The sequence below is a fragment of the Pseudomonas sp. B21-017 genome (genome assembly GCF_024749245.1).
Lineage (GTDB): Bacteria > Pseudomonadota > Gammaproteobacteria > Pseudomonadales > Pseudomonadaceae > Aquipseudomonas.
Map to the genome: position 1 here is coordinate 6040514 of NZ_CP087194.1, position 461373 is coordinate 6501886.

General features: G+C 59.9%; 434 protein-coding genes, 1 other RNA gene, 4 pseudogenes and 1 riboswitch (2 of these 440 only partly in view). Of the genes and pseudogenes, 191 read left to right on the top strand and 248 right to left on the bottom strand.

The window, feature by feature from the left end; all coding sequences use genetic code 11:
- A protein-coding gene (locus LOY28_RS27490; RefSeq protein ID WP_018928758.1) for a bifunctional diguanylate cyclase/phosphodiesterase crosses the window boundary here: on the bottom strand, nt 1–1374 show its 5' portion. Its footprint begins 750 nt before the window's first position; 1374 of the gene's 2124 nt are visible here — the first part of the coding sequence; it begins with the start codon at nt 1372–1374; its stop codon lies off the left edge, out of view.
- 319 nt (nt 1375–1693) lie between these two features.
- Between LOY28_RS27490 and LOY28_RS27495 the strand changes: the two genes are divergently transcribed.
- A complete protein-coding gene (locus tag LOY28_RS27495; RefSeq protein WP_018928757.1) occupies nt 1694–2362 on the top strand; it encodes a polysaccharide lyase family 7 protein in 669 nt (222 codons plus the stop codon).
- Between the two features lie 522 nt (nt 2363–2884).
- Nucleotides 2885–3247 (top strand): DUF6124 family protein, encoded by a 363-nt coding sequence (locus tag LOY28_RS27500; protein WP_258612777.1) that lies wholly within the window; start codon nt 2885–2887, stop codon nt 3245–3247.
- A 94-nt stretch (nt 3248–3341) separates the two neighbouring features.
- On the opposite strand, the gene fba is transcribed toward LOY28_RS27500, so the two are convergent.
- From fba to tkt, 6 genes are all read right to left on the bottom strand, one after another.
- A complete protein-coding gene (fba, locus tag LOY28_RS27505) occupies nt 3342–4406 on the bottom strand; it encodes a class II fructose-bisphosphate aldolase (protein WP_064620888.1) in 1065 nt (354 codons plus the stop codon).
- A gap of 295 nt (nt 4407–4701) precedes the next feature.
- The gene (locus LOY28_RS27510) at nt 4702–5034 is read right to left on the bottom strand and encodes an MliC family protein (protein ID WP_258612778.1); all 333 of its coding nucleotides are present in this window, start codon (nt 5032–5034) and stop codon (nt 4702–4704) included.
- A 56-nt stretch (nt 5035–5090) separates the two neighbouring features.
- On the bottom strand, nt 5091–5312 hold the full coding sequence (locus tag LOY28_RS27515) for a hypothetical protein (protein WP_064620894.1): 222 nt from the start codon (nt 5310–5312) through the stop codon (nt 5091–5093).
- A 34-nt stretch (nt 5313–5346) separates the two neighbouring features.
- Nucleotides 5347–6510, bottom strand: a complete 1164-nt coding sequence (locus LOY28_RS27520; protein WP_007937921.1) for a phosphoglycerate kinase — start codon at nt 6508–6510, stop codon at nt 5347–5349.
- Nucleotides 6511–6527: 17 nt separating this feature from the next.
- Complete coding sequence (gene epd / locus LOY28_RS27525) at nt 6528–7595, bottom strand: erythrose-4-phosphate dehydrogenase (RefSeq protein WP_064620897.1); 1068 nt, start codon at nt 7593–7595, stop codon at nt 6528–6530.
- 173 nt (nt 7596–7768) lie between these two features.
- Entirely contained in the window at nt 7769–9766 is a 1998-nt protein-coding gene (gene tkt / locus LOY28_RS27530; RefSeq protein ID WP_018928751.1) for a transketolase, read from the bottom strand.
- A gap of 30 nt (nt 9767–9796) precedes the next feature.
- Between tkt and LOY28_RS27535 the strand changes: the two genes are divergently transcribed.
- The 5 genes from LOY28_RS27535 (at nt 9797) to LOY28_RS27555 (ending at nt 14568) form a co-directional block, all read left to right on the top strand.
- Nucleotides 9797–10027, top strand: coding sequence for a hypothetical protein (locus LOY28_RS27535; RefSeq protein ID WP_258612779.1), 231 nt, complete (start codon nt 9797–9799; stop codon nt 10025–10027).
- Nucleotides 10028–10039: 12 nt separating this feature from the next.
- Nucleotides 10040–11035, top strand: coding sequence for a metalloregulator ArsR/SmtB family transcription factor (locus tag LOY28_RS27540; protein ID WP_064620901.1), 996 nt, complete (start codon nt 10040–10042; stop codon nt 11033–11035).
- 18 nt (nt 11036–11053) lie between these two features.
- Nucleotides 11054–12244, top strand: coding sequence for a methionine adenosyltransferase (metK, locus tag LOY28_RS27545; RefSeq protein WP_007937912.1), 1191 nt, complete (start codon nt 11054–11056; stop codon nt 12242–12244).
- 157 nt (nt 12245–12401) lie between these two features.
- Entirely contained in the window at nt 12402–14081 is a 1680-nt protein-coding gene (gene ligB / locus LOY28_RS27550; protein ID WP_258612780.1) for an NAD-dependent DNA ligase LigB, read from the top strand.
- Nucleotides 14082–14172: 91 nt separating this feature from the next.
- A complete protein-coding gene (locus LOY28_RS27555; RefSeq protein WP_018928748.1) occupies nt 14173–14568 on the top strand; it encodes a DUF1090 domain-containing protein in 396 nt (131 codons plus the stop codon).
- A gap of 20 nt (nt 14569–14588) precedes the next feature.
- Here the strand turns inward: LOY28_RS27555 and LOY28_RS27560 are convergent, their stop codons facing one another.
- On the bottom strand, nt 14589–15038 hold the full coding sequence (locus LOY28_RS27560; protein WP_086944420.1) for a cytochrome c: 450 nt from the start codon (nt 15036–15038) through the stop codon (nt 14589–14591).
- Nucleotides 15039–15166: 128 nt separating this feature from the next.
- Between LOY28_RS27560 and LOY28_RS27565 the strand changes: the two genes are divergently transcribed.
- Complete coding sequence (locus LOY28_RS27565; protein WP_258612781.1) at nt 15167–16339, top strand: murein transglycosylase A; 1173 nt, start codon at nt 15167–15169, stop codon at nt 16337–16339.
- A gap of 116 nt (nt 16340–16455) precedes the next feature.
- On the opposite strand, the gene LOY28_RS27570 is transcribed toward LOY28_RS27565, so the two are convergent.
- Nucleotides 16456–16842 carry an MAPEG family protein gene (locus LOY28_RS27570; protein ID WP_018928745.1) on the bottom strand — a complete coding sequence of 129 codons (387 nt, stop codon included), beginning with the start codon at nt 16840–16842 and terminating at the stop codon, nt 16456–16458.
- A 50-nt stretch (nt 16843–16892) separates the two neighbouring features.
- Nucleotides 16893–17726, bottom strand: a complete 834-nt coding sequence (locus LOY28_RS27575) for an EamA family transporter (RefSeq protein WP_018928744.1) — start codon at nt 17724–17726, stop codon at nt 16893–16895.
- A 210-nt stretch (nt 17727–17936) separates the two neighbouring features.
- On the opposite strand from LOY28_RS27575, the gene LOY28_RS27580 reads away from it, so the two are divergent.
- On the top strand, nt 17937–19106 hold the full coding sequence (locus LOY28_RS27580) for an MFS transporter (protein WP_138866434.1): 1170 nt from the start codon (nt 17937–17939) through the stop codon (nt 19104–19106).
- A gap of 6 nt (nt 19107–19112) precedes the next feature.
- On the opposite strand, the gene LOY28_RS27585 is transcribed toward LOY28_RS27580, so the two are convergent.
- A complete protein-coding gene (locus LOY28_RS27585) occupies nt 19113–20000 on the bottom strand; it encodes a formate/nitrite transporter family protein (protein WP_258612782.1) in 888 nt (295 codons plus the stop codon).
- A 245-nt stretch (nt 20001–20245) separates the two neighbouring features.
- Entirely contained in the window at nt 20246–20650 is a 405-nt protein-coding gene (locus tag LOY28_RS27590) for an acyl-CoA thioesterase (RefSeq protein WP_018928741.1), read from the bottom strand.
- Nucleotides 20651–20848: 198 nt separating this feature from the next.
- A riboswitch (S-adenosyl-L-homocysteine riboswitch) is annotated at nt 20849–20947 on the top strand.
- 23 nt (nt 20948–20970) lie between these two features.
- On the opposite strand from LOY28_RS27590, the gene ahcY reads away from it, so the two are divergent.
- The 4 genes from ahcY (at nt 20971) to LOY28_RS27610 (ending at nt 26480) form a co-directional block, all read left to right on the top strand.
- Complete coding sequence (ahcY, locus tag LOY28_RS27595; protein ID WP_019580644.1) at nt 20971–22380, top strand: adenosylhomocysteinase; 1410 nt, start codon at nt 20971–20973, stop codon at nt 22378–22380.
- A 190-nt stretch (nt 22381–22570) separates the two neighbouring features.
- A complete protein-coding gene (metF, locus tag LOY28_RS27600; protein WP_018928739.1) occupies nt 22571–23416 on the top strand; it encodes a methylenetetrahydrofolate reductase [NAD(P)H] in 846 nt (281 codons plus the stop codon).
- A gap of 169 nt (nt 23417–23585) precedes the next feature.
- Nucleotides 23586–24401: an ABC transporter substrate-binding protein gene (locus LOY28_RS27605; protein WP_018928738.1), complete on the top strand. Its 816-nt coding sequence runs from the start codon at nt 23586–23588 to the stop codon at nt 24399–24401.
- 222 nt (nt 24402–24623) lie between these two features.
- Nucleotides 24624–26480 (top strand): DEAD/DEAH box helicase, encoded by a 1857-nt coding sequence (locus LOY28_RS27610; protein ID WP_258612783.1) that lies wholly within the window; start codon nt 24624–24626, stop codon nt 26478–26480.
- Nucleotides 26481–26622: 142 nt separating this feature from the next.
- On the opposite strand, the gene LOY28_RS27615 is transcribed toward LOY28_RS27610, so the two are convergent.
- The gene (locus tag LOY28_RS27615) at nt 26623–27216 is read right to left on the bottom strand and encodes a YceI family protein (RefSeq protein ID WP_018928736.1); all 594 of its coding nucleotides are present in this window, start codon (nt 27214–27216) and stop codon (nt 26623–26625) included.
- A gap of 32 nt (nt 27217–27248) precedes the next feature.
- A complete protein-coding gene (locus LOY28_RS27620) occupies nt 27249–27800 on the bottom strand; it encodes a cytochrome b (protein WP_018928735.1) in 552 nt (183 codons plus the stop codon).
- A 282-nt stretch (nt 27801–28082) separates the two neighbouring features.
- Here LOY28_RS27620 and LOY28_RS27625 point away from each other — a divergent pair, with 282 nt between their 5' ends.
- Nucleotides 28083–29012 carry a YncE family protein gene (locus tag LOY28_RS27625; protein WP_111452965.1) on the top strand — a complete coding sequence of 310 codons (930 nt, stop codon included), beginning with the start codon at nt 28083–28085 and terminating at the stop codon, nt 29010–29012.
- A gap of 87 nt (nt 29013–29099) precedes the next feature.
- On the opposite strand, the gene LOY28_RS27630 is transcribed toward LOY28_RS27625, so the two are convergent.
- Nucleotides 29100–30968, bottom strand: a complete 1869-nt coding sequence (locus LOY28_RS27630) for an NAD(P)/FAD-dependent oxidoreductase (protein WP_258612784.1) — start codon at nt 30966–30968, stop codon at nt 29100–29102.
- A gap of 222 nt (nt 30969–31190) precedes the next feature.
- Here LOY28_RS27630 and LOY28_RS27635 point away from each other — a divergent pair, with 222 nt between their 5' ends.
- A complete protein-coding gene (locus tag LOY28_RS27635; RefSeq protein ID WP_018928732.1) occupies nt 31191–32597 on the top strand; it encodes an adenosylmethionine--8-amino-7-oxononanoate transaminase in 1407 nt (468 codons plus the stop codon).
- A 178-nt stretch (nt 32598–32775) separates the two neighbouring features.
- A complete protein-coding gene (locus LOY28_RS27640) occupies nt 32776–33495 on the top strand; it encodes a 16S rRNA (uracil(1498)-N(3))-methyltransferase (protein WP_018928731.1) in 720 nt (239 codons plus the stop codon).
- A gap of 41 nt (nt 33496–33536) precedes the next feature.
- Here LOY28_RS27640 and LOY28_RS27645 read toward each other — a convergent pair whose 3' ends face one another.
- Nucleotides 33537–34154 (bottom strand): PAQR family membrane homeostasis protein TrhA, encoded by a 618-nt coding sequence (locus LOY28_RS27645; RefSeq protein ID WP_018928730.1) that lies wholly within the window; start codon nt 34152–34154, stop codon nt 33537–33539.
- Nucleotides 34155–34312: 158 nt separating this feature from the next.
- Between LOY28_RS27645 and LOY28_RS27650 the strand changes: the two genes are divergently transcribed.
- Nucleotides 34313–35227 (top strand): LysR substrate-binding domain-containing protein, encoded by a 915-nt coding sequence (locus tag LOY28_RS27650; protein ID WP_019580637.1) that lies wholly within the window; start codon nt 34313–34315, stop codon nt 35225–35227.
- Between the two features lie 149 nt (nt 35228–35376).
- Here LOY28_RS27650 and madM read toward each other — a convergent pair whose 3' ends face one another.
- The 11 genes from madM to LOY28_RS27705 all read right to left on the bottom strand — a co-directional run bounded on the left by madM (nt 35377) and on the right by LOY28_RS27705 (nt 43918).
- Nucleotides 35377–36141, bottom strand: coding sequence for a malonate transporter subunit MadM (gene madM / locus LOY28_RS27655; protein WP_018928728.1), 765 nt, complete (start codon nt 36139–36141; stop codon nt 35377–35379).
- A gap of 1 nt (nt 36142) precedes the next feature.
- A complete protein-coding gene (gene madL, locus LOY28_RS27660) occupies nt 36143–36559 on the bottom strand; it encodes a malonate transporter subunit MadL (protein ID WP_018928727.1) in 417 nt (138 codons plus the stop codon).
- Between the two features lie 72 nt (nt 36560–36631).
- Entirely contained in the window at nt 36632–37537 is a 906-nt protein-coding gene (mdcH, locus tag LOY28_RS27665; RefSeq protein ID WP_258612785.1) for a malonate decarboxylase subunit epsilon, read from the bottom strand.
- Entirely contained in the window at nt 37534–38154 is a 621-nt protein-coding gene (locus tag LOY28_RS27670) for a malonate decarboxylase holo-ACP synthase (RefSeq protein WP_258612786.1), read from the bottom strand. The genes mdcH and LOY28_RS27670 overlap by 4 nt, the downstream gene beginning before the upstream one ends.
- The gene (mdcE, locus tag LOY28_RS27675) at nt 38148–38951 is read right to left on the bottom strand and encodes a biotin-independent malonate decarboxylase subunit gamma (protein ID WP_258612787.1); all 804 of its coding nucleotides are present in this window, start codon (nt 38949–38951) and stop codon (nt 38148–38150) included. Before mdcE ends, LOY28_RS27670 begins: the two co-directional genes overlap by 7 nt.
- Nucleotides 38948–39811 carry a biotin-independent malonate decarboxylase subunit beta gene (locus LOY28_RS27680; RefSeq protein WP_258612788.1) on the bottom strand — a complete coding sequence of 288 codons (864 nt, stop codon included), beginning with the start codon at nt 39809–39811 and terminating at the stop codon, nt 38948–38950. The genes mdcE and LOY28_RS27680 overlap by 4 nt, the downstream gene beginning before the upstream one ends.
- Entirely contained in the window at nt 39804–40103 is a 300-nt protein-coding gene (locus LOY28_RS27685) for a malonate decarboxylase subunit delta (protein WP_007941972.1), read from the bottom strand. The genes LOY28_RS27680 and LOY28_RS27685 overlap by 8 nt, the downstream gene beginning before the upstream one ends.
- A complete protein-coding gene (locus LOY28_RS27690; RefSeq protein WP_258612789.1) occupies nt 40103–40990 on the bottom strand; it encodes a triphosphoribosyl-dephospho-CoA synthase in 888 nt (295 codons plus the stop codon). Before LOY28_RS27690 ends, LOY28_RS27685 begins: the two co-directional genes overlap by 1 nt.
- The gene (mdcA, locus tag LOY28_RS27695; protein ID WP_019580630.1) at nt 40990–42660 is read right to left on the bottom strand and encodes a malonate decarboxylase subunit alpha; all 1671 of its coding nucleotides are present in this window, start codon (nt 42658–42660) and stop codon (nt 40990–40992) included. Before mdcA ends, LOY28_RS27690 begins: the two co-directional genes overlap by 1 nt.
- A gap of 225 nt (nt 42661–42885) precedes the next feature.
- Nucleotides 42886–43326: a hypothetical protein gene (locus LOY28_RS27700; protein WP_111452973.1), complete on the bottom strand. Its 441-nt coding sequence runs from the start codon at nt 43324–43326 to the stop codon at nt 42886–42888.
- Nucleotides 43289–43918 (bottom strand): nucleotidyltransferase domain-containing protein, encoded by a 630-nt coding sequence (locus LOY28_RS27705; protein ID WP_111452974.1) that lies wholly within the window; start codon nt 43916–43918, stop codon nt 43289–43291. Before LOY28_RS27705 ends, LOY28_RS27700 begins: the two co-directional genes overlap by 38 nt.
- Before the next feature lie 589 nt (nt 43919–44507).
- On the opposite strand from LOY28_RS27705, the gene LOY28_RS27710 reads away from it, so the two are divergent.
- Nucleotides 44508–44885, top strand: coding sequence for a DUF6124 family protein (locus LOY28_RS27710; RefSeq protein WP_138866439.1), 378 nt, complete (start codon nt 44508–44510; stop codon nt 44883–44885).
- A gap of 153 nt (nt 44886–45038) precedes the next feature.
- Here LOY28_RS27710 and LOY28_RS27715 read toward each other — a convergent pair whose 3' ends face one another.
- From LOY28_RS27715 to pilG, 6 genes are read right to left on the bottom strand one after another with little or no spacing between them, the layout of a single operon-like run.
- Nucleotides 45039–45494 carry a chemotaxis protein CheW gene (locus tag LOY28_RS27715; protein ID WP_018928719.1) on the bottom strand — a complete coding sequence of 152 codons (456 nt, stop codon included), beginning with the start codon at nt 45492–45494 and terminating at the stop codon, nt 45039–45041.
- On the bottom strand, nt 45487–51390 hold the full coding sequence (locus LOY28_RS27720) for an Hpt domain-containing protein (protein ID WP_258612790.1): 5904 nt from the start codon (nt 51388–51390) through the stop codon (nt 45487–45489). The genes LOY28_RS27715 and LOY28_RS27720 overlap by 8 nt, the downstream gene beginning before the upstream one ends.
- Nucleotides 51391–51426: 36 nt before the next feature.
- On the bottom strand, nt 51427–53484 hold the full coding sequence (locus LOY28_RS27725) for a methyl-accepting chemotaxis protein (RefSeq protein ID WP_018928717.1): 2058 nt from the start codon (nt 53482–53484) through the stop codon (nt 51427–51429).
- A gap of 40 nt (nt 53485–53524) precedes the next feature.
- Nucleotides 53525–54079 (bottom strand): chemotaxis protein CheW, encoded by a 555-nt coding sequence (locus LOY28_RS27730; RefSeq protein ID WP_018928716.1) that lies wholly within the window; start codon nt 54077–54079, stop codon nt 53525–53527.
- Nucleotides 54080–54089: 10 nt separating this feature from the next.
- Nucleotides 54090–54455, bottom strand: coding sequence for a twitching motility response regulator PilH (pilH, locus tag LOY28_RS27735; RefSeq protein WP_007897961.1), 366 nt, complete (start codon nt 54453–54455; stop codon nt 54090–54092).
- 57 nt (nt 54456–54512) lie between these two features.
- On the bottom strand, nt 54513–54917 hold the full coding sequence (gene pilG / locus LOY28_RS27740; RefSeq protein ID WP_007897954.1) for a twitching motility response regulator PilG: 405 nt from the start codon (nt 54915–54917) through the stop codon (nt 54513–54515).
- 222 nt (nt 54918–55139) lie between these two features.
- Here pilG and gshB point away from each other — a divergent pair, with 222 nt between their 5' ends.
- From gshB to LOY28_RS27775, 7 genes are all read left to right on the top strand, one after another.
- Nucleotides 55140–56093 carry a glutathione synthase gene (gene gshB, locus LOY28_RS27745; protein ID WP_018928715.1) on the top strand — a complete coding sequence of 318 codons (954 nt, stop codon included), beginning with the start codon at nt 55140–55142 and terminating at the stop codon, nt 56091–56093.
- Between the two features lie 77 nt (nt 56094–56170).
- Entirely contained in the window at nt 56171–57070 is a 900-nt protein-coding gene (locus LOY28_RS27750; protein ID WP_026286615.1) for an energy transducer TonB, read from the top strand.
- Nucleotides 57071–57197: 127 nt separating this feature from the next.
- Nucleotides 57198–57770 (top strand): YqgE/AlgH family protein, encoded by a 573-nt coding sequence (locus LOY28_RS27755; RefSeq protein WP_018928713.1) that lies wholly within the window; start codon nt 57198–57200, stop codon nt 57768–57770.
- A complete protein-coding gene (ruvX, locus tag LOY28_RS27760) occupies nt 57770–58216 on the top strand; it encodes a Holliday junction resolvase RuvX (protein ID WP_018928712.1) in 447 nt (148 codons plus the stop codon). Before LOY28_RS27755 ends, ruvX begins: the two co-directional genes overlap by 1 nt.
- Before the next feature lie 99 nt (nt 58217–58315).
- A complete protein-coding gene (gene pyrR / locus LOY28_RS27765; protein WP_018928711.1) occupies nt 58316–58819 on the top strand; it encodes a bifunctional pyr operon transcriptional regulator/uracil phosphoribosyltransferase PyrR in 504 nt (167 codons plus the stop codon).
- A 27-nt stretch (nt 58820–58846) separates the two neighbouring features.
- Complete coding sequence (locus LOY28_RS27770) at nt 58847–59851, top strand: aspartate carbamoyltransferase catalytic subunit (RefSeq protein ID WP_007939362.1); 1005 nt, start codon at nt 58847–58849, stop codon at nt 59849–59851.
- Complete coding sequence (locus tag LOY28_RS27775; protein WP_018928710.1) at nt 59848–61119, top strand: dihydroorotase; 1272 nt, start codon at nt 59848–59850, stop codon at nt 61117–61119. Before LOY28_RS27770 ends, LOY28_RS27775 begins: the two co-directional genes overlap by 4 nt.
- A 37-nt stretch (nt 61120–61156) precedes the next feature.
- Here the strand turns inward: LOY28_RS27775 and LOY28_RS27780 are convergent.
- Nucleotides 61157–61587 (bottom strand): annotated as a pseudogene (locus tag LOY28_RS27780) (NINE protein).
- 250 nt (nt 61588–61837) lie between these two features.
- On the opposite strand from LOY28_RS27780, the gene LOY28_RS27785 reads away from it, so the two are divergent.
- Nucleotides 61838–62458 (top strand): C40 family peptidase, encoded by a 621-nt coding sequence (locus LOY28_RS27785; protein ID WP_018928708.1) that lies wholly within the window; start codon nt 61838–61840, stop codon nt 62456–62458.
- A 155-nt stretch (nt 62459–62613) separates the two neighbouring features.
- Here LOY28_RS27785 and LOY28_RS27790 read toward each other — a convergent pair whose 3' ends face one another.
- Nucleotides 62614–63648: a type IV pilus twitching motility protein PilT gene (locus tag LOY28_RS27790; RefSeq protein WP_018928707.1), complete on the bottom strand. Its 1035-nt coding sequence runs from the start codon at nt 63646–63648 to the stop codon at nt 62614–62616.
- Nucleotides 63649–63704: 56 nt separating this feature from the next.
- On the opposite strand from LOY28_RS27790, the gene LOY28_RS27795 reads away from it, so the two are divergent.
- The 10 genes from LOY28_RS27795 to LOY28_RS27840 all read left to right on the top strand — a co-directional run bounded on the left by LOY28_RS27795 (nt 63705) and on the right by LOY28_RS27840 (nt 70593).
- The gene (locus LOY28_RS27795; protein ID WP_018928706.1) at nt 63705–64391 is read left to right on the top strand and encodes a YggS family pyridoxal phosphate-dependent enzyme; all 687 of its coding nucleotides are present in this window, start codon (nt 63705–63707) and stop codon (nt 64389–64391) included.
- A gap of 34 nt (nt 64392–64425) precedes the next feature.
- The gene (gene proC / locus LOY28_RS27800; protein WP_258612791.1) at nt 64426–65244 is read left to right on the top strand and encodes a pyrroline-5-carboxylate reductase; all 819 of its coding nucleotides are present in this window, start codon (nt 64426–64428) and stop codon (nt 65242–65244) included.
- A 10-nt stretch (nt 65245–65254) separates the two neighbouring features.
- The gene (locus LOY28_RS27805; RefSeq protein ID WP_019580613.1) at nt 65255–65845 is read left to right on the top strand and encodes a YggT family protein; all 591 of its coding nucleotides are present in this window, start codon (nt 65255–65257) and stop codon (nt 65843–65845) included.
- A gap of 4 nt (nt 65846–65849) precedes the next feature.
- Complete coding sequence (locus LOY28_RS27810) at nt 65850–66143, top strand: DUF167 domain-containing protein (RefSeq protein ID WP_018928703.1); 294 nt, start codon at nt 65850–65852, stop codon at nt 66141–66143.
- A gap of 96 nt (nt 66144–66239) precedes the next feature.
- Nucleotides 66240–67379, top strand: coding sequence for a homoserine O-acetyltransferase (locus LOY28_RS27815; protein ID WP_258612792.1), 1140 nt, complete (start codon nt 66240–66242; stop codon nt 67377–67379).
- Between the two features lie 7 nt (nt 67380–67386).
- On the top strand, nt 67387–68007 hold the full coding sequence (metW, locus tag LOY28_RS27820) for a methionine biosynthesis protein MetW (RefSeq protein WP_007939351.1): 621 nt from the start codon (nt 67387–67389) through the stop codon (nt 68005–68007).
- A 26-nt stretch (nt 68008–68033) separates the two neighbouring features.
- Complete coding sequence (locus LOY28_RS27825) at nt 68034–68468, top strand: DUF4426 domain-containing protein (protein WP_018928701.1); 435 nt, start codon at nt 68034–68036, stop codon at nt 68466–68468.
- Nucleotides 68465–69061, top strand: a complete 597-nt coding sequence (rdgB, locus tag LOY28_RS27830) for an RdgB/HAM1 family non-canonical purine NTP pyrophosphatase (protein ID WP_007939349.1) — start codon at nt 68465–68467, stop codon at nt 69059–69061. Before LOY28_RS27825 ends, rdgB begins: the two co-directional genes overlap by 4 nt.
- On the top strand, nt 69058–70260 hold the full coding sequence (gene hemW / locus LOY28_RS27835; protein WP_258612793.1) for a radical SAM family heme chaperone HemW: 1203 nt from the start codon (nt 69058–69060) through the stop codon (nt 70258–70260). Before rdgB ends, hemW begins: the two co-directional genes overlap by 4 nt.
- 9 nt (nt 70261–70269) lie before the next feature.
- Entirely contained in the window at nt 70270–70593 is a 324-nt protein-coding gene (locus tag LOY28_RS27840; RefSeq protein ID WP_018928699.1) for a DUF3392 domain-containing protein, read from the top strand.
- A gap of 70 nt (nt 70594–70663) precedes the next feature.
- On the opposite strand, the gene trmB is transcribed toward LOY28_RS27840, so the two are convergent.
- From trmB to LOY28_RS27860, 4 genes are all read right to left on the bottom strand, one after another.
- Nucleotides 70664–71389 carry a tRNA (guanosine(46)-N7)-methyltransferase TrmB gene (trmB, locus tag LOY28_RS27845; protein WP_018928698.1) on the bottom strand — a complete coding sequence of 242 codons (726 nt, stop codon included), beginning with the start codon at nt 71387–71389 and terminating at the stop codon, nt 70664–70666.
- A 9-nt stretch (nt 71390–71398) separates the two neighbouring features.
- On the bottom strand, nt 71399–72193 hold the full coding sequence (locus LOY28_RS27850) for a thiazole synthase (RefSeq protein WP_007939343.1): 795 nt from the start codon (nt 72191–72193) through the stop codon (nt 71399–71401).
- Between the two features lie 63 nt (nt 72194–72256).
- Complete coding sequence (gene thiS, locus LOY28_RS27855) at nt 72257–72457, bottom strand: sulfur carrier protein ThiS (RefSeq protein WP_007897898.1); 201 nt, start codon at nt 72455–72457, stop codon at nt 72257–72259.
- Between the two features lie 90 nt (nt 72458–72547).
- Entirely contained in the window at nt 72548–72919 is a 372-nt protein-coding gene (locus tag LOY28_RS27860; RefSeq protein ID WP_018928697.1) for a DUF423 domain-containing protein, read from the bottom strand.
- Between the two features lie 74 nt (nt 72920–72993).
- Here LOY28_RS27860 and mtgA point away from each other — a divergent pair, with 74 nt between their 5' ends.
- Nucleotides 72994–73716, top strand: coding sequence for a monofunctional biosynthetic peptidoglycan transglycosylase (gene mtgA, locus LOY28_RS27865; protein ID WP_258612794.1), 723 nt, complete (start codon nt 72994–72996; stop codon nt 73714–73716).
- A gap of 99 nt (nt 73717–73815) precedes the next feature.
- Here the strand turns inward: mtgA and rpoH are convergent, their stop codons facing one another.
- The 4 genes from rpoH to ftsY form a co-directional block, all read right to left on the bottom strand.
- Complete coding sequence (gene rpoH / locus LOY28_RS27870; protein ID WP_007897890.1) at nt 73816–74670, bottom strand: RNA polymerase sigma factor RpoH; 855 nt, start codon at nt 74668–74670, stop codon at nt 73816–73818.
- Nucleotides 74671–74783: 113 nt separating this feature from the next.
- On the bottom strand, nt 74784–75809 hold the full coding sequence (ftsX, locus tag LOY28_RS27875) for a permease-like cell division protein FtsX (RefSeq protein WP_018928695.1): 1026 nt from the start codon (nt 75807–75809) through the stop codon (nt 74784–74786).
- A complete protein-coding gene (gene ftsE / locus LOY28_RS27880) occupies nt 75806–76477 on the bottom strand; it encodes a cell division ATP-binding protein FtsE (RefSeq protein WP_018928694.1) in 672 nt (223 codons plus the stop codon). The genes ftsX and ftsE overlap by 4 nt, the downstream gene beginning before the upstream one ends.
- The gene (gene ftsY / locus LOY28_RS27885; RefSeq protein WP_258612795.1) at nt 76474–77985 is read right to left on the bottom strand and encodes a signal recognition particle-docking protein FtsY; all 1512 of its coding nucleotides are present in this window, start codon (nt 77983–77985) and stop codon (nt 76474–76476) included. Before ftsY ends, ftsE begins: the two co-directional genes overlap by 4 nt.
- Nucleotides 77986–78330: 345 nt before the next feature.
- Here ftsY and LOY28_RS27890 point away from each other — a divergent pair, with 345 nt between their 5' ends.
- From LOY28_RS27890 to LOY28_RS27910, 5 genes are all read left to right on the top strand, one after another.
- Complete coding sequence (locus LOY28_RS27890; RefSeq protein ID WP_018928691.1) at nt 78331–79686, top strand: pitrilysin family protein; 1356 nt, start codon at nt 78331–78333, stop codon at nt 79684–79686.
- A complete protein-coding gene (locus LOY28_RS27895) occupies nt 79679–81169 on the top strand; it encodes a pitrilysin family protein (RefSeq protein WP_138866446.1) in 1491 nt (496 codons plus the stop codon). The genes LOY28_RS27890 and LOY28_RS27895 overlap by 8 nt, the downstream gene beginning before the upstream one ends.
- A complete protein-coding gene (gene rsmD, locus LOY28_RS27900; protein WP_018928689.1) occupies nt 81169–81780 on the top strand; it encodes a 16S rRNA (guanine(966)-N(2))-methyltransferase RsmD in 612 nt (203 codons plus the stop codon). The genes LOY28_RS27895 and rsmD overlap by 1 nt, the downstream gene beginning before the upstream one ends.
- 73 nt (nt 81781–81853) lie before the next feature.
- Nucleotides 81854–82864 carry a hydrolase gene (locus tag LOY28_RS27905; protein WP_018928688.1) on the top strand — a complete coding sequence of 337 codons (1011 nt, stop codon included), beginning with the start codon at nt 81854–81856 and terminating at the stop codon, nt 82862–82864.
- Nucleotides 82865–82867: 3 nt separating this feature from the next.
- Nucleotides 82868–83710, top strand: coding sequence for an AraC family ligand binding domain-containing protein (locus LOY28_RS27910; protein ID WP_258612796.1), 843 nt, complete (start codon nt 82868–82870; stop codon nt 83708–83710).
- 51 nt (nt 83711–83761) lie between these two features.
- Here the strand turns inward: LOY28_RS27910 and LOY28_RS27915 are convergent, their stop codons facing one another.
- Both LOY28_RS27915 and LOY28_RS27920 read right to left on the bottom strand, forming a co-directional pair.
- Complete coding sequence (locus LOY28_RS27915) at nt 83762–84616, bottom strand: sulfurtransferase (protein ID WP_086944402.1); 855 nt, start codon at nt 84614–84616, stop codon at nt 83762–83764.
- Nucleotides 84617–84649: 33 nt separating this feature from the next.
- Complete coding sequence (locus LOY28_RS27920; RefSeq protein WP_018928685.1) at nt 84650–85321, bottom strand: TetR/AcrR family transcriptional regulator; 672 nt, start codon at nt 85319–85321, stop codon at nt 84650–84652.
- Between the two features lie 146 nt (nt 85322–85467).
- On the opposite strand from LOY28_RS27920, the gene LOY28_RS27925 reads away from it, so the two are divergent.
- From LOY28_RS27925 to LOY28_RS27945, 5 genes are all read left to right on the top strand, one after another.
- Nucleotides 85468–86898, top strand: coding sequence for a coniferyl aldehyde dehydrogenase (locus LOY28_RS27925; RefSeq protein ID WP_258612797.1), 1431 nt, complete (start codon nt 85468–85470; stop codon nt 86896–86898).
- A 28-nt stretch (nt 86899–86926) separates the two neighbouring features.
- The gene (locus LOY28_RS27930) at nt 86927–87472 is read left to right on the top strand and encodes a twin-arginine translocation pathway signal protein (RefSeq protein ID WP_258612798.1); all 546 of its coding nucleotides are present in this window, start codon (nt 86927–86929) and stop codon (nt 87470–87472) included.
- A 73-nt stretch (nt 87473–87545) separates the two neighbouring features.
- Nucleotides 87546–89141: a GMC family oxidoreductase gene (locus tag LOY28_RS27935; RefSeq protein ID WP_064620972.1), complete on the top strand. Its 1596-nt coding sequence runs from the start codon at nt 87546–87548 to the stop codon at nt 89139–89141.
- A gap of 115 nt (nt 89142–89256) precedes the next feature.
- Nucleotides 89257–89736, top strand: coding sequence for a pantetheine-phosphate adenylyltransferase (gene coaD, locus LOY28_RS27940; protein ID WP_007939322.1), 480 nt, complete (start codon nt 89257–89259; stop codon nt 89734–89736).
- A gap of 123 nt (nt 89737–89859) precedes the next feature.
- Entirely contained in the window at nt 89860–90111 is a 252-nt protein-coding gene (locus tag LOY28_RS27945; RefSeq protein ID WP_003195146.1) for a YfhL family 4Fe-4S dicluster ferredoxin, read from the top strand.
- Between the two features lie 57 nt (nt 90112–90168).
- On the opposite strand, the gene LOY28_RS27950 is transcribed toward LOY28_RS27945, so the two are convergent.
- From LOY28_RS27950 to LOY28_RS27960, 3 genes are read right to left on the bottom strand one after another with little or no spacing between them, the layout of a single operon-like run.
- Nucleotides 90169–90492, bottom strand: a complete 324-nt coding sequence (locus LOY28_RS27950; RefSeq protein ID WP_064620976.1) for a hypothetical protein — start codon at nt 90490–90492, stop codon at nt 90169–90171.
- A gap of 54 nt (nt 90493–90546) precedes the next feature.
- On the bottom strand, nt 90547–91359 hold the full coding sequence (mutM, locus tag LOY28_RS27955) for a bifunctional DNA-formamidopyrimidine glycosylase/DNA-(apurinic or apyrimidinic site) lyase (protein ID WP_018928680.1): 813 nt from the start codon (nt 91357–91359) through the stop codon (nt 90547–90549).
- Between the two features lie 30 nt (nt 91360–91389).
- On the bottom strand, nt 91390–92202 hold the full coding sequence (locus tag LOY28_RS27960) for an HDOD domain-containing protein (RefSeq protein ID WP_167331192.1): 813 nt from the start codon (nt 92200–92202) through the stop codon (nt 91390–91392).
- Nucleotides 92203–92434: 232 nt separating this feature from the next.
- Here LOY28_RS27960 and LOY28_RS27965 point away from each other — a divergent pair, with 232 nt between their 5' ends.
- The 5 genes from LOY28_RS27965 (at nt 92435) to ilvD (ending at nt 99436) form a co-directional block, all read left to right on the top strand.
- On the top strand, nt 92435–93631 hold the full coding sequence (locus LOY28_RS27965) for a class I SAM-dependent rRNA methyltransferase (protein WP_017341306.1): 1197 nt from the start codon (nt 92435–92437) through the stop codon (nt 93629–93631).
- Nucleotides 93632–94070: 439 nt separating this feature from the next.
- Complete coding sequence (locus tag LOY28_RS27970) at nt 94071–95150, top strand: SagB family peptide dehydrogenase (RefSeq protein WP_026331822.1); 1080 nt, start codon at nt 94071–94073, stop codon at nt 95148–95150.
- On the top strand, nt 95147–96124 hold the full coding sequence (locus LOY28_RS27975) for a diiron oxygenase (protein WP_258612799.1): 978 nt from the start codon (nt 95147–95149) through the stop codon (nt 96122–96124). Before LOY28_RS27970 ends, LOY28_RS27975 begins: the two co-directional genes overlap by 4 nt.
- On the top strand, nt 96117–97337 hold the full coding sequence (locus LOY28_RS27980; RefSeq protein ID WP_258612800.1) for an MFS transporter: 1221 nt from the start codon (nt 96117–96119) through the stop codon (nt 97335–97337). The genes LOY28_RS27975 and LOY28_RS27980 overlap by 8 nt, the downstream gene beginning before the upstream one ends.
- 257 nt (nt 97338–97594) lie before the next feature.
- On the top strand, nt 97595–99436 hold the full coding sequence (gene ilvD / locus LOY28_RS27985; protein WP_018928674.1) for a dihydroxy-acid dehydratase: 1842 nt from the start codon (nt 97595–97597) through the stop codon (nt 99434–99436).
- Nucleotides 99437–99528: 92 nt separating this feature from the next.
- Here the strand turns inward: ilvD and LOY28_RS27990 are convergent, their stop codons facing one another.
- Nucleotides 99529–100596: a hypothetical protein gene (locus LOY28_RS27990; RefSeq protein ID WP_018928673.1), complete on the bottom strand. Its 1068-nt coding sequence runs from the start codon at nt 100594–100596 to the stop codon at nt 99529–99531.
- A gap of 239 nt (nt 100597–100835) precedes the next feature.
- On the opposite strand from LOY28_RS27990, the gene LOY28_RS27995 reads away from it, so the two are divergent.
- A complete protein-coding gene (locus LOY28_RS27995; RefSeq protein WP_204124801.1) occupies nt 100836–102227 on the top strand; it encodes an L-cystine transporter in 1392 nt (463 codons plus the stop codon).
- Nucleotides 102228–102271: 44 nt separating this feature from the next.
- Here the strand turns inward: LOY28_RS27995 and LOY28_RS28000 are convergent, their stop codons facing one another.
- The gene (locus LOY28_RS28000; protein WP_064620984.1) at nt 102272–102784 is read right to left on the bottom strand and encodes a dihydrofolate reductase; all 513 of its coding nucleotides are present in this window, start codon (nt 102782–102784) and stop codon (nt 102272–102274) included.
- 85 nt (nt 102785–102869) lie between these two features.
- Between LOY28_RS28000 and LOY28_RS28005 the strand changes: the two genes are divergently transcribed.
- Both LOY28_RS28005 and LOY28_RS28010 read left to right on the top strand, forming a co-directional pair.
- Nucleotides 102870–104249 (top strand): DUF2868 domain-containing protein, encoded by a 1380-nt coding sequence (locus LOY28_RS28005; RefSeq protein WP_258612801.1) that lies wholly within the window; start codon nt 102870–102872, stop codon nt 104247–104249.
- On the top strand, nt 104242–105618 hold the full coding sequence (locus tag LOY28_RS28010; RefSeq protein WP_096479415.1) for a GTPase/DUF3482 domain-containing protein: 1377 nt from the start codon (nt 104242–104244) through the stop codon (nt 105616–105618). The genes LOY28_RS28005 and LOY28_RS28010 overlap by 8 nt, the downstream gene beginning before the upstream one ends.
- A 10-nt stretch (nt 105619–105628) precedes the next feature.
- On the opposite strand, the gene LOY28_RS28015 is transcribed toward LOY28_RS28010, so the two are convergent.
- From LOY28_RS28015 to LOY28_RS28050, 8 genes are all read right to left on the bottom strand, one after another.
- Nucleotides 105629–106054 carry a hypothetical protein gene (locus LOY28_RS28015; protein WP_258612802.1) on the bottom strand — a complete coding sequence of 142 codons (426 nt, stop codon included), beginning with the start codon at nt 106052–106054 and terminating at the stop codon, nt 105629–105631.
- Nucleotides 106055–106139: 85 nt separating this feature from the next.
- Nucleotides 106140–106706, bottom strand: coding sequence for a phosphonate degradation HD-domain oxygenase (locus LOY28_RS28020; RefSeq protein WP_258612803.1), 567 nt, complete (start codon nt 106704–106706; stop codon nt 106140–106142).
- Nucleotides 106706–107839 carry a TIGR03364 family FAD-dependent oxidoreductase gene (locus tag LOY28_RS28025; protein ID WP_258612804.1) on the bottom strand — a complete coding sequence of 378 codons (1134 nt, stop codon included), beginning with the start codon at nt 107837–107839 and terminating at the stop codon, nt 106706–106708. Before LOY28_RS28025 ends, LOY28_RS28020 begins: the two co-directional genes overlap by 1 nt.
- A gap of 142 nt (nt 107840–107981) precedes the next feature.
- Nucleotides 107982–109007 (bottom strand): putative 2-aminoethylphosphonate ABC transporter substrate-binding protein, encoded by a 1026-nt coding sequence (locus tag LOY28_RS28030; protein WP_064620991.1) that lies wholly within the window; start codon nt 109005–109007, stop codon nt 107982–107984.
- Between the two features lie 32 nt (nt 109008–109039).
- Nucleotides 109040–110764 (bottom strand): putative 2-aminoethylphosphonate ABC transporter permease subunit, encoded by a 1725-nt coding sequence (locus tag LOY28_RS28035; protein ID WP_258612805.1) that lies wholly within the window; start codon nt 110762–110764, stop codon nt 109040–109042.
- Entirely contained in the window at nt 110764–111840 is a 1077-nt protein-coding gene (locus LOY28_RS28040) for a putative 2-aminoethylphosphonate ABC transporter ATP-binding protein (RefSeq protein ID WP_064620994.1), read from the bottom strand. The genes LOY28_RS28035 and LOY28_RS28040 overlap by 1 nt, the downstream gene beginning before the upstream one ends.
- 227 nt (nt 111841–112067) lie before the next feature.
- Nucleotides 112068–112931 (bottom strand): LysR family transcriptional regulator, encoded by an 864-nt coding sequence (locus LOY28_RS28045; protein ID WP_018928662.1) that lies wholly within the window; start codon nt 112929–112931, stop codon nt 112068–112070.
- A gap of 16 nt (nt 112932–112947) precedes the next feature.
- Nucleotides 112948–115260 (bottom strand): heavy metal translocating P-type ATPase, encoded by a 2313-nt coding sequence (locus tag LOY28_RS28050; protein ID WP_258612806.1) that lies wholly within the window; start codon nt 115258–115260, stop codon nt 112948–112950.
- An 84-nt stretch (nt 115261–115344) separates the two neighbouring features.
- Here LOY28_RS28050 and cadR point away from each other — a divergent pair, with 84 nt between their 5' ends.
- Nucleotides 115345–115794: a Cd(II)/Pb(II)-responsive transcriptional regulator gene (cadR, locus tag LOY28_RS28055; protein WP_258612807.1), complete on the top strand. Its 450-nt coding sequence runs from the start codon at nt 115345–115347 to the stop codon at nt 115792–115794.
- A gap of 93 nt (nt 115795–115887) precedes the next feature.
- On the opposite strand, the gene LOY28_RS28060 is transcribed toward cadR, so the two are convergent.
- The 3 genes from LOY28_RS28060 to LOY28_RS28070 all read right to left on the bottom strand — a co-directional run bounded on the left by LOY28_RS28060 (nt 115888) and on the right by LOY28_RS28070 (nt 118602).
- Entirely contained in the window at nt 115888–116859 is a 972-nt protein-coding gene (locus tag LOY28_RS28060) for a thymidylate synthase (RefSeq protein ID WP_258612808.1), read from the bottom strand.
- A gap of 64 nt (nt 116860–116923) precedes the next feature.
- Complete coding sequence (gene lgt / locus LOY28_RS28065) at nt 116924–117736, bottom strand: prolipoprotein diacylglyceryl transferase (RefSeq protein WP_064621002.1); 813 nt, start codon at nt 117734–117736, stop codon at nt 116924–116926.
- An 83-nt stretch (nt 117737–117819) separates the two neighbouring features.
- A complete protein-coding gene (locus LOY28_RS28070; protein ID WP_105340765.1) occupies nt 117820–118602 on the bottom strand; it encodes a sulfite exporter TauE/SafE family protein in 783 nt (260 codons plus the stop codon).
- A gap of 134 nt (nt 118603–118736) precedes the next feature.
- On the opposite strand from LOY28_RS28070, the gene LOY28_RS28075 reads away from it, so the two are divergent.
- Nucleotides 118737–119483, top strand: a complete 747-nt coding sequence (locus tag LOY28_RS28075) for an NRDE family protein (protein WP_258612809.1) — start codon at nt 118737–118739, stop codon at nt 119481–119483.
- A 161-nt stretch (nt 119484–119644) separates the two neighbouring features.
- On the opposite strand, the gene ptsP is transcribed toward LOY28_RS28075, so the two are convergent.
- Together ptsP and LOY28_RS28085 are read right to left on the bottom strand one after the other, a co-directional pair.
- Entirely contained in the window at nt 119645–121924 is a 2280-nt protein-coding gene (ptsP, locus tag LOY28_RS28080) for a phosphoenolpyruvate--protein phosphotransferase (protein WP_018928656.1), read from the bottom strand.
- Between the two features lie 22 nt (nt 121925–121946).
- Nucleotides 121947–122426 carry an RNA pyrophosphohydrolase gene (locus LOY28_RS28085; protein WP_007897732.1) on the bottom strand — a complete coding sequence of 160 codons (480 nt, stop codon included), beginning with the start codon at nt 122424–122426 and terminating at the stop codon, nt 121947–121949.
- A gap of 143 nt (nt 122427–122569) precedes the next feature.
- Here LOY28_RS28085 and LOY28_RS28090 point away from each other — a divergent pair, with 143 nt between their 5' ends.
- On the top strand, nt 122570–123226 hold the full coding sequence (locus tag LOY28_RS28090; protein ID WP_018928655.1) for an HAD family phosphatase: 657 nt from the start codon (nt 122570–122572) through the stop codon (nt 123224–123226).
- Between the two features lie 118 nt (nt 123227–123344).
- On the opposite strand, the gene LOY28_RS28095 is transcribed toward LOY28_RS28090, so the two are convergent.
- Nucleotides 123345–123779: a DUF2269 domain-containing protein gene (locus LOY28_RS28095; RefSeq protein WP_258612810.1), complete on the bottom strand. Its 435-nt coding sequence runs from the start codon at nt 123777–123779 to the stop codon at nt 123345–123347.
- A 39-nt stretch (nt 123780–123818) separates the two neighbouring features.
- A complete protein-coding gene (gene ilvA / locus LOY28_RS28100; RefSeq protein ID WP_018928653.1) occupies nt 123819–125333 on the bottom strand; it encodes a threonine ammonia-lyase, biosynthetic in 1515 nt (504 codons plus the stop codon).
- 349 nt (nt 125334–125682) lie between these two features.
- On the opposite strand from ilvA, the gene rpiA reads away from it, so the two are divergent.
- Nucleotides 125683–126354 carry a ribose-5-phosphate isomerase RpiA gene (gene rpiA, locus LOY28_RS28105; RefSeq protein ID WP_018928652.1) on the top strand — a complete coding sequence of 224 codons (672 nt, stop codon included), beginning with the start codon at nt 125683–125685 and terminating at the stop codon, nt 126352–126354.
- 124 nt (nt 126355–126478) lie between these two features.
- On the opposite strand, the gene LOY28_RS28110 is transcribed toward rpiA, so the two are convergent.
- The 4 genes from LOY28_RS28110 to LOY28_RS28125 all read right to left on the bottom strand — a co-directional run bounded on the left by LOY28_RS28110 (nt 126479) and on the right by LOY28_RS28125 (nt 130686).
- The gene (locus LOY28_RS28110; protein WP_026286613.1) at nt 126479–127384 is read right to left on the bottom strand and encodes an SdiA-regulated domain-containing protein; all 906 of its coding nucleotides are present in this window, start codon (nt 127382–127384) and stop codon (nt 126479–126481) included.
- Between the two features lie 87 nt (nt 127385–127471).
- The gene (locus LOY28_RS28115; RefSeq protein ID WP_258612811.1) at nt 127472–128407 is read right to left on the bottom strand and encodes an SdiA-regulated domain-containing protein; all 936 of its coding nucleotides are present in this window, start codon (nt 128405–128407) and stop codon (nt 127472–127474) included.
- 180 nt (nt 128408–128587) lie between these two features.
- Entirely contained in the window at nt 128588–129253 is a 666-nt protein-coding gene (locus LOY28_RS28120) for a fumarylacetoacetate hydrolase family protein (protein WP_018928649.1), read from the bottom strand.
- Nucleotides 129254–129291: 38 nt separating this feature from the next.
- Nucleotides 129292–130686 carry an FAD-binding oxidoreductase gene (locus LOY28_RS28125; protein ID WP_028939105.1) on the bottom strand — a complete coding sequence of 465 codons (1395 nt, stop codon included), beginning with the start codon at nt 130684–130686 and terminating at the stop codon, nt 129292–129294.
- Between the two features lie 204 nt (nt 130687–130890).
- Between LOY28_RS28125 and serA the strand changes: the two genes are divergently transcribed.
- Nucleotides 130891–132120 carry a phosphoglycerate dehydrogenase gene (gene serA / locus LOY28_RS28130; RefSeq protein WP_018928647.1) on the top strand — a complete coding sequence of 410 codons (1230 nt, stop codon included), beginning with the start codon at nt 130891–130893 and terminating at the stop codon, nt 132118–132120.
- A gap of 77 nt (nt 132121–132197) precedes the next feature.
- Here serA and LOY28_RS28135 read toward each other — a convergent pair whose 3' ends face one another.
- A complete protein-coding gene (locus tag LOY28_RS28135; protein ID WP_086944382.1) occupies nt 132198–132623 on the bottom strand; it encodes a DUF4399 domain-containing protein in 426 nt (141 codons plus the stop codon).
- 136 nt (nt 132624–132759) lie between these two features.
- On the opposite strand from LOY28_RS28135, the gene LOY28_RS28140 reads away from it, so the two are divergent.
- The gene (locus tag LOY28_RS28140; RefSeq protein WP_258612812.1) at nt 132760–133347 is read left to right on the top strand and encodes a transporter substrate-binding domain-containing protein; all 588 of its coding nucleotides are present in this window, start codon (nt 132760–132762) and stop codon (nt 133345–133347) included.
- A 29-nt stretch (nt 133348–133376) separates the two neighbouring features.
- On the opposite strand, the gene LOY28_RS28145 is transcribed toward LOY28_RS28140, so the two are convergent.
- Nucleotides 133377–133862 carry a DUF523 domain-containing protein gene (locus tag LOY28_RS28145; RefSeq protein WP_258612813.1) on the bottom strand — a complete coding sequence of 162 codons (486 nt, stop codon included), beginning with the start codon at nt 133860–133862 and terminating at the stop codon, nt 133377–133379.
- 2 nt (nt 133863–133864) lie between these two features.
- Nucleotides 133865–134497 (bottom strand): 2OG-Fe(II) oxygenase, encoded by a 633-nt coding sequence (locus LOY28_RS28150; protein ID WP_018928643.1) that lies wholly within the window; start codon nt 134495–134497, stop codon nt 133865–133867.
- Nucleotides 134498–134630: 133 nt separating this feature from the next.
- Here LOY28_RS28150 and LOY28_RS28155 point away from each other — a divergent pair, with 133 nt between their 5' ends.
- A complete protein-coding gene (locus LOY28_RS28155; RefSeq protein ID WP_018928642.1) occupies nt 134631–135383 on the top strand; it encodes a DUF2059 domain-containing protein in 753 nt (250 codons plus the stop codon).
- Between the two features lie 42 nt (nt 135384–135425).
- On the opposite strand, the gene LOY28_RS28160 is transcribed toward LOY28_RS28155, so the two are convergent.
- Nucleotides 135426–136373: an alpha/beta hydrolase gene (locus LOY28_RS28160; protein WP_018928641.1), complete on the bottom strand. Its 948-nt coding sequence runs from the start codon at nt 136371–136373 to the stop codon at nt 135426–135428.
- A 97-nt stretch (nt 136374–136470) separates the two neighbouring features.
- Here LOY28_RS28160 and LOY28_RS28165 point away from each other — a divergent pair, with 97 nt between their 5' ends.
- Nucleotides 136471–137049, top strand: a complete 579-nt coding sequence (locus LOY28_RS28165) for a DUF6436 domain-containing protein (RefSeq protein WP_064621018.1) — start codon at nt 136471–136473, stop codon at nt 137047–137049.
- A gap of 103 nt (nt 137050–137152) precedes the next feature.
- On the top strand, nt 137153–139555 hold the full coding sequence (locus LOY28_RS28170) for a penicillin acylase family protein (protein ID WP_258612814.1): 2403 nt from the start codon (nt 137153–137155) through the stop codon (nt 139553–139555).
- 142 nt (nt 139556–139697) lie between these two features.
- Here the strand turns inward: LOY28_RS28170 and LOY28_RS28175 are convergent, their stop codons facing one another.
- From LOY28_RS28175 to LOY28_RS28210, 8 genes are all read right to left on the bottom strand, one after another.
- Nucleotides 139698–140588, bottom strand: a complete 891-nt coding sequence (locus tag LOY28_RS28175; RefSeq protein ID WP_018928638.1) for an ABC transporter permease subunit — start codon at nt 140586–140588, stop codon at nt 139698–139700.
- On the bottom strand, nt 140585–141505 hold the full coding sequence (locus tag LOY28_RS28180; RefSeq protein ID WP_018928637.1) for an ABC transporter permease subunit: 921 nt from the start codon (nt 141503–141505) through the stop codon (nt 140585–140587). Before LOY28_RS28180 ends, LOY28_RS28175 begins: the two co-directional genes overlap by 4 nt.
- Entirely contained in the window at nt 141502–142644 is a 1143-nt protein-coding gene (locus LOY28_RS28185) for an ABC transporter ATP-binding protein (RefSeq protein WP_018928636.1), read from the bottom strand. The genes LOY28_RS28180 and LOY28_RS28185 overlap by 4 nt, the downstream gene beginning before the upstream one ends.
- Before the next feature lie 61 nt (nt 142645–142705).
- Nucleotides 142706–143803, bottom strand: a complete 1098-nt coding sequence (locus tag LOY28_RS28190; RefSeq protein WP_309475733.1) for a polyamine ABC transporter substrate-binding protein — start codon at nt 143801–143803, stop codon at nt 142706–142708.
- A 238-nt stretch (nt 143804–144041) separates the two neighbouring features.
- Nucleotides 144042–145136: a polyamine ABC transporter substrate-binding protein gene (locus LOY28_RS28195; protein WP_018928634.1), complete on the bottom strand. Its 1095-nt coding sequence runs from the start codon at nt 145134–145136 to the stop codon at nt 144042–144044.
- 182 nt (nt 145137–145318) lie between these two features.
- On the bottom strand, nt 145319–146683 hold the full coding sequence (locus tag LOY28_RS28200; RefSeq protein WP_018928633.1) for an aspartate aminotransferase family protein: 1365 nt from the start codon (nt 146681–146683) through the stop codon (nt 145319–145321).
- 72 nt (nt 146684–146755) lie between these two features.
- On the bottom strand, nt 146756–148114 hold the full coding sequence (locus LOY28_RS28205; protein WP_018928632.1) for a glutamine synthetase family protein: 1359 nt from the start codon (nt 148112–148114) through the stop codon (nt 146756–146758).
- A 38-nt stretch (nt 148115–148152) separates the two neighbouring features.
- Nucleotides 148153–148929, bottom strand: a complete 777-nt coding sequence (locus LOY28_RS28210) for a gamma-glutamyl-gamma-aminobutyrate hydrolase family protein (protein ID WP_064621023.1) — start codon at nt 148927–148929, stop codon at nt 148153–148155.
- A 278-nt stretch (nt 148930–149207) separates the two neighbouring features.
- Between LOY28_RS28210 and LOY28_RS28215 the strand changes: the two genes are divergently transcribed.
- Nucleotides 149208–150584: a glutamine synthetase family protein gene (locus LOY28_RS28215; protein ID WP_018928630.1), complete on the top strand. Its 1377-nt coding sequence runs from the start codon at nt 149208–149210 to the stop codon at nt 150582–150584.
- Nucleotides 150585–150789: 205 nt separating this feature from the next.
- Nucleotides 150790–151425, top strand: coding sequence for a TetR/AcrR family transcriptional regulator (locus LOY28_RS28220; RefSeq protein WP_064621024.1), 636 nt, complete (start codon nt 150790–150792; stop codon nt 151423–151425).
- 95 nt (nt 151426–151520) lie between these two features.
- Here the strand turns inward: LOY28_RS28220 and LOY28_RS28225 are convergent, their stop codons facing one another.
- The 9 genes from LOY28_RS28225 to LOY28_RS28265 all read right to left on the bottom strand — a co-directional run bounded on the left by LOY28_RS28225 (nt 151521) and on the right by LOY28_RS28265 (nt 160554).
- Complete coding sequence (locus LOY28_RS28225) at nt 151521–151736, bottom strand: molybdopterin-binding protein (RefSeq protein WP_003229256.1); 216 nt, start codon at nt 151734–151736, stop codon at nt 151521–151523.
- A gap of 34 nt (nt 151737–151770) precedes the next feature.
- Nucleotides 151771–152577 carry an aliphatic sulfonates ABC transporter ATP-binding protein gene (gene ssuB / locus LOY28_RS28230; RefSeq protein WP_258612815.1) on the bottom strand — a complete coding sequence of 269 codons (807 nt, stop codon included), beginning with the start codon at nt 152575–152577 and terminating at the stop codon, nt 151771–151773.
- A complete protein-coding gene (gene ssuC / locus LOY28_RS28235) occupies nt 152574–153356 on the bottom strand; it encodes an aliphatic sulfonate ABC transporter permease SsuC (protein ID WP_258612816.1) in 783 nt (260 codons plus the stop codon). Before ssuC ends, ssuB begins: the two co-directional genes overlap by 4 nt.
- Nucleotides 153357–153365: 9 nt before the next feature.
- Complete coding sequence (ssuD, locus tag LOY28_RS28240; protein ID WP_018928626.1) at nt 153366–154514, bottom strand: FMNH2-dependent alkanesulfonate monooxygenase; 1149 nt, start codon at nt 154512–154514, stop codon at nt 153366–153368.
- Between the two features lie 25 nt (nt 154515–154539).
- Nucleotides 154540–155505 (bottom strand): sulfonate ABC transporter substrate-binding protein, encoded by a 966-nt coding sequence (locus LOY28_RS28245; protein WP_258612817.1) that lies wholly within the window; start codon nt 155503–155505, stop codon nt 154540–154542.
- Between the two features lie 101 nt (nt 155506–155606).
- Nucleotides 155607–156200 carry an NADPH-dependent FMN reductase gene (gene ssuE / locus LOY28_RS28250; RefSeq protein ID WP_258612818.1) on the bottom strand — a complete coding sequence of 198 codons (594 nt, stop codon included), beginning with the start codon at nt 156198–156200 and terminating at the stop codon, nt 155607–155609.
- Between the two features lie 317 nt (nt 156201–156517).
- Nucleotides 156518–157156 (bottom strand): peroxiredoxin, encoded by a 639-nt coding sequence (locus tag LOY28_RS28255; protein ID WP_018928623.1) that lies wholly within the window; start codon nt 157154–157156, stop codon nt 156518–156520.
- Between the two features lie 292 nt (nt 157157–157448).
- Entirely contained in the window at nt 157449–158816 is a 1368-nt protein-coding gene (locus tag LOY28_RS28260; protein ID WP_018928622.1) for an OprD family porin, read from the bottom strand.
- Between the two features lie 397 nt (nt 158817–159213).
- Entirely contained in the window at nt 159214–160554 is a 1341-nt protein-coding gene (locus tag LOY28_RS28265) for an OprD family outer membrane porin (protein WP_018927602.1), read from the bottom strand.
- A 524-nt stretch (nt 160555–161078) separates the two neighbouring features.
- On the opposite strand from LOY28_RS28265, the pseudogene tauA reads away from it, so the two are divergent.
- Nucleotides 161079–161195, top strand: a pseudogene (gene tauA / locus LOY28_RS29945) (taurine ABC transporter substrate-binding protein); the annotation flags it as partial.
- A 124-nt stretch (nt 161196–161319) separates the two neighbouring features.
- Here the strand turns inward: tauA and argA are convergent.
- Both argA and argE read right to left on the bottom strand, forming a co-directional pair.
- The gene (gene argA / locus LOY28_RS28270) at nt 161320–162618 is read right to left on the bottom strand and encodes an amino-acid N-acetyltransferase (protein WP_019580550.1); all 1299 of its coding nucleotides are present in this window, start codon (nt 162616–162618) and stop codon (nt 161320–161322) included.
- 135 nt (nt 162619–162753) lie between these two features.
- A complete protein-coding gene (gene argE, locus LOY28_RS28275; RefSeq protein WP_026286535.1) occupies nt 162754–163911 on the bottom strand; it encodes an acetylornithine deacetylase in 1158 nt (385 codons plus the stop codon).
- Nucleotides 163912–164088: 177 nt separating this feature from the next.
- On the opposite strand from argE, the gene LOY28_RS28280 reads away from it, so the two are divergent.
- Nucleotides 164089–165456 (top strand): inorganic triphosphatase, encoded by a 1368-nt coding sequence (locus LOY28_RS28280; RefSeq protein WP_018927599.1) that lies wholly within the window; start codon nt 164089–164091, stop codon nt 165454–165456.
- A gap of 159 nt (nt 165457–165615) precedes the next feature.
- Here the strand turns inward: LOY28_RS28280 and LOY28_RS28285 are convergent, their stop codons facing one another.
- Nucleotides 165616–166086, bottom strand: coding sequence for an Lrp/AsnC family transcriptional regulator (locus tag LOY28_RS28285; protein ID WP_018927598.1), 471 nt, complete (start codon nt 166084–166086; stop codon nt 165616–165618).
- A gap of 126 nt (nt 166087–166212) precedes the next feature.
- Here LOY28_RS28285 and LOY28_RS28290 point away from each other — a divergent pair, with 126 nt between their 5' ends.
- The 5 genes from LOY28_RS28290 to LOY28_RS28310 all read left to right on the top strand — a co-directional run bounded on the left by LOY28_RS28290 (nt 166213) and on the right by LOY28_RS28310 (nt 170291).
- Nucleotides 166213–166551: a hypothetical protein gene (locus LOY28_RS28290; protein ID WP_018927597.1), complete on the top strand. Its 339-nt coding sequence runs from the start codon at nt 166213–166215 to the stop codon at nt 166549–166551.
- Between the two features lie 103 nt (nt 166552–166654).
- Nucleotides 166655–168439: a GspE/PulE family protein gene (locus LOY28_RS28295; RefSeq protein WP_028939117.1), complete on the top strand. Its 1785-nt coding sequence runs from the start codon at nt 166655–166657 to the stop codon at nt 168437–168439.
- Nucleotides 168440–168538: 99 nt separating this feature from the next.
- Entirely contained in the window at nt 168539–169453 is a 915-nt protein-coding gene (locus LOY28_RS28300; protein ID WP_007940374.1) for an SPFH domain-containing protein, read from the top strand.
- A gap of 11 nt (nt 169454–169464) precedes the next feature.
- Nucleotides 169465–169902, top strand: coding sequence for an NfeD family protein (locus LOY28_RS28305; RefSeq protein ID WP_018927595.1), 438 nt, complete (start codon nt 169465–169467; stop codon nt 169900–169902).
- A 68-nt stretch (nt 169903–169970) separates the two neighbouring features.
- Nucleotides 169971–170291 carry a DUF2388 domain-containing protein gene (locus tag LOY28_RS28310; protein WP_018927594.1) on the top strand — a complete coding sequence of 107 codons (321 nt, stop codon included), beginning with the start codon at nt 169971–169973 and terminating at the stop codon, nt 170289–170291.
- A gap of 76 nt (nt 170292–170367) precedes the next feature.
- On the opposite strand, the gene gcvP is transcribed toward LOY28_RS28310, so the two are convergent.
- Entirely contained in the window at nt 170368–173241 is a 2874-nt protein-coding gene (gene gcvP, locus LOY28_RS28315; protein ID WP_258612819.1) for an aminomethyl-transferring glycine dehydrogenase, read from the bottom strand.
- A gap of 153 nt (nt 173242–173394) precedes the next feature.
- On the opposite strand from gcvP, the gene LOY28_RS28320 reads away from it, so the two are divergent.
- Entirely contained in the window at nt 173395–174534 is a 1140-nt protein-coding gene (locus LOY28_RS28320) for a DegT/DnrJ/EryC1/StrS aminotransferase family protein (RefSeq protein WP_026286534.1), read from the top strand.
- Between the two features lie 47 nt (nt 174535–174581).
- On the opposite strand, the gene gcvH is transcribed toward LOY28_RS28320, so the two are convergent.
- The 8 genes from gcvH to LOY28_RS28360 form a co-directional block, all read right to left on the bottom strand.
- The gene (gene gcvH, locus LOY28_RS28325; RefSeq protein ID WP_018927591.1) at nt 174582–174965 is read right to left on the bottom strand and encodes a glycine cleavage system protein GcvH; all 384 of its coding nucleotides are present in this window, start codon (nt 174963–174965) and stop codon (nt 174582–174584) included.
- 50 nt (nt 174966–175015) lie between these two features.
- Nucleotides 175016–176098: a glycine cleavage system aminomethyltransferase GcvT gene (gcvT, locus tag LOY28_RS28330; RefSeq protein ID WP_018927590.1), complete on the bottom strand. Its 1083-nt coding sequence runs from the start codon at nt 176096–176098 to the stop codon at nt 175016–175018.
- A gap of 156 nt (nt 176099–176254) precedes the next feature.
- On the bottom strand, nt 176255–177871 hold the full coding sequence (locus LOY28_RS28335) for an iron ABC transporter permease (RefSeq protein WP_258612820.1): 1617 nt from the start codon (nt 177869–177871) through the stop codon (nt 176255–176257).
- Between the two features lie 140 nt (nt 177872–178011).
- The gene (locus LOY28_RS28340; RefSeq protein WP_258612821.1) at nt 178012–179016 is read right to left on the bottom strand and encodes an extracellular solute-binding protein; all 1005 of its coding nucleotides are present in this window, start codon (nt 179014–179016) and stop codon (nt 178012–178014) included.
- A gap of 132 nt (nt 179017–179148) precedes the next feature.
- Entirely contained in the window at nt 179149–180366 is a 1218-nt protein-coding gene (locus tag LOY28_RS28345) for a 2-octaprenyl-3-methyl-6-methoxy-1,4-benzoquinol hydroxylase (RefSeq protein WP_177343119.1), read from the bottom strand.
- Between the two features lie 115 nt (nt 180367–180481).
- Nucleotides 180482–181669, bottom strand: coding sequence for a 2-octaprenyl-6-methoxyphenyl hydroxylase (ubiH, locus tag LOY28_RS28350; RefSeq protein ID WP_258612822.1), 1188 nt, complete (start codon nt 181667–181669; stop codon nt 180482–180484).
- On the bottom strand, nt 181666–183000 hold the full coding sequence (gene pepP, locus LOY28_RS28355) for a Xaa-Pro aminopeptidase (protein WP_007940362.1): 1335 nt from the start codon (nt 182998–183000) through the stop codon (nt 181666–181668). The genes ubiH and pepP overlap by 4 nt, the downstream gene beginning before the upstream one ends.
- A gap of 27 nt (nt 183001–183027) precedes the next feature.
- A complete protein-coding gene (locus LOY28_RS28360) occupies nt 183028–183582 on the bottom strand; it encodes a YecA family protein (RefSeq protein WP_007940361.1) in 555 nt (184 codons plus the stop codon).
- Between the two features lie 125 nt (nt 183583–183707).
- On the opposite strand from LOY28_RS28360, the gene LOY28_RS28365 reads away from it, so the two are divergent.
- The 4 genes from LOY28_RS28365 (at nt 183708) to LOY28_RS28380 (ending at nt 185132) form a co-directional block, all read left to right on the top strand.
- A complete protein-coding gene (locus LOY28_RS28365) occupies nt 183708–183917 on the top strand; it encodes a TIGR02449 family protein (protein ID WP_007940359.1) in 210 nt (69 codons plus the stop codon).
- A complete protein-coding gene (locus LOY28_RS28370; protein ID WP_018927584.1) occupies nt 183914–184231 on the top strand; it encodes a cell division protein ZapA in 318 nt (105 codons plus the stop codon). Before LOY28_RS28365 ends, LOY28_RS28370 begins: the two co-directional genes overlap by 4 nt.
- Before the next feature lie 30 nt (nt 184232–184261).
- Nucleotides 184262–184440, top strand: a non-coding RNA gene (gene ssrS, locus LOY28_RS28375) — 6S RNA.
- 86 nt (nt 184441–184526) lie between these two features.
- Nucleotides 184527–185132, top strand: a complete 606-nt coding sequence (locus LOY28_RS28380) for a 5-formyltetrahydrofolate cyclo-ligase (RefSeq protein WP_018927583.1) — start codon at nt 184527–184529, stop codon at nt 185130–185132.
- A gap of 35 nt (nt 185133–185167) precedes the next feature.
- On the opposite strand, the gene LOY28_RS28385 is transcribed toward LOY28_RS28380, so the two are convergent.
- Nucleotides 185168–185317 carry a hypothetical protein gene (locus tag LOY28_RS28385; protein ID WP_007899400.1) on the bottom strand — a complete coding sequence of 50 codons (150 nt, stop codon included), beginning with the start codon at nt 185315–185317 and terminating at the stop codon, nt 185168–185170.
- 196 nt (nt 185318–185513) lie between these two features.
- On the opposite strand from LOY28_RS28385, the gene LOY28_RS28390 reads away from it, so the two are divergent.
- The 4 genes from LOY28_RS28390 (at nt 185514) to LOY28_RS28405 (ending at nt 190896) form a co-directional block, all read left to right on the top strand.
- Entirely contained in the window at nt 185514–185963 is a 450-nt protein-coding gene (locus LOY28_RS28390; RefSeq protein WP_064621039.1) for an EVE domain-containing protein, read from the top strand.
- 129 nt (nt 185964–186092) lie between these two features.
- Nucleotides 186093–187058 carry an HlyD family secretion protein gene (locus LOY28_RS28395; protein ID WP_018927580.1) on the top strand — a complete coding sequence of 322 codons (966 nt, stop codon included), beginning with the start codon at nt 186093–186095 and terminating at the stop codon, nt 187056–187058.
- Nucleotides 187055–189778 (top strand): ribosome-associated ATPase/putative transporter RbbA, encoded by a 2724-nt coding sequence (gene rbbA / locus LOY28_RS28400; RefSeq protein WP_258612823.1) that lies wholly within the window; start codon nt 187055–187057, stop codon nt 189776–189778. Before LOY28_RS28395 ends, rbbA begins: the two co-directional genes overlap by 4 nt.
- Nucleotides 189778–190896, top strand: coding sequence for an ABC transporter permease (locus tag LOY28_RS28405; RefSeq protein WP_258612824.1), 1119 nt, complete (start codon nt 189778–189780; stop codon nt 190894–190896). Before rbbA ends, LOY28_RS28405 begins: the two co-directional genes overlap by 1 nt.
- Before the next feature lie 60 nt (nt 190897–190956).
- Here the strand turns inward: LOY28_RS28405 and LOY28_RS28410 are convergent, their stop codons facing one another.
- Nucleotides 190957–191364 carry a flagellar basal body-associated protein FliL gene (locus tag LOY28_RS28410; RefSeq protein WP_019580533.1) on the bottom strand — a complete coding sequence of 136 codons (408 nt, stop codon included), beginning with the start codon at nt 191362–191364 and terminating at the stop codon, nt 190957–190959.
- A 150-nt stretch (nt 191365–191514) separates the two neighbouring features.
- Between LOY28_RS28410 and LOY28_RS28415 the strand changes: the two genes are divergently transcribed.
- On the top strand, nt 191515–192492 hold the full coding sequence (locus tag LOY28_RS28415; protein WP_018927576.1) for an NADPH:quinone oxidoreductase family protein: 978 nt from the start codon (nt 191515–191517) through the stop codon (nt 192490–192492).
- Between the two features lie 203 nt (nt 192493–192695).
- Nucleotides 192696–194045, top strand: a complete 1350-nt coding sequence (glpT, locus tag LOY28_RS28420) for a glycerol-3-phosphate transporter (RefSeq protein WP_018927575.1) — start codon at nt 192696–192698, stop codon at nt 194043–194045.
- Here the strand turns inward: glpT and LOY28_RS28425 are convergent.
- Entirely contained in the window at nt 194021–194689 is a 669-nt protein-coding gene (locus LOY28_RS28425; protein WP_018927574.1) for a gamma-glutamylcyclotransferase, read from the bottom strand. The genes glpT and LOY28_RS28425 overlap by 25 nt on opposite strands.
- 385 nt (nt 194690–195074) lie before the next feature.
- Between LOY28_RS28425 and LOY28_RS28430 the strand changes: the two genes are divergently transcribed.
- A complete protein-coding gene (locus LOY28_RS28430) occupies nt 195075–195518 on the top strand; it encodes a hypothetical protein (protein WP_019580529.1) in 444 nt (147 codons plus the stop codon).
- Between the two features lie 14 nt (nt 195519–195532).
- Here LOY28_RS28430 and LOY28_RS28435 read toward each other — a convergent pair whose 3' ends face one another.
- From LOY28_RS28435 to LOY28_RS28460, 6 genes are all read right to left on the bottom strand, one after another.
- Complete coding sequence (locus LOY28_RS28435; protein ID WP_018927572.1) at nt 195533–196501, bottom strand: CDP-6-deoxy-delta-3,4-glucoseen reductase; 969 nt, start codon at nt 196499–196501, stop codon at nt 195533–195535.
- On the bottom strand, nt 196501–197967 hold the full coding sequence (ubiD, locus tag LOY28_RS28440; protein ID WP_018927571.1) for a 4-hydroxy-3-polyprenylbenzoate decarboxylase: 1467 nt from the start codon (nt 197965–197967) through the stop codon (nt 196501–196503). Before ubiD ends, LOY28_RS28435 begins: the two co-directional genes overlap by 1 nt.
- 81 nt (nt 197968–198048) lie before the next feature.
- On the bottom strand, nt 198049–200004 hold the full coding sequence (locus LOY28_RS28445; protein WP_258612825.1) for an acyltransferase family protein: 1956 nt from the start codon (nt 200002–200004) through the stop codon (nt 198049–198051).
- A 332-nt stretch (nt 200005–200336) separates the two neighbouring features.
- The gene (gene rho, locus LOY28_RS28450; RefSeq protein WP_007899384.1) at nt 200337–201596 is read right to left on the bottom strand and encodes a transcription termination factor Rho; all 1260 of its coding nucleotides are present in this window, start codon (nt 201594–201596) and stop codon (nt 200337–200339) included.
- 247 nt (nt 201597–201843) lie between these two features.
- Nucleotides 201844–202173 carry a thioredoxin TrxA gene (gene trxA, locus LOY28_RS28455; RefSeq protein WP_003206727.1) on the bottom strand — a complete coding sequence of 110 codons (330 nt, stop codon included), beginning with the start codon at nt 202171–202173 and terminating at the stop codon, nt 201844–201846.
- 120 nt (nt 202174–202293) lie between these two features.
- Nucleotides 202294–203001, bottom strand: coding sequence for a FadR/GntR family transcriptional regulator (locus LOY28_RS28460; protein ID WP_018927569.1), 708 nt, complete (start codon nt 202999–203001; stop codon nt 202294–202296).
- Nucleotides 203002–203258: 257 nt separating this feature from the next.
- Between LOY28_RS28460 and LOY28_RS28465 the strand changes: the two genes are divergently transcribed.
- The 5 genes from LOY28_RS28465 to ppx all read left to right on the top strand — a co-directional run bounded on the left by LOY28_RS28465 (nt 203259) and on the right by ppx (nt 207865).
- Nucleotides 203259–204044, top strand: a complete 786-nt coding sequence (locus tag LOY28_RS28465) for a transporter substrate-binding domain-containing protein (RefSeq protein WP_018927568.1) — start codon at nt 203259–203261, stop codon at nt 204042–204044.
- A 22-nt stretch (nt 204045–204066) separates the two neighbouring features.
- Nucleotides 204067–204747 (top strand): amino acid ABC transporter permease, encoded by a 681-nt coding sequence (locus tag LOY28_RS28470; protein ID WP_018927567.1) that lies wholly within the window; start codon nt 204067–204069, stop codon nt 204745–204747.
- On the top strand, nt 204744–205394 hold the full coding sequence (locus tag LOY28_RS28475; RefSeq protein WP_138866484.1) for an amino acid ABC transporter permease: 651 nt from the start codon (nt 204744–204746) through the stop codon (nt 205392–205394). The genes LOY28_RS28470 and LOY28_RS28475 overlap by 4 nt, the downstream gene beginning before the upstream one ends.
- Nucleotides 205381–206118, top strand: coding sequence for an amino acid ABC transporter ATP-binding protein (locus LOY28_RS28480; protein WP_018927566.1), 738 nt, complete (start codon nt 205381–205383; stop codon nt 206116–206118). The genes LOY28_RS28475 and LOY28_RS28480 overlap by 14 nt, the downstream gene beginning before the upstream one ends.
- Nucleotides 206119–206362: 244 nt before the next feature.
- Nucleotides 206363–207865 (top strand): exopolyphosphatase, encoded by a 1503-nt coding sequence (gene ppx / locus LOY28_RS28485; protein WP_258612826.1) that lies wholly within the window; start codon nt 206363–206365, stop codon nt 207863–207865.
- A 178-nt stretch (nt 207866–208043) separates the two neighbouring features.
- On the opposite strand, the gene ppk1 is transcribed toward ppx, so the two are convergent.
- On the bottom strand, nt 208044–210266 hold the full coding sequence (ppk1, locus tag LOY28_RS28490; protein WP_018927564.1) for a polyphosphate kinase 1: 2223 nt from the start codon (nt 210264–210266) through the stop codon (nt 208044–208046).
- An 18-nt stretch (nt 210267–210284) separates the two neighbouring features.
- Nucleotides 210285–211298, bottom strand: coding sequence for a porphobilinogen synthase (gene hemB, locus LOY28_RS28495; RefSeq protein WP_018927563.1), 1014 nt, complete (start codon nt 211296–211298; stop codon nt 210285–210287).
- Between the two features lie 208 nt (nt 211299–211506).
- On the opposite strand from hemB, the gene LOY28_RS28500 reads away from it, so the two are divergent.
- Nucleotides 211507–212139: a DedA family protein gene (locus tag LOY28_RS28500; protein ID WP_018927562.1), complete on the top strand. Its 633-nt coding sequence runs from the start codon at nt 211507–211509 to the stop codon at nt 212137–212139.
- Here LOY28_RS28500 and LOY28_RS28505 read toward each other — a convergent pair.
- Entirely contained in the window at nt 212120–213355 is a 1236-nt protein-coding gene (locus tag LOY28_RS28505; protein WP_018927561.1) for a sterol desaturase family protein, read from the bottom strand. The two genes, LOY28_RS28500 and LOY28_RS28505, sit on opposite strands and share 20 nt — an antisense overlap.
- Before the next feature lie 114 nt (nt 213356–213469).
- Here LOY28_RS28505 and elbB point away from each other — a divergent pair, with 114 nt between their 5' ends.
- Nucleotides 213470–214138: an isoprenoid biosynthesis glyoxalase ElbB gene (elbB, locus tag LOY28_RS28510; RefSeq protein WP_064621048.1), complete on the top strand. Its 669-nt coding sequence runs from the start codon at nt 213470–213472 to the stop codon at nt 214136–214138.
- Nucleotides 214139–214187: 49 nt separating this feature from the next.
- Here elbB and LOY28_RS28515 read toward each other — a convergent pair whose 3' ends face one another.
- Entirely contained in the window at nt 214188–214643 is a 456-nt protein-coding gene (locus tag LOY28_RS28515; protein WP_064621049.1) for a YaiI/YqxD family protein, read from the bottom strand.
- A 106-nt stretch (nt 214644–214749) separates the two neighbouring features.
- A complete protein-coding gene (locus LOY28_RS28520; RefSeq protein WP_258612827.1) occupies nt 214750–216648 on the bottom strand; it encodes an FTR1 family protein in 1899 nt (632 codons plus the stop codon).
- Between the two features lie 152 nt (nt 216649–216800).
- On the opposite strand from LOY28_RS28520, the gene LOY28_RS28525 reads away from it, so the two are divergent.
- The 5 genes from LOY28_RS28525 (at nt 216801) to LOY28_RS28545 (ending at nt 221563) form a co-directional block, all read left to right on the top strand.
- Nucleotides 216801–218201: a COG3014 family protein gene (locus LOY28_RS28525; RefSeq protein WP_018927557.1), complete on the top strand. Its 1401-nt coding sequence runs from the start codon at nt 216801–216803 to the stop codon at nt 218199–218201.
- Nucleotides 218202–218408: 207 nt separating this feature from the next.
- Nucleotides 218409–219803 carry a COG3014 family protein gene (locus tag LOY28_RS28530; RefSeq protein ID WP_258612828.1) on the top strand — a complete coding sequence of 465 codons (1395 nt, stop codon included), beginning with the start codon at nt 218409–218411 and terminating at the stop codon, nt 219801–219803.
- 15 nt (nt 219804–219818) lie between these two features.
- A complete protein-coding gene (locus LOY28_RS28535) occupies nt 219819–220190 on the top strand; it encodes a YcfL family protein (protein ID WP_018927555.1) in 372 nt (123 codons plus the stop codon).
- Nucleotides 220191–220228: 38 nt separating this feature from the next.
- Nucleotides 220229–220816: a penicillin-binding protein activator LpoB gene (lpoB, locus tag LOY28_RS28540; protein WP_007941608.1), complete on the top strand. Its 588-nt coding sequence runs from the start codon at nt 220229–220231 to the stop codon at nt 220814–220816.
- 3 nt (nt 220817–220819) lie between these two features.
- Nucleotides 220820–221563: a hypothetical protein gene (locus LOY28_RS28545; RefSeq protein WP_018927554.1), complete on the top strand. Its 744-nt coding sequence runs from the start codon at nt 220820–220822 to the stop codon at nt 221561–221563.
- 70 nt (nt 221564–221633) lie between these two features.
- Here LOY28_RS28545 and LOY28_RS28550 read toward each other — a convergent pair whose 3' ends face one another.
- The 3 genes from LOY28_RS28550 to LOY28_RS28560 form a co-directional block, all read right to left on the bottom strand.
- Nucleotides 221634–222266: a LysE family transporter gene (locus LOY28_RS28550; protein ID WP_018927553.1), complete on the bottom strand. Its 633-nt coding sequence runs from the start codon at nt 222264–222266 to the stop codon at nt 221634–221636.
- A 117-nt stretch (nt 222267–222383) separates the two neighbouring features.
- A complete protein-coding gene (locus LOY28_RS28555; RefSeq protein ID WP_258612829.1) occupies nt 222384–222974 on the bottom strand; it encodes a mechanosensitive ion channel family protein in 591 nt (196 codons plus the stop codon).
- A complete protein-coding gene (locus tag LOY28_RS28560; protein WP_018927551.1) occupies nt 222974–224884 on the bottom strand; it encodes an ATP-binding cassette domain-containing protein in 1911 nt (636 codons plus the stop codon). The genes LOY28_RS28555 and LOY28_RS28560 overlap by 1 nt, the downstream gene beginning before the upstream one ends.
- Nucleotides 224885–224934: 50 nt before the next feature.
- Here LOY28_RS28560 and LOY28_RS28565 point away from each other — a divergent pair, with 50 nt between their 5' ends.
- On the top strand, nt 224935–225399 hold the full coding sequence (locus LOY28_RS28565; RefSeq protein ID WP_258612830.1) for a TIGR02444 family protein: 465 nt from the start codon (nt 224935–224937) through the stop codon (nt 225397–225399).
- Here the strand turns inward: LOY28_RS28565 and LOY28_RS28570 are convergent.
- Nucleotides 225396–226559 (bottom strand): AlgP family protein, encoded by a 1164-nt coding sequence (locus tag LOY28_RS28570; protein ID WP_064621057.1) that lies wholly within the window; start codon nt 226557–226559, stop codon nt 225396–225398. The genes LOY28_RS28565 and LOY28_RS28570 overlap by 4 nt on opposite strands.
- Nucleotides 226560–226751: 192 nt before the next feature.
- On the opposite strand from LOY28_RS28570, the gene LOY28_RS28575 reads away from it, so the two are divergent.
- Nucleotides 226752–227417 (top strand): FKBP-type peptidyl-prolyl cis-trans isomerase, encoded by a 666-nt coding sequence (locus tag LOY28_RS28575; protein ID WP_018927548.1) that lies wholly within the window; start codon nt 226752–226754, stop codon nt 227415–227417.
- Between the two features lie 61 nt (nt 227418–227478).
- On the opposite strand, the gene LOY28_RS28580 is transcribed toward LOY28_RS28575, so the two are convergent.
- The 7 genes from LOY28_RS28580 to LOY28_RS28610 form a co-directional block, all read right to left on the bottom strand.
- A complete protein-coding gene (locus LOY28_RS28580) occupies nt 227479–227949 on the bottom strand; it encodes an Rsd/AlgQ family anti-sigma factor (RefSeq protein WP_018927547.1) in 471 nt (156 codons plus the stop codon).
- A gap of 178 nt (nt 227950–228127) precedes the next feature.
- Nucleotides 228128–228679 carry a disulfide bond formation protein B gene (locus LOY28_RS28585; protein ID WP_018927546.1) on the bottom strand — a complete coding sequence of 184 codons (552 nt, stop codon included), beginning with the start codon at nt 228677–228679 and terminating at the stop codon, nt 228128–228130.
- Between the two features lie 361 nt (nt 228680–229040).
- Nucleotides 229041–230279, bottom strand: a complete 1239-nt coding sequence (locus LOY28_RS28590; protein ID WP_018927545.1) for a heme biosynthesis protein HemY — start codon at nt 230277–230279, stop codon at nt 229041–229043.
- Complete coding sequence (locus tag LOY28_RS28595) at nt 230276–231430, bottom strand: uroporphyrinogen-III C-methyltransferase (RefSeq protein ID WP_018927544.1); 1155 nt, start codon at nt 231428–231430, stop codon at nt 230276–230278. The genes LOY28_RS28590 and LOY28_RS28595 overlap by 4 nt, the downstream gene beginning before the upstream one ends.
- A 16-nt stretch (nt 231431–231446) precedes the next feature.
- Complete coding sequence (locus tag LOY28_RS28600) at nt 231447–232214, bottom strand: uroporphyrinogen-III synthase (RefSeq protein ID WP_018927543.1); 768 nt, start codon at nt 232212–232214, stop codon at nt 231447–231449.
- Nucleotides 232211–233152, bottom strand: coding sequence for a hydroxymethylbilane synthase (hemC, locus tag LOY28_RS28605; protein ID WP_018927542.1), 942 nt, complete (start codon nt 233150–233152; stop codon nt 232211–232213). Before hemC ends, LOY28_RS28600 begins: the two co-directional genes overlap by 4 nt.
- A 136-nt stretch (nt 233153–233288) precedes the next feature.
- Nucleotides 233289–234035, bottom strand: a complete 747-nt coding sequence (locus LOY28_RS28610; RefSeq protein WP_064621063.1) for a LytTR family DNA-binding domain-containing protein — start codon at nt 234033–234035, stop codon at nt 233289–233291.
- Between the two features lie 462 nt (nt 234036–234497).
- Here LOY28_RS28610 and argH point away from each other — a divergent pair, with 462 nt between their 5' ends.
- Nucleotides 234498–235892: an argininosuccinate lyase gene (gene argH, locus LOY28_RS28615; RefSeq protein WP_086944357.1), complete on the top strand. Its 1395-nt coding sequence runs from the start codon at nt 234498–234500 to the stop codon at nt 235890–235892.
- Nucleotides 235893–236000: 108 nt separating this feature from the next.
- Here argH and LOY28_RS28620 read toward each other — a convergent pair whose 3' ends face one another.
- Nucleotides 236001–236660: a glutathione S-transferase family protein gene (locus tag LOY28_RS28620; protein WP_258612831.1), complete on the bottom strand. Its 660-nt coding sequence runs from the start codon at nt 236658–236660 to the stop codon at nt 236001–236003.
- 125 nt (nt 236661–236785) lie between these two features.
- Between LOY28_RS28620 and LOY28_RS28625 the strand changes: the two genes are divergently transcribed.
- The 3 genes from LOY28_RS28625 to LOY28_RS28635 all read left to right on the top strand — a co-directional run bounded on the left by LOY28_RS28625 (nt 236786) and on the right by LOY28_RS28635 (nt 240546).
- Nucleotides 236786–237070, top strand: a complete 285-nt coding sequence (locus LOY28_RS28625) for a hypothetical protein (RefSeq protein WP_018927538.1) — start codon at nt 236786–236788, stop codon at nt 237068–237070.
- A gap of 176 nt (nt 237071–237246) precedes the next feature.
- On the top strand, nt 237247–237492 hold the full coding sequence (locus tag LOY28_RS28630) for a TIGR02647 family protein (RefSeq protein WP_007894898.1): 246 nt from the start codon (nt 237247–237249) through the stop codon (nt 237490–237492).
- Between the two features lie 207 nt (nt 237493–237699).
- Nucleotides 237700–240546, top strand: coding sequence for a class I adenylate cyclase (locus tag LOY28_RS28635; RefSeq protein ID WP_258612832.1), 2847 nt, complete (start codon nt 237700–237702; stop codon nt 240544–240546).
- 5 nt (nt 240547–240551) lie between these two features.
- Here LOY28_RS28635 and rnk read toward each other — a convergent pair whose 3' ends face one another.
- From rnk to cyaY, 3 genes are all read right to left on the bottom strand, one after another.
- A complete protein-coding gene (gene rnk, locus LOY28_RS28640) occupies nt 240552–240962 on the bottom strand; it encodes a nucleoside diphosphate kinase regulator (RefSeq protein ID WP_007941285.1) in 411 nt (136 codons plus the stop codon).
- A 244-nt stretch (nt 240963–241206) separates the two neighbouring features.
- On the bottom strand, nt 241207–241425 hold the full coding sequence (locus LOY28_RS28645) for a DUF1289 domain-containing protein (RefSeq protein WP_258612833.1): 219 nt from the start codon (nt 241423–241425) through the stop codon (nt 241207–241209).
- A gap of 4 nt (nt 241426–241429) precedes the next feature.
- Complete coding sequence (cyaY, locus tag LOY28_RS28650) at nt 241430–241762, bottom strand: iron donor protein CyaY (protein WP_018927535.1); 333 nt, start codon at nt 241760–241762, stop codon at nt 241430–241432.
- Between the two features lie 238 nt (nt 241763–242000).
- Here cyaY and lptM point away from each other — a divergent pair, with 238 nt between their 5' ends.
- The 6 genes from lptM to LOY28_RS28680 are packed head-to-tail and all read left to right on the top strand — an operon-like array spanning nt 242001 to nt 246611.
- Nucleotides 242001–242174, top strand: a complete 174-nt coding sequence (gene lptM, locus LOY28_RS28655; RefSeq protein ID WP_007941283.1) for an LPS translocon maturation chaperone LptM — start codon at nt 242001–242003, stop codon at nt 242172–242174.
- Nucleotides 242175–242183: 9 nt separating this feature from the next.
- Nucleotides 242184–243431: a diaminopimelate decarboxylase gene (gene lysA, locus LOY28_RS28660; RefSeq protein ID WP_018927534.1), complete on the top strand. Its 1248-nt coding sequence runs from the start codon at nt 242184–242186 to the stop codon at nt 243429–243431.
- Between the two features lie 4 nt (nt 243432–243435).
- On the top strand, nt 243436–244266 hold the full coding sequence (gene dapF / locus LOY28_RS28665) for a diaminopimelate epimerase (protein WP_018927533.1): 831 nt from the start codon (nt 243436–243438) through the stop codon (nt 244264–244266).
- Between the two features lie 13 nt (nt 244267–244279).
- Nucleotides 244280–245005, top strand: a complete 726-nt coding sequence (locus tag LOY28_RS28670; protein WP_007941280.1) for a DUF484 family protein — start codon at nt 244280–244282, stop codon at nt 245003–245005.
- A gap of 2 nt (nt 245006–245007) precedes the next feature.
- Nucleotides 245008–245907 (top strand): tyrosine recombinase XerC, encoded by a 900-nt coding sequence (xerC, locus tag LOY28_RS28675; RefSeq protein ID WP_018927532.1) that lies wholly within the window; start codon nt 245008–245010, stop codon nt 245905–245907.
- Nucleotides 245904–246611 (top strand): HAD family hydrolase, encoded by a 708-nt coding sequence (locus tag LOY28_RS28680; RefSeq protein WP_019650117.1) that lies wholly within the window; start codon nt 245904–245906, stop codon nt 246609–246611. The genes xerC and LOY28_RS28680 overlap by 4 nt, the downstream gene beginning before the upstream one ends.
- An 81-nt stretch (nt 246612–246692) precedes the next feature.
- On the opposite strand, the gene sutA is transcribed toward LOY28_RS28680, so the two are convergent.
- From sutA to glnK, 4 genes are all read right to left on the bottom strand, one after another.
- On the bottom strand, nt 246693–247016 hold the full coding sequence (gene sutA, locus LOY28_RS28685; RefSeq protein WP_018927530.1) for a transcriptional regulator SutA: 324 nt from the start codon (nt 247014–247016) through the stop codon (nt 246693–246695).
- A 102-nt stretch (nt 247017–247118) separates the two neighbouring features.
- Nucleotides 247119–247544, bottom strand: a complete 426-nt coding sequence (locus LOY28_RS28690) for a secondary thiamine-phosphate synthase enzyme YjbQ (protein ID WP_018927529.1) — start codon at nt 247542–247544, stop codon at nt 247119–247121.
- Between the two features lie 212 nt (nt 247545–247756).
- Nucleotides 247757–249094, bottom strand: a complete 1338-nt coding sequence (locus tag LOY28_RS28695; protein WP_018927528.1) for an ammonium transporter — start codon at nt 249092–249094, stop codon at nt 247757–247759.
- A gap of 35 nt (nt 249095–249129) precedes the next feature.
- Nucleotides 249130–249468, bottom strand: coding sequence for a P-II family nitrogen regulator (gene glnK, locus LOY28_RS28700; RefSeq protein WP_002555808.1), 339 nt, complete (start codon nt 249466–249468; stop codon nt 249130–249132).
- A gap of 416 nt (nt 249469–249884) precedes the next feature.
- Here glnK and LOY28_RS28705 point away from each other — a divergent pair, with 416 nt between their 5' ends.
- Entirely contained in the window at nt 249885–250151 is a 267-nt protein-coding gene (locus LOY28_RS28705) for an accessory factor UbiK family protein (RefSeq protein ID WP_237885082.1), read from the top strand.
- A 149-nt stretch (nt 250152–250300) separates the two neighbouring features.
- Here the strand turns inward: LOY28_RS28705 and LOY28_RS28710 are convergent, their stop codons facing one another.
- Nucleotides 250301–250564 carry a HigA family addiction module antitoxin gene (locus LOY28_RS28710; RefSeq protein ID WP_086944355.1) on the bottom strand — a complete coding sequence of 88 codons (264 nt, stop codon included), beginning with the start codon at nt 250562–250564 and terminating at the stop codon, nt 250301–250303.
- Nucleotides 250565–251009: 445 nt separating this feature from the next.
- Here LOY28_RS28710 and LOY28_RS28715 point away from each other — a divergent pair, with 445 nt between their 5' ends.
- Nucleotides 251010–252503, top strand: coding sequence for a YifB family Mg chelatase-like AAA ATPase (locus tag LOY28_RS28715; protein WP_018927518.1), 1494 nt, complete (start codon nt 251010–251012; stop codon nt 252501–252503).
- Nucleotides 252504–252509: 6 nt separating this feature from the next.
- Here the strand turns inward: LOY28_RS28715 and LOY28_RS28720 are convergent, their stop codons facing one another.
- The 3 genes from LOY28_RS28720 to LOY28_RS28730 form a co-directional block, all read right to left on the bottom strand.
- Nucleotides 252510–253724 carry an aldose 1-epimerase family protein gene (locus LOY28_RS28720; RefSeq protein ID WP_018927517.1) on the bottom strand — a complete coding sequence of 405 codons (1215 nt, stop codon included), beginning with the start codon at nt 253722–253724 and terminating at the stop codon, nt 252510–252512.
- A 182-nt stretch (nt 253725–253906) separates the two neighbouring features.
- Nucleotides 253907–255883 (bottom strand): methyl-accepting chemotaxis protein, encoded by a 1977-nt coding sequence (locus tag LOY28_RS28725; RefSeq protein ID WP_018927516.1) that lies wholly within the window; start codon nt 255881–255883, stop codon nt 253907–253909.
- Nucleotides 255884–256068: 185 nt separating this feature from the next.
- Nucleotides 256069–256989: a LysR substrate-binding domain-containing protein gene (locus tag LOY28_RS28730; RefSeq protein ID WP_019580487.1), complete on the bottom strand. Its 921-nt coding sequence runs from the start codon at nt 256987–256989 to the stop codon at nt 256069–256071.
- A 157-nt stretch (nt 256990–257146) separates the two neighbouring features.
- Here LOY28_RS28730 and LOY28_RS28735 point away from each other — a divergent pair, with 157 nt between their 5' ends.
- Nucleotides 257147–258544 carry a NorM family multidrug efflux MATE transporter gene (locus tag LOY28_RS28735; protein ID WP_018927512.1) on the top strand — a complete coding sequence of 466 codons (1398 nt, stop codon included), beginning with the start codon at nt 257147–257149 and terminating at the stop codon, nt 258542–258544.
- Nucleotides 258545–258648: 104 nt separating this feature from the next.
- Here the strand turns inward: LOY28_RS28735 and LOY28_RS28740 are convergent, their stop codons facing one another.
- Nucleotides 258649–260313, bottom strand: coding sequence for a bifunctional diguanylate cyclase/phosphodiesterase (locus LOY28_RS28740; protein ID WP_258612834.1), 1665 nt, complete (start codon nt 260311–260313; stop codon nt 258649–258651).
- A gap of 262 nt (nt 260314–260575) precedes the next feature.
- On the opposite strand from LOY28_RS28740, the gene rep reads away from it, so the two are divergent.
- Both rep and LOY28_RS28750 read left to right on the top strand, forming a co-directional pair.
- Entirely contained in the window at nt 260576–262585 is a 2010-nt protein-coding gene (rep, locus tag LOY28_RS28745; protein WP_018927510.1) for a DNA helicase Rep, read from the top strand.
- A 57-nt stretch (nt 262586–262642) separates the two neighbouring features.
- A complete protein-coding gene (locus LOY28_RS28750; RefSeq protein ID WP_018927509.1) occupies nt 262643–263215 on the top strand; it encodes a xanthine phosphoribosyltransferase in 573 nt (190 codons plus the stop codon).
- 53 nt (nt 263216–263268) lie between these two features.
- On the opposite strand, the gene LOY28_RS28755 is transcribed toward LOY28_RS28750, so the two are convergent.
- Nucleotides 263269–264417 (bottom strand): hypothetical protein, encoded by a 1149-nt coding sequence (locus tag LOY28_RS28755; RefSeq protein ID WP_019020900.1) that lies wholly within the window; start codon nt 264415–264417, stop codon nt 263269–263271.
- 458 nt (nt 264418–264875) lie between these two features.
- Here LOY28_RS28755 and LOY28_RS28760 point away from each other — a divergent pair, with 458 nt between their 5' ends.
- Nucleotides 264876–265799 (top strand): hypothetical protein, encoded by a 924-nt coding sequence (locus LOY28_RS28760; RefSeq protein WP_258612835.1) that lies wholly within the window; start codon nt 264876–264878, stop codon nt 265797–265799.
- Between the two features lie 56 nt (nt 265800–265855).
- Here LOY28_RS28760 and LOY28_RS28765 read toward each other — a convergent pair whose 3' ends face one another.
- From LOY28_RS28765 to dadA, 6 genes are all read right to left on the bottom strand, one after another.
- Nucleotides 265856–267778 carry an acetyl-CoA hydrolase/transferase C-terminal domain-containing protein gene (locus tag LOY28_RS28765; RefSeq protein ID WP_258612836.1) on the bottom strand — a complete coding sequence of 641 codons (1923 nt, stop codon included), beginning with the start codon at nt 267776–267778 and terminating at the stop codon, nt 265856–265858.
- A gap of 129 nt (nt 267779–267907) precedes the next feature.
- Nucleotides 267908–268336 (bottom strand): cytochrome c5 family protein, encoded by a 429-nt coding sequence (locus LOY28_RS28770; protein WP_081625748.1) that lies wholly within the window; start codon nt 268334–268336, stop codon nt 267908–267910.
- 170 nt (nt 268337–268506) lie between these two features.
- A complete protein-coding gene (locus LOY28_RS28775; RefSeq protein WP_018927504.1) occupies nt 268507–269055 on the bottom strand; it encodes a cupin domain-containing protein in 549 nt (182 codons plus the stop codon).
- Between the two features lie 128 nt (nt 269056–269183).
- Complete coding sequence (gene alr, locus LOY28_RS28780) at nt 269184–270257, bottom strand: alanine racemase (RefSeq protein ID WP_018927503.1); 1074 nt, start codon at nt 270255–270257, stop codon at nt 269184–269186.
- A 111-nt stretch (nt 270258–270368) separates the two neighbouring features.
- Nucleotides 270369–270722: a RidA family protein gene (locus tag LOY28_RS28785; protein WP_018927502.1), complete on the bottom strand. Its 354-nt coding sequence runs from the start codon at nt 270720–270722 to the stop codon at nt 270369–270371.
- The gene (dadA, locus tag LOY28_RS28790) at nt 270694–271998 is read right to left on the bottom strand and encodes a D-amino acid dehydrogenase (RefSeq protein WP_064621369.1); all 1305 of its coding nucleotides are present in this window, start codon (nt 271996–271998) and stop codon (nt 270694–270696) included. Before dadA ends, LOY28_RS28785 begins: the two co-directional genes overlap by 29 nt.
- Nucleotides 271999–272154: 156 nt before the next feature.
- On the opposite strand from dadA, the gene LOY28_RS28795 reads away from it, so the two are divergent.
- Nucleotides 272155–272643 carry an Lrp/AsnC ligand binding domain-containing protein gene (locus tag LOY28_RS28795; RefSeq protein ID WP_003177284.1) on the top strand — a complete coding sequence of 163 codons (489 nt, stop codon included), beginning with the start codon at nt 272155–272157 and terminating at the stop codon, nt 272641–272643.
- Nucleotides 272644–272646: 3 nt separating this feature from the next.
- Here LOY28_RS28795 and LOY28_RS28800 read toward each other — a convergent pair whose 3' ends face one another.
- Nucleotides 272647–273000, bottom strand: a complete 354-nt coding sequence (locus LOY28_RS28800) for a YkgJ family cysteine cluster protein (RefSeq protein WP_007934627.1) — start codon at nt 272998–273000, stop codon at nt 272647–272649.
- 148 nt (nt 273001–273148) lie between these two features.
- Here LOY28_RS28800 and LOY28_RS28805 point away from each other — a divergent pair, with 148 nt between their 5' ends.
- Nucleotides 273149–274462: an FAD-binding oxidoreductase gene (locus LOY28_RS28805; RefSeq protein WP_258612837.1), complete on the top strand. Its 1314-nt coding sequence runs from the start codon at nt 273149–273151 to the stop codon at nt 274460–274462.
- 51 nt (nt 274463–274513) lie between these two features.
- Here the strand turns inward: LOY28_RS28805 and LOY28_RS28810 are convergent, their stop codons facing one another.
- Nucleotides 274514–274759 (bottom strand): DUF1127 domain-containing protein, encoded by a 246-nt coding sequence (locus tag LOY28_RS28810; protein ID WP_018927498.1) that lies wholly within the window; start codon nt 274757–274759, stop codon nt 274514–274516.
- 179 nt (nt 274760–274938) lie between these two features.
- Here LOY28_RS28810 and LOY28_RS28815 point away from each other — a divergent pair, with 179 nt between their 5' ends.
- Both LOY28_RS28815 and LOY28_RS28820 read left to right on the top strand, forming a co-directional pair.
- Entirely contained in the window at nt 274939–276360 is a 1422-nt protein-coding gene (locus LOY28_RS28815) for a PLP-dependent aminotransferase family protein (protein ID WP_018927497.1), read from the top strand.
- A gap of 56 nt (nt 276361–276416) precedes the next feature.
- Nucleotides 276417–277988 carry a phospholipase D family protein gene (locus tag LOY28_RS28820; protein WP_018927496.1) on the top strand — a complete coding sequence of 524 codons (1572 nt, stop codon included), beginning with the start codon at nt 276417–276419 and terminating at the stop codon, nt 277986–277988.
- A 167-nt stretch (nt 277989–278155) separates the two neighbouring features.
- Here LOY28_RS28820 and LOY28_RS28825 read toward each other — a convergent pair whose 3' ends face one another.
- Both LOY28_RS28825 and LOY28_RS28830 read right to left on the bottom strand, forming a co-directional pair.
- Complete coding sequence (locus LOY28_RS28825; protein ID WP_019650101.1) at nt 278156–279301, bottom strand: MFS transporter; 1146 nt, start codon at nt 279299–279301, stop codon at nt 278156–278158.
- Between the two features lie 189 nt (nt 279302–279490).
- The gene (locus LOY28_RS28830; RefSeq protein WP_086944351.1) at nt 279491–280984 is read right to left on the bottom strand and encodes an aldehyde dehydrogenase; all 1494 of its coding nucleotides are present in this window, start codon (nt 280982–280984) and stop codon (nt 279491–279493) included.
- A gap of 236 nt (nt 280985–281220) precedes the next feature.
- Here LOY28_RS28830 and LOY28_RS28835 point away from each other — a divergent pair, with 236 nt between their 5' ends.
- Complete coding sequence (locus tag LOY28_RS28835; RefSeq protein ID WP_018927493.1) at nt 281221–281583, top strand: cupin domain-containing protein; 363 nt, start codon at nt 281221–281223, stop codon at nt 281581–281583.
- Between the two features lie 84 nt (nt 281584–281667).
- Here the strand turns inward: LOY28_RS28835 and rpmG are convergent, their stop codons facing one another.
- A complete protein-coding gene (gene rpmG, locus LOY28_RS28840) occupies nt 281668–281823 on the bottom strand; it encodes a 50S ribosomal protein L33 (RefSeq protein ID WP_003177274.1) in 156 nt (51 codons plus the stop codon).
- A gap of 11 nt (nt 281824–281834) precedes the next feature.
- A complete protein-coding gene (gene rpmB / locus LOY28_RS28845; protein ID WP_018927492.1) occupies nt 281835–282068 on the bottom strand; it encodes a 50S ribosomal protein L28 in 234 nt (77 codons plus the stop codon).
- A gap of 446 nt (nt 282069–282514) precedes the next feature.
- Here rpmB and LOY28_RS28850 point away from each other — a divergent pair, with 446 nt between their 5' ends.
- Nucleotides 282515–284101 carry an ABC transporter substrate-binding protein gene (locus LOY28_RS28850; protein ID WP_258612838.1) on the top strand — a complete coding sequence of 529 codons (1587 nt, stop codon included), beginning with the start codon at nt 282515–282517 and terminating at the stop codon, nt 284099–284101.
- Nucleotides 284102–284165: 64 nt separating this feature from the next.
- Here the strand turns inward: LOY28_RS28850 and radC are convergent, their stop codons facing one another.
- Entirely contained in the window at nt 284166–284840 is a 675-nt protein-coding gene (gene radC, locus LOY28_RS28855; protein WP_086944350.1) for a RadC family protein, read from the bottom strand.
- A gap of 135 nt (nt 284841–284975) precedes the next feature.
- Between radC and coaBC the strand changes: the two genes are divergently transcribed.
- The 6 genes and pseudogenes from coaBC to LOY28_RS28885 all read left to right on the top strand — a co-directional run bounded on the left by coaBC (nt 284976) and on the right by LOY28_RS28885 (nt 289693).
- The gene (gene coaBC / locus LOY28_RS28860) at nt 284976–286184 is read left to right on the top strand and encodes a bifunctional phosphopantothenoylcysteine decarboxylase/phosphopantothenate--cysteine ligase CoaBC (RefSeq protein ID WP_258614515.1); all 1209 of its coding nucleotides are present in this window, start codon (nt 284976–284978) and stop codon (nt 286182–286184) included.
- 5 nt (nt 286185–286189) lie between these two features.
- Nucleotides 286190–286645, top strand: coding sequence for a dUTP diphosphatase (gene dut / locus LOY28_RS28865; RefSeq protein ID WP_105342285.1), 456 nt, complete (start codon nt 286190–286192; stop codon nt 286643–286645).
- Between the two features lie 65 nt (nt 286646–286710).
- Nucleotides 286711–286911, top strand: a complete 201-nt coding sequence (locus LOY28_RS28870) for a hypothetical protein (protein ID WP_111453046.1) — start codon at nt 286711–286713, stop codon at nt 286909–286911.
- A 17-nt stretch (nt 286912–286928) separates the two neighbouring features.
- Nucleotides 286929–288305 (top strand): annotated as a pseudogene (locus LOY28_RS28875) (phosphomannomutase/phosphoglucomutase); the annotation flags it as partial.
- A 25-nt stretch (nt 288306–288330) separates the two neighbouring features.
- Nucleotides 288331–289236: an acetylglutamate kinase gene (gene argB, locus LOY28_RS28880; protein ID WP_018927486.1), complete on the top strand. Its 906-nt coding sequence runs from the start codon at nt 288331–288333 to the stop codon at nt 289234–289236.
- Nucleotides 289237–289432: 196 nt separating this feature from the next.
- Nucleotides 289433–289693 (top strand): hypothetical protein, encoded by a 261-nt coding sequence (locus tag LOY28_RS28885; protein WP_018927485.1) that lies wholly within the window; start codon nt 289433–289435, stop codon nt 289691–289693.
- 91 nt (nt 289694–289784) lie between these two features.
- On the opposite strand, the gene pyrE is transcribed toward LOY28_RS28885, so the two are convergent.
- Nucleotides 289785–290429, bottom strand: coding sequence for an orotate phosphoribosyltransferase (gene pyrE, locus LOY28_RS28890; RefSeq protein ID WP_018927484.1), 645 nt, complete (start codon nt 290427–290429; stop codon nt 289785–289787).
- 82 nt (nt 290430–290511) lie between these two features.
- Here pyrE and LOY28_RS28895 point away from each other — a divergent pair, with 82 nt between their 5' ends.
- A complete protein-coding gene (locus LOY28_RS28895; protein WP_007934608.1) occupies nt 290512–291291 on the top strand; it encodes an exodeoxyribonuclease III in 780 nt (259 codons plus the stop codon).
- A 72-nt stretch (nt 291292–291363) separates the two neighbouring features.
- Here LOY28_RS28895 and LOY28_RS28900 read toward each other — a convergent pair whose 3' ends face one another.
- Together LOY28_RS28900 and rph are read right to left on the bottom strand one after the other, a co-directional pair.
- On the bottom strand, nt 291364–291732 hold the full coding sequence (locus LOY28_RS28900; RefSeq protein WP_018927483.1) for a DUF4870 domain-containing protein: 369 nt from the start codon (nt 291730–291732) through the stop codon (nt 291364–291366).
- Between the two features lie 30 nt (nt 291733–291762).
- Nucleotides 291763–292485 carry a ribonuclease PH gene (rph, locus tag LOY28_RS28905; protein WP_007934600.1) on the bottom strand — a complete coding sequence of 241 codons (723 nt, stop codon included), beginning with the start codon at nt 292483–292485 and terminating at the stop codon, nt 291763–291765.
- A gap of 268 nt (nt 292486–292753) precedes the next feature.
- Between rph and LOY28_RS28910 the strand changes: the two genes are divergently transcribed.
- From LOY28_RS28910 to LOY28_RS28935, 6 genes are all read left to right on the top strand, one after another.
- Entirely contained in the window at nt 292754–293617 is an 864-nt protein-coding gene (locus LOY28_RS28910; RefSeq protein WP_105342297.1) for a YicC/YloC family endoribonuclease, read from the top strand.
- A 12-nt stretch (nt 293618–293629) separates the two neighbouring features.
- Nucleotides 293630–294250 carry a guanylate kinase gene (gene gmk, locus LOY28_RS28915; RefSeq protein ID WP_258612839.1) on the top strand — a complete coding sequence of 207 codons (621 nt, stop codon included), beginning with the start codon at nt 293630–293632 and terminating at the stop codon, nt 294248–294250.
- A gap of 167 nt (nt 294251–294417) precedes the next feature.
- Nucleotides 294418–294681, top strand: coding sequence for a DNA-directed RNA polymerase subunit omega (gene rpoZ / locus LOY28_RS28920; protein ID WP_003177259.1), 264 nt, complete (start codon nt 294418–294420; stop codon nt 294679–294681).
- Between the two features lie 56 nt (nt 294682–294737).
- Complete coding sequence (gene spoT / locus LOY28_RS28925; RefSeq protein ID WP_007934594.1) at nt 294738–296843, top strand: bifunctional GTP diphosphokinase/guanosine-3',5'-bis pyrophosphate 3'-pyrophosphohydrolase; 2106 nt, start codon at nt 294738–294740, stop codon at nt 296841–296843.
- Between the two features lie 24 nt (nt 296844–296867).
- Nucleotides 296868–297248: a RidA family protein gene (locus tag LOY28_RS28930; protein WP_003177257.1), complete on the top strand. Its 381-nt coding sequence runs from the start codon at nt 296868–296870 to the stop codon at nt 297246–297248.
- 69 nt (nt 297249–297317) lie between these two features.
- A complete protein-coding gene (locus LOY28_RS28935) occupies nt 297318–298058 on the top strand; it encodes a hypothetical protein (RefSeq protein ID WP_018927479.1) in 741 nt (246 codons plus the stop codon).
- Nucleotides 298059–298198: 140 nt separating this feature from the next.
- Here LOY28_RS28935 and LOY28_RS28940 read toward each other — a convergent pair whose 3' ends face one another.
- Nucleotides 298199–299056, bottom strand: coding sequence for an SDR family oxidoreductase (locus tag LOY28_RS28940; RefSeq protein WP_018927478.1), 858 nt, complete (start codon nt 299054–299056; stop codon nt 298199–298201).
- 189 nt (nt 299057–299245) lie between these two features.
- Between LOY28_RS28940 and exbB the strand changes: the two genes are divergently transcribed.
- From exbB to LOY28_RS28970, 6 genes are all read left to right on the top strand, one after another.
- Complete coding sequence (gene exbB, locus LOY28_RS28945) at nt 299246–300244, top strand: tonB-system energizer ExbB (protein ID WP_258612840.1); 999 nt, start codon at nt 299246–299248, stop codon at nt 300242–300244.
- Nucleotides 300245–300250: 6 nt separating this feature from the next.
- Nucleotides 300251–300679 carry a TonB system transport protein ExbD gene (gene exbD / locus LOY28_RS28950; protein ID WP_007934588.1) on the top strand — a complete coding sequence of 143 codons (429 nt, stop codon included), beginning with the start codon at nt 300251–300253 and terminating at the stop codon, nt 300677–300679.
- Complete coding sequence (locus LOY28_RS28955) at nt 300676–301422, top strand: energy transducer TonB (protein ID WP_018927476.1); 747 nt, start codon at nt 300676–300678, stop codon at nt 301420–301422. The genes exbD and LOY28_RS28955 overlap by 4 nt, the downstream gene beginning before the upstream one ends.
- Nucleotides 301423–301610: 188 nt before the next feature.
- The gene (locus LOY28_RS28960; RefSeq protein ID WP_008007618.1) at nt 301611–302540 is read left to right on the top strand and encodes a hydrogen peroxide-inducible genes activator; all 930 of its coding nucleotides are present in this window, start codon (nt 301611–301613) and stop codon (nt 302538–302540) included.
- Between the two features lie 9 nt (nt 302541–302549).
- Complete coding sequence (gene recG / locus LOY28_RS28965) at nt 302550–304625, top strand: ATP-dependent DNA helicase RecG (protein WP_019650087.1); 2076 nt, start codon at nt 302550–302552, stop codon at nt 304623–304625.
- 78 nt (nt 304626–304703) lie between these two features.
- Nucleotides 304704–306104 (top strand): aminoacyl-tRNA deacylase and HDOD domain-containing protein, encoded by a 1401-nt coding sequence (locus LOY28_RS28970; protein ID WP_018927474.1) that lies wholly within the window; start codon nt 304704–304706, stop codon nt 306102–306104.
- A gap of 286 nt (nt 306105–306390) precedes the next feature.
- Here LOY28_RS28970 and LOY28_RS28975 read toward each other — a convergent pair whose 3' ends face one another.
- Nucleotides 306391–306774 (bottom strand): helicase, encoded by a 384-nt coding sequence (locus LOY28_RS28975; RefSeq protein ID WP_258612841.1) that lies wholly within the window; start codon nt 306772–306774, stop codon nt 306391–306393.
- 589 nt (nt 306775–307363) lie between these two features.
- Here LOY28_RS28975 and LOY28_RS28980 point away from each other — a divergent pair.
- Complete coding sequence (locus LOY28_RS28980; protein WP_258612842.1) at nt 307364–307744, top strand: DUF6124 family protein; 381 nt, start codon at nt 307364–307366, stop codon at nt 307742–307744.
- Nucleotides 307745–307799: 55 nt separating this feature from the next.
- Here the strand turns inward: LOY28_RS28980 and LOY28_RS28985 are convergent, their stop codons facing one another.
- The 12 genes from LOY28_RS28985 to LOY28_RS29040 form a co-directional block, all read right to left on the bottom strand.
- A complete protein-coding gene (locus tag LOY28_RS28985; protein WP_309475734.1) occupies nt 307800–308222 on the bottom strand; it encodes a hypothetical protein in 423 nt (140 codons plus the stop codon).
- Between the two features lie 55 nt (nt 308223–308277).
- Nucleotides 308278–309276, bottom strand: coding sequence for a hypothetical protein (locus LOY28_RS28990; protein WP_408981027.1), 999 nt, complete (start codon nt 309274–309276; stop codon nt 308278–308280).
- Nucleotides 309277–309320: 44 nt separating this feature from the next.
- Nucleotides 309321–310076, bottom strand: coding sequence for a lysozyme inhibitor LprI family protein (locus LOY28_RS28995; protein WP_258614517.1), 756 nt, complete (start codon nt 310074–310076; stop codon nt 309321–309323).
- A gap of 2 nt (nt 310077–310078) precedes the next feature.
- Complete coding sequence (locus tag LOY28_RS29000) at nt 310079–310924, bottom strand: type IV pilus biogenesis/stability protein PilW (protein ID WP_258612844.1); 846 nt, start codon at nt 310922–310924, stop codon at nt 310079–310081.
- Complete coding sequence (locus tag LOY28_RS29005) at nt 310911–311459, bottom strand: hypothetical protein (RefSeq protein ID WP_258612845.1); 549 nt, start codon at nt 311457–311459, stop codon at nt 310911–310913. Before LOY28_RS29005 ends, LOY28_RS29000 begins: the two co-directional genes overlap by 14 nt.
- Nucleotides 311460–311478: 19 nt before the next feature.
- Entirely contained in the window at nt 311479–311856 is a 378-nt protein-coding gene (locus tag LOY28_RS29010; protein ID WP_258612846.1) for a hypothetical protein, read from the bottom strand.
- 10 nt (nt 311857–311866) lie between these two features.
- Nucleotides 311867–312316: a hypothetical protein gene (locus LOY28_RS29015; protein ID WP_258614522.1), complete on the bottom strand. Its 450-nt coding sequence runs from the start codon at nt 312314–312316 to the stop codon at nt 311867–311869.
- Between the two features lie 76 nt (nt 312317–312392).
- Nucleotides 312393–313136, bottom strand: a complete 744-nt coding sequence (locus LOY28_RS29020) for a hypothetical protein (RefSeq protein WP_258612847.1) — start codon at nt 313134–313136, stop codon at nt 312393–312395.
- A 53-nt stretch (nt 313137–313189) separates the two neighbouring features.
- The gene (locus tag LOY28_RS29025; protein WP_258612848.1) at nt 313190–315640 is read right to left on the bottom strand and encodes an alpha/beta fold hydrolase; all 2451 of its coding nucleotides are present in this window, start codon (nt 315638–315640) and stop codon (nt 313190–313192) included.
- Between the two features lie 9 nt (nt 315641–315649).
- Nucleotides 315650–317092, bottom strand: coding sequence for a TIGR01777 family oxidoreductase (locus LOY28_RS29030; protein ID WP_258612849.1), 1443 nt, complete (start codon nt 317090–317092; stop codon nt 315650–315652).
- An 8-nt stretch (nt 317093–317100) separates the two neighbouring features.
- Nucleotides 317101–317571: a cell division protein gene (locus LOY28_RS29035; RefSeq protein WP_258612850.1), complete on the bottom strand. Its 471-nt coding sequence runs from the start codon at nt 317569–317571 to the stop codon at nt 317101–317103.
- A gap of 109 nt (nt 317572–317680) precedes the next feature.
- Nucleotides 317681–318961, bottom strand: coding sequence for a hypothetical protein (locus LOY28_RS29040; protein ID WP_258614523.1), 1281 nt, complete (start codon nt 318959–318961; stop codon nt 317681–317683).
- 390 nt (nt 318962–319351) lie between these two features.
- Between LOY28_RS29040 and LOY28_RS29045 the strand changes: the two genes are divergently transcribed.
- Nucleotides 319352–319732 carry a DUF6124 family protein gene (locus tag LOY28_RS29045; RefSeq protein ID WP_258612851.1) on the top strand — a complete coding sequence of 127 codons (381 nt, stop codon included), beginning with the start codon at nt 319352–319354 and terminating at the stop codon, nt 319730–319732.
- 60 nt (nt 319733–319792) lie between these two features.
- Here the strand turns inward: LOY28_RS29045 and LOY28_RS29050 are convergent, their stop codons facing one another.
- From LOY28_RS29050 to tagH (LOY28_RS29270), 46 genes are all read right to left on the bottom strand, one after another.
- Nucleotides 319793–321154: a lysozyme inhibitor LprI family protein gene (locus LOY28_RS29050; protein WP_258612852.1), complete on the bottom strand. Its 1362-nt coding sequence runs from the start codon at nt 321152–321154 to the stop codon at nt 319793–319795.
- A gap of 44 nt (nt 321155–321198) precedes the next feature.
- A complete protein-coding gene (locus tag LOY28_RS29055; RefSeq protein WP_258612853.1) occupies nt 321199–321687 on the bottom strand; it encodes a hypothetical protein in 489 nt (162 codons plus the stop codon).
- An 82-nt stretch (nt 321688–321769) separates the two neighbouring features.
- Nucleotides 321770–322381: a hypothetical protein gene (locus tag LOY28_RS29060; RefSeq protein ID WP_258612854.1), complete on the bottom strand. Its 612-nt coding sequence runs from the start codon at nt 322379–322381 to the stop codon at nt 321770–321772.
- Nucleotides 322382–322483: 102 nt separating this feature from the next.
- Nucleotides 322484–323890, bottom strand: coding sequence for a M48 family metallopeptidase (locus LOY28_RS29065; protein WP_258612855.1), 1407 nt, complete (start codon nt 323888–323890; stop codon nt 322484–322486).
- Between the two features lie 113 nt (nt 323891–324003).
- Nucleotides 324004–324504 (bottom strand): hypothetical protein, encoded by a 501-nt coding sequence (locus LOY28_RS29070; protein WP_258612856.1) that lies wholly within the window; start codon nt 324502–324504, stop codon nt 324004–324006.
- 228 nt (nt 324505–324732) lie between these two features.
- Entirely contained in the window at nt 324733–325662 is a 930-nt protein-coding gene (locus tag LOY28_RS29075; RefSeq protein ID WP_258612857.1) for a tol-pal system YbgF family protein, read from the bottom strand.
- A gap of 383 nt (nt 325663–326045) precedes the next feature.
- Complete coding sequence (locus LOY28_RS29080; protein ID WP_258612858.1) at nt 326046–326231, bottom strand: hypothetical protein; 186 nt, start codon at nt 326229–326231, stop codon at nt 326046–326048.
- A gap of 94 nt (nt 326232–326325) precedes the next feature.
- Nucleotides 326326–326829: a hypothetical protein gene (locus LOY28_RS29085; protein WP_258612859.1), complete on the bottom strand. Its 504-nt coding sequence runs from the start codon at nt 326827–326829 to the stop codon at nt 326326–326328.
- Between the two features lie 90 nt (nt 326830–326919).
- Nucleotides 326920–327873: a hypothetical protein gene (locus LOY28_RS29090; RefSeq protein ID WP_258612860.1), complete on the bottom strand. Its 954-nt coding sequence runs from the start codon at nt 327871–327873 to the stop codon at nt 326920–326922.
- A complete protein-coding gene (locus LOY28_RS29095) occupies nt 327870–330539 on the bottom strand; it encodes a hypothetical protein (RefSeq protein WP_258612861.1) in 2670 nt (889 codons plus the stop codon). The genes LOY28_RS29090 and LOY28_RS29095 overlap by 4 nt, the downstream gene beginning before the upstream one ends.
- A gap of 51 nt (nt 330540–330590) precedes the next feature.
- Nucleotides 330591–332633 carry a type VI secretion system tip protein VgrG gene (locus LOY28_RS29100; RefSeq protein WP_258612862.1) on the bottom strand — a complete coding sequence of 681 codons (2043 nt, stop codon included), beginning with the start codon at nt 332631–332633 and terminating at the stop codon, nt 330591–330593.
- A gap of 28 nt (nt 332634–332661) precedes the next feature.
- Nucleotides 332662–333678, bottom strand: a complete 1017-nt coding sequence (locus LOY28_RS29105) for a serine/threonine-protein kinase (protein ID WP_258612863.1) — start codon at nt 333676–333678, stop codon at nt 332662–332664.
- The gene (locus LOY28_RS29110) at nt 333675–334403 is read right to left on the bottom strand and encodes a PP2C family serine/threonine-protein phosphatase (RefSeq protein ID WP_258612864.1); all 729 of its coding nucleotides are present in this window, start codon (nt 334401–334403) and stop codon (nt 333675–333677) included. The genes LOY28_RS29105 and LOY28_RS29110 overlap by 4 nt, the downstream gene beginning before the upstream one ends.
- Nucleotides 334403–337942: a type VI secretion system membrane subunit TssM gene (gene tssM, locus LOY28_RS29115; protein WP_168206147.1), complete on the bottom strand. Its 3540-nt coding sequence runs from the start codon at nt 337940–337942 to the stop codon at nt 334403–334405. The genes LOY28_RS29110 and tssM (LOY28_RS29115) overlap by 1 nt, the downstream gene beginning before the upstream one ends.
- Before the next feature lie 13 nt (nt 337943–337955).
- On the bottom strand, nt 337956–338831 hold the full coding sequence (icmH, locus tag LOY28_RS29120) for a type IVB secretion system protein IcmH/DotU (protein WP_018927447.1): 876 nt from the start codon (nt 338829–338831) through the stop codon (nt 337956–337958).
- A gap of 5 nt (nt 338832–338836) precedes the next feature.
- Nucleotides 338837–340168 carry a type VI secretion system baseplate subunit TssK gene (gene tssK, locus LOY28_RS29125; protein WP_018927446.1) on the bottom strand — a complete coding sequence of 444 codons (1332 nt, stop codon included), beginning with the start codon at nt 340166–340168 and terminating at the stop codon, nt 338837–338839.
- Between the two features lie 2 nt (nt 340169–340170).
- The gene (gene tssJ, locus LOY28_RS29130) at nt 340171–340671 is read right to left on the bottom strand and encodes a type VI secretion system lipoprotein TssJ (protein WP_018927445.1); all 501 of its coding nucleotides are present in this window, start codon (nt 340669–340671) and stop codon (nt 340171–340173) included.
- Between the two features lie 5 nt (nt 340672–340676).
- Nucleotides 340677–341873, bottom strand: coding sequence for a type VI secretion system-associated FHA domain protein TagH (tagH, locus tag LOY28_RS29135; protein ID WP_018927444.1), 1197 nt, complete (start codon nt 341871–341873; stop codon nt 340677–340679).
- 17 nt (nt 341874–341890) lie between these two features.
- Nucleotides 341891–342031, bottom strand: coding sequence for a hypothetical protein (locus tag LOY28_RS29140; protein WP_007894589.1), 141 nt, complete (start codon nt 342029–342031; stop codon nt 341891–341893).
- Between the two features lie 306 nt (nt 342032–342337).
- Nucleotides 342338–343855: a sigma-54-dependent Fis family transcriptional regulator gene (locus LOY28_RS29145; RefSeq protein WP_018927442.1), complete on the bottom strand. Its 1518-nt coding sequence runs from the start codon at nt 343853–343855 to the stop codon at nt 342338–342340.
- 10 nt (nt 343856–343865) lie between these two features.
- On the bottom strand, nt 343866–346514 hold the full coding sequence (tssH, locus tag LOY28_RS29150) for a type VI secretion system ATPase TssH (RefSeq protein ID WP_258612865.1): 2649 nt from the start codon (nt 346512–346514) through the stop codon (nt 343866–343868).
- Between the two features lie 13 nt (nt 346515–346527).
- On the bottom strand, nt 346528–347535 hold the full coding sequence (gene tssG / locus LOY28_RS29155) for a type VI secretion system baseplate subunit TssG (protein WP_018927440.1): 1008 nt from the start codon (nt 347533–347535) through the stop codon (nt 346528–346530).
- Nucleotides 347499–349286, bottom strand: a complete 1788-nt coding sequence (gene tssF, locus LOY28_RS29160) for a type VI secretion system baseplate subunit TssF (protein WP_019650073.1) — start codon at nt 349284–349286, stop codon at nt 347499–347501. The genes tssG (LOY28_RS29155) and tssF (LOY28_RS29160) overlap by 37 nt, the downstream gene beginning before the upstream one ends.
- A 24-nt stretch (nt 349287–349310) precedes the next feature.
- Nucleotides 349311–349784: a hypothetical protein gene (locus tag LOY28_RS29165; RefSeq protein WP_018927438.1), complete on the bottom strand. Its 474-nt coding sequence runs from the start codon at nt 349782–349784 to the stop codon at nt 349311–349313.
- Nucleotides 349781–350203, bottom strand: coding sequence for a hypothetical protein (locus tag LOY28_RS29170; RefSeq protein ID WP_018927437.1), 423 nt, complete (start codon nt 350201–350203; stop codon nt 349781–349783). Before LOY28_RS29170 ends, LOY28_RS29165 begins: the two co-directional genes overlap by 4 nt.
- Entirely contained in the window at nt 350200–350415 is a 216-nt protein-coding gene (locus LOY28_RS29175) for a hypothetical protein (protein ID WP_018927436.1), read from the bottom strand. The genes LOY28_RS29170 and LOY28_RS29175 overlap by 4 nt, the downstream gene beginning before the upstream one ends.
- A 33-nt stretch (nt 350416–350448) precedes the next feature.
- Complete coding sequence (locus LOY28_RS29180; RefSeq protein WP_155944805.1) at nt 350449–350859, bottom strand: hypothetical protein; 411 nt, start codon at nt 350857–350859, stop codon at nt 350449–350451.
- Nucleotides 350856–351035, bottom strand: a complete 180-nt coding sequence (locus LOY28_RS30215) for a DUF6402 family protein (RefSeq protein ID WP_408981028.1) — start codon at nt 351033–351035, stop codon at nt 350856–350858. Before LOY28_RS30215 ends, LOY28_RS29180 begins: the two co-directional genes overlap by 4 nt.
- Entirely contained in the window at nt 351032–351799 is a 768-nt protein-coding gene (locus tag LOY28_RS29185) for a DUF6402 family protein (RefSeq protein WP_258612866.1), read from the bottom strand. The genes LOY28_RS30215 and LOY28_RS29185 overlap by 4 nt, the downstream gene beginning before the upstream one ends.
- A gap of 66 nt (nt 351800–351865) precedes the next feature.
- Nucleotides 351866–352390, bottom strand: coding sequence for a PAAR domain-containing protein (locus LOY28_RS29190; RefSeq protein ID WP_018927434.1), 525 nt, complete (start codon nt 352388–352390; stop codon nt 351866–351868).
- A 10-nt stretch (nt 352391–352400) separates the two neighbouring features.
- Nucleotides 352401–352808, bottom strand: coding sequence for a type VI secretion system baseplate subunit TssE (tssE, locus tag LOY28_RS29195; protein WP_018927433.1), 408 nt, complete (start codon nt 352806–352808; stop codon nt 352401–352403).
- 12 nt (nt 352809–352820) lie between these two features.
- A complete protein-coding gene (tssC, locus tag LOY28_RS29200) occupies nt 352821–354296 on the bottom strand; it encodes a type VI secretion system contractile sheath large subunit (protein ID WP_019580436.1) in 1476 nt (491 codons plus the stop codon).
- Between the two features lie 28 nt (nt 354297–354324).
- Entirely contained in the window at nt 354325–354828 is a 504-nt protein-coding gene (tssB, locus tag LOY28_RS29205; RefSeq protein ID WP_007934526.1) for a type VI secretion system contractile sheath small subunit, read from the bottom strand.
- A gap of 32 nt (nt 354829–354860) precedes the next feature.
- Nucleotides 354861–356417: a type VI secretion system protein TssA gene (gene tssA / locus LOY28_RS29210; protein WP_019650068.1), complete on the bottom strand. Its 1557-nt coding sequence runs from the start codon at nt 356415–356417 to the stop codon at nt 354861–354863.
- Between the two features lie 846 nt (nt 356418–357263).
- Complete coding sequence (gene tagQ, locus LOY28_RS29215) at nt 357264–358193, bottom strand: type VI secretion system-associated lipoprotein TagQ (protein ID WP_019650067.1); 930 nt, start codon at nt 358191–358193, stop codon at nt 357264–357266.
- 84 nt (nt 358194–358277) lie between these two features.
- Nucleotides 358278–360005 (bottom strand): SUMF1/EgtB/PvdO family nonheme iron enzyme, encoded by a 1728-nt coding sequence (locus LOY28_RS29220; protein ID WP_019650066.1) that lies wholly within the window; start codon nt 360003–360005, stop codon nt 358278–358280.
- Entirely contained in the window at nt 359998–361194 is a 1197-nt protein-coding gene (locus tag LOY28_RS29225) for an ABC transporter permease (RefSeq protein WP_019650065.1), read from the bottom strand. The genes LOY28_RS29220 and LOY28_RS29225 overlap by 8 nt, the downstream gene beginning before the upstream one ends.
- A complete protein-coding gene (locus LOY28_RS29230) occupies nt 361194–361910 on the bottom strand; it encodes an ABC transporter ATP-binding protein (RefSeq protein WP_111453060.1) in 717 nt (238 codons plus the stop codon). Before LOY28_RS29230 ends, LOY28_RS29225 begins: the two co-directional genes overlap by 1 nt.
- Nucleotides 361910–364939, bottom strand: coding sequence for a serine/threonine-protein kinase (locus LOY28_RS29235; RefSeq protein ID WP_258612867.1), 3030 nt, complete (start codon nt 364937–364939; stop codon nt 361910–361912). The genes LOY28_RS29230 and LOY28_RS29235 overlap by 1 nt, the downstream gene beginning before the upstream one ends.
- On the bottom strand, nt 364936–365655 hold the full coding sequence (locus LOY28_RS29240) for a protein phosphatase 2C domain-containing protein (RefSeq protein ID WP_309475750.1): 720 nt from the start codon (nt 365653–365655) through the stop codon (nt 364936–364938). The genes LOY28_RS29235 and LOY28_RS29240 overlap by 4 nt, the downstream gene beginning before the upstream one ends.
- A 12-nt stretch (nt 365656–365667) precedes the next feature.
- Complete coding sequence (gene tagF, locus LOY28_RS29245; RefSeq protein WP_064621130.1) at nt 365668–366318, bottom strand: type VI secretion system-associated protein TagF; 651 nt, start codon at nt 366316–366318, stop codon at nt 365668–365670.
- Complete coding sequence (tssM, locus tag LOY28_RS29250; RefSeq protein WP_018927423.1) at nt 366315–369815, bottom strand: type VI secretion system membrane subunit TssM; 3501 nt, start codon at nt 369813–369815, stop codon at nt 366315–366317. Before tssM (LOY28_RS29250) ends, tagF begins: the two co-directional genes overlap by 4 nt.
- Complete coding sequence (locus LOY28_RS29255; RefSeq protein ID WP_018927422.1) at nt 369812–371110, bottom strand: DotU family type VI secretion system protein; 1299 nt, start codon at nt 371108–371110, stop codon at nt 369812–369814. The genes tssM (LOY28_RS29250) and LOY28_RS29255 overlap by 4 nt, the downstream gene beginning before the upstream one ends.
- Before the next feature lie 6 nt (nt 371111–371116).
- Entirely contained in the window at nt 371117–372451 is a 1335-nt protein-coding gene (gene tssK, locus LOY28_RS29260) for a type VI secretion system baseplate subunit TssK (RefSeq protein ID WP_018927421.1), read from the bottom strand.
- Nucleotides 372452–372467: 16 nt separating this feature from the next.
- Complete coding sequence (gene tssJ, locus LOY28_RS29265) at nt 372468–372974, bottom strand: type VI secretion system lipoprotein TssJ (protein WP_018927420.1); 507 nt, start codon at nt 372972–372974, stop codon at nt 372468–372470.
- Nucleotides 372975–373049: 75 nt separating this feature from the next.
- The gene (gene tagH / locus LOY28_RS29270; RefSeq protein ID WP_258612869.1) at nt 373050–374462 is read right to left on the bottom strand and encodes a type VI secretion system-associated FHA domain protein TagH; all 1413 of its coding nucleotides are present in this window, start codon (nt 374460–374462) and stop codon (nt 373050–373052) included.
- A gap of 404 nt (nt 374463–374866) precedes the next feature.
- Between tagH (LOY28_RS29270) and tssA (LOY28_RS29275) the strand changes: the two genes are divergently transcribed.
- The 20 genes and pseudogenes from tssA (LOY28_RS29275) (at nt 374867) to LOY28_RS29370 (ending at nt 397667) form a co-directional block, all read left to right on the top strand.
- A complete protein-coding gene (gene tssA / locus LOY28_RS29275) occupies nt 374867–375898 on the top strand; it encodes a type VI secretion system protein TssA (RefSeq protein WP_258612870.1) in 1032 nt (343 codons plus the stop codon).
- An 81-nt stretch (nt 375899–375979) separates the two neighbouring features.
- Nucleotides 375980–376489, top strand: a complete 510-nt coding sequence (gene tssB, locus LOY28_RS29280; protein WP_007894500.1) for a type VI secretion system contractile sheath small subunit — start codon at nt 375980–375982, stop codon at nt 376487–376489.
- Nucleotides 376490–376504: 15 nt separating this feature from the next.
- Nucleotides 376505–377998, top strand: coding sequence for a type VI secretion system contractile sheath large subunit (gene tssC / locus LOY28_RS29285; RefSeq protein WP_018927417.1), 1494 nt, complete (start codon nt 376505–376507; stop codon nt 377996–377998).
- 86 nt (nt 377999–378084) lie between these two features.
- Nucleotides 378085–378573 (top strand): type VI secretion system tube protein Hcp, encoded by a 489-nt coding sequence (locus LOY28_RS29290; protein WP_018927416.1) that lies wholly within the window; start codon nt 378085–378087, stop codon nt 378571–378573.
- 82 nt (nt 378574–378655) lie between these two features.
- Nucleotides 378656–379108: a type VI secretion system amidase effector protein Tae4 gene (locus LOY28_RS29295; protein ID WP_018927415.1), complete on the top strand. Its 453-nt coding sequence runs from the start codon at nt 378656–378658 to the stop codon at nt 379106–379108.
- Nucleotides 379108–379533 carry a hypothetical protein gene (locus LOY28_RS29300; protein WP_019650056.1) on the top strand — a complete coding sequence of 142 codons (426 nt, stop codon included), beginning with the start codon at nt 379108–379110 and terminating at the stop codon, nt 379531–379533. Before LOY28_RS29295 ends, LOY28_RS29300 begins: the two co-directional genes overlap by 1 nt.
- Nucleotides 379527–380039 (top strand): type VI secretion system baseplate subunit TssE, encoded by a 513-nt coding sequence (gene tssE / locus LOY28_RS29305; RefSeq protein ID WP_018927413.1) that lies wholly within the window; start codon nt 379527–379529, stop codon nt 380037–380039. Before LOY28_RS29300 ends, tssE (LOY28_RS29305) begins: the two co-directional genes overlap by 7 nt.
- Entirely contained in the window at nt 380036–381895 is a 1860-nt protein-coding gene (gene tssF / locus LOY28_RS29310; protein WP_018927412.1) for a type VI secretion system baseplate subunit TssF, read from the top strand. Before tssE (LOY28_RS29305) ends, tssF (LOY28_RS29310) begins: the two co-directional genes overlap by 4 nt.
- Nucleotides 381859–382911 (top strand): type VI secretion system baseplate subunit TssG, encoded by a 1053-nt coding sequence (gene tssG / locus LOY28_RS29315; protein WP_026286522.1) that lies wholly within the window; start codon nt 381859–381861, stop codon nt 382909–382911. The genes tssF (LOY28_RS29310) and tssG (LOY28_RS29315) overlap by 37 nt, the downstream gene beginning before the upstream one ends.
- Nucleotides 382904–385582 carry a type VI secretion system ATPase TssH gene (gene tssH / locus LOY28_RS29320; RefSeq protein ID WP_018927410.1) on the top strand — a complete coding sequence of 893 codons (2679 nt, stop codon included), beginning with the start codon at nt 382904–382906 and terminating at the stop codon, nt 385580–385582. Before tssG (LOY28_RS29315) ends, tssH (LOY28_RS29320) begins: the two co-directional genes overlap by 8 nt.
- Before the next feature lie 48 nt (nt 385583–385630).
- On the top strand, nt 385631–387568 hold the full coding sequence (tssI, locus tag LOY28_RS29325) for a type VI secretion system tip protein TssI/VgrG (RefSeq protein ID WP_018927409.1): 1938 nt from the start codon (nt 385631–385633) through the stop codon (nt 387566–387568).
- 18 nt (nt 387569–387586) lie between these two features.
- Nucleotides 387587–388021, top strand: coding sequence for a DcrB-related protein (locus LOY28_RS29330; protein ID WP_052967849.1), 435 nt, complete (start codon nt 387587–387589; stop codon nt 388019–388021).
- A gap of 12 nt (nt 388022–388033) precedes the next feature.
- Nucleotides 388034–392392, top strand: a complete 4359-nt coding sequence (locus tag LOY28_RS29335; RefSeq protein ID WP_258612871.1) for an RHS repeat-associated core domain-containing protein — start codon at nt 388034–388036, stop codon at nt 392390–392392.
- On the top strand, nt 392393–393547 hold the full coding sequence (locus LOY28_RS29340; protein WP_018927406.1) for an ankyrin repeat domain-containing protein: 1155 nt from the start codon (nt 392393–392395) through the stop codon (nt 393545–393547).
- Nucleotides 393548–393624: 77 nt separating this feature from the next.
- Nucleotides 393625–394014 carry an SMI1/KNR4 family protein gene (locus LOY28_RS29345; protein WP_258612872.1) on the top strand — a complete coding sequence of 130 codons (390 nt, stop codon included), beginning with the start codon at nt 393625–393627 and terminating at the stop codon, nt 394012–394014.
- A gap of 133 nt (nt 394015–394147) precedes the next feature.
- Nucleotides 394148–394735, top strand: a complete 588-nt coding sequence (locus tag LOY28_RS29350) for an immunity 26/phosphotriesterase HocA family protein (RefSeq protein ID WP_258612873.1) — start codon at nt 394148–394150, stop codon at nt 394733–394735.
- Nucleotides 394736–394884: 149 nt separating this feature from the next.
- Entirely contained in the window at nt 394885–395166 is a 282-nt protein-coding gene (locus LOY28_RS29355) for a hypothetical protein (protein WP_258612874.1), read from the top strand.
- Nucleotides 395167–395262: 96 nt separating this feature from the next.
- Nucleotides 395263–395466 (top strand): hypothetical protein, encoded by a 204-nt coding sequence (locus tag LOY28_RS30220; protein ID WP_258612875.1) that lies wholly within the window; start codon nt 395263–395265, stop codon nt 395464–395466.
- Nucleotides 395385–397181, top strand: a pseudogene (locus LOY28_RS29365) (RHS repeat-associated core domain-containing protein); the annotation flags it as partial. The gene LOY28_RS30220 and the pseudogene LOY28_RS29365, both read left to right, overlap by 82 nt.
- A gap of 12 nt (nt 397182–397193) precedes the next feature.
- A complete protein-coding gene (locus LOY28_RS29370) occupies nt 397194–397667 on the top strand; it encodes an SMI1/KNR4 family protein (protein ID WP_138866532.1) in 474 nt (157 codons plus the stop codon).
- 203 nt (nt 397668–397870) lie between these two features.
- On the opposite strand, the gene LOY28_RS29375 is transcribed toward LOY28_RS29370, so the two are convergent.
- The 3 genes from LOY28_RS29375 to LOY28_RS29385 all read right to left on the bottom strand — a co-directional run bounded on the left by LOY28_RS29375 (nt 397871) and on the right by LOY28_RS29385 (nt 399673).
- Nucleotides 397871–398146 carry an HU family DNA-binding protein gene (locus tag LOY28_RS29375; RefSeq protein ID WP_003213368.1) on the bottom strand — a complete coding sequence of 92 codons (276 nt, stop codon included), beginning with the start codon at nt 398144–398146 and terminating at the stop codon, nt 397871–397873.
- Between the two features lie 192 nt (nt 398147–398338).
- The gene (locus tag LOY28_RS29380; protein WP_018927400.1) at nt 398339–399487 is read right to left on the bottom strand and encodes an NAD(P)/FAD-dependent oxidoreductase; all 1149 of its coding nucleotides are present in this window, start codon (nt 399485–399487) and stop codon (nt 398339–398341) included.
- An 18-nt stretch (nt 399488–399505) separates the two neighbouring features.
- Complete coding sequence (locus LOY28_RS29385) at nt 399506–399673, bottom strand: rubredoxin (RefSeq protein WP_007896465.1); 168 nt, start codon at nt 399671–399673, stop codon at nt 399506–399508.
- A gap of 200 nt (nt 399674–399873) precedes the next feature.
- Here LOY28_RS29385 and LOY28_RS29390 point away from each other — a divergent pair, with 200 nt between their 5' ends.
- Together LOY28_RS29390 and ubiA are read left to right on the top strand one after the other, a co-directional pair.
- The gene (locus tag LOY28_RS29390; protein WP_064621149.1) at nt 399874–400437 is read left to right on the top strand and encodes a chorismate lyase; all 564 of its coding nucleotides are present in this window, start codon (nt 399874–399876) and stop codon (nt 400435–400437) included.
- Nucleotides 400437–401327 carry a 4-hydroxybenzoate octaprenyltransferase gene (gene ubiA / locus LOY28_RS29395; RefSeq protein WP_019651311.1) on the top strand — a complete coding sequence of 297 codons (891 nt, stop codon included), beginning with the start codon at nt 400437–400439 and terminating at the stop codon, nt 401325–401327. Before LOY28_RS29390 ends, ubiA begins: the two co-directional genes overlap by 1 nt.
- Before the next feature lie 77 nt (nt 401328–401404).
- On the opposite strand, the gene LOY28_RS29400 is transcribed toward ubiA, so the two are convergent.
- Nucleotides 401405–401788: a hypothetical protein gene (locus LOY28_RS29400; RefSeq protein ID WP_018927397.1), complete on the bottom strand. Its 384-nt coding sequence runs from the start codon at nt 401786–401788 to the stop codon at nt 401405–401407.
- A 152-nt stretch (nt 401789–401940) separates the two neighbouring features.
- Between LOY28_RS29400 and phoB the strand changes: the two genes are divergently transcribed.
- The 3 genes from phoB (at nt 401941) to LOY28_RS29415 (ending at nt 405456) form a co-directional block, all read left to right on the top strand.
- Nucleotides 401941–402630 carry a phosphate regulon transcriptional regulator PhoB gene (gene phoB, locus LOY28_RS29405; protein ID WP_007896474.1) on the top strand — a complete coding sequence of 230 codons (690 nt, stop codon included), beginning with the start codon at nt 401941–401943 and terminating at the stop codon, nt 402628–402630.
- A 75-nt stretch (nt 402631–402705) separates the two neighbouring features.
- Nucleotides 402706–403992, top strand: a complete 1287-nt coding sequence (phoR, locus tag LOY28_RS29410) for a phosphate regulon sensor histidine kinase PhoR (RefSeq protein WP_218585017.1) — start codon at nt 402706–402708, stop codon at nt 403990–403992.
- A 123-nt stretch (nt 403993–404115) separates the two neighbouring features.
- Nucleotides 404116–405456 (top strand): hemolysin family protein, encoded by a 1341-nt coding sequence (locus tag LOY28_RS29415; protein ID WP_018927395.1) that lies wholly within the window; start codon nt 404116–404118, stop codon nt 405454–405456.
- A 66-nt stretch (nt 405457–405522) separates the two neighbouring features.
- On the opposite strand, the gene LOY28_RS29420 is transcribed toward LOY28_RS29415, so the two are convergent.
- The 8 genes from LOY28_RS29420 to LOY28_RS29455 form a co-directional block, all read right to left on the bottom strand.
- On the bottom strand, nt 405523–406443 hold the full coding sequence (locus LOY28_RS29420; RefSeq protein ID WP_018927394.1) for a peptidoglycan DD-metalloendopeptidase family protein: 921 nt from the start codon (nt 406441–406443) through the stop codon (nt 405523–405525).
- A 200-nt stretch (nt 406444–406643) separates the two neighbouring features.
- Nucleotides 406644–407588, bottom strand: a complete 945-nt coding sequence (locus tag LOY28_RS29425; protein ID WP_018927393.1) for a response regulator — start codon at nt 407586–407588, stop codon at nt 406644–406646.
- A gap of 181 nt (nt 407589–407769) precedes the next feature.
- A complete protein-coding gene (gene phoU, locus LOY28_RS29430) occupies nt 407770–408531 on the bottom strand; it encodes a phosphate signaling complex protein PhoU (RefSeq protein ID WP_007934507.1) in 762 nt (253 codons plus the stop codon).
- A gap of 71 nt (nt 408532–408602) precedes the next feature.
- On the bottom strand, nt 408603–409436 hold the full coding sequence (gene pstB / locus LOY28_RS29435) for a phosphate ABC transporter ATP-binding protein PstB (RefSeq protein ID WP_008150054.1): 834 nt from the start codon (nt 409434–409436) through the stop codon (nt 408603–408605).
- A gap of 166 nt (nt 409437–409602) precedes the next feature.
- Nucleotides 409603–411273: a phosphate ABC transporter permease PstA gene (pstA, locus tag LOY28_RS29440; RefSeq protein ID WP_018927392.1), complete on the bottom strand. Its 1671-nt coding sequence runs from the start codon at nt 411271–411273 to the stop codon at nt 409603–409605.
- Between the two features lie 15 nt (nt 411274–411288).
- Complete coding sequence (locus LOY28_RS29445; protein ID WP_172901218.1) at nt 411289–413322, bottom strand: ABC transporter permease subunit; 2034 nt, start codon at nt 413320–413322, stop codon at nt 411289–411291.
- Nucleotides 413323–413811: 489 nt separating this feature from the next.
- On the bottom strand, nt 413812–414813 hold the full coding sequence (locus LOY28_RS29450; protein WP_018927390.1) for a phosphate ABC transporter substrate-binding protein PstS: 1002 nt from the start codon (nt 414811–414813) through the stop codon (nt 413812–413814).
- A gap of 248 nt (nt 414814–415061) precedes the next feature.
- Nucleotides 415062–416360, bottom strand: coding sequence for an MFS transporter (locus LOY28_RS29455; protein WP_018927389.1), 1299 nt, complete (start codon nt 416358–416360; stop codon nt 415062–415064).
- Between the two features lie 365 nt (nt 416361–416725).
- Here LOY28_RS29455 and LOY28_RS29460 point away from each other — a divergent pair, with 365 nt between their 5' ends.
- Both LOY28_RS29460 and LOY28_RS29465 read left to right on the top strand, forming a co-directional pair.
- Entirely contained in the window at nt 416726–417130 is a 405-nt protein-coding gene (locus LOY28_RS29460; protein ID WP_007896491.1) for an acyl-CoA thioesterase, read from the top strand.
- 73 nt (nt 417131–417203) lie between these two features.
- Entirely contained in the window at nt 417204–418103 is a 900-nt protein-coding gene (locus LOY28_RS29465; RefSeq protein ID WP_018927388.1) for a D-hexose-6-phosphate mutarotase, read from the top strand.
- 47 nt (nt 418104–418150) lie between these two features.
- Here LOY28_RS29465 and LOY28_RS29470 read toward each other — a convergent pair whose 3' ends face one another.
- The 5 genes from LOY28_RS29470 to LOY28_RS29490 form a co-directional block, all read right to left on the bottom strand.
- Nucleotides 418151–418687: a DUF3299 domain-containing protein gene (locus LOY28_RS29470; RefSeq protein ID WP_026286519.1), complete on the bottom strand. Its 537-nt coding sequence runs from the start codon at nt 418685–418687 to the stop codon at nt 418151–418153.
- A gap of 88 nt (nt 418688–418775) precedes the next feature.
- Nucleotides 418776–419021: a GlsB/YeaQ/YmgE family stress response membrane protein gene (locus tag LOY28_RS29475; RefSeq protein ID WP_018927386.1), complete on the bottom strand. Its 246-nt coding sequence runs from the start codon at nt 419019–419021 to the stop codon at nt 418776–418778.
- Nucleotides 419022–419122: 101 nt separating this feature from the next.
- Nucleotides 419123–420205, bottom strand: coding sequence for a 5-(carboxyamino)imidazole ribonucleotide synthase (locus tag LOY28_RS29480; RefSeq protein WP_007934491.1), 1083 nt, complete (start codon nt 420203–420205; stop codon nt 419123–419125).
- 11 nt (nt 420206–420216) lie between these two features.
- Nucleotides 420217–420708, bottom strand: coding sequence for a 5-(carboxyamino)imidazole ribonucleotide mutase (purE, locus tag LOY28_RS29485; RefSeq protein ID WP_003196369.1), 492 nt, complete (start codon nt 420706–420708; stop codon nt 420217–420219).
- 224 nt (nt 420709–420932) lie between these two features.
- Nucleotides 420933–421847, bottom strand: a complete 915-nt coding sequence (locus tag LOY28_RS29490; RefSeq protein WP_018927385.1) for a LysR substrate-binding domain-containing protein — start codon at nt 421845–421847, stop codon at nt 420933–420935.
- 180 nt (nt 421848–422027) lie between these two features.
- Between LOY28_RS29490 and aspA the strand changes: the two genes are divergently transcribed.
- On the top strand, nt 422028–423452 hold the full coding sequence (gene aspA / locus LOY28_RS29495) for an aspartate ammonia-lyase (protein WP_007934488.1): 1425 nt from the start codon (nt 422028–422030) through the stop codon (nt 423450–423452).
- A 56-nt stretch (nt 423453–423508) separates the two neighbouring features.
- Here aspA and LOY28_RS29500 read toward each other — a convergent pair whose 3' ends face one another.
- Nucleotides 423509–423691 (bottom strand): hypothetical protein, encoded by a 183-nt coding sequence (locus LOY28_RS29500; RefSeq protein WP_138866537.1) that lies wholly within the window; start codon nt 423689–423691, stop codon nt 423509–423511.
- A gap of 250 nt (nt 423692–423941) precedes the next feature.
- Between LOY28_RS29500 and LOY28_RS29505 the strand changes: the two genes are divergently transcribed.
- From LOY28_RS29505 to LOY28_RS29525, 5 genes are all read left to right on the top strand, one after another.
- Nucleotides 423942–425390, top strand: coding sequence for a sodium:alanine symporter family protein (locus LOY28_RS29505; RefSeq protein WP_018927384.1), 1449 nt, complete (start codon nt 423942–423944; stop codon nt 425388–425390).
- 140 nt (nt 425391–425530) lie between these two features.
- Nucleotides 425531–426535 (top strand): asparaginase, encoded by a 1005-nt coding sequence (locus LOY28_RS29510; RefSeq protein WP_019651301.1) that lies wholly within the window; start codon nt 425531–425533, stop codon nt 426533–426535.
- A gap of 108 nt (nt 426536–426643) precedes the next feature.
- On the top strand, nt 426644–427636 hold the full coding sequence (locus LOY28_RS29515; protein WP_018927382.1) for an AraC family transcriptional regulator: 993 nt from the start codon (nt 426644–426646) through the stop codon (nt 427634–427636).
- Nucleotides 427637–427797: 161 nt separating this feature from the next.
- Nucleotides 427798–428829 carry a histone deacetylase family protein gene (locus LOY28_RS29520; protein ID WP_018927381.1) on the top strand — a complete coding sequence of 344 codons (1032 nt, stop codon included), beginning with the start codon at nt 427798–427800 and terminating at the stop codon, nt 428827–428829.
- A gap of 12 nt (nt 428830–428841) precedes the next feature.
- Nucleotides 428842–429942, top strand: a complete 1101-nt coding sequence (locus LOY28_RS29525) for a polyamine ABC transporter substrate-binding protein (protein WP_018927380.1) — start codon at nt 428842–428844, stop codon at nt 429940–429942.
- 194 nt (nt 429943–430136) lie between these two features.
- Here LOY28_RS29525 and LOY28_RS29530 read toward each other — a convergent pair whose 3' ends face one another.
- Nucleotides 430137–431687 (bottom strand): PLP-dependent aminotransferase family protein, encoded by a 1551-nt coding sequence (locus tag LOY28_RS29530; protein WP_026286518.1) that lies wholly within the window; start codon nt 431685–431687, stop codon nt 430137–430139.
- Between the two features lie 124 nt (nt 431688–431811).
- On the opposite strand from LOY28_RS29530, the gene LOY28_RS29535 reads away from it, so the two are divergent.
- Nucleotides 431812–432258: a GNAT family N-acetyltransferase gene (locus LOY28_RS29535; RefSeq protein WP_258612876.1), complete on the top strand. Its 447-nt coding sequence runs from the start codon at nt 431812–431814 to the stop codon at nt 432256–432258.
- 17 nt (nt 432259–432275) lie between these two features.
- Complete coding sequence (locus tag LOY28_RS29540) at nt 432276–432947, top strand: GNAT family N-acetyltransferase (protein WP_258612877.1); 672 nt, start codon at nt 432276–432278, stop codon at nt 432945–432947.
- An 89-nt stretch (nt 432948–433036) separates the two neighbouring features.
- Here the strand turns inward: LOY28_RS29540 and LOY28_RS29545 are convergent, their stop codons facing one another.
- The gene (locus LOY28_RS29545) at nt 433037–433933 is read right to left on the bottom strand and encodes a homocysteine S-methyltransferase family protein (RefSeq protein ID WP_258612878.1); all 897 of its coding nucleotides are present in this window, start codon (nt 433931–433933) and stop codon (nt 433037–433039) included.
- A gap of 112 nt (nt 433934–434045) precedes the next feature.
- Here LOY28_RS29545 and LOY28_RS29550 point away from each other — a divergent pair, with 112 nt between their 5' ends.
- The 3 genes from LOY28_RS29550 to LOY28_RS29560 all read left to right on the top strand — a co-directional run bounded on the left by LOY28_RS29550 (nt 434046) and on the right by LOY28_RS29560 (nt 438036).
- Nucleotides 434046–434867 carry an ABC transporter substrate-binding protein gene (locus LOY28_RS29550; RefSeq protein ID WP_064621156.1) on the top strand — a complete coding sequence of 274 codons (822 nt, stop codon included), beginning with the start codon at nt 434046–434048 and terminating at the stop codon, nt 434865–434867.
- Nucleotides 434864–435697 (top strand): amino acid ABC transporter permease, encoded by an 834-nt coding sequence (locus LOY28_RS29555; RefSeq protein ID WP_086945218.1) that lies wholly within the window; start codon nt 434864–434866, stop codon nt 435695–435697. Before LOY28_RS29550 ends, LOY28_RS29555 begins: the two co-directional genes overlap by 4 nt.
- A gap of 251 nt (nt 435698–435948) precedes the next feature.
- Complete coding sequence (locus LOY28_RS29560; protein ID WP_258612879.1) at nt 435949–438036, top strand: autotransporter domain-containing protein; 2088 nt, start codon at nt 435949–435951, stop codon at nt 438034–438036.
- Nucleotides 438037–438114: 78 nt separating this feature from the next.
- Here the strand turns inward: LOY28_RS29560 and oadA are convergent, their stop codons facing one another.
- Together oadA and LOY28_RS29570 are read right to left on the bottom strand one after the other, a co-directional pair.
- Nucleotides 438115–439923: a sodium-extruding oxaloacetate decarboxylase subunit alpha gene (gene oadA / locus LOY28_RS29565; RefSeq protein WP_018927372.1), complete on the bottom strand. Its 1809-nt coding sequence runs from the start codon at nt 439921–439923 to the stop codon at nt 438115–438117.
- A gap of 11 nt (nt 439924–439934) precedes the next feature.
- A complete protein-coding gene (locus LOY28_RS29570; protein WP_018927371.1) occupies nt 439935–441350 on the bottom strand; it encodes an acetyl-CoA carboxylase biotin carboxylase subunit in 1416 nt (471 codons plus the stop codon).
- Nucleotides 441351–441540: 190 nt separating this feature from the next.
- Between LOY28_RS29570 and LOY28_RS29575 the strand changes: the two genes are divergently transcribed.
- The gene (locus LOY28_RS29575; protein ID WP_018927370.1) at nt 441541–442503 is read left to right on the top strand and encodes a LysR family transcriptional regulator; all 963 of its coding nucleotides are present in this window, start codon (nt 441541–441543) and stop codon (nt 442501–442503) included.
- On the opposite strand, the gene LOY28_RS29580 is transcribed toward LOY28_RS29575, so the two are convergent.
- The 3 genes from LOY28_RS29580 to LOY28_RS29590 form a co-directional block, all read right to left on the bottom strand.
- Nucleotides 442445–442657: a PA3496 family putative envelope integrity protein gene (locus LOY28_RS29580; protein ID WP_019020903.1), complete on the bottom strand. Its 213-nt coding sequence runs from the start codon at nt 442655–442657 to the stop codon at nt 442445–442447. The two genes, LOY28_RS29575 and LOY28_RS29580, sit on opposite strands and share 59 nt — an antisense overlap.
- Nucleotides 442658–442872: 215 nt before the next feature.
- On the bottom strand, nt 442873–443739 hold the full coding sequence (gene hexR / locus LOY28_RS29585; protein ID WP_017850032.1) for a transcriptional regulator HexR: 867 nt from the start codon (nt 443737–443739) through the stop codon (nt 442873–442875).
- A 135-nt stretch (nt 443740–443874) separates the two neighbouring features.
- On the bottom strand, nt 443875–446748 hold the full coding sequence (locus tag LOY28_RS29590; RefSeq protein ID WP_018927369.1) for an EAL domain-containing protein: 2874 nt from the start codon (nt 446746–446748) through the stop codon (nt 443875–443877).
- A 259-nt stretch (nt 446749–447007) separates the two neighbouring features.
- On the opposite strand from LOY28_RS29590, the gene uvrD reads away from it, so the two are divergent.
- From uvrD to LOY28_RS29610, 4 genes are all read left to right on the top strand, one after another.
- On the top strand, nt 447008–449191 hold the full coding sequence (gene uvrD, locus LOY28_RS29595) for a DNA helicase II (protein ID WP_007934438.1): 2184 nt from the start codon (nt 447008–447010) through the stop codon (nt 449189–449191).
- An 88-nt stretch (nt 449192–449279) separates the two neighbouring features.
- Nucleotides 449280–449720, top strand: coding sequence for an EamA family transporter (locus tag LOY28_RS29600; protein WP_018927368.1), 441 nt, complete (start codon nt 449280–449282; stop codon nt 449718–449720).
- 179 nt (nt 449721–449899) lie between these two features.
- On the top strand, nt 449900–450769 hold the full coding sequence (locus LOY28_RS29605; RefSeq protein ID WP_018927367.1) for a Tim44 domain-containing protein: 870 nt from the start codon (nt 449900–449902) through the stop codon (nt 450767–450769).
- 134 nt (nt 450770–450903) lie between these two features.
- Entirely contained in the window at nt 450904–451311 is a 408-nt protein-coding gene (locus LOY28_RS29610; protein ID WP_007934432.1) for an SMI1/KNR4 family protein, read from the top strand.
- Nucleotides 451312–451476: 165 nt separating this feature from the next.
- Here the strand turns inward: LOY28_RS29610 and LOY28_RS29615 are convergent, their stop codons facing one another.
- Complete coding sequence (locus LOY28_RS29615) at nt 451477–453240, bottom strand: cation:proton antiporter (RefSeq protein ID WP_018927366.1); 1764 nt, start codon at nt 453238–453240, stop codon at nt 451477–451479.
- Nucleotides 453241–453443: 203 nt separating this feature from the next.
- Between LOY28_RS29615 and LOY28_RS29620 the strand changes: the two genes are divergently transcribed.
- Nucleotides 453444–453926 carry an acyl-CoA thioesterase gene (locus LOY28_RS29620; protein WP_007934430.1) on the top strand — a complete coding sequence of 161 codons (483 nt, stop codon included), beginning with the start codon at nt 453444–453446 and terminating at the stop codon, nt 453924–453926.
- A gap of 81 nt (nt 453927–454007) precedes the next feature.
- Here LOY28_RS29620 and pdxY read toward each other — a convergent pair whose 3' ends face one another.
- Nucleotides 454008–454880, bottom strand: coding sequence for a pyridoxal kinase PdxY (gene pdxY / locus LOY28_RS29625; protein ID WP_018927365.1), 873 nt, complete (start codon nt 454878–454880; stop codon nt 454008–454010).
- 120 nt (nt 454881–455000) lie between these two features.
- On the opposite strand from pdxY, the gene LOY28_RS29630 reads away from it, so the two are divergent.
- Nucleotides 455001–455414 carry a DUF3301 domain-containing protein gene (locus LOY28_RS29630; RefSeq protein WP_018927364.1) on the top strand — a complete coding sequence of 138 codons (414 nt, stop codon included), beginning with the start codon at nt 455001–455003 and terminating at the stop codon, nt 455412–455414.
- A gap of 35 nt (nt 455415–455449) precedes the next feature.
- Here the strand turns inward: LOY28_RS29630 and LOY28_RS29635 are convergent, their stop codons facing one another.
- Entirely contained in the window at nt 455450–456415 is a 966-nt protein-coding gene (locus tag LOY28_RS29635; protein ID WP_258612880.1) for a GTP-binding protein, read from the bottom strand.
- 27 nt (nt 456416–456442) lie between these two features.
- On the opposite strand from LOY28_RS29635, the gene LOY28_RS29640 reads away from it, so the two are divergent.
- The gene (locus tag LOY28_RS29640) at nt 456443–456799 is read left to right on the top strand and encodes a hypothetical protein (RefSeq protein WP_018927362.1); all 357 of its coding nucleotides are present in this window, start codon (nt 456443–456445) and stop codon (nt 456797–456799) included.
- Nucleotides 456800–456803: 4 nt separating this feature from the next.
- Here LOY28_RS29640 and LOY28_RS29645 read toward each other — a convergent pair whose 3' ends face one another.
- A complete protein-coding gene (locus LOY28_RS29645) occupies nt 456804–457454 on the bottom strand; it encodes a DUF1826 domain-containing protein (RefSeq protein ID WP_018927361.1) in 651 nt (216 codons plus the stop codon).
- Nucleotides 457454–458662: a zinc metallochaperone GTPase ZigA gene (gene zigA / locus LOY28_RS29650; protein ID WP_064621164.1), complete on the bottom strand. Its 1209-nt coding sequence runs from the start codon at nt 458660–458662 to the stop codon at nt 457454–457456. The genes LOY28_RS29645 and zigA overlap by 1 nt, the downstream gene beginning before the upstream one ends.
- Nucleotides 458663–458805: 143 nt before the next feature.
- Between zigA and LOY28_RS29655 the strand changes: the two genes are divergently transcribed.
- Nucleotides 458806–459183: a hypothetical protein gene (locus LOY28_RS29655; protein WP_018927359.1), complete on the top strand. Its 378-nt coding sequence runs from the start codon at nt 458806–458808 to the stop codon at nt 459181–459183.
- Here LOY28_RS29655 and LOY28_RS29660 read toward each other — a convergent pair.
- Nucleotides 459180–460388: an N-acetylmuramoyl-L-alanine amidase gene (locus tag LOY28_RS29660; protein WP_258612881.1), complete on the bottom strand. Its 1209-nt coding sequence runs from the start codon at nt 460386–460388 to the stop codon at nt 459180–459182. The genes LOY28_RS29655 and LOY28_RS29660 overlap by 4 nt on opposite strands.
- A gap of 86 nt (nt 460389–460474) precedes the next feature.
- Between LOY28_RS29660 and folE2 the strand changes: the two genes are divergently transcribed.
- Both folE2 and LOY28_RS29670 read left to right on the top strand, forming a co-directional pair.
- Complete coding sequence (folE2, locus tag LOY28_RS29665) at nt 460475–461371, top strand: GTP cyclohydrolase FolE2 (RefSeq protein ID WP_258612882.1); 897 nt, start codon at nt 460475–460477, stop codon at nt 461369–461371.
- On the top strand, nt 461368–461373 hold the beginning of the coding sequence (locus LOY28_RS29670; protein ID WP_018927356.1) for a metal ABC transporter ATP-binding protein. It continues 663 nt past the right edge of the window; 6 of the gene's 669 nt are visible here — the first part of the coding sequence; it begins with the start codon at nt 461368–461370; its stop codon lies off the right edge, out of view. Before folE2 ends, LOY28_RS29670 begins: the two co-directional genes overlap by 4 nt.

Consider the following 461373-nt stretch of genomic DNA (forward strand, 5'->3'; position numbering starts at 1 on the left):
GATGGCCGTGCGCACGCTCTCTTCAAGCATCAGCCGCGAGCGTGCCCGGCCGTTCATTTCGTGATCGTAGAAGCGATATTGCTGACGCCCGGCGCGCTTGGCTTCGTACATGGCAATGTCGGAGGCGCGCATCAGCCCGTCCAGATTAGACCCGCAATCGGGATAAGTGGCGATGCCGATGCTGGCACCCAAGGCGATGTCCATGCCTTCGATCTGCTGACAGATCGACACCCGCTCGATGAGCTTCTCGGCAATCTTTGCCGCCTGCTCGGGGAGCTCAAGATCCAGCAACGCAGTGAACTCATCGCCCCCCATCCGCGCCAGAATATCGAAGGGCCGCAGGCACGCCTTCAACTGCTCGGACACCCAACGCAGCACCCGGTCGCCGGCATCGTGGCCGAGGGAATCATTGACCCGCTTGAAGCCGTCGAGGTCCAGGTACAACAGCACCCAAGTGCTGTCGGAACGTTCGCCGCGCAGCAGCAGGTTTTCAACGGTCTGGTAGAAACCCCGGCGATTGAGCAGCCCGGTCAGCGGGTCGGTCACCGCCTGGAACTCCAACTGCTGATGCAGATGGCGCACCACCGACATGTCCAGCACCGTCACCACCATCGCATGTTGTTCGGCGGGCAAAGGCGCGCAAGACAACGCCACCGGCACTTGCTGGCCGGGCGCGGTACGCAGCAGCGCATCGTGCAAGCGCAGGGTTTCACCGCGTTTGTAACCGGCAAACAACTCGGAATCGGCCCAGATCGGAATGTGCGGTTTTTGCAGGAAATCCAGAAACTCCTTGCCTTGCAGGTCGTTCACCGTGGCATTGAGCAAGCGAGACATCGCCGGGTTGGCGAAGCGAATCAGCCCGTCCTCACTCACCACCAAAATGCCTTCGGCGGCGTTATCCAGCACCGAGGCATTGAAGGCCCGGGCGACTTCCAGATCATGGCTCAACCGCTGCAAGGCACGGCGATTACGCTGGTGCTCGAGCAACGCCTGGACTTTGGGCTTGAGAATTTGCGGATCGAACGGCTTGAACAGGTAATCCACCGCGCCACTGGCGTAGCCCTTGATCACGGCGTCCTGGGACTGTTCGTTGGCGGTAAGAAAAATGATTGGCGTAAGACGGGTTCGCTGGCTGCCGCGCATCAAGCGCGCCACTTCAAAACCGTCCATGCCCGGCATCTGCACATCCAGCAGCACCAGGTCGACATCGTGTTCGAGTAACAGGCCAAGGGCTTCAAAACCGGAAGCCGCGGTCATGACCTGCCAATCCTGGCGCTGTAACAACGCGCGCATGCTAATCAGGTTTTCAGGGTAATCATCAACAATTAACAGGATTGAGTTGCCTTCAGCTGGCTTAGATTGTGCGCATTCCATGCTGCATCTCTTTTTCGGGGCCTCAGGCCGGCCTTTTGTTAAAACCGGTCACCTATTGCGACTTCACTCTAGACCCGGATCCCTTAAAGCAGAAGCCGCTCGTATCCCATCACTTCGGTAAAGTTTCATATAGCCGACTAACGGTCAGCCCTGCAGGCCTTATAAACCGGGAAGGATGGCATTTCGACAGGTTGTTGACGCCAATCATCTGCCAGAAGGGCATTAACAAAGAGGCCTTCTACGCTTATAAAGACCCACCCGAAGGCGCGAGCTAGAGCTTCTGGCACGCACGTGCAGTAAAAAAGTGGAAGCTTGAATTATGATCGATCTCGCAACCTGGAACCTCAGTGTTCCCGTCGGCAGCCCGCCGTACACTGTCGAAACCACCAAGCTGGTGGACGGCTTCAAGGATCAATACTTCCACTCCGACACCGGTACCTTGTTTTTCTGGTCCCCGGTCACCGGTTCCAAAACCGAAAATGCGATCTACCCGCGCACCGAACTGCGCGAAACCTACAGCAACGGCACGCTGAAAAACTGGTACTACCCTGACGCGGACAACACCCTGCGTGCCACCCTCTCGGTCAGCCAGGTGCCCAGTTCGGGCAAGATCGTCATTGGTCAGATTCACGCCTATAAGAGCCAGAAGCCCTTGGTGAAGGTCGAGTATCAATACAAAACCTCCACCTCGACCGGCAACATCGTCGCCAAAGTCCGCATGCACCCCGACGACGACACCGCCCGGGTCATCACCATCGCCACCGGCGTGAAACTCAATCAGGAATTCTCCTACCTCATCCACCTCAGCCCAGGCGGTGCATTGGGCATCAGTGCGGCGGGGTACCAATGGGACACCGACATCAGCACGATGTGGCGTGATAAGCCGCTGTATTTCAAGGCCGGGGTTTATGTGCAGGACAACACCGGGTACACCACTGAAGGCGGGGAAGTGACGTTCAGCCATCTGGATATCGATCACAATACGTAATCCCTGAAAGACCGCAGGAATCCACCCTTTGTGGCGAGGGAGCTTGCTCCCGCTGGGCTGCGCAGCAGACCCTCTTTTTGGGGGCCGCTTCGCGGCCCAGCGGGAGCAAGCTCCCTCGCCACAGGTTCTTTATGTCCAACTCCATCTCTTCACTGACCGGCATCAGCCCCACTTAAACGCCCACGTTTAAAGACACTCAGCGTTACTTCATGAGGCCTACAACGGCTTGCGTCACCGCCTACGGGTACGCCAGAATCCGCCGACTTGTGCGCCTGGGAGGCCATCGGTAACTTGATTCGTGTCACTGATTCGCAGTGATCGGGTTTAGTAGCCCGTGGTTTCGAGCTTGGTGCACAAGCATCTGTCAGTCAGGGATTTCGATTCCTGCGCTTGATGGTAACTGTGCGCAGGGCACCTTCGGGTGCGCCGGCTTGCTCGAAACCCCGGTCTACTAACCTGCGTACAGTTGCCTCCACTTTGATTAGTAGCCAGAGAGGGGCACTCCAATCAGGTTTCGAGCAAATGACTAAATCAACGCCGCATCCGCCGGTCACAGACCCGGCCTCCCCCTACGTATCCCCCGATTCAAAAAAACTCCACGAAGCCGCCGAACGAGCCCTCGACCACTACCTCAACCCGGCCGCCAAAATCATGGCCTCCACCCACGAACCCGAGCCCATGTACCTCGCCAACCCGAAGTACAACACCGAAGCCCTGCTGGCCAACGCCAGCGAAACACTCGGCTCGGCCACCCTCATGCTCAATAATTTCGCCGCGCTGCTGGAAACCTCACATCGCAAGACCCTGCTGGGCATTGCCCAAGTGGTCATGCTCGGTGAACTGGCGGTGAATCAGGCGCTGGATCACGTCGAACCGAAGGAGTAATCGCGGCTCGGTTGGTGCAAGGCGAGCAAACTTTCTTCCAATAAAAAACCCGCCTCTCGGCGGGTTTCTTATCAACGCAGCTTAACGCTCAGGCTCAGTTAACCTTAGCGTTCAACTCGCCTTTCAGGTAACGCTGGAACATCGCTTCCAACGAAATCGGCTTGATCTTCGAAGCATTACCGGCAGTACCAAACTGCTCATAACGCGCAATACACACGTCACGCATCGCAGTAACAGTCGCGCCGAAGAACTTACGCGGATCGAACTCGCTCGGGTTGGTGGCCATCAGGCGACGCATCGCACCGGTGGACGCCAAACGCAGGTCAGTATCGATGTTGACCTTGCGCACGCCGTGCTTGATGCCTTCGACGATTTCTTCAACCGGTACGCCGTAGGTTTCTTTGATGTCGCCGCCGTACTGGTTGATGATCGCCAGCCACTCTTGCGGAACCGAAGACGAACCGTGCATCACCAGGTGGGTGTTCGGGATGCGTTTGTGGATTTCCTTGATGCGGTCGATGGCCAGCACGTCGCCGGTAGGTGGCTTGGTGAACTTGTAGGCGCCGTGGCTGGTGCCGATGGCGATGGCCAGGGCGTCGACCTGGGTCTTCTTGACGAAGTCCGCGGCTTCTTCCGGGTCGGTCAGCATTTGGCTGTGATCCAGAACGCCTTCGGCGCCGATGCCGTCTTCTTCACCGGCCATGCCGGTTTCCAGCGAACCCAGGCAGCCCAGCTCGCCTTCCACCGAGACGCCGCAGGCGTGAGCCATGGCCACGGTTTGTTGGGTAACGCGAACGTTGTAGTCGTAGTCGGTCGGGGTCTTGCCGTCTTCGCCCAGGGAACCGTCCATCATCACCGAGCTGAAGCCCAGTTGAATGGAACGCTGGCAGACGTCAGGGCTGGTGCCGTGGTCCTGGTGCATGCACACCGGGATGTGCGGGAACTCTTCGATGGCCGCCAGGATCAGGTGACGCAGGAACGGGGCGCCAGCGTATTTGCGAGCACCGGCCGAAGCCTGGACGATCACCGGGGAGTCAGTCTTGTCAGCGGCTTCCATAATGGCGCGCATCTGCTCAAGGTTGTTGACGTTGAAGGCTGGAACGCCGTAGCCGAACTCGGCTGCGTGGTCCAGCATCTGGCGCATGCTGATAAGTGCCATTGTGTGTGTCTCTCCCGGTTGAGGGTCGTTAATCGTGCCAGCCTGCCGTAGCGGCGGCGGCTATTCAAGTTATTGCAGATCGGGGGTTGGCCCGGGCTGCGAATTCGGTACAACAAAAACCTGTGCGTAACGAAGAACCTGTGGCGAGCGAGCTTGCTCGCGTTCGGCTGCGAAGCAGTCGTAAACCCGTCGACTCGGTCCTTCTGAAACACCAAATCGACTGGCTTTGGGACCGCTTCGCGCTCCAGCGGGAGCAAGCTCCCTCGACACAACAATAGTCCTGCGATCGGCGTTGTTACTGCGCTTTACAACCGCGGCCGATCAAATCATTGGTGGCGACCCAGTACACCAGGCCTTCCTCACCTTTTACGTGAAACGCCAGCATGTCGTTGCTGTACAGCGAACCTTCGGCACCCGGTTCAAGCTTCAGGCGGTAGACCTGGTCGGCGCCGCCCAAACGAACATCGACTTCCTTGCGGCTCACATCAGTGTAGCGCCAGAGCACTTTGGCCTGGCTGTCGCAGGTCCAGGTGGTCCAGTTGTCCGTTGATTCGGCAGGCTTGAACAGGTCGAAATTCGAACAACCTGCCAGCAATACCAGCGCCGAAACGGCGATAAAACCTTTCATCCATGTTCCTCGACTGACGGCGCATGCCGCCAGCCCTGAGTAAAGAGTCAGACCCGTCAAGGGCAGCCATGTTCCTTGGTCGGGGTCTGCGTCTCGTATTTGTCCAGGCCATCGGGCCCGGACCGCTTGTTGATCACCGGGTTGGTTTCCGCTTGCCAGTCAGCCTGGTAGCAGCCTTTATCCGACGCGGATGGCGCGGGCTCCGGCGTGGCTTTCGGGTTACTCCCGCAAGCCGCCAGCATACCCGCGGCGATCAACAGCATTAATGTCCTGACCATCTGAACACTCCTTTGCCTGGTCAAATGAGCGGCCTCAGGCCTTGGCCCGGCTTTCCAGGACTTCAACGGCCGGCAGCACTTTGCCTTCGACGAATTCGAGGAACGCGCCGCCGCCGGTAGAAATGTAGGAGATTTGCTCGGCAACGCCATATTTATCGATGGCCGCCAGGGTGTCGCCACCGCCGGCAATGGAGAATGCCGAGCTTTCCGCGATGGCCTGGGCCAGCACTTTGGTGCCGTTACCGAACTGGTCGAATTCGAACACGCCCACCGGGCCGTTCCACAGGATGGTCTTGGACGACTTCAGCAGCTCGGCGAAATTCGCCGCGGTCTGTGGGCCGATGTCCAGGATCATGTCGTCTGCAGCCACGTCGGCGATCAGCTTGACAGTCGCCGTCGCGCTTTCAGCGAACTCCTTGGCGACCACCACGTCCACCGGCAATGGCACGCTGACTTTCGCCGCGATTTCACGGGCAGTGTCCAGCAGGTCCGGCTCGTACAGCGATTTGCCAACCGGGTGACCGGCAGCGGCCAGGAAGGTGTTGGCGATGCCGCCACCAACGATCAGCTGGTTGCAGATCTGGCTCAGGCTGTTGAGCACGTCGAGTTTGGTCGACACTTTGGAGCCGGCAACAATGGCGGCCATTGGCTGGGCCGGGGAGCCCAGGGCCTTGCCCAGTGCGTCCAGTTCGGCGGCGAGCAACGGGCCAGCAGCGGCGACTTTGGCGAATTTGGCCACGCCATGGGTCGAGCCCTCGGCGCGATGAGCGGTGCCGAAAGCGTCCATTACGAACACGTCGCACAGAGCGGCGTATTGTTTGGCCAGTTCGTCGGCGTTCTTTTTCTCGCCCTTGTTGAAGCGCACGTTTTCGAACAACACGATGTCGCCGGCTTTCACGTCGACGCCGCCCAGGTAATCGGACACCAGCGGCACTTCACGGCCCAGGGCCTTGCTCAGGTAGTCAGCCACTGGCTTGAGGCTGTTCTCGGCCGAGAACTCGCCTTCGGTCGGACGGCCAAGGTGCGAGCAGACCATCACTGCCGCGCCTTTTTCCAGGGCCAGCTTGATGGTCGGCAGCGAAGCCAGGATACGCGCATCGCTGGTGACAACACCGTCCTTGACTGGGACGTTGAGGTCTTCGCGGATCAGTACGCGCTTACCTTGCAGATCGAGGTCGGTCATCTTCAACACGGTCATGGGTCGCAATTCCTGGGTTACTGTTTTTGAAAGACAGATTGTGGAGTAGTAGCGGCTTGCAAATAGTGCTCTGCAACGTCCAGCATTCGATTGGCAAAACCCCATTCGTTGTCGAACCAGGCCAGGATGTTCACCAGCCGTGGGCCGGAAACGCGGGTCTGACTGGCATCGACAATGGCCGAATGGGGGTCATGATTGAAATCACAACTGGCGTGAGGCAACTCGGTGTAGGCCAGAAGGCCTTTGAGCGGGCCATGGGTGGCGGCCTCGCGCAGAATCCGGTTGACCTCGGTGGCGTCGGTATCGCTTACGGTCTGCATCGTAATATCGAGGCAGGACACGTTAACCGTCGGCACCCGCACGGCTTTGGCCTGAATTCGTCCGGCAAGTTCCGGCAGCAAGCGTTCAATGCCTCGCGCCAGACCAGTGGACACCGGAATCACCGACTGGAACGCCGAACGGGTGCGGCGCAGGTCTTCGTGGTGATAGGCGTCGATCACCGGCTGATCGTTCATCGCCGAGTGGATGGTGGTGATCGACACGTACTCCAGACCAATGGCCTGATCCAGCAGGCGCAACAGCGGCACGCCGCAGTTGGTGGTGCAGGACGCGTTGGACACCAGCAGCTCGTCACCGGTCAGGCAATCCTGGTTCACGCCGTAGACGATGGTGGCGTCGACATCCGCCTCGCTGGCCATCGGCTGGGAAAACAGCACCCGTGGCGCACCGGCGTCGAGAAAACGCTGGCCATCCTGACGGGTGTGATAAGCGCCGGAGCACTCCAGCACCAGATCAACGCCCAACGACGCCCAATCGATGCCTTCGGGGGTGGCACTGCGCAGGACCTTCACGCAGTCGCCCTTAATATGCAGACAATCGCCCTCAACCCTCACTTCACCGGGAAACCGCCCGTGAGTGGAGTCGAAGCGTGTCAGGTATTCGATGCTGGCCATATCGGCCAGATCGTTGATCGCGACAATTTCAAACCCAGCCGTCGAGCCTCGCTCAAACAACGCACGCAAGACGCAACGACCAATTCGGCCGTAGCCGTTGAGTGCAACTTTGTAAGGACGCGGTTGAGGCATGGGGTTCTCGATAGTCGCGGCAGACGAATTCTTGCTAACAACACAAATCCCTGTAGGAGCTGGTAGGAGCTGTCGAGTGAAACGAGGCTGCGATCTTTTAAGATCAAAAGATCGCAGCCAGCGGCAGCTCCTACACAGGGAACGCGGTGGCCATAAAACCACCGCGGCGTGCCTTAGTCTTCCAGCAGCTCTTCAGCCTGACCCAGGATGTTTTCCAGGGTGAAGCCGAACTCTTCGAACAAGGCCGGCGCAGGCGCCGACTCGCCGTAGGTGGTCATGCCGATCACGCGACCTTCCAGGCCCACGTACTTGTACCAGTAGTCCGCGTGGGCGGCTTCGATGGCGATACGCGCGCTGACCTGCAATGGCAGAACCGATTGCTTGTAGCCGGCGTCCTGGGCTTCGAAGACGCTGGTGCATGGCATCGACACCACACGAACCTTGCGGCCTTGCTCGGTCAGTTTGTCGAATGCTTGAACGGCCAGACCGACTTCCGAACCGGTGGCGATCAGGATCAGCTCAGGCTCGCCTGCGCAGTCCTTCAACACGTAACCGCCACGGGCGATCTCTTCGATCTGGATCGCATTGCGGGTTTGGTGCTGCAGGTTCTGACGGGAGAAGATCAGCGCCGAAGGACCGTCGTCACGCTCCAGGGCGAACTTCCAGGCCACCGCCGATTCAACGGCATCGGCCGGACGCCAGGTGTCGAGGTTCGGTGTGCAGCGCAGGCTGGCCAGTTGCTCGATCGGCTGGTGAGTCGGGCCGTCTTCGCCCAGACCGATGGAGTCGTGGGTGAACACGTAGACGATGCGTTTCTTCATCAGCGCCGACATGCGCACTGCGTTGCGGGCGTATTCCATGAACATCAGGAAGGTCGCGCCGTAAGGCACCAGGCCGCCGTGCAGGGCCACGCCGTTCATGATCGCGCTCATGCCGAACTCGCGAACGCCGTAGTACATGTAGTTGCCGCTGGCGTCTTCGGCGGTGACGCCTTTGCAACCTTTCCACAGGGTCAGGTTGGAGCCGGCCAGGTCAGCCGAACCACCGAGCAGTTCAGGCAGCAGCGGGCCGAAGGCGTTCAGGGCGTTCTGGCTGGCTTTACGGCTGGCGATGGATTCGCCTTTGGCCGCGACTTCAGCGATGTAGGCCTGGGCCTTCTCGGCGAAATCGGTCGGCAGGTCGCCGCTCAGGCGACGAACCAGTTCATTGGCCAGCTCAGGGAAGGCGGCGGAGTACGCAGCGAAACGCTGATCCCACTCGGCTTCGGCAGCGCGACCGGCTTCCTTGGCGTCCCACTCGGCATAGATATCAGCCGGGATTTCGAACGGGCCGTAGTTCCACTTCAGCGCTTCACGGGTCAGGGCGATTTCCGCGTCACCCAACGGGGCGCCGTGGCAATCTTCCTTGCCTTGCTTGTTCGGCGAACCGAAGCCGATGGTGGTCTTGCAGCAGATCAGCGTCGGTTGTGCGCTTTTGCGCGCGGTTTCGATCGCGATCTTGATTTCTTCCGGATCGTGACCGTCGACATTGCGGATCACTTGCCAGTTGTAGGATTCGAAACGCTTCGGCGTGTCGTCGGTGAACCAGCCTTCGACTTCACCGTCGATGGAGATGCCATTGTCATCGTAGAAGGCGATCAGTTTGCCCAGGCCCAGCGTACCGGCCAGGGAACTGACTTCGTGGGAAATGCCTTCCATCATGCAGCCATCACCCAGGAATACGTAGGTGTGGTGATCGACGACGTTATGGCCAGGACGGTTGAACTGCGCCGCCAGGACTTTTTCCGCCAGGGCGAAACCGACCGCGTTGGCCAGGCCTTGGCCCAGTGGACCGGTGGTGGTTTCAACGCCCGGGGTGTAGCCATATTCCGGGTGACCCGGGGTACGGCTGTGCAGCTGGCGGAAGTTTTTCAGGTCATCGATCGACAGGTCGTAGCCGGTCAGGTGCAGCAGCGAGTAGATCAACATCGAGCCGTGACCGTTGGACAGCACGAAGCGGTCACGGTCGGCGAACGATGGATTGCTCGGGTTGTGCTTCAGGTAGTCACGCCAAAGTACTTCGGCGATATCCGCCATACCCATAGGGGCACCGGGATGGCCGCTGTTGGCTTTTTGCACGGCATCCATGCTGAGGGCACGAATGGCGTTGGCGCGCTCACGACGGCTGGGCATCGCTGATCTCCTGCGGATATTGAATCGAGAGTGAATAAAACGAAACGGAAAAAAGGCGAGCATTTTCCCTCACCGACCCGCCTCGGGGCAATGACAGATAGTCATCCGAAGGCGTTTTTCCAATGGATAACGGCGTATTCGACTGATGAAACCTTTCCGCTGTTGGGTTGTGGACTGAAACTAACGTTAAGAAGTGCCATCTATCGACCAATATCAAAACTTTTTGATATTGCTCTTGCGGTGTTTTCTTACCGTCACTAGACTGCTGGCCTTATGAATCTGCGCGTGCCTTCCATTCAACATGACGATTGCGATGAGCTGGCGGCCCTGTGCAAGGCCGGCGGCGATCCTCTGCGGCTGAATGTATTGCGCGCGCTGGCCAACGATTCGTTCGGCGTACTGGAACTGGCGCAGATCTTCGGCATCGGTCAGTCCGGCATGAGTCATCACCTCAAGGTATTGGCCCAGGCCGAACTGGTGGCGACCCGCCGTGAAGGCAATGCGATTTTCTACCGTCGTGCCCTGCCCCACACCGACCTATTGGGCGGCAAGCTGCATGCCGCGCTGCTCGAAGAAGTGGATAACCTGACCCTGCCGACTGACGTCCAGGCGCGGATCGGTCAGGTCCACGGGCAACGTGAGGCGGCTAGCCAGGACTTTTTCTCGCGGGTCGCGGAGAAGTTTCGCGCCCAGCAAGACTTGATCGCCGGCCTGCCGCAATACCGCGAAAGCGTGGTGGCCCTGCTCGACAAGCTGAGTTTCGGCCCCGGCGCCACGGCCATCGAAGTAGGCCCCGGCGATGGTGCCTTTCTGCCGGAGCTGGCGCGTCGCTTCACTCAGGTCACGGCGCTGGACAACAGCCCGGCGATGCTCGAACTGGCCCGCCAGGTCTGCGAACGTGAAACGCTGGCTAACGTCAGCCTGCAATTGGCCGATGCATTGAACGGTGTAAACCTTCAGGCCGACTGCGTTGTATTGAACATGGTGCTGCACCATTTTGCCGCGCCGGCCGAAGCGCTCAAGCACATGGCCGGTTTGCTGCAACCAGGCGGTAGCCTGTTAGTGACAGAGTTATGTAGCCACAACCAGAGTTGGGCCAGGGAGGCCTGCGGTGATCTCTGGTTGGGGTTTGAACAGGACGATCTGGCCCGTTGGGCCACCGCTGCGGGACTCGTTCCCGGGGAAAGCCTCTATGTAGGCTTACGTAATGGTTTCCAGATACAGGTCCGCCATTTTCAGCGACCGGCTGGCGACACTCACCATCGGTAAATTCAGGAAAAAATCGAGATGAGCGAATACTCCCTCTTCACCTCCGAGTCCGTGTCTGAAGGGCATCCGGACAAAATCGCCGACCAGATTTCCGATGCGGTGCTGGACGCCATCATTGCTGAAGACAAGTTCGCCCGCGTGGCGTGCGAGACTCTGGTGAAAACCGGCGTGGCAATCATCGCAGGTGAAGTCACCACGTCGGCCTGGGTCGATCTGGAAGACATCGTCCGTAACGTGATTCTCGACATCGGCTACAACAGCTCCAATGTCGGCTTCGACGGCGCGACCTGCGGCGTGATGAACATCATCGGCAAGCAGTCCCCCGACATCAACCAGGGTGTTGACCGTGCCAAGCCTGAAGACCAGGGCGCCGGCGACCAGGGCCTGATGTTCGGCTATGCCAGCAACGAAACCGACGTGCTGATGCCAGCACCGATCACCTTCTCGCACCAACTGGTTCAGCGCCAGGCCGAAGCCCGCAAGTCCGGCCTGCTGCCTTGGTTGCGTCCAGACGCCAAGTCGCAAGTGACCTGCCGCTACGAAAACGGCAAGGTTGTCGGTATCGACGCCGTTGTACTGTCGACCCAGCACAACCCGGAAGTGTCCTACAAAGACCTGCGCGAAGGCGTGATGGAACTGATCGTCAAGCACGTGCTGCCTGCCGAACTGCTGTCCAAGGACACCCAGTTCCACATCAACCCGACTGGCCAGTTCATCATCGGCGGCCCGGTGGGCGACTGCGGCCTGACCGGTCGCAAGATCATCGTTGACAGCTACGGCGGCATGGCCCGTCACGGCGGCGGCGCGTTCTCCGGTAAAGATCCATCGAAGGTTGACCGTTCGGCGGCCTACGCCGGTCGTTATGTGGCCAAGAACATCGTGGCTGCCGGCCTGGCCGAGCGTTGCGAGATTCAGGTTTCCTACGCAATCGGCGTCGCTCAACCGACTTCGATTTCGTTGAACACCTTCGGCACCGGCAAGATCAGCGACGACAAGATCGTCAAACTGGTCCGCGAAGTGTTCGACCTGCGTCCATACGCGATCACCACCATGCTCGACCTGCTGCACCCGATGTACCAGGACACCGCTGCGTACGGCCACTTCGGTCGCACCCCGGAAACCAAAACCGTGGGCGACGATACGTTCACCACGTTCACCTGGGAAAAAACCGACCGCGCCGACGCTCTGCGTTCTGCTGCCGGCCTGTAAGACTTCTCCGGTTGTACAAAAAGCCCCGCACGGTTCGCCGTGCGGGGCTTTTTCATGAAGAAGATCCCACCTCGAAACACGCAGAATTACACCTCTGCACTCCACACTCGAAACCTGACTAGCCTTGAAAGCATCCCAACGAGCAAGGACGCTCTCGATGCTGCCCAACCTGCGCCTGTTTTTCGGTTTCCTGCTGACCCTCACCTGCCTGACCGCCAATGCCGCCGACTGCCCCGATTGGCCGCCGGCCCGCGCTCTGGACGAAATCAACGTACTGCAAAAGCGAATCGACCTCTGGGACGACAGCTATCATCGCGAAGGACGCTCTTTGGTCGCCGATGAACTCTATGATCAATCCCGCATACGACTAAGCGAATGGCGCGAATGTTTTGACTCGGGCCCTTCAGCCGAACCGTTGCGCACTGCCGGTGGCACGATTGCTCACCCCATCGTCCACACCGGCCTGGAAAAACTGCGCGATGGGCGCGCCGTCGAAGCCTGGCTGAAAAATCGGGATGAGGTCTGGATTCAACCCAAGGTCGACGGTGTGGCTGTGACGTTGATCTATCGCAACGGCTGGCTGCACCAGGCGATCAGTCGTGGTGACGGGATAACCGGCCACGACTGGACTGCCTCAGCGCGCCAGATCGCCGCCATCCCTCAAAAACTTCCACAACCGCTCGACCTGCTGTTGCAAGGCGAACTCTATTGGCGCCTGACCGAACACGTGCAAGCCGAGGCCGGCAGCCTCAATGCCCGCGCCACGGTGGCCGGGTTAATGGCACGCAAGACGCTGAACCCCGAGCAAGCCGCCGGTATCGGCGTGTTCGTCTGGGACTGGCCACAAGGCCCGAAAAGCCTGCCCGCCCGCGTGGCGGCTCTGGATGAGCTGGGATTCCCGAGCACCGCGCCCTACAGCCAGCCGATCGAGGCATTCGCCGATGCCGAACGCTGGCGCGATTACTGGTATCGCTCGCCCCTGCCCTTTGCCAGCGACGGCGTCGTTTTACGACAGAACCAGCGCCCACCCGCCGAGCGCTGGCAGGCGAAAACGCCTTTCTGGAGTGTCGCCTGGAAGTACCCCTTCGCCCAGGCGTTGGCCGAGGTGCGCAAGGTCCACTTCAAGATTGGACGGACCGGCCGGATCACACCGGTGCTGGATCTGGCACCGGTGATGCTCGATGACCGGCAGATCAAGCGTGTCAGCGTCAGCTCCCTGCAGCGCTGGGAAGCGCTGGACATTCGTCCCGGCGATCAGGTCGCCATCAGCCTGGCCGGGCTGACCATCCCCAGGCTCGACGGTGTGGTATTGCGCAGCACCGAACGTCCTGAATTGAACGCACCGCTGGCAGCAGATTTTCATCCGTTGAGTTGCTGGCAGCCGACACCCGGATGCGAAAGCCAGTTTCTCGCACGGCTGGCCTGGCTCAGCGGCAAACAGGGGCTAGCCTTGCCGCATGTCGGGCCGGGCACCTGGGAGAAACTGCTCAAGGCCGAACGTCTCGACAACCTGCTCGATTGGTTGACCCTCGATGAGCAAGAGCTTGCTAACATTGACGGCTTCGGCGAACGCAGCAGTGCTCGTCTTTTGAACAGTTTCAACAGCGCCCGGCAACGACCGTTCGCTCGCTGGCTCAAAGCCCTGGGCTTGCCGCCGACCGGCCAGGCACAGCTCGCCGATTCATGGCAGGTGCTGGCGCAACGAAACACCGAACAATGGCAGGCCGAAACCGGCATCGGCCCGGGACGCGCGGCGCAACTGAGCGCATTTTTCCGCGACCCGCAGGTCCTGGCCTTGAGCGAGACATTACGTGTTGCCGGGATTGACGGTTTTTAGCAGCCGGCGACGCCCGTCAGCCTGGGAACCCATAGGTACCGATGCGCTCAAACAGCCCATCGCTACATCGATTTTTTCACCTGGAGCCTTTATGAAACTTCTTTCACCGCTCGCCTTGTTGACCCTGTGCAGCGTGATGGCCGCTCCATTAATGGCCGACGAAGACGCCCCGGGTCTGACCGGCTGCGCCGCAAAAAAACAAGGCATCATCAACCAGATTGAACTGGCCAAGTCTCACGGCAACGCCGATCAACAGGCTGGCCTGGAAACCGCCCTGAGCGAGGTCACCGCCCATTGCACCGACGCTTCCTTGAAGAAGGAAAGGGAAAACAAGGTGCTCGACGCCAAGCACGAAGTCAGCCGGCGTCAGGCCGACCTCGACAAGGCGATGAAAAAAGGCGACGCCGAGAAGATCAACAAGCGCAAAGACAAACTGGCTCAATCGCGCAAGGATTTACAGGACGCGCTCGACGAGCTGGATAAGTAATCCGGTTTGAACACGCCGCCTCAATGATCCCGAAACTCTTTATGGCAGGCACTACAGGCGTCTTCGACTTTCTGCACCGCCGGCCCCAGGTTGCTGGCCTTGTAAGGTTGAACCTGGCTGGCGATCACCAGTTCACCGGTGGCGCCTTCGAGGGTGCGGGCCATTTCCTGGAAGCGTGCCTGCTTCTGCCAGACATCATCCTTCGCGCTGGTGTGATCTGCTTCGCGCACCTGCGGGAAATGTTTCCACGGCTCATGGGACAACGCGTCGAGCTTCACGGCACCGTCGGCGAATTTCGGGCCATCGAACGGAATACGCCCACGCAACATGCCACCCAGGTCTTCGCCGGTCTTGAGCATTTGCTTGAAGATCGCCTTGCGCTGGCCCAGAGGCGAGTTCGGGTCGACACCGCCGCAGGCGGACAAGGTCAGGCAGGCCAGCAATACAACAGAGAGTCTTTTAAGAGTCATGGTGGCTTCAGATCACTGGAAACGGCGGCCAGTATCCTCGCGTCACCGGCAAAGACCAATAGCCCTATTATCAATACGGGTTGTTTGAGCGCATGGAGCACTCAGGCAACCGGCAAAGGAATTACTCCATGAACAGCCGTTTCAAGGCGTGGCGTCACAACCTGGCCTGGACCCTTCCGATGGTGGCCATACTTGCTGGCTGCACCGGTGGCGACAGTAGCAAACCGAAAACCCACGCACTGGCGACCTACTCCAGCGCTACCTGGGAAGCCCTTCCAGTGGTGTCCGACAATGACCTCGTCGCCGGTTTTGGCTCGTGGCGCAGCGCCTGCACCCGACTCAAGGCCGACCCGGTCTGGGGTGGCACCTGTGCCGCTTCCGCCAACGTGCAGCCAACCGCCAGCGACATCCGTGGTTTTCTCAAACAGAACCTCGACGTCTACGGCCTGCGCGCCGCCAATGACAACCCCAACGGCCTGATCACCGGTTACTACGAACCGGTGTATCCCGGCAGCCTGACCCAGACCAAGCAAGCGAACATCCCGGTGTACGGCGTGCCCGAGGACATGATCATCGTCTCGCTGGACAGCATTTACCCGGAACTCAAAGGCAAACGCCTGCGCGGACGACTCGAAGGTCGCGTGCTCAAGCCTTATGACGATGCAGCAACCATTGAAACCAATGGCGTGAAGGCGCCAGTGATTGCCTGGCTGACCGACCCGATGAACCTGCAGTTCCTGCAAATCCAGGGTTCGGGGCGCATCCAGCTCGATGACGGCCGTCAATTGCGCATTGGTTATGCCGACCAGAACGGCCACCCCTATCGACCTATCGGCCGCTGGCTGGTGGATCAGGGCGAGCTGAAGAAAGAAGAGGTAACCATGAGCGCCATCGATAACTGGGCCAAGGCCAATCCGACGCGCATTCCCGAACTGCTCGGCAGCAACCCCAGCTACGTGTTCTTCAATCGCAACCCGGACAGCAACGAAGGGCCGCGCGGTTCGCTGAATGTGCCATTGACCGCGGGTTATAGCGCGGCAGTGGATCGCAAGGTGATTCCGCTCGGTAGCCTGTTGTGGTTATCGACGACGCGACCGGACGGCAGCGCACTGGTGCGTCCGGTGGCCGCTCAAGATACCGGCGGCGCGATTGCCGGCGAGGTCCGCGCGGACCTGTTCTGGGGCACGGGCGAGGCGGCCGGGCAATTGGCCGGCGACATGAAACAGCAGGGGCAGATCTGGATGCTCTGGCCAAAAGGGGCGGCGTTGCCTCAGGTGCCGCAGGTGGCTGACAAACTTTAGAAGCAAAAGATCACAGGCTGCGCCAGCTTCAACATCGAGAGCGTTCGTCGCAATATCGCGAATGAACATCGATCCCTGCAGGGAATGGCGCAGCCTGCGATCCTTTGATCTTGCCGTTAAACAGACACCACAAAGAAACTGACAATCAGCCCCATGCCAATGGCCCACACCAGCGACCGCAGAATCGCCCAGTCCGCCAGATAGCAAATGATGTACAGCAGCCGACTGGTGATGAACAACACCGACAGCACATTGATCGTCACCAGTTCGGCATTGCCGGCCAGATGCGCCACGATCACCGCCGCGGCAAACGCCGGGGTCACTTCGAAGCTGTTCAACTGCGCCGAATGCGCACGCCTGGCCACGCCTTCGAGCGAATCCAGAAACGCCCTTGGGTCGTGATTCTGTTTCAGCCCGAACTTGCCATTGCTGAACTTGGCGACGCCTGTGCACAGATAAGGCAAGCAGATCGCAATCAAAATGCACCACAGAGCAACCGTCATAACGCAGTCCCTTCTTCAAGTTGTAGAGAATCGAATTCCATCAGCGGCGACTAAAACTTCATCACCAACATGCCGATCAATACCAGTCCACAGGCTAAGAGCCGTGGCCTGCCAAAAGGTTCTTTGAGGTAGCGCATGCCGAACAGCACCACCAGAATCACGCTGATCTCGCGCAGCGCCGCTGCCTCGGCAATCGATCCGAGCTGCATGGCCCACAGCACCAGAGCGTAGCTGAACAATACGCAGAACCCGACCGCCAACCCCAACCGCCACTGCTCACGCCAGAACAGCATGAACGCAGGGCGTTTGCGCACCAGCGCCAGCAATGGGAACGGCCAGGCACTGAGCACTGTGACCCAAACCAGGTAGTCCAGCGGATGGGACCAGCGCCGCAAGGCCTGGCCATCGATGAAGGTGTAGCAGCCGATGCACAAGCCGATCAGCGCCACCACCGGCAGCATCGACCACGGCAGGCGCACCCCGCCACCGCCCTGCCAGAGCAGGCACACCATGCCGAACGGGATGAGCAAAATCCCGAAGATCTGCTGAGCCGTCAGCACTTCTCCGGCGAAGATCAGCGTCAGCGCCAGCACCACCAACGGTGACAGGCCACGCATCAACGGATAGACCAGGCCGAGATCGCCGACCCGATAGGCCTGGATCAACAGGTAGCGATAGAGCAACTCGAATGCCGCCGACGCAAGAATCCACGGCCACATATCCAGTGGCGGCAGCGCCACGAAGGGCAGCATCAGCGCGACAAACAGCAACGCCACGCTGTCCATGCAGGCCACCACCAACAGCCGCTCCGCGCTGAACTTGATCAGGGTATTCCACGCCGCGTGCAACAGCGCCGCCACCAACACCAGAATCGTCGCAAGCACAGCACACTCCTTGTATTGCCCCTACATCGCGGGACAGAGATTTGATTCGCCATATGTCCGCAGCTGTTTATACTGCAAGCGACCACGCCGCACTCAGTTGCGCACAGACTAATTCCAATAATTCCTGCCTCTGCCCGCTCTCATCGAGAACGGTCGTCGGCCTGCGTATGCCTGATCAAAGCGTCAAGACTACCGACAGAGACCTTGCGCATGCCACTCGCCTTGCTTGCACTGGCCGTTGCCGCTTTCGGCATCGGCACCACTGAGTTCGTCATCATGGGCTTGCTGCCCGATGTCGCCCGCGACCTCGCCGTGAGCATTCCTCATGCTGGCCTGCTCATCACCGGTTATGCCCTGGGCGTGGTGTTCGGTGCGCCGATTCTCGCGGTCGGCACCGCCAACATGCCGCGCAAAGCCACACTGCTGGGCATGACGCTGATGTTCATTCTCGGCAACATCCTCTGCGCCCTGGCGCCGAACTACGCCACCTTGATGGCCGCACGAGTGATCACCGCGCTGTGCCATGGCGCGTTTTTCGGCATCGGCTCAGTGGTCGCCGCCAGTCTGGTGGCACCGAACAAACGAGCCCAGGCAATTGCCATGATGTTCACCGGCCTGACCTTGGCCAACGTGCTGGGCGTGCCATTAGGCACTGCGCTGGGGCAATACGCCGGCTGGCGCTCGACCTTCTGGGCAGTGTCGGTGATTGGCGTGATTGCGGCCATTGCGCAGTGGGTCTGGCTGCCCAAGGAAATCCCCATGGACAAAGCCAACCTGGCCAGCGAATTCAAAGTGCTGGGCAAGGTCAATGTGCTGCTGGCGCTGGGCATGAGCGTGCTGGCGTCCACCAGCCTGTTCAGCGTGTTCACTTACATTGCGCCGATCCTGCAGGACATCACCGGCGTCAGTCCGCATGGCGTAACCATCATGTTGCTGTTGTTCGGGGTCGGCTTGACCGGGGGCAGCATGCTCGGCGGCCGATTGGCGGACAGTCGTTTGCTGCCTTCGCTGGTGGGGATGACATTGGCCGTGGCCATCGTGCTGGCCGCCTTCAGCCAAACCAGCCATTCAGTGATACCGGCGGCGATCACGCTGGTGTTGTGGGGCATCTTCGCGTTTGCGCTGTGTCCGATCCTGCAATTGCTGATTATCGATCAGGCCCATGAGGCGCCAAACCTCGGGTCGACCTTGAATCAAAGTGCATTCAATCTCGGCAACGCCGCCGGGGCGTGGATTGGCGGGCTGGTGGTGGCCAGTGGCGCGGACCTGGCGGACTTGCCGTGGACCGGCGCACTGGTCAGCGTATTCACGCTGCTGACGGCGCTGCTCTTCATCTACCTGCAACGTCGCAGTGCTGCCGCAATCAACGTCTCTGGCTGACATTGATCATTTTTTGATCTTCTGCGGTTCGGATTCCTGAGTCCGCTCCGCAGAGGTCTTCGGCGGCCCGCTTTCACTGCGAATCTGCGCGTGACTGATCAGCGCGAAGATAAAACTGCCGCCAATAATGTTCCCCACCAGCGTGGGACCTGCGAACACCCACCAGAAATCCTTCCACGGCAACTCGCCGGCAAACACCAGGTAAGAAACCTCGACCGATCCGACCACGATGTGGGTGAAATCGCCCAGCGCCATGAAATAGGTGATGAGGATGATGATCCACATCTTGGCGCTTTCCATGGACGGGATCATCCAGACCATGGTGGCGATCATCCAGCCGGAGATGATGCCTTTGGCGAGCATCTTGCCGGCATCGTTCTCCATGACCTTGCGCCCGATCTCAAGGAAGGCCAGATCGGTCTTGCTGTCGAATATCGGCAGGTGCAGCATCACATATGCCACCAGCAAGGTGCCGCAGAGGTTGCCCACCAGCACCACCGTCCACAGCCGCAGCAACCGACCGACATTACCCAACGTTGGCTTGCTCATGATCGGCAGCACGGCGGTCAGGGTGTTTTCGGTGAAGAGTTGCTGACGGGCGAGAATCACCGCGAGAAAACCGGCGCAATAACCGAAGCTGGCGATCACCTTGTAGCCTTCGCCGTCCGGCAGGCGCGAGTTGAGCAGTCCCATGCCCATCAGCGACAGGCCCATGGTCAGGCCGGCAGCCAGCGCCGACCACCACAGTGCCGCAACGCTACGTTCGAGTTCCTGATCGCCTTGGGTGCGAATGATTTCGTGCAGCACCGCCGCACGCGGGGGCTGGTTTTTATCGACCTCGCGCTGTTCCTGTGCCGAGAGGTCCGGGGTCTTGCCGTCGTTGGGCGTGTCCATAAGGCTGCTCCTGAACCGGTGGCGTGTCGTTTACGTACGACACGCGGAGTTCGGAGCTGTTCACTACCCGGGGGAAACGCAGCAAACCCTGTGGCGAGGGAGCTTGCTCCCGCTCGGCTGCGAAGCAGTCGTAAGCTGACGTGAAGCCTGCCTGAAAGAACCCAATGACAGATTTCAGGGCCGCTTCGCGCTGGAGCGCCAGCCCGGCCCAACGGGAGCAAGCTCCCTCGCCACAGAAACAACAATCACCCGCCGATCTCGTCATCCTTGAACTGGTCTTTGACGTACCTGATCTCGGTCCGACCGTGCGGCATGGGCAGGCCGTCTTCGCCCAGGTTCACGAACACCATCTTCTCTACCGTCAAAATGCTCTTGCGAGTGATCTTGTTGCGCACTTCGCAGGTCAGAGTGATCGAGGTGCGACCGAACTCGGTGGCGGTGATGCCCAGCTCGATGATGTCGCCCTGACGCGAGGCGCTGACGAAATTGATTTCGGAAATGTACTTGGTGACCACGCGCTGATTACCCAACTGGACGATGGCGTAGATCGCTGCTTCTTCGTCGATCCAGCGCAGCAGGCTGCCGCCGAACAGCGTGCCGTTGGGGTTGAGGTCTTCGGGTTTTACCCATTTGCGGGTGTGGAAATTCATACTCACTCCTGACCGTCTTGCCGATTGATGCCGGCCATCATGGCAGAGCCCGGACTAGAGCTCTATCAAGCATCGACTATGGTCTCGATTACCGTTCGGACATTGACCAACAGAAACGCTTTGGAAGATCAGCATAGCCCGCTATAATCGCCCCCGTTTCAAAACGGTCATGTTTGATTGATACCGTTTTCCCGCCACCTGTCCGAGGGGCGCTGCAGCAGGTTCAACCTGTCAGGCTCGGATGGGGCGTTGACTGGCCACGGCCAGACACTAAACGCACAACGGCGCCCATTCGCATACATTACGAATGGAGGCTCTTCATGAGCGCTGTTATCACGCCTGTAGATTTTAACGATTACAAAGTCGCCGACATGTCCCTGGCTGCCTGGGGCCGTCGCGAAACCATCATCGCCGAATCCGAAATGCCAGCCCTGATGGGTCTGCGTCGCAAGTACTCCGTTGAGCAACCGCTCAAGGGCGCGAAGATCCTCGGCTGCATCCACATGACTATTCAGACTGCCGTGCTGATCGAAACCCTGGTTGCCCTGGGTGCCGAAGTACGCTGGTCGTCCTGCAACATTTTCTCGACTCAGGATCAGGCCGCCGCTTCGATCGCCGCTGCCGGCATCCCGGTGTTCGCCTGGAAAGGCGAGACTGAAGAAGAGTACGAGTGGTGCCTGGAGCAAACCATCCTCAAGGATGGCCAGCCTTGGGATGCCAACATGATCCTCGACGACGGCGGCGACCTGACCGAGCTGCTGCACAAGAAGTACCCACAAGTACTGGACCGCGTCCACGGCGTCACCGAAGAAACCACCACCGGCGTTCACCGTCTGCTGGACATGCTGGCCAAGGGCGAGCTGAAAATCCCGGCCATCAACGTCAACGACTCGGTGACCAAGAGCAAGAACGACAACAAGTACGGCTGCCGTCACAGCCTGAACGACGCGATCAAGCGCGGCACCGACCACCTGCTGTCCGGCAAGCAAGCGCTGGTCATCGGTTACGGCGACGTGGGCAAGGGCTCGGCCCAGTCCCTGCGTCAGGAAGGCATGATCGTTAAAGTCTCCGAAGTCGACCCGATCTGCGCCATGCAAGCCTGCATGGACGGTTTCGAACTGGTTTCGCCGTTCATCGACGGTATCAACAACGGTACCGAAGCGAGTATCGACAAAGCGCTGCTGGGCAAGATCGACCTGATCGTGACCACCACCGGCAACGTCAATGTTTGCGACGCAAACATGCTCAAAGCCCTGAAGAAACGCGCTGTGGTCTGCAACATCGGTCACTTCGACAACGAAATCGACACCGCTTTCATGCGCAAGAACTGGGCATGGGAAGAAGTGAAGCCGCAGGTTCACAAGGTTCACCGCACCGGTCCAGGCGCTTTCGACGCTCAGAACGACGACTACCTGATCCTGCTGGCCGAAGGCCGTCTGGTTAACCTGGGTAACGCCACTGGTCACCCAAGCCGCATCATGGACGGTTCGTTCGCCAACCAGGTTCTGGCGCAGATCTTCCTGTTCGGCCAGAAGTACGCCGACCTGTCGCCAGCCCAGAAAGCCGAGCGCCTGACCGTTGAAGTACTGCCGAAGAAACTCGACGAAGAAGTGGCCCTGGAAATGGTCCGCGGTTTCGGCGGCGTGGTCACTCAACTGACCAAGCAACAGGCTGACTACATCGGCGTTACCGTCGAAGGCCCGTTCAAGCCGCACGCTTACCGCTACTGATCGGTCCAGCAGTCCGCTCCCCATGGGAGCGGACTTATGCAGGAACCACGCTTCCTGTAGGAGCGAAGCTTGCTCGCGAACGCTTCACCGCGGTGCTGCTGAAAGACCGCGGCGCCTGCTTCGCGAGCAAGCTTCGCTCCTACAGGAAGTACGGCGCCTACAAGGCTTACGTGTTTCCAAGGATATGACCATGTCCCAAGAACGTCGCTACAGCTTCGAATTCTTCCCGACGAAGACCGATGCTGGGCATGAAAAACTGATCGCCACTGCCCGTCAGCTGGCGACCTACAATCCCGACTTCTTCTCCTGCACCTACGGCGCTGGCGGTTCGACTCGTGATCGCACCCTCAACACCGTGCTGCAGCTGGAAAGTGAAGTCAAAGTCCCAGCCGCTCCGCATCTGTCTTGCGTGGGTGACAGCAAGAACGATCTGCGCGGCCTGCTGACCCAGTACAAGGCAGCCGGCATCCAGCGAATCGTCGCGCTTCGCGGTGACCTGCCCTCGGGCATGGGCATGGCCAGCGGCGAGTTGCGTCACGCCAATGACCTGGTTGAATTCATTCGTGAAGAGACTGGCGATCATTTCCACATCGAAATCGCCGCTTACCCGGAAATGCATCCGCAAGCGCGCAATTTCGAAGACGATCTCAACAACTTCGTGCGCAAGGCCAACGCCGGTGCCAACAGTGCGATCACCCAGTACTTCTTCAACGCCGACAGTTATTTCTACTTCGTCGAGCGTGTACAGGCGAAGGGTGTGAACATCCCGATCGTGCCGGGGATCATGCCGATTACCAACTACAGCAAGCTGGCGCGCTTCTCCGACGCTTGCGGTGCGGAAATCCCGCGCTGGATCCGCAAGCAACTGGAAGCCTACGGCGACGACACCCAGAGCATTCAAAGCTTTGGTGAGCAAGTCATCACCGAGATGTGCGAACGCCTGTTGCAAGGTGGCGCACCGGGGCTGCACTTCTACACACTGAACCAGGCTGAACCGAGCCTGGCGGTGTGGAACAACCTGAAGTTGCCGCGCTAATAGCCGTTAACGCAAGATCAAGAGATCGCAGTCTTCGGCAGCGCCTCCAGGGGAATATGTACCTCTGCAGGCGCCGCCGAAGGCTGCGATCTTTTGCTTTTAATGCCCGATCCAGAGCTTCTGGATCCGGTTTCTGGCTCTTTATGATTTCTCGTCGTAATCTCAAGCCATGCCCCTGATCACCCAGTTACTGACCGTGCTTCTATTCACTTGCCTGAGCTTCACCGCTCGCGGCGAGAAGCTGCGTATTGTCACCGAACCCTGGGCGCCCTACGTCTATGAAGAAGGCGGCAAGAACCTCGGGCTCGACTACGAAACCACGGCCATCGTCTTCAAACGCCTGGGGATTGACGTGGAATGGCAATTCTTGCCGTGGAAACGCTGCCTGTCGATGCTTGAGCAAGGCCAGGCGGACGGTGTGCTGGATATTTTCCACAGCGATGAACGCGAAGCGACCCTGCTCTACCCCAGCGAACCGCTCTCGCAAGTCGAATTCGTGATGTTCTACGCCAATGAACGGCCGTTCCCGTTTCGCACCCTGGACGACCTGAAAGGCCTGACCATCGGCACCTCGCCGGGCTACCTGTACAGCAAGGATTTCAGCGAATCGACGTTGTTTACCCGGGAACCGGCGCCTACCCATGAAGCCAACTTCGGCAAACTGGTGCGTGGGCGGATCGACCTGTTGATCACCGATCGCCGGGTCGGCCAGCACTTGCTCGATCAACTGGACATCCGCGACAAGATCACCGAGAACCCGACCGTCATCAGCCAGCAGAGCCAGTATCTGGCGGTGCGCCGCAATGCCGGGATGGATTTGCTGGTGCAGCGTTTCGGCGCCGAGCTCAAGCGCTTCAAGCGCGAACCGGCCTACGCCGAACTGAGCGCCCGCTATGGTGCCGGTCCGGCTGCCGAAGCCCGGGCCGCCAGCGCCACCGCAACCGGTGGAAAAACCGTTGAGCAGCAGGAAAGCGGCGCACAGTGATTGCTCTGTTATACTCCGGCCTTCCCGCCAGGCTCACGCCCGGACGCTCGGACTTGTTCAAGGCATCTCGATCCCGCTACAGCGCAGCTTTTCAGCCCGCGCGAGCGCTCCAGACGAGCCTTCGAGGCCCAGCAGGACCGGACGGGATTGCGTCCTCTTAAACGCCATTCGCGCCAGGCAAGACTCCCATTGGGCCAAGCCCTAACTAAAACAGGATTACTCATGTCCTTTGCTTCCCTCGGTCTCTCCGAGGCTTTAGTCCGCGCCATCGAGGCAGCGGGCTATACCGAGCCTACTCCGGTGCAACAGCGGGCCATTCCCGCCGTGTTGCAAGGTCGCGACCTGATGGTTGCGGCTCAGACAGGTACTGGTAAAACCGGTGGCTTCGCCCTTCCGATTCTGGAGCGGTTGTTTCCCAACGGTCACCCGGACAAATCCCAGCGTCACGGCCCGCGCCAACCACGCGTACTGGTCCTGACCCCAACCCGCGAACTCGCGGCTCAGGTGCACGAGAGCTTCAAGGTCTATGCCCGTGACCTGAAGTTCGTCAGCGCCTGCATCTTCGGTGGCGTCGGCATGAACCCGCAGGTTCAAGCCATGTCCCGTGGTGTCGACGTGCTGGTGGCCTGCCCAGGTCGCCTGCTCGACCTCGCCGGCCAAGGCAGTGTCGATTTGTCCCACGTGGAAATCCTGGTGCTGGACGAAGCCGACCGCATGCTCGACATGGGCTTTGTCCATGACGTGAAAAAGGTCCTCGCCCGCCTCCCGGCCAAACGGCAGAACCTGTTGTTCTCGGCGACGTTCTCCAAAGACATCACCGACCTCGCCGGCAAGCTGCTGCACAACCCGGAACGCATCGAAGTCACGCCACCGAACACCACGGTCGAGCGGATCGAACAACGCGTATTCCGTCTGGCCGCCAGCCACAAGCGTTCGTTGCTGGCACACCTGATTACTGCCGGCGCCTGGGAACAGGTGCTGGTATTCACTCGCACCAAGCACGGCGCCAACCGCCTGGCCGAGTACCTGGACAAACACGGCCTCACCGCCGTCGCGATCCACGGCAACAAGAGCCAGAACGCCCGCACCAAGGCCCTGGCCGACTTCAAGGCCGGTGAAGTGCGCATCCTGGTCGCCACCGACATCGCTGCTCGTGGCCTCGACATCGACCAGTTGCCTCATGTGGTCAACTTCGAACTACCAAACGTCGACGAAGATTACGTACACCGTATCGGTCGTACCGGCCGTGCCGGTCGTTCGGGCGAGGCGATCTCGCTGGTCGCTCCGGACGAAGAAAAACTGCTGAAAAGCATCGAGCGCATGACCAAGCAGAAAATCGCCGACGGCGACCTGATGGGCTTCGACTCCAGCGCTGTGGAAGCCGAGAAACCGGAGGTCCGCGAGCGTCCGGATGTGCGTAACCCGCGCGCCCCACGTGGCCCACGCGGTGACGGCCCGAACGGCAGCGGTGGTGGTGGCGGTCGTAAAGACAAAGGCAAGGACAAGGGTGGCAAGGAAAAACCTGCCGCCGGCCGTGGCGAGCGCCCGGCCCGTGAACACAAGCCACGCGAAGGCACTCCGGCCCGCGAGCAACAGCGCCCGGCCCCTCGCGCTGCCGCCGACCGTGCTCCGGACGAGTTCCTGGACGACGATATCGATAACTTCGGTAACCGCGTCGACTACGTGCCTCAAGCCAAACCGGCTCAGGGCCGTGGCCGCCGTCCGGGCGCACCGGCACAAGGCGCTGGTGCTCCACGCACCGGTCAGCCACAAGGTCGCCAGACCGGTCCGCGCAACAGCAGCGGCGCAACCACCGGCACCCCACCGGCCAAGCGCAGTGGCCCGCGCAACGGCGCTCCACGTGACGGCCAGGCCCGTCGCGAAGAGTCCCGCAACCGCCGTCCGGCCCGTGACGACCAGTCTCGTTCGGAACCGGCCGTGCAGAACCCGCGGAGCCCGGCACCGAAGATCATTCACAAGGAGTCGAAAAGCGATCGCTTCCCGACCCCTGAGCAACTGGATCAACTGCCAGGCCGTCCGCGCGGCGAAAAACCAGCATTGCTGACCCGCAACCGCTGAGTTAGCACCGTTATAAAAAATGCCCTGATCTTGCGATCGGGGCATTTTCATTTCAGTTGAGAACATCCCTGCAGATTTTCTCCGACCATAAAAAACGCCCGCGATCGTGAGATCGGGGGCGTTTTTGTGTCAGGTGCGAAGATTATTTCGCTTTGACACCTTCAAACGTCACGTACAGATCGACTGCGTCGGACGCTGGGCCCAGGTCTTTCTGCTTGCCGAAATCGGAACGCTTGATGCTGGTGGTGCCTTCGAAGCCGGCACGGTAGCCGCCCCATGGATCCTTGCCTTCACCCAGGAACGTGGCTTTGACTACGATTGGCTTGGTCACGCCCAGCAGGGTCAGGTTGCCGGTCACGTCGGCAGTGTCTTTGCCTGCGGCGTTTTTACCGGTAGGTTTGACGCTGGTGGAGACGAACTTGGCGTCGGCGAATTTGCCCACGTTCAGGAAGTCACCGCTGGCGATGTGCTTGTCGCGTTCGGCGTGGTTGGTGAACACGCTGGCGGTGCGCACATTGAACTCGATCTTGCTGTCTTCAGGCTTGGCAGCGTCGAAGCTGAACTTGCCGTCGATATCCTTGAAGGTACCGATGATGTAGCTGTAGCCCAAGTGGCTGATCTTGAAGTCAACAAAGGCGTGCTGGCCTTCTTTGTCGACCACATAGTCGGCCGCCATCACGTTAGCCGACAGCAGAGCAGAACCGATTGCCAGAGCGGCGAGCGTCTTTTTCAACATGCTTTCTATTCCTTTGGAGTCGAGGTAGAACATCAGGCTTTGCGCCCCAGCATTCGCGTCAGGGTCGCATCACGATCGATAAAGTGGTGCTTCAATGCAGCCAACGCATGGAAACCGGAAAAAATTACCAGCAGCCAGGCCAGGTACAAATGAATCACACCCGCGGTGTCTGCCTGGTCCGGTAGTCCGGAAACCAGTGCAGGAATTTCAAACAGGCCAAACACCGGAATCCCGACACCGTCTGCGGTGGAAATCAGGTAACCGGCGATCATCACAGCGAACAGACTGAGATAAAGGAACGAATGGCCGAACTTGGCGCCAAGGCGGGTCATGCGGCTATAGCTTGGCAAGAGCGGCGGCGGTGGGCTGATGAAGCGCCACACTACCCGCAGCAACATCACGGCAAATAACACCAGACCAATACTCTTGTGCAGATCCGGCGCGTCTTTACGCCAGGTGCTGTAGTAATCGAGACCGACCATCCACAACCCCAACGCAAACAGGCCGAAGACGGCCAACGCCACACCCCAGTGCATAAAGATGCTGACCCAACCGTAGCGGGAAGAAGAGTTACGTAGCTGCATTGCCCAAATCCTGTAAGAACTGCGCCCAAGACTATCGAGTTATCTATCGATTTAAAGCGGAAAATTTCGCTCTGAAATATCGAGAAATACGATCAAGACCTTGGGGCCGGGAGGTTAAGAGAGTGTTAACCGAAGGAAAAAACCTTCACGCACCCTCCTTATATTCATTTATGAGCCGATACCACTCGTCAGAACTGTCACATTTAACAGTGGCTTTCATTGCAGGTCATTGATGAACTTGAACTTGGACGTCAGTCCAAGTGTCTGAACAGGAGTTCTACCATGAGTCACAATTCGAGTTCATCCCCCGTGATAACACGCAGTCAATCCAATTCAATACCCGTAGGGGAAGGACCGCGAGGGATGGCCATCAGCAACGATGGATCACGTGTATTTGTTTGCAATTACATGTCGGACAATGTGTCCGTCATCGACACCCGGAACAAAAAGGTAATCCGCACCATCGCCGTGGAGCAGTATCCCCGAAGCATTGCCCTTGGCCATGAGGGGAAAAGAGCTTACGTGACCAACTACGGTTCAAGTTCGGTTTCGGTTATTGATACCGAAACATACGCGGTGGGTAACATCACGGTGGGTAGACACCCTTGGGGAGTCGTCGCGAGCCGGGACGGGAGGCATGTTTACGTCACCGTACGGCAGGATAAAGAGTGGCTGGCGATAATTGACGCTCGCACTTATGTGGTGAGCAGAGTCCGAGGGTTACCTTCACCGTCCATAAGTGTGGACATCAGCCAGGACGATTCGCGTCTCTATATTTCCAGTACCGATTCCCCTGGTCGCCCTTTTCAGGACGCGCTCACGGTCATCAGCAGCAAGACGTTCGAAGTCATCAACATCATCAAAACCGAAAAATATCCGTCAGCCGTTACTGTCAGTCCCGACGGTAGAAAAGTGTATATCGTGGGTCTGGACGCTCGAAGACTGACCGTGTTGGACACCCGGTCACTGACCACCCGGCATTTCGATTTTGTGGCTTGCGAAGGGGAAATAGTGTTTAGCAAAAAGAACGCTTACGCCGTTGATCACACCGAAAAAGAGGTCGTGGAAGTGAATACCGCCACCCATAAGATTGTTCGCAGGTTTCCCATCCCTGGGGCTATCGACCCGCATCATATGGTTCTTGATCATCATAACTGTGCCTATATCAGCGACTACCAAGGCGACGAAGTCCATATCGTCGATCTGCCTTAGTACCAAAGCATCAGCCGGCCTCTACGAGGGGGCAAAGACATAAAAAAAGCGCGGCATCACTGCCGCGCTTTTTTTTGATCCCAAGACTTACTGTGTCTTGGTTTCAGTCGCCACCGGGGCCTTCGCAGCGGTACTCACCACTGGTTTCTTCACTGGTTCAGCCTTTTTCGCCGTTGCCTTGGCCGGAGCCTTTTTGGCCTCGGTTTTGGCAGCAGGCTTTTTCACTGGCGCTTTGGCCGGTGCTTTCTTCACCGGCTCGGCTTGCGCCGGCACCACTGGCTTCGGTGCCTCAACCGGTGCAGGTGCCGGAGCCGGCGCAGCAACTGGCGCGGATGCCGGAGCAACGGGGGCCACGGGTTCTGGCGCCTTGGCCGGAGCCTTGTCGGAGCCACCACCAAACATCCGCGAGAAGAAGCCAGGCTTGGTCTCTTCAGCTTTCGCTTCAACCTTCGCAGGTTCTGCCTTGTCGGCCGCTTTATCGGACGAACCACCGAACATGTTGCTGAAGAAATTGCCTTTCTTCGCCACTACCGCGCCTGCCGCCGCAGCGGTCGCTGCCGGCACAACTTTCGCCGGTTCAAACGATTTGCCCGCTGCCAGGTCTTCCAGCTGACTGGCTGCACGCTGACCGGTGCGCAAGGCGCCTTCCAGGGTGCCTGGGTACAAGGTGTCAGTGTGTTCGCCGGCAAAGGCTACACGTTGCAGCGGACGCTCCCACAGGCGCCAGTATTTGCTGATCTGCCCCGGACCGAAGGCCAGGTAAGCGCCGCCCATCGATGGGTCGGTGCTGTAGCGGCGGATTTCATAACCGGTGAACGAACCGCGTGCCTGTGGATAAAAGGCGTGCAGACGAATCAGCACCTGATCGGCCATTTGCTTGTCGCCAAAGGCCTGCATCACCCGCGCGTTGTCGCCGGAAATGTTGATCACCACGTTGGCGCCGCCCTTCAAGGCCGGCTCGATCCACAACATGCCCAGACCGGCGTTGCTGTAGATCTCGCCAGACATGCGCGCCTTGCTTTCCCACACTGGCGTCTTGAACTTCAGCATGATCTGGTCACGCCAGCCGTAGTTGGTGCCCTTGATGGCGCCCATGTGCTGGGCGTCCAGCGCCGGAGTCATCTGGATCTTGCTCAGTGCGCGCAACGGCACCGCCAGCACGACGTAGTCCGCCTGATAGCCAACGCTGCCGACCTTGACGGTCACGCCGTCCTTGTCCTGGGTGATGGATGAAACCGGGGAACCGGTCTTGATGGTTTTCAGTTGTTTGACGAAGGCCTGGGCTAGCACCGGGCTACCGCCGGGCAGGCGCGAGGCACGCAGGTCACGGTCGGCAACACCACGGTAGACACGGCTCTGTTGAGCGAAGTACAGCAGCGACAGGCGCGAAGGTTCGTCGTAACGGGTACGAATCTCCTGATTCACCAACTGACGCGCAGTGGCTGGCAGATTCAGGCGATCGAGCCAGTTGGCCACGTTGATCTGGTCCAGGGCGAACAGCGTGCTGTTGGCGGCCGGGTTTTGCGGGTCTTCGATCGAGCGCGCCAGGTCATCCAGGGTCTTTTCGTAGCGTTTCAGCGCGTCGCTGGTGGCCGGCTGTTTGGTCGCCAGATCGGCGGCGCTGAAGTATTCACCGTCGATCAGGTAACCCGGGGTCCGCACGAACTCGGGGGCTGGCGTGGTGCTCAGCTTGAACGTCGAGATGTACTTGTTCAAAACCGGTTGGGTCTTGTCGTTGCCGATCCACTCGCTGGTGGCCATGCCGGAACGACCGCCCAGGGTCGGTTTGGCTTCCAGCAGGGTGACCTGCCAGCCTTTGCTCTGCAGTTCGTACGCCGCGGTGAGGCCCGAAAGCCCGCCGCCGACCACGATCGCCGTTTTATCCTTGGCCAGCGCCGAAACGCTGAACAGCCCTAACATCACCAGCGCACAGGCGCGCAGCCAACCAGCAGACATTCAGAGAACTCCGGAAATACACGAGGAAATAGCGGTTTTACGAGTCAGACGACTCAAAGAGCCGCGAAGAATACGTCAGCCATCAAAACGCCGCCAGCGACGTCTATCGTCCTATACAAAGTAGCTCAATCGACACAATGGGTTGTCCCCGTGACGCGCATTGCATAGGCTTGCGCGATTGTTTACCCGCCTACGTCACGGGTAGCCTCGAGGAGACAGAAAATGGGCCTGAATAAACAGTGGATGGAACGCGATCTCGCCGTGTTATGGCATCCCTGCACCCAGATGAAAGACCACGAACAGCTGCCGCTGATCCCGATCAAGCGCGGTGAAGGCGTGTGGCTGGAAGACTTCGAAGGCAAACGCTACCTCGACGCCGTCAGCTCCTGGTGGGTCAATGTGTTCGGCCACGCCAACCCGCGGATCAACCAGCGCATCAAGGATCAGGTCGATCAGCTGGAACACGTGATCCTCGCCGGTTTCAGCCATCAGCCGGTGATCGAGCTGTCCGAGCGTCTGGTGAAGATGACGCCCGAAGGCCTGACCCGGTGTTTCTACGCCGATAACGGTTCATCGTGCATTGAAGTCGCGCTGAAAATGAGCTTCCACTACTGGCTCAACCGCGGCCAGCCGAACAAGAAACGCTTCGTCACCCTCACCAACGGCTACCACGGCGAGACCATGGCGGCGATGGCAGTGGGCGACGTGCCGCTGTTTACCGAAACCTACAAAGCCCTGCTGATGGACACCATCAAGGTGCCGAGCCCCGATTGCTACCTGCGCCCCGAGGGCATGAGCTGGGAAGAACACTCACGCAACATGTTCGCCGCCATGGAGCAGACCCTGGCCGACAACCACGATACCGTGGCCGCCGTGATTCTGGAGCCGCTGATTCAGGGCGCCGGCGGCATGCGCATGTATCACCCGGTGTACCTCAAGCTGCTGCGCGACGCCTGTGATCGTTATGGCGTGCACCTGATCCACGATGAAATCGCCGTCGGCTTCGGTCGTACCGGCACAATGTTCGCCTGCGAACAGGCTGGTATCCGCCCGGACTTCCTCTGCCTGTCCAAGGCCCTGACTGGCGGTTACCTGCCGTTGGCGGCCTGCCTGACCACCGATGAGGTCTACAGCGCGTTCTACGACGACTACCCGACCCTGCGCGCCTTCCTGCATTCCCACAGCTATACCGGCAATCCGCTGGCCTGCGCGGCGGCATTGGCGACGCTGGATATCTTCGAAGAAGACAACGTCATCGAGAACAACAAGGCTCTGGCCCAGCGCATGGCCTCCTCCACCGCGCACCTGGCCGATCACCCGAACGTCTCTGAAGTGCGCCAGACCGGCATGGTGCTGGCGATCGAGATGGTCAAGGACAAGGCCAGCAAGACCGCTTACCCGTGGCAGGAACGTCGCGGTTTGACCGTGTTCCAGCATGCACTGCAACGAGGTGCTTTACTGAGGCCGTTGGGCAGCGTGGTGTATTTCCTGCCGCCTTACGTGATTACCCCGGAGCAGATCGATTTTCTGGCCGAAGTGGCCAGCGAAGGCATCGACATCGCCACCCGTGACAGCGTCAGCGTGGCGGTACCGAAGGACTTTCATCCGGGCTATCGCGATCCGGGCTAGCTGCCACTGAGTAGTAACCCTGTGGCGAGGGAGCTTGCTCCCGCTGGGCTGCGTAGCAGCCCCAAAAACCTGACACTGAGGAGTGTCAGGTAAACCTTGCGACCGCTTCGCGCTCGAACGGGAGCAAGCTCCCTCGCCACAAAAGCAACTCGATCCGAACTTACCGTAGAGACCCAAGATGAGACTGTCCCGCTTCTTTATCGACGCCCCTTTGAGCACCGGCGAACACGAGTTGCCCGAAGCCCAGGCGCATTACATCAGCCGTGTGCTGCGCATGGCCGAGGGTGATGCGGTGCAACTGTTCGACGGCTCGGGCCATGAGTTTCGCGGCACGCTGGTGGAAGTCGGCAAGAAGCGCGTGGTGGTGCAAATCGATGAAAGCTTTACCGGTCAGGTCGAGTCGTCGCTGGCGGTCCATCTCGGCCAGGGTTTGTCCCGTGGCGAGCGGATGGACTGGGCGATTCAAAAAGCCACCGAACTGGGCGTCACCGAAATCACGCCGATTTTCACCGACCGCTGCGAAGTCCGCCTTAAGGACGAACGCGCCGACAAACGCCTGATGCACTGGCGTCAGGTGGCGATCAGCGCCTGCGAGCAGTGTGGGCGTTCACGGGTGCCGGTGATTCATCCGCCATTGCTGTTGGCTGACTGGTTGAAGCAGACCGCGGCCGAATTGAAACTGGTGCTGCATCCGGTGGCCGAGCCGCTGGTGAGCCACGCCAAACCTGCAAGCCTGGCGTTCCTGATCGGTCCGGAGGGCGGCTTGTCCGACGTCGAAGTCGAACAGGCCAAGGCTGGCGGTTTCCACGCCGCCCGCCTCGGCCCGCGCGTGCTGCGCACCGAAACCGCGCCGGTGGTGGCATTGGCGGTGGCCCAACAACTCTGGGGTGACTTCTAGGGACTTGTGGCGAGGGGCTTGCCCCCTCGCCACAAAAGCAGTCACAAGACGTAGAACCAAATCGCCACAAAGTGCAGCAAACTCCCGGCTATCACGAACAGATGCCAGATCCCATGGGCGTGGCGCAGACGATGGTCGAGGGCAAAAAAGATAATCCCCACGGTGTACAACACCCCGCCCGACGCCAGCAAGGTAAAGCCGACAGGGCCCAGTGCCGCCAGTAACGGCTTGACCGCCACCAGCACGATCCAGCCCATCACCGCGTAAATCACGACCGACAGAATCCGTGCTTCCGAGCGCGGTTTGATCTCTTGCAGGATACCGATCAGCGCCAGCCCCCAGACAATCCCGAACAAGGTCCAGCCCCATGGCCCGCGCAGGGTCACCAGGCAGAACGGCGTGTAACTACCGGCAATCAGCAAGTAGATCGAAAAGTGATCGACCTTCTGCATGATCGCTTTCTTGCGCCCACGCACGCTGTGGTACACGGTCGAGGCGCTGTAGAGCACCAGCAAGGTAAACGCGTAAATCGCCACACTGACGATCTTCCACGGACTGCCATCCATACTGGCGATCACCAGCAGCCACACGCCCCCGACCAATGCCGCCACCGCCCCAACCAAATGCGTCCAGGCGTTCAATCTTTCCCCGTGATACATGTGTTGCTCACCTCTACGTTCATTACCGCCGCGCGCAAGGCTCAGGCCTCAAGGTTAAAAGCGCAATGTTTCAGAACACAATGCCCCCCTACGAAAGCCATCGAGCCAAACGTTAGCCAATTGGGCACAATCGAGACATACGAATAAGAGTCTGGCCCATGTTGATCGATGAAGAGTTGACCCTGAAAAAACTCGAAGTGTTCCTGGCCTTCATGCGCACCGGCAACCTGGCCCGCGCCGCCGTCGAGTTGCAGACCAGCAACGTCAGCGTGCACCGCGCCATCCACTCCCTGGAAAGCGCCCTGCGTTGCCCGCTATTCAAGCACGAAGGGCGCAACCTGACCCCGTTGGAAAGTGCTTATGTGCTGGAAGAGCGGGCGCAGAAGCTGATTCAGGACGTGCTCGAAACCGTGCGCCTGACCCGCGAAGCCGCCGGGTTCTCCGCCGAACGCTTCAAGCTCGGCTCGCTGTATTCGCTGACGGTGAAGACTGTGCCGCAGCTGATCATGGGCCTGAAAATCCGCCGCAGCGAACTCAATATCGACCTGATCCTGGGTTCGAACATCGACCTGCTGTACAAACTCAAGAACATGGAAGTCGACGCGATCCTGGTGTCACTGGACGACAGCGTCAACGACCCGGACTGCGAACAGATCCCGCTGTTTTCCGATGACATCTTCCTCGCCACCCCGGCGGACTCGCCCTTTGCCCAGCGGAGCGAAGTCGACCTGGCCGAGGTGCGCGACGAAACGTTCATCACCTTGACCCAAGGCTTCGCCACGCACCAGGACGGCATTCGAGTGTTCAAGCAGGCGGGGTTCGAGCCAAAGGTGGCGATGCAGGTCAACGACATCTTCACCCTGCTGAGCATGGTCAGCTCGGGGGTGGGTTATGCGTTGCTGCCGGGGCGGATTGCGGCGGTGTATGAGAACCGGGTGAAGCTGATTCCATTGCAGGAAAAGTACCGGTTGCAGCAGCACATTGGCGTGGTGTTTCTCAAGGCCAAGGAGCGTGACCCGAATCTGCTGGCGCTGTTGGCGGAATGCCGGATGTATGCCAATCGCCAGGCTTGAATGTGGCGAGGGAGCTTGCTCCCGCTCGGGTGCGGAGCGCCCGCAAAACCAGGCCACCGGATTTACCTGATACACCTCGGTGGTAGAAGTTGGGGCTACTGCGCAGCCCAGCGGGAGCAAGCTCCCTCGCCACAAGAAGCAGTCATTCGTTAACCAACGATCCCGCGAACAACGAAGTACAGCAACGAAGGCCCAAGCAAGCATCCAAGCCCGGTATGGAACGTCGCCGTCAGCGCGCCATACGGCACCAGCCGCCGATCCGTCGCCGCCAACCCGGCGGTCACACCGCTGACAGTCCCGGCCAAGCCGCCAAACACCATGGCCGAGCGCGGGTTATCCAGGCCCATCCAGCGCGCCGCCACCGGCGTGCCGACCATCACCAGAATCGCCTTGATCAACCCGGTGGCAATCGACAGCGCCATCACATCGGATGAGGCCCCAATCGCAGCACCCGTCACCGGCCCGACGATGTACGTCACCGCACCCGCGCCAATGGTGGTCATGCTGATCGCATCGCGATAACCGAACACCCAGGCAATGCTCGCCCCGACAATGAACGGCAGAATCGTGCCCAGCAGCAGCGCGATGACGCCAATCATCCCGGCCTTTTTCGCTTCGGTGGCCTGCACCTCGAACGCCGTGGCAACGATGGCGAAGTCACGCAACATGGCGCCGCCCATCAAACCGATGCCGGAAAACAGTGACAGATCCGCCAGGCCTTTTTGCCCGCCGGTCATGGTGCCGCCAACCCACGCCAGCACCAGGCCGATGACGATGGCAATCGCCGAGCCATGAATCCGCCCGAAAGTCAGGCGCTTGGACAGAATCACCGACACCCACATGATTACGCCAACAAACGCAAATGCCGTGACCAGACTGTTATTTACCAGGCCTTTCTCAATGAGTTCCCACATATCAGCGACCTCCTACTGGCGTGCCGACCGGTGTTATGTCCACCGGTTCATCGGGCAAGGGTTCGCCTTTGTGGGTTCGGCTGATCAACGCAATGGTGCAGCCGCAGAGCACCACCGAACCGATCGCCGCCAGCACCGCCACCGGGCCGCCGTGCAGGGCGGTGACCACGTTCTGTTGCGCCGCCATGGCAACCACCACCGGAATGTACATGGCGCCCCAGAAGCCGACGCCCATCTCGCAATCCTTGGTCATGCCGCCGCGTTTTTGCATCCACAACCGCGCGCAAATCAGCAGGATCATCGCGATCCCGACCCCGCCGACGTTGGATTTCACACCCAGCAACACGCCGAGCATGTCACCCATGATCACCCCTGCCAGCGTACAGATCGCCAACAGCGCCACACCGTAAATAATCATTGTTGTAGTCCTCAAAGTGCATCGTCGGAATTGTTGTTTTTGTAGTTCGCAACCTGAGTCGGTGATCTAGGGTTAGCGGCTTCCCTCCTCACGCAACAGCGCCTGCAAGGTATCGAGCCGTGCACCGTCGAAGGCAATCACGGTGCCCTGCTCGAACACCCGGCGCGCCAGCCCGGTCAACACCGCACCGGGCGGCAGTTCGATCTGTAAACGCACGCCGCGCTCGTAAGCGCTTTGCACCGTACCGCGCCAATCGACGACGCGGCACATGTTGAACGCCAGGTCGTCGCGCAAGGCATCCGTGTTGATGACGGGCCGGGCTCGACTGCCACTCAGGTAACCCAGGGTCGGCGTTTTCAATTGCACCTTGGCGAAGGCTTCGGCCAGAGTTTTCGCCGGTGTTTCCAGCAGCGGGCAATGGGACGGCACGCTGACCGCCAGACGCTTGGCCAGACCGGCGCCACGGCTGCGCGCCAGGTCGGTAACTGCTTTCATCGCCGAATCACTGCCAGCAATCACCACCTGGTTATCGGCGTTGATGTTGGCCAGGTAAACCGGTGTATCAACACAGTGAACCTGCGCCAGCAACCCCTCCACCGTCGCCAATTCCAGACCGATGATCGCGGTCATGCCGTAGCCTTGAGGATATGCCTGCTGCATCAGCTCACCGCGCAGGCTGACCAGATGCAGCGCATCACTGAAACTCAAGGCGCCCGCAACCACCGCCGCCGGGTAGGCACCGATGGACAGTCCCGCCACGTAATCCGGTGCCATTGATAACTGACGCGAAGCGGCGACGCCGGCAATCAGCAGGCACAGCTGAACCGCCCTTGTCGACTGCAACGCCTCGGCAGAATCGAGCAGCAAGACGTCTTCGCCAAGCACCTCGCTGGCCTCGATCAGCGTTTCCCAAGGTAAACGATGGAGCATGCCCGGCTGCTGCGCGCCCTGGCCGGGGAACACCAGCAAGCTGCTCACGCTGCTTGCTCCTGCGGGTTCCAGGGATCGTTGACCAAACACGCTTCATGGGCGTTCTTGAGTAGAACCCGTTGCGACGGGCTAGCCCATTCGCGCAGGGCGACAGCGCCATTCGGCGCCTGCAATTGCATGTCCACCAAACACTCGGCGCTGCCGAGAAGCATCATCAATGCCCGCGCTTGAGTACGGCTCAACGGCTGCGGTGTACGCAGAATCAAGTCGAGATCGCTACGTTCATGGAGCGCCGCAAAACCGCTGGCCAATTCAAACCCGGCGCTGCCGCTGACACCCCACGCCCAACCACAGGTGTCGAGCATCGACCGCAGGTGCGCCAGCGCTCGCAGGGCCGGCAAGTCGCGAGCCGGGGCGACATGACAGAGGTCTTCCGGCATCACGCGACGCGAAATCGCCGTGATCGCCATCGACGTTGCATAACGCTGCTCACGCAAGTGCCCACGCACTCCGACCGCGATTTGACCCGGCGCGGTGATCGCGCGCCGGACTACCACCGGCTGACCCGCGCTGATCGACTCGACCACCCACCCAGGCGCATCCGCCGGCAACTGCTCCGGGGTCATCCCCCAAAGCAGGTCGTGGGCCAGAAACCTGTTCACCACTGCGCTCTCAGCAGTTGACGAACCTTGCTCGACGCTGCGCGGTTACTCGCGCCCAAGCGGCTGCTCAGATCGCGACCGCTGGCAGCGACATCGCCAATCGCCTGGTTCAGGCATTCATTCACTCGCGCCAAATCTGCTGCGGTCGGCTGCTCGATCTGCTCCACCGACAAGGTTTCCCAGAGCAACCCCAGGCTGGCAAAACTATCGATGTCATAAGCCATCGGTGGCACGCTGGCGGCCAACGCCTCCAGCTCTTCGACACTGCGCAACGTCACCCGCGCCGCCGACGCCTTGCCCATCGCATGCACCATCACCCCCGGATCGCGCAACGCGATCAGCCGGTTGGCCTGATACCCGTGAGCCAGAAACGCCCCGGACATCGCCTTGCCCACCAGCAAACCGATCACCGCATGGCCGGCCAGTCGGGCGCGGGCATAACTGTCCGCCGCACCGGCCAATGCCTGATGAATGCCGAGTGCTTCTTCGCGCCGACCGTAAGCCTGACTCGGCACATCGACGATGGCGATCAACGCCCGTTTGTGCGGTGTATCCCGATCGGCTTCGATCACCTCATCCACCGCTTTGGCCAGGCCCCAACCTTCCAGCAGACCAACCTCGCCATTGCGGGCGCGGACGAAGCGGTTGTCGGGGTCGGCCACCACCGCAATAAACCGCACGGGCTGATCGCCCAGTACACCGTCGGCGACTTTCAACGAAGCCGGCAAACCCTCGACCGATTTCGCGCCAGCGCGCAAGGCGTTGAACCAGTTCAGGCCTCTCAGGGAATACGAACTCATGAGCGCTCTCCTTGATACAGATCGCGAACCACTGACGGCTCGATTTGCGGTTCGGCGTCCAGACGGGCCAGCCGTTGCAAGAACCACTCGGCCTGACCGCTACGTTGTTGGTCCGGCAAACCTTGCTTGAACAATTCGCCGACCTGCTGCTGAATCTGCGCCACGTCGTCCTCGACATAGCGATCCACCAAGCCGCTGGCGAAGCGTTGCTCGCCGCCGGTCAGGCTCCAGATAAACGGGCGATCACGGGAGTCGTATTCCTCAAGCCCGGCTTCCTGCTCGATCACCTGCGGGCCGTTGAGGCCAAGGCGTGCTTCCTGAGTCACCAGCAAATAACTGCACAACCCGGCGGCAATCGACATCCCGCCAAAACAGCCAACGCTACCGGCGACCACGCCGATTACCGGTTGGTACTGGCGCAGATCGACGATCGCCGCATGAATATCGGCAATCGCCGCCAGCCCGAGATTGGCTTCCTGCAAACGCACGCCGCCGGTTTCCAGCAGCAACACGGCACGGGTGGGAATGCCTTTGCGGTTGTCCTCGGCGGCCAGTTCCAGCGCACCGGCAATCTTCGCCCCGCCGACTTCACCCAGGCTGCCGCCCTGAAACGCGCCTTCGATGGCCGCGATCACCACCGGCAAACCGCCAATGCTGCCCTTGGCGATCACCACCCCGTCATCGGCTTGCGGCACTACGCCCTGGCGCGAGAGCCATGGCGACATGACGCGCTGAAACGGGTCGAGCAATTCGCGGAAGGTGCCGGCATCGAGCAGCGCTTTTGCCCGTTGCCGGGCACCGAGTTCGACGAAGCTCTGCCTTTCAAGGAATGGGTTGAGAAGCGCTGCGCTGTCAGTCATGACCGATCTCCTCAAAGCCCTGTTCCAGACGCAAGCGCACCACGCCAGGGGTGGCGCCGAAATCGTGGATATCGATCGCCATCGCCGGCGGTGTCTGGCCATCGAACATCCGTGCGAACAGATGCTGCCAGCGTTGTTCACTGCCATTGACCGAGGTCTGCACCTGGATCGTCAATTTGCCCGCCAGCCCCGGCTCGATCAGCACTTCCAGATCGCCCGAGCCCACACAGCCCACCAGCGCCCTGCCCCGTGGCGGCTGCCCGGCGGGGAATTCAAAGGATAAGGTTTCCATCAAAACGCTCCCTGGGAGATGCCGTCGCGCGACTCAATGCGGTCGATGAACAGGCAGGCTGCGAGCAAGTCCGCAGCGCCACCGGGCGAGGCATTCAACGCGATTAATTGTTGGTCCAGCTCATGCAAACGGCGGCGACCGGCGAAGCTGGCGCTGCCGCCGGCGTCGAGCACGGCTTGCGCGCCGAGTTGCATGGTGTGCAGGCCGGTTTCGCCTGCGCGGTAGAGCACGCAGGTGTCGGCCAGTGTCGTCATGATCGCCAGCAAGGCATCGAGCCGGGCGTTCTGTTCAGCAACGCCTGCGGCGCGGCTGCGTTTGAGTTGCGGCAGTGCGCGTTGAATCACCGCCGGGAAACCGAGCTGTGCCTCTTCACGGGCACCGCGTGCGCCGTAACGCTGTGCGACTTGCGCACCGTGGCTGAGCGGACGCGGGGCGTAACGGTCGTCGAGAAGGGCCAGGCGCGCAGCGCGCAAGGTGATGGCGCTTGCGGCACTGGACTCAGGTTCCAGCGCGACGGCCGTGACCAGAAGCCCCAAGGCCCAGATCGCCCCACGATGGGTGTTCACACCGCCTGTAGTAGCGAGCATCACTTGCTCGCCTTCACGACCAATGCACCCGACAGCTTCACGCAGGGGCAGGCCGACTTCGCCGAACTCGATGGCCGCGTCCGCCATTGCCTTGAACGCCGGCCACAGGGACAACGCCGAAGCGTGCATCAGCCCGAGGTGCAAATCGGTGTGCGCGCCATTGCCGCGACGGTCCACCAGCGCCGGTTTCGGCGACAGGTCCGCTTCGTCGATCAGCGCGTCCACCGCCAGGTCCGCCAGCCGTTCGGGCATCGACAAGGGCTGGGTTAACGTTCTCGGTTGCAGGTTGAATGCGTGCATTACCAGCTCCTGAACTTGGCGGGCGGGTTGTAGAGGCCACCGGACCATTCCACCAGATCGGCCACGCTTTTCGCTGCGAGCAGTTCGCGAGTGGCGTCGGTGCGGCGGATGCCGAGGTCTTCGGGCAAGGCGATCAGCCCTTCGCGGCGCATGCGCGCGGTGTCTTTGGGGTTGTGGCGCAAGCCGATGGCGGTCACCCCGGCGACGGCAGCGATCATCGCCTGGCGTTCCTCGAGGGAACGGGCCTTGTACAGATAGGCAATGCCTTCTTCGGTGAGCAGGTGGGTGACGTCGTCGCCATAGATCATGATCGGCGCCAGCGGCATGCCGCTTTTCTTCGCCACCTCCACCGCGTCGAGGGTTTCGACGAAGGTCGGTTTACCGCCCTCCTGGAAGGTCTCGACCATTTGCACCACGAGTTTCTTGCCGCGTTCGAGCATCGGCTCGGCCACGTCGGTGTGGCGCATGTCGAGCCAGGCGGGTGTGCCGTGACGACGCCCGCGCGGGTCGTGCCCCATGTTCGGCGCGCCACCGAAACCGGCCAGGCGACCGCGAGTTACTGTCGAAGAATGACCGTCGCCATCGACTTGCAGGGTCGCGCCGATGAACAGGTCCACCGCGTATTGCCCGGCGAGCTGACTGAACATCCGGTTGGAGCGCAGGGAGCCATCGCGGCCGGTGAAGAACACATCAGGCCGGGCGGCGATGTAGTTTTCCATGCCCAGTTCGGTGCCGAAGCAATGCACGCTTTCGACCCAGCCACTTTCGATGGCCGGGATCAGGGTTGGATGCGGATTGAGCGTCCAGTTGCGGCAGATCTTGCCCTTGAGGCCGAGGGACTCGCCGTAAGTCGGAAGGATCAATTCGATGGCGGCGGTGTTGAAGCCGATGCCGTGGTTCAGCGACTGAACATTGTGTTTTTCGTAGATCCCGCGGATCGCCATCATCGCCATCAACACGTGCACAGGCTTGATGTGCCGTGGGTCGCGGGTGAACAACGGCTCGATGTAGAACGGCTTGTCCGCCACCACCACGAAGTCGACCCAGGAGGCGGGGATATCCACGCGAGGCAAGTCGCTGACATCGTCCACCAGTTGATTGACCTGGACGATGACGATGCCGTCACTGAAGGCCGCCGGTTCGATCAACGCGGGCGTGTCTTCGGTGCTTGGGCCGGTGTAGATGTTGCCGGCGCGGTCGGCCATGAAACCGGCCGAGAGCACGACGTTGGGGATCAGGTCCACCACCAGCCGCGCATAGAGTTCGATGTAGGTGTGGATCGCGCCGATTTCCAGCAAACCGTCTTCGAGCAACTGGCTGATGCGCAGGCTCTGGGTACCGGCAAACGAGAAATCGAGCTTGCGCGCGATGCCGCGTTCGAACAGATCCAGGTGCTCGGAGCGCCCGACGCTGGGCATGATCATGTGCAAATCATGCAGCTTGCCCGGATCGGCCTTGGCCAGGGAGCGGGAAAGGAAATCCGCCTGCTTCTGGTTATTGCCCTCCAGCACCACACGGTCGCCGGGCAAGATCAACGCCTCCAGCGCTGCCACGATCTTGTCGGTGGGCAACACCACACCGTCGGCAAGCCCCTTCACCAATTCGAGACGCCGCTGCTTTTCGCTGCGCCGCCGCGTCCATCGCGAGTCGGGGGATATTGTTGTTGTCATGACCACTCCACGGGTTCGCTGTCGTGGGAGTCACCTTAGGAGTGTTGGGTGGGGGGCATCAATCAAGCAGAGAGACGGATCGTTACGCTGACCGTAATGATCGAACACCGCCCCGATCGTTCCCACGCGTAGCAAAGGAATGCCTCAAGGGACGCTCCGCGTTCCAGCTCTCGAATGGGACGCGGAGCGTCCCGGGCTGCATTCCTTTGCTGCGCGTGGGAACGATCAGGTCCGCGATGAACTGAAGGACGCCATCTGTTCCTGCACTCGAATCAGAAGCTGTTCAGCACTTTCCAACAACTGCGCCAACAGCGCCGGATCTTCATCCATATAGCCTTCGTACTCCGCCAGGTTTCGTCGCTCATGACACAGGGCGAATAGCCGAACCTGTACTTTGCCAATATCAGCGGTATGAACCAGGCACTGAAACACCAGATAGCGTTTGTCTGAACGGTAGCCGCACAAACGAAGAGCCGTCAGTGCAAGGGCATGGGCAGCGTTGTATGCCAGGTCGAAACGACTCGCGAAGGAAAGTGAAGACGTTTGGGCGTCCTTCAATCGATCCACAGCCGAACGCATCAGCCCTTCGCATTCCTTGCGATCCGGCGGCTCAGCTTTCAGTCCACCACTACGTAACAGGTTTTCCAGGTTCTCGTTGCTGCCCATCCTTGGACTCCAAAGGGTTTCCCCCCATCAGATTGATCTTGTCCTGCTGCGCTACCCGCACGACAAAACTATTTTCAGCCGCCAGTTTTGCGGCCCAGTCGTCGGGGGTGTAGAGCGTCGGGTTGAGGACGCGGCCCAACTGCTCCTCCATTGGTATAAGCCGCTCCATCACTTCACTGTAGTGCAGGCCCTCGCCGATCAGCATGAGATCAATGTCACTGGATGCGTTTGCCTGATCCTTGGCGATAGAGCCGTACACAAATGCCCAGGTGATCTGTTCGGCAAAGGGTTGAAGCGCCTGACGCAGAGGCTCTGTAATACCAAAGGTTTTGCGGGCAATGCCCAGCAGTTCGGCATAGATCGGGCAGTCGGGATTGGCTTGATAGTGGGTCTGGTTGCCCTGACGGGTCATGGTCAGCACGCCTGCCCGCTGCAACCGATCCAGCTCGCGCATGAGGCTGCCTTTACCCACTTGAGCCCAGCGGGCGATCTCGTTGGCGTAAAAACTTCGGTCGGGTTTACCAAACAGCAGGCCGAGCACTTTTTGCTGGGTGGTGGTGAACAAGGCTTCGCTCAATGACAGGTTTTTCACGGCAACGACCGATAAGTCCCAAAAAAGGAACGATAGGTCCCTTTTTGGGAATCTTCAACCTAATGCAGAAACCTTTGTGGCAAGGGGGCTTGCCCCCGTTCGGCTGCGAAGCAGTCGTAAAACCATTGTTCTCGGTGTACCTGATACACCTCGGTTGCAGGTTTTGGGGCTGCTTCGCAACCCAGCGGGAGCAAGCTCCCTCGCCACAGGAAGGTCCGACAGCCTGAGGTTTTGTGTTTAAAAGTTTGTCGGCAGGAACGGTGTGAGGCTACACAGTCGTGCGTCGCTGCCTACAGCAATGCCGGAAGCCGCTGACTGGTGAGGTTTTGCGTTGATCTTTATCGTTTGTGTGTCGCTGCCAATTCAGCGACCGGGACTGGAAACCCCGATGAGTTACTGGCGCCAAAGCGCCCTTCATAACGTATGCTTGCGCACCTTTCAAAGTGTGCACTCCGTTATGGCGGCTGTGCGCGGGAGACCTTCGGGTCGACCGGGTTGCCGTACCCCGGGTTTCCAGCCTGCGTACAGCTGTCACCCCTTCGTCTTGGAAACCGAATGGGCCAGCTCCAACCCAATACGGTGATTCACTATGTTCAAAGCTACTCCCAACCCCCCGGAAACCGGCGTCGATTCCCAAGCATCACTCGATGCAGAAAAAATGAAGGAAGCCGCCGACCGCGCCTTCTCCCATTACTTCCCGTCACCCCACGACAAACCGGCCAAACGCCGTAAGCCCCGGCTCTTCAACGTCTCCCCCGATATCGACACCGAAGCCCTTCTGGCCAACGCATCCGAAGACCTGCTGTCCATCAGCGCCATTGCAGCCGATCTCGCGGACGATGTGGAAGGCTCACGCCGCTCTGTAGCCTTGGCGCTCAGCCGTTTGGCCGATGGCGTGCAGTTGTTGGTGGAGCGGGTGCTGGATCATCATGAGTCGTTGCAGATGAAGGCTCGGGCCGGGGTTTAACGCACAACCCCCTGTGGCGAGGGAGCTTGCTCCCGTTCGGCTGCGAAGCAGTCGTAAAACCATTGTGCTTGGTGTACCTGACACACATCGATGACAGGTTTTGGGGCCGCTTCGCGACCCAGCGGGAGCAAGCTCCCTCGCCACAGGGTCCGGTCAGACCAGACCCGCATTCACAAGCAGGTCTTCCAGCGCGAGCAAGTCAGGCACCTTGGCCACTTGCTCCCCCACCTGCACCGCCGCCTTTTCCAGCGAACACAACGGCACGTCGACATAACTCAACTGACTATCGAGCTTGTAAGAACGCGGAATCCCCTGCACCAGCAGCGCAATGAACTTCAACTCAGGCCGCCCGCCAAGGGCATTGAGGATGACGATCCGCGCCCGTTCCCCGATCACCACTTTGTTGCCACACGCCGACTCGAAACTGAGCAGTGGAATCTGCCGTTCGCGCCAGGTCACCCGCCCCAGGTACCACGGCGGTGTATCGAGATCGAAAGCCCCCGGCTGATAGTCGATGAGTTCGGCGACGGCGACGTTGGGCAGGATCAGGTTGCGGTCGGCCAGGGGCAGCAGCAAACCGGTGAGGTTGCTGGAGCGGTGCTCATGCATGGGTTTTGCTCCAGCGGGCGATGCTGTCGAGCAGCACCGATTCCTGATACGGCTTGCCGAGGTAGTCGTTGACGCCGATGGCCATGGCGCGGTCGCGGTGTTTTTGACCCGTGCGGGAGGTGATCATGATGATCGGCAGATGCTGCAAGCGTTCGTCGGCGCGCACTTGGGTCGCCACTTCGAAGCCGTCCATGCGTGGCATTTCGATGTCCAGCAGCATCAGGTCGGGCATGTGTTCTTCCAGCAGTAGCATGGCGTCGACACCGTCCTTGGCGGTCAGTACGTTCATGCCGTGGCGCTCCAGCAGACGGCTGGTGACCTTGCGCACGGTGACCGAATCATCGACCACCAGCACCAGCAACGGCCGTTGCGCCTCGGGCTCGACGTCCTGTGTCACCGGTCGTTGCGGCACCTGCGCTTGCATCGCGCGGATCGGCGCCAGCAAGTCGAGAATCAGCACCACCCGACCATCGCCGAGAATCGTCGCACCGGACAAACCCTGCACTGCGGCAAATTGCGGGCCGAGGCTTTTGACCACGATTTCCCGGGTGCCGGCCATGGCGTCCACCTGCACCGCAACGTGCCGTTCGTTGCACTGCACCAGCAATACCGGCAACGGCAGGCTCTGGCCCAGCAGTTTCGGGCGGGTACTGGTTTTCAGCAGATCGCCGAGGTAGCACAGCTCATAGCGTTGCCCGGCGTATTCGTAGCTCGGTGGATCGAGCCGGTAATGCCCTTCGAGTTCGTTGGGCAGCACGCGAACGATGCCATCGATGGTGTTCAGCGGGATCGCGTATTGATCCTCCCCGCACTGCACCATCAGCGCGCGGTTGACCGACACGGTGAACGGCAGGCGAATCCGGAAATGCACGCCCTGCCCCGACGTCGAGTCGATGCTCATGGTCCCGCCGAGCTGCCGGACTTCTTCGTGAACCACGTCCATGCCGACGCCACGCCCGGAGATCTGGGTGATTTTCTCGGCGGTGGAAAACCCCGGTTGCAGGATGAATTGCAGCACGTCGCGATCGCTGATGTCGCTGTCCGGGGCGAGCAAGCCGCGCTTAATCGCCTTGCGCCGCACGGCGTCCAGCGGCACGCCGGCGCCGTCGTCGCAGATGTCGAAAATGATGTCGCCACCCTCTCGCGACAAGTCGAGGGTGATCTTGCCCTGGGCCGGTTTACCGGCCGCGATCCGCACCTCGGCCGATTCCAGCCCATGGTCGACGGCGTTGCGCAGCATGTGCTCCAGCGGCGCGGCCATGCGCTCGAGGACGTTGCGGTCCATCTCGCCTTCGGCGTTGCCAACGATGAACTCCACATCCTTGCCCAGTTCGCTGGAAACCTGACGCACGATGCGTTTCAAACGCGGCAGCATTCGCTCGAACGGCACCATGCGCGTGCGCATCAGGCCTTCCTGCAATTCGGTGTTGATGCGGCCCTGCTGTTGCAGCAGGTTTTCCGCATCCTGATTGCGCCGGTCAAGGGTTTCCTTGAGGTCGAGCAGGTCGGAGGCGGACTCGAACAATGCCCGCGACAGCTGTTGCAACTGCGAGTGACGGTCCATCTCCAGCGGGTCGAACTCTTCATAACCCAGGCGTTCGGCCTCGACTTGCTGACGGCTGAGAATCCGCCCCTGGGTTTCGGTATCGAGGCGGCGCAACTGGTCGCGCATGCGCTCGATGGTGGTTTCCATTTCGCTCAGGGCCACCCGCGCATCGTTGACCTGTTGTTCGATACGGCCACGGAAGATCGAAGTCTCCCCGGCCAGGTTGACCAGGTCGTCGAGCAACTCCGCCGAGACCTTGACCGTGTCGGCGCCTTCGGGTTGCAACGCGGCTGGCTCGGCTTTGGGCGCTGCGGGCATCGCCGCCGGTGTCGGTGTTTCGGGCACCGCCGGGTGGCTGAAATTCTTGATCGCCTCGATCAGCTGATCGGCCGGTGGAAGTGGCTGACCGGCGCGGGTGGCGTCGAGCATCTGCGCCAGTCGGTCATGGCTGCTTTGCAACAGCGTGAACAGCGCCGCGGTCGGTTGCAGCGCGCCAGCGGACAAGCCTTCGTAGAGGAATTCCAGCTCATGGGCCAGGTCGCCGATCGTCGCGATTTCCACCATTCGCGCGCCACCCTTGAGGGTATGCAGGTCGCGCAGCAGGGTTTCCACTTCCTGACGATTCGAAGGCTCGGCCTGCCAGCGCAACAGCGCCGCGCCGGAGTTTTCGATGATGTCGAAACCTTCTTCGAGGAAGATGTCCAGAAGCTCGGGATCATGCCCCGGCGAGTCGTTGCTGGCCGCCGGTTCGATCACCTCGGCACTGCCGGCATTACCCAGACGAAACTCACGAATGGCCTCGATCAATTCGCCCGGATCGCCCAACGGACGGTTGTGCTGCAACTGTTCGAGGAACACGGCCAGTCGGTCATGGCTCTGTTGCAGCAACTGCGCCAGCGCTTCGCTGTGGCTGTAACGGCGGTCCACCAGGCCTTCGTAAAGGCTTTCCAGTTCATGGGCCAGATCGCCGACCGGCTCGACCTCGGCCATCCGCGCACCGCCCTTGAGGGTGTGCAAATCGCGCTGTAAAGACAGTAGCGGCGCGGCGTTTTCCGGGTCGCTCAACCAGCGATGCAAGGCCTGGCCGGCGCTTTCAAGGATATCCACCGCTTCCTCAAGAAAGATCGAAACGATTTCGTCGTCCAGATCCACCTCAGTCGCGGCCTGCTCCAGCTCGGCCGTGGCGCTGCCCAGTTCTCGAATACTCAGGGTGCGGCTGCCATCACTGCGAATCAGGCCCATGGAGGATGGGTCGAGACTCTCATCCAGCAAGTCGCGCAGGGCCCGCACCCGCTGCGGTTGCGCAGTGACTTCCTGGCCGGCAGCCAGTTCATCGAGCATGTTGATCAGCGCTTCGTGGGCACTTTGTGCTTCGTGGAAGAACCTGTCGCTGACCGCCAGGCTGCTTTCTTCCACAGCGCCATAGAGATCGAGCAAGGCTTCACAGAGTTCATCCACCGGATGCAGGTCGGCCAGGTGCGCGCCTTCGCCGAGTGTCGTCAATTCGTCCAGCAGTGCGCTGAGTTCCTGGCGCTCGCCGGGATGCTGCTGCCAGCGCTGCAACAGGCTTTCGGCGTCCAGCAGGATGTCCATGCCCTGGGCGAGGAAGTTGTTGATCAGTTGCGGGGCGCGTTTGATCCGCAGCCCCGTGCCGGGCGCGCTCGACAGACTTTGCAGATGTTCGGCCAGCAATGTCCGGGTGCGTTCAATCAACGAACGGGCGCCGGGGATTTCGGCCAGCGGGTCGCTCTTGAGCTGTCGCAGCCCCAGGCGGAACAAGCCTTCGGCTTCCAGCAGCAACTCGACTTCGTCGAGGTCGAGGGCAATCCGGTGCGCCTTGTACTCCCGGGCCAGTTGATCCAGCGACGCCGCCAGCTCGGCAATCGGCAGCACGCCGGCCATCGACGCGCTGCCCTTGAGGGTGTGCAAGGCTCGCTGCAACTCGTCGCTGGCCTGCAGCGGTACGTGCTCGGCGGCCTGATCGAGGAAGCGATTGAGGCTGTTCAAATGGGTTTCGGCTTCGTTGCGGAAGATCTCCAGCAACAGCGGATCGAGCGCCGCGACATCCTGCGCGTCCTCATCGGACAGCGGCTCATCACCCTTGGCGAGGGCATGGGCGCGGGCAGCCAATTGATCGACATCGTTGCGCTGGCGCTGGGCGTTGGCGGCGAACTCGGCCACCAGTTCCGGCAGCAACTTCAGCGCGTCGCCCACCAGTTGCTGCACTGCAGGCAAAGGTGCAACGCTGTGTTCAAGCACGCGGTTGAGCAGGTTTTCCACCGCCCAGGCCAGCTCGCCCAGCACCAACGCGCGGACCATCCGGCCACTGCCCTTGAGGGTGTGGAAGGCGCGGCGTAATTCACTCAAAACCGATGTGCTGTCGGGATTGGCCGACCAGAGCGGCAGGTACTCCTGGAGGATTTCCAGAACCTCGTCGGTTTCTTCGAGGAAGACTTCCCGCAGTTCATCGTCCACCGGTTGTTCATCGGCGGGCGGCGGCAACAGACTACCGGGCATCGTCAGTGCCGGCGGGTTGACGGACGACACCGGGCTGGCCAGTACATCGGCCAACGACTGGACGGTTTCGGGGTCGTCCAGCTCCTGCATGTCCTGCATCACCAGGGCTTCACTGGGGCTGAGCACATCCTCAAGCTTCGGCACGTGCTGTTCGCTGGGGAAACAGCCGAGTGCGGCCAGGCCTTTTTCCGCAACGTCGAGCAGTTGTTCACCGGGCGCTTCGGGGTCGTCGCTGAGGCGCTCCAGGTAATACTCGATGCTGGTGATGACGTCAGCCAGGCTGTCCAGTTGCTGCCAGCCGGGCTGCCCCGGGTCCACCAATAGATGCTCGCGGATGAAACCGTTACAGGCCTCGACCAGGCTCGCCGCGCGGGCCAACGGAATCATCGCCAGCGCACCGCGCACTTGGGTCAGCAATGCCGGCAACGGTTGCAAATGCTGACGGTCCCAGTCGGCGTCGATGTAGTCGACGATCATGTCCTTGGCCTGCTGCAGGCAGATGCGCGCTTCCTTGATCACGATCTGGTGGATCTGCGTCAGGTCGGTGGTCGGCAGACGGCTGTCTTCCTGGCTTTCCGGCTCCACGGTGCCGACCATGCCGGCCAGGGTCGCTTCGACGTAGAGCAAGGCCCCGGCGACGTCCATGAGGGTCGCGTCGTTAGGTTCGCGCTGGCCCTGGGCGAGGCTCAGCACCACCGCCAGTTGATCGATGATGACCTTGCGCGGCTGGCCGAAACCGAGCACCGCCAGGGTGTCGGCGATTTGCCGCAGGGGCGCCAGCAGGCTTTCGAGGTCCGAGGTGTGCTGGCGGTCGCTGCGCACGAACAGGTCCAGGCGCTCCTTGACCCGCACCAGCTCTTCGCACAACGCCGCCAATACCGAACGCATGGCATCGCGATCAGGGCCGGCCAGCCTCGCCCGTTCTTCATCGACCATCGCACTGTCGGGTAGCGCGTCGTCCAGTGAGTAGCGATCTTTCATGGTCAGCATCTGCCCGGTGGGGTGTTCGGCCTTGGCAATATAGAACAACAAACTCTTGAGCAGCTCTGGCGGTGCCGGTTGATTGATCGCGGGCATGCCTTGTTCGAGCAGACGCTTGAGCTCTTTGTCGGCCTCCTTGAACAGGCTGCGCAACGCGGGGCTGTTGGCGATCGAGCCATTGCGCATGCCTTCGACCAGCGCCGAAGCGACGTGCCATAACGGGCTCAGCGGCGCATTGCCGCACAGCCCTTCAAGGCGTGCAAAAACCCTGGACAGGTAAGCCAAGTGGGTTTCGTCATCCTGCTCGCGCAGCAAGCCGACCAGCGCCATCTGCAGCATTTGCCGCAACTTGCGCAGCACATTCGGCAAGTCGGACGGCTCCAGCAGCGCCAGGGCTTCTTCGCTCAGGGGCGGCAGTTCCGGCAGTTGCGGGCTGAACAGGCTGGTTTCCGACAACAGGCTTTCGCCACGGGCACTGCGCAGGTCGTTGATCAGCGGCAACACCACCAGCGGCAGGTCACGCCGGGCGCCTTGCACCCGGTCGAGGTAAGTCGGCAATTGCCCCAGGGCATGCAGCAGCAAACGAATGGCCTCGTCGCGATGGCTGACGCGGTTCTGCTGCAAGGCGCTGGTCAGTTGCTCGATCTCTTCGGCGAGCAGCGCCGCGCCGTAGAACTCGACCATCTGCAAACTGCCGTGCACCTGATGGACACAGGCCAGGCACTCACTCAGCGCGTGCGTCGCCTGCGGGTCGTCGATCAGGGTTTCGATCGCCCGATGAGCCTGCTTCAGCGTTTCGGCAATCTCGCCCTTGACCCATTCGAGGGCCACATAGTCGTGCCGATCACCCATAACTACTCCAATCAAATGCATACGCCCTGAGGCGGTTCAAGCGTTGTCCGCAGCTTGCGCAGGCTTGGCCGGCAAGGTGAAACCGGACACCGAACGCCGCAGCTGGCTGGCCATTTTCGCCAGGTTGCCAATGCTCTCGGCAGTGGCGGTGGAGCCGGACGAGGTCTGCGTGGTGATCTGCTGGATCACGTTCATCGTCAGGGAAATCTGGCCGGCCGAAGACGTCTGTTGCTGCGCGGCGTTGGAAATACTCTGGATCAATGCCGCGAGGGTCTTCGATACGCCTTCGATTTCTTCCAGGGCCACTCCGGCATCCTGCGCCAGACGCGCGCCGCGCACCACTTCGGTGGTGGTCTGCTCCATGGAAATCACCGCTTCGTTGGTGTCGGTCTGAATTGCCCGCACCAGCGTTTCGATCTGCCGGGTCGCCGCGGACGAGCGCTCGGCCAGCCGCTGTACTTCGTCGGCCACCACCGCAAAACCGCGCCCGGCGTCACCGGCCATGGACGCCTGAATGGCCGCGTTGAGGGCGAGGATGTTGGTCTGATCGGCAATGTCATCGATCAAGCTGACAATGTCGCCGATTTCCTGAGAAGACTCACCGAGGCGCTTGATGCGCTTGGCGGTGTCCTGGATCTGCTCGCGAATATTGTCCATGCCGTGGATGGTGTTGTGCACCACTTCGTTGCCCTTGTTGGCAATTTCCACCGAGCGCTCGGCCACCGCTGAGGATTCGGCGGCATTGGCCGAGACCTGATCGATGGACTCGGCCATGTCGTTGATCGCCATGGAGGCTTCGGAAATCTGCTGCGCCTGATGCTCCGAGGCCTGGGCCAGGTGCATCGCGGTGGCCTGGGTTTCCTGCACGGCGGCGGCGACCTGGCCGGCGGTGAGGTTGATGGTCGCCACCAGATCGCGCAACTGGTCGACGGAATAGTTGATCGAGTCGGCGATGGTCCCGGTGAAGTCTTCGGTCACCGAGGCGGTCACGGTCAGGTCACCGTCGGCCAGGTCTTCAATTTCGTCCAGCAGGCGCATGATCGCGCTCTGATTGCGCTCGTTCTTCTCAGCGGTTTCACGCAACTGACGGTTGGTTTCGCGCACCATCACCAGGCCAATGAGAATGATCGACATCAACGCGAGCAAACCCAGCACGTAGCCGCCGATGGTATCGGTGTTGCGCCCGCCGGCGAGGTTTTCGAAACGGCTGGCCAAGTGCGAAGCTTCATCGAGCAGGGTTTGCGACAGGGTAAAAATGTTGCTGGCCGATTCGCGGACCTTGAACAGCTCCGGCGAGGTTTCGAGGATTTCGTCCACCGAACCCGAGACGAATTCGAACAGTTCGGAAATCTCGGTCAACCGGGCACGGGCATCGCGGTCTTCGACCTGGCTGATTTTCAGCGCCGCATTGCCCTGAAGCATGCCGTTGAGCACCTGGCCAAAACGCGCCGCATCGCGACCGAAGGCGTCGGCGGCCTGCTGCGAGTTTTCGTCGCCGGACAGCACGGTGTTCACTGCACCGAGAATCCGCTCGGCCAGCAGCGACTGACGCTGGGCCATCGCCACCTGAGCGGCCGGGGCGCCACGTTGCAGGAGGGTTTCGACGACCTTTTCGTACTCGACCTGCAATTGCGGCACGGTTTCGGCCAGCGTCGCGGCGACTTGATGCAATGACAACACGGTCTGTTCGCTGGAGAGAATGGCGTCGGTGTTTTTCAGCAGCCGCTCCCAATCCAGCTGTACCGCGCGCATTTCCGGGCGCACGGTGGACGGTGCCGGCGGCAGGCCGGTGGAGGGATCGCCTTTCTTCAGATAGCCCCAACGCAGGGCGAAGTCGTTGCGCGCATCGCTGAGCAACTTGAACGCCGCGGCCTTGCCAGCGGCGGCTTCGGTGGCGTTCTTGGCGATGCGTTGCGACAGCACCCGCAGCTCACCGGCGTGGCCGATGTACTGCTTGTCGTAATTCGCCTGGGTGTTGAGGTACGCGAAGTTGGCGAACAGCAGCATGATGAAGATGATCAGCGCGATGAACAGCACGATGATCTGCGACCGGCTGCGCGACCCTTCCGGCGTACCTGCGTTTGCTTTAATCATCGGTCCTCGCCTGTCCTGCCCAATTCAACCTACTCCCCGGCTACAGCGCTACATTCATGAAACCTTGCGACTGCGCCAACGCAAACGGGCTGAACACCTGCCAATTCTGTTCACGCTGAAAGCGGCCTTTGACGAACGGCGCGATCGGCCCCTGCAGCTCGTCCATGGGCACCGGCTCCAGGCTGTCCTGGGCAAAGTGCTGCAAGCCGAAGACCTCATCGACCAGCAACCCGGCGAACACGTCGTTGTGCTCCACCACCAGTATCCGCCGCTGCTTGCGCAGGGCCGACAGTTCATGGCCGGCCTCATAACCATAAAAGAAGCCGTACACATCCATGATCGGCAGCAGCCGCCCACGCAGGTTCGCTACGCCCTTGACCCAGGGCTTGACCCCCGGCATTTGGGTAACGCGCGGTTCGTGCAGGACTTCGCTGACTTCGCCCATGGGCGCGACGTACCCGTGCTCGCCCAAGCGAAAACCGATGCCGCTCCAGCTGTCCTGTCGAGTCGGCTGGGACGGCAGGTCCGCCGCCAGCAGACGACAACGTTGATCAATCTGCAGCAGCAGTTCGAAGGCCGTCAGCGACTCGGTCATGGCCGGACGATCAACCGGCCAGCACGTTGTTCAGCGTCTTGATCAGGGTGTCTTCATCGACCGGTTTGGTCAGGTAGTCCTTGGCGCCCTGGCGCGTGCCCCAGACTTTGTCGGTTTCCTGATCCTTGGTGGTGATGATGATCACCGGGATGTGCCCGGTTTCCGGGTCTTTGGTCAGCTGACGGGTCGCCTGGAAACCGTTGAGGCCGGGCATGACGATGTCCATCAGTACCGCGTCGGGTTTTTCCTGACGGGCCAGGGCCACGCCGTCGGCGCCGTTTTCGGCTTTCAACACTTCATGACCGTGCTTTTCGAGCATGCCGGTCAGTTTGTACATTTCGGTCGGCGAATCATCGACGATCAGAATACGTGCCATGGTCTTCCCCATTCTTGTCGACGCAAGGCCCACTGGCCGAGCGTCACTGTGCGTGTCCTACTGCGGCGAAACGACAGCAAAGCCCGGTACGTGGGCCTGAATCGCGTTCAGCAGTTCTTCCTTGCTGAAAGGCTTGGTCAAAAACTGGTCGGAGCCGACGATCCGCCCCTTGGCCTTGTCGAACAACCCGTCCCTGGACGACAGCATAATCACTGGCGTGGACTTGAACGCACTGTTGTTCTTGATCAACGCGCAGGTCTGATAGCCATCCAGACGCGGCATCATGATGTCGACAAAGATGATGCCTGGGTGATTGTCGGCAATCTTGGCCAGGGCATCGAAACCATCGATTGCGGTGATGACTTCACAGCCCACGTTTTTCAACAGCGTTTCGGCGGTGCGACGAATCGTTTTCGAATCATCGATCACCATGACCTTCAAGGCGCTGGAATGCTGTTCCATAGGGGCTCTACCGTCGCCTTTGTGAATCAATTTGTCCGTTTGCGGCCCGAAACCCTTGATACTCAAGGGCCAAGACGGCATGGCAGCCTTTTTAGCACAGTCTCCCCGTCCAATCTATCGGGTGACCTGTGCGGTGGTTTTTCCTTGACCGGGAACCCACTCAGCGCCACTCTGACGCCACTTTTTCATCGCACTTTCCACCCCAATTTCGAGGAAAACCCCATGAGCGTTCGCGTCGGGATTGTCATGGATCCTATCGCCAGCATCTCCTATAAAAAGGATAGCTCGCTGGCCATGCTGCTGGCCGCGCAAAAGCGTGGCTGGGAACTGTTCTATATGGAACAGCGCGATTTGTATCAGGCCGAGGGCCAGGCGCGCGCGCGGATGCGTCCGCTGAAAGTCTTCGCCGACCCGCACAAGTGGTTCGAGCTGGGCGCCGAATCCGACGCATTGCTGAGTGACCTGGACGTGATCCTGATGCGCAAGGATCCGCCGTTCGACATGGAGTTCGTCTACTCCACTTACCTGCTGGAGCAAGCCGAGAACGCTGGCGTGCTGGTGGTCAACAAGCCGCAAAGCCTACGTGACTGCAACGAGAAGCTGTTCGCCACGCTGTTCCCGCAGTGCACGCCGCCGACCATCGTCAGCCGTCGCCCGGACGTGTTGCGTGAATTCGCCGACCATCACGGTGACGTGATCCTCAAGCCGCTGGACGGCATGGGCGGTTCGTCGATCTTCCGTCATACCGCCGGCCACCCGAACCTGTCGGTGATCCTCGAAACCCTGACCCTGCATGGCAAGCAGCAGATCATGATCCAGGGCTACCTGCCGGCGATCGTTGATGGCGACAAGCGCATCCTGATGATCGACGGCGAGCCTGTGGATTATTGCCTGGCGCGGATTCCGGCAGCAGGCGAAACCCGTGGCAACCTCGCCGCCGGTGGCCGTGGCGAAGCCCGACCGCTGACCGAGAAAGATCGCTGGATCGCCGCGCAAGTCGGCCCGACCCTGCGCGAGAAGGGCTTGCTGTTCGTCGGTCTCGACGTGATCGGTGAGCACCTGACCGAAATCAACGTCACCAGCCCGACCTGCATTCGCGAGATCGATAACGCGTTCGGCACCGACATCGGCGGCCAGTTGATGGATGCCATCGATCAGAAGCTCAAGGCTCGTTGATCGAGAACAGCCAAGAGACAACCAACATTGCGTTATCATCGCCGGCCTGTAAAAAACGCGATGTTGGTTTTCTTGTCATGACACTCCCGTCCGATCTGCCCCCTGAACTCGCCCATCGTGGCGTGCGCCCGGCCGATCGCCTCGGTTTTACCCTGTTTCTCGCGGCACTGATTCACCTGGCCTTGCTGTTGGGCGTCGGGTTCACCATGGTCGAACCCAAGCAAATCAGCAAAACCCTGGAAATCACCCTCGCCACCTTCAAAAGCGAAACCAAGCCGAAAAAAGCCGATTTCCTCGCTCAAGAGAATCAGCAAGGCAGCGGCACCCTGGATAAAAAGGCCATTCCAAAGACCACCGAGGTCGCGCCCTTCCAGGACAACAAGGTGCAGACGGTCACTCCGCCGCCAACCGCCAAACCCCAAGTGCAGGAAGCCGCGCCCAAGGCCGCCGTGACGACTGTCGCGCCGAAGCCGAAAAAAGCCGCGACCAAGCAGGAAGACGTCAAGACCGAGACCAAGCCCAAGGTCGAAGCACCGACCTTCGACAGCTCACAGTTGTCCAGCGACATCGCCAGCCTGGAAGCGGAACTGGCCAACGAGCAACAGCTGTACGCCAAACGCCCGCGCATCCACCGCTTGAGCGCCGCGTCGACCATGCGCGACAAGGGTGCCTGGTACAAGGATGAATGGCGCAAGAAGGTCGAGCGCATCGGCAACCTCAACTACCCCGACGAGGCCCGACGCAAACAGATTTATGGCAATTTGCGCCTGATGGTCTCGATCAATCGAGACGGCTCGCTGTATGAAGTATTGGTGCTGGAATCGTCCGGCCAACCGCTGCTGGATCAGGCGGCGCAGCGCATCGTGCGGCTGGCCGCGCCGTTCGCACCGTTTACCGGGGATCTGTCGGACATCGACCGCCTGGAAATCATCCGCACCTGGAGGTTTGCGCGCGGGGACCGGTTGTCCAGTAATTAGCCGGAAGATTTGCAGTGATCGAGCCAATGCCTTCGCGGGCAAGCCCGGATCAAAAAGACACCTGCACAGGCATTTCCTGTGCATCCTCAGCTTGTCAGTTCGCCCCTCCAACGCCACACTAGCGCTCATGAAGAACGTCAGCCCCAGCTACCTCAAGCATCACTTCCTGATCGCCATGCCCCACATGGCCGACCCGAACTTTGCGCACACCTTGACCTACATCGTCGAGCACACGGCCAATGGTGCCATGGGGCTGGTGGTCAACCGTCCGCAGGACCTGAACCTGGCCGATATCCTCGAGCAATTGCGCCCCGATATCGAACCGCCAGTGCTCTGCCAGCACGTGCCGATCTTTATCGGCGGCCCGGTGCAAACCGATCGCGGCTTTGTCCTGCACCCGTCGGGAAAAACCTATCAGGCTACCGTTGATCTGGATGGCGAGTTGTCGCTGTCGACCTCCCAGGACGTGCTGTTCGCCATCGCCGATGGCGTCGGCCCCGCGAAAAGTTTGATCACCCTCGGCTATGCCGGTTGGGAAGCCGGGCAACTGGAAGCCGAACTGGCCGACAACGCCTGGCTGACTTGCCCGTTCCATGCCGACATCCTGTTCAACACCAGCAGCGAGTTACGTCTCGAAGCGGCGGCCAAGCACCTGGGTATCAACCTCAGCCTGCTCACCAGCCAGGCGGGGCACGCCTGATGGCCCTGCGGCTGATTCTGGGTTTCGACTACGGCACCAAGCAGATCGGCGTTGCGGTCGGCCAGGTGATTACCGGCCAGGCCCGCGAGCTGTGCACCTTGAAGGCACAAAATGGCATTCCCGACTGGAATCAGGTCGAAGCCCTGATCAAAGAGTGGAAACCCGACGCCGTGGTGGTCGGCCTGCCGTTGAACATGGACGGCACGCCCAGCGACATGTGCCTGCGGGCCGAAAAATTCGCCCGGCGCCTGAACGGCCGCTACAACCTGCCCTTCTATACTCACGACGAGCGCCTGACCACCTTCGAGGCCAAGGGCGAACGCCTGGTCCGTGGCGGCCAGAAAGGCAGTTACCGCGACAACCCGGTCGATGCCATCGCCGCCGCCCTGCTACTGCAAGGCTGGCTCGACGAAAACACCGCACTGTTCGAATCCTCAAGCACCTGATCCTGACGAGTCGCTGCGCGTCTCTTTTAGCTACAACCCGAGCCCCCACCCAGGCGCTCTACCCCAAAAGCAGGGCTCGGGACCAAGAAGGAGCAAACCATGAGCCTGCCTAATCCCGCCGAACTGATCAGCCAGATGGCGATCCGTCTCAAGGCTTACCTGGAAAACCGTGGCATCAGCGAACCGCGTTATATCGGTATTCGGACCGGTGGCATCTGGGTCGCTCAGGCGTTGCTCAAGGAGTTGGGCAGCGACGCGCCGCTGGGCACCCTTGATGTGTCCTTCTACCGCGACGACTTCAGCCAGAGCGGCCTGCACCCGCAAGTACGCCCTTCGGCGCTGCCCTTCGAGATCGAAGGCCAGCATCTGGTGCTGATCGACGACGTACTGATGAGTGGTCGGACCATCCGCGCCGCGATGAACGAACTGTTCGACTACGGCCGCCCGGCCAGCGTGACGCTGGTGTGCCTGCTGGACCTGGACGCCGCTGAGCTGCCGATCCGCCCGAATATAGTCGGAGCGACCCTGTCACTGGCGGCCCACGAACGGGTGAAGTTGTCCGGTCCGGAACTCAAGCTCGAACTGCAAGACCTCGCCCTTTAATTCGCCCTATTGAGAGTCCCCCTCGCGATGACGCCTCTAGAAACCAAGCGCCCGCTGCAGCTCAATGATCAGGGCCAGCTACGCCACTTCCTCTCGCTCGACGGTTTGCGCCGCGAGCTGCTGACGGAAATCCTCGACACCGCCGACTCGTTCCTCGAAGTCGGCGCCCGGGCGGTGAAAAAAGTCCCGTTGTTGCGCGGCAAGACCGTGTGCAATGTGTTCTTCGAGAACTCCACCCGCACCCGCACCACCTTCGAACTGGCAGCCCAGCGGCTGTCGGCTGACGTGATCACCCTGAACGTGTCCACGTCATCGGCGAGCAAGGGCGAAACCCTGCTCGACACCCTGCGCAACCTCGAAGCCATGGCCGCCGACATGTTCGTCGTGCGTCACGGTGATTCTGGCGCGGCGCACTTCATTGCCGAACATGTCTGCCCGCAAGTGGCGATCATCAACGGTGGCGACGGCCGTCACGCGCACCCGACCCAGGGCATGCTCGACATGCTCACCATTCGTCGGCACAAGGGTGGCTTCGAAAACCTCTCGGTGGCCATCGTCGGCGACATCCTGCACTCGCGGGTGGCGCGCTCGAACATGCTGGCCCTGAAAACCCTCGGCTGCCCGGACATCCGCGTGATCGCGCCGAAAACCCTGCTGCCGATCGGCATCGAGCAATACGGTGTGAAGGTCTACACCGACATGACCGAAGGCCTGAAAGACGTCGACGTAGTGATCATGCTGCGCTTGCAGCGTGAGCGCATGACCGGCGGCCTGCTGCCGAGCGAAGGCGAGTTCTACCGCCTGTTCGGCCTGACCACCGCGCGCCTGGCCGGTGCCAAACCCGATGCCATCGTGATGCACCCTGGGCCGATCAATCGTGGGGTGGAGATTGAGTCGGCGGTGGCCGACGGTCCGCACTCGGTGATTCTCAACCAAGTGACCTACGGCATCGCGATTCGTATGGCCGTGCTGTCCATGGCCATGAGCGGGCAAACAGCCCAGCGCCAATTCGAGCAGGAGAACGCCCAGTGAAGCTCAGCATTCTCGGCGCACGCGTTATCGATCCGGCCAGCGGCCTGGATCAAGTGACTGACATCCATGTTGAAGCCTGCAAGATCGTCGCCCTTGGCGCCGCTCCGGCCGGTTTTGTTGCCGTCGACACCATCGACGCCAAGGGCCTGGTGGCCGCCCCGGGCCTGGTTGACCTGAACGTTGCCCTGCGCGAGCCGGGCTACAGCCGCAAAGGCTCGATCGCCAGCGAAACCCGCGCAGCTGCCGCCGGCGGCGTGACCAGCCTGTGCTGCCCGCCGAAAACCAAACCGGTGCTGGACACCTCGGCCGTGGCCGAATTGATCCTCGACCGTGCTCGTGAGGCCGGCAACACCAAAGTTTTCCCGATCGGCGCCCTGAGCAAAGGCCTGGACGGCGAGCAGCTGGCCGAACTGGTCGCCTTGCGCGATGCCGGCTGCGTGGCTTTCGGCAATGGCCTGGAGAGCTTCCGCAACACCCGCACCCTGTGCCGGGCGCTGGAGTACGCGGCGACGTTCGACCTGACGGTGATTTTCAACTCGCAGGATCACGACTTGGCCGAAGGTGGCCTGGCCCATGAAGGCCCGACCGCAAGCTTCCTCGGTCTGCCGGGCATTCCGGAAACCGCCGAAACCGTGGCCCTGGCCCGGGATCTGCTGCTGGTCGAGCAAAGCGGCGTACGTGCGCACTTCAGCCAGCTCACCAGCGCGCGCGGCGTAGCGCTGATCGCTCAGGCCCAGGCTCGCGGGCTGAAGGTCACGGCGGATGTGGCGTTGTATCAACTGATCCTCACCGACGAAGCGCTGATCGACTTCAGCAGCCTCTATCACGTCCAGCCGCCGCTGCGCACCCGCGCCGACCGCGACGGCCTGCGGGCAGCGGTGAAGTCCGGTGTGGTATCCGCCATCTCCAGCCATCACCAGCCCCATGAGCGCGACGCCAAGCTGGCACCGTTCGGCGCGACCGAACCGGGCATCAGCAGCGTTGAACTGCTGCTGCCGCTGGCGATGACCTTGGTGGAAGACGGTTTGCTCGACCTGCCGACGCTGTTGGCACGCCTGAGTGCCGGCCCTGCCGAGGCGTTGCGCCTGCCGGCAGGGAAATTGGCAGTAGGTGGCGCGGCAGACATCGTGCTGTTTGACCCGACGGCCTCGACCGTGGCCGGTGAAACCTGGCTGTCCAAGGGCGAAAACTGCCCGTTCATTGGCCACAGCCTGCCGGGCGTGGTGCGTTATACCCTGGTGGATGGGCGGATCAGCCACCAGGCGTAAAACCCTGTGGCGAGGGAGCTTGCTCCCTCGCCACTACTTACTGGAAGGCGCCTCTGTTCTGCGCGTTACGAATTGAAATCTGATCGTTCAGCGTCCAGAAGTCATACAACACCCCAGAAAGAACAACCCGCCCGTGACCAGGTACAGCAACCCGCTGATCCACTTCCCCTGATACATCCGGTGTACGCCGAATACCCCAAGGAACGTCAGCAGAATCCACGCGACGTTGTATTCGATGGGGCCGGCGGTAAAGCGCAGGTCTGCTTCACGATCCATGGCCGGAATCAGGAACACGTCGATCAACCAGCCAATACCCAGCAGGCCCAAGGTCAAAAACCAGATCGTCCCGGTCACAGGCTTGCCGTAATAGAAGCGGTGAGCCCCGGTAAAACCGAAAATCCACAGCAGGTAACCGATCACTTTGCTGTGCGTGTCTTGTTGTGAAACGGGTTGTCGATAGGTGTTCATGGATGGCCTCGATTCACGCGATAGAGAAATATTCTTGAATTCTTTGTGACTTTTTTACAGGCAGCCGACATACGGCGAATGCTACCTTGGGTCCCGTCAAAGCCTTGTAACACCTGACTTGTGTCCGACAATTGCGCCAAATTGCCGCTTATTTGGTTCCGTTGACCCCAAGGTTGAATCGACCAACGGCCTCGGAAGGGACAAAAAAGCTGTTATAAAGTTGCGCGCTAACCCATACGAGCCTTGCCTAATGCGTCCATTTTTCAAGACATGGCTAACCATTTGCCTATTATTGCCTCTGGCCGCCCACGCCACCAATCGTGAGCAACGTCTTCCGAACGTTAATGGTTACACCCCAAAATCCCATGTTTCTGCTCCTTCGAGCAAAAACCAACAGACGGTAAAACGCTCCACCCAACTGAGCCGCGCCAACGGCAAGCTGGTTCCGCCGATGGCGACCAAGGAAAGCAGCAACGTGTTGAGCCGCGCGGTAAACGTGCTCGGCACACCTTATCGTTGGGGTGGCAGCAGCCCAAGTAAAGGGTTCGATTGCAGCGGCCTGGTGAAATACGCGTTCAACGACGCGACCTTCGACCTGCCACGCACCTCCAATGCCATGGCCAGCGGTCACGGTGAGAAAGTCGATCGCAACGAACTGAAGCCAGGCGACCTGATCTTCTTCAACATCAAGAGCCGCCGGGTCAACCATGTGGCCATCTACCTGGGCAACGACCGCTTCATCCACGCACCACGCCGTGGCAAGTCGGTAAGCATCGACACCCTGAAGAAGCCGTATTGGGACAACCACTACGTGGTTGCCAAGCGGGTTCTGCCAAAAGAACCGAATCAACTGCGCGTCGTACAGCGCTGATCCGATTGTGGTGAGGGGGCTTGCCCCCGTTGGGCCGCGGAGCGGCCCCAAAACCTGCCACCAAGCGTTACTAGAAAGACCGCATCGCCCGAGTTTGCGACTGCTTCGCAGCCGAACGAGGGCAAGCCCCCTCGCCACAGGTCGCGCTCCAACCCTCAAAAATTATCCGGCGACCGCGCCTTCTCCCGCGCATGCTCGCGACTGATCACGCCCTTGGTCACCAGATCCTTCAGGCACATATCCAGCGTCTGCATCCCCAGCGACCCACCGGTCTGAATCGACGAATACATCTGCGCCACCTTGTCTTCACGGATCAGGTTACGGATCGCCGAGGTGCCGAGCATGATTTCGTGGGCGGCAATCCGCCCACCGCCGATTTTCTTGATCAGTGTCTGGGACACCACCGCCAGCAACGACTCGGAGAGCATCGAGCGCACCATCGATTTCTCGTCACCCGGAAACACGTCCACCACCCGGTCGATGGTTTTCGCCGCCGAGGTGGTGTGTAGCGTGCCGAATACCAGGTGGCCGGTCTCGGCGGCGGTCAATGCCAGCCGAATAGTCTCCAGGTCACGCATTTCCCCCACCAGAATCACGTCCGGGTCTTCACGCAGGGCCGAGCGCAGGGCCGTGGCGAAGCTGCGTGTATCGCGATGGACTTCTCGCTGATTGATCAGGCATTTGCGCGATTCGTGGACGAACTCGATGGGGTCTTCGATGGTGAGGATGTGGTGATGGCGATGGTTGTTCAGGTAATCGATCATCGCCGCCAGCGTGGTGGACTTGCCGGAACCGGTCGGGCCGGTCACCAGCACCAGGCCCCGGGGCGCTTCGGTAATCTTGCGAAACACGTCCCCCATGCCCAGATCGTCCATGCTCAGGACCTTCGACGGAATGGTCCGGAACACCGCGCCCGCGCCACGATTCTGGTTGAAGGCATTGACCCGGAAACGCGCCACGCCGGGCACTTCGAAGGAAAAGTCGGTTTCAAGATGCTTCTCGAAGTCCACCCGCTGGAGGTCGTTCATGATGTCGTAGATCAGGTCATGCACTTCCTTGTGGTCCAGGGCCGGCAAGTTGATGCGTCGCACATCGCCATCGACACGGATCATCGGTGGCAGGCCGGCGGACAGGTGCAGGTCGGACGCGCCTTGTTTGGCGCTGAAAGCCAGCAGCTCAGTGATATCCATAGCGCTCCTCAATTCCAGTAGAATGCCGCGAACCTTCAGACCGCTGGCGCCTCTTGATGTCCACGATAGCAGACAACACTCTTCAGGTTAGTTCACGCATCCAGGCAGCAGCCAAAGCCGCCCACCGCGATGAGAACAGCATCCAGCTATTGGCCGTGAGCAAAACCAAGCCCGCCGAGGCCCTGCGTGAAGCCTATGCCGCCGGGATCCGCGACTTTGGCGAAAACTACCTGCAGGAAGCCTTGGGCAAACAGCTCGAATTGGCCGACCTGCCCTTGATCTGGCACTTCATCGGCCCCATTCAATCGAACAAGACTCGTGCTATCGCCGAGCATTTCGACTGGGTGCACTCCGTGGATCGTTTGAAAATCGCACAACGCCTGTCCGAACAGCGCCCTGCCGATTTGCCGCCCTTGAACATCTGCATCCAGGTCAACGTCAGTGGTGAAGCCAGCAAATCCGGCTGCACCCCGGCCGACCTGCCCGCCCTGGCCGATGCCATCAGTGCGCTGCCGCGTTTGAAATTGCGCGGGCTGATGGCGATTCCCGAGCCGACTGAAGATCGCGCCGCCCAGGACGCCGCTTTTGCTGCCGTGCAGAGCCTGCAAGCCAGCCTGAACCTGCCACTCGACACACTTTCCATGGGCATGAGCCACGACCTCGAGTCGGCCATCGCCCAGGGCGCCACTTGGGTCCGTATCGGTACGGCCCTGTTTGGCGCCCGCGATTACAGTCGACCATGAACATGGCTGACTCACCTCTCTATAAGGACCTGACATGAGCAAGACTCGTATTGCCTTTATCGGAGCCGGCAACATGGCCGCCAGCCTGATCGGCGGCCTGCGCGCCAAAGGTCTGGACGCCGCGCAGATCCGCGCCAGCGATCCGGGCGAAGAAACCCGTGCCCGCGTGAAAGCCGAACACGGCATCGAAGTGTTTGCCGACAACGCCCAAGCCATTGAGGGCATGGACGTGGTCGTGCTGGCGGTCAAGCCACAGGCGATGAAAGCCGTTTGCGAAGCCATTCGCCCAAGCCTCAAGCCGAACCAGCTGGTGGTGTCGATTGCGGCCGGCATCACCTGCGCCAGCATGAACAACTGGCTGGGGGCCCAGCCGATCGTGCGCTGCATGCCCAACACCCCGGCGCTGGTGCGCCAGGGTGTGAGCGGTTTGTACGCCACCGCCCAAGTGAGCGCCGAGCAACGCCAGCAGGCCCAAGAGCTGCTGTCGGCAGTCGGCATCGCTTTGTGGCTGGACGAAGAACAGCAACTGGACGCGGTCACCGCCGTTTCCGGCTCTGGCCCTGCGTATTTCTTCCTGCTGATCGAAGCCATGACCGCCGCTGGCGTGAAGCTCGGCCTGCCACCCGAAATCGCTGCACAACTGACCGTGCAAACCGCGCTGGGCGCTGCACACATGGCAGTCGCCAGTGATGTCGACGCCGCTGAACTGCGTCGCCGCGTGACCTCGCCTGCGGGCACCACCGAAGCGGCGATCAAAGCGTTCCAGGCCGGCGGCTTCGAAGCCCTGGTGGAAAAAGCACTCGGCGCCGCCGCGCACCGCTCGGCCGAGATGGCCGAACAACTGGGCAAATAAGGAGCCTTACATGATTGGATTGAACACTGCAGCGATTTACGTGCTGCAAACCCTCGGCAGTTTGTACCTGCTGATCGTGCTGCTGCGTTTCGTGCTGCAACTGGTGCGCGCAAACTTCTACAACCCGCTGTGCCAGTTCGCCGTGAAAGCCACCCAGCCACTGCTCAAGCCACTGCGCCGGATCATCCCGAGCCTGTTCGGCCTGGACATGTCCTCGCTGGTGTTGGCAATCCTCGTGCAACTGGCGTTGATGGCCCTGACCCTGCTGCTGACCTTCGGCACCACCGGTAACCCGCTGCAATTGCTGATCTGGTCGCTGATCGGCGTAACGGCGCTGTTCCTGAATATCTTCTTCTATGCCCTGATCATCAGCGTGATCCTGTCCTGGGTCGCGCCGGGCAGCCACAACCCCGGCGCCGAGCTGGTGAACCAGATCTGCGAGCCGGCCCTGGCGCCGTTCCGCAAGATTCTGCCAAACCTCGGCGGCCTGGATATCTCGCCGATCCTGGCGTTCATGGTGCTCAAGCTGATCGACATGCTGGTGATCAACAACCTCGCAGCCTTGACCATGATGCCGCAGATCCTGCGCCTGCTGATCTGATCCGGTGAGCTACTTTCGCTGGGACGGTGATGACCTGATTCTGGAATGTCACCTGCAACCTGCGGCCCGCAGCGATGATTTCTGCGGACTGCACGGTGATCGCCTGAAGATCCGTCTGACGGCGCCGCCGGTCGAGGGCAAGGCCAATGCGTACCTGATGGCGTTTCTGGCCAAGGCGTTCGGGGTTTCCAAGAGCCAGGTCAGCCTGATCAGCGGCGAGTTGAACCGGCAGAAGCGAGTGCGGATCTGTTCGCCGAAGAAGCTGCCGGATTTGCCGGATCTGGTGCGCCCGGCCTGACCTCAATGTGGCGAGGGAAAATCAGGCCCGGCCTTTGCTTGCCGCTAGCCACAGCGGTCTTTAGACTTACGCCTCATTTCAATGAGAGCAGGGTCGATGCCAGCTGCCTTCCCCCCCGATTCTGTTGGTCTGGTGACGCCGCAAGTGGCGCACTTCAGTGAACCCCTGGCCCTGGCCTGCGGTCGTTCGCTGCCCGCTTATGACCTGATCTATGAAACCTATGGCACGCTGAACGCCACGGCGAGCAATGCCGTGCTGATCTGCCATGCCTTGTCCGGTCACCATCACGCCGCCGGCTTCCACAGCCCCGACGACCGCAAACCCGGTTGGTGGGACAGCTGCATCGGCCCCGGCAAACCGATCGACACCCGCAAATTCTTCGTGGTCAGCCTGAACAACCTCGGCGGTTGCAACGGCTCCACCGGCCCCAGCAGCGTCAATCCGGAAACCGGCAAGCCGTTTGGCGCCGACTTCCCGGTACTGACCGTGGAAGACTGGGTGCACAGCCAGGCACGCCTTGCCGACCTGCTCGGCATCGACCAATGGGCGGCGGTGATCGGCGGCAGTCTGGGCGGCATGCAGGCCTTGCAGTGGACCATCACCTATCCGGATCGCGTGCGGCACTGCCTGGCGATCGCCTCGGCACCGAAACTGTCGGCGCAGAACATCGCGTTCAACGAAGTCGCACGCCAGGCGATTCTTACCGACCCGGAGTTCCACGGCGGTTCATTCCAGGAATACGGGGTGATCCCCAAGCGCGGGCTGATGCTGGCGCGAATGGTCGGGCACATCACGTACCTGTCCGATGACTCCATGGGCGAAAAATTCGGCCGCGGTCTGAAGAGCGAAAAGCTCAACTACGACTTCCACAGTGTCGAGTTCCAGGTCGAAAGCTACCTGCGCTATCAGGGTGAAGAGTTTTCCGGGCGTTTCGACGCCAACACCTATCTGCTGATGACCAAGGCGCTGGACTACTTCGACCCTGCGGCGAACTTCGACGATGACCTGGCGAAAACCTTCGAAGGCGCGAAAGCCAAGTTCTGCGTGATGTCCTTCACCACCGACTGGCGTTTCTCCCCTGCCCGCTCTCGGGAGCTGGTGGACGCGCTGATGGCGGCCAGGAAAGACGTCTGCTATCTGGAGATCGACGCTCCGCAAGGCCACGATGCCTTCCTGATTCCGATCCCGCGTTACTTGCAGGCCTTCAGCAATTACATGAACCGCATATCGCTTTGAGGAAGACATGAGAGCCGATCTGGAAATCATCCAGGAATGGATCCCCGCCGGCAGCCGCGTGCTCGACCTCGGCTGCGGTGACGGCGAGCTGCTGACCTGGCTGCGTGACCACAAGCAGGTCACCGGCTATGGCCTGGAAAACGACCCGGACAACATTGCCGAGTGCGTCGCCAAAGGCATCAACGTCATCGAGCAGGACCTGGACAAGGGCCTGGGCAACTTTGCCAGCAACAGTTTCGACATCGTGGTCATGACCCAGGCCCTGCAAGCCGTGCATTACCCGGACAAGATCCTCGACGAAATGCTGCGGGTCGGTCGCCAGTGCATCATCACCTTCCCCAACTTCGGCCACTGGCGCTGCCGCTGGTACCTGGCGAGCAAGGGCCGGATGCCGGTTTCGGAGTTTCTGCCGTACACCTGGTACAACACGCCAAACATTCACTTCTGCACCTTCGAAGACTTTGAAGCGCTGTGTCGCGAACGTGAAGCCAAGGTCATTGATCGACTTGCCGTGGATCAACAGCATCGACACGGGTGGGCCAGTAAGCTATGGCCTAATCTGTTAGGTGAGATCGGTATCTATCGCGTCAGCAGCCCCGGTCTGCCGGACCACAAGGTCGCGGTCTGAATCACGACACTTCGAGGAGAACGATCATGGGTCGTCTAGCGCTGTTTGTACTTACTGCCTGCCTGAGCGTCACCGCCATGGCCGCCGACGTCATCAAAAGCGAACGCCAGGAAACATTTGGCGATGTGACAGTGCACTACAACACCTTCAACTCGACTTATCTGACACCGGACATCGCCAAGGCTGCCGAGCTGATCCGCAGCAAGAACCAGGGCGTGATCAACGTGTCGGTGATCAAGGACGGCAAACCGCAAACCGCACAAGTCAGCGGGACGGTCAAAGACCTGACCAGCCAAAGCGTCCCATTGCAGTTCAAACAGATCACCGAAACCGGCGCGGTCTACTACATCGCCCAGTATCCGGTGCCACAGCAGGAAATCCGCACCTTTGAAATCAAGGTGCAGACCGGTGACAAAATCAACACCATCAATTTCAACCAAGAGCTCTTCCCCGGCGAATGATCAATTTCACGCAACTCGTACTGGCCAGCCATAACGCCGGCAAACTCAAGGAACTCCAGGCCATGCTGGGCGAATCGGTGCACTTGCGCTCGATCGGCGAGTTCAGCAGCGTCGAGCCTGAAGAAACCGGCCTGTCGTTCGTCGAAAACGCCATTCTCAAGGCCCGCAATGCCTCGCGTATTTCCGGCCTGCCGGCCTTGGCCGACGATTCGGGGCTGGCGGTGGATTTCCTCGGCGGTGCGCCGGGTATCTATTCGGCCCGTTATGCCGACGGCAAGGGCGATGCGGCGAATAACGCCAAACTGCTCGACGTCATGAAAGACGTGCCGCAAGCCGAGCGCGGCGCGCAATTCGTCTGCGTGTTGGCGCTGGTGCGTCATGCCGACGATCCGTTGCCAATCCTTTGCGAAGGCCTGTGGCATGGGCGCATCCTGACCCAGGCCAGCGGTGAGCACGGTTTTGGCTACGATCCGCTGTTCTGGGTGCCGGAGCGCGAGTGCTCCAGCGCCGAGCTTAAGCCCAGCGACAAGAACCAGATCAGTCACCGCGCCCGTGCAATGGATCTGCTGCGCCAGCGTCTGGGCTTGAAATGACCATTGAATCGTCCGCGTCGCCGCTGATCTTCGGCGGCGCGCAATCGCCTCGGGCCGCTTTGCCTGTGCTGCCGCCCTTGGCGCTGTACATCCACATCCCGTGGTGTGTACGCAAATGCCCTTATTGCGACTTCAACTCCCACACCGCCAGCCCGGTGCTGCCGGAACAAGAGTATGTGGACGCCCTGCTCTCCGACCTCGATCAGGACCTGCATGCGGTCTATGGCCGCGAACTGAGCTCGATCTTCTTTGGTGGCGGTACGCCGAGCCTGTTCAGCGCCGAGGCGTTGGGCCGTTTGCTCAAGGGTGTCGAGCAACGTATTCCGTTTGCCAGCGACATAGAAATCACCCTGGAAGCCAACCCAGGAACGTTCGAGCAGGAGAAATTCCGCGCTTACCGGGCGCTGGGCATCAATCGCCTGTCGATCGGTATCCAGAGCTTTCAGGAAGAAAAACTCAAGGCGCTGGGACGGATCCACAACGGCGATGAAGCCGTGCGGGCCGCCGACATGGCGCGCCAGGCTGGCTTCGACAACTTCAATCTGGACCTGATGCACGGTTTGCCCGATCAGACGCTGGACGATGCCCTGAGCGACCTGCGCCAGGCCATCGCCCTGAAGCCGACGCACCTGTCCTGGTATCAGCTGACCCTGGAGCCGAACACGGTGTTCTGGAACCAGCCGCCGACGCTGCCGGAAGATGACGCCCTGTGGGACATTCAAGAGGCCGGCCAGGCGCTGTTGGCCGAACACGGTTACGCGCAGTACGAAGTCTCGGCCTATGCCCAGCCCGGCCGGCCAGCGCGGCATAACCTCAATTACTGGAGTTTCGGCGACTTCATCGGCATCGGCGCCGGTGCCCACGGCAAGCTCAGCCATCCAGACGGGCGCATCGTACGCACCTGGAAGACTCGCCTGCCGAAGGATTACCTCAATCCGGCCAAAAGCTTCAAGGCTGGCGAGAAAGCGCTGACCAACGAAGAACTGCCGTTCGAGTTCCTGATGAACGCCTTGCGCCTGACCGAGGGTGTCGAAGCGCGGTTGTATACGGAGCGCACCGGGCTGCCCCTGGAAAGCCTTGCCGAAGGCCGCCGAGAGGCCGAACAAAGTGGCTTGTTGCAGGTCGAACCGTCACGTCTGGCAGCCACGATGCGCGGACAACTCTTTCTCAATGACTTGCTGCAGACTTTTCTGACATAAGGAAATCGAATGGATCTGGTACTCGACCTGCTCGCCACCGTGTCCCGCTGGAGCCGTAGCAACCTGTCGGAAATCTCTCTGGCGCTGGTGGGCTGCCTGCTCGTGCTGTTTGGCGCCGACCTCAAGGGCTGGGTCGACCAACGCCTGGGCAGCATCGCTGGCGCCTTGCGCATCCCGCTGATGGCCCTGCTGTGCATGGTCGGCAGCGGCGTAGCGCTGATCTATGCCACGCCATGGATCATCAAAGGCCTGAGCCAGTTCAACAACTACAGCCTGGCGCCGGTGTTGTTGGTGGTGCTGGTGTTGATCGGGGTTGTGGCAGACCGCCGCTGACTTCGAATAACACACAAAAAAATGTGGGAGCGGCGCACCGCCGCTCCCACATTTTGTATTGCGTTACGGCTTAGGACTGCTTTTCGAACTTCAGATCCCACACGCCATGCCCAAGACGTTCGCCGCGGCGTTCGAACTTGGTGATCGGGCGTTCGGCCGGGCGCGGGACGCACTTGCCGTCTTCGGCGAGGTTGCGATAGCCCGGAGCGACGTTCATCACTTCCAGCATGTACTCGGCGTACGGCTCCCAGTCGGTGGCCATGTGCAACACACCGCCGACCTTCAACTTGCTGCGCACCAGCTCAGCGAACGATGCCTGAACGATACGACGCTTGTGGTGACGGCTCTTGTGCCACGGATCCGGGAAAAACAGCATCAGGCGGTCGAGGCTGTTGTCGGCGATGCAACGGTTGAGCACTTCGATCGCATCGCAATCGTAGACACGCAGGTTGGTCAGGCCCTGAGTCAGCACGCCATTGAGCAGCGCGCCAACACCCGGACGGTGAACTTCAACGCCAATGAAATCCTGCTCCGGCGAGGCCGCGGCCATTTCCAACAGCGAATGGCCCATGCCGAAACCGATTTCCAGCGAGCGCGGCGCCGAACGGCCGAACACCTGGTCGAAATCCACCGGCGCATCGGCCAGAGGCAGCACGAACAGCGGAGCGCCCTGCTCCAGGCCGCGTTGCTGGCCTTCGGTCATGCGCCCGGCGCGCATCACGAAACTCTTGATGCGGCGGTGTTGGCGCTCTTCGCCTTCTTCCTGCTGGATAGGCGTGTCGTTTGATTCAGTCATCAATGGCTCTTACTTGATCAGACCATCCAGCGGCGAGGAGGCGCTGGCATAGAGTTTTTTCGGCATGCGGCCCGCGAGGTAGGCCAGACGACCTGCCACGATGGCGTGTTTCATGGCTTCAGCCATCATGATCGGCTGCTGGGCATGGGCGATGGCCGAGTTCATCAGCACCGCTTCACAGCCCAGCTCCATGGCGATGGTGGCGTCGGAGGCAGTACCGACACCGGCATCCACCAGCACCGGAATTTTCGCCTCTTCGAGGATGATCTGCAGGTTGTACGGGTTGCAGATCCCCAGGCCCGAGCCGATCAAACCAGCCAGCGGCATGACTGCGATACAGCCGATTTCCGCCAGTTGACGGGCAATGATCGGATCATCGCTGGTGTACACCATCACGTCGAAGCCTTCCTTGACCAGCACTTCGGCGGCCTTGAGGGTTTCGATCACGTTGGGGAACAGGGTTTTCTGATCCGCCAGCACTTCCAGCTTCACCAGGTTGTGGCCGTCGAGCAGCTCACGGGCCAGGCGGCAGGTGCGCACGGCTTCAATGGCGTCGTAGCAACCGGCAGTGTTCGGCAGGAAGGTGTAGCGATCCGGCGACAGGACTTCGAGCAGGTTCGGTTCGCCCGGGTTCTGGCCGAGGTTGGTCCGGCGCACGGCGAAGGTGACGATCTCGGCACCCGAAGCCTCGATGGCCAGGCGGGTTTCTTCCATGTCACGGTACTTGCCGGTGCCTACCAGCAAACGCGACTGGTAAGTACGACCGGCCAGGACGAAGGGCTTGTCGCTACGAACGATGCTCATGGGAAATCCTCTGTTGGGGTGAGGTTCTTGCACAATGATTCTGTGGCCGCTCGGGCCGGGCGGCTAGCCGCCGCCGATGGCGTGTACCACTTCGACCGAGTCGCCGTCGTTCAGCGTGGTTTCAGCGTGCTGGCTGCGCGGGACGATATCCAGATTGAGCTCGACCGCCACCCGGCGCCCGGTCAGTTCCAGACGGGTCAGCAGGGCCGCAACGGTTTCACCGTCGGGCAGTTCAAGGGATTCGCCGTTCAACTGAATGCGCATGCCGAATGCCGCCATCATTTTTAGGGGCTGGCATTCTAGCCCGATCAGACTTGGCGACCCAAGCCATTCGTCACGAAATGGACTGCGTGGTCAGCTCAGCCGCCAGGCGGCTAGCCCCAGGCAAACCCAGCCGACCAGAAACGCGAGGCCGCCGAACGGTGTAACGATCCCGAGCTTGCTGATGCCGGTCATCGTCAGCAGGTACAGGCTGCCGGAAAACAACACAATGCCGAGAGCAAAAGACGCGCCGGCCCAGGTAATCAGACGACCGGGAATCTGCGTGGCCAGCAATGCAACACCCAGCAACGCCAAGGTATGCACCAGTTGATAAGTGACGCCCGTGTGGAAAATCGCCAAATACTCAGGCGTCAGGCGGTTTTTCAGGCCGTGGGCGGCGAATGCGCCCAAGGCAACGCCGGTGAATCCGAAGAAAGCGGCAAGCATCAGAAAGCCACGCAGCATGAAGAACTCCAGTCAGACTCGATCAGCAGGGTCTGTATAATGGCCGGCTCAACGGGTTCGGCCAAGCCATCTCTATGCTGCAGATAATTTTCCGTCGTTTCACAAAGGCCCTGCTCTGGTTCGCGGTCGGCAGTGTTTTGCTGGTTCTGCTGTTTCGGGTGGTGCCGCCACCAGGAACGGCGTTGATGGTCGAGCGCAAGATCGAATCCTGGGTCGACGGCGAGCCCATCGATCTGCAACGCACCTGGAAACCCTGGGATGAAATCTCCGACGACCTGAAAGTCGCGGTGATTGCCGGTGAAGACCAGAAGTTTGCCGAGCATTGGGGCTTTGATTTCAGCGCGATTCAGGCGGCGTTTGCACATAACGAGCGCGGCGGCTCGATTCGCGGCGCAAGCACCCTGAGCCAGCAAGTGTCGAAAAACCTGTTTCTGTGGTCTGGCCGCAGCTGGCTGCGTAAAGGCCTGGAAGCCTGGTTTACCGGGCTGATCGAAGTGTTCTGGCCCAAGCAGCGGATTCTTGAGGTATACCTCAATAGCGTCGAGTGGGATGAAGGTGTGTTCGGCGCCGAAGCGGCGGCCCGGCATCACTTTGGCGTGGGCGCTGGTTCGCTGTCCCGGCAGCAGGCAAGTTTGTTGGCCGCGGTACTGCCGAACCCGCGGGTGTGGAGTGCCAGCCATCCGACTTCTTACGTTGCAAGGCGGGCGGGGTGGATTCGCCAGCAGATGAATCAGTTGGGCGGGGACAGCTATCTGGTCGGCCTCAACGATTCCCGCCGGGCGCCATGGGCTCAATGACACCGAAGATCCCACAAAGTCGACGCTAAACCGGAAATTGGGCAGAAACAAAAACGCCCCGATCAATGATCGGGGCGTTTTTTATTGCCTTCGCGCGGGTTACGCAGCGATCGACAACTTGAGCTTGTTCATCGCGCTCTTCTCGAGCTGACGAATACGCTCGGCCGACACGTTGTACTTCTGCGCCAGGTCGTGCAGCGTGGCTTTTTCTTCTGCCAGCCAGCGCTGATAGAGAATGTCGCGGCTGCGGTCGTCCAGCACTTCAAGCGCTTCGTGCAGGTTGTGGTTGGAGTTGTCGCTCCAGTCGGCATCTTCCAGTTGACGGGCCGGATCGTACCGGTGGTCTTCCAGGTAGTTGGCCGGCGATTGGAAGGCACTGTCGTCGTCCGCTTCCGCGGCCGGGTCGAAGGCCATGTCATGGCCGGTCAGGCGACTTTCCATCTCACGCACTTCCCGCGGCTCTACGCCGAGGCTTTCCGCCACACGGTGGACTTCCTCGTTGTTCAGCCAGGCCAGACGTTTCTTCTGGCTGCGCAGGTTGAAGAACAGCTTGCGCTGAGCCTTGGTGGTCGCGACTTTGACGATCCGCCAATTGCGCAGGATGAACTCGTGGATTTCCGCCTTGATCCAGTGCACCGCAAAGGACACCAGGCGCACACCCATTTCCGGGTTGAAACGCTTGACCGCTTTCATCAGGCCGACGTTGCCTTCCTGGATCAGGTCAGCCTGGGCCAGGCCGTAACCGGAATAGCTACGGGCAATGTGTACGACAAAACGCAGGTGGGCGAGCACCATCTGCCGAGCCGCCCCCAAATCCTGCTCATAATAGAGACTCTCGGCCAGTTCACGCTCCTGCTCCGGCGTCAGCAATGGAATGCTGTTCACCGTGTGCACATAGGCCTCCAGGTTCGCACCCGGGACCAGAGCATATGCAGGTTGCAAAGAATTGGTCATACGAAAAAACCTCCGACTTACATAACTCGTGCAGTTCAGCACTGCGAAAATTGACCGGAAACCAAAAAACAAGTTCCCATAAACGCTGAAAGGTCAATACGAGCAAAATGATATTACTTTGGCGCAAGCTCCCGCAGGTGGCGTGCGACTGCAATCCATGCACCGATATACCCCAACAGCACCGCGCCAAGCAAGAGCGACAGACCGTCGGCAACTGGCACTCCGGCCAGCGCAAAATCACTGCCGTACAAACCGGCCAGTCCAACCACCGCGTCGTTCAGCCAGTTCAGGCCGAACGCCAATACGCCCCAGGAAAGAATCCCCGCACCGAAGCCATATAGCGCGCCCATGTACAGAAAGGGCCTGCGCACATAACTGTCCGTGCCGCCGACGAGTTTAATCACTTCTATCTCTGTGCGGCGGTTTTCAATATGAAGACGAATGGTATTGCCTATCACCAAAAGTAATGCAGAAACCAAAAGCACGGTCAGACCGAAGACAAAACGGTCGCCCAGCTTGAGGATGGCCGCCAGACGCTCGACCCAGACTAGATCAAGTTGCGCCTGTTGTACCTTCGGCAACTCGGAAAGTTTTTGTCGTAATGCTTCAAGCGCAGGCTTGTCGACCTCTTTCGGAGTCACCAGGACCACGCCCGGCAGCGGGTTTTCCGGCAGTTCCTTAAGGGCTTCGCCCAGACCGGACTGCTGCTGGAATTCTTCCAGCGCCTGATCGCGACCCACGTATTCGGCATCCGCTACGCCCGGCATGCCCTTGATCTGCTCACGCAACGACTCACCCTCGGCAGGGCTGGCCTCAAGTTGCAGATACAGGGAAATCTGCGCCGCACGCTGCCAGGAGCCACCGAGACGCTCGACGTTATTCAGCAAAAGTGACAGACCCATCGGCAAGCTCAGGGCCACCGCCATCACCATGCAGGTGAAAAAACTGCCGATCGGGTGCTTGCCCAAGCGACGCAAGCTGTCCAGCAAACTGGCGCGATGACTTTCGATCCAGGCGCGGAACAGCGTGGCGAAATCCGGGCCATCGTCATCGTCGCGTTTTTTCTTCTGCTGTGGTTGCGGGTCGGCGGCCTTCGGGGCCACACGCTCGGAAACCTTGGGGCTACGTGTCGCACTCATACGCCGGCCTCCCCGTCGCCGATCAATCGGCCACGCTGCAGGGTCAGCATGCGATGACGCATGCGGGCAATCAGCGCCAGGTCGTGACTGGCGATCAGCACGCTGGTGCCCAGACGGTTGATGTCTTCGAACACGCCCATGATTTCTGCCGCCAGACGCGGGTCGAGGTTACCGGTCGGTTCATCCGCCAGCAGCAAGGCCGGGCGGTGAACGATGGCGCGAGCGATGCCGACGCGCTGCTGCTGGCCGGTAGACAGGTCGCCAGGGTAGAGATCGGTTTTGTCCGAGAGCGCCACGCGCTCCAGGGCCGAGTCCACGCGCTTGACGACCTCGGCCTTGGACAGGCCAAGGATCTGCAACGGCAACGCGACGTTATTGAACACCGTGCGATCGAACAGCAACTGGTGGTTCTGGAACACCACGCCGATCTGCCGGCGCAGGAACGGAATCTGCGCATTGCTGATGGTGCTCAGGTCTTGCCCGGCCAGCAGCAATTTGCCGGTGGTCGGACGCTCCATGGCCAGCAACAGCCGCAACAAGGTGCTTTTACCGGCGCCGGAATGGCCGGTGACAAACAAGAATTCGCCCCGACGGACTCGAAAGCTCAGCTCATGCAAGCCGACGTGACCGTTCGGGTAGCGTTTACCGACCTGTTCGAAACGAATCATGAACGCTCCCGCTCGGCAAACAATGCCTGGACAAAGGGTTCTGCTTCAAAAGTACGCAAATCGTCGATGCCTTCACCAACGCCGATGTAACGGATCGGCAAGCCAAACTGCTTGGCCAGGGCGAAAATCACCCCACCCTTGGCGGTGCCGTCGAGTTTGGTCAGCGCCAGGCCGGTCAATTCGACGGTCTGGTTGAATTGCTTGGCCTGGTTGATGGCGTTCTGGCCGGTACCGGCGTCGAGCACCAACAGCACCTCATGAGGCGCGTCGGCATCGAGCTTGCCGATCACCCGGCGAACCTTCTTCAACTCTTCCATCAAATTGTCTTTGGTGTGCAGGCGACCGGCGGTGTCGGCGATCAACACATCAATGCCACGGGCCTTGGCGGCCTGCACAGCGTCGAAAATTACCGAAGCCGAGTCGGCGCCGGTGTGCTGGGCGATCACCGGGATCTTGTTGCGCTCGCCCCAGACCTGCAGTTGCTCGACCGCTGCGGCGCGGAAGGTGTCACCGGCGGCGAGCATGACTTTCTTGCCTTCCAGTTGCAGCTTCTTCGCCAGCTTGCCGATGGTGGTGGTTTTGCCGGCACCGTTGACGCCGACCACCAGAATCACGAACGGCTTGTTCTGCGAGGTGATTTTCAGCGGCTGCTCGACCGGTTTGAGCATCGCTGCCAATTCGGCTTGCAGGGATTTGTACAGCGCGTCGGCATCGGCCAGCTCCTTGCGGGCGACTTTCTGAGTCAGGCGCTGAATGATCACCGACGTCGCTTCGACGCCGACATCGGCGGTCAGCAGACGGGTTTCGATGTCTTCGAGCAGTTCGTCATCAATGGTTTTCTTGCCGAGGAACAGGCTGGCCATGCCCTCGCCAATGCTGGCACTGGTCTTGGACAGGCCTTGCTTGAGACGGGCGAAGAAACCGGCTTTGGTCTCTTCGGTACGCACAGGCTCGACTGGAGTTTCGAGGGGCGCAACCGGTGTGGCGGCAACAGGAGCGATGACGGGTGCAGGCGCAGGCGCTGGAGCAACCGGAGCAACAAATGCTGGCACTGCCGGCTCTGGAACCACTGGAGCAGGTTCGGCCACGAACACGGGCGCAACGGCTGCCGGTGCAACGACTGCCGGCTCAACTACTGGCGCCCGAACCGGCTCCGGAGCAAACGCAGTCGGGGCCGGAATCGGTGGCGTGATGTGCGGCGCTTGCTCATCTTCAACCAACGCCACCGGCTCTTCCGCTACCGGCAAAGTCAGCCACGGCGTGGCAACTGGCGTCAGCGGCAATGGGGCCGCGACTTCGGTTTCAGGTACGAGCGCGGCCGCAGGTTGCAGCACCGGCTCGGCAATCGGCGCAGGCTTTTGCTCTATAACCGGTGCCGGGGTTGGCTCAGAAAGTGGCTGTGGCTGTTCGACAACGGGTTCCTGCGGCTTTTTGCGCAGCCATCCGAACAGGCTTTTCTTCTCACCAGCCGCAGCTGGGGTCTTCTTGTCGTCGTTGGAACCAAACATGGAGGACGGCTATCTCACGGTAGCGACGCGCCAAAAGGCGCCTCGGCAAATAAATAATTCGATGCTGAACAGACTGCGATTCATCCAGCTTGTTCACGCGCAACATTTTGTCGAGGAGCCAACGGCGCCTCAAAGGTCGACTAATACGAAGGACTGGAACGGCATCGTCGGCGAAAACGCAGAGTTTAGCTGACAAACTCAAAGCTTCTGCCGGTAACCCATACAACCTGCAAGCCGATCAAAGGCTTGATAGGCGTGGCCGCCAGTAAAACGGATCAGTATCCTAGCACCCTCTCGCCCGCCGACGCTAAGACCAAGCGGGCAGCCCAACAGGTTTAAAAACGAATGAATGCTCTAGCCCGCCGCGCTGCAGGCCTGCTGCTCAGCACAGTTTGTCTGCCCCTCTCGGCCCTGGCTGCCGATCCACAACCGACCCACGAATTCACCCTCGACAACGGCCTGAAGGTTGTCGTGCGCGAAGACCATCGTGCGCCGGTCGTCGTTTCCCAGATCTGGTACAAGGTCGGCTCCAGCTACGAGACCCCGGGCCAGACCGGGTTGTCCCACGCGCTGGAACACATGATGTTCAAGGGCAGCGAGAAAGTCGGCCCCGGCGAAGCCTCGCTGATCCTGCGCGACCTCGGCGCCGAAGAGAACGCTTTCACCAGCGACGACTTCACCGCGTATTACCAGGTGCTGGCCCGCGACCGTCTTGGCGTGGCCTTCGAACTGGAAGCCGACCGCATGGCCAACCTGCGCCTGCCGGCCGACGAGTTCACCCGCGAAATCGAGGTGATCAAAGAAGAGCGTCGCCTGCGCACCGACGACAAGCCGATGTCCAAGGCCTACGAACGTTTCATGGCCATGGCCTACCCCGCCAGCGGTTACCACACGCCGACCATCGGCTGGATGGCCGACCTCGACCGCATGAAAGTCGAAGAACTGCGCCATTGGTACCAGTCCTGGTATGTGCCGAACAACGCCACTCTGGTGGTGGTCGGCGATGTGACCCCGGACGAAGTCAAAACCCTGGCCCAGCGTTACTTCGGCCCGATCGCCAAGCGCGACGTGCCACCGGCGAAAATCCCGCTGGAGCTGGCTGAGCCCGGCGAACGCAAGATCACCCTGCATGTGCAGACCCAATTGCCGAGCCTGATGCTGGCCTTCAACGTGCCGAGCATTGCCACCGCCGAAGACAAACGCTCGGTGAACGCCCTGCGCTTGATTTCCGCCCTGCTTGACGGCGGCTACAGCGGCCGCATCCCGACGCAACTGGAACGCGGCGAAGAGCTGGTGTCCGGCGGGTCGTCGAGCTACGACGCCTATACCCGTGGCGACAGCCTGTTCACCTTGTCGGCTTCGCCGAACACCCAGAAAAATAAAACCATGGCCCAGGCCGAAGCCGGCCTGTGGAAACTGCTCGAACAACTGAAAACCACCGCGCCATCCGCTGAAGAACTGGAGCGGGTACGAGCGCAGGTCATTGCCGGCCTGGTTTTTGAGCGTGACTCGATCACCAGCCAGGCCACCGCCATCGGTCAGTTGGAAACCGTCGGCCTGTCCTGGAAACTGATGGACACCGAACTCGCCGACCTGGAAAGCGTGACCCCGCAAGATATCCAGAAGGCCGCCAAGCTGTATTTCACCCGCGAACGTCTCAGCGTCGCCCATGTACTGCCACAGGAGACGACTCATGAGTGAGCGTAAAAAGTCGCGTCTGGCCCTGATCGGCCTGATCGCTGTTGCACTGATCGGGTCTGCCGCCTTCTATCTGTCAAAACCCGACGAGTCCAACGCCAGCGAAGCCCTCGACAAGGCCAAGTCCAGCCAAAAGCTGCAATCGCTGGCCGAACTCGACGGCAAGGCCCCAAGCCATCGCTCGCTGAACGTGCAGACCTGGAATACCGCCGAAGGCGCCAAGGTATTGTTCGTTGAAGCCCGTGAACTGCCGATGTTCGACATGCGCCTGATCTTCGCCGCCGGCAGCAGCCAGGACGGTGATGCACCCGGCCTGGCGTTGCTGACCAACGCCATGCTCAACGAAGGTGTGGCCGGCAAAGATGTCGGCGCCATCGCTCAGGGCTTCGAAGGATTGGGCGCCGACTTCAGCAACGGCGCGTACAAGGACATGGCGCTTGCCTCCCTGCGCAGCCTCAGTGCCGTGGACAAGCGCGAGCCTGCCTTGAAGCTGTTCGCTGAAGTCGTCGGCAAGCCGACCTTCCCCGCCGACTCGTTTGCGCGCATCAAGAACCAGATGCTCGCCGGCTTCGAATACCAGAAACAGAACCCCGGCAAACTCGCCAGCCTGGAGCTGATGAACCGTTTGTACGGCGATCATCCGTACGCACACTCCAGCGACGGCACAGCCAAGAGTATTCCCCCGATTACCCTGGCGCAGTTGCGAGCCTTCCATCAGAAAGCCTACGCCGCCGGCAACGTGGTGATTGCGCTGGTAGGCGACCTGTCGCGCACCGAGGCCGAGGCGGTTGCCGCCCAGGTGTCCGCCGACCTGCCCAAAGGCCCGGCCCTGGCGAAAATCGAACAACCGACCGACCCCAAGCCCAGCATCGGCCACATTGAGTTTCCGTCCAAACAGACCAACCTGATGATCGCGCAACTGGGTATCGACCGTGACGATCCGGATTACGCAGCGCTGTCCATGGGCAACCAGATTCTTGGCGGCGGCGGTTTCGGCACCCGGCTGATGAGCGAAGTGCGCGAGAAGCGTGGCTTGTCGTATGGCGTGTATTCGGGTTTCAGCCCGATGCAGGCTCGCGGCCCGTTCATGATCAACCTGCAAACCCGCGCCGAAATGAGCGAAGGCACCCTGAAACTGGTGCAGGATGTGCTCGCCGACTACCTTAAGACCGGCCCCACCGAGAAAGAACTCGACGACGCCAAGCGTGAACTGGCCGGCAGCTTCCCGCTGTCCACCGCCAGCAACGCCGATATCGTCGGTCAGCTCGGCGCCATGGGCTTTTACAACTTGCCGCTGAGCTACCTGGAAGACTTCATGCAACAGTCCCAGAGCCTGACCGTCGAGCAAGTCAAAGCCGCACTGAACAAACACCTGAGCACGGATAAACTGGTCATCGTCAGCGCTGGCCCGACCGTGCCACAAAAGCCGTTGCCGGCCCCTACTGACAAACCTGCCGAGCAGCCGCTCGGGGTTCCGGAGCATTAATGGCCACTCGCCCAAAAAAACCTGTCCATAACGTGCATAACGGTGTGAACCAACTGCGCATCATCGGTGGCGAATGGCGCAGCCGAAAGCTGAGCTTCCCGGATGCCCCAGGCCTGCGCCCGACGCCGGACCGGGTGCGTGAAACCCTGTTCAACTGGCTCGCGCCTTACGTCGCCGGGGCCAAGGTACTCGATCCGTTTGCCGGCAGCGGCGCGCTGTTCCTGGAAGCCTTGTCCCGTGGCGCGGCCATGGGCCAGGCGCTGGACGCCAGCAACATCGCGGTGTCCAGCCTGAAAGAACATCTGGGCACCCTGCGCTGCACCAACGGCCAGGTACAGACTGCCGACGCCTTGCGCTATCTGGAAACCCAACCGGCCACGGCGTTCGACCTGGTATTCCTCGACCCGCCGTTCAATCAGAATCTGTTGCCTGTGGTTTGCACTCTGCTCGAAGAACGTCATTGGCTGGCCGACGATGCGTGGGTCTACACTGAAAGCGAAAGCGCACCGTCGATATTGGGTTTGCCAGAAAATTGGCGCCTGCATCGGGAGCAAAAATCGGGACGTGTGTACTACGCGTTGTGGCAACGTATGGCAGGGATCGCCGGCTAGTCCGGCCTGAGAAAACGGTGCGAAGCTCAGTCAGCTAACGCTGCGGGTACGCGCCGCAGCATCGAGAGCAATCGTGTCCCATCTGCCAGAACGTTTCACCCCTGCCTTCACGCCCGCCTACGGCCTGGGTAATCCGCACTTACAAACCTTGTGGGGACCGCTATGGCGAAAAACCACACATATCGAGCGTGAGCGCGAGCGATTGTGGCTTGAAGATGGCGATTTCCTTGACCTGGACTGGCACGGCCCACACAGCGCGAATGCACCGTTGGTGCTGGTATTGCACGGCCTGACCGGCTCGTCGAATTCGCCTTATGTGGCCGGCATGCAGAAAGCGTTGGGTGCCCAGGGTTGGGCCAGCGTCGCGTTGAACTGGCGAGGCTGCTCCGGCGAGCCCAATCTGTTGCCGCGCAGCTACCATTCCGGGGCCAGTGAAGACTTGGCCGAAACCATCAGGCACCTGCGCACCCAACGCCCCCTCGCGCCGCTGTATGCGGTCGGTTATTCCATGGGCGGTAACGTGTTGCTCAAGCATCTGGGTGAAACCGGCAGCAACAGCGGTGTACTCGGTGCGGTGGCAGTGTCGGTGCCGTTTCGCCTCGATCACTGTGCCGATCGTATCAGCCAGGGTTTTTCCCAGTTCTACCAAGCGCATTTCATGCGAGAGATGGTCGCCTACATCAAGAACAAGCAACGCAGATTCCAGCACGAGGGACATGAGGATGGCCTGGCGGCATTGGAGGCGCTGGGCTCTTTGGAGAACTTGCGCACCTTCTGGGATTTCGACGGCCGGGTCACCGCACCGCTCAATGGTTTCGCCGATGCCGCGGATTACTATCGTCGCGCTTCGAGTCGTTATTTCCTTGGAGAAATTCGCACGCCGACCCTGATTATCCAGGCGGCTGACGATCCGTTTGTGTTTCCGCATAGCCTGCCGCAAGCCGACGAATTGTCCGCCAGCACTCAATTCGAGCTGCAGGCCAAGGGCGGGCATGTCGGTTTCGTCGAGGGCTCGTTCAGGCAACCGGGTTACTACCTGGAGCGGCGCATTCCCCAATGGCTGGCCGCCACAGGGCGCAAGTAAACAGTGGAAGTCGATCAGGGCGAGTCGATCCACTTCTGGCAAACGGCACCGCTGGCCGGGGTCGAGTTGTTGTCTGCGCGCTACATTGAACACCGTTTCGCCCCGCATGTGCATGACGGCTATGTGATCGGCATGATCATGGCCGGCGCCCAGCGTTATCGCTATCGCGGTGCCGAGCATCTGGCGGGCAGCGGCACGCTGGTGCTGATCAATCCGGACGAACTGCACACCGGCCACAAAGGTACGGAAGACGGTTGGTTGTACCGGGCGTTTTATCCCGACAGCGGGCAAATTCTCTCGCTGCTGGAAGAGCTAGAACTGCCGAGCGACACCTTGCCGGTGTTTGGCGCCACGCTGTACCGCGACCCGGATCTGGTGAGGGGGTTCTGCCAACTGCATCGACTGCTGGAAAGTCCATCCACGGCCCTGCAGCAGCAAACGGTCTGGCGGGAAATGATGTTGTCGCTGTTGCAACGCCACGCAGCTGTTCCGATCGCCGGCAAACCCGGCAAGGAACACCGCGCGGTGACCTTGGCCAAAGAACGGCTGCAATCGCAATTGGCGGCGCCGCCCTCGCTGGAAGAACTGGCGGCGACGGTGAACCTGTCCCCCTTCCACTTCGCCCGGGTATTCCGCCGCGCCACCGGCATGCCGCCGCACGCCTGGCTGATGCAGCAACGTATCGCTCGGGCACGGGCGTTGTTACAGGACGGCTGTCTGCCGCTGGAAGTCGCGACGCAACTGGGTTTTGCCGACCAAAGTCATCTGAGTCGGCAATTCAAGCAGGTTTATGGCGTTGGACCGGGAGCGTATCGCAGCGCGCGGCAATTGCCCGACCATAGATGACAACGAAGATCCAAATGTGGGAGCAGGCCCGCTCCCACATCTGCTCTGCGCTTACTCGCCGGTGGCGACGCCTCGTGCAGGGTCGTTGATCCACTCACTCCACGAACCGGCATACAACGCCCCCAATGGATAACCCGCCAGGCACAGGGCGAACAGGTTGTGGCAGGCCGTCACGCCGGAACCGCAATACGCGACCAGCTCCGTCGGCGAACGATCACCGAGCTTCGCGGCAAACCGCTGCTTGAGCTGATCGGCGGGCAGAAAACGCCCGTCGCTGCCCAGGTTTTCTGTGAACGCGGCGCATTGTGCGCCGGGAATGTGCCCGGCAATCGGATCGATCGGTTCCACTTCGCCCTTGAAGCGCGGCAGGGCGCGGGCGTCGAGCAAGGTCAACGCGGGCTGGCCGAGACGTTTCTGGAGCTGTTTGGCGCTGAGCACCAGCGAAGCATCCGGCGTCCCGGTGAAGGTGCCGCGATTGATCGACGGCGGATCAAGACTCAGGGGTAATCCGGCGGCATGCCAGGCTTTCAGCCCGCCATCGAGAATGAACACACCGTCGCGCTTGCCCAGCCAGGCCAGCAACCACCAGGCCCGCGCCGCGTAGGCGCCTGGACCGTCATCGTACAAAACCACTTCGCTGTCGGCATTGATGCCCCAGGCTTGCAGGCGCTCGATCAGCTTTTCGGGTTCAGGCAACGGATGACGCCCGGTAACCCCCTTGACCACCGCCCCGCTCAGATCACGCTCGAGATCGGCAAAACTCGACCCGGCAATATGCCCTTCGGCATAACTGCGCTGACCATAATCCGGGTCTTCGAGGGCAAAACGACAATCCAGAATCACCAGCCCCGGGGTCTCCTTTTTCAGGTCCAACGCTTGCGGGCTGATCAGTTGCGCAATGGGCATAACGGGCTCCTGTGATGTTGTCAGTCTTGAATCCTAATGCACTTCTTCCAGCGCCTGGGCCAGTGGCACGTAAAATTCGTCGAACAGCGCATTTACCGCGTCGCGCGATTGATCGGTGACGAACCCGGCCTCAAGCACCAACACCTGATACACGCCGCGCTTAATAGCCTGTTCGCTCAAGTGGTTGGAGTTTTCCCGCGTGGTGCACAGAAACCGCACCCACGACGTGAGGATGATCCAGGCGTTCAGCGTCAGGGACTCGATCTGAACCTTATCCATGTTCAGGATGCCAGCGGCGACGAACCCTTCGTAAATGGCGGTGCCCTGGATCAGGCAGCGCTGGGAAAAGCGCCGGTAACGGGCGGCCAGCTCGGGATCGCTGTCGAGCAAGTGCTCGAGGTCGCGATGCAAAAAACGGTAACGCCACATGGCGGCGAGCAATTCCTTGAGGTAGAAGCGCTTGTCTTCGACCGTCGCGGCGCGGCCCTGGGGTGGGCGCAGGAAGCTGTCCACCAGGCTTTCGTACTCACTGAACAGCACAGCGATGATCGCCTGCTTGTTGGGGAAGTGGTAGTACAGGTTGCCCGGAGAAATCTCCATGTGGGCAGCAATGTGGTTGGTGCTGATGCTGCGCTCGCCCTGCTGATTGAACAGCTCCAGGCTGTTCTGCACGATGCGCTCGCTGGTTTTGATCCGAGGGGCCATGGCTTGAGCTTTAATTCAGAGTGCGGTGACGGGCATCTTACGACCTATCCGCGGGTGGATAAAACAAAGCTGCGTCAGGATGTCATTTGACTTTTTAGAGTACTGACTCTAAAAATCCCCTCATTACAATAAATCCGGAGCCGACCATGCCTGCTGACATCGCCTACCTGAAGAACTTGCAGCAGCCTCTGGACGAGCTCCAAACCCTGTTCGATGCTCAACGCGCTGCGTATACAGGCAACCCGATGCCGCCGGCAGCTCAGCGCCAACAATGGCTAAAGGCATTGCGGGACCTGTTGAGCAATGAGCGCCAGGCCTTGATCGACGCCATCAGCCAGGATTTCAGCCACCGTAGCGCCGACGAAACCCTGCTCGCCGAATTGATGCCCAGCCTGCAAGGTATTCACTACGCCAGCCAACACCTCAAAGGCTGGATGAAGGCCTCGCGGCGTAAAGTCGACATCGCCTTTCAGCCCGCGTCGGCCAAAGTCGTTTATCAACCGCTGGGCGTAGTCGGGGTGATCGTGCCGTGGAACTACCCGCTGTATCTGGCCATCGGGCCACTGGTGGGGGCGCTGTCGGCGGGTAACCGGGTGATGCTCAAACTCAGCGAATCGACCCCCGCCACCGGTTTGCTGCTCAAGGAATTGCTGGGGCGGATATTCCCTCAAGACCTGGTTTGCGTGGTGCTCGGCGAGGCCGACATCGGCGTGGCGTTCTCCCGGTTGCGCTTCGATCACCTGCTGTTCACCGGCGCCACCAGCATCGGCAAACACGTGATGCGCGCCGCCGCCGAGAACCTGACTCCAGTGACCCTCGAACTGGGCGGCAAGTCCCCGGCCATCGTTTCCCGCGATGTGCCGCTCAAGGATGCCGCCGAACGCATCGCTTTCGGCAAGACCCTCAACGCCGGGCAAACCTGTGTCGCCCCGGACTACGTGCTGGTGCCGGAAGACCGCGTCGGCTCCTTCGTCGAAGCCTATCGCCAGGCAATTCGCGGGTTTTATCCGACCCTGGCCGACAATCCGGACTACACCGCCATCATCAATGACCGACAACTGGCGCGGCTCAACGGTTACCTCAGCGACGCTACCAGCAAGGGCGCGCTGCTGATTCCGCTGTTCGATCAGGGCCAGGGCCGACGCATGGGTCATAGCCTGCTGCTCAACGTCAGCGACGACATGACGGTGATGCAGGACGAAATTTTCGGCCCGCTGTTGCCGATCGTCCCCTACAAGGATCTCGATGAAGCATTTGCCTACATCAACCAACGGCCTCGTCCGCTGGCGCTGTATTACTTCGGCTACGACAAGCGCGAGCAAAACCGCGTTCTCCACGAAACCCATTCCGGCGGCGTATGCCTCAATGACACCTTGCTGCACGTTGCCCAGGACGACATGCCGTTCGGCGGCATCGGCGCCTCGGGCATGGGCCACTACCACGGCCATGAGGGTTTCCTGACCTTCAGCAAGGCCAAGGGCGTGCTGATCAAACAGCGTTTCAATGCGGCGAAGCTGATCTATCCGCCGTACGGCAAATCCATTCAGAAACTGATCCAGAAGCTGTTTATCCGCTAACGATCAACACCGCCGGGTAATAACAATAATGAGCCCAAGCCTGTCCGACACACCCGCGCTGTCACGGCGCGGCCTGCTTAAATTCAGCCTGGGCGCCAGCGCCTTTCTGGCCACAGCCGGATTCGGCGCGAGCCTCAGCGGCTGCTCGTCGAGCACGGCGGCCAACGGTTTCGCGACTCTGCGCAGCGGTGACCTGTTGTTTCTGCGGGCACTGATCCCGGTAATGCTCGACGGTGCCGTGATCGTCGAGAAAATGCCGGCCGCCGTCGAAGGCACCCTCAAAAGCCTGGATTACAGCCTCGATCACCTGTCTGCGGAAATGCTCAAGCTGACCCGGCAATTGTTCGATGTGCTGGGGATGGGCATCACCCGCGGCCCACTGACCGGGATCTGGGGCAGCTGGGAAAACGCCAGCAGCGAAGCCATCCGACATTTTCTCGACCGTTGGGAAAACAGCTCGTTGAGCCTGCTGCGCATGGGCCATAGCTCGTTGCTGCAAATGGTGATGATGGCGTGGTACAGCCGGGCGGAGTCTTGGGCGCATTGTGGGTATCCGGGGCCGCCTACGGTCTGAAACCGTGGCGTCCCTTTCGCGGGCAAGCCGCCTCACCATCGCACCCAAAACATAACAACAAGAGAACCCGAACATGCCCGTACCCGATCCGTTTCGCGAAGGCCTGGCCCGTGGCTGGAAAACCTATAACGGTTCGCAATTGCCCCAGGACCTGACCCTCGAAGCGGATGTGGCGATCATCGGCAGCGGTGCCGGCGGCGGAACCACCGCCGAAATCCTCAGCGCCGCAGGCTACAAGGTCTTGCTCATCGAAGAAGGCCCACTCAAGACCAGCAGCGACTTCAAGATGCTCGAAGATCAGGCCTACACCAGCCTCTATCAGGAAGGCATCGGGCGCATGAGCAAGGACGGTGCGATCACCATCCTCCAGGGCCGGGCGGTGGGCGGTACCACGCTGATCAACTGGACTTCGAGCTTTCGCACCCCGGATCAGACGCTCGAACACTGGGCCAAAGAACATGACGTCGTAGGCCACACACCGGCCGAGATGGCGCCCTGGTTCGAGAAAATGGAACAACGCCTGGGCGTCGCCCCGTGGCTAGTGCCGCCCAACGCCAACAACGACGTCATCCGCAAAGGCTGCGAAAAACTCGGCTACGCCTGGCATGTGATCCCGCGCAACGTGCGCGGCTGCTGGAACATCGGCTACTGCGGCATGGGTTGCCCGACCAACGCCAAACAATCGATGCTGGTCACGACCATCCCGGCGACCCTGGAAAAAGGTGGCGAGCTGCTCTATCTGGCACGCGCTGAAAAGTTGTCGATCAAGGACGCCAGGGTCACGGGTCTGCACTGTGTGGCGATGGATGAGCGTTGCGTTGCCCCTACCGGACGCACAATCACGGTCAAGGCACGGCATTACGTGCTGGCCGGCGGCGGGATCAACAGCCCGGCGCTGCTATTGCGTTCAGAGGCGCCGGATCCCCATGAGCGACTGGGAAAACGGACGTTCCTGCATTTGGTCAACATGTCCGCCGGGCTGTTCGACGAGGTGATCAACCCGTTCTACGGCGCGCCGCAGTCGATTTATTCCGACCATTTCCAGTGGCAGGACGGCATCACCGGCAAGATGTCCTACAAATTGGAGGTCCCACCGCTGCACCCGGCGCTGGCCACCACCCTGCTCGGTGGCTTCGGCACGGAAAACGCCCGGCACATGGAAAACCTTCCGCATACCCACGCCATGCTGGCATTGCTGCGAGACGGCTTTCACCCGGACAGCTCCGGCGGCAGTGTCGAATTACGCAGTGACGGCACGCCGGTGCTCGACTATCAGGTTTCATCGTATGCCTGGGACGGGTTGCGTCGGGCGTTCCATAGCATGGCCGAGATCCAGTTCGCCGGTGGCGCCAACGCCGTGATGCCGATGCATGCCGACGCCCGTTACGTCAGAACCCTCACCGAAGCGCGTGCCTTGATCGATGGATTGAGCCTTGAGCTGTATCGCACGCGCCTGGGCAGTGCTCATGTAATGGGCGGTTGTGCCATGGGTGAAGACCCGAAAAACGCCGTGACCGATAGCCTCGGCCGACATCACCAACTGCACAATCTATCGATTCACGACGGCTCGCTATTCCCCACCAGCATTGGTGCAAACCCACAATTGTCGGTCTACGGACTGACGGCACAACTGGCGAATTCACTGGCCCAGCGTTTGAAAAACCCATGAAAACGAGGAATATTCCCATCGTCTATAGTGCTTTCTTACCCAACAGGCGACTTGGCCGACCGGGAAGGCTGCGATACCATCCGACTCCCCAACGGACTCCCGCCAGGACGACGCGATGAACCGAGTGTTGTACCCAGGTACCTTCGACCCTATTACCAAGGGCCATGGCGATCTGGTCGAACGCGCCTCGCGCCTGTTCGATCACGTGATCATCGCCGTCGCCGCCAGCCCGAAGAAAAACCCGCTGTTTCCCTTGGAACAACGTGTGGAGCTGGCCCGCGAGGTCACCAAACATTTGCCGAACGTTGAAGTCGTCGGCTTCTCGACGCTGCTCGCGCATTTCGCCAAAGAGCAGAACGCCAATGTATTCCTGCGTGGTTTGCGCGCGGTGTCGGACTTCGAATATGAATTCCAGCTGGCCAATATGAACCGCCAACTGGCACCGGATGTGGAAAGCCTGTTTCTTACCCCGTCCGAGCGTTATTCGTTCATTTCCTCGACACTGGTCCGTGAAATCGCGGCCCTGGGCGGCGATATCACCAAGTTCGTCCACCCGGTGGTGGCCGATGCCCTCACCGAACGCTTCAAAAAGTAGGCGCTGCCGAAGGCTGCGATCTGCTGCACTTGATCGCGCCCGCGTGCACTGCGGGCGCCAATGCGGCACAATTGTGCGCATTGGTTTATTGCGCCAGGGCCTGCCGCCCCGGCTGGAGTTAGCATGTCCCTGATCATCACCGACGATTGCATCAACTGCGACGTCTGCGAACCCGAGTGCCCGAACGCCGCCATTTCCCAGGGCGAAGAGATCTACGTGATCGACCCGAACCTGTGCACGCAATGTGTCGGCCACTACGACGAACCGCAGTGCCAGCAGGTCTGCCCTGTGGATTGCATTCCACTGGACGAGGCCCATCCGGAAACTGAAGAACAGTTGATGGAGAAGTACCGGAAGATTACCGGTAAGGCTTGAAAGCCTGGAAAGATCGTCCGAAGGCGGCCCGAACCTTCGGACGATCTTTTTTATGCCTCACTCCCGCTGCTCAAACCCTTCCCCGACGCACCCCAGACACCGCACAAACGCCGCTTTCGCCGGGTCGACCACCAGCGCCTGCCCTGCATCGCCAATGCCGCCGCCCAGCGCGGTAAATGGCAGCGACACCACAAACGCCCCGGCACCGATCACTGTCGCCACCACCAGCAACGGTCGGGCAATCAGCAGATCGCCAAGCATGGCGTAGGCCGGTGGATTCTGGATGGTGTAACGCGGGTCGCCGCTGCCGTTCTCAGTAGCCAGCGTGGGCGCAGCGATGCTCAGCAGCAGCGTGACGACAAGGGTTCGAAACAGATTCATGGCACGGTCCTTCGGCTAGGCAGTGAGAACACTGACTATAGACCGTAGCCGATATCAGCTCTGACAGCGCGGACAAAAGACGCTGGCGCGCTGCCCGAGTTTGACTTCCCGCAGCCCCGTGCCACAGACCTTGCAGTGTTCACCGCCACGGCCGTATACGAACAGCTCCTGCTGGAAGTACCCCGGCTGGCCGTCGCCGCCGATAAAGTCCCGCAACGTGGTGCCGCCCCGTTCGATGGCGAGCGCCAGGATGCGCTTGATCTCGATCGCCAGCTTCAAATAACGCCCCCGGGAAATGCTCTTGGCCTCGCGGCGCGGGTCGATGCCGGCAGCAAACAGCGCTTCGGTCGCGTAGATATTGCCGACGCCAACCACCACCGCGTTGTCCATGATGAACGGCTTGACCGCCATGGATCGCCCGCGGGACAGCTGGAACAGACGTTCGCCATCGAACAGATCGGTCAACGGCTCCGGCCCCAGGCGAACCAGCAGTTCGTGATTCAGCGGGTCCAGACTCCAGAGCATCGCCCCGAACCGACGCGGGTCTGTGTAACGCAGGGCCAGGCCCGATTCCAGCTCGATGTCCACATGCTCATGCTTGGCCGCCGGCAAGCCGGCTTCCACCAGCCGCAGATTCCCCGACATGCCCAAATGGCTGATCAACGTGCCGACTTCGGCATTGATCAGTAAATACTTGGCCCGCCGTTCCACCAGCACGATGCGCTGGCCCGACAGCCGCACATCCAGGTCTTCGGGGATCGGCCAGCGCAGACGGCGCTCACGCACGATCACCCGGCTGACGCGCTGGCCTTCCAGGTGCGGTGCAATTCCGCGGCGGGTGGTTTCGACTTCCGGCAGTTCTGGCATGGGGCTCTCGAATCAGGCGAGGTTCGACACTCAACGTGTGGCGAGGTCGCGAATTTCTTGTTTCTGGGTTTCGAAATCGTATTCCGATAGACCGATGTAATCGAGCACCAGATGCCCGACATTGTTCCATTCGTGGTCTTCGGCCTGGTTGCCCAACACCCGATAGGAGGCGCAAATGTGCTCGGCCATCTTCAGGATTGCCAGCAGGTTTTTCAGCGGCGTATTGCGGCATGACTCATCGCTGAAAATGGCCAGGGCATTGTGATGGTTGGCAATGGCCTGGGTGACATGTTCCGGCAGACGCCAGGACTTGGCGGTGTAATACCCGACCACGGCGTGGTTGGTGTTGTAGTGCTTGTTCTCGGTATCCACCACGCGGCATTCGGCGCTGGCGTTGGCATAGGCCTGTTCCAGCACTTTCATGTAATCGGGGAATTTCTTGAGCATCAGCGGAATGCCGCAATCGTGGAACAGGCCCAGCGCATAAGCTTCATCGCCGGCCTGGACACCGACGCGCTTGGCCAGGCTCAGGCAGGTCATCGCCACGTCCTGCGCCGTGTCCCAGAAACGGTTGAGGGTGACGATGGTCTCGTCGTTCAGCTCACCCTTGATCGACTGCGCGTTGATCAGGTTGATGATCGAACGACTGCCCAACAGGTTTACTGCACGCTGGATCGCGGTGATCTTGTTACTCAAGCCGTAGTACGGCGAATTGACGATTTTCAGCAAGGCGCCGGAAAGGCCAGGGTCCTGGGAGATCAGCTTGGCGATCACCTCCAGGTCCGGGTCGGGCATATATTGCTCCATCTGCAGATCCACCATGATCTGCGGCTGGGCCGGCACACTGATGCCTTGCAGGGACTGTTGAATCTGTTCAGAAGACAGCTCTTGGGACATAAGTACGCACTCCGGGTCAGGCGGGGATTCTAACCCTTAAAAAGATCGATCCGACAGCCAGTCAAACTCAATCCATATGTGTGCGGGCCCGCGATGGCGCCATGCGCGTTTCATCGTCCGTCAAACCCGCCACTCCCTCAACACGCTATACTCCCGCTCTTTTTTCCGGAGCGACGTCATGTCCCTGCCTAGCCTGCGCCTCAAAGCCAACGCCGACCGACGCCTGCGCAACGGTCACCTGTGGGTCTACAGCAACGAAATCGATGTAGCCGCCACCCCATTGCACGGCTTCAAGGCTGGCGATCAGGCGATCCTCGAAGCCGCCGGCGGCAAGCCGCTGGGCATCGTTGCCATGAGCCCGAACAATCTGATCTGCGCCCGCCTGCTGTCGCGCGACATCAAGTTGCCGCTGGACAAATCGCTGCTGGTGCATCGCCTGAACGTCGCCCTGTCGCTGCGCGATCGCCTGTTCGACAAGCCGTTCTATCGTCTGGTCTATGGCGACTCCGACCTGCTGCCAGGCCTGGTGGTCGACCGTTTCGGCGACATCCTGGTGGTCCAGATCGCTTCGGCGACCATGGAAGCTCACAAAGATGACGTGATCGCGGCCCTGACCCAAGTGCTCAAGCCAAGCGGCATCCTGTTCAAGAACGACTCCGCAGCCCGTGACGCCGAAGGCCTCAACCGTTACGTCGAAACCGTGTTCGGCCTGGTGCCGGAGTGGGTGGCGCTGGAAGAAAACGGCGTGAAGTTCGAAGCGCCGGTCATCCAGGGCCAGAAAACCGGCTGGTTCTATGACCACCGCATGAACCGCGCGCGTCTGGCACCTTATGCCAAAGGTAAACGCGTACTGGACTTGTACAGCTACATTGGTGGCTGGGGCGTGCAAGCGGCCGCCTTCGGCGCCAGTGAAGTGTTCTGCGTCGATGCGTCGGCCTTCGCCCTCGACGGCGTCGAGCGCAACGCCGCACTGAACGGTTTCGCCGAAAAAATGACCTGCATTGAAGGCGACGTGTTCGAAGCCCTCAAAGAGCTGAAAGCCAGCGAAGAACGTTTCGACGTCATCGTGGCCGACCCTCCTGCATTCATCAAACGCAAGAAAGATATGAAAAACGGTGAAGGTGCCTACCGTCGCCTGAACGAACAAGCCATGCGCCTGCTCAGCAAGGACGGCATCCTGGTCAGCGCATCGTGCTCGATGCACCTGCCGGAAGACGATTTGCAGAACATCCTGCTGACCAGCGCCCGTCACCTGGACCGCAACATCCAGATGCTGGAGCGCGGCGGACAAGGCCCGGATCACCCGGTTCACCCAGCCATTGCCGAAACCCGCTACATCAAGAGCATTACCTGCCGTCTGCTGCCAAACAGCTGAGTACGCCGGTTTGACGGGGAGCCGACAGGCTCTCCGTCAGCCATTCTGACGCTGCGACATCTCCTCTCCCGCCCCATCGTCTTACTCTTGCAGTCCTACAAACTTGCAGGACGTTTCCCTGCACATTTGATTTGAAAGAATATAACTTACAAACTTTCTCCAACCCCAAGACTGCTCCGACAAAATTACTGGAATATTCCTACTTGATCTCCCCTTGATAAGAGCCCATTAAAGCCTATGATTGAGTTGTCACCTCGAAGTGACACTCACTATCAAATGACAAGGAGTCAACAACATGAAAGCAATTACTCTGGAAGCTAACAAAATCGCCAACCTGGCTTTTCTGGTTGCACCAAAAGCCCGCTAAGTAAATGAGACGCTGGGGAGTGCCGGCTACCCAGCGTGTTCTATGGCACCCGTCCAGAGCGAACCGCCCACCATGCAGATAAACCCATATCTATTCATACTTCCTCGCACGCCCGGCCAAATAGTCTGGGATTACAAAAATCACAAACAATTTGAACTAAGCCTTGAATACTCAAGCAGACTCACGCAACTAATCAACAACCCCGAACTTTATAACGACAGCAACATAGTTGACACTCAACTCCTGAACGCAGGAATACTGACAACATCAATACAAGGTACTGTTGAATGGGGCTGGGATGAACTGTCGAAGATATTCCATATCGGTACCAAAAACATCCCCTGCGAACATGTTCCTCAGGATATTCATGAATGGTCCAGACACTACCTGGATCACTGCACCGAAGTGCTGGCCGCTCCTGCGCCGAGCAACCGGCCCACAGAACGCCAGGCGCGGGAGCTGATTGGCCTGCCAAAGCCTTCCTGCCTGCCGGAAGGGTCTCTTGCCAACGTCCTGATCGGCCGAAAAACCTGCCGCACCTTCACGGACGCAGCAGTTTCACTGGAAGCTATCGGCACGCTGCTTTACCTGTCCCTTGGCTACTTGCATGAGCGCGAAAACGATGTCGACGAAACCCTTGTCGAAGGTCTCGATGCCCGGCGCAGCAGCCCATCCGGTGGCGGGCTGAATGCCTGCGAAGGCTTTCTTCATGTACACAACGTCAGCGGCCTGAAACCCGGGCTCTACGCCTATCACCCCACCGACCACGCCTTGAGTTTCGTCAACCCGACACCTGACTCACCACTGGGGCAGTTGCTGTGTGGACAGCACTTCATCAACAACCTGCCCGTGGGCCTGTTCATCACCAGTCGGTTCGACAAGCTGTGGTGGAAATATGAACACTCGCGAGCCTACCGAATGGCCTTCGTGGAAGCAGGGCATATTTCTCAAACATTCCAACTGGTGGCCACTGCACTGGGGTTGAACACCTGGCTGACGGGGGCGCTGGCCGATGATCAGGTCGAGGTCTTGCTGGGGATCGAGAACAGCGCGGAACAACCTTTGTTTTTTGTCGGCTGTGGCTACAGCGACGGACAAGTGATGTGCAAGGAATTGAAAGATCTTCTGAGCAGTCGGGAGCCGCAACAATGACCACTCCCATCATTGCCCCGTTGGAGCAGCCCGTGTCCTGGGCTCATCGTTACACCCTGGGCGACTGGAATACCCGTGCGTCAGTGCGCACCAGCGAACACGACTATCTATTACCACCAGACCTGGAACAGCAACTGGAAACGCGCCACTGGTTTCCTCCAGGCTTCCTGGCTTACCTGACTCACCCGGCCATCCAGGCGGCAGGTCAAACCGTCATCCATCGGTTGTCGGCCAATCATCTGGTGTACTTCCTCGACTACACCACCTTGCTTGAGCACCGCATCGTCAACCGCTCCGTGGAAACCATCATCCATGATGAACTGAACGTCCACATTCCCGCACGAATGAAGACCGCCGCGCTTCAGCTTTATACCGACGAGGGTTATCACGCCCTGTTTTCCAACAGCCTTGCCGAGCAAGTAGCCAGTTTCTACGGGATCAGCCGACGTCCGGTCATGCCCCACCGCATCATGCGATTGAACGCCCTGCTTGACGGCGCCCCAGAAAGATACAGGGCGCTGGCCTGGTTCCTCGTCGGGTTCGTGTCGGAGACGATCATTGCCAAGGAACTGCTCGATGTCTGCCGTAACGACCTGGTTTCCAGCGTCCAGGCAATGCTCAGGGATCATCTGGCGGACGAGGCGCGCCATAGTCGCTATTTCTCTGAAGTGTTCCATTACCTGTGGCTGACGCTGAACAGCCCTCAACGCACGTTTGTCGCCAAAGCGCTGCTGGACATCATCCGGATGTTCTTCGAAGCCGATGAGCGATGGATGCGCGAAAGCCTGCTCAGCGCGGGTCTTGGCGAGACCTCCATCACGGAAATTCTTGGCGGACTGACCAGCCCCCAAGCCACCCATCAACGGGCGCGATCCGGTGCTGGCGCAACGCTTCAGGCGTTAAAAAAGGCTGGTTTCTTCGACCTGCCCTCCAACCAGCAACTGTTCATGAAGGCAGGGCTTATCGATGGCTGAAGGACAATCCGCAGTAACCGCCGGACAACGTCGGGGAGCGGTCAGCCTGTTGTTGGCCATGGTGCTGCTTGGCGTGTTCCCGCTGGATGTCCTGCTGCCCTCTTTCCCGGCGCTCGCCGAACACTTTCGCAGCACACCCGCCGACATTGCGCTGTCGATCAGTCTGTTTGCCGTCGGCATAGCGGTCTCCCAACTGCTGATCGGGCCGCTGTCGGATGTGATCGGGCGCAAAGGACTGTTGCTCGCTGGAATAACCATCTCGATGCTGGGTGCAGTGGGCTGCATGCTGACCACGGACTATGTTCACTTCCTGTTGTTCCGTGTGATTCAGGCACTCGGCTGCGGGTGTTTCGTGCTGTCACAAGCATTGATCCAGGACCTGTTCGAGGGCGAGGAGCGTGACCGGTTGCGGATCCTGATGGTGACTGCCACCGGCGTTTTCATCTCGGTCTCACCGTTGGCCGGCACGTTCCTGCAAGCCACGCTGGGCTGGCAGGGCAGCTTTGTGGTGTTTATCGCACTGGCTGGAATAGTACTGCTCAAGGCCTGTTTTTTTCTCGAAAACACTCGGCCTGCGGCAACCAGGGCGCTATCGAATATCTTCCAGCCCTACCGCCGGGTCTTGTGCGATGTCGACTTTCTGTCCTACTGGCTGATTTCAGCCTTTGCTTTCGCCTGCCATTTTTCCTTCATCGTGATTTCGCCGCTGATTTTCATGGATCGACTGCAGCTATCGGCCTATGACTTCTCCCTGGTCCTGCTGGCATACGGCGGCGCCTACATTATCGGCGGCATGGTTGCGACGCTGCTGGGTAAACGTCTCAGTCCCGGCCATCAAGTCATCAGCGGGCTGAGCCTGATCCTGCTGTCCGGCCTGATCATGCTTTACCTCTCAAGCCACTTTGCGTTGTCCCCGATCACCGTCCTGGTACCGATGCTCATCTGTACCGCCGGCACCACCATTGCCCGACCGGCCGCCACGTCCAAAGCCATGAGCCTGTTCCCTGAAAATGCGGGAACTTCGGCGTCGGCCGGCAGTACGGTGATTTTCATCTGTGGCGGGTTGATCAGTGCGCTCATCAGCCTGAGCCCGGCCAACCTGCAATCCACGCTGGGATACAGCTTTATCATCCTGAGCAGCGTGGCGCTGGTACTCAACAGTCGTATCCATAGCCGAGCCAAGAGCCCGGGAGCCAGCCCAAGCGTCGAATAATCCTGCCAGTCGTCATCCCACACGCCCCGTCAGCACTGGATCAACGTTTTCCGGCATTCCCTCCTGACGCCAGCGGTGTAGAATCGCGAGATTCATCGCCAGTCATCCCCCGGCGGGTTTATGAGCTCAAGCTGAAGCGCGCGGCGATCCCGCAAAGTTATCGGCAACTTCCGGACACACGGCCATTTCTGAGTGTTCCAGACGTCAATAGAAGCTCACTTCCCTTTTGATACCTGATTTGCCGCCCGGAGTGCTCCATGCCTGATTACCGCTCGAAAACATCCACCCACGGTCGCAACATGGCCGGTGCTCGCGCACTGTGGCGCGCCACGGGGATGAAAGATGACGACTTCAAGAAGCCGATCATCGCCATTGCCAACTCCTTTACCCAATTCGTACCGGGCCATGTGCACCTGAAGGATCTGGGTCAACTGGTCGCACGTGAAATCGAACGGGCCGGCGGCGTAGCCAAAGAATTCAACACCATCGCCGTGGATGACGGCATCGCCATGGGCCACGACGGCATGCTCTATTCGCTGCCGAGCCGCGAGATCATCGCCGACTCCGTCGAATACATGGTCAACGCCCACTGCGCCGACGCCATTGTCTGCATTTCCAACTGCGACAAGATCACCCCTGGCATGTTGATGGCCGCCTTGCGCCTGAACATCCCGGTAATCTTCGTGTCCGGCGGCCCGATGGAAGCCGGCAAGACCAAACTGGCCAGCCACGGTCTCGACCTGGTCGACGCCATGGTGATCGCCGCCGACTCCAGCGCCTCTGACGAGAAGGTCGCCGAGTACGAGCGTAGCGCCTGCCCTACTTGCGGTTCCTGCTCCGGCATGTTCACCGCCAACTCGATGAACTGCCTGACCGAAGCCCTGGGTCTCGCATTGCCGGGCAACGGTTCGACCCTGGCCACCCACAGCGACCGCGAACAGCTGTTCCTGCAAGCCGGCCGCACCATCGTCGAGCTGTGCAAGCGTTACTACGGCGAGAACGACGAGTCGGTGTTGCCGCGCAACATTGCCAACTTCAAGGCGTTCGAAAACGCCATGACCCTGGACATCGCCATGGGCGGTTCCACCAACACCATCCTGCACTTGCTGGCCGCGGCCCAGGAAGCCGAGATCGATTTCGACCTGCGCGACATCGACCGCCTCTCCCGCCATGTACCGCAACTGTGCAAGGTCGCGCCGAACATCCAGAAATACCACATGGAAGACGTGCACCGTGCCGGCGGGATCTTCAGCATCCTCGGCTCCCTGGCCCGTGGCGGCCTGTTGCACACCGACCTGCCGACCGTACACAGCAAGACCATGGCCGAAGGTATCGCCAAGTGGGACATCACCCAGACCAACGACGAAGCGGTGCATCACTTCTTCAAGGCTGGCCCTGCGGGCATCCCGACGCAAACCGCGTTCAGCCAGTCGACCCGCTGGGAAACCCTGGACGACGACCGTGAAAACGGCTGCATCCGCAGTGTCGAACACGCTTACTCGAAAGAAGGCGGCCTGGCCGTTCTGTACGGCAACATCGCGCTGGACGGTTGCGTGGTGAAAACCGCCGGTGTCGACGAGTCGATCCACGTCTTCGAAGGCAACGCGAAGATCTTCGAAAGCCAGGACAGCGCCGTACGCGGCATCCTCGCCGACGAAGTGAAGGCTGGCGACATCGTGATCATTCGTTATGAAGGCCCGAAAGGCGGCCCGGGCATGCAGGAAATGCTCTACCCGACCTCTTACCTGAAATCCAAAGGCCTGGGCAAAGCCTGCGCCCTGCTGACCGACGGCCGTTTCTCCGGCGGCACTTCGGGCCTGTCCATCGGCCACGCTTCACCAGAAGCCGCTGCCGGTGGCGCGATCGGTCTGGTGCAGGACGGCGACAAGGTCCTGATCGACATTCCGAACCGCTCGATCAACCTGTTGGTCAGCGACGAAGAACTAGCCGCGCGCCGGGTCGAGCAGGACAAGAAAGGCTGGAAGCCGGTGGAAAAGCGTCCACGTAAAGTGACCACCGCTCTAAAAGCCTATGCCCTGTTGGCGACCAGCGCCGACAAGGGTGCCGTGCGTAACAAAGCGATGCTCGACGGGCTGTAATACTTAACCGTCGAACAAAAAAATGCCCCGCCAAGTGCGGGGCATTTTTTTTGATCGTTCCCACGCAGAGCGTGGGAACGAGATCACAGCGCTTATTGAATCTCTTCCGGCTTGACGATCACCCAGTTCTTGTCCGCCGTCACCGCCAACCCTTCTTTCGCCTGGGCCGCTGCGTGCTTGGCCATCATGCCGTTAATCTGGGTCATGTACTTGTCTTTGCGGTTGACCCACAAATGGATGCCGCCCTTGGACACGTCGACGCTGTGGAACAGCATGTAACCGTCGCTGCTCGGCGTATCACCACCCACCAGGACCGGTTTTTTCCATTCATCGATGTAGGTCAGGATCGCCGCTTGCTTGCCGGCCATCCAGGTTGCCGGAGTCCACAGGTACGGGGTCAACTCGAGGCCAAGGTTGGCCTTCTCGTCATACTTGCCCGCAGTGATCTGCTTACGCGCCGTGGTCAGTTCACCAGTCTTGCGGTCCTTGAGCATCGTGGTCACACCGATCACGTTCTGCGGTTTGACGTTGTAGCCGTACTTCGGATCGGCAGCGACCATGCGCACCAATTCTTCGGAGGCAGCGGTCATCACGTAGACCTCAATGCCATTTTCCATCAGCTTGTTGTAGAGCTCGGCCTGGCCGGTGAAGACTTTCGGCGGCTGGACGTCGATGGTCTTGACCACATCGCCGTCGTAATAAGTGCTCGGCACCGGTTTGCCAGACGCCATCAGCTCATCGACGTAGCCCTTGAGCTCTTGAAGCGTGAAGCCGGAAAACACTTGGGCGACCCATGGATAGCAGACCATGTCGTCGATTTCGCAGAGACGATAGTAGTAGCTGAACAGGCTCTCCTTGTGGTCGGCGGTGTCTTTGAACGGGATCAGTTTCAGCGAGGGGTCGAGGCTCTCGCGGGTGATCAGGCCCTTGTTTTCCATGAACGGCAACAATGACTCTTCGAGGTCGTAGCGGTAACTGGTGTTATCCATGTCGAACACCGCGAAGTTACCCTTGTTGGCATTGGCCGCGATCATCGCGTCCAGCGCCTTGGCCTGATCCGCTGGCCAGTGCTTCAGGTCGGTAGCGAACGCCTGGCCGGCAAGGCCAAGACTCAAACCCAATCCAAGTGCAGCAGCAAGAAATTTCGGTGCAAGCTTCATCGGCGTTTCTCCCCTGGTTCAAAGAGATCGACGCTAACAAATCTGTGTGACAGTCCTCGCCTGCCCGCGACCGCTTGCATCCTGATTCCGTCAGCGGCATTCCTTATAGCGGCATTGGCTTATTCCAAAAACGACAGTTGACCGCTGTTTTTGATATTAAATCATTACATATCAAGCTGTTAGGCTTACCGGTTCGCAGTCACACACGAAGGTGGCTGGCACAAGTCTATGGAGCCTCTATGAATCTGCCGCTGATTCTCAATCTGCTGGTGTTCCTCGCCTTGCTTTTCGGCTTGGCGCAAACCCGTCACACCACCTGGAGCCTGGCCAAGAAAGTGCTGCTGGCGCTGGTACTGGGCGTGGTATTCGGTGTCGCCCTGCACACGATTTATGGTGCGGGCAACCCGGTGCTGAAAGCCTCGATCGGCTGGTTCGATCTGGTGGGCAACGGTTATGTGCAGTTGCTGCAAATGATCGTGATCCCGCTGGTGTTCGCCTCGATCCTCAGTGCCGTGGCCCGTCTGCACAACGCTTCGTCGCTGGGCAAGATCAGTTTCCTGACCATCGGCACGCTGCTGTTCACCACCGCCATCGCGGCGCTGATCGGTATCGGCCTGACCAACCTGTTCGGTCTCACGGCTGAAGGCCTGGTCGCCGGCACCCAGGAAATGGCTCGTCTGCAAACCATCCAGACCGACTATGCGGGCAAGGTCGCCGACCTGAATGTGCCGCAACTGTTGTTGTCGTTCATCCCGCAGAACCCGTTCGCCGACCTCGCTCGCGCCAAACCGACGTCGATCATCAGTGTGGTGATCTTCGCCGCATTCCTTGGGGTCGCGGCGCTGCAACTGCTCAAGGATGATGTCGAGAAAGGTCAGAAAGTGATCAACGCCATCGACACCCTGCAAGCCTGGGTGATGCGTCTGGTGCGCCTGGTGATGAAGCTGACCCCATACGGCGTGTTGGCGCTGATGACCAAAGTGGTCGCCGGCTCCAACCTGCAAGACATCATCAAGCTCGGCAGTTTCGTGGTGGTGTCGTACATCGGCCTGGGCCTGATGTTTGTGATCCATGGCGTGCTGGTGTCGGCCGCCGGGATCAACCCGTTGCGCTTCTTCCGCAAGATCTGGCCAGTGCTGACGTTCGCCTTCACCAGCCGCTCCAGCGCCGCCACCATTCCGCTGAGCATCGAAGCCCAGACCAGCCGTTTGGGTATTCCACAGTCCATCGCCAGTTTCGCTGCCTCGTTTGGCGCGACCATTGGCCAGAACGGCTGTGCCGGTCTGTACCCGGCAATGCTGGCGGTGATGGTTGCGCCAACCGTGGGCATCAACCCGCTGGACCCTTTGTGGATCGCGACGTTGGTGGCGATTGTGACGCTGAGTTCGGCCGGGGTGGCCGGGGTTGGTGGCGGTGCAACCTTCGCCGCGCTGATCGTGTTGCCGGCCATGGGCTTGCCGGTGTCACTGGTGGCGTTGCTGATTTCCGTTGAACCGCTGATCGACATGGGTCGCACGGCGTTGAACGTCAGTGGCTCGATCACCGCCGGGGCGATCACCAGCCAGATCATGCAGCAGACGGATAAAGCGCTGTTGGATGCGGATGAGCATGGGGCGTTGGCTCAGGCTTGATTGGCGCCTGATGGATCGCTATCGCGGGCTTGCCCGCGATGCGCTCAGGCCTTCTCCCAAACCTCAAAGCTATACGCCGGTTTGTCGCCTTCTGCCGGATTCGGAACATTCGACACCAGCTTCCACTGGTTCACATCAAACTCCGGAAACCACGCATCCCCTTCCGGGCTCAGCGCCACGCGCGTCAGGTATAGCCGATCGGCCTGCTCCAGACCTTGCGCATACAACTGCGCACCACCAATTAACATCAACTCATTGGCACCCTGCTCCAGCGCCCATTCCTCGGCGCGAACCACGGCCGCCTCCAGTGACGGATAAACCTCCGCGCCTTCCAGCTGCAAATCCACCTGGCGACTGACCACGATGTTCAACCGGCCCGGCAGCGGACGACCGAGGGAATCCCAGGTCTTGCGCCCCATGATGATCGGCTTGCCGAGGGTGGTGGCCTTGAAGTATTTGAAGTCCCCCGGCAAGTGCCAGGGCATGCTGTTGTCGACGCCGATCACACGGTTTTCACCGAGGGCTGCGATCAGGCTGAGGGGGAGTGATTTAGTCATGCCGGCGAGGATACCAGAGCCTCCCTTACCCCGATAAGCGTCACAGCGGTTATGCTCATCGCTCAATGAAGCGACGGGATGCCGCGTGACTGAACTGACGCCCCTGCAAAACCTCTGGCTGAGCGAAACCATACGCCTGCGTGAAGAACACGCCGGCCCCCTGGATGATCTGGAAGCCAACCGAGTCGCCCGTAGCGCCGGCGGCGACCTGCCGACGCGCATTCAATGCCGCGCCCGGTGGCTGGCCGAGCGCGACGGGCAGACCCGCGCCCTCAAACACTGGCTGCAAGGCGCGCGACTGGCGTTGATCGTGCTCGCCGTGCTGGCCGTGATCAGTGGCGCCGGCCTGGCGTTTGCCGCGCTGGGCGACGGCCAGACCCCGGTCAATGTGTTTTGGGCCTTGGGCAGCCTGCTGGGGCTGAACCTGATTCTGCTATTGAGCTGGGCCCTGGGCCTGGTGTTCGCCGGCGAACAGAGCGCCGCCCTCGGACGCTTGTGGTTGTGGCTCAGTGAAAAACTCGCCCGCGATGCCAACGCCGCGCAACTGGCGCCAGCCCTGCTGCTGTTACTGCAACGGCAGAAACTCAATCGGTGGGCGCTGGGTGTGCTGGTCAACGGCTTGTGGTTGTTGGCGATGCTCAGTGCCTTGGTGATGCTGCTGACGCTGATGGCGACCCGGCGCTATGGCTTCGTCTGGGAGACCACCATTCTCGGCGCCGACACCTTCGTCGCCATGACCCAGGCCCTCGGCGCCCTGCCGGCCTTGCTCGGTTTCAGTGTGCCCAGCGTGGAGATGATCCGCGCCAGCGGCGATGCCGCGCTGAACATCGAAAGCGCCCGCCAGGCCTGGGCGGCGTGGCTGGTGGGCGTGCTGCTGGTGTACGGCGTGTTACCGCGTTTGCTGCTCGCATTGTTCTGCCGGTGGCGCTGGAAAACCGGCCAGGCAACCTTGCATCTGGACTTGAACCTGCCCGGTTACGCCCAACTGCGCGAACGGCTCATGCCCACCAGCGAACGCCTGGGTATTAGCGATGCCGCGCCTGAGCAACTTCACCGGGTTGAAAACGCGGCCAGCGACCTGCAAAGCGATGGCGCACTGTTGGTGGCCATCGAGCTGGACGATCAACGCCCCTGGCCACCGCAGCTGCCGAAAAGCGTCAACGACGCCGGCATCCTCGACAGCCGCGAATCCCGGCACAAACTGCTTGAACAGCTGAGTCGCTTTCCCCCGGCCCGCCTGGCCATCGCCTGCGATCCACGGCGTTCGCCGGACCGTGGCAGCCTCGCGCTGATTGCCGAACTGGCTCGCAGCGCCACCGCCACCCGCGTGTGGTTGCTGCAAGCGCCGCCCGGCGAAGCGCTGGATGCCGAACGCCTGGGCGACTGGCACGTTGCGCTGCAACAACTGGACTTGCCATTCGCCGATTGCGCGCCGTTGAGCTGGCTGGAGACGGGTCATGACTGATGCCTGGAAACGGCCATTGAAACTCGCCGTGGTCGGCCACACCAACGTCGGCAAAACCTCGTTACTGCGAACGCTGACGCGGGATGTCGGCTTCGGCGAAGTCTCCCATCGCCCCAGCACCACGCGCCACGTCGAAGGCGCGCGATTGTCGGTAGACGGCGAGCCGTTGCTCGATCTGTTCGACACGCCGGGCCTGGAAGATGCCATCGCCCTGCTCGACTACCTCGAGCGCCTGGAGCGACCCGGTGAACGCCTCGACGGCCCGGCGCGGCTGGCGCGCTTCCTTGAGGGCAGCGAAGCCCGGCAGCGCTTCGAACAGGAAGCCAAGGTGTTGCGACAATTGCTCGCCTCCGACGCCGGCCTCTATGTGATCGACGCTCGGGAGCCAGTGCTGGCCAAGTACCGCGACGAACTGCAAGTGCTGGCCAGTTGCGGCAAACCGCTGCTGCCAGTGCTGAATTTTGTCAGCAGCGCCCAGCAGCGCGAACCGGATTGGCGTGAAGCCCTGGCGCGGTTGGGCTTGCATGCCTTGGTGCGGTTCGACAGCGTCGCGCCGCCGGAAGATGGCGAACGCCGACTGTATGAAAGCCTCGCGCTGCTGCTGGAAAACTCCCGCGAACAATTGGAACGCCTGATCGCCGATCAGCAGGCCCAACGCCTGGCCCGTCAGCAGAGTGCAGCGCAGTTGATTGCCGACTTATTGATCGATTGCGCCGCCTGCCGCCGCAGTGTCGCCAGCGAGGCGGAGCAGGAACAGCAAGCGATCAGCGAACTGCGCAAAGCGGTGCGTCAGCGTGAACAACGTTGCGTCGAAGCCTTGCTCAAGCTCTACGCCTTCCGCCCACAGGACGCGGCGGCCAGTGACCTGCCGCTGCTCGATGGTCGCTGGGGCGATGACCTGTTCAACCCGGAAACCCTGAAACAACTCGGTGTACGGGTCGGCGGTGGCATCGCGGCTGGCGCGGCGGCCGGGGCCGGCGTCGATTTGCTGGTGGGCGGCCTGACCCTCGGCGCGGCGGCACTGGCCGGAGCGATTGCCGGCGGCGCCCTGCAAACCGCCCGCAGTTACGGCAGCCGCCTGCTGGGCAAGATCAAGGGCCAGCGAGAACTGACTGTCGACGACAGCGTGCTGCGGTTGTTGGCCCTGCGTCAGCGACAACTGTTGCAAGCCCTGAACCAGCGCGGGCACGCGGCGATGGACAGCATTCAGGTCGCCACACCACAGGACAAAACCTGGCGCGAAGGCAAACTGCCGGAAGCGCTGAACAAGGCTCGGGCACATCCGCAGTGGTCGTCGCTCAATCCTCATTCGAAGGTGAATCAGGCGGAGCGGCAGGAGCAGGTTGAGGTGTTGGCGCAGCAGCTCTAACCAACGATCGTCAGCGCCAATCCAGTTTCAGAAACTCTTTGGCCAATGCCTTCACACGGCTACGATCGGTCCTGTTCGCTCGCCCGTCATTGTCCACATCCGAGCTCAACACCCACTCAAAAACCCCATCGTTATCCAGATCGCGGACCGCAGCCTTGTAGGCAATCCTCGGTCCGTCATGAAAATGCAGTCGTACCGTCTCAGGCATACCGTCAGCGGATGGATTCTGCGAGAAGATGCGCAAGTGCCGCTCCTCAGCTTCATCCGCGTTATACCAGGCGCATTTCAAGTACGTTTTGCCAAACGACTTGAGCTGTTGACGATCCGCGTCCGTCGCCTCGCGCTGCAACTGTTCACCTTCAAAGAACTGGAAAACGACGGTATCTGCCGAGCCCTTCCCGCTTTGATCCTGTGCAATCACTTTCAAAAAATGCATCCATGCGCTCCTTTGCGAAAAGGCCAGATTGATGCTTCGACGCGCGTTGATCCATAAACCGATTCCCTATCGTGTGTCAGACAACTCAGCGCAGAACGCCGGACAACAGGCCCGCAGCCTTGCGTTTCAAGACGTCGAGGTCCATCACCGGCACGTCCATGTCCTTGGCGCACTCATCCCACTGACGCATCCGCAGACTGACCTCGCACAATGGATCGAGCTCAAAAGCCTCAGCCTCTTCAGCACTCATCACCCCACCCTGATACTCCAGCGTCCGCCGACTGGCTTCACTCAAACGCTCGTAGTACCCAGGCTCTCTGAGCGTCAGATAACGCTTGGCCTGCACGTGATATTCCACCAGCCGCGCCATGCGTTCGCTGAAACCGGCCCGACGCAAATAATCAGCACCCAAACGCTCATGGCTGACCACCCCGAAGCCACCCATGCTCTCGGCCCCCTCGGCACAGAGATGCCCGATGTCGTGAAAGAACGCCGCCAGCACCACTTCATCATCGAAGCCCTCGGCCATCGCCAGTTCGGCCGCTTGCGACATGTGCTCGATCTGCGACACCGGTTCACCGATGTAGTCGTTATCGCCAAACCGTTCGTACAGACCGAACACCTCGGCGATCACTTGCTGATGGCAGTCCATCAACTGTCTCCCAATAAGCTGGCGACATTACGTTCCGCCAACGCCGGCCCGACGCTCATGCCGACACCGGTGTGCATCAGCGCCACGCTCACACCCGGCATCGGCCGCAGAAAGGAGAACGGGCCGGGGCCGCGTGAACCGTAAACACCCTGCCAGCGCTCGACCACTTGCACTTTGCAGCCCAACGTCTGCTCGGCCAGTTCGAGCATCCAGTCGTCCACCTGTTCGGCATTGAACGGTGATGGATCGCTGCCGTAATGGTGGGAGTCGCCGATGATCAACTCACCGTACGGTGTCGGGCTGATCAGCAGGTGAATGCCGTTTTCATGCAGATGGGGCGCCTCGCGCAGAATTTGCGCCTGTACCGCCGCAGCTTCCGGCAGATCGGCGAAGGCGCCGTAGTGCACGCAACTCAGACCGGTGAGCAGTGCGTGTTGCAGGTTGAGGTTGATCTGCGGCCGGGCGCGGAGCATTTGCAGGCGGCAGATTTGCGGGTTGAGTTCGGCAATCGGCTCGGCCAGCAAAGTTTGATAATCGTGGCCGGAGCAAACGATGATCTGCTCGGCGCTGAAGGTGCCGGCGGTGCTGTGCAAGCGGCCCGGCTCGATGTCGCGCACCAGGGTGGAGAAGTGAAACTCGACACCCCACTCACGGCGCAGGTAGTCGATCAATGCCGGCATCGCCTCGCGGGAATACAGCTGTTGATCGTCCATGCCGTGCAACGCGGCGCGGTGATGGCTGAATTGACCGCCGTATAAATCCCGCAATGGGTTGCCGCGCAACAGCTCGACACGGTAACCGTGCTCCACGGCACGCCCGGCGCAGAAGGCTTCCAGCAGGTGTTCTTCCGCTTCGGTACGCGCAAACAGGTACGAGCCGTTGCGCTTGAGGTGCAGGCCGGCAAGTTCTGCCCATTGGCCCCAGATTTCTCGACTGGCCCTGGCCAATTCGAGCATCGGCCCTGGTGGCTGGCCGGTGACCAGTGCTTGACCGAAGTTGCGTACAGATGCGCCCAATGGTGTGGCGCTGCGCTCGAAGACTTTGACCTTGAGGCCGCGCCTGGCGGCGACATAGGCGTGGGACAGGCCTAGAATGCCGGCGCCGACGATCAGCATGTCGCTGTGGTGTGTCATGAAGATAATCCCGCTTTTTGTGGCGAGGGAGCTTGCTCCCGCTGGGGCGCGTAGCGGCCCCCCCCCCCGCTCTATCTGAAAAGAAGGGGCCTGCTGCGCAGTCCAACGGGAGCAAGCTCCCTCGCCACAAGGTGTGAGTCAGTTACTTGGCAGCCACTTTCTCGGACTTGCCGTCATAGCGCTTGCGCCATTCAGTCAGGATCTCGTCGCGATTCTTCGAGGCCCAGGCAAAGTCGTTCTTGATCAAGCGCTGCTCATAGTCCGCCGGCAATTCGGTCTGCGGCTTGGCGATACCCGGTTGCGCGAGCACCGCAAAGTTCTCTTTATAAAGCTCCATCGCCGCCGGGCTTGCGGAGAAGTCGGCCAGTTTCTTCGCTGCTTCTTCATGCGCGGTTCCTTTGATCACGGCGGTCGCTTCGATCTCCCAGCCCAGGCCTTCTTTCGGCAGGATGATGTCCAGCGGCGCGCCCTGGCGTTTCAGCTGAACAGCTGGGTATTCGAAGGAAATACCGATCGGGAACTCACCGGCAGCGGCGAGCTTGCACGGCTTGGAACCGGAGTGAACGTACTGGCCGATGTTCTGGTGCAGGTCGTCCATGTATTGCCAGCCCTGCTTCTCGCCGAAGGTTTGCAGCCAGGCGCTGACGTCGAGGAAACCGGTGCCGGACGAGGCCGGGTTGGGCATGACGATCTTGCCTTTGTACTCAGGCTTGGTCAGGTCCTGCCAGCTCACGGGTTTGCTCAGCCCCTGCTTTTCGGCTTCGACAGTGTTGAAGCAAATGGTCGCCGCCCACACATCCATGCCGACCCAGGCCGGTGGGTTGGCGGCGTCGCGGTAGTTGCCGCCGATTTTTCCCAGATCTTTAGGCGCATAACTTTGCAGCATCCCCTGTTGATCGAGGATCGCCAGGCTCGATGCCGCCAGGCCCCACACTGCGTCGGCTTGCGGACGGGCTTTTTCGGCCAGTAGCTTGGCGGTGATGATGCCGGTGGAGTCGCGCACCCACTTGATCTCGACGTCCGGGTTGGCCTTCTCGAAGGCTTCTTTGTAGGTTTTCAGTTGTTCGGCTTCGAGGGCGGTGTACACCGTCAACTCGGTTTTCGCAGCGAAGGCGTTCAGGCTGAAAGCGGTGAGGACAGCAGCGGCCAGGGCCAAGGGCTTGAACATGGTGCAATTCCTGTGTGAGTTGAAGATGTGAATCAAAGACCGGGCGCGGTCTGCCGCCAGGCCTGGGAGCGGCGCAATAAACCGCGCGAGGCCCAGGCCAGCAGCAGGGACACGCCCGCCGAGGTGAACATAATCAGGGTCGACATCGCCGCCGCACCGCCGACGTTGCCGGCGTCGTCCATGTTCAGCACCGCCACCGCCGCGAGGATGGTGTCAGGGCTGTAGAGGAAGATTGCCGCCGAAACGGTGGTCATGGCCGAGACGAACAGGTAGCGCACGATGTCCAGCAACGCCGGAAGGCAGATCGGCACGGTGACTCGCAGGTAATGCCGATACAGCGGCGCCTTGAGCGACAGCGCGGCGGCTTCGAACTCGGCGTCGAGCTGGCGCAGCGCGGTGGTCGCGGTCATTTGCGCAGTGGTCAAATAGTGAGCAATGGTGCAAACCACCAGCAGCGTCATGCTGCCGTAGAGCACATGCAGCGGATTGCCGCTGAGGTTGAAGAAGAAGACGTAACCCAGGCCCAGCACCAGACCCGGCACCGCCATCGGTACGAAACTGAGCATGCGCAGTGTCAGATTCAGCCCGCGCTGGCCACGGGTTTTCTCCATCAGGTAGGCGCCGGTGAAGATCAGCACGCTGCCGATTAACGCCGTGCACAACGCCATCTTCACGCTGTTGCCGTAGGCCAGCCAGCCGCCGCCCGCGGTATCGTTGAACTGGTAATGGTTGAGCGACAGCGACAGGTTGTACGGCCAGAATTTCACCAGCGATGAGTACACCGCCATGCCGAACACCAGCAGCAACACCGCGCAGATCAGCAGCACGATGGCCAGATAACAACCGTCGCGCAGCCTCGACGGCATTGGCTGAAAGACTTGCGCCCGACCACTCATGGAATCGCCATGACGCCGACGCAGCCAGGCGTCGACACCAAAGCTGAACAGCGCCGGCAGCAGCAGAACCATGCCGATCAGTGCGCCGCGACCGAATTGTTGCTGGCCGACCACCGCTTTGTAGGCTTCCAGCGCCAATACCTGATAGTCGCCACCGACCACCACGGGCACACCGAAGTCGGTGATGGTCAGGGTGAACACCAGACAGAACGCTGCGAACACCGCCTGACACGTCGCCGGCCAAGTGATGCTGCGAAAGGCTTTCGCCGGGCTCGCGCCCATGCTGGAGGCGGCATCGAACAGTCGCGCATCCGCCAGGGACAGCGCTGACAGCAAAATCATCAAGGCGTGCGGGAAGGTGTAGATGACCTCGCCGAGCACAATGCCCCAGAAACCGTAGATATTGTCCGAGAACAGACCGCGCAACAGGCCCTGATTACCGAACAGATAAACCAGCGCAATCCCCGGCAACATCGACGGCGCCATCAACGGCAGCAGCGACATGCCGCGCCAGATACCTTTGCCGGGAATCAACGTGCGTTGCAGGGCGTAGGCAAACAGGTAGGCCAACGGTACGACAATCGCCGCCACGCTGAGGGAAACCTTCAGGCTGTTACCCAGCAACCAATGGAAATTCGCACCGGTCAGCAATTCACCGGCAGCCACCAGACCACCGCCCTGCCCGGCCTGCGAACTGAACCCGCGCCAGAAGATCGCCAGTAACGGCATCAACACTGCCACACAGAGCAACACCAACAACAGCAGCTTGCCGCCGACCACGAACAGCCGGTCGCCGATCTCGGCACGGGAGGCCTGCCGAACCTGCTTGTGCGGTATCGGCAGCGCGACGTTCGCGCTCATCAGGCGAACACCTGCAGGCTACGCGGCGGCAAGGCGACCATGATCTGCTGCGCACCGAGACGCGGCATCGCTTCCGGCGCCAGTTCCGCCAGCAATGCATGACCCGGCAGCTGATCGAGTTCGAAGCTCATGCGGCAACGATTGCCGAGGAAAGTGATTTCGCGAACCTTGGCCGGGAACAGGTTTTCTTCATGCACCAGCGGGTTGACGTTGATCGCTTCGGGGCGGCAGAACAAGCGGCCCGACGCGGTTTTCGCACTGCCTTCGGCCAGGCGCATGTGCATCCCGCCGACCAGGGCATGACTGTCGCTGCTACGGCGGAACGGCAGCCAGTTGCCCTGACCGACGAACTCCGCCACAAACGGTGTGGCCGGGCGGTCGTAGATGTCCTGCGGTGTGGCGTACTGCTCGACCTTGCCGTTATTCATCACGGCGATGCGGTCGGCCATCAGCATGGCTTCGTCCTGATTGTGCGTGACCATCAGGGTGGTGATGCCGAGGTTGCGCTGCAATTGGCGCAACTCGGTGCACAGATGCTCGCGGACCCGGGCATCGAGCGCCGACATCGGTTCGTCCAGCAGCAACAAGGAAGGGGCCGGCGCCAGAGCCCGGGCCAGCGCTACGCGTTGCTGCTGTCCGCCGGACAACTGGCCGGGGTATTTTTTCTCGCTGCCGGTGAGGCCAACCAGCTCCAGCATCTGACCGACACGCTTGCGCACCTCATCGCGACCGCTGCCGGCGAGGCCGTAGGCGATGTTCGCTTCGACGGTGAGATTGGGAAACAGCGCATAGGACTGGAAGAGAATGCCGTAGTCCCGGGCCTGAGGCGCCAGGTGGGAAACGTCGCGATCACCGAGGTATAACTCGCCGCTGTCCTGGCGCTCAAGGCCGGCGATGCAACGCAGCAAGGTGGTCTTGCCGCAACCCGACGGCCCCAGCAGACACACCAGTTCACCGGCTGCCACGTCGAGGGAAACGTTATCCAGCGCGGTGAACGCACCGAAGCGCTTCTGCACGCCGCGCACTTTCATCGGCGCGCCGGGGTTGGTCAGGGCAGTTGCGATCGAGTGGTTCATGGACAGGCCTCATCAAGCAGATGAGGGCCATCCTAGGTTTGCAATGCGTCCGTCATGTGGCAACGAGGCAAAAACGGCCGATAGTGGTATTCAAGGATTTTAGTTGGATGGAGCGAACAGTGAATAACCTGTGGCGAGGGAGCTTGCTCCCGCTGGGTTGCGAAGCGGCCCCAGAAAATGGGCCTGCTGCGCAGTCCAGCGGGAGCAAGCTCCCTCGCCACAGAGATCTACGCCGGGGCCATTTCCTGCGCCAGTCCGAGAAACGCCGCCGGCAGCCGGGCGCCTTTTCGCTCCTTGAGGCAGTACAGGTACTCGGGAATCTGCGGCGCATTCTCGAGGGTCAGCACCCGCAATTGCGGATCGTGCGGCACTTCCTGCCGCGCGATGATGCTGATGCCGATGTTGCGCAGCACCGCTTCACGGATCGACTCACGGCTGCCAATCTCCAGCAGCGGCCCGAAACTCACCCCGGCACTGGCCAGCAACTCTTCGGTCAAGCGCCGGGTGGTCGAGCCCGACTCGCGCATCAACAAGGTATGCCCAGCCAACGCACTGAGCGGCACATGGTCATGCACCGCCAGCGGATGATTTCGATGCACCGCCAACACCAGCGGATCGCTGCCGAGCACCCGGCGAATCAACCGCGCATCGTCGAGCAACTGCGAGGACGCGGCAACATCGACCCGGTAATCCTCCAGCGCTTCGAGCACCTGCTGGGAGTTGCCGATTTCCACCGACACCTCCACCTGCGGCAAGCGCTCGCGAAAGGTCTTCACCAGATCGAGGATGTAATACGGCGCCGTGGCGGCGATGCGCAACGTGCCCTGGACCTGACCGCTGTTACGCAGGAAGAACTCGATATCGGCTTCCTGCTGCAGCAGTGCCTTGACCATCGGCAACAGCCGCGCACCTTCGTCGCTGACGCTGAGGCGGCGGCCGCCACGGTAGAACAGCTCAACCGAATACTGGCTTTCCAGGTGCCGGATCTGGGTCGTCACCGTCGGTTGGCTCAGGCCGAGCTTTTTCGCCGCCAGGGTAATGCTGCCCAGCCGGGCCACCATGTAAAACGCCTTCAGCTCGGCACTCAGCACACCCGTCCCTCATCGTCTATTTGCGCAACAGGCGCAAACCGTTGAACACCACCAGCAGGCTCACGCCCATGTCGGCGAACACCGCCATCCACATGGTGGCGATCCCGGCGAAGGTTACCCCAAGAAAGATCGCTTTGATGACCAATGCCAGGGCAATGTTCTGTTTGAGGATATTGGAGGTCTGCCGCGACAGGCTGATGAAGGCCGGGATCTTGCGCAGATCATCGTCCATCAGGGCGACATCGGCGGTTTCGATGGCGGTGTCGGTCCCGGCGGCCGCCATGGCGAAACCGATCTCGGCCCGCGCCAGTGCAGGAGCGTCGTTGATGCCGTCGCCGACCATCCCCACGCGATAGCCCTGGGCATACAGCGTTTCGATGGCCTGCAGCTTCTCGCTCGGCAACAGATCGCCTTGCGCCTGATCGATGCCCACATGGGCGGCGATGACCTCAGCGGTGTGAACGTTGTCACCGGTCAGCATCAGGGTTTTGATGCCCAGTTCATGCAACTGCTGGATCGCTTCGCGACTGGTCGCTTTCACGGTGTCCGCGACGGCAAACAAGGCCAGCGGACCCGACTTGTCGAGCAACAGCACCACCGACTTGCCCTGTTTCTCCAGCGCAAACAGCTGCTCTTCCAACGCTGGAGAACACAGCCCCAGATCTTCCACCAGACGGTGATTGCCCAAGTGGTAGAGCTCACCATTGATCTCGCCGCGCACACCTCGCCCCTCCAGGGCGTGGAAGTTATCCACAGTCAGCGGCGCGCGCTGGTTATCCACAACTGCCGCGTTGGCGATGGCCAGCGACACCGGGTGATCCGAGCGACCAGCCAGCGCCGCCGCAAGGGCCGGGGCTGTTTGATCGGCGGTCGGGTCGAGGGACAAATAGTCGGTCTGCACCGGTTTGCCATGCGTGAGGGTGCCGGTCTTGTCGAGGGCCAGGTAGTCGAGTTTGTAGCCGTGCTCCAGGTAGACGCCGCCCTTGACCAGAATCCCTTTGCGCGCCGCTGCCGCGAGGCCGCTGACGATGGTCACCGGGGTGGAAATCACCAAGGCGCATGGGCAGGCGACCACCAGCAACACCAGCGCCCGATAGATCCAGTCGAACCACAGCGCATCCATGAACAGCGGCGGGATCACCGCCACGGCGAGGGCCAGGATGAACACCGCCGGTGTGTAGATTTTCGAAAAGCTGTCGACGAAACGCTGGGTCGGCGCCCGCGCGCCCTGGGCCTGTTCGACGGCGTGGATGATCCGCGCGAGGGTCGAGTGATCGGCCGCTGCGGTCACGGTGTATTCCAGCGAGCCGGACTGGTTGATGGTGCCGGCGAACACTTTGTCGCCAATGGTTTTTTCGACCGGCAGGCTTTCACCGGTGATCGGCGCCTGGTTGATGGTCGAGCTGCCGGACAGCACTTCGCCGTCCAGACCGATACGCTCGCCGGGACGCACCCGCACCCGTGCGCCCAGTTCGATGTTTTTCACCGGTTGTGCGACCCAACTGCCATCGGCTTGCTGCACCGTGGCTTGCTCGGGCGCCATCTGCATCAGTCCGCCAATGGCGTTGCGCGCCCGGTCCAGGGACCTGGCTTCGATCAACTCGGCGACGGTGAACAGGAACATCACCATTGCCGCTTCCGGCCACTGGCCGATCAGGACCGCACCGGTCACCGCGATGCTCATCAGCGCGTTGATGTTCAGGTTGAGGTTTTTCAGGGCGATCCAGCCCTTTTTATAGGTACCCAGGCCGCCACTGAGAATTGAGATCAGCGCAATCACCGCCACCACCCAATTGGGCGCAGCGTTAGTGAAGTGGATCACTTCAGCCGCCAGCGCGCCAACACCGGACAGCGCCAATGGCCACCAAGGTTTTTTCTCTGGCACAGGTATTGGCGCTTCGACGCCTTGTTCCAACGGCTCGGCGTGCATGCCGAGTGACTTGATCGCCTCTATGATCGGCGCGTTGGTTGGCAGGTCATGGGTTACGCCCAGCACCCGGTTGATCAGGTTGAACTCCAGTTGCTGCACGCCCGCAAGCTTGCCGAGTTTGTTCTGGATCAGCGTCTGTTCGGTCGGGCAGTCCATGGCCTCGATGCGGAAGCTGCTCAACCGCGCGCCGGCGGTCGGTGTCTCGCTCAACTTGATCAGCGATGGCGCCGCTTTGGAGGAACAGCAGGAATCGCCGTGGCCGCCATGATCATGGCTACCATGGGCATGCTGGGGCACAGGCTGCAGTTTGTGGCTGTGATCGTGATCGTGATCGTGATCGTGATCGTGATCGTGATCGTGATCAGCCTCGGGTTTGTGGGTGTGAAGAGAATCGCTCATTGGTCGCGTCCATGAAGGTGCCTGTTGCCAAGTAAAGACCCTGTAGCCACTATAGGGTCAAGCACCCTTTTGGAGATCGACGCGATGAAGATAGGAGAACTGGCGAAACTCACCGATTGCGCCGTGGAAACCATCCGCTACTACGAGCGCGAACACCTGCTGCCGGAACCGGCCCGCAGCGACGGCAATTACCGCGTCTACACCCAGGCCCACGCCGAACGCCTGACCTTCATCCGCAACTGCCGGACCCTCGACATGACCCTGGAGGAAATCCGCAGCCTGCTGGCCCTGCGCGACAGCCCGCAGGATCAATGCGAAAACGTCAACGCGTTGATCGACGAACATATCCATCATGTGAAAGCACGAATCGACGGCTTGCTGGCGTTGCAGACACAACTGCTCGACCTGCGCCAACGCTGCGGCGAAGGGCCGGATATCGATCAGTGCGGGATTTTGCAGCGGCTGGAGGTGAGTGGCGGGGTTGTGGCGACGGAGGTTGAGCATTCCCATGTCGGCCGAAGCCATGGGCATTAAGAATGCCTTCGCGGGCAAGCCTCGCTCCTACAGGTATCGTGTGAACCTGTAGGAGCGAGGCTTGCCCGCGAACACCGCGAAGCGGTGCCAGACTCAGACCGCCATCGGCGCCGTCATCGGAGCGTGGTGCTCATAGCCTTCGAGCGAGAAATCACTTGGCTCGATCAGCTCCAGCCACTCCGGCTGATACACACCGGTCTTGGCGAACTCCGGCACGCGATCGGAGATCTTCAGCTTCGGCATGGCGAACGGCTCGCGCTTGAGCTGTTCGTTGAGCATGTCCAGGTGGTTTTCGTAGACGTGGGCATCACCGATGAAATAGGTGAACCAGCGCGGCGTGTAACCGGTCAGGCGACCGACCAGGCTCAGCAGCGCAGCGCCTTCGGTGAGGTTGAACGGAGTGCCCAGGCCCAGGTCGTTGGAGCGGATGTAGAGGGTCAGGGAGATTTCCCTGGTCTCGACATTCGGGTGGAATTGGTACAGCAAGTGGCACGGCGGCAGGGCCATTTCATCGAGCTGCGCAACGTTCCAGCCGTGGAACAGGATGCGACGGCTGCCCGGGTCCTTGATGATGGTGTCGACGCACTGGCGGATCTGGTCGATCGCCTTGTACAGCACCACATACGCCTGGCCGTCTTCTTCGCCTTCGGCGATTTGCCGATAGCCCTGGCTCAGGGTCTGCTCGATGGCGGCCTGGTTGCTGACCGGGATCTGCTTGTACGCCGGCCATTTGCGCCATTGCACGCCGTAGATCTCGCCGAGGTCGTCTTCGCCCTGACGGAACGGGTTGGCCAGCCACTGGGCGTTTTCGTTGGCGTTCTGGTCCCAGACCTTGCAACCCAGCGCACGGAATTCAGCGGCGTTGTTCACCCCGCGCAGAAAACCGCACATCTCGCCGATGGCCGACTTGAAGGCCATCTTGCGGGTGGTGATCGCCGGGAAACCTTCCTGCAAATCGAAGCGCAGCATCGCACCCGGAAAGCTGATGGTGTTCACGCCGGTGCGGTTGGCCTGTTTGGTGCCGTTCTTGATGACGTGGGCGACCAGATCGAGATATTGCTTCATGAATTACCTGTGTCCTTGAACCCGGAGCCGTCGCCCCGGGGTTCGAATTTTTTGCGCCAGCTGCTTATACAGCCGCTGCGGGGGCCGCCGGGGCGCGTCGATAAGCCAGCCAGATCAGGAATAGACCGCCGACGATCATCGGTACGCACAGCACCTGGCCCATGGTCAGCCAGTTCCACGCCAGATAGCCCAGTTGCGCATCCGGAACGCGGACGAACTCGACGATGAAACGGAAAATGCCATAGAACAGCGCAAACATCCCGGACACCGCCATGGTCGGCCGTGGCTTGCGCGAGAACAGCCAGAGGATCAGGAACAGCGCCACACCTTCCAGCGCAAACTGGTACAGCTGCGACGGGTGACGCGGCAACTGCGCCGGGTCGCTGAACGGCGGGAAGATCATCGCCCACGGCACGTCGGTCGGCTTGCCCCACAACTCGGCGTTGATGAAGTTACCGATGCGACCGGCACCCAGGCCGATCGGCACCATCGGCGCGACGAAGTCCATCAGCTGGAAGAACGACTTGTTGTTCTTTTTACCAAACCACAACGCTGCGAGCATCACACCGATGAAGCCACCGTGGAACGACATGCCGCCCTTCCACACTTCGAAGATCAACATCGGGTTGGCCAGGTAAGCGCTCAGATCATAAAACAGCACATAACCCAGGCGGCCGCCGACGATGACGCCCATCGACATCCAGAACACCATGTCGGAGAGTTTCTCCTTGGTCCAGGTCGGGTCGAAGCGGTTCAGCCGACGGGACGCCAGCAGCCACGCGCCGCCGATGCCGACCAGATACATCAGGCCGTACCAGTGGATTTTCAGCGGACCGATGGCCAGGGCCACCGGGTCGATCTGCGGGTAAGGCAGCATTGCGACTCCTCGTTAGAGTTGAAACCTTCAAAATTCCCGGGCGACGCTGTCACGCCAGGATTAAGCCAGGATTGCGTTAGGTGTCAGAGCAGGAAGTTCAAGCCGACGCAAAACAGCAAAGCGGCAAACAGTCTTTTCAGCAAGCGTGGCGACAGCCTGTGGGCCAGTCGTGCACCGAGGCGGGCGAAGACCATGCTGGTCAGAGCGATCCCCAGCAGCGCCGGCAAATAAACAAAACCGAGACTATGGGCCGGCAGCAGTGGATCGTGCCAGCCCAGAATCATGAAACTTAATGCACTTGCCAAGGCGATGGGCAGGCCACAGGCCGACGACGTGGCCACCGCTTGCTGCATCGGTACGCTGCGCCAGGTCAGGAATGGCACGGTCAGCGAACCGCCGCCGATCCCGAAAATCGCCGAGGCCCAGCCAATCACACTGCCGGCCACGGTCAGACCGACTTTACCGGGCACCGTTCGGCTGGCCTTGGGTTTGAAGTCCAAGGCGAGTTGAACAGCGATGATCAACGCGAATACGCCGATGATTTTCTGCAAATTCGGCCCGGAGATCGCTTCGGCGGTCAGCGCGCCGAAACCGGCACCGATCAGAATGCCGAGGGTCATCCAGGCAAAAATCGGCCAACGCACGGCGCCACGGCGATGATGTTCGCGAACCGCATTGACCGACGTAAAAATGATCGTCGCCAGGGAAGTACCGACTGCAAGATGCGTCAGGATCGACGGATCAAATCCCTGCAAGGTGAAGCTGAACACCAGCACCGGGACGATGATAATCCCGCCGCCTACCCCAAACAGCCCGGCCAGCACGCCCGCACAGGCGCCCAGCGCCAGATAGAGCAAAAATTCCATGGCCACGTCCCCAAGCATCCCGAAACAGGAGCGGCATGGTAACGGATGCATGGCCTTGGGCTCCACTGCGGATGGCGATGGATCGATGAGCGATGTCTGCGTAGAGTGAGCAAAAAACACACAAGGACCACCTTATGTGCCTGATTGTCTTTGCCTGGCGGCCGGGTCATGCCCAGCCGCTGATCGTGGCGGCCAACCGCGACGAATTCTATGCCCGGCCCAGCCTGCCCCTGGCGCAATGGCCGCACGCCCCGCATGTCTACGCCGGGCGTGACCTCGAGGCCGGCGGTACGTGGCTCGGTGTCGGCGCCAATGGGCGCTTCGCCGCACTGACCAACATCCGTGATCCCCTTCAACCGCCGGCCGCCAAGTCGCGAGGCGAACTGGTGGCGCAGTTTCTCAGCGGGGAAACGCCCATTGAAGACTATTTAAGCGACGTTATCGGACGTTCGGCTGAATATGCCGGGTTCAATCTGCTGATCGGCAATGCCAAAGAGCTCTGGCACTTCAACGCTCGGGAAACCTCGGCGGTCAGGCTCGAACCAGGGATTTATGGGTTATCGAACGCGGGGCTGGATACGCCGTGGCCAAAAGTGCTCAAGGCCAAGGCAGCCTTGAGCGAAGTGCTGGACGACCCGCAGCCGCAGGCGCTATTGGCCTTGCTCAGCGATCCACAGACGGCGCCGCTTGCCGAGCTGCCGGACACTGGCGTGGGGCAAGCCACCGAGACGTTGTTGTCGAGTGTGTTTATCAAGAGCCAGGCTTATGGGACGCGGGCGAGCACGGCGTTGATTGTTCAGGCAAATGGGATGCGGCATATGGTCGAGCGGAGTTTCGGGCCGTATGGGGGGCATCTAGGGGAAGTGGAAGTCAGGGTTTGAAGGTCGGACAATAAACTGCGGCGAGGGCGCTTGCTCCCGCTAGAGTGCGAAGCGCTCCCGATCCGGCCGATGCGTTCTTTCATAGAGATCGCATCGGCTGGATCACGACTGCTTCGCAGCCGAACGGGAGCAAGCTCCCTCGCCACAGGGCCGCCGCTGACCTAGAGGGTCTTGACCGAAGCCGGATTGATCATCCGTGCCAACCCAAGGTTTTTCAGCGCCAGTTGCAGCGAGCTGTGGATAACTTGTGGGTTGTCGATCGTCATCAGCTCCGCCAGCAACTCCTTGGCCTTGCTCAGGTTGATCTGACGCAGCATCCACTTCACTTTCGGCAAGTTGGTGGCGTTCATCGACAGGCTGTCGAAGCCCATTGCCATCAACAGCACCGCCGCCGCCGGGTCACCGGCCATTTCGCCGCAGATACTCACCGGCTTGCCTTCGGCATGCGCATCGCGCACCACGCTCTGCAGGGCTTGCAGCACCGCCGGGTGCAGGTAGTCGTAGAGGTCGGCCACCCGTGGGTTGTTTCGGTCCACGGCCAGCAGGTACTGGGTCAGGTCGTTGGAGCCGACCGACAGGAAGTCCACCTGCCGCGCCAGTTCCTTGGTCTGATACACCGCTGCCGGAATCTCGATCATCACGCCAACCGGCGGCATCGGCACGTCGGTGCCTTCGTCGCGGACTTCGCCCCAGGCCCGGTGGATCAGGTGCAAGGCTTCTTCCAGTTCATGGGTGCCGGAAATCATCGGCAGCAGAATCCGCAGGTTGTTCAGGCCTTCGCTGGCCTTGAGCATGGCGCGGGTCTGCACCAGGAAGATTTCCGGGTGGTCGAGGGTCACGCGAATGCCGCGCCAGCCGAGGAACGGGTTGTCTTCCTTGATCGGGAAGTACGACAGCGCCTTGTCACCGCCAATGTCCAGGCTACGCATGGTCACTGGTTGTGGATGGAACGCGGCAAGTTGCTCGCGATAGATCGCCAGCTGTTCCTTTTCGCTCGGGAAACGCTGATTGATCATGAACGGCACTTCGGTGCGGTACAGACCCACGCCCTCGGCACCGCGCTTCTGCGCCCGCGCCACGTCCGCCAGCAGGCCGGTGTTGACCCACAGCGGCATGCGGTGGCCATCAACCGTTACGCACGGCAGGTCGCGCAATGCATCCAGCCCGAGGGCCAGTTGTTTCTCTTCCTCAACCACGTCGGCGAACTGCTTGCGCAGCACGTCACTCGGGTTGGTGTAGACCTCGCCGTGGTAGCCGTCGACGATCATCTGGATGCCGTCGACCTTGGAATACGGCAGGTCGACCAGCCCCATCACCGTCGGAATACCCATGGCACGCGCCAGGATCGCCACGTGGGAGTTGCCGGAACCGAGTACCGACACCAGGCCCACCAGCTTGCCTTCCGGCACCTCGCCGAGCATCGCCGGCGTCAGTTCTTCGCTGACCAGAATGGTGTTGTCGGGGTAGACCAGCGTCTGCTGCCGCTCTTCCTGCAAGTAGGCGAGCAAACGGCGGCCGAGGTCCTTGACGTCCGAGGCCCGCTCACGCAGGTAGGCGTCGTCCATCAGTTCGAAACGGTTGACGTGATCGGTAACCACCTGACGCAGCGCGCCCTGGGCCCACTGACCGGTCTTGATCACGGTGGTGACTTCGCTGCCGAGCGAAGCATCGTCGAGCATCATCAAGTAGACGTCGAACAGGGCCCGCTCTTCAGGTCGCAGCTGGGTTGCCAGCTTGGCGGACAAGGCACGCATGTCGGCGCGCACGCCTTCGATGGCCGTCTTGAACAGCCCAAGTTCTGCATCGATGTCGGTGATGGTCTTGTCCGGCACCACATCCAGATCGGCCGGCGGCAGCATGACGACTGCGGTGCCGACCGCCGCGCCCGGCGAACCAGGTACGCCGACGAACTTTGCTTCCTGGATACCTTTGCCCTGACGGCCCAGGCCACGGATCGAACCGGTGGCCTCGGCATGGGCGATAACGCCGGCGAGCTGCGCGCTCATGGTCACGAGGAAGGCTTCTTCACCCTCATCGAACTGGCGGCGTTCCTTTTGTTGAATGACCAACACGCCGACGACGCGGCGGTGGTGAATGATCGGCGCCCCGAGGAACGACGCGTAGCGCTCTTCACCGGTCTCGGCGAAGTAACGGTAGCGCGGGTGATCCGCGGCGTTTTCGAGGTTCAGGGGTTCTTCACGCGTGCCGACCAGGCCGACCAGACCTTCGTTGGGTGCCATGCTGACTTTGCCGATCGAGCGCTTGTTCAAGCCCTCGGTGGCCATCAGCACGAAGCGGTTGGTCTCTGGATCAAGCAGGTAGACCGAGCAGACCTGGCTGCCCATGGCCTCTTTGACGCGCAACACAATAATCCCCAACGCCGCCTTGAGATCCTTGGCGGAGTTAACTTCCTGGACGATCTTGCGCAGCGTATTGAGCATGGCTCGGGGTCGAACTCCGTCGTCAGTCGCGCGCTAAAAGGCGCGGGGCAAGCTCTTTGAGAGCGCGTCGATACACCTCGCGCTTGAATGTCACCACCTGGCCCAACGGATACCAATAGCTGACCCAGCGCCAGCCATCGAATTCCGGTTTACCGGTCAAATCCATCCGCACCCGCTGCTCGTTGGAGATCAGGCGCAGGAGAAACCATTTCTGCTTCTGGCCGATGCACAGCGGTTGGCTGTGCGTTCTGACCAGACGTTGCGGCAAACGATAACGCAACCAGCCCCGGGTGCAGGCGAGAATTTCAACATCTTCGCGCTCCAGGCCCACTTCTTCGTTCAACTCGCGGTACAAGGCGTCTTCCGGCGTCTCCTGGGGGTTGATCCCGCCCTGTGGAAACTGCCAGGCATCTTGATTGATTCGGCGAGCCCATAGCACCTGGCCAGCATCATTCGTCAGAATGATCCCGACATTGGGGCGGAAACCATCGGGGTCGATCACGGCAACAACCTCGCAAACGCATGTCGCCGCATTGTTCCACAAAGGTTGTGAAAGCAGCAACGAGCCGACCTACCTTATGTGCACTCTTGTGAAAAGTCCGTATTCTGGAGACCTTTCTACAGACTTTTCAGCGAGTAACTGCAATGCGGCTGGCTTTATTCGACTTGGACAACACGCTTCTGGGCGGCGACAGTGACCACGCCTGGGGCGATTATCTGTGCGAACGCGGTTTCCTCGACGCCGTCGCCTACAAGGCACGCAACGACGAGTTCTATCAGGACTACCTGGCCGGCAAGCTGGATCAGGCCGCCTACCTGAACTTCTGCCTGGAAGTCCTCGGCCGCACCGAAATGGCGACACTGGATCAATGGCACCTGGATTACATGCGCGACTGCATCGAACCGCTCGTGCTGCCCAAGGGCCTCGAACTGTTGGCCCAACACCGTGAGGCCGGCGACAAGCTGGTCATCATCACGGCCACCAACCGCTTTGTGACCGGGCCGATTGCCACGCGTTTAGGCGTTGAAACCCTGATCGCCACCGAATGCGAAATGATCGACGGCCGGTACAGCGGGCGCAGCACCGATATCCCGTGCTTCCGTGAAGGCAAGGTGACCCGGTTGAATCGTTGGCTGGAAGAAACCGGCCACAGCCTGGAAGACAGTTATTTCTACAGCGACTCGATGAACGACTTGGCGTTGCTGGAGCAAGTGACGAATCCGATCGCGGTCGATCCGGACCCTAACTTGCGGGCCGAGGCCGAGAAACGTGGCTGGCCGGTGATCAGTTTGCGCGATTGATTAAGCCTGTAGCAGCTGCCGAGGTACGAGGCTGCGTTGCGGTCCGCAGGACCGCCCTTTGGGGCCGTTTCGCAGCCCATCGCGGCCTCGTACCTCGGCAGCTGCTACAGATTCCGCGCTATACCGGCTTGGCCCCCATCAACCCCGCAATGGCGATCAAGCAGACAAAACTGAACAACGCCAACGCCAACGCCAACGTAAACTTCCCATTCCCCGCCGCCGGCGCCTTGCGCAGCCGATTGAGCCGCACCAGCAGCCAGAACCAGCCCAGCGCCGCCACGGTGTACAGCACACTGGACGCCAGCAACCAGGTCTGCCCCAACGGCCAGCCCACCAGATGCACCATCCACCAGCCGGTAAACGGCATGCTCAACAGCGCCAGGCCCATCAACAACCAGATGAACACCTGCGGTCGCTGCAAGGTACGCGCAGGCGCCGTCGCATCACCGTTACGACGAGTGCGCCAGACCCAGATTGCCAGCCCCAGTGCGCTGATCAACAGCAGCACCGTCGCCACGCCATGCGCGACTTTGAGGGCGGTTAACGTTTCCATTGTTCGAATTCCTTATAGGCTGCCCATCAGCGTAGCCGCTCAGCCGAGAAACAGCTGATAGGCCGGGTTGTCGCTTTCGTCCCAGTACGGGTAGCCGATTTCTTCCAGCGCCGCCGGTACCAGATGACGCTCGTCGTGGGGCACTTGCAGGCCCGCGACCACACGGCCATCCGCCGCGCCGTGGTTGCGGTAGTGGAACATCGAAATGTTCCAGCGCCCACCGAGCTTGTTGAGGAAGTTGAACAACGCCCCCGGACGCTCCGGGAACTCGAAGCGCAGCACCACCTCATCGACCACCTGGGCGGCACGCCCGCCAACCATATGGCGAATGTGCAATTTGGCCAGTTCGTTGTCGGTCAGGTCGAGTACCGGGAAACCCTGCTCGGTCAGGCTGGCGAGCAGCGCACTGCGCGGGTCGTTTTCCGGATGGGTCTGCACGCCGACAAAGATGTGCGCTTCGCTGCCGGTGTTGTAGCGGTAGTTGAATTCGGTGATCTGGCGCTTGCCGATGGCTTCGCAGAACGCCTTGAAGCTGCCCGGTTTCTCGGGGATGGTCACGGCGATGATAGCTTCGCGGCCCTCGCCCAGCTCGGCACGCTCGGCGACGTGTCGCAAGCGGTCGAAGTTGACGTTGGCACCGGAATCGATGGCCACGAAGGTGTGGCCGGTGACACCACGTTGCTCGACGTATTTCTTGATCCCGGCCACGCCCAAGGCGCCGGCAGGTTCAGTGATCGAGCGGGTATCGTCGTAGATATCCTTGATCGCCGCACAGATTTCATCGGTGCTGACGGTGATCACTTCATCAACGTAGTCTTTGCAGATATCGAAGGTGTGCTGGCCGATCTGCGCCACCGCGACGCCATCGGCAAACAGGCCCACGGTCGGCAACACCACGCGCTCACCGGCCGCCATGGCGGCTTGCAGGCAGTTGGAGTCATCCGGTTCGACGCCGATGATCTTGATGTCCGGACGCAGGTATTTCACGTACGCCGCAATCCCGGCGATCAATCCGCCACCGCCCACCGGAACGAAGATCGCATCCAGACGCCCCGGGTGCTGGCGCAGAATCTCCATGGCCACCGTGCCCTGCCCGGCAATAGTGTGGGGATCGTCGTAGGGGTGAATGTAGACGTAGCCTTTTTCGTCGACCAGTTTCAGCGAGTAGGCCAGGGCTTCCGGGAACGAATCGCCGTGCAGTACCACTTTGCCGCCGCGCGAACGCACGCCCTCGACCTTGATCTCCGGGGTGGTCTTGGGCATCACGATGGTCGCTTTCACGCCCAGCACTTTGGCTGCCAGGGCCAGGCCTTGCGCATGGTTGCCCGCCGAAGCGGTGACCACGCCACGGGCGCGCTCTTCATCGCTCAGTTGCGTCAGCTTGTTGTAAGCGCCGCGAATCTTGAACGAGAACACCGGCTGCAAGTCTTCACGCTTGAGCCAAATCTCGTTGCCCAGCCGCTCGGAGAGCTGGCGAGCAGTCTGCAATGGGGTTTCTACGGCAACGTCATAAACGCGCGAGGTGAGGATCTTTTTGACGTACTGTTCGAGCATCGGAAAGCATCACTGAACGGGTTGGGCAGGGCCAAGGAGTCTAACCCGGCTTTCGGGCGGGCGACCACACTAAACAGGTGGTTTTAGCCACTCGCAAACGCAAGAGACTCATTGTGGCGAGGGAGCTTGCTCCCGCTGGAGTGCGAAGTGCTCCCCAAAACAGGCAGCCCGTTTCTTCAAACACACTGTATTGGCAGGTTTTACGACTGCTGCGCAGCCGAGCGGGAGCAAGCTCCCTCGCCACAGACAAGCCCCCTCGTCTCCATTCGACACACTGGCAATGACCTTCCACATCGCGAGGCCTATAATGCCGGCCTTTCGTCCCCCTCTTCGGCACCTCGGAGCCCGCATGACCCAGGATCAACTCAAACAGGCAGTGGCTCAGGCCGCCGTCGACTTCATCCTCCCGAAACTCGATGACAAGAGCATCGTCGGGGTCGGCACCGGCTCTACCGCCAATTGCTTCATCGACGCCCTGGCCAAGCACAAAGGCGCGTTTGACGGCGCAGTGGCCAGTTCCGAAGCCACCGCCGCGCGCCTCAAAGGCCACGGTATTCCGGTGTATGAGCTCAATACCGTCAGCGATCTGGAGTTCTACGTCGACGGCGCCGATGAAAGCGACGAGCACCTGCACCTGATCAAAGGCGGCGGTGCAGCCCTGACCCGCGAGAAGATCGTGGCGGCCGTGGCCAAGACCTTCATCTGCATCGCCGACGCCAGCAAACTGGTGCCGGTGCTCGGTGCGTTCCCATTGCCGGTGGAAGTGATCCCGATGGCTCGCAGCCACGTGGCCCGCGAACTGGTGAAGCTGGGCGGCGACCCGGTTTACCGTGAAGGCGTGCTGACCGATAACGGCAACATCATCCTTGACGTGCACAACATGCAGATCACCAACCCGGTGGAGCTGGAAGCACAGATCAACGCCATCGTCGGCGTGGTCACCAACGGTTTGTTCGCGGCCCGCCCGGCGGACTTGCTGCTGTTGGGCACGAGCGAAGGCGTGAAAACCCTCAAGGCCTGATGCCTTAGCCATCTGTAGGAGCGAAGCTTGCTCGCGAAGAGGCCATAGCATTCAACATCTCAGTTGACTGATATGACCTCTTCGCGAGCAAGCTTCGCTCCTACAATTGGTTTTGCGGTGTTGGTCAGGGCTGTGCCGGTTTTTTGAAGACGTAGAACAGGTTCGGCTCGCTGACGAGGTACAGGGTGCCGTCGTCATCCATGGCAATGCCTTCCGGCTTGTGCAATCCCTGACGACCCTTGCTCAGTGACAGGGTGCTCAGCGGTCGCCCGTCCACATCCAGTTCAAGAATCAACCGCGACTCATCGGACAGTGCCAGCAAATGGCCGCTGCGCTCGTCATATTGCAGGCTCGACAGGTCTCGCACGAACATTCCGCCATCGCGCTTGGGATTGTTCACCACGTGCACCGCGTAGGACTTCTCCGGGTTGTAATGGGGAAAGCCCTGCACTTCGTAGATCAGCATCGGGTCGCGCTCCTTGGCGACGAACAAGCGCTTGCCCACCGAGTCATAGGCCAAACCCTCGAAACCCTTGTTGCCGCTCATGTGCACGCCGAGGGTCATCTGCTCGGCGTCCGCGGCATCGAGGAACGTCGTGCCCTTGCGCAGATGAATCTTGATCAGCCGTTGCTCACGCTCATCGGTGATCACGTAAGTGTCAGCGCTAATGAACTCCACTGCTTCCGGGTCGCCGAACCCGACCAGCGCCACACGCCGCAGGATTTTGCCTTCCAGGGACAACTCGATCAGCTCGGCGTTTTTTTGGGTGACCGTGAACAGGCTTTTGCGCACGGGATCGAAGGTCAGCGCTGAAACATCGTCGTCCAGACCGTCAATGACTCGCGCCTCGATCGCCACCTGATACTGGTCCAGGCCAATGGATCGGGTATTCATCGGCTGCCATAGCGCCTGCACATTGAACCCGCTGCGTTCAAACAGGCGCTGGTACTGGCCGACGGCAACCAACACGATCAGGGCAATGACCGACAGGATCAGCATCAGGGGTTTGGGGCGGACAAGTCGACGCATTCAGGCAAACTCGGAAACAGGACGGGCGGATGAAACACCACGGCTGCCTGAATTAAAACCCTAATGGCCCGCGACCTTCTACCGCAACTACCGAACCTGTTGCTTTTCGAAGCGGTAGAACAGGTTCGGCTCGCTCACCATGTACAGCGTGCCTGCTTCGTCCATGGTGACGCCTTCGGCACGGGGAATGGTTTTCTTCAGGCCATTGAACCCTCCGAGCAAGGTCATGAAACTGACCTGCTCGCCCTTCTCGTCCAGTTCCAACAACAAGTGAGAGTCGGCGGACAGCACCAGGGTGTGGCCAGTGCGCGGATCGATGGCCAAGGCCGACAGGTTACGGACATCCAGTGCGTCGCTGGAGAGTTTCTGCTTGTCACCCTTCAGGATCTGGCTGCCATCGCTTTTCCAGCTGAACAGCGCTGGTGGACGCTCTTCACCCAGCAGCAGTTGCTGGCGACGGGCATCCCAGACGACGGCTTCGAAGCCTTTATTCTGGTTTTTCGAGGGGCCGAGATCGTATTTCGGGAAATTGGCGATGTTCAGCTCGCGCGTATCGGCATCGACCTTGACGATCGAGAGCAGTTGTTCGCGCTCATCGGTAATCGCCAGCAAACCATTGCCCATTACCGTCACCCCTTCCGGGTTGCTCCACCCCACCAGCGGCATTTTGCGCAACACGTCGCCTTGCAACGTCAGCTCGACCAGGAACGGGTTCTTGCCCATCACGGAGAACAGGGTTTTGGTCTGCGGGTCGTAAGACACGTCCGACGCTTCGTCCTTCTCCATGCCCGGCAGCAGTTTGGCGTCGATCACCGCCCGATAGTCCGGCAGCCAGACACTCTCTTTTCGTTCGGCAGGGCTTTCGAAGCGCTCCTTCACCCAGAGCACACCGCGATCATCCCAATGCATCGCAAACGCAAGGCCATAAGCGGCGACCGCCACCAGTAAAAGCCAGGAATACCAACGCATGACAAAGCGCGAGCGGCGGGCAGTTTTCAGCTTGGGCAGCGATTCGATGGCCATTCAGGGATGCGTTCCAGAAATTCAGGCTATGGGTAATAGCACATTGGGACAGGCTCAGATGCCATAAGCCCCGGAATTATCCAGACAAAATGTGAAAAAAACGGGAAATGGCCGGATTGCCCTGTGTGGGCAGCCAAGATCAAAAGATCGCAGCCTGCGGCAGGCTGCGGTTTTTGCTTTTTAGAGAACGCTACTGGTAAAGCGGCTGACACCCGGCAATTCGAGCACCAGTTCGTCACCGACGTTCAGCGGGCCAACGCCCACCGGCGTGCCAGTGAGGATCACGTCACCGGCCTGCAGCGAGAAGCAGCCGGCCATGTACTGGATCATTGGCACGATCGGATTGAGCATGTCCTTGGTGTTGCCATCCTGGCGGACTTCACCATTGATGGTCAGGCGGATGCCGATGTCGGTCAGGTCGGTAAACGTGCTGCCAGCCACGAATGGCGCAATCACCGCCGCACCGTCAAAGCACTTGGCGATTTCCCACGGCAGGCCCTTGGCTTTAAGCTCGGCCTGCTTGTCGCGCAGGGTCAGGTCCAGGGCCGGGGCGAAGCCGGAGATGGCATCCAGCACTTCTTCGCGGCTCGGCTTGGTCGACAATGGCTTGCCGATCAGCACCGCTATTTCTGCTTCGTAATGCACCGAACCGCGCTCGGTCGGAATGCTGAAGCTGCCTTCCAGTGGCACCACGCAGCTGCCGGGTTTGATGAACAGCAGTGGTTCGGTGGGCACCGGGTTGTCCAGTTCCTTGGCGTGTTCGGCGTAGTTGCGGCCGATGCACACCACTTTCCCCAGCGGAAAATGAATACGCGTTCCGTCGACATACTGGTGCTGATAGCTCATTGACCGACTCCTGCTTCGTGCTCTTAAAGTTCGAAGAATCAAACAGCGAAAATCTTGCCCGGGTTCATGATGCCATTCGGGTCGAACACCGCTTTGACGGCTTTCATGTACTCGATCTCAACCGGTGAGCGGCTATAGGTCAAGTAGTCACGTTTGGTCATGCCCACGCCGTGTTCGGCGGAAATCGAACCGTTGTACTTCTCGACGGTTTCGAACACCCACTTGTTGACGGTGGCGCACTTGGCGAAGAACTCATCCTTGCTCAGGTTATCCGGCTTGAGGATGTTCAAGTGCAGGTTGCCGTCGCCGATGTGGCCGAACCAGACGATTTCGAAGTCCGGGTAGTGTTCGCCGACGATCGCGTCGATTTCCTTCAGGAACCCCGGGACTTTCGACACAGTGACCGAAATGTCGTTTTTGTACGGCGTCCAGTGGGAAATGGTTTCGGAGATGTACTCGCGCAGCTTCCAGAGGTTCTGCAACTGGGTTTCGCTCTGGCTCATCACACCGTCCAGCACCCAGCCCTGCTCGACGCAGTACTCGAAGGTTTCCAGGGCGTGATTGGCCACTTCATCGGTGGTCGCTTCGAATTCCAGCAATGCATAGAACGGGCAGTCGGACTCGAACGGCGCCGGCACATCGCCGCGTGCCATGACCTTGGCCAGGGCTTTGTCGGAGAAGAATTCGAAGGCAGTCAGGTCAAGTTTGCTCTGGAACGCGTGCAATACCGGCATGATCGAATCGAAATCGGCGGTACCGAGCACCATCGCGGTAAGGTTTTTCGGCGCACGGTCCAGACGCATGGTGGCTTCGACGACAAAACCCAGGGTGCCTTCAGCGCCGATGAACAGCTGACGCAGGTCGTAGCCGGTGGCGTTCTTGATCAGGTCTTTGTTCAGTTCCAGCAGATCGCCCTTGCCGGTGACGACTTTCATGCCAGCCACCCAGTTACGGGTCATGCCGTAGCGAATTACCTTGATCCCGCCGGCATTGGTGCCGATATTGCCACCTATCTGGCTGGAACCTGCCGAAGCGAAGTCCACCGGATAGTACAAACCGTGCTCTTCAGCCTTGTTCTGTAATTGTTCGGTAACCACGCCCGGCTGACAAACAACGGTGCGATCGGTGAGGTTCACGTCGAGAATCTGGTTCATGTAGTCGAAGGACACGACCACTTCGCCATTGGCCGCCACTGCTGCGGCAGAAAGCCCGGTACGACCGCCGGACGGCACCAGCGCAACCTTGTGTTCATTGGCCCAACGGACAATGGCCTGGACCTGCTCGATGGTCTTGGGGAACACAATGGCCGTCGGGGCCGGGGCGAAATGTTTGGTCCAATCCTTGCCGTAAGCGTTCAGGGAGTCGGCGTCGGTCAGCACCTTGCCAGGCTCAACCAGGGTCTTCAGCTCATCAATCAGCGCAGGATTGGTCATCGACAGAACTCTCGAACAATTCATGGTCATCCTGAGTACGCTTCACGTCGCAGAATGAGTGTTAGCAGGTCGCATATGCTAGCATACCGACCCCGCAGGATAGTGCCCAAAGGCTGTTCTGCGGCGACGGCTTTCCTGCCGTCCGGGTCAGCTCTGGCTGCTCCCTTCCCTGCCATTTTTTCTCCGGGACACAGGTTTACGCAGATGAGCAAGACTTCTCTCGATAAGAGCAAGATCAAGTTCCTTCTTCTCGAAGGCGTCCACCAATCGGCTGTCGACGTCCTCAAGGCGGCGGGCTACACCAGCATCGAGTACCTCACAGGTTCTCTGCCGGACGCCCAGCTGAAGGAAAAGATCGCTGATGCTCACTTCATCGGCATTCGCTCCCGCACTCAACTGACCGAAGAGATCTTCGATCACGCGAAGAAACTGGTGGCTGTCGGCTGTTTCTGCATCGGCACCAACCAGGTCGACCTCAACGCGGCTCGCGAACGCGGTATCGCGGTATTCAACGCGCCGTACTCCAACACTCGCTCCGTTGCCGAGCTGGTGCTGGCCGAGGCGATCCTGTTGCTGCGCGGCATCCCTGAGAAGAACGCTTCCTGCCACCGTGGCGGCTGGATCAAAAGCGCAGCCAACTCCTTCGAAATCCGCGGTAAAAAGCTGGGTATCGTCGGTTACGGCTCGATCGGCACTCAACTGTCGGTCCTGGCTGAAGGCTTAGGGATGCAGGTTTACTTCTACGACACCGTGACCAAGCTGCCATTGGGCAACGCCACCCAGGTCGGCAACCTGCACGAGCTGTTGGGCATGTCCGACATCGTCACCCTGCACGTTCCGGAAACCGCTGCCACCCAGTGGATGATCGGCGAGAAGGAAATCCGCGCCATCAAGAAGGGCGGCATCCTGATCAACGCCGCGCGCGGCACCGTGGTCGAACTGGACGCCCTGGCGGACGCGATCAAGGACAAGCACCTGATCGGCGCGGCCATCGACGTATTCCCGGTGGAGCCACGCTCCAACGAAGAAGAGTTCGAAAGCCCGCTGCGTGGCCTGGACAACGTGATCCTGACCCCGCACATCGGTGGTTCTACCGCTGAAGCGCAGGCCAACATCGGCCTGGAAGTGGCGGAAAAACTGGTCAAGTACAGCGACAACGGTACATCGGTATCGTCCGTGAACTTCCCGGAAGTGGCCCTGCCGGCTCACCCTGGCAAGCACCGCCTGCTGCACATCCACGAGAACATTCCGGGCGTGATGAGCGAGATCAACAAGGTCTTCGCCGAAAACGGCATCAACATTTCCGGTCAGTTCCTGCAGACCAACGAGAAAGTCGGCTACGTCGTGATCGACGTCGATGCCGATTACTCGGAAATGGCGCAAGAGAAGCTGCAGCACATCAACGGCACCATTCGTTGCCGCGTGTTGTTCTGATCGCGACTTGAGCGACAAAAAAGGGAGCTCCTCGGAGCTCCCTTTTTTACGGCTGCTTTTTCATCGTTGTGGAAAAGTTACTTCACCGTCACGGTGATTTTCTTCGACACGATCGGCGGATCGAACGGCATGTGACCGCTGTCGCCCAGTTCGAGCTGCAAGGTGTGCTTGCCCGGTGCCAGTTTGATTTCAGCGTGAGTCTGCGCTTTGCCAAAGTGCATGTGATTGGCATCGTTTGGAATCGGAGCGCCGGCAGCCGGTAGTTTGTCGACATCGATCAGCAGATGGTGGTGCCCAGTGTTTTTGGTGGTGTCGCCCGCTGGTGCCAGTGCGATTTCCTTGACGCCGAAATTCACTGTAAAGGTTTGCGCGACCGTGGCTCCGTCCGCAGGAGATACGATGAACACTTCTGCCCCCTTCGGAGCCGGGGTGGCGGCACCGGCCAGCACCGAAACACCCATCAGCACACCAGCCAATGCTGCTCGTGACATAAAGCTTTTCATTCTCTTCTCCAGTTTTTCCGTAAAATTCGCTCGACCGTGAACAACTTAACGGCCATTCGTTGTCGAAGGCACTCAATAACCATAGCAAAGCGAGCCTGAACAGCGCGTCGCGATAAATGAATTCAAAGGAGTGACCATGCGCTTTTTGCCTGGCCTGATCTGCCTGCTACCCCTTTTGAGCCCTTTGGCTCATGCCGAACTGATGGACGATGTAAACGACCGCGGCGAATTGCGCATTGCTCTTGAGGCTAATACACCGCCCTTCAATTTCAAGGATGACGGCAAACTGACCGGGTTCGAGGTCGAGCTGGGTCAACTGCTGGCCAATGAGCTGGATGTACGGGCCGACTTCGTCGTCACTGATTCCGACGATCTGATGACCGGCGTCGAAAGCGGCAAATACGACGTTGCCATCAATCACATAGCACTGACCCCGGATCTGAAGGATCGTTTCGACTTCAGCGAACCTTACATTCACACCAACGCGCAATTGATCGCGCAGAAAGAAGTGCAACCGCGATCAATCCTGATAGTGCAGTCGCTGACGGAGGAAAAGCCGAAAGCCGCCCCGGCTGCAAGCCTGGCCATTCCGTTTCAGAAGGGTAACCCGGCGTTCCATGCCAGCCTGGAAAACGCCTTGCAGCGGATCAAGGCCGATGGCCGGCTGGAGGCCCTGGAGCAGAAGTGGTTTGGGGCAGATGCGGGTGCGGCGCCGAAACCTTGATTCGGGCGAATGAGTAACCCTGCGGGCTGTTACTTCAGGGTTGCCAGGGCCTGCGCCGCTTGCGGCAACTCCAGCTCGCTGAAGACTTGCACACCATGGCGCTTGAGCAGCGCGGCGGTCACGCCCTCACCGCTGACCTTCACTCCACTGAACGTCCCGTCATAGGTCAGCAGATTCCCGCAAGACGGGCTGTTGGCCTTGAGCACGGCAATCCGGATGCCGTGCTGTTGCACCAGCTCCAGCGCCTGAGAAGCCCCCGATAGAAACTCGGCACTGACGTCCTCGCCCTCGGTGGTGATGACCGATGCAAGGCCATCAAGCACTTCACCGCCCTGCCCGCCGGGAATTTCCGCCGCAGCCCTGGGTGTCGGCAACCCGCCAGCGACTTCCGGACACAACGGCACCACCCGGCCCTCGGCAATCCACTGTCCCAACAGATCGAACGGCCCGCTGGCCCCGCCGTCGTAACGGACGCGGTGACCGAGCAAACAGCGGCTTACCAGAATTTTTTGCATGATTAGAACGGCTCGTTGCCACGACGGCGGAACCAGCCCGTCAACGACAGGCGTTCTCGGGTCGCGGGCAGGACTTCGTGGGGCACGTCGCCCGACAGGAACACCACCAGGCATCCGCCGGTGGGCACCACATCGTGCTCGACGCCTTCGTCCAGGTACATGCGCAACTGACCGCCATGCTCGGGCAGCCAGGCGTCGTTGAGGTAGATCACCGCCGAGACCATGCGCCGGTCGTCGTCACGAAAACGGTCGACATGCTTGAGGTAGAAAGCGCCGGGCGGGTACAGGGCGAAATGGCTTTCGAAATCTTCCAGGCCCAGGAACAAACCACGATTCATCGCCTCACGCAGGCTGTCCATCAACCCCAGGTAGCTGTCGCAGGACTCGGCCTGGCCGGGTTCGAGCCACTGGATATGGTCGCCGCGAATGCCCTCGCGAATCTCCGAAAACGCCCCGCGCCCCACGGCGGCCGGGGCGAGCTCACCCTCGGCGGCACGTTTACGACATTCGGCGGCCAGCGCCCGGGTCAGGTCCAGGGGCAGGAAAATATTCTGCTGCGACCAGCCGTGTTCGGCCAGGTCGTCGACGATACGTAACAGCAGTGGATGATCAGAGGGTATGTGCATGGCGCGCATAGTATTCCTGTGCCCGCAAATCCGACAGAGCCACGCAGCGGAGGATTGGTCGGATAAGGTACTCAACCTGATACGAATTCTCGACAAGTACGAATGCCGCACGGAGAATAGTCGCCTGCTGACAGGAGTCCCTATGCGTCGCTTGCTTTTCTCACTGTTGATGTTCTGCGTTTTGCCCGCCTGGGCGGACGGCCACGACCAGTTGTACAAGGTCGCCGGTTGGCCAGAACAACGCGCGCATTTCAACGATGCTCTCTCGGCCGCTCAGCAGCGCTATCAGAACAGCTTGCCACCGGCAGTGTTCCAGGCCCTGGTCGACAACAGCAATCTGCGGTTCGCCCCCAAGGCCATGGACCAGCGCGCCGAAGCGCAACTGCGCAAGAAGCTCGCCGACCCGAAACCTGCGCTGACCTTCTTTCAATCGCCCCTGGGCAAGAAAATCGTCGCCGCCGAACTGCTGGCGACCCGTCGCGATCAATTGGCGAAAAACGCCAAGGGCTTGCCGAAGATGCAGGCCAGCGATACCCGTCAACTGATCATCGGCCACCTGGCCCAGGCCCTGCCCGCCCGCGAGGCCGGCGCTGAAGTCAGCCTGGCGATCGCAGGCGTCGCGGCCGACAGCCTGAGTTCGATGATCCCTGGCTTGCTCGGCAACGGTCAGGCTCAAGGCATGTTGAACGGTCAGCGCCAGCGCCTGATGGAGCAGATCGGCGCCGACCTGAACAACACGCTGCTGTATGTCTATCGCGACCTGTCGGATGACGAACTGGAAGAGTTTTCGACCTTTGCCGAGTCCTCTGAAGGCAAGGCTTATTACCAAGCGGCATTGGCGGCGATTCGGGCGGGGTTGGCAGTGGGGCAAAGTACGTCGAGCCTGACCCAGTAATTTTTGGCGTCCGTGAAATGGCCCGCGAAGACTATCGAAATGTCACCGCCGATCCCGACTCATGCGCTTGGTCAAAAACCCGAAATACTCCTGCCGCAGCCCCGGCGACTCATTCGCCAGATGATGCCGCGCCTCAGGCAGCATCAACACCTGGGGCCGATCGAACTTGCCTCGCAGCACTTCAAGGTTGTGCTCCCAATCCACGGTCATGTCCGCCTGCCCCTGCACGATCAGCGGCCGCCGCGGGCTGCTCGGTGCCGCTTCGATACGCTTGATCCACCGTCCCAGCGCACCGACCCAGGCCGTTGGCAGACGCAGCGGTTGCAGCGGATCGGCCTGCAGGAACGCGAGGAAGTCAGGGTCGTTGGAATTCTCGCTGAAGCGCCGGGCGATGCCTTTGACAAACGGCTTGAGCAGGTAATAACTGAGCCGCGACCAACCCCAGGCTCGCGGCCGCACCAAGGGCGACAGCAGAATCACTTGCCCCTGGGCCGGGCTGCTCGCACCTTGATTGAGTACATGGTCGATCACAATCGCCCCGCCGGTGCTTTGCCCGCACAAGTGCCAGGGCTGCGGAAGGCCCAACGACTGCGCCTCGGCCAGCAGGCCTTGCAGGGCGCTCTGGTACTCGGCGAAGTCCTTGATACTCGCCCGTTCGCCACTGGACAAGCCATGCCCCGGCAGGTCGCAGGCGATTACCGCAAACCCTTGGTCCAGCGCCCACTCAATCACATGCCGGTAGAGCCCGGTGTGATCGTAGAAGCCGTGAAATAGAAACAGCGTCGCCTTCGCCCGCTCGGGCCACCAGAGCTGGCTGACCACTTCATAACCATCGATCTCGAAACGCCCCAAACCACGGCGCAGGGTCCGCTGTGGAAAATCCAGCCCGTAAAAACGCTGATAGGCCATGGCCTCCGTCGACAGCGGCCGCCACTCGGCCAACGGCCGCAGGCTGGCACGCAAATGATCGGGGTCGAAAGTGGCAGACATGGGCTATTCCAGAGCGCTAAACGGACTTTATCGGCCTGCGATATTCATCTGTCGCAGCAAGCATGGCAAGCTAGCCGACCTTCGAGGATTGAAACCCATGCGCCCGGCCTATCGCACCACACTGCTTGCCAGCCTGCTCGCCCTTGTGTGTGCCAGTGTGCTGTGGGCCGCTTACGACTGGTTTCAGGGACGCTACCTGCGAGCCTTCAGTTCGCACACCGCCGTGTTCTCCGGCGACCCGTTGCGCCTGCCCGACGAACTCGCCGGCCCCGGCGCCATTCGCCTGGTGCACTTCTGGGACCCGGCCTGCCCATGCAATGTCGGCAACCAACAACACCTGACTGAACTGGTTGAGCAATATGTACCGCAGGGCGTCGAGTTCTATACGGTACAAAAGCCCGGCAGTCACGGCCAGTTGCCCGGCACCTTGAGCCGCCTGAAAACCCTCGCTGCCCTGCCTGGCTCCGAACAGATTCCCGCCAGTCCGGCAGTGGCGATATGGGACCGCGACGGCAAGCTGGCATATTTCGGCCCGTACAGCGAAGGCCTGACCTGCAATTCGAGCAACAGTTTTATCGAGCCTATCCTGCAGGCGCTGAACGCAGGCAGGGCGGTGAACGCCACCCATACGATGGCGGTGGGTTGCTACTGCCCGTGGCCCGCGGTGGCGAAGTAAGGCATTCCTGACTTTTCCAGGACCGCGATGCCCGGCACAGGAGGTCTGTGCTACACGTTTGCAGCCCACACGGGCGGCAATCCCGAAAGAACAAGGAGCCACCATGAAACGCGTCCTGACCGTACTTGCCTTGCTGATCGTCGCGCTCGCCGCCGGGGGCGGCTGGTATGTGTACAGCAAACAACCGACGCGCCAGGGCCAGGTGGCGTTGCAGCATCTGCAAGGCTCAGTGACCGTGCGCTACGACGAGCGCGGCGTGCCGCATATCCGCGCCGAAAACGAAACCGACCTCTACCGCGCCCTCGGCTACGTGCAGGCCCAGGACCGACTATTCCAGATGGAAGCCGTGCGGCGCCTGGCCCGTGGTGAGCTGGCCGAAGTCCTCGGCCCGAAACTGCTCGACACCGACAAACTGTTTCGCAGCCTGCGCATCCGCGAACGTGCTGACAGTTACGTGGCCGCGCTGGATCGTGAGTCGCCGGCGTGGAAGGCCCTGCAAGCCTATCTGGACGGCATCAATCAATATCAGGACAGCCACGCCGCGCCAGTAGAGTTCGACGTGCTGGGAATCCCCAAGCGCCCTTTCACCGCCGAAGACAGCATCAGCATCGCCGGCTACATGGCCTACAGCTTTGCCGCGGCGTTTCGCACCGAACCCTTGCTGACTTACGTGCGTGATCAACTGGGCGCCGATTACCTGAACATCTTCGACCTCGACTGGCAGCCCAAGGGCGTGCTGGTCAAAGGTCACGCCAGCCCTGCGCCGACGCTCGCCGCCAGTGACTGGAAGGATCTGAACGCCCTCGCCCGCCTGAGCGAACAGGCGCTGGCCGACCACGGCCTGCCGCAATTCGAAGGCAGCAACGCCTGGGTGATTTCCGGCAACCGCAGCAAAAGCGGCAAGCCGCTGCTGGCCGGTGACCCGCACATACGCTTCTCGGTGCCGTCAGTGTGGTACGAGGCGCACCTGTCGGCGCCAGGCTTCGAGCTGTATGGCTACCATCAGGCGCTGGTGCCGTTTGCATTTCTCGGCCACAACCTGGACTTCGGCTGGAGCCTGACGATGTTCCAGAACGACGATCTGGACCTGATCGCCGAGAAGGTCAACCCGGACAACCCGAACCAGGTCTGGTATCGCGGCAAGTGGGTGGACATGGTCACCACCGAACAACAGATCGCAGTGAAAGGCCAGTCACCGGTCACATTGACGCTGCGCCAGTCGCCCCATGGCCCGATCGTCAACGATGCGCTTGGCACTGCCGCCGGCAAGACGCCGGTTGCCATGTGGTGGGCGTTCCTCGAAACCCCGAATCCGATCCTTGACGGCTTCTACCAGCTCAATCGCGCCGACACCCTGGCCAAGGCCCGCGCCGCGGCCGCCAAGGTTCAGGCTCCAGGGTTGAACATCGTCTACGCCAACGCCAAGGGCGACATCGGCTGGTGGGCCTCGGCGTTGCTGCCCAAGCGTCCGGCCGGGATGAAGCCCGGTTTCATCCTCGACGGCAGCACCCCTCAGGCGGACAAGGAAGGTTTTTACCCGTTCAGTGCCAACCCGCAGGAAGAGAACCCGGCGCGGGGCTACATCGTCTCGGCCAACTTCCAACCGGTGTCGCCGACCGGCATGGAAATTCCCGGGTACTACAACCTCGCCGATCGCGGGCAGCAGCTCAATCGCCAGCTCAGCGACAAGAACGTGAAGTGGGACAACGCGGCCAACCAGAAGCTGCAACTGGGTACGACCACCGCCTACGGGCCGCGCTTGCTGGCGCCTTTGCTGCCGGTACTGCGTGAAGTGGTGAGCGACCCGGCCGAACTCAAACTGGTGGAGCAACTGGCGCAGTGGAGCGGCGATTACCCGCTGGACTCCATCAGCGCCACCCTGTTCAACCAGTTCCTGTTCAACCTCGCCGACGCGGCGCTGCGCGATGAACTGGGCAATGACTTCTTCGAAACGCTGCTCCCGACCCGGGTGATCGATGCCGCGCTACCGCGCCTGGCGGCCTCCGCCGACTCGCCGTGGTGGGACAACCGCAACACCCCCGGCAAGGAAACCCGCGCCGATACGGTCAAGGTGGCCTGGCAAGCGAGCATGGCTCATCTCAAAGCCACCCTTGGCGCCGATTCCGCGCAATGGCAGTGGGGCAAGGCGCACACCCTGACCCACGGCCATCCGCTGGGGATGCAAAAGCCCCTGGACCAGATTTTCAACGTTGGCCCATTCGCGGCCCCCGGCACCCACGAAGTACCGAACAACCTCTCGGCCAAGATCGGCCCGGCGCCGTGGCCCGTGACCTACGGCCCGTCGACCCGGCGGCTGATCGACTTCGCCGACCCGGCCCACAGCCTGACCATCAACCCGGTGGGCCAGAGCGGCGTGCCGTTCGACAGCCATTATGCCGACCAGGCCGAGGCGTATATCGAAGGGGTTTATTACCAGGCGAATTTCAATGAGGAAGAAGTGATGGCCAATACCCGCAGCACCTTGAAGCTGTTGCCGGCGCGGTAGATTTTTTCTGGCCGGGCTGACGCCTTCGCCGCAAAACTCTGGGCCATAAAGTCAAAAGATCGCAGCCTGCGGCAACTCTTACGGGATTCACATTCCACTGTAGGAGCTGCCGCAGGTTGCGATCTTTTGATCGGCAGCAGTTTTAAGCCGCTTCCGGTGCCTGCGCCCGACGTACGTCCGGTTGTTTCCAGGAGTCGGCAGCGGCTTCCTCGATGGCTTGCTGGATCGCACGTTTGCGGCTTTCTTCGGCGCGACGGCTGAAGAACCAGACCAGGAAGGTCACCAGCGACACCGCCAGCAGAATCAGGCTGGCCACGGCGTTGATCTCAGGCTTCACGCCCAGACGCACCGCCGAGAACACTTCCATCGGCAGGGTCGTGGAGCCTGGCCCGGACACAAAGCTCGCCAACACCAAATCATCCAGCGACAAGGCAAACGACATCATGCCGCCGGCCGCCAGTGACGGCGCGATCATCGGGATGGTGATCAGGAAGAACACTTTCCATGGCCGCGCACCGAGGTCCATGGCGGCTTCTTCGATGGACAAATCCAATTCACGCAAGCGCGCCGACACCACCACCGCCACATAGGCTGCACAGAATGTGGTGTGAGCGATCCAGATGGTGACGATGCCGCGCTCCTGCGGCCAGCCGATCATCTGCGCCATGGCCACGAACAGCAGCAACAGCGACAGACCAGTGATCACTTCCGGCATCACCAGCGGTGCGGTGACCAGGCCGCCAAACAGTGTGCGGCCCTTGAAGCGGGTGATGCGGGTCAGCACGAACGCCGCCAGCGTCCCCAATGCCACCGCCGCTATCGCCGTGTAGCAAGCGATTTCCAGCGAGCGCACCACTGAGCCCATCAGTTGCGTGTTGTCGAGCAGGCCGACGTACCACTTCACCGACCAGCCGCCCCACACCGTTACCAGTTTCGAGGCGTTGAACGAGTAGATCACCAGGATCAGCATTGGCGCGTAGATGAACAGCAGACCCAGCACCAGCATCAGGTTCGAGAAACGGAAGCGCTTCATTCTTTACCCTCCATTTCCTTGGCCTGACTGCGGTTGAACAGGATGATCGGCACAATCAGGATTGCCAGCATCACCACCGCCAGGGCAGACGCCACCGGCCAGTCGCGGTTGTTGAAGAACTCTTGCCAGAGCACTTTACCGATCATCAGGGTTTCCGGACCGCCGAGCAGTTCCGGGATCACGAACTCCCCCACCACCGGGATGAACACCAGCATGCAGCCGGCGATAATGCCGTTTTTCGACAGCGGCACGGTGATCTTCCAGAAGCTGTTGAAGTTGCTCGAACCGAGGTCCGATGCGGCTTCCAGCAGGCTGTGATCGTGTTTCACCAGGTTGGCGTAGAGCGGCAGGATCATGAACGGCAGATAGGAGTAAACAACCCCGATATAAACCGCCAGGTTGGTATTGAGGATCTGCAACGGCTCGTCGATCCAGCCCATGCTCATCAGAAAACCATTGAGCAGCCCGTTGTTGCTGAGGATGCCCATCCACGCATACACGCGGATCAGGATCGCGGTCCAGGTCGGCATCATGATCAGCAGCACCAGCACCGTTTGCAGCTCTTTGCGGGCGGTGGCAATGCCATAGGCCATCGGGTAGCCGATCAGCAGGCAGAGGATGGTGCTGAACAGCGCCATCTTCAGCGAGCCTAGGTAAGCGGCGATGTACAACTCGTCATCGCCCAGCATCGCGTAGTTGGCCAGGTTGAGCAGCACCTGCAGTTTCTGGTCAACGAAGGTGTAGATCTCGGTGTACGGCGGAATGGCCACGTCGGCTTCAGCGAAGCTGATCTTCAGGACGATGAAGAACGGCAGCATGAAGAACATGAACAGCCAGATGAACGGAACCCCGATGACCAGCTGACGGCCACCGGGAAGTATTCGATTGAGCCGGCGTTTGAGTTTGCGCATGTTCATGAGCGAAGTACCACGCCGCTGTCGTCTTCCCACCACACGTAAACCTGGTCACCCCAGGTCGGGCGCTGGCCACGGCGCTCGGCGTTGGCGACGAAGGACTGCACCAGCTTGCCGCTCGGCAGTTCGACGTAGAACACCGAATGGCCGCCGAGGTAGGCGATGTCGTGCACCTTGCCGCTGGACCAGTTGTGTTCGCAGGTCGGCATTTCGGCCGTCACCAGCAGTTTTTCCGGACGGATTGCGTAAGTAACGGACTTGTCCTGCACCGAGGTGCTGATGCCGTGACCCACGTAAATGTTGCGGTCCAGATCCTTGCAGGTGATCAGTGCATGGCCCTCGGCGTCGTCCACCACTTCACCTTCGAAGATGTTGACGTTGCCGATGAATTCGCAGACCAGGCGGCTGGTCGGGGTTTCGTAGATGTCGATCGGGCTGCCGATCTGGGCGATCCAGCCCAGGTGCATGATCGCGATGCGCTCGGCCATGGTCATGGCCTCTTCCTGGTCGTGGGTCACCATGACGCAGGTTACGCCGACGCGCTCGATGATCTCGACCAGTTCCAGCTGCATTTGCGAACGCAGCTTCTTGTCCAGCGCGCCCATCGGTTCGTCGAGCAACAACAGCTTCGGCCGCTTGGCCAACGAACGCGCCAGGGCCACGCGCTGACGCTGACCACCGGACAGCTGATGCGGTTTGCGCTTGGCGTACTCGCTCATCTGCACCAGCTTGAGCATCTCGGCCACGCGGGCATCGACCTCGGCCGTCGGGATCTTGTCCTGCTTGAGGCCGAAAGCGATGTTCTGCGCCACGGTCATGTGCGGGAACAAGGCGTAGGACTGGAACATCATGTTGATCGGCCGCTCGTACGGCGGCATGTCAGTGATGTCTACACCATCGAGGAAAATGCGCCCCTCCGTGGGCCGTTCGAAACCTGCCAGCATCCGCAGCAAGGTGGATTTGCCCGAACCCGAGCCGCCGAGCAAGGCGAAGATTTCGCCTTTCTTGATTTCCAGGGACACGTCGTCCACGGCAATCGTCTCGTCGAACTTTTTGGTGACCCGGTCGATTTTGACCAACACCTGTTTAGGTGATTGGTCGCCCTCGAGGGCTTTCTTATAGGCGCCGGAGGCAACTGCCATTTACGAAACTCCCAACAGAATTTGCAGTTCGCTCAATGTGGCGAACCTGGATAGTTTGACGCTATTTGCCCGACTTGACCTTGGTCCAGCTGCGCGTCATCAAACGTTGTATGTTCGGTGGCAACTCGATGGACACATACGTCTTGTCGAGGACCGCCTGTGGTGGATAAACCGATGCGTCGGTACGTATGGACTGCTCCATCAATTTGTCCGACCCGGGGTTTGGGTTGGCATAGCCGACGGTATCGCTGACCTTGGCAATCACTTCAGGCTTGAGCAAATAGTTGATGAAGGCGTGGGCTTCCTTGACGTTGGCCGCGTCCTTGGGGATCGCCAGCATGTCGAACCAGAGTGCGCCACCCTCTTTTGGAATCGAGTAGGCGATGTTCATGCCTTTACCGGCTTCAGCCGCGCGTGCCTTGGCCTGGAAAATGTCGCCGGAAAAACCGATCGCAACGCAGATATCGCCGTTGGCCAGGTCCGCGATGTATTTGGATGAGTGGAAGTACGTCACATAAGGTCGCACCGCCAGCAATTTAGCCTCGGCCTTTTTGTAGTCTTCGGGGTTGGTGCTGTTGGCGTTCAGGCCCATGTAGTTGAGGACCGTGGGCATCATTTCATCGGCGGAGTCGAGGAACGCGACGCCGCAGCTGTGCAGCTTCTTGATGTTTTGCGGCTCGAACACCACATCCCAGGAGTCGATCTTGTCGAGCCCCAGCACAGCCTTGATCTTGTCGACGTTGTAACCGATGCCGTTGGTGCCCCACAGATATGGCACGGCATATTGGTTACCCGGATCGTTCTGCTCCAGGCGCTTGAGCAACACCGGGTCGAGGTTGGAATAGTTGCCTAGCTTAGACTTGTCGAGCTTCTGGAAAGCGCCGGCCTTGATCTGCTTGCCAAGGAAATGGTTGGACGGCACGACCACGTCGTAACCGGTACGCCCGGCCAGCAATTTGCCTTCCAGGGTTTCGTTGGAATCGAATACGTCGTAAATCGGCTTGATACCGGCGTCTTTCTGAAAGTCGGCCAGGGTGGTCTCACCGATGTAGTCCGACCAGTTATAAATATGCACCGTGCCGGTGGCCTGGGCACTGACGGCAAGCGTCAGCCCGGCGCCGACCAGCAGGGCATTGCGCAACAAAGAAAAAACAGGCAAGTGGAGGTCCTCTAAAATTAGTTGGGCCCAAGTTGCCCCGCGCTACATGACAGCCATGGCTGCCTGACAACAAAACCGGCGCGCAACTTACCCTCGAAAAACCGTTCCAGCAAACTTTATGAAGATCCTGTAGCAGCGGCCGCAAGCTGCATTCAACTGCGAAGCAGTTGTGCTGTCGAAAAGCGGAGGTCCTTCGGACCTCAACGCAGCCTTCGGCAGCTGCTACAGGGTTTATTACTTATTTACCGGATTTGATCTTGGTCCAGCTGCGGGTCAGTTCGCGCTGGGTTGCGGCTGGCAAATCAGCGATCGCATACAGCTTGGCCTGTACTTCAGGAGTCGGATAGATGCCCGGATCCGAAGTGATGTCCTTGCTCACATACTGGGTGGCTTCAGCATTACCGTTAGGGAAACGCACAGCGTTGGTGATGTCAGCCATTACTTTCGGTTGCAGCAGGTAGTTCATGAACTTGTAGGCCCCCTCGACGTTTTCCGCATCCTTGGGGATTGCGACCATGTCGTAGAAGCTGCCAGCGCCTTCTTTTGGAATGGCGTAGCTGACTTTCACCTTGTCACCGGCTTCGGCAGCACGGGACTTGGCTTGCTGGACGTCACCCGAATAGCCGACGGCTACGCAGATGTTGCCGTTGGCCAGGTCCGAGATGTACTTCGAGGAGTGGAAGTAGGTGATCGAAGGACGAATCTTGAGGAACAGCTCCTCGGCTTTCTTGATGTCTTCTTTCTTCTGGCTGTCGGTTGGCAGACCCAGGTAATGCAGGGCGACCGGCAGCATTTCGGTAGGCGAATCCAGGAAGCTCACACCGCAGCCCTTGAGCTTGGCAATGTTTTCAGGCTTGAGCAGGGTGTCCCAGGAATCGATCGTGTCGACGCCCAGTGCTGCCTTGACTTTCTCAGGGTTGTAACCGATCCCGATCGAGCCCCACATGTAAGGGAAGGCATGTTTGTTGTCCGGGTCACTGACGGAAACCGCTTTAAGCAGTGATTTGTTCAGGTTGCCGTAGTTGGACAGCTTGGACTTGTCCAGCTCCCGGTAAACACCGGCCTTGATTTGCTTGGCGAGGAAGTTGTTCGACGGTACGACAACGTCGTAACCGGACTTGCCTGCCAGCAACTTGGCTTCCAGGGTTTCGTTGCTGTCGAATACGTCGTACACCACCTTGATCCCGGACTCTTTTTCGAAGTTCGCGATGGTGTCCGGTGCGATGTAATCGGACCAGTTGTACACGTGCAGCACTTTATCGTCGGCCTGAACGGCGCCCGCCATCACGCCCATCAGGGACATGGCGAGGAGGGTCTTGCCAGTTATCTTCATACCTAATGCCTTCATGGGTAATGCTCCAGTTTTTCTTTTTAACCACGTGCTCAGCAGCCTGTTACAGGGCATCCGAACAACCGTTAGTCTGGCAAGATCCAAGGCAGGCTTTCAAGGAAAGCCCCATCCTTTGTTTGCACTGAGCGAAGTGCAGACATTGCACCTCGCTCAGAGCCTAGCACTTAGCCCTGCAACGCACTCAGGGTCAGGTCCAGGCACTTGCGCGCCTTGGTCACCAACTCGTCGATTTCAGCCGGTGTAATCACCAGTGGCGGTGCAATGATCATGGTGTCGCCGACCGCACGCATGATCAGGCCGTTGTCGAAGCAGAACTGCCGGCAGATCATGCCGACGCCCTTGCCTTCGTAACGCTTGCGAGTGGCCTTGTCCTGAACCAGCTCGATAGCCCCCAACAGACCGACCCCACGCACTTCCCCCACCAACGGGTGATCGTTCAGTTCCCGTAGACGCTTTTGCAAATAAGGTGCCGTTTCTGCCCGCACATGCTCGACAATTTTCTCATCGCGCAGGATGCGGATGTTTTCCAGCGCCACCGCCGCGGCCACCGGGTGCCCGGAATAGGTGAAACCGTGGTTGAAATCACCACCTTCGTTGAGCACCTCGACCACATCGTCATGCACGATCAGGCCACCCATCGGGATGTAGCCGGACGTCAGACCTTTGGCGATGGTCATCATGTGGGGCTTGAGGTCGTAGAAATCGGTACCGAACCACTCACCGGTACGACCGAAACCGCAGATCACCTCGTCGGCCACGAACAGGATGTCGTACTTGGCGAGGATTTCCTTGATGCGCGGCCAGTAGCTGTCTGGCGGAATGATCACGCCGCCGGCGCCCTGGATCGGCTCGGCAATAAAGGCACCGACGTTGTCGACGCCGATTTCCAGAATCTTCTCTTCCAGCTGATTGGCCGCCCAGATACCGAACTCTTGTGGCGTCATGTCACCGCCTTCACCGAACCAATACGGTTGGGCGATGTGGACGATGCCCGGGATCGGCAAATCGCCCTGTTCGTGCATGTACGTCATGCCACCCAGGCTCGCGCCGGCCACGGTGGAGCCGTGATAGCCGTTCTTGCGACTGATGATGACTTTCTTCTTCGGCTGGCCCTTGATCGCCCAGTAGTGGCGAACCATCCGCAGCATGGTGTCGTTGCCTTCGGAACCGGAACCGGTGAAGAACACATGATTCATGCCTTCAGGCGCGATTTCAGCGATGACCTTGGCCAGCTCCAGCACCGGCGGGTGAGCGGTCTGGAAGAACAGGTTGTAATAAGGCAGTTCGCGCATTTGCTTGGCGGCGGCATCGGCCAGTTCATCGCGACCATAGCCGATCGCGACGCACCACAGACCGGCCATGCCGTCGAGGATCTTGTTGCCTTCGCTGTCCCAGAGGTAAACACCCTTGGCATTGGTGATGATCCGCGGGCCTTTCTCTTTCAGCTGCTTGAAGTCGCTGAACGGGGCCAGGTGGTGATCATTGCTCAGGGTTTGCCATGCACGGGTTTGCGGGTTGTTGCTGGTCATGCGAATTCTCCTTGGATTGCAGTGACGGCGCGACGTCAGAGGGCAATCACGCCCCTTGTCGCGCCCGGCGCATCAGACGGCGAAGAGCAGGAACTCCCGCTCCCACGAACTGATCACGCGCTTGAAGTTTTCATGCTCGGCCCGCTTGACCGCGACGTAGCCTGTGATGAATTTCTTGCCCAGATACTTTTCGATGGTCTTGCTGTTTTCCATACGATCCAGCGCGTCTTCGATGGTTAACGGCAGGCGCAGATTGCGCCGCTCGTAACCACGCCCCACCACCGGGGCACTCGGGTTATGCCCTTCGAGCATCCCGATCAGGCCGCACAACAGGCTGGCGGCGATGGCCAGGTAAGGGTTGGCGTCGGCACCCGGCAGACGGTTTTCCACCCGACGGTTCTGCGGCCCGGCATCCGGCACCCGCAGGCCCACGGTGCGGTTCTCTTCGCCCCACTCCACGTTCACCGGTGCCGAGGTATCCGGCAGGAAGCGGCGGAACGAATTGACGTTGGGCGCGAACAGCGGCAGCAACTCAGGGATGAATTTCTGCAAACCGCCGATGTGATGGAGGAACAGCTGGCTCATGGTCCCGTCTTCATTGGAGAAGACGTTTTTGCCGGTCTCGATGTCGATGATGCTCTGGTGCAAATGCATGGCACTGCCCGGCTCGCCAGTCATGGGCTTGGCCATGAAGGTCGCCGCCACGTTGTGCTTGAGTGCGGCTTCTCGCATGGTGCGTTTGAACACCAGAATCTGGTCGGCCAGGGACAAGGCATCGCCGTGACGGAAGTTGATTTCCATCTGCGCAGTGCCGTCCTCGTGGATCAACGTGTCGAGGTCCAGCTCCTGCAATTCGCACCAGTCGTAGACGTCTTCGAACAACGGGTCGAATTCGTTCGCCGCTTCAATGGAGAACGACTGGCGACCGGTTTCCGGACGACCGGAACGGCCAATCGGCGGTTGCAACGGGTAGTCCGGGTCATCGCTGCGCTTGGTGAGGTAGAACTCCATTTCCGGCGCCACGATCGGCTGCCAGCCGTGGTCGGCGTAGAGCTTCAGTACCTTCTTGAGCACGTTGCGCGGCGACAGCTCGATCGGATTGCCCTGCTTGTCATAGGTGTCGTGGATCACGATGGCGGTGGGCTCGATGGCCCAGGGCACCAGGAACACGGCGTTCTGGTCGGGGCGGCAGACCATGTCGATGTCGGCCGGGTCGAGCAGTTCGTAATAGATGTCGTCTTCGACATAGTCGCCGGTCACGGTCTGCAACAGAACGCTTTCGGGCAGGCGCATGCCTTTTTCGGCGATGAACTTGTTGGTCGGCGAGATCTTGCCCCGGGTGATGCCGGTCAGGTCGCCAATCATGCATTCGACTTCTGTGATCTTGTGGTCTTTCAACCAATCGGTGAGCTGGTCGAGGTTGTTACTCATAAATGCCTCTTAGGCTTGAGTTTCCTGACTTTTATAAGTCAGGCGTTGTTTGACGCATCGGCGTCGCGTTGTAATGCGCGCTTGCGGCAGGCATCGCCAAATGCCTGGAAAATCGCAAGGTAGTCAGGATTCAAGCTTACCTGCCATTCGGGATGCCATTGCACGCCTAAAGCAAAAGCCTTGCCTTCGATCACAGAGACCGCTTCGATCAGCCCATCGGGCGCCACAGCTTCCACACGAAGGCCCGGCGCCAGCCGCTCGACGCCCTGACCATGAATCGAGTTGACTTGAATGTCGCTCGCCAGGCCCAGCCCCGCAAGTACACCACCCGGCTGGACGTGTACCGGGTGACTGGGGGCGTACTGCCCTTCGAGCGGCAGGCTGTCGTCTTCACGGTGGTCCATGAAGGGACCGGCCTCGTGGACCTTCTGATGCAGGCTGCCACCGAACGCCACATTCATTTCCTGGAAGCCGCGGCAGATACCGAGCACGGGAACGCCAGCCTCGACGGCGGCGCGGATCAGCGGGAGAGTGGTGGCATCGCGTGCAGAATCATGAGCAGTACCCGGCGCGCTGGCCGGGCCGTTGTAGTGAAACGGTTCTATATTAGAAGGAGAGCCTGTAAAAAGAATGCCGTCCAGAGCGTCCAGAATATCGGACGGCGCCAGTCGATCTGCCAGGGATGGAAGAATCAACGGCAGGCCTTTGGCAGCTGAAGCCACGGCGCGTACGTATTTGTCGCCACTGATGTGATAAGCATGCAGACCGATCTGCTTTGAGCAGGCGGTGACGCCGATTAACGGCAGGCGAGACATGAAGCACCCCGGTATTATTGCTGTTATGGGTTTAAATCGAGCTTAGCCTTGTTCATTTTTTTACACAACACCCCCGTAAAAAATACAACACGGCCCGCTCAAGCCCGCGGGCGCCAAGACGTCAGAAGACAAAAATACGCCCCAAAGTGCCTCAAAAAAGCCTTGTGAGCGCTTTTTTAGGGCAAAAAAGGCCTCGCTTGACTTCGGCATGCCGTTCGGGTTGACTGGAATCTGAAAAGATCAATGATTGATATTTTTAACAACAAAGGTGTTGCATCATGTCGGTACCCCCGCGTGCCGTTCAGCTTAACGAAGCGAACGCGTTCCTTAAGGAACATCCTGAGGTTCTGTACGTTGACCTTCTGATTGCGGATATGAATGGTGTGGTGCGCGGCAAGCGCATCGAACGCACCAGCCTCCACAAGGTTTACGAGAAAGGCATCAACCTGCCGGCCTCTCTATTTGCTCTGGATATCAATGGCTCGACGGTGGAAAGCACCGGCCTGGGCCTGGACATCGGCGATGCTGACCGAATCTGCTATCCAATCCCCGACACCCTGTGCAATGAGCCCTGGCAGAAGCGCCCGACTGCGCAACTGCTGATGACCATGCACGAACTCGAAGGTGAACCTTTCTTCGCCGACCCGCGCGAAGTCCTGCGTCAAGTGGTGACCAAGTTCGATGAGATGGGCCTGACCATCTGCGCCGCGTTCGAACTGGAGTTCTACCTGATCGACCAGGAAAACGTGAACGGTCGCCCGCAACCGCCGCGCTCGCCGATCTCCGGCAAACGCCCGCACTCGACCCAGGTCTACCTGATCGACGACCTCGACGAATATGTCGACTGCCTCCAGGACATTCTGGAAGGTGCGAAAGAGCAAGGCATTCCTGCCGACGCGATCGTCAAGGAAAGTGCCCCGGCGCAGTTCGAAGTGAACCTGCACCACGTGGCCGACCCTATAAAGGCCTGCGACTACGCGGTGCTGCTCAAGCGTCTGATCAAAAACATCGCCTACGACCATGAGATGGACACCACCTTCATGGCCAAGCCTTATCCAGGCCAGGCGGGTAATGGTCTGCACGTCCACATCTCGATTCTTGATAAAGATGGCAAAAACATTTTTGCCAGCGAGGATCCCGAGCAGAACGCCGCACTGCGTCACGCGATCGGCGGTGTGCTCGAGACCCTGCCGGCGCAGATGGCTTTCCTCTGCCCGAACGTCAACTCCTACCGTCGTTTCGGCGCGCAGTTCTACGTGCCGAACTCGCCGTGCTGGGGCCTGGACAACCGCACCGTGGCGATTCGCGTACCAACCGGCTCCTCCGATGCCGTGCGCATTGAACACCGTGTGGCTGGCGCCGATGCCAACCCGTACCTGCTGATGGCCTCGGTCCTGGCCGGCGTGCACCACGGCCTGGTCAACAAGATCGAGCCGGGCGCGCCCGTGGAAGGCAACAGCTACGAGCAGAACGAGCAAAGCCTGCCGAACAACCTGCGCGATGCACTGCGCGAGCTGGACGACAGCGAAGTCATGGCCAAGTACATCGATCCGAAATACATCGATATCTTCGTCGCCTGTAAAGAGAGCGAGCTGGAGGAGTTCGAACACTCCATCTCCGACCTCGAATACAACTGGTACCTGCATACCGTGTAAACGGTTGCTGTAAATACAACGCCGCCGGCCTTACCGCCTGCGGCGTTTTTTTATGGCCGCCTGCGGCGGTTCGCGGGCAAGCCTCGCTCCTACAAGCCCATGTCGATCGGCGCCCCTGTAGGAGCGAGGCTTGCCCGCGAAAGCGTCCTGGCAGACAACAAAGAAACCTGCTCGTACAATGCCCGCTGCCCTGCAGGAGACTTCAATGACCCGACTCGCCACCCCACGCAAACCCCGCGCACGCAGCCAGGCCCGGATCGATTCGATACTCGATGCCGCCCGCACGCTGCTGGCCGCCGAGGGCGTGGCCAGCCTGTCGATCTACAGCGTCGCTGAACGCGCAGAGATCCCGCCCTCCTCCGTCTACCACTTTTTCGCCAGCGTCCCGGCCCTGCTCGAAGCCCTGACCGCCGACGTCCACGCCGCGTTCCGTGCTTGCCTGCAAGCGCCCATCGACCACCACGCCCTCAACGGCTGGCGCGATCTGTCGCGACTGGTGGAGCAACGCATGCTCGACATCTACGACGAAGACGCCGCTGCCCGCCAACTCATCCTCGCCCAGCACGGCCTGACCGAAGTCACCCAGGCTGACCGCCAGCACGACATCGAACTCGGTGACCTGATGCACAAACTGTTCGACCATCACTTCGAGCTGCCAAAGCTGCCGACAGATGTCGATGTGTTTGCCCTGGCCATGGAGCTGGGAGATCGAGTGTATGCGCGCTCGGTGCAGCAACATGGGCAGATCACGCCGCGCATGGCTGAAGAAGGGATGCGGGTGTTTGATGCCTACCTCGGGCTGTATTTGCCGCCGTACCTGCCCAAGCGCGTAGCGCTTTAAAAGATCGCAGCCTTCGAATACACCACCACTACCACTGCACGCATAAAAAACCCCGAAGGGCTCACACCCTCCGGGGTTGTTGTTGGCGCACGCACTTACAACTTGGCGATCGACACCTCGGTGGATTTCACAAACGCGATCACTTCGCTGCCGACCACCAGTTCCAGCTCTTTCACCGAACGAGTGGTAATCACCGAAGTGACGATGCCGGAGGCAGTCTGCACGTCGATTTCCGAGAGGACGTCGCCGAGCACGATTTCCTTGATCGAGCCTTTGAACTGGTTACGAACGTTGATGGCTTTGATAGTCATGATGTTGATTCCTGTCGTTGGATGAGTTTTTACGTTATTGAGCCCAGCGCAATTGCGTGGGCAATGGTGAAACAGGTTCCGGTTCCGGCGGTTGGCCGGGTACCGACAGCACGCGGTTGAGCACTTCGGTTTCCAGCGCCGCCAGCCGATGGGAGCCGCGAACCCGAGGGCGCGGCAACTCCACTGCCAGGTCGAGGCCGACTTCGCCCTCTTCAATCAGAATCACCCGATCGGCAATCGCCACCGCCTCACTGACGTCGTGGGTCACCAGCAACACGGTGAAACCGTGCTTCTGCCAGAGCCGTTCAATCAGTTGCTGCATTTCAATACGGGTCAGGGCATCCAGTGCCCCCAGCGGTTCGTCGAGCAACAGCAGGCGCGGTTGATGGATCAGCGCGCGGGCCAGGGCTACGCGTTGCTTCTGGCCACCGGACAGCGCCGCCGGCCATTCGTGGGCGCGGTCCGCCAGGCCGACCGACTCCAACGCTTCCAGCGCTTGCGGCCGCCAGTTGCCCTTGAGCCCTAGACCGACGTTGTCGATGACCTTTTTCCACGGCAGCAACCGCGCTTCCTGAAACATCAGCCGGGTGTCTTCCCGGGCATCACTCAGCGGCGCGGAGCCAGCAAACAACTCGCCAGCCGTAGGTTTGTCGAGACCGGCGAGCAAGCGCAGCAAGGTGCTTTTGCCGCAACCGCTGCGCCCGACCACCGCCACAAACTGCCCGGCAGGAATGTGCAGGTCGATTTCACGCAGCACTTGCCGCGAACCGAAGGTCTTTTGCAGCTCGCGCACTGCCAGCGGGATTCCGCGCAGCAGGCGTGGAGGTTGTTGAGCCGTCATGCGGCACCTCCCTTGGCAACCTGATAGGCCGGATGCCAGCGCAGCCACACGCGTTCAAGTCCACGGGCCGCGAGATCAGCGAGTTTGCCGAGCACGGCATACAAAAGAATCGCCAGCACCACTACGTCGGTCTGCAAGAATTCCCGGGCATTCATTGCCAGGTAGCCGATGCCGGCGTTGGCGGAGATGGTTTCGGCGACGATCAGGGTCAGCCACATGAAGCCCAGGGCAAAACGCACGCCGACCAGAATCGAAGGCAGCGCACCCGGCAGGATCACCTGACGGAACAGGCTGAAACCGGACAGGCCATAACTGCGGGACATTTCCACCAGCGCCGGATCGACGTTGCGGATGCCGTGGTACGTGTTGAGGTAGATCGGGAACAACGTGCCCAACGCCACCAGGAAAATCTTCGCCGACTCATCGATGCCGAACCACAGGATCACCAGCGGGATCAGCGCCAGGTGCGGTATGTTGCGGATCATCTGCACCGAACTGTCGAGCAGGCGCTCGCCCCACTTCGACAGGCCGGTGATAAAGCCCAGCGCCAGGCCAATGCCGCCGCCAATGGCGAACCCGAGTGCCGCGCGCCAGCCGCTGATAGCCAAGTGAGTCCAGATTTCACCGCTGCGGAACAGGCTCACACCGGCTTCAATCACCGCGATGGGCGCCGGCAGAATCCGCGTCGACAACCAGCCCGCCGACACCGACAACTGCCATACCGCCAGCAACAGGATCGGCAACACCCAGGGCGCGAGGTTGTGGATAGTTTTCTTCATGGCCACGCCTCAGCTCTGGGACGCGGCTTTGGGAAGAATGTCGTTGGCCACCATCTCGCCGAACGGGCTGACGTAACCGGCGCTTTTCGGCAGTTCCGGGCGCTCGATGTCCAGGTGCGGGAACAGCAACTCGGCCACCCGATAGGATTCTTCCAGGTGTGGATAACCGGAGAAGATGAACGTATCGATGCCCAGATCGGCGTATTCCTTCACCCGAGCGGCCACGGTCGGACCATCGCCGACCAGCGCCGTACCGGCCCCGCCGCGCACCAGACCGACACCGGCCCAGAGGTTGGGACTGACTTCCAGGTTGTCGCGACTGCCGCCATGCAAAGCGGCCATGCGTTGCTGGCCGACCGAATCGAAACGCGCCAGAGAAGCCTGGGCGCGGGCAATGGTGTCATCGTCCAGATGAGAGATCAGTCGATCCGCCGCTTGCCACGCCTCGGCGTTGGTTTCGCGAACGATCACATGCAGGCGAATACCGAAACGCACGGTGCGCCCGAGCTTCGCGGCTTTGGCGCGAACCTGTGCGATTTTCTCGGCAACGGCGGCCGGTGGCTCACCCCAGGTCAGGACCATTTCGACCTGCTCCGCCGCCAGATCCTGCGCCGCTTCCGACGAGCCGCCGAAATACAGCGGCGGACGCGGTTGCTGGATCGGCGGATAGAGCAACTTGGCGCCCTTCACGCTGATGTGCTGACCGTCGTAATCGACGGTTTCGCCTTCCAGTACCCGGCGCCAGATGCGGGTGAATTCCACCGAGGCCTGATAGCGCTCTTCGTGACTGAGGAACAGACCGTCGCCGGCCAGTTCTTCCGGATCGCCACCGGTGACCAGGTTGAACAGCGCACGGCCGCCGGACAGACGATCCAGGGTCGCGGCCTGACGCGCCGCCACCGTCGGGGAAATGATCCCGGGGCGCAGGGCGACGAGGAATTTCAAACGCTGGGTCACCGGGATCAGCGAGGCAGCCACCAGCCACGAATCTTCGCAGGAGCGACCGGTGGGAATCAGCACCCCGCCGAAACCCAGACGATCCGCCGCTTGCGCGACTTGTTGCAAGTAACCGTGGTCGACGGCGCGAGCGCCTTCGGCGGTACCAAGGTAATGGCCGTCGCCGTGGGTAGGCAGGAACCAGAAGATATTGAGGCTCATGGAGTGGTCTCCTTGGGGAATCGGATTACGGCGCTTTGGCGACGGCTGCCGGTGGCGTCCAGATCACGTCCTTGATACTCAAGGGCTTGGGAATCAGCTTGAGCTGGTAGAAGCTGTCGGCGATTTTCTGTTGGGCGGCGACCACCTCAGGGGTCAGGAACAGCGCACCGTAGCCCTGGCGCTTCACCGAAGTCAGGGTGATGTCCGCTGGCAGGCCGAGCAGTGGCGAAACCTGTTTGGTGACGTCCTCGGGATTGACCCTGGACCATTCGCCGACCGCACGCACCTCTTCCACCAGGGCCTTGATCACGTCAGGATTTTTTTGCGCGTAAGGCTTGGTCGCCAGGTAGAACTGGTGGTTGTCGACGATGCCTTTGCCATCGCGCAAGGTGCGCGCTTGCAGTTGCTGTTCGGCGGCAGCCTGGTACGGGTCCCAGATCACCCAGGCATCGACGCTGCCGCGCTCGAATGCGGCGCGGGCATCGGCGGGCGGCAGGAACACGGTCTGGATATCGGTGTATTTGAGGCCGGCGTCTTCCAGCGCACGCACCAGCAGGTAGTGCACGTTCGAGCCTTTGTTGAGCACGACTTTCTTGCCCTTGAGTTCCTGCACCGATTTGATCGGCGAGCCCTTCGGCACCAGGATCGCTTCGCTGTGGGGCGCTGGCGGTTCATAAGCGACGTAGAGCAGATCGGCGCCCGCGGCCTGAGCGAAAACCGGAGGCGTTTCGCCGGTGACGCCGAAGTCGATGGAGCCGACGTTCAGGCCTTCAAGCAGTTGCGGGCCGCCGGGGAATTCCGTCCATTGCACGTCCACGCCTTGGGCGGCGAGGCGTTTTTCCAGAGTGCCTTTGGCTTTGAGCAGCACCAGGGTGCCGTATTTCTGATAGCCGATTCGCAAAGTCTCGGCTTGGGCTTGAGTAATGACGCCGAAGGACACAGCCGCAGCAAACAGAGCGACCAGACCACGACGCAAAATGACAGGGCGCATGGCGCTCTCCTTTTTGCAGTTGGGTTTTGGCTGCACCTGCTTGCCCGTTAGCGGGCCAGTAAGGTGAGTACTTCAAATTCAGATGTTGCTTGAGGGCTGGCTTAAATGCTCCAGCGAGCACTCAACAAACGTTCGTTCAACAGGTTTGGATCGAGCGGCTTGGGCCGGCGAGCCATGGCGCTGTAGAACAGCTCCAGCGATTCATTCAGTCGTTGTGCAAGCTCGGGAGCCAACTGCGCCTGGGCGCTGCCTTCGCCATAAGCGATCTGACTGTCTACGGCGAAAATCCCGTGGAGCATTTCCTGGGCCTTCAACGCCGACAGCACTGGCTTGAGCGCGTAATCCACCGCCAGCATGTGGGCGATGCTGCCACCGGTCGCCATTGGCAGAACCACTTTGTGGGCCAGGGCGCGTTCGGGCAGCAAATCCAGTACGGTTTTCAACGCGCCGGAGAACGAGGCTTTGTAAACCGGTGTGGCGATGAGCAGGCCGTCGGCGTTATCAATCTGTTGCAACAGATCGATCACCTTCGGGCTGTCGAAGCGGGCATGCAGTAAATCTTCAGCCGGGAAGTCCCGTACCTGATAACTCACCACTTCCACACCTTGCTCTTGCAACCAGCGTTTGGAGCGCTCCAGCAACACCCCGGAACGGGAGCGTAGGCTGGGGCTGCCACCGAGTGAGACGACCAGCATTCAGACAATTCCTTGAGCGGTGTTGGCGATTCGCAGCTTGCGATCTCGCGTCGATGGAATGACCTTAACAGGTGATTTATATATCTATAAATCATATTTATTCATTTGGTTATAGCTTAAGTGAATATGCTGTTTGTCTTTTTCCGGACAAAAAAACAGGCCGTCGAAACGGCCTGAAAATCCCCTGCTTTGTAAATCTACACAGCCCTTGTAGGAGCGAGCGGTGCGGCGATCCGACTTGCCCGCGAAGGCGTCATCCCTGACGCTAGAAAGACCGAGGCGTTCGCTTCGCGGGCAAGCCTCGCTCCTACAAGGGTTCAGCGATTCGGCTGCGGCGTCAGGCGCAGGTACGGTTTCACCGCGCGATAACCCTTGGGAAAACGTCGCTGGATTTCATCTTCGTCCTTGAGCGACGGCACGATCACCACCTCATCACCGTCCTGCCAATTGGCCGGGGTGGCCACCTTGTAGTTGTCGGTGAGCTGCAGCGAATCGATTACCCGCAGAATCTCATTGAAGTTACGGCCGGTACTCGCCGGGTAAGTGATGGTCAGCCGAATCTTCTTGTTCGGATCGATCACGAACAACGAGCGCACGGTCAAGGTGTCGTTGGCATTCGGGTGGATCAGGTCATACAGGTCGGACACTTTACGGTCCGCATCGGCGAGGATCGGGAAGTTGACGATGGCGTTCTGGGTTTCGTTGATGTCCTCGATCCACTTGTGATGCGAATCCACCGGGTCCACGGACAGAGCAATGGCTTTGACACCGCGCTGGGCGAATTCATCCTTGAGCCTGGCAGTGAAGCCCAGCTCGGTGGTGCACACCGGCGTAAAGTCTGCCGGATGGGAAAACAGCACACCCCAGCTATCGCCCAGCCATTCGTGGAAACGGAGGGTGCCGGCGCTGGAATCCTGTTCGAAATCGGGGGCGATATCGCCAAGTCTGAGACTCATGGTGCTGCTCCTGGTGAGTGCTTGTTGAGCTCAACTGTGCCTGCGTTCCTATTTAATTAAAAAGAATAAATATCAATTTATTTAGATCATAAAGAAATATTAAAGATCTGTTCACTGGACCTGACCCGCCATCGGGACGAACATCGACCCCAAGGTTCGAGAAGGCCTTGAGTTGTTGCAAAAAGGGAACTTCAAGGAGGGTTTACGGGGGTGAGCCCGCCTTGAAAACGCAAAAGCCCCGCCCGGCGTGATGCCGGGCGGGGCTTTTTTTTCGTCGGTTACGCGAGCGCTATTACAACAGCGGGATCGAGTAACTGACGATCAGACGGTTTTCGTCCTGGTCGCGCTGACCCGGAACGTCGTTGCGCCACATGGCGTTTTTCCAGGTGAGGCCCAGGTTTTTCAACGGACCTTCTTGTACTACGTACGCCAGGGTCAGGTCGCGTTCCCACTCGGAACGGCCACTACCGGATACCGGGTGAGCAGCGGTGTTGGCGATAGTGTCGATGTTGTCACCACGCAGGTAAACGATGCCGGCAGTAGCGCCTGGCAGGCCAACCTTGGCGAAGTCATACGAGTAGCGAGCTTGCCAGGTACGTTCGCCGGCACGGGCGAACTTGGCGATCTGGCTGTCGGTAATTATGTAGGCCGACGAGCCGTCACCCTGGTTCAACCAAGGGAAGTCGCTGCTGCCATTGCTGACCTGATAACCGCCGCCAAAGGTGTGACCGGCAACGGAGTACAGGAACAGGCCGCTATACAGGTTGTTGTCGACTTTACCGCGACCGGCACGGAAGCCCTGATAGTTGCCGGAGCTGAAATAAGCCGAGTCGTGACCGTTGGCACCGTCATCGGAGCTGTTGAAGTAACGCAAGTCAGACTTCAACACACCAGGACCAATCGACCAGTTGTGAACCAGGCCCAGGAAGTGTTGCTTGTAGAAGTCTTCCAGGTTGCCGTAGTAGTACTGGGCAGTCAGGTCTTTGGTGATTTTGTAGTCACCGCCACCGTAGATGAACTTGTTGCTGTCACGGAAACCAGCACCGCGCGTGTTCGCACCAGCGATCGACAACTCTTCGTTGTTGCTGGAGTTACGACCCTTGGCGTGCTCGATCTGACCGCCGACCAGTGTCAGGTCTTTGATTTCGTTCGAGGTGATCTGACCGCCCTGGAAGGTTTGCGGCAGCAGACGACCGTCGTTGGTCACGATCACCGGCAGTTTTGGCTGCAGGGTACCCAACTTCAATTCGGTCTGGGAGATCTTGGCTTTGGCAGTCAGGCCCAGGCTGGAGAAGTTATCAACCGCTTTGCCGTTGGACTCACTTGGGAAAACAGTGCCGCCGTAAGAGGTAGGAGTTGCGCCGTTGGTGCCGCCACCCGAATCCAGACGGACGCCCAGCAGGCCGATGGCATCAATACCAAAGCCAACGGTGCCTTGGGTGTAGCCCGAAGTGAAACGCAGATCGAAGCCTTGGCCCCACTCTTCGTTTTTGCTCTGAACATTGGAAGCAGTTCTAGCTGCCGAATCACGGTTATCAGTGTTGATGTAGAAGTTGCGCAGCCCCAATGTAGCCTTGCTGTCTTCGATGAAACCGGCGGCGCCTGCCTGCTGCGCCAAAACCCCTACGGCCACAGCCAGGGCCAAGGTGGACTTGTTCATTGTTTCGCTCCTCTCATTTCTAATTCTGGGTTCCTGGTCCTGGTCGAGTGCCCGGATCCAAAGATGCGCAATGAGCGCCGGGTGGTCAGCCCCCCTTGTTTTTGCCGACATGACAAACCAAAAGATTTACCGCGGTATTTTTTAATGCCATTTAGGCATATATATCCATGCCGGGACTCAAGGTATCGGCTCATGAACCAATTCCTTGATCTTCAAAATCGGGGGGTGCTGAATCCGATACTCGTGTTGCTGCCAATGAGTACCTGATGGATTCATTTTATAGACTTGGGCAAAAAACAAAAAAGAATAAATAATCAACTGAAACTATTTTTTTGGAATATGAAAAAACACACAAAAAAAAGCCTCGCCAACAGGCGAGGCTCTTTTCTGAGGGTTATTACAGGAAGCTGTAGGTGTAGTTGAAGATCAGACGGGTCTGGTCTTGGTCAGCGGTGCTGGTATTACCGCTGTAAGTACCGTGACGCAGAGTCGTGCCAAACCCTTTGAGTGGGCCCGTTTGAATCACGTAGTCCACACGCGCGTCGGTCTCGTGCTCATTCAGGTCTTTACCCACGCCGTTGGTTGCCTTGATGTCTCGGCCATCGAGGTAAGCAATCGAAGCTTTCAAACCTGGCACGCCCAGTGAGGCGAAGTCATAGGAGTACTGACCGTACGTGGTGTTTTCACCGGCACGGATGAAGCTGCCCACGGTGGCGTCGGTGAACGAGTAGAAGCTGGCGCCACCGGCACCTTCTGGACGACCTTTGCTATCGATCAGGCTGCCCTGGTTCAAGAAGACAAAGCCGCCGTCATCGCTGACACGCTGATGACCAAGCAGGAACGCGCTGCCACCCAGGGTGTAGGTGAACGTCGCGCTCCAGGTCTTGTTATCGACCTCGCCTGGATTCTTGGCGTAGCCATTGTTGTTGTTGAAGCGGTAGCCGACGTCGCCGTTCTTGCCATCGGAGCTGCTGTCGAAATAACGAATATCAGTCTTGAACGACTGGTTCGGGGCGATCGGGTAGACGTGCACCAGGCCGAGGAAGTTCTGCTTGTAGTAGTCTTCCAGGTTCGCGTAGTAGTACTGCAGCGTGAGGTCTTTGGTGACTTTCCAGTCAGCACCGGCGTAACGGAACTGGTTGCTGTCCTGAGCACCGCCAGCCACTGCCAGGCCAGTTCTGTTGGAGGAGGCGCGACCCGACGCGTGCTCCAGTTGACCCAAGTTGAAGGTCACATTGTCAATTTCCTTCGAGGTGATGGTGCCACCGTCAAAGGTCTGCGGCAGCACACGGCTGTCGTTCGCGATCAGGATCGGCAAGTTAGGTGCCAGAGCGCCACCCAAGTGGGCCTCGGTCTTCGAGAAGCGCGCCTTGACGTTACCATCCAGACGACTCCACTCGTCGGCGGACCTGTCGCCGTCGCTCGGGAAGAAGGAGTTGCTGTTACCGAGCGGGTGATGTCCCCTGCCGCCATCCAGGTGGATGCCGACCAGTGCCTGGGCGTCGATACCGAAACCAACGGTACCCTGGGTGAACCCGGACAGGTAATCGAACTTGAGACCTTCAGCGGTTTCTCGCTGACGGTTTGCAGCTCTATTGTCGCCTTCACGGACATCGGCGTCGTAATACATGGTCCGGGAACTGACGGAAGCCTTGCTGTCTTCCAGGAAACCCGCTGCGCCTGCCTGCTGCGCCAAAACCCCCACGGCCACAGCCAGGGCTAAGGTGGACTTATTCATGTTTCGCTCCTCTCGTTTTCTAATTTTTGTGTTCTTTGGTCTTGGGTCGAAAGCCCTGGATCCACAGATGCGCGATTAGCGCCAGACCGTGACTACCAAGTCAATCGTAACCATGTATGTCTACGACCAAGGTCTAACGTCGAATATTGAGTCCCTGCCGGCGGCTCATCGAACCGGATATAACGGCATTGGCCCAAAAGCTAATTCCTAAAGGGTATTTACCAGCCTTTTTTTATTCCCATTGGCTTTGGCACATCCCGTACGCGTCAATCCCTATCGAAAAGGCGACGCCATCATGGCTAAACGCGCACTATCTAGTCAATTTGTTACAGTTTGTGTATCGCTAATATTTTTCTCTTTCCACTCAGGCGACGACGCTCACGGTCGATTATCAAACCGGCGCCCCCCACCGAAGGCCTTCGAGCCGACGGCGATTCGAGAAACCATAGGCCATAAAGTCGATTGGCGTCGTTTCAATCGCGGTTCGTAAGTGGTCAGCGCCGCGCAGCAGACCGCGGTGCGTTGGCGGCACGACGAAGACGATTGGAGAGATGGCGAAGTTCTTGCGGGAGCAAGGGAAGGTAGAAACGGTGCTGCCGGATTATTCGCCGTATGTCAGCGCCAAATACGTCACTGAGTGATGATCGTTCCCACGCTCTGCGTGGGAATGCCTCTTCGGACGCTCTGCGTTCGGCTCTCGATGGAACGCGGAGCGTCCCGGGTTGCATTCCCACGCGGAGCGTGGGAACGATCACAGCCACTCAGTCAGAGGGCTTTTTCGAAGATCTTCGAATTACGCTGATAGTTGTACAGCGACGCCCGCGCCGACGGCAGGCGATCAACGCTGCTCGGCACGAAACCCCGCTCACGGAACCAGTGGGCGGTCCGGGTGGTGAGCACGAACAGGGTTTTCAGGCCCTGAGCCCGGGCGCGGGTTTCGATGCGCTCCAGCAATTCATCACCGCGACCACCATGGCGGTATTCCGGGTTCACCGCCAGGCATGCCAGCTCCCCCGCATCCGAATCGGCAATCTGATACAGCGCCGCGCAGGCGATGATCATGCCTTCGCGCTCGACCACACTGAACTGCTCGATCTCACGCTCCAGCACCTCGCGGGAACGGCGTACCAGAATCCCCTGCTCTTCCAGCGGGCTGATCAAGTCCAGCAAACCGCCGACATCCTCGATAGCCGCCTCGCGTACAACTTCGAATTGCTCTTGGGCCACCAACGTACCGCCACCGTCACGGGTGAACAGTTCAGTCAGCAGCGCGCCATCTTCGGCATAGCTGACGATATGACTGCGCGCCACACCGCCCCGGCATGCCTCAGCGGCCGCATCCAGCAGCTCGGCCTGATAGTTGCTGCCCAGGCGTTGCAGGTGTGCCGGCACTTGTTGCGGACGCAACTCGCGAACCAGACGACCCTGTTCATCCAGCAGACCGAGCTCGGCGCCGAACAGCAGCAACTTGTCTGCGCCCAGGTCGATGGCCGCGCGGGTCGCGACGTCTTCGCAGGCGAGGTTGAAGATTTCGCCGGTCGGCGAGTAACCCAACGGCGACAACAGCACGATGGAGCGTTCGTCCAACAGGCGATTGATGCCCTTGCGGTCGACCCGGCGCACTTCGCCGGTGTGGTGATAATCGACACCTTCGAGCACGCCGATCGGCCGCGCAGTGACCAGATTGCCGCTGGCCACCCGCAGGCGCGAGCCCTGCATCGGCGACGAGGCCATGTCCATGGACAACCGCGCTTCGATGGCGATGCGCAGTTGGCCGACCGCATCGATCACGCACTCCAGCGTCGCCGCATCGGTGATGCGCATGCCGTGGTGGTAGTGCGGAGTCAGGCCGCGAGCAGCGAGGCGGGTTTCAATTTGTGGACGCGAACCGTGAACCAGCACCAGTCGCACGCCCAGGCTGTGCAGCAGCACCAGGTCGTGGACGATATTGCCGAAGTTCGGGTGCTCCACACCGTCGCCGGGCAGCATGACGACGAAGGTGCAATCGCGGTGGGCGTTGATGTAAGGCGAAGCGTGACGAAGCCAATTGACGTATTCGGGCATGAACCTGGGCCTGTAATAAATAGCAGCCGAAAAAAGAGTAACGCAGTAAACGCACAGCGGGCTGATGGTTATCGTCGGAACAGGCTTGGCGACACGCGCGCTCTCCTCATAAGTACGGGTAGTGACACTGGCAATTTATACGAGCGACGCCGGCGTCAGGCAGTAATGTTCGATCAGTTGACGTAATAGATGCACGGTAGGCTGCAAACGTGACATTTCGAGGTATTCCCCCGGTTGGTGGGCGCAGGCGATATCGCCGGGGCCCAAGACCAGTGTTTCACAGCCAAGGCGCTGAAGATAAGGCGCTTCTGTGCCGAACGCCACTGCTTCGGCGCGATGGCCGGTGAGCTTTTCGGCGACCCTCACCAATTCCGAGTCCTCGGCCTGCTCGAATGGCGGCACTTCGGGGAACAATGGCGCGTAATCGATCTTCACCTGGTGCCGTGCGGCAATAGGGTTGAGCTTCTGCAAAATCGCCGCGCGCAGGGCACTGGGGTCCATGCCCGGCAGCGGACGCAAGTCAAATTCCAGCGAGCACTGGCCGCAGATGCGGTTGGGGTTATCGCCACCGTGAATGCAGCCGAAATTCATCGTCGGCTGCGGCACGCTGAACTGCGGATTACGAAATTCCCGCTGCCATGCCAGACGCAAGCCGCGCAGTTCGCCGATGGCATCGTGCATGGCTTCGAGGGCGCTATGGCCCAGGCTCGGGTCCGAGGAGTGACCGCTCTGACCGAGGATGTCGATGCGCTCCATCATCACGCCTTTGTGCAGACGGATCGGTTTCAACCCCGTCGGCTCGCCAATCACCGCCGCACGACCTAGTGGCCGCCCGGCTTCGGCCAAGGCACGCGCACCGGACATCGAGCTTTCTTCATCGCAGGTCGCAAGAATCAGCAAGGGTTGCTTGAATGGTTGCTCGAGCAAGGGTTTGACGGCTTCGATGGCCAGGGCAAAAAAGCCCTTCATGTCGCAACTGCCCAGGCCCACCCAACGGCCGTCCACTTCCGTCAGTTTCAGCGGATCGGTCTGCCACAGCGCCGCGTCGTACGGCACCGTATCGCTGTGACCGGCCAGCACCAGGCCGCCGGGACCGGAACCGAAACTGGCCAGCAGGTTGAACTTGCCGGGGCTGACCTGCTGGATGTCGCAGGCAAAACCCAGCTCCCCGAGCCATGTCGCCAACAATTCGATGACCGGCCGATTGGTTTGATCCAGATTCGGTTGGGTACAGCTGACGGACGGCGCGGCGATCAGCGCAGCGAACTGATCTTTCATGGACGGTAAAGGCATCGCTGACTCCCAACTCCCGAATTGAAGTCCATCATAGAGCCATCCGGCGACAGGAATAAACCGTCGCGGCCGTCACCAAGCGTCAACAGACCCTACAACCCTTGAGTCCTGTACACTGCACGACCTTGGCAGCCACACATTTCCCCGGCTGCGCTCCCGATCCTGGATTTTCCGGCCATGCAGAAAGAAACCGAAATCAAACTCCGCGTCAGCCGCGAAACCCTCGCCGCCCTGCGCGAGCACCCGTTACTGAAGAAACGCAACAAAAGTGGCTGGGAACGCCGTGAGTTGATGAACCAGTACTTCGACACGCCCGAGCGCGACCTGGCCCGCGCCAAGGTTGCCCTGCGCCTGCGCCGCGATGGCGAAGAAGTGATTCAGACCCTCAAGACCCGTGGCCAGAGCGTCGCCGGTCTGTCCGAACGTCACGAGTACGACTGGCACCTGCCCAAAGCCAAACTCGACGTGAAGAAGCTCGACGGCGAATGCTGGCCCGAGCAGTTGGCCGAACTGGACAAGAAAACCCTGAAAGCCATCTTCACCACCGATTTCGTGCGTGAACGCGCGGAAATCGCCTGGGGCCGTGGCAAGACCAAAGTGGTCATCGAAGCCGCGCTGGACCTGGGCCACGTGGTGGTCGGCAAGCAGAAAGAAGAAATCTGCGAGCTGGAACTGGAACTGCGCGAAGGCGAGCCGGCCGCACTGCTGGAACTGGCCGCCGAACTGGCCGCGACCCTGCCGCTGATGCCATGCGACATCAGCAAGGCCGAACGCGGTTATCGCCTGTTCGACGCCAACAGCTACTCGCTGAGCTTGCCGGCGCCGCAGATCACCGCCGAAATGCCACTGGACGATGCGTTCGCCGCCTTGTGCTGGCATTTGCTTGGCAGCAGCCAGCGCCTGGCCGAGCAATATCGCTTTAATGGCCACTGGCGCCTGCTGCAGGACTGGGTCGAAAACCTCGCTGAAATGCGCGCGCTGATCAGTAGCCTCGGTCAAGCCGCGCCGCGTCAGTCGACTCACGATCTGCGGGTCGCGCTGGATGCCTTGCTGGAAGACTGGCGCCCGCTGGTACAGGCCGGCCTGGACGACGAAGACGTGCGCAAAGCCGCGCCGGAGCAGTTCCTCGAAGAGCTGGAAGATCCGCGCTGGGGCCTGTTCTCGCTGAACACTTCGCGCTGGTTGCTGGCCCGTACCTGGGCTGCCGATCGCAACACCCGTGGCAATCGCCAGGGTGCCGCGCAACTGGGCAGCTGGCTGCCACGCCTTCTGGGCGAAGAAGCCAACTCGCTGCAACTGCAGCGTTACCAGCAACAGCCGGAAGACCTGGCCGAACAACTGCCGCGCATCGAGCGTATCCAGGCCTGGCTGCACCACGCCCGTAGCGTGCTGGACATCCCGGAAATGGATCGCTTGTACGGTGAGTTGAAACAGCTTGCCCTGCTGGCTAACGAGCCGATCACCGATGAGTCGCTGGATGCGCGTAAGCAGCAGGCGATTGCGGTGTATCAGAATCGTGCCTGGAAAATGCTATTGCGCATGTAACACCCAACACCTGTGGCGAGGGAGCTTGCTCCCGTTCGGCTGCGAAGCAGTCGTAATCCGGGCATCGCGGTTTGTCTGGCATACCGCAATGGCCGGATTAGGAGCGCTTCGCACTCCAGCGGGAGCAAGCTCCCTCGCCACAAAGGCCCTCGAACATCATCAACGCAACACCGGCAAACTCGTCGTGGATTTGATTTCCGACAAAGCCACGATCGAGTTGACCTCCTGTATCCCCGGCACCATCGACAGTTTCTCGAAGAAGAAACGCTCATAAGCCTCAATGTCTGCCGTGACGATCCGCAACAAGAAATCCACCGATCCCATCAGCACATAACATTCCAGCACTTCGGGAAAACCGCGAATCGCTTCGGTGAACTCAGTGAAGTTCGAGCGCCCGTGGGCGTTGAGTTTGATCTCGGCGAAGATTTGCGTGTTGAGGCCGATTTTCTTGCGGTCAAGCAACGTCACCTGACCGCGAATGATCCCCTCCTCCTTCATCCGCTGAATCCGCCGCCAGCAGGGCGACTGCGAGAGTCCCACCTGTTCGGCGATCTGCGCGCTGGAGAGCGAAGCGTCCTCTTGCAGCAACGCGAGAATCTTGCGGTCGTAGCCATCCAGCTCGCTATGCATAGAAAAACCTGAAATTAATATGATCTTGAATTGATCGATTCGATAAATCGTCAACAAGCCCAATCATAGATAAGAAATACCCCACACCGAATGTAAAAATTCCTCCAATGATTTTGGAGCCTGACCATGCCGCCCCTCGAAGCCGTGAACACCGCGCCCGCCCGCGCCGATGTCTGGAACGTCAGCAACACCCACTGCCGCGTTCAATACCAACTGCTGGCCGAGGCCGAGCCGGACCTGCTGTGCCGCGCGCTCAATCTGTTCGCCTTGCAGTTTCTGACGCCGCAGCAGGTCAACGTGCAGCGCCTGGACGATCTGCTGTCGATCGACATCGTCATGGACGGCCTGAGCTGGCACCGAGCCCAGGTGATCGCGGAAAAGCTGCGTAACCTGATCAGCGTCTGCTCGGTGAATCTGCAAACGGCCGATTCGGCGTGGCAGGAGCCGGCGCAGGCAGCGGGCTGACCCCCTCCCCTGAAAAAACCCGACACGTGTTGGTCGGGTAGTGGCCCAACGGTCTGCGGGTGCCCAGCTATCCTTTGCGAACGGTTGTTCATAAGGAGCCCGCATGTCCGTTCAACTTGCCACTCAGGACCGCTGGCTGGACCTTAACGATTTGCTGCGTGAACTGGTCGCCCAGGGCTTTGTCAGCCAGGACTCTGCCGAACACGCACTCAACGCCCGCCGCCGTCACGCCACCAATGCTCAGCAACATCCGCTGGAGTTCATCGCCAGCCAACATCTGGACGACCTCAGCCGTCCCGGTAAACACCTCGATCTGGAAAGCCTGACGCTGTGGCTGTCCCAGCAGGCCGGCCAGCCTTACTTGCGCATCGACCCACTGAAAATCAACGTCGCCGCCATTACGCCGCTGATGTCCTATGCCTTCGCCCAACGCCACAAGATTCTGGCGGTGGCCATCGACCGCGATGCCGTCACCGTGGCCAGCGCCCAGCCCTTCGTCAGCGGCTGGGAAGTCGACCTGACCCACGTATTGAAACTGCCGATCAAGCGCGTGGTGGCCAACCCGGTGGATATCCAGCGCTTCAGCGTGGAGTTTTTCCGCCTGGCTAAATCGGTCACCGGCGCCACCAACGCCGATCAGAAGACAAGCAACCTGGGCAACTTCGAACAATTGCTCAACCTCGGCGCCAGCGACCAGGAGCCGGACGCCAACGATGCGCACATCGTCAACATCGTCGATTGGCTGTTCCAGTACGCGTTCCAGCAGCGGGCCAGCGATATCCACATCGAGCCCCGGCGCGAGCAAGGCACGGTGCGCTTTCGCATCGACGGCGTGCTGCACAACGTCTATCAATTCCCGCCGCAGGTGACCATGGCCATCGTCAGCCGCCTGAAAAGCCTGGGGCGGATGAACGTTGCGGAAAAACGCAAACCCCAGGACGGCCGGGTCAAGACCAAGACCCCGGACGGCGGCGAAGTCGAGCTGCGGTTGTCGACATTACCGACAGCGTTCGGCGAGAAGATGGTGATGCGGATCTTCGACCCGGAAGTGCTGCTCAAGGACTTCGATCAACTGGGTTTTTCCGCCGAGGACCTGCGCCGCTGGCAAGACATGATCCGCCAGCCCAATGGCATCATTCTGGTGACCGGGCCAACCGGTTCGGGCAAGACCACCACGCTGTACACCACCCTCAAAAAACTGGCGACGCCGGAGGTCAACCTCTGCACCATTGAAGACCCGATCGAAATGGTCGAACCGGCGTTCAACCAGATGCAGGTCCAGCACAACATCGACCTGACCTTTGCCGCCGGCGTGCGCGCGCTGATGCGACAAGACCCGGACATCATCATGATCGGCGAGATCCGCGACCTCGAAACCGCCGAGATGGCAATTCAGGCGGCACTCACCGGGCACCTGGTGCTGTCGACATTGCACACCAACGATGCCCCGAGTGCCATCAGCCGCCTGCTGGAACTCGGCGTGCCGCATTACCTGATCAAGGCCACGGTACTCGGGGTCATGGCCCAGCGCCTGGTGCGTACGTTATGCCCTCACTGCAAGGCCCCCTTGACGTTGGGCGAAGACGATTGGCAAACCCTGACCCGGCCTTGGCAAGCGCCACTGCCGACCAATGCCCAGCGCGCCATCGGTTGCCTGGAATGCCGCGAAACCGGCTATCGCGGTCGCGCCGGGGTTTACGAAATCATGCAGCTGACGGATGGCATCAAAGCGCTGATCAACCCCGACACCGACTTGCTGGCGGTCCGGCGTCAGGCGTTCAAGGAAGGCATGCGCAGTTTGCGGTTGTCGGGGGCGCAGAAAGTGGCGGCGGGGTTGACCACGATTGAAGAGGTGTTGCGGGTGACACCGCAGAGTGAGCAGAAATAGGTTACAGATTGCGCTCGGATACTTCCCCCAAGTCGCATCCAAACCTTTTGCCCTACACTCTGGTCATCGCAACTCAATCCAGACTGGACAGGGACCGTTATGAGCATTGCACTGATTCTCTTCGTCGCGCTGGTCGTGGCCATTCTTTTCATGGGTTTCAAAGTGGTGCCCCAAGGGTTTGAATGGACGGTCGAACGCTTCGGCCGTTACACCAACACCCTCAAGCCAGGCCTGAGCATCATCATTCCGGTGATGGACCGCATCGGCCGCAAGATCAACGTGATGGAAAGCGTGCTGGACATTCCGCCCCAGGAAGTCATCACCGCCGACAACGCCACCGTGCAGATCGACGCCGTGTGCTTCTTCCAGGTGGTCAATACTGCCCAGGCCGCCTACGAGGTGAACAACCTCGAACATGCCGTGCGCAATTTGTTGCAAACCAATATCCGCACCGTGCTCGGGTCCATGGAGCTGGACGCGATGCTCAGCCAGCGCGACAACATCAACGAAAAACTGCTGCGCACCGTCGACGAAGCCACGGCGCCGTGGGGCATCAAGATCACCCGGATCGAGATCAAGGACATCAGCCCTCCCGCCGACCTGATGGCCGCCATGTCCGGCCAGATGAAAGCCGAGCGGATCAAGCGCGCACAGATTCTGGAAGCCGAAGGTTTGCGCGCTTCGGCGATCCTCACCGCCGAAGGCAAGAAGCAGGCGCAGATTCTCGAAGCCGAGGGCAGTCGTCAGGCGGCGTTCCTCGAAGCCGAGGCCCGGGAACGTCAGGCCCAGGCCGAAGCCCAGGCCACCAAAGTGGTGTCCGAAGCCATCGCCGGCGGTAACGTGCAGGCGGTCAACTACTTCGTCGCACAGAAGTACATTGATGCCTTGGGCAAACTGGCCTCGGCCAACAACAGCAAAGTGATCCTGATGCCGCTCGAAGCCGGTTCGATGATTGGTGCAGTCGGCGGCATCGGCGAAATCGTCAAGGCCACCTTCGACGGCAAGAAAGGCTGAGGTCGCCGCCCATGGAACTGTTCTCGTTCTGGAGCTGGCTGGCCCTGGGTGCGCTGTTGCTGATCCTCGAGGTGTTCGGTGCCGGCGGTTATCTGCTGTGGATCGGCATGGCAGCCGCCGCCGTCGGCGTGCTGAAGTTCCTGATACCGGGTTTACCCTGGGAATGGCAGGTGCTGTTGTTTGCCGTTTTTTCGATTCTCACCGCCCTGTACTGGTGGAGACGTCAGCGCAGTGTGGTGCGGGCCAGCGATCAGCCGAACCTGAACCTGCGAGGGCAAGAGCTGATCGGCAAGGTGTTCGTGGTCACTGAAGCGATTGTCGATGGCCGCGGCAAGATCAAGGTCGCCGACGGTGTGTGGATGGCCCGAGGGCCTGATGCCGCGTCCGGCAGCCGTGTTCGGGTGATCGGGCAACAAGGGGCGATTTTACTGGTGGAGCGGGCCGACTAACGTCACGGAACTCGATTGGGTTATTGGCAATCAAAGGCCGCAGTTAAAACCCAGTGGAGTCACCTTTTATGCGTCTCAAACTTGCTGTCGCTACCGTCGCCGTGTTGTCCCTTCAAGTCGGTTCGGCGATGGCTGATGACAGCTTTTTGCGTAACGTCCTTACTTCCGGTGCCACCACCGGTACGTCCTACCTGACCTCCAGGGATCACAAGCTGATCGTCGCCGCCCAGGACGACGCCGGTAGCTTTGTCGCCAGTGACGGCGCTATTCGCGGCCCCTATCTGGAAGCCGCCATGCAGAAAGTCCGCGCTGAAAACCCTGGCCTGCAAGCCACGGACATGGAACTGGCGAACGCCATCCTGGCGAAGAATGCCATCGCCTCGAAGTAAGGTTCGTTGCTGAACAAAAAATGCCGCTCTAAATGAGCGGCATTTTTTCGCCCCTGATTTGTCGGGGCGAGTGACTTCAGCGGTATTCATCCACCGGCACACACGCGCAAAACAGGTTGCGGTCGCCGTAGACATTGTCCACACGGTTCACCACCGGCCAATACTTATGGGCCTTGGTGTGTGCATCCGGCGTCACCGCCTGCTCGATGCTGTACGGCCGCTCCCAGACACCGGTGATGTCGGCCAGGGTATGCGGCGAACGCTTCAGCGGGTTGTCCTCCGCCGGCCAGTTGCCGTTCTGCACCTCGTTGATTTCCGCGCGAATGCTCAGCATCGCATCGATAAAACGGTCCAGTTCCGCCTTCGATTCACTCTCGGTCGGTTCGACCATCAACGTCCCCGGCACCGGGAATGACATGGTCGGCGCATGGAAGCCGTAGTCCATCAGGCGTTTGGCAACGTCTTCTTCGCTGATCCCGGTCAGCACCTTGAGCGGACGCAAGTCGAGGATGCATTCGTGGGCCACGCGCTCGTTGCGCCCGGTGTAGAGCACCGGGAACGCCCCGGACAAATGCTGCGCCAGGTAATTCGCGGCGAGGATCGCCACCTCACTCGCATCCGCCAGTTGCGGCCCCATCATCGCGATGTACATCCAGCTGATCGGCAGAATGCTTGCACTGCCCCAAGGGGCTGCGCTTACCGCACCGTTCCCCGGCAGCGGGCCATCGATCGGCACCACCGGGTGATTGGCGACAAACGGCGCCAGGTGCGCCCGGACACCAATCGGGCCCATCCCCGGCCCGCCACCGCCGTGGGGAATACAGAAAGTCTTGTGCAGGTTCATGTGCGACACGTCGGCGCCGATGTCTGCCGGCCGCGCCAACCCGACCTGCGCGTTGAGGTTGGCGCCATCCATATACACCTGACCGCCATGGCGGTGGATAACTTCACAGATCTCGCTGATGCCTTCCTCGTAGACCCCATGGGTCGAAGGATAAGTCGCCATCAGGCAGGCGAGTTTATCCCCCGCCTCGATGGCCTTTTCTTTCAGATCTTCCAGATCGACATTACCCGCCTCGTCACACTCGACGATCACTACCCGCATCCCGGCCATTTGCGCCGAGGCCGGGTTGGTGCCGTGGGCCGAAGACGGGATCAGGCAGATATCCCGCGCGCCCTGATGACGGCTCTCGTGATATTTGCGGATCGCCAGCAACCCGGCGTATTCGCCCTGGGCGCCCGAGTTGGGCTGCATGCAGATCGCATCGAAACCGGTGATTGCGCAGAGCCAGCGTTCCAGTTCCTCGATCATCAAGGAATAACCCACCACCTGCTCTTTCGGCACGAACGGGTGCAGGTTGGCGAACTGCGGCCAGGTGATCGGGATCATCTCGCTGGTGGCATTGAGCTTCATGGTGCAGGAGCCCAGCGGGATCATCGACTGATTGAGCGCCAGGTCTTTGTTTTCCAGCTGCTTCAAGTAACGCAGCATTTCGGTTTCGCTGTGATGGGCGTTGAACACCGGATGACGCAGATAAGGCGTACTGCGCTGCAATCCTGCAGGAATGCCGGACGCCAGGGCCTCAGCATCCAGCTCGCCGACGTTGAGCCCATGGTCGGCACCGAGAAACACATCGAACAGCTTCGCCACGGTGGTTTCATCACTGGTTTCGTCGAGGCTCAGGCCCAACCGCCCGCGACCGAGAATGCGCAAGTTGATCCGCGCCGCCTGGGCGCTTTCGATGATCGCGGTCTGAGCGCCGCCGACCTCCAGGGTCAGGGTGTCGAAGAACTGTTGGTTCACACGTGTAACGCCATGGCGTTCCAGGCCGGCGGCGAGGATGCAGGTCAGCCGATGGACGCGCTGGGCAATATTTTTGAGCCCTTCCGGGCCATGGTAGACCGCATAGAAACTGGCGATATTGGCCAGCAGCACCTGGGCGGTGCAGATATTCGAGTTGGCCTTCTCCCGGCGAATGTGTTGCTCGCGGGTTTGCAGGGCCATGCGCAGGGCGACATTGCCGCGAGCATCTTTCGACACGCCGATGATCCGCCCGGGAATCGCCCGTTTGTACTCGTCGCGGCTGGCAAAAAACGCCGCGTGCGGGCCGCCGTACCCCATGGGCACGCCGAAGCGCTGGGATGAACCGAACACCACATCGGCGCCCAACTCTCCCGGCGGAGTCAGCAACAACAGGCTGAGCAGGTCGGTGGCGACGCAGGCCAAGGCTTGCTGGGCATGCAGATGATCGATCAGCGGACGCAGGTCGCGAATTTCGCCATGGGTGTCGGGATATTGCAGCAACGCGCCGAACACTTGATGCTGCTTCAAGTTATCCACAGCGTCGATGACCAGGTCGAAACCGAACCCTTCGGCCCGGGTCTGCACCACGGAAATCGTCTGCGGGTGACAGTTTTCGTCGACGAAGAACAGATTGCTTCTGGACTTGGCGACACGCTTGGCCAGCGCCATGGCCTCGGCGGCCGCCGTGGCTTCATCCAGCAGCGAAGCGTTGGCCAGTTCCAGACCGGTCAGGTCGATGGTCAGCTGTTGGAAATTCAGCAGCGCTTCGAGCCGGCCTTGGGCAATCTCCGGTTGGTAAGGCGTGTAAGCGGTGTACCAACCGGGATTTTCCAGCACGTTGCGCAGGATGACGGCCGGCGTGAGGGTGCCGTGATACCCCATGCCGATCAGGCTGATCCAGACCTGGTTCTGTTCGGCGTAGCCGCGCAGTTTGGCCAGTGCGGCTACCTCATCGAGGGCGGGCGGCAGGTCCAGCGGTCGGTTGAGGCGGATTCCCGGCGGCACCGTCTGCTCGATCAACTCGACGCGGCTGCCAAGGCCCAGGCTGTCGAGCATCGCCTGCTGCTCGGCGGCATCGGGCCCGAGGTGGCGGCGCAGGAAGGTATTGGGGTCGCGTAACTGGCTCAAGGACGGCAACTGGGACATGACGGGCTCTCTCATGACTGGCGCTCAGCGTCGATGCAACTCGGTCAAACCAGCATAGCAGTCGATACCGGCACGGATGGCGTGGCGCTGTCGGTCAATCCGGATCATTATGCTCGGCGCCTACAAACGTTCGCTGATCGGGTATCCACATTTATGAGCCAACTGTCTTTCCTGCCCTTTTCCAAACCCACCATCGATGAAGCCACGATTGCCGCTGTCGGCGATGTGCTGCGCTCGGGCTGGATTACCAGCGGCCCCAAGGTGCAGGCTTTTGAAGCACAACTCTCGGAATATTTCGGCGGGCGCCCGGTGCGTACGTTCAATTCCGGTACCTGCACCATGGAGATCGCATTGCGAATTGCCGGCGTCGGACCGGGTGATGAAGTGATCACCACGCCGATTTCCTGGGTAGCCACCGCCAACGTGATTCTGGAAGTTGGCGCCACGCCGGTGTTTGCCGACATCGACCCGGTTACCCGCAATATCGACCTGGCGCAGCTTGAAGCAGCAATTACCCCGCGCACCAAAGCCATTATCCCGGTGTATCTCGCGGGACTGCCCGTGGACATGACGCGCCTTTACGCGATTGCAAAAAAACACGGTTTGCGAGTGGTGGAAGACGCGGCCCAGGCATTGGGTTCGAGCTGGAACGGCCAGCGCATCGGTGCGACTGGTGATTTCGTGTCCTTCAGTTTCCAGGCGAACAAGAACGTCACCTGTTCAGAAGGCGGTTGCCTGGTACTGAACAACGCCGAGGAAGCGCGGCTGGCGGAAAAGTACCGCTTGCAGGGCGTCACCCGCAGCGGTTTCGACGGGCTGGACGTTGATGTGCTGGGCGGCAAGTTCAACATGACCGATGTCGCGGCAGCCATTGGCCTGGGGCAGTTTGCCCACATCGAAGCGATCACCGCTCATCGTCGTGAGCTGGCCAAACATTACTTCGCTTGCTTCGGCGAGAACTTCGAAGCGCAATACGGTGCTCAACTGCCCCCGGCGGATTTCGAGAACAGCAATTGGCATTTGTTCCAACTGGTGCTCCCGGAACGCCAGGATGGCAAACCGGCACGGGCTACTTTCATGGAGCAGATGCAGGCACTGGGAGTGGGTATCGGCTATCACTACCCACCGATTCACCTGCTGAGTCTTTACCGCGAACGCGGGTTCAAGGAAGGCATGTTCCCGGTCGCCGAGCGGGTCGGACGACTGATCGTCTCGCTGCCGATGTTCACGGCCATGGATAAAGCGGATGTCGAGCGTTCGGTGGCTGCGGTGAAAGCCGTGTTGCGGACTTGATTCGGCCTTTGCAGGAGCTGCCGAAGACAGCTCCTGCAAAGCGGGCATTACTCGCCGATGGCGGCCTTGTAGGCCATCGGGTCGAGCAGCTTGTCCAGCTCAGAGGTATCGCTTGGCTCGAGTTTGAAGAACCAGCTGTCATAAGGCGCGCTGTTGACCAGTTCCGGGCTGTTGGCCAACTCTTCGTTGACGGCAATGACTGTGCCGGAGACCGGCGAGTAGATATCCGACGCAGCCTTGACCGACTCGACGACACCCGCAGCCTCACCGGCAGCGAACACTTTGCCGATTTCCGGCAGCTCGACGAACACCACATCACCCAAGGCTTCCTGAGCATGGTCTGAAATACCCACTTTCACGCCGCCATCATGGTCTAGACGGGCCCATTCGTGACTTTCGGCAAAACGCAGGTCGACAGGAATTTCGCTCATGTTCTGTGTCCTCAAGAAAAATGTCGGCAGTCATTGACCGCCAAAAAAGGTTAGATCAAGGTTTTGCCATGGCGTACGAAGGTCGGCTTGACCACTCGAACCGGGTACCACTTGCCACGGATTTCCACTTCAGCGCGGTCGGCGGTAGCCGCCGGCACGCGCGCCAGTGCAATCGACTTGCTAAGCGTAGGAGAGAAACTACCACTGGTGATCTCCCCTTCGCCAACATCGGCGATGCGAACCACCTGATGAGCCCGCAGAACGCCACGTTCTTCAAGGACCAGACCGACCAGTTTGTGCTGCACGCCAGCGGCCTGCTCGGCCTCCAGGGCGGTGCGGCCAAGGAACTGGCGCGTGGCCGGTTCCCAGGCAATGCTCCAGGCCATGTTGGAAGCCAATGGCGAAACGTCTTGATGAATATCCTGACCGTACAGGTTCATGCCGGCTTCGACCCGCAAGGTATCGCGCGCCCCGAGGCCGATCGGGGAAATTCCTGCGCCCACCAGATCGTTGAAAAACCCCGGCGCCTGATCGGCCGGCAGCACGATTTCCAGACCGTCCTCACCGGTGTAACCGGTGCGGGCGATGAACCAGTCACCGTCGGCCTGACCTTCGAAAGGTTTGAGCTGCTGGATCAACGTAGCGCGGGACTGGGTCACCAGTTCGGCAATCTTGTGCCGGGCGTGAGGCCCTTGAATGGCCAGCATCGCCAGTTCGGAGCGCTCGTTGAGCCGCACATCGAAGTCGCCGAGATGAGCCTGCATCCAGGCCAGGTCCTGATTGCGGGTGGAGGCGTTGACCACCAGCCGATAGCCGTCATCGAGGCGATAAACGATCATGTCATCGACGATACCGCCGTGCTCGTTGAGCATGGCGCTGTACAAGGCACGGCCGGGGCTGTGCAGACGTTCGACGTCATTGGCCAGCAAGTATTGAAGCCAGGTCTTGGCCTGGGGGCCGTCGACATCGATCACGGTCATGTGGGATACATCGAAAACCCCGCAATCGCGGCGCACCTGATGGTGTTCCTCGACCTGCGAGCCGTAATGCAGAGGCATATCCCAACCGCCAAAATCGACCATCTTCGCGCCGAGGGCGAGATGAAGGTCATACAGAGGCGTACGCTGTCCCATGGGTTTCTCCTTCCGGGCGTGGCGAAGGTGCGGACAGCCGCTGTACGGGGTGAAATGCCTTGAAATAAAGGCTTTCAGCCGATTTCAGCAACCCGGTCTGAAAGACGGACCGCACCGAATGCCGCGCATTGTAGCCGCAAGGTGTAGGACTGACACCTAGCCGTTTCGATGCGCCGACCTTCTGATTAATCCGATGACCGGCAACAGCCCGACCAGAACCAGGGTCAGTGCCGGCAACGAGGCCCTCGCCCACTCGCCTTCGCTGGTCATTTCAAAGATCCGCACCGCCAGCGTGTCCCAGCCGAACGGGCGCATCAGCAGGGTCGCGGGCATTTCCTTGAGCACGTCGACGAACACCAGCAACGCAGCGCTCAACGTGCCCGGAAGCAGCAGCGGCAGATACACTTTGAAAAACAGTCGTGGCCCACTGACGCCAAGGCTACGTGCTGCTTCGGGCAAAGAAGGCCGTATACGCGCCAGGCTGCTTTCCAGCGGCCCGTAAGCCACGGCGATGAATCGCACCAGATAGGCCAGCAACAACGCCGACAGACTGCCCAGCAGCAGCGGTTTGCCCGCGCCGCCAAGCCAGCCCGACAGCGGAATCACCAGTTCGCGATCCAGATAACTGAACGCCAGCATGATCGAAACCGCCAATACCGAGCCCGGCAGTGCGTAGCCGAGGTTGGCCAGACTGATTCCGGAACGGATCACCCGGGTTGGTGCCAATCGACGGGCAAACGCCAGCAGCAGCGCGACGCTGACAGTAATCAACGCCGCCATGCCGCCCAGGTACAGGGTGTGCACGATCAGCCCGGCATACCGCTCGTCCAGATCGAAGCGCCCGCGTTGCCAGAACCACACCAGCAGTTGCAGCACGGGAATGACGAAGGCACAGGCGAACACCAGACCACACCAGCTCATCGCCGCCAGCGCCTTGACCCCGCGTAAGTGATACAGCGCCTTGACCCGCGGCCGTTCGTTGCTCGCCCGGTTGGCGCCGCGGGCACGGCGTTCGCCATACAGCACAACCATCACCACCAACAGCAACAGGCTGGCCAGTTGCGCGGCGGTGGAGAGACTGAAAAAGCCGTACCAGGTCTTGTAGATGGCGGTGGTGAACGTATCGAAGTTGAACACCGACACCGCACCGAAATCCGCCAGGGTTTCCATCAGCGCCAACGCCACCCCCGCGCCGATCGCCGGACGCGCCATGGGCAACGCCACTCGCCAGAACGCCTGCCACGGGGATTGCCCAAGGACTCGCGCCGCTTCCATCAGGCCTTTGCCCTGAGCCAGAAATGCAGTGCGCGCCAACAGGTAAACGTAGGGATAGAAAACCAGCACCAGCACCAGAATCACGCCACCGGTGGAACGCACTCGCGGCAGCCTCAGACCACTGCCGAACCATTCGCGCAACAGGGTTTGCACCGGCCCGGCGAAATCCAGCAGGCCTACGAAGACAAAGGCCAGCACGTAGGCAGGAATCGCGAACGGCAGCATCAACGCCCAGTCCAGCCACCGCCGCCCCGGGAACTCACAGAGGCTGGTGAGCCAGGCGAGGCTGACGCCCAACAGCGTCACGCCGATGCCAACGCCGACGACCAGCGTGAGGGTATTGCCCAGCAGCCGCGGCATCTGCGTACCCCACAGGTGGGACCAGATCTGCTGATCGATGGTTTGCCAGGAAAGAAGCAGGACGCTCAGGGGCAGCAGGACCAGCGCAGCGATGGCGAAGACCAGGGGATACCAGCGGCGTTGGGCGGGGTGGGCCAAGGAAAAGCTCTCGGGTAAATCAACGAAGTGTATGCAAACCGCAAAAAGATCGCAGCCTACGGGAACTCCTACGTCGAGATGGTATTTACCCGGTAGGAGCTGCCGCAGGCTGCGATCTTTTGATCTTTAAAACAGCAGACTCAGTTCCAGCCGACCCGATCCATCATCCGAATCGCTTCAGCCTGACGCTTGCCGGCGATTTCCACTGGCAAGGTATCGGCCACGAACTTGCCCCAGCTCGCGACTTCAGCCGAAGGCGGAACGGCAGGGTTGGCCGGAAACTCCTGGTTCACGTCAGCGAAAATCTTCTGCGCTTCAGGCATGGTCATCCACTCCACCAGCGCCTTGGCGGCTTCCGGGTGCGGTGCATGTTTGGTCAGGCCGATACCCGACAGGTTGACGTGCACGCCACGGTCGCCCTGATTCGGCCAGAACAGTTTCACCGGCAGGTCCGGCTTCTGCTTGTGCAGACGGCCGTAGTAGTACGTGTTGACGATGCCGACGTCGCACTGACCGGCGTTGATCGCTTCCAGCACGGCGATGTCGTCGGAGAACACGTCGGTGGACAGGTTGTTGACCCAGCCTTTGAGGATCTTCTCGGTTTTCTCGGCGCCATGGACTTCGATCATGGTGGCGGTCAGGGACTGGTTGTAGACCTTCTTCGCCGTGCGCAGGCACAGGCGGCCTTCCCACTGTTTATCGGCCAGCGCCTCGTAGGTGGTCAGCTCACCGGGTTTCACCCGGTCGGTGGAGTAGGCGATGGTCCGCGCCCGCAGGCTCAAGCCAGTCCAGGCATGGGAGGATGCGCGGTATTGCAGCGGAATGTTGGCGTCGATCACCTTGGAGGTGAACGGCTGGAGGATGCCCATCTGCTCGGCCTGCCAGAGGTTGCCGGCATCGACGGTCAGCAGCAGGTCGGCAGTGGCGTTTTCGCCCTCGGCCTTGATCCGCTGCATCAGCGGCGCTTCCTTGTCGGTGATGAACTTCACCTGTACGCCGGTTTTCTGGGTGTAGGCATCGAAGACCGGTTTGATCAGCTCATCGATACGCGAGGAGTAAACCACCACCTCGTCGGCAGCCTGGGCGGCGGTGCTGCCTATCAGGGTCAGGGCCAGTGCGGTCAGTAGACGCTTGGGTGCCAACATGGAAGCGGTCTCTCGAAATGGGGAAGTGAGCCCAAATGATAAGGACTCACATTTCGCTTCTCAATCGAACACTGGGTGGAGGAGTTACCAGATGTTGCACAATCGAATGAATGACAATGTGGCGAGGGGGCTTCAGGCCTTGGCCAACGCCGGCAGATCCCCGATCAACCCAAGCGCTTCGCGCACGAACAACGCCTTGGCCTCGGGCATCTGGTCGACCATCTTCAATCCGGTATTGCGCAACCAGCGCACCGGCAACGGATCGGCCTGGAACAGCCGTTCGAACCCTTCCATCGCCGCCATCAACGCCAGGTTGTGGGGCATGCGCCGACGCTCATAGCGACTGAGCACTTTCACATCCGCCAACCGCTCACCGCGCGCGGCCGCTTGCAGCAGTACTTCGGCCAATACAGCGGCATCGAGGAAACCGAGGTTCACGCCCTGCCCGGCCAGTGGATGGATGGTATGGGCCGCGTCGCCGATCAGCGCCAGACCTTCTGCCACGTAACGCTTGGCATGACGCTGACGCAGCGGCACGCAAAGACGCGGGTCGGCGCTGAGCACCGTGCCGAGGCAGCCTTCAAAGGCCCGCTCCAGATCCTTGCAGAAGCTTTCGTCGTCCAGCGCCATCAGGCGTTCGGCTTCGCTCGGCGTGGTCGACCAGACAATCGAGCACCAATCCTGCTGACCGTCCCGTTCCAGCGGCAGAAACGCCAGCGGGCCGTTGTCGGTGAAACGCTGCCACGCGGTCATTTGATGCGGTTTGGAACAGCGCACACTGGTGACGATCGCGTGGTGCATGTAATCCCATTCGCGGGTCGCAATGCCGGTCAGGCGCCGCACCGCCGAGTTGGCGCCATCCGCCGCGATCACCAACGGTGCCCGCAAGGTGCGGCCATCGGCCAGGGTCAGCAGCCAATCGTCACCGGAACGGCGCATCTGCTCTAGACGTGCGTTGGCCAGCATCCCGAGGTCGCAGTCGTGCAGCCGGTCGAGCAAGGCGTCCTGAACCACACGGTTCTCGACGATATGCCCGAGTACGTCGGCATGTACGCTGGTCGCCGAGAAATGGATCTTCCCGGTGCCGCTGCCATCCCAGACGTGCATGTCGGTGTAAGGACTGCTGCGCCGGTTGGCGATGCCGTCCCACACGCCCAGGCGTTCGAGTATTCGTTGGCTGGCCGCCGACAGGGCGCTCACCCGTGGTTCGAACGGCGCCTGACCATCGAAGGGTTTGACGCTCAGGGGGCTGCCATCCAGCAGCAAGACTTCGAGTCCACTGTTTTGTAACGCCAGCGCCAAGGCGCTGCCGACCATTCCGGCCCCGACAATCAGCAGATCTGCGCGCATTTCCATGCTTTAGGCCTGTCTCTCTTGCGGCTTGAGCCGCAGGTAAAGGGTTCTCTCGACGCGCGTCACCGAAGTGCTCGCGTCGTCATGAATATTGATGTGCAGGTGCGCCCGCTTAAACATCGGGACGTGTACCCAGGCCCATGGCCTGCCGGGCGAACCAGCGCTTGGCCGGCGGCAGCAGATCGAGACCGAGCAGGCCGATGTTGCGCCCCAGGGAAACCAGCGGCTGGGTGCTGCCAAACAACCGGGTGACCTGATCGGAGAAACCCACGGTCAGGTTCTGGTCCAGACGCTGACGCTCGCGATAAGCCTGCAAGGTCGCAAAGTCGCCGAGCGCGGTCTCGCTGCTCAATAAGGTGTCAGCCAAAGCCTGGGCATCGCGCAGGGACAGGTTGAAGCCTTGTCCGGCAATCGGGTGCAGGCTGTGCGCGGCGTTGCCGAGGATCGCCAGATGTGGGCGGACTTGCTCCTCGGCTTCGATCAGCGACAGCGGATATAAATTGCGGGCGCCGACCTGTTTCAGCGTGCCGAGGCGATAACCGAACACGCCCTGCAACTCGTTGAGAAAGCTGCGGTCATCAAGGGCCGCCAACCGTTGCGCGTCCATGCCCAGACGGGTCCAGACCAGGGCGCAACGGTTTTCCGGCAGCGGCAACAAAGCCATTGGGCCGTCGTCAGTGAAGCGTTCGAAGGCCATGCCGTTGTGCGCTTCGCTCGGAGTGATGTTGGCGATCAGCGCGCTCTGGTTGTACGGGCGCTTCTTGATGCCGATCCCCAGCTGTTCACGCAGGCCCGAACGGCCGCCATCGGCCAACACCGCGAGGTCGCACTCCACCAGGGTTTCATCGCTGAGCGTCAGGCGATAGCCGTCGGTCAGCGGCTCCATGGCGGTGACTTCCGCCGGGCAACGCCAACTGATCACGTCCTTGTCCAGACTGTGCCAGAGGCATTGGCCGAGCCAGGCGTTTTCCACCACATAACCCAGTGCTGGAACGCCCTCTTCCATCGCCGACAACCGCGCCGTGGAAAAACGCCCACGGTCGGAGACATGAATCTGCTTGATCGGCTCAGCGCGGCGGGAGATTTCCTGCCACACGCCCAGCCGTTGATAAATCTGCCGGGCGCCGAACGACAACGCCGAAGAGCGAGCGTCATAGCTCGGTTGGTACGTATCGCCGGGGGCAAAGGGTTCGATCAGCACGATCTTCCAGCCTCGGGCCTTGGCCCCGGCCTGCAACGCCAACGCCAGGCTGGCGCCAACCAGGCCGCCGCCGATGATTGCCAGATTGACTCGACTCATGCCGCTTGTGTCCGTGCGGCGGCCATCAGAGCCTCGATTTCGGCGACCGTTTTCGGCACGCCGTTCGTCAGGATTTCACAACCGGTTTTGGTGACCACCACGTCGTCCTCGATGCGCACGCCAATGCCGCGCCATTTCTTCGCCACGTTCTGGTTGTCCGGGGCAATGTAGATGCCCGGCTCGACCGTCAGCGCCATGCCGACTTCCAGCACGCGCCATTCGCCGCCGACCTTGTACTCGCCGACATCATGCACATCCATGCCCAGCCAGTGGCCGGCGCGGTGCATGTAAAACGCCTTGTAGGCTTCGCTGGCGATCAGTTCATCGACCTCGCCCTGCAACAGGCCCAACTTCACAAGGCCCGCGGTAATGACGCGAACCGTGGCTTCATGCGCCTGATTCCAGTGTTTGTTCGGTGCGATTTCGGCAAACGCCGCTTCCTGGGAAGCCAGCACCAGCTCGTAGATCGCCTTCTGTTCCGGTGAATACTTGCCGTTGACCGGCCAGGTGCGGGTGATGTCGCTGGCATAGCAGTCGATTTCGCAACCGGCGTCGATCAGCACCAGATCGCCATCTTTGAGCACCGCGTCATTCTGCTGGTAATGCAGGATGCAGCTGTTGCGCCCGGCGGCGACGATCGAACCATAGGCCGGCATCTTCGCCCCGCCCTTGCGGAACTCGTAATCGAGCTCGGCTTCGAGGCTGAACTCATGCAAACCGGCACGGCTGGCCTGCATCGCCCGGATATGCGCCTGGGCGGAAATCCGCGCGGCTTCGCGCATCACCTTCACTTCTGCCGCCGATTTATACAGGCGCATGTCGTGCAGCAGATGATCCAGGGCAACGAATTCGTTCGGCGGCTGGGCACCGAGATTCGCCTTGGAGCGGATCACGTTGATCCAGTCCATCAGATGTCGATCGAATTCCGGGTTGCTGCCCATGGCCGAATACACCCGGTCGCGGCCTTCGATCAGGCCCGGCAGGATGTCGTCGATGTCAGTGATGGGAAAAGCGTCGTCGGCGCCGAAGTCGCGGATCGCGCCTTCCTGGCCGGCGCGCAGGCCGTCCCACAGCTCACGCTCGGCATTGCGTTCACGGCAGAACAGGATGTACTCGCCATGTTCGCGACCGGGAATCAAAACGATAACGGCCTGAGGCTCGGGAAAGCCGCTGAGGTACTGGAAGTCGCTGTCCTGACGGTAAACGTGCTCGACGTCACGGTTGCGAATGGCAACCGCGGCGGCGGGCAGGATGGCGATGCTGTTGGGTTCCATCTGCGCCATCAGGGCCTTGCGGCGACGGCTGTATTCCGATTTCGGGATATGAATCATGGGCAGATGGCTTTTCCTGGCTCGCGATTAATGCAACGACGGTTTGGCGGCTGCTTCGTCGGTTTTCTTGGTTTCAGTGAACAGCAGCAACGGTGCGACGCGCAGGTACTCCATGACTTCCATGTAGTCGCTTTCGCCGTCGTCGGACTCTTCCAGGGCGTCTTGCACCTGAGAAATGGCGGCCAGATCCTGCAGCACTTCAGTCGCTTCAGCGCTGAGGGCATATTCGCGACGGGTCAGGCCGAAGCCAGTGAGAAAGCCCTGGCACCACTGGCCCAGCGCGGCTGCGCGCTCGGTGAGCGGCGCGTCGTCGCTCGGCAGCAGCAGAACAACGGTCATGTCGTCGCTGGTAAGCTCGCCCTTGACCATCTCTTGCAGGCCGATCAAGGCGTTGCGAACGTTGTCTTGCGGCTCGCCTTCGAGCAGCTCGGCGGCGTCTGCCAGCCAGCTGTCGGCATCGAAACCGGCACCGGCGCAGCTACGGCCGAGCAGCAGGCCGTGCAACTCGGCAGGCGAGACGGGATGGCCGCTGGTACTCAGCAGGGTGGCGAAGGCTTGGTACGGAGAATTCTGAATGGGCATGGGTAGCTAGGCGCCAGACGGCGCTATGTCTAGAATGAAGGCCTTGTATCCTACATCGACAGACTCGCCAAGACTATTAAAGGCTGTCCGCCAGCTACCTCCCATCAGACGAACACGTGGACACAATGGAAGACACCGACCTGCAAGCGCTGATGGCCAGACTCGAGCTGCTGATTACCCGAGTCGAGCAACTAAAGAGTCAAAACGCACTCTTACTAGCTCAAGAAAAGACCTGGCGCGAGGAACGCGCGCACCTCATTGAAAAAAATGAAATCGCCCGGCGTAAGGTCGAATCGATGATTTCGCGCCTCAAGGCCCTGGAGCAAGACTCATGAGTTCAAGCAATAGCGTTACCGTGCAGATCCTCGACAAAGAATATTCGATCATCTGCCCCCAGGAAGAGCGCAGCAACTTGATCAGCGCCGCCCGCTACCTGGACGGCAAGATGCGCGAAATCCGTAGCAGCGGCAAAGTCATCGGCGCCGACCGCATTGCCGTGATGGCTGCGCTGAACATCACGCACGACCTTCTGCACAAGGAAGAACGTCCGGATGTGCAGGCCAGCGGTTCGACCCGCGAACAGGTTCGCGACCTGCTGGACCGCGTCGACCTGGCGCTGTCGACCGATCCGGATGTCACCAAGGGCTGATTCGCCAGGCCGCTTGAGTTATACTCGCATCACTCCCTGGGGTGCTTGCCAGTTGACCACGTCCCTGAGCCGATTCGCACTACCCTGGAGGTTGCACGTTGGGCTGGTGTGCATGTCCGCTAGACGGAAAGCCTTAAAGCCTACTGCATCTTCCACCTTGAACTTTCGGGTTCAAGGGCTAAGTCAGCAGCGGTTCATCCGGGGAGCCTGATTTCAATCCGATGCCGGTTTTCATACCGGCATCGGCATGTTTACGGGTACGCTTTTAGTACTCGCACTTCTGAAGCCTGAATCCATGACCGAACCTGCGCTGCTGCCCCGACCGCAACTTCGACGCATGCTGCGCAAGGCCCGCCGCGCACTGACCCCCAGTCAGCAGCGCGAGGCCGCTCGCGGGCTGTATAAGCAATTGGCCCAGCACCCACTGTTCCGCCGCGCAAAACACATCTCCCTGTACCTGCCCACCGACGGTGAAATCGACCCGCGCCTGTTGATGCGTGCCGCACAACGTCGGGGCAAGGCGACGTACCTGCCGGTACTCAGCGCCTGGCCGCGAACCAAAATGGTGTTCCAGCGGATTCGTCCCGGCGAAAAACTCAAACCCAACCGTTTCCGTATTCCAGAACCACGGGCCAATATCGCCCGGCAACGCAAGGTCTGGGCGCTGGATCTGGTGTTGCTGCCGCTGGTGGGGTTTGACGATGTCGGCGGACGCCTGGGTATGGGCGGCGGCTTCTACGACCGAAGCCTGGCGTACCTGGCGCGCCGAAAAAGCTGGCACAAGCCGACGCTGCTGGGCTTGGCCCATGAATGTCAGAAGGTTCAACGATTGGCTCAGGCGAGCTGGGATGTGCCGTTGCAGGGCACGGTCACTGACAAGGCGTGGTATTTCGCGGACTAGACGCCACTGATATCAGCGGCGTCCAAAAGACGGGCTCAGCGCTTGAAGGCCGACGGCTGTTGCTGCGCGATCTCGACGGGAGCATCGGTCTTGTTGGCCCACAGGCTTTGGGCGTAGCCGGTGGTCACGACGCCCAAACCGAACAAAATAACCAATATCCATAATAAATCCGGTTTGCGTTTCATCGATTGCCCCCCTCAAGGCACATCAACACGATGACAGCAGCGGTTTCCGTTTGTAGGCCGTGCAGCAGCGTCAAGCTAAGAAGGCCGGCATTTTGCGACAACGTGAACCGACACGCAAACGCTGGCGTCAACCGACTGTCGGTTTGTCATAAAATTGCCTGACCACTTGTCCACCCACCTCGCAAGGAGCAAAACCATGGCTTATTGGCTGATGAAATCCGAGCCCGACGAACTCTCCATCAAAGACCTGGAGAAGCTTGGGCGAGCGCGCTGGGACGGGGTTCGCAACTACCAGGCGCGCAATTTTTTACGGGCCATGGCAGTCGGCGACGAGTTTTTCTTCTATCACTCCAGCTGCCCTGAGCCAGGGATTGCCGGGGTCGGAAAGATCGTCGAGGCGGCGTATCCGGACCCGACGGCGCTGGAGCCCGAGAGTCATTACTTCGATCCGAAGGCCACCGCCGAGAAAAACGCCTGGAGCGCGATCGATGTCGCTCACGTCGAGACGTTTTCCAAGGTGCTTAAACTCGATTATCTGAAGCAGCAAACGGCACTCGCCGAGATGCCACTGGTGCAGAAAGGCTCGCGCCTGTCGGTAATGCCGGTGACAGCCGAGCAATGGGCAGTGGTGCTTAATCTGCGCTAAATACTGCGCTACAGCCTGTGACTCTGGCTTACCTTGCCAAACGGTCAGGCTTACCCCTCAGTTGACTGACATCAAGTCGCCCTAGCACTTTCCTGTCAGACTGGGACGCAATAGACGCAGGATGCAGACATGTCGACGCACAGCCGCTCTTCGCTTTTCTTCGTTTTTTTGCTGGGGGCTGTATTGCTGGCCGCCGGAGGGTTTGGTTATTGGCGGTCGACCGTTAACCGACTGCCCCAAGGGTTGTCTGTCGGCAATGGTCGACTTGAAGCCACTGAAGTGCAGATCGCCAGCAAAACACCCGGTCGATTGGCTGAAGTGCTGGTGGACGAAGGCGACAAGGTAACCCAGGGGCAACTGTTGGCCCGCATGGACACCCGTACCCTCGAAGCACAGCGCAACCAGGCTGAAGCCGAAGTGATACGCGCCCGGGAAAATCTTTCCGCGGCCCAGGCCAATGTGAAACTGCGCCAGAGCGAGCAACTGCTTGCCCAGCAAGAGCTCAAGCGCTCCCAGGCATTGTTCAATCGCGGTTTCGCCAGCGGCCAGATCATCGACCAACAGCAGTCACGCTTCGACACCGCCAACGCAGCTGTTACTGCGGCCCGCGCCCAGGTGTCCGCCGTCGGCGCAGCCATTGGCGCGGCGCAGGCACAAGTGGCTCAGTTAACCAGCGAAATCGACGACAGCAGTTTGCGAGCCCCCATCGACGGGATCATTCAGCTTCGCATGGCCGAACCCGGGGAAGTGCTCGGCGCCGGAGGGCGAGTGTTGCTGCTGATTGACCCGAATGACCAATACATGAATCTCTACCTTGCAGCATCCGTCGCCGGACGCCTGGCGGTCGGCGATGAAGCGCGGATCCTGCTGGACGCCCTGCCCGACCAGCCACTGCCGGCAAAAATCAGCTTCGTGGCGGCCAAATCGCAGTTCACGCCCAAAGAAGTCGAGACTCGCGACGAACGTCAGAAACTGGTATTTCGGGTCAAGCTACGCCTGACCCGTCCCAGCGCCGTGCCCCAGGCCAAACCGGGGATGCCCGGCAATGGTTACGTGCGCACCGCTCCCATTGACTGGCCGGCCAATCTTCAATGACCGGCCTGGCACTGCATGCCACTCGCCTTCAGCACCGCTATGGCGAACGGCATGCACTGACCGACATCACGCTCAGTCTGCCCACTGGTACCCGGTGTGGGTTGATTGGCCCGGATGGCGCCGGCAAATCCAGCCTGCTGGGATTGATCGCCGGCGTGAAGACGCTACAGGAGGGCCAACTGGAAGTGCTCGGTGGCTCGATCCAGGACCGGCGCCACCGCAACAGCCTCTACTCGCGCATCGCGTTCATGCCTCAAGGTCTGGGCGGCAACCTGTACCCTGATCTGTCGATCCGCGAGAACATTCACTTCTTCGCCACGCTGTTCGGGCTGTCCGCGGCCGAAAGCGATCAGCGCATGCACAGCCTGCTGCTGGCCACCGATCTACTGCGATTTGCCGAACGCCCGGCCGGCAAGCTGTCGGGCGGAATGAAACAGAAGCTCGGACTCTGTTGCGCACTGATCCATGAGCCGGATTTGTTGATCCTCGATGAGCCGACCACTGGCGTCGACCCTTTGTCCCGACGGCATTTCTGGGAGTTGATCGATGATGTTCGGCGCCAACGCCCGCAACTGACGCTACTGGTCGCCACCGCGTACATGGAAGAGGCCGAACAGTTCGAACACTGCCTGATGCTCGATGACGGCAAGCTGATCGCCGCCGGTTTGAGCCGCGATCTGGCGGCGGTAACCCCCAGCGGCAAGCTCGATGAAGCCTTCACCCACTTTCAGGGTGACACCGGCCACGACAACCAGCCGCTAGTGATCCCTCCCCGAACCAATGCTACGGCCGACATCGCTATCCAAGCCCATGACCTGACCCTGCGCTTCGGCGATTTCACCGCTGTGGATAAAGTCAGCTTCGCCATAGGCCGCGGCGAGATCTTCGGGTTTCTGGGCTCCAACGGCTGCGGCAAAACCACCACCATGAAAGTGCTTACCGGACTGATTCCGGCCAGCGAAGGCAGTGCCACGCTGCTGGGCAACCCAGTGAACGCCAAGGATCTGGCCACCCGCAAGCGCGTCGGCTTCATGTCTCAGAGCTTCTCGCTCTATGGCGAACTCAGCGTTCGGCAGAACCTGGACCTGCATGCGCGACTGTTCGATCTGCCCCAGGCCGACAGCACTCAGCGCATCGACGAATTGATCCAGCGCTTCAGCCTGGCCAGCGTCGCCCATCAGCCGTCCGGTGCATTGCCGCTGGGTCTGCGCCAACGATTATCCCTGGCGGTGGCGGTGCTGCATCGCCCGGAAGTGCTGATCCTCGACGAACCTACCTCCGGCGTCGACCCGGCGGCGAGGGACGATTTCTGGCGACTGCTGATCGAACTGTCCCGTGAACAGGAGGTGACGATCTTCCTGTCCACCCACTTCATGAACGAAGCCCAGCGTTGCGACCGCATCTCATTGATGCACGCAGGCAAGGTTTTGGCCTGCGACACCCCGGCAGCACTGCAACAGCAGTTCAACGGCCAGACACTTGAGGCCGCGTTCGTCACCTGCCTGGAACAGGCCCAGAGCCCGGGCGCGACAGAGGCGCCACCAACGCCCATCGACACAACGCTCGCACCCACCCCATCGATGAAAGACCGTCGCTTCAGCTTTGGGCGACTGCGGGCATTGGCGAGCCGTGAAGGCAAGGAACTGCTGCGCGATAGAGTACGCCTGGCCTTCGCTCTGCTCGGGGCGATGCTCATGATGGTGATTTTCGGCTATGGCATTTCCCTGGACGTGGAGAAACTCGCCTTCGCGGTCTACGACCAGGACCAGACCCCGCAAAGCCGGGCTTATCTGGAGGCCTTCCGCGGCTCCCGTTACTTCGACGAGCAACCCCCGATAAGCGATCCGGCGCAGTTGCATCGACGACTGCAACGCTCGGAAATCAAACTGGCGCTGGAGATTCCCCCCGGATTCGGTCGGGATCTGTTCGCCGGTCGCCAGCCTACGGTGGCGGCCTGGCTCGACGGCGGTATGCCGTTTCGCGCTGAAACCAGCCGCAACTATGTGGAAGCGGTACACCAGGCCAACCTGGAGCAACTGGCGGATCAGTCCAGTCCCGCACCATCCCGGCAAGCGCCAGCCAAACTGGAAACCCGTCTCCGCTACAACCAGGATGTCGTCAGCGTCAACGCCATCGGCCCTGGAGTGATGGCGCTGATCCTGGCGTTCATCCCGGCCATGCTGACTGCGCTGGGCATTGTGCGGGAGAAGGAACTGGGCTCGATCACCAACTTCTACGCCACACCGCTGACCCGCCTGGAGTTCCTGTTAGGTAAACAGGTGCCGTATCTGGCCGTCAGCCTGATCAATCTCGCCGTGCTGACAGCCATGAACCGCTGGCTGTTCGGCGTCCCTTTCAAGGGCAGCGCATTGACCCTGGCCTTCGGCGGATTGCTCTACGTGCTGGCGACCACCAGCATGGGCCTGTTGATTTCGGCGTTCACCCGAACCCAGATCGCCGCCATTCTCGGCACCATGATCATCACCAGTCTGCCGACCATCCAGTTTTCCGGTCTGATCGTGCCACGGTCGTCCCTTGATGGCGCCGCCGCGGTCATGGGGATGCTGTTTCCGGCAGGCTATTTTCTCGATATCGCTGTCGGCACCTTTACCAAGGCGCTGGATATCCGGCAGTTGTGGCCACAATGCCTGGCGCTGTTCGGGTTCTTTCTCGGGTTCACCGGGCTCAGCCTGGCCATGCTGAAAAAGCAGGAGGTCTGATGCATAAGCTCGCGCACATCCTGCGTCTTGGCCTCAAGGAACTCACCAGCCTGCGACATGACAGTGTGTTGCTGCTGTTCCTGTTTTACGCCTTTACAGTGGCGATCTACATGCCGGCCGCGGGCTCAGTGATCGGTGTGCACAACGCCAGTGTGGCCATGGTCGATGAAGATCACAGCCCCATGTCACGCCAACTGGCCCAGGTTCTGCGGCCGCCGGAATTTCAACCACCGGTGCCGCTGCCTTATGGTCAACTGGACGAGGTGCTGGACAACGGGCGGTACACCTTCGTGATCAATGTTCCAGCCAATTTTCAGGCCGATCTGCTGGGCGGCCACCAGCCGGCGGTGCAGGTCAACGTCGACGCCACGGCCATGAGCCAGGCGTTCATGGGGGCAGGCTATATCGGGAGGATTTTCCAGCGCGAGCTGCTGACCTACAGTGGCCAGGGCGATGCGGCGAGCCAGACACCCGTGCGGCTGACAACACGAGCGCTGTTCAATACCAATCTGGAGGGTGGCTGGTTCCTGGCGGTGATTCAGATCGTCAACAACATCACGATCCTGGCCATCATCCTGACGGGCACGGCGCTGCTGCGTGAACGCGAACACGGCACTCTCGACCATTTGCTGGTGCTGCCGCTGACGGCACTGGAAATCATGCTGGCGAAAGTCTGGAGCAACATGCTGGTGGTGGTGCTGTGCACCTGGGTGTCGCTGGAAGTCATTGTCAAAGGCGCCCTTGGCGTGCCGCTGGCTGGCTCCATGAGCTTTTTCTTGCTGGTAACGGCGGTTTATCTGTTCGCCAGCACGGCGCTGGGGATATTCCTCGCGACCCTCGCCCGCTCGACACCGCAGTTCGGCTTGTTGGCGATTCCGGTGATTATCCCGATGTTGCTGCTTTCCGGGGGCAGTACGCCCCTCGACAGCATGCCGCAATGGCTGCAATGGGTGATGCAGGGCTCGCCATCGACGCACTTCGTCAGCCTCAGCGCCGCGATACTGTTTCGCGACGCCGGCATTGGCGTGGTCTGGCCGGACTTGCTGGCATTGAGCGCCATCGGCCTGCTGTTCTTTACCATTGCACTGCTGCGGTTTCGCAAGAGCCTGGCGTCCTGAAGGGCCGAGTCGCCCTTCGCGGGCAAGTCCGCGAAGGGGCCGCCCCAGACAACAAAAGCCTTACTGGATAATGAGGTTGTTGAACAATAGATCCTCAACCACCGGCTTGCCGGTTTCGTCGTTCATCACTTGCTGGGTCTGCTTCAAGGCTTCCTGACGCAGCTTTTCCTTGGCTTCGACGTTGTTCATGGTTTCAGTGGTCTGCTGGGCAAACAACGCCACCAGCTGATTGCGGATCAACGGCTCATTGGCCTTCACCGCCTTGGTCGCCTCGTCACCAGTCACCCGTAGCGCCACATCGGCCTTGTAGACCTTGAGCTTCGGCGTGCCATCCAACCCATAGTTGCCCACGAACGGCGGGCTCAGGGTGATGTAGTTGACCTTCGGGGCTTCACCTTCTTTGGCTTCTTCGGCCATCGCTGCCACAGGCAGAGACAGGGCCAGCATCAACATGATCCACGCTTTCACAATTCGCTCCTTATCCGGTTTGCGGCCTAGCATAACGACCCGCCGCTCAAGCACAAGCTTATGGCTGACTATCAGGGTCGGGCATGCTCGTTGACCCGTTAACTCACACACCTACACTTATCGGCCATCACTCCCAAAGGAATAGCCCTGATGAAAGCCGTGCTGTGCAAAGCCTTCGGCCCTGCCGAATCGCTGGTGCTGGAAGACGTCGCCAGTCCTGTTGCGAAGAAAAACGAAATCCTGCTGGACGTGCACGCGGCCGGGGTGAATTTCCCGGACACGCTGATCATCGAGGGCAAATACCAGTTCAAACCGCCCTTCCCGTTTTCACCGGGTGGCGAAGCGGCTGGCGTGGTCAGCGCGGTGGGGGAAAAGGTCAGCCACCTCAAGGTCGGTGACCGGGTCATGGCCCTGACTGGCTGGGGCAGTTTCGCCGAGCAGGTCGCGGTGCCGGGCTACAACGTGCTGCCGATCCCGCCATCGATGGACTTCAACACTGCCGCCGCTTTCAGCATGACCTACGGCACTTCGATGCACGCCCTCAAGCAACGAGGCAACCTGCAACCCGGCGAAACCTTGCTGGTACTCGGCGCGTCCGGCGGCGTCGGCCTCGCCGCCGTGGAAATCGGCAAAGCCATGGGCGCCCGAGTGATCGCCGCCGCGAGCAGTGCGGAAAAACTCGCGGTGGCCAAAGCCGCCGGCGCCGATGAGCTGATCAACTACAGCGAAACCAGCCTCAAGGACGAAATCAAACGCCTGACCGACGGCCAGGGCGCCGACGTGATCTACGACCCGGTGGGCGGCGACCTGTTCGACCAGGCCATCCGCGCCATCGCCTGGAACGGTCGTCTTCTGGTGGTCGGTTTCGCCAGTGGACGCATCCCCGAACTGCCAGTGAACCTGGCACTGCTCAAAGGTGCTGCAGTGGTCGGCGTGTTCTGGGGCTCGTTTGCCCAGCGCCAACCACAGGACAACGCGGCGAACTTCCAGCAGTTGTTTCACTGGTTCGCCGAAGGCAAATTGAAGCCGCTGGTGTCGCAGGTGTATCCACTGAGCAATGCGGCGCAGGCGATCAATGATCTTGGCCAGCGCAAGGCGGTCGGAAAGGTGGTCGTGCAGGTTCGTTGATCGTTTTCAAGCCAGGTCGCAGCCTGCGACCTGGCTCCGTCATCCCCGTACCGACTCTCATTTATACCTGAGCGACATGTTCATAAAGGAACATGCAATCTCCAACATTTCCGCTGTTTTGCCGATGCGAACCGGTGCTATTTTCGGTAACGAAACTGTAACATTCGCATCCGCAGTCAAAACAAGAAATCTGGAGCTCTTGAATGTTTGCTTTCTTTCGTCCTGCCGCACATCAGGCTCCATTGCCTGAAGAAAAAATAGACAGCACCTACCGACGCCTTCGCTGGCAGATCTTCGCCGGGATTTTCATTGGCTATGCCGGTTACTACCTGCTGCGCAAGAACTTCACCCTGGCGTTCCCGGACCTGATCGCCCAAGGCTATACAAAAGGCCAACTGGGTGTGGCGATGTCGGCGATTGCAATCGCCTACGGCCTGTCCAAGTTTCTGATGGGCATCGTGTCCGACCGCTCCAACCCGCGTTACTTCCTGCCCTTTGGCCTGGTGGTGTCCGCCGCGGTGATGTTCGTTTTCGGTTTCGCACCTTGGGCCACCTCCAGCGTGACCATGATGTTCATCCTGCTGTTCATCAACGGCTGGGCGCAAGGCATGGGCTGGCCGCCGAGCGGGCGAACCATGGTGCATTGGTGGTCACAGAAAGAGCGTGGCGGCGTGGTTTCGGTCTGGAACACCGCGCATAACGTTGGCGGTGGCTTGATCGGCCCGCTGGCGATTCTCGGCATGGGCTGGTTCAACGACTGGCACAGCAAGTTCTACGTACCGGCTGCCGTGGCGCTGTTGGTCGCCGTGTTTGCCTTCATTGTGATGCGCGATACTCCGCAGTCGACGGGCCTGCCGCCGATTGAGAAGTACAAAAACGATTACCCGGAAGGCTACGACGCCAGTCACGAAGAGGAATTCAGCGCCAAGGACATCTTCGTCAAATACGTGCTGCGCAACAAAATGCTCTGGTTCATCGCACTGGCTAACGTTTTCGTCTACCTGCTGCGCTACGGCATTCTGGACTGGGCGCCGACCTACCTCAAAGAGGTCAAGCACTTCGACTTCGACAAGACCTCGTGGGCTTACTTCCTGTACGAGTGGGCGGGCATTCCCGGCACGCTGCTGTGCGGCTGGATGTCGGACAAGATCTTCCGTGGCAACCGTGGCCTGACCGGCATGGTGTTCATGGCGTTGGTGACCGTTGCGACGATCGTGTATTGGCTGAATCCACCGGGCAATCCGATGATCGACATGATCTCGCTGTTCGCCATCGGCTTCCTGATCTACGGCCCGGTGATGCTGGTCGGCCTGCAGGCGCTGGAACTGGTGCCGAAGAAGGCCGCGGGTACGGCCGCAGGCTTTACCGGCCTGTTCGGTTACTTGGGTGGTTCCGTCGCGGCCAGTGCCATGATGGGCTACACCGTGGACTATTTCGGCTGGAATGGCGGCTTCATTCTGTTGGTCGTTGCCTGCCTGCTGGCGATGGCGTTCCTGGCCCCCACCCTGGGCCACAAAAACGTCGCCAGTCAGGGCCGCGAAGCGCTCGCCTGATCTGCCTTTGATTTACAGCGCTTGAGCCGCGCCTCCAGATTCCGGTCTGGCATGGCGTGGCTACGCAGGGCGTGGGCGGTCTGCTCGACATACTCGCGAGTAGTGCCATAGCGCCCGCAAGCGTTCTCGAATACTTGGCTCAGCACGTGATCCGGCAAGTTGCCGGCATAGCTGGGCAGGTGCCGCTCCAATACAAATCCCAATGCCTGAACCTGGTTTCCGTTTTCAAGACGGCAGTTGAGCCAGTGTGGACGATAGGAAGGGAATGGCATCTCGCGCTGCCAGAGTGCATAAAGTGAAGCCTCGAGTTGTTCTTCGGGCAAACGATAGGCGAACCCGCTGCACGAACCACCGCGATCCAGGCCAAATACCAGCCCCGGCACTTCCGGCGTGCCGCGATGCTCGTGGGACCACAGGTACAAACCGCGATGGTAGCCATGCACCCGGCCGCGCACCCGCTCAACCGCCGCACATTCAGGCCGCCAGATCAGCGAACCATACGCGAATAACCAGACCGGCCCACCCTTGTGGCGCGCCATGGTCGACTGCATCGAGCTGAGCAATTGTTCGTGTGTAAGCTGCGGCCCCAGATCGAGCCGCGGAGGGTAAGCCAGATTCAAAAAAGCAGATTCAATGGCGCTCATGGCAATAAAATTTTGGCCCAGCAATTATTACAAAATATAAACAACTTTCACTTCATAGAACATATAGCAGTAATACTAAAACGAAAAGTACTAAGCGCCCTATGACCTTGCGCCCCCTATAAAAAATCCAATACTGAAGCTGGAGGGCTTGGCGATATACCCTAATATCATTTAAGAGAATTCTTAAATACCAGAACGAAATATACATAAGCATTCGGCGCGTCTAGGATAAAGCTCACCTAGGAGAAAATGCCTACAAACCCTTCGGATTTACCGCCTACCCATTGCAGCTTTACGTCGCGTATAACGGCCACCCAAAGACGCAAACCAAACTGCCTCAAAGGCCTGAACAATGAAAACACCATGGATTTACGGGTTACTTCTAATGCTCACGGCGCAGCACTCGCTGGCCGAGGACACCTCTGCGAAAGACACCGGCTCCTGGTATTTGCAGGCCAGCGTCTATACCAGACACTTCTCCCCCGACTCCGACCACAATAACAATCAGGACCTCATCGGTCTTGAGCGCGAGCAAGCGTCCGGTTGGTTGTTTGGTGGCGCAACTTTTCGCAACTCGTTCAGCCAGCGTTCATATTATGCGTATGCGGGCAAACGCTACGAGAGCGCTGACTATCCCGTGTACATAAAACTTACCGGTGGTCTGTTGCAAGGTTACAGCGGCAAGTCTCAGGACAAGATCCCTCTGAATCACTTCGGGGTCGCGCCGGTGATCATTCCTTCAGTCGGGGCACACTACGGACCATTGGCAGCCGAGCTGGTGTTGCTCGGCTTCAATGCCGCCATGGTGACAACCGGGGTGCGCTTCTAGAACGGTTCACGCACCTATGATCGCGGGGCGTAAGCAAATACATCGGCACGCATTTGATGGGCATCCATCCCCGCTTCGACCAAAGCATCGAGCGTGCCATAGACCATGGCTGGAGAGCCGCTGGCATAGACGTGCAGTGCTTTCAGATCAGGGAAATCTTCACACACCGCCTCATGCAACATGCCGCAACGCCCCTGCCAGCCGCATTGATCGCTGACGACTTTATGCAGGAACAGATTGGGCAGCTTCAGCCATTCATCCCAATGTTCGATCTCATAAAAGTCTTCGGGACGACGTACGCCCCAATACAGGTGCACCGGATGCTTGAAGCCCGTGGCGCGGCAATGTTCGATCAGGCTGTGAATCTGGCCCATGCCGGTACCGGCAGCAATCAGTACGAGAGGACCGTTCGGCAGTTCCGCCAGATGGGTGTCGCCGAACGGCATCTCGATCCGCACCATCGGGTTGCGCTGGAGCTGTTCGATCAGGCTCAGCGCGCTGCTTTCGCGCGCCAGCACATGAATTTCCAGGTCGCGGCCGGAATGCGGTGCAGAGGCCAGGGAAAAAGCGGATTTCTCGCCACTCTCACGCTCGATCATCAGGTACTGGCCGGCGTGATAGCGCGGCGGCTTGCCCGCTGGCGCACGCAGACGCACGCGCCAGGTATCGCCACCGACGTCCCTGCATTCAATGACCTGACACGACACGCTGCGCACCGGCAGTTCTCCCAGCGCGAGCACGCCATCCCACAACACGATGCAGTCTTCCAGCGGCTCTGCAATGCAAGTGTAGAACTCGCCATGGTCGCGCACATCGCCAGCCTGTTCGACCCGCCCTTCCACCAGCAATGCGCCGCACACATGGCAATTGCCGTTACGACAGCTTTGCGGGCATTCATAGCCCAGGCGCCGCGCGCCATCGAGAATCCGCTCGCCGGGCAGAATCTCAAGCACTGCTCCGGAGGGCTGCAAGGTTACACGCATCAATCTATTCCTAACTGATTCCAGATGGCATCGATCCGTTGGGTAACGGCTTCATCCTTGACGATGACCCGGCCCCACTCACGGGTGGTTTCGCCTGGCCATTTATGCGTGGCATCGAGCCCCATCTTCGAACCCAGGCCGGAGACCGGCGAGGCGAAGTCCAGGTAGTCGATCGGCGTGTTATCGATCATCACCGTGTCGCGCTTGGGGTCCATGCGCGTGGTAATGGCCCAGATCACGTCGTTCCAGTCCCGTGCGTTGATATCGTCGTCGGTGACGATAACGAACTTGGTGTACATGAACTGTCGCAAAAACGACCAGACACCGAGCATTACCCGCTTGGCGTGACCGGGATACGACTTCTTCATGGTCACGATGGCCATGCGGTACGAGCAGCCTTCGGGCGGCAGGTAGAAGTCAGTGATCTCCGGGAATTGCTTCTGCAGGATCGGTACGAACACTTCGTTCAGCGCCACACCGAGAATCGCCGGCTCATCCGGCGGACGGCCGGTGTAGGTGCTGTGGTAGATCGGCTTGATCCGATGGGTGATGCGCTCGACGGTGAACACCGGGAAGCTGTCGACTTCGTTGTAGTAGCCGGTGTGGTCGCCGTACGGACCTTCATCGGCCATTTCGCCCGGATGGATCACGCCTTCGAGGATGATTTCGGCAGTGGCCGGTACTTGCAGGTCGTTGCCGCGGCATTTCACCAGTTCGGTGCGATTGCCCCGCAGCAGACCGGCGAAAGCGTATTCGGAGAGGCTGTCCGGCACCGGCGTCACGGCGCCAAGAATGGTGGCCGGGTCGGCGCCCAGCGCCACGGACACCGGGAACGGCTGGCCGGGGTGTTTTTCGCACCATTCGCGGTAATCCAGCGCGCCGCCACGGTGGCTCAACCAGCGCATGATCACCTTGTTGCGACCGATCACCTGTTGACGGTAAATGCCGAGGTTCTGGCGATCCTTGTTCGGACCTTTGGTGACAGTCAGGCCCCAGGTGATCAGCGGGCCGACATCGCCTGGCCAGCAGGTCTGCACCGGCAACATCGCGAGGTCGACATCGTCGCCTTCGATGACCACTTCCTGGCACACCGCGTCTTTGACGACTTTCGGCGCCATCGAGATGATCTTGCGAAAGATCGGCAGCTTGGACCAGGCGTCCTTCAAACCTTTCGGCGGCTCGGGCTCCTTGAGGAACGCCAGCAACTTGCCGATTTCGCGCAACTCGCTGACCGATTCGGCCCCCATGCCCATGGCCACCCGCTCGGGGGTGCCGAACAGGTTGCCGAGCACCGGAATGTCATAGCCGACAGGTTTTTCGAACAGCAACGCCGGGCCCTTGGCCCGTAGCGTGCGATCGCAGACTTCGGTCATCTCCAGCACTGGAGAGACGGGGATCTGGATGCGTTTCAACTCTCCGCGCTGCTCAAGCTGCTGCACGAAATCCCGAAGATCCTTGAATTTCATTTGACGATGGCACCCCTAAAATAGGCGTACATCCTACCTGCTCTGCCGCCCAAACAGCAGCCTGTCAGTGCGCAGCAGCAATCAATTGTGATTTGCACCCAGCAGCACCGGGGCAAACAACGGGCTCAAGCGGGCACTGCCGGCGTCCGAAAGATGATCCTCGTCCTTGTACTGCGAATGACCATTGACCTCGATACTGCAAATCTGGCCCACACACATCAATGGCGTGGGATCGATGACATGCACACCTGAGTCGGCGGCACTCATCGAGTCGAACAAGGTATTGAGAAAACGCTGGCGCGCTAGATGCTCTTCGAGCGGTCGGCCCAGTCCCTCGGCCGATCGCCCGATGCGGGCCAGGCTCGTCAGTCGGTCAATGGAGCCCTTGCGCCGCAGCGGCACTTCCTTGAACAACCAGACTTGCGCGCCCGCGCCTCTTATCGCCGCCACCCGCGCCTTGAGCGCCATGGCCATGCGTTCCTCGGCCTGAGCCATATTGTCATACTGATTAAGCAGGACCTTTTTATCGCCGTCTTCGCGACCGTAAATGTACAGGTTCCAATTGGATGCCAGCACCACATCCTTGATCTGCAGACTGCGAACCCGCTCCATTGTCTGCTCGTTGAAATCCTTGCAACGCTGGCGCAGGTCATTGCTCAGAACCGGCGGACAGGCACTCATGCTGTAAAGCCATACCGGGCGACCCTCGCGCTTTGCGCTACTTTCGATCGCCGGTAACAGCGCGGCCGCGTGACTGTCGCCCCAGAACATTTGTGTCGCCGGAATCTCTTCGTTACCACCCACCAGACACGCCTTGTCCAGTTCTTTGTCCGAAGTCACCAACATGCATTTCATCTGCCCGGCCCGCCACTCTCGAGACTGCGCATATTCCAGCGCTTTGCCGGTAAGGCGTTGAGGAAAACCGTCCGCCGATCGCACCATCGAACCGGTGACGGCCAGCGCGATCATGGCTAGCAAGCCCCCCAATAACACAGGCTTGCGTCCGGCAAGCAGGAGCCGTTCACGGAATGGAAGCTCGACGAAGCGCCAGCTCAACCAAGCAAGCCCGAGCGCCAATAGCATCCAGCCCGTAGCCTCCAAGGGCTGAATGCCGTCGATCGAAGTGGCATTGGCGTAGACATAGACCGGCCAGTGCCACAAATACAAGGAATAGGAGAGCAAGCCGATCCATACCAGCGCGCGAGCACTTAAAACCTGACCACTCCATGTAGAACCGTACCCGCCAGACCAGATCAGCGCGGTTGCACCGAGCACAGGCAGCAGTGCCGCCCAGCCTGGGAACACCGTCGCCTTGTCAAAAGTGAAAACTGCCACCAGGACCGCCGTTAACCCGGCCACTCCCACAGACTGATAGAGCCAGGGCCGCACAGCCTGTTTTGAGGCGGGCAAGACCGCAAGCATGGCACCGCACAAAAGCTCCCAGGCGCGTGTCGGCAGCGAGAAGAAAGCGACGTCGGGCTTGCGGTCGATATAGGCAATATTGAGCCCAAAAGACACCAGCAGCATGGCAAACAGCATCCAGCGCCAATGGCGTACATGGCGCATCAACAACACCATCAACAGCGGAAAGAAGATGTAGTACTGCTCTTCAACGGCCAGGGACCAGGTATGCAGCAGCGGCTTCAATTCCGACGCAGGCTGGAAGTAGCCGTCTTCGCGCATGAACAGAATATTTGAAATGAACAGCGACTGATAACGAACCGTTCTTCCCAACTCGGAGAAGTCCTTGGCCGTCAGCAGCAACCAGCCCAGAGCCAGCGTCGCCAGCAGCACCACACTCAGGGCCGGAATGATCCGTCGTGCACGGCGAGCCCAGAAATCGACGAAGCTGAAACGCTGCGCGCCGATCTCACGGAACAGAATGCTGGTAATCAGGAATCCGGAAATGACAAAGAAGACATCGACACCGACAAAGCCACCGCTGAAAGTGCTGAAGCCAAAATGAAACAGCACGACCGGAATAACGGCCAGAGCCCGCAATCCGTCGATATCACGGCGATTGCCAAATGTGTGCATAACGTTCCTTGTCGTTCCCGATACAAAGCTGATTGAAAAGGGACTCACCGGTAGCGCGACTGCGGAGATTCGACGGAGATCAACTTCTGGAAAGATCTGTCAAAACACTTGACTCAATCGCCAGCCAGATTGAATACAGGGGCAATTGATCTGCTGTTAGCGGGCGGCGGCACCCATTGAATGGGCTCCAGTTTACAGCACGACAAGTATCAATCCAGATACAAAATACCGAGCGCAAAAAAAAGAGCGCCCTTTTGGGGGCGCCCTTCTTTGAAGCGTTTGTCCCGTCCTGGACAGGTTTAACCAACTCCAGGACCAGACAGTACTTCGTGTTACTTGCGCTTCATCGACAGGAAGAACTCGTCGTTGGTCTTGGTCTGTTTCAGCTTGTCGACCAGGAACTCGATGGCAGAGACTTCATCCATCGGGTGCAGCAGTTTGCGCAGGATCCACATACGCTGCAGTTCGTCGTCGGCTGTCAGCAACTCTTCGCGGCGAGTACCGGAGCGGTTGATGTTGATGGCCGGGAACACACGTTTTTCGGCGATCTTGCGATCCAGAGGCAATTCCATGTTGCCGGTGCCTTTGAATTCTTCGTAGATCACTTCGTCCATCTTCGAACCGGTTTCAACCAGCGCGGTAGCGATGATGGTCAGCGAGCCGCCTTCTTCGATGTTCCGTGCAGCACCGAAGAAACGTTTCGGTTTCTCCAGGGCGTGGGCATCGACACCACCGGTCAGCACCTTGCCGGAGCTCGGGATCACGGTGTTGTAGGCACGCGCCAGACGGGTGATGGAGTCGAGCAGAATCACCACGTCCTTCTTGTGCTCGACCAGGCGCTTGGCCTTCTCGATCACCATTTCGGCAACCTGCACGTGGCGGGTTGGCGGCTCGTCGAACGTCGAGGCAACCACTTCGCCGCGCACGGTGCGCTGCATTTCGGTCACTTCTTCCGGACGCTCGTCGATCAACAGCACGATCAGGTGAACTTCAGGATTGTTACGCGCGATGTTTGCCGCGATGTTCTGCAGCATGATCGTTTTACCGGCTTTCGGCGGAGCGACGATCAGGCCGCGCTGGCCTTTGCCGATCGGGGCGCACAGGTCGATGACACGACCGGTCAAGTCTTCGGTGGAACCGTTACCGGCTTCCATCTTCATGCGCACAGTCGGGAACAGCGGGGTCAGGTTCTCGAAGAGAATCTTGTTTTTCGCGTTCTCGGGACGATCGTAGTTGATCGTGTCGACCTTGAGCAGCGCGAAATACCGCTCGCCTTCCTTCGGAGGACGGATCTTGCCAACGATGGTGTCACCGGTGCGCAAGTTGAAGCGACGGATCTGGCTCGGCGAGACGTAGATATCGTCCGGGCCGGCGAGATAGGAAGCGTCAGCGGAGCGCAGGAAGCCGAAGCCGTCCTGGAGAATCTCCAGCACGCCATCACCGGAGATTTCCTCGCCGCTTTTAGCGTGCTTTTTGAGCAGGGAGAAAATCACGTCCTGCTTGCGCGAACGGGCCATATTTTCTATGCCCATCTGTTCGGCCAATTCGAGCAGTTCGGTAATCGGCTTTTGCTTGAGTTCAGTCAGATTCATATAGGAATGACGTAATCATTTATGGAGGGGGGAAATTAAGCTTTTGGCTTAATGAGGCCGCGCCGCAGAGAAGGCGACAGGATCGCGTACTTATTCGAAAAGGAGTGCGTCGGCGACGGCTAGCAGGGGGCAGTGGAGAAACCAGTGCGGGGCCGAATGTACCACCTGAGTTTCGGAGCGTCTAGCCCTCAATAACGAAAAGGCCCCGCATAATGCGGGGCCTTTTCATGACGCTTTATAACAACGCTTAGATGTTGGCGTCGAGGAAAGCGGCCAATTGCGACTTCGACAGCGCACCGACCTTGGTGGCTTCGACGTTGCCGTTCTTGAACAGCATCAGCGTCGGGATACCACGCACGCCATGCTTGGCCGGGGTTTCCTGGTTCTCGTCGATGTTCAGTTTGGCAACGGTCAGCTTGCCTTTGTAGGTCTCGGCAATTTCGTCCAGGACAGGAGCGATCATTTTGCAAGGGCCGCACCACTCAGCCCAGTAGTCGACCAGTACAGCGCCTTCGGCCTTGAGTACGTCGGCCTCGAAGCTAGCGTCGCTAACGTGTTTGATAAGATCGCTGCTCATGGAAGTCTCCAGGTTGTAAGCAAAAAAACGTGGCCCATCATAGCTGCCCTTCCCCCGTTCAGGAAGCCGCAGATGATTGAGTCTCGCTATGGTGGCCCATGAATTTGGGTATAGCTCAAGTCACGAGGTGGCGGGAGCGACGAAGGCAATCCCGGTGCGCAGGGCGGCGTTGCGCACATGCTCCTGCATGGCCTTCTGTGCGGCGCCGGACGATCGGCGCGCCAGTGCACGGAGGATTTTACGGTGTTCCTGCCAGGTTTCCATGGCCCGTTCGGCCCGGATGAACGGTAGCTTCTGGCTCTCCAGAAAGATGTCGGCGCTGGCTGTCAGGATGCTCAGCATCGCCTGATTGCCGCTGGCCAGGAGGATGCGTCGGTGAAACTCGAAGTCCAGTCGCGCCGCTGCATCGAAGTTGGCGGCACGCAGTTCGTTGCGCATGGCGGCGACGTTGTCTTCCAGGGCATCGAGATCCTCGGTGCTCAGGGTCACGGCCGCCAAACCCGAGGCAAAACCCTCCAGCGCATAGCGCAACTGGAAGATGTCCAGCGGCGATGCCTGGGCCGCGAATGGCCAGCCCGGCACCGCCTCGCCCCGGGGCAGATCGACCGGTGACTGCACGAACACGCCCTTGCCCGGCTGGATGCTGATCACGCCCAGCGCACTCAGGGACGACAACGCCTCGCGCAACGACGCCCGGCTGACCCCCAATTGCACCGCCAGGTCCCGTTGCGAAGGCAAGGCATCACCCGGCCCGAAACCTTGCTCGGTGATCAGTTTGCGGATGGCTTGCAGCGCCACTTCAGGTACTGCACGGGAGATCGAATTCATGGTTTCTTCAGACGAACCAGGCCAATGAGCGGCTAGTTGTAAAGCTATTCGCGACGTCCGGCAAGTCGTGCCCCATGGGGGTTCGGGAGTTTTCACGATTGCGCCATCAAGGTGCGAAATGCCACCTAACTGTTCAGACCAGTAAGACCGAGAAACACCAGCAAAACCGTGGCCTGCAACCCCTGAAACCGAATCTTGGCATGGCCCGTGCTCTGTCGATCCGCAGAAATCACTTCCCGCCGATCCGGAGATTTGCCATGACCCAGCGTTACAGCGCCCTCCTCGCCGCCCTGTTTGCCAGCCTGATGCTGAGCCAGGCACCTGCCCACGCCGACGGTCTGGAGGATGTGGTCAAACGCGGCACCCTCAAAGTCGCCGTGCCCCAGGACTTCCCGCCGTTCGGTTCAGTCGGCCCCGACATGAAACCGCGCGGCCTCGACATCGACACCGCCAAACTGCTGGCCGACCAACTCAAGGTCAAACTCGAACTGACCCCGGTCAACAGCACCAACCGCATCCCGTTCCTGACCACCGGCAAGGTCGACCTGGTGATTTCCAGCCTCGGCAAGAACCCTGAACGCGAGAAAGTCATCGATTTCTCCCGTGCCTACGCGCCGTTCTACCTCGCCGTGTTCGGTCCGCCAGACGCCGCCATCAAGGGTTTGGACGATCTCAAGGGCAAAACCATCAGCGTCACCCGTGGCGCCATCGAAGACATTGAGCTGACCAAAGTCGCCCCCGAAGGCGTGACTATCAAACGCTTCGAAGACAACAACTCGACCATCGCCGCCTACCTTGCCGGGCAAGTCGACCTGATCGCCAGCGGCAACGTGGTGATGGTGGCTATCAGCGAGAAAAACCCGAAACGCGTACCGGCCCTGAAAGTGAAGCTCAAGGACTCGCCGGTGTACGTCGGTGTGAACAAGAACGAGCCGGCGTTGCTGGACAAGGTCAATCAGATCCTCACCACCGCCAAGGCTGACGGTGCGCTGGAAAAGAACTCGCAAACCTGGCTGAAAGAACCGCTGCCGGCCGATCTCTGATCGTTCGCTCGGGAGACGACTTATGGCTTATCAGTTCGATTTTTTGCCGGTGGTGGAAAACACCGACCTGCTGCTGCGCGGTGCGTTGTTCACCCTTGAGCTGACGGCCGTTGGCGCAGTGTTCGGGGTCGCTCTGGGCATCATCGGCGCACTGGTGCGGGCGTGGAACATCCGCCCGTTCGCCGGCATTTTCGGGGTCTACGTCGAGTTGATCCGCAACACACCCTTTCTGGTGCAGTTGTTTTTCATCTTCTTCGGTTTGCCGTCGCTGGGCCTGCAGATTTCCGAATGGCAGGCGGCGGTGCTGGCGATGGTGATCAACCTGGGCGCCTATTCGACCGAGATCATCCGCGCCGGCATTCAAGCGATCCCCCGCGGACAACTGGAAGCCGCAGCCGCCCTCGCGATGTCGCGTTTCGAAGCCTTCCGCCACGTGGTTCTGCTGCCGGCACTGGGCAAAGTCTGGCCGGCCCTGAGCAGCCAGATCATCATCGTCATGCTCGGCTCGGCGGTCTGTTCGCAGATCGCCACCGAAGAGCTGAGTTTCGCCGCCAACTTCATTCAGTCGCGCAACTTTCGCGCCTTTGAAACCTATGCGCTGACCACGCTGCTCTACCTGTGCATGGCGCTGCTGATCCGCCAGCTGCTGAACTGGATCGGTCGCCGCTACATATCCAAGAGCAGCGCAAGGAGCAGCCAATGAGCGATTTCACCTTCTGGGACATCCTGCGCAACCTGCTTACGGGCCTGCAATGGACGCTGGCGTTGTCGCTGGTGGCGTTTATCGGCGGTGGGCTGATCGGTTTGCTGATCATGGTGATGCGGATTTCTAAGAAATCCCTGCCCAGCCACGTCGCCCGCACCTACATCGAATTGTTCCAGGGCACGCCGCTGTTGATGCAGCTGTTTCTGGTGTTCTTCGGTGTGGCCTTGGCCGGTGTGGAAATTTCACCGTGGATGGCGGCGGCAATTGCCCTGACACTGTTCACCAGCGCCTACCTGGCAGAGATCTGGCGCGGTTGCGTCGACTCGATCCCCAACGGCCAGTGGGAAGCCTCGTCGAGCCTGGCGCTCAACCCGCTGGAGCAATTGCGTTACGTGATCCTGCCACAAGCACTGCGCATCGCCGTGGCGCCGACCGTGGGCTTCTCGGTGCAAGTGGTCAAGGGCACCGCCGTCACCTCGATCATCGGCTTCACCGAACTGACCAAGACCGGCGGCATGCTCGCCAACGCGACCTTCGAACCCTTTATGGTCTACGGCCTCGTCGCCCTCGGTTACTTCCTGCTCTGCTACCCCTTGTCCCTCAGTGCGCGCTACCTGGAAAGGAGACTGCATGCCTCTGCTTAGAATTTCCGCCCTGCATAAATATTACGGCGACCACCATGTACTCAAAGGCATCGATCTGAGTATCGAGGAAGGCCAGGTGGTGGCGATCATCGGTCGCAGCGGCTCGGGCAAGTCCACCTTGCTGCGCACCCTCAATGGTCTGGAATCGATCAATGACGGTGTGATCGAAGTCGACGGCGAATACCTCGACGCCGCCCGCGCCGACCTGCGCAGCCTGCGGCAGAAAGTTGGGATGGTGTTCCAGCAGTTCAACCTGTTCCCGCACCTGACCGTCGGCGAAAACGTCATGCTTGCGCCACAAGTGGTGCAGAAAGTGCCGAAAGCCAAAGCCACCGAGCTGGCGCGACAGATGCTGGAACGGGTCGGGCTGGGCGAGAAATTCGACGCCTTCCCGGATCGACTCTCTGGCGGCCAGCAACAGCGGGTGGCGATCGCCCGGGCGCTGGCCATGTCGCCGAAAGTCTTGCTGTGCGACGAAATCACCTCGGCCTTGGACCCGGAACTGGTCAATGAAGTGTTGAGCGTGGTCCGGCAACTGGCCAGGGAGGGTATGACATTGATCATGGTCACCCATGAGATGCGTTTTGCCCGGGAGGTGGGCGACAAATTGGTGTTCATGCACCAGGGCAAGGTGCATGAGGTGGGAGATCCGAAGGTGTTGTTTGCCAATCCGCAGACGGCGGAGCTGGCGAACTTCATTGGGACCGTGGAGGCGGCGGGCTGAACCGCTGTGGCGAGGGAGCTTGCCCCCGCTCGGCTGCGCAGCAGTCGTAAACCTGCTGGCCGGCTTTTCCTGAAGCACTGCGTTGAATGGTTTTGGGGCCGCTGCGCTGCCCAGCGGGAGCAAGCTCCCTCGCCACAGGAACCCACGTCGTCCGTGCGCTGGATCAAGGCATTAAACCGTACGCGTTGGCGCGAGCGTTTGATCGTGGCAGGATGTCGAGGTTATCGACCGAGACCCCCTGACCATGCCGCTATCCCAAGTCAAGAATCTGTCCCTGATCGCCGCAATCGACCTGGGCTCCAACAGCTTTCACATGGTCGTGGCCAAGGCCCAGAACGGCGAAATCCGGATTCTCGAGCGTCTCGGGGAGAAGGTTCAGCTGGCCGCCGGTATCGACGAAGAGCGTCAACTCAGCGAAGAATCAATGCAACGCGGGCTCGATTGCCTGAAGCGCTTCGCCCAACTGATCAGCGGTATGCCGCCCGGCACCGTGCGGATCGTCGGCACCAACGCCCTGCGCGAAGCCCGTAACCGCGGTGAATTCATCCATCGGGCCGAAGAAATCCTCGGCCATCCGGTAGAAGTCATCTCCGGCCGTGAAGAAGCGCGCCTGATTTACCTCGGCGTCTCCCACACCCTCGCCGACACCCCGGGCAAACGCCTGGTGGCCGACATCGGCGGCGGCAGTACCGAATTCATCATTGGCCAGCGCTTCGAACCGCTGCTGCGCGAAAGCCTGCAAATGGGTTGCGTCAGCTATACCCAACGCTATTTCAAGGACGGCAAGATCACCCCGGCCCGCTACGCCCAGGCGTACACCGCGGCGCGGCTGGAGATCATGAGCATCGAACACGCCCTGCACCGCCTGACCTGGGATGAAGCCATCGGCTCCTCGGGCACCATTCGCGCCATTGGCCTGGCGCTGAAGGCCGGCGGGCATGGCACTGGCGAGGTGAACGCCGAAGGCTTGGCCTGGCTCAAGCGCAAGCTGATCAAGCTCGGTGATGTCGAGAAAATCGACTTCGAAGGCATCAAGCCCGACCGCCGGGCGATCTTTCCCGCCGGGCTGGCGATTCTCGAAGCGATCTTCGATGCCCTCGAACTGCAACGCATGGACCACTGTGAAGGCGCCCTGCGCGAAGGCGTGCTCTATGACCTGCTGGGCCGTCATCATCACGAAGATGTCCGTGAGCGCACGCTCAGCTCGCTGATGGAGCGCTACCACGTCGACCTGGAGCAAGCCGCGCGGGTCGAACGCAAGGCGCTGCATGCCTTCGATCAAGTGGCCGCGGACTGGGACCTGGACGACGGTGTCTGGCGCGAACTGCTGAGCTGGGCGGCCAAGGTCCACGAAGTGGGCCTGGACATCGCGCACTATCAGTACCACAAACACGGCGCCTACCTGATCGAGCACTCGGACCTGGCCGGATTCTCCCGCGAAGACCAACTGATGCTCGCGCTACTGGTGCGTGGCCACCGTCGCAATATTCCCAAGGACAGGTTTGCCGATTTTGGCGACGACGGCATCAAGCTGATTCGCCTGTGCGTGCTGCTGCGCTTCGCGATTCTGTTCCACCACATCCGTGGCACCCAGGAAATGCCACAGGTCGTGCTGCACGCCAATGGCGACAGCCTGGATGTGTTATTCCCGGAACATTGGCTGGATGACAACCAGTTGACCCAGGCCGACTTCGCCCTGGAAGCCGAATGGCTGACCCGCGTCAGCTTCGTGCTGAACGTTCGCTAAGCCTGTGGTGAGGGAGCTTGCTCCCGTTGGGCCTCGCAGCGGCCCCAAAAGAAGGACTGCTACGCAGTCCAGCGGGAGCAAGCTCCCTCGCCACAGTTATTCATCGCTCATCGCTCGGGCGAGGTAAAAAAAATGGCGATCCACATGGATCGCCATTTTTTATCGCCCAAGGTTTGCGTTAACGCACCGCCAGAATCGGGCTGCCCAACCGCTCCAGCAAGGTGGCCTGGGCGCTGCGCGGGTTCTGGTTGCCGGTCGGTGTATTACGGACGTAGCGACCATCCGACTGCAGGCTCCAGCTGTGGGTGTTGTCGGTAAGATAAAGCTCCAGCTCTTTCTTGACCCGCAAAATCAGCTTCTTGCCCTCGACCGGGAAGCAAGTCTCGACGCGCTTGTCGAGGTTGCGTTCCATCCAGTCGGCACTGGACAGGAACATCTGCTCTTCACCGCCATTGAGGAAGTAGAAGACCCGGGTGTGTTCCAGGAAACGACCGATGATCGAACGTACGTGGATGTTGTGCGATACCCCGGCGATGCCCGGTCGCAGGCAGCACATGCCGCGCACCACCAGATCGATGCGTACCCCGGACTGGCTGGCCTTGTACAACGCGCGGATGACCTTTGGATCGGTCAGCGAGTTGAACTTGGCGATGATGTGCGCCGGTTTGCCGTCGAGGGCGAATTGCGTCTCCCGGGCAATCATGTCGAGCATGCCCTTCTTCAACGTGAACGGCGCGTGCAGCAGTTTTTTCATGCGCAGGGTTTTACCCATGCCGATCAACTGGCTGAACAGTTTGCCGACGTCTTCGCACAAGGCATCGTCGGAGGTCAGCAGGCTGTAGTCGGTGTACAGACGGGCGTTGGCCGCGTGGTAGTTGCCGGTACCCAAGTGAGCGTAGCGAACAATCTCGCCGGCTTCGCGACGCAGAATCAGCATCATCTTGGCGTGGGTCTTGAAGCCGACCACGCCGTAAATCACCACGGCGCCGGCCGCCTGCAGACGGCTGGCCAGCTGCAGGTTGGATTCTTCATCGAACCGCGCGCGCAATTCGATCACCGCCGTCACTTCCTTGCCGTTCCGCGCCGCATCCACCAGCGCATCGACGATCTCCGAGTTGGCGCCGCTGCGATACAACGTCTGGCGAACCGCCAACACGTGTGGATCCTTGGCCGCCTGACGCAGCAAGTCGACCACCGGGGTGAAGGACTCGAACGGGTGCAGAAGCAAGATGTCCTGCTTGCTGATCACGCTGAAAATGTTCTCGCTGTTCTGCAGCAGTTTCGGGATCTGCGGGGTGAACGGCGTGTATTGCAGCTCCGGATGACTGTCCAGGCCGGTGATGCTGAACAGCCGGGTCAGGTTGACCGGACCATTGACCTGATACAGCTCGGTCTCCTGCAGGTTGAACTGCTTGAGCAGGTAATCGGACAGGTGTTTCGGGCAGGTGTCGGCCACTTCCAGCCGCACCGCATCACCATAGCGACGGGAGAACAACTCGCCGCGCAGGGCGCGGGCCAGGTCTTCCACGTCTTCGGTATCGACCGCGAGGTCGGCGTTCCGGGTCAGGCGGAACTGGTAGCAGCCCTTGACCTTCATGCCCTGGAACAGGTCGTCGGCGTGCGCGTGGATCATCGACGACAGGAATACATAGTTGTCACCCGGGCCGCCGACTTCTTCCGGCACCTTGATGATCCGCGGCAGCAGACGCGGCGCCGGGATGATCGCCAGGCCGGAATCGCGACCGAAGGCGTCGATGCCTTCGAGCTCGACGATGAAGTTCAGGCTCTTGTTCACCAGCAACGGGAACGGGTGCGTCGGGTCGAGGCCGATCGGGGTGATGATCGGCGCGATCTCGTCGCGGAAATAACGGCGGACCCAAGTCTTGAGCTTGGTAGTCCAGTAACGACGACGGATGAAGCGGACCTGATGTTTTTCCAGTTCCGGCAATAGAATGTCGTTGAGAATCGCGTATTGGCGGTCGACGTGACCGTGCACCAATTCGCTGATGCGAGCCAGGGCCTGATGCGGTTGCAGGCCATCGGCGCCAGCCTGTTCACGGGCGAAGGTGATCTGCTTCTTCAGGCCGGCCACACGAATCTCGAAGAACTCGTCCAGGTTGCTGGAGAAGATCAGCAGAAACTTCAGCCGCTCCAGCAATGGGTAGGACTCATCCAGCGCCTGTTCCAGCACGCGGATGTTGAACTGCAGTTGCGAGAGCTCGCGATGGATGTACAGGCTGCTGTCATCCAGACCGGGAATGGCAATCGCTGGCGCCGCCACAACGGGCTCGGCCACCACCGCAGGTGGAGCGGGCTCCAGCTCCGGCGGAGTTTCAGCGATTTGCTCCACCACAGGTTGAGCGTCTTTTACGGCAACTTCAGTGAGTCCTTCGGTATTCATCGAATGTTCCTGGGAGGGCTATTTTTGCTCTCGTAACAATTGAGCAGCACGGACGGCAAAGTAAGTCAGGATGCCATCTGCGCCTGCACGTTTAAAAGCGGTCAGGGATTCGAGGATAACCCCTTCGCTCAACCAGCCATTCTGGATCGCCGCCATGTGCATGGCGTATTCGCCGCTGACCTGATACACAAAGGTCGGCACTTTGAACGCTTCCTTGACCCGATAAAGAATATCCAGATACGGCATGCCTGGCTTGACCATGACCATGTCTGCGCCTTCTGACAAGTCGGCCGCCACTTCGTGCAGGGCTTCGTTGCTGTTGGCCGGGTCCATCTGATAGGAGGCCTTGTTGGCCTTGCCCAGGTTCAACGCCGAACCCACCGCATCGCGGAACGGGCCGTAGTAGGCACTGGCGTACTTGGCCGAGTAGGCCATGATCCGCACATTAACGTGCCCCGCCAGCTCCAGCGCTTCGCGGATCGCCTGAATGCGGCCGTCCATCATGTCTGACGGAGCCACCACTTGAGCGCCGGCTTCGGCGTGGGACAAAGCCTGCTTAACCAGTGCGTCGACGGTGATGTCGTTCTCTACGTAGCCTTCTTCGTCGAGGATGCCGTCTTGCCCATGAGTGGTGAACGGGTCCAGGGCGACGTCGGTGATCACACCCAGCTCCGGGAACTGCGCACGCAGAGCGCGGGTAGCGCGCTGGGCGATGCCGTTGGGGTTCCAGGCTTCGGCGGCATCCAGTGACTTGAGTTCCGGTGGCGTCACCGGGAACAGTGCCAGCGCCGGAATGCCCAGCTCGACCCACTTGGCAGCCTCTTCCAGCAACAGATCGATGGTCAGGCGTTCGACGCCCGGCATCGATGCCACTGCTTCGCGACGGTTTTCACCGTCCAGCACGAACACCGGCAGGATCAGGTCATCGACGGTCAGTACGTTTTCACGGACCAGACGACGCGAAAAATCATCACGACGGTTGCGACGCAGGCGGGTTGCAGGAAACAAACGGTTGGCGGGGGTAAAGCTCACGGCAGACTCCTGAGCCCGCGCTGGCGGGCGAGCGTGACAGTTATAAGCGGCCATTATGACCAACGTATGACAGTTGTGTGCACCCCTGTGACAGGTAGCCGCATTCCATTGTCCTTGTAGGAAATGTTCACGTCGAGACACATTTGGACACTTTCATGAATGTGCACGAAGGGTTAGGCTGCGCGTTCATTTCGCCAGCACCCAGACAATGCTCCAACAATTCCTACATGACTTCGGCTACTTTGCCCTGTTCCTCGGCACGTTTTTCGAAGGCGAAACCATTCTGGTACTCGCAGGCTTCCTCGCGTTCCGTGGGTACATGGACATCAACCTGGTGGTGGTCGTGGCGTTCTTCGGCAGTTATGCCGGCGATCAGCTGTGGTACTTCCTGGGGCGCAAGCACGGGCGCAAATTGCTGGCGCGCAAACCGCGCTGGCAATTGATGGGCGATCGGGCACTGGAACATATCCGCAAGCACCCGGACATCTGGGTGCTGAGCTTCCGCTTTGTCTATGGCTTGCGCACCGTCATGCCGGTGGCAATCGGTCTGTCGGGCTATCCGCCGGGACGCTATCTGCTGCTCAACGGGATTGGCGCGGCCATCTGGGCTGCGGCGCTGGCAGCGGCTGCGTATCACTTCGGCGCGGTGCTCGAAGGTATGCTGGGCAGTGTCAAGAAATACGAGCTGTGGGTGCTGGGCGCCCTGCTGGTCCTGGGCTTTGTCCTGTGGCTGCGGCGGCGCTTCAAGAATGCCCGCTTGGCGAAAAAGATCTACGCCGATGAGCAGGCATTGAAAGCCGAACAGGCCAAGTCCAGCGAACCTACGACGCCCATCGAGTGACGCGGTTTCTACAGCAGTAGAGACCGATGCCGCTGAGCAGGCTGTAACTGAGCAGCACCACCCAGCCCACCGCGCTGCCCGGCCATAGCCCGACCATCGGTGCCAGCCACACCAGCGGCAGGTTCGACACCAGCCGCAACAGCTCCAGCTTCAACGCCTGCGGGCGATTCTCCAGGGCTGCACCCAACACGAACAACCCCAACGCCACGGCGCCCCAACCCAACACCAGGGCTGCGGTCGGCAGGCTCTGCTCCAAGTTCATCAAGTAACTGCCCAAGGCGATGTAGACGCAGAACTGCAGCGCCACATACCACTGCTGACGTCCGTCCAGCGGCACCTCGAATTTGCGGAACTGAGCCAGGTCCGGCTTGTTCATCGGGTATTTGGCCGCCACGTCCGCCGGCCGCCAACCGGTGCGCATGAACCAGATCCGCAGCTTGTCCCACCAGCGCTCGGCGCGCCGGGCGTCATCCCACAACTGCGCGTAAAACTGCACGTTCGCCCACAACGGATTCCAGCTCGCCAGCGGCGTGGTCACGCCGAATATCACCGGTTCGTTATCGTCCTCTTCCTGGAACGAGCCGAACAGACGGTCCCAAATAATGAACACCCCGCCGTAGTTGCGATCCATGTAGAGAGCGTTCTGTGCATGGTGAGCCCGATGATTGGACGGCGTGACGAAGAACCACTCGAACCAGCCAAGTTTGGGAATATGCCGGGTATGCACCCAGAACTGGTACAGCAGGTTCAACGCCGCAACGCTGACGAACACCAGCAGCGGCACGCCGAGCACGGCCAGGGGCAGGTAGAAAATCCAGCTCAACAGAAACCCGGTGCTGGTCTGGCGCAGGGCCGTGGAGAGGTTGTAGTCCTCGCTCTGGTGATGCACCGAATGCGCGGCCCAGAGGATGTTGCGCTCATGGCCCATCCGGTGCAGCCAGTAGTAGCAGAAGTCGTAGAAGACGAATGCAAACACCCAGACCCAGACACTGTCGGCCGACAGCTCGATCAAGGCCAGATGTTCCAGGGCGAAGGCATAAGTGACCAGGCCGACACCTTTGGTCAACAGGCCCGTGGTAGTCGACAATACGCCGGTGCTGAGGCTGTTGATCGCGTCTGCCACGCGGTAATTGCTCACCCCGCGCCAACGGTCGGCCAACAACTCGACCGCAATCAGCACAAAGAAAAACGGCACCGCATACAGAATGAAGTTCATGACGCGACCTGATCGGAATCGTTCAGCAGAGATTAGGTGTAGCCGCGAATTAACCCTATGGCAACGAGTGACAAATTAGTGGACATTTAACGCCATGAATCTGGAGAAAAGCCCATGAGCAAAAAAATTGCAGTGATCCTTTCCGGCTGTGGCGTGTACGACGGCGCCGAGATCCACGAAAGCGTGATCACCCTGCTGCGGCTGGACCAGCGCGGTGCCCAGGTGCAGTGCTTCGCACCCAACATCGCGCAGTTACATGTGATCAACCACCTGACTGGCGAAGAAATGCCCGAATCGCGCAACGTGCTGGTGGAATCGGCGCGTATCGCCCGGGGCAACATCAAGGATATCCGTGAAGCGGACGTCGAAGACTTCGATGCGCTGATCGTTCCCGGCGGTTTCGGGGCGGCCAAGAACCTGTCGAACTTTGCCGTCGAAGGCGCCGGCTGCAGCGTTCAACCTGACGTCCTGGCGTTGACCGAAGCGTTCGCCGAGGCTGGCAAACCGGTGGGGCTGATCTGCATCTCGCCGGCCCTGGCGGCAAAAATCTACGGCCCGGGCGTGACCTGCACCATCGGCAACGATGCCGATACCGCCGCCGCGATGAACAAGATGGGCGCCACCCACGCCGAGTGCGCAGTGACCGACATTGTCGAAGACAAGGCGCGCAAGCTGGTGAGCACGCCGGCGTACATGCTCGCGCAATCGATCAGCGAAGCCGCTTCCGGCATCAACAAATTGGTCGACCGCGTACTGGAACTGACCCACGAAAACGACGAGTAACACTCGTGATTGTTCCCACTCCGCGTGGGAACGATCATTACCGTCTTGCTCAAGCTTTACGCGACAACCGGGTCAATATCCGGTCCAGCGCATTGGCGAACGCCTGTTTCTCGCGCTCGCCGAACGGCGCCGGGCCGCCGCTCATCTGCCCCTGCTCGCGCAAGTCGGTGAACAGGTTACGCACCGCGAGTCGATCGCCCATGTTCTGCGCATCGAACTCCTTACCCCGCGGATCCAGCGCCGCAACGCCGTTCTTCACCAGCCGATCCGCCAGCGGCACATCGCTGCAAATCACCAACTCCCCCGGCACCGCGTGTTCCACCAGGTAATCGTCGGCGGCATCCGGGCCGCTGGGCACCACGATCAGTTTCACCAGCGCAAGGCCCGGCTTGATCTGCGGCTGACCGGCCACCAGTACCACTTCGAACTGGCGCTTGAGGGCGAACTTCACCACTAGATCCTTGGCTGCCCGAGGGCAGGCGTCGGCATCGATCCATACGCGCATTGGATTTCCTCTATTGAAAAGCATCGCGGGCAAGCCCGCTCCCATAAGGTTAGCGCTGAACCTGTGGGAGCGGGCTTGCCCGCGAATATGAGCGCAGCGAATGCTTTTAAGAAGCCGGCAACTGCCGCTTCTCGGCCATCCGGCTGCGACTGTACAGCACGATGATCGCAATGATCGCCACAGCCTGGGCACTCAGCGAATACGCGTCAGCGTGGATCCCCAACCAGTCGAAGTCAAAGAACGGTACCGGCCGCGTGCCGAAGACTCCGGCTTCCTGCAACGCCTTCACGCCATGGCCGGCAAACACCACCGACAACGCGCACAGCAATCCGGCATTGATGCCGAAGAACAGTGCCAGCGGCAGCTTTGCCGAGCCGCGCAGAATCACCCAGGCCAGACCGACCAGCATAACCAGCGCCGTCGCGCCGCCAGCCATTACGGCGTTATGCCCCGCAGGCCCCGCCTGCAACCACAAGGTTTCGTAAAACAGGATCACTTCGAACAGTTCGCGATACACCGAGAAGAACGCCAGGATCGCAAACCCGAAACGCCCACCGCCGCTCACCAGGCTGCTCTTGATGTAATCCTGCCAGGCCGCTGCGTGGCGACGGTCGTGCATCCACACGCCGAGCCAGAGCACCATGACACTGGCAAACAGCGCAGTGGCCCCTTCCAGCAGCTCACGCTGGGCCCCGCTGACGTCAATCACATACGCCGCCACCGCCCAGGTCGCCAGCCCGGCCAACAGCGCCAGGCCCCAACCGATGTTGACGCTGCGCACCGCCGATTGCTGGCCGGTATTGCGCAGGAACGCGAGGACCGCCGCGAGCACCAGAATGGCTTCCAGACCTTCTCGCAACAGAATCAACAGACCGGAAATGTAGCTCAGCGACCAGCTCAAGCCATCGCTACCGAGCAGGCCAGCGGATTCTTTCAGCTTGGCCTTGGCCACTTCCAGACGTTGCTCGACCTGGGCCACTGGCAAGCCGTCCTGCAACGACTGACGGTAAGCCATCAGGGACTTTTCAGTGTCTTTGCGTACGTTGGCGTCGACGTTGTCCAGAGAGCTTTCAACCAGTTCGAAGCCTTCCAGGTACGCCGCCACCGACAGGTCGTAGGCCTGATCGTGCTCGCCAGCGCGATAGGCGGCGATACTCTTGTCCAGCGTGGCCGCCGTGTATTCAAGCAATTGCCCCGGGCCACGCTTGACCTGCGGCGGTTGCGCTCGTTGCGCGCGGAAGGTCGCGGCCGCTTGCGGACCTTCGACGGCCTGCACTTCGGCTGGCGTCTGACGCGCCAGGTCGGCGATGTTGTAGGTTTTTTCGGATTTTGCCGCGGCCGGATCGGCGCTGAAGCCGGCGATGTAGGTCGCCAGGTCCCAACGCTGACGATCATCCAGCTGATCGGCGAAGGCCGGCATGTCAGTACCTTCGACGCCCATACCCAGCGTGTTGTAAAGCGCGTAGAGGCTCAGACGGTCCAGTCGCGCGGCATCGCGCAGATTGGTCGGCGGTGGCGTCATGCCGACACCTGCCGGGCCGTCACCGAAGCCCGTATCGCCATGGCACACCGAGCACTGCTGGGCATACAGCGGCGCGCCGCGGGTCGGGTCCGGGGTAATGACCGGAGCCTGGCTGACTTCATAGGTCACCGCCAGTTTTGCCCCCAGTTGACGCGCCTGACGGGTGACGTCCGCGCCGTCCTTGCGAGCGGCGATCGCGGTGCGCAGACCGTTAACGCCCTGCTCCAGTTCGGCACGCTGGGGTTTGGCCGGCAAATCGGCGATCAACCCTTGCAGCTCCCCCAGGAATGTCTGCTGTTCGAGATACTCAGCCTCATCAATAACCTTGCCTCCCTCGACCGCCGTCGGGTAATCGGCGGCAATGTAATCGAGCAAATGCAAGGCCTTGGGCGCACCCTCCGCGGTTTCGGCCAGCGCATTGAAGCTGCAGAACGCGATCATCGGCAGCACGAGCCACGCCAGAAAACGAGAGGAGCCAGTCATGAATAAATCTCAAATGGAAATACGAAGTAACACATTGTTCACTTCCAATGAGTTTCGCTCAAGCTTTGTTGGAATTTCCTGCGTAGCTGCGTATAAATTCAGCGGCCAATTGCCACCCTCCGTCAGTTTCGTTCAGGGAAGAATCAACGTCCATGCATTCACGCCTGTTTTTCTCGTTGCTGTTAAGCCTTGCCCTGCAACTGACTGGTTGCGCCGCTTACCGCAACTACGACCTGGAACTGGAGCAAACGACCGCCCAGTTGAAAGCGGGAAATCCGCAGGGCGCTCTCCAACTGCTGGAGCTGCACAATCCGTCAGAAGAACGGGACCTGCTCTACTACTTCGAAAAAGGTGCAGTCCTGAGTGCCGGTGGTGCGCTGCAGCAAAGCCAGGTTACCTGGCGCAGTGCAGAGCAAATGGTGATCCAGCGCCAGGACACCGTCGAGTCTGCCGGCACACAGCTCTTGTCCGCGATGGGCGATCATTGGGGCAGTATCATCAACGACAAACTGCGTCGCTACGATGGCTACGACTACGAAAAAGTCATGCTGACCACGCAAATGGCCCTGAACCAGTTGGCCGTGAATGACTTCGACGGTGCTCGCGCCGACATCAAGAAAACCCACGAACGTGAAGCTCTGATTGCCCGTCAGCGGGAAAAGGAATACGAGCGACTTGAAGAGGAAGCCAAGGCCCAGGGCGTTCGCGTGCACTACAAGGATCTCCAGGGCTACCCCGTGATGACCCTCGATGCGCCCGCCGTGATCGCGCTGAAAAACGGCTATCAGAGTGCATTCAGTCACTACCTGGCCGGGTTTACGTATGAAGCGCTGGGTGAGCGCGATCTTGCCGCCCCGGGTTATCGCCAGGCCATCGAGTTGCGACCCGACCTGCCCTTCTTCGAGCAAGCATTGCGCGAACTCGACAAACCGGCCACCAAGGCCAATGAAAGTGATGTGCTGATCATCGTTCAAAGTGGCCTGGCGCCAGCGCGCAGTTCGGTTCGTGTCCCCTACCCGGTGCGGCTGGAAGACAATCAGGTGATCGTCGCCAACGTGTCGTTTCCGGTGATGGTTCCCGACACGTCGACCCCGGCGTTCACGCAGATGACGATCGACGGTCGCAAACAGCAACTGATCCTTGTAAACAGCATCACCGACATGTCTTTACGCACGTTGCGCGACGATATGCCGGGCATCATTCAGCGCACCGCATATCGTGCCTACCTGGCCGCTTCTGTTCAGGCTACGGACAACCGACGCGACCCGAGCAAAGCCTCGTACGTGACGCAGCACGATGGCTTTGAGCACGCGGACACCCGAACCTGGCGTACCTTGCCCAACATCACCCTGGTGGCGCGCCTACGCCTGAAAAAAGGCGAGCACCTGATCAGCCTGCCCAACGCGCCGGGCGCCGCACCCCTGAAAGTCCGCATCGAGCAAAACCATCAGGTCATAACCCTGCGAGCGCTGGGAGAGCGGATTTACAGCAACGGAGTGGCTTTCGAACCTGCCGTTGCGCCTGAAAGCAGTGTGGTATCAGGCCAGAAATAAGTAATGGCACGCTGTGAAAACATACAATTAAAAAGCCATTACATAGCCAGCATCCCTGTTTATAATGCCGCGCCGTCGTTATCACGATACGGCATTTAAGCTCCTCTTTTTATGAGGAATTGGCAGGACGCCAGTCTCCCTGCCGATAGGTCCCAACAGCCCGACCAGCACGCGCGGCTGCTAATACTCAGGGAAGAAGTACCCCCTATGGCCTCTCGCGCCCTTACCTCGATCGCGCTCAGCGCTGTCACCTTGCTCTCCGGCTGTTCGGCTTTTCGCAACTACGATTCCGAACTGGCACAAACCAACCAGCAACTGGCTGCCGGCAACGTCGACGCCGCCTTGACCTTGTTGGAAAAGAACAACACCGGCGCCGACAAAGACCTGCTCTATTACTTCGAGAAGGGTGAACTGCTGCGCGCCAAGGGTGACTTGTCCGGCAGCCAGAACGCCTGGAGCAGCGCCGATCAGGTGGTGGGCAAGTGGGAAGACTCGGTCAAGCTCGACACCGAAAAGTACCTGGCTCAGTTCGGCAGCTTCCTGGTCAATGACAAAGTCCGTCGCTACGAAGGCTACGACTACGAAAAAGTCATGCTGACCACGCAGATGGCCCTCAACCTGCTGGCGGTGAATGACTTCGACGGCGCGCGCACCGCGATCAAGAAAACTCACGAACGTGAAGCGGTGATCGCCGACTTGCGCGACAAGGAATACCTCAAGAGCGAAGAGCAGGCCGAGAAGGAAGGCGTCAAAACCCAGTACAAGGATCTCCAGGGTTATCCGGTGGCCAGCCTCGACGCGCCAGAAGTGGTCAGCCTGAAAAACAGCTACCAGAGTGCGTTCAGCCATTACCTGGCCGGTTTCGTCTATGAAGCCCTGGGCGAGAAAGACCTGGCTGCACCGGGCTATCGCAAGGCCGCCGAATTGCGCCCGAACACCCCGCTGCTGGAACAGGCGCTGGTGAATCTCGACAAACCCGCCAAGGACGAGGACAGCGACATCCTGATCGTCGTGCAAAGCGGCCTGGCGCCGTCCCGCGACTCGATTCGTATTCCGCTGCCATTGCCGATCAGCAACAACGTGGTGATCACTCCGCTGTCGTTCCCGATCATCAAGCCAGACACCTCCACCGCCACCTTCGCCCAGATCGGCGTGGACGGTCAGCAGGTGAACCTGACGCAACTCAACAGCACCACCGCCATGTCCCGCCGCGCGCTGCGTGATGACATGCCGGGCATCATCCTGCGCACCACCGTCCGTGCCGTGACCAAAGGCGTGGCGCAGAAGAAGATCAACGAAACCAACCCGCTGGCAGGCCTGGCGGTCGGTATCTCTTCAGCGGTGCTCGAAGGTGCCGATACCCGTACATGGCGCACCCTGCCAGACACCACTCAAGTGGTGCGTCTGCGCTTGAAGAAAGGCGAGCATCACGTCTCGCTGCCGAGTGCCATAGGTGGTTCGGTGGTCAAGATCACCGTCGATCAGCGCTATCAGGTCATCAGCCTGCGCGCCGTGGGCAATCAGGTATTCGCCAGCGGCCAGGCCGCTCATGTGATCCCGAGCGCCAACCCGACCACCGTGGCCAGCCTCAAACAACCTTAAGAACGGAGTCTTTGCATGCGCTTCAAACTCATCACTGTCGTCGCCCTGGCCTTGCTGGCCGGCTGCGCCACCCCGCCACCACCAGAGCCAGGCAGCGCTGCCAGCAAGGTCGTGGCCATGGGCAAGCTCAAGAACATCGTGGTCGGCGCCATGCGCGTGGCGCGGGAAAACGGCTTCATGACGGTCAACGCACAGCTGAGCAACACCAGCTACAACAACAAGACCTTCTACTACCGCTTTGCCTGGCTCGGCCCTGAAGGCTTCCCGGTTGCCGAAGAGGAAACCTGGAAAAGCCAGATGATGTACGGCGAGCAGACCAGTTTCATCCAGGCCATTGCGCCAACCGCCAAAGCCGTGGATTTCCGTCTCGAAATCAAAACGCCTTAAGCCCGACACCTATTCGTTCAGTTCTAGAGAGCATTCCCATGTTTGCACGCTTTTCGTTCATCGCCGTCATCGCCCTCCTGGCCAGCGGTTGCGCCAACACTTCGCCGACGCTGGGCAGCAAAAACATCAGCTACGGCGACACCAAAGCCGTGGAAACCGTGACCAACGAGTTCGGCTCCACCGACCTGCAGATGATCGCCGAATCCATGACCCGCTCCCTGGCCCAGTCCGGCATCCTGCAAGGCCGTCCGGTGGTTCAGGTCTACGACGTGAAGAACAAGACCAGCGAGTACATCGATACCCGCGAAATCACTACCAGCATCAAGACCCAGCTGATGAAGTCCGGCGTCGCCCGTTTCGCCAGCGACAACACCGCAATGCAGAGCCAGGTCGACCAGCTCAAGCTGCAAAACCAGAGCGGCCTGTACAAGAAGAGCACCGTGGCCAAGACCGGCAACATGATTGCCGCCCAATACCGTCTTGAAGGTTCGATCAGCTCGATCGTCAAGCGCAGCAGCGACTACAAGGACGTCTTCTACAAATTCAGCCTGCAATTGATCGACGTTGAAAGCGGTCTGGCCGAGTGGATGGACGAAAAAGAGATCCGCAAAACCACGGAGCGTTAATCGATGCGCACATGGATTGGCATGATGGCCCTGGCTTGCGCGTTCAGCGTGCAAGCGGCCCCGAAAGTTGCAGTAGCGGATCTGGCGTACCAGGAGCGCGTGGAGCAATACGTCCACACTGTTTCGGCACAGAGTAACCATAGCCAGAGTTATTACGGCGCCAGTGGTTCTTCCAGTTACGAAGAGTACGAAGCCACCAACAGCTACATCGAGCAAGGCGAGTTGCGCAAATTCACCGGCGACATCAAGGGCGAGATCCTGCGCACCGGGATGTTCCAGTTGGTGCAGGGCACGCCTTACACGGCATCGTCCAAAGGCGACGTGTATGACGTGATCAAGCGCATCAAGGCCGGTAGCTTCAAGGGTGCCGACTATGTGCTGTTCGGCACCGTGTCAGACATCGACTTCACCCGCGACATGAATGAGCTGGCCAACACCGACAGTTACTCGGCGGTGCTGGCGTTGACGCTGGTGGCGGACTTCAGCCTGATCAACACCAAGACCTTCGAGATCACCTCGGCCTTCACGGCGATGGGCGAAGGTCAGGACACCAAACTGGTGAATGGCCGGGACATCCGGGTTTCCCTGAACCGCCCACGGGTGGTGCGTGACGTGTCCAAGGCGTTGGGTGAAGACGTGGCTTCACAACTGAGCCAACAGCTCGGTGGTGGCGGTTACGAGCAGCCGGGGCAGGCACCGCTGCGTAATAACCTGCCGCGAGATACGGCGCCGGTGATTCTGCACTGATCTCAGACTGGCCACTCTGTAGTAATGAAAAAGGCGACCTCGATAGGTCGCCTTTTTTGTGCCTGAAGCTTTATGTCGCTGCTTTGCGCAAAGTCGCCATGAATGCCGCCGCACCGATGAACAGCCCGGCAAAAGTGCGGTTCATGCGTTTCTGCTGCCTGGGCGTGCGCAACAAACGCAGGACCTTGGCCGCCAGCCCGGTGTAGCCGGCCATGACGATCAGGTCGACACAGATCATGGTCACGCCGAGGATCAGGTACTGGGCCACTAGCGGCGCATGGGGATCGATGAATTGCGGCAGCACCGCGAGCATGAACACCAAAGCCTTGGGGTTGCTGACGTTCACTAGAAAACCGCGGAACACCAGCGCCATCGGCTTGCCGATCTGCCGAATGGCAGCGTCGTCGCTCATCTCATTGGGCAGCGCGCGCCATTGCTTGACCGCGAGGTAGACCAGGTAAGCCACGCCGAACCATTTGATCGCATAAAAGGCAGTGGCGGAGGCCGCGAGGATCGCACCGACACCGGCAGCGACAATCGCAATTTGCAACGCCAGGCCCAGTTGCAGACCCAGGGCGTTCCAGTAACCGCGCCAGAAACCGTAGCGCAGGCCGCTGGACATCGACGCAATGGCGCCGGCACCGGGGGAAAGACTGATCACCCAGCAGGCGGCAAAAAATGCCAGCCATGTTTGAAGCAGCATTGCACACCTCGACTCAGACTCGTGACAAACGTCTAAGCTAATGCGCCTTACGATCAATGACTACCGATTTTTTGCAGGACAGAGTGACTGCCGACCAGCGTTGACGGCGGTAGCGTCCTATCGAGCCTGCTTTTCGAACCCGTTTGAAGGAAATACATCAGTACCGCGCCAGCGTCGAACCGAGCGCTGGAAGAACAGGCTGTTGGGCACTTGCACCATGGCACTGCCGGTACCGAGCTCTTCGGCTTCGATCAGCGTGGTGTAGAGCAGATTAATCGCCACCACCCGGCCCTTGACGCCCGTCTTGTCGGTGGTGTCCACCAACTCGACCACATCGCCGATTCGGAATGGTCCGACGGTGAAGATCAGGATCGCGCACAACAGATTGGACAGCACGCTCCACATGGCGAAAAACGCCACGGCAGCCACCGCCACGAAGCCGGACAACGCGGTCCAGAGCACCGTGGCCGACACCCCAAGACGCTCCAGCACGAAGATCAGCGCGCTACCCATGATCAGCCAACGCAAACCACCGCGCAGCGGCATCAAGAACTGCGGCGGGAACGGGTAGCGCTCGCCCAGGCGAGTCAGGCATTTGGCGACGACGCGCTGAGCGACATAGCCGGCCAGCAGGATCAGTAGGATTTGCACGACCAGCCAGAGCGGCTCGACCCACATCGCCGGCAACGGCAGCTTGAAGGCCTCCATCAAGACAGCGCCTCCAGCTCCGCCTGCATGCTTTCGAGCAATTCGAGCGCTTCCATCCAGGCTTCTTCCAGCTCGGCTTCACGCACCTTCAGCCGGGCCTGCTCGGCCAGCAGATCACGCAATTCGTTCTTGCGTGCCGGCTCGTAAATATCGCTGTCGCCGAGGCCGGCGTCGATCTTCGCCAGTTTCTCGTGCAGCTTGCCCAACTCGGCTTCGAGCTTGTCGGCCTCGCGCTTGTGCGGTGCCAGTTGCTGACGCAACGCGGCGGCGGCCTGGCGCTGGGCTTTCTTGTCGGTCTTGTCCGGGTTGACCGGGGTATTGCTGACCGGCACGTTGCGCTGACGGTACTCCACCAGCCAACGGGTGTAGTCTTCCAGGTCGCCGTCGAACTCCTCGACCTTGCCGTCTGCCACCAGATAGAAATTGTCGGTGGTGCTTTTAAGCAAATGACGATCGTGGGAGACCACCAGAACCGCGCCACTGAATTCCTGCAAGGCCATGGTCAGCGCCAGGCGCATTTCCAGGTCCAGGTGGTTGGTCGGTTCGTCGAGCAGCAACAGGTTCGGCCGGCCCCAGGCGATCAGCGCCAGGGCCAGTCGCGCCTTTTCGCCACCGGAGAAATTCAACACCGGCTCATCGATACGTGCACCCCGGAAGTCGAAACCACCGAGGAAGTCACGCAGGGTCTGCTCACGTTCGGTTGGCGCCAGGCGCTGCAAGTGCAGCAACGGGCTGGCCTTGGAATCGAGGGAATCCAGTTGATGCTGGGCGAAGTAACCGACCACGGTGTTCTCGCCCCGAGTCAGTCGGCCCGCCAATGGCTCGAGCTCACCGGAGAGGTTCTTGATCAGGGTCGATTTACCGGCACCGTTGGGGCCGAGCAAACCGATCCGCGCGCCAGGGGTCAGTTGCAGCTTGACCTTCTCCAGCACGGTTTTTTCGCCATAACCCAAGCGAGCGTCCGATAGATCGATCAGCGGGCTGGAGATTTTCTGCGATTCGCGAAAGACGAAATCGAACGGCGAATCGACGTGCGCGGCGGACAGCTCTTCCATCCGCTCCAGCGCCTTGATCCGGCTCTGGGCCTGACGGGCCTTGGTGGCCTGGGCCTTGAAGCGGGCAATGTAGCTTTCCATGTGCGCACGTTGCGCCTGTTGCTTCTCGTACGCCTGCTGTTGCTGTGCCAGACGTTCGGCACGGGCCCGTTCAAACGCGGTGTAACCGCCGCGATACAGGGTGATCTTGCGTTGATCGACGTGAGCTACGTGATCGACCACGGCATCGAGGAAGTCTCGGTCGTGGGAAATCAGCAATAAAGTGCCGGGGTAGCTTTTGAGCCACTCTTCGAGCCAGATGATGGCGTCGAGGTCCAAGTGGTTGGTCGGTTCGTCGAGCAGCAACAGGTCCGAGGGGCACATCAAAGCCTGCGCCAGATTCAGACGCATCCGCCAGCCACCGGAGAAATCTCCTACTTGCCGGTCCATTTGCTCGTTGGTGAACCCAAGGCCCGCCAATAGCTTGCGAGCCCGGGCATCGGCGGTGTACCCATCGGCGCTGTCGAGCTCCGAGTGCAGGCGGGCCTGAGCGGCACCGTCATGGGCCGCTTCGGCCGCCGCCAGGTCGCGTTGCACCTGACGCAGGCGCAGGTCGCCATCGAGCACGTAGTCGACCGCCAGGCGCTCGAGGGTGTCGACCTCCTGGCGCATGTGGGCGATGCGCCAGTCGGCCGGCAGGAAGCAGTCACCCGAGTCCGGGTGCAGTTCGCCCCGAAGCAAGGCGAACAGGCTCGATTTGCCGGCGCCGTTGGCACCGATGAGGCCGGCTTTGTGGCCGGCGTGCAGGGTCAGCTCGGCGTCTTCTAGCAGACGTTGCGGGCCACGCTGTAAAGTCAGGTTCTGAAGTCGAATCATAATGGCGGCGGAGTCTACCAGCTTCGCTCGCAACTGGCGCGAGTAGCACTATGTCCTCTGACCTGTGGAGCTTTTCCCTCGACACTTACGCCCGTCCCGGCGTTGAACACGCCTGCCTGCAATTGCAGGCAGCGGGTGTGAATGTGTGCCTGCTGCTCTGTGGATTGTGGCTGGGGAAATGTGGAGTCGCCTGCAACGAACAACGCCTGCAGCTGCTACGCGATGTAGCCGGGCCTTGGGACGCGGATGTCGTGCAACCGTTGCGCACCTTGCGCCAGCAATGGAAAGCCGCTGCCAGCGAGGATGCCGGTCTGGATGATTTACGCGAACAAGTGAAGACACTGGAGATGGAAGCCGAAAGGCATTTGCTGTTGCGACTGGAGCGTTTGGCGCAGAGTTGGCCGCAGTGTGAAGCGACCGATCTAACGGCCTGGCTGGAAGGTATGGCAGCAGGCGCCGCCAACCTGAGCCGCGACGCGCTGCATCAGCTGCGCGTCGCGGTAACCGGCACTTAGGAAGCGCTGGTTGGGGTAGTGCTGGTGCTCGACGATGCCGCTGGCGCAGGCGAAGCTGTCGAGGTAGTGGCTACCGGAGCCGGCGAAGCCGATGCAGCCGGGGCCGGGGTTACTGGCTTGGCGACAGGTGCGGCAGTCGGCTTCGCAGCAACGACTGGCTTTTTCACGGCAGGTTTTGCTGCTGGCTTGGCGGCAGGTTTTGCAGCCGGTTTGGCAGCGGCAGGTTTGGCTGCTGGTTTCGCTACAGCTGGTTTGGCGGCAGTGGCTGGCTTGGCAGCGACGGCAGGTTTCGCAGCAGCAGTTTTGGCAGCCGGTTTAGCGGCGGGTTTGGCTGCAGTTTTTGCAGCAGGTTTCGCCGCCGGTTTTGCAGCAGGCTTGGCTGCAGCGGTTTTAGCCGCGACAGGTTTGGCGGCAGTTTTGGCTGCTGGTTTAGCGGCCGGTTTAGCGGCCGGTTTTGCAGCTGCAGTTTTCGCCACGGCGGGTTTGGCAGCCGTGGTTTTCGCAGCGGGTTTAGCGGCAGCTGTTTTGGCAGCGACTGGCTTAGCGGCAGGTTTGGCAGCTGTCGTTTTAGCTGCTGGTTTCGCAGCGCTGGCAGCGACTGGTTTTTTCGCCGCAGGTTTTGCGGCTGGTTTCGCTGCAGCTTTTACCGGTGCTTTGGCAGCGGTTTTTTTAACAGGAGCCGCAGCAGGCTTGGCCGGTGCTTTTGCAGCAACCGGTTTGGCAGCGGCTTTCTTCGCAGGTGCCGCGGCTGGCTTGGCCGAACGCAGGGACAACGCCTTGCCGACAGCCTCTTGGACACGACCGACACCCTGGGCCAGTTTCAGGCTTTCTTGAGCGTCGCGTTTGAGTTGCAGGATGTAGCTGCGAGTTTCGGACTGACGAGCCTTGAGGGCGTCGAGCAGGTCCTCAAGTTCTTTCACCGCATCTTTGGCCTTGGCTTGTGCCTTGGCTTTGCCGGCCGCCGCAGCGTCCTGCAATTTGGTGCGGGATTTATGCAGTTTTTCCTGCGCTTTTCCGCGCTGCTTTTCCAGTTTGGCGAGCAGTTTTTCAGCATCAGCCAAGGCTTGGGAACAAGCGTTTTCCAAGTGCTCGAGCAGGCTGCCCGAGAGTTGTTGGAGTAAGTGCAACGGAGTATTTACTGGCTTCTTGGTGGCCGACATGGTTTACCTCCTGGCTGACGTGAATGCGGCTCATACTAGACCTCTGCTGCAACCGCCGCTAGGGCATGTTGACAGTATCGAAAGCGCTGCGTTGCAACGAAGTAAAAATGTTCTGCGCTTACGCAAAACCAGTTCACCTTCGAGAGCATTCACACTGGCATAATCCTGCGCATCTCAGGTCGGAGAGTGCCTATGTCGCGCTACCTTTTTTTATCGCTGTGCATGTTTTTTTCCGTGGTCCAGGCCGCCGAAAAAACCACCACAAATGACGCTCACGATCTCGCTTACAGCTTGGGTGCGAGCCTTGGCGAACGCTTGCGCCAGGAGGTTCCGGACCTGCAACTTCAGGCACTGCTCGAAGGTTTGCAGCAAGCCTACCAAGGTAAGCCGCTAGCGCTGAAAGACGAGCAGATCGAACAGATTCTTGCCGAGCACGAAGCCCAGGTCGCCGAGCAACCCGCCGTCGCGCAAAGCGAAGTTGCCCTCGAAAAAGAGCGGCGCTTTCTCGATGAGGAAAAAACCAAACCTGGCGTCCGTCAATTGGCAGATGGAGTATTGCTGACCGAGCTGGCTCCCGGAACCGGCGCGAAGGCAGGACCGAACGGCAAAGTCCAGGTGCTGTATATCGGTCGTCTACCTGATGGCACCGTGTTCGATCAGAACAGTCAGCCACAGTGGTTCAGTCTTGATAGTGTGATCAGCGGCTGGCGTAGCGCGCTGCAAAATATGCCGGTCGGCGCAAAATGGCGCCTGGTAATTCCATCGGCGCAAGCCTATGGCGCCGACGGTGCCGGCGACTTGATCGCGCCGTTCACGCCGCTGGTATTCGAAGTCGAATTGCGTGGTGCTACAAGCTGAATGCCGGAAACGAAAAACGGTGCGCATTGCGCACCGTTTTCAGTGTCTAGCCGGGAAGGGTTCAGGCCTGAACCGAACTCTCTTCCTTGTGGGCGGTGTGCAGCACTTCGATCAGGCAATCTTCCAGTTCGAAGCGTTCACGCAGTTGGCTGCCCAGCTTTTCCAGCGCTTCGGCGAAACGCTCGGTGTCATTGCAGTCACCCTTGTGACAATGATCATTGAACGACAGCGCCATCTCGGTGCTCACGTCGATACGCGGGTTGATCTGCTCCGCCAGTTCAAGGCCGCCATCGTCGCCAAAGGCCTTGGCCTCATTGACCAGATGCTCACTCACTTCGAAGTGCCAGGCAGAAACGTAATCGACAAGAATCTCGCAGAACCGACCGTTCAAGGACTTGTCGGCGAAAGCCGGTTTGGCATTTCGCAAGTCGTGGAACGACTTTACCAACTCTTCACGCTCTTGTAGCCAGCGGTCAATGAGCTTATGAACCCCACCCCAGCGTTCCTGAGCATTCTGACAACTATCTAACATGGCGATCTCTCTTCCCTAATGGGTCATGCCGTTCTACGCCTGACCAAGACTCGGCACATCCGGTCTGGGTCAGGTAGAACAGCAACGAGCAACATAATTCCAATGATACGTGCGGGCCAGATTATGCCCGCGCGCCTATGGCTTCAAGGTACGCAGGAGATAAAGTTCATACAAGTGTTTAATCGCCCGTCAATACCCGGTGCGACGACTCGCCGCTGAGCGGTCGCTGACAGGCGATCCAGACAAGGCGCAGCAATTGATACCCGCCCAGAATCATCATCGCAACGAAGAACAACAGGCTCCATTCCGGGATACTCAGGTCGAACAGCGTCCAGGAAATTTCCGCGCAGTCGTCGGTTCCCTTGAACAACCGTTGCAAGGCACACAACCAGGGCGTACTGGCAAACAGATCAGTCAGGTTGGGCGAGCATGCCGAGAGCTGATGCACCGGATCACTCTGCAACACAACCTGCCGCCACGCCGTGACGGTACCCGCCACACTGCATAGCAGACCCAGTAACCAATACAGGAATGATCCGAAGCGACCAGGCCCCTGCACCGAAGCCATCAGGCAGACACCCGTGAGCAGCGCTAGGCAAACCCGTTGCAACAGGCACAACCCGCAAGGCTTGAGGCCGACCGCATATTCCAGGTAATAGGAAACGCCCAAGGCCAGGGCACCTGCAATGAAAACCATGAAAAACAAGGAGCGTGAGCAGGCCAAAGACATGGCTTTTCCGTAACTGTAGAGACAAGCGGTTACGGTAGAGGAAAGCGCAGCAGCCTTTCAAGGCAGGCCAGCACGGACACTTCACCAGAAGTGTAGGGAATTCCCGACAGAGTCGAGAGGATAAGATGTAGTCCGCTGTAGGACTTTGCCAGACCAGGACCACAACTCAAAAACAGTGGCAGACTCGGAGCGGTTGGATTGCCCTGACGAACGACTCCCCCTGTAGCAGCTGGCGCAGCCGGCGTTCGGCTGCGCAGCAGTCGTAGTCGGTTTAACACGACTCACCTGATCCGACTGCGGCGCCTGATTTACGACTGCTGCGCAGCCGAACGCAGCCTTCGGCAGCGGCTACAGGCCGGCATCAAGCATGAGCCGGCACCGGCAGCGGAGCCGACAGCAAGCGCTCGTCCAGCAGGCCCAAGCCCTCCTGGAACAACTGATTACTGCGTTCAGTGTCACCCAATTGCGCCAGCAACCGCGCCAGTTCGGCGCAGGCTTCAGGATTACGCTGTACACGCAGACTGTTTTCCAGATAATCCCGGGCCTTGCCCCACAGACTGCTTTGCAGACACAAACGGCCCAACGTCAGCAACAGGCTCGGGTCGGCCGGATGATCCTTGAGCCAACCTTCAGCGGTGTGCAGCTGTCTGGCCGGATCGCTACCGCGAACCAGACCGTACAGGCGTGCCAGATGACTGTCGTATTTGCGCTTGAGAGCCGTACGCAGAACCTCTTCGGCCTCGACCTGCGCTCCCAGTTGCCGCAGTTGCTCGGCATAGGCGAGCACCAGTTGCGGTTCCTGCCGCTGAGCGGCGGTGAGCTGCTGCCAGGCACGAGCGAGCGATTGCAAACCGACCGTTCCGTCCTCTTCCCGGTGCGCCGCCAACGAAAGATTCTCACCCCAGGCGCGTTGCTCCAGTTCAGCCAGCTCGGCTGGCGGCAGCACCTTGTCCTTGCGTAACTCCGGCAGCAAGCGAATCACTGCCGACCAGTCGCCCCGCTGCTGATGCAGGCGTTGCAACTGGCGCAGGGTCTGGACGTTATGAGGATGACGCTCGTGCATGGCTTGCAGGGTGACCAGGGCGCCGTCGGTGTCGCCGCGGTCGGTCTGCAATTGGGCATGACTCAAGGCAATCGCCAGCTCGGCCTGGGGCTGTCGCTCCAAAGCGCGCTCCAGCAAGTTATCGCTTTCCTGGTAGAGACCTTGTTCGTTCGCGGCGCGGGCAGCACCCAGGTAGTAGAGCAGCGGCTGACGTTCGGCTTCTGCCGCGCGATACAGGTGACGCTGCGCACTGGCCCAGCGGCCCTCGGCCAAATCCAGCTGGCCGTGCTCGATCGCCACTTGCACCCGTCGACTGCGATTGCGCCGCGACCATGGGTTGACCACCCCACCGGAAGTTGTCACCAGTTCGACCAGCGCCTTGATGCCCCAGAACACCAGCCACAGCACGGCCACCAAGGCCAGGGTTGCCCACAGGCTCGATTCGTAACGGAAGCTCTTGTAGGCGATCAGCACGTAGCCGGAATGCTCGGCAATCGCCAGCCCCAACGCGGCGGCGGCAGCGATGACCACGAACACGATCACATAGAGACGCTTCATGGTGTGGCCTCCTGCGCAGTGCTCGCGGCAGGTTTGCCCAGAGGTTTCACTGAGTCCTCGGCGTTGACGTTGCGTCGCTCAAGGTAAGCCTGGACGGCGCTCAACGTGCCTGTCAGATCCGGCGTGACCACCGTGACTGGCTGTTTGCTCAACTCGGCCACCTGCTCCAGCATGATCTTGCTCTGAGGGTTGTCCGGATTGAAGTTACCCTTGAGCACGTCCCGCGCCTCGGTCAGCGCCTGAGTGTAAACCGCAGCCTGACCGTTGAGCGCGGCCCACTGCGCCTGTTCCAGCGCCAGGCTCAGGGCCAGACGCACCTGGCTCAGGCTCTGCCCTGCCAGCAATGGACGGACATTCTTGTCGGCGTTGAAATCGATTCGGATGTAACGCGAGATCTGATCCCACCATTGCGCCCAGCGACTGGCGCCGTCGCCATCGGCCGTCAGGCCCAGCAGGGATTCGCCACGGTCCTTGTACTCGGGCGCCAGTTCGGTGAGGCTGATCACTTGATCGCGCAAGGCACCCAGTCGCAGGAACAACCCGGTGCGATCCGGCTGTTCGGTACTGCGCAGGGCCACCAGGGTTTTGGCCACTTGCTCGCGAGCGGCAAAAGCCCCCGGGTCATTCTGTTCACGGAGTATCTCATCAGCCCCCTGCACCAGGGCCTGGGCACTGCTGATGTCCTGCAACGCCGACAGACGCAGGCTGGCCAGTCGCAGCAAATGCTCAGCCTCGGCCAGACGCCAATCCTTGCGGCTGGCACCGAGGACGGTTTCCAAGCGTTGATTCAAACGCTGTTGATCGCCCTGAAGTTGAGTGACCAAGCGACTGCGCGCATCGAGCTCTTCGGCGGCAGGCATTTGTTCGAGGCGAGCGGTCAGACGCTGCTCGTTGAGCTTCAGGCTCTGCGCCTGATCGTTCAACGCCTGTACCTGACTCAACTGTTGCAGGTTATCGGCTTGCAGGTGACGCACCTGCCAGACTCCCCAACCGCCCACGGCAACACCGGCAGCGCCCAACAGCAGCGCGACGATTGCCAGCCCATTGCCTCGGCGCGGCTCAGTAGCAGGTGGCCCGGTTACAACCGGTGCTTCTACCGGCGCATCGAGCACCGGCTGGACGTCATCTTTAGGCAAGGCTGTTTTGCTCACGTATCCATCCTTTGCATTAGAAAACGGGTACGGGGTGCTCCCGTAACGCCGTCAGCAAGGCCGCGGCACTGGCGCCACGACAATCCACAACTGTTTGGGCCCCGGCGGCGCGTGCCAGCTCGGCGACCCTGGGGCTTGGAACAAACAACGGCAACCGCGCCATGATCGGCCAGGCATCGCCAGCCAATCGGTGCAGGTGCTCAAAACCCTGTCCACTGCTGACCACCAGCCCGTTCAAGCGTTCCGCCTCGATCCGCTCAGGCAACGCTGCCGGTGGGTACTGCGGTAAGCCGCGTCGGTACAACTCCAGATACTCGACACTAGCACCAAGCTCGCGCAAACGCTCAGCCAGCAACTCGCGCCCACCCTCCCCACGCACGATCAACACCCGAGGATCGGGACGGGCGATAGCCTCGCGCAATCGTGGAAGTTCAAGCAAGGCTTCGCTGTCATCACCGTCGGCCGGGAAACTCACATCCAGCCCGTTAGCCTCGAGGATCTGCGCCGTTGCCGCGCCGACGCTGAACCACGTCAGAACCGGCGGTTGCGGCCAATGCTGGTGGAGCAGCTCGACAGCGATTCTGGCGGCCGGCTTACTGACCACGATCACCGCGCAATAGTGATCCAGGTCCTGAATCACTGCGCGCATTGTGGCAGAGGCCGGCATCGGCTCGATGTCCAAAAGCGGCAAGCTGCTACTGAAAACCCCCGCGTCAGCCAACACGCAGGCAAGCGCCGCCGATTCATCCGCAGGGCGCGTCAGCAGCAGGCGCCAGCCAGTCACTCGTGCCCAGCCTCGCCGTAGACTGCTTTGAGAATGGCGTCGGCGCCCTGACTCAGCAGGTCTTCGGCCACTTGCACGCCCAGGGCCTCGGCCTCGCTGCGCGGCGCTCGGGCCTCGGCGCAGAGCAACAGGCCGCCGTTCGGATCGCCCACCAAGCCACGCAACCAGATCTGCTCGCCTTCAAGCACGGCGTAGCAGGCGATCGGCACCTGGCAGCCGCCATTCAGATGTTTGTTGAGGGCACGTTCAGCGGTCACGCGGATGGCCGTATCCTGGTGATGCAGCGGCGCGAGCAGTGCATGAATCTCAGTGTCGGCGCTACGGCACTCGATACCGACCGCGCCCTGGCCTCCGGCCGGCAGGCTGTCATCGACACTGATGGCCGAGGTGATGCGGTGTTCGAAGCCCAGACGAATCAAACCCGCCGCGGCGAGGATGATGGCGTCGTATTCGCCGGCATCGAGCTTGGCCAGGCGCGTGTTGACGTTGCCACGCAGGAAGCGGATTTCCAGATCCGGGCGACGGGTCAGCAACTGAGCCTGGCGGCGCAGGCTGGAGGTGCCGACGATGCTGCCTGGTGGCAACTCATCCAGGCTGGCGAAGGTATTGGAGACAAATGCATCGCGCGGGTCTTCGCGCTCGCAGATGCAGAACAGACCCAGGCCTTCGGGGAAGTCCATCGGCACGTCCTTCATGGAGTGCACGGCGATGTCGGCTTCGTTTTCCAGCAGCGCGGTTTCCAGCTCCTTGACGAACAGGCCCTTGCCGCCGATTTTCGACAGGGGCGAATCGAGCAGCTTGTCGCCGCGACTGACCATGGGCACCAGTGTCACGAGCAGGCCCGGATGGGCCTGTTCCAGACGAGCCTTGACGTATTCGGCCTGCCACAGGGCGAGAGCACTTTTGCGGGTGGCGATGCGGATTTCGCGAGAGGACATGGATCAATCCGTACTGAATAGATACGGCGGATAATAACAGCTCAGCCAAATCCACTTTGACTTGTATCAGAAACTGCATGGCCTCCCTGGCCCTCAAGGCCCTAAAACAGGGTAGAAATCCGCCCTGAATGGCGGATTAAAGCTGCTGCATCATTTTGCGCACGCCGGCCACATGGCGTCGGCTGACGATCAGGGCGTCGCCGTTCAGGCCTTTGAGAAACAGCTGGAAATGCCCCAGGGGGGTGCGTTGCAGCCGTTCAATGCGTTCGCGGGCGACCAGTGCATTGCGGTGGATCCGCACGAAACGGTCGCCAAATTCGTCTTCGAGGGCCTTGAGTGGCTCATCCAGCAGCACCTCGCCACCTTCATGGCGCAAGGTCACGTACTTGTGGTCGGCAATAAAGTAGACCACCTGGCCCAACGGGATCAGTTCAATACCTTTACGGGTGCGGGCGCTGATATGGCTGCGTGGGCCGCTGCCGGTTTCGGCGGCGGGACGAGTCAAGGCGGCGAGCTGGATGCGATTGGGGCGTTCGGCTTTTTTCAATGCTTCATGTAACTGTTCTGTGCGCACTGGCTTCACCAGATAGCCCACGGCGCTGGCCTGTAGGGCTTCCAAGGCAAATTCATCGGGCCCTGTGCAAAACACCACGGCGGGCGGGGTTTCGCGTTCGCACAATCGTGCCGCCACTTGCAGGCCATCGAGGCCCGGCATGCGAATATCGAGCAGTACGATATCCGGCTTGTGGCTGTCGATCAGTGCCAACGCCTCTTCGCCATTCGTGGCGCTGGGCTCCAGGACGTTGTATCCCTCGAGTTCGCCGACCATTCGGCTCAGGCGCTCGCGGGCCAGGGGTTCGTCATCAACGATCAGGACATTCATATTGCGCTGGATTCCTGCGTGAGTCTCGCACAAAGATAGCGTAGACAGGTGAAGTGACGTCCGTCACCGCGATCCACGCTAAGACTAGCGCGAGGGCCAAAAAGTGCCGCAAGACCGGCGGCTAAATTTTCATCTGCCGGGTGACTGACGGCCCAGGCCCGCGTTGGCGAGGCATCGCCATAAGGTTTGCTGATACACAATATGAACACCCCTCTTCTCTCTATAGTCAGCTGCAGCATCGAGAAGTGCGCTGATCCTACTGTCCAACTGTAGACGGTTGCCGCGACGATATTGCTCAAATGAGAAATATCGTTGCGCAATTTGCGCATCGCTGGCTTCGAGTATGGATCGCCCCATGAGAAAAAAACGTATCGACCAGTGTCAGCGACAGGATTGGCAACCCTGTTATTATCCGCGTCAGCGTTCCACGCCATCTTTCTTCAAGCCGATACGAGCGAATTCATGAGCACTGACAAGACCAATCAGTCCTGGGGCGGCCGCTTCAGTGAACCCGTCGACGCCTTCGTTGCCCGCTTCACCGCCTCCGTCACCTTCGACCAGCGCCTGTATCGCCACGACATCATGGGCTCGATCGCCCACGCCACGATGCTGGCCAAGGTCGGCGTGCTGACCGATGCCGAGCGCGACAGCATCATCGATGGCCTGAAGACCATCCAGGGTGAAATCGAGGCTGGCCAGTTCGACTGGCGCATCGACCTCGAAGACGTGCACATGAACATCGAGGCGCGCCTGACCGACCGCATCGGCGTGACCGGTAAAAAGCTGCACACCGGCCGTAGCCGCAACGACCAGGTCGCCACCGACATTCGTCTGTGGCTGCGTGACGAGATCGACCTGATCCTGGCCGAGATCACCCGCCTGCAAAAAGGCTTGCTGGAGCAAGCCGAGCGCGAAGCCGGCAGCATCATGCCAGGCTTCACCCACCTGCAAACCGCGCAGCCGGTGACTTTCGGGCACCACATGCTGGCCTGGTTCGAAATGCTCAGCCGCGACTACGAGCGCCTGGTGGACTGCCGCAAGCGTACCAACCGCATGCCGCTGGGCAGTGCTGCGCTGGCTGGCACCACTTACCCGATCGACCGCGAGTACACCGCGAAGTTGCTGGGCTTCGACGCTGTTGGCGGCAACTCCCTGGACAACGTGTCCGATCGCGACTTCGCCATCGAGTTCTGCTCGGCCGCGAGCATCGCGATGATGCACTTGTCGCGGTTCTCCGAAGAGCTCGTGCTGTGGACCAGTGCGCAGTTCCAGTTCATCGATCTGCCGGACCGTTTCTGCACCGGTAGCTCGATCATGCCGCAAAAGAAAAACCCGGACGTGCCGGAGCTGGTTCGCGGCAAGACTGGCCGGGTATTTGGCGCGCTGATGGGCCTGCTGACCCTGATGAAAGGCCAGCCCCTGGCCTACAACAAGGACAACCAGGAAGACAAGGAACCGCTGTTCGACGCCGCCGACACTCTGCGCGACTCGCTGCGGGCCTTCGCCGACATGATCCCGGCGATCAAGCCCAAGCACGCGATGATGCGCGAAGCGGCCCTGCGCGGTTTCTCGACCGCCACCGACCTGGCCGACTACCTGGTACGCCGCGGCTTGCCGTTCCGTGATTGCCACGAGATCGTTGGCCACGCGGTGAAGTACGGCGTAGACAGCGGCAAGGACCTGGCGGAAATGAGCCTGGAAGAACTGCGCAAGTTCAGCGACCAGATCGAGCAGGACGTGTTTGCCGTGCTGACCCTGGAAGGTTCGGTGAATGCCCGTGACCATATCGGCGGAACCGCGCCGGCACAGGTCAAGGCTGCCGTGGCTCGCGGTCAGGCACTACTCGCCAGCCGTTAAAAGCTTCGCGGGCAAGTCGGATCGCCGCATCGCTCGCGCCTACAGGGGACCAGACTCCCTCAGGCGCGAGCCTTGCCCGCAAAGGTATTCTCAAGATCGTTACACAATCTATTTCTTCGACGCGATCATCTCCAGAAACGCGGGCATTGCTGCGCCCTTGTCTGCCGCAATTCGCTGCACGTTCGGATTCTGCCCCAGACGCTCCAGCAGCGCCCTGGCCGCCGGCATCTCAGCCAGCAGATCAATATCGAACAGCTTCTGCGCCACGGCACAAGCCATCGGCACGCTGTACAGGAAATACAAATCCGCAATGCTGAGACGGTCGCCCGCCACGTAAGGGGCGAACTTGCCGTGCCTGCCCAGTGAGGCGAACCCCAGCAGCAACTCGGCCTTGGTCTTGTCCTTGATCGCTTCCGGCACTGACATGCCGAAAAACGCTTCGGGGTAGCAGGCTCGCGCTGGCAGTTCGATGTACAACTCGATTTCCTTGGCCAAAGCCAGCGCCTGCGCTCGCTCGAAGGGTTCGCTCGGCAGCAGCGGTGTGCCTTTCTGACTCTGCTCGAGGTACTCGAGAATCACGCTGGTTTCGTTGACGAAACCTTGCTCGACGCCCAGTACCGGAACCTTGCCGCGCGGGCTGATGGCCAGCGCCTCGGGGCTGGTGCCTGGGTAAAACGGTACTTCCTCAAACGGCAGTCCCTTCTCCAGCAACGCCAGCTTGACCATGTTGTAATAGTTGCTGACGCAAAATCCATAAAGCTTGAGCATTACATAGCCTCCAGGCCGTGCAGGGGGTTGGCAGCGCCAGTTATAGAACGCCCAGGCACTTCTTGCCAGCAGCATCACAATGCTGAATGCAGGTAAACTGGCCGCCTTTCCTTGAGGAGCCTGCCATGAGCGAGCCAAACGACATCGACAACGACGAAGAAGAATTCGCCGAAACGACGCTGATCGAAGCAATCGAAAACCAGATCGAAAGCGACAACCCGCCAGCGGCCAAGGCAACCTTCAACAAGCTGACCCTGGTGGGTTACGAGCGTGAAGAAATCCTCAACCTGATGGCCCATGTGCTGGCCTACGAGATCGACGCCATGCTCGATGAGGACCGTGCATTCGACACCGAATGGTATGAAACGGCGCTGCGCGCACTGCCAGAGTTGCCGCCGGAAAAGCAATAACCCCGCCCCCCTGTAGGAGCGCGCTCGCTCCTACAGAAACCACCCCCGCTGTCCGTACCACCTTCCGAGGAATGCCTCTGGGGGAGAAAAACCCTGTTGCCAGCACTGGACATGCCTCACCGACGGGTTCACCTTAGGGACGCTATCGTCTAATTCCTAGAAAGTCTGGAGTCCTTATGTCGCTTACCCCTGAGTTGGTTGCCGAACTGGAAATCCTCGCACTCTTCAACCTGGACAGTTCCCAGGAAGGTTTGAAAATTCATCAGACCGCTGCCCCGAAAGCCATTGCCGCCGCACAAAGACTGTTCGACAAAGAATTGATCACCCAGCCCGATGGCGGTTATCTGACCAGCCTGGGGCGTGACGCCGCACAAAACGTGCAAACCGTTCTCACCATTCTGTCCGTGCGGGAAACAGCCTGAGCATCACTGCATAGCCCACGGAAAGCTCTGTCACGGGATTTCCGCGGGCACACTTGATGACTGGCCCTGTTACCTGCCGTCGCCAAACGATAGAAATCTGACGCCAGGAAAACAAAATCAGCTTAAAAGTCCCGGGGCCGAGGCGCTAAACTGCCCCTCACCCTGAGCCCTCCTATGTCCGAGCCCCGCGAGCCGGATTGAGCTGACATGACCCGCACCCATGAAATCCGCCCCGATCTGGACGAGGGAATCGATCGCAAGGTTCTCAGCCAGCTGCGCGCCCGTTTCCTGAAGCTCAACGAGGGTCGCATGGCCCGTGCGATGGAAGGGTTGTCGACCCGCCAGCAAACGGTGCTGACCCTGCTGCCGCTGTTTTTCCACGTCAATCATCCGCTATTGCCGGGTTACGTTTCGGGTAGCACCCCGGCCGGCCTGTCGAATTACGACCCCGACACCAACACCCTCGCCGAAGCCCAACGCCTGACCCGCTCGTTTTCCTACAAACCGCGCCACGGCAGCAATCCGCCGCGCCCCATTCACGGCCTGTTCCTGATGGGCAGCCTCGGCACTCTGGCCCAGGCTGATCAGAGCGACATGGACGTGTGGGTCTGTCATGGGCCGGACCTGAGCGAAAGCGAGCTCGCTGAACTGCGCAAGAAATGCCAGTTGCTGGAAGTCTGGGCCGCCAGCCAGGGCGCCGAGGCGCACTTTTTCCTGATCGACCCGGCCCGCTTCGTGCTCGGCGAGCGCGATACGCAGTTGAGCTCGGAAGACTGTGGCACCACCCAGCACTATCTGCTGCTGGACGAGTTCTATCGAACCGCGATCTGGCTGGCCGGACGCACCCCCATCTGGTGGCTGGTGCCGGTCTACGAAGAGGCTGCGTACGACCGTTACACCCACACGCTGCTTTCCAAACGCTTCATCCGTGCCGACGAAACCCTGGACCTGGGGCATCTGGCGTACATCCCTCCCGGGGAGTTCATCGGTGCCGGGCTCTGGCAGCTGTTCAAAGGCATCGAATCGCCCTACAAATCAGTGCTCAAACTGCTGCTGACCGAGGTCTACGCCAGTGAACACCCGAAAGTCCACTGCCTGAGCCTGCGTTTCAAACAGGCGGTGTTTGCCAATCGACTGGACCTCGATGAACTGGACCCGTACATGGTGGTTTACCGGCGCATCGAGGAATACCTCACGGCTCGGGGCGAACCGGAGCGGCTCGAACTGGTACGTCGTGCGCTGTACCTGAAGGTCAATCGCAAGCTCACCGGCAGCAGCGGTCGCACCCAGAGCTGGCAGCGTTCGCTGCTCGAACGTCTGGCCCACGAATGGCATTGGGATCAGCGTCAGTTGGCGTTGCTCGACAGCCGCAGCCAGTGGAAAGTCCGCCAGGTCAGCGCCGAGCGCCGTGCCTTGGTCGGCGAACTGAATTACAGCTACCGCTTCCTGACACAGTTTGCCCGTAACGAGCAGACCGTCAGCCTGATCAACAAGCGCGACCTCAATGTGCTGGGCCGGCGGTTGTACGCGGCCTTCGAGCGCAAGGCAGACAAGGTCGAATGCATCAACCCGGGCATCGCCCCCGATCTGGCCGAAGACACTCTGACGCTGGTGCAGGCCCCGAACAAGAGAGAGCCGGGGCAAACCCAATGGGGTTTGTACAACGGCAGCCTGACCGTTCATGAGTGGGAGCATTTCGCGCCGATCAAGCGCAGCCGCCAGTTACTCGAACTGCTCACCTGGTGTCACCGTAACGGCGTGATCGACAGCAGCACCCGCCTGGCCCTGCACCCCGGCACCAGCGACTTGAGCGAGTTCGAACTGTTCAACCTGCTCGGCAGCCTGCAGCAAAGCATCGCCCTGCCCCTGACCACCGTCGCCGAAGAGCCTTTGCTGCGCGCCAGCGTGCCGAGCGAAATACTGATTCTGGTGAACGTCGGCGTCGATCCGCTCAAGCACCATCGCGACATGAACATCCTGATGACCACCGAGCGCACCGATTCCCTGAGCTACGCCGGCGTGCGGGAAAATCTGGTGCTGACCCTGGATCAGGTCACGCTAAACAGCTGGAACGAGGTGCTGGTCAGCCGCTTTGACGGTCCCCATGCCCTGCTCGACTGCCTGCGCGATTACCTCAACAACCTGCCGGACGGGCCACAGCAGCCCAAGCTGCGGGTACGTTGCTTCTGCCACAACCGCGCGCAATTCATAGCCCGACGAGTCGAAGAAGTTCTCGATACCGCGCAAAACCTGCTGCTGAGCAAACTCAATCATCGCTACCTGATTCAGGTCCAGCAGCATTACCACGTGCTGGAGCTGGTGCCCGGCCAGGTCAATCACGTTGCCCTCGCCACGCTGCCGGCGCTGTTTGACTACCTTGGCGAAGAGCTGGCCAGCTACAGCCCGCTGCATCTGGACCCGATGGCACTGGAAGACCACGACCTGGCGCTGATCCTGCCCATGGGGCAACCCGACTGCGTTCAGGTGTTCTACCGGATCAACGAACACCAGGCCGATCTGTACGTACTGGATGAGTTCAATGCCTTGTGGCAACAACGCTTGCCCTATCACGACGAACAAAGCCTGCTGGTGCCGCTGCAACGTTTTCTGCAATCGATCCAGTACCGGCGCGACGCCTTGCTACCGATGGACGCCGCCCAGCCGCTGAGCCTGGAGACTTTGTATTACCAGTTATTGCCTTCAGGCTCCGCGCGGGCGCGTCGGGTCGAAGCCCGACCGGCGCCGCAAACCCCGGTCAACAAACCGTTCTATGACGTGCAGGCGATCGTCGGCAAAGCCGCACCAGGACAGGTGCAAGTCACGCTGTATTGCAATCAGCGGGAATTTTCAGAGCTGGAACATGGCGACCAACTGTTCAGCGTGGTCGCCCGGGAAATCGTCGAACAGCGCCGCGAGACCGAACGCTATCGCTGCTACATCACCGACCTGGACCTGTCGGGCCTGCTCGGTGATGGTCAGAGTTCAAGCAATCTGTATTTGCGCTACAAGGCCGACCTGGAGCGCGCATTGAACGAGGCGCTCGAGCAGGTCTGAGGGGTTCATTCCGGGAACGCGCCGCCATTGGCAGGCTGCGATTCAACTTCCAGCAGGGTCAGTTTGAGGGTCTTGCCACCCGGTGCCGGCCAGTCGATGTGCTGGCCAACCTTCAGGCCGAGCAACGCACTGCCCACCGGCGCCAGAATGGAAATCCTGCCTTCGTCGGCGTTGGCATCCTTGGGGTAGACCAGGGTCAGGTGGTAGTCCTTGCCACTGCTTTCTTCGCGGCAATGCACTTTAGAATTCATGGTCACGACATCGGCCGGCACCTCTTCGTGACCGACCAGGGTATCGGCGCGATCCAGTTCGGTTTGCAGCGCGATAACGCCCGGCAGCGAGTCATCCAGGCTGTCGATCAGGCGCTCCAGACGTTGCACGTCCAGACGGGTAAGGGTGATGGAAGGTGCGGTCATGATCAGGGCAGACTCCTTTCTTCTGCACGAAAAAAGCAAAACCCCGCCAGAAAAAGGCGGGGTTTTCACGAGCCTCGATGGGTTGAGGCGTATCTGGACACTATCACAGCTCAATAAATAAACAAGCCGGGGGCGACCACGGCCCAGCGCTGACCATTGCTCCCGCTGGGGCGCGGAGTGGCCCTAAAAACCTTGCGGCTGCTTCGCACCCGAGCGGGAGCAAGCTCCTTCGCCACAAAAGCCCTTAAGACAAGATCTTGCGTTGTACAGCCTGCGCACAAATCACCCGCCGCCGCTCATCATCGGCCGAGCGCCATTCGCGGATATCTTCGACATGCCGAAAACACCCCAGGCAAACCTTCTGCTCATCCAGCCGGCACACACCGCTGCACGGCGAAGGCACTGCCGGGCTGACGTTGCTATAGAGCGGTTTGGGCGGGCGAACGGGCGCAGGCTGGGTCACGATCTCACAGACCTTCGAAATCGAGTTCGACGTCGGCTTGCTGCTTGACGATGCGCTCGAGCATCTCACCCAGTTGCTCGTCGCTCTTGTCACACATCCAGCGCTTGCTCTCTTCGTCATAGTCGAAGTGGAAACCGCCGGACACCGCCGCCAACCACAATTGCCGCAACGGCTCCTGGCGACTGAAGATCAACTGGCTGCCGTTTTCAAACTTGACGGTGAGCACACCGGCCGAGCTCTCCAGATCGATATCCAGGTCACTCTCATCGAAAATATCCTCCAGCGTCTGCTGGGTGGCATCGACCAGGTCGTGAAAACGGGCTTCAGTCAAACTCATTACGGGAACCTCAAAAAGTGTCTACTCACGCTCAAGCGCCGCAAGATACGGGCGAGCCCCGATGATTGCAAAGAATAACCACCAAGGACGAGGTGCGGTACGAAATATCCCTGCGCAACGCAGGACAAGTTACTGCGCCACAGTCAAAGGCCCGCCGGACGGGAGCCGCGTCACATAGGCAAGCTGCCGGGTGGCCGGTATACTCCGGCGCAATTAACGCATTTTCAAGGATTTCGCCATGAAGCGCCTGATCTCTTCCCTTGCTGCGCTCGTCGCGGTTGCCTGCCTGGTATCGGCCTGTGGTCAAAAAGGCCCGCTGTACCTGCCCGATGACAGCCAGGATCCTGCAGAGCAGGCCAAGTCGTCGCAACAGTCTCCGTCGAAAGCACACAAACACGACGTCTACCAATAAGGGAACGCCATGGACGCTTTTAACTACCGTGACGGTGAGCTGTTCGCGGAAGGTGTTGCCCTGTCCGCCATCGCCGAACGCTTTGGTACACCGACCTACGTCTACTCCCGTGCCCACATCGAAGCCCAGTACCTGGCTTACGCCGATGCGCTGGCCGGCACGTCTCACCTGGTCTGCTTTGCGGTCAAGGCCAACTCCAACCTGGGTGTACTGAATGTCCTGGCCCGTTTGGGCGCCGGTTTCGACATCGTTTCCCGTGGCGAGCTGGAGCGTGTACTGGCCGCTGGCGGCAGCCCCGAAAAGATCGTGTTCTCCGGTGTCGGCAAGACCCGTGACGACATGCGTCGCGCCCTGGAAGTCGGCGTGCACTGCTTCAACGTCGAATCCACCGACGAGCTCGAGCGTCTGCAAGTAGTCGCCGCCGAGCTGGGCGTTCGCGCGCCGATCTCGCTGCGCGTCAACCCGGACGTCGATGCCGGCACGCACCCGTACATTTCCACCGGTCTCAAAGAAAACAAGTTCGGCATCGCCATCGCCGACGCCGAAGACGTGTACGTCCGCGCCGCGCAACTGCCTAACCTGGAAGTGGTCGGCGTCGATTGCCACATCGGCTCGCAACTGACCACCCTGCCGCCCTTCATCGATGCCCTCGACCGCCTGCTGGGCCTGGTCGACCGCCTCGGCGATTGCGGCATCTACCTGCGCCACATCGATCTGGGTGGCGGTCTGGGCGTGCGTTATCGCGATGAAGAGCCGCCATTGGCCGCCGACTACATCAAGGCCGTGCGCGAACGTCTCGACGGTCGTGACCTGGCGCTGGTGTTCGAGCCAGGCCGCTTCATCGTTGCCAACGCCGGCGTGCTGCTGACCCAGGTCGAGTACCTCAAGCACACCGAACACAAAGACTTCGCCATCGTCGATGCGGCCATGAACGACCTGATCCGCCCGGCGCTGTACCAGGCCTGGATGGACGTTACCGCCGTGCGCCCTCGCGATACCGCCGCGCGTGCCTACGACATCGTCGGCCCGATCTGCGAAACCGGCGACTTCCTGGCCAAGGATCGTCAACTGGCGCTGGAAGAAGGCGACCTGCTGGCCGTGCATTCGGCCGGTGCCTACGGGTTTGTCATGAGTTCCAACTACAACACTCGCGGCCGCGCCGCTGAAGTGTTGGTGGACGGTGATCAGGCAATCGAAGTGCGTCGCCGCGAGACGGTAGCCGAGTTGTTTGCTGGCGAAAGCCTGCTGCCGGAGTAACCCCATGCTGCTGCGTTTTACCAAGATGCACGGCCTGGGCAATGACTTCATGGTTCTCGACCTGGTCAGCCAGCACGCGCACATCCTGCCCAAGCATGCCAAGCAATGGGGCGATCGGCACACCGGCATCGGGTTCGACCAGTTGCTGATCGTCGAGGCGCCCAGCAACCCGGACGTGGATTTCCGCTATCGGATCTTCAACGCCGACGGCTCCGAAGTGGAACAGTGCGGTAACGGCGCTCGATGCTTCGCCCGCTTCGTGCTCGACAAGCGCCTGACCGCCAAGCGGCAGATTCGCGTCGAGACCAAAAGCGGCATCATCGAACTGGACATCCGCAACGATGGCCAGATCAGCGTCAACATGGGCGCCCCGCGCCTGGTGCCGGCCGAGATTCCGTTCGAAGCCCCAAGCCAGGCCCTGAGCTATCAGGTCGACGTCGACGGCACCATGGTCGAACTGGCTGCGGTGTCCATGGGCAACCCCCATGCCGTGTTGCGGGTCAACGACATCAACAAAGCACCGGTGCATGAACTGGGGCCGAAAATCGAACATCACCCGCGCTTTCCGGCACGGGTCAATGTCGGTTTTCTCCAGGTCATCGACCGGAACCGCGCGCAGTTGCGCGTCTGGGAACGCGGGGCCGGGGAAACCCAGGCCTGCGGAACCGGCGCTTGTGCTGCCGCGGTGGCCGCGATCAGCCAGGGGTGGATGGATTCGCCGCTATTGATCGACCTGCCCGGCGGGCGCCTGTCCATTGAATGGGCAGGCCCTGGCCAACCGGTCATGATGACCGGCCCGGCAGTACGCGTATACGAAGGACAAGTGCGTCTTTGAGTGAGCGAAATCCATGACCGACAAGCCCCAGGTTCCCGCCCTACAGCCCGACGAATCCCCTTCCGAAAGCCTTGAGGCGGCGGCGATTGCCGCGTACCTGGAGGCTCATCCGGATTTCTTCATCGAGCATGAAGAACTGCTCCCGGCCCTGCGCATTCCGCACCAGCGCGGCGACACCATTTCGCTGGTCGAACGCCAGATGACAATTCTGCGCGATCGCAACATCGAGTTGCGTCATCGTCTCTCGCACTTGATGGACGTGGCCCGCGACAACGATCGCCTGTTCGACAAGACCCGCCGTCTGATTCTCACGTTGATGGACGCGACCAGCCTGGAAGACGTGGTGATCGGCGTCGAAGACAGCCTGCGCCAGGACTTTCAGGTGCCCTTCGTCAGCCTGATCCTGCTGGGCGACAACCCGATGCCGGTAGGCCGCTGGGTCACCCACGCCGACGCACAAACGGCCATCGGCGGCCTGCTCTCGGAAGACAAGAGCGTCTGCGGCAGCCTGCGTGAGCATGAACTGGACTTCCTGTTCGGCGAAGAACAGCGCAAGCAGATCGGCTCCACCGCCGTCGTCGCCATCAGCCACCAGGGCATCCACGGTGTTCTGGCCATCGCCAGCCGCGATCCGCAGCACTACAAGAGTTCGGTGGGCACGTTGTTCCTCAGCTACATCGCCGAAGTCATGGGCCGCGTACTGCCACGGGTCAACAACTCCCTGCGCTCGGTACGCTGATCGTGGAACGGCAACTGGACGCTTACTGCGAACACCTGCGCAGTGAGCGGCAAGTGTCGCCGCATACGCTGTACGCCTACCGCCGCGACCTCGATAAAGTGCTTGGCTGGTGCGTCAAACAGAACATCGGCAGCTGGGCCGCACTGGATATCCAGCGGCTGCGCAGCCTGATCGCCCGTCTGCATGCACAAGGCCAATCGTCCCGCAGCCTGGCACGGCTACTGTCGGCGGTGCGCGGGCTCTATCATTATCTGAACCGCGAAGGCCTGTGCGACCACGATCCGGCCAACGGCCTGGCACCGCCCAAAGGCGAGCGTCGTCTGCCGAAAACCCTCGACACCGACCGTGCGCTGCAACTGCTGGAAGGCGCGGTAGAGGATGATTTCCTGGCCCGTCGGGATCAGGCGATTCTGGAGTTGTTCTACTCCTCCGGCTTGCGGCTTTCGGAGCTGACCGGGCTCAACCTCGATCAGCTGGACCTGGCTGACGGCATGGTCCAGGTCCTCGGTAAAGGCAGCAAGACCCGGCTGTTGCCAGTGGGTAAAAAGGCTCGCGAAGCACTGGAACTGTGGCTGCCGTTGCGGGCCATGACCAACCCGGCGGACGACGCAGTGTTTGTCAGCCAGCAAGGTCGGCGCCTCGGTCCTCGGGCGATTCAGGTGCGGGTCAAGGCCGCCGGCGAGCGCGAGCTGGGGCAGAACCTGCACCCGCACATGTTGCGACACTCTTTCGCCAGCCATTTGCTGGAGTCCTCTCAGGACTTGCGCGCCGTGCAAGAGCTACTCGGCCACTCAGACATCAAGACCACCCAAATCTACACCCATCTGGACTTCCAGCACCTGGCGACGGTCTACGACAGCGCCCATCCACGGGCCAAACGCATTAAAGGCGATGATTCATGACCATCCAACTGATCACCTTCGACCTCGACGACACCCTGTGGGACACCGCCCCGGTAATCGCCAGCGCCGAAGCCATATTGCGTGAATGGCTGACCGAGCATGCGCCGAACCTGGGCGCGGTGCCGGTGGAGCATTTGTGGTCGATTCGCGAGCGGGTGTTGAGCAACGAGCCGAACCTCAAGCACCGAATCAGTGCGCTGCGTCGGCGGGTGCTTTTTCATGCTCTGGAAGAGGCTGGTTACGACCATGGTCAAGCCTCAGACCTGGCTGATCAAAGTTTTGAAGTGTTTCTGCATGCCCGGCATCAATTGGAAGTTTTCCCCGAAGTCGAGCCGACGCTGGAGACACTCGCCAAGCACTACGCCCTCGGTGTAGTGACCAACGGCAACGCCGATGTGCGCCGACTGGGCCTGGCGGATTACTTCAGGTTTGCCCTGTGCGCCGAAGACATCGGCATCGCCAAACCGGATGCGCGACTGTTTCATGAAGCGTTGCAACGGGGCGGCGCGACCGCCGAAACCGCGGTGCATATCGGCGATCATCCTGGTGATGACATTGCCGGAGCACAGCAGGCGGGGTTGCGAGCGATCTGGTTTAACCCGGCGGGCAAAGTGTGGGAAGCCGAGAAGGCGCCGGATGCCGAGATTCGCAGTTTGACCGAGTTGCCTGCACTGCTCGCCCGCTGGAACTCAGTCGATATTTGAGGTGCTGCGATCTTTTGATTTTCACCCATGAAAAAGCCCGCAGCGACGGCGGGCTTTTTTCAGCAAGCAGGAAGCAGGCGCTTAGATAGGCCGGCTGCCGTACTTGTTATCAGGCTTCTTGGGAGGATCGGCGACCACATTGGCCTCCACTTCCTGCACCTTGCCGCCCCGTGCCAGAAACTCTTCCATGGCCTTGGCCAGGGCATCGCGTTCCTTGTTCTTGGCTTCAACGCTCGGCAGCTCATCGACCGATACCGCTGCCTTGGCTTTGCCTTTGGCAGTCGGAACGGGCACATCACCGCCGTCGTCTTCAGCGACGTCTTCAGCCGCCGCTTCCAGGCCTTCTTCGGTTTCGTCGTCGTCGCCTACTTCGAGGTCGTCGTTTTCCAGATCATCGTCGCTCATGTTCTACCTCATGACTTGCGAAAAGCAGATTAGTTATAGCCCAGCTTTGCCTTCTGTCGAAGGCCGCCGGAAAAAATTCAACCACCGCTGGTGACCAGCGGTTTATTCCCCTTCACCGTGCACGGTGGCGAGGACTTTACGGGCACCGCCATGATCACGGTGCTCGCCCAGATAAACGCCTTGCCAGGTTCCCAACGCCAGTCGGCCTGCCGAGATCGGCAAACTGAGCTGACAGCCAAGTACGCTGGCCTTGAAGTGCGCCGGGAGGTCGTCCTGGCCTTCGTCGTTATGCTCATAGTCGTCCGTTCCTTGTGGGATCAGACGATTGAAAAATCGTTCGAAGTCGCGACGTACCGCCGGATCGGCGTTCTCGTTGATGGTCAACGACGCCGAGGTATGCTGTAGCCACAAATGCAACAGACCGACCCGACACGCCTTGAGTTCAGGCAAGCCGGCGAGTAACTCGTCCGTTACCAGATGAAAGCCCCGGGGCCGTGCCCGCAGGGTAATCAGAGTCTGTTGCCACATACAGTTCTCCGCACGTTCGGGGCGCATTCTAGCGCGCTCTGGGAAAAAACAAAGGCCCTAATATTCCTTCAATCGTGTAAGCCATTGGCCGCAGAAAAACACCCGTTGTAAACGCCCCTGAACGTGTATGAAAAAACCTTTCAGCCTTTCCTTCACTGACAAAATCAAGACAAAAAAATACCCGGCAAGCCGGGCATTTTTTATAGGCGTGCTTACAAGTTGTAGCCGCGTTCGTTGTGCAGCGCCAGATCGATGCCGACTGCTTCTTCTTCCTCGGTGATGCGCAGACCCATGACAGCGTCCAGCACCTTGAGGATGATGAAGGTGACGATCGCGGTGTAGATCACCGTGAAGCCCACGCCTTTGCACTGAATCCAGACTTGAGCCGCGATGTCGGTGACGGTGCCGAAACCACCCAGGGACGGTGCAGCGAACACACCCGTCAGGATCGCGCCGAGGATACCGCCGATACCGTGCACGCCAAAAGCGTCGAGGGAGTCGTCGTAACCCATTTTGCGTTTCAGAGTCGTGGCGCAGAAGAAGCACACCACGCCCGCCGCCAGACCGATGATCATCGAGCCCATCGGGCCAACGGTACCCGCCGCCGGAGTGATCGCAACCAGACCGGCCACCACGCCCGAAGCGATACCCAGTGCGCTCGGTTTGCCGTGGGTCAGCCATTCGGCAAACATCCAGCCCAAGGCTGCGGCGGCGGTAGCGATCTGAGTCACCAGCATGGCCATACCGGCAGTGCCGTTGGCTGCGGCAGCGGAACCGGCGTTGAAACCGAACCAGCCAACCCAGAGCATCGCGGCACCCATAAGGGTATAGCCGAGGTTGTGCGGAGCCATCGGGGTGGTTGGGAAGCCTTTACGCTTGCCCAGTACCAGACAGGCGATCAGCCCGGCCACACCGGCGTTGATGTGCACCACGGTGCCGCCTGCGAAGTCGAGCACGCCCCAGTCGCCCAACAGCGAACCCGGACCGCTCCAGACCATGTGCGCAATCGGCGCGTAAACCAGGGTGAACCAGATCCCCATGAACACCAGCATTGCGGAGAACTTCATCCGCTCGGCGAAAGCACCGACGATCAGCGCGGGGGTGATGATGGCGAAGGTCATCTGATAGGTGACAAACACCGCCTCGGGAAACAGCGCCGCGGGGCCGGTAATACTGGCAGGCGTGATGCCGGCGAGGAATGCCTTGGCGAAGCTGCCGACAAACGAATTGAGGTTGACGACGTTAGCTTCCATACCCGTTGTGTCAAACGCCATGCTGTAGCCGTAAAGGAACCACAGGATGGTGACCAGGCCGGTAATGGCGAAGCATTGCATCATCAACGAAAGAACGTTTTTGGAACGAACCATGCCGCCGTAGAACAGCGCGAGGCCGGGGATGGTCATGAACAGCACAAGGGCTGTCGAGGTCATCATCCAGGCGGTATCGCCGGAATTGAGGACTGGAGGCGCCACCGGATCTGCCGCCATGGCCAGGCCAGGCATTACGATGGACAACAGGGCTCCTAGCCCTGCGAATTTACGCAGAGTCATTTTGTTTTCTCCTGGGGCGTTGGGTTTGTGGCGGCTTAGATTGCGTCGGTATCGGTTTCGCCGGTACGGATGCGAATCGCCTGTTCCAGATTGACCACGAAGATCTTGCCGTCACCGATCTTGCCGGTGTTGGCGGCCTTGGTTATCGCCTCGATAACCCGGTCCAGATCCTTGTCGTCAATGGCGACATCGATCTTCACCTTAGGCAGAAAATCGACCACGTACTCCGCGCCGCGATACAGCTCGGTGTGACCCTTCTGCCGACCGAAGCCTTTGACCTCAGTAACGGTAATGCCCTGCACGCCGATCTCGGACAGCGACTCGCGCACGTCGTCCAGTTTGAACGGTTTGATGATGGCAGTGACTAGCTTCATGAAAACTCTCTCCCGAATTGGTGGACTTGCCCCAGGAAAACAAACCCGACTCAAGTCTAAGCGCAGTGCCTGGCTTTGTAACGCATCGTCGGCCTTACCTGCCCATCCGACGCCAGCTAACCACTCCGCACGAAACTTCCCCCGTTCCGCTTGGCGCACTGCATTCGTCACAGCGACTGCATCAGTGCATGGGTCACCAGCGACTAAGCAGAAAGCTTGCCATCTATCCAAAACCCATTGATTTCAAGCCCTTGGCCGCTAACGCAGACCTCTCCAGCCGATTGACGCCACGGTTACGCACAACAACAGTGCGTGGCTGTCCACTCGCATGCGCGAAAAGCGTGCATCCCAGCCTTCGAGATTGACTATAGACACTGCGTGGTACACTGCCCGCCATTGTTGACAGGACATTTCCCATGCTCGCGCCCAAAGACTTCCTCGACGCCCTGAGCGGCACCGCCTCCCGCCTCTTCAGCGGCGACACCCCACTGCCGAAAAGCGAAATCGAAAGCCAGTTCAAGGCTTTGTTGCAGAGCGGCTTCAGCAAGCTGGACCTGGTAAGCCGTGAAGAATTCGACAGCCAGATGGTTGTGCTGGCGCGGACCCGCGCCCGGTTGGAGAGCTTGGAGGCGAAAGTGGCGGAGCTGGAAGCGAAGCTCAATCCACCTGCTGACACCGAGTAACCTGATCGTTCCCGTGCTCTGCGTGGGAACGCCGCCAGGGACGCTCCAGATGTGACGCAGAGCGTCACGGGATGGTTCCCACGCAGAGCGTGGGAACCATCGTTCAAGCGTGCTTCGCGGACGCTGCAGTCTTTTTAAGTACCCGAAGCTCAACCACGCTCGATTTCGGCCCTGCGCTGATCGTAGGTCGATTGCAGTTTTAACCAGAATCCGGGCGTGGTTTTCAGGTAGCGCGATAGCTTCTTTGTGAGCTCAGGACTAATACCTCTCTCCTGCATGAAAAGGGCACTCACTTCATCCGTGCCTTCATTCAACACGCTAGCCAGACCAGTCGCCGTAATGCCCAGAGGCTCTAGAAACTCCTTTTCAAGGATTTCGCCAGGATGAATCGGCCGCATTCCAGAATTGCTCATCTCCCCTCCTTAGGGCTTGATCAGCTGTGATCATAAGCATCCCCCCCGATCCGACAAGAGCGTCCGAACTCTTTCACCGAAGTCCTTCATCTATCCAGGCCCGGTCCTACAAAGAAATCTAGCTCCTCGGTTGATTACGCCCAAATACCAGCCGCGACGTAACCTTTGTAGCAGCTGCCGAAGGCTGCGTTCGACTGCGCAGCAGTCGTAAATCCAAGTTGTACGGTCTGCCTGATCCACCGCGTGATCTGATTTTACGACTGCTGCGCAGCCGTGCGCCGGCTCCGCCAGCTGCTACGGATCGTGTTATGGCTTAACTGGCTGGAATCAACTCACCGGCCCCAGCAACATCCTGCGAAAGTTTGGCGGCTCTTCTGCCACGTTACTCCTACTACGCTTTAAAAAAGCCGCAGGAAGCGGTTCCCCGTCAGCTCAAGGAACGACCATGTCCCTATCCATCGTCCACAGCCGCGCCCAGATTGGTGTGGATGCGCCCGCCGTCACCGTAGAAGTGCATCTGGCCAACGGCTTGCCGTCGCTGACCATGGTCGGGCTGCCCGAGGCGGCGGTGAAGGAAAGCAAGGATCGGGTGCGTAGCGCGATCATCAATTCGGGGCTGCAATTTCCGGCGCGGCGCATCACCTTGAATCTCGCACCCGCCGATTTACCGAAGGACGGCGGGCGGTTCGATCTGGCGATTGCCTTGGGGATTCTGTCGGCCAGCGTGCAGGTGCCGACGTTGACGCTGGATGACGTGGAGTGCCTGGGAGAGCTGGCGCTGTCGGGCGCGGTGCGTGCGGTTCGCGGGGTTTTGCCGGCGGCGCTGGCGGCGCGCAAGGCCGGGCGCACGCTGGTAGTCCCGCGAGCGAACGCTGAAGAAGCCTGCCTGGCGTCGGGGTTGAAGGTGATTGCGGTGGATCATCTGCTTCAAGCGGTCGCGCATTTCAATGGTCACACGCCCATCGAACCCTACGCTTCCAACGGTTTGCTCTACGCCAGCAAACCCTATCCCGACTTGAATGAAGTTCAGGGACAACTTGCGGCCAAGCGAGCCTTGCTGATTGCAGCGGCGGGGGCTCATAACCTGCTGTTCAGCGGTCCGCCGGGGACGGGGAAAACGTTGTTGGCGAGTCGTCTGCCGGGGTTGTTACCGCCATTGGCCGAGAGCGAAGCACTGGAAGTCGCGGCGATTCAATCGGTCGCCAGTTGTGTGCCGTTGAGTCATTGGCCACAGCGTCCCTTCCGACAGCCACACCACTCCGCCTCAGGCCCGGCACTGGTGGGTGGCGGCTCGAAACCGCAACCCGGCGAAATCACCCTCGCCCACCATGGCGTGTTGTTCCTCGATGAGCTTCCAGAGTTTGATCGCAAGGTATTGGAGGTGTTGAGAGAGCCATTGGAATCCGGCCACATCGTGATTTCCCGCGCCAAGGACCGCGTACGCTTTCCGGCGCGCTTTCAATTGGTGGCTGCGATGAATCCCTGCCCCTGTGGATATCTTGGCGAGCCAAGCGGCCGTTGTTCCTGTACGCCGGACATGGTGCAGCGCTATCGCAACAAGCTGTCGGGGCCGCTGCTGGACCGCATCGATCTGCACCTGACGGTTGCTCGGGAGGCCACGGCGTTGAATCCTGCGTTGAAACCCGGCGACGATACAGCCACCGCCGCCGAGTTGGTTGCTGATGCAAGAGAGCGGCAACACAAACGCCAGGGTTGCGCCAATGCCTTCCTCGACCTGCCAGGCCTACGCCGGCACTGTAAGTTATCCACAGCCGATGAAAACTGGCTGGAATCCGCCTGCGAGCGTTTAACGCTGTCGTTGCGAGCGGCCCATCGACTGCTCAAGGTCGCGCGCACGCTGGCGGACCTTGAGCAGGCTGACGGGATCAGACGCGAACACCTGGCCGAAGCGCTGCAATATCGGCCAACAACGCTCTAGTCCGTGTCACCCCTTGGTCAGATCAACCAACGGCGTCTGCCGCACTTCAGTCTCGCGCCCGCCCTGAATCTCGCTCACCCGTTTCAACGCCTTATCCACAGCCGCCTTATCCGCCAACAAGCTGTAGCTGATACGGAACTGCTTCTGTTCCTTCGGCGCAATTGTCGGCACCAGGTTCAGTGGCCGCTGATACCGGCGGTTATAGGAAAAGCTCGTTCCCGGCTCCAGCCCCGTAACATAGCCCTGGCCCTGGGTATCGGTGTTTTTCCACAGGGAGAACACCGGCAGTGTTTGAGTGTTGAAGCCGACCGAGACACCCAGGCTGCCGGCCTTGTTATGCAGCACGGTCAACGTATCGCCCTTGGCATCGGCATACGGCACCACGTTGTAAACCGTTTCGTCGTAGTCCTTGGTCGGTGCGCGGTAGGTTTGCCAGTCCGGCAAATCGCCCTTGGCTTTGTCGTTGAACGGCGACACTTGCTTCACCGGCGCGGCGAAGCGGGCGCCCTGTTCCAGGAACGGGGTGCTGAAGTTGCTGTGATACAGCGCTTGGTATTCCTTCGGATAATCACCGTTGTTGGTCAGAGTGTCGTTGAGGGCGAACACAACGCTGCCGGGGTCGGTGACCAGTTCGGTCGCGACGGAGAAGTCGACTTTCTTGAATGCCTGCTCTTTCAGTTCACCGCGCAGACTGATGGCGTATGGCGGTTTTTCATCAATGTGCAGGGTGACTTTGTTGGCCGGGATGTTGGCGGCGCGACCGTGCAGGGTCAGCAGCTCGCCATTGTCCATGCCGGGATGGCCGACCCATTCGTAGCCGCAGCGGGTGACCAGTTCATTGAAACCTTCCAGCCAGCCCAGGCCACCGCGGCCGTTGAGTTCGATGAAGGACGGGTTGACCACTTCCTTGACCGGCGAATCCCAGCCCATGCGCACATTGCCGACCGAAGCTTGCAGCACGTTCATGCCGCGAGTCGGCACCACCGAGAGTTTCATCGCGCCATTATCGATGTCGACAATGCTGACGCCCTCCTGCCGACCGCCATGCAAGGTGCGCAGGGTCACGGAGAAGGGCTTGTCGGTTTTCACGCCGAGTTGCTGGCTGGTGATCTGCCAGTTCTGGGCGGCTTTGTCGGTATCGAGCAGGACGTAATCCCAGGCCATGGCGTGGGAAGCAGCGGACAGTGCGCTGAGGGCAACGAAGAGTTTGAGCGGGGTCATGGCAGCAGCCTTTCTTGGAGTTGTGCCATTTTTATAAACTTGAAGAAACGTTTCAGCAAGCATAAAAATCAAGATCACGACGGCAAATGCCAAATGATCGTCGATACGGGGCTTGTGGATAACGCGCAGAATCGAGTTGATGCCATCGCGAGCCTGCTCGCGATGGCTGTTTCGGAGGTGCCTCAGCGGAACCGGTCAACCTCATGCCGCAAGTCCGCCGCGAGCTTCTCCAGCTCTTTGGCAGTCACCGCCAGGTTCGACACCACTTCCCGCTGCTCACTGTTCGCCAAGGCAATGCTTTGCAGGTTGCTGCTGAGCAAGGTCGCGGTGCTGCTTTGCTCCTGGGTCGCGGTGGTGATGGCGGCGAATTGCTGACCGGCCGAGCGACTTTGCTCATCGATTCGCGCCAGGGCTGAGGCGACGTTGGCGTTGCGCGACAAGCCTTCCTGCATCAGCACGTTACCCTGCTCCATGGTGCTGATCGCGTTGCCGGTTTCCTGCTGGATACTTTGGATCATCCCGGAAATTTCGTCAGTGGCCTGGCGAGTGCGTGAAGCCAGGTTGCGCACCTCATCGGCCACCACCGCAAACCCACGACCTTGTTCACCGGCACGGGCGGCTTCGATGGCAGCGTTGAGCGCCAGCAAATTGGTTTGCTCGGCGATCGCGGTGATCACCCCGACGATGCCGCCGATTTCCTGGGAGCGCTGACCCAAGGTGTTGATTACCGTCGCGGTGCTGTTCAGCGCACCGGCGATTTGCTCCAGGGATGAGGACGCTTCGTCCATCGACGTACGACCGATCTGGGTTTGCTGTGCGTTTTCCTGCGCCAGGCGCTGGGTGTTGCCCATGTTGTCGGCGATGTTCAGCGAGGTGGCGCTGAATTCTTCCACGGCGCCGGCCATGCTGGTGATTTCGCCGGACTGCTGCTCCATCCCTTCATAGGCACCGCCAGACAGACCGGACAACGCCTGGGCGCGGCTGTTGACCTCTTCCGAGGCTCTACGAATGTGCTCGACCATGGTCGACAAGGCCTGGCTCATCTGGTTGAAAGCGCGGGCCAACTGACCGATTTCGTCGTTGCTCGACACGTTCAGGCGCACGCTCAAATCACCGGCACCCAAGGCTTCGGCCTGACGCACCAGATCCCCCAGCGGCGCCAGTTTGCTGCGCAACAACCAGACCGCCGAACCCACCGCAAGCAACATCGCCAACAGACTGCCGATGGCCAGGCGAATGCCGACGCTCCAGGTCACCGCGCGGATTTCCGCTTTCGGCATGCTCGCCACCACCGACCACGGCCCGCCTTCGAACGGTACGGCAATGCTGTAGAAGTCTTGCGACTTGTCGCTCCAGAAATCGCCCTTGCCCGGTGTCTTGGCCAGACCGACGATGGCCGGTGCTGCCACGTCCAACGCTTGCACACCGGCGATCGGCACCAGCCATTTGTTCTGCTCATCGAGCAGCGCCAGGGAGCCGGTCTGGCCGATGCGGAAGCGCTTGAGGTTTTCGAACTGGGCGTTCTGGGCGTCGGTGTAATCGAATCCTACGAACAGCACGGCAATCACCTTACCGCCGCTGTCGCGTACGGGGGTGTACTGAGTCATGTAGGACCGTTCGAAGAGCAAGGCGCGACCGACGTAGCTCTGCCCGGCCATCAAGCGCGCATAAGCCGGGTGAGCGTGATCCAGCAATGTGCCGATGGCCCGGGTGCCGTCCTGTTTGCTCAGGGACGTGCTGACCCGGATGAAGTCTTCGCCACTGCGCACGAACAGCGTCGCAACGCCGGCAGTCATTTGCTTGAACTCATCCACTTCCTTGAAGTTGTTGTTCAACACTTCGCCACCCAGGTGCAGGCCCGGGGTCTGCACGCCCGCCACGGTCACCGGCTCATCCGGATGCACGCTCAAACCGGCGCTGAAGCGCTTCTCGAACAGGCCGCTGAGGCGCTGGGTACTCTCACGCAACGTGCCGTGGAACGTGCTCAGCTGATCGGCCAGCAGCCGCGCCTCGCTGGCCAGGTGCTCTTCGCGGGTGGCGAGGTTGGCGGCGTCCAGCGAGCGCAGGGCAAACACGGTGCTGCCGCTGATGACAATCGCCAGTATCACGGCAAGCGCAAGACCCAGCTGTGAGGCAATCCGAGCACGAGGTTGAGACATGACAGCTCCTGACCCAGTGGGCCGGATCATCCTGATCCCGTCGCACTCGGCTAAATTTCTGATAGAGGGGAAAACGTGGAGCCTGGTACGAAGGTTCCATCAGCAGATTTTCGGCGGCAAAGCCGAATACTTGAGTGATTAACGGGGATATGGCTCAAGGCCGCCATCGCAGCGGCTCCATCGATTCAACCCAGGCGTTCGACATCCGGTAATTCCATGGCCCGGACTTCGCCTTGCAGGAAATCGCTGAGCCGGCGCAAACGTTCACCTCCCGGGCGGGTTTTCGGCCAGACCAGGTAATAATTCTCACCACTGGCGACGGCCGTCGGCCACGGCAAACTCAGACGTCCCTGCGCGACATCCTCCGCCACCATCAGCAAATCACCCATGGACACGCCGTAGCCACGGGCGGCAGCGATCATGCCCAGTTCCAGGGTGTCGAACACCTGCCCGCCCTTGAGCGAGACCTGATCGCTCAGGCCCATGCGCTCCAGCCAGTTGCGCCAGTCACGGCGGTCCGGCGTCGGGTGCAGCAGTTCGGTGCTGGCCAGGCGCGCAACGTCCCACGGTTGATCCTTCAGCAGATTCGGCGCGCCCACCGGAATCAACTCTTCGGGGAACAGCAAAGTCGTCTCCCAGTCCGGTGGAAAATGCCCGTTGCTGAGGATGACGGCGCAGTCGAAGGGTTCGTGGTTGAAGTCCACCGTATCAACGTCCATCCAGGCGCTGGTCAATTGCACCTCGTTCCCCGGTCGCAGGTGGCGAAACCGACTGAGCCGCGCCAACAGCCAGCGCATGGTCAGGGTCGACGGGGCTTTCATGCGCAGGATGTCGTCTTCGGCGCGCAAGGTGTTGCAGGCCCGCTCAAGGGCGGTGAAGCCTTCGCGAATGCCCGGCAGGATCAGCCGCGCTGACTCGGTCAGTTGCAGGTTGCGCCCGCTGCGATGAAACAGCCGACAGGCGAAATGCTCTTCGAGCGTACGAATGTGCCGGCTGACCGCACTTTGCGTGATCGACAACTCTTCGGCGGCGCGGGTAAACGAACTATGCCGCGCCGCCGCTTCGAATGCTCGAAGGGCATACAAGGGAGGGAGACGACGAGACATTGGGAAACCTCCTATAGCGCGATTGCCTCAACTTATCAGAAAGTCCCGAGCATGAGTTTTAATCATGCTACCCATCCTTTTTATCCCTTTGTGGAAACCCCGCAGAGCGCCGAGAATCGACGCTTCCTGTTCTCTCTGACAATCGAGCGTGATGATCATGCAGCATCCAGCGCGTATTGAACTCTGGGCCATCCTGCGGCTGGCGGGGCCGTTGATTGCCTCGCAGTTGGCGCACATGTTGATGGTCCTCACCGACACCTTGATGATGGCGCGCCTGAGTCCCGAGGCGCTGGCCGGCGGCGGTCTGGGCGCGGCGACGTATTCGTTCGTGTCGATCTTCTGCATCGGCGTGATCGCGGCGGTCGGCACCCTGGTGGCGATTCGTCAGGGCGCGGGCGACATCATCGGCGCAGCGCGGCTGACCCAGGCCGGTTTGTGGCTGGCCTGGTTGATGGCGCTGGTGGCGGGTCTGCTGCTGTGGAACCTCAAACCGGTGTTGCTGCTGTTCGGCCAGACCGCAACCAACGTCCAGGCCGCCGGCCAGTTTCTGTTGATCCTGCCGTTCGCCCTGCCCGGCTACCTGAGTTTCATGGCACTGCGCGGCTTCACCAGCGCCATCGGCCGGGCGACGCCGGTGATGGTCATCAGCCTCGGCGGCACCGTGGCCAACTTCCTGCTCAACTATGCGTTGATCACCGGCATGTTCGGCCTGCCGAAAATGGGCCTGATGGGCATCGGTCTGGTCACAGCGATCGTGGCCAACCTGATGGCGCTGGCGCTCGCGCTGCACATTCGTCGGCACCCGGCCTATGACGCTTATCCGTTGCGCCAGGGGCTGTCGCGGCCCAATCGTCAGTACTTGAAGGAATTGTGGCGCCTGGGCCTGCCGATTGGCGGCACCTATGCGGTGGAAGTCGGCCTGTTTGCCTTCGCCGCGCTGTGCATGGGCACCATGGGCAGCACGCAACTGGCGGCGCACCAGATCGCCCTGCAAATCGTCTCGGTGGCGTTCATGGTGCCGGCGGGGCTTTCCTACGCGATCACCATGCGCATCGGCCAGCATTACGGCGCCGGGCAATTGCTGGATGCGCGGCTGGCCGGACGGGTCGGGATCGCCTTCGGGGCGGTGTCGATGCTGGGGTTCGCGATGGTCTTCTGGCTACTGCCGAATCAGCTGATCGGCTTGTTCCTGGACCACAACGACCCGGCGTTTCGCCCGGTCATCGAACTGGCCGTGAGCTTGTTGGCGGTGGCGGCGTGGTTCGAGCTGTTCGACGGCACGCAAACCATTGCCATGGGCTGCATTCGCGGACTCAAGGATGCCAAGACCACGTTCCTGGTAGGTTTGGGCTGCTATTGGCTGATTGGTGCGCCGGCCGCTTGGTGGATGGCCTTCCATCTGAACTGGGGGCCGACGGGCGTCTGGTGGGGGTTGGCGCTGGGGCTGGCGTGTGCGGCGGTGAGCCTGACGCTGGCGTTTGAGTGGAAGATGACGCGGATGATTCGGCGCGAGCCATCGTCGCAGCCGAGCTTCCAAATCACCCAGCCTGATTAAACCCTGTAGGAGCGAGGCTTGCCCGCGAAGGCGGAGTGTCAGTTAACAACAATATCGACTGACACTCCGCCTTCGCGGGCAAGCCTCGCTCCTACGGTACGTTGTTAAGCCAGCACAGCCTGCTGGCTGGAGCCGAAGGTCAAATACTCAACCAACTCCGCCAACGGCAACGGCTTGCTGATCAGATACCCCTGCACCTGATCGCAACCAAATCCGCGCAACAAATCCAGCTGCTCCGGTGTTTCCACCCCTTCGGCAACCACTTCGAGGTTGAGGTTGTGCGCCAGGTTGATCATGGCGTGCACCAGTTTGCGATTCTCTTCCCGTTCTTCCATGCCGCCGACAAAGCTCTTGTCGACCTTCAACAAGGCGATCGGCAGGCTGTTCAGGTGCACGAACGATGAGAACCCGGTGCCGAAATCGTCCAGCGAAAAGCGCACACCGAGCCGTCCGAGGGCGTCCATGGTCTGCTTGACCAGGTCACTGCGACGCATCACCGCGGTTTCGGTCAGTTCGAATTCCAGCCATTGCGCCTCGACGCCACGCTCGGCAATCAACCGGCTCAGGGTCGACAGTAACTGGCTGTCCTGAAACTGCCGGAACGACAGGTTGATCGCCATGTGCAGCGCCGGCAGGCCCCGCTCACGCAACGCCTGCATGTCCCGCAGGGCTCGGGAAATCACCCAGTAACCCAGCGGCACGATCAAGCCGCTTTGCTCGGCCAGTGGCACGAATTCGCTGGGGGGCAGCAAACCGCGTTCGCCATGACGCCAGCGCACCAAGGCTTCGAGGCCGACGATCTGGCCGTCCGCAAGGTTCAGGCGTGGCTGGTAATGCAACTCCAGCTCATCGCGACGCAAGGCCCGACGCAGCTCACTTTCAAGGTCGGCGATGCTGCGGGCATTGCGATTGATCCGCTCGTTGAAGATGTGAAAGGTGCAGCCTTGAGTACTCTTGGCCTGCTGCATGGCGATGTGCGCATGCCACATCAACGGGTCGGCGCCGGCCTGCGCCCGGGCGTGAGCAATGCCGAGACTGGAACCGATCAACAGGCTTTCGCCGTCGATCCAGTAGGGCTCGGACAGGGCTTCGGTAATCCGTTCGGCCATCCATTCAGCGCGCTGAGGGGCGCGGCGGGTGTCGATCAGCAGGGCGAATTCATCGCTACCCAGCCGCGCCAGTTGATCGCCGGCCTCCAGCTGGCTTTTCAGCCGCGAGACCACTTGCAGAATCAACCGGTCGCCTGCCTGATGGCCGAGGGCGTCGTTGGCGTGTCGAAAGTTGTCGAGGTCGAGGTGACCGAGGGCCAGGCCGCGGCCGTCGTTGTCCGCCAGACGCGCCGCCAGCAAGGTCTGGAAACCCTGACGGTTGGCGATGCCGGTCAGCGGATCCTGCTCGGCCAGGCGCTGCAAGGTGTTTTCCAGCACCCCGCGCTCACGCACATGACGCAGACAGCGGCGCAACATGCCGGGATCCAGCAGGTTGCGCACCAGCCAGTCGCTCACACCGTCGGGCGGCACCAGCGGTTCGTGTTCGAGCAGCAACACCGTCGGCAGGCTGCAACGGCCGGGTGCTGGCTGCAGAGCAGGAATCGTCAACAACACCGCGCTGCGGTTGTCATCGAACAGGTTGCTGACCGACTCCCAGCTCGGCGCGCTGAGCAGCACTGCCGAACTCCCCATTGGAGCCAGACACTCGCGCAACAACGCTGCCCACGCCGGCTCTTCGGCCAGTAGCAGCAAACGCAAGGGTTCGACAGGCGTAGACAAGCTAGCTCCCTAGACTCTGCAAAGATGTAGGCGGCGCGCATTATGCCGCTCGGGTAACCAATGACCCAATATCATCGGTTATCAAACACGACTCCGAGTCTTGAATACGTACCTTAGACGCGAATTCATTGCGCATCCTGCGTGAAAGTATCAAAACCGGCAAATAGAGATCGCGTGTTGCGTCACAAGTCGGAGAGAGCAGCACAATTCTCTGAGCCTGTTAAAATGCCGGCCCATTTCGCTAACGACTCCCTGATTTCGTATGTCCCGACTCAATCCCCGGCAGCAAGAAGCCGTGAGCTACGTCGGCGGCCCTCTTTTGGTGCTCGCCGGCGCAGGCTCCGGCAAGACCAGCGTGATCACCCGCAAAATTGCGCATCTGATCCAGAGCTGCGGCATCCGTGCCCAGTACATCGTCGCCATGACCTTTACCAACAAGGCCGCGCGGGAGATGAAGGAACGGGTCGGCACGCTGCTCAAGGGCGGTGAAGGCCGCGGCCTGACGGTGTGCACCTTTCACAACCTGGGCCTGAACATCATCCGCAAGGAACATGTGCGGCTGGGCTATAAACCGGGCTTCTCGATCTTCGACGAGACCGACGTCAAAGCCCTGATGACCGACATCATGCAGAAGGAATACTCGGGCGACGACGGCGTCGACGAGATCAAGAACATGATCGGCGCCTGGAAAAACGACCTGATCCTGCCGCCCGAAGCCCTGGAAAACGCACGCAACCCCAAGGAACAGACCGCCGCCATCGTCTACACCCACTACCAGCGCACGCTCAAGGCGTTCAACGCGGTGGACTTCGACGACCTGATCCTGCTGCCGGTAAAACTGTTCCAGGAACATGACGACATCCTGGAAAAATGGCAGAACAAGGTCCGCTACCTGCTGGTGGACGAATACCAGGACACCAACGCCAGCCAGTATTTGCTGGTGAAACTGCTGATCGGCAAACGCAACCAGTTCACCGTGGTAGGCGACGACGACCAGTCGATCTACGCCTGGCGCGGCGCCCGCCCGGAAAACCTGATGCTGCTCAAGGACGATTACCCGTCCCTGAAAGTGGTGATGCTGGAGCAGAACTACCGCTCCACCAGCCGCATCCTGCGCTGCGCCAACGTGCTGATTTCGAACAACCCGCACGAATTCGAAAAGCAGCTGTGGAGTGAAATGGGTCACGGCGACGAGATCCGCGTGATCCGCTGCCGCAACGAAGACGCCGAAGCCGAGCGCGTGGCCGTGGAAATCCTCAGCCTGCACTTGCGCACCGACCGGCCCTACAGCGATTTCGCGATTCTGTATCGCGGCAACTACCAGGCCAAGCTGATCGAGCTGAAGCTGCAACATCACCAGGTGCCCTACCGACTGTCCGGCGGCAACAGCTTTTTCGGACGCCAGGAAGTGAAGGACCTGATGGCCTACTTCCGCCTGATCGTGAACCCGGACGACGACAACGCCTTCCTGCGGGTGATCAACGTCCCACGCCGGGAGATCGGTTCGACCACCCTGGAGAAGCTGGGCAACTACGCCACCGAGCGAAAAATCTCGATGTACGCCGCCACCGACGAAATCGGCCTGGGCGAACACCTGGACAGCCGCTTCACCGATCGCCTGTCGCGCTTCAAGCGCTTCATGGACAAGGTCCGCGAGCAGTGCGCCGGCGAAGACCCGATCTCCGCCCTGCGCAGCATGGTCATGGACATCGACTACGAGAACTGGCTGCGCACCAACAGCTCCAGTGACAAGGCCGCCGATTACCGCATGGGTAACGTCTGGTTCCTGATCGAGGCACTGAAGAACACGCTGGAGAAAGACGAAGACGGTGAGATGACCGTCGAAGATGCCATCGGCAAACTCGTGCTGCGCGACATGCTGGAGCGTCAGCAGGAAGAGGAAGACGGCGCCGAAGGGGTGCAGATGATGACCTTGCACGCCTCCAAGGGCCTGGAATTCCCTTACGTGTTCATCATGGGCATGGAAGAGGAAATCCTCCCGCACCGCTCCAGCATCGAAGCCGACACCATCGAAGAGGAACGCCGCCTGGCCTACGTCGGGATTACCCGAGCGCGTCAGACGCTGGCTTTCACCTTCGCCGCCAAGCGTAAGCAATATGGCGAGATCATCGACTGCGCGCCCAGCCGCTTCCTCGATGAACTGCCGCCGGACGACCTGGCCTGGGAAGGCAACGACGACACCCCGACCGAAGTCAAAGCCGTTCGCGGCAACAGCGCGCTGGCAGATATACGCGCGATGTTAAAGCGCTAGAATTAGCCACATTTATTTAGACCTTCGGCACAAAAGACGCCAACAGAGGACAGCTTCATGGAAGCACTGCACAAGAAAATTCGCGAAGAAGGCATCGTGCTTTCCGACCAGGTCCTGAAAGTCGACGCCTTTCTGAACCACCAGATCGACCCGGCCCTGATGAAGCTGATCGGCGACGAATTCGCCTCGCTGTTCAAGGATTCGGGCATCACCAAGATCGTCACCATCGAAGCCTCGGGTATCGCCCCGGCGATCATGACCGGCCTGAACCTCGGCGTACCGGTGATTTTCGCGCGCAAGCATCAGTCCCTGACCCTGACTGAAAACCTGCTGTCGGCGACCGTTTACTCGTTCACCAAGCAGACCGAAAGCACTGTGGCGATCTCCCCGCGTCACCTGACCAGCAGCGACCGCGTGCTGATCATCGACGACTTCCTGGCCAACGGTAAGGCTTCGCAAGCGCTGATCTCGATCATCAAACAGGCCGGCGCGACCGTGGCCGGTCTGGGCATCGTGATCGAGAAGTCGTTCCAGGGTGGCCGTGCGGAACTGGATGCCCAGGGTTATCGCGTGGAATCGTTGGCTCGGGTGCAGTCGCTGAAGGATGGCGTTGTAACCTTCATCGAATAAAGCCACACCGCCTATGCCTTGTGGGAGCGAGCCTGCTTGCTCCCACTTCGGTTTCAAGCCTTTGACAGGTCCATTCTGTAACCCGCCCCAGGCGCTCCTTCATGCATCGCCGCCTGAATGTCCGCATACAAAGCGTTCGCCTCAACGGTAGTGATTGATCGCGAACAATCACGCAGCACCACGCGTAAAAGCACATTCTCCTGACCCGGCAGCAGCCCGAGCCTTTCAATTGCCTGCGCGGGTAAATCCGAGAACTCCCACCTTCCCTTGACTTGCATCTCCTCGATCCAGTCAGAGCAGTCGCCGGCCGCCTGCAACATTCTTTCGGTCAACACTTCCTCGCTCAGCCCCGGCGTTACCGCCAACGAAATATCACGAGCAATCGACGGCAAACGAGATACCGCCGTCCATGGATTCAGATCATGCATCTGCGCCTGCACTCGCACGTTCTGATCACGCAGCAAGCGAATATCCGGAATGCCTTTTCGCAACATCGTCAGGCGATCCAGCCCCATCCCAAGCGCCAGCCCTCCATGATGCAGCGGATCAATGTTCAAACGCTCCAACAAAGACCTCGCAATACGACCGCACTCCAGCACCTCAACCGGAGCCCCGTCATTCAACACATTTACTTCGATTCCGCCCTCCGTGTAGTGATGCGGACTATCGCTGTAGACCCAAGATTTATCGGGAACGGCAGACTTAAGAATATCGCCGACCAAACGCAACAGATGTTCGTGCGTTGCCAGTTCCGGATCACCCAGCACCCAAATATCCATTTGATGCGGTTCCGCGCAATGCCAACGATCCCGACTATCACGACGGAAAGTAATACCTGGTGCTGCCAGCAGTATCGTCTGTCCCGACTGCCGCACCTGAGCCGCTCGCTGAAGCGCTACCGGAATCTGACTGGTGGTTTGTGTTCGCAACAGCGAGCACTCATCGACCCAACGGGTGTGCTCGCTCCCGAGCGTAATCTCTGCAGGGTCATAACCGAGCAGACCGTAATTTTCTTCAGCAGACACAATCCGCGGCCCAGTTTGTAGTTGCGCTTGGGGCCAACCTTTTTCAGAGAGTCCCTGGAGGATTTCATTTAGCAGCAATCGAACAGCGTGATCGGGATCGTTTGTTTCGGTTAGATCAACCAGTAATAGGGCCTGATGGACAGACGTATCTGTCAGGTATTTCTTTGATGCACGCACTATATAATCCTCAATCTACAGTTGAATATCGAGCCAGATAACCAAGCCCATAAATAAACCTAACGACACAAGATCATCTACCACAACAAAAAAATGGAAAATATAAAATTTTCAGAACAAGACTACAGATGCGCCCCACACAAATAACCGAATTAAACCCTCCGAGAAGCTTGGCAGATAAATTAATTCTAAAAAATGCCTAACAAACCATTTAACACACCAAAAAAATTATGTATTAATTATTCCACTCCCAAGCAGCTCAGGGAGCAAAAACCAAAAAATGAAAAAGGATGATCAGATGAAAAACGAAAAAAATGTCAAAGAAAAACTTAACCGGATCACTTCTGGCCCGGATAATTTTGGGTGGGCACCGTTGGCTTGGGCTCACACTGAAGAGTAAATAATACCAATGCGCGACAAGCATTCTTGCCGCGCATTGGAAAAATCAGGAGAATTATATGTCACTACCGAATATGATATCGACACTCTTCGGCCATGAAGAATTATCAATTATTGCGGACTCAGAGGACTTCCTCAGAGAATGTGCACTCTTAGGGTTCAATACGGCCAATATTTTTGAACTAGAGAAGTTACCAACAAATAGTATTGTTTTTTCTTTTAGCAATGACGCTGCGAAAATGACGTTTGAGCTAGCAAAAAACACAGAACGCAAGAGAAGTGTTTTCTGCGCAACTCAAGTGTTCGAGCCCACCGTAGCTACTGCGCTCTATAGCCTGAAGCTTTTGCTGAGCTGTAATTTTGAACATGCCTTACGCACACAGCGATCCGTGTTAAACATGCTCAATTCAAATGAGTCATTTTTCCTGTCTGGTAACGACGCTGATGCGCAGGTCTCAGTTTTTCCGCACGCCCAGCCTTATGCACTACTTGCCGAAGACGTGTCTCACGACTTTGTTCAGTCCGTAGCAGAGTTTTTTGAAGTTCATTACGCTCATATGAACCCACAAGAGCCCTGTCCGTTTTCTTTTACCGGCACGTTAAAAATTTCTGGAATATTGACAGTACTTAGAAAACCAAATCCGATACTACCAGAAGGCTTGAAAACCTCACTTAAATGGCTGAGTGATCTAATATCGGAAGAAGGTGCACTCTTGTCAATTAAAGACAACACCATCACCTCACTAAAAATAAGAAACGAGGAGCACGTAAAGCTTCTAGATCTTGCAGCTGGCTCCCGTGGACTTAAGCTGACGGAGTTCGCCATCGGGGTAAACGAGGCTATCGCGTCAAATATTGATTACAAAATCAACTCACAATTGAATGAAGGCATCAGCGGGGTTCACTTAGCCATTGGCGATGGGTCTTCTGGTTATCATATAGACTTCCTTAGTCCATCCGTGAGCGTAAATCCAATACACTAGTTAATTGAGGACTTCCCCTCAACCATAGAATCTCCCACAAGTTTTTGTGGTGGCTATTACTGCGCGGTGGCCTTCAGGCCGGTGAGCAGCAACCGCTGAAACACATCCTCTTTCAATCCTTCGGGTTTCGTCAGCTGCATGCGCTCCAGATGCTCGGGAAACTCCGCCGGCTCCGGCGCATCCAGCGCCGCCTTGCCCAATTCCAGAATCTCCGTGAGCTTGAACTTGCTCTTCAACCAGTTCAGCGCCCGCAATAAATCCCGCTCCTGCGTCGTGAAATCGCAGCCCAACGGATATTCCGGAAACAGATCCGAATGCCGGGCCTGAATGGCCTGTAAACGCTGCGGGCTGTTGTCGGCGAAACGCGGATCGAGGCGAAAATGCTTCGATAATTTGCCAGCGTTCTGCGCCTGTTCGATCAGCCCCGGCTGGAAGCGTGAGTCGCTGATGTTCAGCAACGCCTCGATCACCGCCGCGTCGGTCTTGCCCCGCAAATCGGCGATGCCGTACTCGGTGATGACGATGTCCCGCAGATGCCGTGGGATCGTGCAATGGCCGTATTCCCAGACGATGTTCGAACTGACCTCACCGCCCGACTCACGCCAACTGCGCAGGAGCAGGATCGAACGCGCGCCTTCCAGCGCATGGCCTTGGGCGACGAAGTTGTATTGCCCGCCAACGCCGCTCAGTACCCGCCCGTCTTCGAGCTGATCCGCCACGCCCGCACCGAGCAACGTCATGGTGAACACAGTGTTGATGAAGCGCGCATCAAGGCGCTGCAAGCGTTTGAGCTCTTCCTGACCGTAGAGCTCGTTGATGTAACTGATGCGGGTCATGTTGAATTCGAGCCGTTTGCTCTGCGGCAACTCGCGCAAGCGCTCGTAGAAACTGCGCGGCCCGAGGAAAAACCCGCCATGTACCGAGATGCCATCGGTTTGCGCCGACTCATTCAGCGTCCCGGCGTTCGCCTGCTGCTGGGTCTGCACATCCGGGTAGACCTTGCGTCGCACGATCCCGGCGTCCGCCAGCACCAGCAAGCCGTTGACGAACATTTCGCTGCAACCGTAAAGGCCCTTGGCAAACGGTTCGACGCCCCCTTCGCGCTCGATCAGCTGCGCCCACTGGCTGAGATTCAAATCTGCCAGCAACGCCTTGTAACCGTCACTGTCAGCCTGCCGCGCCAGCAACGCCGCTGTGAGGGCATCGCCCATGGCGCCGATGCCGATCTGCAAGGTGCCGCCATCGCGCACCAGCGTGCTGGCGTGCAGCCCGATGAAGTGATCCTGGCAACCCACCGGCATGTTCGGTGTGGAGAACAACGTGGTGTTGTCCTTGGCGTCGATCAGCAGGTCGAAGGTGTCGATGCCGACTTCCGCGTCACCGGGCATGTACGGCAAATCGTTGTGCACCTGGCCCACCATCAGGATCGTCTCCCCCGCTGCCCGGCGCTTGGCGATCATCGGCAACAGGTCGAGGGTGATGTCCGGGTTGCAGCTCATACTCAAGCGATCGGGATGTTCGCTGTGGCTGGCGACCAGTTGCGCCACCAGATTCAAACCGGCGGCATTGATGTCCCGTGCGGCGTGGCTGTAATTGCTGCTGACGTAATCCTGCTGGGCCGGGGCGCTGTTCAGCAGGCTGCCCGGTTGCATGAAAAACTGATGAATGTGGATGTTGTTCGGCAGGCTGTCGCGATGCAGGTCGGCGAGGAAATCCAGTTCCGGGTAATCGCCGAACACCCGCTCGATGAAGGGTTCGAGGAAGCGCTTTTGCAAGCCATCACCCAAGGGCGGACGGCCGAGACACAGGGCGGTGTAGACCGTCAGCTGCCGCTCGGGCTGTTGCGCAATGCGTTGATACAGCGCGTTGACGAAGTGGTTGGGTTTGCCCAGCCCCAGCGGCAGGCCCATATGGATATGCGCCGGCAACCGTGCCAGAACGTCATCGACCGCCTGCTCGATAGAACACAACTGCACCATCTGATCCTCCCGCCCAACCCATGAATTGGGTTGAACCGAGCTTGCCGGGTCTTTGCTGCAAAGAATAGCCTCAGGCAAATCGCAGGCACAAAAAAGCCGCTCACAAGCGGCTTTTCGTTGAAAACAGGCTTATTTCAGGCCAGACATCTTCTGGATGGCGCCTTCAAGGTCTTTCAGTTCGCAGTCACTGCATGTGCCTTTTGGTGGCATCGCATTGAGCCCGCTCAACGCTACCTTCGCCAAGCCAGCAGCGGTGCCGCCTTCTTTATCGGCACGTTTTTTCCAGTCTGCGGCATCACCGATCTTCGGTGCGCCCAACAGGCCGGTGCCATGGCAAGCATTGCAGTGTTTGGCAATAATTTCGTCAGGCGTTTTCGACGCACCGCCGCCAACCGAAGCAGCGACTTCCATCCCCTTGCATTCTTTACCCTGCACACAGACTTGGCCGACTGGCTCAAGACGTTTAGCGATATCGTCGTTGGTCGCAGCTTGTGCGCTGACTGCCCAAAGGGCCAATACGGTTGCTGGTGCGGCCAGCATTTTCATAATTAGGTTCACGCGTACACCCTCAATGGTGGCTAGTCACGCCTGCGGCCACGGTTCGCAGGCGGGCGCAAGTATAGCGGTAAGCCCGCCACACTGAAACAACCCCAAAGTCGAAGGGGTCTTATCACAAGGCGGGAATACAGCATGGGCGTCTGTGCAATCCGGGCACGACGCCGTGTCTCTTAGAAATTCGCTGGAGTGGCTGCGCTGATTAGTCGCGCCGGGGCATCGAACGGATTCCGGAAACGGTGCGGCTTGGTACTTTCAAAGTAGTAGCTGTCGCCGGCCTCGAGCACAAATGTTTCGAGCCCTACCACCAGTTCCAGCCGACCTTCCACCAGAATCCCGGTTTCCTCGCCCTCGTGGGTGAGCATCTCCTCGCCGGTGTCGGCGCCTGGCGGGTAGATTTCGTTGAGGAACGCGATAGCCCGGCTCGGGTGAGCCCGACCGACGAGCTTCATGGTCACTGCGCCATCGGAAATATCGATCAGCTCGTGGGCCTTGTAGACGATCTGAGTCGGCTTTTCCTGCAGGATTTCTTCGGAAAAGAACTCGACCATGGACATGGGAATCCCGCCCAGTACCTTCCTCAGCGAACTGATCGAGGGGCTGACGCTGTTCTTCTCGATCATCGATATGGTGCTGTTGGTAACACCCGCGCGTTTGGCGAGCTCACGCTGGGAAAGACCTTTGAGCTTACGGATCGATTGCAGTCGTTCACCGACGTCCAATGCTGGAGCCTCCAGGGATTCAGGTTGCAAGAATATTGAGCGTTATCATGGCGACAGCGTTCAGTATTTACAACACTTGCGCCTGAATCCAGCCTGGCGAAGCGACTTTCGGTCGGGAGCGCTGTTTGTCAGGCCCCGGAATAGAGCAGCGGAACCCGACGCAGGTTGCAGAAGATCTGATAAGGAATCGTGTCGGCGGCTGTCGCGACATCACTGGCGAGGATATTTTTACCCCATAGCTCGACGGGCGAACCGAGGCCGGCTTGCGGCACGTCGGTCAGGTCGACGCAGAGCATGTCCATCGATACCCGACCCAGTAACTGACTGCGTTGCCCGGCCACCAGCACCGGTGTGCCGCTCGGTGCCTGGCGCGGATAACCATCGGCATACCCCATCGCCACCACACCCACACGCATCGGCTTGGGGGTGACGAATTTCGCGCCGTAACCAATCGGCTCGCCGGCCGGCAGTTCACGCACGCAAATCACCTTCGATTCCAGGGTCATCACCGGTTGCAGGCGAGACGCCACGGCATTGGCCTCTTCGAACGGCGTCGCGCCGTAGAGCATGATGCCCGGGCGCACCCAATCGCTCGGAATCTGCGGCCAACCAAGCACCGCCGGCGAGTTACGCAGGCTGATTTCGGCCGCCAAACCCTTACGCGCCGCTTCGAATACCGCGACCTGATCGACGCTGGCGTGGCAGTGCAGTTCATCGGCGCGGGCGAAGTGACTCATCAACACGATCTTCGCCACTTGGCCGCTGGCCAGCAGCCGTTGATAGGCTGCCTGGTAATCCGCTGGATGCAGGCCAACCCGATGCATGCCGGAGTCGAGCTTGAGCCACACCGTAATCGGTTTGCTCAGTGTGGCTTTTTCGATGGCTTCGAGTTGCCACAACGAATGCACCACACACCAGAAGTCATGCTCGACGATCAGCGCCAACTCATCGGCTTCGAAAAAACCTTCCAGCAGCAACACCGGCGCACGAATACCAGCGGCGCGCAGCTCCAGGGCCTCTTCGATACACGCCACGGCAAAGCCGTCCGCCTCGGCTTCCAGCGCCTGGGCGCAACGTACCGCGCCATGGCCATAGGCATCGGCCTTGATCACCGCGAGGGCACGGGCACCCGTGACTTCACGGGCAATCCGGTAGTTGTGACGCAGGGCTTGAAGGTCGATCAGGGCACGGGCAGGACGCATGGCGGCAGACTTCTAGTCGGTCATTGGGAAAAAAACCGGCGCTGGCTGACAGCGTGAACCACCAACAGCGCCGGGAGAGGGATCTTTGTGACTTGATTTACGGCAGAGCGTTTATGGCAGCGCGGCAACGACCGACAGCTCGACCAGGATTTGCGGTTCGCACAGCTTCGATTCGACCGTGGCACGGGCCGGCGCGACGCCTTTCGGCAGCCACTGGTCCCACACCGAATTCATGCCTGCGAAGTGCGCGTCGATGTCTTTCAGGTAAATGGTCACCGACAGCAAACGGTTCTTGTCCGTCCCGGCCAGATCCAGCAAACGCTCGATGTTGGCGAGGGCTTCACGGGTCTGCTGTTCAATCCCGGCGCTCATGTCGTCGCCGACCTGTCCTGCCAGATACACAGTACCGTTATGGACAACGATCTGGCTCATGCGCTCATTGGTGAGCTGGCGCTGGATTGACATGTTTTGCAGGCTCCTTAAGTGTGTTGCCATAACGGGAAATATCGAGGCCTTCGGCGCTGATCTGCGGCGTTCTCTTGGCCATCAGGTCAGCCAGCAAACGACCGGACCCACAAGCCATGGTCCAGCCGAGCGTACCGTGACCCGTGTTCAAGAACAGGTTTTTGAACGGTGTGGCACCGACAATCGGCGTGCCGTCCGGAGTGGTCGGACGCAGGCCGGTCCAGAAACTCGCTTCGGGCAGATTGCCGCCCTGAGGATAAAGGTCGTTGACGATCATCTCCAGGGTTTCGCGCCGGCGCGGGTTCAACGACAGGTCAAAACCGGCGATTTCAGCCATGCCGCCGACGCGGATGCGATTGTCGAAGCGGGTGATCGCGACCTTGTAGGTCTCGTCGAGAATGGTCGACGTCGGGGCCATCGCCGGGTTAGTGATCGGCACGGTCAGCGAGTAACCCTTGAGTGGGTACACCGGGGCCTTGATGCCCAGCGGCTTGAGCAACTGCGGCGAGTAACTGCCGAGAGCCAGCACGTAACGGTCGGCGGTTTCCAGCTTGCCATCGATCCACACACCGTTGATGCGATCACCGGCGAAGTCGAGGCGCTGGATGTCCTGGCCGAAACGGAACTCCACACCCAGTTTCACGGCCATTTCGGCCAGGCGGGTGGTGAATATCTGGCAGTCGCCGGTCTGGTCGTTCGGCAGGCGCAAGGCACCGGCGAGGATGTCGGTGACGCTGGCCAGGGCCGGTTCGACCCGGGCAATGCCGGCACGGTCGAGCAGTTCGAACGGCACACCGGACTCTTTCAGCACGGCGATGTCTTTGGCGGCGCCATCGAGCTGCGCCTGGGTGCGGAACAGCTGGGTAGTCCCCAGGCTACGGCCTTCGTAGGCAATGCCGGTTTCGGCGCGCAATTCGTCGAGGCAGTCGCGGCTGTACTCGGACAGACGCACCATGCGCTCCTTGTTCACCGCGTAACGGCTGGCGGTGCAGTTGCGCAGCATCTGCGCCATCCACAGGTATTGGTCGATATTAGCAGTGGCCTTGATCGCCAATGGCGCGTGACGCTGCAACAGCCACTTGATGGCTTTGAGCGGCACGCCCGGTGCGGCCCACGGTGAGGCATAACCCGGCGAAACCTGCCCGGCGTTGGCGAAACTGGTTTCCATGGCCGGCGCTGGCTGACGGTCCACAACCGTCACTTCAAAGCCGGCTCGTGCCAGATAATAGGCACTGGCGGTACCGATGACGCCGCTACCCAAGACCAGAACGCGCATTTTCATATCCCTCATCGCGGCTTACCGCTGACGTTTATTGTGCAGACCGAAGATGTGGGCAGTTTAAAAAAGATTAGCCAGTGCTTTTCACTATATAAGTGCTTATATTTGGCGACAATTCTCGGCAAAAACCCTTTTCACGGAGGCGCATCCCCTATGCGGACCAACACTCAGACCAAACGTGAGCTGGACAAGATCGACCGCAACATCCTGCGGATCCTGCAAGCGGACGGGCGTATCTCCTTCACCGAACTGGGGGAAAAGGTCGGCCTCTCCACCACCCCCTGCACTGAACGGGTACGGCGCCTGGAGCGCGAAGGGATCATCATGGGCTACAACGCCCGGCTGAATCCGCAGCACTTGAAGGGTAGTCTGTTGGTGTTCGTCGAGATCAGTCTCGACTACAAATCCGGCGATACTTTCGAAGAGTTCCGACGCGCGGTGCTGAAACTGCCCCACGTACTTGAATGCCATTTGGTGTCAGGGGACTTCGATTACCTGGTGAAAGCGCGGATTTCCGAAATGGCCTCGTACCGCAAATTGCTGGGCGACATCCTGCTCAAGTTGCCGCATGTGCGCGAATCCAAGAGCTATATCGTGATGGAAGAAGTGAAAGAGAGTTTGAGTCTGCCGATTCCGGATTGAGCCCTACACCAACACCTGCCGGGTACTGGCCATGTATTCGTGGATCTGCTTCTCGACCCGCGGGTGAATCAGCTCCACTGGCCGCCGTCCATTGGGGCATGGCAATGTCTTGGTGGTACCGAACAGACGGCAGATCAATGGGCGCTCGTCATACACCGTGCACCCGTTGGGCCCCAGATGGACGCAATTGAGTTCGTCCATCGCCGCGTCCTGCTCGGCCCGGGTCTTGCGCGGCAGGCGGGACATTTCTTCGGGCGAGGTGGTGACCGGCCCACAGCAGTCATGGCAGCCGGGCACGCACTCGAAGGTGGGAATTTGCTGGCGCAGCGTGCGAATTTTCTGACTGTTGCAGCTCATCGAAGCGGTGACCCGAATGCGGAATAGACCGGGATTCTGACGCAAAAGCCCCAATCCAGACAGCGCCAACCGACCAATGTTGCCCGTATCCGAAGGGGCGGCTTATGCTCCGTCAACTTTTTCAAACACACGCATCAGGATGACGTCCATGAACGCCCCCGTTCAGCAACCTGCCCCTAACCACCGGCACGTCGCCTCTTATTACGCCGCCAGCAGCCTGCCGCAACCCGACCTTCCGGCGCTCACAGGTGAGCTGGTCGCAGACGTGTGCGTGGTGGGCGGCGGATTCTCGGGGCTGAACACCGCGCTGGAACTGGCTGAACGAGGCTTGCGCGTGGTGCTCCTTGAAGCGCACAAGATCGGTTGGGGCGCCAGCGGACGTAATGGCGGGCAATTGATTCGCGGCGTCGGCCATGGCCTCGATCAGTTCGCCAATGTGATCGGTGCAGACGGCGTGCGTCAGATGAAACTGATGGGCCTGGAAGCGGTGGAAATCGTCCGCCAGCGAATCGAGCGCTTTCAGATCGCTTGCGACCTGACCTGGGGCTACTGCGACCTCGCCAACAAGGCCCATGACCTGGAAGGCTTCGCTGAAGACGCCAGCGAGCTGCGCAGCCTCGGTTACCGTTACGAAACCCGTCTGCTGCAAGCCAACGAAATGCACAGCGTGGTGGGTTCCGATCGCTATGTCGGTGGTTTGATCGACATGGGCTCCGGGCATCTGCACCCACTGAACCTGGCACTGGGCGAAGCGGCCGCAGCCCGGCAATTGGGCGCCAAACTGTTTGAGCAATCGGCTGTAACCCGCATCGATTATGGCCGCGAGGTCAAGGTCCACACCGCCCGGGGCTCGGTCCGCGCCAAGACCCTGGTGCTGGGCTGCAACGCCTACCTCAACGATCTCAACCCGCAACTTGGCGGCAAGGTGCTGCCCGCCGGCAGTTACATCATCGCCACCGAACCCTTGAGTGAAGAGCAAGCTCACGCGCTGCTGCCGCAGAACATGGCGGTCTGCGATCAACGGGTAGCGCTGGATTATTACCGACTCTCGGCGGACCGCCGCCTGCTGTTCGGCGGCGCCTGCCATTATTCAGGACGCGATCCGAAAGACATCGCCGCATACATGCGTCCGAAGATGCTGGCGGTGTTCCCGCAACTGGCCGGGGTGAAAATCGACTATCAGTGGGGCGGGATGATCGGCATCGGGGCTAATCGCCTGCCGCAGATCGGCCGGCTCAAGGAGCAACCGAATGTGTATTACGCCCAGGCCTATTCTGGTCATGGCGTAAACGCCACGCACCTGGCAGGCAAGTTGTTGGCTGAGGCCATCAGCGGCCAGCACAGTGGTGGTTTCGATCTGTTTGCCAAGGTGCCGCACATTACCTTTCCAGGCGGCAAACATTTGCGCTCGCCGTTGTTGGCGTTGGGAATGCTTTGGCATCGTCTTAAAGAACTGACCTGAACCCTTGCAGGAGCTGCCGAAGGCTGCACCTGCAAGGGATCGCGGTTCATCTCACAGATGCCAGAAAGGTTTAAGCCCCTCCTCCCGCGCCTGCTCCCGACTCAACCCGACATCCTTGAGTTGCTCCGGCGTCAGCTCCAACAACGCCTTACGCGTGTGCAGACGATGCCAGAACAGACCCCAGCGACCCAGGCAGGACGGTGCGTTGCGCATAATTGCCTCGCGCGCGCCGTTCTGTTGCCCTGCTGCCAGTTCCTGACTGTGTAACGTCAGCCGCACATCGCTCAAGCCGTTCATTTTCGTCGCTCCTGTTTACTTGGGTAGCCAGAGCTTTCATGATGCGCGGACGGCAAAAAGCATTACAGATTCAACAGGGCAGTATTAATTCCATACAGTTTTTCTGTTTCGGCCTCTGAATCGCTTATTTTTGCCCCATCTGTATTGGTTAACCGACTCACCCACATCGAGACTGCACCATGACCCTTTACGTCAACCTCGCCGAGTTGCTCGGCACACGTATCGAACAGGGCTTCTATCGCCCCGGTGACCGGCTGCCCTCGGTGCGGGCGCTGAGTGTCGAGCACGGGGTCAGCCTGAGCACGGTGCAACAGGCCTATCGAGTGCTGGAAGACGTAGGCCTGGCGATGCCCAAACCCAAATCCGGCTATTTCGTACCGGTGAGCCGCGAACTGCCGGAGCTACCCGTGGTCGGCCGCCCAGCCCAACGACCGGTGGATATTTCACAGTGGGATCAGGTGCTGGAACTGATCCGCGCCGTGCCGCGCAAGGATGTCGTGCAGTTGGGCCGCGGTATGCCGGACATCACCTCGCCGACCATGAAACCGCTGCTGCGCAACCTGGCACGTATCAGCCGCCAGCAGGACATGCGAGGCCTGTATTACGACAACATCTGCGGCACCCTCGAACTGCGCGAACAAATCGCCCGCCTGATGCTCGATTCCGGCTGCCAATTGAGCGCCAACGATCTGGTGATCACTACCGGTTGCCACGAAGCGCTGTCGACCAGCATCCGCGCCATCTGCGGACCGGGTGACATCGTCGCAGTGGATTCGCCAAGCTTTCACGGCGCCATGCAGACCCTCAAGGGCCTGGGCATGAAAGCGCTGGAAATCCCCACCGACCCGCTCACCGGCATCAGCCTCGAAGCGTTGGAACTGGCGTTGGAGCAATGGCCGATCAAAGCCATACAGTTGACCCCCAACTGTAACAACCCGCTGGGCTACATCATGCCGGAGTCACGCAAACGTGCGCTGTTGAACCTCGCACAGCGTTTCGACGTGGCGATTATCGAGGACGATGTGTATGGCGAACTGGCCTACACCTACCCCCGCCCGCGCACGATCAAATCCTTCGACGAAGACGGCCGCGTCCTGCTCTGCAGTTCCTTTTCCAAGACCCTGGCACCGGGCCTGCGCATTGGCTGGGTCGCGCCGGGCCGGTATCTGGAGCGCGTGCTGCACATGAAGTACATCAGCACCGGCTCCACCGCGACGCAACCACAGATTGCAATTGCCGAATTTCTCAAGGCCGGGCACTTCGAACCGCATTTGCGGCGGATGCGGATGCAATACCAGCGCAATCGCGACGCGATGATCGATTGGGTCACCCGTTATTTCCCGGCCGGCACCCGCGCCAGCCGTCCGCAAGGCAGCTTCATGCTGTGGGTTGAGCTGCCGGAGGGCTTCGACACCCTGAAACTCAATCGTGCACTGCATGATCAGGGCGTACAGATTGCCGTGGGCAGTATCTTTTCCGCCTCGGGCAAATACCGTAATTGCCTGCGGATGAACTACGCTGCCAAAACGACCCCGCAGATTGAAGAAGCTGTGCGCAAGGTCGGTGCGACAGCAATCAAACTGCTGGCGGAAACCGACTGACCTTTCTTCGGGATACGGCGTCCATATGCTATCCGCCACCATCCGGAATATGCGCCGTGAGAATCAGACAGCCCCTGCTTGCTCTGCTGTTACTCGCCTCGTTCCTGGGTGGCTGCACGACGCTCCACGTCCCTCGCGAACCGAGCCAGGCCCTGCCGGCGACCGACTCTGCTTTCGGCCGCTCGATCCAGGCCCAGGCCGCTCCCCACCAGGGTCAGTCGGGCTTCCGCTTGCTATCCGATAGCACCGAGGCCTTCACCGCCCGCGCCGAGCTGATTCGAAATGCCCAAAGCAGCCTCGATTTGCAGTATTACATCGTCCATGACGGCATCAGCACACGGATACTGATCAGCGAGCTGCTCAAAGCCGCCGACCGAGGCGTGCGGGTGCGGATTCTGCTCGACGACACCACCAGCGATGGCCTGGACCAGATCATCGCAACCCTCGCTGTCCATCCGAAGATTCAGATCCGCGTCTTCAACCCGCTGCACCTGGGCCGCAGCACCGTCGTGACGCGTACCATGGGCCGGCTGTTCAACCTGTCGCAGCAACATCGCCGCATGCACAACAAACTGTGGGTGGCGGACAATAGCGTGGCAATCGTGGGCGGGCGCAACCTGGGGGATGAGTATTTCGATGCCGAGCCCAAACTGAATTTCACCGACATCGACATGCTCAGTGTCGGCCCGGTTGCAGAGCAGTTGGGACACAGCTTCGACCAATACTGGAACAGCGCCCTGAGCAAGCCGATCGAGCAGTTTCTCTCAAGCAGGCCGAGCGCCAGGGACCTGAGAAATACCCGGACCCGCCTGGACGAATCCCTGGAAGAAACGCGCAAACAGAACCACGCGCTCTATCTGCAGTTGATGACCTACACCACTCATCCACGCATGGACGTTTGGCGGCAGGAATTGATCTGGGCCTGGAACAAGGCGCTATGGGACGCACCGAGCAAGGTGTTGTCCGACGGAGAACCTGATCCGCACTTGCTGCTGACCACCCAGTTGGCGCCTGAACTCAACGGGGTCAGCAAAGAGCTGATCATGATCTCGGCCTACGTCGTACCCGGCCAACCGGGACTGGTGTACCTGACCGGTCGCGCCGATGCCGGGGTGTCGGTCAGTTTGCTGACCAACTCACTGGAAGCCACCGATGTTCCTGCCGTGCATGGTGGGTATGCGCCTTATCGCAAAGCCTTGCTGGAGCATGGCGTGCAGCTGTTCGAATTACGCCGCCAGCCCGGGGACAACGGCGGCAGCGGACCGAGCCTGTTTCACAGAGGATCATCCAACCAAAGCTCCGATTCCAGCCTGCACAGCAAGGCCATGATCTTCGACCGACAAAAAGCCTTCATCGGCTCATTCAATTTCGACCCGCGCTCGGTGCTCTGGAACACCGAAGTCGGGGTGCTGGTGGACAACCCGGAACTTGCCGAGCGTGTGCGCGAACTGGCGCTGGAGGGTATGGCCCCGGCTCTCAGCTATCACGCGCGACTGGAAAAGGGTCAGATAGTCTGGATCACCGAAGACGACGGTAAGCAGCACACATTGACCAAGGAACCGGGGAGCTGGTGGCGGCATTTCAATTCGTGGTTCAGCAGTACGATTGGCCTGGAGAAAATGCTGTAGTCAGGAGTCTGGTGATAAATTGTGGCGAGGGAGCTTGCTCCCGCTCGGCTGCGCAGCAGTCGCAAATCGACGTCCACGCTCCACCTGAGTAAGCGACAGCACATGATTTAGGGCCGCTGCGCGCCCCAGCGGGAGCAAGCTCCCTCGCCACAGGTTTTGTGCAGCGCTCAGGCCGGCTCGGCAACCACTCCAAACGCCCCTTGCCGCGATACCAGAATCACCAACCCCAACGCGCCCGCCGCCATCAGCAACGGCAAGGCATGCCCGCTGATCCACTGGCTCCCGGCACCGGCCGCCAACGGCCCGATCAGGCAACCGATCCCCCACAGCTGCGCGATATGGGCATTGGCCCGCACCAGCGCATCGTCGCGATAACGCTCACCGATCAGGATCAGCGACAAGGTGAACAGACCGCCAGCGCTGGCGCCAAACAACACCCACAGCGGCCAGATCAGCAACGTATCGATCAGCAATGGAATCGCCAGGCTCGACAGCAGCAAGAGCATCGCGCAGCCGGTAAACAATGTACGCCGCGACAAGCGATCAGCCAGCGCACCAATCGGCAATTGCAGCAAGGCATCCCCCACCACCACCGTACTGACCATCGCCAGGGCGATTTCCGTGGTGAAGCCCTGACGCAGGCAGTAGACCGGCAACAAGGTCAGGATCATCGCTTCGAACGCAGCAAACAGCGACACCGCCCAGGCAATTGCCGGCAGGCCGCGGCAGAAGTTCAGCAAATCGTTGAGGGTCACGCTGCAGGCCTCACTGGTGGGCGCTCCGCTACGGCCCAGCAGCAGGAACGGTGACGTCATCAGCAAACCGACGCCCACCCAGAAACCGTAATCGTGCTCGGTGCCCAACGCCCCCAACAGTAGCGGCCCGGCCAGCTGACTCAGCGCATAACTGCTGCCATACAGCGCTACCAATCGGCCGCGCCATTGCTCGACCACCAGTTGGTTGATCCAGCTTTCACCAAGGATGAAGACGAGTGTCAGGATCACCCCGATCATCAACCGCAGCACCAGCCAGATCGGGTAGCTCGGCCATAGCGCCAGCAAGCCGATGGACACCGCCCCGGCCCACAGGCACAGGCGCATCAGATTGGCCGTGCCAAGACGGGCCGCGAGATGGCTGGAGATCTTCGCCCCCAGCAACACGCCAATGGCCGGCATCGCCGCCATCACGCCAATCGCGAACGAGCCGTAACCCCAGCCTTCCAGGCGCAGCGACACTAACGGCATGCTGACGCCCAGGGCCAGGCCGACACTCAAGACAGACGCCAAGACGGCGAAATAAGTCGCCCAACGCATGTTCCACGCTCCTGTGGATTGTTATTTTTACTGGCCGCACAAAGTAAATGTGGGAGCGGGCTTGCTCGCGAAGAGGCCATCACATCCAACATCATCGTTGGCTGTTACGGCGCCTTCGCGAGCAAGCCCGCTCCCACAGGGGATCTGTGTCGCTCGGGAGCCCGATGTTCGATCGGGCTCCACACAGGCTTACAACTTGATCCAGGTCGCCTTCAGCTCGGTGTACTTGTCGAACGCATGCAGCGACTTGTCGCGACCGTTGCCGGACTGTTTGAAGCCACCGAACGGCGCAGTCATATCGCCGCCGTCGTACTGGTTGACCCACACACTGCCGGCGCGCAAAGCCTTGGCGGTGAGGTGAGCCTTCGAGATGTCCGTGGTCCATACCGCAGCCGCGAGGCCGTACGGCGTGTCGTTGGCAATCGCAACGGCTTCTTCGGCGGTATCGAAAGTGATCACCGACAACACCGGGCCAAAGATTTCTTCCTGGGCAATTTTCATCGCGTTGCTGACACCGTCGAAAATCGTCGGCTCGACGTAGGTGCCCCCGGTTTCCTGAAGAATACGCTTGCCACCAGCCACCAGTTTGGCGCCATCGGTGTGACCGGATTCGATGTAGGACAGCACGGTGTTCATCTGCTGGGTATCCACCAGCGCACCGACGTTGGTCGCCGGGTCCAGCGGATTGCCTGGCTTCCAGGCCTTGAGGGCTTCGATTACCAGCGGCAGGAATTTGTCTTTGATCGAACGCTCGACCAGCAAGCGCGAACCGGCGGTGCAGACTTCGCCCTGGTTGAAGGCAATAGCGCTGGCAGCCGACTCGGCGGCGGCTTGCAGGTCCGGCGCATCGGCGAACACGATGTTCGGGCTCTTGCCACCGGCTTCGAGCCAGACACGCTTCATGTTCGATTCGCCGGAGTAGATCAGCAGTTGCTTGGCGATCTTGGTCGAACCGGTGAACACCAAGGTGTCGACATCATTGTGCAAGGCCAGGGCCTTGCCGACGGTATGACCGTAACCCGGCAGCACGTTCAGCACACCTTTCGGGATGCCGGCTTCAACTGCCAGCGCTGCAATACGAATAGCCGTCAGCGGCGATTTTTCCGAAGGCTTGAGGATCACTGAGTTACCGGTGGACAGCGCCGGGCCGAGTTTCCAGCAGGCCATCATCAACGGGAAGTTCCACGGCACGATCGCACCGACCACACCGACCGGCTCGCGAGTCACCAGCCCCAGCTGATCGTGCGGGGTGGCGGCGACTTCGTCGTAGAGCTTGTCGATGGCCTCACCACTCCAGCTCAGCGCTTGCGCCGCGCCAGGAACGTCGATGTACAGGGAATCGCTGATCGGCTTGCCCATGTCCAGGGTTTCGAGCAGGGCCAGCTCTTCGGCGTGCTGTTTCAGCAAGCCGGCAAAACGAATCATGGTGGCTTTGCGCTTGGTCGGCGCCAGGCGCGACCAGGCGCCGGAATTGAACGTGGCGCGAGCGTTTTCCACGGCGCGCTGGGCGTCGGCGGCGTCACAGCTGGCAATCTTGCCCAGCAGACGGCCATCGACAGGGCTGATGCACTCGAACGTTTCACCGGAGACTGCATCGGTGTATTCGCCATTGATGTAGGCACGGCCTTCGATCTTCAGATCGCGAGCCCGTTGTTCCCAGTCGGCACGAGTCAGGGTGGTCATACGAGTGTCCTCCTCTTATTGAATACGAGCGCCCGCGCTCTTCGCGGGTGCTGTCAGGAATTCTGCCCGGCCAGCCTGCTTTTCGGCTCAAGGCAACCGTTACCCTAAACCAGCGGCGGGTGAAGTTTCAATATATTTGACAAAGGACCGTTAAATGGCCTTGCGATGTTCATTTTAATAAACATAGACTTTCAACTTTCCAGTCAGTCGCGCCGCAATCACGTGGGAATACCAACATGAGCATTCAGGATATCGTCGATTTCAGTCAGGCCACCACCCAGCCCGATCGCTATCGGCCAGACCCGGCCAAAGTCCTCAAGGGCGACCCCGAACAAACGGTGTACAACCACTACAACAGCCCGTGCGGCCAGATGAGTGCAGGTGTCTGGGAAGGCGAAGTCGGTCAGTGGCGGGTGAACTACACCGAACACGAATACTGCGAAATCGTTCAGGGGGTGTCAGTGCTGCGCGATGACAACGGCGGCGCCAAGACCCTGCGCGTGGGCGATCGCTTCGTGATTCCGGCCGGTTTCAAAGGCACCTGGGAAGTGCTGGAGCCGTGCCGCAAGATTTATGTGGTGTTCGAACAGAAGGCTTGAGGGTTTGTGCCGCTTGAACCGACAGACAACAAAAAAGGCCCGTATCTCGCGATACGGGCCTTTTTCGTAAGGAGGAAAAATCAATTACTTGATTTTGCCTTCTTTGTAGATCACGTGCTTACGAACAACCGGATCATATTTCTTGATCTCGATTTTGTCCGGAGTAGTGCGCTTGTTCTTGTCGGTAGTGTAGAAGTGACCAGTACCGGCGCTCGAAATCAAACGAATCAATTCACGCATGATTAGCTCCCTTAGATCTTGCCATCGCGACGGATTTCGGCCAGCACGACATCAATGCCACGCTTGTCGATGATACGCATGCCTTTGGCAGATACGCGCAGACGCACAAAACGTTTCTCGGACTCAACCCAGAAGCGGTGATGCTGCAGGTTCGGCAGGAAACGACGACGGGTTTTGTTGTTTGCGTGGGAAATGTTATTCCCAGTCACCGGACCCTTACCGGTAACTTGACAGACTCTCGACATGCCTCAGCCCTCTAAAACCACATGCCCAACCCGGCATGGGTTGGCCGCTTAATCTCTCAGTCATTTGGCGCCAGGCGCCGCGTTTCTTTAAGGGTCTTACCGGCTACACCTACAAACGAAGGAACCGGGCCCCTAGAAAAGAGCGCTGCTTTATACCAGAAAGACCAGAGAGCAACAACAACCGGTGTGAATTGAGTTGATAAAAACCCGTTTTTTCGGGCGCCGAGCGCCTTGGGCAAAGGCTAAGCCCGATAGCGACCGCTCGTCGCAGAGAATCGGCCAACGGGACAATTCAGGGTTTTTCTCAACCGTCACTCACCGAAAACAATCGCCCATACTCCCCTGAAAATGAAAAAGGGGATAGTCATTTGCAAAAGAGCCCACTAGGGTAAGCCTTTTCCAGACTGCACTTGCAGATGGGCCTTCATCTGTAAAGGAATCCAACCATGCGCCTCGCTGCCCTACCGCTGCTGCTCGCACCGCTTCTACTGAGCCCCCTGGCCCATGCCGCCGCCCTGAGCGTCTGCACCGAGGCCAGCCCGGAAGGGTTCGATGTGGTGCAATACAACTCGTTGACTACCACCAACGCCTCGGCCGACGTGCTGATGAACCGCCTGGTGGACTTCGACACGGCCAGCGGCAAAGTGGTCGCCAGCCTCGCGGACAGCTGGGACGTCACGCCCGACGGCCTGACCTACGTCTTCAAGTTGCATCCGCAGGTGAAATTTCACCGCACCGAGTATTTCAGCCCGACGCGCGACTTGACCGCCGAAGACGTGAAATTCAGTTTCGACCGCATGCTCGATCCGGCAAACCCGTGGCACAAAATCGCCCAGAGCGGCTTCCCGCACGCTCAGTCGATGCAGTTACCGACACTGATCAAAAAGATCGACGCCCTGGACCCGCTCACCATCCGCTTCACCCTCGATCACCCGGACTCGACGTTCCTGCCGACCCTGACCATGGGCTTCGCCTCGATCTATTCGGCCGAGTACGCCGAGCAACTGATGAAGGCCGGCACTCCGGAGAAGCTCAACAGCCAGCCGATCGGTAGCGGCCCGTTCATCTTCACACGCTTCCAGAAAGATGCCTCGATTCGCTACAAGGCCAACCGCGACTACTTCCAGGGCAAGCCATCGGTGGACCCGTTGATCTTCGCGATCACCCCGGACGCCAACGTGCGCTTGCAGAAATTGCGCCGCAACGAGTGTCAGATCGCCCTGTCGCCGAAACCGCTGGACGTGCAGGCTGCGAAGCTGGAGCCGACCCTGAAGGTGGAAAAGACTGACGCCTTCATGACCGCATTCGTCGGCATCAACAGCCAACATCCGCCGCTGGACAAGCCGGAAGTGCGCCAGGCAATCAACCTGGCGTTCGACAAGGCCAATTACCTCAAAGCCGTATTCGAAGACACCGCCGAGCCTGCCAATGGGCCCTACCCACCCAACACCTGGAGCTATGCCAAAAACTTGCCGGGCTACCCGCATGATGTCGAGAAAGCCCGGGCATTGATGGCCAAGGCCGGGCTCAAGAATGGCTTCCAGACCACCATCTGGACCCGCCCTTCCGGCAGCCTGCTGAACCCCAATCCGAGCCTCGGCGCGCAATTGCTTCAGTCCGACCTGGCGGAAATCGGCATTCAGGCCGAAATCCGTGTGATCGAATGGGGCGAGCTGATTCGCCGCGCCAAGGCCGGCGAGCATGACCTGCTGTTCATGGGCTGGGCCGGAGATAACGGTGACCCGGACAACTTCCTCACGCCGCAGTTTTCCTGCGCGGCGGTCAAATCCGGCACCAACTTCGCCCGTTACTGCAACCAGGACCTCGACAAGCTGATCAGCGCCGGCAAGACCACCGGCGAGCAAGGTGTACGCACCAAGCTGTACGAACAGGCCCAGGCGCAGATACAGCAACAGGCATTGTGGCTGCCTCTGGCTCACCCGACGGCCTTTGCCCTGACGCGCAAAGACGTCGAGGGTTATCGGGTCAGCCCGTTTGGCCGGCAGGATTACTCCAAGGTCAACTTCAAGTAATCAGCGTCACCACAAAAGCCGTGGGAGCAGGCTCGCTCACAGTGACTCATCTAGCCTTTCCTCTTCACATCCACCCGTACTCGGCCATGGACAACGGATCGCCATCACCGACGATGAAATGGTCGAGCACCCGCACATCGATCAGGTCCAGCGCTTCTTGCAGGCGCTTGGTCAGCATCCGGTCGGCTTGACTGGGGTTGGAGTTACCCGACGGATGGTTGTGGCAGAGGATCAACGCTGCGGCGTTGTGGGCCAAAGCGCGTTTAACCACTTGTCTTGGATAGACACTGGTACTGTCGATGGAGCCGCGAAACAGCACTTCAAAGGTCAGCACTTGATGTTTTGAATCCAAAAACAGACAGCCGAATACCTCGTGAGGCTCGTGGCGCAGCATCGACTTCAGGTAATCACGAACCGCCTGCGGATTTTCCAGTGCCGATTTCTGGCGCGCACGTTCGGCTAAATGCCGCCTGCCCATTTCCTGTGCCGCTTGCAACTGAGCGAATTTCGCCGGCCCGAGCCCCAATTGCCTGCTGAACGCAGTTTGATCGGCTTCGAGCAGTGAACGCAGGCTGCCAAACTGACTCAGCAGATGTCGTGCCAGATCTACTGCACTTTTACCCGATACACCGGTACGTAAAAAAATCGCTAGCAACTCGGCGTCCGAAAGACTCGCCGAACCCAACTCAAGTAACCTCTCCCGCGGTCGCTCCGCCGCTGGCCAATCGCGAATGCTCATAACACCTCCATGTAAGTGGGCGCCGCTGTTCCGTAGCGGTCGCTGTGATATCGTAGCCCATCTTTTTTGCGGGCGATTTCACCCCTGGGGAGGGGGTATCGCCATGCAGTCATCAACGAAATGAAAGGCAGACCTATGCAGCGGCTGTATCGGAAACGCATCGTTCTGGGCGTCGGCGGCGGCATTGCTGCCTACAAGAGCGCCGAGCTGGTTCGCCGCCTGATCGACCAGGGCGCCGAAGTGCGCGTGGTCATGACCCGTGGCGGCAGCGAATTCATTACCCCGCTGACCATGCAGGCCCTGTCCGGGCACCCGGTCCACCTGGACCTGCTGGACCCGGCGGCCGAAGCCGCCATGGGTCACATCGAACTGGCCAAATGGGCCGACCTGGTATTGATCGCCCCCGCCACTGCGGACCTGATCGCTCGCCTGGCCCAAGGCATTGCCGACGACCTGCTGACCACGCTGGTGCTGGCCACCGACGCGGTAGTCGCCGTGGCGCCGGCGATGAATCAAGCCATGTGGCGCGACCCGGCGACCCAGGCCAACCTGCAAACCCTCGAAAACCGCGACTTCAAAGTCTTCGGCCCGGCCTCCGGCAGCCAGGCCTGCGGCGACGTCGGCATGGGCCGCATGCTCGAAGCCACCGACCTCGCCCAGTGCGCGGCAGACTGCTTCCAGCGCCAGGCGCTGACCGGCAAACACGTGCTGATCACCGCCGGCCCGACCCAGGAAAACATCGACCCGGTGCGCTACATCACCAACCACAGCTCCGGCAAAATGGGCTTTGCCCTGGCCGAAGCCGCGGTAGAAGCCGGCGCCCGCGTGACCCTGATCACCGGCCCCGTGCACCTGCCGACCCCGGATCGCGTCACCCGCATCGACGTGGTCAGCGCCCGGGACATGCTCGCCGCTTGTGAAGCCGCGATTCCTTGCGACCTGTTCATCGCCTCGGCAGCGGTCGCGGACTACCGTCCGGAAGTCGTGGCCCCACAGAAACTCAAGAAAGACCCTACAAGCGGCGACGGCTTGTTGCTACAGATGGTGCGCAACCCAGACATTCTGGCCACCATCGCCACCCGTCCCGACCGTCCGTTCAGTGTCGGCTTTGCCGCCGAAACCGAACACCTGCTCGACTACGCTGCCCGCAAGTTGAAAGACAAGAACCTCGACCTGATCGTCGCCAATGACGTCGCCAACCCGAGTATTGGCTTCAACAGCGAAGAAAACGCCTGCAGCGTGATCGACCGTGAGCTGCACGCCACTATTTTTGCCCAGACCAGCAAAGGCAAGATTGCCCGCCAGCTGATCACTTTTATCGCCGAACGTCTGAACCAGGTTTAATTTACATGCACGCTTTGCAAGCCAAGATCCTCGACCCACGCATCGGCAGCGAATTTCCGCTGCCGCAGTACGCCACGCCCGGCTCCGCCGGCCTCGACCTGCGCGCCATGCTGGAAAAAGACACTGTCATCAAGCCGGGCGAGACCCTGCTGATCCCTACCGGCCTGTCGGTGTACATCGGCGATCCGGGCCTGGCGGCCTTGATTCTGCCGCGCTCCGGCCTGGGCCATAAGCACGGCATCGTGCTGGGCAACCTGGTCGGCCTGATCGACTCCGATTACCAGGGCCCGCTGATGGTGTCGTGCTGGAACCGTGGCCAGACCGATTTCAACATCGTTGTCGGCGAACGCCTGGCCCAATTGGTGCTGGTACCGGTGGTTCAAGCGCATTTTGAAATGGTCGAAGAGTTCGTCGAAACCCAGCGCGGCACCGGCGGGTTCGGCCACTCCGGCAGCCACTGATCATCGGCATTCAGGCTGGGAGCACTGCCCGGCCTGACCTGCCCTCTGCATTTTAAGGATGAAAATTGCACAGACGTCATCTGGAAGGTTTACCACTGGAAATCAAGGCATTGGCCGGCCAATTGCTCGCCGATGTTGATGGCATGGCCTTTTCACACCACGAACTCTCGGTGGAAAACACCGTCATACCCTTCAGTTTGAGCCTGCCGACGAGTTCTTCGCCGGCAGGTCCAGCCACTTTCGAGATGGAGCATTCCTACAGATGAGCACCCCAGCCCAAGTCGCACCCAAGTTCCCCGACAGCATCTTCCGCGCCTACGACATTCGCGGCACCGTCCCGGAATTCTTGAACGCTGAAACCGCTTATTGGCTCGGTCGCGCCATCGGCTCCCAGAGCCTGGCCCAGGGCGAACCCAATGTGTCCGTCGGCCGCGACGGTCGCCTGTCCGGCCCGGAACTGGTGGAACAACTGATTCAGGGCCTGGCCGACAGTGGTTGCCACGTCAGCGACGTCGGCCTGGTGCCAACGCCAGCGCTGTACTACGCCGCCAACGTACTGGCCGGCAAATCCGGGGTGATGCTCACCGGCAGCCACAACCCGTCGAACTACAACGGCTTCAAGATCGTCATTGCTGGCGATACCCTGGCCAACGAACAGATCCAGGCCCTGCACGACCGACTCAAGACCAACAACCTGAGCAGCGGCAAGGGCAGCATCACCAAGGTCGAGATCCTCGACCGCTACAACACCGAAATCGTCCAGGACATCAAACTCGCCCGCCGCCTGAAAGTGGTGGTCGATTGCGGCAACGGCGCGGCCGGCGTGATTGCCCCGCAACTGATCGAAGCCCTGAACTGCGAAGTCATCCCGCTGTTCTGCGATGTCGATGGCAACTTCCCGAACCATCACCCGGACCCGGGCAAGCTGGAAAACCTGGTAGACCTGATCGCCAAGGTCAAGGAAACCAACGCCGACCTGGGCCTGGCCTTCGACGGCGATGGCGACCGCGTGGGCGTGGTCACCAACACCGGCAGCGTCGTGTTCCCGGACCGCCTGCTGATGCTGTTCGCCAAGGATGTGGTAGCACGCAACCCCGACGCGGAAATCATCTTCGACGTCAAATGCACCCGTCGCCTGATCCCGCTGATCAAAGAATATGGCGGTCGCCCACTGATGTGGAAAACAGGTCACTCGCTGATCAAAAAGAAAATGAAACAATCCGGCGCCCTGTTGGCCGGCGAAATGAGCGGGCATATCTTCTTCAAGGAGCGCTGGTTCGGTTTCGACGACGGCATTTACAGCGCCGCGCGGCTGCTGGAGATCCTCAGCAAAGAGAAATCCACCGCGGAAGAGTTGTTCGCGACCTTCCCGAACGATATTTCTACGCCGGAAATCAATATCCATGTGACCGAAGAGAGCAAATTCAGCATCATTGATGCACTGCACGACGCACAGTGGGGTGAAGGCGCCGACCTGACCACCATTGACGGCGTGCGAGTCGACTATGCCAAAGGCTGGGGCCTGGTTCGCGCCTCCAACACCACACCGGTGCTGGTGCTGCGCTTCGAGGCCGATGACGAGGCTGAATTGCAGCGCATCAAGGATGTATTCCACGTCCAGCTGAAGCGCGTTGCACCTGATCTCCAACTACCGTTTTGATCTATTGAAGCACCCGGAGCCCTGAATGACCCTCGAACGCGAAGCCGCCGCCAACACCGCCAAGGTCCTGTCCGAAGCGCTGCCTTACATTCGCCGCTATGTCGGCAAGACGCTGGTGATCAAATACGGCGGCAACGCGATGGAAAGCGAGGAGCTGAAAACCGGCTTCGCCCGCGACATCGTGCTGATGAAAGCCGTGGGCATCAACCCGGTGGTGGTTCACGGCGGCGGCCCGCAAATCGGCGACCTGCTCAAGCGACTGTCGATCGAGAGCCACTTTGTCGATGGCATGCGCGTCACCGACGCCGCGACCATGGACGTGGTGGAAATGGTCCTCGGCGGCCAGGTCAACAAGGACATCGTCAACCTGATCAACCGTCACGGCGGCAGCGCCATCGGCCTGACCGGTAAAGACGCCGAGCTGATTCGCGCGAAGAAGCTCACCGTCACCCGCCAGACCCCTGAGATGACCCAGCCGGAAATCATCGACATCGGCCACGTCGGCGAAGTGGTCGGGATCAACACCGACCTGCTGAACCTGCTGGTCAAAGGCGATTTCATTCCGGTGATCGCGCCGATCGGCGTCGGTGCCAACGGCGAGTCGTACAACATCAACGCCGATCTGGTGGCCGGTAAAGTGGCCGAGGCTCTGAAAGCTGAGAAGCTGATGCTGCTGACCAACATTGCCGGCCTGATGGACAAGAGCGGCAAGGTCCTGACCGGCCTGAGCACCCAGCAAGTCGACGACCTGATCGCCGACGGCACCATCTACGGCGGCATGCTGCCGAAGATCCGTTGCGCGCTGGAAGCGGTACAGGGTGGCGTGGGCAGCTCGCTGATCATTGATGGTCGGGTGCCAAATGCAATTCTGCTGGAAATCTTCACCGACACCGGTGTGGGTACGCTGATCAGCAATCGCAAGCGTCCCTGATTCAAAACCTTAAAAAGATCGCAGCCTTCGGCAGCACCTACGGATTTCGGATGTACGAAAAACCTGTAGGAGCTGACGAAGTCTGCGATCTTTTTTATGCGCGCCGGAAATGCCTGACCTGATTGGGCGAAACGTCCGACTTCACGAAGGAAGCAATCTGCATAGGATCTTCTCTGAATCCACAGGAGGTCTACCCATGCAAAAAGACTACGTCCCTTACGGCAGCGATGTTTCACCTGGCACCTATGCCTGTGTCGATTGCGGTCACGAATACTCGAATCAGGGCAAAACATCGATGCCGCCCTGCCCGCAACTCCGCAAGACCGCACACACCCGTCATGGCTGGAGAATTCTGACTGGCCAGGGCGATGCTGTGGCTGATCCGTACCCGGAGAAAACCAATGAACCCAGCGGGATCAAAAAAGCCGAGACATTCAGCAGCACCAGCAAAAAATAATGCTGGGGGACTGGGCCATACATAAACAAAAGACCCCGCTCAACTTGCTGAGCGGGGTCTTTTGCTGTCTGCAATCCCTGTGGGAGCGTGATTACACGCCGAACTGGGCGCGGTAGGCTTCAACCGCAGGCAAATGTTGCTTGAGCTGCGGATCGTCAGCCAGGAACTCCAGCACCTGGTTCAGCGAAACGATGCTGATCACCGGAATGCCGAAGTCACGTTCCACTTCCTGGATGGCCGACAACTCACCATTGCCACGCTCCTGACGGTTCAGGGCGATCAGCACACCGGCAGCTTTGGCGCCGTCCTGGGAAGCGATGATCTGCATCACTTCGCGGATGGCGGTGCCCGCGGTGATCACGTCGTCGATGATCAGCACGTCGCCAGTCAATGGCGCGCCAACCAGGCTGCCACCTTCGCCGTGGGCCTTGGCTTCCTTGCGATTGAAGCACCATGGCAGGTCACGGTCGTGATGTTCGGCCAGTGCCACGGCGGTGGCTGCCGCCAACGGGATGCCTTTGTAGGCCGGGCCGAACAGTACGTCGAAGGAAATACCGCTCTCGACGATGGCTGCCGCATAGAAACGGCCCAGCTGTGCCAGGGCCTTCCCTGAGTTGAACAGGCCGGCATTGAAGAAGTATGGACTGGTGCGCCCGGACTTCAGGGTGAACTCACCGAAGCGCAAAACGCCGCGATCGATGGCAAAACGAATGAAATCGCGTTGATACGCTTGCATGAAAAAAACCCCAAATACCACGGATTTAGCTAATTAGGTAGACGCCGTGTATCATACCCGCACGCGATTTTTGGGGCCACTTATGCGGATCATCAGTGTGAACGTCAATGGTATTCAGGCTGCAGTCGAGCGTGGTTTGCTCAGTTGGCTGCAAGCACAGAATGCCGACGTCATCTGCCTGCAGGACACCCGCGCCTCCGCCTTTGAACTGGACGATCCAGCCTTCCAACTGGATGGCTACTTCCTTTATGCCTGCGAAGCCGAAGTTCCCGCCCAAGGTGGCGTGGCTTTGTACTCGCGGTTGCAACCGAAGGCTGTCATCAGCGGTCTCGGCTTCGAGACGGCCGACCGCTACGGGCGCTACCTGCAAGCCGATTTCGACAAGGTCAGCATCGCGACCTTGCTGCTCCCTTCGGGGCAGAATGGCGATGAAGACTTGAACCAGAAGTTCAAGCTAATGGACGACTTCGCCCGTTATCTGGATAAACAGCGACGCAAACGTCGCGAGTACATTTATTGTGGCTCGCTGTACGTGGCGCAACAGAAGCTGGATATCAAGAACTGGCGCGACAGCCAGCAATCCCCGGGCTTCCTGGCGCCTGAGCGTGCCTGGATGGACGAGATTGTCGGCAACATGGGTTATGTCGACGCCCTGCGGGAAGTCAGCCGCGAAGGCGACCAGTACAGCTGGTGGCCGGACAACGAACAGGCCGAGATGCTCAACCTGGGCTGGCGTTTCGACTACCAGTTGCTGACCCCTGGCCTGCGCCGCTTCGTACGCAGCGCACGCCTGCCACGTCAGCCACGGTTCTCGCAGCACGCACCGTTGATCGTGGACTACGACTGGACGCTGACGATCTAAGCGTCTTTTCGCAGATGCAAAAAAGCCGACATTGCTGTCGGCTTTTTTGTGCGTGCTGATTTTTACTGCCTGTTATTTGATCAACCGCCAGGTGAAGGGATAGCGGTAAGGCACCCCGTCATTGGCCTTGAGCCCGGCAATGATGCACAGCACCATCGCCCCGATCAGGACCAGCGGCAGCAGCGCAAAACCGATCAACACCAGCATCAGCACGTAACAGATGCCCGAGACCAGGGCCACGGTAATCTGAAAGTTCAGCGCTTCTTTGCCTTGGGCATCGATGAAGGGGTCGGCTTCACGCTTCCACTGCCAGAGTATCAGCGGCCCGATCAGGTGACCGAACGGAAACCAGACACCGAGAAACGCCGAGAGGTGACAAAACATCGCCCACTGGCGAGCCTCGGAGCTCGGGGTGGGAAGCAACTGCTGTTCATCACTCATGGCGCTCTCCTTTGCCGGACATCAAAACAATCAGTCAGCCAGTGCAGCCTTCTGCAGTTCGAAAATCTCGATCATGCCTTTCTTCGCCAGTGCCAGCATCGCGTTCAGCTCTTCCGGCTGGAACGGTGCGCCTTCGGCAGTGCCCTGGACTTCGATGAAACCACCAGTGCTGGTCATCACCACGTTGAGGTCAGTCTCGGCAGCCGAGTCTTCCAGGTAGTCGAGGTCAAGCACAGGTTCGCCCTGATACATGCCCACCGAAACGGCAGCGATCATTTGCTTGAGCGGGTCGCCACCTTTGAGGCCGCCGCGCTTCTTGATCACTTTCAAGGCATCGACCAGTGCAACCATGGCACCGGTGATTGACGCGGTGCGGGTGCCGCCGTCAGCCTGGATCACGTCGCAGTCGACGTACAGGGTGACGTCGCCCAGCTTGGACATGTCCAGCGCAGCGCGCAGCGAACGACCGATCAGACGCTGGATCTCCAGAGTGCGACCGCCTTGCTTGCCGCGGCTCGCTTCACGCTGGTTACGCTCACCGGTGGCGCGCGGCAACATGCCGTATTCAGCGGTCAACCAGCCCTGGCCCTGCCCCTTGAGGAAACGCGGCACGCCGTTCTCGACGCTGACGGTGCAGATGACCTTGGTATCACCGAACTCGACCAGTACAGATCCCTCGGCGTGTTTGGTGTAGTTGCGGGTAATGCGGATCGAGCGGAGCTGATCGGCAGCGCGACCACTTGGACGTTTCATAGGGATTACCTGTACGGGGGACGGAAAACTGCCGAGCATTATAGAGCCGTGGGCCGCGAGTGGGCACTTCTAAAAAAATCACCCGACGATTGAAGGCTCTGAATAGAGCGTAGCCGACGGCCTGCAGCTCATTGTCACAGCGTGTGATTGGGCGCATCCGCGTCACTGCGCTACAATCCTGCGCCTTTGCTGCCTGTCGGCTTTAATTCACAGATAGCGGGTCCGCGAACCATGGGTTACGCGCCGACCTGCATTGCGAGGTACCTTCATGGTGCACAGCATGACCGCTTTCGCCCGCGTCGAGAAAGCCGGTGTCCAGGGCACCCTGAGCTGGGAGCTGCGCTCGGTCAACAGCCGCTACCTGGAACCCCACCTGCGTCTGCCGGAATCTTTCCGCGACCTTGAAGGCGCGGTCCGCGAGGCCCTGCGCCAGGAACTGTCCCGGGGCAAGCTCGAATGCACCCTGCGTTTCACCGAAGAAAACACTGGCAAACCGCTGCAAGTGGACCGCGAGCGCGCCGCGCAATTGGTCGCTGCCGCCGAGACCGTCGCCAGCCTGATCAAGAACCCGGCCGCGCTGAACCCGCTGGAAGTCCTGGCCTGGCCCGGCGTGCTGGTGGCCGACGCCGCCGACCCGCAAGCGCTGAATGCCGAAGCCCTGACGCTGTTCAACCAGGGCCTGAAAGAACTCAAGGCCGGCCGCGAACGCGAAGGCGCGGAGCTGGCGCGGTTGATCAACGAGCGCCTGACGTCCATCGAAGAAGATGTGGTGATCCTGCGCGAGCTGGTCCCGCAGATGCTCGCCACGCAGCGTCAGAAAGTCCTCGACCGCTTCACCGACATGAAGGCCGACCTCGACCCGCAGCGCCTGGAGCAGGAAATGGTCATGCTCGCGCAAAAGAGCGACGTCGCCGAAGAACTGGATCGCCTGAGCACTCACATCATCGAAGTTCGCCGGGTGCTCAAATCCGGCGGCGCTGCCGGTCGACGCCTGGATTTCCTGATGCAGGAGCTCAACCGCGAAGCCAACACACTGGGCTCCAAAGCCTTCGACCCGCGCAGCACCCAAGCGGCGGTCAACCTCAAGGTGTTGATCGAGCAGATGCGCGAACAAGTACAGAATATTGAGTAAGGCAAACCTGACATGACCCACAGTACCGGCACCCTGTACATCATTTCCGCACCTTCTGGTGCGGGCAAGAGCAGCCTGGTCAAAGCCCTGACCGACGCTGATCAGGAGATCCGCGTCTCGGTCTCCCACACCACCCGCGCCATGCGCCCTGGTGAAGTGAACGGCGTGAACTATCACTTCGTCGAACGCAGCGAGTTCGTGAAGATGATCGAGCACGGAGATTTCCTCGAGCGCGCCGAAGTGTTCGGCAATCTCTATGGCACTTCGCAAAGCCACCTGCAGCAGACCCTGGATGCAGGCCACGACCTGATTCTGGAAATTGACTGGCAGGGTGCAGAGCAAGTGCGCAAGTTGATGCCCCAGGCCCGTTCGATCTTCATTCTGCCGCCGTCCCTGGAGGCCCTGCACCAGCGCCTGACCAATCGCGGCCAGGACAGTGACGAGATCATCGAAGGCCGGATGCGCGAAGCCGTCAGCGAGATGAGCCATTACGTCGACTACGATTACCTGATCATCAACGACAATTTCGCCCACGCACTGGACGATCTGAAGGCGATTTTCCGCGCCAATCAGCTGCATCAGAAGCGTCAGCAGCAGCGTCATGGCAAATTATTAGCTGAATTGCTCGGCTAATCAGCTCTTCCCAAAACCGCTGCAAGGGCTTTACATTGGTGCTTATAGCGCGTTGAAGAGCCTGGTCAAAAAATCAGCGCTTCCCTAATCGCTGGTGATTTTTTAAACTGTTGAGTCCGCTCGCCCAACCGGGCAGCGCGCATATTGCATTCGCTCCGAGGAATACCATGGCCCGCGTAACCGTTGAAGACTGCCTAGAACACGTGGAAAACCGCTTTGAGCTGGTCATGCTCTCTACCAAGCGTGCCCGTCAACTGGCCACTGGTGGCAAAGAGCCCCTGGTTCAGTGGGAAAACGACAAGCCTACAGTTGTAGCGCTGCGTGAAATCGCTGAAGGCCTGATGAGCTACGAGTTCATCGCCAACGCTGAAATCGTCGAAGACGAACCGCTGTTCGCAGCGTTCGAGGACGAGTCCAACGAGGCAGTATAAGCCATGCCTGGTCGACGTAGCACGGCGCGGGGTCATAGCAAACGGCAGGAATTATCATGCCGAGCATAGACGCCCTCGCCGATCGCTTATCGACCTACCTCGGCAAGGACCAGGTCAACCTGGTCCGCCGAGCGTACTTCTACGCCGAACAAGCCCACGACGGTCAACGCCGCCGCAGCGGTGAGGCGTACGTCACGCATCCTCTTGCGGTGGCGAATATTCTTGCCGACATGCACATGGACCATCAAAGCTTGATGGCTGCAATGCTGCATGACGTGATCGAAGACACCGGTATTGCCAAGGAAGCGCTGCAAGCGCAGTTCGGCGAAACCGTGGCCGAACTGGTCGACGGGGTCAGCAAACTGACCCAGATGAACTTCGAGACCAAAGCCGAAGCCCAGGCCGAAAACTTCCAGAAAATGGCCATGGCCATGGCGCGCGACATTCGCGTGATCCTGGTCAAGCTGGCCGACCGCCTGCACAACATGCGTACCCTGGAAGTGCTGTCCGGCGAAAAACGCCGGCGGATCGCCAAGGAAACCCTGGAAATCTATGCGCCCATCGCCAACCGGCTGGGCATGCACGCCATCCGCATAGAATTCGAAGACCTCGGCTTCAAGGCCATGCACCCGATGCGTTCCGCGCGGATCAACCAGGCGGTCAAACGCGCCCGGGGCAACCGCAAGGAAATCGTCAACAAGATCGAAGAGTCCCTCAGCCACTGCCTGGCCATCGACGGCATCCAGGGTGAGGTCAGCGGTCGTCAGAAACACCTCTATGGCATCTACAAGAAAATGCGCGGCAAGCGTCGGGCCTTCAACGAGATCATGGACGTCTACGCGTTCCGGATCATCGTCGACAAGGTCGATACTTGCTACCGCGTGCTGGGTGCCGTGCATAATTTGTACAAACCGTTGCCGGGGCGCTTCAAGGATTACATCGCGATCCCCAAGGCCAACGGCTACCAGTCGCTGCATACCACGCTGTTCGGCATGCACGGTGTACCGATCGAGATCCAGATCCGCACCCGTGAAATGGAAGAGATGGCCAACAATGGCATCGCCGCCCATTGGCTGTACAAATCCAGCGGCGACGAACAGCCCAAAGGCACTCATGCCCGCGCCCGCCAGTGGGTCAAAGGCGTGCTGGAGATGCAGCAACGGGCCGGCAACTCGCTGGAATTCATCGAGAGCGTGAAGATCGACCTGTTCCCGGACGAGGTCTACGTGTTCACGCCCAAGGGCCGGATCATGGAGCTTCCAAAAGGCTCCACGGCGGTCGACTTCGCTTACGCGGTACACACCGACGTGGGCAACAGCTGCATTGCCTGCCGGATCAACCGTCGTCTCGCGCCGCTGTCCGAACCGCTGCAAAGCGGCTCCACGGTCGAGATCGTCAGCGCCCCCGGCGCACGGCCGAACCCGGCATGGCTCAACTTCGTGGTCACCGGCAAGGCGCGGACCCACATCCGTCATGCGCTTAAGCTGCAACGCCGCTCCGAATCCATCAGCCTCGGCGAACGCCTGCTGAACAAGGTGCTCAACGGCTTCGACAGCTCGCTGGAAAAAGTCCCGGCCGAGCGCGTGCAGTTGATGCTCCACGAATACCGCCTCGAACTGATCGAAGACCTGCTCGAAGACATCGGCCTGGGCAATCGCATGGCTTACGTAGTCGCCCGCCGCCTGCTCGGCGAAGGCGAACAGCTGCCAAGCCCGGAAGGTCCGCTGGCCATTCGCGGTACCGAAGGCCTGGTGCTCAGTTACGCCAAGTGCTGCACGCCGATCCCTGGCGACCCGATCGTTGGCCATCTGTCCGCCGGCAAAGGGATGGTGGTGCACCTGGACAACTGCCGCAACATCAGCGAAATCCGCCACAACCCGGAAAAATGCATCCAGCTCTCGTGGGCCAAGGATGTCACCGGCGAATTCAACGTCGAGCTGCGCGTCGAACTGGAACACCAGCGCGGCCTGATCGCCCTGCTGGCCAGCAGCGTCAACGCGGCCGACGGCAATATCGAAAAAATCAGCATGGACGAACGCGACGGTCGTATCAGCGTGGTCCAACTGGTGGTCAGCGTGCACGACCGCGTGCACCTGGCCCGCGTGATCAAGAAACTGCGCGCCCTGACCGGGGTCATCCGCATCACCCGCATGCGCGCGTAGCCCACCCTTCACAAGGAGTCATACATGACCAAGACCGTTATCAACAGCGACAAGGCCCCGGCCGCCATCGGTACTTACTCCCAGGCGATCAAGGCTGGCAACACCGTGTACATGTCGGGTCAGATTCCTCTGGACCCAAAAACCATGGAACTGGTCGAAGGCTTCGAAGCCCAGACCGTCCAGGTATTCGAGAACCTCAAAGCCGTGGCTGAAGCCGCCGGTGGTTCGTTTAAAGACATCGTCAAACTGAACATTTTCCTCACCGACCTGAGCCACTTCGCCAAGGTCAACGAGATCATGGGCAAGTACTTCGACCAGCCTTACCCAGCCCGCGCCGCCATCGGCGTTGCAGCCCTGCCAAAGGGTTCGCAGGTTGAAATGGATGCCATTCTGGTCATCGAGTAATGTGTCTGGCGCAGCCTTGCGAGGCTGCGCCGACTGATCTTGTACAAAGGGTTCTGAAAGGATTCCACCATGCGCCACGCGCTAGCTCTCTCGCTGGTCGCCCTACTCTTGGGCGGATGTGCCAGCAACCCTGCCGACCGTGATATCAGCGGCACCTGGATCAACCAGGTGGCGATCGATGCCGCATCCAAAGGCGGCCCCCTGCGTGAAGCGCTCCAGGCCTATGGCCCGAATCTGGAATGGAACGTCAACACCAGGGCCGGTCAGGCCCGCTACACCAATGGTTTTGAAAACGTCGAAGGCAAGCTGCTGGGCGAAAAGTCCGGCGCCTGGAATGTCGACTTTTATGGCAGCTCCGCCAGCGAGCTGAAGCGTGATGGCAAGCGACTGAACCAGGCTGCCAACGACAACGAGCCCGAGCAAGTCTTCGACCGTGCATCGGTCCAGGTTCCGGAAGGAGCGCCTATTGGCGCTAGTTTCGAGCGCGCGCTGTATTCGGCTTACATGGGCGGCAGCTGGAAAATCCTCAGCGGCCCGGGCGAAGGCAGCACCGTCCAGTTCCAGGCAGACGGTCAGGTCGCCGGTCTGCCCGGTGCAGATCGCTATGCCCTGTGCCTGGCGGGCGATTGCGCGTCGATGAGCGGCGGCAACGACAACATCTGGCTGCAGTTGAATGGCCAGGGCAATACCTGGATCTTTGCGCGCAAGGGCAAAGAACTGGAGATTTTCCAGACGGTGAACACGGCACTGGCGGACGAGATGCCTTCGTTCACACCGGGTGATCGCAAGTGGTTGCTCGAAAAGCAGTAAGCCGGCCCTGAGGCCAACGCAGAACCCATGTGGGAGCGGGCTTGCTCGCGAAAGCGGTGTAACAATCAACGATGATGTTGAATGTTATGTCCCCTTCGCGAGCAAGCCTGCTCCCACATTTGGTTTGAGGTGACCGGAAGTCAGCAGCGGCCTTCAAGGATCGCGGCATAACCTTCGCGAAAACTCGGATAGCGCGGCGTCCAGCCCAACGCCTTCGCCCGAGCATTGCTGCAGCGCTTGCTGCCGGCACGACGCACACTGGCATCATCGGCCCACTCGGTCACGCCCAGATACTCACGCAACCAGCCCACCACCTCCGCCATTGGCGCAGGCGCATCATCGACACCTATATAGGCATCATCCAGCGCCACTCCACGCCGATCCGCCTCAAGCAGAAACGCCAGCAACCCCGCCGCGTCGTCGACGTGAATGCGATTGGCGTACAGCGGCGGATCGATCGCCACGCGATAACCGCGACGAACCTGAGTCAGTAGCCACTCTCGACCCGGACCATAAATACCGGTCAGACGCACGATGCTGGCCGGGATGCCGCTATCACGCGCTACTTGCTCGGCCTCCAGCATCACACGCCCTGAATAGCCAGCCGCCACGGTCGGCGAATTCTCGTCGACCCACTCACCCTCTTGCTGGCCGTAAACACTGCTGCTGGAAACGAATAGCAGCCGATTGGGCACTTGCCCGTAGTCGCCCAGCCATTCCAGCACGTGCTGCAAACCCTGAACATAAGCGGCGCGGTATCCGGCCTCATCGTGATCGGTAGCCGCCGCGCAATACACCAGGTAATCCACCGCCCCGATTGGCCAGGTCGCCGGGCAGTCTTTATTGAACAAGTCACCGGCAACGCCAATCACCCCTTGGGGTAGGCGTGAGACGTCACGCCGCAAGCCGTGAACCTCCCACCCCGAATTCAACAATTGCGTAGCCAGACGGCTGCCGACATCACCGCAGCCGGCGATCAAAACAGAAGGCGCGGACATCAGAAGACTCCCTCAAGAAAGGTACAGACTAGCGCCCGAAATGGATGGACAGCTAGCAATGGAAGAAAAAAAGAGACGCTATTACTTTTGTTAACAAGAATTAATTGCAATAATGCCAGCCACTTTTGTTCTCGGCCTTACGAGGCCTGGAAGAACACTTACCGTCTTTTCCTCTCAGGTCCGGCCAGCATGACACGCAATCAACTCTCCGCTTCGCCAACCAAACGACCTCGCGCCTGGAGCGCGGTAGCCGCCCTGCTGCTCAGCCTGATGCTGGCGCCGACCGTCGCATTCGCTACTGAAACTTCTGTTCCCGCAGCCACCAACGTGCCAGCTGCTCATGCCACGCCTGACGTACCGAGAAACCCCGACGGCAGTGTCGATACTTCATCACTGCCGCCAGAAGTGCAAAAGGCTTTGGCTGAATTCGGTGAACAGACAAAGCTGATGGAAAAGCAGCTGGAAGAAGGTAACTCCCTGGGCATGGCCCACGACCTGTCGCCATGGGGCATGTACCAGAACGCCGATATTATCGTGAAGATCGTGATGATCGGCCTGGCCATCGCCTCGATCATCACCTGGACCATCTGGATCGCCAAGGGCTTCGAGTTGATCGGCGCCAAGCGTCGTCTGCGCGTTGAAATCACCCACCTGAAAAAAGCCGCCACCCTTAAGGAAGCCAGCACCACGGCGGCCAAGGAAGGCACCCTGGCCAACCTGCTGGTCCACGACGCGCTGGAAGAAATGCGCTTGTCGGCCAACAGCCGCGAGAAGGAGGGCATCAAGGAACGCGTGAGCTTCCGCCTGGAGCGCCTCGTCGCAGCCTGCGGTCGCAACATGAGCAGCGGCACCGGCGTGCTGGCCACCATCGGTTCCACCGCGCCGTTCGTCGGCCTGTTCGGTACCGTATGGGGCATCATGAACAGCTTCATCGGCATCGCCAAAACCCAGACCACCAACCTCGCCGTCGTGGCCCCCGGCATCGCCGAAGCCCTGCTGGCGACCGCGCTGGGTCTGGTTGCAGCGATTCCTGCGGTGGTCATCTACAACGTCTTCGCCCGCTCCATTGCCGGTTACAAGGCACAAGTGTCCGACGCCTCGGCGGAAGTCCTGCTGCTGGTCAGCCGCGACCTCGACCACCAGCCGCCCGAGCGCAGCTCGCAACCGCACATGGTGAAAGTGGGGTAATCGGCCATGGGCCTGCATTTGAAAGAAGGCGCAGACGACGATCTGGCCGAGAACCACGAAATCAACGTCACGCCGTTCATCGACGTAATGCTGGTGCTGTTGATCATCTTCATGGTGGCGGCGCCGCTGGCCACCGTGGACATCAAGGTCGACCTGCCCGCCTCCACCGCCAAACCGGCGCCGCGGCCAGAGAAACCGGTGTTCCTCAGCGTCAAAGCTGACCAGCGCCTGTTCCTCGGCGAAGACGAAGTGAAGACCGAAGCCCTCGGCGCCACACTCGACGCCAAGACCCAGGGCAAGAAAGACACGACGATCTTCTTCCAGGCCGACAAAGGCGTGGACTACGGCGACCTGATGAGCGTGATGGACGCCCTGCGCGCCGCCGGCTACCTGAAGGTCGGTCTGGTCGGACTCGAGACGGCAGCCAAAAAATGATCAACACGCGCCAAAAGCTGACGCGTTACAGCGGTAGCCTGGCCGTGGTGCTGGGCGTCCATGCGCTGGCCATTGCGCTCGCGCTGAACTGGACCTCGCGCCCGCCGATCGAGCTGCCGCCGCAAGCGATGATGGTCGAGCTGGCGCCGATGCCGGCCCCGCCACCGCCCGCACCGCCGAAGGTGATCACGCCGCCACAGCCACCGGCACCGGTGGAAGAACTGCCGATTCCAAAACTCGCTGAAGCGCCGAAGGCCGAGATTGCCGTGCCCAAGCCGGTCAAACCCAAGCCGAAGCCGCAACCGCCCAAGCCTGTGGAGAAAAAGCCGGAGCCACCGAAGGAAAAGCCTTCCGAGGAGAAGCCTAGCGACACGCAGCCAACCCAGGCGCCGACGGAGAAGTCCGCTCAGCCGGCTCCCGGTCCATCGCCCGCGCAACAAGCCGCCAAGGCCAGTTGGCAAGGCACCCTGCTCGCGCACCTGGCCAAGTACAAAAAGTACCCGGCCAGCGCACAGCAACGCGGCAAGGAAGGTTTGAACCGTCTGCGCTTTGTGGTGGATGCCGAAGGTAACGTGCTGTCGTTCGAACTGGTGGGCCGCTCCGGCAACGCCGATCTGGACCGGGCTACCCTGGAAATGATCCGCCGCGCCCAACCGCTGCCCAAGCCACCGGCCGACATGCTGAACAACGGCACCATCGAAATCGTTGCACCGTTTGTTTACTCGCTGGAACGCCGACGCTAAAAACACCGCCGCCCCCACAGGTTCTTCGGCGGTTACAAAACCTATAAAAGGCACCGAAAGGTGCCTTTTTGCATATCTGGAAACGGCAAACCTGCATTGCCCAGTGTCACTTAGCACACTCAGTCTGATAACGTGCGTCTATCGATTGCAGCCGGTATGCTTGGCCCGCAACTTCATGGACGCTTGCTATGACTCTCACAGAATTACGCTACATCGTTACCCTCGCCCAAGAGCAGCACTTCGGTCACGCGGCCGAGCGTTGCCACGTCAGCCAGCCGACCCTGTCGGTGGGCGTGAAAAAGCTTGAAGACGAACTCGGTGTGCTGATTTTCGAGCGCAGCAAGAGCGCCGTGCGCCTGACCCCGGTGGGCGAAGGCATTGTTGCCCAGGCACAGAAAGTCCTGGAACAGGCCCAAGGCATCCGCGAACTGGCCCAGGCCGGCAAGAACCAGCTGACCGCCCCGCTGAAAGTCGGCGCGATCTACACCGTCGGCCCGTACCTGTTCCCGCACCTGATTCCACAACTGCACCGGGTCGCCCCGCAGATGCCGTTGTACATCGAAGAAAACTTCACCCACGTGCTGCGCGACAAACTGCGCAACGGCGAGCTCGACGCGATCATCATCGCCCTGCCGTTCAACGAAGCCGATGTACTGACGTTGCAGCTCTACGACGAGCCGTTCTACGTCCTGATGCCGGCCCAGCATCCGTGGACGCAAAAAGAATCCATCGACGCCGCCCTGCTCAACGACAAGAGCCTGCTGCTGCTCGGCGAAGGCCACTGCTTCCGCGATCAAGTGCTGGAAGCCTGCCCGACCCTGGCCAAAGGCAACGACGGCGCCAAGCACACCACGGTGGAATCCAGCTCGCTGGAAACCATCCGCCACATGGTCGCCTCTGGCCTGGGCATTTCGATCCTGCCGCTGTCGGCGGTGGACAGCCACCACTACGCCCCCGGCGTGATCGAAGTGCGTCCATTGAGTGCGCCGGTGCCGTTCCGCACCGTAGCCATCGCCTGGCGCGCGAGCTTCCCGCGGCCCAAGGCGATTGAAATCCTCGCCGACTCCATTCGCCTGTGCTCGGTGGCCAAGCCGCCAGCGCCGGTGGTGGCCGGTTAAGTCGCTGTCATGACCGAGTTGTCGCAAGTGTCGGTGACGGCACTCAAGGGTGTCGGCGAAGCCATGGCCGAGAAACTCGCCAAGGTCGGTCTGGAGAATCTCCAGGACGTGCTGTTCCACCTGCCGTTGCGCTATCAGGACCGCACTCGCGTGGTCCCGATCGGCCATTTGCGACCCGGGCAAGACGCGGTGATCGAAGGCACCGTCAGCGGCGCCGATGTGGTCATGGGCCGGCGCCGTAGCCTGGTTGTCCGTCTGCAGGACGGCACCGGCGGGCTCAGCCTGCGCTTCTATCATTTCAGCAACGCCCAGAAAGAAGGCCTCAAACGCGGCACGCGGATTCGCTGCTACGGCGAAGCGCGGCCCGGCGCCTCGGGGCTGGAGATCTACCACCCGGAATACCGCGCCATCACCGGTGACGAGCCGCCGCCGGTGGATGAAACCCTGACCCCGGTCTACCCGCTCACCGAAGGCCTGACCCAGCAGCGTTTGCGCCAGTTGTGCATGCAAACCCTGACCCTGCTCGGCCCCAGCAGCCTGCCCGACTGGCTGCCGACCGAACTGGCCCGGGATTATCAACTGGCGCCGCTGGCCGATGCGATCCGCTACCTGCATCACCCGCCCGCCGATGCCGACGTCGACGAACTCGCCCTCGGTCATCACTGGGCCCAGCACCGCCTGGCCTTCGAAGAGCTGCTGACCCATCAACTGTCCCAGCAACGCCTGCGCGAAAGCATGCGTGCCCTACGCGCGCCGGCCATGCCCAAAGCCACGAAGCTGCCAGCACAGTATCTGGCCAACCTCGGCTTCACCCCGACCGGCGCCCAACAGCGGGTCGGCAACGAAATCGCTTACGACCTCAGCCAGCACGAACCGATGCTGCGGCTGATTCAGGGCGACGTGGGCGCGGGCAAAACCGTAGTCGCCGCCCTCGCCGCGCTTCAAGCGCTGGAAGCGGGTTATCAGGTCGCACTGATGGCGCCCACCGAAATCCTCGCCGAGCAGCACTTCATCACCTTCAAGCGCTGGCTCGAACCGCTGGGCATCGAAGTTGCGTGGCTGGCGGGCAAGCTCAAGGGCAAAAACCGCGTGGCCGCGCTGGAGCAGATCGCGGGCGGCGCACCGATGGTGGTCGGCACCCACGCGCTGTTCCAGGACGAAGTGCAATTCAAGAACCTGGCGCTGGCGATCATCGACGAACAGCACCGCTTCGGCGTGCAGCAGCGCCTGGCATTGCGGCAGAAAGGCGTCGGCGGGCGGATGTGTCCGCACCAGCTGATCATGACCGCCACGCCGATCCCGCGGACGCTGGCCATGAGCGCCTACGCCGACCTCGACACCTCGATCCTCGACGAATTGCCCCCCGGCCGCACCCCGGTGAATACGGTGCTGGTCACCGACACCCGGCGCGTCGAAGTGATCGAACGGGTGCGCGGCGCTTGTGCCGAGGGCCGTCAGGCCTATTGGGTGTGCACGCTGATTGAAGAGTCGGAAGAGCTGACCTGCCAGGCCGCCGAAACCACACACGAAGACCTCACCGCCGCCCTCGGCGAGTTGAAGGTCGGCCTGATCCACGGCCGCATGAAGCCCGCCGAAAAAGCTGCCGTCATGGCCGAATTCAAGGCCGGCAACCTGCAACTGCTGGTCGCCACCACCGTGATCGAAGTCGGCGTGGACGTGCCCAACGCCAGCCTGATGATCATCGAAAACCCCGAGCGCCTTGGCCTCGCGCAACTGCACCAACTGCGAGGCCGTGTCGGCCGGGGCAGCGCCGTCAGCCATTGCGTGCTGCTTTACCATCCGCCGCTGTCGCAGATTGGCCGTCAGCGGCTGGGCATCATGCGCGAAACCAACGACGGTTTTGTCATCGCCGAAAAAGACCTCGAACTGCGCGGCCCCGGCGAAATGCTCGGCACACGCCAGACCGGCCTGCTGCAATTCAAGGTCGCGGACCTGATGCGCGATGCCGATTTACTGCCCGCCGTGCGCGACGCCGCCCAAGCCTTGCTCGAACGCTGGCCGGATCACGTCAGCCCGCTGCTCGACCGCTGGCTACGCCATGGGCAGCAATACGGCCAAGTGTGAGCACTGTCGCAGTTTCTGGACCCTGGCCTTAAACAAGCTGGTTATACTCCTGCAATTGTTTGAAAACGGATACAGACCATGACAGAAGCTGCCCTCGCCCCTGAAACCCCGCACGCTCCGTCTGTTATTCGGCTGCTGCTCGGCAAACTGGGCATCGCCTACCAGGAAGTCCTCGACCATCACGGCCTGAATGCCGCGCGCAAAGTGCAGGCGGTTTTGCTGGACGATGCCGTCGGCGCGCTCATGGTGCTGTTTCCGCAAAGTCAATTGCTCGACCTCAACCGCCTCGCAGAACTCACCGGCCGCCGGTTGACCGCCGTATCCACCGAACGCCTGGTAAAAATGCTCGGCAAACACAGCCTGAGCCTGCTGCCCGGCCTGCCGGCGCTCACCAGCTCACCGTGCCTGTATGAAGAAAGCCTGCTGCGCGAACCGAAGTTGCTGATCAACTCGGGCGAGCCGGGCGTGCTGCTGGAAATCACCAGCGAAGATTTCAAAACCATGCTGACCAAGGCCAGCGCCGGCAACTTCGGCGAAGCCGTGCACAGCATCCGCCCGAACCTCGACCGCCCCGACGATGACCGCGAGGAAATCACCCAGGCCGTGCAAGCGTTCACCGCGCGGCGCATTCAGCAACGCCTGGAAGCGACCATCGAGATACCGCCGCTGGCCGAAACCGCGCAAAAAATCATCAAACTGCGGGTCGACCCCAACGCCACCATCGACGACATCACCGGCGTGGTCGAAACCGACCCAGCCCTGGCCGCCCAAGTCGTCAGCTGGGCGGCGTCGCCGTACTACGCCTCGCCGGGCAAGATTCGTTCAGTGGAAGACGCCATCGTCCGCGTGCTGGGTTTCGACCTGGTGATCAACCTGGCGCTGGGCCTGGCCCTGGGCAAAACCCTGAGCCTGCCCAAAGACCACCCGCAACACACCACGCCGTACTGGCAGCAATCGATCTACACCGCCGCCGTCATCGAAGGCCTGACCCGCGCCATGCCCCGCGCCCAGCGCCCGGAAGCCGGCCTGACCTACCTCGCCGGCCTGCTGCACAACTTCGGCTACCTGCTGCTGGCCCACGTCTTCCCGCCGCACTTCTCGCTGATCTGCCGCCACCTGGAGGTCAACCCGCACCTGTGCCACAGCTACGTCGAGCAACACCTGCTGGGCATCAGCCGCGAACAGATCGGCTCATGGCTGATGCGCTACTGGGACATGCCCGAAGAACTGGCCACCGCCCTGCGCTTCCAGCACGACCCAAGCTACGACGGCGACTACGCCGAGTACCCAAACCTCGTGTGCCTGGCAGTGCGCTTGCTGCGTAGTCGCGGGATTGGTTCGGGGCCGGATGAAGATATTCCGGATGCGTTGCTGGAACGCGTTGGTTTGACGCGCGACAAAGCCAATGATGTCGTCAGCAAAGTGCTTGAAGCTGAAGTGCTGCTGCGCGAATTGGCTTCGCAATTTAGCCAGGCCTAAAAGCATCGTCGGATCGCCGCCCGGACCAAGCCACGCTCCCACAGGACTCAGGTAATCCCTGTGGGAGCGGGCTTGCCCGCGATGAATCCACCTCGGTCTGACTGAAATACACCAACCCCTGTGGCGAGGGAGCTTGCTCCCGCTCGACTGCGCAGCAGTCGCAACCCAGCCGCCGCAGTGTGTCAGATACAACCGAAGTCTCAGGCTTTAGGGCCGCTTCGCAGCCCAGCGGGAGCAAGCTCCCTCGCCACAAAAGCCTCCTCCACTCCTGACTGGATCAAGGTTCTCAGGCCTTAGCCTTCGCCTTCCTAGGCTTCAAATACTTGGTCAACCCCTGAAACCAGATCACCAGCGCCGGGTTGCCCTTGATCTGAATCGACTTGTCCTGAATCCCCGTCATAAACGCCAACTGCTTGTTCTTCGCCTGCATCGTGGCAAAGCCATACGCCGCGTCTTTAAAGGCAATCGCAAACGCAGGTTCGGCATACACGCCGGACTTGCTGGTAATGCGCTGATCCTTCACCACGAAATGCCGCGCTACCTTCCCGTCCAGGGTCTGTAGCTGAAACACCAACGCCTTGTCACCCAACTGCTGCTGAAACGCAGGATTAGTCCGACTGGCCTTACCCATCAACAAACCCATCATCCACAGAAGAAAACGAAATTTCATGCGCACAGCCTCAAAAGAAAAATGAACGGCCGGCGCAGTGTAGCCGCTCCAAGCCAGAACGCCACCATCGTGTTGCGTTAGAAGAAGATGAGCTGCTTTTCCCGCATGATGACCGCCAAGTCACGCTTTCCCGCCTCAACCTTGATCGTTCACACGCTCCCGCGTGGGAATGCATCCCGTGACGCCGCGTGTCACCTCCCACACCCGCCCTACACCTGAAGAAACACATTTCTGTAGGAGTTGCCGAAGGCTTCGATCTTTTGATCTTGATGCCCTCAAACCTCTCGGACATTTCCTTCAAAACGCCGGGCTGTCCGTGAACTAGGCGACTTTGGCGTTCACCGATAACCTCTATCCGTCACCGCAAAAATCGGTGATTCGGACGTGCAAGTCCGATGGAGTACACATTCGGTTATGGCAATTCATCGAGCGTTTTCCTATGCTCGCGAATCGTTATGGCTGCTGTGTATGGGAGACCTTCGGGTCTGCCGGGTGACTCCACCGGTCTTGCACACCTATGCACAGCTGCCACCTCTTTCGAAGTGCACGCGAAACGGTGTCAGCTCCTTAAATTTTGGAGTAACACTTTATGTTCAAGCCAACACCGAATCCCCCAGAAAACCCAGCTACATCCCCCTACGAATCCTTAGATTCCAGAAAACTCCACGAAGCCGCCGAACGCGCCCTCGACCACCATTTCGCCCCACCCCCCAAAGAAAAACCCAAGCGCAAAGGCAAACTCTTCACCGTCTCCCCCGACATCGACACCGAAGCCCTCCTGGCCAACGCCTCAGAAGACCTGCTGTCCATCAGCGCCATCGCCGCCAGCCTGGCCGACGATGTTGATGGAGAACGGCGCTCCTTAGCCTTGGCGCTAAGCAGATTGGCAGATGGGGTTCGGTTGTTGGTGGAGCGAGCGCTGGATCATATCGATTCGCCGAATCCGGCGGAGCATCGGGTGAAGGCGTAGCGAAATCGCGGAAAGAGAAAGGGGACGTTGAGTCCCCTTTCTCGATGATCTCGACTCACCACTGACAGCCTGTCTCTGATGACGCCTCCATGCTGATATCCTGATCGAACGAATATTTCTTACCGGATTTGTAATTCGTGTAGTACATCGAGTTTACCCGAGCCCCCTGAGTCGCCCTTTCATACTCCCCCGTCACCACACCGTCAGAAACCTCCACCCAAGTCGTCGTGAACTGATAAGGCCCGTCCTCCGTCATGACTTCTTCCACAGTGTTCCGATAGACGAGAGGAATGGCCTTCTTTGACTTGCTATACCTAACCCCCGCGCCGCTCCATTGGGTGACCGAGTCGTAATAGGTTCTGAATTCGAAATTGATGTTTTTACCTTCCAGCGAACGGAAACACGAGACCTGTGTTGTGATCTCACTACGGGCCGTCAGCGGCAATACCAACAACAGCATTAAAAATAACTTCTTCACAGATCCCTCTGATCTCATTTTTTTGAAAACGATGACGTGCGAGCTTACCGCATGCCTAAAGTGAAAAATCCGAGACTTCTGCAAGCCGCCAACATTGCCCACGAACAAACTGATACTCGAAGACATAATCGGTATCCGGCTTCTGCAGGATCGCCGTGGCGTTGTTGCCCCGTTCTTCCTTGACGGTCAACGTAAGACCATCGGCCTCTCGTTTCACGCGATCCGGGATGATTGGAAACTTGATCTGATCGCCGCTGACGCTGCGCTTTTCCATCTCAGGCTCGGGATCTCCCGCCACAGTCGTGACCATTTTCAGCGGTTGCTGGACGAAGGCTTTCTGCACGTCTGCGCGTTCGGAGAAAGCGGAGAGGAACGTTAAAAAGTCGGTCGAGGGGCAAGAATCACTGGCCGCGCCACCATCGGCTTGTAGTGTCTTCTGACGGTTGCCCTGACCCAGTTTTGAATCCGCAATCATCTTTGCATCCAAGTCTTCCAAGCGCTTCTTAATGCTCGCCGCATCCTTGTAAGCACACTCGACTTCTACGTCATCTTCCAGATTTAGACCGTCGCGGCAGTTCTGCAACTCAGGGTCTGGCGGGTCACCGCGAAAAAACTGCAAGGACAAGTGATCGCCGTCCTTGAAGAGCGGCAGTTCCAGCACCGAATAGGAATCACCTTCGAAATGGCTGTGCGAGACTTTGTGTTTTGTCAGAACAAACATGGACTTCCCCGCTCGCTCAGGGAATTTGCGCTCGAAGAAGAACACCGAGGCAATTTGTTCGCCTTCGACCTTCCACACATAATTCAGCGAAGGCTTCACCGCATTCATGGGTGCGTAGAAAATTTCAGCATCCGGCACATGCACGCCCCCAACCTGACCTTTAAGGTTGTTCTTCAAAAAGAACACCGTGATCTTCTGATCACCCAACGAAGCAACCACCGGCGGATGCAGCTCGCCTATGGTTTGTAGGTCACTTGCCGATGCCGGTTGAGCCGACAAACCGACCATGCATCCGAGCGCAGCAATAAAACTTAAGAGCCTGGCCAATGCCACCCACTTCCCTATTGATCAATCTTCAAATGTTTACGCTGATGGTTTCACGCTGCCTCAGGTGCGCCGCACTTCAGTTCTTTGATTTGCTCATTCTGAATCGGAATCACGCAGGCGAGACGCTTCTCTCCGTCCCCACGAAGCTCGAACAAGCTGAGCGTCAGGTGTAAACCATCGGCAGCAAATGCATGATCCTCAAACAACGCACTGGCATAGCCATCCCAAAACGATTTGCCGTCAAAACTGCAGAACCGCTTGGAGGAAAGCACTCTCCAACCGCCGTCAGGCGCCAGAATCTGAACCGTCAAACAAGGGCTGCCAAAGGTGCTGACATAACGCGCCACGACATCGCCGAAGCGCTGGGAGCCGGACAGGAACACCTTGTTGAGATCAACCACATTACCCGGCTCATCAGCGACGATAGTGTCCAGATAAGCCGCACGCTCCAGGCTCATTCTGGCCATGCAGTTGTTGATAGTCGTAACATGCAGCGCCACACCGGGCTCGCTTTCCGTGGCCTCGAGCGGGCACGTGGTGTCGCGCAGCTTGATCCACGCGCGCTGGGCCTCTCTGGCCATCGCCATCAACGCCTTGCCCTGTTCAGAGTCGCGCCGCTGCTGAGACTCGAACCGCGCTAGCAGTTTCTTGTAACTAGCATTGAGCTGTGCGTCGGCTTCTTTGCGTGCCGCTTCCACGCACAGATCGATCTGCCAGCTCACGGTGGTCTCTTTGCATTCGTCCTTGGCCATCGCGATGGAGGCAAACAGGCATCCAAAGGACAACGCGACACAGCGCACAAACATATTCAATTTTTCATTCCCTGAATTACAGATCGCTCAACTACACGTTGCGGAATTTTCTGCGCCTTGCCGTCGGCGCTCATCGCGTCGCGGTATTGGCTGTAATAGCGCTGCGCTTCGTCTTTGCGACCAAGGCGCCACAGTGAATCGGCGATGTTCAACATCAACACTGTGCGTTTACCGACCGCCTCAACGCCTCGATAAAATTTCAGTGCAAGCGCATCGTTACCACCCTCGGCCAAGTAGAAACCCAAGTCATTGAACGCCTGAACATTACGCGCCGGGGGATGACACGCCATGTAGGACTCCGGACTCAGAAAGCTCAGGCTCCATTCGATGGATTCCGCGCGGGACTGCGCCGGCTCGATGTCCACGGCATGCCTCAACAAGTCCTTTGGGGGGGTCGTCTCCAGGACGGGATTGAACACTTCACCGTCGTTGGAAACCCACTGATTGCCCACCCATTTACCGACACAAAAGCTGGCAGAACGCTCAGCCAGCACGCAACCGGTCTCCATCGAGATCACATCGCAATGCTGTTGCGACACCAGTTTTTCTTCACCACTCTCGACCGACAACATGCCGAAGCTCACCGGGTCGAGCACCAAGGTTTTCTTGTCAGGACTGAGCAAATCGGGGTGTGCATCGGCGCCAATATCGGGACCGAAGAGCGGGAAAGTTTTGCCGTTTTCGGTGAACCAAGCGGTCGCCGACTCCACACCGGGCATCGTCCATTCTGTCGCCCGAAACGTCACTGTGTGCCCGCCGACACCGACTATTGGCAGGTCTTGGGCAAAGGCTCTGGCGGCAAACAGGCAGCCGAATATCAACACCCACTTAAGGCTGGCCATAAACAATCCTTTTCACTGCAGGGCTTTCCGATTGCAGTTGTCTCTTCGTGACGCCATAAGCCTTGATCAGCCCTTCCCAGGAGCCTTTCGAACCAAACGACCGATAGCTATTGCTGTAGCTGTAATGCTCTAACCGGCCGGCCGTGGAGTAATACCCGCGCCACTCCGGGCAGGATCCGCACCCGCCATAACCGCCGATTGAAACCAGGCTGCCCGTGGTTCCTTTCACACAATCCATCGCCACTACCACGTTACTCAACATCTTCGTCTTCGCACCGTCGGACGTGAGCTGTGAAACCTTGTCGATGTTGCGCCGAAGCACTTTGCCGCCGATATTGATTGTCTGGTCGGAGCAGACCGGGATTACGTGGGTTTCAGTGTCCTGCACCGTCACGGATCGACAGGACGACACCAACACCACTTCAACGCCGCCACACTGCATGACATCGCGTTGGGTGTAGGCATCCGAAGGCGCGGCGAAGGCTGGAAACGAGAGCAGCAGCGAAAGGCTGCCCGCGAGAAGACGCTGATTCATGGAAAATTCCCTTTCACCGTTAACTGGGCTGTTTTTTTTCGAGGCACTTTGCATAGGCGTCAGCGAACTTGGCATCGAATGACAGTTCCACCGGTTCTTCCAGTTCAGCCGAGGTATTGAGCAACACTCGGGTGGCCGGGATGTATTTGACCCAGCCAATGGTCCCGGTGCCGTTCGTGTCATAGAGCAACTTGGCCCGCACGGTTTCTCCGTCGTCATCGTCAATCAGCAGGTTGACCTTGTCCTTGCCGACATAGCGGAACGGGAAGTTGCTGCTCCTGACCATCTCGGTGAGGTAGCCGTAGCAACTTCCTGCTTCGGCGGTTGCCGGGATGGCGTAGGCAAGGGGCAACAGTAAAAGAGCATTCAGCGTGGGCCGAATGGAAAAGCGGCTCATCCAATCATCCTTAATCAAGCGGCGGTGATTCCACGTCAGTGATCGTCAGCAGCCGGAACTCATTGTTCACAAACTCGTAGTAACGATCCCGGTAACGACTTTCCAACCGATTGCCTTGCGCGTCCTCTTCGCCATCGAGCGCGAGGCCGGAAATGAAGATCAAGCGGCTATCGGACTGGTAGGCCATATCGAAAGTGCTGCCGTCGTATGCGTTCGGCAACCCGACGACAACGTCCCCCGTACGCGCATCCAGCACTTCGCCGCAAATGGCGCTGCCGCCACAACCGAGCCTGTACAGGATGTAATGACCGGCGAAATTGACCTTGCCTTTCAGAGCCCGCGCTCGTGCTTGATCCATCATCGCGTTGCCGTTTTCTTGCGGTACCGGTTCATGGTTGGCGCCGGTGAACACTGGGGTGACGGTGTAGTCCTTGAAGTCCGGGTCGGCGGCGAAAGCCATGGACGTGGCAATGGCCAAGAGGCCTCCGAGTAGAACTGAACATCCTTTCACGCTGTAACTCCGTATATGGGGTACATCATTGGGCTGCTTTCTCAAAAACAATACTGCGCACCGCTGTTTTGATTTGTTCAAACCCTTCGGCGCTGATAGCCAAAGGAGTGGATGAGCCTGACTCTGCTGAGCCGATCAGTACGCTTTCGCCCCTGAGCAAGCAGAAAGCGACGCGAGTGATGTGACGTCGTGATTTGTCATGGAAACCGAAGATGAACCCAGATGACTTCTCCCCACCCAGTGCCTCGAAGGTGTAGCTTTTCTTGGGGCCCGCCAGCGACGTGGGCTCCCAACCGTGATCGGTCAGGGTCGCCGGGCATCTGCGGTCGTTGTCATCACGTAGGACTTGCAGCGCGATGGAGTCCTCTTCCGGGGGCTTCCGGGCCGTGAGCCGGGAGAAGCTGTCAGCGTTTTCACACATCACGCCAAACCACGGCTGACTCAGGTTGTCGGACTTCTCGAAATGCCAGTCATAACCGCTCGATGTTTCCGCCTGCCATAAGCTAGGCGCGCTGGCCCGAGCGGGCAGTTGTTTACCCGCGACAAACACCAGATAAAAGCGATCGAACGTCAGCCATTGGTCTTGCAACAACGGCATGGAGAACCGACACGTATCCAGCTCGACAACAGCCTCGGTCGGACCGTGTGCAACCGCCGACTGGCCTGACTCACCGCCGACCACCACGGCATCGGCGGCGAGAGCTGTATGCGTCAGCGCAACCCAGCCAAGTAGCGAACCCCGCAGCCATGAAGACTTGATTAAGCCCATCAACCGACATCCCTGTGCATAACGTTATCGACGACTGCTCAACAGCAGTCGGTTCATCCTTTGTTCGCTGGAATGATCAACTTCAACTCACCATCGCGGTACACCACCTCACACCCGACCCACCCCGGATCAACCTGCGGCATCACCGCCGAAGGTTTACGCAGCTCGCGCAGCAGCGTCGAGCCATGGGACAACCGCCCGCCCATTCGCGCAATCACCGCCCGCGCTGCTTGATAGTGCGCGTGGCGACCGGGGTCGAGGGTGTCTTCGAGCAGGATGTCGGCGCCGAGCACGCCTTGCACCTGCCCCGGATAAATCATGAACCCGGTCGCCTGCTCCGTGCCTTCGCGACCGTCCTGCCAGAAGCTGCCGTCGCGGGTACGAACGTCGGGATGCGGCGCAAACCAATGCTCGCGATCTGCCAGCGGCATGGCGTGATGGAGGCGGAAGAAGATCCGCATGAGATTGTCGCGATACCACTCACGCACTTGCAGGTAGTAGCCGCGCAGGCCCGGCAGGCCAGTTGAATGGGCTAAGCGGATAAACCCCGGCCACTGCGGGAAGGCCTGCAACGGCAGGTCGGTTGGTGCCGGGCGCGGTGTGGCGGGATCGGTTTCCCACGGCAGACGATGTGGGCTGTGTTCAAGGTCGTCATAAGCCGTCGGTGGCCGTCCCAACAGGTCGCCGCCGCTGCTGGCCAGTGAGGTGGCGATGCACAGATTGCCTTGCACCACGAACACATAAAATCGGGTGAACCAGTCGGCCAGTTGCCGGCCGTCGGCGCCTTGGGTGGTGAGCTCGGACAGTTCACCGTCGAAGCGCCGCAAGCCACGCTCAAGGCTCAGCAAATGCCCGCGAGCAACGCGCTGCATACGCAGGAATAACGGTAGCGAATGTAACATCCGTAGCGGTCGCCAAGGCAGATACGGAGTCGCGCCACCGACTTCGCCGGCGTAGCTGCTGGCAGAGATGCCCCAGTCTGCGAGTCGTGCGAGAAACAAATCGTTGTTGATGTACGAGGCGCCGCCAAACACCGCCGTGAACGGTTCGTTGTCCTGCAACACCCGCGAATCCCAACGCGCCATGCTCGCTGGAATACTCGCCGCTGCACGCCGTTGGGCGTACTCCACCAAAGTGCTGGGTTGGGGCGGCAGGATCTCGGCGATGTTGGCGGCAGTCAGGTGCCGACGCCAGCCGTAATCGCTGATCGGCCGGTATTGCAGCAACCATAGTTGCTGGCCATCCCAGGCCCATTCGACGTCGCCAGGCACGTAATGGAAGACTCGCAACACGTCTTGCAGAAAACGCCACAACAGGTCCGCTGTCAGGCCGTGGGAAGGTTTGAAAGTGTCGCTGCCCCAAGAGTCGCCGAGGCGGGAAATGATTGCGCGTTCGGGGCTCACCTGACCATCGGCCAACGACTCAAGATGACCTTCGACCCATTCCAGTTCCACCGACAGATGTCGCACAAAAGCGATCCCGGACAACTGCGGTGTGATGAAGCGTTGCACCACCACTTCTTCCACACCTGCCGCGCTCAGCTCGGCAATGCGCGCGGGCACGTTGGGCGTCGGTTCCCGCAGGAACGTGGTACTCAAACCCGCATTCGCCGCATCGGCTTGATCCTCGCCATAACTGGAGGAGCGCACCGCCCACGTGGCGTCCGGTTGGCTCGCGAGAAACGCCGGCAGACGTTCATCGTGACAATCATTGAGTGACAGCGCCGGCGGCACCGCTTGCCTGGCCAACTCGGCCAGACGCAAGCGCCCGCCCTTGGTATGCGCGACGAACCCACGCTCGCCCGACTCCAGCCACGCAGCGAATTCGGCCGGCGAGTCGATCCACGGGTAATGACCCCAACCGGGTTTCAGGCTGATAGTCAGATCAGCGCGGGCAAGAATGGCTGACCATGCTGCGGCCTGAGCGATGCCCAGCACATTGTCCTGATCGCCCCAGACCAGCTCGACCGGATCAGTGATCCACTCCAGCAGCGGCAACGCGGTGTCTGCTCGCACCAGATCCCAATGCGGCACAAACGCGCGGCAGCGGGCATACCCGGCGCCCATGCGCTGGTATTGCGCGGGTGTCCAAGTCTGATTGGAGAACTTGTGTTTAAAAAGCGCTGGTTTGTTCGCCAGCAACCAGTGAATGGTCTTGCGAATCGGCAGCGGCGACATCAACGCTGGCAGCCGTCGTTGCCACAAGAACGCCCCGACTGGCGCGAGCAACACACTGCGGCAAAAGTGCCCCGGCTGACGTTGCAGCGCATGCAACACCAGCAACGCATTCACCCCGACCGCCATGATCGCGCAGCCCTGCACCGTCATCGCGAGCAACGCTTGAGCATACGCCGCGAGGTCTTCGCAGGGTGCCTGTGGATTGTTGCCAAAGCCCGGCAACTCCAGCGGCACCACCTGATAGCGCTGAAAGTGCGGCAGCGCATCATCCCACCAATCGGCGGCGCTACCGTTGCCGGCCAGCAGGTACATCAGGGGCTTGCTCATGAACAATCCTCAGGCCAGATCGCGCAGGGCGGCGTCGAGGGTTGGATAGCGGAACGTGTAGCCCGCCTCGCTCAAACGCTCGGGCACCACACGCTGGCCGTCGAAAAACAGTTGAGCCATTTCCCCCGCCAGTGCGCGCACCGGTGCCGCCGGAATGTGAAACCACACCGGACGCTTCAAGACCTTGCCGACCTGCTCGGCAAACGCTGCCTGACTGACCGTATCCGGCGCCACCAAGTTGTAAGCGCCGCTCAAACTCTCATCATCGAACGCGCGTGCGATCACTTGAATCACATCGTCGCGATGCACCCAGCTCATGATCTGCTGACCATCGCCCATGCGTCCGCCAAAGCCCAGGCGAAACGGAATCAGCAACGGCAACAACGCACCGCCCGGCCCGAACACCACGCCGAGGCGCATCACCACCTGACGCACACCGAACTCAGTGGCCGGTTGCGCGGCCGTTTCCCATTGCGCGCAGAGTTCGGCCATGAAGCCATCGCCCCTGGTCGATGTTTCATCGAGACGTTCGCTGGCATCGCGCACGCCGTAGAAACCAATGGCCGAGGCCTGAACCCACAACGCCGGTTTATGCGTGGCATTTTTCAGCCAAGTCATCAGCGCTTCGGTGGTATTGACGCGACTGGCGATCAGTTGCGCCTGACGCTTGGCGCTCCAACGCGGACCAGCAACCGGTGCCCCCGCCAGGTTGATCACCACGTCGAAGGTTTCGTTGTAACCGAGTTTGCTCAGCGAGCGCAGGCAACGGGCGCGGCCGTCGAACAGGTACGCGGCTTTCAAAGGATCGCGAGCCAGCACGCTGACGGTGTGGCCGGCGTCGAGCAATTGATTGACCAAGGCTTCACCGATAAACCCGGTGCCACCGGTCACCAGTACCCGTTTGTAAGCTCCGCCAGCGAACGGGTTAGACGGCTTACCTTCGCGCTGCATGCGCAGCGCCGCCAATCCATCTCGAATACCCGAGGCCGTAACGCCGATAGCGAACAGCGTCAGCAACCAGCCACGCCAGCCGAAATCGATAGCGCTCAGGCCGGTAGGCAAACTCGCCCACTGCGCCAATTGCCCCCCGTACAGAGCAAAGAAAGCCCCGCCGTTCACCGCCAGCACGGTATGCATGATGCGCTCGATGGCCGGCAGCTTGCGGCTGCGGTCCTCGACCACGAAGTCCCAGAGCGTCAGGCCGATCTCCAGCGCGAACAGCAGCGCAATCACAATCGCCCACGTGCCGTGGAATGCCAGATGCGCCATGCCCAGAAACAGAATCCCGTAGAAACACGAGCGCATCGCGTGGATCGACAACTCCAGCCGGGCACTGTGGCGATACGGCAACGCCACCGTCAGTTCGTGGTGGTACAGGGTATCGAGCGCACCCAGGCAGGCCTGGGCAATCAACAGAGCAATCGCCCAATCCAGGAGAGAAAAGTCAGGCATGGTTGGCATCACTCGGTGTGTGTTGAGGTGGAGGTGCGGCGGTCGTGGCGATACAGCCAGATCAGCGGAGGCAGTAAAGTGAGCAGCGCGAAGCTGTCGAACCACAGATGCGACCAGACCTGCGCCTGGAGGGAAATCAACATGTCCTGCGGCGCCCAGAGCACGATGCCGGCAATCAACCAGCCCCATGCCATAGGGGTTTTAAGACGATGGCCGAAGTGCACGAGGGCGAGCATGTAGAGGGAATAGCTTTGCAGCGTGGCGCCGAATAGGGCGAGCCACCAGACTTGTTGCGCGCGGGCGGCGGTGGGTACGGTGTCGGCCAACCAGAAGGCTTTTTCGATAGTTTGCAGATACCCGTCGAGCAAACCGGAATGGCCGGCCCAGGTCAGCAGGATGCTGACGAGCAGATGCGCCAGTGCGGCGGCGTATAGCCAAACGACCAGGGCTTGGCGAAGGGTATTTGAGGGGACTGGCATTCCGTGTCCTGAGGTCTTCCTTGAGGGGCGCAAGTCTAAAGGAAATCGGGAGATTCAGTGATTAATCACGGGGCCCGTCTCGCCTCTAAAATTTCTAATAGAAAGTCGACTAACAACCATCGGCATCGTTGCATTGAACCCAGCCCCGAATTTCCTTTCCTTTGGGGGTTTTAAACATGATTTGCAGCCACCCGGCCTCAACCCCTTCCTGCAACACCGAGTCGCCCTTGATCAAATACATTTTCGTCATGTCCGCCAAAACGGGCAAACTGTGAATCGAGGTCTTTTTGTTAATCGTGAGCGTCACCTTGTCCCCCGCTGCCCAGCGTTTATAGGCGGCAGAATTGAGTTTGGCGACGATCCCCTCAGCGGTTTTATAAGGGAACGTGTAGATCAACTCCGACGACTCGGAATCGCGCGCAATATCGCCGCCATTACCAAAATAATTCGACAGCCGCTCATCTCTCACATAACCCACCGCCGTACGGGAATACGCATGAGTGGTGTAATACTCGCCCAAATAATTAACGCCCGTATCAGCTCTGATTCCGACCGCATGAATGACGAATAGCATCGGCTCGGCTTCGGGTTCAGCCTGCGCAAAGAAAGCCGCTTGCACTCGTCCAGTGGCCGCCAAAAATGGCAGGCCGCCTATGTTCTTATTTGTACCATCGGCACAATTTACATAATCGACGTTGATGGCGACGTCATCGGCGTCTTGGGATTCGTCTTCGGGCAGTTTGGCGTGGTTGAAAACGATAGAGCCCGAGTCTGTGTTGAGCGCTGGGAATGCTTCACTTTTTGGGGGTTCGCAGGTGATCCTGGAAAGGATCTTTTTCAGGCTTGATCTCTCGCTTTCATAAAAAGTATTGCACTGAGAAACAACGACAAAGCCCTGTGCTGTTTCTGCTTGAAGTGTGTTGCAGATTAATCCGAACCCTTCAACACCGCCCGGCCCAGGATAAATGACGTTTTTCATGTCCAGCAGCTTCCAGCCTTGCTGCTGCATCGACGCTTTGGCTGTCGCCGTAGCGTCCGAAAACTCCATGATTGATTCAGCATCAGGCAGTTCGATCAGCTTGTTGTAGCGCCGTGTATTGTCGATTCCGACAACCGCCAAAATGTCCTGCAGATTTTTCCCAGTGACAATGACAGTGGGGAGACTATCGAAGTTGTTGGCGTAGTCCGGCTGGTTACGGGGTACAAGCTTGAGTACGTTCACGCCCCCTTCCTGAACGCAGCTTGCAACCTTCAGTTCTGTTTGAGGCACGTCGAACGGGCAAGGTTGATCTTCAGCGAACGCATCCGTGCCGCCAAGGAACAGGCTCAGAACAACGGCGCCCATCAGCGCCGCCGTGAAGCCGTATCCTTTTTTAAAAATACAATCCATGTTGATCACTCAAAAAACCTACGGTTTAAACGGCTCAGGTGTCGTGTTTAAAAACGCTCAATCATCCGCCTACGTAGACGTCGACACCATCGGACATTTCCTTCAACACGCCGGGCTGTTCATGAACTATCCAGCGCTCGCGCTCATCGATAACCTCTGTTCGTCACCGCAAAATCGGTGACACGGACGTGCAAGTCCGGCGGGATACACAATGGTTATGGTAATTCATCGAGCATTTTTCTATGCTCGCGAACCGTTATGGCGGCTGTGTATGGGAGACCTTCGGGTCTGCCGGGTAATCCCGCCGGTCTTGCACACCTATGCACAGCTGCCACCTCTTTCGAAGTGCACGCGAAACGGTGTCGGCTCCTTAATTACGGGATTACATCTATGTTCAAGCCAACACCAAATCCTCCTGAAAACGAAGCCACATCCCCCTACGAATCCTTCGATTCCAGAAAACTCCACGAAGCCGCTGAACGCGCCCTCGACCATCATTTCGCCCCACCCCCCAACGAAAAACCCAAGCGCAAAGGCAAGCTCTTCACCGTCTCCCCCGACATCGACACCGAAGCCCTCCTGGCCAACGCCTCAGAAGACCTGAAATCCATCAGTGCCATCGCCGCCGACCTGGCCGACGACATCGAAGGCACCCGCCGCTCAGTCGCCCTGGCACTCAGCAGAATTGCGGATGGGGCGCAGTTGTTGGTGGAGCGAGCGCTGGATCATATTGATTTGCCGAATCCGGCGGAGCATCGGGCGAAGGCGTAGCGAAAAATATGAAGGGGACTTAACGTCCCCTTCCTCAGCGTTATACCTGCACCGCGAAATTTACAGGCAGTGACTGGCCTTTATGTCTGAGCCTTGCGAAACCAAACGCTTCACGCCGTCGCTACCCCCCGGGCTACCTTTATCAGCTGACATCTGATAACAGGCCAACGCCCGGGACATATCCTTTGTTCCCAATTCACCACTCTCAAAAGAAGACCCCAGGTAGTTCATCGCCTCTGTGGATCCCATGGAAACCGCGCGAATAACTTCCCTTTCTGCCTGCTCGGGGTGGAGGCAAGGGCCGTTATAGTCGGTGGAATTACCGTTACAAAAATAAGTGGCATAACCCAGCGCGCCGCTCGCTGTCGTCGATGCCGCTTTGAACAAAGCCTCAACCTTGCTGGTTTCCAGCTGAGGTGCCATCTGCGAAAGACTTAAGCTTGCCGCCGACAGACTCGCCTGTGGATCACCCGACTCTGCAGCACAGACATAGTTTTCCAGTGACGCTTCAATCAACTCCCCAGTCAGACGGTATCGTTCAAGAAACCCCAACCCACCCAAGCCCTCAGCACGTTGATAACAAAGGTTCTCCGCGCGGCTCATTCCGGGTCTATCGGGTGCGACAAGCTCCTTCTCGCTGATCGACCAATCCTCAATCCCCACCAGCGACCAACACGACTTTTTAGCAAAGTTAAAAATCTTGATATTGCTGTTGCCGGCCCGTTTATCCACAACGTTCATGTGAGCGTCATCGACTGTTTCGATCTCAACCCCTTCAGTCTTGCCTTCCATCGCAGCCATCAACGGAAACATCAAACTGGAGCCAGTCTCCGCAGTAATTTGCGGTTCAAATTGACCAGGGTCCGAGGTGTGCTTCAATACCAATATTTTTACCGCCAGTGCGGTTAGGCGCTTCTGGGACTCAGCACTGGCGGAGAACGCCGGCAGAAACTGAGCAAAGCTCTGGGATGGACACGAGACGTCTGATCCTCGCCCAACAGCTGAACCACTCATGATCTCGGGCGCGATATTGTCCAGAAAGACTGTACGCTCACGGCTCATTCTTGCGATGCAATTGTTCACCGTCGCTACATAGGCGGACGTGCCTGGCTTAATCTCAAACGCTTCGAGCGGACAATTCGCATCGCGCAATTTTATCCACACACGCTGCGCTTCTTTGACCTTCGCCGTATACGCCGCCCCAGTCTCGGGTTCGGCTCGGTACTGCGCCTCGAGTCGAGCCATCAGTTGGTGGTAACTGCTATTCAACTGCGAATCGGCAGCGTCCTTCGCGACCTCAGAACACCTGTCAATTTGCTCGCTTACGGTGATCTCGTTGCAATCATCCTGCGCAAACGCAGTGGGCAAACCTAGCAGGCCACTAAGTGCTGCTCCAATGAGGAGCCTAATAAATCGATTCATCCAAATCATCCTTGCTGTTTTTTTCAACACCCCCTTAAGAGGGGTTATGGCGTATTCAGGTGTTTTTTCACGTAAGCCTTTATTGAGGCGGCGTCCTTATAAGCAAACGTCTGTGGCACACCGTCACTAAAGCCGTCAATCCCGCTTAAGTACCTATTAGCCTGAATCAACTGATTGGGGATCAACCTACCATTGCTATGTCGCGCATAGGCATAAACTTGATACAGCGTACCGTAGGTACCAATACCTCTACTGTTAATTTCCCAAGAAACCAAAACAAAGACATTCTTTACATCCTGAACCGGATAAAAAAATATCGATTCGACCTTAGGTGGCGAACCGGCAACATCATATTTATCAACTAACTGTCTAGCCGATACTCCATCGCTGTTTTTCACGTCGAGGACTAAAGACACGGGATACTCTGTATCTCCCGTTTCCAAAACCGACAATTCCGCATTTTCGACGACAGTTGTTTTATAGGGACCATTTATTACCACCCCCCGCAGATAGAGGCTATCATCCTGAGCCACGGCGACCCTACAGAACATAAATACCAACAATACAAAACAAAATTTACGCATCGTCCTTTTTGCCTCTCATCGTTGTAAATAACTAATTTTTGCTAGGCGTAATGGCCTCAAATGACGCCTTTATATCAGATAACTTAGGATCACTTCTCAGGTTAGACCTAGGTACACATGCAGAAAATTTAACCGTGGCATCTTTCACACCCTTCAACCCATAGAAACAGTCGAACCACAGGCCTGTTTTGTCTAACGAAAATTTGTTCTTGGCAGCAGCGATGTCTCCATCAGAGTTCCAAAGCATAAAAGGAGACATTGTTACTCGGACGGCAGCAGAACCCGATGCCGAGGAATGAACAAAATCTACCGAGCCCGCCTCAGACTCTTGATGTAATGCATCGTCAACGGCATAGCTGTATATATACTTACCATGACTATCAAAACGCCCCGACGCACTCAAACTCTTCTCAAACTCAACCGGCTCCACAATGAAAACGTTCTCCTCAGTCAGTATATCTGGATTTAAATTAACGTTCGAAACCAAGTCCCCATAGCACACCCCATTCTCAGCTCTCACGTTCAATTTAAAACCAGGAATCTCTGGAATTACAACTCCACACACATCCAGAGACTCGGACTGAGCCACCGACGAAAGCGTAATAAAAGACAAGCCGCCAAGCAACATGAACAACACTTTCATTATAACGATCTCTTACGAGAAAACGGAGACAGACGACGTTTTCAGATCATTATTGAATCGTGGTCTGTCCCATTTCATTTGTTTCCGATCAAACCTGTTGTATCACGATCCTGCTGCACACATTCCATCCTGGATATCTGGCTTCCTGTTCCTATCCCCTGACTGATACCACTCAGCAAGCAAATCGCTTGCGCAAAAAGCGTTTTTCGCAGCATCGAAATAAAACGCCACAGTGTGGTTCACCATCGCGCCACGGTTGGCCAAGAAAACCTCCAACTCGTACACGACATCCGGCAGCGCATTTTTCCTGTCGTTCTTCAGCGTCGGTGGGCCTTTGAACTTGCAGGGGACGCCCACAAATACTTCATTTAGAAGACCCACCTGATAGGTAAAAATCGAACAATTGCCTATCGAGTCCTCAAACGTCGCGGCCCCAATAACACTCCCCTTCCAACTCACCGAGCCATTTGGCATCAGGCGAAGCTCCTTCGCCGACATATGATTTTCCTCCTCAATGGCGGCGATCATGGCAACGGGCAATGAGGGTTCTACGTTCAAACTGGAAGGCTCGGCATTATCGGGCACTAGTTCTAAACCCTTGCTTCGCTCTCTAGCGCGCTCCGGAATTTTTTGCTGCTTGCCCGACAACACCATTAATTCCGAATATTTTTTGTAATGTCCTGACGCAATGCGCTTTTCGTCCCGCCCCCAATAAGCGTCAGCCAGATTGAGATAGGCAACTGCACGTTCAGGACTGTTAGATATCACCTTTTCAAGTAACCAGATAGCATCATCATTAAATCCAGCTTGTTGCCAATAGTAGGCAATATCATTGTAAGACTGCTGCTCAGACTTAGAGTAACTATTCTGACCTATATAACGCTCAACAAATAAGCGCTTAGGGAAGTCGCGAAAATGCTTTTCATCAAGGTATAGTCGAGCCGTAGCTTTTTTAAACTTGCTCAACGCCTCGGCTTTCACACTTAAATCAACCCTTTGAACGAGTTCTTTCTTTGTTTCACAGTCGGTTGTGTCGCAGGACTTTGGCAGCTTTGAATCATCAACCGTGTAACAATAAGGTTGAGAGGCGCCATCGGGACTTGGCATTTTACGCAATTTCACTAGCGCCCCTTGCGAATTCGGCGACATTGAGCAATAAGGTACCAAGCCAAAAACATCTGATACTCCCACCTTATTCTTTTCAAACTCTGCAGAACCCAATACTTTACTTGCCTCAATCAGGGCGACCGAAAAATTATCGGGCTTGTTCACAAGCCAAAACGTATTTTCTTGCGATGTACAGTTACATTCGCAACTGAGCACATACTGGTCAGAACGCATGTCCCATCTGGTTCTGGCCACTTCACCTAAACCACAATAATTATCAACAGAAGCAACAGTACAAACATTGGTATCTGGATCGCAGTTAAGCTTTCCAGCATCCGCCCAAACATGTCCAGCGGCTAAAACCAGAGAGACCGCTAACGCGATCGACTTTACACTTACCATTTATTGCCCCAAATCATTTTGAAGACTCAAAGCGGAAAACGGGGCCAGACCACGTTTTTCAGATCATTATTGAATCGTGGTCTGTCCCTATTTCACCGTTTCTCACTTCCTTTTCACTTAAAATCTTCGGCACTTTTCGGAAGCGCCTCGATACCTTTTAAGGCGTTCCTATTGATAAATGCGTAACCGCCCGCCTCACAAGATTTTCTAAAAGTAAGCGCCCCATCTTTTAAAACGGTCAAATAGCTTCTAAACGCTTGCGCAACAAGATATGTATACCTCCCATTATAAAACTTGATTATATTCAAGTTTGCGCTACCTTCAGAGGCGTTTACTACATAAAACCGTCCTTTCGGAGGCACTTTACTCTGGGGATATGTAAGCTCTAATTTTTCAGGCACACCATATCTATACTGCACATATCCAGAACTGGGCTTATTATTACCAAAAGCACATACCGATACAATTTCCCCACCAGGGAGCGGACAACTGAAATAAATATCTTCCTGTGACTCGCAAAGCGTAACCTCTTCTTCCTCTGCAAATGCTGACGAGATAAAAACCCCAAATACCCCAATTGCAAACAAAACCTTAAGGCTATTCGATTGGAACATATCATCTCCTAATATACCAAGGGACTGATTTATTTATCGAAAGCTAAACGTACCTCATAAATAAATCAGCCTCCTTTTCGCCTCAGATATTTGCTCACAGCTAGTGCTGCCAAACAAAAAGGCAAACGAGGACAGACCACGTTTTTCAGATCATTATTGAAACGTGGTCTGTCCCCATTTTCACCCAAATCTGTCCCCTTTTATTCGGCAGCATGCTAATTTCGATCTTTAGCGCGATATGCAATAATCCTTATTTTTTACCGATGCAGGTATACGTGAAGATTTACCAAGCGCATTCATCTTATTGACATAATTCTTGTAAAGCGGACAAGCATCGTCCTTCATACCTAAATCCCAATAAGCATCTGCCAGATTCAGTGTAGCAACCACTCTTTCAGGGTACTTTTGGTGAATTTTCTTCAAAAGCATTGCTGCCAAAGCGGTCTCTTTATTACGGTATAGATAATAAGCATAATCATTGATCGTTCCAACATTGCCATCTTCAACGATTAATGTCATTTCATATACCAAATCTTTCGGAATACTTATTCTCTCCCCACCTGTACCGGGCCGAAAAAACAGCACCCCTTTCTCCCCTTCGGGCAACTTCTTCATTACATACTTGAAGTCTTTCTTAATTTCTGCAACCTTATTATCTTCACTCATATTTTTGACAACCGGCCCATTGCCAACAAACTGAGAAAACTTTACGCAACACTCAATGCGACGAACATCAAATACACGAGGAAATCTATCCTCGCTTGGCACACTCTCGCCGCCAATAGAATATTTTTCATCCCGATCCGGCTCCTCCCAACCCGATATTTTGTATAGCACAAAATCATTAAGATTCAGATCCCATCTGAAATCGTATTTCGTCATTAGGGTATTGCGAGGGTAATAGTCAATCAGCAGTGAAAAATCACCTGGCATATACCCACTAGAAAGCCCACCATCGCCGAGCTCAAAACTACCTTTTATTTTTTTATCACTACCACCAATGCCGATCGTAATATTTGAAAAAGTCTCGTCTTCATTGGAAGAAAACACAGAATATTGATCACATATCCCATCGACATTCAGATCGACTTCACACTGGGTGGCTGCCTGCACGGCGCCAAACACGGAAAAAAGAATAAAAACAAACAAAACCTTCATCAAAGCGACCCTCCAAGAGCAACTATTCGAGCTTCAGCGTGCTGTTTCGCGACAGAAGCGGTGCGGCTTGATGCGTAGTATTTCCGCGTAGTATTGCCACTCACAGACGAGTCTGAATTATATAGCTCAATAAAACGCTTATACCCTATTATCGCTTGATTTCGGTCTGCAGCTTTCCCACTAGTACCTCCTCCTGGATCGCTCCATAGCCCCCAAGCAAATGAAAACTTCGCATTTTTATATGCTTTGCTGTCAGCCAACTCATAGATGCCAAACCTATTAAGCTTGGCGCACCCTTGTATTTCTAATGTTTTAAGAAAAAAACGGGGACAGACCACGTTTTTCAGATCATTATTGAAACGTGGTCTGTCCCCATTTCACTTTTATTGTGACTTAACCCTAGCAATAAGTTTTTTATAGGCCAAATTCAGCTTTAGGTCAGATGACTCTTTGGCATATTTAACACATTCATCAACTTGCGCACTTACGGTTATATTTTGACAGTCCAGCTCTTCAGCTAAAGCGAAACGAGAAAAAAACAAACAAACGAGCAGAATTTTAATATTCATAACAGTTTCCTATGAAGGAAAAGGGGACGGATTTATTTATTGGCGACCGCATCATCATAAATAAATCCGTCAACTTTTCACTTTCAACCTCCACTTATCTTGACTCACCTTCATACAGCTTCGTTTCTGAATTGAAGCGCCAAAGATGGGGAGTAGTCAGCGGCATTCCATCTCTGTGCATAATTTGATCTTGTTTATCTCTATTATAAGAATGGATCTGAATATCTTTATATGGAGTATTCTCTGGATGGCTATCTAGAACTTTTACATCTGCAAAGTAATCACCTCCCACATTCCTCAGAAAGCCTTGGCACTGGACAAAAAATCCGTAAGTAAAATCACCACTGGAACCCGCGCTAGAATATGAAAGAAAAATAAAGTCCTTCACTCCATCACCATTGAAGTCTTCGTTATAGACGATTTTCCCTTCCTCAATTGAAAATTTCTCATCCTCAATCCGTGAAAGCAAATCGATTGTGCGTGAGTCTTCGGTCCACTGCGATAAAAAATGCTTAGGCCCTTCCGTGGGATAACAGACATCTACAGGGGCAGCGCGAGCAGCAGTAGCAAACAAAGCAAGAACAAAAAAGTACTTCATATATAAATTCGCTCTTTTCGAATTTGCTGCGAGACAGGCCAAACCTCCACATAACTGTTAAAGCTTGCCCCACCCCCTTTCATCTGCAATTCAATAAACTGTTAAAGGAAACATGAAGAAGCTATATTTTTTATTATCACCAGATTTTGATATCCACTCGCCTTTATAGCCATCACCATCTGCCTTACCAACAAACTGAGCCCGCGGGCTTTTTCCACCAGCTGCGTACTCAGTCAATTTCATGCTTCCTGCTTCGACACATCCATCAAAAACAATTTTCTCGGAGGAGCTCTTATATTTATAACTCCCTTCACTAGCACATGAAGTATTTTTTATGTCGCCGAGAAACCAGGTACTTTTGGAAACTCTTCCGACATACGTGATGGCCGTGCCATCAGACTTCAGCTTGCAGTTCGAATAACAAGCCATCTGAAAAAAATCGGGCTTATCCGTGTCGAAAAACAAATACGTAGCTGAATCGGCTGTTTCCCCTGCGCTATAAACAGGGATATTTATAGCGATATCTACACCCATGGACGAATCAGGCGTTTCTTTTCTTAGCTTCAGACTATTTCTGGCAGCTTTTCCACAAAATGCGCTTACTGCCGACTCACTAAATGCTTGATCCTTTGCATTGATTAGACTTCCTTCGCCGGCTCGGCATTCATATCCATACCAAGCAGCTACCGATGCCGCTGAAATGACCTGAGAAAAACTGTAGATCCTATCGACCACAACTTGCTGCTTACTGTAGGAGAATACTACCCAGCTACGGGACTTAGAGGATGAAAAGTCCAAATGTTCCAGAACATATTTATCACCATATATATAAAGCCAGTTAGCGCTCATCATCCCCGTATCCTCAGAGATTTCTGATAGCTTTTCACCTGTAACAGCATCAACTAAAAAACCGTCTTCATTGAGTACAACTTTGCAAGCTTGTGATTTTTCTTTACCGGCGCACGAATCATGACTGGGAAAAAATGGCTTCGCGTAACTTAAGGCGGGAACCAGAATGGCTAAAATCAAAACTAAAATCTTCAATTTTTAATTCTCTCTAAAAGATTTTCAAATTTTTGGGCATAAAATGCAATTACGTTTTTCTTGTCAGTCCCATTAATGATTCGACGAGCCGTAACATAATTTTTATTTCCAGGAGATAAATGCGCAGCAAGTGTCTCTCCTGCTTTGAATACCCCGCCCTTCATTCCGCCAATCATAATTCTAGTTGCATATTCTAACTCTAAAGCCAAATCTGGATTATTTGTGAAATCTATCCCCAAGGCTGCAGAAAACTTTTCATAGTTAGCTTTCCAGGTTATCTGACTAAGCCCACGACCCCGATACTTGTAGCCATCACCAATTTCAGTATTATGATAGTCCCTCGCCATAGCGGCCCTACGCCCTGTGGGGCCAGAACCGTAATCTATTTCAGCTTTTTCTTCACTGATTTTTTCAGCAATAGGGGCGAAGAAAACAACGCGATTAAAATCGTATGCCTCCACACGAATTGTGGCTAACATATAGGCCAAGTAAACATCATTGCACTCATCAAAGTACTCACCCCGCAACTTCATCATCATCGCCAATAGCTTTTTCAGATTTTCCTCTGACTCTTGATTCAGAGAATAAGCCAGTGAAACATGAGTCACGTTGTCGTCTTCGAACCAGCCAAATACATGCCGATGTTCTTTTTTGTACTCTTCAACGAACTTCTCTATATTTAAGCACCCGCAAGAATACTTCATACAATTTGATATCAAGCCAACAGGGTGAATATGCTGTACGCTAGTAGTAGCAGTTATTCCATGCTGCCCAACCAACTTCGCCCACCAACTTAACCGTTCAATTCGTACCTTTTCTTCTACCCAAGCTTTATGAGGGTCAGAATCGCTGTGGCCAATAATTTCATCCAGGGCATCCCAGTTTTCTTTTTTGTAGTCCCATTCATTCTCATAACGCGTCACCATCTGCGATATGGGTTGAGAGAACCACGGTTTGCCCAACGCCTCCGCAATTTCAGACGGCGCCAGCTTTTTATCCCCATTCCTGTCGAGAATCTTGTACAGCGTCTCGCTAACAGAACCAGCGAGGGCGACCTCTACATTCGGAAGATACGATTCACGCTCTTGTTCATCGAGCCTATCTTGGGCATGCAGAAAAGCTGCTAGGTGGTCGACATTGCTCGTGGTTTCGTCAATAAATTTGAACCCATTCCATTCAAAAGGAGAGTGCCGCGAGAGCACTGTGTCGGGTTCTGCAAACCATCCATCAATTCCATTACCGTCTTTGTCACCTAATAACCCATCTAGGCGCCACCAATAGGTGGTGGAGGTCGATGTACCCATCACAACAGATTCTTTGATTTTCTTCTCCGCTGGCAATGCTTCAAGCAATCCAACAGGAATATAGAAGTCATACCCCACTTTATTACCTGGATCTGCTGCTTTAGGAGGGGTCGCGGCATTCATGTGTGGAGCATGAGTAACTAACCACGTGTCTACTGGTATCTTGACTAATGTCTTTTCAGCAGCGGGTAGGCCGACAGCCTTTTCTTTACTTTTACTAGTAAAAGATTTCACGTCCTCACAGCTGAAAACTTCGAGATGTAATAAATTCTTCGGGGCGGCATCTGCATGGGTCTGGTATTTTCCAACATGCCCCAACACCTCACCGGCCCTAATTTTGAAGGCCTGAGCCAGTGGAACTACCTGCCCAATAGGGGCATGGGGCTCGTTCTTGGCCTCCAAATCTTCAAGCCAAACAAATCCAGGCAATTTACCGTCGCCACCAGCCTTTAGAACTGGAATAGGCTGACCGCTTACGATCTCTACCAGCTTGCGATATTGTCTTGCGGCTTGTTCGTCGCTAATCCTAATCTGCGTACCCGCCGGTAAAAACGCGATCGGTTGCCCACTGCTAGTAGCATCGCGAACGTTAGCGCCGCTCTTTTGGTCTGGAGGAGCGTCTTTTGCTTCCTCTCCTACCAGATAGCTCTCACCCCCCAGATGTTTCATTTGCCCCTTAAATACCCATCCAGTGTTGACAGCCAAGCTTGGGAACTCAGGAGTGACGCTTACTACTTCAAGCCAGTTTTGGTTAGACGGTGCCGGTTTGGTGAGAATCTTAGTACCACGGGGTAGTACGGCCAAAATGGGTGTTTGAGACGAATTTCCTTCACGAACCCTAAGCCCCAATGATTTGGTTCGAAGATTTTCCTTTACTTGATAAAGGCCTTTCCCCCAGAAACCCGGTGGTTTAAGCGTAGGATTCGTTTTATAGGTTTCCCAATCAAGTAGGTGCATATAGAGACTGAAGAAAGTCAGGCTCGGCCCAGTTGCAGCAGCCGCACCGGTAGCAGGAGCTGGCGTAGAAGGTGACGGAAGTTCAAGTCGATGCTTCACCAGCACAAACCCCGTCGAATAAACCGAGTGCGCCGAGCCAAAATCAGAAGTCGGATATTTCTCGTCAATTCGGTATGCGACGACCTCTCCATCAGCGATGCATCTGACCTCCGTCAAATCCTTCACCAACCCCGAAGCTTCATCGAAGTGAACACCACCATGCCAAAGGCCATTTGCCCCCAATGGGTAGTAACCATCTTTAGCTTTGGCTAACGCTTTGTAGAACTGCTGCGGATCGGTCGCTTCGGCTGTCCCTACTTTCAGGGGATACGACCATTTTTGAATTTTGTTTGTTGTCTCTGTCATTACCAATTACCTGAATTCTGATCCTTGGTGGCTTGGATTGCCGTCAATGTCTTACCCGGAAAAATTGAGCATTCGTTTCGGTTTGCGTTTGACCTGTTCCTCAGGCGCATTCCCCAACGCCTGATCCATCAAACTCCCCGCCTTATCCTTATCCGCAGCCCCCGGCAGCACCGGTGGCTTAATCCCAATCCCGGTCCCACTCCCCGCCGATCCACCCGCATTAATCTTCACCACCGGCCCAACCACGGTAACCCCACCGGCATCGAGCTTGATGAAGCTTCCGCCCGCTTTTACCGTCAGTTCCATCCCTGCTTCGATGACGATTTTGTCCCCAGCCTTCAGGTGAATCTCCTTCCCGGCACTGGTCAGCTGCGCAGTCCCAAGCTTGATATGCTGGTTCTGCCCAATCGTCAGGTGGTCATCCATCCGCGCTTCAGTCTTGCGGTCGGCAATCGTGGTGCGGTGCTCTTCGGCTTTCAGCTCGGTGTAGGTGTTCTTCACCACCGTATCGTGGCGTTCATTCCCCACCCGAATCTTCTGGTCGTGCTCAATGTTTTCATCCCAATCCCGCTGGGCATGAATAAAGATCTGCTCCGCCCCTTTCTTGTCTTCAATCCGCAGTTCGTTGTACCCGCCGCCCCCCGGTGAGCTGAGGGTTTTGAAGACGGTGCGGGTTTTGTTCGCTGGCAGGTCGTAGGGAACCTGGTTTTCCTTGTGGTACAGGCAACCGGTTACCAGGGGTTGGTCGGGGTCGCCTTCGAGGAAGGTGACGAGTACTTCCATGCCGATGCGCGGGATGGCGATGGCGCCGTAGCGGTCGCCGGCCCAGCTCGAAGAGACGCGCAGCCAGCAGCTGGTTTTGTCGTCGGCCAGGCCTTCGCGGTCCCAGTGGAATTGCACTTTGATGCGGCCGTATGGGTCGCAGTGGATTTCTTCTCCTTTGGGGCCGGTGACCATGGCGGTCTGGCTGCCGAGGACGCGGGGTTTTGGGTGTTCCAGGGCCGGGCGGTAGAACACGTTCCACGGGGTGGCGAGGAAGCGGTTGCGGTAGCCCTGGTGGAAGTCATCTTTGTTGTCGGTGGTGTCGCTGGTCACCGCCTCTTCGAGCACTTGCGGCTGTTTGCCTTCGTGGACGATTTCGGTGAGCAGCCAGAGGTCGTTCCACTCGGTGCGTGGGTGGTCGGACATTTCCAGGAAGTGGCCGCTGACGAGGGTGGTCTGGTCGCCATGGCCTTCGGCTTGCTGGTAGTCGGCGCGGTGGCGTTCGAGGGCACGTTGGCTGAGGAATTTGCCGCGGGCACGGTCGAGGAAGCGGCCGGGGTAGTCGTAGTCTTCGAGGTCCGGTTCGGTGCTTTCGCCGTCGGGCTTGTACGCCGCTTCAAGTCGCAGGTTGGGCTTTTCGAAGTCGTAGTCGCGGCGGGTGACGCGGCCGGTGCGGGTTTCCAGGCGCAGCTTGAAACCTTTGATCACCGGCTCATCGGCGACCATGCCGCTGCCTTGCACGTAGGCGGTGGGCTGGCCGAGTTTCGGGAACACGGTCTGGTCGTCGCCGAACACCAGCAGGTGGGCTTTTTCGCTGTGCTGGAAGTGGTAGTGAATGCCTTCTTCTTCGCACAGGCGCTGGACGAAGTGCAGGTCGGTTTCGTCGTATTGCACGCAGTAGTCGCGGTCCGGGCACGGGGTGCTCAGCTGGAAGCGGTAGGCGTTGCCCTTGATGCCGTGTTCTTCGAGGATCAGGGCGATGATTTTCGGCGCCGACATCTGCTGGTAGATGCGCTGGTTGGTACGGTGATGCAGGTATTGCAGGTGCGGCACCAGGGAGATTTTGTAGCGGGTCAGGCGCTTGCCGGCATCGCCTTGGGCGACGCGGTAGATCTGGCCGTGGATGCCAGAACCCTTCGGATCAAACGCCAGAAAGGCTTGCTTGTGCAGGAGTTTTTCCAGGTCCAGGTCCGGGTTTTCGCTGACCAGTTCCAGGTCGAAGCGATACGGCTGGCTGATGCCTTCGGTGCCGGTGAACGACAGCACTTGCAGGTCGCCGACGTAGTCTTCGACTGTGAGGCTGAAGTGCGTTTCGTTAGCTGAGTTGAACATTGCTTGCTCCCTGTTCGGTAGTCATCCGTTATGCCCGCAGTCGAAGGCGTTGCAGCAAAGACGAAGTGGCGCCCAGGGCGTCACGCAATTGGGCGGCGGTGATGGTGCGCTTGGCCGCATCGAAAGCCAGCGCCGTTCGCAGGGCTGGCCAGCAGTGTTTGGGTAGATTTCGGGGTGCGTGCAGCTCACGGTCGAGGTGACCGTCGCGGGCCTCGGTCGACGGCAAGCGGCGGAACGGGTGTTTGCCGCCCGCCAATTCATAGAGCACGCAGGCCACGCCGTACACGTCCGCGCTGGCCGAGAGTGGCTGGCCTTCGAGCAGTTCGGGGGCGGCGTAGCCGGGGGTCCAGGCGTTGAAGCGGTCGCGGCTCAGGTGCGGCAGGCCGGGCAAGATGCCCTCTTCGGCCTGGCCAAGACCGAAGTCGAACAGGCGCACACCCTCTTCGCTGAGCATCACGTTGCTCGGTTTCATGTCGCCGTGCAGCACGCCGCGGGCGTGGGTGTAGGCCAGCGCATCAAGCAGCGGCAGCGCGATGTCACGCAGCTCTTTCCACGGCAGGCCCAGGGGCCGCTCGCAGAGTAATTTGTCCAGGGTCAGCCCACGCATGAGTTCCATGGTGATGAAGGCCCGCTGGCAGTCGGTGTCCACTTCGAAGGTGTGCAAACGCAGCACGTTGTTGTGGCGCAGTCGTCGGGTCAGGGTGAACTCGCTGTAGAGCAAGGCACTGGCGTCCGGCGATTCGGCAAATTCTTCGCTGAGGATTTTCAGCGCAATGTAAGGGTCGGGATCGCCGAACTGTTCGCGCAGCAGATCCCGTGCACGGTAAACCGCGCCCATGCCACCAGCCCCCAGCAGACGCTCGATGCGGTAACGTCCCGCGAGCACGTCGGGCAGTTCACCAATGCTGGCCCGGGTCGGCGCCAGCGCAAGCTCGGCCTGATGCGGCTTTCCGTTTAGAGGCTTGGCGAACGCGAAGTAAGTCAGGTTATTGGCTTCTTCCTCGGTCACCAGCAGGTCGTCGATCGGTGGCATGAATTCAGTCATTGGCGGATCACCACGGCAGTTAGGTTATCCCGGGCCGAGCCACGCAGAGCGCCGTCGAACAGACGCTCCAGCGCAACGTGCGGCGCGGTCAGGCTCAGGGCGTTGCCCAGGGCATCGCTAGTCAGCCCGTGATACAAACCGTCGCTGCACAACAGAAACGCATCGCCGGGATAGACCTCGAGTTCCAACACATCCAGCGTCAGTTGCTCGGCAGCGCCGACCGCACGGGTCAGCGCATGAGCGGCAGGATGCGCGCGAGCGTCTTCGACGCTCATGTTCTGTTCGTCGATCAGTTGTTGTTGCAGCGAATGGTCCTTGGACAGTTGATACAAACGCTGGCCGCGCCACAGGTAGCAGCGGCTGTCGCCGGCCCAGATGCAGGCCGCGCGATTGCCTTCCACCAGCAGCGCCACCACGGTGCTGCCCATGATGCTGTCGTGACGGCCGGCGGTGACGGTCAACTCCTGACCCAAGCGGCGGTTGAGCCAGTGCAGACACTGGCGAATACCTTTGAGTCGTTCGTCGAAGTCATCCTGCACCGGCAATTCCGCCAGGCTGGCGACGATCAACTGGCTGGCGATGTCGCCACCCTGATGACCGCCCATGCCGTCCGCGACCACCCACAGCCCCTGCTGTGGACAGTCGAGAAAGGCATCTTCGTTGCGCGCCCGAACCTTGCCCGGATCGGTACGCGCAGCGCTGCGCCAGGGGCTGGCAACCAGCATCAGAGCTGCACCGGCATACGGAAGGTGCGCAGCACGCCCATATCGAACGGGTTCGGCGTGCGCTGGCTCGACAGCAAGTAGTTGGCGCGCAGGCCACCCACATCAGCCTTGAGCACCAGCACGTCGCGACCGGTCAGGTACTCGGTCTGCATCAGGTCGAACAGACGGAACAACGACCATGGGCCGGTGTTCTTCTCGATGCCGATCGGGCGGCCAGCCATTTTGTCGAGAACCAGGCTGGTGCGACCGTCTTCGGCATCGGTCGGCCATTTGAACGACACCGGCACGATCGGGCCGTGGCGGTATTCGATGGTCTTGTCGCCAAACTTGAACTCGGAACGGCTGACCGCCGGGTCGAGGGTGTACGGCTCCAGTTTGAACTGCACTTGCGGCTCGGCCGGGTTGATGGCGAAGAAGCTCTGGCGGATCACTTGTGCCGCGGCCATCTGGTCGAGGTAGACCTTGGAAATCGGCATGCTGTGACCGTCAATGCTGCGCAGGCGGTAGTTGCCTGGGTCGCCACTGACGAATGGACGCATGTAGGTATCAAAGAACCGATCGGCGATGCCCTGGGCCTTGAAGAACTCGCGGAAATCGCTGATCGCGACGTCGCTGGTGCTGTGGGCGCTGAACGGGTAACGCTTGTTGATCGCCTTGCCGTAGAAGCTGTACAGCTCGCTCTGATAACGCTGGTTCAGGTACTGGTAAGAATCGTTGAGCACCAGACGCCAGGTGTCCTCGGCCAGCACGTTGAACCACACGCTGACAGGGCGCGGCAGACGGTTCGACGCATTGCGCAGGGTGCTCAGCGCATCACGCTGGCCGCTCATGCGGGTCTTGGCCATTTCGAACGCGGCCTGCTCCGGTGAACTGGCGCGGGCCAGGCTTGCCATTTGCATTTGCAGGTCGTTGAGTGCTTGCAGGGCCGGAGTCAAATCAGCGGCCGGGCCGTTGTTGTCATCCAGCAAGCGGTGCAGCGGTTCGAAGCGACGTTGCAGGGATTTCTTCGCGGTGTCCGGCAGGTTTTTGGTCGCGGCCATGTCAGACGCCGCGTCCGCTGCGGCCGACGCCAGTTTGCCCAACTTGCCGAGCTTGCCCTTCTGCTCGCCCAGTTTCGCGGCGGCATCGGCGGCTTCATCAACCGGTTCGGCTTCCGCCGGGAAACGGGTGTTCTCGCGCACTTCCACCAGCAGTTGCAGCACCGGGGAATTGGCCGACGTCAGGCCCGCCAGTTGCTCGGCACCCTCACTGAAATCGCTGATCGCGGGCAGAGCCACCTGGCCGACCGCTTCGCTCCAGAAGTTGGCGTAGTCGCGGAAGTACAGCTGCTCCAGCTCGACCATCAGGCGACGCAAGTCCATGCCGCTGATGCCCGAGCCTTCGCCCAGCACCCAGTTATCACGCAGGATATCGGTGACCAGCGCCGAACCCTGGACCGAGAAATACTGCTGATAACCCTGTTGGGTGTAGAACCCCGGAATCACGTAATCGGTGCCGACAAACAACGAACCCTGCGGGCCGATGTGTTGGCTCAGGCGGTATTCCGGCAGGTTGCGAGCCTGCTCGCGCAGCATCCGGTAAACCACGTTGGCCAGCGACTCGCTGCGCAGCACCTGACGCGCCTGCGCCACCAGTTGTTCGTTGAGCGGGTAGATAAACGGCTGCTTGAGCAAACGCTCGAAGTGGGTGTTCAAACCGTTCTGCACCGCAGTGTTGCCGGCGTAACGCTGGGACCATTCGGTAGCGACCCAATCCTTGAGCCATGCCGCATCGCGGCGATCTTTCATGTTCAGCATCAGGTATGCGCGCAGGCTGTTGAGCAGGCGTTCGCGGTCCTTCATGTTGGCGCGGATCTGCCCTTCCAGCAGCGTCGCAACCCGTGGCAGCAGTTGCGCTTCGAGCTCACGCTCGTAGGCGCTCTTGACCACCGGATTGGCGTCTTCGCCCTGGTACAGGCCACCACGTTCGTGGTACGACACGTCACCTTTGTTCGGGAACACTTGTGTCGCCGCGTAGCTGGTGTCGAGGGTCTTGAGCACCGCCATGGAATCATCGCGCGCAGTCAGGGCCGAGCGTTGTTGGTTCCAGGTTTGTGCCAGGGAACGCAGGTTTTCCAGACGCTCATAGTTGGCCGAGAAGCCGCCCGCCCAGAGCATGCCGAACAGCGCCAATGCCGCCAGTGCGCCCACATACAGGGCACGTTGACCCCAGTGGATGCGGCTGCGCTCGCGCTTGTCCAGACCGGCCAGGTCGGCCTCGGGGAAGATCACCCGGCTGAGCAAATGGTGAATGAACCGCGAACGGCCGCTGCGCAGGGTTGGCAGCATGCCGGCGCTCATGCCCAGGTTGGCGCCGATACTGGCGGTGGTCTGGTCCATCTGTTGAGTCAGGTGCGGTGCGCTGGTCAGGTAGAAACCGCGCAACTGGCTGACACGCTGGTAGCGGTTGCCGGTGAACGCCAGGTCGACGAACAGGCACAGGCGCTCGCCGATCTGCCCCAGTTGATGCGGGAAGTCGAGGATGCGGCCACGGCGCTGGGTGTCGCGCTCCTGGTGCATGCGCATGATCACCTGGCTGTTGAGGCGACGCAGCAGCTCTTCGAACTCGGCGCGCAGCACGGCCACATCGGTGCCGCTCTGCTCTTTGCGGAAGCTGGTGCCGAGGACCTGATCGCTTTCTTCGCGGGTCAGTTGATCGAAGAACTCGTCGAAACCGAGCAGGCGATCGGCCTTGCTCAACACCAGATAAATCGGCACATCGACGTGCAGTTTCTGATGCACGTCTTGCAGGCGCGCACGCACCTGGCGGGCCAGGGTTTCGAGGTCCTGCTCGCTGCCGCCCAGCAGGGTTTCCACCGGAATGGTCACCAGCACGCCGTTCAACGGGCGGTTGCGGCGACGCTTGCGCAGCAGGTCGAGCAAGGTGCTCCAGGCACTGCCATCGACTTCGGCATCCGGCTGGGTCAGGTAACGCCCGGCGGTGTCGATCAGCACGCCATGGTCGGCGAAGTACCAGTCGCAATGCCGCGTGCCGAGGGTGTCGCGGGTGAGTTTGCGGTCGATCTTGTTGATCGGAAACTCAAGGCCCGAGAAGTCCAGCAGGCTGGTCTTGCCGCTGCCCTGCGGGCCGATCAGCAAGTACCACGGCAAATCACTGCGCCAGCGTTCACTGCGGCCGCGATACAGGCTCGACGTCTTCAGGGTTTTCAGGGCGTCCTTGAAACGCACCTTCAACTCTTTCTCTTCTTCGTCGATCAGCTCTTCACGGCGAATGCGGTCCTGGCCGTCTTCGGTGGCTTCCACAGCCTTTTTGCGCACACCGGCGCGCCAGCTGACGAAGACCATGGTCAGGCCCCAGATCAGGAACAGCACACTGATGGTCAGCAAACGGGAGGTCGAACCTTCCCAGAACTTGTAGTCATTGACCGCCAGCAGCGGCCCGACGAACCACACCAGCAGCGCAACGAACAGCACCAGCAACAGGGTCCAGACCCAGGTCTGGCGCAGGAATGCGCCGACTTTCTTGAAAAACTTTTTCATCACACGTCCCTGTTTACGGCTTCGACTGCGGCTGAGCCGTGGCCGGATCAAGCTGCTGATAAGGTTGCAGAACGGTTTCGCGTTGTTCGCCCAGCACCCAGGCAAAGCCCGAATACATCACCACCAGGCACACCACGGTGAACAGCACCACCATCCACGCTGGCACGATGCGCACCAGGCTGCGACGCTGATCGTTCAAGCCTTCCCAATGCGGCGACAACTCGCGAGGCACGTCGCCGCGCAGTTGGCGAATCTGCCGATACAAAGCGTCGCGGATGCCTTCGAGTTCGAGCATGCCGCGGGCTTGCACGCGGTACTTGCCTTCGAAGCCGAGGGACAGGCACAGGTACATCAGCTCCAGCATCGGCAGGTGCTTGACCGGGTTTTTCGACAGACGATCCAGCAGCTGGAAGAACTTCTCGCCACCGAAGGTTTCGTTGTGGAAGCTGCTGAGCAGGCTCATCTGCGACCACTCGCTTTCGTTGCCCCACGGCGTGGTCACGACAGCTTCGTCGACCACGGTGCAGAGCACATAACGGGCGGCCATCACCTGGCTGCTTTCAGCACCGTTGTGCAGCGCCCGCACTTCAAACAGTTTCAACCCGGCGGTCAGCCGCTCGTTGAGCGCGTACAGGTCTTCGCGGGTGTCGCTGTGTTTGAGCCGCACCACTTCCGACAGCAGCTCGGACGCCGCCGCCACCAGCGAATTGAGGCTGATGTTGAACGCTTCGGCCGGGCGCAGGCGCGCGGCGTAGATCATCCGTTCTTCCAACTGTTCAAAACGCGGCGGTGCCGCGAAGTCAGTCAGCGGACTCGAGGCCGGGCCGTGGCCCTGGCGGTCGAGCAGGACGGTTTTGTCGTCCTGGGTGTGTTCCATGTCCTTGATCATGTCGGTCAGTTCCTGATGGCCCAGAATTTCAGTTCAAGCTCGGCGAATTCGCCGGACACGTGGAACGCGAAGCCGCCGGAGCGTTCGAGTTGCGCCAGGTCTTCGGAACTGAGTTCGAGGATGAAATAGGTTTTGTTGGAGTGGAACGCGATCTGCCGTGGGGCCACCGGCAACGGTTTGACCTTGATGCCCGGCAGGTGCAGGTTGACCAGTTGGCGGATGCGCTCCACCGGGCCGACCTTGAGGTGCGCCGGCAGGCGATGGCGCAGTTCTTCGGAGTCGCAGTTGGCACTGGCCGCGAGCACGAACGAAGCCGAGCCCAGCAGTTTGTGGTCGTGCAACGGCGACACGATGATCCCGTACTGACGCGCTTGCAGCACCAGTTCGATGGCGTGCTGTTCGAGCACCATCGACAGCACCTGACGAATCGCTTCCATCAGTTTGCGGAAGCTCGCGCCCTGGTCGCTGTGCTGGTAACGGCTGTCCAGACGCGGGCGTTTGCTGTCGCTGGAAAACGTCGCCAGATCGCCGAGCATGGTCAGCAGCGTGCGGTACAACTCTTCCGGGTGAACCTGTTCCAGGCCGAGGTAATGGCGCAGCAACAGTTCAGTGCGGTTGATCAGTTGCAGCATCATGAAGTCGCCGACTTCCGCGCCGCCGACCTTGCCGTTGGAGCGGATCCGGTCGGCAATGGTGTCGCCCCGGTGGCCGAGCATGCTGATCACTTCTTTAAGGCATGACAGCAGGTAGCTGGACGAGTGCGCCTGAATGTAGGTCGGCACGAAATCCGGGTCGAGGCTGATCACGCCGTCAGGCGTGGTGTCGAGCACTTCGCAGATCTTCAGTTTCACGTAGGCCTGATCGCTCTGCTGCTCGCCGAGCAATAGCTTGAAGTCCGGACGGGCGCAACTGACCTGGCTGGCGGAGTCGTCACCGGCGTTGGAGTCGGCCACTTCCGCTTCATACGCGGTGTAGCGCGCCAGCACGTCGGACTGCTCCGGGCGGCGGGCCTCGATGTGGTTACCCGTCACCAACGGCAGTGCCAGGTAGATCGGCGTATTGCCGGTGTTCGGCGGCACGTCCAGGGCCAACGGCTCGGTGTTGCCGCCCAGTTCGAACAGGCTGCCGTCGGGCAGAATCCCCGAGGCCTGGCTGATCACCAGTTTGCCCATGTTGAGGAACTGCAAGTCGATTTCCAGGTTGAGGAAGCCCCAGGTGTAGCTGCCCAGCAACTGGGTGCGGGTCTTCATCTGGTGGTCGTAGTAACGATCGTTGTGCTGGAAGTGCTGCGGACGCAGCAGCATGCCTTCCTGCCAAATGACTTTATGGGCATTCATGTTCAGTCATCCGCCTTGGCGAGCGTTTCATGGGTGTTGCGGATGCCGGCCTGATCGAGGGTCAGATCAGCCGCGGTGACTTGCACCGGAGTGATTTGCACGGTGTAGCGCCACTTGGTTTCCGGCAGGTCGCGGTAGGCGGCGAGCACGCCAACGTAACGGCTGCCCTCTTCCACGCTGAGCTTGAGCTCGACGGTTTCGCCTGGGCGCAGTTCCAGTTCTTCGCTGGCCACCAGGTCCGGGGCCAGGGATTCCTTGGCGCGTTCGTAGAGGCTGAAGAAATCAGCGTTCTCGAAGGCCACCGGGTGCTTGAGCTCGAACAGGCGCACGACAATCGGCGATGGACGACCGTTGAGGTCCGGGTTCAATTGATCGCTGGCGGTCAGCTTCAGGTTGAGTTTGGTCACGGTGGAATACGGCGACAGCGACGAGCAACCGGCCAGCAGCACCAAAGCAGCGAACGCAGTCAGCATCTTGAAAAAAGCGGTGGAACAGCGAGACATGCGCATCATCCTTGGTGGTCGGTGTGAAGGGTGGAAATCAGGCGGATCTGTTCTTCGTAGGCCTGGGCGAAGTCGCGGGCCAACAGACGTTCGCTCCAGTCATCGTCCTGACGCAGGGCCTGGTGATAACGCCCATAAGCTCTCCAGCGACTGCCGGAGGTGGCGAGCAACGGCTTGTTGTCTCGCTCGAAACGCAGGGTCAGCTGTTGCGGCGAGAAGTGCTCCAGGGTGCCGCGAACAGCGGCGCGGCTGGCGGTCAGCAAGGCCACCTGATGCGCCTGCAAATCGCGGAACGCACGGGAGATCGCTTGCTCGGCCGGCAATTGGCCCGGCTTGTTGCCCTGCAACAGAATGCCCAGCGCTTCACCGGCATCGACGGCGAATTTCAACGGGTTCTTTTGGCTGCCCTGCACGGTGGTCTGGGCCAGGCGCAGTTCGTTTTTCAGCTCGCTGCGGGTGCGCAGGCTCTGCTGCAAACCGCCGACGCTCTGCTTGAGCAGGCGTGCGGCGTTCAGGGCCAGGGCTTCGCGGGCATCGTGGTCGAGGCCTTTGAGGTCCACGCCCAACGCCGCACCGAAGTGCTCCCAGAAACCTTCGCTCTGACGCTCAACCGCTTTTGGCAGCGGGGCTGGCGCTGGCTCTGCCGGGGCGGCGATCAGCTCCGGCACCATCAGGCTTTCCATGTCGATGCGCGCGTAGTCGGCGCGCTGACGGGTGTCCTCGATCACCGTGCTCGGGGAAATCAGCTCCTCGATCTCCGAGTACACGCGTTCTTGCTGGTCGAGGGCATTGAGCGGGTCAAGGTCGAGGAACGCATCGTCCGGGATGATGCTGCCCGCGGCCTGCGGACGGCCGACTTCGACGTCGAACGTCGCCGGGTCGCGCACCAGTCGCGCGCGAATCTCGAAGTCACCCAGCACATACACGCTGCCGTGTTCGATGCGCATCGGCTCGCCCTTGCGCAGGCGTGCGCCGCTTTCGCTGTCCTGAATCCCGTTGCTACTGGTATCGGTCAGGAAAAACGTGCCTTCGCGGTAGCTGATCACCGCGTGGTGGTTAGACAGGTGACGCTTGCGGTCGGGGATGATCCAGTCGCAGTCCTCGCCCCGGCCGATCACGCCACCGGCCTGTTTGAAGGTCTTCTGGCACAAATCCGTGGGCACGAACTGCTTGGTGTTCAGCATTTCGAAAACCAGTTCCATGATGATGCTCCTTGCGGTCACTTGCCGCGATTGACCGCCTGCGGATCACCCAATGGGCGATAGGTGTTGTCGTTGTATTTGTAATTGCCGCTACAGCCGCCGAGGCCGCATAGAACGACGAGGGTCAGCAGGACGGCTTGCCAGTGACGAACAGGCATCAGAGGGTCTCCAGGGGTAGACAAAGCACAAAGCGCCGACCCTTTCGGGTGGCGCTATCAGAAGCAGATGAGGTGGATTCGAGCGCTCCAGCCAGAGGCCTTGCGCATCGCCTTTGTGGCGAGGGAGCTTGCTCCCGCTCGGCTGCGAAGCAGTCGTAAAACAGAGGGTGCGGTTTGACTGCCACACCGCGGCGCAGGGTTTTGGGGCTGCTGCGCAGCCCAGCGGGAGCAAGCTCCCTCGCCACAGGGAATTCGCCAGCCACAGGGGGCATTCCAACCTGAGTGGTCGGGTTGTAGAAATCGAGATCAGCCATCGAAATCACCCAAATTGATATTCAGCCGCCCGAGGCGGTACAGCAGCGTGCGCCGTGGCAGCCCGAGTTCGCGGGCGGCGAGGGTCTGGTTGCCGTCGTTTTTGCGCAGGCAGTCGAGCAGCAGACTTCGCTCGACCTGCTCCAGGCGTTCGCGCAGGTTCAGGCTGCTGTCTTCCGGCATGGCTTCCATGCGCAGGGAGAAATGCTCGGCCAGCAACTCGCCGCCTTCGCACAGCAAGACCGCGCGCTCGACCAGGCCTTTGAGTTCGCGAACGTTGCCGGGAAAGGCATAACCGGACAGGTGATCCAGCGCCGCGTCGGACCAACGCACCGCATCGCGCTGCAGAAACGCGCAAGCCTTGTCGGCGAAGTGCCGCGCCAGGTCGAGGATGTCGCCTTCGCGCTGACGCAACGCCGGCAGTTCGATCGGGAATTGCGCGAGGCGGTAGTACAAGTCCTCGCGGAACTTGCCTTCGCTGACCAGCACCGACAAATCCCGGTGCGTCGCGGCGATGATGCGCACGTCGATTTTGTGGGTGTCGTTGGAACCCAGCGGGCGGATCTCGCCCTCCTGCAATACCCGCAGCAATTTGGCTTGCAGCGATAACGGCATATCGCCGATTTCATCGAGCAGCAAGGTGCCGCCATTGGCCGCATCGAAGAGCCCGGCACGGTCGCGATCAGCACCGGTGAAGGCGCCCTTGCGGTAGCCGAACAGCTCGCTTTCCAGCAGGTTCTCGGGGAACGCCGCGCAGTTCTGCACGATGAACGCCTGGGACCGGCGCGGGCCGCAATCGTGAATCGCCCGCGCGACCACTTCCTTGCCGGTGCCGGTCTCACCGCGCAGCAGCACGGTGTAGGGGCTGTGCAGGACTTTGCTGATCAGCGAATAGGTCTGGCGCATCGCCGCGCTCTTGCCGATCAGGCCATAACCGCTGGCGCTCGGGACGTTGAGCGGCGCCGGGCGTGTATCACCGTTCGGCTGACGCAAACGCTGCAGCAAGTGCAGTTGGCCGAGCACGAACGAGCCCAGTTGACCGAGGGAATCGGCAAAGCCTTGCAGGTCGATTACCCGGCGACTGGCGCACAGCAGCAAACCTTCGACAGCCTTCTGCTGATTGACTAGCGGCACGCACAGCAGCGACTGCCAGGGCGTAGCCTGGGGCGGCAGGAAGCTGGTTTCGTGCAGGCTGCCGCTCAGCTCGCTGAGGCACACCACGCGGTTCTGGCACAGGGCGAATTGCAGCAGTTGTTCACCGTTGTAATCCGCCGGCAGGCTGGCCCCTTCCCGGGGTTGCAGAACGCCGTTCAGGCACTCGGCGTTCATCCCCAGGCAAGTGTGGGTCGCATCCAGCAGGTACAACTGCGTCAGCTCGCAACCGCTGAGCTCGGCCAGGCCGCGCACGAAGTCACCCAGCAGCACAGCGCTGTCCGCCGCCCGCGACAGGCTGGCGAACTGCGCCAGCAAGGCTTCGGCATAGACCAGCGGTTGCGGCACTTGAGTGAACATCACACCCACCTCAGGCGAACTCGCACGTCACGCTGGCATTGCCGTCGAGCGTCGCATGCACGCGCTTGAGGCTTTCACCGGTGGCCATCGCATCGAGCAAACGGTCGGCCACCAGCGGCAGTACATGCAGGTCGAGCAAGTGGTCGATCAGGCGTGCACCGCTGTCGCTTTGAGTGCAGCGTTCAGCCAGGTGATCGACAAGGTCCTGGGAGTAAGTGAAATCCAGCTGACGGCGGTTCAGGCGCTCGCCCAGACGACCGAGTTTGATTTCGATCAGCTCACGCAGCACCGGGCCGCCCACCGGGTAGTAAGGCACCACGCGCATGCGCGCCAGCAATGCCGGCTTGAAGTGTTTGCTGAGCACCGGGCGAATGGTTTCTTCGAGGACTTCGGCTGTCGGCCGCGCGCCGTTTTCGCAGAGCTCGCTGATGCGGTCGCTGCCCAGGTTCGAGGTCATCAGGATCAGCGTGTTGCGGAAATCGATCTCGCGCCCTTCCCCGTCGTTGGCCACGCCTTTGTCGAAGATTTGGTAGAACAGGTTGAGCACGTCCGGGTCGGCTTTTTCGACTTCATCAAGCAACACCACCGAGTACGGTTTCTGCCGCACGGCTTCGGTGAGCATGCCGCCCTCGCCGTAACCGACGTAGCCCGGCGGCGCACCGATCAGACGCGACACGGTGTGCTTCTCCTGGAACTCGGACATGTTGATGGTGGTGATGAAACGATCACCGCCGTACAACAAATCGGCGAGGGCCAGCGCGGTTTCGGTCTTGCCGACACCGCTCGGGCCGACCAGCAGGAACACGCCGACCGGGGCATCCGGCTTGTTCAGGCCAGCGGCAGTGGCGCGCATCGAACGGTCCAGCGCATGAACCGCTTGTTCCTGACCACGAATGCGCGTGCGCAGGTCGGTGGCGAAGCTTGCGACCTTGGCGTTGTGTTCGCGGGCCAGTTGCGCCAATGGCACACCGGTCCAGGCGCTGATCACTTCGGCCACCAGACGCGGGCAGACTTCGAAGCTCACCAGGCGTTCTTTGACCTGAAGCTCGGTCAGAGCTTTGTGAGTTTCGTTGAGCGCGGTTTCCAGGGTTTCAACGCTTTGCGCTTCGTCCACCGGCAACGTTTCGATCACGGTGCCTTCGGCGTCTTCTTCAACCGTGATGCTCGGTTCGACAGCAGCGGCTTCGCGAGCCTTGGCCAGTTGCTGACGCAGCTCCAGCAGGTGCTCGGCCAGTTCTTTCTGCTCGGTCCACAGCGTTTCGAGGGCGACCTTTTCGTCTTCGGCGTCGGCCAGGCGATCCTCCAGAGCGTCCAGCGCTTCGTGATCGATCAGCAGACCGGCTTCGGCGTCACGACGCAGGGCCTGACGCTGACGGCCACCTTCGGCCAGTTCGCCACGCAGGCGTTCCAGGCTTTCCGGGGCGGCGGCGAGGCTGATGCGCACCCGGGCGCAGGCGGTGTCGAGCACGTCGACCGCCTTGTCCGGCAGCTGACGACCCGCCAGGTAACGGGCGGACAACTCAGCCGCGGCAACCACCGCGTCATCGCGCAGGTAGATGCCGTGGCTCTTCTCGTAGACCTGAGCCAGGCCACGCAGAATGGTCACCGCTTCGCTGACGGTCGGTTCGTGCAGTTGCACCGGTTGGAAACGACGGGCCAGGGCCGGGTCTTTCTCGAAGTATTTTTTGTACTCCGCCCAGGTGGTGGCGGCGATGGTGCGCAACTCGCCACGGGCCAGGGCCGGTTTCAACAGGTTGGCCGCGTCGGAACCGCCAGCGTTGCCGCCAGCGCCGATCAGGGTATGGGCTTCGTCGATGAACAGGATGATTGGCTTCGGCGAGGCTTTGACTTCGTCGATCACGCCTTTGAGGCGACGTTCGAACTCGCCTTTGACGCTGGCGCCGGCCTGCAACAGGCCCATGTCCAGCGACAGCAGCTCAACGCCTTTCAAGACTTGCGGCACTTCACCGGCGGCGATGCGCGAGGCCAGTCCTTCGACGATAGCGGTTTTACCGACGCCCGCTTCACCCACCACAATCGGGTTGTTCTTGCGGCGACGAGCGAGGATGTCGACCATCTGACGGATCGCGCCATCGCGGCACAGCACCGGGTCGAGTTTGCCGTCGCGAGCCTGCTGGGTCAGGTTGTGGGTGAAGCGCTCCAGCAGTGATTCGCCGGGCACCGCCGGTTTGCCGGTGGCCGGTTGTTCTTTCTGCGACAGGGCGAATTCTTTCAGACGCTCGATGTTCAGCTTGGCCAGCAACGACTGATAACGGCTGCCGGCATAGCGCATCGGGTTGCGCAGCAGCGCGAGGATCAACGCGGCTTGCTCGACCTGGCTCTGGCCCAGTTCGAGGTTGGCCACCAGCAAGGCATCCTGCAGCCACTGCACCAGTTCCGGGGCGAACACCGGGTTGCGCGAGGCGCTGTGCTCGACCCGCGATTGCAGCGCGGCGCTCAGCTCGCCAGCGTCCACTTCGGCATCCTGCAACGCCCGGGCGAGCAGGCCTTGCGGACGCTCCAGCAGGCCCAGTAGCAAGTCTTCGACGAGGATCTTGCTGCCGCCACGGGCGACGCAGCGTTCGGCAGAACTTTCCAGGTCACGACGGGTTTCGGCGTCCAGCGCCTGGATAAGTTGTTGCAGGTCTACGTTGATCATGTGTCATCTGTCCTTAATGAATTTTGCTGCCCAGGGTCACCACGCCGTCCGCTTTTTCGCGGCCGAGCCAACTGGTCCACCCCAGGCGACAGGCGTTCTGCTCACCGATGCGAAGTTCGCGGATTTCTTCCTGGCGCAGCACCAGGCGAATGTCGTAATCGAGCGGGTCACGCAGGGTGAACCGCACCAGCGCGCACAGCGGCTGGTAGCCGAAACCGATCGGCAGGAATTCGTGGAAGCGTTGCCAGTCGAGCTCGCGGATGTGAATGCGGAATTTGCCGCTGCGGTCGCGCACGTGTTCGCCCAGCACCAGGTCTTCGCCGAGCATGCTGTTGCCGCGACCGAGGCGATTGCGCTGCTCGTCGAGGATTTCGACGCGGCGCTCGATGCACTGCTCGATGGTCAGCTCGGCGTGCTTGAAGTAGTAGCGCAGCACCGCTTCGATCAACGCCGCCGAGTGCGCCCGCAAGCTGAGCAGGCCGAGGTACGGCAGCAGGCGTTTCCAGTTCAGTTCCTGGGCCTTGCGGATCTCTTCGCCGCCGAGGCCGATCAGGGCAAACAACTGCGCCGAAAACGGGTCGAGCGCGCCACTCTGGAAACTGGCGCGGTAGCGATACTTTCGCCAGATCGGCAGCATCAGCCGTTGCAGGCGATGGTGAAACAGGTCGAGAAAGTTACGGGTCGGGTTGCCGTCTTCGCTGTCACCCAGCGCTTGTTCGCCATAAAACGCAGGCAACGGCGAACCGGAGCCGACCAGGCCGATCAGGTTGAAACGCAGACGCGCGCGCCTCATCCCGTGTTCTTCGAAAAACTCCACGCGATCGACGTCGCTGCCAGGGAAACCCAGGCTCGGGTTGGCCTGGAATTCCAGCTGGTCGTACAGGTCGTCTTCGCTCAGGTGCGGGTGTGCATCGCGCAGCCGGTCAATCACCAGCAGCACGGCCTGAAACAGCGAGTACTCGCGTATTACCCGGGTCAGCCCGCTTAAAGCAGGGGCTGCAGGCCCATACGTGGTGTCCATTGGTACACCTCTCCCTGTGTGCTTTTTACCCGCAGCTCGTGGTACGAATTGAGACTGGCGTAAAGCGCGAAAAACTCGTTAAGAACCGAAGCGAACACGAACAGGTCGCCCTCGCCGATATACCCTTCCGGGTCGATGGTCAGCTCGGTGCGCAACCCGCGAACCGGCAACCCTCGGTGCAATCTGTCGACATGCTGGTGCTTGATCGACTTGAGCCCGCCCAGCAGGCGTTTGCTGACTTTTTCCGCGTGTTGGTCGTAGTAGCGCGGCAGGTCGTAGGTTTCGAGAATCACCTTCAACGCGTTGACGTCGGCCAGCGACAGATAGTTGAGCGACATGTTGCTGATCAGCTTCCAGAGGAAGTCGCGGTTCAGCGGCGGCGCGAAACTCGAGGTAGCCGGGGTGATATTGCGGAAACTCAAAAACTCCGGCGTCTCTTCGCAGGCCATGCGGATGTCGCCGAGCTTGAGCTTGCGCGGCAGGTTCTGGTTGGTGCACATCAGCTCGATCGACAGGGTTTCGTGGGCTTCGGTGTGGCGGATGCCGAAGCTCAGGTAGGTGTCGAGGCCGTCGTGAAGCAACGACGAACGCTGGCGGATGCTGTAATGCGGACGGCTGTTGGGCACGTCGAAACTCGGGTCGTGCTCGAAGGATTCGAATGGCACGTACTCTTGATAACCGAGGCCGCCGGGCTTCCAGCCAGTCACGGTTTCCACCGAAAACACACCGCAGTTTTCCAGGTCGTATTCGGCCGGCAACAGCAGGTATTCGTCCTGTTTGCCGTCGAGGCGAATCGGCAGTGCATCGTGCTCGAACAGGTTGACGATCGGCGTGCAATAGAGCTTCACGTTGTCCAGGGTCGGACGCATCCGCATGATGCCGCTCTTGCGAATATCGAAGCGCAACTCCAGGCCGCGCATTTGCTTGAGGGTGTCTTCCGGCAATGCCTTGAGCAGGTCCAGACCGTTGATATCAACGAACAGGAATTTGTCCTGGAAAGCGAAATACTCCTGCAGGTAGCGATAGCCGCGGAAGGTGTTCAGCGGATACGGGATCAACGCTTCCTCTTCGGCAAAACCCACCGGCTGCACACGGTCGCCGGGCATCTTGAACGCCATCGGTTGACCGCTTACGCCGTTGATGGGCTTGCCGGCGCCGTCCAGCGGGATCAGCTCAATGCCTTCGAGGTTGCGCAACAGGCTCAGGTAAAGCATCTGGCTGATGTAACGCTCACCGGCAAAGTGCAGGCGCAGACGACTCAGCTCCAACTCGCCGAGGTGACCATCCGCGCTCATCTCCAGGCGCAGGCTCAACAGCGAACCGTCACCCTTCACCGAGTAATTCAGCGCAGCCAGATCCAGCGGCAGCACCTCGGTCGGGTAGCACGTACGGAAACGGCAGCGCACATCATCGACCGGCACGCTCTCGACCGGCGTATCACGCTCAACCCTCAACGCCGGCCCGGAACGCTTCAACGGATCGAACTGCAAAATGCTGAACGCCGGCAGCGGCCGCATGTAGTTCGGCCACAGCAACTGCATCAGCGAGTGGCTGAGCTCCGGCAACTCGTCGTCGAGCTTTTGGCGCAGACGGCCAGTCAGAAAGGCAAAGCCCTCCAGCAACCGCTCCACATCCGGATCCCGCCCGGCCTGACCAAGGAAAGGCGCCAACGCCGGGCTACGCTCGGCGAAACGACGACCTAACTGGCGAAGTGCGGTGAGTTCGCTTTGGTAGTAGTGGTTAAAGGACATGGGTGGGCTGCCTGGTAGTGGAACTCATGAAAAAACTGTCCTGTAGAGCGCGACTGTCAGACAGGCACACACGTAGCCCACCACCAATAGGTAAGGCAAAATCGTGACCCAGCCGAGTAACATGTAAAGGCTTTCGGACTGCCCGTTGAACGCATGGCACAAGTCGTAGACGACCCACGGCGCGGCATAAAAAGGGAGGAGTTTTAAAGGAGCAAGCCAAACCATCCGCAATACTTGGGCTTCATCCCGCCCTATCACGGAGCGGGTCGTCCACAACGCAAACACCAAGTAGCCAGGAATTCCCCACCACAGCAGATACATCCACTCGGAATACGTTGAGTCGATTTTCGTGTAATAGCCGCCCAGCAAGCTGACGAAGAAAATCCCCAGCAACACTGGCAGCGGCCACCACAGGGCGACCAACAGAAAACTCAGGCGACCTCTGCTAAGCATCGTTCGCCCCGCTGTCGGAAACAAATAGTCGGGAGCACTGGTCATTCGCATTCGCCTGTAGATGGGCTCTGCCCAACGCGGTGAATGAACGTTCTCTGTACCCAACGCAACTCAATGACTTGCGTCGCCAGAATCGCCAGCAACGTGACACAACCCTGGGCGACGCTATAGAACAGCGCCCGTAGAGGATTCTCAGGCAGCATCCAGAGCAGGATGAAACCGACCATCACGCTCAGCAGTAAAAGCTTGACCATGAGGTTCGGTACCAATGCAACAACCAGGTTCATGGCCAGAAAAATATAAAAAAGCGCGTAACTGGCCATTCCGATACCGACACCGTGCGAGGTGAAGCCACCGTTCAGAACCTTGTAGGCACTCACAACTGCATCGTTAAGAAACGCGTAGGCAATACACCCCAGAGCGTGGCACAACAGGCACATGACGGCGCGAATGTTTTTGTTCATGCCGGATCCAGACTCCCGTAATAAGAACCCGCGACTTGTATAGCGACGATGCTAGCCAGGGCGACAAACATCAGCGTCCGATGCAAGCGTGACTGCCGCATCCCGCGATGGAGTGCCGTCAGGAGCAGCACAAGACAGAGCAATGCCAGGCTGCCGAACAAATCACTGTCGGCCACCCCAGCCAGGTAGCCCTCCATTTCAACCATGCTCATAACTATTCGCGTCCTGGTATTTAGGATATGACATCAGTTATCCAAAACTTTGTAAGGGGTGTTACTGATTACAAAATTCGCCCAATGCTCTCTCCAATTCGGAACTGACAATGTAAACACTCCCTGACTTTTGCTCAGGTCTATCCATGTAACCCCGACCGTGCCTTCATCTTCAAAAGACTGCATATCCAACGACGTCTCTGAAGTCAGCGGCGTTCGATAAACATGATTGGAATTCTTTACTTCAACAAAACGGAGATAAACCATGCCGGAAGCACTCAAAAGCCAACTAGCTCGAACCGCTTCGATTTGGTAATCGCCTGACTGGGTGACAAGTGAGACATAAGGTGTACGCGTCAACTCGCGATTAACCACAAAAAAACACATAGAAAACACCGCCACCAAAACAGCAATAACGGTAATTGATTTTTTATAACTGTTCATTTAACCAAGATCTCAATCGGTGCAGCGGTTACGCTCTCATAAAGAATGTCGGAATAAACCCGAAAGTCCCCGCCTTTCCGATTTTTCTCACGGTACTCTCGAAAATCGCTATTCTGTACAAGCATATAATGCTTTCTTTCCAACTCGTTAAAGGCAGCCTGTTTTTCGGGACTCATTCCACCGCGAGAGTTAAATCTGATCTTGTTTTTTTCAAGAGCGTAGCTCGAATTTTTTTGGCACCCTCAACGATATCTGCCTCAATGCCGTCAAAGTTCCAGTAGCCAAGCCCTTGACTGTACAGGGAAAGGCCATCATTGAAGTCGTAAGAATCTTCAATATAAAAACCAATCCGAACCGGAAGGAAAACGACGTTTTTCTTAGTAACTATTATTTCTCCCTCCGCAAACACATGAATATTAAAATTAGCTAAAGCCGCACGTAGTTCGTTGACTTCGTCTTCACCGTCCTGATTAAACTCAATCGTCTCACTATTAGCATATCCGAATCTTTCTACTGCACTGGCTACACCATTGAAAGCAAATGGATAAACACCCGGAGTTCTACCACCGTAAACTGGAATCATTTTTTTCTTGATGAGAGCTATCCCCGCTGGATTATTCCATTTAGTGCGCAGACGCTCGACCGACTCTTTTGTTCTGGCGAATTTAAGAGCCCAGCTCATTTTTACTATGCTTTCGTTAATGTATTCGTCAGGGGCAAATTTTTTATGACTTTTAACTTCCTCTTCCATGCCGCCATCTTTTGTCGTAGGCCATGGTTTGCCAGCGAACCAGTGCAACATCAAATCTGCCGCAACCGGCCATTGAATTTTTTTCATTGCCGCTGGGATATCAGTGATTCTAAATTGACGCACAGCGACAGTTTGTCCGACCTGATTACTTGCCGGCGTCATGATTGACTTGATAGTTGTCGCTGCCATTTTTATTCCGCCCAATGAATATTCATAACACCCGTCAACGGACAGGTTTTCTTCCTACAACTAGCGTTACGCGAGCACCACTTTAGTCTGCGGCTCTATCACCAACTCAAACTCTTCCGCTATTGACGAAAAGATTTTCTGCGTTTTGCCGTCGCTATCTGTGACACCGGAAATGATCTTTCCCGAGGCTGTCTTAAGTGTGTACTCGACACCAGCCAACGGCCTCCCGGTGTCCTGGCAATTGATCACGTAGTGCTCGTTAAACGGCCACTGAATCTCCACCGGCAAAGGCGGAACAAACGGCGCCGGCGAATGCGAGTTCCCGATAATCACCGTCGAAGACCCGGCCGTAACTTTATTGCCATGAGCACCAACGGAACCCACGGTCGCCGCCGGTTTACCGTTAATCAAAACAGTCGTTGCAAGGTCGCCAACCATCGCACCACCACACGCCGAGGCATCGCCTTGGCGGGCGGCCGCGAGGCCGTCGAAGAACACGTCGCCGGAACCGGCGGCGATCGGGTTGGTGCCGTGGCCGGGGAGCGGGCAAGCGGTGGGGTCGGATACGCGTGCTGCGGGTTTGCCGGACATCGGAGTCTCCTTAGTTGACCTTTACTTGACCGCTGCCATCCAGGCGCGCGGCGAAACTGACTTGGCGCTTGAAACCATCAACTTCCAGCAGGCCTTCGATGCTGAAGGACAGGCGAAGCTGATCGTTGTCACGCGGCAGGGAGATGACACGCACGTTGCTCAGGCGCGGTTCGTAGGCTTCGATGAAGCTTTCGATGGCCCGGCGGGCCTGACTCAGGGAGTCGTGCAGGCTCAGGCGCATGTCATTGAGATCGGGTAGCCCGTAATCGGACAGCGTTTGCACGCTGCCCGCACGGGTGCTGAGCATCTTGGCCAGATGGGCAGCCACCGACGCCATGGCGGAAACCTCGCGGCTCCAGCCGACGCGTTTGTCCGCGTCGCCACCCAGGCGTTCGAAAAGGCTGCCGTATCCAGTCATGAGTCGCTCCGTTTACTCTTTGTCCAGCTTGCCAACCAGCGACAGGGTGAAATCGGCACCCATGTACTTGAAGTGCGGGCGCACGTTCAGGCTGACGCGGTACCAGCCCGGCTCGCCTTCAACATCGCTGACGATGATCTGGGCTGCGCGCAGTGGACGACGGCCACGGACTTCGGCGCTCGGGTTTTCCTGGTCGGCCACGTACTGGCGGATCCACTTGTTGAGTTCCAGCTCGAGGTCGGTACGTTCTTTCCACGAACCGAGTTGCTCGCGCTGCAGCACTTTCAAGTAGTGAGCCAGGCGGTTGACGATCATCATGTACGGCAGTTGGGTGCCGAGCTTGTAGTTCAGCTCTGCAGCCTTGCCTTCAGCGCTGATGCCGAAGAATTTCGGCTTCTGCACCGAGCTTGCGGAGAAGAACGCCGCGTTGTCGGAGCCTTTGCGCATGGTCAGGGAGATGAAACCTTCCTCGGCCAGTTCGTATTCACGACGGTCGCTAACCAATACTTCGGTAGGAATCTTGGTTTCGATTTCGCCCATGCTTTCGAAGTGGTGCAACGGCAGGTCTTCAACCGCGCCACCGCTTTGTGGGCCGATGATGTTCGGGCACCAGCGGAATTTGGCGAAGCTGTCGGTCAGCTTGGTGCCGAACGCGTAGGCCGTGTTGCCCCACAGGTAGTGCTCGTGGCTGTTGGCGACGGTTTCTTTGTACACGAACGATTTGACCGGGTTTTCTTCCGGGTCGTACGGGTTACGCAGCAGGAAGCGCGGCACGGTCAGGCCAACGTAACGGGAGTCTTCCGACTGACGGAAGCTCTGCCATTTGGCGAACTGCGGGCCTTCGAAGTGATCCTTCAGATCTTTCAGGTCCGGCAGACCGGTAAAGCTTTCCAGGCCGAAGAATTTCGGGCCGGCGGCAGCAATAAACGGCGCGTGGGACATGCAGGCTACGCTGGACACGTACTGCATCAGTTTCACGTCCGGCGAGCTTGGGGACATGTAGTAGTTGGCGATGATCGCGCCAACCGGCTGACCACCGAACTGGCCGTATTCAGCGGTGTAGATGTGCTTGTACAGGCCCGACTGCATCACTTCCGGCGAATCTTCGAAGTCATCCAGCAGGTCGTCCTTGGAGACGTTGAGGATTTCGATCTTGATGTTTTCGCGGAAGTTGGTGCGGTCGACCAGCAACTGCAGGCCACGCCACGACGATTCCAGGGACTGGAAGTCCGGGTGGTGCAGGATTTCGTCCATCTGGCGGCTGAGCTTGGCATCGATCTCGGCGATCATGCGGTCGACCATGGCCTTCTTGACCGGCTCACCGTTGTTCTGCGGCTTGAGCAGCTCTTCGATGAACGCCGACACACCGCGCTTGGCGATGTCGTAGGCTTCGTCATCCGGGGTCAGGCGGGTTTCGGCGATGATGCTGTCGAGAATGCTGTATTCGCCGTTCTCGTTGCTCTTTTGCTGTGCTGCGCTAGTGCTCATTGTGTTGGCTTCCTTGGCTGATGGGGGCTCAGGCGTCCTGGGCTGCGGCGTTCAGGCCCAGCTCACCGAGTACGCGACCGCGGGATTCGTCGTCGGCGAGCACGCCTTCGATGGCTTTGCGGAACGCAGGCGCGTTACCCAGCGGGCCTTTGAGGGCCACCAGCGCGTCGCGCAGTTCCATCAGTTTTTTCAGCTCAGGCACTTGCTCGACCAAGGATGCCGGGTTGAAGTCCTTCATCGAGTTGACGCGCAGTTGCACGGCCAGTTCTTCAGTGTCGCTTTCTTCCTGAAGACGGTTCGGTACGCTCAGCGTCAGGCTCAGCTCTTGCTTGGCCAGCACTTCGTCGAAGGTCATCTTGTCGATGCTGATCGGCTTGCGATCTTCGACTTTGCGTTCGTCCTTGCGGTGGGTGTAGTCACCGATTGCCAGTAGTTTCAGCGGCAGTTCAATCTCTTCCTGAGCACCGCCGGTGGCGGGTTTGAAGGTGACGTTGATGCGTTCCTTGGGGGCTACCGAGCCTTCTTTGGCCATGGCTTTTCTCCTTGCGGTTGTGGCCCTGGGGCCTATTCGAGTACCACTTCGAGATCGAGGTGGCACAGCCTGCGATAAATCTCTTCCTTGCGTTCACGCACTGCATGGTTCTGCGGTAACAACTCGCAGCAGCTATGCAGCAAATGCAGCACTTCCAGCGCAAGATCGGGCTCCCAGGCGTGCAGGCCTGAGTCCTGTAATGTTTGGTCGAGGGTTTCGAGTTGGGTCTTGGCCAGTTCGTATTTCTTGGCCATGAAGCACAGCCGCGCGAGGGCGAACTGCCAGAAGAACCGAACCCGCCCGCCGTGGGCGCTTTGCAGGCCCTGCTTGAGGATCTGCACGGCGGCCTTGAGGCCGTCCTTGCGCAGAATCGGCATGACTTCTTCCAGGGCCAGTTCCCAGGCCGGCTGGGTATCGGCGACTTCGACCTTGCGCGGCGCACTGGCGCTTTGCAGGTGCGGCATGACGTGGGCGCTGATCCAGGCGCGGGTGGCCGGGTCGGCGAACGGCGCGCCGTCGTGGAAACGCAATTCGATGATGCCGGGCAGGCGCTGAACCAAAAGCGCGAAGTGGATTTCCACTTCGCGCATGGCCATCTCGGCGTTCAGCCCCTGAAGGCATTCCCAGACCATTCGCTGGCCATCGAACCAGAACGGCGCCTTCGCCAGGCTCGCCTCCAGCTCTACCAGCAGATCAGCGTATTTCCCTTGGTCGAAGCGGTCCTGATAGGCCTTGAGTTTGTCTGCCGGCACGCCACGCAGGACGGTGATCTGCTCGGCATTGCGCTCGGGCACCGCGTCGATGGGCAGCCACAGCAGCGTACGATTGAGGCGCAGGGCGCGCAGGTCGGTGGCTTTCTGCTTGAGCCACCAGGCGCACAACGGACGGGCGCTTTCCTGCTGAGCGCGCAGGGCCTTATGGGCTTCTTTCTCGTTGTCGATCGGTGCGCCGGGGGTGAACAGCTGAGTCGCAGCCTGCTTGACCTGGGCGACTGCGGCGCCCACCACACCGGGCTCCGGCTGGTTGTCGGCAGCGCGCTGAACCATGTTTTTCAAGCGGCGGGAGATCGGCAGCAGCAACGGCGCGTCATCGCCCAAGTGCTCGGTGCACGCGGCGTCGAGGCCTTCCAGATGCTCGACCAGCCGGCGGAACAGCGGCAGCTGCTCTTTGATCGCAACGTTTTCGTTCAGCACCTGCTCAAGACGCGGCACCAACCAGCTGATGGCGGCGGAGCGGGTGCGGGCCTTGTTCGGGTGAACTTCGGCCCAATGGTTTTCACAGAGATGGTGCAACAAACCGAGGCCGGCCAGCAGCCCCTGGAAGGATTCACGCTGGTATAGCGCCCAGGTCAGCCACGCGCCGACACGCAAATCCTTGGATTGAGTGCGCAGCAGGTTTTCGCTGTTTTCACGGATTTTCAGCCAGTCGATCTGACCACTTTCGTGCATGGACTGGGCTTTGGCCAGTTCGCTTTCCAATGCCTCGTATTCGCTCGAAAAGCGAACATCCTCGCCCGCGAAACTCTCTTGGGAAACAGAGGCTTTTGCGAGTTCAAGGTAATGGGCAGAAAGTTTGCTTGAGTAGGACATCCATGGCCTTTAATTAGGAAAACGGTCATGCGGCCATTGCAGTTGCAATGGCGCCGGACAGTATCAAAGAGCTGCGATGAGTCTCATCCAATTGAGTTCGTGCTCTTTCAAGTGCGCGCATCCTAATCACAATGATGGCCATTAGCAAGCACCCAAATAAACAATAAAACGGCGGTTTCTCTATTGCATGTAGGAGAAAGCCCTATATGTGACAGGGGATTCCCTGACGCTGGCTTTAACCCTCCAATCTCGACGAATTGCCCCCGAAACCATTGGGCCAGAGCGGTTTATCAAACCAGTGGATAATCGCTGAACATTCACGCCCTGAAGCGGAACCCAGCATGACAAAAATAAAAAATGAAAAATGTAGGAGGTTTCCGAAAAGTTACAGTCATCTATGGACATAGCAGTGACAGACAATAAGCAATACAAGATTCCGTCAAAATGATGGCGCCTTGTATTTGATCCACTTCTCTCCAAATACATATTCTGTTCGCCTCAAATTTCTTACAAAAGTATCGAAAGCCCTTCGCGCGTTGCTGACGCAACATTCTGAAACGCGGAAAACTCTGACGTACTTTCTGGAGGCGTCCGACATCATTCTTTTGTTCGCTTGTAAGCGTGTCGGGTAGTTTGCGCTTGCTCCAACTCGGCATCCCCTATGGAGGCTGGCAGGGATGTAAATTGGCGTTGAGCAGAATGGCGGACAATCCGCAGTTGCTGGTGAAGCGAGCGCTGGATCATTTGCCAGCGCAGGAGATGGCGGCGCATGGCGCCCAGGCGTAGCCAGTACAGATCATTCCCACGCAGTGCGCGGGAATGATCAAAGCCCTACAGAAAGCTCAATCAAACATTCGGGCAAGGTACCGGTGCCCAGTCGCCCAGGTCCGGGTTCTTGCACATGCTGTTGACCTGAGTGGTGCCTGCGCTGGCGACTTGCTTGCTTTCCGCCTGTTTGGCTTGTGCGGTTTGCAGGGTTTTCTCGGTGGTGACCGCTTCTTTCGGCACGGTTGGCAGCACCGGTTTTTTCGCCGGTTTCACCGCTTTTTTGCTCTTGGTCGGGGTCACGACCGGTGTGGTGTCGGCGGTCGCCACGGTGACCACGTCAGTGCGCTGCACGCCTACTTGCTGCAGGTCTTTTTCGTAGGCCTGGGTGTAGTTGTTCAGGTCTTCGCTGGCTTTACCGTTCACCGCGACGATCAGGTCGTTGGACTCTTTGAGGCCGGCGACGATTTCTGCCAGGCGCTTGCGGCCCTCGGTGTCGCTGACGGTCTTGGCCTTGCGGTCGGCGACCAGTTTGGTGAACGCGCTCTGGTAGCACTGTTGCGAAGCCTTGGCGTACGCGGTGCTGCGGTCGATGTCGGCGGCGCTTTTGTTGACGTCGGAGGCGTAGGACGCGATGCGCTGGTTGTCATCGGCGATCTGCTTCTGACGCTCGTTGTAGTAACCGACCGCGCCGCCCGCCAGGGCACCGCCTGCTGCACCGATGGCGGCGTTGCGGCCACGGTTCTCGGAATCGGTCAGGGCGCCCAACAGTGCACCGCCGACAGCGCCGACAGCCGCACCGGTAACCACCGACTTGGTCATGTTCGAATCGGTGGCGCGCAGGTGCTGCACCGGCTCGTAGCAGTTCGGGTAGTACTCGACCTTGGTGCTCGAGGCGACCTTGGACGTCGGCGACGTAGCGCAACCGGTCAGTACGGTGCTGAAGCCAACAGCGATCAGCAGCAAGTGACGCTTGGAAACCGAAGCAAAAGCTTTACGGGAGGAAAGCATAGTTGTGTTCTCGTTTAAGTTTGACCAGCTCAGCACGGCCCATCGCCGCCTGAGTCCCTTCCAAGCTCGCTGTACAACGAACGATCAAGACCGCTGAGCGTTCGATGCGAGCAATTCCTTCAATATCGCCGCCGGGTCGGCTCGTCGTTGCTGACGATAATCACCGACATGGCGAACGAATAACGTCGCGCGCGTCACCAGGCTCTTGCCCAGTACCGGCTTGCGCTCCAACTCTTCCTTGATGCGTTGAAACTGCGCCTGGATCACGGCATCGGTGTAGCGCGTGCCAGTCGCCAGGTTGTCGATGTAGATCGCCACCGCGCCGTCCAGCGCGCTGCGGCCGTTGTCGATGGCCATGGCGAACAGCTTGGCGCTGGCCTCGTCCTTGGCGTCCACGGCCTGCTGGCGACTCTTCTGCAAATTGGTCAGGCGAATGTTGTAGTTGTTGACGGTCTCGGCCACCAGGGCCGCCGACTGGATCAGGTTGCCGGCCGCTTCCTCGCGCTGTTGGGCGATGAGCGAGACGTTGCGCTTGAGCTCTTCGTTGACCAGCCCCAACTCGGCTTGCAAACGCGGATCGACGCTGGCGGCAATGATGCTGTCCAGGCGTTTGGTCGGGTCCTGGGCGTCATCGATGGCATCGGTCAGCGAAGCCAGCCGACCTTCTTTCTGCCATTGGGCAAACAGTTCCTTGTAGCGCGAACGGGGCGCCGACAACGCGCCAACCGCGACCCGGAACCCGGTGGTTTCGTTGTTTTGCTCGGTGCCGTCGGCGGCGAACAGCGGGTACTCGCGGCGCATCCCGGTAAACAAGGTGCCCTCGCCTTCCAGGTAATTGCCGCCCTTGACCACGAAGCCGCCGTAGGTGCCCTGGCGGCGTCCGGCGTGCACCAGCTGGAAGGACTCCTGGACCATTTCGGCGGCGTTGCCGATCACGTCGAACAAGCCAATGGGGTTTGGCAGTTTGGTACCGATCGGCATCAACCGCGCGGCCTGACCGGTGCCGCCGGCGACCTGATTGAAGACCGCCCAATCGGCCAGCGGTCCGTCGCTTTCGCTGCCGTCCAGGCGCCGGGGAAACAGGCGCCCTTCCAGGTCCTGACGGCTGACGGCCTGCCCGCCACGGGCAGCAAATTCCCATTCGACTTCGGTCGGCAAGCGCACAAAACCCAGCCCGCCCTCCTCTGCCGAGGTGCCGCGACCGCTCACCGGCAGCAGGTCCTTGTGGTATTTCATCAGCCAGGCGCTGTACACCGCCGAGAAGCGTTCCGCCTCGAATCGCGACAGCTTCACCTTGGGCAAACGCCCGGCCATGCCTTGCGGAATTTCAGCCTGCAACGCCTCGCAGGCTGGCGCTGGTTCACCGCTGGCCAACGATTGCGCCTGGGCCATGACCTGCGCGTATTGGCGGGCGGTGACTTCGTATTTGCCGATGAAATAGAGCATCGGTTTGAGCGGGGTGTTGGCGTCGGTCTTGGGCATCAACGGGGTGATGCTTTTACTCCAGTCCTTGGGCAGATCCTTGAGGGTGAACTGGCCATTGATGAAGTCCCGGCGATAACCGGAAATGAACGACTGCTGATAGCCGGCCTCGCCTTCGCTGAACGGGTAACCGAGGCTGATCTCGCGGTCGTCCAGACTGCCCTGGGCCAGGATGTAGACGTAACGGAACACCATCTGCCCTTCGCACGGCAGCGGCAGGCTGACGTCATCGGGCAACGGCTTGGGGTTGTCCAGCTTGTCGGTGCCTTCATCAGCCCAGACCATGCCGGCCAGGCTCAGCGCCACGGCGGCGCCCAGTAACTTATACATCTCGGATTCCTTCACACGCCTGGATACGCGCCACTCGCCAGCCACCACAGAGCGCCGCCACGGCGCTGACGCCGAGCACGGCCGCCAGGGCCAACGCGTAGTGACGCGCCAGCAGATGGCTGGCGTACTCGCCCGGCATCTGCGCAAATAAATGGTTCAGGCCCGATTGCGCCAGGCCATACAGCCCGGCACTCAACAGGGCGGCAAGGCCGGCGCTGTACAGCGCCTGCACCACCACAAACAACAGCAACGCTGCCGTGGAAAACCCCAGCAAGCGCAGCACCGATAACGCTCGACGCTTGCGCTCGACCGCCGCCAGTGCCCCGGCAAAAATCGCCGCGAACGCTCCCGCCACGGCTAATCCGGCGATGATCCAGAACACGATCGACAGGTTGCGGCTCAGCGATTGCACTTGGGCGATGGCCTGGGCCTGGGTCGAGACCAGCAGGTTCTGTGCAGCGAAGTATTGGCGCAGCGGTTCGACATCCTGGAGGCTGCGGGCGTACAGGCGAAACGCCGGATATACCCGCTGCTCCGTCGCGCCCACCGCATCACCTGGCCAATCGAACGCAGGCACGGCGCGGCCGTCCCGGTAATCTTCAGCCGCTTCCAGTAACGTCAACGGCGCGAACAATCCGTCCCGGGCGAAGGCTTCCAGCGGCAGAACCTGCAGCACCTGAACGCGAGTGCGCTGCGCCTCGCCACGACCGGCCACCTGCCGGCCAAAACCGGCCTGTAACCAATCACCGGCCTTGGCCCCAAGCTTTTCGGCGGCGGTCTGGCTGAGCAGCACCTGATCCAGCCCTTGGGGTACCGGCAGACTGCCGAGCAACGGATCGTTGGCGGTGGTGGGGATCATTTCCACAGTCACCGTCGAAGCGCCAGCGGTCAGATCCGCTGTCGCGGCAATCTGCCGGGTGCGCGGCAAGGCGAACGACACGTCGCTGCGCTGGCTCAACTGCTCGATAAACGCGGCACTGAACCGGCCGCCACCCAGGGGGATGATCTCCCGGGTGGCCGGGTCGTTTTCCAGGCGCTCGGTCAAACTGCTGACCAGGCCGAATTTCAAACCGAACAGCACCAGCAGCGGTGCGATCACCGCCACCAGCGCCAATACCGAGCAGGCCGACAGCCAGGCATCGTTGCGGTAATCCTGCCAGGCCAGGGAAGCCACCAGCGCGCCGCGCATCAGCAGGCCTCCCCAAGGGTGGCGGTGACACCGCCATCGACGTCGCGATGACAACTGATGCGTCGCACCTGCAAACCGCTGGCGCGGGCCAGTGACTCGTCGTGGGTGGCAACGACGCAGCACACCCTGTGTTCACGAGCCTGGGTCACCAGTAACTGCATCACGCGTTCCGCGTTCAGCGGATCGAGGGCAGCGGTCGGTTCATCGGCCAACAGCAGGCGCGGCCCATGGGCCAGGGCGCGGGCACAACTCACCCGTTGCCGTTGGCCGACGGACAAGTCGCACGGTCTTTTGCCCAGTTGATCGGTGATATCCAACGCCCCGGCCAGGCGATCGACGCTGCCGTCGTCGTTCAAGCCGAGCAGTTGGCGCGACAGGTCGATGTTGCCGCGCACGTCCAGAAAATCCAGCAGGCCACCGGTTTGCAGCACGTAGCCCAAGTGCCGGCTGCGCAGGTTCGCCAAGGCACTTTGCGCATCTGCGCGCCACAGCCCGGCAATGTCCGTCGTGGTTTGGCCGGACGCAAAATCAAACTGCCCGGCCTGATCCGGCGCCAGCACCAGCGCCAGCAAATCGAGCAACGTGCTTTTGCCGCAGCCACTGGGACCGACCACCGCCAGTTGCTCACCGGCACGCAGTTGCAGCCGTGGAATCACCAGGCTGTAGCGCTGGCTGCCGGCGCCCCGGCTTTTGTGCACTGCGCTCATGTTCAGCATCACGGCAGCGTCGACAATGGAACGCGGTACAAGGCATCACCCGGTTCGGCATCGCCGAAACGCACCCAGTTGGCCAGGTCGTTGTGGAAGGTTTCGTAGAGGCGGATTTTCGAGTCCAGCTCGTCGATAAAGTCCTCCTGCTCGGCCACGCTCAGGGAAAGCCACAAATCCTGGGTCATGTTCAGCGACTTGCTGCGATAAGGCAGTCCTTCCAGGTACTCCCCCAAAACCCCGCCATCGGCCAGATTGCCGCCTTTGCGCAAGGCCGAGGGATCGCGGCTCATGTAGGCACTGGCACTGGCGATTTCCTGGAAGAAATTCTTCGGTGAGGTCTGGGTCTTGCGGGCGGCGTCGACGATCAGTTTCAGCGATTGCTGCAAGTCGTTGAGCTGCAGTTTGGTCAGCATCACGCACACCTGGAACGCCGGCAGGGCCGGGTTGGTCAGGTCGCGGTCGGCGGTCCAGGCGCTGACCAGTTGCGGCGCCTGGCTGGCGGCTTTTCGCCCCAGGAAGTCCATGTGCATCGCGTAGCCGATGGCCGCCGATTTGTCGGCCAGGCTCGGCGCGGCGCTCAGCAGCGGCACGGTCTGCGACTTGTTGCTGCGCACCTGATGCACCAGGTCGGCAAACACCGAACCGATCTCGTCCACCCGCTCACCGAACTTGCGCACATCGGCGCCCGGCACCGGGATGTACAGATCGCCGATCTGCGGGTTGGCGTCGGCGGTCAGGGTGCGATACTGACTTTGCGCACCGCCATGGGTTTTCTTGCCGGCATCGCTGAGCAGGTGCAAGGCGTATATTTTGATCTGTTTGCCCAATGCGGCCTGACGTACTTCGGCCTCGTTCATTTGCGTGGTGGCATACGGGTCGTTCTTGCGCAACGCACCGGCATCGGTGACCAACAGAATCAAGCGTCCGCCATAACCGGACCAGTCCATGCCCTCGACCGCTTCCATCACGCCGGCAAACGCATCTTCGTTGAACGAATGGCTCGAGACCGTGGACGCCTTGACCTGCCGCGCCAGGTCCATGAAGCGCTGTGGGTCGCGGCCCTGGTCCAGGGTGATCAAGGTTTTGGCGACGTATTCCAGGCCAGGGGTTTTCTGGATGCTGTTTCGAAACCCCACCAGGCCAAAGCTGACACTGTCCAGCTCGCCCCGCTCGGCGATGCGGGTTTGCAGTTGGTGCACCACGTCGCGGACCTGATCGATGTAGGGCTGCATGGACACCGTGGTGTCGACGACCAACACCACAGCGGTGCGAAATGCATCGGCATTGGCGGCGCTGATCGGAGTGTTGCCGACAGTGGCCTTCGGTGCATTGCCGGGGTCGATAGACGCCACGTTCAGCAACTGCACCGGCTGGCCGTTTTCATCGAAGCTCTCGCGCGAATCAAAGATTGGCAACAGATAAAACTGGTTTTGCGGCACCGCGCTGGCGGCCGGTTCCAGGGCCAGTACCTGCTGATTGTCTTCACGGTTCTGCTGGGCCTTGAGCAACAGGTTTTTTGCAGCCGACGGATCGGCCAGCAGCCGCTCCACTTCGCCAGGCTGACGCAGGAACATCACCGGCGCACGACCGGAGCGTTCGGTGAACTTGAGCACCAGGCTTTGCTTCCAGTCGCTGACTTGCTCGGCTGGCAACCAGCCGTCACTGCGCCCGTCGGTGGCGGCGCCGACGCGTAGCCACGGGCTGCCGGCCACCTCTTGGCGCTGATAGACGTACAGCACGGAAAACGCCGGCAAGGCCTTGTCAGGTGCTGCCCCCGGTTCACTGGCGAGTTTCGCTCCCGGCTTGCTGAGCACCCGCTGGAACAAGGTTTTTTTGCCGGCCATCAGCAGCGGGCGCTGACCATTATCGACGTCTGTCGCCACAGGGGGGTTCACCGGTGGCGCCACGGCTGGTGGTGTTTTGACTGGAGGCACTGAAGCCACTGGCACCTTGGCGTCCGCCTCGACGTCACCGGACAGCCACCAATAACCCGCGCCGCCCAAGGCCAGCACCACGGCTACCGCAACAGCGGCAAGCGCGAACACCGGTCCCTTGCGCTGCTCCGAGGCCGGGGATTGCGGCGTCGACTTCGCCGTCGGCGCAACAGGCTTGGCTTGGGGTTGCGGCTGTGCGGGGCTCGTCGGAATGTCGATGGACACCGGCGTCAGTCCCGCCAGGTCATTGTTCATTGGAAGGGGCAACGGCCGGATCGTGGTCGCTTCAACCGATTCCCCGGGCAGATTATCCAGCGCCTGCAACAACGCCTTTGCATCCGGGAAACGCTCGGCCGGATCCTTGGCCAACAGCTTGCGCAGCACCTCTTGATAACGGCCGTGGTGCACCGGCAGCTCCGGCAGCGGTTCGGTCAAATGCGCCAGGGCCGTAGAGAGCGCGTCGTTGCCGGTGTACGGCAGTTTGCCGACGAGGATTTCGTAGAGCACCACGCCCAGGGCATAAAGATCGGCCCGGCCGTCAATGTCCTGGCCGCGCGCCTGTTCCGGGCTCATGTAGCTGGGCGTGCCGACGGCGAAACCCGCTTGGGTGAACTGGGTGCGGTCGTCCAGCGACTTGGCGATGCCGAAGTCCGAGAGCACCGCTGTGCCATCGGCGCGGAACAGAATGTTCGCCGGTTTGACGTCGCGATGAACCAGCCCCAGCCCATGGGCATAGCCCAGCGCCGAGGCGATCTGGCGGATGTAGATCAGGCCCTGCTCCGGCGTCAGGCCGGCGGCAATGCGCTCCTTGAGCGTGCCATTGGGCAGGTATTCCATAGCCATGTAATACAGCTCACCGACATTGCCGATGTCATGGATGGTGACCGTATGCGGGTGAGACAGGCGCGCCAGGGTTTTGCCTTCGCGCAGGAAGCGCTCGCAGAAACTCGGATCGGCTGCCAGCGCGGCGGCCATGACCTTCAACGCCACCTTGCGCTCCAGCGAGCGTTGGGTCGCCAGGTAAACGCTGGCCATGGCGCCCTCACCGATCTCACCGTCGATGTCGTAGCCCGGGATCAGAATGTTCGCGGTGAGGTTCATGAAGGCACCTTCACGACGAGGACGGTGATGTTGTCCGGAGCGCCGCGCATCAGGCCCAGGGACACCAGGCTGCTGGCGATTTCCCCTGGCTCGTCGTGGCCCAGCACCTCGCGGATCTCATGATCTTCAACGGTTTTGTTCAACCCGTCGCTGCACAACAGGTAACTGTCGCCGGGCTTCAACAGCAACTCGACCATCGCCAGTTCCAGCTGTGCCTGGACCCCGATGGCGCGGGTGACAATATTGGACCGCGGGTGCACCCGGGCTTCGGCTTCACTGAGCAGGCCGCTGTCCTGCAGATCCTGGACGTAACTGTGATCCCGCGAGATGCGTTTGAGCCGGCCGTCACGCAGGCGATACAAGCGGCTGTCGCCCGCCCACAGACACACCCCACGCAAGTCACGCGCCGCCAGCACCACCACCGTGCTGCCCATCATGGTCACGCCGCGGTTGGCGGTTTCTTCACGCACGGCGGCGTTGACCCGCAGCAGGTCGGTTTTCAACGCCGCGACGTATTCATCCAGCGAACGGCCCACAGCAATGCTACGCAGACTGTCGACAATCAGACTGCTGACGTAGTCGCCCGCCGCGTGCCCGCCCATGCCATCGGCGACCACCCACAGGCCTTTTTGCGGCAGGTCCAGGCAAGCGTCTTCGTTAACCTGGCGGACCATGCCGACATGGCTTTTGCTTGCAGACTTGAGGGTCCTTCCCACGTTTGAACACATCTACACAACACCTTCTTGGCCGAGCAAAAATTGCGCAAAATCAGCGGCGGCCGGCAGGCCCTGGCACCGCAATAAACCGGGGGCGATGCGCTCCGAACCCTGGCCCCACCACACACTGGCCCCTTCGCAGGCCTGTTCGGCGAGGGCGATCATTCGCGCCTGCGGATCAGTGACATCAAAGCGGTGCAACCCGGCAAAACGGCCGCTCGGGGTGCGTCGCAGATAAGCCGGGCTGCCCAGCGCCTCCAGTCCTGCACCGAAGGCCTCGAAGCTTGCCTCCACGTTCAAGGTGCTCAACAGCAATTGCTCGACCTGTTCAAACCAGATATCCGAGCCGCCTATCACCGACGCAGGATCAGCGTCGTGATCCAGCAGCACCGCGACGGTCAGCGGAAAATACCGGCCAACCCGATCAATGCTCGGCATCACCACCCCCACGGCGGCCTGCGGCCCACACACACCGGGCGCAACCATAAAGCGCCACAGCGGACTGACCAGATAGGCATTCAGCCAACGGTCGCCAAGGCTCTGGCTGGCGAGCAACCCCGCTGCCAGCCACGAATCCCAAGGGCCGATAAAACTCTGCGGCAAACCACGGCTGACAAAGTCCCCGCGACTGGCCAACTTTCCATAGAAGCCCGGCGTGCTCATAAGCGCTCCGGCAGGCTGAAACCGCTGAGCACACGGCTCTTGAACGGGTTGAAGGCGCTGTTGGCCCGTAGCTCATAAGAGGCGCTGGCGCCATCGACCCGCAACCGCAGGTTGAAGCGGTCCGGCGAGTTGCCGGCGGTCAGGTCCGATTGCTCGAGCAGGCGGAACCAGGCCCAGGGCCCGTCCAGGGTGATGCCGGACCGACCGCTGGCCGTGGGCGGCATGATCGAGATCCGCACCACGCCGATGCTGCCGGGGTTGGGCCATTGCATCGCGGTCGGACGGCTAGGTCCGTGGTCGTAGCTCAATTGCTGGCCGTCGAGGTCGAGCAAAAACTGGGTGATGGTGGAATCCATGGCCACGGGCTTGAGTTCGAAGCGCACCATCGGCTGGGTACCGCCGGAACGGAAAAACGCATCCCGGATGGTCGCTGCCCGCTGGAAGGTTTGCAGCACGCCCGGGGCGATGCCGAGCTTCTGCGCGGCGCCCGGTTGCCAGCGCCAGGCCTGGGTCGAGGTATCCACGTAGGGCTGCAGGTATTTGCGGAAGTAGTTGTCCATCACCCCGCCCACGCCGAAGAACTGACCGAAGTCGTCGAGGGTCGCGTCCCGTGCACTGCCTGGCGACATCGGATAACGCCCGGCCAGGGACTGGCGATAGATGTTCACCACTTCGCTGGTCCAGGCCGCGTTCAGTTGATTGCGTACTCCACCCATCATGCTGTTGGTGGTGGAGTTGACCACCGACTTGACCAGGCCCTGCACCAACGCCGGTTGACGCTCGGCGTTGAGGCTGACCCGCGTCGCCGCCGCTGCGGCCTGGTTCTTGGCTTCGCCAAGCAAGGCGTCGCCGCTGGCACCGACCATGGCGCTGACCTGCACATACAGGGCGTTCATGTCGGCCAGCAGGCCGTCGATGGCTGCCGGCTCGCCTTCGTTCTTGCTGACGATGCGGTTGAGTTCGGCAAAATGCGCGGTGACTGGATCGTCACTGGCCTCAGGCGTGTTTTGCATCGCCTGCTCCTGGCCGAGCAAAGTGCCCAAGCGCTCTTTGAGCTTGTCGACCCCGCCCTCCACCGGCGCGCCCTTGGCGGCCAGCACGCGTTCTTCCTGTTGCAGGTCGGTTTCCTTCGCCACCGCCACCAGCAGTTTTTTCAACGGTGAAGTCGGCCCGGAAATCACCCGCAGCACATCGGCGGCCTGGGCCACGCTGGTGATCGGCACGAAGTCGATATCAGCCAACAAGGCGTCCCACTGGCGCTGGTAATCCTGGAAATACAAACGGCGTACATCGGCAGCCAGGCTGGCGACGTTCTGTTGTTCTGCCTGATCGCGACCGAGCACCCACTGCTCCTCGGCCAGGGTGCCGGTCTGGTTCAGGCTGGTGAGCAAAAACCCTTGGCGGTAACCCTTGGCCGTGAAGAAGCCACTCAAGGGGTCGCCCAGCGGCTTGCCGCTCTTGCGGCTGAACACCAGCGCAGCATCGCGCCCGGCCGCTTCGTTGAGACGAAAGTCCGCAATGCCGTCCGGCAGTTTCTGCCGTTTGATCCGGTCGTAGACACGCTGGGCCACCGGCAGCTGTTGCAACTGCCGGCGTAAATCGTCGATCAGGCGTGGGTCGAGACGCGCAGTGGGCGGATGGCGTTCGAACAGCGCCTGCAAGTGCTCACCGAGGGCTACGCGCTGCTCGGCCGGTAAGTCGCGCGGCAGGCTGCGGTCCCAGTCCAGGGCGATCCATGCCTTGATGAAATCAGCATCGTAATGCTCGCTGTCGGCGAGCATCAGGTAGGCCTTCAAGCCTTCGTAAAGGAAGTCCGAATTGCCGCCGCCGTGCAGTTGCTCCTCGATACGCGTGAGCAAGCGCGGCGCGAAGACCGCGATCAACAGCTTGCGATAAACGCTGCCGGACTCGGCTTCAAGCATGTCGCCCTGATACAGACCCAAGCCTTCGGCCCAGTTCGGCGCATCATCGGCCAAGTGCTTCACTGCGTTGAGCAAGGGCAACACGGCGAGCACGTCCCGCTGCGCCGGGCTGAGGTTCTGCACGGCCTGGCCCAAGGGCACGACTTTCTGATCGACTTGCGCGATATACGCCTGATTGGCGCGATAGCTGACCCACCACAAGGTCCCGACCACCAGCACCAAGGCTACAGTCGAGGCCAGCACGCCCTGGGCGATCCACTTGCGTCGACGTTCGACTTTCGGATTGACACCCACCAGCCCACGCTCGGCAAAGGCCACGGCGCTGAAGAGCTTTTCGATGAAGTAACTGCGCCCGGTGCCGTTCTGGCGCACCAGGTGCTGGCGGTCCAGGTTCATGCTCTGGGCCATGGAGCCGATCAGCCGGTCAATCGGGCTGCCTTCCTGGGTGCCGCTGGTGAAATACACCCCGCGCAACAGCGCCCGCTCTTCAAAGGCGTTGGGTTTGAACACGCCCTCAAGGAAGCTTTGCAGGCAATCCTTCAACGCGCCGAACTGCTGTGGAAAACCGTAGATCAGATCGCGTCGCGCCGGGTCGCGTTCCTGCTGCAAGCGCTCCACCAGCCGATCGTTCAGGCGTTGCTCCAGACCGGCGAATTCGCTTTGCAGATGGGCCAGCGGGCTGTCATTGCTTTTGCCGTCATCCAGAGCGAAGGTCATGCCCCAGACCTGAGCTCGCTCTTCCTTGCTCAGGGTGTCGAAATACTCCATGAACCCGGGCACCAGATCGAGCTTGGTCAGCATCAGGTAGATCGGGAAGCGCACGCCCAGTTGGGTGTACAGCTCCTGAATGCGCAGGCGTATCGCAGCGGCATGGGCGGCGCGCTCGGCGTCGCTGCCCAGCAACAGGTCGGAGAGGCTGATAGCGATAAATGCACCGTCGATCGGGCGACGGGCCCGCTGTTTTTTCAACAGACCCAGAAAGCCCAGCCATGCGGCCTTGTCGACCGTCGCGTCGCTGTCCTGAGTGGTGTAGCGGCCTGCGGTGTCGAGCAGCACAGCCTGGTCGGTAAACCACCAATCACAATTGCGCGTACCGCCGACGCCGCGCACCGCACCGGCGCCCAACTGCGCGGCCAACGGAAAATGCAGACCGGAGTTGACCAGCGCCGTGGTCTTGCCCGAACCCGGCGGGCCGATGATCACGTACCACGGCAATTCGTAGAGATTGCGTCGTTCGTCGCCGCCCAGCTTGGCTTTCTTCAACAGCGTCAGGGCTTCGTCCATGCGCTGGCGCAGGGTTTCGAGCTCTTCGGCCGTAGCGATGCTGGTCGGGTCCGGCGGGGTTTGCGCCGCCAAGCTGCGCATGACTTCGGCGGCCTGACGGCGGGCCTGGATGATGCGAAACACCCGATAGGCGATCCACACCGCGAATACCAGAATGATCAGCGCCCAGCGCCGGCCTTCGGGCACCAGGAGCTCAAGCAGCGGCCCGACAAACCAGATGATCAGGCTCAGGGCGATCAGCCCCAGCAACGGAATGACCCAGCGGGTCATAAAACTGAAAAACGCCTTCACTCGACCCCCTCCGCCAACACTGTGATTTCGACCCGACGATTGCGTGCGCGGCCCTCGGTCGTAGCGTTCGAGGCCAACGGTTCGGTGTCGCTGCGGCCTTCGGCGCTGAAGCGCTCGGGCTGGCCGGTCTTGGCCGAAAGGATTTGCAGCACCGAAGTGGCCCGCGCCTCGGACAACGCCCAGTTCGATGGAAACCTCAAGGTGGCAATCGGGCGATTGTCACTGTGGCCGGTCACCCGGACCTGGCCCTTGACCTTGCGAATGGCATCGGCGATGCGCAGCATCAGCGGCTGGAAATTGTCGACGATACTGGCGCTGCCCGAGGCGAACAGCTCATCGCCACGGATAGTCACCACTGAACGGTCAACGGCATCTTCCACGGCCACCCGGCCGGCCTTGATTTCATCAGCGAGAAAACCGGCCAAGCGTGGCCGCTCGACCAGTTTCGGCTGCACCACCGGACGGTCGATGGCCTGCACCGGGATCTCGCCCAGCGCATGAATGTTTTTAAACACCGGCTCGGCATCGGCGGCCAGTTTCAAGCGCAGGCCGAACACCAGGGCCAGCAGCAACGCCACACCGATGGCCACCGCGATCCATGGCGGCATGAATTGCGCCAGTCGATCGCGCGCCACGGTCACGCCGCGCCAATGGGGCGACAGTTCACGCTCATATTCGCCACGGGCGCTGCGGATAACCGCACTGGTGCGCTCACGCAACGCCTCCAGTTGGCTGCGACCATCATTCATGACCCGATAACGCCCTTCGAAACCCAGGCACATGCACAGGTACAACAGCTCCAACAGATACAAACGTTCGCGGGGGCTTTGCAGGCAATGTTCCAATAGCTGGAACACCTTCTCGCCGCCCCAGGCCTCGTTGTGCACGGTGATCAGCAGGCTCTGCTTGCCCCAGTCGCCGGTGCCACCCCACGGCGTACTCAACACCGCCTCATCCAGGGCGGTGCACAAGGCGTAACGGGCCAGCAACACATCGTTGCGCACCACGCCGGCGGCCTCGGCGCGCTCCTCGAACTGGCGCAGGTAGGCCAGTAGTTGCGCCCGCAGACTCGCCGGTGCCGGGTGGGCAATGGTGTTGCGCAAGCGGGTCAGCAAAGCCAGCAGCGGGCCCGCGGCGCTCTCCAGGGGGTTGAGACCTTCGGCTTTGCCGGTCAACAGCGGCGCGGCCGGCATCGACAGTGGCGCGGGCTGGGCGCGGCCAGGGTCCGGGCGGGCCGGCTCGGCGCCACGGCCACCGGGTGTCGGCATGAACTGGGTACGATCGTCGTTATTCATCGCGGTTTATCCTCGGATCGCCCAGAAAGCCAGGTTCAACCCCGGGAACTGACCCGCGATGTGGAACGCAAAACCGCCGGAGTTGGCCAGTTGTTGCCAATGCTCGCTGCCCCGGTCGAGTTCGTAATAGGTGGAGCCGGCGTGATAGGGAATCTGCCGTGGCGCCACCGGCAGCGGCAGCAGGCCGATGCCCGGCAATTGCAGGTTGACCATGTCGCGAATGTGTTCCACCGAGCCGATTTTGCTCTGCAGGCCGAAGCGGCTGCGCAGGGTCTCGGCAGGTACATCGGCGCGCACCACCAGAATAAAACTGGCGTTGTCGAGCAGGGTCTTGTCAGCCAGCATGGCCACATGAATGCCATAGGCTTTTTCGACGATCGGAATCGGCGTGGCCTTGCTGTCGATCAGCATCGACAGCGCTTCACGCAGGGCTTGCATCACCGGCGCAAAGCTCAGCGCGAGGTCATCATGCTGGTACTGCGGGAATTCCTGCGGTCGCCGCCCGGAAGCGGTAAAAGTCGAGAATTCCCCGGCCAGGCTCACCAACTCGCTGTAGAAGCGCTCGGGATGCAAAGGGCTCAAGTGGCTCAGGTGCTGGATCAACGGCTGAGCACGGTTGACCAGTTGCAGCAGCATGAAGTCGGCAATCTCCGAAGCACCGCCGGCACCGGACGCCACCACCCGCCCAGCGAGCGCTTCGCCGCGTTGATGAAGCAGGCCCAGTAGCTCGTTGCGAAACGCAGCCAAGGGCGTGGAGGCGACCACATCCAGCAGCGGCGGGATGTAAGTGTCATCGAGCACCAAGGCGCGGTCGGCGCGTTTCTCCTTGATTCGCACCAGGCCGATGGCCGCGTAGTCGCTGATGCCATCCCGGGCGACCAATAATCGCAGTGCCCTCGACCCCACGGCCACCGGGGCCTGGTTTTCGAACGGCGCGTTGTCGTCCCGCACTTCGCGCACCTGACTCACATAGCGCGCAGCGCCCAGGGCCTCGCCTTCGTCAACGGTGTCACGCGCGCCGGCGCGCTTGAGCGGCAAGGCCAGGTACACCAAACCATCGCGCAGGTTGTCATCGATATTCAGCGGGCTCGGCGCCAGATCATCCTGGGGAATGTTGAATGGCGTGCCGTCTGGCAACAGGCCCCGCGCCGAGATGATCGCCAGTTTGCCCTGGGCCAGCAGGCCCTGGTCGATCAGCAACTCAGAAAACCCCCAGGCACCGGCCGACAATGGGCGACTCCGGGCGTCGATGAGATTCTCCAGGTAACGGTCATGCTGCTGGAAGTGCTGCGTTCCAATGAACATGCCTTCCGACCAGACCACGCGATTGTTCCAGGACATGGGGGGCTCCGATTGTTTATTGGGCAGGGCTGGATGGGGGAACCGCGACGGCGCTGCGCACGGCTCGCACGTCGAGGCTGATCTGGTATTCGGTGTATTGGCGCGGCGGGACGTTCATCACCGTGCGCCACAGCGACTGATCCAGCTCGCGATACCCCACCAGCACGCCGATATGGCGGGTGGCCGGATCGAGGTCACGCTGCAGACTCAACTGCTGGCCAGGCTGGATCAGCACTTCGTCCTGGTCGATCAGATCCGCACCGAGCGTCGCCTGGGCTCGTTCGGCCAGTGCGAAATAATCGGAACGACCGAAGGTGGCGGCATTTTTCAATTCGAAAATGCGCACCCGGACCGGGGCCGGCTGGCCAGTGGCTCCGGGGTTGAGCCCGGCGATGGCGTGAAAGTGCAACTCGACGGCGGCCGTGTCGGCCTCAGCCTCTTCGGGCTGGGGTTTGGTGGCCTCCTTGGCACACGCGGTCAGCAGAAGCGCGGTGGCGACTGCGAGTAAAAACCTGTGAATCATCCTGCGTCCTCAATGACGTTTCAGCTATCCGTTGTTCCGTTCTTTGCTCTGAATGCCGTTATGCAACGGCCACGCTCAGCGGCGGCGTTGCCTGGTACTGTGTTCTTCGTAGGCACGGCTGAATTCCCGACCGAACAGGTCCTGGAAATCCTCCTGGGCCTCACGGGAAATATTGCTGTAGAGCTCGGTGAACTGCTGCCAGTACTGGGCCTGTCGTGAACCATTGAAAATGCTCGACAGGCCAGCGGGCTTGCCCATGCGCTCTTCCAGTTGTGCCGGCTCGAAACGCGACAGCAGATGCTTGATCGCCGCTTCCACACCGGCCATCACCGCCAACTGGTGGGCACGCAAGTCATCGAAGCTGTCGCGCACCGCCAGGTCCGGCGCCATGAACGCCTGATTGGTGTGGCGCAACAGCAGCAGCAAGGCCTCATCGACGTTGGGAGCGAATTTCAGCGGGTTGTTTTCCACCGGCTGAATCATCGTCTGCTGAATGCGAAACTCGCCCTTGAGGCTGCTGCGGGCGCGCAAGACATCGATCAGGCCTTCGACCATCAATCGATAACTGCGGCCGATGTTTTCCATCTGCGCTTCGGCCTGGGCCTTTTCCAGGCGCACTTGATCCAGCCCGGCGCCGCGCAGAAAGGCTCGCAACAGGTCGGGTTGCGAATGGTCGACCGGGCTGACCGGATTGACCGGGGGCTCAACGATAGCCACGGGCGGTTCGCGCAGGGGTGCCGGCTCGATCGGTACGCTGATTTGAGGTACGGGTGGTGGCGCAACCTCTGCAACAGGCAAGGGAGCAATTGCCATCGGCGCAGGCTGGTCGCTGAACAGGTCCCAATCTTCCGGAATCACCGGGGCTGGGGCCGACGCCAGCGGCACAGGCTCGGCCATGGGCGTCGGGTTGGGGATCGGGGTCGGTGGGCGGAAGTCGTGCTGCTCAGCCGGGACATGGTCGGACTGGGTGGCCGGCGGGACGGTGGTCGGTGCCAGAAAGTCGAACAAGTCCGGCAGCGTGTCCATGGCCGACACACCCTGGAAATGTGCAGGTGGTGTCATGGGCGACGATGTCGGCGTAGCCACGCCGGCGCCCTGACGCCCCATCAGAGCCTCGAAGCTGTTGGACGAATCGGCAAAAGGGTTGTTGTCAGTCACCGGCAGATTGAAATCGATGCGCGCCTGGATTTCATAATCACCTATGCGGATAACTTCCCCATCTTGCAATGGCTCGCTGTTTCCTTTGCGTAGACGAATGCCGGCCTTAACCAATTCCACACCATTAGTGCTGTTATCGGTTAAATAATACCGGCCATCTTTATATTGAATAACGCAATGCTTTCCGGAAACCAAGCGCTCTGGATCGGGCAATACCCAGTCATTATCAGAATTACGGCCAATTGCCATTACTCCCTGATCCATGGATTTTTCAGAGCATTGACCAGGGGTAATCTTGTGATAACTAGTGATAGTCAAACACAGCGGCATCTTGCCTCCTTGCTGCACACTTTGCGCGCCGGCGAATGAAGGGATCAATCCCCGCGAAGCTCGCCGACAAACCTTGCAAACAACCTAAAAAACAGCTTTTTACCAGCACATTTGCTGATCTTAACCGGTTTACGTGACAAAAAATCTGCGTCAGTACCTTCTTGGACCTACCGGTCGCGAGGGTTGTTAAGCACCTCACATCTGTCACACAGGAGAAATAGCTTACCTTGACAAGCCATAAGTACTACACCAAAAATGAACAACTTTCTTGAATACAGTGATGGCACTTTAAGATCACAGAGGATCCAAAGGGCCATTACACACAAGGAAACATGCGAAGTTCCACTTGGAACTAACGTGTGAACTGCCCGTTTCTGTCGCGGGCGATAGGGAGATCAATTTCAGTGGAAGTGCCTTTGCTGCTCGCCGCCGTTTCCGCGACTTCGCCTTGTGGCGAAGATCTGGAATACGACGCTGACTTTTTGCGCCTGGAACGCGATTCCCAAGGCCAGCCCGAGCGCAGCATGGGCGATTCGATATTGCCTGCCGAACCGCCTGAATGGCGCAGCATCCAGCAGCAAAGCCTGGATTTGTTGCAACGCAGCAAAGACCTGCGTATCACCCATTTCCTTTTGCAAAGCTCCCTTGCCCTGGAAGGTGTCCCCGGCCTGGCCCGCGTCCTGACGCTGATCAGCGAATTGCTCAAGCAATACTGGGCCGACCTGCATCCACGCCTGGATGCCGAAGACGACAACGATCCCACCGTGCGCATCAATGCCCTCGCCGGCCTGGCGTCCGATGCCACAATTCGCCTGTTGCGCGAAAGTATCCTGGCCCGTTCGCGAACCTTTGGCGCTGTCAGCCTGCGCGCCGCCGCCAACGCCAGCGGTCTGCAAAGCTTCCCTGACGAAAACCTCGGCGCCGAACAACTCGCCGGAGCGTTCCTCGACAGCGATCCCGAACAGTTGGACATCATCCGCAAAGCCTTGCACGAGGCCCGTAGCGCCGCCGAGACCATCGAGCAACACGTCAGCGAACAAGTCGGCTCCGCCCAGGGCGTTGACCTTGGCCCATTGAAGCAACCGCTCAAAATGGCCTTGCAGATTCTCGGCCAGTTCGCCCCGCAGAGCGGCGACAGCCCCCAGCCCGATGCCATCAGCGACGACAGTGCCGCGCCGGTTGAATACACCACCGCGCCAAGCGCGCCGCGCAACGCTAACGCCAGCAGCGGCGAAATCAACAACCGTGACGACGTGCTGCGCAGCCTGGACCGGATTCTTGCGTATTACACCCGTCACGAGCCCTCCAGCCCCCTGCCGGTGCTGTTGAATCGGGCAAAGAATCTGGTGCACGCCGACTTCGCGGCGATCGTGCGCAACCTGATTCCCGACGGCATCAGCCAATTTGAAAACCTGCGCGGACCAGACAGCGAATAAAAAGCGTACGGATCACGCAGTCACGTCACCGGCACCGCCGATGACGCCAACACCGTCGCTTGAGCGACCAGGAGCAGCAACGTGGCGAAGCAAAGTTCTCAGAAATTCATCGCGCGCAACCGTGCGCCTCGAGTGCAGATCGAGTACGACGTCGAGCTTTACGGCGCCGAGAAAAAGGTCCAGTTGCCCTTCGTAATGGGCGTTATGGCTGACCTCGCCGGCAAGCCGGCCGAGCCTCTGGCACCTGTGGCCGATCGCAAGTTCCTTGAAGTGGATGTGGACAACTTCGACTCCCGCCTCAAGGCCATGCAGCCACGCGTTGCGTTCCACGTGCCCAACGAGCTGACCGGCGAAGGCAACCTGAGCCTGGACATCACCTTTGAAAGCATGGACGACTTCAGCCCGGCCGCCGTGGCGCGCAAGGTCGACTCGCTGAACAAACTGCTCGAAGCGCGCACTCAATTGGCCAACCTGCTGACCTACATGGACGGCAAGACCGGTGCCGAAGAAATCATCATGAAGGCCATCAAGGATCCGGCGCTGCTCCAGGCACTTGCCAGTGCGCCCAAGCCCGCCGAGCCTCAGGCTTAATCAGGACGAATGATCATGACCGATCCAGTACGCGCAAGCGCCCAGACACTGGGCACCACCGAAGAAGCCAGCGAGTTCGCCTCCCTGCTGCTGCAAGAATTCAAACCCAAGACCGAACGCGCCCGTGAAGCCGTCGAGACCGCCGTGCGCACCCTGGCCGAGCAGGCCCTGGCGCAGACCGACCTGGTGTCCAACGACGCCATCAAGTCGATCGAGTCGATCATCGCCGCCATCGACGCCAAGCTCACCGCCCAGGTCAACCAGGTCATCCATCACCCGGAGTTCCAGCAACTGGAAAGCGCCTGGCGTGGCTTGCACTACCTGGTCAACAATACCGAGAGCGACGAGCAGCTCAAGATCCGCGTGCTCAACATCTCCAAGACCGACCTGCACAAGACCCTGAAGAAATTCAAGGGCACCGCATGGGACCAGAGCCCGATCTTCAAAAAGATGTACGAAGAAGAATACGGCCAGTTCGGCGGCGAACCTTACGGCTGCCTGGTGGGCGATTACTACTTCGACCAGTCGCCGCCGGATGTCGAATTGCTGGGCGAACTGTCGAAAGTCTGCGCCGCCATGCACGCGCCATTCATTGCCGCCGCATCGCCGACCGTGATGGGCATGGGCTCGTGGCAGGAACTGTCGAACCCGCGCGATCTGACCAAAATCTTCACCACCCCGGAATATGCCGGCTGGCGCTCGCTGCGTGAATCGGAAGACTCGCGTTACATCGGCCTGACCATGCCGCGCTTCCTGGCACGCCTGCCGTACGGTGCCAAGACCGACCCGGTGGAAGCCTTCGCCTTCGAAGAAAACACCGACGGCGCCGACAGCTCCAAGTACACCTGGGCCAACGCCGCTTACGCGATGGCGGTGAACATCAACCGCTCGTTCAAACACTTTGGCTGGTGCTCGCGCATTCGTGGCGTGGAGTCTGGTGGTGAAGTGGAGAACCTGCCGGCGCACACCTTCCCGACCGACGACGGTGGCGTGGACATGAAGTGCCCGACCGAAATCGCCATTTCGGACCGCCGTGAAGCGGAACTGGCGAAGAACGGTTTCATGCCGCTGCTGCACAAGAAAAACACCGACTTCGCCGCGTTCATCGGCGCCCAGTCGCTGCAAAAGCCGGCCGAGTACGACGACCCGGATGCTACCGCCAACGCCAACCTGGCCGCGCGCCTGCCCTACCTGTTCGCCACCTGCCGTTTCGCCCATTACTTGAAGTGCATCGTGCGCGACAAGATCGGCTCCTTCAAAGAGAAGGACGAAATGCAGCGCTGGTTGCAGGACTGGATCCTCAACTACGTCGACGGTGATCCAGCGCACTCCACCGAAACCACCAAGGCCCAGCACCCATTGGCGGCGGCCGAAGTGATTGTCGAAGAGGTGGAAGGCAACCCGGGGTATTACAACTCCCGGTTCTACCTGCGCCCGCACTATCAGCTCGAAGGTCTGACTGTGTCACTGCGCCTGGTATCCAAGCTGCCTTCGGCCAAAGGCGCGTAACACCGCCCTTGATGTGATCGTTCCCACGCTCAGCGTGGGAACGATCAGAAAAACACAACGTGGTAGACACCACACAGGGAGAGAACATGGCTGTTGATATTTTCATCAAGATCGGCGACATCAAGGGCGAGTCCATGGACAAGGCCCACAAGGACGAAATCGACGTCTTGAACTGGAGCTGGGGCATGTCTCAGTCCGGCAATATGCACGTGGGCGGCGGCGGCGGAGCCGGCAAGGTGAACGTCCAGGACCTGTCGCTGACCAAGTACGTCGACAAGGCTACACCCAACCTGATGATGCACTGCGCCAGCGGCAAGCACATCGACAAGGTCAAGCTGACCGTGCGCAAGGCCGGCGGCGAAAGCCAGGTCGAGTACATGATCATCAACCTGGAAGAAGTGCTGATCAGTTCCCTGAGCACCGGCGGCTCGGGCAGCGATGATCGTCTGACTGAAAACGTCACCCTGAACTTCGCCAAGGTGCTGGTGGACTACCAGCCGCAAAAAGCCGACGGCACCAAGGAAGGCGGGCCGATCAAGTTCGGCTGGAACATCCGCCAGAACGTCAAGGTGTAATCGAACGTGCCCCCGTCGTTATGCGCCGGGGGCATTTTGGTGCTTGCTCGAATCCAATCCTTTCCCATCCGGTGTCTGAGTCATGGCCAAGCCTTCGTTTGTCAATTTGTGGAAAGCCTATTCCGACCTTCTGGTTACGTATCCTGACGCCAAGCCCTGTGAGGGCCCTTGGGAAAACCAGTGTGCTATCCGCATGAGCGCGACACTCAATGCAGAGCTGACCATCAAGGTCAACAAATCCACCTATACCGAACCCAAGTGTGCACATGAGCACGCCCGGGGTGCCGAGTCGCTGGCGAACTGGTTGTGGAAGCATCATCTGGGGCGGCCAACCATTCTGGGTAACAGCGCCGAGGAGCGTCGCACGTTGATGGGCAAGACCGGGCTTATCTTCTTCAAGGACTGTTTCCAGCAGTCAGGGGAGTCGGCGGACAATCGTACTGGCGATCATATTGATCTATGGAATCGGGGCCTGACCCAAACCGGCGACCTCTTTTACAGATCCAGAGCTGTCTGGTTCTGGGAGCTCGCATAATGAAAAATCACCGGCTCGCCATGTGCCTGGCGATAAGCCTGACCAGCCTGAGCGCATGCGCCGAACATGCCCAGATGCCAACAACCCAGGCCGTCTTTGTTGGGCAGCAACTCAGCCTGATTGACGACCAGGGTCAATGCACGCTGGTCAAACCTGACCAGAGTCGCATGAAGCTGGACATGGAATGGCCTTGCAGCTTCAGCCTGAATAAACAACAGCAACTGCGCGTAGAAACGTTCAACAACATCCCGATATTTTCGGTCTGGCGCAGCGAGCACATGCCTGCGCCCAGCCGCGACTGCCTCAGCAAAATGCAGGCTATCCGCCAGATCCCGGGAGGGCTGGAGGCGGGAGCGGTCAACACGTTTGCGTCCTGCGGCACGGGAGGGGACCAAAAAATGTATGTAGCGCCATTTACGTGGTAACCGACATCGCCACCCGTGATCGCCTGCAACCGTCCCTGCTGGATCGGTTGACCGACGACGACCCAGGCAACCTCAAGGAAAGCGCCGACAAGCGCGTGCTGTCCCTGACCCAACTCAAAGCTTCGGTGCTGCGGGACCTGGCGTGGCTGCTCAACACCACGTCATTGCTCAGCGCCGATGCGACCCTGCACACACCGGCCGGCACTTCGGTGGTCAACTTCGGGCTGCCAGCCCTGGCCGGCAACAGTGCATCGAACGTCGATATCGCGGCGCTTGAAGCACTGATCCACCAGGCCATCGCCACGTTCGAGCCGCGGATTCTGCGCCATACCCTGCGCGTGCGGGCCCGGGCATCCGCCGAGATGAATCACAACGCCCTGAGTTTCGAGATCGAAGGCGATCTCTGGGCGCAGCCAGTGCCGCTGCGCCTGATGCTGCAAACCGACTTGGACCTGGAATCCGGCCATGTGCGAGTGGTCAACGCCGACCAGCGGAGACACTCATGAACCCGCGCCTGCTGGAACTGTACAACCAGGAACTGCACCACGTGCGCGAAAGCGCGGCGGAGTTCGCCCAGGAGTACCCGAAAATCGCCAGCCGGCTGACGTTGTCCGGCATGGACTGCGCCGATCCGTACGTCGAACGCTTACTGGAAGGGTTCGCCTACCTGACGGCGCGGGTACAGCTCAAGCTCGATGCCGAATACCCGACCTTCACCCACAACCTGCTGGAAATCGCGTACCCCCATTACCTGGCGCCGACACCGTCGATGACCGTGGTGCAATTTCAGGCAGACCCCGATGAAGGCTCACTGAGCAGCGGCTTCCCGTTGCCCCGGGATACGGTTCTGCGCGCAGCCCTGGGTCGCGAAAGCCAAACCTGCTGTGAGTACCGCACCGCCCATGCGGTGACGTTGTGGCCATTGCAGGTCAGCCAGGCCGAGTACTTCGGCAACCCGTCCGCCGTGCTCGGGCGCCTGGCCGCCAGTGCCCCCAAGGCCAAGGCTGGCCTGCGCCTGACCCTGCGCACCGGTGCCGAACTGCCTTTCAACAGTCTGGCCCTGGACAACCTGCCGTTGTACCTCAACGGCGCCGACGAACAACCCTTTCGCCTCTACGAACAGTTGCTGGGTAACGCCTGCGCCGTCTTCGCCCGTCAGCCCGGCGGCGATTGGGTAGAACGCCTGCCCCAGGATGCACTGCGCTCCGTGGGGTTCGACGATACCGACGCCGCGCTGCCCGTGGTGTCGCGAGCCTTCCAGGGCTATCGCCTGTTGCAGGAATACTTCGCCCTGCCCCGCCGCTTTCTGTTTGTCGACTTCACCGGGTTGAGCCGGGCGGTCAAACGCTGCCAGGGCCAGGAGCTGGAATTGATCGTGCTGTTCGACCGTCACGATCCGAGCCTGGAAGGCAGTGTCGGTGCCGCACAGTTCCTGCCGTTCTGCACCCCGGCAATCAACTTGTTTCCCAAGCGCCTGGATCGCATCCACTTGTCGGAACGGGTGAATGAACACCATGTGATCGCCGACCGTACCCGGCCGATGGATTTCGAGATTCATTCCCTGACCGCCCTCACCGGCCATGGCACCGGGTCGGAACAGCCTTTTTTGCCGTTCTACGCCGTCCGCGATCCGTCTCGCTACGGCCGCGATCAGGCGTATTACACGGTGCGGCGCGAACCCCGCATGCTCTCCAGCGGCCAGCGGCGCAACGGCCCACGTTCGACTTACATCGGCAGCGAAACCTTCGTCAGTCTGGTGGACAGCCAGCAGGCGCCCTATCGTCACGACCTGCGCCAATTGGGCGTAACGGCGTTATGCACCAACCGCGACCTGCCCCTGTTCATGAGCGTGGGCAACAACAAGACCGACTTCACCCTGGCCGACAGCGCACCGGTAGCGGCGGTACGCTGCGTGGCCGGCCCGAGCCGCCCACGCGCCAGCCATGCCCACGACGCCAAGGCCTGGCGGTTGATCAGCCAGCTTTCGCTCAATTACTTGTCCCTCAGCGAGCAAGGCCAGGGCGCCGCCGCCCTGCGCGAGCTGCTGCGCCTGTATGGCGACGACAACGATGCAGCCTTGCAATTGCAGATCGAAGGCCTGCGCGAAGTCAGCAGCAAGGCCTGCACCCGACGTTTGCCAATGCCGGGCCCGATCGTGTTTGGCCGCGGCCTGGAGATCACCCTGGAATTCGATGAGAACGCGTTTCGTGGCACGGGCGTCTTTTTGCTCGGTGCAGTGTTCGAGCGCTTCCTGGCACGTTACGTGTCGATCAACAGTTTTACCGAGACGGTGATCCGTACCACCGAGCGCGGCGAGATCATGCGATGGAAAGCCAAACCCGGACGTCGTCCGACCCTGTGAATACCCTGGACGCGATGCACCAGGAGCCCTGGGAATACGACTTCTTCCAGGCATTACGGCGCATCGAGTGCGAATCGCCTGAGCTTCCGCGCCTGGGTCATTCGTTGCGCCTGGCCGATGACCCCTTGCGCCTTGGGCAGCAAGCCGATTGCACCTTCGCCCCCTCGACCCTGGCCTCGGTACAGCCGGGCATCGACGGTTCGCCGGCACGTCTGGAACAATTCTTTTTTGGCCTCGGCGGCCCCAACGGCCCGTTGCCGTTGCACCTCACCGAATATGTGCGTGAACGCCAGCGCAACAACGCCGACAGCACCAGCAAACGCTTTCTGGATGTATTCCACCATCGCCTGCTGAGCCTGTTTTACCGGGCTTGGGCCGAAGCGCGACCGACAGTCAGCCATGATCGCCCGGACGATGACTACTGGTCGGCACGTCTGGCAGCGCTGAGCGGTCGAGGCATGCCGAGCCTGCTCAAACAAGGCCTGATACCCGACACGGCGAAGCTGCATTACAGCGGTCATCTGTCGGCACAAACCCGCTATCCCGACGGTTTGAAGGCAATCATCGGCGAGTACTTCGGCCTGCCGGTGGAGATCGAAGAGTACGTCGGCCAATGGCTGGTGCTGCCGGAGCGCAGCCGCGTGGGCGTCAGCGCCCATCAGTTGGGCGTGGATTTTTGCCTGGGCCGCTGCGTCTGGGATCGCCAGCACAAATTCCGCATTCGCCTGGGGCCGCTCAAGCTGGACGACTACATGAGCATGTTGCCCGGCAGCCCATCCTTCAATGAGCTGGTGGCCTGGGTGGCCGAATACCTGGGCCATGAACTGGACTGGGATCTGAACCTGGTTCTGAAACAGCCCGAAGTGCCGACGCTGCAACTCAATGGCCGCTTCCGCCTGGGGTTCAATACCTGGGTGGGCAAGCCCGCAAAAGATGCCAAGGACTTAATACTGGCCCGGCATTACGCCGAGCAAGCCAACACCTCACAGATCTCAAGGAGCCAAGAGCATGGGTGAAATCAGTCGCGCCGCGTTGTTCGGCAAACTCAACAGCGTGGCCTACAAAGCCATCGAAGCCGCCACCGTGTTCTGCAAGTTGCGCGGTAACCCTTATGTGGAACTGGCCCACTGGTTTCATCAGTTGCTGCAATTGCAGGATTCGGACCTGCACCGCCTCATCCGCCAGTTCAATATCGAGCCGGCGCGCCTGGCCCGGGACCTGACCGACGCCCTGGACCGTTTGCCACGAGGCTCGACGTCAATCACTGACTTGTCTTCCCATGTGGAAGAAGCCGTGGAGCGTGGCTGGGTCTACGGCAGCCTGATGTTCGGCGAAAGCCAGGTGCGTACCGGTTATCTGGTGCTGGGCATCCTCAAGACCCCAAGCCTGCGCCATGGATTACTGGGACTGTCGGCAGAGTTCGACAAGATCAAGGTCGAGGCCCTGAGCGAGCGTTTTGACGAGTACGTCGGCGACTCGCCGGAAAATGCACTCAGCGCCAGCGATGGTTTCAACGCCGGCAGCGTGCCCGGTGAAGCCAGTGGCGCCATGGCCCCAAGTGCCATGGGCAAGCAGGAAGCGCTCAAGCGTTTTACCGTCGACCTCACCGAACAAGCGCGCAGTGGCAAGCTTGACCCGATCGTCGGCCGTGACGAAGAGATCCGCCAATTGGTAGACATCCTCATGCGTCGTCGGCAGAACAACCCGATTCTGACCGGTGAAGCCGGCGTCGGTAAAACCGCCGTGGTCGAAGGTTTTGCCCTGCGCATCGTCGCCGGTGACGTGCCGCCGGCGCTCAAGGATGTGGAACTGCGCAGCCTGGACGTCGGCCTGTTGCAGGCCGGCGCGAGCATGAAAGGTGAATTCGAACAGCGCCTGCGCCAAGTCATCGAAGACGTCCAGGCCTCACCAAAACCGATCATCCTGTTTATCGACGAAGCCCACACCCTGGTAGGTGCCGGTGGCGCCGCCGGCACCGGGGACGCGGCCAACCTGCTCAAGCCGGCCCTGGCCCGGGGCACCCTGCGCACCGTGGCCGCCACGACCTGGGCCGAGTACAAAAAGCATATCGAAAAAGACCCGGCCCTGACCCGCCGTTTCCAGGTGGTGCAAGTGGCCGAGCCGTCGGAAGACAAGGCGCTGTTGATGATGCGCGGCGTGGCCTCGACCATGGAAAAACACCATCAGGTGCAGATCCTCGACGAAGCCCTGGAAGCCTCGGTCAAACTGTCCCATCGCTACATCCCCGCGCGCCAGCTGCCGGACAAATCCGTGAGCCTGCTGGACACCGCCTGCGCCCGCGTTGCCATCAGCCTGCACGCCGTGCCGGCCGAAGTGGACGACAGCCGTCGGCGCATCGAGGCGTTGGAAACCGAGCTGCAGATCATCGCCCGCGAGCACGCCATCGGCATCGTCATCGGCGCCCGCCAAACCCAAAGTGAAAACCTGCTGAGTGCCGAACGCGAACGCCTCGCCGAGCTGGAAAGTCGCTGGGCCGAAGAGAAAACCCTGGTGGACGAATTGCTCGCCACCCGCGCCACCCTGCGTGAACGCGTCGGCGTGGTGGACAGCGAGGACGGCAGCGAGACCAGCCACGCCTTGCGCGAAAAGCTGGTGGACCTGCAACAGCGTCTCAGCGCCCTGCAAGGCGAAACCCCGTTGATTCTGCCGACGGTCGATTACCAGGCCGTGGCCTCGGTGGTCGCCGACTGGACCGGGATTCCGGTGGGCCGCATGGCCCGTAACGAACTGGAAACCGTGCTCAACCTCGACCTGCACCTGAAAAAACGCATCATCGGCCAGGACCACGCCTTGCAGATGATCGCCAAACGCATCCAGACCTCCCGCGCCGGCCTCGACAACCCGAGCAAGCCGATCGGGGTATTCATGCTCGCCGGCACCTCCGGCGTGGGCAAGACCGAAACCGCCCTGGCCCTGGCCGAAGCCATGTACGGCGGCGAGCAAAACGTCATCACCATCAACATGAGCGAATTCCAGGAAGCTCACACGGTGTCCACCCTCAAGGGTGCGCCACCGGGCTACATCGGCTATGGCGAAGGCGGCGTGCTGACCGAAGCCGTGCGGCGCAAACCCTACAGCGTGGTGCTGCTGGACGAGGTGGAAAAGGCCCACCCGGACGTGCACGAGATCTTCTTCCAGGTCTTCGACAAAGGTGTGATGGAGGACGGCGAAGGCCGGGTGATCGACTTCAAGAACACCTTGATTCTGCTGACCACCAACGCTGGCACCGAACTGATTGCCCAGGTCTGCAAAGACCCGCAAAACGTGCCGGAGCCCGAAGAAATCGCCAAGGCCCTGCGCCAACCGCTGCTGGAGATTTTCCCGCCGGCATTGCTGGGCCGCCTGGTGACCATTCCGTATTACCCGCTCAGCGACGAGATGCTCAAGGCCATTACCCGCCTGCAACTCAACCGCATCAAGAAGCGCGTGGAGAACACCCACAAAGTGGCGTTCGATTACGACGACGCGGTGATCGACCTGATCGTCTCCCGCTGCACCGAAACCGAAAGTGGTGGGCGGATGATCGACACCATTCTGACCAACAGCCTGCTACCGGACATGAGCCGCGAATTCCTCACCCGCATGCTCGAAGGCAAAGCGCTGGCAGGGGTGCGGATCAGCGCCCGGGACAACGAATTGCACTACGACTTCAGCGACGCCGCCTAAGCGGCCTTCCTCCGTAGGAAGGAACCGAGCAGTGACAAGGGATAACTGATGCTATTCAAGCAACTCTCACGCCTGGCAAAGATCACCAGCCCCCTGGGGCCGGATGTGCTGTTGCTCAAGGACATGGGCGGAGACGAAGAATTGGGGCGGCTGTTCAACTATGAGTTGCAGCTGCACTCGCTGGACAACGCCATCGACCTCAACCAGTTGCTCGGCAAACCCATGTGCCTGAGCCTGCAACTGGACGGCGGTGGCGAGCGTCATTTCCATGGCATCGTTGCCCGTTGCAGCCAGAACGTCGACCAGGGCCAGTTCGCCAGTTACCAGGTCACGCTGCGGCCCTGGCTATGGCTGTTGACCCGCACGTCCGATTGCCGGATTTTCCAGAACCTGACCATCCCGCAGATCATCAAGCAGGTGTTTCGTGACCTGGGTTTCTCGGATTTCGAAGATACCCTGAGCCGGCCCTATCGCGAGTGGGAATACTGCGTGCAGTATCGCGAAACCAGCTTCGACTTCGTCAGCCGCCTGATGGAACAGGAAGGAATCTACTACTTCTTCCGCCATGAACAGGGTCGTCATGTGCTGGTTCTGGCCGATGCCTACGGCGCCCATGCCAACGTGCCCGGCTATGCCTCGGTGCCCTACTACCCCAAGAATGAGCAGCAGCGCGAACGCGATCACATCTACGATTGGCACCTGGCCCAGCAAGTCCAGCCGGGCTCGCTGGAACTCAACGACTATGACTTCCAGCGCCCTGGCGCGCGGATTGACGTGCGCTCGGCCATGCCTCGTCCGCACACCGCCGGCGATTATCCGCTGTACGACTACCCCGGCACCTATGTGCAAAGCGAAGACGGCGAACACTACGCACGTACCCGCATCGAAGCCTTGCAGACCCTGCACGAACAGGTCGAGCTGGCCGGCAACGCCCGAGGCCTGGGGTCGGGTCATTTGTTCAGCCTCACCGGCTTCAGCCGCCAGGACCAGAACCGCGAATACCTGATCGTCGGCGCCCGCTACCACATTGACCAGGAAAGCCTGGAAACCAGCGGTGGCGTGGCTTCGGCGCAGTTCGAAAGCAGCCTGACCTGCATAGATGCACAACAAAGCTATCGCCCCCTGCCCAACACCCACCGCCCAATCGTCAAAGGCCCGCAGACCGCACTGGTGGTCGGCCCCAAGGGCGAGGAAATCTGGACCGACCAGTTCGGCCGGGTGAAAGTGCATTTCTATTGGGACCGTCACGACCAATCCAACGAAAACAGCTCGTGCTGGATTCGCGTGTCGCAATCCTGGGCCGGAAAAAACTGGGGCTCGATGCAAATCCCACGAATCGGCCAGGAAGTCATCGTCAGCTTCCTCGAAGGCGACCCGGATCGGCCGATCATCACCGGCCGCGTCTACAACGCCGAACAGACCGTGCCCTACGACTTGCCGGAAAACGCTACCCAGAGCGGCATGAAAAGCCGTTCGAGCAAGGGCGGCTCGCCGGCCAATTTCAACGAAATTCGCATGGAAGACAAAAAAGGCGCCGAGCAGTTGTACATCCATGCCGAGCGCAATCAGGACATCGTGGTCGAGGTGGATGAAAGCCACTCGGTGGGCCACGACCGCAACAAAAGTATCGGGCATAACGAGACGGTGACCATCGGCAACAACCGGCTGCGCATCGTCAAGCAGGAAGACATTCTGTCGGTGGGCCAGCGCAAGACCGACAGCATCAGCCAGAGCTACGTCATCGAAGTGGGCGAAAACCTGCGGCTGGTATGCGGCGAAAGCATCCTGGAGCTCAATGCCAGCGGCCAGATCAACCTGACCGGCGTGCAAATAAGCTTCTATGCCAGCGGTGACGCCGAGATCAACACCGGCGGCGTGCTGCACCTGAACAACGGCGGCGGCCCTGGCGCCACGCCTGACGGCCAGGGCGTCAAGGCCAGCATCGACGCCAATATCAATGCCGCATTCCCCAAGCCCAAGGGCTAACCACGAGATTCAAGCGCCATGACTTACCGCATCAATGAGTTCCAGTTCCAGCTGCCGGCAGGCGAGCTGCAAGACGCGACGATCAACATCCTCAAGTTCCCCGAACTGGGCACCTCGCTGATTGTCAGCCGCAGCTTGCTGGCCGAGGGCGAAACCCTGCAAAGCAACTTCGACGACCAGCTCAAGCGCCTGGAAAAACAAGTGCAGGACTTGCGTTTTCAGCCGGGTGTCGCCGTGCGCCTGGGCGCCAGCCAGGAGGTCGAAGGCATCGAGTTGCGCAGCCAGTTCAACAAGGGCAACGACAAAGTCTTCCAATATCAGTTGGCGCTGGTATTGCCCGGCACCCGCAAAATGCTCGCCCTGAGCTACGTGAAGGCGGAAAAACTCGGCGATGCCGAAGCCGCGCATTGGGCAACCATCAAGAGTTCGCTGTTGTTCGACGTTCCGGCCTGATGAGCACCCTGCATGTCTGACGCACTCTGGGCCGCCCGCCTGGGCGATGCCCTCGACCACACCTCGATGATGGCCGACATCCTCGGCGGCGTGCTGGAGGTGGCGGCCAACATCGCGATCACCGCGCTGGCGACGGCTGCCGTGGTGGCGGCCACGGGCATCACCGTCGCCACCGGCGGCCTCGGCTGCTTCCTGCTCGGCGCGGTGGTGGGCACCATCGTCGGCCTTGCCATGAGCAAGACCGGGGCCGACAAGGGCTTGAGCAACCTGTGCGAGAGCTTCAGCAATGCGCTGTTTCCGCCCACGGTGCAGGCGAATATTCTCACCGGTTCCACCAACACCCTCACCAACAACATCCCCGCCGCCCGCGCCGCCGGGGCGATTCCGTCCCATGTTGCGCCGGCCGGCACCGAGCTGGAGGCACCCGAGCCCGAAGCCGAGCCCAGCTACCTGGACATGGCCGAGAGCTTCTTCTCGCAGATGTGGCGCCCCACCGTCGCCACTCCGGCGCCCGGCGCCGTGCCCAAGCCGCTGGACCTGCTCGTCTGCATGAAGCATCCGCCGATGCCGCCGCAGTTCATGGCCGAGGGCTCGGACAAGGTCACCATCAACGGCCAGCCTGCCGTGCGCAGCGGCGACCGCAGCACCTGCGACGCCAAGGTCGTATCGTCCGGGCTGATTTCCTCCAACGTGACCATTGGCGGCGGCTCGGTGGTGGTACGCGAGATCCGCAGCGGCAAGACCCCGGGCGTGGGCCTGGCGGTCACCGCGTTGCTGATGCTCAAGGGCGGCAAGGGCAAGTTCTTCAGCAAATTGCCGTGCATGCTGATCGGCGGCGCGGCGTCGATGGCTGTCAGCAGCGCCATGGGCGCCATGGCCAACGCCGCCATGGGTTCGTCGAACCCGGTGCATGCTGCGACCGGGGCCAAGGTGCTGGGTGGGGACGAAGAGCTGGATTTCGTGCTGCCGGGCATCTTGCCGATCGATTGGCAGCGCTTCTACAACAGCCGCGACGAACGCCGCGACAGCTTGTTCGGAGCGGGTTGGAGCGTGTCCTACGAGGTGCGGGTTGAAATCCTGCCTCACCCGGAGGGCGGGGAAACGCTGGTGTACACCGATGAACAGGGCCGGCGCATCGATATGGGCTCGATTCCTCTGGGCGGCGCGGTGTTCAGTGCGGGTGAAGGGCTGAGTGTTCGGCGGCATCGCAATGGGGAATTGTTGATTGAAAGCGATGACGGGTTGTATCGGCTGTTCGACGGTACACCCGGTAATCCGTCGTTGTTGCGCCTGAACCAGCTCGGTGACCGCAATGACAACCGCATCCACCTCGACTATGACGACGCCGGACAGTTGGCGCGCCTACGGGACACCTTCGATCTGGTGCAGGTCGAATTGATTCGGGAGCGCGACCGCGTGGCTCGAGTGGAACGCGTGTATCCCGACCAGCATCGTGAAGTGCTCGTCAGTTATGGCTACGACACAGTGGGCAACCTGGCCGAAGTGCGCGACGCCACCGACCAGGTGCAACGGCGCTTCGCCTACGACGCCGGGCGGCGGATGGTCGAGCATCAGTTGCCCACGGGGCTGCGATGTTTCTATGAATGGGCGTTGGTTGAAGACCTTGAATGGCGCGTGGTCCGGCACTGGACCGACGAAGGCGACACTTACCAGTTCGACTATGACCTGAAGGCCGGTGCAACGCGCATCACCGACGGCTCACAGCGCATCAGTACACGGCGCTGGAACACCCAGCACCAGATCACCGAATACACCGACAACCTCGGCCAGACCTGGCAGTTCGAGTGGAACGACGAACGCCAATTGCTCAGCGCGACCGACCCGCAGGGCGGGCGCTATGAATACAGCTACGACGACGCCGGCAACCTGATCGGCGAAACCGACCCGCTGGGCCGCAGTGAATCGACCCTATGGCTCGAGCACTGGGCCTTGCCGCTGGTGGAAACCGATACCGCGGACAACAGTTGGCAATATCGCTACGATCAGCGCGGCAACTGCATCGCCGAAACCGATCCGCTGGGCCATGTAACGCGATACCGCTACGACACCCAAGGCCAGGTCGTCGAGATCATCGACGCCACCGGCAAAAGCAAAAGGCTGCGCTGGAACCCGTTCGGCCAACTGGTCGAACACATCGATTGTTCGGGTTACCCGACGCGGTTCAGCTACGACAACCGGGGCTATCTGCAAACCATCACCGATGCCCTCGGCGAACGCACCCAATTCAGTTACGACGCCCAGGGACGGTTGCTCAGCAGCCAATTGCCGGACGGCCGCACCGAGCAGTATCAGCGCGACGTCAGCGGCCAGTTGACCGGCTATACCGACCCGGCCGGGCACACCACGCTCTACCAACACAACCGTCGCGGCCAGGTCCGCCAACGCACCGACGCCCATGGCCGGCAGGTGCAGTTCGGGTACGACCGCTATGGGCGGCTGCAGGCGCTGACCAACGAAAATGGCGAGAGTTATCGGTTTGCCTGGGATGCTGGGGATCGACTGATTGAACAACAGGATCTGGATGGCAGTGCCAAGCGCTACACCTATGACCTGCTGGATAACGTCGCGGCGGTCACGGCTGTTCCGGCACCTTACGGTAACGGCCTGGCCGTCGTCCCCGAGTCGCCCCCCGCTCCCATCGTTCACCGACTGGAACGCGACGCCGTCGGCCGGCTGATCGCCAAAGTCACCGACGATGGCCGCACCGACTACTCCTACGACCCACTGGACCAACTCACCGCCGTCACCTTCACCGACCACCAGGACAACGCACAAACCCTGAGCTTCGCCTACGACGCCCTCGGCCAGTTGCTCGAAGAACAAAGCGCGGCCGGCAACCTGCACTACCACTACGACGAACTCGGCAACCTGATCCAGACCCAACTGCCCGACGGCCGCTGGCTCAATCGCCTGTACTACGGCAGCGGCCACCTGCACCAGATCAACCTCGACGGCCAGGTCATCAGCGACTTCGAACGCGACCGCCTGCACCGCGAAGTGCTGCGCACCCAGGGCCAGATCAGCACCCGCAGCGAATACGACCGCAGCGGGCGCTTACGCTCACGCCAACGCCGACACACCAGCCAGCCATCGCTGATGCCGGCAGCGGTGCAGAAACATTTCGAGTACGACCCCGCCGACAACCTGATCGGCAAACTCGACCAGCAACCCACCACGCAACACCGCCAACTGCTGCACTACGACGCCACTGGCCGCATCATCGCCAGCCAGGACAGCCTGCACGGCCAGCGCGAAACCTTCGCCTACGACGCCGCCGCCAACCTGCTGGACGGCCCACAACCCGGCGCCGGGCTGGTGGTTCACAACAAACTGCTGACCTATCAGGACAAGCGTTATCGCTATGACGCGTTTGGCCGGATGATCGAAAAACGTAGCGCTCAACGGGGCTTGCAACGCTTCGGTTACGACGCCGAAAGCCGGTTGATCGAAGTGCGCAACGCAAACGGCAGCGTGGTCAGGATGACCTACGACCCGCTGGGCCGGCGCATCGAAAAAACCGTACACGACACCAACGGCTACCCTCTCGGCGAAACCCGCTTCACCTGGGACGGCCTGCGCCTGTTGCAGGAACATCGCCATCAACAGACCAGCCTCTACCTCTACGAAGACGAAGGTTACGAGCCCCTGGCCCGCGTCGACGGCACCGGCCCACTGCAAAAAATCCGCTACTACCACAACGACCTCAACGGCCTGCCGGAACAACTCACCGAGGCAGACGGCCACAATGTCTGGAAGGCAAGTTATCGGGTGTGGGGCAACACGTTAGAAGAGGTGCGCGAGCCGTATTACATTGAAGAGCAGAACCTGCGGTTTCAGGGACAGTACCTGGACCGGGAGACGGGGCTGCATTTCAATACGTTCAGGTTTTATGATCCGGATGTGGGGCGGTTTACGACGCCGGATCCGATTGGGTTGGCGGGGGGATTCAACCTCTATCAATACGCACCGAATCCGATTGGGTGGGTGGATCCGTGGGGGTGGGAAGTTTGTCGACTCAGCGCCTCACAGAAGAGAGCGATGGGGCCTGCACCTAAGGGTATGGTAAAGCCGCATTACCATCATATCGTCCGCGAAAAAGCTCCGAAAAGCTGGAAAGCTCAAAATCAAAAGTACATTACCGACTCGCAAAAAATTCTGGCCAAACACAAAATTGGCCTAAACAACGACCCGCGCAACTTCACCTGGGCCCAAAATGGTGGAGGGAATCACTCGATAGCCAGCGCCAAAAAAGTCTATGAAATACTACAGAAAGCAGACGTCGGCGGGCTGGCCAGTGTCCAAAACGCATTGAAAAACATGGGTGCTCAAATGACAAAAGGTATTTTTTAAATGAACAACCCAGAAGAAATTTATGAAAAGAACATTAAAACTTTATTAGCCATTCACGCAGACATCGCGTCGGGAAATGCAGCCTCACTAAAAAAGTGCCTAGAGAAAAATTCCGTTCTATTGCACTTGCCCATGTATGGTCTTGATGGGCATGAAACCCTGCTGCACATGGCCGCTGAACAGGGGCAAACCGAAATTTGCCGCTTATTGGTGTCTTTAGGTATTGCGCTGGACCAGCCTGCCGCCAGTTCCGGCAATAGCACGCCACTTGCCGCAGCCGCTGGCAATGGACACTTACAAACATGCCAATGGTTTCTTGAGGCCGGTGCTTTGGTGGATGGGTGGCCTAACAGCATAACCACCCCGCTGATTGACGCGATTACCTTTGGGCATCAGGACGTCGTCAATCTTCTTGTAGAACACCATGCCAACATCAATCGACTGCACACCAGACTGAATACTGCGCCATTGGACATCGCCAACACCTGGGGATTTACAGAGATTGCGTCCACCTTAAGAAAATCCGGGGCGGTCAGTATCATGGACGTTGAAAGCCAGCCTGAGGAATTTGGTGGTTCTATAGTCACTTTCGTGCACAACACCGCTGGCTGGGTTCTACCCGCGCAACTGAGTCCCATCACTAATGAAGAGGGGCTGGAGCTGCGTATCAGCTGTATTGATGGCAAAAGCAAGTTCAAGTTACTCTTCACCATCGGACTTTTTGCCAAAAGTCCTCATACCGAATTATTCGTATGCTTACCTGGCGACTGGCCTCTTACGCAGCATGGTTTTCCCCCCCACAGTCCTTGGGTTTTTCCGGTTGAGTTGCTGTCTCTGCTCGCTCGCCACACGTTCGATAATGGCCCCTTGTCGGAAGGCTTCTTGATTCGTCGTTCCGATGCCATGTATGCCAACCTGGCCTGGCCAGACGAAGTGGATGCTTTCGTGGCCGTGGATAAAGCCTGGGATACGAAAACTGAAAAAGAGATCATCCCCGACGATGAAAAGGTGATGCTCTATGTTTTGGTGCCTGTCAAATTCACGAAAAAAGGCGAACCCGACGCAGCAGCATTGCGTGTTCTGACACAACGCAAACGTACAGCCAGTTGGGCGAGCGTGGTCATTCCGGCTCCGGATCCAGGGATAATGCAGTAGAAAAGTGGAACGGCAAAGAATCAGCCAAATACCTGTTGGCCCCAAACTTGGACGCTGCTCATGACCGGAGATAACGAGTGCTTGAAAACACATTCTCAAATGACGAAGCGACCATTACGCCAGCGGATCTGGATCATCTGGAATCCGCCATTGGTAAGAAGCTACCGACGCCCTTTAGAAACCATTATCTCAAGTACAACGGCGGCGTACCGGAGCGGACCTATTGGGTCAGCGAAGATTTTGACGAGCCACTGGAAGTGGCTGCATTCAAGCCGATTACCGGTGGCGACTCCACGCTGCTGTCCACCTACCAGTTGATGCTAAAAAAACAGGTACTTCCTGCACACCTCCTGCCTTTCGCGAACGACTGGGGTGGCAACTTCTTTTGCTTGAATCTTGATACGGAGGCCGTTAGTTATTTTACGACTGATAGCTTTGATAGCGACCTAAGCCCTGAAGAAAATTAGGCTGAATCCGAAAAGCTGGTCTGCTCGAATTTCCTTCGGTTTGTTCAAGGGCTGATTAATGAAGAGGATGTATACGAGGAGTAAGCGAAACAACGGGGCTCAGTTTTGAGCGTCCGCATCTGGAGTGAGCCCCATGGCCAAACGCATAACCTGGAAGAAAGGCGATTTAGTCAGCCTCAAACTGCGAGACGATTTATATACCGTAGGCCAGATGATCAAAAATTCCGTCATGCGTTTTTACAACGTGAGGAGCGTGAATGGAATCTGGAGCGATCTCGTGCTGAACGACAGCAAAATTCTGTTCAGCGGTTTTGTAGGGGAGGTCGTTACCCAACGACTTGCCGTCGAAAAACTACAGCCTGCGACTCCACTGGTCCTGCCAGACCACGAACGTTACTGGTTAAGACCGCACGTTAACTTTGAAGGTGGATTCCCCTTTCGCGGTGCCGACCTGATCGATACCGGCAAAGACTGCGCTATCGATTACAGCTTGGCACCCGTGCGTCAAAAAGAGCTGAAGCTTTCAAAAAATCGCGATGCTATTGAACAGTATGAGCTTACCAACATGTGGGGGGACGAAGACTTGAGCGACAGATTGTGCCGCTATTTCGATACTGGACTTAACCGTGACGATTTGAAATTTGAAGTATTTCCGGGGCTGTGGACGGATCGTGAGAGTCTGCGACCTTTAACCCGACGTTTACCTGTACCACTAAGATAAATAGCATGCAGCGTTTAATGCACAGCATGTGGTAACAGCTGTGAAGGTGCTCGATCAACCGACTTAGAAGAAAACCTCGAACGGTTCTTTGATTATTTTTATGGTTAGTCTTCTGGTTCTGGATCTGACCCGACCAATGAGCGCAAAAGATGGAACAGCTGGAAGACGATTACCCCAGCGATGCCGATTGGCAAGTGCTTGTGCGGTTATACGAAGAGGACTATCTCGACGACAATGCCCGCACCCTGGCGAAACAACTGGATGGCAACCTCGATACGGCCGTCATCCTCTATGGTAAAAGAGGACTTAAGGAAGGGTTGTGGTGGATCGAACAGCAGGTACCGGCCTTGGATGACATACGGCCAGCCGATTGCTTCAAGGATCCGAAGCTGATCAAACGCCTGAGGACTGCGCTGATGCGCATGCCGTAATCGACAAGGAGAATGGTGCAATGGAAGGCATCGAACGACTCAACAAGCGCAACGATTGCGCGGCGGCCAGACGCTTGCGCCGGATAAACATCCCGCATGTCTGACGCACTCTGGGCCGCCCGGCTGGGCGATGCACTCAGCCACACCTCGATGATGGCCGACATTCTTGGCGGCGTGCTGGAGGTGGCGGCCAACATCGCGATCACCGCGGTGGTGGCGGCAACGGCCTGGCCGTCGTCCCCGAGGCGCCCCCCGCTCCCATCGTTCACCGACTGGAACGCGACGCCGTCGGCCGGCTGATCGCCAAAATCACCGACGATGGCCGCACCGACTACTCCTACGACCCACTGGACCAGCTCACCGCCGTCACCTTCACCGACCACCAGGGCAACGCACAAACCCTGAGCTTCGCCTACGACGCCCTCGGCCAGTTGCTCGAAGAACACAGCGCGGCCGGCAACCTGCACTACCACTACGACGAACTCGGCAACCTGATCCAGACCCAACTGCCCGACGGCCGCTGGCTCAATCGCCTGTACTACGGCAGCGGCCACCTGCACCAGATCAACCTCGACGGCCAGGTCATCAGCGACTTCGAACGCGACCGCCTGCACCGCGAAGTGCTGCGCACCCAGGGCCAGATCAGCACCCGCAGCGAATACGACCGCAGCGGGCGTTTACGCTCACGCCAACGCCGTCACAGCAGTCAGCCATCGCTGATGCCGGCAGCGGTACAAAAGCACTTCGAGTACGACCCCGCCGACAACCTGATCGGCAAACTCGACCAGCAACCCGCCGCACAACACCGCCAACTGCTGCACTACGACGCCACTGGCCGCATCATCGCCAGCCAGGACAGCCTGCACGGCCAGCGCGAAACCTTCGCCTACGACGCCGCCGCCAACCTGCTGGACGGCCCACAACCCGGCGCCGGGCTGGTGGTTCACAACAAACTGCTGACCTATCAGGACAAGCGTTATCGCTATGACGCGTTTGGCCGGATGATCGAAAAACGTAGCGCTCAACGGGGCTTGCAACGCTTCGGTTACGACGCCGAAAGCCGGTTGATCGAAGTGCGCAACGCAAACGGCAGCGTGGTCAGGATGACCTACGACCCGCTGGGCCGGCGCATCGAAAAAACCGTACACGACACCAACGGCTACCCTCTCGGCGAAACCCGCTTCACCTGGGACGGCCTGCGCCTGTTGCAGGAACATCGCCATCAACAGACCAGCCTCTACCTCTACGAAGACGAAGGTTACGAGCCCCTGGCCCGCGTCGACGGCACCGGCCCACTGCAAAAAATCCGCTACTACCACAACGACCTCAACGGCCTGCCGGAACAACTCACCGAGGCAGACGGCCACAATGTCTGGAAGGCAAGTTATCGGGTGTGGGGCAACACGTTAGAAGAGGTGCGCGAGCCGTATTACATTGAAGAGCAGAACCTGCGGTTTCAGGGACAGTACCTGGACCGGGAGACGGGGCTGCATTTCAATACGTTCAGGTTTTATGATCCGGATGTGGGGCGGTTTACGACGCCGGATCCGATTGAGTTGGAAGGTGGGCTCAATCTTTACCAATACGCTCCGAACCCTATCGGTTGGGCGGATCCATGGGGCTGGGCGTATGCCGGGGTAGATTTCACGGGAAGCAGTGATTTGTATCCGATTAAAGGCGCACAAAAAAATATCGTGACTATCAAGATGCAAGGCTCCAGGTCGCGTGACTTTACTCAAGCCTATAAAGAAGCCGGTATTCCAAGGAGTGCCAAGAAGGACTATACCTGGCACCACGTTGATGACTTCGACCCTAAAACGGGTAACACAACGATGCAGCTTGTCAGGAAATCTGCCCACGAAGCCACCTATCCCCATGGCGGCTCAGTTGCGCAATATGAGAAACATTTCAAAGTTAATTACGACAGCAGCGAATCAGTCCTAGCAGCGTCTAAGAAAGGCTGGCTCGCCAACAAGATTCCCAACACCAAAGTCAAACCTGGGCGCTGCTCATGATTGGAGATTTCAATGCTTGAAAACAAATTCTCAGATTACGAAAAGGCCATTACCCCAGCGAATCTGGACCAGCTGGAGTCCGTCATCGGCAAGAAGCTACCGGCTCCCTTTCGAAACCATTACCTCAAGTACAACGGCGGCATGCCGGAACGAGCTTATTGGGTCAGCGAAGACTTTTTCGACCCCATCGAAGTCGCCTCTTTCAGGCCGATTACCTATGGTGAACCCACGCTGCTGTCCACCTATCAGTTGATGCTGAAGAAACAAGTTCTTCCTGCACATCTCCTTCCTTTCGCAGACGACCTGGGCGGCAATTTCTTTTGCTTGAACCTTGATTCGGGAGCCATCAGTTATTTCACGACTGACACGTTTGATAGTGACCTTAGCCCGGAAGAGAACCAGGCTGAATCCGAGAAGCCTATTTGCTCGAACTTCCTCCGTTTCGTTCAAGGACTGATCGATGAGGAAGATTTGGACGAGGAATGAGGCGCTCAGCCGCATGGCCGACGGGGTGCATTTGTTGGTAGAGCGCGCGCTGGATCACCTGAATGAGCCGGAAATAGCAGCGATTCTCGCCAGGAAACAAAGCCGAGTCGGCTGATCCGCCAGACAGAAAAAATGGGCACCCAACCTCGTTGGCGTGCCCATTTTTTATCCCGCTCGCCCGCGGTGCGGGAAGTCGGTGCGTGTTACGGATTAACGCTGTCTTTCAACGACTTGCCTGGCTTGAACGCAACAGTGTTGCTGGCCTTGATCTTCACCGGCTCACCGGTTTGCGGGTTTTTGCCGGTGCGGGCACCGCGATGGCGTTGCAGGAAGGTGCCGAAGCCCACCAGCGTGACGCTATCCTTGCGATGCAGAGCGCCGGTGATTTCTTCGAGAACGGCGTTGAGAACGCGATTGGCCTGTTCTTTGGTGAGATCTGCTTTTTCCGCGATGGCAGCGGCGAGTTCTGGTTTACGCATGAGTGAAGCCCCTTTGACGGTTTTTTGTTGTTATGTCCGTGCTGTTCTCGTTGGAACAGCGCCCAAGGCGCCGCAGGTGCTCTACTCTGCGGCAGACGGGAATGAGGATGGCATGCGCGCAAGAGTGGCGCCAGTCTCCCCGCGACCTTTGTGGGAGCAAAAACGGGGTGATTCCGACAGAACGACCGGCATTTACGCCAACAGGGCCGGAAGTTCTTTGTTCAGGGCGAGTTTTTCCATCACCGCCGCGCCGGTCAGGGCATAGCCCAGCAATTTGCCGGCGCTATCGCGGCACAGCACCTTGATATCCGCGCCCTGCCCTTCGACCGTCCAGATGCCCTCCGCGCCCCGTGGCGGCGGCGAAACCACCAATGGGCAGACCGGGGTTTTGACGGTGATCGGCATCGGGCCGTAACTCACCGCCGTAGGGTTTCCGGCGAGGGTCTGGGCCAGCGCTCTCGCACAGCTCATGAGGGGCATGACGTACAACAGATTCAGCCCATCGACCTCGGCGCAATCGCCCAAGGCGTAGATGTTGGCGTGAGAGGTTTTCAGGTGACGGTCAACCACCACGCCACGGTTGACCTGCACCCCGGCAGCGGCCGCCAGGTCGATGCGCGGACGCAGACCGATGGCTGACACCACTACGTCGCAAGGGATGACCTGGCCGTCAGACAGATGCGCTTCCAGGCCGTCCGCCACTCGCTGCAAGCGATTGAGCACCGGCCCGAGGTGGAAGCGCGCGCCCAGGCTTTCCAGGCCGGCCTGGACCGCAGCGGCCGCCGCCGGGTGGAGCAAGGTCGGCATGACTTGTTCGCAGGGCGCAACCAGTTGCACTTCGTAGCCACCGAGAATCAGGTCGTTGGCAAATTCGCAGCCAATCAAACCGGCGCCCAGCAGCAGCACCCGACGCTTGCCGGCCGCGGCTGCGCGAAAACGTGCGTAGTCTTCAAGGTCGTTAATCGGGAAAACCGCGTCGGCCGCGTCGCCTTCAATCGGCACCCGCACGGTTTCCGCGCCCCAGGCCAGGATCAGGTCACGGTAGATCACTGATTCTTCGCCAATCCACAGGCGTTTGTGGCCCGGATCGATGCCGCTGATGCGCGTGTGGGTGCGCACTTCGGCCTTTAATTGCTCGGCCATGGCGCCCGGTTCGGCCATGCTCAGGCCATCGGCGTCTTTATTCTTGCCAAAGCCGGTGGAAAGCATCGGCTTGGAGTAGGAGCGTCCGTCATCTGCGGTAATCAACAGCAGCGGGGTTTCGCCATCGAGTTTGCGAAACTCCCGGGCCAGGTTGTAGCCAGCCAGCCCAGTGCCGACGATCACGACAGGTGCGTTCATTCCTAGCTCCTTGGATGCTTAGTTGATTTCAATCATTTCAAAATCCATTTTGCCCACGCCGCAGTCCGGGCACAGCCAGTCTTCCGGCACGTCCTGCCACGGTGTGCCCGCCGCAATACCGTCGTCCGGCCAGCCTTCGGCTTCGTTATAGATCAGGCCGCAGACCACACATTGCCACTTTTTCATTCAGGTACTTCCTCGGGATTCAGGCTTTTGCCGGCGCGAACGGTCGATAGATGAAGCGTTGCCGTCCGGCTCAGGGCGTTTTGTACTGATCGGGCCCGACAGATGCAAGCCTGTTCGGCGCAACGGCAGGCCGGATCAATCAAACTCGCCGCCTGACATGGTAAGCTCGCCGCCTCATTTGCTGCCAATAATGACTCACTGTGCCGCACTCAAAAGCCCCCTCCCCGACGCCGCTCTGGCTTTCTCAAAGCCAACTGATGCCCCGCCCCGACACGTCTACGCTCGATTGGTTGTTCGATGAAGGGTCACTGACCCGACGCCTGACCCGTTTGTCGAATGACGGTTTCAGCGTCACGCCGCTGTTCGAAGGCTGGCAATCGCTGCGCGCCGACGAATGTGCCGCGCTGGAGCTGGCCGAAGGCAGCGAAGGCTGGGTGCGCGAGGTGTATCTGCGCGGCCACGGTGAAGCTTGGGTGTTTGCCCGCAGCGTGGCGGCGCGTAGCGCGCTGCAGGGCGACGGATTGCATATGGATGAGCTGGGTAGCCGCTCCCTGGGCGAACTGCTGTTTTGCGATCGGGCGTTTCAGCGCCGGGCCATCGAGGTTTGTCACTATCCTCAAGCGTGGTTGCCGATGGAGGCTCAGGCGCCTGAACTGTGGGGCCGGCGCTCACGTTTCGACCGTGGCGCCCTGAGCGTGCTGGTGGCCGAGGTTTTCCTGCCGACCCTGTGGAGCGCCGCCCGCGCGCATCCGGAGAACTGCTGATGTACCAGAACCTGCTCAAGTCTCTGAACCGCGTGAATCCTCGGGCCTGGGATTTCATTCAGCTGACCCGCATGGACAAGCCGATCGGCATTTACCTGCTGCTGTGGCCGACATTGTGGGCACTGTGGATTGCCGGTGAAGGTTCGCCGTCACTGGCCAATATCGTGATTTTCGTGCTCGGCGTGGTACTGACCCGTGCTGGCGGCTGCGTGATCAACGACTGGGCGGACCGCAAGGTCGATGGCCATGTGAAACGCACCGAGCAACGGCCGCTGGTGAGCGGCAAGATCAGTTCCAAAGAAGCCCTGGTGTTCTTCGCGGTGCTGATGGGCGTGAGCTTCTTGCTGGTGCTGTGCACCAACGCGGCGACTGTCTGGCTATCGCTGGGCGGTTTGGCCCTGGCGTCCAGTTATCCGTTCATGAAGCGCTACACCTATTACCCGCAAGTGGTGCTGGGCGCAGCGTTCTCCTGGGGCATGCCGATGGCGTTCACTGCCGAGACCGGTGAGTTGCCGGCGACAGCCTGGTTGCTGTGGATCGCCAACTTGCTGTGGACCGTGGGCTACGACACCTATTACGCCATGACCGACCGCGACGATGACCTGAAGATCGGGGTGAAATCCACCGCGATCCTGTTTGGCGATGCCGACCGGGTGATCATTCTGACCTTGCAAGGCCTGGCGCTGGGCTGCCTGTTGCTGGCTGGCTCGAAATTCCATCTCGGTGGCTGGTTCCACCTTGGGTTGCTGGTGGCGGCAGGCTGCTTTGCGTGGGAGTTCTGGTACACCCGCAGCAAAGACCGGATGCGTTGCTTCCAGGCGTTTTTGCATAACCACTGGGCGGGGTTGGCGATTTTTGTGGGGATTGTGCTGGATTACGCATTACGCTGACTGCGATTGATCTGTAGCAGCTGCCGAACTCAGGCTTCGCCAGCTGCTACAGACTGTTTACAGGGCAGGCAAATCGCTTACTTGTGTTCGCCAATCACGTGCCACATTTTCATCATGCCGTCGCCTTTCATGTCTCCCGGCTTGCTGTCCATTTTGTAGGTGTACATTGGCTTGCCGTCGTAAGTCCATTGCATTGTGCCGTCGTCACGCTTGATCGGCTTCCATTCACCCATGGGCTTGGCATCCATCGGAGCCATCATCGGCGGCCAGTTCTTCGCACACTCACCCATGCACATCGACTTGCCGTCCTTGTCCTTGTCAAAGGTATACAAGGTCATACCCTTTTGATCGACCATCATGCCGCCTTTCATCATGGCGGGTTCTGCCGCAAAGGCCAGGGACGGCAGCGTTAACGCAGCCGTGACCAGCAGGACCTTCCAGGATTTAGCAATGTGATTCATGGAAACCTTCCTTTTGTGGTTGTCAGGATTCGGAATTAGAGCTTAGTTCAGGATCGCGACAATCGCAGGGCGGCTAAAATACTGTCACACGACTGCAATAATTCCGTTATCTAATGCGGCGCAAGACAGTTAAATGACAAGAGGATTAAGGCATGGTTGGCAGGAGCATTCTGATCGTCGACGACGAAGCGCCCATTCGCGAAATGATCGCCGTTGCGTTGGAAATGGCCGGCTATGACTGCCTGGAGGCGGAGAACTCCCAGCAGGCCCATGCCATTATCGTCGACCGCAAACCGGACCTGATCCTGCTCGACTGGATGCTGCCCGGCACCTCCGGCATCGAGTTGGCCCGCCGCCTCAAGCGCGACGAACTGACCGGGGATATCCCGATCATCATGCTCACCGCCAAGGGCGAAGAGGACAACAAGATCCAGGGCCTGGAAGTCGGCGCCGACGACTACATCACCAAACCGTTTTCCCCCCGCGAACTGGTGGCCCGCCTCAAAGCCGTGCTGCGTCGCGCCGGCCCGACCGATGGCGAAGCGCCGATCGAAGTCGGCGGCCTGCTGCTGGACCCGATCAGCCACCGCGTGACCATCGACGGCAAACCTGCCGAGATGGGCCCCACCGAGTACCGTTTGCTGCAATTCTTCATGACCCACCAGGAACGCGCCTACACCCGCGGCCAGTTGCTGGATCAGGTCTGGGGCGGCAATGTCTACGTCGAAGAGCGCACTGTCGACGTGCACATCCGTCGCCTGCGCAAAGCCCTCGGCGATGCCTATGAAAATCTGGTACAAACCGTGCGCGGCACCGGCTACCGGTTTTCCACCAAGGCCTGAACAGACCGCCAGCCTCGCTGACAAGGACGCATATTTTCCGTGAACCAAAACTGGCATGGCACCCTGATTCGCCACATGCTGTTGCTGGTCACCGCCTGCCTGGTGATCGGCCTGATTTCCGGCTACTACGGCTGGAGTCTCGCCGTGGGCCTGGGTGTTTACCTGGCCTGGACCCTCAAACAGCTGCTGCGCCTGCACGAATGGCTGCGCCTGCACCAACCCGATGAAGCACCGCCCGACGGCTATGGCCTGTGGGGCGAAGTGTTCGACAGCATCTATCACCTGCAACGCCGCGACCAACGGGTACGCGGGCGCCTGCAAGCGGTGATCGACCGGGTCCAGGAATCCACTGCCGCGCTGAAAGACGCAGTGATCATGCTCGACAGCGACGGCAACCTCGAGTGGTGGAACCGCGCCGCCGAAACCCTGCTCGGCCTCAAGACTCCTCAGGACAGTGGCCAGCCGGTGACCAACCTGGTGCGCCATCCGCGCTTCAAGGAATACTTCGAGCAGGACAACTACGCCGAACCATTGGAGATTCCGTCGCCGATCAACGATCGCCTGCGCATTCAGCTGTACATCACCCGCTATGGCAACAACGAGCACTTGATGCTGGTGCGCGACGTGACGCGTATCCATCAGCTGGAGCAGATGCGCAAAGACTTCATCGCCAACGTGTCCCACGAGCTGCGCACACCCCTGACGGTGATTTGCGGCTACCTGGAAACCCTGCTCGATAACGTCGAGGACGTGAATCCGCGCTGGACCCGTGCCCTGCAGCAAATGCAGCAGCAAGGCGGGCGCATGCAGACCTTGCTTAACGATTTGCTGCTGCTGGCCAAACTGGAAGCCACCGATTACCCATCGGACAACCAACCAGTGTCCATCGATAGCCTGCTGCAATCGATCAAGAGCGACGCCCAACAGCTGTCGGGTCAGAAAAATCAGCGCATCACCCTGGAAGCCGACCCGACGATTCTGCTCAAGGGCAGTGAAGCCGAACTGCGCAGTGCGTTTTCCAATCTGGTGTTCAACGCGGTGAAATACACCCCGGCCGAGGGCAATATCCGCATTCGCTGGTGGGGCGACGAGCAAGGTGCACACCTGAGCGTGCAGGATTCGGGAATCGGCATCGACAGCAAACACCTGCCGCGTCTGACCGAACGCTTCTACCGAGTCGATTCCAGCCGCAATTCCAACACCGGCGGCACCGGGCTGGGGCTGGCCATCGTCAAGCACGTGTTGCTGCGCCACCGGGCACGCATGGAAATCAGCAGTGTGCCGGGGCATGGCAGCACGTTTACCTGCCATTTTGCGCCGGCCCAGGTCACCAAATCCCGCGTGATCAGTGCAGCGGACTGATACCGACTAGCACTCGCCACTAGGCAATCGATCAGTCAGCCGCTACATTGGCTGACTTGTGCCTGCCCTTCAGGCACTGCATTTCCCCCTTTTTTGAATACACGGAACCCGCAAAACTCCATCATGGACCCTTCCCCTGGCTTGACCCTCGCAACAATATTCGCCGACTTCGGCATGATTCTTTTTGCTCTGATCCTGGTTTTGCTCAACGGCTTTTTCGTTGCGGCAGAGTTTGCCATGGTCAAACTGCGCTCGACCCGGGTCGAAGCCATCGCTGAACAGCACGGCTGGCGCGGGCATATCCTGCGCACCGTACACAGTCAGCTCGATGCTTACCTGTCAGCGTGCCAATTGGGTATCACCCTCGCTTCTCTGGGTCTGGGCTGGGTCGGCGAACCGGCATTCGCGCACCTCCTGGAGCCTGTGCTGAGTGCCGTGGGCGTAGATTCCGCTGAGGTGGTCAAGGCGGTTTCGTTCTTCACGGCGTTCTTCATCATTTCGTACCTGCACATCGTGGTCGGTGAGCTGGCACCAAAATCCTGGGCCATCCGCAAACCCGAGTTGCTGTCGCTGTGGACGGCGGTGCCGCTGTACTTGTTCTACTGGGCCATGTACCCGGCCATCTACCTGCTCAACGCCAGCGCCAACCAGATCCTGCGCATCGCCGGGCAAGGTGAGCCCGGCCCGCACCACGAGCACCATTACAGCCGCGAAGAACTGAAACTGATCCTGCACTCCAGCCGTGGCCAGGACCCAAGCGACCAAGGCATGCGCGTACTGGCCTCGGCGGTGGAAATGGGCGAGCTGGAAGTGGTCGACTGGGCCAACTCCCGGGAAGACCTGGTCACCCTCGAGTTCAACGCTCCGCTCAAGGAAATCCTGGCGTTGTTCCGTCGCCACAAGTTCAGCCGCTACCCGGTGTACGACAGCGAGCGCAAGGAGTTCGTCGGCCTGCTGCACATCAAGGATCTGCTGCTGGAACTGGCCGCCCTTGATCACATTCCCGAGTCGTTCAACCTCGCCGAACTGACCCGACCACTGGAGCGCGTATCGCGGCACATGCCGCTGTCGCAACTGCTGGAGCAGTTCCGCAAGGGCGGCTCGCACTTCGCCTTGGTCGAGGAAGCCGACGGCAACATCATCGGCTACCTGACCATGGAAGACGTGCTGGAAGTGCTGGTGGGCGACATTCAGGACGAACACCGCAAGGCTGAACGCGGGATCCTCGCGTATCAGCCGGGCAAGCTGCTGGTGCGGGGTGATACGCCGCTGTTCAAGGTGGAACGCCTGCTGGGCATCGACCTGGACCACATCGAAGCCGAAACCCTCGCCGGGCTGGTCTACGAAACCCTGAAACGGGTGCCCGAAGAGGAAGAAGTGCTGGAAGTCGAAGGTTTGCGGATCATCATCAAAAAGATGAAAGGGCCGAAGATCATATTGGCCAAGGTGTTGATGCTGGACTGAGCCACGCCCTTGTAGGAGCCGGCTTGCTGGCGATCAGGAGCGCTGCGGTGTCTCTGTTATACCGCGTTATCGTTCATCGCCAGCAAGCCGGCTCCTACTGCCCAACGCAAAGTTGGGCAACGCCCCCACCGGTTGATTGAACTGGTATGGAATGGACACCAGGCCCAACCCGGTATTGCGCTGCACCACGAAGTGCAGGTGCGGGCCGCTGCTGTTGCCGGTGTTGCCCGACAGCGCCAGTGCACTGCCCACCACTACCCGCTGACCTTCCCGTACGCAGACTGAACCTTTCTTGAGGTGCAGGTACACGCCCATCGTCCCGTCATCGTGCAACACCCGCACGAAATTGCCCGATGGATCGTTGCCGCGCCCGGTCTGGCCATTCTCGGTTTTCACCACCACCCCGCCGCGCGCCGCGATGATCGGCGTGCCTTCGGGCATGGCGATATCCATCGCGTAACGGTTCTTCGGTCCGTAGTGGCTGTATTGGCCATTGGGGCCCTGGGTCAGCCGAAACGGACCGCCACGCCAGGGCAACGGATATCGATAGGCCATGGCAGCCCCTGAGGGGTCGCCCAGGAAATATGCGAACCTTGGGTTATACACGATCGGCCTTCCGGCCTTCGTCGGCGTGAGCAGGGCCAGACGAAGGTTACTGCGCGCCGGCATCACCCGCCGGATCGGTCGGCTCGGCGCTCCGCTGACGTTCTGCAACCGGTCGAAACTCAGCTCGATCTCGACCGGCGCATACAGGTCGTTGCGCACGAACACGCTGTCCATGCCATTCAGCCTCTTGATGTCGAGGTACACCTGCCGCTCAAGGTGTTCGACCATTCGGTCGCGAAAAACGAACACCTTCGCGCCTTTGGTGGGGCGGTCGCTGTAAGAGACCACGCCACTGGCATCAGTGGACTTATAGATCGTCATGGCCACAGCCGAGGTGGAGGCCATGAAAAGACCACAGAAAAACAGCAGGCGCGCGAGCATGGGCAAAATTCTGTTGAGTAGGCCTGGGAAGGAGCCTAGCAGCAGAAATGGACCTGCGTAGTCGACAGATGTTTCAAATGATCATTCCCACGCTCTGCCTGGGAATACAGCAAGGGACGCTCTGCGTCCCATCCGAAGCGGACGCGGAGCGTCCGGGGAGGTATTCCCACGCAGAGCGTGGGAACGATCAGCGGTACACGTTACGCACCCGGTACGAAGTGCTTCTGCGCGGTGCCACGGGCGATCAGGCGGGAGATGTAGTCGAGCTTCTGTGCATCCTGGTCGACAAAGCGGAACGTCAGTTGCAGCCACTCGCTGTCCGGCTTCGGCTCGTGGGCGACGATGGCGTGCAAGTAGCCGTTAAGACGGGCAGTTTCGGCATTGTCGCCCTGCTCCAGGTCGAGTACGGCGTTGTCGAGGACTTGCGGCAAGGTGTCAGTGCGTTTCACCACCAGCAGCGCTTCCTTGATGCTCAAGGCCTTGATCACGCATTGCTGTGTGCCGCTCGACAGGCGCAGTTGGCCTTGGCCACGACCGCCAGCTGATGCGGAGGCAGGCGCCTTGACCGGTGGATTGTTGAGCAGGCCGCGAGACGGCGCCGCAGCCGGGGCTGGCGCGGCGGCGGCAGGTTTGGCAAACGGGTTGACCGCTGCAGCCGAGGGTGCGACTACCGCCGCTTTGCCACCGGTCAATGCGCTCAGGGAATCGTTGCCGAACGCCGAGTTCATTTTGGTCGGCGCGCTGTTCATCAAGGTATCGAGCTTGCCAACCTTGTTCAGGGCCTGCTTGACCTTGGTCAACAGCTGCTCGTTGGTGAATGGCTTGCTGACGTAGCCGGAAACCCCGGCCTGGATCGCCTGGACCACGTTTTCTTTATCGCCACGGCTGGTCACCATCACGAACGGCATGGCCTTGAGGTTGTCCTGCTCACGGCACCAGGTCAGCAACTCCAGACCGGACATTTCCGGCATTTCCCAGTCGCACAGAACCAGGTCGAACGCTTCCTTGGCCAGCATGGCCTGGGCCTTTTTACCGTTGACTGCATCTTCGGTCCGGATCCCCGGGAAGTAGTTGCGCAGGCACTTTTTTACCAGGTCACGAATGAACGACGCATCGTCCACGACCAACACACTGATCTTGCTCATCCAACACCCCTTTAAAAATCCCGGCAAGCATAACGCTGGCTGATGGCACTTTGCCAAAACTCTTCAGTCACGCCGGGACTTTTCGTTCGCGGGTGCTGCTTTTCAATTCGGCTTTTCAGTTCAAAAGCCACACAAACAAAAACGCCCGGCCAAGAGGCCGGGCGCTTTTTCTTGGGCAACCTTACTTATCGTCAGCTTTGTCCGGAACATTAGCGGTTTCGGCACTTGTGCCTTCCACTTCTTCCTTCATGCGCTTGAGGCCCAGGTGACGCACGTCGGTGCCGCGCACCAGGTAAATCACCAGTTCCGAGATATTGCGCGCGTGGTCGCCGATTCGCTCAAGGGAACGCAGCACCCAGATAATGCTCAAGACACGCGAGATAGAGCGTGGATCTTCCATCATGTAGGTGGCGAGTTCGCGCAGCGCGGTCTTGTATTCGCGGTCGATGATCTTGTCGTACTGCGCCACCGACAGCGCCAGGTCGGCGTCGAAACGGGCAAATGCGTCCAAGGCATCGCGAACCATGTTGCGCACCTGGTCGCCGATGTGGCGAACCTCGACATAACCGCGCGGCGCTTCGCCTTCTTCACACAACTGAATGGCGCGACGGGCGATCTTGGTGGCTTCGTCGCCGATACGCTCGAGGTCGATCACCGATTTTGAGATGCTGATGATCAGACGCAAGTCCGACGCCGCCGGCTGACGACGGGCCAGAATGCGCAGGCATTCTTCGTCGATATTGCGTTCCATCTGGTTGATCTGGTCGTCGACCTCGCGCACTTGCTGGGCCAGGCCGGAGTCGGCCTCGATCAGCGCGGTGACCGCGTCGTTGACCTGCTTCTCGACCAGCCCGCCCATGGCCAGGAGGTGGCTGCGCACTTCCTCGAGCTCAGCGTTGAACTGCTGGGAGATGTGATGGGTAAGGCCTTCTTTACTAATCATGTTGGCGTCCTTGGAGCGTCCGGTAAGGTGCGGTGGGCCGCAGCGTCAGTTCAGTGAGCAACAACAGCTTCCTAGCCGTAACGACCGGTGATGTAGTCTTCGGTCTGCTTCTTCGCCGGATTGGTGAACAGGGTGTCGGTGTCGCCGAACTCCACCAGTTTGCCCATATACATGAACGCCGTGTAGTCGGAAACCCGCGCGGCCTGTTGCATGTTGTGGGTCACGATAACAATGGTGAACTTGGATTTCAGTTCGTAGATCAGCTCTTCGACTTTCAGCGTGGAGATCGGGTCGAGTGCCGAGCACGGTTCGTCGAGCAGCAGCACTTCCGGCTCCACGGCGATGGTGCGGGCAATCACCAGACGTTGCTGCTGACCACCGGACAGACCGAGTGCCGACTCGTGCAGACGATCCTTGACTTCATCCCACAGCGCCGCGCCTTTCAACGCCCACTCGACGGCTTCGTCGAGGATGCGCTTTTTGTTGATGCCCTGGATGCGCAAGCCGTAAACCACGTTTTCATAGATGGTTTTCGGGAACGGGTTGGGCTTCTGGAACACCATGCCGACGCGACGACGCAGCTCGGCCACGTCCTCGCCCTTGCGGTAGATGTTGTTGCCGTAGAGGTTGATCGCGCCTTCGACGCGGCAGCCATCCACCAGGTCGTTCATGCGGTTGAAAGTGCGCAACAGCGTGGACTTGCCACAGCCGGACGGGCCGATGAAGGCGGTCACGCGCTGTTTCGGGATGTTCATGCTGACGTCATACAGCGCTTGTTTGTCGCCGTAGAACAGGCTCAACCCCGGCACTTCGATGGCCACGGTTTCCTGCTCGAGACTCAGGCTCTGTTTGTCGCGGCCCAGGGCCGACATGTTGATGCCGTGAGTGTGTGCTTCGTGCTGCATGGGAGGCTCCCTGTGCTAACAAATTCGGTTCGGGGCCGCAGGCCAGGCCCGCGGTTACGCAATTCTTTGTAGGAGCCGGCTTGCTGGCGATGCAGACAACTCGGTCCCGCAGGCTCACCGCGGTGATGCCTTCGCCAGCAAGCCGGCTCCTACAGTTCGGTGTTGATCAGCTATCCAGCGCCTTGTACTTCTCGCGCAGGTGGTTACGGATATAAACGGCCGACAGGTTCAATGTCGCGATCACCAGCACCAGCAGCAGCGCCGTGGCATACACCAGCGGCCGCGCGGCTTCTACGTTCGGGCTCTGGAAGCCGACGTCATAAATGTGGAAGCCCAGGTGCATGATCTTCTGGTCCAGGTGCAGGTACGGGTAGTTGCCATCCAGCGGCAGCGACGGCGCCAGTTTCACTACACCCACCAGCATCAGCGGCGCCACTTCACCGGCGGCGCGGGCCACGGCGAGGATCATGCCGGTCATCATTGCCGGGCTGGCCATCGGCAGCACGATCTTCCACAAGGTCTCGGCCTTGGTCGCGCCGAGGGCCAACGAGCCTTCGCGCACGGTGCGAGGAATCCGCGCCAGGCCTTCTTCGGTGGCCACGATCACCACCGGCACAGCCAGCAGGGCCAAGGTCAACGAAGCCCACAACAGACCCGGCGTACCGAAGGTCGGCGCCGGCAAGGCTTCGGGGAAGAACAACCGGTCGATCGAGCCGCCCAGTACATAAACGAAGAAGCCCAGGCCGAACACGCCGTAAACGATCGCCGGTACGCCCGCCAGGTTGTTCACCGCAATACGGATCACTCGGGTCAGGGTGTTCTGCTTGGCGTATTCACGCAGGTAGACCGCCGCCAGCACACCGAACGGAGTGACGATCATCGCCATGATCAGGGTCATCATCACGGTGCCGAAAATCGCCGGGAAGATCCCGCCTTCGGTGTTGGCTTCGCGCGGATCATCACTGAGGAATTCCCAGACCTTGCTGAAGTAGAAGCCCACCTTGGTAAAGGTGCTCATGGCGTTCGGCTGATAGGCGTGAACCACTTTGCCGATGCCGATCTCGACCTCTTTACCGTTCGCGTCACGAGCCGTCAGGCTGTCACGGTTGAACTGCTTGTGCAGGTCGTTCAGACGCGCTTCGATTTCTTGATAACGGGCATTCAGCTCGGCGCGCTCAGACTCCAGGTCCGCCTGTGCGGTAGCGTCGAGACGGCCGGCCAATTCCAGCTTGCGACCGTGCAGACGAACACGTTCGAGACCGGCGTTGATCGCGCCGATGTCGGTTTTTTCCAAGCTCTTGAGCTGCCCAGCCAACTGGTTGACGCGATCGACACGGGCCTGCAACTCAGGCCATGCGGCTTCGCCTTCAGCGACGACCTTGCCGTCCTCTTTAACGTTGACCAGATAGCCGTAGAAGTTGCCCCACTCGCGACGCTCGATGGTCATCAGCTCTGGCGGGGTTTTCTGGTTGGTCAGCCACTCGCCGACAATCCAGGTGAAGTCCGTGCCGTTCAGATCACGGTTGCCGACTTTGATCAGCTCGCGGGTCATGAACTCCGGGCCCTGATCGGGCACCGGCAGGCCAGCGGTTTTCAGGCGCTCGCGTGGCACTTCTTCCTTCTGCACCACTTCGCCGATGACCAGGTGGTTGGCCTGGCCCGGCACGTCGTAATTGGCGTGGATCAGGTCCGCCGGCCAGAAGTGCCCCAGACCGCGCACGGCAATGACCGCCAGCAGGCCAATGGTCATGATGACCGCAATGGACACCGCGCCGCCGCTGATCCAGACGCCGGGGGCGCCGCTCTTGAACCATCCATTCAGGGAGTTCTGTTTCACAGACTTCTACCTTTGTTAAAGCGACGAGTATTTCTTGCGCAGACGCTGACGAATCAGTTCCGCGAGGGTGTTCATGATGAAGGTGAACAACAGCAGCACCAGCGCCGAGAGGAACAGCACGCGGTAGTGGCTGCCGCCGACTTCCGATTCGGGCATTTCCACCGCGACGTTGGCTGCCAGTGTGCGCAGGCCTTCGAACAGGTTCATTTCCATGACCGGGGTGTTACCGGTGGCCATCAGCACGATCATGGTTTCACCGACCGCGCGGCCCATGCCGATCATCAGCGCCGAGAAGATGCCCGGGCTGGCGGTGAGGATCACCACGCGAGTCATGGTCTGCCACGGCGTGGCGCCAAGGGCCAGGGAACCGAGGGTCAGGCCGCGCGGCACGCTGAACACGGCGTCTTCGGCGATCGAGTAGATGTTCGGGATGACTGCAAAGCCCATGGCCAGGCCGACCACCAGAGCGTTGCGCTGGTCGTAGGTGATGCCCAGGTCGTGGGAGATCCACATACGCATGTCACCGCCGAAGAACCAGGCTTCCATGTACGGGCTCATGTACAGCGACAGCCAGCCCACGAACAGAATCACCGGAATCAGGATCGCGCTTTCCCAGCCGTCCGGTACTTTCAGGCGGATTGACTCAGGCAGGCGACTGAAGACGAAACCGGCCACCAGAATGCCGATCGGCAGGAGCATCAGCAGGCTGAAGATGCCCGGCAAATGCCCTTCTACATACGGTGCGAGGAACAGGCCGGCGAAGAAGCCGAGGATCACCGTCGGCATCGCTTCCATCAGCTCGATCACCGGCTTGACCTTGCGACGCATGCCCGGGGCCATGAAGTACGCGGTGTAGATCGCCGCGGCGACGGCCAGGGGCGCGGCCAGCAGCATGGCGTAGAACGCGGCTTTCAGGGTACCGAAGGTCAGCGGCGAGAGGCTCAGCTTGGGTTCGAAGTCGGTGTTGGCGGCAGTCGATTGCCAGACGTATTTAGGCTCGTCGTAGTTCTCGTACCAGACTTTGCTCCACAACGCGCTCCAGGAAACTTCCGGGTGCGGGTTGTCGAGCAGCAACGGTTGCAGCTTGCCGCCCTGCTCCACGATCACGCGGTTGGCCCGTGGCGACAGGCCGAACAGGCCTTGGCCGTCGACCACCTGATCCACCAGCAAAGTGCGGTGCGCGGTGCTGTGGAACACGCCGAGCTTGCCGGACGCATCAAGGGCAACGAAGCCTTTGCGACGTTCTTCGGCGGTGATTTCAACAATCGGCGCAGCGCCCATCTGGAAGGTGCGGATTTGCTTCAGGCGCAGTTCGCCATCGTGATCGCGAGCCATGAACCACTGGGCGAGACCGCCCTTGGAGTCGCCGAGGATCAGTGAGATACCACCCACCAGCTGGGTGCTGGCGGTAATCTCGGCATCGCCGTCTTCGAGCAATTTGTAGCGACCGTTGAGACTCTTGTCGCGCAGGCTGAAAACGTCAGCCTGAGCACGACCGTTGACCACGTACAGCCACTGCTGACGCGGGTCGACGAAGATGTTCTTCACTGGCTCGGTCATTTGCGGCAGGTCGATACGTTTCTGCTCGTTGGTGACTTCGCCGGTCATCATGTTTTCTTCGCTGGTCAGCGACATGACATGCAGTTGCGCACCAGTGGAGCCAGCCAGCAGCAGGGTCGAATCGGTGGCATTGAGGCTGACGTGCTCCAGAGCGCCGCCCGCCTCGTTCAGCACGATTGGCGTTTCGCCGTACGGGTATTCGATGGCCGGCGAGATGGTTTTCTTGCCGTCCGGGTAGCTGACTTTATAGGTGTGACGGAACACCAGCACCTGACCGTTGGACAACCCCACTGCGACCAATGGATGGCCGGGTTGATCTTCACCGATGGAGGTCACGCTGGTACCGGCCGGGATCGGCAGGTCGACACGACGCAGTTCGGCGCCGCTATCGATATCAAAGAATAGCGCCTGGCCCTTGTCGGAAACCCGCATGGCCACCTGGTTCTGTTCTTCAAGGGAGATCATCAGCGGCTTGCCGGCGTCTTGCATCCAGGCAGGCGTGATGGCGTCTTTGGCGGTCAGGTCAGCCCCCTGGAACAGCGGCGCGACAACATAACCGAGGAAGAAGAAGATCAGGGTGATCGCGCCCAGGACGGCGAGGCCGCCGACAAGCACATACCAACGGGTCAGGCGATCTTTCAGCGCACGAATACGGCGCTTGCGGTGCAGCTCAGGCGTATTGAAGTCAATTCGCTTGGGGGGATTTGTAGTCATGGTGGAATTGGCCAGATCATTCATGCGCACACCCTAGCGATCCTGTATGACAGAAAGATGACAATGCAGTGACGCAACAAATCCGCTGCCAGTGGAAACTGGCAGTGGATCGGAAATTTGGGGGCCGGTATTTACCGGCAATTGTAGGAGCGAGGCTTGCCCGCGAAGGGGTCGTTACATTCAACATCAATGTTGACCGACCCACCGCTTTCGCGGGCAAGCCTCGCTCCTACGCAGGTCCGGGTTTACCCCGGACCTAGGGTTTTACTTTTTTGCGACTTCAGCGCCGCCTTCCGCCAGACCCAGGTCAGCCAGTGCTTTTGCAGCAACCTTGGCTGGCAGTGGGATGTAGCCGTCTTTCACTACAACTTCCTGGCCCTGCTTGGACAGAACCAGTTTCACGAACTCGGCTTCCAGCGGGGCCAGAGGCTTGTTCGGGGCCTTGTTGACATATACGTAGAGGAAACGCGACAGCGGGTATTTACCGTTCAGGGCGTTTTCTTCGCTGTCTTCGATGAAGTCAGTGCTGCCTTTCTTGGCCAGGGCCACGGTCTTCACGCTGGCGGTCTTGTAGCCGATGCCCGAGTAACCGATGCCGTTCAGCGAGGAGCTGATCGACTGCACGACCGAAGCCGAACCTGGTTGTTCGTTGACGTTTGGCTTGTAGTCGCCTTTGCACAGGGCTTCTTCTTTGAAGTAGCCATAAGTGCCGGATACCGAGTTACGGCCGAACAGTTGTACTGGCTTGTTGGCCAGGTCGCCGGTCACACCCAGGTCGCCCCAGGTTTTCACATCAGCTTTGGCACCGCACAGACGAGTCGAGGAGAAGATCGCGTCGACTTGTTCCATGGTCAGGTGCTGGATCGGGTTGTCTTTGTGTACGAAGACCGCCAGGGCGTCCACGGCCACCGGGATAGCGGTTGGCTTGTAGCCGTACTTCTGCTCGAAGGCCGCCAGTTCGGTGTCCTTCATCTTGCGGCTCATCGGGCCCAGGTTGGAGGTGCCTTCAGTCAGCGCAGGTGGCGCGGTGGCAGAGCCAGCGGCCTGAATCTGGATGTTTACGTTCGGGTATTCTTTTTTGTAGTTCTCAGCCCACAGGGTCATGAGGTTGGCCAGGGTATCGGAGCCGACGCTGGACAGGTTGCCCGACACACCAGTGGTCTTGGTGTAGCTCGGGATAGCAGGGTCAACAGCGGCAACCGCGTTGGCAGTCGCAACGCCAGCAGCGACAAAAGTCATTGCCGCCATCAAACGCTTCAGTTTCATGCCTTACTCCTAGCAGATAGGGTGTGTTAAGTCGGGGCCAAGTATCAGCAGGCCGTGTGAACACTCTATGGCTGAAATATGACAATTGGATGAAAGGCCAGTATTTGGATTTTTGAAGGGATATCGCGTCATCGTTCTTCGCGGGCAAGCCTCGCTCCTACAGGATCAGTGTCATTTCAAAACTGGCGCATGACCTGTAGGAGCGAGCGGTGCGGCGATCCGACTTGCCCGCGAAGGCATCGGTCGGCTTAGCGACCTTTCTTCCAGAGGTAACCACCCACCACAATCCCGACGCCGCAAATAATCGCCACGTAATACGCCGGCCCCATCGGGCTTTCCTTGAGCAGCAGGGTGACGACCATCGGGGTCAGGCCGCCGAAGATGGCGTAGGCCAAGTTGTAGGAGAACGACAGGCCGCTGAAGCGCACCACCGCCGGGAAGGCTTTGACCATCACATACGGCACTGCACCGATGGTGCCGACCAGCAAACCGGTCAGGGCATACATCGGGAACAGCCAGTCGGGATGATTGAACAGGCTGTGATAGAAGGTCCACGAGGTCAGCAGCAGCAACGCGCTACCGAACACGAACACCCGCCCGGCGCCAAAACGGTCAGCCAGTGCACCGGAGGCCACACAGCCCAGGCTCAGGAACACGATGGCCAGGCTGTTGGCCTGCAACGCGGTAGTCGGCGGGAAGTGGTAAACGGTCTGCAATACAGTCGGCGTCATGAGGATGACCACGATGATCCCGGCGGACAGCAACCAGGTCAGCAGCATGGAAATCAGAATCGCCCCGCGATGGTCACGCAGCACAGCGCGCAGCGGCACTTCTTCGGCCAGGGCTTTACGCAATTGCAGTTCGGCAAACACCGGGGTTTCGTGCAGCCAGCGGCGCAGGTAGACCGAGAACAGGCCAAACACGCCGCCCAGCAGGAACGGGATCCGCCAGGCGTAATCGGCCACTTCCACCGGCGTATAGAGGCTGTTGATTGCCGTGGCGACCAACGAACCCAAAAGAATGCCGGCAGTCAGACCGCTGGTCAGCGTGCCGCAGGCATAACCGATATGCCGTTGCGGTACGTGTTCGGAAACGAATACCCAGGCTCCCGGCACTTCGCCGCCAATCGCTGCGCCCTGGATCACCCGCATCAGCAGCAACAGGATCGGCGCCCACATGCCTATCTGCGCATAAGTCGGCAGCAAGCCCATGATCAGGGTGGGTACCGCCATCATGAAAATGCTCAGGGTGAACATCTTCTTGCGTCCCAGCAGGTCACCGAAGTGCGCCATGACGATGCCGCCCAGCGGCCTGGCCAGGTAACCGGCGGCGAAAATGCCGAACGTCTGCATCAGGCGCAGCCACTCGGGCATGTCGGCGGGGAAGAACAGTTTGCCGACCACTGTGGCGAAGAACACAAAGATGATGAAGTCGTAAAACTCCAGCGCACCGCCCAGGGCAGACAGCGACAATGTCTTGTAGTCGTTGCGGGTCAGCGGACGTGCAGGTTGGGCTGGTTGCGCGATGCTCGAGGGCGCTGTGGTCATGGCAAGGGCTTCTCTTATAGTCGGATCTGCAACCTCAACAACGCTGGCGGAGGCTTGGGCAGGTTCGGCACGATAGCAAATTGTTCGAAAAAGCACATAGAGGTGCGTATTTGACGGTCGAAATGAGAACCGGACGGTCGTCTCGAAGTCTATCGACCGATATACTCACAACGTTGCAACGGTTTGTAAGGGGTTGCTGTGCGAAACCGTCGTTGGCACCCGTCAGCCGATTTCGCAGAGTTTCCCTTTAGGCGCCTTACGAAAAACGTGACGAACGTAGTATGTTCGGGGCTGAATCGTTTTTCCTTGAGACGGCTATTCACCTGAAGTACCAATGAGAGTCACGGGTCAGAGGCACCCCCGGCATGATAGAGCTCGAACAAGAAGATCCAATCCCGCAAGGCGACCTGGCCCTGCAAATTACCGCGCTTCCGCGTGAAACCAACGGCTTTGGCGATATTTTCGGCGGCTGGCTGGTGGCGCAGATGGATTTGGCTGGCACCGCAATGGCCAGCAAGGTTGCCGGTGGTCGCGTGGCCACCGTTGCGATCGATCGCATGGCGTTTCTGGTGCCGGTGGCGGTGGGCGCTCAGCTCTCCTTCTATACCCAGGCCCTGGAAATCGGTCGCAGCTCGATTCAGATGATGGTCGAAGTCTGGAGCGACGATCCACTGTCCAGCGAGTGGCGTAAAGTGACCGAAGCCGTGTTTGTGTTCGTCGCCATCGACGGCAGCGGCCGCACTCGTTCGGTTCCGCCCAGAGCTCGTTAAACAAGGCGCTCGTTAAACGCGGTGACCGTTTTGCGGTCCATAGCAGTCATTGTTCCTGATTGAGAGTCGCCCCATGAGCACGCCCACCGTCGAAGCCGTGAAACTGGATGAACTGAACTGCTGGCGCATCCGCCACGGTCAGGCCGAATTGCTGGTGGCCCAGCAAGGCGCGCACATCCTCAGTTATCAATTGGCCGGCCAACCGCCGCTGATCTGGCTCAACGACGAGGCAGTGTTCAAGACCGGCAAAGCTATTCGTGCCGGTGTGCCGGTGTGCTGGCCGTGGTTCGGCAATCTGTCGCGCAACCCGCAGAGTGTCCAGGCCATGCGCATCAGCCAGGAGCCGCCGACCGCTCACGGGCTGGTGCGAGCGATGGACTGGGAACTGGGCAGCATCGAAACCGAGGGCGAAAGCCTGAAGGTGGAATTCGTCCTGCCCTACCCTGAAGGCGGACTGCCAGGCTGGCCGCATCAGGTGGACTTGAAACTGAGCATTCGTCTGGATGAACAATTGCATATCAGCCTGACGAGCGAAAACAACGGCGCCGAACCCGTCACGATCAGCCAGGCGCTGCACAGCTATTTCGCGGTCAGCGATGTGCGCAACGTGCACGTTGAAGGGCTGGATGGCTTGAGTTACATCGAGACACTGGACGACTGGAAAACCGTCACTCAGACCGGTGATCTGCGTTTTACCGGTGAGACCGACCGCATCTATCTGAATACCCCGCCGACATTGAGCATCGTTGACCCGCATTGGGAGCGACGCATTGAACTGACCAGCAGCGGTTCGCGCTCGGCGGTGATCTGGAACCCGTGGGTCGACCGTGCGGCGGCGTTCAGCGACATGGCTGACGATGGCTGGCAGCGCATGTTGTGCATTGAAACGGCAAATGTGATGGATGATGTGGTGACGCTGGCGCCGGGGGCTAGCCATACCCTGGGCGTGAGCATCGCCAGCAAACCGCTTTAACACCACACAATAAATGTGGGAGCAGGCTTGCTCCCACATTTAAAAACCTACAAATCCGACTCCTTGACCACCCGCACCTGCGCCGCATCCAGCGCATACGCCGCATCCGCCAGGTCGTTGCTGACCTTCTCGATCTTCAGCGTACCGGTCACCCACAGCGGTGTGTAGATGTCATTCAGCTTCAGGCCTTTGGGATAACGCACCAGCACCAGTTGGTTAGGCGGCGGTGGTGGCACGTGGATACAAGCGCCTGGGTACGGCACGAGGAAGAACAACGTGCTGCGGCCCTTCGCATCGGATTCCAGCGGTACCGGATAACCGCCGATGCGGATGTGCTTGTCGTTCATCGACGGCACGGTCTTGGTCGAATACATCACCGCCGGCAAGCCCTTGCTCTGCTTCATGCCACCTTTTTGGGTAAAGGTGCCATTGGCTTCCGGTGAGTTGTGATCGATTTCGGGCATGGCCTCGAGGGCCTTCTGGTCCGATTTGGGCATCAGTTCGAGCCAGTCGGTTTCCGGCAGTTCGCCGGCATGGGCCAAACCACTGCCCAGGAAGAGAAGAGTCAACAGAAGACGGCGCATGAAGGTGCTCGGCAAAGGAAAGGACGGTGGAACGCCAAGCATTCTAGCCCTCTCCGGTGTTGGCGCAGAGAGGGCTTTGTCGCTTGAATCAGTTCTTTTTGATCAGGCCGTAGACCACCAGCAATATCACCGCGCCCACCAGCGCACCGATGAACCCTGCGCCCTGACCCGCATGGTAGATGCCCAGGGCCTGGCCGCCGTAAGTGGCCGCCAGCGAACCGCCGATACCGAGCAGGATGGTCATGATCCAGCCCATGCTGTCATCGCCCGGTTTCAGAAACCGAGCCAGCAGGCCGACGATCAAGCCGATAAAGATGGTTCCGATAATTCCCATGGCATTTCCCTCTGATTGAATTGGCTAAAGCCTAGCCAGACTTTGGCATCCTGCCATCAGAGAACGGCGGCCTCGGAAGGTTCCGCCGCCGCCACATGAAACTATTCGGCAATCAGCGCTTCGACCTTGAGGATCTGCGCGGCAAGCGTCGCACGGTCAGCACAACGCAGGTTGGCGTGACCAACCTTGCGGCCGACCTTGAAGGCCTTGCCGTAGTGATGCAGATGGCAATCGGCGATGGCCAGGACTTTCTCGGTGTCCGGGACTTTGCCGATGAAGTTGAGCATCGCGCTCTCGCCGACCTTGGCCGTCGAACCCAGCGGCAGACCGGCAACGGCCCGCAGGTGGTTTTCGAACTGACTGCACTCGGCACCTTCGGTGGTCCAGTGTCCGGAGTTGTGCACACGCGGGGCGATCTCGTTGGCCTTGAGGCCACCGTCGACTTCGAAGAACTCGAACGCCATCACGCCGACGTAGTCCAGCTGCTTGAGTACCCGGCTGGAGTAGTCTTCAGCCAACGCTTGCAACGGGTGGTCGGTGCTGGCCACGGACAGCTTGAGGATGCCGCTGTCGTGGGTGTTGTGCACCAGCGGGTAGAACTTGGTTTCGCCATCGCGAGCGCGCACGGCGATCAGCGAGACTTCGCCAGTGAACGGCACGAAGCCTTCCAGCAAGCAGGCGACGCTGCCCAGTTCGGCGAAGGTGCCGACCACATCTTCAGGCTTGCGCAGGACTTTCTGACCCTTGCCGTCGTAACCCAGGGTGCGGGTTTTCAGCACGGCCGGCAGGCCGATGGAGGCCACGGCGGCGTCCAGATCGGCCTGGGACTGGATGTCGGCGAACGCGGGAGTCGGGATCCCCAGGTCCTTGAACATGCTCTTCTCGAACCAGCGATCGCGGGCAATGCGCAGCGCTTCGGCGCTCGGGTACACCGGAACGAATTGCGACAGGAAGGCCACGGTTTCGGCCGGGACGCTTTCGAACTCGAAGGTCACCAGATCGACTTCATCGGCCAACTGACGCAGGTGATCCTGATCGCCGTAATCGGCCCGCAGGTGTTCGCCCAATGCGGCTGCGCAAGCATCCGGCGCCGGGTCCAGGAAAGCGAAGTTCATGCCCAGCGGAGTGCCCGCCAGCGCCAACATGCGACCCAACTGGCCGCCACCGATTACACCGATCTTCATCGTCAACAACCTCAGGCGATGCGTGGGTCTGGATTGTCCAGGACGCTGTCTGTCTGCTCAGCGCGGAATTTTTTCAGCACGGTATGAAACTGCGGATGCTTGGCGCCCAGGATGCTCGCCGAGAGCAGGGCTGCGTTGATCGCACCGGCCTTGCCGATGGCCAGGGTGGCGACCGGAATGCCCGCTGGCATCTGCACGATAGAAAGCAGCGAATCGACGCCCGAGAGCATCGACGACTGCACCGGCACGCCCAGCACCGGCAGGTGGGTTTTGGCCGCACACATGCCAGGCAGGTGGGCCGCGCCACCGGCACCGGCGATGATCACCTCGATGCCACGGGCCTCAGCCTCTTCGGCATACTGGAACAGCAGGTCCGGGGTGCGGTGGGCAGAGACCACTTTCACCTCGTAAGGGATGCCGAGCTTTTCCAGCATATCGGCGGTGTGGCTAAGGGTGGACCAATCGGACTTGGAGCCCATGATCACGCCAACCAGTGCGCTCATCGTCGTGCCTCTTCTCTCTGGGCGCCCGCAGGCGCGTCAAAAAACAACAAGCCACGCAAAATGCGTGGCTTGATTGTACGAATTATGGCCAGTCAAACCGGCCGAAGGCCGCGCAGTATACCTCAATGAAGCAGATAAACAGCCCCCCATACGACCATCTGTCATACGGCGCAAAGTACCGGTTTTATTGACTTCAGGGTCAGCCCGACGCCTACAAAAAATCATTAACCCGCAGGGTTTGGCGCTGTGCCGCCTTCCAGCTTGCGCCAGAGCAACCGCACATTCGCCTTGCGCACCAGCGCGCAGCGATACAGCCGAATCTCCAGCGGCACATGCCATTGCGGGCCACCGCAGATGACCAACTCGCCGCGAGCCAATTCGGCGCGCGCGCTCAAGCGCGGCACCCAGGCGATGCCCAGGCCTTCCAGCGCCATGCTTTTCAGGCTGTCGGCCATGGCGGTCTCGTAAATAGTGGTGAACCTCAGGGCACGCTGGCGCAACAGCATGTTCACCGAGCGCCCGAGAAATGCCCCGGCGCTGTAGGCCAGCAAAGGCACGCTGGTCTCGCCTTCCAGGTCGAACAACGGTTTGCCGTCAGCATCCGCGGCGCACACCGGGAGCATTTCAGTGTCTCCCAGATGCAGTGACGGGAAAATTTCCGGGTCCATTTGCATCGCGGAGTCCGGATCATAGAACGCCAGCATCAGATCACACCCGCCTTCACGCAGCGCATGCACCGCATCGCCGACGTTGGTGGCCACCAGCCGCGTGGCAATGTTCAGCCCTTCGTTGCGCAATTGTGCGATCCAGCGTGGAAAGAAACCCAGTGCCAGGGAGTGGGCGGCGGCGACCTGGATCACCTCGCCCTGCCCGCCTTCCAGGTGATGAAGATGACGTAACACTTCACCCAGCTGTTCGACCACGGTTCGCGCGGTCACGAGAAACAACTGCCCCGCTGCCGTCAGCTCGACCGGGGTGCGAGAGCGATTGACCAGGGTCAGCCCCAGCGCGGCTTCGAGGCTGCGGATCCGCCGACTGAAGGCGGGCTGAGTCACGAAGCGTCTTTCGGCCGCCTGGGAGAAGCTGCGGGTGGCAGCCAGAGCACTAAAGTCCTCCAGCCATTTGCTTTCCAGATTCATCACGCCCTCCCGGACATGCACCAATTTAGGTCACACGTTCGCCACGTACGCGGCGTCACACCGACATTATGCCGAATGTGCATAGCCCAGTGTTTAACAGCATTGGCCCAAAATTCTTCTCAAGCCTAGCATTTGCGCTATTCCGGCACAGACCGGGTCCATATCGAGATGATTTCTATCATGTCCTCCGCTGCATCTTTCCGCACAGAAAAAGACCTGCTTGGCGTACTCGAAGTACCTGCTCAAGCGTATTACGGCATCCAGACCCTGCGAGCGGTGAACAACTTCCGTCTCTCCGGCGTTCCGATTTCGCATTACCCAAAACTGGTTGTTGGTCTGGCGATGGTCAAACAGGCCGCCGCTGACGCCAACCGCGAGCTGGGTCACCTGAGCGAAGCCAAGCACGCTGCCATCAGCGAAGCCTGTGCCCGATTGATCCGCGGCGATTTCCACGAAGAATTCGTGGTGGACATGATTCAAGGCGGCGCTGGCACTTCAACCAACATGAATGCCAACGAAGTCATCGCCAACATCGCGCTGGAGGCCATGGGCCACAGCAAGGGCGAATACCAGTACCTGCACCCGAACAACGACGTGAACATGGCGCAGTCGACCAACGACGCCTACCCGACGGCTATCCGCCTGGGTCTGCTGTTGGGTCACGACGCGCTGCTGGCCAGCCTCGACAGCCTGATCCAGTCGTTCGCCGCCAAAGGTGAAGAATTCAGCCACGTCCTGAAGATGGGCCGTACCCAGCTGCAAGACGCCGTGCCGATGACCCTCGGCCAGGAATTCCGCGCCTTCGCCACCACCCTGAGCGAAGACCTGGCACGCCTCAAATCCCTGGCGCCTGAACTGCTGACCGAAGTGAACCTGGGCGGCACCGCGATCGGTACCGGCATCAACGCCGACCCGCGTTACCAGGCCCTGGCCGTTCAGCGTCTGGCCCTGATCAGCGGTCAACCGCTGGTGCCAGCCGCCGACCTGATCGAAGCCACCTCCGACATGGGCGCCTTCGTGCTGTTCTCCGGCATGCTCAAGCGTACCGCGGTCAAGCTGTCGAAGATCTGCAACGACCTGCGTCTGCTGTCCAGCGGCCCACGCACCGGCATCAACGAAATCAACCTGCCGGCGCGTCAGCCAGGCAGCTCGATCATGCCAGGCAAGGTCAACCCGGTTATCCCTGAAGCCGTGAACCAGGTGGCGTTCCAGATCATCGGCAACGACCTGGCCCTGACCATCGCGGCCGAAGGCGGCCAGCTGCAGCTGAACGTGATGGAGCCGCTGATCGCCTTCAAGATCTTCGACTCGATCCGCCTGCTGCAACGTGCCATGGACATGCTGCGCGAGCACTGCATCGTCGGCATCACCGCCAACGAAGAGCGTTGCCGTGAACTGGTCGAACACTCGATTGGCCTGGTCACCGCGCTGAACCCGTACATCGGCTATGAAAACGCCACCCGCATTGCCCGTGTTGCCCTCGAAAGCGGCCGCGGCGTGCTGGAACTGGTGCGCGAGGAACGCTTGCTCGACGAAGAAATGCTCGCCGACATCCTGCGCCCGGAAAACATGATTGCTCCGCGTCTGGTGCCTTTGAAGGCTTAACCAAACGCAGGCTCTTTTGAAGAGCACGCTCACCAGGTCGAGGGACTAGACACCTCTCACCTTTTGAGGGCTTGGGGATTTACTCCCTCAAGCCCTTTTTTTTCCAACACTTTGCGGATTTTACGAACATGTTGAATGTTTTCAGTGCCGCCAAGATCGCAGCCTTCGACAGCTTCTACAGGGTTTGACAGAGACCCGTAGAGGCTGCCGAAGGCTGCGATTTTTTGATTTTGCAGCACTTTCGTTTCGTCGATTGCACCACAACTGTGCAGACGGACGGCACTCTCCTATGTATAGTGCCGGCCCTCTTCGCGTGAGCGGTCGTCGATAACGAGACCCAAGCCCATGCGAAAGCCGAACTAATAACAACCCGCGAAATGGAACAGGGACGAACCTTCGACCCACCTGTTGTGCCACGCACAACCTGGTGTAACGCGATGTGTCGACCACCCAGTATTCGCACACACAAAAAATAGCGAGGAATAATCCATGCTCGAAGTCATCAACGACTTCCTCTCAGGGAAAGTACTGATCGCGCTCATTGTCGGGCTCGGTAGCTACTTCACGATCCGCTCGCGTTTCGTCCAGTTCCGCCATTTCGGCCACATGTTCAGTGTCTTCAAAGAGTCCCTTCACGGCCAGGCAGGCCAGCTGAGCTCGTTCCAGGCCCTGATGCTGAGCCTCGCCGGCCGCGTCGGCGCCGGTAACATCGCCGGTGTCGGCATCGCCGTGACCCTCGGCGGCCCGGGCGCCGTGTTCTGGATGTGGGTCACCGCACTGGTAGGCATGTCCAGCAGCTTCTTCGAATGCACCCTGGCCCAGGTCTACAAGCGCGCCGAAGGCGACGGCCTGTATCGTGGGGGCCCGGCCTACTACATTCAGCACGGCCTGAAGCTGAAAGGCATGGCGGTGGTGTTCTCCATCCTGCTGCTGGTCACCTACGGCTTCGCCTTCATCGGCCTGCAGTCCTACACCGTGACCCACTCGCTGCAGAACGCCTTTGCCTTCGACCCACGCCACACCGGTATCGTCCTGGCGGTGCTGCTGGCCATTACCTTCATCGGCGGCATCAAACGCATCGCCGCGGTGTCCGACCTGCTGGTACCGGTCAAGACCCTGGCCTATATCGGCGTGACCCTGTACGTGATCGGCACCCAGATCGAACACGTGCCAGCCATGCTGGAAACCATCTTCAAGAGCGCCTTCGGCCTCGACCCAGCCTTCGGCGGCCTGCTCGGCAGCGCCATCGTGATGGGCGTGAAGCGTGGCGTGTTCGCCAACGAAGCAGGCCTGGGCAGTGCGCCGAACGTCGCCGCCGTGGCCGCCGTGAAGCACCCGGGCGCCCAGGGCGTGGTCCAGGCCTTCAGCGTGTTCCTCGACACCTTCGTGATCTGCACCTGCACCGCGCTGCTGATCCTGTTGTCGGGCTTCTACACCCCGGGCTTCGAAGGTGACGGCATCGTCCTGACCCAAAACTCGCTGGCCGCCGTGGTCGGTGACTGGGGCCGCGTGTTCGTCAGCGTCGCGCTGTCGCTGTTCGTCTTCACCTGCATCCTCTACAACTACTACCTGGGCGAGAACAGCCTGCAGTTCCTCAGCCGCAACCGCGCCGTGCTGATGGTTTTCCGCGGCCTGGTTCTGGCGCTGGTGGTATGGGGTTCGATGCAGGACCTGTCGACCGTGTTCGCCTTCGCCGACATCACCATGACCTGCCTGGCCTTCGTCAACTTGATGGCCCTGGCCATGTTGTTCAAGGTCGGCCTGCGCGTGATGCGCGACTACGACGAGCAGCGCCGCGCCGGCGTCAAGCAGCCAGTGTTCGACTCCAGCAAATTCACCGATCTGGACCTGGACCTGAAGGCCTGGCCGAGCAGCCCAAGCCAATCGGCTCCACGCGAGCAAGGCGCAGCCCAGGGCACGCCTGCCACGCAACGCTGATCGCCCTGGCGGGTGGCTCCCCGCCACCCGCCACCCGCCGCGACAGACCGCAACGAGTGGCGTCCTGCCACTCGACGTGACACACCTTGCGCACGCAGGCATGCTGCGGCGCAAGGTGCATTCGTCCAGGAGACCCATCAATGAATTCCGCCTCTTACCCTGCCGCGCAGCACGTCATGGTGCTCTACACCGGTGGCACCATCGGCATGCAAGCCAGTGCCCACGGCTTGGCCCCGGCGTCCGGTTTCGAAGCGCGGATGCGCGACTACCTGCACAGCCAGCCTGAGTTGGTGGTGCCGCAGTGGCGCTTTCGCGAGATGTCGCCACTGATCGACAGCGCCAACATGACCCCTGCGTACTGGCAGCAACTGCGTGAAGCGGTGGTCGACGCCGTTGATGCCCAGGGCTGCGACAGCGTGCTGATCCTGCATGGCACCGACACCCTGGCCTACAGTGCCGCGGCCATGAGCTTCCAGTTGCTCGGCCTGAACGCCCGTGTATGTTTCACCGGCTCCATGCTGCCGGCCGGCGTGACCGACAGTGATGCCTGGGAAAACATCAGTGGTGCACTGGGCGCCCTTGGCCAAGGCCTGGCGCCGGGTGTTCATCTGTACTTCCACGGCGAACTGCTCGACCCGACCCGCTGCGCCAAGGTTCGCAGTTTCGGTCGTCATCCGTTCAAGCGACTGGAGCGTCAGGGCGGCGGCGTGAAAGCTTCCTCGATACCTGCCCAACTGAACTACAACCAGCCAAGGCAACTGGCGAAGGTCGCGGTGCTGCCGTTGTTCCCCGGCATCGGCGCCGAGCAACTGGATGGCCTGCTCAACAGCGGTATTCAGGGTCTGGTGCTGGAATGTTATGGCAGCGGTACCGGACCAAGCGACAACCCCGGGTTTATCGCCAGCCTGGAACGGGCACGAGACAATGGCGTGGTAGTGGTTGCGGTCACCCAATGTCATGAGGGTGGCGTGAAGCTCGACGTGTATGAGGCGGGCAGCCGCTTGCGCGATGCCGGCCTGTTGTCCGGTGGCGGCATGACTCGCGAGGCGGCGCTCGGCAAGTTGCATGGGCTGCTCGGTGCAGGGCTTGAAACCGCTGAAGTTCGGCGGCTGGTCGAACTCGACCTGTGTGGCGAACTGAGCTGACACAACACATAATCTTGTGGGAGCCCCCTCGCCACAGCCCGCTCCCACAAGATCGTTGTTGGGCACATAACTTGCTCCCGTTCCAGCATCTCGACGCTGGAAGACTCCATGCTCCACTCCCACCTCACCACCCTCAACGCCGTCTCCCTGGTGCTCAACACCTTCAAGGCCGAAGGCCTGTCCAGCGAGGCGTTATTGGCCGGCAGCGGCATCAGCGTGGCGGATCTGAGCCGGGCGGACACGCGCATCACCACCAATCAAGAGATGCTGGTGTGCGCCAATGCCGTCGCGCTGCGCCGCGATATCGGTCTGGAGTTGGGCCGGCGGATGCACGTTTCGTCCTATGGCATGCTCGGGTACGCCTTACTCACCAGCGCCACTTTAGGTGACGCCTTGCAGTTGGCGCTGCACTACCCGGCGCTATTGGGAACACTGTTCGAGTTGAGCCTGGAGGAGGATGGCGAGCGCATCTGGCTCACCGCGGGCGACTATCGGGAAAACCCCGCGCTGGCACCGTTCAATGTCGAGTTTTGCCTGGTCTCGATGAAAGTCACCTGCGAAGACCTGCTCGGCCACCCTCTACCTCTGCTTGGCGCTCGCTTCGATTACCCGGCACCGGACTATCAGACGCGCTACAGCGAGCGTTTCGACTGTCCGTTGCAGTTTGATGCAGCGTCCAACGGATTTGCCTTCGACAAGCGCTGGCTCGAACACCCCCTGCCACTGGCCGACGCCATTACCCACCAGGCCATGGCCGAACGCTGCCGCAAGCAAAACACCGAGTTCACCGGGCGTCAGGCCTGGCTCGGGCGCATCCGCCAATTGCTCGCCGCGCAACTGAGCGCGGCGCCAGGCCTGGACGGGTTGGCCGAACAGCTGAATTGCTCGTCGCGCACCCTGCGCCGACATCTGAAGGACCTGGGATGCAGCTATCAGGAACTGCTCGATGAACTGCGATTTGAGCAAGCCAAACGCATGCTTTGCGAGGATCAACTGCCGATCTATCAAATCGCCGAAGCACTGGGGTTCAGCGAGACCGCGAGCTTCCGGCATGCGTTTGTGCGCTGGAGTGGCGTGGCGCCCAGCCAGTTCCGCCCTTGAGCCGCCCCTGTGGCGAGGGAGCAAGCTCCCTCGCCACAGGGGGCGAATTTCGGTCAAATGTTTTGGCCACATAGATCCCCTTTTGGCCTTTCCTGCCGTTCTCCCAAACGTCGCCTGCCGCAAGACTGTGTTCAAACCGAATCAGCCTGCGGAGAACAACAATGCTGACGATCTACTCGGACGATCACCACCTGCACCACGGCCGTTGTGAATTGATGGACGGGCAATTGATGCCCTGCTTCGAAATGCCTTCACGGGCCGATCACGTATTGCAACGGGTCAAGGACCAGAACCTCGGCCCGGTTGAAGTGCCGAAAGACTTTGGCCTTGATCCGATCGCGCGCATCCACAGCCGCGACTACCTCGACTTCTTCAAAGGCGCCTGGGCGCGCTGGACCGCATTCAATACCGACGGCGACTTGCTGCCCTACACCTGGCCGGCCCGCACCTTGCGCCGAATCATGCCCACCAGCCTGCACGGCCAACTCGGCTATTACAGCTTCGACGGCGGCGCACCGATTACCGCCGGCACCTGGCAAGCGGCGTACAGCGCAGCGCAAGTTGCCCTCACGGCCCAAGCGGCGATCCAGCGCGGCGCCCGCAGTGCCTTCGCCCTGTGCCGTCCACCGGGACACCATGCCGCCAGCGATTTGATGGGCGGCTATTGCTACCTCAACAATGCTGCCATCGCCGCTCAAGCCTTCCTCGATCAGGGCCATAAAAAGGTCGCGATCCTCGATGTCGATTACCACCACGGCAACGGCACTCAATCGATTTTCTACGAACGCAGCGACGTGCTGTTCACCTCGATCCACGGTCATCCAGAAGCCGAGTTTCCGTTCTTCCTCGGCTACGAAGACGAACGCGGTGAAGGCGCAGGCGAAGGGTTCAACTTCAACTACCCATTGCCCGCCGGCAGTGCTTGGGACCGTTGGAGCGCCGCGCTGGAACAAGCCTGCAAAGAGATCGAAACGTACGGCGCCGACATCGTTGTCGTGTCCCTGGGCGTCGATACGTTCAAGGACGACCCCATCTCCCAATTCAAACTCGACAGCCCGGATTACCTGGCGATGGGTACCCGCATCGCAGGCCTCGGCAAGCCGACGCTGTTCGTGATGGAAGGCGGTTACGCGGTAGAAGAAATCGGCATCAACGCCGTGAACGTTCTCGAAGGTTTTGAAAGCGCCCAATGAGGAATTAGAAGAATGAACAGACTCAAGCGTCTTATCGCTCCAGCGCTCTGCGCCACACTGCTCAGTGGCGCCGTCCATGCTGAAGAACGTACTTTGCGGGTCTACAACTGGTTCGACTACATCACCCCCAAAGCCCTGGACGATTTCAAGACTCAGAACACCCAGACCAAACTGGTCTACGACATCTTCGACACCAACGAAGCGCTGGAAGCCAAGCTGCTGACCGGCAACTCCGGCTACGACGTGGTGGTGCCGTCCAACGTGTTCCTCGCCAAGCAGATCGAAGCCGGCGTATTCCAGCCAGTGGACCGCAGCAAACTGCCGAACTGGAACCACCTCGACCCCAAGCTGATGAAGCTGATCGAAGCCAACGACCCGGGTAACAAATTTGCCGTGCCCTACATGTACGGCACCATCCTGATCGGTTTCAACCCGGCCAAGGTCAAGGCTGCGCTGGGTGACAACGCACCGGTGAACAGCTGGGACCTGATCTTCAAGGAAGAGAACATCAGCAAGCTCAAGCAGTGCGGCGTGGCCCTGCTCGACTCACCTTCGGAGATCCTGCCGCTGGCCCTGCAACACCTCGGCCTGGACCCCAACAGCAAGAAGCCGGCGGACTACGCCAAGGCTGAAGCGCTGTTGATGAAGATCCGGCCGTACATCACCTACTTCCATTCGTCCAAGTACATGGCCGACATCGCCAACGGTGACATCTGCGTCGCGGTCGGGTATTCCGGCAGCTTCTCCCAGGCCGCCAACCGCGCCAAGGAAGCCAAGAACGGTGTGATCGTCGACATGCGCCTGCCCAAGGAAGGCGCGCCGATCTGGTTCGACATGCTCGCGATCCCCAAAGGCGCGAAAAACCCGGAAGACGCCTACACCTTCATCAACTACCTGCTGCAACCCCAGGTCATCGCACCGGTCAGCGACTTCGTCGGCTACCCGAACCCGAACAAGGACGCCACGGAAATGGTCGACCCGGCGATTCGCAACAACCCGAACCTGTACCCGACCGAAACGGCGATGAGCACGCTTTACACCCTGCAACCCTTGCCTCGCGATGCTGAACGGGCACGGACCCGGGCCTGGACCAAGATCAAGTCCGGGACCTGAAACACCCGGTGAATCAAAGACCCGCGCCATCGCGGGTCTTTTTTGGTCAACGGCTAATAGGGGGGGCTTTGATCTGCGCGGGTGGCAGCAATCAGGAACTCATCGCCATTTATCGCGGCGAGATCAGTCGCACACTCGCCGCCTCAGTGTTTTTCATAGATCAGCGGTTCATTTAAAAACCGGGAGGCCATCGTTCAATCCCGCCAGACCTGTCGCAACCGTGCCAGCGCCGACTCTATCGCTGGCTCTGGCACCGCTGCAAAACCCAATACCAGACCGGCGCGCTGATCGACTGGTGTCCTGGAGTCCGGTAGCCAATAGTTGCTCAAGCCATTGATCTCCACACCCACGCTTTCCGCTTGTTCGATCAGTCGCCGTTCGCGGGCCAGGCTGTCCACCGAAACCGTCATGTGCAGCCCGGCGGAGACGGTGGGCAGGCTACCCACTCCGGTCATCCCCGCCGGCCAGCCGCCCAGCAAACAATTGCGACGGCTGAGGGCGGCACGCCGCATCCGGCGAATGTGCCGCTGGAAATGCCCGGCGGCCATGAACTCGGCCATCACCGCTTGAGTGCTCACTTCGGAATGCCGCACATCCACCGCCCGACGCTGCGCGAATGCGTCCACCAGGCCCGGCGGCAGCACCAGATAACCCAGGCGCAGCGCCGGAAAAGCGACCTTGCCGAAGGTGCCGACATACAGCACCCGCCCATGGCGATCGAGTGCCGCCAGCGGCGCCAGTGGCGCACCGCTGTAACGGTACTCGCCATCGTAGTCGTCCTCGATGATCCAGCCCTGGTTGCCCTCGGCCCAGGCGAGCAGTTCCAGACGCCGGGCCAGACTCATGACCACACCGGTCGGGTATTGATGGGAAGGCGTAACGTAAGCCAGCCGGCAATCGCTCAACTGCGCCAAGGCGCTGCAGTCGATCCCCTCCTCATCCACCGGCACACCGTGCAGCTGCGCCCCGGCTACCGCAAAGGCATGGCCGGCAGCACGATAACCCGGATTTTCAATGCCCACCCCATCGCCAGGCTCCACCAGCAACTGTGCACAAAGGCTGATCCCCTGCTGCGCGCCACTGGTGATCACAATTTGCTCAGCGGCGCACTGCATCCCTCTCGAGCTGCGCAAGTAGGCAGCAATCAATCCGCGCAAGCGTTCATCACCTGCCGGGTCGCCATAACACAGCTGCTGTAAATCCGGCTTACGCCAGAAAGCCGCATTCAGCTTGGCCCAAACCTCGAACGGGAACAGATCGAACGCCGGCACGCCAACCCTGAATGCGCGCGGCGGACCACCGGGCGGCACAGCCAAATGATTCTTTTCAACGCGCCCCAAAGCACTGCTGTGGATAACTTTACTGGATGGAACAACAGGTAAATCCAGCCAATTTGTGGATAAGGTTGTGGGTAACCCTGTTGAAAACCCTGTGGATACTTTTGTGGATAATTTTTTCGCCGGCAACGCCGCCTGAGGCAATTGCGCCACGTAAGTCCCGTCACCCACACGCCCCTCGATGAAGCCTTCAGCGTAAAGCTGATCGTAGGCACGAACCACGCTGTTGCGGGAAATCGATAAGGCCGTAGCCAGATCGCGACTGGCCGGCAGTCGTGTGCCGCTGGCCAATCGTCCGTCGAGTACGCGTACCCGCAGCGCTTGATAGAGCTGTCGACTCAGGCCCTGGCGGCGGTCGAGTTCGATACCCGCCGGGTTGAACGACGAGGGAAGCGGCGTATTCGACATGACAATGGACCTATGAAATTGGTCATTAATGGCTCTTACAACAGACCAATAGCCTGCCTAGGATGAAGGCATTCGCCAAGGAATTTTCCATGTACCTGCCACTTTGACGCGTTAAGGAATGAACATGAGTCAGATCGACATCCGCCAGGTCACCGCCGACGATCACGCTGCCTGGCTGCCGTTGTGGCAAGCCTACTTGCGCTTCTACAACACCGAGCTGCCCGAGGCGGTCACTCAAAGCACCTGGCAGCGCCTGCTCGACCCGAGCGAACCGACCCACGGGGCGCTGGCCTGGGTCGACGGTAAAGCGGTGGGCATGGTGCATTTCATCTATCACCGCTCGAACTGGAGCATCGAAAACTCCTGTTACCTGCAAGACTTGCTGGTGACACCCGAAACTCGTGGCACCGGCGTCGGTCGGAAACTGATCGAATTCGTCTACAGCACAGCCAAGGCCGACGGTTGCTGCAAGGTCCACTGGCTGACCCACGAAACCAACGCCACCGCGATCCAGCTCTACGAGCGCATCGCCGAACGGCCCGGTTTCATCCAGTTTCGCAAAGCCCTTTAAGGTTCAAGGAGAACACCATGTCGACTTCACTCGCAGACTGGAAAGGCGTTCCGGCGCCCTCGGTCCAACTGATCGAAGGGCGTTTCATTCGCCTGGAAAAACTCGACCCGGCGCGTCACGCCGACGGTTTGTGGAAAGCCCTTGAAGGCCCGGGCTCGGACCCGAAACTCTGGGACTATCTGCCCTACGGTCCTTTCCCGGAACGCAGTGCGTTCAATGACTGGCTGAACAACCATGCGGCCAACAGCGATCCGTATTTCTTCAGTGTGATCGACCGTGTCAGCGGCGAGGTGCAGGGCCTGCTCAGCCTGATGTCGATCGTTCCTGCCCAGGGGCGTATCGAGATCGGCCATGTGACCTTCGGCGCACCGATGCAGCGTTCGCCGAAAAGTACCGAGGCGGTTTACCTGCTGGCCAGGGAAGCCTTTGCGTTGGGTTACCGGCGCCTGGAATGGAAGTGCAACAACGGCAACGCTCGCTCCAAGTACGCAGCAGAGCGGTTGGGATTCAGTTTTGAGGGGGTGTTCCGCCAGCACATGGTGGTCAAGGGTCAGAACCGTGACACGGCGTGGTATTCGATTCTGGATTCGGAATGGCCGGCGATTCAGGCGGGGTTCGAGCGGTGGTTGAGCGATGAAAACCAGACGGAATCGGGGCAAGTGCAAACGTTGACGGAGTGCCGGAGCTAAAAGCCTTAACGACAAAAGATCGCAGCCTTCGGCAGCGCCCACTGGCGCGCAGGAGCTGCCGAAGGCTGCGATCTTTTGATCTTTCTTTTTTACACCAGCTTTTGCGCCAACACCGCAATATGCTCCGGCCCGATCCCACAGCACCCGCCCAAATGGCTGGCTCCCCTCTTCTGCCAGTCAGCCGCCCACATCAGGTAACCCGGCGGGTCGAGATCGTCGCGTAGCGGATCCAGACCGTCGTTGGCCGTGGCCTCTTTCGGCTGCGGCGGGAAGGCGTTGGCGTATGCGCCAATGTGAATCTTCACCCCCAGGCGCTCGAAGGTTTCCCGCGCCGCATCAATCGCCGCCCCGATCACTTCCGGCTGGCTGCAGTTGAACAGCAAAGTCTCGACACCCAACTCAGCCGCCACCACAGCGGCCTCAGCCACCGGTTCACCGGAGCGCAAACGCGGCACTTCATCGGTGTCTTCATCTTTCAAGGTAAACGACAGCCAGAACGGTTTGCCGTCCTTCGGCAGACCGGCATGGATCGCCCGCGCTTCGACGATCGAACTCTGGGTTTCGGCCAGCCACAGGTCGACATGAGGCGCCAGACCATTGACCAGAGGGCTCAGCAGTTCAGTCACCCGAGCAGCGTCGAACAAGTCCGGGCGGTAGGAGCCGAATAACGGCGGCAATGAGCCGGCCACACGAATCGCTTGGCCCGAGGCATCGACTGCACGCCGAGCCAGCTCACCGGCCAACGCCGCAAGAGCCTGGCCTTCAGCCACGAAACGCTCCTCGCCAATGTGGAACGGCACCACCGCGTAACTGTTGCTGGTGATCACGTTGGCACCGCTTTCAATATAAGCCGCGTGCACCGCCTCCACCGCCTGCGGCGCTTCGCTCAAGGCCAGCGCCGACCACTCGGGCTGCCTGAACGGCGCCCCTCGGCGCTGCAGCTCCCGACCCATGCCACCATCCAGAATTACCGTCCCTGCGCCCATATGCTTTTCACTCATAAGCTTATGAAAATAACTCACTATCAGAGTCGTTCTTATAACTATTTAATACGCACCACTCGGTTAATAACAACCTCTTTTTTTTCAGGGATCAACTGTGAAATTTCAACCGCTGCTGGCCCTGGGCCTGACGATTCTGGCTGCCTCCACCCAAGCCTTTGCCGGCGCCACTCTGGATCGCATCGAGCAAAAGAAAGAACTGGTCGGCGTGTTGATGGAAAGCTATCCACCCTTCTCGTTCCTCAACGATCAAAACCAGCTCGACGGTTTCGACGTCGACGTGGCCAAGGCCGTGGCGGACAAACTGGGCGTCAAGCTGCGTCTGGAAACGCCGTCCTGGGATGTGATCGCCGCCGGCCGCTGGAGCGGGCGTTACGACATCTGCATCTGCTCCATGACCCCGAGCAAGGCCCGCGCCGAAGTCTTCGACTTCCCGGTCGAGTACTACGCCTCCCCTGCCGTGATCGTGGTCAATGCCAAGGACGATAGCATTCACAGCGCCAAGGACCTGAGCGGCAAGAAAGTCGGTCTCACCAGCGCCTCCAGCTATGAAAGCTACCTGAACAAAAACCTGGTGATCGAAGGCGCCGAAGACACCCAATTGCAGTATCCGTTCGAGAACGTGCAGATCGCCCCGTATGACACCGACAACGTCGCGTTCCAGGATCTGGGCCTGGGCGCTGGCGTGCGTCTGGACGCGATCCTCACCAACCTCGTCACCGCGCAACCGCGCCTGAACGAAGACAAGCGCTTCAAGCTCGCCGGCCAGCCGCTGTACTCGGAGCCGAACTCGGTGGCCATCGAAAAAGGTGACGCGCAGTGGGACGCCAAAGTGCGTGATGTGTTCGCTCAGTTGAAACAGGACGGCACCTTGAGCAAGCTGTCGCAAAAATGGATCGGCGCCGACATCAGCAAATGACTTCCTTCCCCAAACCTCCTCAGCCGCCGCAACCGGTGGCTGAGTCATTACTGCAACGGGTCTTCGGCTTCCGTACCCGGCTGTACCTGACCTGGGCGGCGATGTTCGGCTTGTTCGCCAGTTTCTTCCTGAGCTTCGACCTGAAGTTCTCGATCATCCTCGACAAACTGCCGAACCTGATCGGCCTGCACCTGGCGCCCAACGGCTTTCTGCAAGGCGCGGCACTGACGCTGTTCTTGTGCCTGTGCTCGATTGTGGCTTCGTCGCTGCTGGGCTTCATCACGGCCCTGGCTCGACTGTCGAAAAGCGCCGTGGCGTTCGGCATCGCAAGCTTCTATGCCTCGTTCTTTCGCGGCACGCCGCTGCTGATCCAGATATTGCTGATCTACCTCGGCTTGCCGCAATTGGGCGTGGTGCCGGGCGCCATCGCCGCCGGCATCATCGCCCTGTCGCTGAACTATGGCGCCTACCTGAGCGAAATCTTCCGCGCCGGCATCCTCGGCGTTCCCCACGGCCAACGCGAAGCATCGCTGGCCCTGGGCATGCGCGAAACCGTGATTTTCTGGCGCGTCACCCTACCCCAGGCCATGCGCGCCATCATCCCGCCCACCACCAACCAGTTCATCTCCATGCTCAAGGACTCGTCGCTGATCTCGGTGATGGGGGTTTGGGAAGTGATGTTCCTGGCGCAATCGTACGGGCGCTCGAGCTATCGCTATATCGAAATGCTGACGACGGCGGCGATCATTTATTGGCTGATGTCGATTGGACTGGAGCTGATTCAGGCGCGGATGGAACGGCACTACGGGAAGGCGTACGTAAGTCGATAGGAGCCGTCGAGAGCTGCGCTTTTTTTGATCCGCGACAGATGCATTTTTGCTGGAGCGCCAGCCCCCTTGTCCTGATTCACTGTAAGAAAAAGCGCCCAGTTCAAATGGGCAAAAAACAGCCGCCCTCAAGCGGCTGGCTATTTTCTACACAACCTGCTGACACCCCCCGCAAGCCCGCCGGAAGCAGCTGACATCGGCACCTATAGCCTCACTTTTAGAGTTTGGCCTCCCATCAAAAGAGGCCGTACTCGATGCCCGTTCAACACAAATACCGACCACAACACCTGGCGCTGGCCATTGCGCTTGCGCTGGGTTGCGCCGAATTTTCAAGCGCCCAACAACTACCCGCGCAAGCTGAGGCAACGAATATCGCTGAGGTAACCGGGCAGCTTGATACTGAGCCGCACCCGCTTACCCGGCTTCTAGCCTTTATCGAGGCGGACACCACCTTTCAAACGGTGATTGATGCGCCGCAGCCCGCTCGGCGAGGTGCTTCCCTGAGACCGGAAAATAGAGATGACCTCATCATCGTCAAAAATGGTGGAAGCTTCGAAGGTCGGGTCGATGGCGGCAAAGGAACCAACGTCATACAGCTTGATGCAACTGACGGTGGCCGATTGGGGAATACCCGCAACTTCAACGGCCTGTATGTTTCGCAGGGATCCTGGACGCTGACCAGTACCGGAGATTTCAACAAGGGTGTGGTGGTGCTCGATGACGGCATCCTGACCAATGACGGGAAAATCGAAGGTGGGGCGATTACGGTCGGAAAGCTCTTCAACAATGGCGACATCAAAGGTCATGTAACAGTCGCGCACGGCGGTACTTTTGCAGGTGCAGGCACCGTCGGTGGCCTGGATGTCTCCGGCCGCGTCAACGTCGATGGATTGCATGGCGCCCCAAGGGTCAAAGGCAATTTGAACCTGTCCAACTCAGCCATCCTGGCCTATGAGGTCAACCCCGACGGCCGTCACGAAACGATCAAAGTCGACGGCACCGCCAGCCTCGGCAATGCCACCCTGAAAATCGTCGCAGTATCGGGTGACTATCCGCAAACCACCCAGTACACCATTATCGAGGCCGACAAGGTCGATGGGCATTTTGGCAATATTGAAAACAATCTCGCATTCATGACGGCCACCCCGGACTATAGCGACGAAAAGGCCGTCCGCCTGACCTACGCTCGCAACGAAGTGCCTTTCGAGAGTCTCGCGACCAACAAAAACGGTCGGGAACTCGCCCGCAGTATTGAAGAACCCAAAGCCAGTCCGACGGCGCAGACACCTCCCAATACCGCGAACGCCGCTGTCACGGCCCTGCTTGCCTCCACCACCGAAACAGCCTCCCAGGCCATCGACCAGCTGGACGGCGGCAACAACGCCAACCTTGCGAAAGCGACCCTGAACAGTGACAGCCCAATCAGCGCGACCATGCTCTCGGCCATGCGTCAGCTGCACAGCGCCAGTAGCTACAGCAATTCCATCAGGCGCAATGCGCCACGCCTGGCCGCCGGCAGCGAAGACAATGGCCGAGTCTGGCTTCAAGCAATGGGTCACGGTGGAACGCTGGATCGCGACTACGACGCTCTGAAACACACAACCCACGGTCTGGTACTGGGAGCTGATTGGGGCATCGATGAAGAATGGCGCATCGGGGTGATGAGCGGAAAATCCGAAACGCGCCTGGACAGCCGCGGACTCGACGGCGATCTCGACAGCTGGCATTTGGGAGCTTATGCCCTGCGTCAAAACGGACCAATGTCCCTGCGCCTGGGTGCGACCTACAGCAGTCACGATGGCAGCACTAAACGCCGGGTTGCCTTCAAAGGTTTCAGCGACCGCCCCGAAGGCCGTTACGATGCCAACACCCAGCAGGCCTTTGCGGAATTGGGTTACAACCTGGGGCGGACGAACGTCAGCATCGAACCGTTTGCCAGCCTGGGCTACCAGCGCTATCAGCGCGACACTTACACGGAAAAAGGTGGCGCTGCGGCTCTGAAGGTACACGGTCAAACGCAGAACAATTTGAACAGCACGTTCGGCCTGCGGCTGGCGAAGCTCAACACTCTGGATAACGGCATGCAGCTGACGCCACGGTTCAGTGCCGGCTGGAAACATACTTACGGGGACGTCTACAGCGATACCCGCCAACGATTGGTAACGGGCGGAAAAAACTTCACCGTTTCCGGTGCGCCGCTGGATCGTGACAGCCTGCTGGTCGATACAGGGCTGGACCTTGGATTGTCAGCAAAACACACCCTGGGCATCGGACTCACTGGCGAGATCGGCACCGACAGCCGTAACCACGGCGTGACGGGTCAGTGGCGAATGAGTTTCTAACAGCCACAAACCCAGTGCGAAAAAAAAGGGGAGCACATGCCCCCCCGAGGTTTAAAGCGGTATATCGAGGCTGTTAACTCAGCCTTCGATCTCGATCAGGATCTCGCCCGGGTTCACCCGGTCGCCCTTGGCCACGTGGATGGCGGTGACTTTGCCGGTGATGGCCGACTGGACTTCGGTTTCCATCTTCATCGCCTCGGTGATCAGCACGGCCTGGCCGGCTTTCACGGTGTCGCCTTCCTTGACCAGCACGTCGACGATGTTGCCCGGCATGGTGGTGCTGACGTGGCCCGGTGCAGTGGCTTGCTTGCGCTTGCTGCTGCCGCCGCTGACGAATTCGTTGAGCGGTTCGAACACCACTTCTTCCGGCATGCCGTCGATGGACAGGTAGAAGTGGCGTTTGCCTTCAGCCTTGACGCCCACACCAGTGATGTCGACGCGGTAGGTTTCGCCGTGAACGTCGATGACGAACTCGGTCGGCACGCCTTCACCACCGGCCGAAGCCACACCGCCTGCTTCCGGAATCGGCAGCAGCACTTCCGGTGTCAGGGTGCCGGCTGCGCGTTCTTCGAGGAACTTGCGGCCGATGTCCGGGAACATGGCGTAGGTCAGCACGTCTTCTTCAGACTTGGCCACGGCGCCTATTTCGGCACGCAGCTTGGTCATCTCCGGCTTGAGCAGATCGGCCGGACGCACGTCGATCACCTCTTCGCTGCCGATGGCCTGACGACGCAGCTTTTCGTTCACAGTGCCCGGCGCCTTGCCGTAGCCGCCTTGCAGGTAAAGCTTCACTTCGTTGGTGATGGTCTTGTAGCGCTCGCCGGCCAGCACGTTGAAGAACGCCTGGGTGCCGACGATTTGCGAGGTCGGGGTCACCAGCGGCGGGAAGCCGAGGTCTTCGCGAACGCGCGGGATTTCAGCCAGCACTTCGCTCATGCGATTCAGGGCGCCCTGCTCTTTCAACTGGTTGGCCAGGTTGGAAATCATCCCGCCCGGAACCTGGTTGACCTGCACGCGAGTGTCGACGGCAGTGAACGCGCTTTCGAACTGGTGGTACTTCTTGCGCACGGCGTAAAAGTACAGGCCGATCTCTTGCAGTAGCTCCAGGTTCAGGCCGGTGTCGAACTCGCTGCCTTTAAGGGCGGCGACCATCGATTCGGTGCCCGGGTGGCTGGTGCCCCAGGCGAAGCTGGAGATCGCGGTGTCGATATGGTCGGCGCCGTTTTCGATGGCCTTGAGTTGGCACATCGCAGCCAGGCCGGCGGTGTCGTGGGAGTGGATGAACACCGGCAGCGATTGCTCGGCCTTCAGAGCCTTGACCAGTTCACCCGTGGCGTACGGGGTCAGCAGACCGGCCATGTCCTTGATCGCCACCGAGTCGCAACCCATGGCTTCCATTTGCTTGGCTTGCGCCACGAAAGCCTCGATGGTGTGCACCGGGCTGGTGGTGTAGGCGATGGTGCCCTGGGCGTGTTTGCCGGCAGCTTTCACCGCTTCAATGGCCACGCGCAGGTTACGCACGTCGTTCATGGCGTCGAAGATACGGAACACGTCGATGCCGTTGACCGCGGCCTTGGCGACGAAGGCTTTGACCACGTCGTCGCTGTAATGGCGGTAGCCCAGCAGGTTCTGGCCACGCAGGAGCATTTGCAGGCGCGTGTTAGGCAACGCGGCGCGCAGTTGGCGCAGACGCTCCCACGGGTCTTCTTTCAGGAAGCGTACGCAGGCGTCGAAGGTCGCGCCGCCCCAGACTTCCAGCGACCAGTAACCGACTTTGTCGAGTTTGTCGCAGATCGGCAGCATGTCTTCGGTGCGCATGCGGGTGGCGAGCAGCGATTGATGGGCGTCGCGCAGGATTGTGTCGGTAACGTGGATTTGTTTGCTCATTGTTCTATTCCTCACAGGCCTGCGTGGGCGGCGATGGCGGCGGCGATGGCCAGGGCCAGCTCTTCGGGTTTGCGCTTGATCGAGTAGTTGGTCAGTTCAGGGTGGCTTTCAACGAAGCTGGTGTTGAACTGGCCGCTACGGAATTCCGGGTTACGCAGGATTTCCTGGTAGTACGCGGCGGTGGTCTTGACCCCTTGCAGACGCATGTCGTCGAGGGCCCGCAGGCCACGGTCCATCGCCTCTTCCCAGGTCAGCGCCCAGACCACCAGTTTCAGGCACATCGAATCGTAGAACGGCGGAATGGTGTAGCCGGTATAGATCGCTGTGTCGGTGCGCACGCCGGGACCGCCGGGCGCGTAGTAACGGGTGATCTTGCCGAAACTCGGGAGGAAGTTGTTTTTCGGGTCTTCGGCGTTGATCCGGAACTGCAGCGCGAAACCACGGTGCAGGATGTCTTCCTGTTTCACCGAGAGCGGCAAACCGGATGCGATGCGGATCTGCTCGCGAACGATGTCGATGCCGGTGATTTCTTCAGTGATGGTGTGTTCCACCTGCACCCGGGTGTTCATCTCCATGAAGTACACCTCGCCCTCGGCGAGCAGGAACTCCACGGTACCGGCGTTCTCGTAACCCACGGCCTTGGCTGCACGAACCGACAGGTCGCCGATGTAGGCGCGCTGTTCCGGAGTCAGTTGCGGGCTCGGAGCGATCTCGATCAGCTTCTGGTTGCGACGCTGGATCGAGCAGTCACGCTCGAACAGGTGCACCACGTTGCCGAAGCTGTCGCCGAGGATCTGCGCTTCGATGTGTTTCGGGTTTACGATGCATTTTTCCAGGAACACTTCCGCCGAACCGAAAGCCTTGGTGGCTTCGGAAATCACTCGCGGAAAGGCTTGTTCGAGTTCTTCGCGACTGTTGCAACGACGAATGCCGCGGCCGCCACCACCGGAGGTAGCCTTGAGCATCACCGGGTAACCGATGCGGTCGCCTTCGGTCAGGGCCTCTTCGATGCCCGACACGTTGCCTTCGGTGCCCGGTGTGACCGGCACGCCGGCCTTGATCATGCTGCGGCGCGCTTCGGTCTTGTCGCCCATGCGGCGAATGACTTCCGCCGACGGGCCGATGAATTTGATTCCGCGTTCGGCGCAGATGTCCGCCAGCTCGGCATTTTCCGAAAGAAAGCCGTAGCCGGGGTGCAACGCATCGCAACCGGTTTCCACCGCCAGGTTCACCAGCTTGCGCGGGTTCAGGTAGCCGGCCAATGGCTCGGCACCGATGCTGTGGGCCTCGTCCGCACGCTTCACATGCAAAGCATGACGGTCGGCGTCGGAATAGATCGCGACCGAGCGAATGCCCATTTCGGCGCAGGCGCGCACGATTCGTACGGCAATCTCACCACGGTTGGCAATCAGGATCTTTTTTATCACTTGGAGGTTCCCTTGAGCCGGTGGCACCCACGACCCGATTAGACAGGTCGACGCGTGACCAAATGTTTCAATTCAGTCGCAGCTCCACACTAGCTGTCGCAAGGGATTAACAAAAATGAATAATAATTGGGTCAGACATAAGCAAAGACTTATAGTTGAGTCATCGACCTTCGCTCAGGATTTATAGAAAATGCGTAAGTCATTGATGCGTATGACATTGCGTCAATTGCAGATCTTCAATGAGGTGTGCGATTTAAGGTCCTACAGCCGCGCTGCCGACGAAATGTCTCTCACACAACCTGCCGTGAGCCTACAGATTCGTCAACTTGAAGAGCTGATCGGTCAGCCCTTGTTCGATTATGTCGGCAAAAAACTCTACATGACCGAGGCGGCCGAAGCGCTGCAGCGCGCCAGCCGGGACATTTTCGGCCGCCTGGAAAACCTCGATATGCAGCTGTCGGACATGCAAGGCTCATTGCAAGGTCAGCTGAAACTGGCGGTGGAGTCCAGCGCCAAGTATTTCGTGCCGCACCTGTTTGCCGCGTTCAAGCGCCAGCACCCGGAAGTGAACCTGCACCTGACGGTGGTCAACCGTGGCCAGGTCATCCGGCGCCTGTCGGATAACCGCGATGATCTGGTGATCATGTCGATGGTCCCCCAGGACATGGGGCTGGAATTCCTGCCGTTCCTCAACAACCCGATTGTAGCCGTGGCGCCACCGGATCATCCGCTGTGCCACATGGGTCCATTGCGCTTGCAGGATCTGGAACCCTACACGCTGCTGCTGCGCGAACCCGGTTCCGGCACGCGACTGGCCTGCGAGGAGTATTTCAAAGAGAAGCGCGTGCACTTCACCCAGACCCAGGAGGTCGCCTCGGCGGAAGCTCAGCGTGAATGCGTGCTGGCGGGTCTGGGCCTGGCGCTGCTGACGCGCCACGCCCTGAACCTTGAGTTGGCGACCGGTGGCCTGATCGAGCTGCCGGTCGAAGAGCTGCCGCTGCTGCGTAGCTGGTGCCTGGTGCAGGCCAAGGCCAAACGGCTATCGCCGGTGGCCCACGCATTCCTTGCGTTTATCCGCAGCGAACGAGCGCAAATCAGCGCACTGGTTGAGCGTTTCGACGGGAAGTTACCGGTGCTGCCTGCCAGTAGTTGAGTTCGAGGTCGTCGGGAAATTCGCCGATTTCGGCCAGAAGCTGGCGGCGCTCGCAGCGATCTTCGATGGCGCGGCGAAATTCCATGCGGCGCTGGTCTTCTTGCTGACGACGGGTTTTGACGGCGCTGTTGCGTTCTTCGTAGGGCTGGGCCATTTCGAGTCTCCCAAGGCGAGTACGGGAGTTTCAAGATAGGCGCGAGGGATGACGGTTTGGCGGCGGGAGGGTTACAGAACGATGAAACTCACTGGCTGACCGCGAACCTGTGGCGAGGGAGCTTGCTCCCGCTGGGTCGCAAAGCAGCCCTAAGATTTTGCGACTGCTGCGCAGCCGAGCGGGAGCAAGCTCCCTCGCCACAATTGCAGCCAGAATCAATCGTCCAGCGCTTTTACTGACTTTGGCGACAACCGCAAGCTGCGAAGGCTGCGCTTGACGCTTTTCAAGTGATTGACCAGGCTCGGCCCACGGGCCATGGCCACGCCCATCGCCAACACATCGATCACTACCAGGTGGGCGATGCGCGACGTCAGCGGCGTGTAGATTTCAGTGTCTTCGTGCACGTCGATCGCCAGGTTAACGGTCGACAGCTCGGCCAACGGTGTCTGGCTCGGGCACAGGGTGATCAGCGTGGCGCCGCTTTCGCGCACAAGATTGGCGGTGATCAACAGGTCCTTTGAGCGACCGGACTGGGAAATGCAGATCGCCACGTCGGTCGGCTTCAAGGTCACCGCCGACATCGCCTGCATGTGCGGGTCGGAATACGCCGCCGCAGTCAGCAACAAACGGAAGAACTTGTGCTGGGCATCCGCCGCCACCGCACCCGACGCACCGAAGCCGTAGAACTCGACACGCTGGGCCTGGGACATCGCGGTCACGGCTTTCTGCAACGCTACCGGGTCTAGTTTCTCGCGAACTTCCATCAGGGTGTGCAGGGTGGTGTCGAAGATTTTCAGGCTGTAGTCGGCAACCGAATCGTCTTCATGGATCGCGAATTGCCCGAAGCTCGCGCCGGCCGCCAGGCTCTGCGCCAGCTTCAGTTTCAAATCCTGGAACCCGGAGCAACCGATGGCGCGGCAAAACCGCACGATGGTCGGCTCGCTGATGCCTACGCTGTGGGCCAGGTCGGCCATGGAACTGTGCATCACCGCCGCAGGATCAAGCAGCACGTGGTCGGCGACCTTGAGCTCCGACTTGCGTAACAGGTGGCGTGACTGGGCGATGTGTTGCAGCAGATTCAAGGGGCTGGACTCTTTGTCATTGGCAGGTGCCGGGGATGTAGCACGCTTGTAGTTATACTACATGAATCGGCTTTTTGCCTGCTCAATGCGTAACTCAATGTCCCCGTATCACGCGACATATGCTCCATGTAGCACCTACGAGGTTTTTTCGTCCGCGCGCAACAGCTCAGCCAGGTCTGCAGCCTCAACCGGACGGCTGATCCAATAACCCTGCACTTCATCGCAATGCTCGACCTTCAGAAACTCCAGCTGCTCCGGCCGTTCGACGCCTTCGGCCACCACTTTCAACGACAGGCCGTGGGCCATGGCAATAATCGCCCGGGTGATCGCCGCATCCTCGCTGCTCTCTCCCAGACCACGGATAAATGCCTGATCGATCTTCACGTAGTCCACAGGAATACGTTTGAGGTAGCTCAGAGACGAATACCCGGTACCAAAATCGTCGATCGCCAGCTTCACCCCCAGATCGCGCAATTGCTGGAAGGTCGCGATGATGTGCTCGACGCTGTCCAGCAACTGGCTTTCGGTAAGTTCCAGCTCCAGATAGTGCGGCGCCAGACCGGTTTCCTCCAGCACCTGGCGCACCAGGCTGACCAGTTTCCCCTGACGCAGCTGATGCACCGACAGATTGACCGACACCCGAATCGGCTCAAGCCCCTGACGTTGCCATTCGCAGGCTTGCCAGCAGGCCTGACGCAATACGAACTCGCCGATAGCGTTGATCAGGCCGGTTTCCTCGGCCAGACCGATGAAATCCCCCGGCGGTACCTGGCCAAGGGTCGGGTGATTCCAGCGCACCAGCGCTTCGGCGGCATTCAACCGGCCGGTGGCTAGGCAGAGTTTCGGTTGATAAAACACCTTCAACTGCTTTTCTTCGATGGCTTTGCGCAATTGGTTCTCAAGCTGCAAACGCTCGAGCGTGCTGGCCTGCAAGCTGTCGGTGTAGAACTGGAAGTTGTTGCCGCCCAAGTGTTTGGCATGCTGCATGGCCATGTTCGACTGGCTGACCAGCGCGGAAATCTCCCGTGCGGTGTCCGGCAACAGGCTGATGCCCATGGACGCGCTCATCACCAGTTCATGCCCCTCGACAGTGATCGGCAAACGCAGCTTGGTCGACAATCGGGTCGCCACGCGCGCCAGGCTCGACAGGTTGCCGTAGGCGTCGAACAGCACCGCAAATTCATCGCCGGACAACCGGGCGATGGTGTCTGCTTCCGGCAACGCATTGACCAACCGCCGGGCCATTTTCTGTAACAGCTGATCGGCGATTTCGTGGCCGAGGCTGTCGTTGAGCAACTTGAAGCGATCCAGATTGATGTGCAGCAGCGCCAGGCTGCGCCGACCGCCCTGACGCACCCGCTGATGAGCCTCGCTTAGTCGTTCACGGAATAACGAACGGTTGGCCAGCCCCGTGAGCTCGTCGTAATGGGTGAGGTAGCGCATGCGCTCTTCGGATTCACGCCGAGCGGACAGATCGGCGAAGAAGCCGACGATATGACTGACATTTCCCCGCAAATCGCGTACGGCATTCAGTTGCAGCCACTGCGGATACAACTCGCCATTCTTGCGGGTCTCGACCAACTCGCCCTGCCAACTACCGTGCTGCTCCAGCGCCTGACGAATCGCCGCGTAATGCCGACGAGCGTCGCGGCTGCAAGGCAAATCGACCACGTTGCGCCCGAGCATGTCGTCGATTTCATAGCCAGTTACCCGACTGAAAGCCTGATTGACCGCGATCAGTGCGTAATTCGGGTCGAAAATCACGATGCCTTCGCTGGCCGCCTCGAACACCGTCGCCGCCAGCTGGCGCTGTTCTTCCAGGTGCTTGCTGGCGCTGATATCGCGACGGGTGCCGACCATGCGGATCACCCGGCCGTTTTCACTACGCTCGACCGCTCGACCACGGTCCTCGATCCAGACCCAATGGCCATCGCCATGTCGCACCCGGTACTCGATCTGATAATCCTCGGTGCGGCCCTTCAAATGCTCGACCAGCGCCCGCCTCAGCGCTGGCAAGTCGTCGGGATGCAGCCTCGGCTTGAGGTGGCGGAGCATCGCCGTCACGTATTCCGGCTCCAACCCGAACAACTCCTGGAGCTGAGTGTGATGAACTTCGTCGGTCTGCAGGTTCCAGTCCCACAAACCGAGCTCACTCGCTTTCAACGCCAGCGCCAGCCGCGCTTCGCTCTTGCTCAAGGCCTGGTTGGCCGCATCCAGCTCCAGACTGCGTTGGGCAACCCGGTTTTCAAGGTCGACCTGGGTTTCGCGCAATTCTTCTTCGGCGCGACGACGCTGGTCGATTTCCCTGGCCAGTTCGTGATTGAGTTGCTCGCTGCGACTTTGCGCCTGCTGCAAGTGCTCGATCAGCGCCTGATTTTGAAAACGCCGCAACAAACCCTGATTGATCAACCGATTGACCTGCCAGGCGACCACGCTCAACGAGCCCAGAAGAATCAGCCCGAACCAGCCCCAGCCCTGCTCCTGTTCATCGCCGCCCCAGAACAGATAGCCGATGGCGGGCAACAGACAGGGCAAGGTAAAGGATAGAAATGCTGGCAGGCTGACCGCATAAGCGACGCTGGCCGAAAGGGCTGCGGCGCCGATCAGACCGAATACCCAGGCTTGCTGGATGAAATTGTCAGCGGGCACCAGTGCAATGCCGGCACCGGCCAGCGTCAGGCCGGTCATCGCCGAACCGAGCAGAAACATGCGACGCCAGATCGGATGAGCCTGACGGTTGGGAATCGCCGAATCGAAGGCCGCGACCTGAATCACCCGCAACGCCACCAGCGACAATAACCAGACCAGCCAGACACTGACCACGAAGTAGCGTTGCGGGCTCCAGAGCAACCCGGCGCAGACCAGACCGTTGATCAACATGAAAAGCGTCGGCAAGAGCGAGCCCTGGTACAGCAGACGCGTGCGTTCGACCGCCATCTCCATGGCGTACTGTTTGCGGATAGCCCGAGGCTCCACGGAGGGGCCCGACAGGTCGGAGCTGAGGGTCATAGGCGATGTTCTTGTTCTTATAGTTGAGCATGCGAGCCCGAATTGTGGACGGAGCATACACAAGCAAATGCCCGGACCAAACTGCCTCAGGTCATAAAATAGACAAAAGTTTTAGTCGCCCGCATCCGGGGTAAAAGCCGCCAGGCGAGCCCCGCCCCTGCTTGCAGCCAGTGACCGACCGGTCGTCATCGGTGCTTCTTTCATCGGCTAATGCAAAGCTCGGTTTGCCCGGTGTGACGTCGCACCCTAGAATGCCCCGATGCGCGATGATCTCTCCCTTCTGCTGAACTCCCTCAACGATGCCCAACGCCAGGCCGTAGCTGCCTCCGTGGGTCGTCAGTTGGTCCTGGCCGGTGCTGGCTCCGGTAAAACCCGAGTGCTGGTGCACCGTATCGCCTGGTTGATCCAGGTCGAAAACGCCTCGCCCCACTCCATTCTGTCGGTGACCTTCACCAACAAGGCCGCTGCCGAGATGCGTCATCGCATCGAGCAGCTGATGGGTATCAACCCGGCCGGCATGTGGGTCGGCACCTTCCACGGCCTGGCACACCGCTTATTGCGGGCGCACTGGCAAGAGGCGGGCCTGAGCCAGACCTTCCAGATTCTCGACAGCGACGACCAGCAACGGCTGGTCAAGCGGGTGATCCGCGAGTTGGGCCTGGACGAGCAACGCTGGCCGGCCCGGCAAGCCCAGTGGTTCATCAACGGGCAGAAAGACGAAGGTCTGCGTCCACAACATATTCAAGCCAGCGGCGATCTGTTCCTGGCGACCATGCGCAGCATTTATGAAGCCTACGAGGCTGCGTGCCTGCGTGCCGGCGTCATCGACTTCTCCGAACTGCTGCTGCGCGCCCTCGATCTGTGGCGCGACCACCCGGGGCTGCTCGCCCATTATCAGAAGCGCTTCCGGCACATTCTGGTGGACGAGTTCCAGGACACCAACGCCGTGCAGTACGCCTGGCTGCGTCTGCTGGCCAAGGGTGGCGACAGCCTGATGGTGGTCGGCGACGACGATCAGTCGATCTATGGCTGGCGCGGCGCGAAAATCGAGAACATCTATCAGTATTCCGACGACTTCCCGGATGCCGAGATCATTCGTCTGGAGCAGAACTACCGCTCCACCGCCGGGATCCTCAAGGCCGCCAACGCCCTGATCGCCAACAATACCGGGCGCATGGGCAAAGAGCTGTGGACCGATGGTGGCGAAGGCGAAGCGATCAATCTGTACGCCGCGTTCAACGAACACGATGAAGCACGCTACGTGGTTGAAACCATTGAAAGCGCGCTGAAAACCGGCTTGGCTCGCAGTGATATCGCGATTCTGTACCGCTCTAACGCCCAATCGCGCGTTTTGGAAGAAGCCTTGCTGCGCGAGCGCATCCCGTACCGCATTTATGGTGGTCAGCGCTTCTTCGAACGGGCAGAAATCAAGAACGCCATGGCGTATCTGCGTTTGTTGGAAGGCCGTGGCAACGATGCGGCCCTTGAGCGGGTGATCAACGTTCCGGCCCGTGGCATCGGCGAAAAAACCGTCGAAGCGATTCGCGATCATGCGCGCCACAGCGACGTGTCGATGTGGGAAGCCATGCGTCAGCTGGTGGCCAACAAGGGCCTGACCGGGCGCGCTGCCGGTGCACTTGGGGCGTTTATGGAGCTGATCGAGAACCTCGCCGCCAAGTGCATGGAAATGCCACTGCACCTGATGACCCAGACCGTCATCGAGCAGTCGGGGCTGATCGCCTACCACCAGGCGGAAAAAGGCGAGAAAGGCCAGGCCCGGGTAGAAAACCTTGAGGAACTGGTCAGCGCCGCGCGCAACTTCGAAAACCCGGAAGAGGACGAAGAGCAATCGCCACTGGCGGCATTCCTCGGCCACGCCTCGCTGGAGGCCGGGGACACCCAGGCCGACGAGCACGAAGACAGCATTCAGTTGATGACCCTGCACAGCGCCAAGGGCCTGGAATTCCCTTACGTGTTCCTGGTGGGCATGGAAGAAGGCCTGTTTCCGCACAAAATGAGCCTGGAAGAGCCCGGTCGCCTTGAAGAAGAGCGTCGTCTGGCCTATGTCGGTATCACCCGGGCGATGCAGAACCTGGTGCTGACGTATGCTGAAACCCGACGCTTGTACGGCAGCGAGACCTACAACAAGGTGTCGCGTTTCGTACGTGAAGTGCCGAAAGGCCTGATCCAGGAAGTGCGACTGTCCAACAGTGTCAGCCGTCCGTTCGGCGGAGGCCAGCAGCAGAGTTCCAGCAGCCTGTTCGGCGGCAGCGAGATCCCGGACACCGGGTTCAGCCTCGGCCAGACTGTGCGGCATTCGGTGTTCGGCGACGGTGTGATCCTGAATTTCGAAGGCGCCGGTGCTCAGGCGCGGGTGCAGGTGAACTTCAGCGAAGGCAGCAAGTGGCTGATGCTCGGTTACGCCAAGCTGGAAGCGATCTAAAACCTGCCAGTGATTTACTGTGGGGGCGAGCCTGCTCGCTCCCACAAGGTTCTGTGTTTCAGATTGATCTTATAAAAGGCGCAATAACATGGGCTCGGGTTTCTTTTCTTCCTGGACATTCTGGGCCCTGATGTCGGCGGCGTTTGCCGCCATGACCGCGATTTTCGCCAAAATCGGCATCGAAAACGTTAACTCGGACTTCGCCACGCTGCTGCGCACGGTGGTGGTTTTGGTCAGCCTGGCCTTGATTTTGTACGCCACGGGCCAATATCAGTCATTAGGATCGATCTCGGCCAGGAGCTACCTGTTCCTGCTGCTGTCGGGACTGGCCACCGGTGCCTCGTGGATCTGCTACTTCCGCGCGTTGAAACTGGGGCCGGCCTCGTTGGTCGCTCCGGTGGACAAGCTCAGCGTGGTGCTGGTGGCGGTGCTCGGCGTAATCCTGCTGGGTGAAAAACTCGACCTGCGCCAATGGAGCGGAATCGGCCTGATTACGGCCGGTGTCGTCATGCTGGCGCTGCGGCGCTAAGCATCCTTCCTACAGAAGCTGTCCACTCGTCCTACAGACTAACGCTAACAGGCCTTATTGCGCTGACTGAAGCTGAACACAACCTGTCAGGCAAAAGCCCGAAACACTCTGCCGCTAGCCAGTAACACTTCAGCTGTGCAACATGGCGCGCGTGCCATCCACAAATGGGAATTCCCTTTATGAAACGTTTTCTTAGCATCGCCATGGCGTTGTGCATCGGCCTGACGATGAGCCTGGACGCCAACGCCAAGCGCTTTGGTGGCGGCAAGAGTGTCGGCGCTGCGCCGACTCACCAGACCAGCCAAATGGCTCCTTCTTCTCCTGGCGTGGGCGGTGCAGCCGCCACTGCCGGCGCGGCCGGTGCCGCTGGCGCTGCCGCCAAGGCCGGCGGTGCTTCGCGTTGGCTCGGCCCTCTGGCCGGTATCGCGGCCGGTGGCCTGCTGGCTTCCATGTTCATGGGCGGCGGCTTCCAGGGCATGCAGTTCTTCGACATCCTGATCATGGCGGTCATCGCCTTCCTGGTCTTCCGCTTCATTGCCGCTCGTCGTCGCAAACAGCAGGAGCATATGGCTCCGGCCGGCGCGCCGATGCAACGTGAAGTGTTCGAGCAGAAGCCAGCCATGGGTTCGATCTTCGGCGGTTCGGCTGCACCTGTTGCCCGTCCGGTGATCAATGCTCCGGCCTGGTTCAACGAACAGCGCTTCGTTGAAGCCGCGCGCAACCATTTCCAGTCCCTGCAACAGCACTGGGACGCCAACGAAATGGACAAGATCGCCGAGTTCGTGACCCCGCAACTGCTGGAGTTCCTCAAGCGCGAACGTGCCGACCTGGGCGACGGCTTCCAGTCGACCTACATCGACAACCTCCAGGTACAACTGGACGGCGTTGATGACCGTGCGGACAAGACCATCGCCACCCTGACCTTCAGCGGCGTGTCGAAGACCTCGCGTTTCGACCAGGGCGAAGTGTTCAGCGAAAGCTGGAACATGGAACGTCCACAGGGCGAAAACCAGCCTTGGCTGGTCGCAGGTATCCGCCAGAACAGCTGATAACTCCGCGTTTCGCATGCTGTAATGAAAACCCCGGCTCTGCCGGGGTTTTCTATTTCACGGTTGCATCTATAGCGAGCTACTGTATAAACCGCCCAAACTAAACCGCGCCATCAAGCAAGAGGATCCCGGACGTGGAAGAAATCATCGAACAACTGCGTGAAGCCAACGAACCGGTACCGGTCCCCTTGGAGTTGCCCGACGAAGATCTGCTGGTAGAAATCGAAGAGCAACTGTTCATCGACATTCCCTTCGTATTCAGAGAATTTCTGCTGACCGTCAGCGATGTAGTCTACGGCAGCCTGGAGCCGGTGACCGTCACCGACCCGCAATCCCACACCTACCTGCCGGACGTTGCCGCCAACGCCTGGGACGCTGGTGTTGATCGCAGCCTGATCCCGATCTGCCAGGACGGTGACAACTACTACTGCGTCGAAGAAGACGGCACCGTGGTGTTGTGGCTGGCCGAAGAAGAGTTACTCGCCGAAGAAACCTGGGAATCGGTCTGGCACTGGGCACGGGACGTCTGGCTGGAAAGCTGATGTACCCCTGCACGATTTTTTGTAGCAGCTGGCGCAGCCTGCGTTCGGCTGCGAAGCAGTCGTAAACCCTGACACCCGGTTAACCTGAATCACCTCGTAGCCTGATTGGCGACTGCTGCGCAGTCGAACGCAGCCTTCGGCAGCTGCTACAGGGACTCGTCACGCTCAATGCTCGGACGAATCCTTGTGGTTATCCAGGGTTTCCAGCAAGGCCACCTGCATCCGCGTATGCACGCGGATGAACCAGCGCCAGAGCAGCGCCGCTATCGCAGCCGCGACCACGACAATCAGCACCAGCAACTTGTTGGTCGGCAGAATACTGGCCGACAAGGCCGCCAGCAGCAGGAAAATCACCAGCAGCGAGAGGATCGGGATCACTTCGGCGATCACCCGACGCACTCGCTGCGTGTGGCGGCCGGCCATCTCCGACTTCACCCCCATTTCTGCCAGCAGCATCGACAGCGCCTTGAGCTTGCGATAGGCGGCGATCAGGAACGGCAGCGACAACAGCAACGCCCCACCCCAGATCAACGCTTTCTGCCAGCTCGGGTCGCTGATCCAGTCTTGCAGGTAAACGGACATGCGCTCGGCGAAGAAGGCGCCCGATAAAAAGATCGCAACCACCAGCGCCAGATTAACCCCCACCTGCAACAGAATCCGCCGAATCATCGACGCCAACAGCGCGCCCTCGCCCTGAGGCTGGATGCTGCGCAGCCATTCGCCATACATCCCCAGCACACGAGCCAGGCGCTGCGGCATCACGGCAGCAAGCTTGATCGACAGCGGATCGGCCGCGCGGATCAGATAGGGCGTCAACAACGTGGTGATCACCGAGACGGCCACAGCCACCGGATAGAGAAAGCTGCTGGTGACCTGCAGCGTCATGCCCAGCGCGGCGATGATGAAAGAGAATTCGCCAATCTGTGAAAGCCCCATCCCCACGCGCAGTGAGGTGCGTCCGTCATTGCCGGCGATAAACGCGCCAAGGCCGCAGGACAGCATCTTGCCCAGCACTACCGCCACAGTGATCACCGCAATCGGCCAGGCGTATTGCAGCAGGATCATCGGGTCGAGCATCAGGCCGATGGCGACGAAGAAGATGGCACTGAACAGGTCGCGAACCGGCTCGATCAACTGCTCGATCTTCAGTAGCTGGCGCGATTCGGCCATGATCGCACCGATCAGGAACGCGCCGAGAACCATGCTGTATTCAAGCTTGACCACCAGCAGGCAGAAGCCGAAACACAGGCCCAGCACGGTAATCAGCAACATCTCATTGCTTTCGAATTTCGCCACATAGGCCAGTAGTCGCGGCACCAGCAGAATACCGATGACCAGTGCGACAATCATGAACAGGGAAAGCTTGCCGACGGTGGAAAAGACTTCGCCGGAACTGACCGTGCCGCTGACGGCGATGCTCGACAGCAAGGCGATGATGCCGATACCGAGGATGTCCTCGACGATCAGTACGCCGAAGATCAACTGCGCAAAACGCTCGTTCTTCATCTTCAGGTCGTTGAGCGCCTTGACGATGATGGTGGTCGAGGAAATCGCCAGGATCGCGCCGAGGAACAGCGAATCCATGGTATTCCAGTCGAACCAGCGGCCGATTTCGTAGCCGATCCAGATCATCAGGACGATTTCCAGGAAAGCCGCGATAAACGCCGTGGCACCGACCTTGAACAGCTTGCGCAGGCTGAACTCCAGCCCCAGGCAGAACATCAGGAAAATCACCCCGAGCTCGGCGAGGGTCTTGATGGTTTCTTCGTCGTGGATCAGGCCGAAGGGCGGCGTGTGCGGGCCGATAATGAAACCGGCGACGATGTAGCCGAGCACCACCGGTTGTTTGAGACGATGAAAGAGCACGGTCACCACACCCGCGATCAACATGATCACTGCCAGATCCTGAATGAAACTGATGGCATGCATGGTGTGTGGCTCCTTCGGGGGTGGGCTTTTGAAGGGTAACACCACGACTTCCGGCGCAAAGACGGTGCAATATATGGAAACAGATCGCTTCGGGCGTGACGGCGCCTCCCCGCCCGGCGTCCCGATAACTGTTGGTTTGAAAAACACCGACAAGCACCCACAGAGGTGCCCCCCAAACCCTGCCTTGAACCCGTGAGTACGTTATGGAACCCGGAAACGCCCAGCTGTCGATGACGGTATTGATGACCCCCGACATGGCCAACTTCTCTGGCAATGTCCACGGCGGCACCCTCCTCAAATACCTCGATGAAGTGGCCTACGCTTGCGCCAGCCGGTATGCCGGCCGTTACGTAGTGACCTTGTCGGTGGATCAGGTGATCTTCCGCGAGCCGATTCATGTCGGTGAGCTGGTGACCTTTCTGGCCTCGGTCAACTACACCGGTAATACCTCGATGGAAGTGGGCATCAAGGTCGTGACCGAGAACATTCGCGAGCGCTCGGTGCGCCACACCAACAGCTGCTTCTTCACCATGGTCGCGGTGGATGACCAGCGTAAACCGGCCTCCGTCCCGCCACTGCAACCGCAGAACAGCGAAGACAAGCGTCGGTACATGCAGGCCCAGCAGCGTCGGCAGATTCGTCAGGAACTGGAAAAGCGCTATCAGGAAATCAAGGGCGACGCTTAAAGCAAAAGATCGCAGCCTGCGGCAGCGCCCACAGACACGCGGGAGCTGCCGAAGGCTGCGATCTTTTCTACCGCCACACCGTTACAAACTGATCGCTACCGCCTCGAACCGCACCCGGGGATGGGCGATCCGGTCCTGCGCCCGCACCAGTTCCAGCTCATAGCTGGCACACGCCTGGGTTTCCAGCAGCACTTCATGCACCGCCGCCGCGGTGAATTCGAAGGCGCTCAGCAGACTGTCACCCAGCAGCACACGCGCCAGGAACAGCCCGGAAGTCAGATCGCCAACGCCCACCGGCTGACGCGGGAACGCCAGCAACGGCCGACGCAAGTGCCAGCTGCCTTCAGCGGTCACCAGCAACATCTCGAAGCCATCCGTCAGTTTGCCGGGATAGTCCAGATGCTTGACCAACACCGCCTTCGGACCGCGCGCCAGCAGCGCCCGCGCCATGGCCAGGCAATCGAACAGTGACTGCGCCTTGCGCCCCGAGAAGCTGTTCAGCTCCAGCTGATTCGGGCACATGAAATCGGCTAACGCCGCCGCCTCTTCCAGCAGGAAATCGCTGACTTCGGCTGGAACACTGCAGCCCTTCTCCGGATGGCCCATCACCGGATCGCAGAGGTACAAGGCTTTGGGATTGATCGATTTGATTCGCTCCACTCCCGCCAGAATCGCCCGCCCTTGGGCCGCGCTGCCGAGGTAGCCGGACAACACGGCGTCGCAGTTGCCCAGTTCGCCAATCGCCGCGATGCCCTCCACCAACTCCGGAATCTGATGCGGGGCCAGCACTTCCCCGGCCCACTGGCCATATTGCGTGTGGTTGGAGAACTGCACGGTATTGAGTGGCCAGACGTTCACCCCGACCCGCTGCATCGGGAAAACCGCGGCGCTGTTGCCAGCGTGGCCGAACACCACATGGGACTGGATGGCGAGCAGATGGGGCGTACGTTTCATGCGGTGAGTTTTCCATAAACCGATTGAAATTCGAGCCGCGCAGTATGCGACTAAACGCAGCCTGTACGACAGACCAGAGACGCAGTTAAGCTGACACTATCTTGTTGGAGCACCCTGTTGATGCTGACCCTAGGAAATATCTTCGTGCTGATGCTGCTCGCCACCGGTGGCGCATGGCTGTGGCACAACCACGGCTTGCGCGAACGCGCACTGGAGCGGGTTCAGCAGCATTGCGCCAAGCTGCGGATCGAGTTGCTGGACGGCAACGTAGCCTTGAAGAAGATCGCTTTCATTAAAGACGCCAACGGCCGTCGGCGCCTGGCCCGTGTGTATAGCTTCGAATTTACCGTGACCGGCGAAACCCGCCACAACGGCACCATCACTCAGTTCGGCGCCCATAGCGCACAGATCGAGCTCGCGCCCTACCCAATGCCATTCGACGACACACCGCCGGTGGTCGAAGTCGCAAAACCCAGCGCCGAGGTGATTGAATTGAGCCAGTGGCGGCAAGAACACACCAAGTGGCGTCCCTGAAGATCAAAAGATCGCAGCCTGCGATTTTTTGATCTTCAAACCGACCGGCAATCGGCCAGATCTCTTTGCAGCGACTCAACATCCTGCACTTCACTGAAAATCAGCTCGATGCGCGAATCCCGTCGCCATTCGCTGGGTTGCCAATCCAGTAACGAGTTATTCAGCGCGTTGGCCGACACCCAACCTTCGACGCTGTGGATAACCAGCTTCGCCCGCAGCCATTCAAGGCTCTCAAGCCACTTTCCGACAAGCACGGCATCGAATGTCTGACTCGGATGCCAGCGCCAGCCGACGCTCCAGCCACCCTCTTGCGCCTGACTCAAGCAAATCGGCTGCGCAGGGTCAGTCCAGATGGCCGGCATCTGTGCCAGCCCCTTGGGCACGATGAAGTTATCCACACCCGCGACAGCCTGAGCCTTGAGGCCCGGTAACTCGCTCAGCGGCAAGACAGCTTGCTGCGTCCAGTACAAAGGACGCGACGGCAACTGTGCGACAACTCGCTGGCGATCACTGTCGTCGAGGCTTTCTGCCTTGTTCAGCAACAGCAACCCGGCACTGTCCAACGCTTGCAGTTGCGCCGCTGGCAGCGGTTTTCCAGCCGCGAGCGCCTGGGCGTCCAGCACCAGCACGCAAGGCTGCACCGCCAGGACGCCTTGCCACGGCGCCTCGCTCAATTGCCTGAGCAACTGCGCCGGATGCCCCAGCCCGGAGGGCTCGATGAACAGTCGATCCGGTCGTGCCTTGCGCAGCAGCCGCCCGAGGCCGACCTGAAACGGCGCACCATTGACGCAACACAAACACCCCCCGGCCACTTCCCCCAGTGCGATACCATCGACGTCCTGGATCAGCAGCGCAGCATCCAGGCCGATCTGGCCGAACTCGTTGATCAGCACCGCCCAGCGCTCACCGGCCGGCCGCTGCGCCAGCAGGTGCTTGATCAGACTGGTCTTGCCGGCACCCAGCGGGCCGGCGATGACGTGGGTGGGAATGTTCTGCAACATGGTCGAAGTTTTCTGAGGAGGTAAAGGATGCGGTTGATGGGATGGTCGTTGCTTCTGGCGCTCATGTCGGGTGAAGCGCTGGCCCAAGCCTGCGTGGTACATAGTACGGCTGAGCGGCTGGACGTGAAGGTCTGCCAGCAGAACCGCAACATCCCGGAAAAACTGTTCGCCGACGGCTTCTGCCAGCCGAATCTGGCCGGGCAGAAAGTCGAGGTGCAGTACGTCGACCAATGCCCCGCCGGCGCGTTCGGGGTATGCAGCAACGCTCAAGTCGCCAATATGCCTTACCGGCAGGATATTCACTATTACGGCGTGGCCACCGATGCGGCGTATCTGAAGCCGTTTTGCGAAGCCCAGAGCCAGGGAACCTGGCTCAAACCTTGAGCTGTCAGCCCAGCCAGTCGAGGGTCAGGATCAAACGACGCTCGCCCGGTGCCGGCTGCGGCGAACGGTGAACCAGACCGAAACCTTCGTTGCCGTGCCACTTCTCTCCTTTAAGCAGCGCCACTTCGCCGCTGGAGATACGCTGGATCAGCGAATCATCCTGGGGTTCGGCGTCAGGCTCGCCTAATCGGCGGCGATCCATCGCCCCTTCTTTCAGCCACTGGCTGCCGACCCCTGCGTAGGTAGTGATCAACCGCACCGGCACATGATCGACGTGGAAACGCGGGCACATGGCTTTGTCCAGAACCCGCAGGCGTAGGCCGATGCGTTGGGCGCCCAACAGGCAGGCGAACGCGCTGACCAGCCAGGAAACGTCGGCGATAAAACCTTCGTAACCTTCAAGATCGCTGAAGCCTGAGGCTAAACCGTGGAGATTGGGTTCGGCTTCATCACTGGCCATTTCAAGGGAAAGCGACTCGGCCAGCGGCTGGTTCAGGGACAACAGCAAGCGACCGAAATCGGCAATGTGCGCCGGCAGTTGGCGTTGCCAGAGGGCGAGGTTCACACCGTCGTCCAGAATCCCGGTCAGCACCTTTGGCGTTTCACCTTGAACCTGAGCAATGAGCGGTCGCCGCTTCAGACTGGGCGCCAGCATCAGGCAGCCGCCTCTTCGTGCCAGAGACCGAACGGATCGGGCAACAGCCGCCACCCCTCGACGCCCAAGACCATTTCATCATCCGTCAGCAGGCAGTTATCAAGTTCGGCGGTGAGTTGTGCAAAGTCGATGTTCTGACCGATAAACACCAGTTCCTGCCGGCAATCGCCGGTGGCGGCCGTCCAGTTCTCCATGATCCCGGCGGTGCTTTCTTCGTCTTGCGGCCACTGGTTTTTCGGCACGAAACGCCACCAGCGCCCGGCAAACCCGTAACGCATCAAGCCGCCGGCCTGGGACCAGCTGCCGGCATCCATGTGTTTGCTGGCCAGCCAGAAAAAGCCCTTGGAACGCAGCAGTTTGCCGTTCACCCACGGGCGATCGATGAAGCTGAAAAAACGCTGCGGATGAAACGGTCGCCGCGCCCGATAAGCCGTGGAGGCAATACCGTACTCCTCGGTTTCCGGCACGTGTTCACCGCGCAATTCCTGTAACCATCCTGGTGCCTGAGCGGCCTTCTCGAAGTCGAAACGCCCAGTGTTGAGGATTTTCTTGAGTGGCACCTCGCCCATGACCATCGGAATGATCTCGGCCTGGGCATTGAGCCGTTCGAGGATCGCGATCAGCTCCTGGCGTTCGCGGCTGCTGATCAAATCGATCTTGCTGATCAGGATCACGTCGGCGAATTCGATCTGCTCGATCAACAGGTCAGTGATCGAGCGCTCGTCCTCCTCGCCCAGGGTTTCACCACGGGAAGCGAGGCTTTCGGCGGCTTGGTAGTCGAGCAGGAAGTTCATGCCGTCGACCACGGTGACCATGGTGTCGAGCCGCGCAATGTCGGCCAGGCTCTGCCCTTCTTCATCGCGAAAGGTGAAGGTTTCCGCCACGGGCAGCGGCTCGGAAATGCCGGTGGACTCGATCAGCAGATAATCGAAACGACCGTCCCTGGCGAGTTTGCTGACTTCTTCGAGCAGGTCTTCGCGCAACGTACAGCAAATGCAACCGTTGCTCATTTCCACGAGTTTTTCTTCGGCACGGTTCAGGCTGACATCGCGTTGAACTTCACTGCCATCGATGTTGATTTCGCTCATGTCGTTGACGATCACCGCGACCCGCAGATTATCGCGATTACGTAGTACGTAATTCAGCAGTGTACTTTTTCCGGCGCCGAGAAAGCCCGACAGGACGGTCACGGGGAGACGATTGGGCATCAGGTATTCCTCACAGGGATGCCCGGTCGCAATGTCGGGCTTAATTTATGTTATAGTATAACAACACAAACAAGCCACTCCCCCTCTTGCCCACAACGACAAAGGGCACGATGCTTTAACCCGTCCGCCCCTTGAGAAATGCCATGGGAAACGCTCTGAGATTCTCGCTGTTGAGCCTTTCGCTGCTGATTGCGGTCGATGCCTGGGGACAGATCCCAAGCCTGGCCAAATGCACCCGTAGCGCCAATCTGCTGGCCTGCGTGGATGCCGACGGCAATGCCTACAGCGTTAACACCGTCGGTAGCACGATCTACTTGCGCGGCTTCGAAGTGGCCGGTAAACGCTATTGGGCGCAGACCAACAGCCGCTACGGGCAACTGACGTTCTTTACCGGCATCGCGTCCGATGGCGAAGCCTGGGTCGGCTACAACCGCCGGGTTGGCTGGACAACCATCAATCGGTTCTCCAGTTCCGGGGGCAGCAGCGCGAAGTTCACCTGTAGCCGGCTGACCGGCTGTTAGGCCTGCGCTTTCTTCTGCTCCTGTTGCCAGGCGATGTAGCTGTTCATTGGGGGATTCTTCTGAAAGTAACGCTGCAAGCCGTCGAACAAGCCATCAGCCACCGCCTGCTGATGCCGCGCCGTCACCAGTCGCTGGCTGTCGCGGGCGTTCGAGATGAAGCCGGTTTCCACCAGAATCGACGGCACATCCGGCGACTTCAACACCGCAAATCCCGCCTGCTCCACACGCTTCTGATGCAGCGTGGTAATGCCCGCCAGGCTGCCGAGCACCGTATTGCCCAACTGCAAACTGGCGGCGATGGTGGCGTTCATCGACATGTCGAGAATCACCCCGGCGAGCATCGGATCCTTGTCCTTGAGATTGAGCAGGCTGGTGGCGCCCAACAGGTCCGCGCCGTTCTCCCGTTGCGCCATGAAGCGCGCCGTGGCCGAGGTCGCGCCGCCTTCGGACAGGCAGTACACCGACGCACCTGAAGCGGTGAGGCGCGGCGCGGCGTCCGCATGGACCGAGATGAACATGTCGGCCTTGTGCTTGCGGGCGATCTCCACGCGCTTGCGCAGTGGGACGAAGAAGTCATCGTTACGCACCAGTTTCACGTCGAAGCCCTTTTCACGCTTCAGCCTCTTGGCCAACAGCTGGGCGATCGATAGCACCACGTCTTTCTCCCGCTCACCTTTGGCGCCGACCGCGCCCGGGTCTTTGCCGCCGTGACCAGGGTCGACCACCACAATGATGTCGCGCTTGGGATGAGCCTTGTCGATGATGGGCTCACGTTTTTCCGACGGCGCCGCCGCGATCTGTAGCGGAGCAATGGCCTTCAGATCGAGCACCAATCGGTGCCCCTGCCCATCCTGTGGTGGCAACAGGAAGCTGTTGAGCTGCACCGGACCGCTGAGGTCGAGGACGATCCGCGTATCGCCCTGACCGAAATGCCCGGAACGGATCGCGCGAATCACCGAGTTGTCGAGCGCCAGCTGACTGAAGTCGCCACTGAAGTTGGCGCCACTCAGATCGATGATCAGCCGCTCCGGAGCACTCAGGGAAAAAGTTTTGTACTGCACCGGCCCGCTCAGATCGAACACCAGTCGCAGCTTGTCGTCCGAACGCCACAGTCGTGCATTGCGAATTTGCGTGGCCGACACACCAAAAGGTAACGCAAAGGCCGCGCTGGCCAGAATCAGGTTGAGCAAGTGACGTCTGTGCATGATGAAAGCTCGTTCACGAAAAAGGCATCGTCGATTTGATTGTTATAATATAACATGCCAAATCAACTCCAATGATGGACCTGCTCATGAATGCGCTGACTCTGCCGGATATCGCCGCGCAGGCCTCACGCCAAGCCCTGCCACTCGATTGGGTGGGCATGTGCGGCATTGCTCTTCCTGTTTTATTCGATGGCCAGCGACTGAGTGCAAAAGCCGACGCTGGCGTTAGCCTCGACGATGGAGAGGCGCGTGGCATCCATATGTCGCGGCTGTACCTGGCGCTGGAAATGCTTGAGCAGGAAAACCTTTCACCCGCGTTGTTGCGGCGAGTCTTGCTGAGTTTTCTCGAGACTCATGAAGGACTTTCCCACAACGCTTACCTAAAAATTCACACCGAACTTCTGCTCAAAAGACCCGCGCTCGTCAGTCCGTTGTCCGGCTGGAAAACCTATCCGGTGAGCATCGAAGCGAGTCTGAAAAACGCGATGTTCCACGTGGAACTAAAAATCGACGTGCCTTATTCCTCAACCTGTCCATGCTCAGCAGCCCTTTCGAGGCAGCTGATTCAGCAGCAATTCGTTGATGACTTCGCCAATCAACCATTGCAACACGCAGACGTTCTGGCTTGGCTCGGTTCCACGAAAGGCATCGTCGCGACCCCGCATAGCCAACGCAGTAATGCGCAATTGCAGCTGCGTCTGGATGACTATCTGGATGACCTGCCGTTGATCGCCGCGATCAACGACGCGGAAGCCGCTCTCGGCACTGCTTTGCAAACCGCCGTGAAACGCGCCGACGAACAAGCTTTCGCCCTCGCCAACGGTCAGAACCTGATGTTCTGCGAAGACGCCGCGCGACGCTTGAACCTGGCATTGAAACGCTCCCCAGGCATCAACGCCTTTCACGTGCGAGTCGTCCACGCTGAAAGCCTTCACGCCCATGATGCCGTCGCCGAAAGCCGCTGGAACTGGGAGGCCGCATGATT

Bases quoted from the DNA above. Each gene is read 5' to 3' on its own strand.
- LOY28_RS27495 (WP_018928757.1), top strand. From the start codon at position 1,694: ATGATCGATCTCGCAACCTGGAACCTCAGTGTTCCCGTCGGCAGCCCG.
- LOY28_RS27500 (WP_258612777.1), top strand. From the start codon at position 2,885: ATGACTAAATCAACGCCGCATCCGCCGGTCACAGACCCGGCCTCCCCC.
- fba (WP_064620888.1), bottom strand. From the start codon at position 4,406: ATGGCACTTATCAGCATGCGCCAGATGCTGGACCACGCAGCCGAGTTC.
- LOY28_RS27510 (WP_258612778.1), bottom strand. From the start codon at position 5,034: ATGAAAGGTTTTATCGCCGTTTCGGCGCTGGTATTGCTGGCAGGTTGT.
- LOY28_RS27515 (WP_064620894.1), bottom strand. From the start codon at position 5,312: ATGGTCAGGACATTAATGCTGTTGATCGCCGCGGGTATGCTGGCGGCT.
- LOY28_RS27520 (WP_007937921.1), bottom strand. From the start codon at position 6,510: ATGACCGTGTTGAAGATGACCGACCTCGATCTGCAAGGTAAGCGCGTA.
- epd (WP_064620897.1), bottom strand. From the start codon at position 7,595: ATGCCTCAACCGCGTCCTTACAAAGTTGCACTCAACGGCTACGGCCGA.
- tkt (WP_018928751.1), bottom strand. From the start codon at position 9,766: ATGCCCAGCCGTCGTGAGCGCGCCAACGCCATTCGTGCCCTCAGCATG.
- LOY28_RS27540 (WP_064620901.1), top strand. From the start codon at position 10,040: ATGAATCTGCGCGTGCCTTCCATTCAACATGACGATTGCGATGAGCTG.
- metK (WP_007937912.1), top strand. From the start codon at position 11,054: ATGAGCGAATACTCCCTCTTCACCTCCGAGTCCGTGTCTGAAGGGCAT.
- ligB (WP_258612780.1), top strand. From the start codon at position 12,402: ATGCTGCCCAACCTGCGCCTGTTTTTCGGTTTCCTGCTGACCCTCACC.
- LOY28_RS27555 (WP_018928748.1), top strand. From the start codon at position 14,173: ATGAAACTTCTTTCACCGCTCGCCTTGTTGACCCTGTGCAGCGTGATG.
- LOY28_RS27560 (WP_086944420.1), bottom strand. From the start codon at position 15,038: ATGACTCTTAAAAGACTCTCTGTTGTATTGCTGGCCTGCCTGACCTTG.
- LOY28_RS27565 (WP_258612781.1), top strand. From the start codon at position 15,167: ATGAACAGCCGTTTCAAGGCGTGGCGTCACAACCTGGCCTGGACCCTT.
- LOY28_RS27570 (WP_018928745.1), bottom strand. From the start codon at position 16,842: ATGACGGTTGCTCTGTGGTGCATTTTGATTGCGATCTGCTTGCCTTAT.
- LOY28_RS27580 (WP_138866434.1), top strand. From the start codon at position 17,937: ATGCCACTCGCCTTGCTTGCACTGGCCGTTGCCGCTTTCGGCATCGGC.
- LOY28_RS27585 (WP_258612782.1), bottom strand. From the start codon at position 20,000: ATGGACACGCCCAACGACGGCAAGACCCCGGACCTCTCGGCACAGGAA.
- LOY28_RS27590 (WP_018928741.1), bottom strand. From the start codon at position 20,650: ATGAATTTCCACACCCGCAAATGGGTAAAACCCGAAGACCTCAACCCC.
- ahcY (WP_019580644.1), top strand. From the start codon at position 20,971: ATGAGCGCTGTTATCACGCCTGTAGATTTTAACGATTACAAAGTCGCC.
- metF (WP_018928739.1), top strand. From the start codon at position 22,571: ATGTCCCAAGAACGTCGCTACAGCTTCGAATTCTTCCCGACGAAGACC.
- LOY28_RS27605 (WP_018928738.1), top strand. From the start codon at position 23,586: ATGCCCCTGATCACCCAGTTACTGACCGTGCTTCTATTCACTTGCCTG.
- LOY28_RS27610 (WP_258612783.1), top strand. From the start codon at position 24,624: ATGTCCTTTGCTTCCCTCGGTCTCTCCGAGGCTTTAGTCCGCGCCATC.
- LOY28_RS27615 (WP_018928736.1), bottom strand. From the start codon at position 27,216: ATGTTGAAAAAGACGCTCGCCGCTCTGGCAATCGGTTCTGCTCTGCTG.
- LOY28_RS27620 (WP_018928735.1), bottom strand. From the start codon at position 27,800: ATGCAGCTACGTAACTCTTCTTCCCGCTACGGTTGGGTCAGCATCTTT.
- LOY28_RS27625 (WP_111452965.1), top strand. From the start codon at position 28,083: ATGAGTCACAATTCGAGTTCATCCCCCGTGATAACACGCAGTCAATCC.
- LOY28_RS27630 (WP_258612784.1), bottom strand. From the start codon at position 30,968: ATGTCTGCTGGTTGGCTGCGCGCCTGTGCGCTGGTGATGTTAGGGCTG.
- LOY28_RS27635 (WP_018928732.1), top strand. From the start codon at position 31,191: ATGGGCCTGAATAAACAGTGGATGGAACGCGATCTCGCCGTGTTATGG.
- LOY28_RS27640 (WP_018928731.1), top strand. From the start codon at position 32,776: ATGAGACTGTCCCGCTTCTTTATCGACGCCCCTTTGAGCACCGGCGAA.
- LOY28_RS27645 (WP_018928730.1), bottom strand. From the start codon at position 34,154: ATGTATCACGGGGAAAGATTGAACGCCTGGACGCATTTGGTTGGGGCG.
- LOY28_RS27650 (WP_019580637.1), top strand. From the start codon at position 34,313: ATGTTGATCGATGAAGAGTTGACCCTGAAAAAACTCGAAGTGTTCCTG.
- madM (WP_018928728.1), bottom strand. From the start codon at position 36,141: ATGTGGGAACTCATTGAGAAAGGCCTGGTAAATAACAGTCTGGTCACG.
- madL (WP_018928727.1), bottom strand. From the start codon at position 36,559: ATGATTATTTACGGTGTGGCGCTGTTGGCGATCTGTACGCTGGCAGGG.
- mdcE (WP_258612787.1), bottom strand. From the start codon at position 38,951: ATGAGTTCGTATTCCCTGAGAGGCCTGAACTGGTTCAACGCCTTGCGC.
- LOY28_RS27680 (WP_258612788.1), bottom strand. From the start codon at position 39,811: ATGACTGACAGCGCAGCGCTTCTCAACCCATTCCTTGAAAGGCAGAGC.
- LOY28_RS27685 (WP_007941972.1), bottom strand. From the start codon at position 40,103: ATGGAAACCTTATCCTTTGAATTCCCCGCCGGGCAGCCGCCACGGGGC.
- LOY28_RS27690 (WP_258612789.1), bottom strand. From the start codon at position 40,990: ATGCACGCATTCAACCTGCAACCGAGAACGTTAACCCAGCCCTTGTCG.
- mdcA (WP_019580630.1), bottom strand. From the start codon at position 42,660: ATGACAACAACAATATCCCCCGACTCGCGATGGACGCGGCGGCGCAGC.
- LOY28_RS27700 (WP_111452973.1), bottom strand. From the start codon at position 43,326: ATGGGCAGCAACGAGAACCTGGAAAACCTGTTACGTAGTGGTGGACTG.
- LOY28_RS27710 (WP_138866439.1), top strand. From the start codon at position 44,508: ATGTTCAAAGCTACTCCCAACCCCCCGGAAACCGGCGTCGATTCCCAA.
- LOY28_RS27715 (WP_018928719.1), bottom strand. From the start codon at position 45,494: ATGCATGAGCACCGCTCCAGCAACCTCACCGGTTTGCTGCTGCCCCTG.
- LOY28_RS27720 (WP_258612790.1), bottom strand. From the start codon at position 51,390: ATGGGTGATCGGCACGACTATGTGGCCCTCGAATGGGTCAAGGGCGAG.
- LOY28_RS27725 (WP_018928717.1), bottom strand. From the start codon at position 53,484: ATGATTAAAGCAAACGCAGGTACGCCGGAAGGGTCGCGCAGCCGGTCG.
- LOY28_RS27730 (WP_018928716.1), bottom strand. From the start codon at position 54,079: ATGACCGAGTCGCTGACGGCCTTCGAACTGCTGCTGCAGATTGATCAA.
- pilH (WP_007897961.1), bottom strand. From the start codon at position 54,455: ATGGCACGTATTCTGATCGTCGATGATTCGCCGACCGAAATGTACAAA.
- pilG (WP_007897954.1), bottom strand. From the start codon at position 54,917: ATGGAACAGCATTCCAGCGCCTTGAAGGTCATGGTGATCGATGATTCG.
- gshB (WP_018928715.1), top strand. From the start codon at position 55,140: ATGAGCGTTCGCGTCGGGATTGTCATGGATCCTATCGCCAGCATCTCC.
- LOY28_RS27750 (WP_026286615.1), top strand. From the start codon at position 56,171: ATGACACTCCCGTCCGATCTGCCCCCTGAACTCGCCCATCGTGGCGTG.
- LOY28_RS27755 (WP_018928713.1), top strand. From the start codon at position 57,198: ATGAAGAACGTCAGCCCCAGCTACCTCAAGCATCACTTCCTGATCGCC.
- ruvX (WP_018928712.1), top strand. From the start codon at position 57,770: ATGGCCCTGCGGCTGATTCTGGGTTTCGACTACGGCACCAAGCAGATC.
- pyrR (WP_018928711.1), top strand. From the start codon at position 58,316: ATGAGCCTGCCTAATCCCGCCGAACTGATCAGCCAGATGGCGATCCGT.
- LOY28_RS27770 (WP_007939362.1), top strand. From the start codon at position 58,847: ATGACGCCTCTAGAAACCAAGCGCCCGCTGCAGCTCAATGATCAGGGC.
- LOY28_RS27785 (WP_018928708.1), top strand. From the start codon at position 61,838: ATGCGTCCATTTTTCAAGACATGGCTAACCATTTGCCTATTATTGCCT.
- LOY28_RS27790 (WP_018928707.1), bottom strand. From the start codon at position 63,648: ATGGATATCACTGAGCTGCTGGCTTTCAGCGCCAAACAAGGCGCGTCC.
- LOY28_RS27795 (WP_018928706.1), top strand. From the start codon at position 63,705: ATGTCCACGATAGCAGACAACACTCTTCAGGTTAGTTCACGCATCCAG.
- proC (WP_258612791.1), top strand. From the start codon at position 64,426: ATGAGCAAGACTCGTATTGCCTTTATCGGAGCCGGCAACATGGCCGCC.
- LOY28_RS27805 (WP_019580613.1), top strand. From the start codon at position 65,255: ATGATTGGATTGAACACTGCAGCGATTTACGTGCTGCAAACCCTCGGC.
- LOY28_RS27815 (WP_258612792.1), top strand. From the start codon at position 66,240: ATGCCAGCTGCCTTCCCCCCCGATTCTGTTGGTCTGGTGACGCCGCAA.
- metW (WP_007939351.1), top strand. From the start codon at position 67,387: ATGAGAGCCGATCTGGAAATCATCCAGGAATGGATCCCCGCCGGCAGC.
- LOY28_RS27825 (WP_018928701.1), top strand. From the start codon at position 68,034: ATGGGTCGTCTAGCGCTGTTTGTACTTACTGCCTGCCTGAGCGTCACC.
- rdgB (WP_007939349.1), top strand. From the start codon at position 68,465: ATGATCAATTTCACGCAACTCGTACTGGCCAGCCATAACGCCGGCAAA.
- hemW (WP_258612793.1), top strand. From the start codon at position 69,058: ATGACCATTGAATCGTCCGCGTCGCCGCTGATCTTCGGCGGCGCGCAA.
- LOY28_RS27840 (WP_018928699.1), top strand. From the start codon at position 70,270: ATGGATCTGGTACTCGACCTGCTCGCCACCGTGTCCCGCTGGAGCCGT.
- trmB (WP_018928698.1), bottom strand. From the start codon at position 71,389: ATGACTGAATCAAACGACACGCCTATCCAGCAGGAAGAAGGCGAAGAG.
- LOY28_RS27850 (WP_007939343.1), bottom strand. From the start codon at position 72,193: ATGAGCATCGTTCGTAGCGACAAGCCCTTCGTCCTGGCCGGTCGTACT.
- thiS (WP_007897898.1), bottom strand. From the start codon at position 72,457: ATGCGCATTCAGTTGAACGGCGAATCCCTTGAACTGCCCGACGGTGAA.
- LOY28_RS27860 (WP_018928697.1), bottom strand. From the start codon at position 72,919: ATGCTGCGTGGCTTTCTGATGCTTGCCGCTTTCTTCGGATTCACCGGC.
- mtgA (WP_258612794.1), top strand. From the start codon at position 72,994: ATGCTGCAGATAATTTTCCGTCGTTTCACAAAGGCCCTGCTCTGGTTC.
- rpoH (WP_007897890.1), bottom strand. From the start codon at position 74,670: ATGACCAATTCTTTGCAACCTGCATATGCTCTGGTCCCGGGTGCGAAC.
- ftsX (WP_018928695.1), bottom strand. From the start codon at position 75,809: ATGAGTGCGACACGTAGCCCCAAGGTTTCCGAGCGTGTGGCCCCGAAG.
- ftsE (WP_018928694.1), bottom strand. From the start codon at position 76,477: ATGATTCGTTTCGAACAGGTCGGTAAACGCTACCCGAACGGTCACGTC.
- ftsY (WP_258612795.1), bottom strand. From the start codon at position 77,985: ATGTTTGGTTCCAACGACGACAAGAAGACCCCAGCTGCGGCTGGTGAG.
- LOY28_RS27890 (WP_018928691.1), top strand. From the start codon at position 78,331: ATGAATGCTCTAGCCCGCCGCGCTGCAGGCCTGCTGCTCAGCACAGTT.
- LOY28_RS27895 (WP_138866446.1), top strand. From the start codon at position 79,679: ATGAGTGAGCGTAAAAAGTCGCGTCTGGCCCTGATCGGCCTGATCGCT.
- rsmD (WP_018928689.1), top strand. From the start codon at position 81,169: ATGGCCACTCGCCCAAAAAAACCTGTCCATAACGTGCATAACGGTGTG.
- LOY28_RS27915 (WP_086944402.1), bottom strand. From the start codon at position 84,616: ATGCCCATTGCGCAACTGATCAGCCCGCAAGCGTTGGACCTGAAAAAG.
- LOY28_RS27920 (WP_018928685.1), bottom strand. From the start codon at position 85,321: ATGGCCCCTCGGATCAAAACCAGCGAGCGCATCGTGCAGAACAGCCTG.
- LOY28_RS27925 (WP_258612797.1), top strand. From the start codon at position 85,468: ATGCCTGCTGACATCGCCTACCTGAAGAACTTGCAGCAGCCTCTGGAC.
- LOY28_RS27930 (WP_258612798.1), top strand. From the start codon at position 86,927: ATGAGCCCAAGCCTGTCCGACACACCCGCGCTGTCACGGCGCGGCCTG.
- LOY28_RS27935 (WP_064620972.1), top strand. From the start codon at position 87,546: ATGCCCGTACCCGATCCGTTTCGCGAAGGCCTGGCCCGTGGCTGGAAA.
- coaD (WP_007939322.1), top strand. From the start codon at position 89,257: ATGAACCGAGTGTTGTACCCAGGTACCTTCGACCCTATTACCAAGGGC.
- LOY28_RS27945 (WP_003195146.1), top strand. From the start codon at position 89,860: ATGTCCCTGATCATCACCGACGATTGCATCAACTGCGACGTCTGCGAA.
- LOY28_RS27950 (WP_064620976.1), bottom strand. From the start codon at position 90,492: ATGAATCTGTTTCGAACCCTTGTCGTCACGCTGCTGCTGAGCATCGCT.
- mutM (WP_018928680.1), bottom strand. From the start codon at position 91,359: ATGCCAGAACTGCCGGAAGTCGAAACCACCCGCCGCGGAATTGCACCG.
- LOY28_RS27965 (WP_017341306.1), top strand. From the start codon at position 92,435: ATGTCCCTGCCTAGCCTGCGCCTCAAAGCCAACGCCGACCGACGCCTG.
- LOY28_RS27970 (WP_026331822.1), top strand. From the start codon at position 94,071: ATGCAGATAAACCCATATCTATTCATACTTCCTCGCACGCCCGGCCAA.
- LOY28_RS27975 (WP_258612799.1), top strand. From the start codon at position 95,147: ATGACCACTCCCATCATTGCCCCGTTGGAGCAGCCCGTGTCCTGGGCT.
- LOY28_RS27980 (WP_258612800.1), top strand. From the start codon at position 96,117: ATGGCTGAAGGACAATCCGCAGTAACCGCCGGACAACGTCGGGGAGCG.
- ilvD (WP_018928674.1), top strand. From the start codon at position 97,595: ATGCCTGATTACCGCTCGAAAACATCCACCCACGGTCGCAACATGGCC.
- LOY28_RS27990 (WP_018928673.1), bottom strand. From the start codon at position 100,596: ATGAAGCTTGCACCGAAATTTCTTGCTGCTGCACTTGGATTGGGTTTG.
- LOY28_RS27995 (WP_204124801.1), top strand. From the start codon at position 100,836: ATGAATCTGCCGCTGATTCTCAATCTGCTGGTGTTCCTCGCCTTGCTT.
- LOY28_RS28000 (WP_064620984.1), bottom strand. From the start codon at position 102,784: ATGACTAAATCACTCCCCCTCAGCCTGATCGCAGCCCTCGGTGAAAAC.
- LOY28_RS28010 (WP_096479415.1), top strand. From the start codon at position 104,242: ATGACTGATGCCTGGAAACGGCCATTGAAACTCGCCGTGGTCGGCCAC.
- LOY28_RS28015 (WP_258612802.1), bottom strand. From the start codon at position 106,054: ATGCATTTTTTGAAAGTGATTGCACAGGATCAAAGCGGGAAGGGCTCG.
- LOY28_RS28020 (WP_258612803.1), bottom strand. From the start codon at position 106,706: ATGGACTGCCATCAGCAAGTGATCGCCGAGGTGTTCGGTCTGTACGAA.
- LOY28_RS28025 (WP_258612804.1), bottom strand. From the start codon at position 107,839: ATGACACACCACAGCGACATGCTGATCGTCGGCGCCGGCATTCTAGGC.
- LOY28_RS28030 (WP_064620991.1), bottom strand. From the start codon at position 109,007: ATGTTCAAGCCCTTGGCCCTGGCCGCTGCTGTCCTCACCGCTTTCAGC.
- LOY28_RS28035 (WP_258612805.1), bottom strand. From the start codon at position 110,764: ATGAGCGCGAACGTCGCGCTGCCGATACCGCACAAGCAGGTTCGGCAG.
- LOY28_RS28040 (WP_064620994.1), bottom strand. From the start codon at position 111,840: ATGAACCACTCGATCGCAACTGCCCTGACCAACCCCGGCGCGCCGATG.
- LOY28_RS28050 (WP_258612806.1), bottom strand. From the start codon at position 115,260: ATGAGCGATTCTCTTCACACCCACAAACCCGAGGCTGATCACGATCAC.
- cadR (WP_258612807.1), top strand. From the start codon at position 115,345: ATGAAGATAGGAGAACTGGCGAAACTCACCGATTGCGCCGTGGAAACC.
- LOY28_RS28060 (WP_258612808.1), bottom strand. From the start codon at position 116,859: ATGAAGCAATATCTCGATCTGGTCGCCCACGTCATCAAGAACGGCACC.
- lgt (WP_064621002.1), bottom strand. From the start codon at position 117,736: ATGCTGCCTTACCCGCAGATCGACCCGGTGGCCCTGGCCATCGGTCCG.
- LOY28_RS28070 (WP_105340765.1), bottom strand. From the start codon at position 118,602: ATGGAATTTTTGCTCTATCTGGCGCTGGGCGCCTGTGCGGGCGTGCTG.
- LOY28_RS28075 (WP_258612809.1), top strand. From the start codon at position 118,737: ATGTGCCTGATTGTCTTTGCCTGGCGGCCGGGTCATGCCCAGCCGCTG.
- ptsP (WP_018928656.1), bottom strand. From the start codon at position 121,924: ATGCTCAATACGCTGCGCAAGATCGTCCAGGAAGTTAACTCCGCCAAG.
- LOY28_RS28090 (WP_018928655.1), top strand. From the start codon at position 122,570: ATGCGGCTGGCTTTATTCGACTTGGACAACACGCTTCTGGGCGGCGAC.
- LOY28_RS28095 (WP_258612810.1), bottom strand. From the start codon at position 123,779: ATGGAAACGTTAACCGCCCTCAAAGTCGCGCATGGCGTGGCGACGGTG.
- ilvA (WP_018928653.1), bottom strand. From the start codon at position 125,333: ATGCTCGAACAGTACGTCAAAAAGATCCTCACCTCGCGCGTTTATGAC.
- rpiA (WP_018928652.1), top strand. From the start codon at position 125,683: ATGACCCAGGATCAACTCAAACAGGCAGTGGCTCAGGCCGCCGTCGAC.
- LOY28_RS28110 (WP_026286613.1), bottom strand. From the start codon at position 127,384: ATGCGTCGACTTGTCCGCCCCAAACCCCTGATGCTGATCCTGTCGGTC.
- LOY28_RS28115 (WP_258612811.1), bottom strand. From the start codon at position 128,407: ATGGCCATCGAATCGCTGCCCAAGCTGAAAACTGCCCGCCGCTCGCGC.
- LOY28_RS28120 (WP_018928649.1), bottom strand. From the start codon at position 129,253: ATGAGCTATCAGCACCAGTATGTCGACGGAACGCGTATTCATTTTCCG.
- LOY28_RS28125 (WP_028939105.1), bottom strand. From the start codon at position 130,686: ATGACCAATCCTGCGCTGATTGATGAGCTGAAGACCCTGGTTGAGCCT.
- serA (WP_018928647.1), top strand. From the start codon at position 130,891: ATGAGCAAGACTTCTCTCGATAAGAGCAAGATCAAGTTCCTTCTTCTC.
- LOY28_RS28135 (WP_086944382.1), bottom strand. From the start codon at position 132,623: ATGAAAAGCTTTATGTCACGAGCAGCATTGGCTGGTGTGCTGATGGGT.
- LOY28_RS28140 (WP_258612812.1), top strand. From the start codon at position 132,760: ATGCGCTTTTTGCCTGGCCTGATCTGCCTGCTACCCCTTTTGAGCCCT.
- LOY28_RS28145 (WP_258612813.1), bottom strand. From the start codon at position 133,862: ATGCAAAAAATTCTGGTAAGCCGCTGTTTGCTCGGTCACCGCGTCCGT.
- LOY28_RS28150 (WP_018928643.1), bottom strand. From the start codon at position 134,497: ATGCGCGCCATGCACATACCCTCTGATCATCCACTGCTGTTACGTATC.
- LOY28_RS28155 (WP_018928642.1), top strand. From the start codon at position 134,631: ATGCGTCGCTTGCTTTTCTCACTGTTGATGTTCTGCGTTTTGCCCGCC.
- LOY28_RS28160 (WP_018928641.1), bottom strand. From the start codon at position 136,373: ATGTCTGCCACTTTCGACCCCGATCATTTGCGTGCCAGCCTGCGGCCG.
- LOY28_RS28165 (WP_064621018.1), top strand. From the start codon at position 136,471: ATGCGCCCGGCCTATCGCACCACACTGCTTGCCAGCCTGCTCGCCCTT.
- LOY28_RS28170 (WP_258612814.1), top strand. From the start codon at position 137,153: ATGAAACGCGTCCTGACCGTACTTGCCTTGCTGATCGTCGCGCTCGCC.
- LOY28_RS28175 (WP_018928638.1), bottom strand. From the start codon at position 140,588: ATGAAGCGCTTCCGTTTCTCGAACCTGATGCTGGTGCTGGGTCTGCTG.
- LOY28_RS28180 (WP_018928637.1), bottom strand. From the start codon at position 141,505: ATGAACATGCGCAAACTCAAACGCCGGCTCAATCGAATACTTCCCGGT.
- LOY28_RS28185 (WP_018928636.1), bottom strand. From the start codon at position 142,644: ATGGCAGTTGCCTCCGGCGCCTATAAGAAAGCCCTCGAGGGCGACCAA.
- LOY28_RS28195 (WP_018928634.1), bottom strand. From the start codon at position 145,136: ATGAAGATAACTGGCAAGACCCTCCTCGCCATGTCCCTGATGGGCGTG.
- LOY28_RS28200 (WP_018928633.1), bottom strand. From the start codon at position 146,683: ATGACCAGCAACAACCCGCAAACCCGTGCATGGCAAACCCTGAGCAAT.
- LOY28_RS28205 (WP_018928632.1), bottom strand. From the start codon at position 148,114: ATGAGTAACAACCTCGACCAGCTCACCGATTGGTTGAAAGACCACAAG.
- LOY28_RS28210 (WP_064621023.1), bottom strand. From the start codon at position 148,929: ATGTCTCGCCTGCCGTTAATCGGCGTCACCGCCTGCTCAAAGCAGATC.
- LOY28_RS28215 (WP_018928630.1), top strand. From the start codon at position 149,208: ATGTCGGTACCCCCGCGTGCCGTTCAGCTTAACGAAGCGAACGCGTTC.
- LOY28_RS28220 (WP_064621024.1), top strand. From the start codon at position 150,790: ATGACCCGACTCGCCACCCCACGCAAACCCCGCGCACGCAGCCAGGCC.
- LOY28_RS28225 (WP_003229256.1), bottom strand. From the start codon at position 151,736: ATGACTATCAAAGCCATCAACGTTCGTAACCAGTTCAAAGGCTCGATC.
- ssuB (WP_258612815.1), bottom strand. From the start codon at position 152,577: ATGACGGCTCAACAACCTCCACGCCTGCTGCGCGGAATCCCGCTGGCA.
- ssuC (WP_258612816.1), bottom strand. From the start codon at position 153,356: ATGAAGAAAACTATCCACAACCTCGCGCCCTGGGTGTTGCCGATCCTG.
- ssuD (WP_018928626.1), bottom strand. From the start codon at position 154,514: ATGAGCCTCAATATCTTCTGGTTCCTGCCTACCCACGGCGACGGCCAT.
- LOY28_RS28245 (WP_258612817.1), bottom strand. From the start codon at position 155,505: ATGCGCCCTGTCATTTTGCGTCGTGGTCTGGTCGCTCTGTTTGCTGCG.
- ssuE (WP_258612818.1), bottom strand. From the start codon at position 156,200: ATGCTGGTCGTCTCACTCGGTGGCAGCCCCAGCCTACGCTCCCGTTCC.
- LOY28_RS28255 (WP_018928623.1), bottom strand. From the start codon at position 157,156: ATGAGTCTCAGACTTGGCGATATCGCCCCCGATTTCGAACAGGATTCC.
- LOY28_RS28260 (WP_018928622.1), bottom strand. From the start codon at position 158,816: ATGAACAAGTCCACCTTGGCCCTGGCTGTGGCCGTAGGGGTTTTGGCG.
- LOY28_RS28265 (WP_018927602.1), bottom strand. From the start codon at position 160,554: ATGAATAAGTCCACCTTAGCCCTGGCTGTGGCCGTGGGGGTTTTGGCG.
- argA (WP_019580550.1), bottom strand. From the start codon at position 162,618: ATGCCCGAATACGTCAATTGGCTTCGTCACGCTTCGCCTTACATCAAC.
- argE (WP_026286535.1), bottom strand. From the start codon at position 163,911: ATGCCTTTACCGTCCATGAAAGATCAGTTCGCTGCGCTGATCGCCGCG.
- LOY28_RS28280 (WP_018927599.1), top strand. From the start codon at position 164,089: ATGCAGAAAGAAACCGAAATCAAACTCCGCGTCAGCCGCGAAACCCTC.
- LOY28_RS28285 (WP_018927598.1), bottom strand. From the start codon at position 166,086: ATGCATAGCGAGCTGGATGGCTACGACCGCAAGATTCTCGCGTTGCTG.
- LOY28_RS28290 (WP_018927597.1), top strand. From the start codon at position 166,213: ATGCCGCCCCTCGAAGCCGTGAACACCGCGCCCGCCCGCGCCGATGTC.
- LOY28_RS28295 (WP_028939117.1), top strand. From the start codon at position 166,655: ATGTCCGTTCAACTTGCCACTCAGGACCGCTGGCTGGACCTTAACGAT.
- LOY28_RS28300 (WP_007940374.1), top strand. From the start codon at position 168,539: ATGAGCATTGCACTGATTCTCTTCGTCGCGCTGGTCGTGGCCATTCTT.
- LOY28_RS28305 (WP_018927595.1), top strand. From the start codon at position 169,465: ATGGAACTGTTCTCGTTCTGGAGCTGGCTGGCCCTGGGTGCGCTGTTG.
- LOY28_RS28310 (WP_018927594.1), top strand. From the start codon at position 169,971: ATGCGTCTCAAACTTGCTGTCGCTACCGTCGCCGTGTTGTCCCTTCAA.
- gcvP (WP_258612819.1), bottom strand. From the start codon at position 173,241: ATGTCCCAGTTGCCGTCCTTGAGCCAGTTACGCGACCCCAATACCTTC.
- LOY28_RS28320 (WP_026286534.1), top strand. From the start codon at position 173,395: ATGAGCCAACTGTCTTTCCTGCCCTTTTCCAAACCCACCATCGATGAA.
- gcvH (WP_018927591.1), bottom strand. From the start codon at position 174,965: ATGAGCGAAATTCCTGTCGACCTGCGTTTTGCCGAAAGTCACGAATGG.
- gcvT (WP_018927590.1), bottom strand. From the start codon at position 176,098: ATGGGACAGCGTACGCCTCTGTATGACCTTCATCTCGCCCTCGGCGCG.
- LOY28_RS28340 (WP_258612821.1), bottom strand. From the start codon at position 179,016: ATGTTGGCACCCAAGCGTCTACTGACCGCACTGGCCCTGACCCTGATA.
- LOY28_RS28345 (WP_177343119.1), bottom strand. From the start codon at position 180,366: ATGCGCGCAGATCTGCTGATTGTCGGGGCCGGAATGGTCGGCAGCGCC.
- ubiH (WP_258612822.1), bottom strand. From the start codon at position 181,669: ATGAGTCGAGTCAATCTGGCAATCATCGGCGGCGGCCTGGTTGGCGCC.
- pepP (WP_007940362.1), bottom strand. From the start codon at position 183,000: ATGATTCATATCCCGAAATCGGAATACAGCCGTCGCCGCAAGGCCCTG.
- LOY28_RS28360 (WP_007940361.1), bottom strand. From the start codon at position 183,582: ATGCCCATTCAGAATTCTCCGTACCAAGCCTTCGCCACCCTGCTGAGT.
- LOY28_RS28365 (WP_007940359.1), top strand. From the start codon at position 183,708: ATGGAAGACACCGACCTGCAAGCGCTGATGGCCAGACTCGAGCTGCTG.
- LOY28_RS28370 (WP_018927584.1), top strand. From the start codon at position 183,914: ATGAGTTCAAGCAATAGCGTTACCGTGCAGATCCTCGACAAAGAATAT.
- LOY28_RS28380 (WP_018927583.1), top strand. From the start codon at position 184,527: ATGACCGAACCTGCGCTGCTGCCCCGACCGCAACTTCGACGCATGCTG.
- LOY28_RS28385 (WP_007899400.1), bottom strand. From the start codon at position 185,317: ATGAAACGCAAACCGGATTTATTATGGATATTGGTTATTTTGTTCGGT.
- LOY28_RS28390 (WP_064621039.1), top strand. From the start codon at position 185,514: ATGGCTTATTGGCTGATGAAATCCGAGCCCGACGAACTCTCCATCAAA.
- LOY28_RS28395 (WP_018927580.1), top strand. From the start codon at position 186,093: ATGTCGACGCACAGCCGCTCTTCGCTTTTCTTCGTTTTTTTGCTGGGG.
- rbbA (WP_258612823.1), top strand. From the start codon at position 187,055: ATGACCGGCCTGGCACTGCATGCCACTCGCCTTCAGCACCGCTATGGC.
- LOY28_RS28405 (WP_258612824.1), top strand. From the start codon at position 189,778: ATGCATAAGCTCGCGCACATCCTGCGTCTTGGCCTCAAGGAACTCACC.
- LOY28_RS28415 (WP_018927576.1), top strand. From the start codon at position 191,515: ATGAAAGCCGTGCTGTGCAAAGCCTTCGGCCCTGCCGAATCGCTGGTG.
- glpT (WP_018927575.1), top strand. From the start codon at position 192,696: ATGTTTGCTTTCTTTCGTCCTGCCGCACATCAGGCTCCATTGCCTGAA.
- LOY28_RS28425 (WP_018927574.1), bottom strand. From the start codon at position 194,689: ATGAGCGCCATTGAATCTGCTTTTTTGAATCTGGCTTACCCTCCGCGG.
- LOY28_RS28430 (WP_019580529.1), top strand. From the start codon at position 195,075: ATGCTCACGGCGCAGCACTCGCTGGCCGAGGACACCTCTGCGAAAGAC.
- LOY28_RS28435 (WP_018927572.1), bottom strand. From the start codon at position 196,501: ATGCGTGTAACCTTGCAGCCCTCCGGAGCAGTGCTTGAGATTCTGCCC.
- ubiD (WP_018927571.1), bottom strand. From the start codon at position 197,967: ATGAAATTCAAGGATCTTCGGGATTTCGTGCAGCAGCTTGAGCAGCGC.
- LOY28_RS28445 (WP_258612825.1), bottom strand. From the start codon at position 200,004: ATGCACACATTTGGCAATCGCCGTGATATCGACGGATTGCGGGCTCTG.
- rho (WP_007899384.1), bottom strand. From the start codon at position 201,596: ATGAATCTGACTGAACTCAAGCAAAAGCCGATTACCGAACTGCTCGAA.
- trxA (WP_003206727.1), bottom strand. From the start codon at position 202,173: ATGAGCAGCGATCTTATCAAACACGTTAGCGACGCTAGCTTCGAGGCC.
- LOY28_RS28460 (WP_018927569.1), bottom strand. From the start codon at position 203,001: ATGAATTCGATCTCCCGTGCAGTACCTGAAGTGGCGCTGCAAGCCATC.
- LOY28_RS28465 (WP_018927568.1), top strand. From the start codon at position 203,259: ATGACCCAGCGTTACAGCGCCCTCCTCGCCGCCCTGTTTGCCAGCCTG.
- LOY28_RS28470 (WP_018927567.1), top strand. From the start codon at position 204,067: ATGGCTTATCAGTTCGATTTTTTGCCGGTGGTGGAAAACACCGACCTG.
- LOY28_RS28475 (WP_138866484.1), top strand. From the start codon at position 204,744: ATGAGCGATTTCACCTTCTGGGACATCCTGCGCAACCTGCTTACGGGC.
- LOY28_RS28480 (WP_018927566.1), top strand. From the start codon at position 205,381: ATGCCTCTGCTTAGAATTTCCGCCCTGCATAAATATTACGGCGACCAC.
- ppx (WP_258612826.1), top strand. From the start codon at position 206,363: ATGCCGCTATCCCAAGTCAAGAATCTGTCCCTGATCGCCGCAATCGAC.
- ppk1 (WP_018927564.1), bottom strand. From the start codon at position 210,266: ATGAATACCGAAGGACTCACTGAAGTTGCCGTAAAAGACGCTCAACCT.
- LOY28_RS28500 (WP_018927562.1), top strand. From the start codon at position 211,507: ATGCTCCAACAATTCCTACATGACTTCGGCTACTTTGCCCTGTTCCTC.
- LOY28_RS28505 (WP_018927561.1), bottom strand. From the start codon at position 213,355: ATGAACTTCATTCTGTATGCGGTGCCGTTTTTCTTTGTGCTGATTGCG.
- elbB (WP_064621048.1), top strand. From the start codon at position 213,470: ATGAGCAAAAAAATTGCAGTGATCCTTTCCGGCTGTGGCGTGTACGAC.
- LOY28_RS28515 (WP_064621049.1), bottom strand. From the start codon at position 214,643: ATGCGCGTATGGATCGATGCCGACGCCTGCCCTCGGGCAGCCAAGGAT.
- LOY28_RS28520 (WP_258612827.1), bottom strand. From the start codon at position 216,648: ATGACTGGCTCCTCTCGTTTTCTGGCGTGGCTCGTGCTGCCGATGATC.
- LOY28_RS28525 (WP_018927557.1), top strand. From the start codon at position 216,801: ATGCATTCACGCCTGTTTTTCTCGTTGCTGTTAAGCCTTGCCCTGCAA.
- LOY28_RS28530 (WP_258612828.1), top strand. From the start codon at position 218,409: ATGGCCTCTCGCGCCCTTACCTCGATCGCGCTCAGCGCTGTCACCTTG.
- LOY28_RS28535 (WP_018927555.1), top strand. From the start codon at position 219,819: ATGCGCTTCAAACTCATCACTGTCGTCGCCCTGGCCTTGCTGGCCGGC.
- lpoB (WP_007941608.1), top strand. From the start codon at position 220,229: ATGTTTGCACGCTTTTCGTTCATCGCCGTCATCGCCCTCCTGGCCAGC.
- LOY28_RS28545 (WP_018927554.1), top strand. From the start codon at position 220,820: ATGCGCACATGGATTGGCATGATGGCCCTGGCTTGCGCGTTCAGCGTG.
- LOY28_RS28550 (WP_018927553.1), bottom strand. From the start codon at position 222,266: ATGCTGCTTCAAACATGGCTGGCATTTTTTGCCGCCTGCTGGGTGATC.
- LOY28_RS28555 (WP_258612829.1), bottom strand. From the start codon at position 222,974: ATGGAGGCCTTCAAGCTGCCGTTGCCGGCGATGTGGGTCGAGCCGCTC.
- LOY28_RS28560 (WP_018927551.1), bottom strand. From the start codon at position 224,884: ATGATTCGACTTCAGAACCTGACTTTACAGCGTGGCCCGCAACGTCTG.
- LOY28_RS28565 (WP_258612830.1), top strand. From the start codon at position 224,935: ATGTCCTCTGACCTGTGGAGCTTTTCCCTCGACACTTACGCCCGTCCC.
- LOY28_RS28570 (WP_064621057.1), bottom strand. From the start codon at position 226,559: ATGTCGGCCACCAAGAAGCCAGTAAATACTCCGTTGCACTTACTCCAA.
- LOY28_RS28575 (WP_018927548.1), top strand. From the start codon at position 226,752: ATGTCGCGCTACCTTTTTTTATCGCTGTGCATGTTTTTTTCCGTGGTC.
- LOY28_RS28580 (WP_018927547.1), bottom strand. From the start codon at position 227,949: ATGTTAGATAGTTGTCAGAATGCTCAGGAACGCTGGGGTGGGGTTCAT.
- LOY28_RS28585 (WP_018927546.1), bottom strand. From the start codon at position 228,679: ATGTCTTTGGCCTGCTCACGCTCCTTGTTTTTCATGGTTTTCATTGCA.
- LOY28_RS28590 (WP_018927545.1), bottom strand. From the start codon at position 230,279: ATGAAGCGTCTCTATGTGATCGTGTTCGTGGTCATCGCTGCCGCCGCC.
- hemC (WP_018927542.1), bottom strand. From the start codon at position 233,152: ATGTCCTCTCGCGAAATCCGCATCGCCACCCGCAAAAGTGCTCTCGCC.
- LOY28_RS28610 (WP_064621063.1), bottom strand. From the start codon at position 234,035: ATGAATGTCCTGATCGTTGATGACGAACCCCTGGCCCGCGAGCGCCTG.
- argH (WP_086944357.1), top strand. From the start codon at position 234,498: ATGAGCACTGACAAGACCAATCAGTCCTGGGGCGGCCGCTTCAGTGAA.
- LOY28_RS28620 (WP_258612831.1), bottom strand. From the start codon at position 236,660: ATGCTCAAGCTTTATGGATTTTGCGTCAGCAACTATTACAACATGGTC.
- LOY28_RS28625 (WP_018927538.1), top strand. From the start codon at position 236,786: ATGAGCGAGCCAAACGACATCGACAACGACGAAGAAGAATTCGCCGAA.
- LOY28_RS28630 (WP_007894898.1), top strand. From the start codon at position 237,247: ATGTCGCTTACCCCTGAGTTGGTTGCCGAACTGGAAATCCTCGCACTC.
- LOY28_RS28635 (WP_258612832.1), top strand. From the start codon at position 237,700: ATGACCCGCACCCATGAAATCCGCCCCGATCTGGACGAGGGAATCGAT.
- rnk (WP_007941285.1), bottom strand. From the start codon at position 240,962: ATGACCGCACCTTCCATCACCCTTACCCGTCTGGACGTGCAACGTCTG.
- cyaY (WP_018927535.1), bottom strand. From the start codon at position 241,762: ATGAGTTTGACTGAAGCCCGTTTTCACGACCTGGTCGATGCCACCCAG.
- lptM (WP_007941283.1), top strand. From the start codon at position 242,001: ATGAAGCGCCTGATCTCTTCCCTTGCTGCGCTCGTCGCGGTTGCCTGC.
- lysA (WP_018927534.1), top strand. From the start codon at position 242,184: ATGGACGCTTTTAACTACCGTGACGGTGAGCTGTTCGCGGAAGGTGTT.
- dapF (WP_018927533.1), top strand. From the start codon at position 243,436: ATGCTGCTGCGTTTTACCAAGATGCACGGCCTGGGCAATGACTTCATG.
- LOY28_RS28670 (WP_007941280.1), top strand. From the start codon at position 244,280: ATGACCGACAAGCCCCAGGTTCCCGCCCTACAGCCCGACGAATCCCCT.
- LOY28_RS28680 (WP_019650117.1), top strand. From the start codon at position 245,904: ATGACCATCCAACTGATCACCTTCGACCTCGACGACACCCTGTGGGAC.
- sutA (WP_018927530.1), bottom strand. From the start codon at position 247,016: ATGAGCGACGATGATCTGGAAAACGACGACCTCGAAGTAGGCGACGAC.
- LOY28_RS28690 (WP_018927529.1), bottom strand. From the start codon at position 247,544: ATGTGGCAACAGACTCTGATTACCCTGCGGGCACGGCCCCGGGGCTTT.
- LOY28_RS28695 (WP_018927528.1), bottom strand. From the start codon at position 249,094: ATGACTCTGCGTAAATTCGCAGGGCTAGGAGCCCTGTTGTCCATCGTA.
- glnK (WP_002555808.1), bottom strand. From the start codon at position 249,468: ATGAAGCTAGTCACTGCCATCATCAAACCGTTCAAACTGGACGACGTG.
- LOY28_RS28705 (WP_237885082.1), top strand. From the start codon at position 249,885: ATGCTCGCGCCCAAAGACTTCCTCGACGCCCTGAGCGGCACCGCCTCC.
- LOY28_RS28710 (WP_086944355.1), bottom strand. From the start codon at position 250,564: ATGAGCAATTCTGGAATGCGGCCGATTCATCCTGGCGAAATCCTTGAA.
- LOY28_RS28715 (WP_018927518.1), top strand. From the start codon at position 251,010: ATGTCCCTATCCATCGTCCACAGCCGCGCCCAGATTGGTGTGGATGCG.
- LOY28_RS28720 (WP_018927517.1), bottom strand. From the start codon at position 253,724: ATGACCCCGCTCAAACTCTTCGTTGCCCTCAGCGCACTGTCCGCTGCT.
- LOY28_RS28725 (WP_018927516.1), bottom strand. From the start codon at position 255,883: ATGTCTCAACCTCGTGCTCGGATTGCCTCACAGCTGGGTCTTGCGCTT.
- LOY28_RS28730 (WP_019580487.1), bottom strand. From the start codon at position 256,989: ATGTCTCGTCGTCTCCCTCCCTTGTATGCCCTTCGAGCATTCGAAGCG.
- LOY28_RS28735 (WP_018927512.1), top strand. From the start codon at position 257,147: ATGCAGCATCCAGCGCGTATTGAACTCTGGGCCATCCTGCGGCTGGCG.
- rep (WP_018927510.1), top strand. From the start codon at position 260,576: ATGTCCCGACTCAATCCCCGGCAGCAAGAAGCCGTGAGCTACGTCGGC.
- LOY28_RS28750 (WP_018927509.1), top strand. From the start codon at position 262,643: ATGGAAGCACTGCACAAGAAAATTCGCGAAGAAGGCATCGTGCTTTCC.
- LOY28_RS28760 (WP_258612835.1), top strand. From the start codon at position 264,876: ATGTCACTACCGAATATGATATCGACACTCTTCGGCCATGAAGAATTA.
- LOY28_RS28765 (WP_258612836.1), bottom strand. From the start codon at position 267,778: ATGGTGCAGTTGTGTTCTATCGAGCAGGCGGTCGATGACGTTCTGGCA.
- alr (WP_018927503.1), bottom strand. From the start codon at position 270,257: ATGCGTCCTGCCCGTGCCCTGATCGACCTTCAAGCCCTGCGTCACAAC.
- LOY28_RS28785 (WP_018927502.1), bottom strand. From the start codon at position 270,722: ATGTCAATCCAGCGCCAGCTCACCAATGAGCGCATGAGCCAGATCGTT.
- dadA (WP_064621369.1), bottom strand. From the start codon at position 271,998: ATGCGCGTTCTGGTCTTGGGTAGCGGCGTCATCGGTACCGCCAGTGCC.
- LOY28_RS28795 (WP_003177284.1), top strand. From the start codon at position 272,155: ATGCGGACCAACACTCAGACCAAACGTGAGCTGGACAAGATCGACCGC.
- LOY28_RS28800 (WP_007934627.1), bottom strand. From the start codon at position 273,000: ATGAGCTGCAACAGTCAGAAAATTCGCACGCTGCGCCAGCAAATTCCC.
- LOY28_RS28805 (WP_258612837.1), top strand. From the start codon at position 273,149: ATGAACGCCCCCGTTCAGCAACCTGCCCCTAACCACCGGCACGTCGCC.
- LOY28_RS28810 (WP_018927498.1), bottom strand. From the start codon at position 274,759: ATGAACGGCTTGAGCGATGTGCGGCTGACGTTACACAGTCAGGAACTG.
- LOY28_RS28815 (WP_018927497.1), top strand. From the start codon at position 274,939: ATGACCCTTTACGTCAACCTCGCCGAGTTGCTCGGCACACGTATCGAA.
- LOY28_RS28825 (WP_019650101.1), bottom strand. From the start codon at position 279,301: ATGCGTTGGGCGACTTATTTCGCCGTCTTGGCGTCTGTCTTGAGTGTC.
- LOY28_RS28830 (WP_086944351.1), bottom strand. From the start codon at position 280,984: ATGACCACCCTGACTCGTGCCGACTGGGAACAACGGGCTCGCGATCTG.
- LOY28_RS28835 (WP_018927493.1), top strand. From the start codon at position 281,221: ATGAGCATTCAGGATATCGTCGATTTCAGTCAGGCCACCACCCAGCCC.
- rpmG (WP_003177274.1), bottom strand. From the start codon at position 281,823: ATGCGTGAATTGATTCGTTTGATTTCGAGCGCCGGTACTGGTCACTTC.
- rpmB (WP_018927492.1), bottom strand. From the start codon at position 282,068: ATGTCGAGAGTCTGTCAAGTTACCGGTAAGGGTCCGGTGACTGGGAAT.
- LOY28_RS28850 (WP_258612838.1), top strand. From the start codon at position 282,515: ATGCGCCTCGCTGCCCTACCGCTGCTGCTCGCACCGCTTCTACTGAGC.
- radC (WP_086944350.1), bottom strand. From the start codon at position 284,840: ATGAGCATTCGCGATTGGCCAGCGGCGGAGCGACCGCGGGAGAGGTTA.
- coaBC (WP_258614515.1), top strand. From the start codon at position 284,976: ATGCAGCGGCTGTATCGGAAACGCATCGTTCTGGGCGTCGGCGGCGGC.
- dut (WP_105342285.1), top strand. From the start codon at position 286,190: ATGCACGCTTTGCAAGCCAAGATCCTCGACCCACGCATCGGCAGCGAA.
- argB (WP_018927486.1), top strand. From the start codon at position 288,331: ATGACCCTCGAACGCGAAGCCGCCGCCAACACCGCCAAGGTCCTGTCC.
- LOY28_RS28885 (WP_018927485.1), top strand. From the start codon at position 289,433: ATGCAAAAAGACTACGTCCCTTACGGCAGCGATGTTTCACCTGGCACC.
- pyrE (WP_018927484.1), bottom strand. From the start codon at position 290,429: ATGCAAGCGTATCAACGCGATTTCATTCGTTTTGCCATCGATCGCGGC.
- LOY28_RS28895 (WP_007934608.1), top strand. From the start codon at position 290,512: ATGCGGATCATCAGTGTGAACGTCAATGGTATTCAGGCTGCAGTCGAG.
- LOY28_RS28900 (WP_018927483.1), bottom strand. From the start codon at position 291,732: ATGAGTGATGAACAGCAGTTGCTTCCCACCCCGAGCTCCGAGGCTCGC.
- rph (WP_007934600.1), bottom strand. From the start codon at position 292,485: ATGAAACGTCCAAGTGGTCGCGCTGCCGATCAGCTCCGCTCGATCCGC.
- LOY28_RS28910 (WP_105342297.1), top strand. From the start codon at position 292,754: ATGGTGCACAGCATGACCGCTTTCGCCCGCGTCGAGAAAGCCGGTGTC.
- gmk (WP_258612839.1), top strand. From the start codon at position 293,630: ATGACCCACAGTACCGGCACCCTGTACATCATTTCCGCACCTTCTGGT.
- rpoZ (WP_003177259.1), top strand. From the start codon at position 294,418: ATGGCCCGCGTAACCGTTGAAGACTGCCTAGAACACGTGGAAAACCGC.
- spoT (WP_007934594.1), top strand. From the start codon at position 294,738: ATGCCGAGCATAGACGCCCTCGCCGATCGCTTATCGACCTACCTCGGC.
- LOY28_RS28930 (WP_003177257.1), top strand. From the start codon at position 296,868: ATGACCAAGACCGTTATCAACAGCGACAAGGCCCCGGCCGCCATCGGT.
- LOY28_RS28935 (WP_018927479.1), top strand. From the start codon at position 297,318: ATGCGCCACGCGCTAGCTCTCTCGCTGGTCGCCCTACTCTTGGGCGGA.
- LOY28_RS28940 (WP_018927478.1), bottom strand. From the start codon at position 299,056: ATGTCCGCGCCTTCTGTTTTGATCGCCGGCTGCGGTGATGTCGGCAGC.
- exbB (WP_258612840.1), top strand. From the start codon at position 299,246: ATGACACGCAATCAACTCTCCGCTTCGCCAACCAAACGACCTCGCGCC.
- exbD (WP_007934588.1), top strand. From the start codon at position 300,251: ATGGGCCTGCATTTGAAAGAAGGCGCAGACGACGATCTGGCCGAGAAC.
- LOY28_RS28955 (WP_018927476.1), top strand. From the start codon at position 300,676: ATGATCAACACGCGCCAAAAGCTGACGCGTTACAGCGGTAGCCTGGCC.
- LOY28_RS28960 (WP_008007618.1), top strand. From the start codon at position 301,611: ATGACTCTCACAGAATTACGCTACATCGTTACCCTCGCCCAAGAGCAG.
- recG (WP_019650087.1), top strand. From the start codon at position 302,550: ATGACCGAGTTGTCGCAAGTGTCGGTGACGGCACTCAAGGGTGTCGGC.
- LOY28_RS28970 (WP_018927474.1), top strand. From the start codon at position 304,704: ATGACAGAAGCTGCCCTCGCCCCTGAAACCCCGCACGCTCCGTCTGTT.
- LOY28_RS28975 (WP_258612841.1), bottom strand. From the start codon at position 306,774: ATGAAATTTCGTTTTCTTCTGTGGATGATGGGTTTGTTGATGGGTAAG.
- LOY28_RS28980 (WP_258612842.1), top strand. From the start codon at position 307,364: ATGTTCAAGCCAACACCGAATCCCCCAGAAAACCCAGCTACATCCCCC.
- LOY28_RS28995 (WP_258614517.1), bottom strand. From the start codon at position 310,076: ATGTTTGTGCGCTGTGTCGCGTTGTCCTTTGGATGCCTGTTTGCCTCC.
- LOY28_RS29000 (WP_258612844.1), bottom strand. From the start codon at position 310,924: ATGGCCAGCCTTAAGTGGGTGTTGATATTCGGCTGCCTGTTTGCCGCC.
- LOY28_RS29005 (WP_258612845.1), bottom strand. From the start codon at position 311,459: ATGAATCAGCGTCTTCTCGCGGGCAGCCTTTCGCTGCTGCTCTCGTTT.
- LOY28_RS29010 (WP_258612846.1), bottom strand. From the start codon at position 311,856: ATGAGCCGCTTTTCCATTCGGCCCACGCTGAATGCTCTTTTACTGTTG.
- LOY28_RS29015 (WP_258614522.1), bottom strand. From the start codon at position 312,316: ATGGCTTTCGCCGCCGACCCGGACTTCAAGGACTACACCGTCACCCCA.
- LOY28_RS29020 (WP_258612847.1), bottom strand. From the start codon at position 313,136: ATGGGCTTAATCAAGTCTTCATGGCTGCGGGGTTCGCTACTTGGCTGG.
- LOY28_RS29025 (WP_258612848.1), bottom strand. From the start codon at position 315,640: ATGAGCAAGCCCCTGATGTACCTGCTGGCCGGCAACGGTAGCGCCGCC.
- LOY28_RS29030 (WP_258612849.1), bottom strand. From the start codon at position 317,092: ATGCCTGACTTTTCTCTCCTGGATTGGGCGATTGCTCTGTTGATTGCC.
- LOY28_RS29035 (WP_258612850.1), bottom strand. From the start codon at position 317,571: ATGCCAGTCCCCTCAAATACCCTTCGCCAAGCCCTGGTCGTTTGGCTA.
- LOY28_RS29040 (WP_258614523.1), bottom strand. From the start codon at position 318,961: ATGGATTGTATTTTTAAAAAAGGATACGGCTTCACGGCGGCGCTGATG.
- LOY28_RS29045 (WP_258612851.1), top strand. From the start codon at position 319,352: ATGTTCAAGCCAACACCAAATCCTCCTGAAAACGAAGCCACATCCCCC.
- LOY28_RS29050 (WP_258612852.1), bottom strand. From the start codon at position 321,154: ATGAATCGATTTATTAGGCTCCTCATTGGAGCAGCACTTAGTGGCCTG.
- LOY28_RS29060 (WP_258612854.1), bottom strand. From the start codon at position 322,381: ATGAAAGTGTTGTTCATGTTGCTTGGCGGCTTGTCTTTTATTACGCTT.
- LOY28_RS29065 (WP_258612855.1), bottom strand. From the start codon at position 323,890: ATGGTAAGTGTAAAGTCGATCGCGTTAGCGGTCTCTCTGGTTTTAGCC.
- LOY28_RS29070 (WP_258612856.1), bottom strand. From the start codon at position 324,504: ATGTTCCAATCGAATAGCCTTAAGGTTTTGTTTGCAATTGGGGTATTT.
- LOY28_RS29075 (WP_258612857.1), bottom strand. From the start codon at position 325,662: ATGAAGGTTTTGTTTGTTTTTATTCTTTTTTCCGTGTTTGGCGCCGTG.
- LOY28_RS29080 (WP_258612858.1), bottom strand. From the start codon at position 326,231: ATGAATATTAAAATTCTGCTCGTTTGTTTGTTTTTTTCTCGTTTCGCT.
- LOY28_RS29085 (WP_258612859.1), bottom strand. From the start codon at position 326,829: ATGAAGTACTTTTTTGTTCTTGCTTTGTTTGCTACTGCTGCTCGCGCT.
- LOY28_RS29095 (WP_258612861.1), bottom strand. From the start codon at position 330,539: ATGACAGAGACAACAAACAAAATTCAAAAATGGTCGTATCCCCTGAAA.
- LOY28_RS29100 (WP_258612862.1), bottom strand. From the start codon at position 332,633: ATGTTCAACTCAGCTAACGAAACGCACTTCAGCCTCACAGTCGAAGAC.
- LOY28_RS29105 (WP_258612863.1), bottom strand. From the start codon at position 333,678: ATGACTGAATTCATGCCACCGATCGACGACCTGCTGGTGACCGAGGAA.
- LOY28_RS29110 (WP_258612864.1), bottom strand. From the start codon at position 334,403: ATGCTGGTTGCCAGCCCCTGGCGCAGCGCTGCGCGTACCGATCCGGGC.
- tssM (WP_168206147.1), bottom strand. From the start codon at position 337,942: ATGAAAAAGTTTTTCAAGAAAGTCGGCGCATTCCTGCGCCAGACCTGG.
- icmH (WP_018927447.1), bottom strand. From the start codon at position 338,831: ATGATCAAGGACATGGAACACACCCAGGACGACAAAACCGTCCTGCTC.
- tssK (WP_018927446.1), bottom strand. From the start codon at position 340,168: ATGAATGCCCATAAAGTCATTTGGCAGGAAGGCATGCTGCTGCGTCCG.
- tssJ (WP_018927445.1), bottom strand. From the start codon at position 340,671: ATGTCTCGCTGTTCCACCGCTTTTTTCAAGATGCTGACTGCGTTCGCT.
- tagH (WP_018927444.1), bottom strand. From the start codon at position 341,873: ATGGAACTGGTTTTCGAAATGCTGAACACCAAGCAGTTCGTGCCCACG.
- LOY28_RS29140 (WP_007894589.1), bottom strand. From the start codon at position 342,031: ATGCCTGTTCGTCACTGGCAAGCCGTCCTGCTGACCCTCGTCGTTCTA.
- LOY28_RS29145 (WP_018927442.1), bottom strand. From the start codon at position 343,855: ATGTTCACTCAAGTGCCGCAACCGCTGGTCTATGCCGAAGCCTTGCTG.
- tssH (WP_258612865.1), bottom strand. From the start codon at position 346,514: ATGATCAACGTAGACCTGCAACAACTTATCCAGGCGCTGGACGCCGAA.
- tssG (WP_018927440.1), bottom strand. From the start codon at position 347,535: ATGGACACCACGTATGGGCCTGCAGCCCCTGCTTTAAGCGGGCTGACC.
- tssF (WP_019650073.1), bottom strand. From the start codon at position 349,286: ATGTCCTTTAACCACTACTACCAAAGCGAACTCACCGCACTTCGCCAG.
- LOY28_RS29165 (WP_018927438.1), bottom strand. From the start codon at position 349,784: ATGACCAGTGCTCCCGACTATTTGTTTCCGACAGCGGGGCGAACGATG.
- LOY28_RS29170 (WP_018927437.1), bottom strand. From the start codon at position 350,203: ATGAACAAAAACATTCGCGCCGTCATGTGCCTGTTGTGCCACGCTCTG.
- LOY28_RS29175 (WP_018927436.1), bottom strand. From the start codon at position 350,415: ATGAGCATGGTTGAAATGGAGGGCTACCTGGCTGGGGTGGCCGACAGT.
- LOY28_RS29180 (WP_155944805.1), bottom strand. From the start codon at position 350,859: ATGAACAGTTATAAAAAATCAATTACCGTTATTGCTGTTTTGGTGGCG.
- LOY28_RS30215 (WP_408981028.1), bottom strand. From the start codon at position 351,035: ATGAGTCCCGAAAAACAGGCTGCCTTTAACGAGTTGGAAAGAAAGCAT.
- LOY28_RS29185 (WP_258612866.1), bottom strand. From the start codon at position 351,799: ATGGCAGCGACAACTATCAAGTCAATCATGACGCCGGCAAGTAATCAG.
- LOY28_RS29190 (WP_018927434.1), bottom strand. From the start codon at position 352,390: ATGTCCGGCAAACCCGCAGCACGCGTATCCGACCCCACCGCTTGCCCG.
- tssE (WP_018927433.1), bottom strand. From the start codon at position 352,808: ATGACTGGATACGGCAGCCTTTTCGAACGCCTGGGTGGCGACGCGGAC.
- tssC (WP_019580436.1), bottom strand. From the start codon at position 354,296: ATGAGCACTAGCGCAGCACAGCAAAAGAGCAACGAGAACGGCGAATAC.
- tssB (WP_007934526.1), bottom strand. From the start codon at position 354,828: ATGGCCAAAGAAGGCTCGGTAGCCCCCAAGGAACGCATCAACGTCACC.
- tssA (WP_019650068.1), bottom strand. From the start codon at position 356,417: ATGTCCTACTCAAGCAAACTTTCTGCCCATTACCTTGAACTCGCAAAA.
- tagQ (WP_019650067.1), bottom strand. From the start codon at position 358,193: ATGCTTTCCTCCCGTAAAGCTTTTGCTTCGGTTTCCAAGCGTCACTTG.
- LOY28_RS29220 (WP_019650066.1), bottom strand. From the start codon at position 360,005: ATGTATAAGTTACTGGGCGCCGCCGTGGCGCTGAGCCTGGCCGGCATG.
- LOY28_RS29225 (WP_019650065.1), bottom strand. From the start codon at position 361,194: ATGCGCGGCGCGCTGGTGGCTTCCCTGGCCTGGCAGGATTACCGCAAC.
- LOY28_RS29230 (WP_111453060.1), bottom strand. From the start codon at position 361,910: ATGCTGAACATGAGCGCAGTGCACAAAAGCCGGGGCGCCGGCAGCCAG.
- LOY28_RS29235 (WP_258612867.1), bottom strand. From the start codon at position 364,939: ATGAACCTCACCGCGAACATTCTGATCCCGGGCTACGACATCGACGGT.
- tagF (WP_064621130.1), bottom strand. From the start codon at position 366,318: ATGAGCACGCCGGGCTTCTATGGAAAGTTGGCCAGTCGCGGGGACTTT.
- LOY28_RS29255 (WP_018927422.1), bottom strand. From the start codon at position 371,110: ATGAATAACGACGATCGTACCCAGTTCATGCCGACACCCGGTGGCCGT.
- tssK (WP_018927421.1), bottom strand. From the start codon at position 372,451: ATGTCCTGGAACAATCGCGTGGTCTGGTCGGAAGGCATGTTCATTGGA.
- tssJ (WP_018927420.1), bottom strand. From the start codon at position 372,974: ATGATTCACAGGTTTTTACTCGCAGTCGCCACCGCGCTTCTGCTGACC.
- tagH (WP_258612869.1), bottom strand. From the start codon at position 374,462: ATGCCGCTGTGTTTGACTATCACTAGTTATCACAAGATTACCCCTGGT.
- tssC (WP_018927417.1), top strand. From the start codon at position 376,505: ATGACCGATCCAGTACGCGCAAGCGCCCAGACACTGGGCACCACCGAA.
- LOY28_RS29290 (WP_018927416.1), top strand. From the start codon at position 378,085: ATGGCTGTTGATATTTTCATCAAGATCGGCGACATCAAGGGCGAGTCC.
- LOY28_RS29295 (WP_018927415.1), top strand. From the start codon at position 378,656: ATGGCCAAGCCTTCGTTTGTCAATTTGTGGAAAGCCTATTCCGACCTT.
- LOY28_RS29300 (WP_019650056.1), top strand. From the start codon at position 379,108: ATGAAAAATCACCGGCTCGCCATGTGCCTGGCGATAAGCCTGACCAGC.
- tssF (WP_018927412.1), top strand. From the start codon at position 380,036: ATGAACCCGCGCCTGCTGGAACTGTACAACCAGGAACTGCACCACGTG.
- tssG (WP_026286522.1), top strand. From the start codon at position 381,859: ATGGAAAGCCAAACCCGGACGTCGTCCGACCCTGTGAATACCCTGGAC.
- tssH (WP_018927410.1), top strand. From the start codon at position 382,904: ATGGGTGAAATCAGTCGCGCCGCGTTGTTCGGCAAACTCAACAGCGTG.
- tssI (WP_018927409.1), top strand. From the start codon at position 385,631: ATGCTATTCAAGCAACTCTCACGCCTGGCAAAGATCACCAGCCCCCTG.
- LOY28_RS29330 (WP_052967849.1), top strand. From the start codon at position 387,587: ATGACTTACCGCATCAATGAGTTCCAGTTCCAGCTGCCGGCAGGCGAG.
- LOY28_RS29335 (WP_258612871.1), top strand. From the start codon at position 388,034: ATGTCTGACGCACTCTGGGCCGCCCGCCTGGGCGATGCCCTCGACCAC.
- LOY28_RS29340 (WP_018927406.1), top strand. From the start codon at position 392,393: ATGAACAACCCAGAAGAAATTTATGAAAAGAACATTAAAACTTTATTA.
- LOY28_RS29350 (WP_258612873.1), top strand. From the start codon at position 394,148: ATGGCCAAACGCATAACCTGGAAGAAAGGCGATTTAGTCAGCCTCAAA.
- LOY28_RS29355 (WP_258612874.1), top strand. From the start codon at position 394,885: ATGGAACAGCTGGAAGACGATTACCCCAGCGATGCCGATTGGCAAGTG.
- LOY28_RS30220 (WP_258612875.1), top strand. From the start codon at position 395,263: ATGTCTGACGCACTCTGGGCCGCCCGGCTGGGCGATGCACTCAGCCAC.
- LOY28_RS29370 (WP_138866532.1), top strand. From the start codon at position 397,194: ATGCTTGAAAACAAATTCTCAGATTACGAAAAGGCCATTACCCCAGCG.
- LOY28_RS29375 (WP_003213368.1), bottom strand. From the start codon at position 398,146: ATGCGTAAACCAGAACTCGCCGCTGCCATCGCGGAAAAAGCAGATCTC.
- LOY28_RS29380 (WP_018927400.1), bottom strand. From the start codon at position 399,487: ATGAACGCACCTGTCGTGATCGTCGGCACTGGGCTGGCTGGCTACAAC.
- LOY28_RS29385 (WP_007896465.1), bottom strand. From the start codon at position 399,673: ATGAAAAAGTGGCAATGTGTGGTCTGCGGCCTGATCTATAACGAAGCC.
- ubiA (WP_019651311.1), top strand. From the start codon at position 400,437: ATGTACCAGAACCTGCTCAAGTCTCTGAACCGCGTGAATCCTCGGGCC.
- LOY28_RS29400 (WP_018927397.1), bottom strand. From the start codon at position 401,788: ATGAATCACATTGCTAAATCCTGGAAGGTCCTGCTGGTCACGGCTGCG.
- phoB (WP_007896474.1), top strand. From the start codon at position 401,941: ATGGTTGGCAGGAGCATTCTGATCGTCGACGACGAAGCGCCCATTCGC.
- phoR (WP_218585017.1), top strand. From the start codon at position 402,706: ATGCTGTTGCTGGTCACCGCCTGCCTGGTGATCGGCCTGATTTCCGGC.
- LOY28_RS29415 (WP_018927395.1), top strand. From the start codon at position 404,116: ATGGACCCTTCCCCTGGCTTGACCCTCGCAACAATATTCGCCGACTTC.
- LOY28_RS29420 (WP_018927394.1), bottom strand. From the start codon at position 406,443: ATGCTCGCGCGCCTGCTGTTTTTCTGTGGTCTTTTCATGGCCTCCACC.
- LOY28_RS29425 (WP_018927393.1), bottom strand. From the start codon at position 407,588: ATGAGCAAGATCAGTGTGTTGGTCGTGGACGATGCGTCGTTCATTCGT.
- phoU (WP_007934507.1), bottom strand. From the start codon at position 408,531: ATGATTAGTAAAGAAGGCCTTACCCATCACATCTCCCAGCAGTTCAAC.
- pstB (WP_008150054.1), bottom strand. From the start codon at position 409,436: ATGCAGCACGAAGCACACACTCACGGCATCAACATGTCGGCCCTGGGC.
- LOY28_RS29445 (WP_172901218.1), bottom strand. From the start codon at position 413,322: ATGCAAGACGCCGGCAAGCCGCTGATGATCTCCCTTGAAGAACAGAAC.
- LOY28_RS29450 (WP_018927390.1), bottom strand. From the start codon at position 414,813: ATGAAACTGAAGCGTTTGATGGCGGCAATGACTTTTGTCGCTGCTGGC.
- LOY28_RS29455 (WP_018927389.1), bottom strand. From the start codon at position 416,360: ATGACCACAGCGCCCTCGAGCATCGCGCAACCAGCCCAACCTGCACGT.
- LOY28_RS29460 (WP_007896491.1), top strand. From the start codon at position 416,726: ATGATAGAGCTCGAACAAGAAGATCCAATCCCGCAAGGCGACCTGGCC.
- LOY28_RS29465 (WP_018927388.1), top strand. From the start codon at position 417,204: ATGAGCACGCCCACCGTCGAAGCCGTGAAACTGGATGAACTGAACTGC.
- LOY28_RS29470 (WP_026286519.1), bottom strand. From the start codon at position 418,687: ATGCGCCGTCTTCTGTTGACTCTTCTCTTCCTGGGCAGTGGTTTGGCC.
- LOY28_RS29475 (WP_018927386.1), bottom strand. From the start codon at position 419,021: ATGGGAATTATCGGAACCATCTTTATCGGCTTGATCGTCGGCCTGCTG.
- LOY28_RS29480 (WP_007934491.1), bottom strand. From the start codon at position 420,205: ATGAAGATCGGTGTAATCGGTGGCGGCCAGTTGGGTCGCATGTTGGCG.
- purE (WP_003196369.1), bottom strand. From the start codon at position 420,708: ATGAGCGCACTGGTTGGCGTGATCATGGGCTCCAAGTCCGATTGGTCC.
- LOY28_RS29490 (WP_018927385.1), bottom strand. From the start codon at position 421,847: ATGAATCTGGAAAGCAAATGGCTGGAGGACTTTAGTGCTCTGGCTGCC.
- aspA (WP_007934488.1), top strand. From the start codon at position 422,028: ATGTCCTCCGCTGCATCTTTCCGCACAGAAAAAGACCTGCTTGGCGTA.
- LOY28_RS29505 (WP_018927384.1), top strand. From the start codon at position 423,942: ATGCTCGAAGTCATCAACGACTTCCTCTCAGGGAAAGTACTGATCGCG.
- LOY28_RS29510 (WP_019651301.1), top strand. From the start codon at position 425,531: ATGAATTCCGCCTCTTACCCTGCCGCGCAGCACGTCATGGTGCTCTAC.
- LOY28_RS29515 (WP_018927382.1), top strand. From the start codon at position 426,644: ATGCTCCACTCCCACCTCACCACCCTCAACGCCGTCTCCCTGGTGCTC.
- LOY28_RS29520 (WP_018927381.1), top strand. From the start codon at position 427,798: ATGCTGACGATCTACTCGGACGATCACCACCTGCACCACGGCCGTTGT.
- LOY28_RS29525 (WP_018927380.1), top strand. From the start codon at position 428,842: ATGAACAGACTCAAGCGTCTTATCGCTCCAGCGCTCTGCGCCACACTG.
- LOY28_RS29530 (WP_026286518.1), bottom strand. From the start codon at position 431,687: ATGTCGAATACGCCGCTTCCCTCGTCGTTCAACCCGGCGGGTATCGAA.
- LOY28_RS29535 (WP_258612876.1), top strand. From the start codon at position 431,812: ATGAGTCAGATCGACATCCGCCAGGTCACCGCCGACGATCACGCTGCC.
- LOY28_RS29540 (WP_258612877.1), top strand. From the start codon at position 432,276: ATGTCGACTTCACTCGCAGACTGGAAAGGCGTTCCGGCGCCCTCGGTC.
- LOY28_RS29545 (WP_258612878.1), bottom strand. From the start codon at position 433,933: ATGGGCGCAGGGACGGTAATTCTGGATGGTGGCATGGGTCGGGAGCTG.
- LOY28_RS29555 (WP_086945218.1), top strand. From the start codon at position 434,864: ATGACTTCCTTCCCCAAACCTCCTCAGCCGCCGCAACCGGTGGCTGAG.
- LOY28_RS29560 (WP_258612879.1), top strand. From the start codon at position 435,949: ATGCCCGTTCAACACAAATACCGACCACAACACCTGGCGCTGGCCATT.
- oadA (WP_018927372.1), bottom strand. From the start codon at position 439,923: ATGAGCAAACAAATCCACGTTACCGACACAATCCTGCGCGACGCCCAT.
- LOY28_RS29575 (WP_018927370.1), top strand. From the start codon at position 441,541: ATGCGTAAGTCATTGATGCGTATGACATTGCGTCAATTGCAGATCTTC.
- LOY28_RS29580 (WP_019020903.1), bottom strand. From the start codon at position 442,657: ATGGCCCAGCCCTACGAAGAACGCAACAGCGCCGTCAAAACCCGTCGT.
- LOY28_RS29590 (WP_018927369.1), bottom strand. From the start codon at position 446,748: ATGACCCTCAGCTCCGACCTGTCGGGCCCCTCCGTGGAGCCTCGGGCT.
- uvrD (WP_007934438.1), top strand. From the start codon at position 447,008: ATGCGCGATGATCTCTCCCTTCTGCTGAACTCCCTCAACGATGCCCAA.
- LOY28_RS29600 (WP_018927368.1), top strand. From the start codon at position 449,280: ATGGGCTCGGGTTTCTTTTCTTCCTGGACATTCTGGGCCCTGATGTCG.
- LOY28_RS29605 (WP_018927367.1), top strand. From the start codon at position 449,900: ATGAAACGTTTTCTTAGCATCGCCATGGCGTTGTGCATCGGCCTGACG.
- LOY28_RS29615 (WP_018927366.1), bottom strand. From the start codon at position 453,240: ATGCATGCCATCAGTTTCATTCAGGATCTGGCAGTGATCATGTTGATC.
- LOY28_RS29620 (WP_007934430.1), top strand. From the start codon at position 453,444: ATGGAACCCGGAAACGCCCAGCTGTCGATGACGGTATTGATGACCCCC.
- pdxY (WP_018927365.1), bottom strand. From the start codon at position 454,880: ATGAAACGTACGCCCCATCTGCTCGCCATCCAGTCCCATGTGGTGTTC.
- LOY28_RS29630 (WP_018927364.1), top strand. From the start codon at position 455,001: ATGCTGACCCTAGGAAATATCTTCGTGCTGATGCTGCTCGCCACCGGT.
- LOY28_RS29635 (WP_258612880.1), bottom strand. From the start codon at position 456,415: ATGTTGCAGAACATTCCCACCCACGTCATCGCCGGCCCGCTGGGTGCC.
- LOY28_RS29640 (WP_018927362.1), top strand. From the start codon at position 456,443: ATGCGGTTGATGGGATGGTCGTTGCTTCTGGCGCTCATGTCGGGTGAA.
- LOY28_RS29645 (WP_018927361.1), bottom strand. From the start codon at position 457,454: ATGCTGGCGCCCAGTCTGAAGCGGCGACCGCTCATTGCTCAGGTTCAA.
- zigA (WP_064621164.1), bottom strand. From the start codon at position 458,662: ATGCCCAATCGTCTCCCCGTGACCGTCCTGTCGGGCTTTCTCGGCGCC.
- LOY28_RS29655 (WP_018927359.1), top strand. From the start codon at position 458,806: ATGGGAAACGCTCTGAGATTCTCGCTGTTGAGCCTTTCGCTGCTGATT.
- LOY28_RS29660 (WP_258612881.1), bottom strand. From the start codon at position 460,388: ATGCACAGACGTCACTTGCTCAACCTGATTCTGGCCAGCGCGGCCTTT.
- folE2 (WP_258612882.1), top strand. From the start codon at position 460,475: ATGAATGCGCTGACTCTGCCGGATATCGCCGCGCAGGCCTCACGCCAA.